This window comes from Streptomyces sp. NPDC020747, assembly GCF_044334695.1.
Taxonomy (GTDB): domain Bacteria; phylum Actinomycetota; class Actinomycetes; order Streptomycetales; family Streptomycetaceae; genus Streptomyces.
This window is the reverse complement of record NZ_JBIRTJ010000011.1, coordinates 56,746-388,288: the sequence shown is the minus strand read 5'-3', so window position 1 is coordinate 388,288 and position 331,543 is coordinate 56,746. Positions and strand designations below refer to the sequence as shown.

The window sequence follows — 331,543 nt, the reverse complement described above, 5'->3', positions numbered from 1 at the left end:
GGACACCCGGGCCGTGGGGGGCACCCCCGACCGCCCCCGCCGGGCGTGGGGGTGTTACCCCCCGGGGTTTTTTACTCCCCGGGGGTTGGGGGGGGCGCGCCCCCCCCCACCCCTCACCACCTCGGCCCTCCTACTCCCGCCAGAACGGCTCGCGCAGCTTGAACTTCTGCAGCTTCCCCGTCGCCGTGCGCGGCAGCGACTCCACGAAGTCGACCCGCTTGGGCGTCTTGAAACCGGCCAGTCGCGTACGGCAGTGCGCGATCAACTCCTCGGCGGTGACGCCCGATCCGTCCGTCACGACGAGCGCGGTCACCAACTCGCCCCACTTGGCGTCCGGAATCCCGATCACCGCGACCTCGCGCACGGCCGGATGCGAGGTGATCACGTCCTCCACCTCGATCGACGAGACGTTCTCGCCGCCCGAGATGATGACGTCCTTCTTGCGGTCGGAGATCACCAAGTAGCCCTCGTCGTCGAGGTATCCGCCGTCCCCGGTGTGGAACCAGCCGCCCGCCTGCGCCTTCGCGGTCTCCTCGGGCTGGTCCCAGTAGCCCTCCAGATTGTGGTTCGACGCGGTCAGCACCTCGCCATCGACGTCCACATCGACGCGTACGCCGAGAGCGGGCGCCCCCGCCCGCCCGAGCCGCCGGGCCCGATCGGTGGGCTCCAGGTCGTCCCACTCCTCCCGGCCGCGGTTGACCGTGACCAGCGGCGAGGTCTCGGTCAGCCCGTAGATCTGGATGAACTCCCAGCCAAGCTCGCCCATCACACGCTCGATCGTGCGGGTCGGCGGCGGCGCTCCCGCGCAGACGATACGTACCCGGTCGCGGCCGGGGATCTCGCCGTCCCAGTCGGCGGCCGCGTCGAGCACGGCGTTCAGGACGGCGGGCGCCGCGCACATCAGGGTGACACCGTGCCGTTCGACACGCCGCAGGATCTCGGCACCGTCGACCTGGCGGAGCACGATGTGCCGGCCGCCGACACCCGTGACGCCGTACGGCATTCCCCAGCCGTTCGCGTGGAACATCGGGAGCGTGTGGAGGTAGACGTCACGGTCGCTGATCGTGGTGTGCAGTCCGAACACGGTGGAGTTCAGCCACAGATTGCGGTGCGTGAGCTGAACTCCCTTGGGGCGGGCGGTCGTTCCGGACGTGTAGTTGACGCTGGCCGTCGCGCTCTCGTCCGGTGAGGCCCACTCCCGCGGTTCCGTGTCGCGCAGGAAGAGATCCTCGTCGTCGCCGAGGACGAACTTGTGCTTGACGTCGAGGGTGTCGAGCACGTCCGCGCAGGACGCGTCCGCGTGGACGACCGAGGCACCGGAGTGCCGGACGATGTAGTCGATCTCCGGCTGGGTCAGCCGGAAGTTCACCGGCACCAGGACGCGTCCCCAGCCGGAGACGCCGAAGAACGAGGTGAGCAGCCGCGCCGAGTTCTGCGAGATCACCGCCACCCTGCCGCCCACGGGTACGTCCAGTTGGTCGAGCTTGGCGGCCTGCGCGCGGGCGAGCGCGGCCAGCTCCCGGTAGGTGAGTTCGCCGAGGCTCGGCCCCGGCTGCTCCGGTTCGTCGACGACGGCGACGCGGTCCGGATAGACGTGGGCCGCACGGTCGAGGAAGTCACGGACGGTCAGCGGGTAGTACACAACAGCACCTCCGGGTCGGTGATGCATACGTACCTACCCCGGCGTTGCGCGATGCCACCAGCGGCCACTACTGTCCGAAGTGCCTAATCAATTAGTTACCTAAGAGGTGGCAGATGAATCCCTTCCGCAAGGCGGTGGAGGACGGCGACCACGCGGCCGTCGTCGACCTGCTCGCCGAGGACGTCGTGTTCACCAGCCCCGTGGTGTTCAAGCCGTACGCCGGAAAGCCGATCACCGCGGCGATCCTGGGCGCGGTCATCGAGGTCTTCGAGGACTTCCGCTACATCCGCGAGATCGAGAACCCGGACGGCCGGGACGTCGTCCTCGTCTTCGAGGCACGGGTGGGCGACCGCGCACTCCAGGGCTGCGACATCCTGCACTTCGACGAGGACGGCCGCGTCGACGAGCTCACGGTCATGGTCCGCCCGCTGTCGGCGGCCCAGGCGCTCCAGGCCGCGATGGCGGCCCGGTTCGAGGCCGTCGAGAAGCAGGCGTCGGGCGCGTCCTGACCGGCCGGGGCTTAGCCTGATCTCCTGCCACGACCAGGAGACGTACGCCCATGACCACCCCCCATTCCGACACGGTGGACGAACCGGCGGAACTCCGCGCGCCCGCCCGGCGGCCCTCGGTCTGGCGAGGACAGGGATCGGCCGTGGCGGCGGTCTCGGTGGGCGGCGCGCTCGGGGCCTCGGCGCGCTACGGGGCCTCGCTCCTGTGGCCCACGCACACGGGCGGCTTCCCGTGGACCACGTTCTGGGTCAACGTCGTCGGATGTTTCGTGATCGGCGCCTTCATGGTCGTGATCACCGAGGTGTGGGCGGCCCACCGGCTGGTACGCCCGTTCTTCGGCACCGGGGTGCTCGGCGGCTTCACCACCTTCTCGACGTACGCCGTCGACATCCAGAGACTTGTCGACACGGGCCGTCCCCGCACCGGCCTCGCCTATCTCGCCGCGACCCTGGTGGCGGCGCTCGCGGCGGTCTGGCTCGCGGTGACGGCCGTGCGCCGGGTCCTGGCGTGGCGGCGGCGCCGATGAACGCCATGGCACGGAGGCGGCGATGACGAGACTGACGGGCAAGGCCCTGCGGGTGACCGTCTTCATCGGCGAGAACGACACCTGGCACCGCAAGCCGCTGTACTCGCAGATCGTGCACCGCGCCCGCGCGGCGGGACTCGCCGGAGCGAGCGTGTTCCGGGGCATCGAGGGCTTCGGCGCCTCCTCGCTGATCCACACCTCGCGGCTGCTGTCGCTGAGCGAGGATCTGCCGGTGGCCGTCGTCATCGTGGACACGGAGGAGCGCGTACGCGCCTTCCTGCCGGAGCTCGACGAGCTGGTGGGGGAGGGGATGGTGATCCTCGACAGCTGCGAGGTAATCCGGTACGTCGGCCGGGAGGAGCCCGCCGGCGGACCCGGCGACACGGGCGGGAAGGGTAAGAAGTCGTTGTGAACTGGGTGCTGGTGATCGTCGGCGGCATGGTCGGCGCTCCGCTGCGCTATCTCACCGACCGCGCGGTGCAGTCCCGGCACGACACGGTCTTCCCCTGGGGCACCTTCACGGTGAACGTCGTCGGCTGTCTGATCCTGGGCACCCTCACCGGCGCGGCCGTGGCCGGAGCGGCCTCCTCGCACCTCCAACTGCTGCTCGGCACCGGCCTGTGCGGGGCGCTCACCACGTACTCGACGTTCTCGTTCGAGACCCTGCGGCTGGCCGAGGACGGGGCCCGCCTCTACGCCGCCGCCAACGTGATCGCGAGCGTGGCCGCGGGACTCGGTGCGGCGTTTGCGGGTGTTTCGGTGGCCGAGGCCCTCTGGGCATAGTCCCGGGGGTCACACCTGGGCGTAGTAGGACTGGCTCCGCCGCGGCCGACGTACGGCTGCCTGCCCGTGCCGCGGCAGCCGTCCGCATGCCCGCCCACCAGAACTGGATCCCATGAGCGCCATCTCCGTCGGTCAGGCCGTCGTCCTCGGAGCCGTCGAGGGGGTGACCGAGTTCCTCCCCGTCTCCTCCACCGGCCATCTCAAGATCACCGAGGGGCTCATGGGCATCCCTGTCGACGACAAGGCCGTCGTCGGTTTCTCCGCCGTCATCCAGGTCGGTGCCATCGCCGCGGTGCTCGTCTACTTCTTCAAGGACATCGTGCGGATCGTCTCGGCCTGGTTCCGGGGCCTGCGGGACCCCGAGGAGCGCTACCACCACGACTACAGGTTCGCCTGGTGGGTGATCTTCGCGACGATCCCGATCGTGGCCGTCGGCCTGGCCGCCAAACCGCTCATCGAAGGACCCCTCGCCTCGCTCTGGGTGGTCGCGGGCTCCCTGATCGTCGGCAGCGGGGTGATGTGGGCGGCGGACCAGATGGGCCGGCACAAGCGCGGCGAGGACGACACCTCGTTCAAGGACGCGATGCTGGTGGGCAGTTCACAGATCCTGGCCCTGCTCTTCCCCGGCTTCTCCCGCTCCGGCGCCACCATGTCCACCGCCCTGATCCTCGACCTCGACCGCGTCGCCGCCACCCGCCTCTCCTTCTTCCTCGGCATCCCGGCCCTCACCGGCGCCGGCCTCTACGAACTCAAGGACGCCCTGGGCGCGGGCACCGGCGCCCTCCCACTGGCTGTGGGGACAGCCGTGTCCTTCCTGGTGGCGTACGCCTCGATCGCGTGGCTGCTGAGGTTCGTGGCGAAGCATTCGTTCAACGCGTTCGTGATCTACCGGATCGTCGTCGGTGTGCTGCTGTTCGGGCTGCTGGGTGCCGGAGTCCTCTGACCGTCCGGGCGAGCGAGGCCCGCGGGCCGGTCTCACGCCCCGGACCCGTCCTTGACAGTCACCTCCCGTTCCCCCCAGGATCACCCCCGTGAACCTGTCAGACAGCCAGACAGCTGGCTCGGTGCCGAGGCGTATCAGCGCCATGGAAGCGGTGCTCGGGCACCTTCGTGGTGCCATCGAGCGAGGTGAGTACGCCGTGGGGGACAAGCTGCCCTCCGAGGCGGAGCTGTGCCGGCGGCTGGAGGTCAGCCGTCCCGTGCTGCGGGAGGCGCTCCGGGCTCTGCAGACCATGGGGCTGACCGTGTCCCGGACCGGCAAGGGCACCTTCGTGCTGTCCAACGGACCCGTCGAGGACCCCACCTTCGGCGACTACGCGGCCAGCGACCTGCTGGAGGTCAGGCGGCACGTCGAGATCCCCGTGGCCGGCTACGCGGCGGCACGGCGCACTCCCGAGGACCTCGACCACCTGGCCCACCTGCTGGAGCGGATGGAGCGCGAGACCGACACCACCGCGTGGGTGGCCATGGACACGCTCTTCCATCTCGCCGTGGCGCAGGCCGCCCAGAACCCGGTCTTCCGCCGCGTGATCGAGGAGATCCGGGACGCGCTGGCCCGCCAGTCGGCGTTCCTGAACGAGCTCGGGGGCCGCCGCGAGCAGTCCAACCGCGAGCACCGCGCCATCGTCGAGGCCCTGGTCGACGGCAGCGCACACGACGCGACCGAGGCGATGGCACACCACCTCGACCGCGTCGAGACGACCCTCACCGCGATCGTGCGCTCCGAGCACACGGACGGCGAGGACACCCCCACGGAAGGCGGACCAAAGGCGTGAGCGAGCAGTCCCTCGAAAAAGAGACAGGGCAGACACGGAAAGCCGCCGTTCATGTCGACGCCGGTGACGCGGGATACAGCAAGTCCCTGAAGTCCCGGCACGTCAACATGATCGCCATCGGCGGGGCCATCGGCACCGGTCTCTTCCTCGGCGCCGGAGGCCGCCTCGCCGACGCCGGCCCCTCGCTCTTCATCGCGTACGCCGTCTGCGGTGTCTTCGCCTTCCTGGTCGTCCGCGCCCTCGGCGAGCTCGTCCTGTACCGGCCCTCCTCCGGCGCCTTCGTGTCGTACGCCCGGGAGTTCCTGGGCGAGAAGGGCGCGTACACCGCGGGCTGGATGTACTTCCTGAACTGGGCGACCACCGGCATCGCCGACATCACCGCGGTCGCCACCTACACCCACTACTGGGGCATGTTCTCCGACGTCCCGCAGTGGGTGATCGCCCTCATCGCGCTCGCGGTCGTACTGACCGTGAACCTCATCTCCGTGAAGATCTTCGGCGAGCTGGAGTTCTGGTTCGCGATCATCAAGGTCGGCGCGCTCGTCGCCTTCATGCTGATCGGCATCTTCCTGCTGGTCACCCAGAACCCCGTGGACGGGACCACCCCCGGCCCCTCCCTGATCACCGACAACGGCGGCCTCTTCCCCAACGGCCTCCTGCCGATGCTGCTGATCGTCCAGGGCGTCGTCTTCGCCTACGCCTCCGTCGAGCTGGTGGGCGTCGCGGCGGGCGAGACCGAGAACCCCGAGAAGATCATGCCGAAGGCCATCAACTCGATCATGTGGCGCGTCGGCCTCTTCTACGTCGGCTCGGTCCTGCTGCTGTCGATGCTGCTGCCCTGGAACAAGTACACCGCCGGAGAGAGCCCGTTCGTCACCGTGCTCTCCAACATCGGCATCCCGGCCGCGGGCGGCGTGATGAACCTCGTCGTGATGACCGCCGCCATGTCCAGCCTCAACTCCGGGCTCTACTCGACCGGTCGCATCCTGCGCTCCATGTCGATGTCCGGCTCGGCGCCGAAGTTCACGTCCGTGATGAGCCGCAGCCAGGTCCCGTACGGCGGAATCCTGCTGACCAGCGGTATCTGTGTACTCGGCGTCGGACTCAACTTCGTCGTCCCCGCCGACGCGTTCGAGATCGTGCTGAACTTCGCGGCGCTCGGTATCCTGGCCACCTGGGGCATGATCATGATCTGTCACCTCCAGTTCTGGCGGAAGACGGAGGACGGCGAGCTGGACCGCCCGAGCTACCGCCTCCCGGGCTCGCCCTGGACCGAACTCGTGACCCTCTTCTTCCTCGCCTCCGTACTGGTCCTCATGTACGCGGACGGAGGAGCGGGCCGCACCACAGTCCTCTGCCTGCCGCTGATCGCGGCGGCCCTGGTCGCCGGCTGGTACGGCGTACGCCGCCGGGTCGAGTCGATACGAAAGCCCGAGGTGGACGCATGAGTCCCAACGCCCTTGCCGATCACGGCTGCTCGCTCGCCGCGGCACCCTCGATCCGAGAACCACTGCACGCGCCCGTCGCACACCTCGTACGCGGCGGAGTCATCGAAGGCATCCACTACGGGTCGGTGGTCGTGCTGGCCGCCGACGGGAGCGTGGAACTGCAGATCGGTGACATCGAGGCGGCCTTCTACCCCCGCTCCGCCCTCAAACCGGTACAGGCCGTGGCGATGCTCCGAGCCGGGCTGCCCCTCGACGGTGACCTGCTCTCGCTGGCCGCCGCCAGCCACTCCGGCGAGGAACGTCATCTCGCCGGCACCCGGCGCATCCTGGAGCTCGCCGGACTCGCCGAGGACGACCTGCGCAACGTCACGGACCTGCCCTACGACCCGGTCGTTCGCGAGGACTGGATCCGCGCGGGCCGACTGCCCTCCCGCCTCGCGCAGAACTGCTCGGGCAAACACGCGGCGATGCTCTACACCGCGCGCCTGAACGGCTGGTCGCTCGACGACTACCTCGACCCCGCGCATCCGCTCCAGCAGGCGATCGCGGAGATCGTCGAGGACCTGACGGGTCAGGCCATCGCCCGCGTCACGGTCGACGGCTGCGGCGCCCCGCTGTTCTCCGTCTCGCTGCACGGGCTCGCCCGCGCCGCAGCCCGGATCACGACGGCCCCGCCCGGCACCCCTGAGGCACGGGTCGCCGACGCGATGCGCGAGCACGCCGAGATGGCGTCCGGCACCGGCCGCGACGTAGCCGCGCTGATGCGAGCCGTACCGGGCCTGCTCACCAAGGACGGCTTCGAGGGCGTACAGGTCGCCGCGCTCCCCGACGGCCGGGCCGTCGCCGTGAAGATCGCGGACGGCGCCGACCGGGCCCGTACACCGGTCACCGCGGCGGCGCTCGCCCGCTGCGGCGTCGACCCGGCCGCACTCACCGAGTTCGCCGGGGCGCCGCTCCTCGGCGGCGGCACGGTGGTCGGAGGCATCCGGCCGACGAGGGCACTCGACCCGCTCGCGGAGTCTCCGGCGCCCTGAGGGACGTCCACCTGACGTGTCACGCGTAAAGCCCGATGTATGGCCCTCCCATCCCCTCTCCGGAAGGAAGCCCGCACCCACATGACCGTCCGCAGTGAGCACGACCTGCTCGGCGACCGTGACGTCCCCGCCGAGGCGTACTGGGGTGTCCACTCCCTGCGTGCCAAGGAGAACTTCCCGATCACGGGGATGCCGATCTCCGCGTACCCGCACCTCATCGAGGCACTCGCCGCCGTCAAGGAGGCCGCCGCCCGCGCCAACGAGGACCTCGGGCTGCTGGAACCCCGGAAGGCGGCCGCGATCGTGGCGGCCTGCCGGGAGATCCGGGACGGGAAACTGCACGACCAGTTCGTCGTGGACGTCATCCAGGGCGGGGCCGGCACCTCGACCAACATGAACGCCAACGAGGTGGTAGCCAACCGGGCGTTGGAACTCCTCGGCCACGCCAAGGGCGAGTACGCGTACTTGCACCCGAACGAGGACGTCAACCTCGGGCAGTCGACCAACGACGTCTACCCCACGGCCGTCAAGGTCGCCACGGTGTTCGCGGTGCGCGAGCTGCTGAAGGCGATGTCCGTGCTGCAGGACGCCTTCGCGGCCAAGGCGTTGGAGTTCCGCGACGTCCTGAAGATGGGGCGTACGCAGTTGCAGGACGCCGTGCCGATGACGCTCGGGCAGGAGTTCTCGGCGTACGCGGTGATGCTGGACGAGGACCGCAGCCGGCTCGCCGAGGCCGTCGAGCTGATCCACGAGATCAACCTGGGTGCGACGGCGATCGGTACCGGTCTGAACGCGCCCGCCGGTTACTCCGAGGCGGCCCGTCAACACCTCGCGGACATCACCGGGTTGCCGCTGGTGACGGCGGCGAACCTGGTCGAGGCGACCCAGGACTGCGGGGCGTTCGTCCAGATGTCCGGCGTGCTGAAGCGGATCGCGGTGAAACTCTCCAAGAGCTGCAACGACCTGCGGCTGCTGTCGTCGGGGCCGAGGGCCGGGCTGAACGAGATCAACCTGCCGCCCGTGCAGGCCGGTTCGAGCATCATGCCCGGCAAGGTGAATCCGGTGATTCCCGAGGTCGTCAACCAGGTCGCCTTCGAGGTGATAGGCAACGACGTCACGATCACGATGGCGGCGGAGGCCGGGCAACTGCAGCTGAACGCGTTCGAGCCCATCATTCTGCACTCGCTGTCCGAGAGCCTCACGCATCTGCGGGCGGCCTGCATGACGCTGGCCGAGCGGTGCGTCAGCGGGATCACGGCGAACACGGAGGCGCTACAGGCGACCGTGGAGAACTCGATCGGCCTGGTCACCGCGCTGAACCCCCACATCGGCTACTCGGCCGCGACGGACATCGCGAAGGAGGCCCTCGCGACGGGCCGCGGCGTCGCCGAACTGGTCCTGGAAAAGGGCCTGCTCCCGGCGGACCGCCTGACGACGCTGCTCCGCCCAGAGATTCTGGCGGGCTCCCAGCGGGGCTGAGGGGGCCGCGCAGTTCCCCGCGCCCCTGAAGGGCCTCTAGTGCCCCCCACTCTCCGGCAGCCGCCCTCCGGACGAAGGGGTCGTGTCGGGGTTTCCGATCGCAGCACGACCTCCCGAGGTCAACTTGATGGCCCGGGATGACACAGCTGCGATCGGATGCCCCGTCGCGGCCCCGACCCAACCACCCAAAGGCGGGCGCATCTTTTAGGGGCGCGGGAGGAACCGCGCACCCCAGCCCCACCCACCCCCGCGGAGCGAACCGTCACAATGGTGATCATGAGCTCGCCCCTGACCTTCCACCCGGTCCTGCAGCGAATCGCCCAAGAGATCGCGGACGCCCCCGACCGAGGCCGCCCGGCCGACTACATCCCCGCGCTCGCGGCATGCGACCCGCACAGGTTCGGCATGGCGGTCGCGGAGCTGGACGGCACGGTGTACGGCGTCGGCGACTGGCGGCACCCGTTCTCGGCGCAGTCCATCACCAAGGTCTTCACCCTCGCCCTGGACCTGGCCAGGGAGGGCGACGAACTCTGGGAACACGTCGGCCGCGAGCCCTCGGGGAACCCCTTCAACTCCCTCGTACAGCTGGAGTACGAGAACGGCATCCCCCGCAACCCGTTCATCAACGCGGGCGCCCTGGTCGTCACCGACCGCCTCCACACCCAAACCGGCAACGCGGCGGACACCCTCCTCGACTTCCTGCGCGCGGAGAGCGGCAACGAACAGCTCGCCATCAACAAGGACGTCGCCGCCTCCGAGGCCACCCGCGGCGACCGCAACGCCGCACTGGGCCACTTCATGGCGTCGTACGGGAACATCGAGAACCCGGTCCCGGTCCTCCTGGACCAGTACTTCCACCAGTGTTCCATCGAGGCATCCTGCGCCGACCTCGCCCTCGCCACCGGCTTCCTCGCCCGCCACGGTATCCGCGCGGACGGCACGCGCCTGCTGACCCAGAGCCAGGCCAAGCAGGTCAACGCGATCATGCTCACCTGCGGCACGTACGACGCGGCGGGCGACTTCGCCTACCGCGTGGGCCTGCCGGGCAAGAGCGGCGTCGGCGGCGGCATCATCGCCGTCGTCCCGGGCCGCTGCACGCTCTGCGTCTGGAGCCCGGGCCTGGACGAGCGGGGCAACTCGGTGGCGGGAGTCACGGCCCTGGCCCGCTTCACGACCCTCACGGGCTTGTCGGTGTTCTGAGGACGGCGCCCCGGAGACGGCCGGACGGCTCCGAGGAGACGGCCGCCGTCCGGTAAGACGGCGGCCATACTGCGGCTGCCGCCCAGAGGGAGACGTGTCGCTTTCCGGCCACCCCGCGTTGACACGCTGACCGAGTGTTGGCCAAGGGTTTCTCCGTCGATCTGCGTCGCTGTCAACTGCTCGGGCTCACGGGCTCGGTCGTCCTCGCGCTGGGAGGCGAGACGGCCGGGGCGCTGCCCGTAAGGGAGTTGCCGGCCCTCGCGTCCGGCCGGGCGGCTCTCGGGCTGGTCGGCGTGTATTTCGGAGTGGTGCTGCTCATAGCGGCCTGGGCCCTGCTGGGGCGGGTGATCCGGGGGCCCGAGCCGCCGAGCCCGCGAGCGCTCCTGGTCGTACTCGCCGTATGGGCCACGCCGTTGCTCCTCGCGCCACCTCTCTTCAGCCGTGACGTCTACAGCTATCTCGCCCAGGGCGCGATGGTCGACGCGCACATCGACGTCTACACGCACGGCCCCGTCATGCTCGGCGGACCGCTCGCGGACGAGGTCGCGCCCGTGTGGCAGCGGACCGCGACACCGTACGGACCGGTCTTCCTCGCGGTCTCCTCCGCGCTGTCCGCGCTGACCCGGGGCGAGGTGCCCGCCGGGCTGTTCGGCATGCGGGTCGTCGCCCTGCTCGGCGTGGCGCTGATGGCCGCCGCGCTGCCGAGGCTGGCCAGGCACAGCGGCGCCGATCCGGCCGCCGCGCTGTGGCTCGGCGCGCTCAACCCGCTCGTACTGCTGCACCTCGTCGCCGGAGCGCACAACGACGCCATCATGCTCGGTCTGCTGGGCGCGGGACTGGTGGCGGCACTCGGCCGGTGGCCCGTCCTGGGCGCCGTGCTCGTCACGCTCGCCGCCCTGGTCAAGGTCCCCGCCCTGCTCGGCCTCGCGGCCGTCGTGGCTCTCCAGGTGCGGGCCGGCCGGAGCATGGCGAGAGCCGTCGCCACGACCACGGCCGCCGCGGTGGCCACCACCGTCGCCGCAACGGCCGCCGCCGGTACGGGATACGGCTGGATCGGAGCCCTCAAGACGCCCGTGTCGCCGGAGAACCTGTCGCCCACCAGTGTCCTCGGCCGTGCCACCGGCGCCCTCCTCCAAGGCCTGGGCAGCGATCTCGCTCCCTTCGCGCTGCCCGCCTGGCACGCCCTCGGCCTCGTGGCCACCGCCGTCGCCGTACTCGGCATTTGGCTGCGCAGCCCCCGCCTCAGCCCCGTCTACGCGCTGGGCCTCAGCCTGGCGACGGTGGCCGTGCTCGGCCCGGCCGTCCGCCCCTGGTACGCGCTGTGGGGGCTGTTCCTCATCGCGGCTGCCGCGCCCAGCACATCCGTACGCCACCGGGTCGCCGCCGTGACCGGCGCCCTCGCGCTCGCGGTTCTGCCCAGCGGAAGTCCGCCCGACGCCGAGCAGCTGGCCCTGGCGGTGTCCGGCGGGATGCTCGCGCTGGTGGTGCTCTGGCAGGCCCGCCAGACGACGACCGCACCCGTCCTGGGGCGGACCGCATGAGGCTGACCGGCACAGATCGCGGGCGGCTGCTCTTCGTGCTCGCCCTCGCCACCGCCGTTGCCGTCTTCACCGCGACCGTGCCGCTCCTGCGGGACTGGTTCGACCTGCGGGTCTACCACGGGGCAGTCGACGCCTGGATCCACCACGGCGGCAGCGTCTACGACTACCGGGTGCCGGGGACGGAGTACGGCTTCACGTATCCGCCGTTCGCCGCGGTCAGCATGCTGCCGATGGCGCTGCTCCCACTGCACGCCGCGATCGCCGCGGGCCTGCTGCTCAACCTCGCCGCGACGGCCTTCGTCCTGCGCGTCCTGTACGTCCTGGCGGGGGAGCGGCTGCGCAGGCACGGCTGGTTCGGGCTGGCCGTCACGGTCTGTCTGCTCGCCCTTCTCGAACCGGTCCGCGACACCTTCAGCTTCGGCCAGGTCAACCTCGTGCTGCTGGCCCTCGTCCTCGGCGACGCCTGGCTGCTGTCGACGGGCCGTGCGCGCTGGGCGGGCGTCGGGATCGGGCTCGCCGCCGCGATCAAGCTGACGCCCGCGATCTTCATCGTCCTGCTGCTGCTCGCCAGACGTCCCCGAACCGCCGGAACCGCGGTGGGCGTCGCCGCGGCGGCCACCGCGCTCGCGGCCTGGGTCATGCCCGGCGCCTCCCGCTTCTACTGGACCGAGGCGGTCTGGGACACCACCCGCATCGGCCGCCTCGACTACGTCTCCAACCAGTCGCTGCAAGGCGTACTGGCCCGGCTCGCCGACCCCGGCGAACCGAGCCGCGCCGCCTGGGCGTTGGCGGCGCTGGCCGTGCTCGGCGTGTGGGTGTGGCGCGCGCGCCGGGCGCTGGCCGCGGGCGACGTCCTCGGCGCCTTCGCCCTCACCGGACTCGCCGCCTGTCTCCTCAGCCCGATCACCTGGGTGCATCACCTCGTCTGGCTGCTGCCGTCACTCGCGATCCTGTTCGGGGAGGGGCTCAGGCGCAGGCGTCTGCTGTGGATTGCGGGGGGCCTGTACGTACTGCTGTGCAGCAGTGTGGTGTGGCTGTGGTTCGACGACGCGTCCGGCATCGACGGCTTCGTCGGCAGCAACACCTACGTGTGGATCACCCTGGGCCTGCTCCTCGGGCTGCCCGTCGGTCAGGCACGGGTGAACCGCCCGCCGTGGCGGCGCAGGGCCAGCGACACGGCACCCGCGCCCAGTCCGGCGGCGCCCGCGAGGGTCCCCGCCTCCGCCAGCCAGCCGGCGGAGCCGTCCTCGACCGCCATGGCCGCGGGCACTACCGTCGGGCCCGCGGTGGACACGCGGCGCGGCGGCAGGAGCGAGCCCACCGGCTCGACACGCCCGGCGGCCCCGAAGCCCCAGTCGAGCAGTGAACGCGCCTCCTCGTACACGGTGAATCCGCCGCCCGCCTGAGGGTTCATCACCGTGACGACGAGCGTGCGCCCACCCCGGCGCGCGGCGGCGACGAGCGTGTTGCCCGCCTGGGAGGTGTAGCCGTTCTTGACGCCGACGAGCCCCCGATAGGGCGCGACCCCGTCGGCGCCGGTGAGCAGCCGGTTGGTGTTCTGGATCTCGAACGACCAGCCTCCGGCCGGGAACTTGGCGCGGACGGTGGCGGCGTACCGCGCGAAGTCGGCGTTGCGCAGCCCGGCCCGCCCGAAGACGGCCAGGTCGTACGCGGACGACACCTGGCCCGGCGTGTCGTACCCGTCGGGCGAGACGACCCGCGTGTCGCGCGCGCCCAGGGACCGGGCCTTGGCCTGCATCTGGGCGGCCGTGCTGCGCCAGCCGCCGTTCATCTCGGCCAGTACGTGCACGGCGTCGTTGCCGGAGTTCAGGAAGACGCCCCGCCACAGGTCGGCGGCGTTGTAGGTGCGACCCGCGGCGATGCCGACCCGACTGCTGCCGGGGCCCACGCCCGCCAGTTCCTCCTCCGTGACGGTGTGCCGGACCGCCGCGGGCAGCATCGGCAGCACGGTCAGCGCGAAGAGGGTCTTCAACGTGCTGGCGGGCGGCAGCTTGAGATGGGCGTTGTGTGCCGCGAGCACCTCACCGGTCTCGGCGTCGGCCACCACCCACGACCTGGCGGAGACGTCCTGCGGCACCCTGGGCGCCCCGGCCCGGGGCCGTACCTGGGTCCCCGGCCGGTCCAGCGTCGAGGGCCGCGCGGTGGCGGGTTTCGACGCGGAGACGTGGGGAGTGGCCTGGGCGGCTCCGTCGTGGGCGGCGGCGGCCGTTCTCGGCGCGAAGGCCAGCGCGCCCACCACACAGGCGGCGGAGCAGCAGACGGCCGCACGGAAGGGAAATCCGATTGTCATACCGCCAACCTAGGAACGCGCAGGTCACATCCCCGGCTGCCCGGGCCGGGCGGCGGCATCGAGCACCCGGATGCCGCAGCGGCCCTGGACCTGCCCGGTCCTGGGCGGGCCGGCGAGGTCCACGTCTACTGGCCCGTGGGCACGGTCGGCTGGACCTGCCGCAGGAAGGTCGCGTTGTCCGGCGTCCGGCGCAGCTTGTCCAGGAGCGTCTCCAGTCCGGCCTGCGGGTCCCCGCGGGAGAGCAGAGCGCGCCGCAGGCCGCGTACGGCCCCCAACTCGGCGGCCGGGACGAGGAGTTCCTCGCGACGGGTGCCGGACGGGGTGATGTCGACGGCGGGGAAGACCCGTCGGGACGCGAGGCCGCGGTCCAGGCGGAGCTCCATGTTGCCGGTGCTCTTGAGCTCCTCGAAGTAGTAGTCGTCGGCGCGGGAGCCGGTCTCCACGAGGGCGGTGGCGATGATCGTGAGCGAGCCGGCCTCCTCGGTGAGGCGCGCGGCTCCGAAGAACCGCTTGGGCCCGTGCAGCGCTGCCGCGTCGACACCGCCGCTGAGGGTGCGGCCACTGGTGGCGGCCGCGTTGTTGTGCGCCCGGCACAGCCGGGTCAGCGAGTCGAGGAGGATCACGACGTCCTGGCCGGCCTCGACCAGCCGCTTGGCGCGCTCGACGGCCAGCTCGGCGAGCGCGATGTGCTGCTTCGGAGCCTGGTCGAAGGTGGAGGCGAGCACCTCGCCCCGTACGGAACGGCGCATGTCGGTGACCTCCTCGGGCCGCTCGTCGAGGAGTACCACCATCAGATGGGCCTCGGGGTGGTTGCCGGCGACGGCGGCGGCCATCTGCTGGAGCAGCACGGTCTTGCCGGTCTTGGGCGGGGCGACGATCAGGCCGCGCTGGCCCTTGCCGATCGGCGCGACCAGGTCGATGAGGCGGGTGGTCGCACCGCCCGCCGGGTGTTCGAGCCGCAGCCGCTCACGCGGGTGCAGCGGGGTCAGGTCATGGAAGTGCGGGCGGCCACGCAGCTCAGCCGCAGGCAGGCCGTTGACCCGCTGGACCTCGGTGAGGGCCCGCTGCTTGCCGCGTACGCCTTCGACGAGGTCGCCCTTGCGCAGTCCGTGTCGGCGGATCAGCGCGGCGGAGACCTGGAGGTCGGCGGGCCCGGGGAGCAGGCTCTCGGCGCGCAGGTGGCCCTGCCCGTTCGAGGTGATGTCGAGTACGCCGGTGGCCTGCTCCTGTGTGACGGGAGTGGGCGGGCGTTCGAGTGTGGTGGTCATGGTGGGTGTCCTTTCGCGGACGGTTCAGGTGGTCATGAGGGATGGGGGAGAGGCCGGCTCGGGGGCGGTATGGACACACCCCGGCGGCGGAGACATCACCTCTCGTGCCGTGCCATGCCGCGTACGGCGGACGGGGAGACCCGTGGCCGGACACGCCGTGGAAGTCGCACGACTCGCACACGTCGTGCCTGTACGAGGTGAGGTGGTGCGGAGAAGCTGCTTCGCCGGTCGGAAGGGACGGACGGTTCAGCTGGATGAGAGGTACTTCAACACCGGCGCCCGGGAAAGGGGCGTACACAAGTGCTGATGGCACTGTAGCACTACTCCCTCTGGCGAGGGCCGGATGGCCGGATCCCATGGCGTTGACAGGGGAGATGCCTCGCGTCACGGTGGTCGGCATGGTCGATGCCGGGATCGTCGAACGCGTAAGGGAACTGCGGCCGTTGATCCGGCGGAACGCGCTGCGGGCCGAGCGGGAACGGCGTGTTCCCGACGAGGTCGTCGCCGCGCTGACGGGCACCGGCATCCACCGGATGAACGTCCCGCGGCGCTACGGCGGTTACCAGACCCCGCTGCGCACACAGGTCGACGCCTTCGCGGAGATCGCCGTCGAGTGCGGCTCCACGGCGTGGATGACACTGAGTCAGGCCGGGGTCTCGTACATCGCGGCGCTCTTTCCCGACGAGGCGCAGGACGACTTCTTCACCGGGCCGAACGGGCCCGACGCGAGGATCGGCGGCACGCTCATACCCGGCGCCACGGCGGTGCCGTACGACGGGGGCTATCGGGTGGACGGCGCCTCGGCCTTCGCGACCGGCTGCCATCACGCGGACTGGCATCTGCTGACGGCCGCCGTCACGCCCGCCGACGGTTCGCCGCCGGAAGGGCCGCCCGAGATGATCTGGGCCGCGGTGCCGATGTCCGAGCTGGAGATCCTGGACGACTGGCATGTCACAGGTCTCGCCGGTACTGGCAGCAACACCGTCGTGGCCCGGAACATTCCCGTCCCCGCACATCGCGTGCTTCCGGTCGGACCGATGCTCGCCGGGCAGTTCCCGTCCAAGGCAAACGCGGACGACCCCTTCTACCGCATGCCCGTGCTGCTGCTGTTCTGCGCCTGGGCCGCGCCGGTGGCACTGGGGCTGGCCCGGGCGGCGATGACGGAGTTCGGCGAGCGCATCCACCGGCGCGGCATCACGTACACCTTCCACGAGCGGCAGAACGAGGCCACCGTCACCCATCTCCAGGCGGCCGAGGCGCAGATGAAGATCTCCGGCGCCGAGCTGGTGGCCGCCCGGCTGACCGCCGAGATCGAGACCAAGGCCCGCGACGGCTCCCCGTACGCCCTGGCGGAACGTGCCAGGATCCGTGCGGAGTGCGGCTATCTGACCCGCCTCTGCAAGGAGGCCGTCGAGCTGCTCGCCTCCGCGGCGGGTGCCTCCTCGCTCCAGCGGGAGGTGCCCATGCAGCGCATCGCCCGCGACATCAACGCCCTGTCCCTGCACTCCTTCATGAACCCGGCCACCAACCTGGAGATCTACGGCCGCGTCCTGTCGGGAGTGGATCCGGGAACACCCTTCCTGTGACGGCGGCGGGTGCGGACGGCGGCGAGGACGATTCCGGCGACGACAGCCAGGAGATTCGGTTGGACAGCAGCCAGGCCATGCACACCCCTGCCGTCCCACCGCACCGGATGGATCCGGCCGGCGGCTGCCCGCACGCCGACAACGCGCGCCTCCTCGCGCGCGGCGCCGTGGCGTCGGTCGTCCTGCCCGGCGGCGTGGCGGGCATGGCGGTCCTCGGGCACGAGGCGCTCAAGGAGTTCCTCGCCCACCCCGAAGTCGCCAAGGACGCCAGGCACTTCACCGCGTTGCGCGAGGGGCGGATAGCCAAGGGATGGCCCTTGACGACCTTCGCGACCGTACGAGGAATGACGACCGCGGACGGCGACGACCACCGGCGGCTGCGCTCCCTGGTGAGCAAGGCGTTCACGGCCCGGCGGGTCGAGCAACTGCGGCCCCGGATCGAGGAGTTGACGGACGCACTGCTCGACGACCTGCACCGCGCGGCCGAACAGGGCGGGGGAGTGGCCGATCTGCGCGAGCACTTCGCGCTGCCGCTGCCGATGGGTGTCATCGGGGAACTGCTCGGGGTCGACGCCGAGTACCGCGACCGGCTGCACCACCTCTCGAACCAGGTCGTCGCCACCGACATCGGGCCCGAGAAGGCCATCGCCGCGAACAAGGAGCTGGTGGCCGTGCTGGGCGCGGTGGTCGCGGACCGGACCGAGCGGCCGGGCGACGACCTCACCAGCGCCCTGATCACCGCCCGCGACGAGGGCGGCGACCGGCTCACCCACGAGGAGCTCATCGGCACCCTGGTACTGATGATCATCGCCGGGCACGAGACCACGCTGAACCTCATCACCAACGCCGTACGCGCCCTGTGCGGCCACCGGGACCAGCTGAAGCGGGTCACGAGCGGCGAGGCGAGCTGGTCGGACGTGGTCGAGGAGACGCTGCGCTGGGACGCGCCCGTCAGCTACTTCCCCTTCCGCTATCCCGTGCGGGACCTGACGGTCGACGGGACCGTGATTCCCCAGGGCACGCCCGTCCTCGCCGGGTACTCGGCGGCAGGGCGCGACCGGGCCGTGCACGGGCCCGACGCGGACCGCTTCGACGTCACCCGGCCCGCCCGGCCCGGCACCACCCGGCATCTGTCCCTCGGCCACGGCGCCCACTACTGCCTCGGCGCCCCGCTGGCCCGTATGGAGTCCACCATCGCCCTGCAGCGGCTGTTCGCGCGCTTCCCCGGCCTCGACCTGGACCCGCCCCAGGCGGACCTCGCCCGCCACGCCGGCTTTGTGGGCAACAGCGTCCGGGCGCTTCCCGTGCGGGTGTCGCCGCGGGTGTGAAGTCCGCTCGCCCGAATGATCGTCCCGAACAATCATGGGGATGTGTCGATCCGGCGCGGGTCCGTTCGTCGGTGGGGTGCAGGGACCAGAAACTGAGGGAATTCAGGAGGACCGGTCATGAAGTACGTGATGTTCATCTGCACCCCCGTCGGCGGCCAGGAGCTCAGCCCCGAGGAGATCGCCGACGACCCCCGCTTCACCTCGTACATCGACGAGGTGCGCACCAGCGGCGTGGTGACGGGCGGCGCACGGCTGCGGCCGGCCACCGACGCCACCACCGTGCGTGTCCAGGGCGACGAAGTCCTGCTCAGCGACGGGCCGTTCGTGGAGTCCAAGGAGTACGTCGCCGGCTTCGACATCATCGAGGTCGCCGACCTCGACGAGGCCATCGCGCTGGCGTCCAGGCATCCCGCCGCGCTCGGCGGCGGTTCGGTCGAGGTGCGGCCGGTCTGGGAGTGAACGAGAACCGAGGGCCGGACGGTGTCGAGGAGGCCGTCGCCGCCGCCTTCCGTGAGGAGTGGGGCCAGGTCGTCGCCACCCTGATCAGGGTGACCGGCGACTGGGACCTCGCCGAGGAGTGCGCGCAGGACGCCTTCGCCCAGGCCCTCGACCGGTGGCGGCGGGACGGAGTGCCGCGCCGCCCCGGCGCCTGGCTGACCACGACAGCGCGCAACCGCGCCATGGACGTGCTGCGCCGGGAGGCGGTGGGAGCGGCGAAACTGCGGGAGGCGGCGGTGCTGGCACGGGACGGGGGACCCTTCGACCCGCACGACCCGGACTTCGACAACGACAGCGGGGTGACGGACGACCGGCTGCGGCTCCTCTTCACCTGCTGCCATCCCGCGCTGCCCATCGAGGCCCGGGTCGCCCTGACCCTGCGCACCCTCGCGGGGCTCACCACGCCTGAGATCGCCCGCGCCTTCCTCGTCCCCGAGGCGACGATGGCGCAACGCCTCGTGCGCGCCAAGCGGAAGATCCGCAACGCCGGGATCCCGTACCGCGTACCGCCCGCGCATCTGCTGCCCGAGCGGACGACCGGCGTGCTGGGCGTGGTGTACCTGCTGTTCAACGAGGGGTACGCGGCCACGTCCGGCGCCGATCTCCTGCGGACGAACCTCTGCGCGGAGGCCGTCCGGCTCGCCCGGGTGCTGGCCCGGCTCATGCCCGACGAGCCCGAGGTCCTCGGCCTGCTCGCGCTGCTCCTGCTGCACGACGCCCGGCGGAACACCCGGGTGGACGCGGCCGGTGACCTGGTCACTCTGGAGGACCAGGACCGTACTGCCTGGGACCGGGCGGAGGTCGAGGAGGGCGCCACCCTGCTGGAGACGGCGCTGCGCCGCGGGCGGCCGGGGCCGTACCAGATCCAGGCCGCCATCGCGGCCTGCCATGTCACCGCGGCCACCGCCGAGGAGACGGACTGGGCCGACATCGCCGCGCTGTACGGGGAGTTGGCACGCCACGTGCCGTCCGACGTCGTCAAGCTGAACCGTGCGGTGGCCGTCGGCATGTCCGAGAGCCCCGAGGCCGGTCTGACCCTGGTGGCGGAGCTGGAGAAGGCGGGCGACCTGGCCGGATACCACCTGCTGCCCGCCACCCGGGCGGACCTCCTGCGACGCACGGGACGCATGAGCGAAGCGGCCGAGGCGTACGAGAAGGCGCTGGAACTGGTGGAGAACGACGCCGAGAGGCGGTTTCTGGAAAAGCGGCTCGCGGAGTGTCGATCGGCGTAGGAGCGGTTCGTCGGTGGGGTGAAAACACCCGACGACACCGGAGGCCCTGATGACCGCCACCGTTCCCACTACCCCCGCCGGTTCCGCCACCCCCACCCGGCGGACCGACAAGCTCCTCGCGCTGCTGTCGCCGCGCCGTCGGCGGCCCGTGTCCCACGCGGCGCAACTCTCGACCAGCCACAGCCCGGGAGGCGGCGGCCCTGACACCGGCCCGGACGTCTGGCTCGCGGCCCTCCGACTGGGGAGCTGAGCCATGGCCGCCACGACACCTCCGTGAGACGAAGCACGGGTTCAGCCAGACCGTGTTCACCCCCGGCCGGCCAGCCAGGCGGGTGCGGGACGGAAGGAGGTCATGGGGCGAGTATTCGGCAGCGCTCCGAAGGGGCGCGAGGCCGCGCCGTCATGCGGCTCCGCCGCGCAGGGGCGCGTCCAGCCACAGCGAACACGCGGACGGATCCCCGCGCCCCGGTGGAACGCCTACGCTGAGCAGCCATGTTCACCCCGCAAGGCCCCACGTTCCGCGAACTGGCCGTACAGGCACTGTCGTCCGTCGAGCACGGCTACGACCTGCTCGCACCGAAGTTCGACCACACCCCCTTCCGTACGCCGGACTCGGTACTGCGGTCCGTCGCGCAGGCACTCAGGAGGATCGGCCCGTTCGAGAGCGGACTCGACCTGTGCTGCGGTACCGGCGCGGGCATGGACGTGCTGCGAGCGGTGTGCCGGGAGCAGGTCACCGGCGTCGACATCAGCGCAGGCATGCTCGCCGTGGCCCGGGAACGGTCGGAGGCTCGTCCCGGCGGGCCGCCGACCGCCTGGGTACGCGGTGACGCCCGGGCTCTGCCGTTCGGGCCGGCCTTCGACCTGGTGGTGAGCTTCGGGGCGTTCGGGCACTTCCTGCCCGGGGAGCTGCCGGGGCTGTTCGCGCAGGTCCACTCGGTGCTCCGGCCGGGCGGACGGTTCGCGTTCCCGATCGGGTCGCCCGCCCGTCCCGGCTCGCGCGGCTACTGGGCCCTGCTCGGCTTCGACGCGGCGATGCGCGTACGGAACGCCGTGTGGCGTCCCCCGTTCGTCATGTACTACCGGGAGTTCCGCCTCGACGACGTACGACGGGAACTCGCCCGGGCCGGTTTCTCGGTGGAGCTGTACGCCCTCCCCGAGTTCGGCCGCAGGAGTGACGGCAGCCCCCGCTGCCGGATGGTGGTGGCGACGAAGCCGGGGAGCGCGGAGTAGCTACGGCCGGGGCACCGGGACCGGCTATTCCAGCCCGGAGATCCGGAACACCGTCCGGGCCGTCTCCCGGTCGAGCCGATCCGACAGGCGCCGCAGTTCCGTCGTACCGCAGACGAGCGAGCCGCCCGCCGCCGAGGCCCGCGCGCCCTCGTCCAGGAGCCGCCACAGCGCGGGGTTGGCGGCCAGGACACGGGGGTCGAACTCGACGCGCCCGCCGAACTCGTCGCGCAGCACGAGGCGTTGGGCCACTCCACCCGATCGGCACACCGCGACGAGCCGGTCCGTGCACACGGACCGGTGCCCGAACAGGCCCTGGCACACGAGCTCGCCTTCGCACGCGGACACGCGGGCGGGCAGCAGCACGGCGAACAGGACGAAGGACAGCGTCGCCCACAGCAGGAACCGCAGCGCCGTGAGGCGTCCCGAGCCCGCGTCGAACACCAGCGACAGCCCCAGCATCAGCACGGCACAGCCCACGGCCGAGCGCGCCTCACCCGCCCACGCGCGGTCGTGCACCCACGTGCCGTCGTCGTACGCCGGCACATCGGGGAAACGACCGGACGCGGGCCCCTCGATACGTCGAGACATGGCGGCGACGGTAGGCACGCGCGTCACGCCGTGGGAGCGACTTGATACTTCGCTGACTCTTCGGCCGCCGAAATTGACGCGTGTCGTACGGCGCCCGTCCGGAATGCAACCACCCGTCACCGTACGTAGTTCTCATTTCGCCGGTGCGGGGGATGCAGGTCAGCGTCGGCTCAGGTCGGTGTCCTCGCGCGGCTTCGTGTAGGCGGGCTCGCCGCGGCGGACCGAGCCCGGTGCCCGGGCGGTGGGGCGGTCGGCGCGTGCCGAGGAGCTCAGCTGCCAGGGAACGCTGATGACCATCACACCCGGCGTGAACAGCAGACGGCTCTTCAGCCAGAGGGCGGACTGGTTGTGCAGCAGGTTCTCCCACCAGTGGCCGACGACGTACTCGGGGATGAACACCGCCACGACGTCCCGCGGGCTCTCCCGCCGCAGCGAGCGCACATACTCGACCACCGGCCGCGTCACCTCGCGATAGGGCGAGTCGACGACCTTGAGGGGCACGTCGATGCCGTACTCCTCCCAGCGTTCCCGCAGCGCGAGGGCCTCGTCGTGGTCCACCGACACCGTCAGCGCCTCCAGCCGGTCGGGCCGCAGAGCACGCGCGTACGACAGTGCCCGCAGGGTCGGCTTGTGCAGCGTCGAGACCAGCACGATGCCCAACACCCTTGAGGGCGGGACGAGTTCCTCGCGCGGGTCCGTCACGGCGAGTTCCGCGGAGGTGGCGTCGTAGTGGCGGCGGATGCCCCGCATCATTACCCACAGCACGATCGCGGCGAGCACCGCCAGCCATGCGCCTTCCAGGAACTTCGTGGCGAGCACGATCACCAGGACGAGGCCGGTGACCACCGCGCCCAGCGCGTTGACCAGGCGTGCGGAATGATGGCGGCGCCGCAGCGCAGGATCGGTCGTGCCGCGCAGCTCACGGTTCCAGTGCCGGACCATGCCCGTCTGCGACAGCGTGAACGAGGTGAACACGCCCAGGATGTAGAGGTGGATGAGGTTCGTGACGTTCGCCCGGAAGCCCCACAGCAGCAGACCGGCGACGACCGCGAGGGCCACGATGCCGTTGGAGAAGGCGAGCCGGTCGCCCCGGTTGTGCAGCTGACGCGGCAGATAGCGGTGCTGGGCGAGGATCGAGGAGAGCAGCGGGAAGCCGTTGAACGCGGTGTTCGCGGCGAGGACCAGCACCAGTGCGGTGGCCGCCTGGATGAAGTAGAACCCGACACTGTTCTCACCGCCGAACACGGCGGCCGCGATCTGTGCGATGACCGTGCGCTGCGTATGGCTCTCGCAGCTGCCGTCCAGGCCGGTGAGCCGGCAGGAGTCATCGGTGATGCGCACCTTGGAGACGATCGCGAGCGTCGTGACACCGACGAACATGACGATCGCGACGGCCCCCATCGCCACCATCGTGGCCGCCGCGTTCTGCGACTTGGGCTTGCGGAACGCCGGTACGCCGTTGGAGATCGCCTCCACACCAGTCAGCGCCGTACAGCCCGACGAGAAGGCCCGCAGCACCAGCATCAGCAGCGCCAGCCCGGCGAGATCCGCGTCCCCGGGCTCCGGTGTCACGCCGTACCTCGCGCTCTCCGCGACCGGTGCGTCGCCGAGCAGATAGCGGACCAGACCGGTCCCGACCATGATCAGTACGCCGCCGATGAACAGGTACGTCGGCGCCGCGAAGGCGTTCCCGGACTCGCGGGTGCCGCGCAGGTTCATGGCGGTCAGGATCGCCACGAAGGCCAGCGCCAACGGGACGCGATACTCCGCCAGTTGGGGGATGGCCGAGATGATGTTGTCGACCCCCGAGGCGACGGAGACGGCCACCGTCATCACGTAGTCGACGAGCAGTGAGGCCGCCACCACCAGACCGGCCGACGGGCCGAGATTCGTGGAGACCACCTCGTACGAGCCACCGCCGCTCGGGTAGGCGTACACCACCTGCCGGTACGAGAGCACCACCACGGTCATCAGCGACACGACCGCCACCGCGATCCACGGCGTGAAGTGCAGATACGCCAGCCCGCCGAGGGTGAGCACGAGCAGGATCTCCTGCGTCGCGTACGCCACCGACGACAGCGGGTCGGAGGCGAAGATCGGCAGGGCGAGCCGTTTGGGCAGCAGCGTCTCCTGGAGCTCTTCACTGCGCCTGGCCCGGCCGATCACCAGGCGTTTCAGCAGACCGCTCACGTTGAACACGGCGCGAGCGTAAGCGCGGGAGCGGCCCGAATCCGGGGCGCCCTGCCCGGCAGGGCGTCAGGACGGCGTCAGGTTCGGCGAGATCCGTACGGATGGCGTAAGAACGGATGGCAACGGATGACACAGGAACGGATGGCCCAGAAACCGATGGCCCAGGAACCGATGGCTTGGGAGTCGGGGCGGGGACCGTTCCTGCGGATCGCCTCGGCGGCCTCCTGGCCGACGGCGCCCCGCGCGGCGAGACCCCCGGTTCACCCGGCCTTCGTACGCCCTCATCAGCCACGACGGGCCGTTGTCAGTGGCCCGCGCTAGTCTGCGCAGATCCGAACGTTTGGCTCAATACGGGAGGTTTTCATGGCATCGCGCCTCAATCCGTACATCAGCTTCGACGGTGACGCCCGGCAGGCGTTGGAGTTCTACAAGGAGGTTCTCGGCGGCACCCTGGCGCTCAACACCTTCGGGGAGTCCGGTATGGCGGACAGCCCCGAAGCGGACAAGATCATGCACGGCATGCTGGAGACCCCGAGCGGTTTCACGCTGATGGGCGCCGACACCCCGCCGGGCATGAAGTACACCCCGGGCGGCAACTTCTCGGTGAGCCTCAGCGGTGACGACGAAGCCGAACTGCGCGGCTACTGGGAGAAGCTGTCCGACGGCGGCACGGTCGCCGTCCCACTTGAGAAGCAGATGTGGGGCGACGTGTTCGGCATGTGTACGGACCGGTTCGGTATCCCCTGGATGGTCAACATCAGCGAGACACAGGCCTGAGCCGGCCGCCCGGAGGAAACCGGGCCCGGAGGCCCATCCCAGGTCCCGCCGACCCGACGGTCGGCGGGACCTCGCCGTTTCCGCCGTCGTGGCGGTCGTGGCGGTCGTGGCGGTGGTGGCCGTCACGGCCGTCACCGGAGCCGGGCGGCTCGTGGAGCAGGGACGGGGGCTTCTCGCTCTCCAGACGCCCCCTCGCGTCAGCGTCCCGTCAGTCCACGGCGGTTCCCCGTCAGCATCCCGTCATGAACCACGTCAGCGGCCGGGGGAGCCGTCGGGAGCGGGCATACCTTCGTGGCACGCCCCGGGTTCGCCTCCCCGCGCCGGGGCGGCTTCACGTCCCACCACCCGGATCCTCCAGGAGGCATCCCATGACAGACCTCGCGTGCGCCGAAGACCCGGAGCCCTCAGAACGGTTCCCGGCCGGGCCCCTGTACGTACCCGTCCGGCCGGGGCCGACAGGATGCTCGACCCGGCTGTTCCGCACGCCCCTCGGAGCCCGGACCGCCGTCGGGTTCACCAGCAGGGAGCGGCTGACCGCCACCCTCGGCGACGGGCAGGCCTGGATCCGGCTCGCCGAGCCCGTGCTCCGCGCCCTCACCGGACCGCTCGGCGTCAGCACGGTCACCGTGGACCCCCAGTTCTCCGCACCCCTGGCCGGTCCCGCGCCCCGCGCATGGGATCCGCGGGCCGCCGAGGTGTCGTGCGAGAGCAGGGCGAACACCCGCGCCGCCCGGGCCGTACGGACCTTCTGAGGCCGGAAAGGGAACCGCGATGACCACAGTGCACGAGCCCGCCGTCACCCACCGCGCCGCCGACGACCTGTCGGTGTGACCCGCCTCCTCCGCCCTGCACGACCGGGGAGACCTCGCCGTCGGCGGCGTATCCCTCACGGGGATCGCAGACCGCTTCGGCACCCCCGTCTACGTACGTACTCGACGAGGGCGAGGTCCGCGCACGCTGCCGCACCTACCCGTGGTGGCCGTCGACCGCGGTCACGCCCGGCTCCTCGTCCGCCGGGAGTCGTTGGAGGACATCCGCAGCCGGGACGTCGGCCGGTAGGCGAGGACCCGCCTCCGGGCGGGTGACGGTCCGTCCCCGCCCGGAGGTGTTCGCCCCGGTCAGCGGCCCGGTGACCCATACGCGGAGCGAACGGAATTCGGTGGCACACTGACCCGGTCACCGAAGGAGACCGACCCGTGCCCATGATCAGCAACCTGAGCAGAGCGGTGCGCCGCGCCTACCGCCGCACCGTGGACCTCAGCCATCCCGCCCGTTCGCCGCTCGGCAGCGCGGTGGTGAACTGCGTGGTCTACCGCGAGGGCGGACGGCAGCCCGGCGACTGGGCACCCGCCGAGGCGATCCGGCGGGCTCGCAAGGGCAGGGGCGGCTTCGTCTGGATCGGACTGCACGAACCGACGAACGACGAGTTCGCGGGCCTCGCCAAGCTCTTCGGCCTCCACCCGCTGGCCGTCGAGGACGCCGTGCACGCCCATCAGCGGCCGAAGGTGGAGCGGTACGACGACACGCTGTTCGCCGTCTTCAAGACCGTGCGCTACGTCGAGCACGAGCAGCTCACCGCGACGAGCGAGGTGGTGGACACCGGGGAGCTGATGGTCTTCATCGGCCGAGACTTCGTGATCACCATCCGGCACGGCAACCACGGCTCCCTGGGCCCGCTCCGCGAAGCCCTGGAGAGCTTGCCGGACCAGCTCGCGAAGGGGCCTTCCGCCGTCCTGCACGCCATCGCGGACCATGTGGTCGACGACTATCTGGAGGTCACGGACGCCGTACAGAACGACATAGAGGCCGTCGAGACCGCCGTCTTCGCCGAGCACACCGCGCGCGGCGACGCCGGCCAGATCTACCAGCTCAAGCGGGAACTCCTTGAGCTCAAACGGGCCGTCGTCCCGTTGGCCCGCCCCCTGCAGATCCTCGCCCACGAGCCTCCGGCGGCCCTCTCCCCGGACATCCAGCCGTACTTCCGCGACGTCGCCGACCATCTCGCCCGCGCCACCGAGCAGATCAACGCCTTCGACGGGCTGCTCGACTCGATCCTCCAGGCCCACCTCGCGCAGGTCACGGTCGCCCAGAACGAGGACATGCGCAAGATCACGGCCTGGGCCGCCATCGTCGCCGTCCCCACCATGATCTGCGGCCTCTACGGCATGAACTTCGACCACATGCCCGAACTGCGCTGGACGTACGGCTACCCCCTGGTCCTCGGCGTCATCGCCACCCTCTGCTTCGTCATCCACCGGGGCTTCAGGCGCAACGGCTGGCTCTGAGCCGGAAGCGGCCGGGCGCGCGACCCAAGGGGTACCGCCGGGTCGCTGCGTCATTCCTCGGCCGGGGCGGGGGCTCGGGGAAGGCGTAGCTGGAAGCATGCTCCGAGGGTCCGGGGGGTGAGGGTGAGGGTGCCCCGGTGGCGGTGGGCCAGGTCGCGGGCGATGGCGAGGCCCAGGCCGGTGCCGCCCTGGTCGCGGGAGCGGGCGTCGTCGAGCCGGACGAAGCGTTCGAAGACGCGCTCGGCGTCCTCGGCGGGCACGCCAGGTCCGTCGTCGTGCACGGTGATGACGATCCAGTCGTCCTGGTTCCGGACGGTGATCTGGATGCGGTGTGCGGCGTGGCGGGCGGCGTTGTCGATGAGGTTGCGCAGCAGTCGTTCGTATTCGTCGGGGTTTCCGTGTGCGTGTGCGGGGGCGGTGCTGTCGCAGGTGAGGGTCAACGGCCGTTCGGTGAGGGGGTATTGCTCGGTCAGCCGGGAGACGAGGGCTGTCAGGTCGACGGGCTCGGGACCGGCTGCGGGGGCGCGGGTGTCGAGGCGGGCGAGGAGCAGCAGGTCTTCGGCGAGGGCCTGGAGGCGGCGGGTCTGTCGTGCGGCCGTCGTGGCCGCGGCTGGCCAGTCGGTGCGTTCCGGGTAGGCGAGCGCGACTTCCAGGCTGGCCAGCAGTGTGGTGAGGGGACTGCGCAGTTCGTGGGCGGCGTCCGCGACGAAGCGGCGCTGCTGGGCGGCGGCGTCGTCGAGGCGTTGGAGGGTGCTGTTGATGGTGGTGGCCAGGGCGGTTATCTCGTGTCCCGAGGCGGGGACGGTGACGCGTTCGCGGGGGTCGCTCGCGGTGACCGAGGCGGTGAGGACGCGGATGGCTTCGACCGGCCGCAGCGCGATGCGGACGGCGAAGTAGGCGACGGCGGCGATCAGTACGAGGCTGACGAGCCCGGCCCGCAGCAGCCGGCGGTCGGTGGCCTCGGTGATTGCCTCGGCGATGTCCTCGCCTGCGTGCGGGAGCACCACCGCATAGACCCGCAGCTGGGCATCGGCGGCGACACCCAGAGCGGCGACTGTGTCGCTGCTCAGTTCATCGGCCCTGACGTCGTCGTACATGACCTGGTAGGTTCCGCCGTCCTTGCCGAACCGGTCCCCGGGTGCGGAGTCGGGGCGCGCCGGCAGGCGCACGGGACGGGTCGTATAGCCCCAGTTCGGCCCCTCGTCCGGTGGGGCGGGCAACTCGGCCTTCGGTGGGGCGGGCAGCACATGGCGGGTGCCGGGATCGAACTCCTCCATGCCTCCGCCGTAGGCGACGGCGGCGCGTCGGCCGGTCGCGACGATCTCGTACGGCACGGTGCTTCGGCGAGCGGGAACCGCACCCTCCTCCAGCTGATCGACGAGAGCCAAGAACTGTTTCTCTGCCTGCCCTTCGGCGATCTGCGTGCTCTCGCGGTAGACGTCGCGGTGTACCCACCAGCCGATGCTCACCAGGATGACGGCGGCGGCTGATGCGGCGGCCAGGGCCGTGCGGGCTCGTACCGAACGCGGCCCCCAACCGCGTCGCGGCCCGGTCGCGTTCACGGTCGGCCACCAGCGGCGTCGCGGATCAGTCGCGTTCACGGTCGTCCACCAGTCGGTAGCCGGTACCTCTTACGGTCTGCAGGGACTGCCGGTCGAACGCGGCGTCCACCTTCTTGCGCAGGGCGCTGACGCGCGCCTCCACCAGGTTGGGATCCAGGGCTTCGTCGGGCCACGCGTGATAGAGCAGATCCGATTTGGAGACCGCCTGGCCCGCCCGGCGGGCCAGCAGCTCCAGCACGGCGAACTCCCGGGGTGTGAGATCCACCCGGGCCCCGGCCCGGCGGCAGACCCGGCCGGCGACATCCAGCGAGAGGTCGCCCACGGCAAGGACGGGCGGGGCGACCGTGGCGGCTCGTCTGACCAGGGCCCGCAGCCGTGCGACGAGCACCATGTAGGAGAAGGGTTTGGCCAGGTAGTCGTCGGCGCCCGTGTCCAGGGCCTCTGCCTGGTCCCAGTCCCCGTCCTTGGCGGTGAGTACCAGGACGGGGGTCGCGTTGCCCTCCCGGCGCAGTTGGGCGCAGACCTTGTAGCCGTTGAGTCCGGGCAGCATCAAGTCCAGTACGACAAGGGCGTATTCGCCGGTCCGGGCCATCCACAGTCCCTGCCGGCCGTCATGGGCGAGGTCGACGCTGTAGCCCTCGGCGGTCAGACCGGTGTGCAGGGTGTGGGCAAGGTCCACCTCGTCTTCGACCACCAGGATGCGCATGCGGTGCAGCCTCGCACAGCGCCGGCCCCCTTTCCTGATCGGCCGGTCAGGTTGGATCAGCATCCGGTCAACGAGGTCCCGGCACGCTGGCGCAGTCTCTTCGCCACTGCTGAAAGGCCCTGCCGCCGATGTCGCTTGACGAACGTGCCCCCACAGCGGCCAGGACGATTTCGCCTCCCGTGCCTGTCCGTCGACAAGCACCGAGCCCGGCCAAAGCCGTTGTCGTCATCGCGCCCTTGGCGCTGACCATCGCTCTGGGGCTCTGGGGTATCCGCAGGGAGAACACCATCTGGGGGGACGAGTCCGTCACCTATCAGCTCGCGCACCGCGATCTTTCGCAGATATGGCTCACCGCCCAGCACATCGATCTGGTCCATGCCCTCTACTACGCCGTGATGCATGAGATCTTCGGTCTCTTCGGCGGAGGGCTGCTGACGCTGCGGCTGCCGTCCGTGCTGGCGATGTCCTTGGCTGCGAGCGGAGTCGGGCTTCTGGCGCTACGCCTGGCGGGACCCCGCGCAGGGCTGCTGGCCGGGCTGGTGTTTCCGCTCCTTCCCCAGGTACAGAAGTTCGCGCAGGAAGGCCGCTCGTACGCCATGGTCTGTGCCCTGGTCACCTGGGCCACCTATGCGCTCGTGGTCAGCGTCACGCGTCGCGCCCGGTGGCGTTGGGCGGTCTATGGCTCCACCATGCTGCTGGCCTGTCTGCTCCATGAGTTCGCGGTCCTCGCCCTGGTCGCACACGGCGTCACGCTGCTCGTCTCCCGTGTTCCGCGACCGGTGTTGAGGGCGTGGAGCGTGGCTGCCGCGGGCGTTGTGGCAGGGCTGTTGCCGCTGGCGATCTACAGCGCGGGGCAGTCGGAGCAGGTGTCCTGGATCGGCGGACCGGTGCGGCCTGACTATTTCCTGGTGGTGGCGGTCGTGGGCGTGGTGTGTGCCCGAGCGCCTCTGGGAGTGAGAGGGCCCGTGCGGCTTTCCGTGCTGGCTGTGCCGATTCTTGTGCTTCCGGGCCTTCTGCTGCTGATCGCGTCGCTGGTCAAACCCCTTTTCGTCGACCGGTATGTGGTCTTCAGCAATATCGGAATCGCCTTGCTGTTGGGCGCCTGGATGGATCACTTCCTCCGGCGGCAGCGGTCTTCCCGCTACGCGTGGATCGCGGCAATTGCCGTACTGGCCGCGCTCGTCCAGCCGAGCCTTTCACTGAGGACGCCCCAGAGCCGTAGCAATGACGTCACCGCCATCGGCGCCGCCGTACGCGAGGAAGGCCGTCCCGGCGACGGGCTGCTCTATCTCGCCGGCCAGCACCGGATCCTGACCGCGGCCAACCTCGAGGACACCCGTCTTCTGACGGATCTCGCCCTGGCGCAGGATGCCGTCTCGTCGAACACGCTCGCGGGTGTCGAGCTTCCCGCTGAGCAAATAGCGGCACGCATGCTGGAGTTCGACCGGATCGTCGCGGTCCGCGCGGTGGGTGTGCACTCGTCGGCCAACCCGCAGGAGGAAGCGAAAACAAGCACCCTGCGGCGCCACTTCCGCGAGTACGGAACAACCCGTGTCAACGGGGCGCGAGTCATCGTCTATGTCCGAGCCCAGGACCCGTCTCCGAAGGCCGGTCCTGGATCCAGCAGCCCGGGAGCGAGCGGTGGGGTGATGAGTGACCGCGACCGGTGCCGGCCCGGCCAGCACCACCGCCGTCACGCTGCCTCGCCCCGGAAGCTACGGACCTCGGCTTGCCGGTAGCTGCCGGCCATGGACGGAAGGGATCACCGACACGATCAGTGGCGCCGACCAGCACCAGCATGGCCTCACCCACCCATGCCCGTGACCTGCACGTTCAGGATGAACACAGCCCATTGGGGTGGGACCGGTGGCGTTGCGTCTGTCACGTGACCCCATTCGCGGACCGGTGTCGCTCAGAGACCCGATGTCGCTCAGAGGTCCGGTTCGTGGGGTATGCCGTCCAATGCGAGCCGGATCGCCGCCTCAGGGCTCAACTCCCGTCCTTCGCGCACCGTTTCGGCGAAGACGGTGTCGCCGAGGGCCTTGCGGAGGTGGCGTGCGTACTCCCGGCGGAAGACGGTCGACCCGGTGTCGCCGAGCTGGGGGAGTCCGGCCGCGTGCCAGAGGCGTGTGCCCACGCCCAGGAGGCGGGCGGCACGTTCGGGCTCGCCGCGGGAGGCCTCCGCGGCGACCAGGAGGTCGGCGACGGCCGCGGCGCCGAGCCGGTCGTGGACGCGCCACTTGGCGGCCAGGGCCTCGCGGGCGGAGACCAGCGCGTCGTCCGGCCGTCCGAGCCCGATCCCGGCGAGGGCGACGAAGAAGTCGCCCCAGGCCCGCATCCACAGTTCACCGCGCTTCGCGCAGTCGGCGCGCAGCCGCTCGGCCACCGCCGCACAGCGCTCGAACGCGCCCTGCCCCGCCAGGAGATACGCCTGCAGCGCCAGCGTGAGGAGCTGGAAGAACTCCGCTCCGCCCCCGACGCCCGGCCCCTGCCTACTGCTGCCGTACAGCAGCGCGGACCGTGCCGACTCGCCGCGCACCGCGAGGCTCGCCCCGGTCAACGGCAGTGCGGGCACCGGAAGTTGACGTTCCTCGGCGAGCCACACGTAGGCCGCGCTCACCGACTCGGCGGCGTCCAGGTCGTCCGGCACCACGGTGACCAGGCGGTGTGCCCAGGTCGCCAGAGTGTGCTCGGGGCCATTGTCGTGCGCCCGCCTCAGGGCGCGCTCCAGGTGGGCGCGTCCCTCCTCGGCGAAGCCGCAGGCGAACCAGAAGTACCAGAGTGTGCCCGCGAGTTCGAGTGCCGTCTCGGGATCCGGCGCCGCCAGGCACTCCTCCAGCGCGACCCGCAGGTTGGCGTGCTCCACGCTCAGCCGCTCGGCCCACATCCGCTGGCCGGGGCCCAGCCACTCGGCCTGGCCCTGGCGCGCGATCCAGCGGAAGTAGTCACGGTGGCGCCCGCGTACCGTGCCCTGCTCGCCGAGGCCGCCGAGCCACTCGGCGCCGAAGGTGCGGACCGTGTCGAGCATCCGGTAGCGCCCGGCCACACCGTCGCCCTCGCGCGTCACGATCGACTTCTCGGTGAGCGACGCGAGCAGCGCCAGAATCTCCTCGGCGTCCAACGGGCCGCCGTGGCACACGAATTCGGCCGCCTCCACGTCCCAGCCGCCCGCGAACACGGAGAGGCGGGCCCACAGCAGCCGCTCCAGCGGAGTACACAGCTCATGGCTCCAGCCGATCGCCGTACGCAGCGTCTGGTGCCGGGCGAGCCGCGGCCGGGCGGGGGAGACGAGCAGGTCGAACCGGGAGTCGAGGCCCGCCAGGAGCCGGTCGAGGGCGAAGCCGCGCAGCCGCACCGCGGCCAGCTCCAGGGCCAGCGGGATCCCGTCGAGGCGGGCGCAGACCGCCGCCACGTTCGCCCGGTTGGCGTCGGTCAGCGCGAACGACGGCACGGCGGCCGCGGCGCGGGCCGCGAACAGCGCCACCGCGTCGTCGCGTTCGCCGAGCGGCAGCGGCGTCACGGACAGCAGATGCTCGCCGACCGCCCCGAGCGGCTGACGGCTGGTGGCCAGAACCCGTAACTCCGGTACGTGCGCGAGGAGTTCCTGGACGACACGCGCACACTCGTCCAGTACGTGATCGCAGGTGTCCAGGACGAGCAGCAGCGGCCCGTCGTCGAGATGCTCGTAGACGGCCTCCAGGAGCGGGCGCAGAGTCTGCTCGGTCAGCCGGGTCGCCTCGGCCAGGGCGTTCGTGAGGAGGTCGGGGTTCTTGAGGTCGGACAGCTCCACCAGCCACACCCCGCCGGGGAAGGCGGCCCGCACGGTGTGCGCGGCCCGCAGCGCCAGCCGTGACTTGCCGACGCCACCGGGGCCGGTGAGGGTGACGAGCCGCGCGGTCCCCAACAGGGCTGATATTTCGGCCAGTTCGGAATTGCGGCCGATGAAGGCGTTGGACTCGGCGGGGAGATTGCCGGTCCTGCCGTTGCGCACCGAGGCCGCCATCGCTCCCCCTCACCCGACCGATGGCGGTCACCCTAACGCCCGGGAACGCCCGTGTCCGACCCCTGCCCGAGTGACCGGTATTCGGGCCCGCGCCCTCACGCCGAGGCCGTATTGGGCGTAGCGTGGATGCGTCCCGGCACGCCGAGTGGCGACCTTGGGAGGTGCGGGGGATGGACACCGTGCCCGCACCGAGAGCGGTCGGAGAGATGCGCGCCGGGGACCATCTGCTCCTGGGTTACGAAGCGGACGAGGAGCGCGAGACCGTGGTCGCCGCGTTCCTCCTGGACGGGCTGGCCAGCGGCCACCGCGGGCTGCTGCTGGGCCCCGCCGATCTGCCGGCCGACCTCGCCCTGACCTTCCTGGAGTCCCGCGGGTGCGCCGTCGACGACGAACTCGCCGCCGGACGGCTGACCGTGGACCCGCACCTCGCGACCCCCGACGGCCTGTGGGACCTCGACGAGGTGATCCGCCGCGAGACGCGCCGCGCGGTCGGTGACGGCTACCTCGGCCTGCGCGTCAGCTTGGAGGTCATGCGCGGCCAGGCGGGCAAGGGCCTCAAGACACTGCACGACAGCGAACTCCTCCTCGAACCCGTCTTCGCGTCCCTGCCCGTCCTCGGCATCTGCCAGTACGACCGCCGTGTCTTCGCCGAGGGCGAGCTGGCCCCCCTCGACGGACTGCACCACGGCCGGGTCGCCGCCGACCTCGTCTGGCACGACGAACTGCTCTCCATCACCCGCACCTTCGCCCCGCCCGGCCTCGCGCTCGCCGGAGAGGTCGACGACACGAACGTGACCGCCCTGGCCCGTGCCCTGCACGCCGAGACGGCTCGTGCCCGCGCCCGCCCGGTGAACGGCGTGCGCACCCGGATCGACCTGCGCGACCTGCGCTTCATCGACGTCGGCGCGCTGCGCCTGCTGGTCTTCGCGGGCGGCGCCCTGTCCGCGTCGGGCGGCACCCTCGTCCTGCACGGCGTCGCCCCGCACATTCAGCGGCTGATGAGGGTCACCGGCTGGGACCGTGTACCAGGACTGCTCGTCGAACATGGGGACCTGTAAGCCGAGCTGATTCGAACAACGTGACCTGCAAGGACTCCCAAGAGGACTCGACGGAAGGAGCGGCGTCGTGAGCCGTACGCGGTTCGTCCACCAGGCGCTCGGCCGGCGCTCGGACGAGGTCGAGTTCGTCGACGCGGACGACTGGTACGACAGCCCGTCCCGCACCCTGGGCCGCTACAACGCCTACTGCGCCGCGCACGACACGCACGAGACGCACGAGACGGACGAGACGGACGAGACGCACGAGACTGTCCGGCCGCGCAGGGTCCGGGTCATCGGCGAGCCCGTCTGGTCGGACCGAACGGCCTTCGAGGTCTGAGAGTGGACGCGGTACGAATCCCTGCTCAACATCGCCTTCGCGGGCACCGGACACTGGATCCTCTGCCCGTACGACACCCGCGCCCTCCCGGTCGGCGTCATCCGCTCGGCGGTCCGCACCCATCCCCAACTCGCCCTGGGACCAAGGCGGTCGGCACACTGCGGTCGATACGTGGACCCGGCCGACTTCTCTGCCGAGTGCGACACGACTCGGCCTCCGGCGCTCCCCGCGGGACACGACGACGTTCCCTTCGCGCGCGGCCGGTCGGCGCACGTACGGTGAGCACTCTCCGCGTACGCCCGTGGCCTCGGGGTGCCCGAGCAACTGACGTACGACATGGTGACCGCTGCGCACGAGGCGGTGGTCAACTCCGTGCACCACGGCGGCGGTCGGGGCGTCCTGCGGCTGCGCAGCGACTCCGACCACGTGATCTGCGAGATCTCCGACACCGGCACGCCGACCGCGCCCCCGCCTCCGCCTTTCCCGGGCCATCTGCCACCCGACCCGCGCGCCGCGAGCGGCCACGGGATGTGGGTGGTACGGCAGTTGAGCGACCTGGCCACTCAGACGCTGGATCCGGCCGACTCCGTCGTACGCCTCTACTTCAGGAGGAGCGCCGCCCGGTGACGGGCCCGGGACCGCCGTCCTGGGGCATGCCCATCGGGGGCATCAGGGGCGCGGAGCGGCGGGCAGCGTCGCGATGCCGGCACGCAGGAAGGCCATCGCCGCCCATATGCCGGACTCCTGGAGGCCCTGCTCGGCCGCCGCGCCTGGGGCCTGCCCACCTGGCTCGACCGCATCCCCCCCGACGTCGACATCGAGAGCGCGAAACTCCCACAGCACGCCACGCCGACGCGGGACCGCGAAGACCACGAGGACCGCGAGGGCGGCGCCGACGGCGAACACCGTGCGGAGCGCGAGGTCGCCATGCGCTGAACTCATAGGTGACGGGACAACCGGCCCTGCCCGCCCAGGTGCCGAGGCGTGATGCACGCCCGGCTCCGTGGCGGGCGCGTCGCCGCCACGTTCAGGCCCGCCCTGCCTTCAGCGCGGTGTAGAGGGCGTCGATGAGTGCCATCTTCCGTGGGTCGTCGGCGATGTGCGGGCCCATGCGGTTCATGACATAGCCCAGTGAGACGCCCGTCTCGGGGTCGGCGAGACCGCAGGAACCGCCGAAGCCGTCATGCCCGAAGGCCCTCGGATTCGGGCCGTAGGAGCGGTTGGGCCCGCTGAGCCAGAGGCCCAGGCCGATCTCCGTCTCGCTTTCGAAACCGGCCCCGAGGACCAGATCACGGCATGCGCCCTGTCCCTCGCGGACCCGCTCGGCGGCCTCGGCGGAGAGGACGCGCTGCGAGCCGTACGAGCCCCGCCCGGCGAAGATCCCGTACAGCGCGGCGATCGCGCGGGCCGTGCCGTGTCCGTTGGCGGCAGGGATCTCCGCGGCCCGCCACGCCGTCGTGTTGGCACCGGCCGCGTCCGTCAGGGGATTGGCCAGGGCGGCCAGCGCCACCGGCGTCAACTGGCTGAAGATCGCGGCCTGTTCACTGGCCGCGGCGGCCGGCGGATGCACCAGCTCGGCCGCCCGCCCGGCCTCCTTCTCCGGCAGCCCGATGGTGAAGTCGATGCCGAGCGGCCCGGTCACCTCCCGCTCCAGGAAGGCGCTCGGCAGCAACCCCGAGACGCGCCGCACCACTTCACCGACCAGGAAGCCGTACGTCATCGCGTGGTAGCCCGACGCCGTCCCCGGCTCCCACCAGGGCTCCGTCGCCGCGAGCCGCTTCGTGGTCAAGTCCCAGTCGAAGAGCTGCTCCAGCGAGTGCGGCTCCGGCAACCCGGCCAGCCCCGCCCGGTGCGACAGCAGATGCCGTACGAGCACCGCCTCCTTGCCCGCCGCGGCGAACTCCGGCCAGTACGTGGCCACCGGCGCGTCCAGGTCGAGCAGCCCGCGGTCGGCCAGGATGTGCGCGCACAGCGCGGTCGGACCCTTCGTGGTCGACCACACGTTGACCAGCGTGTCCCGCTCCCACGCGCGTGTCCGGGCCGAGTCCGCCCAGCCGCCCCACAGGTCGACCACGGTCTCGCCGTCCACGGTGACGGCCACGGCCGCGCCCAGCTCGTCGCGCTCCTGGAAGTTCTCCTCGAACGCGGCCCGTACCGCCTCGAAGCGCGCCTCGCACCGACCCTGAACCTGGGACATGGCTCCTCCGTCGTCCGCCGGGAACGCCGGGCGCGAAAGGGCCGCCCGGCCCCCTTGAACGTACCGACTGGTCGGACTGGAAGGAAGCGGTCGGGCCGAACAGCGCCCCGTCAGGGGCGCGGGGCCGCATCGGCGTGCGGCTCCGCCGCGTGGGCGCGGCCGGCCACAGCCGGTCCGCAGGTTCCCGACAGCCCGTCGCCCCTACCCCCAGGCGTTCAGCCGAGAGACAGCGGCCCCGCCGGCTCCTGATGCCCCGGCGCGGAGTGCCAGTAGTCCCGTGCCTCCACGGCGAAGCCCTCCGCGTCGAAGCGCACGATGACACACCCGGCCAATGTCGAGGCTGCGCCCTCACCCTCCTCGGCGAGAACCCTGAACTCGGCGACGGCCACACCGTGTTCGCCGATCACCGGCGCCCCGAACCGCACATCGACAACCCGCTCGTCGGCGAACGACCGGCGAAGGTACGCGGCGAGTTCGTCCCGCCCGCGATGCGGCTCGCGGAACGGCATCGAGCGGTGGACGCACCCCTCGGCGTACAGCGCGAGCAGCGCGTCCACGTCGTGCTCCGCCCAGGCGCGCTCCCACACCCGGACGAACCGCTCGGCCGCCTCCCGAGTCTCCATTCCGGCCGCCTCAGAAGCGCTGGGGCAGCCAGGCCAGCTTCACGGCCTCCTGGAACGGGCCGCCGCCCTCGTGGTCGTTGAAGTCGTACACCTCGATCTGCTTGTCGTCGTGACCCCACGCGTTGAAGACCCCGAAGACCGTCGACGGCGGGCAGGTCTGGTCCTCCAGCGCCGCCGAGAACAGGGCGGGCGCGCTGCCGCGCGCGGCGAAGTGCACGGCGTCGAAATAGGAGAGCGTGCGCAGGACCTGCTCGGTGCGGCCGCGGTGCGTCTTGAGGTAGTTGCCGACCTCCCGGTACGGATCGCGGTCCGTGAGCGTCGTCGCGCGCGGGTAGTCGCACAGGAACGGCACGTCCGGCGCGACCGCCGAGAGGTCCGGCACCAGTCCGCCCACCGCGATCGAGATGCCGCCGCCCTGGCTCGAACCGACCACCGCGACGCGCTCGGCATCGACGAACTCGTGCGAGCGGGCCGCCTCGACGGCCCGCACCCCGTCGGTGAACACCCGCCGGTAGTAGTAGTTCTCGGGAGCGTCGATACCCCGCGTCATGAACCCGGGATACGCGGGCGCGCTGCCCACCGGGTCCGGCGTGTCACCGCCGCCGCCCCACGCGCCGCCCTGCCCCCGCGTGTCCATCACAAAGTGCGCGAAGCCCGCCGACGCCCACAGCAGATGCGTATGGGGAAGGCCGCGTCCGCCGCCGTAACCGATGTACTCGACGACCGTCGGCAACGGTGTGTTCGCCCAGGCCGGAAGTGTCAGCCAGCCCTTCACCGGGTGGCCGCCGAACCCGGCGAACGTGACGTCGAAGACCTTCACGTTCTTCAGGTGCGTCTCGACGGGTTCGAAGCGGGCGTCCAGACCGTGTTCGCGCGCCTCCTGAAGCGTCTTGCCCCAGAAGGCGTCGAAGTCCTCGGGCTCGACGGACGCGCTGCGATAGTTCCGGAGCTGATCGAGAGGAAGGTCGAACAAGGCCATGGAAGACTGCCTTTGCTATGAATAAGGGTGCGGATGATCACACCGTACGGGGGTGGCCGGAGGGCCGCCAGACCTCCTCCGCGGGCCCGTCGGTCCTGGCTACGATGACGCCATGCCGCCTGCCGTGGACCTGCTGGTCAAGGACGCCGAACTGCTGGTAGTGGACGGGGAACGGGAGATCGCGGGCGGCTGGGTGGCCGTCGTGGACGGCCGGGTCGCCGCAGTGGGCGGGCCCGGGGCCGAACCGGAGGCCCGCTCGACGGTGTCCGCGGCCGGCCGGATCGTCACCCCCGGACTGATCAACACGCACCATCACATCTACCAGAACCTCACCCGCTCCTATGCGCCCGCGGTGAACGGCTCTCTCTTCGACTGGCTCACCACGCTGTACCCGCTGTGGGCCGCGCTCGACGAGGAGGCGGTGTACGTATCTGCCTACGTCGGCATGACCGAGCTGCTGATGGGCGGCTGTACGACCTCCTCCGACCACCTCTACGTACATCCGCGCCCACGCCTCGTGGACGCCGAGATCCGCGCCGCGCGGGACATCGGGTTCCGCTTCCATGCCACCCGCGGCTCGATGACCCGGTCCGTGGAGGACGGGGGCCTGCCGCCGAGAAGCGTCACCCAGACCGAGGACGAGGTCCTCGCCGACAGCGAGCGGCTGATCAAGGCCCACCACGACCCGGAGCCGGGCGCACTCGTCCGGGTCGCGCTCGCCCCCTGCTCGCCGTTCTCGGTCACCAAGGAACTGATGACGGCGACCGCGGAACTCGCCGAACGGTACGACGTACGGCTGCACACGCATCTCGCGGAGGACCGCGACGAGGACACGTACTGCCTGGAGACGTACGGCTGCCGGCCCGTCGAGTACTTCGAGGACACGGGCTGGCTGAGCGACCGCAGCTGGGTCGCGCACTGCATCTACCCGAACGACGCCGAGCTGCGGCGCCTCGCCGGGGCCGGGGTCGGCGTGGCGCACTGCCCCAGTTCCAACATGCTCATCGGCGGCGGCACCGCCCGCGTGCGGGAGATGCGCGAACTGGGCCTGCCGGTAGGTATCGGCTGCGACGGCTCCGCCTCCACCGACCACGCCTCGCTGTGGATGGAGACCCGCGGCGCCCTCCTGCTCGGCCGCTATCGGGGCGGACCCGGCGCGATGACCGCCCGTGACGCCCTCGACATCGCGACCCGCGGATCCGCCCAATGCCTGGGCCGCGCCGACGAGTTGGGGCAGCTACGGCCGGGCGCCTGCGCCGACCTCGTCGTCTGGGACCTGCACGAGGTCGCGCTCGCGGGCGCGCTGAGCGACCCCGTCGAGGCCTGGCTGCGGTGCGGGCCAGGCCGGGCCTGGACCACGGTGGTCGGCGGCCGCGTCCTCGTCGACCGGGGCGAGCCGGTGCTGCCCGGGCTGCGTGACGCGCTGCGGGAGCACGGGCGCATCGCGCGGAGCATGCAGGGACTCGGCTGACGCCCGCCGGGGGCTGATCACGGGCCTGCGCGATTCCGTTCCGGGGCCGACAGCCCGGCGTCACCTCCGCCCGCGCGAGGGGCCTCAGGTGCAGTGGCGGCGCCACTCGGGCCCCGTGTACGCCCACTCCTGTTCCCACTCGGCCAGGCGATGGCGCGCGGCGACCCGTCGTACGACGGCATACGCTCCCAGGACGCCGCCCGCGAACACGCCCGTGGCGCAGGCGCCCACCGACAGCGTGTGCTGCCACACGGCGGTGCCGTCCGCGGGGGCGGGGACGACCCGGCCCCGGTCGTCCAGCCAGATGTACGCGCGGTCGCCGCTGCGGGTACCGGCGGGTACTCGGGCCTTGTCCGTACGCGGCTGCTCGCCCGGCTCGGTCCAGCGGACGGTCACCCGGTAGGTCGGCTGGGCTTCGCCCTCGGAGGTCGGCACCGCGGCGGGCGCGTGCTCGGTGACCTCTGCGGGCACCCGGTGCCGTTGGGCGCGCTGCTCCCCGGCCGTGGCCCGCGCTCCGTCGTACGCCCACCAGCCCGCGGCGATCCCGGCCAGCGGGCCGCCGACACACAGCAGGACCGCGACGAACAGCGCGGTCCACGCCTCCACCACGTCCGAGCGGCGCCGCAGCGGATTGCGCCGCCACCGCCAGCCCCGTACCCGTGCCCGCATCGCCCGGCCTCCTCACCGCTCGACCGCTCTCGCCTCTCGGCACCGCTCGTGACCGTTACCGCCTCTCGTCACACCCTCACCGGCGTACGCCGCCCACCTTCCACCGTCCTCTTCGTCGGGCGTCTTCGCCAGCCGCCCACGACTGATCCGCGCCCGGTGTGGAACCCGCGTCGTGTGTGTGACCGGGAAGTCGCGTGTGCGACCGGTGCGGCGATCACCGTGAGGGCATCCGCGAGACGCGCGAGAGGGGTACCCCGGGACACGCGGACGAAAGGCAGGAGGCATGAGCTTCGAAAGGTACGAGCCATGAGCAAGGACACCCGGACCGACACCCGGACCGTCACCGTCGGCATCGACGGCTCCCGCGCGAGTCTCGACGCCGCCGACTGGGCGGCCCGCGAGGCCGAGCGACGCGGGGTCACCCTGCGGCTGCTGCACGCCGGGGACGACCCCGACGCACCCGCAGGGCCCTCGGGCGGCGTGCCCGTCCGCACCACACTCGACCGGGCCGCCGTCCAACTCTCCTACGGCCACCCGGCGTTGGACATCATCGCCCGCCGCGCGGACACTCCTGCCGTCCCGGCGCTGGTCGCCGCCGCCGCGGAGTCGGAGACCCTGGTCCTGGGCTCGCGGGGCTTCAGCGGCTTCGCCGGATTCCTGGTCGGCTCGGTCGCGCTCGCCGTGGCCGCTCGGGCCGAACGCCCGGTGGTGCTGGTGCGCGCGGGCGAACTCCCCGAGGACGAACGGATGCCCGTCGACGGGACCACCGCGCCCACCCGGGCCCCGTACCTGCCCGTGGTCCTCGGTCTCGACCTCGCCCACCCCGCGGACGACCTCATCGGCCACGCCTTCGACACTGCCACCGTCCGCTCGGCGCCGCTGCACGTCGTGCACGCCTGGACGCCGTCCCCACGGCGGGGCTACCTCGACGGCGGGCGGACGCCCGGTGACACGGCCGATCAGGAGGACGCCAAGTGCCGTTCCCTGGCGGTGACTCTGCTGCCCTGGCGACACAAGTATCCGGAGACCGAGGTCACCGAACGCGTGGCCCACGGGCACGCCGGGCACCATCTGCTGCAGGCGTCCACCCGGGCGGGACTGCTGGTCATCGGCCGTCGCGCCTCGGCCGGACCGGGCCTGGGCCGCGCGGCCCGTTCCCTGGTCCACCACTCCACGTGCCCGGTCGCCGTGGTGCCCCATCCCTGAGAGACGTCGACCGTGCGCCTCGGGCCGATCAGCCGAAGCGTTCGATCCGAATGCGGTCCACCGGCTGTCCGGCGTCCACCAACAGCCGCGAGGCATGCTCGGCGAACCCGTTCGAACCGCACACATAGGCCTCCCACCCACCTTCGGGCCGGTCGGCCAGGAGTGTCGCCACATGTGCGGCCGACACACGTCCCACGGGCACACCCTCCGGCGCGGCGCGCGTGAACACGGGTGTGGTCTCGGCCCCGTACTCCGACGCGTAGATCAGCTCCTCGGGGCGGCGAGCCGACACGAGGAGCCGCAGCGGCACCGACAGCCCCCGCGCGCGATGGTGGCGGACCATCGACATCAGCGGTACGACGCCGGAGCCCGCGCCGACGAGCACGGCGGGCCGGTCGCCCGGCCAGGCGAAGAAGCCGCTGAGCGGGCCGCGCACCTCCACCTCGTCGCCGGGCTTGGCGACGGTGTGGAACCAGCCGGACACCTCACCGCCGTCGACGTGGTCGAGGGTGAGCTCGATGTGCCCGGTGTCGTCGGGCGGCGAGGCGATCGAATAGTGCCGCTGGGCGACATAGCCGTCCTCCGCCCGAAGCCGCAGCATCAGATGCTGCCCGGGCAGATGGCCCTCCCAGTCCGGCACCGCGAACCGGAAGGTCGCCGCGTGCGGGGTCTCCCGGCGGACCTCGGTGAGCGTGGCGCGCTGCCAGGTGGCCGCCGCGCGGTCGCTCACGGAGATCCGCCCGGGCACGGCGAAACGGGTCGGCGGCGTGAAGCCCGCCGACGGCGTGGAGTCTGTGGAGTCGCTGGCGGACATGGCGGACATGGCGGATATCGGGGTCTCAGTCACCGGAGTAGCGCTGCTCTTCCCAGGGGTTTCCGCGGTGGTGGTAGCCGTTCTGCTCCCAGAAGCCCGGCTCGTCGTGGTCGAGGAGCCGGAGGCCCGCGATCCACTTGGCGCTCTTCCAGAAGTACAGCTGCGGCACGATCAGCCGTGCCGGACCACCGTGCTCGGCGGGCAGCGGCCCGTCCTCGTACTCCCAGACGATCCAGGCACGCCCGCCGGTGAGATCGGTGAGCGGGAGGTTCGTGGTGTACCCGGTGTGCGAGTAGGCGACGACGTGCGTGGCCTCCGGCGTCGGACGCACCGCGTCGAGGAACGCGTCGAGCGACACACCCCCGAAGCGCACTCCGAACTTCGACCAGCTCGTCACGCAGTGGATGTCGCCCTCGTAGGCGGAGGGCGGCAGCGCGTGCGCCTCGTCCCAGGTCCAGGTGCGCGGTTCGGCGACCAGGCCGTCGACGGTGAACGTCCAGTCCGCGGGCGCCAGGTCCGGCGTGACCTCCGCGGACAGGACGGGCCAGTCGTCGCCCGCGTCGTACTGGCCGGGCGGCAGCCCGTCGTTCCGGACGCGCGGGCGCCCTGTGAAGCCTCGGGTGACGTTCATGCGGGAGGTGCCTCCAGGCCTGCCGGACGGCGGCCCTTGATCGTTGCGTACGTCCTCCACGGTACCGGGCCCGCCGGGAAGCCCCGCCCCTGGATCGCCCCGGGACCATTGCGGCCGCATGAACAGTCCGGCGGCAGGGGAATAGCAACCCCGCGATCTTCCTTGCCGCTAATGCCCACCCCGGCTGGTACCCACCCCGGTGCGAAGGAGAGTGACGAGCAATGCCCAAGGCGTACGTCTTCACCCAGTACGGCGGCCCCGAGACCGAAGCCCTCGTCGACCAGGACCGCCCGAGCCCCGGACCCGGCGAACTGCTGGTCGCCGTACGGGCGGCGGGCGTGAACCCCGTCGACTCCAAGCAGCGCACCGGCTACCAGCGCCCCGGCCAGCAGCCGCGCGCGGTGCCCGCCGTGTTCGGCAACGAGGCCTCCGGCGTCGTCGAGGAGGTCGGCGAGGGCGTCACGGGCTTCGTGGTCGGGGACGAGGTCTTCGGCAACCCGGTCGCCGGGGCGTTCGCCCAGTACGTACTGCTCCCCGTGGCGGTCACCGCCCACAAGCCCGCCGGTGTCTCCTTCACGGACGCCGCGGCCCTGCCCGTCGCGGCGGCGACCGCGTACGACGGAGTCCGCCAGCTGGACCTTCCGGCCGGTTCGACGCTGCTGGTCACAGGTGCGGGCGGCGGGGTGGGCGTCTCGGTGATCCAGATCGCCCGCGCCGAGGGACTGAACGTCATCGGTGTCGCGAGCGCGGGCAAGAAGGACCTGGTCGAGTCGCTCGGCGCCGTGCATGTGCCGTCGGGGCCCGACTTCGTCAGCGGCGTACGAGCCGTGGCGCCCGACGGCGTGGACGCCGTCTACGACGTGGTCGGCGGTGAGGTCCTGGCAGCAGCGGCCGAGCTGGTTACTGACCGGGCGAAGCTGATCACCGCGGGCGGCAAGGACATCGTGGCGAGCCTCGGCGGCGCGCCCGTCGCGCGGGCCCGCACCGCCGCGGTGCTGGACCAGGTGGCCCGGCTCGTGGCCGACGGCAAGCTCGACCCCTTGGTGACGCGGACCTTCCCCCTCGAACAGGCGGGGGAGGCGCTGCGGACCGTCGAGGAGGGCCACACGCGCGGCAAGGTCGTGATCGAGGTCGCCGTATGAGCGGGGCACGTCACCCGCTGGACAACCCCGCGCTCGGCTCGCTGACCGGCCCGCACGCCCACTTCGCCGAGCACCGCGGCCGTGTGCTGCGCTATCCCGTCGACGTGTCGCCCTGGCTGGCGCTGCCCGACGAGCCGGACGCCGAAGACTGGGCCGACCTCGCGGCGCTCGTCGGCCCCGGCGAGGAGATGGGGCTGCCCGCATTCGACGGCGGCATCCCGGACGGCTGGGAAGTGACGTTCAGCCTGGGCGGCGTACAACTCGTGGACGACGGCCTGGCCACCGCACCGGAGCCGGAGGCCGTACGGCTCGGCCCCGACGACGTACCGGAGATCCTGGACCTGGTCGAGCGCACCAGGCCGGGCCCGTTCCTGCCGCGGACCGTCGAACTCGGCACGTATCTCGGGATCCGTCGGAACGGGACCCTGATCGCCATGGCGGGGGAACGGCTGCATCCACCGGGCTGGACCGAGATCAGCGCGGTCTGCACCGACCCGGACTTCCGCGGCGAGGGCCTCGCGACCCGGCTCACCCTGGCGGTCGCCCACGGCATCCGCGCCCGGGGCGAGACCCCGTTCCTGCACGCCGCCGCCGAGAACACCACAGCCATCCGGCTCTACGAGGCGCTGGGTTTCCGGCTGCGGCGCAGGACGAGGTTCGTGGGGGCGCGGGTGCCCGAACCGCTCGGCGACCGGCAGACGTCGGGGGTCGCGTAGCGGAGGGCCTGAAGATGTGGGGGGTGCCTCCATGTTCTTCGTCGAGCGTGTGGGCGACTTCGGCCCGGGGTCCGATCATCTTCGTGGGGCATGAGACTGTCTGGTCGTGCCAGAGATGATGAGTGGGTTGGAGGCGGCCTTGGCTGAGGCCTCGTCTCTGTCGTGGACGCAACGTGCTCGTGCCGGGCGCGACCTCGCTTCCTTCCCTGATGTTCCTGAGGCTGCGGAAGCGCTGGTGGGGCTGCTGCTGGACGTCGAGGACACGGCGGTGATTCGACAGACGGCAGAGGCCCTGGCCCGGGTGGGGACGGTGGCCGCCGTAAGGCTCATCGCTCTCGCGGTTGCCGAGGCTGATGACAACCAGGCCGACTGGCTGCAGACCGGGGTGCATGACGCGCTCGTGGGACCGGACGGTGTGCCGGACGTCGCAGCGGCCTGCGCGAACCTCGCCCGGGACCAGAAGGACGCCGTCCGACGGGCTGCCGCAGATATCTCGGCGTGGACGCACGGCACAAGGGCGTTGACCTGAATCGACCTGCCTGTGGGCTGGTTCATGCAGCCGTCGCTTGGGGGAAGCGGGGTTCGTAGAAGGTGCCGTCGCGGAGCATGGCGAACGCCCGACGCGACTCAGTCGCTCGTGGGCGCGGTCTTCGACGTCACTCCGCCCGCCGCCGCGTTGTACCGCAGCAGATACCCCGCGAACCGCTCCAGGTCCTCCTCGGGCCAGTCCGCGAGCCGCTCGCGAAACGCGACCCGGCGGCTCACGGTCACCTGGGCGAGGATCTCCGTGCCGGTGGCGGTGAGGTGGAGCACCTGGACGCGCTGGTCCTGTGGATCGGCGCGGCGCTCGACCATGCCGGCCCGTTCGAGGGCCGAGACCTGGCGGCTGACCGTGGACTTGTCCAGGGCGTAGTGCGCGGCCAGGTCGGTGGCCCGGCAGCCGCCGACGTCCTCCAGATGGCCGAGCAGCGTGTACGAGACCAGGGACAGCTCGGGGTGCAGCCGTCCCGCCGAGGCCCGGGCGCGGCGGGCGAAGGCCGTCAGCTCGTGGTGGATCGTCTCGATGGACACGTCGGCTGCGTTCACGGTTTCTTCCTTCCTCTTCTGGTTGCACGGTACAACTAACTGGTTGCCTAATGCAACTAGAGATGCTCCGAGTGGGAAGCGAGGAGGGTCCCGAACCGGGTCCCGGCCGGAGTCGGCGCCGTGTAATGTTGCCGTCCGGCTGCGGACCGCCCCAGCCGCGAACGGACCGAGGAGGTGAGCCCCATTACCGCTGTGTCAGCTCGGGTGCTCTCACCTCGGGGCCTCACCGGCATCAGGTGACCTGGAGGGCGCCCTTCGGCTTCCCGAAAGGCTCTCGGCTTCCATGCCACCTTCTTACGCACATGTCGTGACCGCGCTCCGCTCCGCCGGCTGTGTCTTCGCCGAGGACGAGGCGCGACTGATCCTCTCCACCGCTCGTACGCCCGCCGAACTCACCGCGATGACGGATCGCCGTGTCGCGGGCCTGCCCCTCGAACACGTCCTGGGCTGGGCCGAGTTCAGGGGTCTGCGCATAGCCGTGGAACCCGGTGTCTTCGTGCCTCGCCGTCGCACCGAGTTCCTGGTCGAGCAGGCCGTCGCGCTCGCCGCCGAGGCCCCCGTCGTCGTGGACCTGTGCTGCGGCTCGGGCGCGGTGGGTGCGGCGCTCGCCGCCGCGCTTCCCGGTGTCGAGTTGCACGCCGCCGATATCGACCCCGCCGCGGTGCGGTGCGCTCGGCGGAACGTGGGTGCGGGTGCTCGTGTCTACGAGGGGGATCTCTTCGAGGCGTTGCCGCGCTCCCTTCGCGGGCGCGTCGGCATTCTGGCCGCCAACGTGCCGTACGTTCCCAGCGGCGAGGTCGGGCTGCTGCCGCCTGAGGCCCGTGACCATGAACCTCTCGTGGCCCTCGACGGGGGCGGGGACGGGCTTGACGTCCTGCGTCGTGTCGCCGTGGAGGCGCCGCGGTGGCTGGCGCCCGGCGGGAGTCTCCTCGTCGAGACGAGTGAGCGCCAGGCGGGCCTTGCTGTCGAGATCCTCACCGGTGCCGGACTGACACCGAGGCTGGAGGTCTCGGAGGAGTTGTACGCGAACGTCGTCATCGGCGCGAAGTAGCGCCGCAGGGGCCTGCCATTGTGCAACTAGTTGCAAAAACCTCTCTCCGTCGTCTACAAAGACATGACGACACCGCGTACGGAGGGGCCCATGAGCCGTTACCCGCATCTGCTGAACCCGCTCGACCTGGGCTTCACCACGTTGGCGAACCGCGTGCTCATGGGCTCCATGCATGTCGGCCTCGAAGAGGCCGAGCGCGGCTTCGAGCGCATGGCGGAGTTCTATGCCGCCCGGGCGCGCGGCGGTGTCGGCCTCATCGTCACCGGCGGCATCGCCCCCAACGAGGCGGGCCGCCCGTACGAGGGCGGGGCCAAGCTCACCACCGAGGCGGAGGCCGGGCAGCACAGCGGGATCACCGCCGCGGTGCACCGCGAGGGCGGGAAGATCGCGATGCAGATCCTCCACTTCGGGCGGTACGCCTACCACCAGGACCTGGTCGCCCCGAGCGCGCTCCAGGCGCCGATCAGCCCGTACCCGCCGCACGCGCTCACCGGCGAAGAGGTCGAGGGGACCATCGACGAGTACGTCCGGGCCGCGCGCCTCGCGCGGCGGGCCGGCTACGACGGCGTCGAGATCATGGGCTCCGAGGGCTACCTCATCAACGAGTTCATCGCCGCGCAGACCAATAAACGCGAAGACCGCTGGGGTGGTTCGTACGAGAACCGGATGCGGTTCCCCGTCGAGATCGTCCGCCGGGTGCGGGAGGCGGTCGGCGAGGACTTCATCATCATCTACCGTCTTTCGATGCTGGATCTGGTCCCGGGCGGATCGTCCTTCGACGAGGTGATCACCCTCGCGAAGGCCGTCGAGGCGGCCGGGGCGACCATCATCAACACCGGTATCGGCTGGCACGAGGCCCGGATCCCGACCATCGCGACCTCGGTGCCGCGGGGCGCGTACGCCTGGGTGACCAAGAAGGTCATGGGCGCCGTATCCATCCCACTGGTGACGACCAACCGCATCAACACCCCTGACATCGCAGAGCAGTTGCTCGCCGAGGGGTACGCCGACATGGTGTCGCTGGCCCGCCCGATGCTCGCCGACCCGGACTTCGTCGCCAAGGCGGAAGCCGGGCGCCCCGAGGCCATCAACACCTGTATCGGCTGCAACCAGGCCTGCCTCGACCACACGTTCAGCGGCAGGATCACGTCGTGTCTGGTGAACCCCCGGGCCTGCCACGAGACGGAGCTCGTCCTCTCACCGACCCGAAGGCGCAAGCGAGTTGCAGTGGTCGGCGCGGGCCCGGCCGGACTCGCCTGCGCGGTCAGCGCCGCCGAGCGAGGCCACGACGTCACCCTCTACGACGCCGCTCCCGAGATCGGCGGCCAGCTCAACGTGGCCCGCCGGGTCCCCGGCAAGCAGGAGTTCGACGAGACCATCCGCTACTTCCGTACGCAGCTCGAACTGCACGATGTGGACGTGCGGTTGAACACCCCGGTCACCGCCGAGGACGTCTCCGCGTACGACGAAGTCGTCGTCGCGACGGGAGTCAGCCCGCGCACCCCCGAGATCCCGGGCGTCGACCACCCCAGCGTCGTCGGCTACCTCGACGTGCTGCGCGACGGTGCGCCCGTCGGCGACCGTGTAGCGATCCTCGGCGCCGGGGGCATCGGCTTCGACGTCGCCGAGTACCTGACGGACGGCGGCGACAAGGCGAGCGAGGACCCGGCGACGTACTTCCGGCACTGGGGCGTCGACATGGACTACCGGGCGCCCGGCGGCCTCGGCACCCCCGAGCGGCCCGCCCCGCTGCGTACCGTCCACCTCCTGCAGCGCAAGGCGTCCAAGGTGGGCGGGGGACTTGGCAAGACCACCGGCTGGATCCACCGCACCGAACTCAAGCACCGCGGCGTCACGATGGTCCCGGGCGTCCAGTACGACCGCATCGACGACGCCGGCCTGCACGTCACCGTGGACGGCCGGGCCTCGGTCCTCCCCGTCGACACGATCGTGCTCTGTACGGGACAGGAACCGCGCCGCGACCTGTACGAGGCGCTGCGCGCCGACGGCCGCAGCGTGCACCTCATCGGCGGCGCCGACGTGGCGGCCGAACTGGACGCCAAGCGGGCCATCAAGCAGGGCACGGAGCTGGCGGCGGCGCTGTAGGCCGACAGGATCCGGGAGCGTACGGGCCCGTCCCTAGGATGACTCCATGTCACTCCCGCACGCGATCCTCACCGCCCTGCTAGAGAAGCCGTCGTCGGGGCTTGAGCTGACCCGTCGCTTCGACAGGTCGATCGGCTACTTCTGGTCGGCGACGCATCAGCAGATCTATCGCGAGCTGGGAAAACTGGAGGCAGACGGGCACATCAGGGCCCTCCCGACGCAGCAGCCGGCCCGGGGGCAGAAGAAGCGGTACGAGGTCCTGCCCGCGGGCCGCGCCGAGCTGGCCCGGTGGACCGCGGCGTCCCAGGACCCGAAGCCGCTGCGCGACACGATGCTGCTGCGGCTGCGGGCCGCGGCGGTCGTCGGCACGGCGGGCATCGAGGCGGACCTGCGGCGCCATCTCGACCTGCACCAGCGGCAGTTGGCGGAGTACGCGGAGATCCAGGAACGCGACTTCCCGCCCGGCAAGGACGCGCCCCAGGACCGTCTTCAGCACCTCGTCCTGCGGGCCGGGATCGACCTGGAGACCTTCTGGACGCGCTGGCTGACACACGCGCTGGAGGAGTTCGAACGGCTGCCCGCGCAGGACCCGGCGTCCTGACGGCCGCAGTCGCCGGTGGTGGGCGGCGGCGGCCCGGCCCACCCGTCGGGACCGGGGTGTCGGCCTTCGAGACCGGGGTTCCGGACCGCCGCCGTGCTCACAGCCGGTGCGGCTTGGCGCGCCGGCGCAGGACCCAGACCGTGGCCCCCACTCCCGCCGCCACCAGCACGCCGCCCGCCGCGTAGGTGGCGGCGCCGTAGTCCTTCGTGCCGCCGCCCATCCCGCCCATGACCCCGCGCGACGGTGAGGCCGACGATGTGGCTGTCGCCGTCGCTGTCGCGGAGATCGTGGGGCTGGAGACGGGGGAGACCGTGACGGACTGGGTGCCCGCCGTCGTGCCGTCGGCGCAGACCACGATGACGGTGTAGGTGCCGGTGGTGACGCTGGACCAGGCCGCGGCCTGGCTGGTGCTGGTCCCGGACAAGGTCGCCTGGCGGCCCTGCGCGAAGTTGGCCTGACCGCTGGAGAGCAGTGAGGCATTCCCCATGGAGCCGTTGGACCTGGTGGCACAGTCGGTGGTGGTCACCTGCACCGTCGTGCCACTGGTGGTCACATTGATGGCCGTGTTCACCGCGACGGCCTCCGTGGCGGTGAGGGTCAGCGGCAGCGCGGCGGCGGCCGCCACGGTCAGGCCGGAGCGGACGAGCATCTGGGTAATACGCATAGAACTGCCCTCCGACAGCACGGTTGGCGGTACATCCCATGCGCCGCCGAGGATTGGGAACGCCCGTGCGCCTTCGGACCGAGCCAATGCGAAGATCACCGGTTCCGCACGCGGGCCGGGACCGGGCAGGTGACGGATTCCTTCGTCCGGCCGACCGCCGATGGCGTACCACCGGGGCGCTCCGCTACCTGCCGCGGGCCGTCACCAGGTCTGCCGGCAGCCAGGATCCGTCCCCCTGCGATCGCGACACGCGGCACCGCCGCCCCCGTCGTGCCGCCCCGTCGCCCCGCGCCTATGACCGCTCCGCTCCCGTCGTCACCGTCCGCTCCGCCGAGAAGCCGCTCCACGTCCCGTCGGGCAGCTTCGCCCTGATCCGCACCCGCTGGGTGACCCCGGCCTCCCGCCCCACGTAGAAGCTGTACGTCGCCTTGTCGCGCGGGGTGGTGTCGCCCCAGACGAGCGAGGTGGCGGGCTGCCGGTCGAGCTGGATCTGGTACTCGGTGATCACCCCGTCGATCGTCTCGGCGTCCGGCGGAATCCAGGAGAGATCGAGGTAGTACGCCCCGTCGGTGCGATGCGTCGCGGCCCGGAAGCCGGTCGGCGCCAGGCCGGTGCCCGTGCCCTTGCCGTCGTCGGAGCCGGCGGTCGTGATCCGTACGGCCGGGCTCGCGGGCGAGACGTTGTCCGCCGCGTCCCGCGCCCGGACCGTGAAGGAGTACCGCGTGCCCGGCCGCAGCCCCGTGACCACGGTCGCCGACTGTGCGCCGCCCACACTGTGGATCTTCGATTCGCCCTGATAGATGTCATACGAGGCCACGCCCCGGTCGTCCGTGGACCTGTCCCAGGACAACTGGGCGGCCCGGCTCCCGGCCGCCTTGCCGCGGGGGCGCTCCGGGGCGCTCGGGGCCCGTTTGTCGGAGGCGGTCGCGGCCGGAGTGGTGGCCCGCACCCGCTCGCTGAGCGGACCGAGCCGTCCGTCGGCGTCCCGCGCCCGTACGGAGAAGGCGTACATGGTCGACGGCTTGAGCCTGGTGATGTCGACCATGTGGTCCGAACCCGGCACTTCCTTCACCATCGTGGTGCCGCGATACACCTCGTAGTGCGCGACCTCGGGCTTCCCGGAGGCCCGGTTCCACATGACGTGCACGCTGGTGGAACTGCCCGCCGCCGCGGTGACGCCCGCCGGGGCACCGGGCGGCCGGTCGCCCGCCGCCGTGCCGTCGCCACCCCAGCCGCAGGACACCACCATGAGCAACGTGCCGGGGAGCACCGCGGCTCGCAGGAGTACGCGTCTCACAGTCCTGCCCCCTCGACGGGAATGGTCCGGACCAATATGACTCGGTCGGCGTGACCACATCAAGAGGGCCTTGTTCGCGATATCGACCGGACGTTACGTATGCTGATGCTCTTCGCGGCTGAACTCGCCCTTGTCGTAGGGCAGTTCATGCCCACGGTGCGGAACGCTGTCGTCGCTGATCCCGCGCCGGCGAGGGCGGCCGGGCGGCCGGAGCCGACATCGGCTCCGGCCGCCCGGCCCCCGACGAGACGTCACCGGGCGTGCTCCGTACGGCCCCCCAACGGTGGCCACATGATCGAACCCCCACCAGATTGGGCCGAGTGTTCGTCAGTGCCCGCCCAGGAGAGGGTCTCTTATCGTGCGTGCCCAGTCGCTGAGGCTGGCCGCGGCCGGCGCTGCCCTGCTCGCCCCCACCACGATCTCCGACGTCGCCCCGTTGCCCGATGCAGTGCACGAGCGCGCGGGGAACGCGGGACCCCCGGGGAACGCCGCATCCGCAGGGGCTGTCCGGGCCGCCGACCTGCTGGCCGCGGTGCGCGACTGCGTGCCCGTCTCCCGCGGCCTCTACCGCACCGACGACGGGGCGCCCGCGGACATCCCCGTCTGCGGAAAGCGCGGCGCGGTCTTCTGGAAGGCCGACCTGGACATCGACTGCGACGGCCGGCCCGGCCCGTACTGCAACGAGAGCACCGACCCGCTCTTCGCCGACACCACCGCCTTCCAGCAGTCCGACGGGCACCACCTCAGCGCCGAGACCCTTCCGTACGTCGTGGTGCCCGCCGCGAGCCACATCTGGGACCACGAGGAACACGGCGTCCGCAGCGGCACGGTCGCCGCCGTGATCCACGGCGACCGTGTGCAGTACGCGGTCGTCGGCGACCTCGGCCCCGAGGGCCTCATCGGCGAGGCGTCGTACGCCACGGCCCGCGGCCTCGGTATCCGCCCCGACCCGCGGGGCGGCGGGGCCGCCTCCGGGGTCACGTACATCTTCTTCGAGGGCTCCGGCGTGTCTCCCATCGAGAACGCCCGGGCGGCCGTCGCCGAGGGCGAGCGACTGGCCCGGGAGTTCATCCGCCGGAACGAGGCCCGCTGAGGGCGCCCGTCTCACACCTTCCGATAGCTGTACGCGTCCGCGGCGGCCGCCTCCACCGCCGCCAGGTCGGCTCCCGTGGACGCCGTGACGACCGCCGCCACCGCGCCCTCGACGAAGGGGGCGTCCACCAGACGGGTGCCCGCCGGGAGTTCGTCGCCCTCGGCGAGCAGGGCCTTCACGGTGAGGACCGCGCTGCCGAGGTCGGTGAGGACGGCGACACCGGCGCCCCGGTCCACGGCTGCGGCTGCCGCCGAGATCAGCTCGGAGCTGGTGCCGAAGCCGCCTCCCTCGACGCCGCCCGCGGGTGCCACGGGAGCGGTCGTACCGCCGCCGGCGAGCCCCGTCGCCAGTTCGGCGACCGAGGCGGCCACCGCCGCGCTGTGCGACACGAGCACGATGCCCACCAGTTTCTCGTCGCCTCCCGTCGCGCTCGGCATGTCACTCACCGGCCGTCTCCGCGAGCGCCGCGATCAGGAGGGCCGAGGAGGTGGCACCGGGATCCTGGTGTCCGATGCTGCGCTCACCCAGGTAACTCGCCCGGCCCTTGCGGGCCTGCAACGGCGTGGTCGCCAGGGCGCCCTGCTCTGCGGCCACCCGTGCCGCTGCGAAGGACTCACCGAGCGCGTCGACCGCGGGCACCAGCGTGTCGATCATGGTCTTGTCGCCGGGCGCGGCCCCGCCGAGCTGCATCACCGCGTCCACGCCGGTGCGCAGCGCGTCGGCGAGTCCCTGCTGGTCGACCTCGGCCGCGTCACCGAGCGCCTTGCCCGTGCGGCGCAGCAGCGTCCCGTACAAGGGGCCCGACGCGCCGCCCACCGTCGAGATCAGCTGCCGTCCGGCGAGCATCAGGACGGCGCCGGGTGTCTCCGGTGCCTCCTTCTCCAACGTGGCGGCCACGGCCCTGAAGCCGCGCTGCAGGTTGCTGCCGTGGTCGGCGTCGCCGATCGGCGAGTCGAGGGCGGTCAGCCGCTCCGCCTCACGGTCCACGGACGCGGCGGTCGCCGTCATCCAACGGCGGAAGAAGTCGGCGTCGAGCACTGGATCTCCTTGCGTGGTAAAGGTGTTGACCGGTCTCACCGGCACTGGCCGGGATCGCACCGGCACGGGCGGGGGAACGTCACATGCCCCAGCGCAGGCCCGCCGTACGCACCGGTGCGTCCCACAGCCGCAGCAGGTCCTCGTCGACCTGGCACAGGGTCACCGAGGCGCCGGCCATGTCGAGCGACGTGACGTAGTTGCCGACGAGCGTGCGCGCCACCGGGACCCCGCGCTCGGTCAGCACCCGCTGGACCTCCGCGTTGAAGCCGTACAGCTCCAGGAGCGGTGTGGCGCCCATGCCGTTCACCAGGACCAGGACGGGGTTGCGGGGGCTCATGTCCTCCAGGATCGCGTTCACCGAGAAGTCGGCGATCTCCCGCGAGGTCATCATGGCCCGTCGCTCCCGGCCGGGCTCGCCGTGGATGCCGACGCCCAACTCCAGCTCCCCGGGCGGCAGATCGAAGGTGGGGCTGCCCTTGGCCGGAGTCGTGCAGGCGCTGAGCGCCACGCCGAAGCTGCGCGAGTTCTCGTTGACCTGGCGGGCGAGCGCCTCCACCCGCTCCAGCGGCCGGCCCTCCTCGGCCGCGGCGCCCGCGATCTTCTCCACGAACAGCGTCGCTCCGGTGCCGCGGCGGCCGGCCGTGTAGAGACTGTCGGTCACGGCCACATCGTCGTTGACGAGGACCTTGGCGATCTGGATGCCCTCGTCCTCTGCCAGCTCCGCCGCCATGTCGAAGTTGAGCACGTCACCCGTGTAGTTCTTGACGATGAACAGCACACCGGCGCCGCTGTCCACGGCGGCCGCCGCCCGCACCATCTGGTCCGGCACCGGGCTCGTGAACACCTCACCGGGACAGGCCGCCGACAGCATCCCGGGGCCCACGAACCCGCCGTGCAGCGGCTCGTGCCCCGAACCGCCACCCGAAACAAGCCCCACCTTTCCGGGCACCGGAGCGTCCCGCCGTACGATCACCCGGTTCTCGACATCCACGGTCAGCTCGGGATGGGCGGCCGCCATGCCCCGCAGCGCGTCCGCGACAACGGTCTCCGCGACGTTGATGAGCATCTTCATGGGTACCTCCTGGTGAGCTTCGCAGGCGGGGTCTCGTCCTGCGTTGTTGCTGGTCAGAGTAGGGGAAGCCGGTTATCGATCTTGGTGATCCGTGATGACCCGCGGCGGGTCGTGGTGGTACTGATGCCGAGTCGATGTTGACTTTGGTGACGGAGTGTCAGATTGTCGTTGTAGGTCGGATATGCGGCGGCTGGAGTACTGCTCTGGGCAGTATCAACCTTGCGGCAGCGAAGGTCACCTGTGCCTGCGCCGTCGCTTCCCGTCCCGCGATGCACGGCGCGGTTCGGATGACGCCGTGCCGCCCGTTGAACCGCGCCTTCGAACTGCCGCCTCGTCGAACGGCGGCCAGGAGTGGAAGGTCTTGGCACCGCGGTGCCGCGGTGCCGCGGTGCCGCGCGTGCTCCGGCTTCGGGGTGGTGCCGGTCGGGCAGGTTGTTGCTCTGCTGGTGGTACACGAGCGCGATGCCTGCCGGCCTGCGAGGGGCGGTGTCCTCCAGGGATTCTGTTCAGCGCCTTGGCCCGTGACTGGCTGGCTCGGATCTTGGATCGGGAGAGGCGCGCAGGCTGGCGCTTACGGTTGTCGTGACCGCGTGGAGCGTCGCCGAGCCGCTACAGCACGAACTGATCGAGGCCGAGGGTCGCCACGCACGTCGGCGCCCGCAGGGAGAGCACACTGATGTGCCGCCCCTGTGCAGCGGACCACGTTCTGGGCATCGAAGAAGACAGAGGAGTTCCCTTGGACACCCCCGTACGCATTGGACTGATCGGCTACGGTTTCGGCGGCCGCGTATTCCACGCTCCGCTGCTCGCAGCCGCCCCGGAATACGACTTCCTGGGCGTGGTCACAAATTCACCCGAGCGCCGAGCCCAGGTCACTCAGGACTTGAGCAGACCGACCTTCGACTCGCTGGAGGATCTGGCCCGCGCCGGTGCGGAAGCGGTCGCCGTCTCCACCCCCGCGGCCACGCACATCCCTTTGGTGCGGCAGGCACTGGAACTGGGCCTGGCCGTCGTGTGCGACAAGCCATTCGCACTCGATGCGTCCTCGGCCCGTGCGGCTGTCGAGTTCGCGGAGAAGCAGGGGCGTCCACTGACGGTCTACCAGAACCGCCGGTGGGACTCCGACTTCCTCACTCTGCGGGCGCTGCTGGACCGCGGCGAAATCGGCACGGTGCTCCGCTACGAGTCCCGGTTTGAGGTCTTCAGCCCCGAAACAGGTGCTCCTGCCGCGGGTGGTGGCACGCTCATCGACTTCGGCAGCCACCTGGTCGACCAGGCTCTGGTGGTGTCGGGTCCGGTGGAGCGGGTCTACGCGGAGATGCATCATCGCGAGGATGAGGGTGGACTCGACGACGACATCTTCGTGGCCCTGACCCACCGCAACGGGGTGCAGTCCCACCTGTGGGGCAGTTGGCGGCAAGGGGCCCCGGGACCCAGCCTGCGCGTCACCGGGAGTACGGGCACCTTCGTCGTCGACCACAGGGATGGCCAGGACCGCGCGCTGATGACCGGTGCGACACCGCAATCCGAGGGCGACAGCTGGGGTACCGAGCCCGAACACCTCTGGGGTCGGGTGCGGCGCGGAGATACGGTCGAGCCCATCGCCTCGGATCGCGGCAGATGCGACCTGTTCTATCCCGCTTTCGCGCTCGCAGTCCGCGGTGAGGGACCTGTTCCCGTCGATCCCTGGGACGCGGTGGCCACCGCCACCGTCCTGGATGCCGCACGGGCCAGTGCCCGCGATGGTCGGGTGACGCCCCTGCCTTGAATGCGCTTGCCCACAGAGTGCGACCGGCACGGGCCCCCACACGGTCCAACTCCGAGTGGGCTGCCACCGGCCACGCACCAGCGACCGGATCGTGGGCCTTGTCCTTGATCAGATCGCGGTCGACGACTCCATCATCAAGGCACCCGGCGGCGGTGAGGCCGCCGGACGCTCACCGGTGGGCCGCAGAAAACAAGGTCTGAAACGCTCCCGCTTGGCGGATGGCTACGGCATCCCGCTGGGCCGCGTCCGGGTCGGAGCAAACGGGCACGACTCACCCCTGCTCGCTCCGACCCTGGACGACCTGGGGGTCTGCCGCACGATCGGGTGACATCTGAACTGGCTTGCCCTGTGGGGCGGGTGGGAAGGATGTCGCTGTGCCGAAGCCTTATCCGGAGGAGTTCCGCGAGGACGTCGTGCGGGTCGCGAGGAACAGCGGCCCGGGTGTGACGGTCGAGCAGGTGGCCACCGATTTCGGGGTCCACCCGATGACGTTGTGGAAGTGGATGCGCCGGGCGGACATCGATGACGGGTCCAAGCCCGGGGTGACCAGCCAGGAGAGCGCGGAACTGTGGGAAGCGCGTCGGCGGATCAAGCTGCTGGAGCAGGAGAAAGAGGTCCTGCGCCGGGCCGCGGCTTACCTGTCACAGGCGCATCTGCCGGGAAAAGGATCTACCCGCTCGTGAAAGAGCTGGCCACGGGCGGAGTTCCCGTCACTCTCACGTGCAGGGTCCTGAGACTTGCCCGCCAGCCCTACTATCGCTGGCTGGAGCGGCCGGTGACCGATGCCGAGTTCGAGCAGGCCGCACGCGCGAACGTGTTGTTCGACGCGCACCGCGAGGATCCGGAGTTCGGCTACCGGTTCCTGGCCGACGAGGCCCGCGGCGCGGGATCCGGCATGGCCGACCGGACCGCGTGGCGGATCTGCCGGGACAACAACTGGTGGAGCGTGTTCGGCAAGAAGTGCGGCAGCACCGAGAAGGCCGGCCCGCCGGTGCACGACGACCTAGTCCGCCGTGACTTCACCACGACCGGACCGAACCGGTTGTGGCTCTCCGATTTCACCGAACACGCCACCGGCGAAGGCAAGTTGTATCTCTGTGCGATCAAGGAGGTCTTCAGCAAGAGGATCGTGGGCTACTCGATCGACACCCGGATGAAGTCCCGCCTGGCCGTCACAGCCCTCAACAACGCTGTCGCCCGGCGTGGACACGTCGACGGGTGCATTCTGCACAGCGATCGCGGATCGCACTTCCGGTCACGGAAGTTCGTCCGGGCCCTCGACCACCACCGGATGGCCGGCTCGATAGGGAGGGTCGGGGCGGCAGGCGACAACGCGGCCATGGAGTCCTTCTTCAGCCTGCTGCAGAAGGACGTCCTCGACCGCCGATCGTGGGCCACCCGCGAGGAACTGCGGATCGCGATCGTGACCTGGATCGAGAGGACCTACCACCGACGCCGCAGACAAGCCGCACTCGGCCGGCTGACCCCCGTCGAATTCGAGACCGTCATGACCACACCGGCCCTCCAGGCCGCGTGACCGAACCTGTCACCCAAAGCTGCACCAGACCCCCCGGCCCGCAGCCCGCAGCCGGTCTGCGAAGCCGGGGCGGTCGTACGCCTCCAGCTCCACCCGGGGCACGGCCGCGAGGATCTGGAGGTCCGCCTGGGATGCGACTTCCGGGCGAGAGGCGCGGAGGCGTACACGGCGAGTGCGTCGGCCGGGGCGGACGAAGCCCGCCCGACGTGTGAGGACGAGTTGCCGAGTGCCGACAGGAGGCCCGGGGACGGAACGTCAGAGGGCCGGCCGGTGCCCTCGATCACCGGTGAAGGAAGGCATCGGCGTCCGCTGCCGGCGCTGCCCACCAGTCACCCCTTGCTCGTGCACCGTTGGGGATGCGCTCCGGGTGCGGCGCCACTGGTTCGGACGCAGACTGGCGGGGTGAGCCGTACGCACGCGCGACGCAACGAAAGCGCATCCGGTGCCGGACGCGCGGCCTCCCAGCCGCTGGCGCTCGCGGCGATGATGTTCGCGGTGGCGATGACGTTCATCGACCAGACGATCGTGTCGATCGCGGCGCCCGACATCGTCTCCGAACTCGGCCTGTCCGCCTCGGGCATGCAGTGGGTGGTCAACGCCTATTTGCTGTCCCTGGCCGCGTTCTTCGCCGTCGGCGGACGCCTCGCCGACCTGTGGGGACCACGTCGAGTCGTCGTGGCAGGCACCCTGATCTTCGTCGTGTCCTCCGCGATGTGCGGCTGCGTACCCGACGGGGACTACGCACTGACGTGGCTCGTCGCCTTCCGCGCGACCCAGGGCCTTGGGGCGGCGCTGCTCTTCCCCGCCGCTCTCGCGGTCGTCGTGGCGGTGTTCCCCATCGAGCGGCGGGGACGCGCCCTGGCCCTGTTCTTCGGCCTCACCGGTGCCCTCACCGCCGTGGGACCGCTACTCGGCGGCTGGCTGACCACCTGGACCTGGCGGGCGATCTTCTGGGTCAACGTCCCCGTCGCCGTCGTGGCGCTGATCCTCACCGCACTCGCCCACATCTCAGACCGGCGACGCGACGAACCGCTGGACGTCAAGGGCGCTGTGCTGATCGCCGTCGGCATGGGCACAAGTGTGCTCGGGTTCCAGCAGGCGGCGGCCTGGGGCTGGGACAGCGCGGCGACGTGGGCCTGCATCGTCGGTGGCCTCGCGGTGCTGTACGTCTTCTGCCGCTACGAACTGCGCACCCGCCACCCCTTGATCAACCTGTCGGTCTTCCGCGACCGCGCCTTCACGGTGGACTCGCTGGTGCTCTTCTTCGCCATGCTGGCGTTCGTCCCCGTGTTCTTCTTCGCCTCGGTCTACGCCCAGGTCTCCCTCAGCGCCTCGGCCAACCAGGCCGCCCTGTACCTGCTGTACTTCTTCGTGGGGTTCGCCATCGCCTCCCAGTGGGGCGGCCGCATCCTCGACAAGCGGGGCGCACGCCCCGCGTTGAAGATCGGCTGTGTGGTGGGCGCCGTCGGGTTCGCGCTCTGGGCCGGCAAACTGACCGACCTGTCCATGCACGACCAGTGGCCGTACGTCGCACTCGCCGGCGCGGGCATCGGGTTCATCCTCGCCCCCGCCTCGACGGATGCCGTCAACCGGTCGATCGACGCCTCCTACGGCGAAGTCACCGGCATCACCCAGACCGTCCGCAACTACGCGGCCAGCATCGGACTTGCCGTCTTCGGCACCATGCTGACGCACACCATGACGGACAACGTGGAGAGCACCCTCCGGGCCCGCGGCGTACCGGCGGACCAGGTCGACTCCGTGGCCGGGGACGTGACGCAGTCGATCACGGGCCAGGCGGACGCCCGCACCCCCACCGGCGACGGCCCGGCCGCGACCGCCATGCGCGACGCGATGTCCTCGATCCGTATGGACTTCGCCGAGGCCAACCAGTGGGTGTTCTACGGCATGGCCGTCGCACTCGCCATCGGCTACCTCTGCGCCCTGCGCCACCCGGGCGGCAAGGCGCCGGGCACGACGGAGGAGTCGCCCGCGCGGACCCCCGTACGCCACTGAGCACAACTTCCGCCCGGCCCGGCCACTTTGACGCCCACCTCGGTCACCGGCCCACTGCCAACCGCACACTTGGGTCGGGACAGAGCTCAACGGGTCGGTTCCGTCGCGAAGTTCGTGGAGAGCCGGCGTCAGCGGTCGGTCAAGTGGTCGGCCGGTGTTGGCGAGAGCTGCTGCATGAGGCTGATCATGTCGGGGGCGACCCACTCCTCGGCGATCTTGTCGCCTTCGACGCGGTAGAGCTCGATGCTCCGGAAGCTGATCTGCCGGTCCGTCGCCGGGATTCCTTGGAAGGTGCCTCGGTGCGTTCCGCGGAAGCGGACCCGTACGGCCACCTTGTCGTCAGCGCCGAACATGTCCTCGACGTCGATCCGCAGGTCAGGGAAGCCGTTCCACATCGCCTGAGCACCCAGTCGCCAGAGCTGCGGGCCGTGCAGCGGGTCGGGCAGCCCGGGGACGTTGGCGATGAAGTCCTCGGTCAGCATCTCGACACACGCGTCCAGGTCGCCGCGCTCCAGCGTCTTGTAGGCCGTGCGCAACAGGGACAGGTTCTTCTCGGTGGTCGTGTTCATCTCGTCCCTCTCGGTGTCCTCTCCAGGGGGATCGCCCCGACGAGCGCGGTGACCGCTCCGATCCGCATGGCTCTCAGTAGAGACCCTGCCGCTGCGTCAAGGTCAAGAACGGCCCGAGGCTCCCCTGCGGTGCCCCCGATCCCGGCAGACGATCACCTCCGGCAGCCTCGCCGTCGGAGTTCTCCGAGGGGTGGCTCGGCAAGAACGCCTTCGCGGAAGGCTGATCGACGTCCGTAGCATCCGGGCGTGCAACGCATCCTCGTAGTCGGCATCACCGGAGCCGGAAAGACCACCATGGCCCAAGCCCTCGCTGCGCGGCTCCAGTTGCCGTTCCACGAGATGGACTCGCTCATGTTCACCGGCCCCGGCTGGACGGTCGACCCCGACTTTCGCCAACAGGTCGCGAGGATCGCCGCCACCCCCGCCTGGGTCTTCGACTCCTTCGGCCACCCCGAGGTCCGCGACCTGCTGTGGACCGGCGCCGACACCGTGGTCTGGCTCGACTACCCCAGAGCCGTCGTCATGCCGCGCGTACTGCGCAGATCCCTGCGACGGACCCTGCTGCGCGAGCGGGTCTTCGGCGGCAATGTGGAGACCCTGTCCTCCTGGTTCGGCGGCGACCACCCCGCGTGGTCGTCCTGGGCCCAACACGCGGCCCGCCGCGCCGAGATCAACCGCCGCACGACCGACCCACGCTTCGCGCCGCTGAACGTCATCCACCTCCACTCTCCGCGGCAGGCCACCGCGTGGCCGGCCGGCCCCACCTCACCTCCGACTGACCTCGCGATCCATGAACGCGGCGATTTCCGTCACCTGTGACTGATGTGGCTGAGGAGTCACCTGTGGGGCAATTGTTTGCGTCTTGTAAAGGTGCATGTCGTCCTCGCCCCAAGCTCGTTCTGGCGTGAACGGCAAGACCTTATTCAGGACAACTGTCTGTTCAGGCCATGACACTGACGGCCTTTCAGTGTGAAGATCTTCACGCCGCGCGGCACTCATCGCATGTTCTCTCCGGATGGCCGACACCACCATCCGGTCTTCCCACACGGCCGCCGCCGAGCGGCCGGAAGGAGCAGGAGTGCCGAGATCCTTACGTCCCCGCAGGCCCGGACCGTCTCGTAGTCCCCGGCGCGTCACGGGAGGCGCGCTGGTCGTCGTGACCGCCCTCATCGCCGGCGCGGCCGCGCCGGCGACCGGAGCGCCCGCCCGGCCGAATCAAGTCCCGGGTGCCCAGGCCCGGATCGCCGCGGACCCCAGAGCGGGCGCGGCTCCCGTCCCGCTCACCCCCGCACAGCGCACCGGACTGCTGAAGTCCGCGGCGAACTCCGCCAAAGCCACCGCCGGCTCCCTGAAACTGGGCGCCAAGGAGAAGCTGCTGCCGAAGGACGTCATCAAGGACGCCGACGGCACCGTCCACACCCGTTACGAGCGCACCTTCGCCGGACTCCCCGTCCTCGGCGGTGACTTGGTGGTCCATCAGCGCGCCACCGGCCGGACCGTCACCCGGGCGACCGACGCCCCGGTGTCCGTACCGACGACCGACGCCACGGTCGCCGCCTCGACGGCGAGGAAGTCGGCGCTCGCCGCCGCCAAGGCCGACGGCACCGGGCAGGTGCAGGCGGACGGAACACCGCGACTGGTCGTCTGGGCGGCCGACGGCGCACCCGCCCTCGCCTGGGAGTCCGTGGTCACCGGCGTCGAGGACGACGGCTCTCCGCGCAAGGTGCACGTCGTCACCGACGCGAAGAGCGGCAAGAAGCTGAGGGAGTTCGAGACCGTCCACCCCGGCGTGGGCAAAGGCCAGTTCAACGGCGAGGTCGACCTCGGCAGCACACGTGACGGAGACGTCTTCGAACTGACCGACACACAGCGAGGCGGCCACAAGACGTACGACATGGGCGGCGCCACGAGTGGCACCGGCACGCTCTTCACGGGCGCCGACGACATCTGGGGCGACGGAGACCCGGCCAACCGCGAGACCGCCGCCGCGGACGCCGCGTACGGCGCTCAGAAGACCTGGGACTTCTATCACGACCAGTTCGGCCGCAACGGCATAGCCAACGACGGTGTCGGCGCGTCCTCCCGGGTCCACTACGGGAACAACGTTGTCAACGCCTACTGGGACGACGACTGCTTCTGCATGCTCTACGGAGACGGCAAGGACAACGAGAACCCGCTGACCGCGCTCGACGTCGCAGCCCATGAGATGACCCACGGTGTCACCAGCGCCACGGCGAACCTCTACTACAACAACGGCGAGTCCGGCGGCCTGAACGAGGGCAGCAGCGACATCATGGCCGCCGCCGTGGAGTTCTTCACGAACAACCCGAACGACGTGCCCGACTACGAGGTCGGCGAGCGGATCGACATCAACGGCGACGGCACCCCGCTGCGTTACATGGACAAGCCCTCCAAGGACGGCCTGTCCCAGGACTACTGGTCCACCGAGACCGAAGGGCTCGACCCGCACTTCTCCTCCGGCGTGGCGAACCACTTCTTCTACCTGCTCGCCGAGGGGAGCGGAGCGAAGACCGTCAACGGCGTCGGCTACAACAGCCCGACCCACGACGGCGAGCCGGTCCCCGGCCTCGGCCTGCACAACGCCACGAACGTCTGGTACCGGGCGCTGACCATGTACATGACGTCCACCACCGACTTCGCCGGCGCCCGCGTCGCGACCCTCCAGGCCGCCGCCGACCTGTTCGGCCGGTCCAGCGAGGCGTACGAGGCCGTCGGCAACACCTGGGCAGCGGTGAACGTCGGCCCGCGCTTCGTCAACCACGTCGCGCTGACGGCGCCCTCCGGCCAGGAATCCGCGATCGGCCAGCCCGCCACGCTGAAGGTCACGGCGGACACCAGCCGTTCGGGCAGCCTCACCTACGGGGCCACCGGCCTGCCCGACGGCCTGGCCATCGACGGCGAGACCGGTGTGATCTCCGGGATCCCGGCCGAGACGGGGGAGTTCACCCCGACCGTGACGGTGAGCGCCGCGGACGGATCCGGAGCCGAGGCGGGCTTCGCCTGGAGTGTCATCGCCTCGGGTGGCGACTTCTTCGTCAACCCGGGCAATGTGCGGATCCCCGACGCGGGTGACCCGGTCGATTCCCCGCTCATCGTGACCGGCCGCACCGGCAACGCCCCGAGCACCCTCCAGGTCTCGGTGGACATCGTCCACACCTACCGCGGCGACCTGGTGATCGACCTGGTCGGCCCCGGCGGCACCACCTACCGGCTGAAGGACGCCTCCGACGACGACAGCGACGACGTACACACGACGTACACCGTCGACGCCTCCGCCGAACCGGCCGACGGCACATGGAAGCTCCGCGTCCAGGACGACTACTCGTTCGACACGGGCTACATCGACAGCTGGAAGCTGACCTTCTGATCCACGCCTCCGGGTCTGTGGTGCCGACGGGTGCCACAGACCCGGGAACGGGCGTGGGAGATCGAGGCTCTTGGGGCGAAACCGCCCACCAGGCCGGTCGGTTGCGGGCTCCAACGGCCGGAGACGGCCTACCCTCGCCGGGTGCGGCCGGGGACAATGAGGCGTTGTCCGGCCTCCATCGAGTCTCGTCGGTGGCGCGCTTGAACCTGACCGACCGTCTTCGGGGGAGATTCGGGTGATGAGAGCACGCGGTACCACCATCGGACGTTCCCGGCTCGCCGCCTCGGTGCTGAGCCTGCTCGTCGTGGCCGCCCTGGCTGTGTCCGGCACCAATGCGACCGCGGCACCCACGGCCGCCGCCGCACCAACCGCGGCCTCGGTGTCCGGCGCGGCCTCGGCGGTCGATTCGCTGGGGATCGCCGGGACGAGCTGGGCCCTGGACGAGCGGACCGGGAGGCTGCGGGTTCTCGCAGACTCCACGGTCGGGACCGCGGACCTGGCCGATGTCCGTCGGGCCGCCGGCCGTTTCGCCGGTGCCGCGACCGTCGAACGGCTCGACGGCCGGCTGCGTCCTCTCCTGTCGGGCGGTGACGCCGTCTACGCCTCCAGCCGGCGCTGTTCGGCGGGGGTCAACGTGCAGAGCGGTTCCAGCTACTACTTCGTCACGGCGGGCCACTGCACCGACGGCCTGCCCACCTGGTACACGAGTTCCGGCCTGACCACGATGGTCGGCCCCACCACGGGCACGAGCTTCCCCGGCAACGACTTCGGCGTCGTCCGGTACTCCAACCCGTCCGTGCCGCACCCCGGCACCATCGGAACGGTCGATGTCACCGGGACCGCGACCGCCTACGTCGGCCAGAGCGTCTGCCGTCGGGGATCGACCACCGGTGTCCGCTGCGGCAGGGTCACCGCGCTCAACGCGACCGTCAACTACGGGAGCGGAGACGTCGTCCACGGCTTGATCCAGACCAACATCTGCGCCGAACCGGGGGACAGCGGCGGCCCGCTCTACGCAGGCGACAAGGTCGTCGGCATCCTCTCCGGCGGCTCGGGCAACTGCACCTCGGGAGGGACCACCTTCTACCAGCCGATCCAGGAAGTGCTGAGCGCCTACGGCCTGTCCGTCTACTGACGGGTTGCCGGCCCTGGGCAGGCGAATGGCCAGCCCAGGGCGGTTTCGCCCCATCCTGCGTTGTCAACTGCCGCACACCTCTAGACATCCGATCTATTCCCCGGCGACGATGATCGCGCCCTCGACAGGTGTCGATGTGGCTGCGACCTCCTCTGCGATAGAGCCGATGAATGGGCCGGAGACACCGTGATCAATGAATCCCAACCGCAGCGACGAAGCATCCTCAAGTTCGGCGGTGCCTTCGCCCTTGCACCCCTGATCACTCAGCTGGCCGGTGGAATCCCCGCGGGACAGGCCGTCGCCGCGGGGACGGGCGCGCAGGCGGGCGTCCAGTGGCCGACCCTGTCGCGCAAGGCGCTGAAGTACTCCGTACCCGCTCTGGACTGGCAGTCGCAGGCCCTGCCGATCGGCAACGGCCGACTCGGCGCCATGCTCTTCGCCGACCCCTACGAGGAGCGCATCCAGTTCAACGAACAGAGCCTGTGGGGCGGGGTCAACAACTACGACAACGCTCTCGCCGGCAAGCCGGACAGCGACTTCGACACCGGGATGACCGGCTTCGGCTCGTACCGGAACTTCGGTGACGTCGTCGTCACCTTCGCGCCCCGTGCGAGCCCGAAGGTCACGGCACCGGGGGGACCGTACAGCAGCTCCTCGTCGGAGGGTGTCGACAAGACGTACGACGGTGAATCGAGCACCAAGTGGTGCATCGAGGGGCCCGGTTCGAAGGTGCAGTGGCTGGTCGAGCTTCCCGAACCCGTCGAGGTCGCGTCCTACCGTCTGACGAGTGCCAACGACGTGCCGCAGCGCGACCCGCAGGAGTGGAAGTTCTCCGGTTCCGCCGACGGCACCACCTGGCGCACGCTGGACAGCCGCACGCTGGAGGCGCCCTTCGAGAGCCGTTTCCAGACGAAGGAATTCACCTGTGCCGACGCCGACAACGACCCTGCGGCCTACCGCTTCTACCGGTTCGACTTCGTCCCCAAGGCAGGCGTCAGCCACTTTCAGCTGAGCGAGATCGGCCTGTCCGGCGTCGACCTCGGCGGGGGCGGTTCGATCTACCTGTCGTCACCGAGCGGGCACTCCAAGGGATCCGGTGGCGGGGCCAAGTCCCGTGGCACGGACATCTCCAGATCGGTGGACGGTGATCCGGCCACGGTCTGGCGGGTCGACGCCGACGCCGACGCGCAGACAGTCGTATGGCAGGCCGACCTGCCCCGTGCGGTCGCCGTCACCTCGTACGCGCTCACCGCGGCCCCGGACCGTCCGCGGGACGACCCCCGGAGATGGGTACTGGAGGCGTCGCGGGACGGGCGTGACTGGACGACCCTCGACACGCAGAGCCCCGGAGCGCCGTTCGCCGACCGCGGCAAGACCCGTACCTTCCGGATCAGCAACACGACGGCCTACCGCGCCTACCGGCTCACCCTGACCCCCGGCGCGTCCTCCAACGGCCTCCAGATCGCGGAGATCGCGCTGGAAGGCGCGGGCTTCGACACGCGTACACAACGGTCGGTCGTCGACTACCAGCGCAGCCTCGACTTCGTGAAGGGCGTCCACACCACCCGTTTCGGTGCCCCGGGGCGCCGCGTCCTGCGCGAGGCCTTCGCCAGCCGGTCCGCGGACGTCATGGTCTTCCGGTACACGTCGGACGGCGCCCGGGCGCTCTCCGGAGCGATCTCGCTGAAGTCCGGACAGGACGAGGCCCCGACCACCGTCGACGCCGGCGCCGGGCGGATCGCCTTCAGCGGTGTCATGGGCAACGGACTCAAGCACACGTGCACCGTCCGGGCCGTGCACACCGACGGCGACCTCCGCGCCGACGGGTCGGTGCTCCGGTTCAGCGGCTGTACGACCCTGACCCTGTTCCTCGACGCCCGTACCGACTACAAGCTCGACGCCGCCGCCGGGTGGCGCGGGGCCGATCCGGCACCGCTCGTCGCCAGGACGCTCGACAAGGCCGTCGCCAAGTCCTACAAGAAACTCCGCGACGAGCACACCGCCGGGATACGAGCCCTCATGAACCGCGTCTCGGTCGCCTGGGGCACCACCGACAACGCCGTCGCCGCTCTGCCGACCGACGCCCGGCTCGCGCGTTACGCGGCGGGCGGTGAGGACCCGACACTCGAACAGGCCATGTTCGACTACGGCCGCTACCTGCTGATCAGTTCCTCCCGCCCGAACGGCCTGCCCGCCAACCTCCAGGGCCTCTGGAACGACAGCAACCAGCCGGCGTGGGCCTCCGACTACCACACCAACATCAACATCCAGATGAACTACTGGGGGGCCGAGACGACGAACCTGCCGGAGAGCCATGAGGCGCTCGTCCGGTTCATCGAGCAGGTGGCGGTGCCCAGTCGCGTGGCGACCCGCAATGCCTTCGGCAAGGACACCCGCGGCTGGACCGCCCGCACCAGCCAGAGCATCTTCGGCGGCAACTCGTGGGAGTGGAACACCGTCGCGAGTGCCTGGTACGCCCAACACCTGTACGAGCACTGGGCGTTCACCCAGGACCTGGGCTATCTCCGGACCACCGCCTACCCGATGATCAAGGAGATCTGCGAGTTCTGGGAGGACCAGCTCAAGGAGCGCGCGGACGGACTCCTGGTCTCCCCGAACGGCTGGTCGCCCGAGCACGGGCCGCGCGAGGACGGCGTCATGTACGACCAGCAGATCATCTGGGACCTGTTCCAGAACTACCTCGACTGCGAGGCGGTCCTCAAGGCGGACCCCGCCTACCGGGCCAAGGTCGCGGACATGCAGGCACGCCTCGCCCCGAACAAGATCGGCAAGTGGGGTCAACTGCAGGAGTGGCAGGAGGATCTGGACAGCCCCACCGACTACCACCGCCACACCTCGCACCTCTTCGCGGTCTACCCTGGCCGCCAGATCACCCCGGAGACAACCGAGTTCGCAGCCGCCGCCCTCGTCTCGCTCAAGGCGCGGTGCGGCGAGAAGGAAGGCGTCCCGTTCACCGCCGCGACGGTGCCGGACGACAGCCGCCGCTCGTGGACCTGGCCCTGGCGGTCGGCCCTCTTCGCCCGCCTCGGTGACGGGCAGCGCGCCCAGATCATGCTGCGCGGGCTGCTGGCCTACAACACGCTGCCCAACCTGTTCGGCAACCACCCGCCCTTCCAGATGGACGGCAACTTCGGTATGACGGGCGCCGTGGCGGAGATGCTTCTGCAGAGCCACGACGGCGTCATCCACCTGCTGCCCGCTCTGCCGGACGGCTGGAAGGCCAAGGGGTCCTTCACCGGGCTCCGCGCCCGCGGCGGCTACGAGATCGACTGCGAGTGGCGGAACGGGAAGGTCACGTCCTACAGAATCGTGGCCGACCGGGCGCGCGGCCGGGGGAACGTCACCGTGCGGGTGAACGGCGTCGACAAGAAGGTGAAGCCGACCAAGCCCTGACGGCGGTACCGGCTCGCCGCCGCAACTGCCGGGTCGACGGCCGCCCGAACCGCAACTGCCAGGCCGACGACCGCCCGCCGCCCGAAACGGAGCGGCACGGGTCGTCGGCCTGGCCGCGCTCCGAAGGTGCGATGCGGTCGCTGCCCGGTTGCCGCAGGCTCAGCCCCCTGCCGGCGAGCCCCTGACCCCCTGGCGGCATGGCAGCAGCCAGGGGGTCAGGAGCGCACGGCACCTGCCTCCGGTCAGTTCGCCGCGCGGAACGAGCGCAGGCGCAGGGAGTTGCCGACGACGAACACCGAGGAGAAGGCCATGGCCGCTCCGGCGATCATCGGGTTGAGCAGGCCGGCTGCGGCGAGCGGCAGGGCGGCCACGTTGTAGGCGAAGGCCCAGAAGAGGTTGGACCGGATGGTGCCGAGGGTGCGACGGGCGAGGCGGATGGCGTCGGCCGCGGCGCGCAGATCGCCTCGTACGAGTGTCAGGTCGCCGGCCTCGATCGCGGCGTCCGTGCCGGTGCCCATGGCCAGGCCCAGGTCGGCCTGGGCGAGGGCGGCCGCGTCATTGACGCCGTCGCCGACCATCGCGACCGAACGGCCCTCGTCCTGAAGCCGCTTGACGACGTCGACCTTGTCCTGCGGCAGCACCTCGGCGATGACGTCCTCGGGCGCGATGCCGACCTCACGGGCGACCGACTCGGCAACGGCCCGGTTGTCGCCGGTCAGCAGGATCGGTGTCAGGCCGAGTGCGCGCAGCCGCGTGATCGCCTCCGCGCTGGTCTCCTTCACCGCGTCGGCGATTTCGAGGACGGCCCGTGCCTCGCCGTCCCAGGCGACCGCGATGGCGGTGCGGCCGGCCGCCTCGGCCTCGGCCTTGGCGCGCGTCAGGCCCTCGGGCAGTTCCATGGCCCAGTCCGCGAGCAGCCGCTCACGGCCCACGAGGACCGCGTGACCGTCGACGATGCCCTGGACACCGAGACCGGGTACGTTCGCGAAGTCCTCGGGGGTGGGCAGCGAACCCAACTGCTCAAGTGCCCCCTCGGCGACGGCGCGGGCGATCGGGTGCTCGGAGGAATGCTCCAACGCGCCTGCCAGGCGCAGGACTTCGGCCTCGTCGGTGGTGTCGGCGGTGTGCACGGCCAGCAGGGTCATACGGCCGGTGGTGACGGTGCCGGTCTTGTCGAGCACGATGGTGTCGACCTGACGGGTGGACTCCAGGACCTCCGGGCCATTGATCAGGATGCCGAGTTGGGCGCCGCGGCCGGTGCCGACCATGAGCGCGGTCGGGGTGGCCAGACCGAGGGCGCACGGGCAGGCGATGATCAGTACGGCGACGGCCGCGGTGAAGGCCGCCGTCAGCCCGGACCCGTTGCCCAGCCAGAAACCGAGGGTGCCCAGCGCGAGCGCGATCACGACCGGCACGAACACGGCGGAGATGCGGTCCGCGAGGCGCTGCGCGGCGGCCTTGCCGTTCTGCGCGTCCTCCACCAGCCGGGCCATCCGGGCGAGTTGGGTGTCGGCGCCGACCCGTGTGGCCTCGACGACCAGTCGGCCCCCGGAGTTGATTGTGGCGCCGGTGACCGGGTCGCCCGTGGAGACCTCCACCGGCACGGACTCACCGGTGAGCATCGAGGCGTCCACCGCGGAGGAGCCCTCGACGACCGTCCCGTCCGTGGCGATCTTCTCGCCCGGGCGCACGAGGAAGCGGTCACCGACCTTCAACTCGGCGGTCGGGACGGTCTGTTCGCGGCCGTCGGGGCGCAGCAGGGCGACGTCCTTCGCGCCCAGCTCAAGGAGGGCCTTGAGCGCCGCGCCCGCCTTCCGCTTGGAGCGGGCCTCGAAGTACCGGCCGGCCAGGATGAAGGCGGTCACGCCTGCGGCAGCCTCCAGGTAGATGTTCCCGGCGCCGTCGCCCCGGGCGATCGTCAGCTCGAAGGGATGCGTCATGCCGGGCGTGCCCGCGGTGCCGAGGAACAGGGCCCACAGCGACCACAGGAACGCGGCCGAGGTGCCCACCGAGATCAGCGTGTCCATGGTGGCCGCGCCGTGCCGCGCGTTGGTGAACGCGGCCTTGTGGAACGGCCAGGCGGCGTACGTCACGACCGGCGCCGCCAGCGTCAGGGACAGCCACTGCCAGTACTCGAACTGCAGGGCCGGGACCATGGCCATCGCGACGACGGGAGCGGCCAGCACCACCGCGGTGATCAACCGCTCGCGCAGCGGCCGCAGTTCGGCGTCCGCACCCGCCGCTGCGTCGTCGTCCTCGGGCTGGGTGCGTAGGGGCGCCGGTTCGTGCGCGGTGTACCCGGTCTTCTCGACGGTGGCTATCAGGTCCTGGACGGATACGTCACCGTCGTAGGCGACCTTGGCCTTCTCGGTGGCGTAGTTGACGGTGGCGGTGACCCCGTCCATGCGGTTGAGCTTCTTCTCGATACGCGCCGCGCACGAGGCACAGGTCATGCCGCCGATGGCGAGCTCTACCTCGGTGCCGGTCGTCGTGGTGGTCATGGCTGCTCCTCGTACGGGGTGGGTGGCCGGGGCCCGGCAATGCGCGGGCCCCGGCCGGTGCGGGGGAGTGCCCGGGGTCAGACCCGCCCGGTCAGCTCGTAGCCGGCGTCGTCGACGACCTCGGCGATCAGCGTGTCGTCCGGCTCAGAGGCGCCGACGACGGTGACCCGGCCGGTGTCGAGGTCGACGTCGACCCCGGTCACGCCGTCCAGCTCACCGATGACCTGGGTGAGCGTGGCCTTGCAGTGGCCGCACGTCATGCCGGAGACGGCGTAGGTCGTGGTGACGGTGACGCCCTCGGTGGCCATGGCGCGGTCGGTGGTGGCGGTCGAGCAGGAGCCGTCGGTGGAGCAGCAGGACGAGGACATGGGTTCCTCCTGGTGAGTACAGTCGATGGGTCGCAGATACGGGGTGGGGGTATCCGTGTCGAAATCCTGTATACCCCTGTAGGGTATCTGACGCAAGCCGTGCGGCCGCCTTGACTTTATACCCCCTAGGGGTATGTTGAAGTGCATGGAGGGCCTCGTCTCCCAGTCATCGGCCCCCATCCCTCAGGAGATGGCCATGCATACCGGAGTGAAGATCACCGCGTTCGCCGCCGCACTCGCCGCGACCTTCGGCACCGCCTACGGCGTGGGTCAGGGCATCGACCCCGTCGTCGCGGAGCGCGAGCCCGCGAGCCACGACACCCACGCCGAACCGTCACCGGAGCCGGGAGGAGGCGGGGGTCACGCGGAGGGCGAGTCGGCAACGGAGGGCCAGTCACTCCCGGCCGGCGGGCTGCAGATCTCCGAGAACGGCTACACCCTCGACCTGAAGACCTCCCGGATCGAAGCCCGGCAGCGCGCCGACCTGCGCTTCTCCATCCGGGACGAGAAGGGTCGCGCGGTGACCACGTACAAGCGCGAGCACGAGAAGGAACTCCACCTCATCGTGGCCTCGCGCGATCTGGTCACCTATCGCCACCTGCACCCCACCCGCGCCGCCGACGGCACCTGGAGCATCCCCGTCGAGGTGCCCCGGGCGGGCGGCTACCGGGTCTTCGCCGATTTCACCCCGGCGAGGAAGGGGGCCGAGAACCTCACCCTCGGCGCCGACCTCGCGGCCTCGGGCCCGTACGAGCCGAAGGGGCTGCCGGCGGCGAGCGCGACGGCGAAGGTGGACGGATACGAGGTCAAGCTGGCGGGCGGCCTGCGACCGGGCGCGGCCGGCGAGCTGGAGCTGAACGTGTCCCGCGGCGGAAAGCCCGTCACCGACCTCCAGCCCTATCTCGGCGCCTACGGCCACCTGGTCGCCCTGCGCTCCGGTGACCTCGCGTACCTCCATGTCCACCCCAACGGCGAACCCGGCGACGGAAAGACCAGGTCCGGCCCCGGCATCTCGTTCACGGCCACCGCGCCGAGCCCGGGCGCGTACCGCCTCTTCCTCGACTTCAAGCACCAAGGCGTGGTCAGGACCGCCGCGTTCACGGTTCACGCGGGCCGGGCGACGGGCGGCAACGGCGAGCACAGCGAGGCCGCCGAAGAGACCGCCGAAGGGACCACCGAAGGGACTTCGGACGGGCACGGGCACTGAAGGGGACCGTCCGTTCTGAGTTGGACCGTCGAACGCCACGTACGTAAGGGAGCAAGTAAGGGTCGGCGATCGGTGAGCCGGAGAACGGGCCCGGCTCCCCTGAAGGGTGGCGTCATGACGGGACCGCTTCTGGGCTGGACGTTGGTGGTGTTGGGCGTCGGCGTGGCCGGCGGCAACCTGCTTCGTATGGCTCTCGTCAGAGGCTGGGCCCGGTTCGAAGCGGCGGCCGAGGCTGTGATGGGCGGGGGCATGGCCGTGATGGCCGCGCCGCCGACAGCGGGTGCCTACGGCGCGCACAGCACCTGGTGGGCCGCGGTGTTCGGCGCCTTCTGTCTCGGAGGCGTGGCACTGTCCGTACGGCATGCGGCCCGGGGCGGTCTGCGGTATCTGCGTCATGGCGGCCACGTCGTGATCGGCAGTGCCGCCATGGTGCTCATGACGCTGGCCATGTCCGGCACGACGTCCTCACCCGCTCTCGCGCTGGCCGGTTCCTCCGGGCACGGGGGGATGGCGGGCATGGCCGGTATGGAGAGCGTGGGCGCCCATGGTCACGGCGGTCTGGCCGAGGTGGCCGGCTCCGCGGGAGGCGCGCTCGCCTGGCGTGTGGCCTTCTGGGCGTTGGCCGCGTACTTCGTGATCTTCATGGCTCTGGCCGTGCGTGCCCGTCTGCGCGGCGGGGACGGGTCGCTGCCGGCGGTGGCCGACGGCACGCGGACCCGCCACCGTCACGCCCGACGCCATGCCTCGCTGCTCACCGTGCCGAACGCGCGGCTGGCCGGTCGTGTCGGGATGGGCGGGCCGATGGCGACGATGCTTCTGATGATGGCCGCCTGAAGACGGCCGCGGATGGCGACCTGCCGGTGGCTCGGAGCGATCGCGGCCCCTGGCGTCATGGCGTGTCCTGGACCGGGAGGCGCAACCGGAGTTCGTAGCCGCCGTCCGCGGTGGGACCCGACGTGACGGTGCCACCGAGGAGTTCCGCCCGCTGGCGCAGACCGACGAGGCCGTGGTGCGCGCCGGGCAGGGGAAGCGCGGGACGGGTGGCGGAGGCGTTGGTGACGATGGCGTGGACCGTGTCGTCCGCGTGATGGACGTCGATGGCGGCGGTGGCCCCGGGAGCGTGCTTGCGTACGTTGGTCAGCGCTTCCTGGACCGTGCGGTAGACGGCGCGCTGGACGGTCGCGGGCAGGTCGTCCGGCAGGTCCGTGCGCAGCGCGGCCTCGATGCCGCTGGTGTCCACCAGCCGCTGGAGGTCCGCCAGGGACGGCTGCGGAGTCAGTTCCGTGGGACGGCTTCCGGAGGCGCGCAATACGCCGACCATGTGCCGCAGCTCGTCCAGTGTCTGCACGCTGAGCCGGCGGATCGTGGCCGCCGCCTCCTTCGCTTCCGGGTCCCGGGTGCCCACCTGGAGCGCTCCGGCCCGTACCGCGATCAGGCTGACCTGATGGGAGACCACGTCGTGCATCTCCCGGGCGAGCTGCGCGCGTTCCTTCGCCAACACACTCTGGGCCAGCAGCCGGCGTTCGTGCTCCCGTGCCTCGGATATCTCGGACAGCCGCAGGGACAGTTCACGGCCGGTCTGGACGAGCTGGCCGAGGAAGACGGGAGCGGCCGCCGTCGCCAGGCTGTACGTGACGATGACCAGGTCGGAGGAGTCCGACAGGTCGGAGAACTCGGGTGACGGCCACGACCACCAGGTGAGATCGCAGGCCGCGCACACCAGCGCGCAGAGGGCCAGCAGCACGCGACGACGGCTGAGGGAGGCGAGGGTGTACAGCGCGATCAGCGTGGCGAGTACCGCGTCGCTGACCAGGGTGGCCGGCAGGGCGAGCAGGAAGGTCGGCAGCGGCAGACGGCGACGGAGCACGAGGGAGAAGGCGGCGAGCAGCGCGCAGGCCATGCGCAGCGGTTCTTCGCTGTCGTAGTGGATCCAGACGTCCAGCAGGCAGACCGCGACGAGCATGGCGTCCATGACCGGGGCGGGCACGCGGCGGTGCCTCATCCGCGCTTCCGTTCCTGAGAGTTCGGCGAGTCCCGAGAGCCTTGCGGGTTGCGCGAGGAGCTTCATCCGTCCTCCGGGTCCCGCGGTGGCCTGAGCAGACCCGCGCGTTCGGCGAGCAGGGCCGCCTGGACACGGCTGCCCACCTCCAACTTGGCCAGGACGGCGCTCACATGGTCCTTGACCGTGCCGATGCTCAGATGCATCCGCGCCCCGATACCGGTGTTGGACAGTCCCTCGGCGATGAGGACGAGAACGGCGCGCTCGCGTTCGGTCAGCCGGGCCACGCAGCGGGCGGCCGACTCGTGGGGCCCGTTGTCCAGGTACCCGTCGACCACGGTCCGGGTGACCCGGGACGACAGAACGACGCCGCCGTCGGCCAAACTGCGTACCAGCAGCGGCAGTTGCACGGGGTCGGTGTCTTTGAGCAGGAACCCGGCCGCCCCCGAGCGCAGTGCCGTCGCCACGTACTCGTCCATGTCGAACGTGGTGAGCATGGCCACCGTGGGCGGCTGCGGCAGCCGGCGCAGCTCGGCCAGGACAGTGAGCCCGTCCACGTCCGGCATCCGGATGTCGAGCAGCACGACGTCGGGACGCAACTCCCGCGCCGAATGGACGGCTTGGCCGCCGGGGACCGCCGCCACGACCTCGATCCCGTCCGCGGAGTCGAGGATGTGCCGGAAACCCGTACGGATCAGAGCCTCGTCGTCGACCACAAGTACCCGGATCACCTGCGCTCCCTCGCCCCGGGGCCGCCGCTGGACTCCTACGACGCCCGGCAGCCTCCTCCGGTTCCTTCGCCTCGGCGCTCGCCGGGCGACGGGGGCGGCTCCGGCCGGTCGGCGGGGCAACTCCGGCCACCTGCCGGATGGGTTGGAACCCGCACCCGCCCGATCCTGAAGCACATGACACACGACGCGCCATCGGTCTCAACGGCTCTGTCCCCGGCGCCCGCCTCGGAACAAGGCAGCACTCCCACCACCGCTCCCGCGCCGTCGGCAGGGCGGCTGATAGGCATCGACCTGGCCCGCGGACTCGCGGTCTTCGGCATGTACGCGGCCCATGTCGGCCCGGACCCGTCGGAGGGCGGGCCGCTGGGCTTCGTGCTGGAGCTGGCGCGCGGGCGTTCCTCCGCGCTCTTCGCCCTGCTCGCCGGTTTCTCGCTCGTCCTCATCACCGGCCGCCCGCACCCCCGGACCGGTCGGGCCGGACGGCAGGCCGTGGGCAGGATCCTCATCCGCTCCGTGGTCCTGGTCGTGCTGGGCTTCGCCCTGACCGCACTGGACACCGACGTCGACGTGATCCTGGCCTTCTACGGGCTGATCTTCCTCGCCGTGCTCCCGCTGTACCGGCTGCGGGTCCGGACGCTCGCGGCAATCGGCGTCGCGAGCGCGCTGGTCATGCCCCAAGTCCTGTACGTCATCCGCCAGTCGATCGACAACGGCAGCTGGGCCGACACCGTCATCGGCCGGGACCCGCTGGCGCGGATCAGCGACACGGACGGTCTGATCGAGCTGCTGTTCACCGGCGAGTACCCGGTGCTCACCTGGATGCCGTTCATGATCGTCGGCATGGTGGTGGCCCGGCTCGACCTCGGCCCGGCCAAGGTCCGTACCCGTCTCGCCCTGACCGGCGGCGGGTTGGCCGTCCTCGGCTACGGCGGCTCCTGGCTCGCCCTGCGCCTCGTCCCGGACGCACAGGCCACCATCGCCGCGGCCACGGACGGAGACTCGGCTGCCTCGGCCTGGTGGTCCGACACCGTCGGCTACCTCACGGACGGCACCCCGGCCACCTGGCTGTTGGTGGCCGCGCCGCACAGCCAGACGACCTTCTCCATCCTCGGCAACACGGGCGCCGCGCTCCTCGTGGTGACCGCCTGCGTCGCCGTCACGGCCCGGATGCCCCGAGTCACGCGCCTGGCCACGCCCGTCGCCGCGGTCGGCATGATCTCGCTGACCGCCTATGTGCTGCACATCCTCGCCATTCACGTGGTCGGCATGGAGGAGGAGACCGGCCCTGCCCTGATCGCGCTCCTCGCCTTCATCGCGACCGCCATGCTGCTGGCCACCGCCTGGACACGACGGTTCCGCCGCGGCCCTCTGGAGTACTTGCTCCACGCCACCACACGCGTCGCCCGCCACATCAAGTGACGCCTGGATCGGACCGAACGCCTCAGCTGCCTCAGCTGCCTCTGCCGCCCGGGCCGACCGGGCGGCAGAGGCCCGGGTGTTCAGGAGTGGCCGGCCGCGATGCCGACAACTGCCGTGCGGGCGACCAGGACGGGAGTAGCGTTCACGGTCCGCCCTGTCGCCCTGTCGCCCTGTCGCCCTGTCGGCCGCAGCGCCTTGCGCAGGGCGGAGACCTCCTCGTCCGGGACGACGGGAGTGGCAGGTTTCCGGAGCGGGGGGAGGGTGCCCGCCCGGCGAGTCGGTCGGACATCGGGGACCCCCCGGTAGGACGTGATACCCCGGGTAGGTATCATCCCCTCGTATCCACTCCGGTGGCACCTGAGACGCAAGGGACCCATGGCCAGTGCCTGCGACGAGGCGGTGAACCGCCTCGGACGGCTTGCTCGACCGCGATCGACGTCGCGGTTCGTGGGGCTGCTCGTGAGCGCGCTGCTCCTCGGCCTGGTCGGCATGCACGGCCTCGGGCCGGTTCCCGCGGGCGGTGTCGGCTCCGGTCATGATCCGATGCCGGTGGCCGCGCCCATGAGCGTGGTGGCGTCGATGCCGGACGAGTGCGATCACGGCGAGGGCGGCTGCACGGGCCACGCCCAGCACGCGGATCCGACGTGCGCGTCCGCGTCGGTCGCCGGTTCGCCCGCCATGGTGCCGGTGCTGCTGCCCGACGTGGCGGCCTGCGCCGGAGTGCCACGGGCCGGCACCGCTTCGACCGGCAGCGGCCCCGACGGCGGCCGGGCGCCACCATCGCTCTCCGAACTCCAACTCCTGCGGATCTAGAGCGGCCCGCGAGGCGTCGCACGCCGAACGGCACGGCGCCGCGCTCCGGCACGCCCTTCATCCGTACCGTCCCAGGAGTTCCACCATGACCGCGCAACGCGCACTCGTACGCCGTACCGCCCTCTCCGTCACCGCGGGAGCCGCCGCACTCGTCCTCGCCGCCTGTGGCAGTGACAGCGGCAGCGAAGGACACGACATGGGGTCCATGGAGTCCGGCTCCACCCCCACCGCGACCGCCTCGGCCAAGGCCGGCGACCACAACGACGCGGACGTCGACTTCTCCAAGGAGATGATCCAGCACCACCGCCAGGCCGTCGACATGGCCGAACTGGCCACCGACCGCGCCTCCTCGCAGGAGGTCAAGGACCTGGCCACGAAGGTCAAGGGTGCACAGGACCCGGAGATCAAGACCATGTCCGGCTGGCTCACCTCGTGGGGCGAGGACGTTCCCGGGAAGATGTCCGGAGCCATGGACCACGACATGTCGTCCGCCATGCCCGGCATGATGAGCGGCAAGGACATGGACAAGCTGGAGAAGGGGTCCGGCGCCGAGTTCGACACCATGTTCCTCACGATGATGGTCGAACACCACGAGGGTGCCGTCGAGATGGCCGAGACCGAGAAGGCCGACGGCAAGTACGGTCCCGCCACGAAGCTCGCGGACGCCGTAGTGACGGCCCAGACCGCCGAGATCAAGCAGATGAACAAGATGCTCGGCAAGAACTGACGCCTCGTCAGGTAGCGGTGGGCCGACGGGGCGAGAGTCTCGTCGGCCCACTCGGGCGGCAGGCGTTCCCGCGCTCCGCCCGCTCCTTCGGTGATCTCGCCGCTCGGAACGCAACCTTCGATCGTGTACGGGTGAACGGCCGCCCGCGTTCACCCGTACCCCTTGTCGTACGCCTGGCCGCTCGTGCGGACGGGAACAGCCCGGATTCGGAGAGGTACGTGTCACAGCAGCCACAGCGAGGACGGACCGGCCGCACTTTCACCGCCTGCGGGGTGCGCCGCGCCGCCCTGATCGGCAGCCTCGCCCTGCTTCCTCTGGTCACGGCCTGCAGTGGCGGGAGCGACGACAAGGCAGCGGGGAACAGCAAGCCGTCGACCGCCGCCATGGCCGCGGTCGTGGCGCCGGCGAAGGTCGAGGTGATCGCCAACCTCACCGGTTGCAAGGTCAAGATCCGAACCGACGCGGACGAACTCCGCGAAGGGGTCTGCCACACCCCCGAGGGCGACTACCTCATCACGACCTTTCCCGAGGAGAAGTACAAGCTGACCTGGCTGGACAGCGCCGCCATCTACGGGGGCAAGTACCTAGTCGGCCCGCGCTGGGCCATCAGCGCGAAGCCGAAGATGCTCGGACCGCTGCGCAAGAAGGTCGGCGGCACCATCCAGGACCTGGAGGCCATGCACGCGACGCAGCCCTCCCCGACCTCGTCGAAGTACGGACCGGCGCCGAGCTCGTCCTAGCGGGCGACCTCGTTCCTGTTTCCGCCCGTGCCGCCGTGGTCATGGGCGGCCTGTTCTGCGTGGCCGCCACCCTCGTGGTCGCCGTGGCCTTCCCGGCCCTGCGCCATGCCCGCCTCACCGTGTCGCCGGAGTCGTCCATGTCATCCGTGGCACCCGAGTCGTCCGACGAGGCTGCGCCGAACGCGACCGACGGCGCCGGTCACGCCGACACGGAGCCACCGACGAAGGGATCGGCGCGCTGACCGGCGTTTCAGGCCGAGTTCGTCCATGACCCCCATGACCCCGCGGATGTGGTCCGCGAGGTAGCCGAGCGGATCGGCGCCGTAGAGCCGCTGCCGAAAGAACCGCTGACACAGAGGCCCTCACCCCTGCCAGATACAGGAGTTGGCCGGATGCGTTCTGCGCGAAGCGTTGACTAGAAAGCGCTTGCCCCTTACGTTTCCCGTTCAGCAGCGTGACCCGCCGCTGGCATCTCGTATATGAGATGCCAGATGCCGGAGGCGTTATGGCCTGGGGACGTGCACTCTCCAGGATGTCGCCGCGAGCCCCGTGCGGGGGCGCTGCGTCCGCAAGGCGATCCAAATGGTGAACGTCGTTCACGTACATGAAAACTGGACGCTCTCGAAGGGACGCACCCCGCATGCGTACTCTCCCCCCACGCTCCCGTCCGAGGAGACTCGTCGTCTCCACGGTCGCGGCAGCCGCTCTCGCCGTCACCACCGCCGTCGCTCTGCCGCAGCCCGCGGGTGCCGCCGAAACCTCCCCCATCGGCTTCGGCGCCGGCACCACGGGCGGCGGCGGTGCGAGTGCCGTCACCGTCTCCTCGCTCGCCGCGTTCAAGACGGCCGTCACCGGCAACACCGCCAAGGTCGTCCGGGTCAGCGGGCTGATCCCGCTCACCGGTCAGGTCGACATCGGGTCCAACACCACGGTTCTGGGCGTCGGTTCGTCGTCCGGCTTCACCGGCGGCGGGCTGCGGCTGAAGGAAGTGACGAACGTCGTCATCCGCAACCTCAACATCAGCAAGCCGCTCGCGCCCTCGGACGGCGTCACCGTGCAGAAGTCCACGAAGGTCTGGATCGACCACAACTCCTTCTCGGCGGACCGCGACCACGACAAGGACTACTACGACGGTCTGCTCGACATCAATCACGGCTCCGACAACGTCACCGTGTCCTGGAACACCTTCAAGGACCACTTCAAGGGTTCGCTCGCCGGTCACAGTGACAACAACGCGAGCGAGGACACCGGTCACCTGAAGATCACGTACCACCACAACCACTTCAGCAACGTCTACTCGCGCATCCCCAGCCTGCGCTTCGGCACCGGTCACTTCTACGACAACTACGTCGAGGGTGCCGACACCGCCGTGCACTCGCGGATGGGTGCCCAGATGCTCGTCGAGAACAACGTCTTCCGTACGACGAAGATCGCGGTCACGACGAACCGCAGCAGCGACGTGGACGGCTACGCCAACCTGCGCGGCAACGACCTCGGGGGAGCCGCCACCGAGATCTCGCGCACCGGCACCTTCACGAGTCCGCCGTACGGCTACTCCGCCGAGCCCGCCTCCTCCGTCGTCGCCTCGGTGACGAGCGGCGCGGGCGCCGGAAGGCTCTGACCGCCCCGACCGATCCCCCCAAACCAACCCCCACAACCGGAAGAAGGCACAGGGACATGACTTCTCCAGCGACCCCGCGCGCCCGCCGACGCGCACTGACCGGCACCCTGACCGCACTCGGTCTCTCGTCTGTCATGATCACGACAGTCGGAGCGCCGCAGGCGAGTGCCGCGACCTGGCCGACGCCGGCCGGCAGCCAGCCCGTGAGTTCGACCATCTCCGTCTCGGGTGTCAGGGACGGCGGCATGGTGCGGTACTACGGCAGCGGCGCCCTGGCCGGTGACGGCCAGGAGGAGGGCCAGGACCCGATCTTCAAGCTCGCGGCCGGCGCGACCCTCAAGAACGTCATCATCGGCGCGCCCGGCGCCGACGGCATCCACTGCGAGGGCAACTGCACCCTGCAGAACGTGTGGTGGGAGGACGTCGGCGAGGATGCCGCCACCTTCCGCGGCGGCTCGACGTACACCGTGACCGGCGGCGGCGCCAAGAAGGCGGCCGACAAGGTCTTCCAGCACAACGGACCCGGCACCCTGAACATCTCCAACTTCGCCGTCAGCGAGTTCAAGACGCTGTACCGGTCCTGCGGCGACTGCTCCACGCAGTACACACGCAAGGTGAACCTCAGCAACATCGAGGTGACCGGCACGGGATCCACCGCGCGGCTCGTCGGCATCAACGTCAACCGCAACGACGTGGCGACACTGCGGGGGATCACGATCCTGAACGACTCCAGCCGAAAGGTCGTCCCCTGCCAGAAGTACAACAACAACACCGCGGTCGGCACGGGCCCCGACAGCACCAACTGCCTGTACGCCGCTTCGGACATCACCTACAGGTAGGCGTGACGGACGACTGGCCCGGGTGAGCCGACACTGGTGACCTGACCCGGGTGAGCCAGGGCCCGGCGGTCGGGCGAACTTCCCCTTCCCCCACGGAGGTTCGCTCGGCCGCCGGGCGTAGTGCCGTCAACCGACGTCGAAGAGATTCGGCAGTCGCAGGAAGTGGCGGGTGCGGTCGTGGCGTTTGAGCGCCTCTAGTTCCGGGGCCCGGTACAGCGGGGTGACGGTGCATCGTTCGGCGGCCGAACCGACCCTGTCCAGCAGGGCGTTGACGGCCTGCCGGGCCGAGGTGTTGGCGCCTTCCATGGTGGCCAGATCGATGGGCACGGCCACGTAGTCGCCGGACAGGAAGAGGTTGGGGATCCTCGTGGCCGACTGCGGACGGTGGTGGAAGGTCCCCGTCGGATGGATGAGCAACTGTTCCTCGTTGACCGGGTTCGGGGTGCCGAGCCCGTCCACGGCCGGGTCGAGGAACCAGGAGTGCAGCACGGAGTCCCTGAGGACCGTACGGCCGGTGTCGTTGAGCGCCGCCTTCAACTGTGCCCACACCTCGCGGGCGACCTCGGTGCGGGTGCACTGCTTGGCCGTCTTGCCGTACAGGATGCCCGGCCGGTCCCACTCGGAGACGTCCACGGACAGACAGTCCGCGACCGTGCCGTCACCGAAGTCCCTGGGAAAGTCGTGGCCCGGCCAGTGCTGGGCCTGGGCGATCGCGGTCAGTGACCAGGGGGAGTCGATGAGGTCGAGATGGCCGTGCAGGATCGGCGTACGTTCGGTCAGGTAGAACTGGATGCCGGTCATCCAGTCCGTCTCCAGCCGGTCGCACTCGGCGAGTTGGGGGTCCGCGGCGCGTACGGCGGAGTTCCAGGTGCGGCGGGCGTGCTCGACGGGCATGGCCGAGATGTAGTGGTCGGCGGTGACGGTCCGGCGGGCGCCGCCCGGGTCCTCCATGACGGCCCCGGCGATCCGGCCCGCGTCCAGGGTCAGGTCCCGTACGGCCCAGCCGATGTTGAACTCGACCCCGAGCGACTTCAGATACGTCACCCAGGGGTCGATCCAGGCCTCGTTGGTGGGCGCGTTGAGGATCCGGTCCAGTGGTCCGTCCGCGCCCCGGCCGAGGATGTTGAAGGCGAAGGCCTCCAGCAGGGTGGCGACCGTACGGGTACTGGCCTCCTCCGCCTTGGTGGCCACGATGTTGCGGGTGATGCCGATGGCGAGGATCCGCTGGTAGTCGTACGACATCCGGCCGGCCCGTACGAACTCCCACCACGGCATCTGCTCCCAGACGTCGACGCGGCGTTCGTCGCAGCTGGTGAGGAAGACGAGGAAGCGGTTGGCGAAGTAGAGGGCCTCGTGGAGGGGGAGGTTGAAGGCGGTGTCCAGGAGCGAGGTGAGAGCGCGGCGGATCTCGTCGGGGGTGAGTTCGGCCGGGGTGTTCCCGGGCCAGGGAAGCGGGATCCGGATGTCCTCGCGACCGCCCGAGCGTGCGAACAGCATCTCCTTGGGGGTGACGAGGTTGTCGTGGACGCCGCCCGGGTTGCCGGGGAAGGGGATGCGCCGCATGGTGTCGGGCAGGTTGTGGTAGATGCCCGGGATGAAGCGGAAGCCGTGCTCCCCGGGCAGGGGCCCGCGACCGCCCGTGGCGCTGTCCGGTACGTCCATGCTGCGGGCCTTGCCGCCCAGCGCCTTGCGCTCGTAGACCGTCACCCGGAAGCCACGCTCGGCGAGTTCGTGCGCGGCCGTGAGCCCGGCGACGCCCCCGCCCATTACGGCCACGGTCTGCGGGGCGGCACTGCTCTGGGCCGCGGCCCGTTGAGGGGCGGCCAGAGCGACCCCGCCGGCGGCCGCGGCTGTGCCCAGGAACCCTCTGCGCGTGGTGCCGCCCATCGCTCCCCCTTACCGTCGGTAACCATTGGCGCACGAGGATACGAGTGCCGCATCGATCTCGGAAGGCGACCGACGAGGCCCGAGTCACTTTGGCTTGATGCCGCATCACGTCGGTGGTACCGAGTGCGAGCCCTCGGCTGTCACTCTCGGCAGGATCGCGGTGTTGATCGGGCGGTTCCGATGCCTCCGCTCCCGAAGCGGGTGGGCGGCGCCCGCCGGTCCGGTGTGACACGCTCACCGTGCTGCCCACCGACGCGGTCGGCGATTCGGCTTCGCCGCCACGCGTGTTGTGTGAGCGCCGCCTCCGACAAGGGGTCGGCGCCTGGCTGAGGGCGGCATCGGACGAGTGCCGTGCGCGGGTGGCTGACGGCCGCCGGCTGCGTTCGCCGCTCGCAGATGAAACACCGTCAGAGGGGCAGTCGTCCCGTTGTACGTCGGCCCCATCGAAGGAGCCTCACATGTCTCTGCGCTTCCGCAAGGCCAAGGCCGTTCGGATCGTTCCGGGGTGCGCCTGAGTATCAGCAAGGACCGGCTGTCCATCACCAGCAGCGGGAAGCACGCGCATCACTCCGCGCTCCTCCATCAGACCTCGCGTCAACCCCCGCCGTGAGCGGGACAAGTCCGGCCGTCACGCAGTGACCGCCGGACTCCGGAACTACCAAGGGACATTGATGGAGAATCTCAGAAATCTCAGAAATCTCAGGGACGAAGAGGAACGGGCGCCCAAGCGCAAGGTGCTCGACCTGACTGTTGTGCAGGTCGTGGCGAGCGCGCTCGCGACCGTGGTGGGCGCGGTACTGGCATCCCTGCTGGGCGTGACCGGGACGATCATCGGCGCCGCCGTGGTCAGTGCCAGCGCGACCACCGGCGCGGCGGTCTTCTCGCATGCGTTCCGACGGACGGGCGAGGGGATCCGTGGCCGGGTGCCGCCCGTAGGAGTGCCGAGGACGCCGGGCGAGGATCGGGCGGAACACCGCGCGGACGCCCGGGCGGCGTTCGCTCTACCGGCGGACGCTTCGGTCGCCGACGAGACACCGCCCGGCACGCCCTCCGATACGCCCTCCGAAGACGAGTCGGTCACCACTTATCGGGGCGGCTCGGTCCGGAAGTCCATCGGCTGGAAGAAGTACGCCCTGGCGACGGGCCTGGTGTTCGCCCTGGCGATGGTCACCGTGACCGCGGTCGAGCTGATCATGGGCAAGCCGGTCGCTGCCGTGGTCAAGAACGAGCCGGGCAGGGGTACCTCGGTGGGCGGTGGCACGGCCGGTACTCCCGCTCCCGTCGGCAGCGGCACACCCACCCCGGACGCGTCCAGTGGCACGGCGCCGCAGCGAAGCATTTCTGCCTCGCCGGAAGAGAGTTCGGCGCCGGAGACCAGTTCTGGTTCCAGGGCCAGCTCCAGCCCCAGCGTGAGCTCCAGCTCCAGTGCTCCGGTGTCGTCCGTGCCGTCCAGCGGCGGCGCCGTGAACAGTTCCGACGCCACCGCTGACGAGCGGTGACGCGCCCGGAGGAGCTGCCCCGCAACCTGGTTGAGTTCAGGCCGAGTTGGCGGGCGACTGAGTGCGGGCAGAGGCGAAGCGTCTGGGCGGACGCAGGATCGCCTGAACTCCAACGCGGCAGATGACGAACCGTGGCCGGTAGAAGCAGGCGGACGAAGGTGGATCTCATGGGAACGGCGCGGGACCGGTCGGTGGGGTACGACGGCATCCAGGTCCCCCCGGGCCGGACCAGGTGGTGGGTGGTCGCCCTCATTCTGGGTCTACCGGCACTCCTCCTGGTCGGCTTCCTCGCCATGGTCGTGATCCGACTGTTGGCCGACGACTCCTCCAGGGCTGAGCGGCGACTTTCCCAGGGGCTTCAGGTGAGCGTGGGAGGCGAATGGGCCGGAAGCAGATGGGTGGCCTGAGCGGGACGACGACGGTTCGTGTCGTCCCTGTGAATGCTGAAGCGTCTCCTGTTTCGTGTCGGCATTCGACGCGGCGACTCCGGCGAAACACGCTGGAGCCGCTTTTCCGGGCGACTGCGCGTGTGGGTGAACAAACGCACATTCAGTATTAATACGGTCAGTGCGGCTTTGAGTATGCTCACGCGTCGCATTGGCCCGCTTTTCTTCATGGGTATCCACGTTCCGAATGCCTTGGTGTGGCGGCGCGACCCGGCAGGCGTATATTCCGCTGCGACTCGACCGCGCTTGCGCTGCCCGCGTGATCGTCAAACGGGTCCGCTCCTGGTGAAGTGCCTGAGGCGATTGACCTCAGCGGTCTCACGCAGGGTCTGCGCGATCTTCTTGTGGCACCTTCCTGTTCCGTCGGCGGCGCTTGGCTGCCGCCCTTGGGGGAGATCGCCCAGGGGTGGGTTTCCCCCTCGTCGGCCGGGGTGGGGAAACTACGTCATCCGGCCTATTAAGTATTTCTATGCATTTCGCAATTCGCTCACCGATTCATTCGGTGGGAACTCCGGCGAAGCGAAATCGAATTTCTCTCATGCGTAATACGCCAGCGACAGATGAAGGCGATTCTGTGCGACCGAGAACCGCCGAGCAGGCACCATCCCCTCACAGGAGTTGGCCCCTCGATGACGCTGAATATCCCTGACGCGCCGCTACGGCGCACCATGTCGGTCTGGAGCGCGGTGGTGGCGGCCGTGGTGATCGCCGCTGCCGTACTCGCGTTGACGCCGACACGCGCAAACGCGGTAGCCACCCCTGTGCCTCTGGGCACGGCAGCCAGTTACGGAGTACTGGGTGGTGCGACGGTGACCAACACCGGCCCCACCGTGGTCAACGGTCTCAACGTCGGCGTGAGCCCCGGGCCGGCCATCACCGGGTTCTTCACGTCCGACGGAGGGCCCGGCACCGTGACCCCGCCCGGGGTTCTGCACACGACCGATGCTCACGCGGCGCAAGCCAAGGCCGACCTGACGACGGCGTACAACCAGGCTGCCGGACAGACTCTGACAGACGCGGTGTACAACGACGCTCCCCACGAGTTCGGCGGCCAGACGCTGACGCCGGGCCTCTACAGGGCGAACAGCTCCGCAGCGATCACCGGCACGCTCACCCTGGACGCCGGGGGCAATCCCAATGCCGTCTGGGTGTTCCAGATCGGCTCGTCCCTGACGACGGCAGCCGAGAACAGCAGCGTGAGCTTCGTCAACGGTGCATCGCCGTGCAACGTGTACTGGCAGGTCGGCAGCTCGGCCACGCTCGGTACCAACACCTCGTTCGTGGGCACCATCATGGCCGACACCTCGATCACCGCCACCACGGGTGCGTCCATCAACGGCCGGCTGCTGGCCGATGCCGGCGCCCGCGGTGACGGCGCCGTGACGCTGGACAACAACAGGATCTTCCTGGGGCCCTGCGGCACTGGTGGCACCACCGGGGGTCTGATCTCGGGCGGCGTGATCGCCGGTGCCACGTCAGGTGGTGCCACGACCGGCACGACAACAGGCACCACGGGTAGCACCACGGTCGGCGTCATCGGCGGCGTGCCGACGGGCGGCGGAACCGGCGGCGCCCTGGGCGGCCTCCTCGGCGGCGTCCTGACGTCCGGCGGTACCACTGGTGGTGCTCTGGGTGGCCTCGTCGCGGGTGCCACTTCCGGCGGTGCCACAGGCGGCGCCCCGGGCGGCTCCACGGGTGGTGGCAACGGCGGCACGACCGGCGGGAACGGCCACGACCATCACGGGGAGAAGCCCGGCAAGCCCGGTCACCATGACCACGGCGGGAAGCCGGATGATCACGGCAAGCCCGACGACCACGATGGTCACGGCAAGCCCGACGAGCACGGGAAGCCCAACGACCACGAGGGTCACGGCGGCAAGCCCGATGATCACGGCAAGTCCGAGAACCACGAGGGACATGGCGGCGATCACGGCGATCACGGCGATCACGGCGATCACGAGGATCACGAGGATCACGAGGATCACGACAAGAAGTCTGCCTGACTCCATGTGAGCGAGCAGGACGGGCGGCGCGCGGCGGATCGTCATCGATTCCGTCGCGCGCCGTCGGTCGAATCTGTCGGTCGAATCTCAGGCGAAGCGGAGAAAGCCGGAATGGAAAGGCCGGGTGGGGCCGTGCGAGGCGGCGTTGAAACGGTGGATGTCGACGAAGAGGATCGGCCCGGCGCCGGGCCGGCCCCACACGGGGGCGCAAGACCCATTGCGTCCCAAGGGGTTTCGGGCCGTCCGTCCCGCCCCGCGAAGGTCCTGAAGGCGGGAACGGGAGCCGCCGTGGTCCTGTGCCTGGCGACGGCCCTGGTCCATGTGCTCCTGGTGTTTCTGCACGTGGCACCGCCGAACCCCCTCTCTCAGCAGTACAGCCGCCAGGTCAATGCGTGGGTCCTCCCACTGTTCGAGCAGAACTGGCGGCTCTTCGCGCCGGATCCGGAATCGGTGAACAGGGAGATCTCGGCGAGGACCATGCACACCGCCCCGGACGGCAGTGTGCAGGTGAGCGACTGGTTCGATCTGACGGGCGTGGACAACTCCGCGGTGAGGCACCAGGTCTTCCCCAGCCATACGGCGCAGAACATGCTGCGGCGGGCCTGGAGTTCGTATCTCGAAACCCACGGTGGTGACGATCAGCCTCGCTCGCAGCGGGCGCTGATGATCCAGCGGTACCTGACCAACATCGCGGCGGATCGCATCGCCGGCCACCGTGGCGGCACCTTCGAATCCGTCCAGCTACGGGTGATCGTCGTGCCCATCGCCGCCCCCGCCGGTCCTGCCGCAGCCGGTGGGCCCGGCTTGGCCCCCGCCGCGCCGACGCCTGCCGATACGCGGTATCTGCCCTGGTGGAAGGTGGACTCCCATGGAAACTGAGCAGCCACGCTCGCCGCACGGGAGTATCCCCGAAGGGGTGGACGGAGGCACGCCCCGCCGCGCACCGGATCGGATCGGAGACTTGCTCACCGTCCTGACCGAGCGGCCGGTCTCCCTCTACGCCGCGGCGGTTCTGCGCATCGGCTACGGGTTTCTCTATCTCGCCTTCCTGCTGCGGGAGTTTCCGCACCGCGACGAGATCTGGGGCCCCGGATCACCGTGGACCCCCGAGCTGGCCGGGCAGCTTTTCGACCAGACGGGATGGGCCGGCATCCTCACCCTGTCCGACAGCCGGCCGTACTTCGAGGCCTGTTACGCGGCAGCCCTCATCACGTCCGCCCTGTTCCTGCTGGGCTGGCGGACGAGAGTGATGTCCGTACTCTTCGCCGTCATGGTCGCGTCCTTTCACGCCAGGGCGATCTTCATGACCGACGGAGGGGACAACCTCATCCTCCTCATGGCCATGTACCTCGTCCTCACCGCGTGCGGCCGACGCTGGTCCCTGGACGCGCGCAGGGCGAGGCTACGAGCCTCCGCGGGGAAGGCGAAGAGCGGCTCGGCGGGCCTGGACGCAGGCGAGCTCCGGCATCAACTGGGCGCATCTCGCCGGACGTTGACGGCGGTGCTCCACAACTGCGGAATGTTCGTCATCGCGGCCCAGGTCTGCTTTCTCTACGGGTCCGCGGGTCTCTACAAGGTGCAGGGCGGCTCCTGGGGCAACGGGACCGCCCTGCACTACGTCCTGAACCTCGACCTGTTCCGGCCCTGGCCCGAGCTCTCGCTCCTGGCCGACGAGCACGACGTACTGATCACCGTTGCCTGCTACCTGACGGTGCTGTTGCAGGTCGCGTTCCCGTTCGTCCTGTTCGGACGGCTCAAGTACCCGGTCCTGACCATGCTGTTGGGCATGCACCTGGGTATCGCGGTGCTCATGGGACTTCCGCTCTTCTCCGGCGCGATGATCGTGGCGGACGCCGTGTTCCTGCCCGACGGTTTCTATCGGAGCCTTGGGCAGTTGCTTCGGCGGATTGGCCGGTCGGCCCATGTGGGGGAGGCGGGGGTCACGCCTCGCGTAGAGCCGGTACTCGTCCCGCCACAGCCCGCACCATCGAGCCACTGAAGGCCCTGCGGCCCGCACGGCGACAGCATGAGACGTGCTGTCGCCGACGGCGGAAAGAGGACCCGGGCTTCGACCATGGCCTCCCGCATCTCCTCCGTGCCGCTCTGATCGCGTGCCGCCCTGTGCATGCTGCGGTAGCCCTGCACGAAGCGGCCGTGGTGGACGGAGAGGGTGGACACCTGCTCCTCGAACCGCTCGCTGTCAGGGAAACCGCGGTCCTTTGCCAGGTGAGCCGGCGGCGCATCCGCCTCGGTGACGGCCTGCCGCGGTGATTCCACGAACTGCTCTTGAAGCGCGGCCCATTCAGTCAGGTAGTGCTCACGGGCCTCGGGCGACAGCTCGCTTGCCTCGGGCCCCCTTCCGGAGACCTGGTCGGCCCTGGCCGTCGCGCTGTGGATCACCGGCGGCCGTATCGGCGCCTGCCGCCGCCGCGCCCGCGCCTCGTGAAGCCGACGATCCAGACGACCAGCAGTACGGCAGCGACCCACCAGAGGGTCTGCATGGTGAAGCCGATTCCGAACACCACGAGGATCAGCAGTAGGAGAAGGATCCAGAGAAGCACGGCCGAGCCTCCACGCGGTCACAGGGACAGTTCCTGCGTTCCGCGGGGTCAGGGCGAAGCGGAAGGTGGAAGGCCTCGTCCGGAGAGTTCCGGAGCGTCGCAGCCCCACGCCTGCCGTCAGTCAACGCCCGGCAACCCCCCTTGTCAACGCGGCCTCGACACCGGGGAGTTCTGGGAGCTGGGCAGGGGCCACCGGGGTGAACGGAGCCCCGACGGGGGCTTCGGCCGGCTCGACGGGCGGAGGCGGCAGGACGTGGTCCTCCCACCAGGACAGGCCCAGCACGGTGGCGAGCAGCACGAAGGGGGTCAGAACCGGGACGATCAGCGCGTACATGTGTACCGCCTGTTGTGGATGCGTGCGACGCGTCGGGCAGCGGATCGTTGCCCGCTCGGAGCGCATCGGGGTCGCGCCGTGGATCACAGGAGGACGGGCGCGTGCGGGAACGGCGTCGCTCGTGACGCGGCAGGTTCCGGAACAGATGCGCAGGGTGCGCCCTCTGCGGAGCGCGATGGCGGTGCGACGCAGCCGGGGGCCGGGGCGGCACGACGCACGCTAGCCCTCCCCGCATTTCCCGGATAGACGTCAAGCGGCCATCCATACCGGACCGTACGCAGTCGCGTCGCACGGTATCCGCCGTCGTCGGGCAGGACTACGCTGCGCGATGAGGCCCCAGTCCCCGGTATCGACGCTGTGTCCCGCGCCCGGGGAGGCCATCCGTGTTCGCCCTGCTACTCGTCCTCATCCTGGTCCTGTTCGGCCTCGGCTTCCTCGATCCCGTCTCCTGGGCCGCGGCAACAGGTCCGACCTCGGGGACCACCGGGTCCATGAGCGGCGCCGGGATCGTCAGGACCGCTGGGACCGCAGCCACACCCGCCGGCACCGAGCGCGCTGGAGGCGCGAGAAACGGCGCGACCGCGAACGCCGCAGGTGACCCGCGATGAGGTTCATGCCGACCAGGAAAGTCCTTCCGAGGGAGAGACCATGATTCACGCGGCCGATGTCCGGGAATGGCGCGCCCTCGATGTCGTCGACACGGATTCCCACAAGATCGGCGTCCTGGAAGCGGTGTACGTGGACACCACCACCGACGAGCCGGCCATGGCCACGGTACGGACCGGCCTGCCCACCCGGCACCGTCTGGTGTTCGTCCCTCTCGATGACGCGATCGTCGGGCCGGGCTACCTCAGGGTCCGCTACGTCAGGACGCTGGTGAAGCAGGCTCCTTCGATCGGCACCGACGACGTACTGCCCGCCGAACAGGAGGAAGCGATCTTCAAGCACTACGGACTGGCCTACAAGCCCGGTGCGGCCGGTGAGCGGCAACTGGCACGCCGCTGAACCCTTTTGGCCAGGATGGCCGCGTTGTGAGGTACGCAGCATGCACCAAGTGACCACGCACCGCGAGGTACCGCCGCTGTTGACGGCTGGGACGTCGGCGGGGGACGGCGCCCTGGCTGCCGAGGTTCTCGAACTGCGGGCCAGCAATGAGCAGTTGAGCCAGGCGCTGGTGAGTCGTTCGGTGATCGACCAGGCACGCGGGATGGCCATGGTGCTGGCGCCGTGCTCCAGTGACCGATCCTGGGACCTGCTCGTGGACGTGTCGCAGCACAGCAACGTCAAACTCCGCGACGTGGCCGCGGCCCTGGTCGCCACCACGGAGGGCCGGGAACTCCCGGAGGCGATACGCCGCGAGTGGCGTCGCGCGTTGCGTCGTCTGCACGCGCCGGAGTGGCCGTGACGGCTCAGGAGCAGAGACCGAACTGGGTGACCGAGGCCGCTCGGTCACCTGGCACTGCGAAGGATCCGAGTCGCCCTGACCGGCTGGCCGTAGGCGCCTGTGCCCCGGTTCCTACGCCTTGGCCGGGCGCGGGCCGGTACTCGCGTGGTACGTGTCCCGTGCCTTCTGGACTCGGTCCCGTGCGGGGCCCTGTGCCGCGCCGTCGAGATTCAGAGGTGGACGCAGGCTGGAGATGAGTGCGGTCTCCAAGGGGACGGGTTCGGGGTGTTCGGCCAGGGTGCGGCGCAGGGTCGATCCACCAGGCGTACAAGCCCGAAGTCCTGGGCAGCGCGGTGGTCGCCGCGTCAAGAGCTCGCGGCGTGGTCAGCAGGGCAGCCGTGACCTGACGAAGGGGTGCGTCATCAAGCATGGGCCGCGCCCTGGGCGAAGGACGGCAAGCGCGTTGTTGTTCTTCGGAGTTGAGCAGCCTCGTTGACGTCTGGTGTCCCCGAGGGGGACGGCCTGGGAGGCTTCTGGATTCGGCCCGGGCGCGTCATCCGCCGGCCCCGTCCGCTTCGCCGGGCAACCACTGCAGGGCGAACCAGAGTTCCATGCGTACGCCGGGGTCCTGAAGGTCGACGTCGAGGAGCTCGCCGACCCGAGCCAGGCGGTGGCGCACGGTGTTGCGGTGGACGTGGAGGGTCGCGGCGGTGCGGTCCCAACTGCCGTGCAGGCTCAGCCAGGTTCGGAGTGTGTCGAGGAGGACCGAGGTGCCCGGCGCTCCGGCCCCGTCGAGCGGGGCGAAACGGGTGCGGGCCAGATCCCGGGCGTCGGCGGCGTGGACGAGTCCGTGCACGGTGAGTGGGTCCTCGGTGTGGACGACGGCGGGCGCTTCGGCGGCGATCGCGCGTTGGAGGGCGCGTTCGGCCTGACGCTCGGCATGCGGCAGGTCCGACGCCGGCGCGGGTGTGCTGAAACCGAGCACCCAGCCCAGGTCGGCCGCCTGCGCGGGAGCCTCGGGGCGGGCGTCCGCTGCGCTGGGGACCAGTGCCTTCAGTTCCGCGCTGTCGACGTGCAGGTAGGGAGTTCCCAGGGCGGTGGCCAAGGCGGCCAGTTGCGCAGGGTCGTCGCCCGGGTGCGGTGACCGCGTGGAGCCCGGGGGCGTGTGGCGGCCGTGGACCACGATCCAGGACTGTTCGGCTTCGGTCGTGTCGGCGGGCGCGAGGGCGGGTGCGACCTCCGCCGGGGCGGCCCCGAGCATGAGGCGTACCAGTGCGCCCGCGCCGCGGGTGTCGGTGCCCAGGGCGTGCCGGGGGCTGGTGAGCAGGGCCAGCAGCACGGTCGCCGTGCCGGTGACCTGGCGGTGGACCAGGGTCGGTGCCGTGGTGGCGGCCTGTCCGAGGGCGAGTGTCGTAGTGGTGCCGTCCGCTGCGGGCAGCGTGTGGACGGTCAGGTGGGTCCCGCCCTGATGATCGGCTGCCGCGGCCGGTGCGGAGCGTCCGGCGGGGCCCGTACGGGCGCGGGCGGTGGTGCGTACGGCGAGGTCACGGACGCGTTCCGGCGTGGGAGACGCGGGTCGGGGGCCGGCGCTGAACAGTTCGGAGCCCTGGGCGTCGTAGAGCACGGCCCAGGCGCCGGCGTGCGCGCTGAGCTGGGCAAGCACTGCCTGGAGCGCATCCGGCCGGGCGGCGGCCGTGGCCAGCGCCGACTGCGCTCGCGAGATCGCGCGCAGCTCACGGTTGCGGGCCTCGGCGATGGCCGCGTACGCGGCCTGCCCGACGGCCACGAACGGCGTGGCAGGCGGCAGCCGCAGGAGCGGGAGCCCATGGCGGTCGCAGGCGGCGACGAGCTCCGGCGGAACCTCCTCGTGCACGGGTGCGACGCCGAATCCGAGCGCGCTCACTCCGGCGGCGACCACCCGTCGTACGTACGTGTCGATGCCCTCCGCGTCGAGAGGAAGACGCACGCCCGCGGTGAGCAGCAGTTCGCCGCCCACCAGATACGGCGTCGGGTCCTCGATCTCCGTGGTGCCGACCGTGCTGACCCGGACCCGGTGGTCCCCGGCGGGGCCCGCGATCTGGCGCAGACCCAGCACCGGGTCGGCGAGCAACGTGCTCAGGGGTACGGACGGCTGCTCGGACTCGGTCATGAGGAGACATCCTTCCGGTCCGGCGGCATCACATGGGACTGCCGGAATCATCCAATGGGAGACTCCATATTGGACAGAACCGCCACTTCGGCGCGAGCGCGTACGCCGATACCGTCATGCCACTCCCCGGGTTTCCCCACTCCCAGGGCACCCCCGGCTTCACCCCGGAAGGAGAGCCACTCATGACCGAGTTGTCCCTGCGCCCCGACCCCACCGTTCCGACCGCGGCGGCCGGTGAGGAACCGCGCCTGCGTCGCGAACTCGCCGCGGTCTACCGCCTCGTGGCGCACTTCAGGATGACCGACCTGATCTTCACGCACATCTCCGTCCGGCTGCCCGGTCCGGAGCAGCACTTCCTGATCAACCCCTACGGCCTCCTCTTCGAGGAGATCACCGCGTCGAACCTCGTCAAGATCGACCTGACCGGCCACCCCGTCGAGGAGAGCCCCCACCCGGTCAACCCCGCCGGCTTCGTCATCCACAGCGCCATCCACGCCGCCCGGTCCGACGCCCACTGCGTCCTGCACACCCACACCAAGGCCGGCTGCGCGGTCGCGGCCCAGGAACACGGCCTGCTGCCGCTCAACCAGATCTCCATGGAGTTCTACGGCAGGCTCGGGTACCACGACTACGAAGGTGTCGCCCTCAACCTCGCCGAACAGCAGCGCCTCGTCGCCGACCTCGGTGGTCACCCCGCGATGATCCTGCGCAACCACGGCCTGCTCACCGTCGGCGAGACGCCCGCCCAGGCGTTCCTGCGCATGTACTACCTGGACAAGGCATGCGAGATCCAGACCGCGGCCACCGCCGCGGGCATCGCTCTCGTCATCCCCGGCCCAGACATCTGCGAGCTGACGGCACGTCAACTCGCAGGCGAGGACGACAGTTCGGACCTCCAGGACGACCAGGCGAACGATCTCGCCTGGTCGGCACTGCTGCGACTGGTCGAGCGCGTCGCCCCCGACTACAAGGACTGACCCGAGGGCGAGGACGAGTCGTGCGCCGACGGCTGCCCACCACCGGGGACGCCGACGGGGCACGCCGACGGGGTGCGGTGATCGGTCGGCGCACATCCCGGCGCTCCGACCGCGAACCGTTCCGCTGCTCATTTCGTCTCCATGTTCGATGCGGCACCTCGACGTGAGATGCCTCGGGGTGCCATCGAGGCACATGGATGTCCAGGGAAAGGACTGCCGGAACGGTGTTAGTGAGCCACAGGAAGAGGACTGCCCGCTGGATCGCCGGAGGCGCGCTGGCGGCTTCGGTCGCGGGTGTCACGGGGTGCTCGAGCGATTCGGGCTCCGCCGCGGACAAGGAGCCGACCGCAAGCAGCTCGTCCGCGGCCGACGCGGAGAACGCGAACAAGGAGAAGCAGAAGGACGGTTCGGCGGCGCAGCCTTCGGCGGGAGGCCAGTCCACAGCCGAAGGTGCCGTTGCCGCGTGGGTCACCGCGGTCATCAAGGGGCAGCCGAAGCAGGCGTGCCTGCTGATGGGGGAGGAGGCCACCGATTCGTCGCCCGCCCGAGCCGGCACCGCTGAGAGGTGCGACAGCGACGCGCCCGAGGTGCGGCAGATGCAGGACAACATCGGAGAGTTCCGTACGTCGTTCATGCCCGAGCCGCCCACGGACAACCCGAAGGTGGAAGTCGCGACTGTCAAGGCCACCGGCGACAAGGCAGTGGTCCCCGCCGACAAGGTCACCGTCGAAGGAAAGACCCTCGACAAGATCATCCTGTCCCACTCCACCGGGTTGGAGGCAGGGCAGTTGGACGTCAACTTGGAGTCCACCAAGATCGACGACGCCTGGTACGTGACCAATCTCGATTTCAACGTCGGCTAGTGCCGTGACCGGGTGGCCCTCCCGGGTGGGTGGTCAGGCTGTCGAGCGGCTTGGCCATCCGGTCGCACTCGGGGTCTTCGGGGCTGACCGCCCTACCGGGACCGATGCCCTCGGTTCCTCGGCCAACTGGTACTCCCCGGTGGCGGGTTGCCGTCTGCCGCAGGCAGGCCCGGCGATCAGCCGTGGACGGTGTTGAGGACGGAGGCGAGCTTTTCGGGCGCGCTGATCATTGCCATGTGGCCGGTGTCGAGGTCGATGACGTCGGGCCGAAGCAGCGCGATGGATCGCTGCTGGAGTTCCTCGACGTAGCACCGGTCCCGCGTGAGGTGCACGTACGTCCGCGGGATCTCGCGCCGGTAGCCGCTCAGGTCCACGGGCTCGGTCAGCAGGGCCGCCGAGTCGTCGGCGAGCCGGTCCAGGGTGGATGTGGCGGTCGCCTCGTCCATGTCGTCGCAGAGCATCGCGGCGGCGCCCTCGCGGCTCTGGTGGTAGATGCCGTCGGCGATGGACTGCTTCACCAACTTCCGTACGTCGGGATCGATCTGGTCAAGGACCCGGGAGCCGTCCGTCGGCACCACGGCCGACACGAGGACGACGTGACGGATCCGGTCGGGTACGAGGTCCAGAACGCGCGGGACCGTGACTCCCGCGAAGGAGTGGCCGACCAGTACGACATCCCGCAGGTCCTTTGCCTCGATGTCCTCACGGACCGCGTCGGCGCAGTCCGTGAGGGTGACCGTGCCCAGGTCGGTTTCGGCCCGGCTCCCGCGCCCCGGAAGATCGACCGCCAACGCCTCCGCGCCGAGATGGGGGATCAGCTCGTCCCAGCAGTTCGCGCCGAAGCCCGCACCGTGGATGAGAACGAACGCCATGGTTGACCTCCTCGTCAACGACTTCAACCGAACCTTAAGTGAATTCAGTTCTGTTGTGGAGGCTTGGGGCGGACCGGATGGACTGTGATGCCAGGTCCGGATGGACTGTGATGGCAGGTTCTGTCGGTAGGCGATGCGCCGCAATTTTTGGACAGGTGTAGACAGGTTCGTGTCCAGGGTCTAGCTTTTAGACATGCCTGGACAGGTTCATAAACATCATCGTGTCGCTCATGTGCTGGCCGAGGAGATCCGTGCGGGGGTGCATGCCGACGGCAGCAGGCTGCCCGGCGAGCATGCCTTGCGAGAGCGCTTCGGGGTGAGCCGGACGACGGTGCGGCAGGCCCTCGGTGTCCTCGGTGAGCAGGGGCTCATCGAGACACACGCCGGCATCGGGTCGATTGTCACCTTTGACGGCACACCCCTTGACCATCGCCTCGGCTGGACTCGTGCGCTCGCCGCGCAGGGCACCGAGCTGACGACCGAGACCCTGCGCTTCGAGCGGATACAGGACGAGGTTCTCGCGGGCGAACTGGGCCTGGAGTCAACCGAGTTCATCGCCCTCGACCGTGTCCGTCGACTGGTCGGCGGACACGGTGTCTCGCTGGAGTTCAGCCGCGTGCCCGCTGTCGCGGGCCTCGCCGATCTCCCCGAGCGCGGCCTCGACGACGGCTCCCTGAGCCGCACCCTCGCGGCCGTGGGCCGCGTCGCCGACTCCGGTGAGGCACACATCGCGGTCGCCGGACTCGACGCGGACGAGGCGGGGATTCTGCATCGCTCGCCCGGAGAGTCCTTCCTCCGCGTCGCCCAGGTGTTCCGGGGCGCGGACGGGGATGTTGTCGAGCAGGTCACCAGCCTGCTCGATCCGTCCCGGTTCCAATTGCACGTACGGACCGGCCGAGGAGCCCAGCTGTGACGTCCACCCCTGATCCCGCCCTGCTCGACCGCGCTCTCGGCGCCTTCTACGGGCTCGCGCTGGGCGACGCCCTCGGGATGCCGACACAGGTCATGTCCCGCGCCGATGTCGTGCTGGTCTACGGCACGCTGAGCGGCTTCGAGCCCGCGCGGTCCGACAACCCGGTGAGCGCCGGGATGCCGGCCGGGTCCGTCACGGACGACACGGACCAGGCGGTGATCCTGGCTCGGCTCCTGATCGAGGGTGGCGGGCACGTCGATCCACTGCGGTTCGCCGCGGAACTCCTGTGCTGGGAGAAGGAGATGAAGGCCAAGGGGTCGTTCGACCTGTTGGGGCCGTCGACGAAAGCGGCCCTGGACGCGGTGGCCCGCGGTGCCGATATCAGCGAAGCGGGCAGACACGGCACGACGAACGGCGCCGCGATGCGGGTGACGCCGGTGGGTATCGCGTTCGACACCGCCGACTCGGAGCGGTTTCTGGACCGGGTCGTCGAGTCCTGCCAGGTCACACATGACACGACCATCGGGATCGCGGGGGCGGCGGCCGTCGCGGCGGCCGTCTCCACCGGCATCGCCGGCGGTTCGCTCGACGACGTCTTCGACGCGGCGGTCGCGATGTCGGCGGCCGGTGCCCGGCGTGGGCACTGGATCGCGGGTGCCAGCATCTCGGCGCGTATCGCCTGGGCGCGCGAACTGGTGACCGGCCTGGACACGGCGGTGGCGCTCGACCGGATCGACGCGCTCATCGGCACCAGCGTGGCCAGCCAGGAGTCGGTCCCGGCCGCGTTCGCGGTACTCGCGCTCACCGACGGTGACCCATGGCGGTCCGCGTTGCTGGCCGCGAACCTCGGCGGTGACAGCGACACCATCGGTGCCATCGCGGGTGCCATCGCCGGGGCCGTGGCGGGGCTCAGCGCCCTGCCCGGCGACGCCGTACGCACCCTGCGGGAGGTCAACGATCTCGAACTGGAGCCTCTGACCAGGCAGTTGCTCACCCACCGCACCCGCTGAAGTCTCCCCACTCTTCCCAGTACCCCTCTGCGTACCCCTCTGTACGGAGCAAAGGCAAGGAGTCCCGCGATGGCCGCTTCAACGAAGAACGACCGCGTCGGCACCGTGGAGACACGTGGAATCGAACCGGTCCCCGACAGTGAACGGCACGGTCACGCGAGTCAGATGTTCTGGACCTGGTTCGCCGCCAACATCTCGATCCTCGGGCTGCCGCTCGGCGCGACCCTCGTCGCGTTCCGCGGCCTGAACATCTGGCAGGCCGTACTCGTCGCGGTCTGCGGTTCAGTGGGCTCGTTCGCGTTGGTGGGCGCGTTGAGCATCGCGGGCAAGAAGGGCGGGGCGCCGGCCCTGACGCTCTCGCGTGCGGTGTTCGGGCAGCGCGGCAACCACGGGCCGACGCTGGTGACCTGGCTGAGCCGGGTCGGCTGGGAGACGATCACCACGACCACAGCGGCGTACGCGCTGCTCGCCCTGCTCAACACGGTCTTCGGGGCCGGCCGCGGGACCGTCCTCACGCTGCTCTGCCTGCTGGTCTTCATCGCCTGCACACTGCTGATCAGCGGGCTCGGCCACGCCACCATCATGTGGATCAACAAGTGGGCGACCGTGGCCTTCGGAATCCTGAACCTCGTCGTGATGGGTTTCCTCGTCGCGACCGTCGACTGGTCGAAGGTGCTCGACATTCCGGCCGGCCCGGTCAGCGGCGTCGTCGCGGGCGTCGGCTTCATCGCGGCGGGAACCGGCATCGGCTGGGCCAACGCCGGTGCGGACTTCGCCCGTTACCTGCCGAGGTCGATACCGGGCATGCGGCTGGTACGCGCCTCGGCGTTCGGCGCGGGAATTCCGCTCGTGCTGCTGATCTCTCTGGGATCGCTGCTCACGGCCGGTGACCCGAAGCTCGCCACATCCGCCGATCCGGTCGCGGCGATCAACGCGATGCTGCCGTCCTGGATGGCCGTGCCATATCTGATCGCGGCATTCGGCGGACTGCTGATGTCCAATCATCTCTCCACCTACTCGGCCGGATTGACGATGATCACGCTCGGCCTCCGAGTGCCCCGCGCCTGGGCGGTCCTTCTGGATGTTGTCCTGATGTTCCTCGGCGGCATCTACTTCATGCTGATCGCAGACGACTTCTACGGTCCGTTCAGCACCTTTCTGACTCTGCTCGCCGTGCCGATCTCCGCATGGATCGGTGTCATCGCCGTCGACATGATGCGGGGACGGCACTACGACCCCGAGGGCCTGATGGACACGGGACGCGGCAGCCGTTACTGGTACACGGGTGGGTTCAACCTCCCCGCGGTCGTCGCGTGGCTGGCCGCGATCGCGGCCGGGCTGCTGTTCACCAAGGCCGCGACCAACGCGGACGACGTCTGGTTCGCCGGGCCGTTGGCCGATTCCTGGCTCGGTACGAACGGCCTCGGGTGGCTCATCGCGATCGTCACGGCCGGTGCGGCCTACGCCCTGTTCGGACGGCGCCCACAGGCGACCGCCGACTCCGCCACCCGTTCCACCACCGTCGAGGAGGCCGTTCGATGACCACCGACTCTCGTGTTGTCCTGGTGGGGAATGTCATCGCCGACCTGGTCATCGATGTGCCCGCACTGCCCGAGCGGGGCGGCGATGTCATCGGGACCCGCACCGAGCTCTATGCGGGGGGCGGCTTCAACACACTCACCGCGGCGCGTCGGCTCGGTGCCGAAGCCGTCTACGCCGGCCTCCATGGCACCGGCCCCTACGGCGAGTTGGTGCGTGCCTCGCTCGCGGCGGAAGGCATCGGGCTGGTACTGCCGGCACGCTCGGACGGCGACACCGGGTTCTGCGTGGCACTGGTGGACGGAGGCGGCGAGAGAACCTTCGTGACGAGCTTCGGGGTCGACGCGCGCATGACGTCGGACGAGGCGGAGACGATCGCCGCGTCCGTGCGCGGCGGCGACCTGGTACAGGTGTCCGGCTACAGCCTGGTGATGGCGGTGAACGGCCCTCTGCTGTCCCGCATGATCGCCGGCCTCCCGGACGACGTACGGGTCTGCCTGGACCCCGCGCCGCTCGTGGCGGACATCCCGGCCGAGGTCCTGAACCCGGTGCTGGCCCGGACCGACTGGCTGAGCTGCAACGCGCGGGAAGCCCAGCTGATGACCGGGACGGCGGAGCCGCGGGAGGCCGCGCTCGTGCTGCGCGGACGGCTGCGGAGCGGGGCCGGGACCGTTGTACGGGCCGACAAGGACGGATGCTGGCTGGCGGCACCCCACTTGCATGACGTCGTGCACGTCCCCGGGTTTCCCGTTGACGCGGTCGACAGCAACGGGGCCGGGGACGCACACGTGGGAGCGTTCCTGGCGCTCCTGGGACGGGGAGTATCCGCCCACGACGCGGCACGCGGGGCGAACGCGGCGGCGGCGTTGGCGGTGACGCGACGTGGTCCTGCGACCGGACCGACCTCGGGCGAGCTGGCCGCGCTGTTGGGAGAGGACATCTCGGGCGCCCTGGGACTGAGCTGACGGACCGGCGCGGTCAGAAGGGCGTCACCGACACGAACGAACTGTCCTGGCGGAACAGGTCGGTGCCGTCCGACGGGTCGACGCGGAGCTGGTAGTTGTAGTGGCGCAGGTAGTAGCCGGGGTAGTTGTACGACTCCAGTCGTACGGAGCTGCCGGTGCGGGCGATGAAGGTGGCGTCCCTGGCGAACGTCGACGAGCCGTCGTTCGCGTCGAAACGGGCCCGGAAGTCCCAGTGCCGAAGGTAGTTGCCGGCCGCGTCGCGGAACGAGTAGCCGTTCGTGTCGGCGAGGCCCGCCACGATCGTGAACGTGGACGCCTGCTTCTCCGCCGTCGTGCTGGAACTGGTCAGCACGGGCAGGTTGAGCAGGGCGGACTGCTCCTGCCAGTAGCGGGTGGTGAAGTTGCCCGACCGGAGGTAGCGGGTGACGCCCGTCGGCAGGGTCACACCACCGGACACCGTCTCCTTGACCACCGTGAAGTGGCGTGCCGTCCCCGAGATGCCCGGCAGTGTCTTCGGCGCGCTCCAGGTCGCGAAGGTGTCGTAGCTGTCGCTGTAGTAGTAACTGCCGTCGCCGTAGCCGTCGAAGAAGATCCGCCACGCGCCGTTGTCGAGCTGTATCAGCGCGGCGCCCTCCCGAGTGCCGCCCCAGCCTGCCCAGTTGCCCGTCCTGCTGATCGTGTACGGGCCGGCGAGCGCCGAACTGGTCGCGTACTCGATGTACTTGGACGTCTCGTTCTTCGTGAACGCGTGATACGTCGAGCCGGTCTTCACGATGAACGTGTCGATGTGGTTGGCGCCGATGCCGGACAGCGCCACCGGTGAAGTCCAGGCGGTGAGCGCGGAGTTGGTGGCCCTGAGCAGATACGGGGTGAAGATCCACTCGTTGCTGGTCACCGAGCAGGACACGATGATGTTCACGCTGCCGTCGCTGTCGACGAACCACTCCGGCGCCCAGGCGCGCGACAAATTCGCGATCGGCACGGTGTAGTCGTACAGGAAGGTCCAGTTGCTGCGGTCCGAGCTGCGGGCGAAGCCGATGGTGGTGCTGGTGTCCTGCCAGGTGTGCGTGGTGTAGGTGATGTAGTAGTAGCCGTCCGTGTGCTTGAAGACACTGGCGTCGCGGATACGGCCCGCGGGCGGCGTGTACGCGGACGCCTTGAGGAGCCGGAAGTCCGTCGCGTCGTCGGACTGGTAGACGTTCACCGTGCCGTCGTTGCTGTTGAGGAACGGCACGATGGTGTAGCGGGTGGCCGATCCGCGGGGCGGCGCGGCCGCGGAGGCCGCGCCGAGCAGGCCGGGCAGCCCGCCCACGACGAGCGCCGAGACCGGCAGGGCGGCCATCGCCCGCAACAGGCTCCGGCGGGAGGGGGCGAAGGGGCGGGACGTGCCGGTCGCGTCCGGGGCGGTGGCGGGTCTGCGGGAGTTGTCTGGCGTGATCATGTGCGGCTCTCCTCGTTCGGACTGCGCTGGTGCTGCTGGTCGTGCCAGTCCCGTGGACCCCGGGGTCGTCCGTCCCGGGGCCCACGGGGTGGTTCAGAAGCGGGCTCCGACGGCCGCGCCGTTCTTCGGGACGAGCAGGTCCCGGGCGGGCGGCAGGGAGCCGTCGGACGAACGCGGTCCCGTGATGGCGCCCGTGTTCGTGCTCACGACCGACGAGTCGTCCCAAGTGCCGCCCAGATCCCACGAGTTGCCCGTGGACGTGGTGCCGGAGCCGAGTGCCGCGGGCCGTGCGTCCGCGACGGACAGGTTGGCGGTGAGGACCGCCTTTCCGCCCGAGCCGTCGGCGTCGAAGCCCGTGCCCGTGTTGCGGAACGTGGTGGTGCGGCTCAGGGAGAGCACGCCCGGATTGCCGTTGTCGGTGACTCCGTGCGCCGCGTTCCGGTACGCGAGCGAGTTGCGCAGGGTGTGGGCCACCGCCGGTGCCGGGCTCCCGCCGCCCAGCTTGAAGCCGTTGCCGTCACCCGCGAAGTCCGGGAAGTTCCACCGGTTGAAGCCGTTGCCGTACGCGATCGTGTTCTCGACGACGACCGGCGAGGTGAACTTCCAGGCGTCGTAGCCGTCGTCGACGTTGTTCCACAGCCTCGCGCCCCGCACGACGTTGCCGCTCCCGCCGCCTTCCTTGATGGCCAGCCCGTCCGCGCTCTCGCCGTTCTTGCGCGGGTCGCGGTTGCCGTAACTGTCCAGGTTCAGGATCTGGTTGCCCGCGGAGGCGCCCTGGAGCTGGAAGCCGGACTCGTAGTTGTCGTGGGTGGTCAGGCGGGAGAACACGTTGTTGCTGCAGCCGTCGCAGTAGTAGCCGTACGGACCGTTGACGATCTCCAGACCGGAGACCTTCCAGTACGAGGCCTCCTGGTGGACTGCCCCGCGCTCGGCGCGCGGGATGCTGCCGCCGACCGGTGTGTGGCTGGCCGGCAGCTGCTCGCCGTCGATGACGACGCGCTCGCCCTGGTAGGCGCCGAGGGAGATCGGCTGCGACGCCGTGCCCGAGGTGGTGATCGTGATGTTGTCGGTCAGGGCGTAAGTACCGCCCCGTACGAGGATGGTGTCGCCCGCCTTCGCCCTGTCGACGGCTTTCTGGACGGTCCGCAGCGGTTGGTCGAGGGTGCCGGCGGCGGCGTCGTTCCCGTTGACGGCCACGACGATGGTCGACGCCGCGGCTGCCGGGGTCGGTAGCACCGTCGTCGCCAACACGGCACCCAGTGCTGTCCCGGTGAGCATGTCCGCGATGCGCACGAGGCCTCCTTGTCTGCCGATCCGAAGGTTGTCGCGGGTCAGTGGTCGCCCACACCGGGTTGGTTGCCGGGGTGTGCGCACCCGCCACGAACGGATCGATATACCGAACGTGGTTCGGTAAACCGGTCAGAACGTAGAGTCTGGCCGTGAGCACGTCAATAACTTCGACACGCTCAGCCACTTCTGGCTCCGCGGCCCGGTGTGAAGGCGGGTTTGGCGTGGCGATGTCCGGCTACCCGAACCGCGTGTCATTGACAGAGCAGCAGGAACTCGTTCGTTTCCTCGAGGACCGGTTCGCCTGTGCGCAGGCATGTAGCGAGTGCGCACGGGTCTGCGCCCTGCGCGCGAGCCTCGCCGAACTCGACGGCCCCGACGATCAGCAGGAGTTGAGGCGCAAGGGCATCCTCTGCGCGGAGGTCTGCGACGCGACCTGCCGCGCCCTCGCCGAGCAGACCACGCAGGCCGAGGCCGGGATGCGCGCCCAGGTGGAGTGGTGCCGTGCCGTCTGCCTGGAGACCGCCCATGCCTTCGACCGGAGCCCCGGCGCCGAGAAGGGCGCCGAGACCTGCCGCGACTGCGCGCGTGCCTGCACGGAGTTTCTCGCCGTCCTGAGGTGAGGTTCCGTGCAGCGAGGCCCCGTGCGGTGCGGTGACGTACGGAGGTGACGTGTCCGGCGGAGGTGACGTTTCCGGTCGGGTGTCGGGTGTCGGGTGTCGGGTGCCGGGTGCAGTGTTGCGGGGGAGGGCGCCACGCCCCGAGGTGCCGTGTCGCGAGGGGCCGTTCAGTTGGGCGCCCGCCTGACCTCACTCCCTGGGCTCTCCGAGCGCCCGTCCGACCCGTACGTTCCAACGCCCGGCCCGCCCGCTGAACTCCGTCGCGGCCAACGGCGGCACGTCGACGCGCCAGAACGCCGACTCCGGGGCCCCGAGTGCCCGCACCACCCCGGCCCGTACGATCTCCGGCTCGACGACGGCGATGATCCGGACGGAGCCTGGTCCTGAACCCTCGGCCGAGCCTGAGCCCGAAGCCCCGGAACTCGGATCCGCCACCGTCTCCAGCCACTTCGCCACGCGCTCGCACAGCCCGGCCACCGACTCGCCGCCGTGCGGTGCGGACGACGGGTCCGCCAGCCAGCGCCCCACGGCTTCCGGTTCGTCGGTGCTCACCTCGGCGAGGGTCGCCCCGCGCCAGCGGCCCACGTCCAGACCGGCCAGGTCGGGCTCGGTGACGGCGAGGGCGTCGAGCCCGAGGGCCGCCGCCGTCTCCCGGCAGCGAACGGTGGGTGAGACCAGGACCCGGTCGGCGGCCGGCAGCGAGCCCGCGGCCGCCCCGGCGAGCCGCAGCCCGGCCGGGTCGACGGGGCATCCGTCTTCGAAACGCGCCTCCCGCAACGCCGCGCTCATCACTGGTGAGATCAACATCACTCGGCTGGTCATCGGCCCGCCCTCGCGTTCCACACGTGCTCAACACCCCTGCCCGTACCGGGAATTGGGGTCGTGACCAGGGCACCGGCGCACCCCCGGCATTCCGTGCGCCCTTGGCCGCGACTCCGCTTCGCGGTACCTTCTCGTCGATATTGACGACGGTACGACGGAAGCCGGTGGGAATCCGGCACGGTCGCGCCACTGTAAGCCCCGCGCAACCGCCTCCCAGCAGGGGAGGCGGAGGTCGAGCAAGTCAGACCCGTGGCCGTCGTCCTGTGCACCACCGAGATGGGACGCGAGTTCCCCCAGGAGGTCCTGCCATGGCGCAGTCCGCCGTCGCCCAGCCGACCGTAACCACCCCCGACGTACCCGCAAAGCTGCCGATCGGCGCGATCGCCCCCTGGGCGGTCTTCCTCGGCATCCTGATGCTGGTGCTCCTCTACTTCGTCGGCGCCGAACAGGGCGCCACCTCCCTGGTCTCCGGCGAAGGCGTGCACGAGTGGGTGCACGACGCCCGCCACCTGCTCGGCTTCCCCTGCCACTGACGGCGACAAAGAACCGACAGGACAACTCGATGAACTCCGTCACCGTCAGAAATCTCCTGGTGCGCGGCATGCTCGCGGGTCTTGCCGCGGGCGTGCTCGCCCTGGTCGTCGCCTACTTCCTGGGCGAACCCCGGGTGGACCAGGCCATCGCGTTCGAGGAGGCCCACGCCCACGAACACGGCGGCGAGGAACTCGTCTCCCGTGCCATGCAGTCCACCGGTGGTCTGTCCACCGGCGTCCTCGTCTACGGGGTCGCGTTCGGCGGCATAGCCGCCCTCGCGTACTGCTTCGCCCTCGGCAGGATCGGCCGCTTCGGGCCGCGAGCCAGCGCCCTGCTGCTGGCCGCCGCCGGTCTGGTCGCGGTCTACCTGGTGCCGTTCCTCAAGTACCCGGCGAACCCGCCCGCCGTCGGCGACCCCGACACCCTCAACCAGCGCACCGCGCTGTTCCTCCTGATGATCGTGCTCAGCGTGCTGCTGGCCGTCGCCGCGGTGATCCTCGGCAAACGCCTCGCACCGCGCCTGGGCAACTGGAACGCCACCCTCGCGGCGGGCGCGTCCTTCGTCCTGGCCGTCGGCCTGGCGTACGCGTTCCTGCCGTCCTTCAACGAGGCGCCGGCGGGCTTCCCGGCCACCCTGCTGTGGCAGTACCGACTGGCGACCCTGGCCATCCAGGTGACCCTGTGGACCGCGTACGGCCTGGTCTTCGGGCTGCTCGCGGAGCGCGTGCTGGCTCCCGAACCGGCCGTGGCCGAGGGCGAGAAGGCGGCCGAAGGGCGGGCAACTCCGGTCGCGCACTGACCCGTTCACACACCGAAGGGCCCCTGGAGCACATCCTGGGGCCCTTCGGTGTGTGCGTGCGTGGCAGTCGCGTACGTCGTCGGCATTCCCAATTTCTGGAACACGTTCTACGGTGTGCGCCGTCAGGTCCGGGTGGCCGAACGAGCGGGCCAGTGGGAGCCAGGAGGCGCCGTGCATCTCGAATACACGCCGGAGCAGGAGCGGTTGCGCACCGAACTGCGTTCCTACTTCGCCGAGTTGGTCCCCGACGACGTGTACGCCCGCTACGGCGATCCGGCGGCGCAGAAGCGCTTCTACCGCGAGACCATCCGACGGCTCGGTTCCGACGGCTGGCTCGGCGTGGGCTGGCCGAAGGAGTACGGCGGGCGCGGTCTGACCCCGATGGAACAGTTCATCTTCTTCGACGAGGCCGCGCAGGCCGGCGTACCGCTGCCGCTGATGGCTCTCAACACGGTCGGGCCGACGATCATGCAGTTCGGCACCGACGAGCAGAAGGGGTACTTCCTGCCGAAGATCCTCTCCGGCGAGCTCGACTTCGCGATCGGCTACAGCGAACCCGACGCGGGCACGGACCTGGCCGCCCTGAAGACCAAGGCGGTGCGGGAGGGCGACGAGGACACCGGCCATTACACGGTCGACGGCCAGAAGATCTGGACGACCAACGGCGACACCGCCGACTGGGTCTGGCTCGCCGTCCGCACCGACCCCGACGCCCCGCCGCACAAGGGCATCACCATGCTCCTCGTGCCGACGTCCGACCCCGGCTACTCCTGCACGATCATCAACACCCTCGCCTCGCACGACACCACAGCGAGCTACTACGAGAACATCCGCGTACCCGCGTCCCGCCGCGTCGGCCAGGAGAACAAGGGCTGGCGGCTGATCACCAACCAGCTCAACCACGAGCGGGTCACCCTCGCCGCACACGGCACCATGGCCATCCGCGCCCTGCACGACGTCCAGCGCTGGGCCATGGAGACCAAGCTCGCCGACGGCCGCCGGGTCGTCGACCTCCCCTGGGTGCGCCGCCGCCTCGCCCAGACCCACACGAAGCTCGACGCGATGAAACTCCTCAACTGGCAGATGGTGAACGCCGTCCAGGAGGGCACACTCACCCCGCAGGACGCCTCCGCCGTCAAGGTGTACGGCTCCGAGGCCCGCCGGGACGCCTACGCCTGGCTCATGGAGGTCGTCGCCATCGCCGGTGTCCTCAAGGAGGGCTCCGCGGGCGCCGTACTCCACGGCGAACTGGAACGCGGCTACCGCTCAGCCGTGATCTTCACCTTCGGCGGCGGCAACAACGAGATCCAGCGGGAGATCATCTCGTGGATCGGTCTGGGGATGCCGAGGGTGCGGCGCTAGATCCAGCCGTTCGTCGAACTAGCAGGTGCATGGCCGAGGCGGAACAGCCCGCGTGTGTCGAGACGGGCCCGCCCCACTCCTCGTCCCAGTGTCCGAAGGCCGCGCGGAGCGCAGACGCCGCTGCGGTATTGCTCCAGCCGGCCGCGCCTCAGGGGGTCGAAGCGGTCGCGCGTACTCCGGAGAAGGCCTCCACACGTGTTCCGTCGAGTCGGCAGACGTGGTCGGTGCCGACGAAAGGGTGCCGAGCGGTGTGCATGCGGTGTCCTGGACGCTGACGGCGGAGAAGTGTCGACTTCCTGGCGGGTGGTGAGGTACGGGGCGGCGGGATGGCGGCTGCGGGCGGCCACACCCGGTACGACGGACCAAAGGCCGAGCGGGGTTCTGGAGGTCGGCGACGACCTGGGCGCCTGCGGGAGCGTTGCCGCAAGCAGGGACCGCCGGTCCATGGACAGACTCTCCTCTCCCGCCCCTGCGGAGATGCTTTTACGGTCGGTACTGCCGACGGTTCACCGGCCCGCAGGAGCGAAGCTCTTCAACGATCAAGCGTCGCCCATGTCGTTGCCGGCTGTCCGTGCATCCGGTTGGACCACGAGGACCTACGACGCGACCGACCGCGGCGCCGCGGTGATGGACATCTTCCGGTTCGAGAAGGGCAAGATCGTCGAGCACTGGGACGTCATCCAGGCCATCCCCGAGACGTCCGCCAACGACAACACCATGTTCTGAGCAGCCGCTGTCCTGTTGACCAGTGACCTCGCGACTCGCACCGGATCGCGGGAGTTGGTCACAGGCCGTACATGGTGCGAAAGAACTGGTCGATCTCCCGGCGGCCGGGGGCCGGTTGGGACAGCGTCTCGGCGCCGGGGGCGCGCAGTCCGTCGAGGAGTACGCCGACGCAGCGGTCGGTCAGGTCCGCCGTGGGGCCGTCGTCCTCGGCATCGGGCAGGCGTGGGGGGATCGAGTTGAGCATCAGTACGACGTCGTAGGCGGTCACGTCCTCGCGCATGGCTCCCGCGCGCTGGGTCCGGGCCACCAGGTCTTCCAGGGCGGTCAGGAGCTGGGCGCGAATGCCGGCCAGTTCGGGGCTCGGTTCCTTGGCGCGGCCCCGGGACACGGGGGAAGAGCTGGCTGCTGCGCAGCCGCACCATGTGGCGCACCACCCGGGCGAAGGCGGCCCACGTGGCCGGTTGTTCGGCCAGGGCGTGTTGTACCTCGGCCACACTCTCCTGCATCACCTTGATCGCGACGTGCTCCACCAGGGTGGTCTTGTTCGGGAAGTGCCGGTAGATCGTGCCCATGCCCAGCCCGGAGCGCCGGGCGACCTCCGCGATCGACGCCTGGTAACCGAGGTCGGCGAAGACGTCCTGGGCGACCTGGAGGATCTGCTCGACGTTCTGACGGGCGTCGGCGCGCAGCGGACGCTCATCGGGGGGTGTGGACGGGCTCATGGGACTCCGATGTTGGCCACCCTGCGAATCGACGGCTCCTACTTGAAGGACGTTGACCTCGTCGAGGTCCTGATGGAGGGGCGCCAGGAGTCGTGGCGGGTCTTGTCGTCGAGGTCCTGGTGTAGCAGTGCGAGGGCGGCCTTGGGGCCGGGGTGTCGGGGGTCTTGAGGTGGTCCGCTGGACCATGGCCACCGCTAGTTCCGCGAGACCAGATTGGCCACGGGGTGGCCGAGGGCGGCGAGGGGCTCGATCACCTTGTCCGCCGTTTCCGGGTCCCCGCTGTACACCGGGACGAGGACCAGCACCGGCCGGCCGTGCGCCTCCTTGGGCAGAGCCGGCAGCGGGGGCGCGTCGGTGATGGCGATCAGCAGCCCGAGTTCACGGGGGGGCGTCCGCCATGTGGCCGGGGATCTTCGCAAGGATCGAGGCGGCCTGGTCCCGGGGGAAGATGATCTGCCCGCTGACGACGTCGGGGCCCAGCGGGTGGGCCTGGAACTCGAACGAGGTGACGACTCCGAAGTTGCCGCCACCACCGCGCAGCGCCCAGAACAGTTCGGGGTTCTCCTTCTCGTCCGCGCGGACCCTGCGACCGTCGACGGTGACCATCTCGCAGGCCAGCGGATTGTCGACGGTCGCTCCGAAGCGGCGCATGAGGTGTCCGATGCCACCTCCGAGAGTGAGTCCGGCGACGCCGGTGGTGGTGACCGTCCCGGCCGGCACCACGAGACCGTGCTGCTGTGTGGCGGCGTCCAGTTCCCCGAGCAGTACACCGGGCTGTGCCCGCACGACACGCGTCTTGGGGTCGACACTGATCGCACGCATGCCGGAAAGGTCTACGACCAGGGCTCCGCCGGGCATCGCCAAGCCGTCCGACATGTGGCCGCCACCCCGCACGGCGACCGGGATGTCGCGCGCGGATGCGGAAGACGGCGCCACGGAAGTCGGCCGGGAAGTCGACGTGCGGGTTCGAGGTATGGGCCGTGCTCATACATGCCTCCAGGCTGGATCGCTTCAGCTAACCGGAAATTCAATTTCCGGTTACGGGATGAGGCTGACGCAGCTTTGGATGATCTTCGCCTTCGGTGTCGAGCTTCGCCTGCGCCCCGGGTCGGCGCCGACCGTTCACCCCGGTGGAGGTGTTCCACGCGGTGCTGCCGGAGACGACCGAACGCGGCGACGGCGCCGCCTGATGGGCACCGGCTACTCGGCCATCCAGCCGATGCCCAGCGCCAGCGGCCTCGGCCCGGTGATGGCCGCCGCCCGCAACTGCCTCTACTCCCTCAACGACGAACTGGCCGACACCGGCGTCTATGCCGGCACACTCTCCGTCGCCGCCCTGATCGCCCGCAGCGCGGCCGCCGAGGCCCAGTCCGGCGCCCCGGTCGGGTCCGAGCCCATCGTGATGAACGGTTTCGAGCTCCCCGTCGTCGACCCGGACGACCTCGCCGAGCACCACTGGGACATGTACACCGAGCGTGACCGCGTCGAGCGGATCCACCCAGAGCCTCTGAGTGCGCTGCGTGTCGACATCTGGTCGGATGTCGTCTGCCCGTGGTGGTACATCGGCAAGCGGCGCCTGGAAACGGCGGTCGACCGGTTCGAGCACGCCGACGCGGTCGAGATCCACTGGCACAGCTTCCGACTCGACCCCTCCCATCCCAAGGGCCACCGTCGGCCCGTCTTCGAAACGCTGGTGCAGAAGGCCGGGCCCCGCTCCCGCAGGTGCGGGCGATGACCCGGCAGATCACCGAACTCGCCGCCGCCGAAGGGCTGGCGTTCGACTTGGAGCGGGCCGTCTCGGTCAACACGATCGACGCCCACCGTCTGAGCCACTTGGCTGCAGCGCACGGACTGGGGGGCCAGATGCACGAGAGGCTGCTGCGCGCCCACCTGTGCGAGGGTGAAATCGTCGATGATCCCGACACGCTGGTACGGCTCGGCGCCGAGGTCGGCGTACCCGAGGGCGAGGCCCGGCGGACGCTGAACAGTGACGAGTACCCGGACGCCGCCCAGGCGACCCGCTGAGCCGAACCGGCCGGGAGACGACGGCTGGACCGGAGAACCAGCGCTGGAAGGTCCCGCCCGGACCCTCTGAAGGCTCAGGCCGAACCCCGAACACCCAAGAGTGCGGACGCCGTCCAGGGCCGATCTCCGGACGTGGACGGCGTCCACCAGGAGAGGCGAGAGACCGTACAAGCCCCCTGCAACGGCACAAGGAAGTACTGCCAGGCCGGACGCGCTCATGCCAAAATGGTGCGCCCGGGCATAGTGTGAACACTGGTGCGGGGGATGAGTTCGGACAGGCACCCGGAGGTGGCAGTTTGGCACGTCACCCCAGTCGGGATGATTCGCGTCACTCCAGCCAGGACGAACCGTACGGCGAGCTGCAGCCTCGACAGGCGCCGTCGTACGACTCCCCGGCCGACCCCGCGTTTTTGCCCGGCCTTCGGCGCCCCCCGGCACCGTCGTCCGACCCGCCGCCTCGTACGGCACCGTCATATGCCCCCCGCCCCGCCCCCGACTTCGTCGGGCGGGGGACCGAACTCCTCGCCGTGTACGAGGCGTTGGAGAACGGGCCGGCGCTCGTCGTGGTGGAGGGCGAGGCCGGTATGGGAAAGACGCGGCTCGTGCGGGAGGCGGTCGCCCGCGCGGTCGGACGCGAGGCGGTGATCGCCACCTGCCCGCCGCTGCCCGAGCCGTTCACCCTGGGCGCGGTCGTCGACGGCATCCGTCGCCGCGTGCCCTCCCCGCCCGACGGCCTGGAACTCAGCCCGCTCGCCGGGGCGTTACGGCCGCTGTTCCCCGACTGGGCCGACCGGCTGCCGCCGCCGCTGGACGTGCTCGACGATCCCCACGAGACCAGGCACAGGATCCTCAGCGCACTCACCGAGCTGCTGGGTCGCCTCGACATCGGTGTGCTGGTCGTGGAGGACGCCCACTGGGCGGACACCGCGACCCTGGAGTGGCTTCTCACCCTCACCGCCGCCGGACGGCCCGATCTGTCGATCGTGGTCTCCTTCCGCCCGGACGAGGTGCCGGACGGCTCGCTCCTGACCCGGCTGACCTCCCGGGTGCCCTCGGACGTCACGCTCGTACGGCTGACACTCGGGCCGCTGGACCTGGCGGACACCCACGAGCTGGTCGCGTCCATGTTCGACACCTCGACGGTGTCCACCGAGTTCGTGTCCTTCCTGCACCGGCACACCGACGGCATCCCGCTCGCCGTGGAGGAGTGTGTCCTCCTGCTGCGGGACCGCAAGGACATCGTCCACCGCGACGGCACCTGGATCCGCAGGGTGCTGACCGAGTTACAGGTCCCGGCGACCCTGCGGGACTCGGTGCTGGAGCGGGTGGAACGGCTCGACGCCCCGGCGCGCAGGGTGCTGGAGGCGGCTGCCGTACTGGACGCGCCGTCCGAGGAGGCGCTGCTGAGCACGGTCGCGGACCTGGCCCCCGAGGCCGGCCGCGCCGGGCTGGCGGCGGCGCTCCGGTCGGGGCTGCTGCGGGAACAGACACCCGGTGCGTACGCCTACCGGCACGCCCTGGACTGCCTGGCCGTGCGCGGCGCGATCCCCGCGCCGGACCGGCGCCATCTGCACGGCAGGGCTGTGGCGAGCCTTCTCGGGCTGCGGCCCGAGCCCGTCGCACGGCTGTCCTGGCACTGCCGCGAGGCGGGCGACGTCGCGGGGTGGTGCCGGTACGGGGAGGCCGGCGCCGACGTGGCACTGGAGTCCGGCGACGACCGTGCCGCGGTCGTGACCCTGCTGGGGCTGCTCACCGCAGCGGACCTCACGACGGCGGACCGGTCGCGTCTCGCCCGCAAGATGGGTGGCGCCGCCGTCTTCGGCGCGCGGGACGTCAGCGATCTCTCGCGGGCCGTCCTGGACGCCGTACGGAAAGTCCTGTCGTACGAGGATCTGCCGCGCCAGGAGCGCGGTGAGACCAAGCTGCTGCTCGGCCGGCTGCTGCGGGACGCCGGTCAGGAGTCCGCGGCGTTCGACGAGATCGAGGATGGTGTTGCCCATCTGGGGGACCGGCCCGAACTGGCCGCGACGGCGATGTCCGTCCTGGCGATGCCGCTGGTGCCGGAGTGGCCGGCGGCCCGGCACCGCATGTGGCTCGCCCGGGCGACGGAGCTGCTGCCGAGGATCGAGTCGCCGTCCGACCGGCTCCGGGTGACCACGAACCGTGCCTCGGCCCTGCTCCTGCTCGGCGAGGAGGAGGGCTGGCGGGCGGCCGACGAGATCCAGCGTGCCGCGGCCGACGCGCCCCCGGCGGAGCGCGGACTGCTCGCCCGGTTCCTGTTCAACGCCGGTCAGACTGCGGTCGTCTGGGGCGACTACGCCGGGGCCCGGTCCCGGCTGACCGCGGCGGCGGCACTCGCGGAGTCCATCGGGTACCGGCGGCTGCTGAGCATGGTTCGGGTCCCGTTCGCGTATCTGGACTGGTGCACCGGCGAGTGGGCGGGCCTGGACGGGACCGTCGCCGCGCTGGTTGCCGACCGGGATGTCAACCCCTACGGCTCGCGGCTGGCCCGGCGGATCCAGGCGGTGCTGGCACTCGCCGGGGGCGGCGGCGCGGCGGCCCGGCGCGGGTTGCGGAAGGTCGTCGACGAATTCGCCGAGGGCGGCCTGTGCGAACCCGAGGCCGGGCTCTCGGCGGCGGCACTCGCCCGGTCGCACCTGATCGTCGGCGACTGGGCCGCGGCCCTCGAAGTCACCGGCCGGGTCCTGGAGTTGATCGAACGCAAGGACGTCTGGCTGTGGGCCACCGACATTCTCCCGGCGCACGTCGACGCCCTGACCCGAACCGGCCGGACCGACCGGGCCGAGGAGTTGCTGCGGCAGTACGCCGACGGGACCGAGGGCCGCAACGCGCCCGCGGCCGTCGCGGCCCTGTCCTCCGGCCGCGCGATCCTGGCCGAGGCCCACGGCGAACCGGCCCTGGCCGCCGAGGCGTTCGCGACGGCGGCCTCGGCGTGGGCCGCCCTGCCGCGCCCGTACGACGAGTTGCTGGCCCTCGAACGGCGGGGCCGCTGCCTGCTCCGGCACGGTGACACCGGGCAGGCGCTCGCGCAGCTCGCCACCGCGCAGGAGCGGCTGTGGACGCTGGGCGCGCGCACGGACGCGGACCGCGTGGCCCAACTGCTGCGCGAGCACGGGGTGGAGGTGGCCCGTGCCTGGCGCAGGGGGCCGCGCGGCTACGGCCCACGGCTCTCCCCGCGGGAACAGCAGGTCGTGGCGCTGGTCGCACAGGGGATGACCAACCGGCAGGCGGGCCAGGCGCTGTTCGTCTCGCCCAGGACCGTGTCCACCCAACTCAGCGCAGCCATGCGCAAGTTGGGGGTGTCGTCGAGGGCCGCCGTGGTCCGGGCGGCGGTCGAGGCCGGCGTACTGCCGCTGGAGTCCGAGGACTCGGCACCCCACGGCTAATTATTCGGTCACCTGCCTGATCGCCGTGCGGCCGGTCGCGTACGAGGCTGGTGTGTCATGCGAGTCGACCCGCAGGAGCCACCGCGCGCCGAGGAACAGAGCGAGCAGCATGCAGGGAACGCACCGGGTGACCCCGGGCCGCCTTGCGCCCAGGAGCCCTCCGGCGAGGAGGAACCCCTCCCTGAGAGCTGCGACGACGGCCGGTTCGAACCCCTCTGAGCCACCGTCCCCCACCTTCGGCACTCGGAAAGGAACACCTTGATACCCCCCACCCCCCATCACCTCCACGGCAGGCGTCCCAGACCTCCCCGCCTGACCACTGCCCTCACCGCCTCCGTCATGGCCGTCTCCCTGACCGCTGCCGCACTCGCCGCCTCACCCCCCGCCGGTGCCTCGGGCACCGCGACGGAGGGGAACGACGGCCAGACATCCATCACCCTGATCACCGGCGATGTCGTCGACGTCACCGAAGCCGGCAGCGGTAGGCGCGCGGTACAGGTCAAGGCAGGCGAGGGCCGCTCGGACATCGTCTTCTACCAGCGGGAGGACGCGGGCGAGTTCAGCGTCATCCCGTCGGACGCGATGGGCCTGGTGGCCGAAGGCACCCTGGACGCCCGGCTGTTCAACATCACCGCCCTCGCCCGGACCGGATACGACGACGCCGAACTCGACGCGCTGCCGCTGATCGTCGAGCACACCGGGGACCGTACGCCCGCCAAGCTCGCCCAGGCCGACGGTGCGACGGTCGGCCACACGCTGCGGAGCATCGACGCGACCGCCGTCGAGGAACGGCACGACAAGGCAGGCGAGTTCTGGTCGGACATCGTCCGCGAGTCGGCGTCCGCGTCCGCAACGAAGTTGGAGTCCGGCCTGTCCAAGGTCTGGCTCGACGCTCCCGTCGAGACCCGCGACGACGTCGGGAACGCCCAGATCGGCGTCCCGGCGGCCCGGGCGGCCGGTTACACCGGCGAGGGCGTGAAGGTCGCCATCCTGGACACCGGTTGGGCCCACGCCCACCCCGACCTCCAGGGCAGGGTGACGACGGAACGGAACCTGATCAACGGCTCCGACAACGCCGAGGACGACAACGGCCACGGCACCCATGTCGCCGGCATCGTCGCGGGCAGCGGCGCCGCCTCGAACGGCCGCTACGAGGGTGTGGCGCCCGGCGCCTCGCTGCTCGTCGGCAAGGTCATGGACGCCGGCGGCTCGGGCTTCAGCTCCGACATCATCGAGGGCATGGAGTGGGCGGTGGCGCAGGGCGCCGACGTCGTCAACATGAGCCTCGGCTCGCGGCTGCCGAGCGATGGCGCGGACCCGTTGTCCCAGGCGGTGAACACCCTGTCGGCGCAGGGGGATTCGCTGTTCGTGGTCGCCGCCGGGAACTCCGGTCCCGGTACCACCACCATTGGGGCACCGGCCGCCGCCGACGCCGCTCTCACCGTCGGCGCGGTGGACTCCACGGGTGCGCTCGCGTCCTTCTCCAGCCGGGGCCCGCGTCTCGGGGACGGTGCCATCAAGCCGGACGTCACCGCCCCCGGTGTGGCCGTGATCTCGGCGCGGGCCAAGGGCACCTCGATCGGCGACATCGACCCCGCGGGACCGCAGGGCCCCATCGACGACAACTACACGGCGCTGTCGGGCACTTCGATGGCGACACCGGCGGCGGCGGGCGCCGTGGCCCTGCTCGCCCAGGCGCACCCGGACTGGGGCGGCCGGCAGCTCAAGGACGGGATCAGGTCCGCGGCGAGTCCGCAGCCGGACCAGAGCGTCCACGTCCAGGGCAGCGGCCTCGTCGACGTGGCCAGGGCGACGAGCAGGACGGTGACCGCGTCCCCGTCCGGCCTGAACGCGGGAACGTTCACCTGGCCGCACACCGCGGCCCCGGCCGCGACGAAGACGGTCACCTACCGCAACGACGCCGACACCCCGGTGACCCTGACCGTCACCCCGTCGGCGGCGGACGGAACGGCACCCCCCGCCGGCACCCTGCGCCTCTCCGCCACCGAGGTCACCGTCCCGGCAGGCGGCGAGTCCACCGTGGACGTGACGATCGACCCGGCCACCGGCATCCCGTCGACCGGAGCGTCGTACGCCTGGCGGCTGGTGGCGGCGAGCGCCGACGGTTCCACCCGCGTCCAGACCACGGTCACGGCGAAGTTCGAGGAGGAGAGCTACGACCTCGACCTCACCGCCCTCGACCGCAACGGAAGCACCCCGCTGGCGCCGTACACGTCCGTGATCGCCGTCGATCCTCTCGACCGGACCGGCGCCTCGTCCTTCGGGCTGATCAACACGACCCGGCCCGGGGCTCACCTCAGGCTGCCCAAGGGCAGGTACGGTCTCACCGCCCTCATCAACACCGTGGACCCGGAGACGAAGACGTCCGTCGACCTCACCCTGGAGAGCAGGCCGGAGGTCGCGCTCGACCGGAACACCGCGATCGAGTTCGACGCCCGCAAGAGCAAGCCGGTGTACGTCGGTGTCCCGGACGACACGGTCGCACCCTGGTTCCGTGAGTTCGGCGCCCAGCACACCTCCGTCGACTCCACGGGCAACCAGGAGCTGTCGAGCCTCGGCGTCATGACCCCGTACTACTCGACGACGGCCCTGTCCGCCGTACCGACCCCGGCCGCAGAACGGGACAGCTCCTACCGCTACTTCTACCGCTCCACCCTGGCGGCCCCGGCGGAGCCCGACGCGTTGAACGAGGGTCCGGTCTACTCACTGGTGGAAGAGAAGAAGGGAGGCGTGCCGAGCCGGCTCTCCTACACCGTCCCGCTCCACCGACTGGCCAAGGTGAACGCCTCGTACGGCAAGCGTGACGGTCAGCTCGCCGGAGCGGCCCGGGTCATCCTCGGTTACGTGGGCGGCCAGACCAGCCTCTTCTCGGTGACGCGCAACGTGCCGATCCCGACCGAGCGGGTGGAGTACTACAGCGCGGACCCGGATGTCACCTGGACAGGGTTCCTCGGGGAGTTCATGACCCCGGACGGCAGCAGCTACTACGCGCTCGGACGGCAGCAGTCCAACCCACGGACCTACAAGCCGGGCAGCACCACGAAGGAGACCTGGAACCATCCGGTGGTCGGTCCGGCGCTGGCCGCGAACGGGCAGTTCCTGAGCCGCACCGGGAACCGGATCGCCCCGGCGTTCGCTCTGTGGGGGGACTCCGACCCGAGCCACTACAACTACAACAACCGCGCGTTCAGCCGGGGCGATGCAACCCTCTACCGGGACGGGACCGAGGTCGGCAAGCTGGACAGCCCCTGGGAGGACGAGGCGAACTTCGACAACTTCGACAACTTCTGGACCGTACCCGCCGAAGCGGCCGACTACCGGCTCGACGTCACCGGGACCCGCAGCACCAGTTGGCACGGCCAGCGCTCACAGCGCGTCGAGGCCAGCTGGACGTTCCGGTCGGCGGGCACCGACGCGACCGCCCCGCCGGCGCTGACCGTGCTGCGCTTCCAGCCGCCGACCGACCCGAACGGCATCGCCCCGGCGGACACGAAGTTCACGATCCCGTTCGTCGTGCAGCAGCAGGGGCCTCGTCGGCACCGAGGCCTCGACACGGTGAAGGTCGAGGTGTCGTACGACGACGGCGCGACCTGGACGACCGTCCCCACGCGAGTCAGGGGCACCACCGGGCGGGCCGTCCTGACCCACCCGGCGGCCTCCGCCACCAGCGGCTGGGCGACCCTGCGCGCCAGCGGTGAGGACCACTCGGGCAACACCTTCAGCGAGACGATCACCCGGGCGTACCCCATCGGCTGACGGACCGACGGAACACAGGCCGGCCCGGGGCCGGGTGGGAGCACGCCGCGCTCCCACCCGGCCCCGGGTGGAGCCGCGGCGCCACTCGGGCCCCATGTCGGTGGTGAGGTTGACGTAGCAGTTGTCCAGCGTGTGCGGCTTGAGATCCGCGTGCAGGGAAGCCAGTTTCAGATGTTCGGTGACGGTCGGGACGGTCGTGTGGACGGCGGCGACGGACACACCTTGCGCGGCGAACGCGAGGGTCGCGACCCTTCGGGCGCCGGCCTTGGACGCAGGACGCCGGGGCCGTGCAGGGGACTTCGGGGGCCACTCCGCGCGACCGCTGATGCCCTGGGCGCGGTCCAGTAGGTCGTCACGTACGGGACGAACGGGGCCGCTGCGAGAGCCGGAGCGCGCGTGCGGAAGATTCACACAATGCTCACGGCGACGGGCCCCGAGTCGGCCGCGGGGCCGGAGGCGCGGGACGTCGACGACTTCCGGCGGCGGCGGATGGCGCAGCTGGCGTACGCCTCACTGCCGCCGTACGCCCATGAGTTGTACGGAAGATCCGTACGGTCGCCCGGCGCGGTGACGCGGCAACTGCGACTCACAGGCACCGTGTTGCGCTGTGTTCCCGCACGTCTACGCTGGCAACTGCCGCCCAAACACATTATCCGCGCGATGTCACGGCTCGGCCCCGGCTCGCGCCCGGCCCCGTACAAAGTCGGACGCTAGCTCGCCATACTGGACGGGCCAGGGGAGGGCGGGGTCAAGCGACGGGGGCGATCGCAGCAGATGGGGGACACCAGGCTGATCCAGGGCCGGTACCGGTTGCTCGACCTGATCGGTCGAGGGGGGATGGGTGAGGTGTGGCGTGCCCGGGACGAGTCGCTGGGCAGACAGGTCGCCGTGAAGTGCCTCAAACCGCTGGGCCAGCACCACGACAACTCGTTCACCCGTGTCCTGCGGGAGCGGTTTCGCCGAGAGGCGCGGGTGGCGGCGGCCCTCCAGCACCGCGGGGTGACCGTCGTGCACGACTTCGGTGAGTCGGACGGCGTGCTCTATCTGGTGATGGAGCTGCTGGACGGACGCAACCTCAGCCAGCTCCTGGAGGACAACAAACACCATCCGCTGCCCGTCGCCGACATCGTGGAGATCGGTGAACAGGCGGCCTCCGCCCTGGCTTACACCCACCAACAGGGCATCGTGCACCGGGATCTGAAGCCCGCGAACATCATGCGGCTCGGCGACGGCACGGTGAAGATCTGCGACTTCGGCATAGCGCGCCTCGGCCACGACATCGGCTTCACCTCCAGACTCACCGGTACCGGCATCGCCATGGGCACCCCCCACTACATGTCGCCGGAGCAGATCGGCGGCGACCACGTCGACCACCGCAGCGACCTCTACTCCTTCGGCTGCGTGCTGTACGAGATCGCCACCGGGGCGCCGCCGTTCGACCTCGACGACGCGTGGGCGGTCCTCGTCGGCCACCGGGACACGACCCCCGAGCCGCCGCGCAGCCATCGGACCGAGCTCCCCGAGTACCTGGACCGGGTCATCCTGGACCTGCTGGCCAAGGAGCCCGAGCAGCGACCGCACGACGCCCGTGAGCTGGGCCGCCGCATCGGCGCGGGCCGCACCGCACCGGCGTACGTGCCGACCGTCGTGTCGCCCCCGGTGCGGCCCGCGGCGGCCGAGCGGCCCGCCGCCCGCGAGGAGCGGCTGCCCTCCTGGACCCGCGGCATGACCACCGGCCACAAGGCGACCGGCGCGGGCCTGCGCACCACACCGCCCGACGCCGCGGCGGGCCTCACCGGCGACTGGATCGCCCGCACCGACACGCGCGGCACCCAGGACCCGGGTCCCGCCGAACGGCCCACACCGTCACCGGAGTTGGTTACCACCCTCACCGGCCGGCACAACGCGGGACTGAGCCTGGGGCGGCTCGGCCGCTGGGCGGAGGCGGGCGAGGTGCACCGCGCGGTCGCCGCCGAACGCGAGCACGCGCTCGGCCCCGACCACCCCGACACGCTGGCCAGCCGCTACGAGGTGGGCTTCACCCTCAGCCGCACCGGCCGCCCCGCCGACGCGCTGCGCGAATACGGGCACGTGGCCCAGACCAGGGAGCACGTGTTCGGCCCCGACCACCCGGACACCCTGGCCGCCCGCCAGGAAATGGCCTATGTGCTCGGGCAGTTGGGCCGCCACTTCGAAGCACACCAGGTCTACACGGCCGTACTGGCGGCCCGGGAACGCGGCATGGGCCCCGAGCACCCCGACACCCTGCGCTGCCGCCACAACCTCGCCTTCAACCTCAGCAGACTCGGGCGCCTGGAGGACTCGTACCGGATGGCGAGCGAGGTGGCCGTGTCCCGCGCCCGCGTGCTCGGCGCGAACCATCCCGACACGCTCGTCACACGGTACGAAGTGGCGTACGCGCTCGGGCAGTTGGGACGTTGGCCGGAGGCGCTGCAGACGTACCAGGAGGTCGCCGAGGCACGGGTGCAGGCGCTCGGCCCCGACCATCCCGACACGCTCGCCGCGCGCTACGAGGTCGGCATCAGCCTCGGCCGGCTCGGGCGCAGCGCCCAGGCACTGGAGCTGTACCGCGGCCTGATCGACGACCGCACCCGCGTCCACGGTCCCGCCCACCCAGAGACCCTGCGCGCCCGGCACGGGCTCGGTGTCAACCTCGGCCGGCTCGGCCGGTGGGAGGAGGCCCTCGCCGAGTCCCGTGACGTGTGCGCGATCCGTGAGCGGGTGCTCGGACCCGACCACCCGGACACCCTGGTCAGCCGGCGCGAGGTCGCCGTCGGGCTCGGCTGGCTCGGCCGGTGGGCCGACGCGCTCACGGAGTACCGCCAGGTGGCCGCCGCGCGCGAGCGTGTGCTGGGCGGCGACCATCCCGACGCGCTGGCCAGCCGGAACGACGAGGCGCACTGTCTGGAGCAGCTGGGGCGTGGGGCGGAGGCGGTGGAGTTGTACCGGAGGGTGGCGGCTCTGCGTCAGCAGCGGTGACGCTCCGCCGGGGTGCGCGGGTTCGAGACCGGGGCTGCGCCCCCCCCCCGAGCCCCCGCCAGGGTTGTTCGTCGGCCGCGGGTGGGCCGTGGCCGGGTGCGCAGTTCCCCGCGCCCCTTGCAGGGCGCCTGCGACTCGGCCAGCTGCCACGCGCCCCTGGCCGTCCTAGATCATCGCGTGTTACGAAGGGGCATGGCTGCATTCGAGGGGTACCGGGAGCAGGACGTCGTCATCGTCGGCGGGGGCCACAACGGTCTGGTTGCCGCCGCCTATCTGGCCCGGGCCGGGAAGTCCGTACTGGTCCTGGAGCGGCTGGGGGTCACCGGCGGGGCCGCTGTGTCCACCCGGCCGTTCGCCGGTGTCGACGCCCGGCTCTCGCGGTACTCGTACCTGGTCAGCCTGCTGCCCCGGAAGATCGTGCGGGATCTCGGCCTGAACTTCCGGGTCCGCGGTCGCACCGTGTCCTCGTACACCCCCACCGAACGTGACGGACGCCCGACCGGACTCCTCGTCGGGGGCGGCGAACGGCGCACCCGGGAGGCCTTCGCCAAGCTGACCGGATCAGCCCGCGAGTACCAGGCATGGCAGCGCTTCTACGGGATGACCGGCCGCGTCGCCAAGAAGGTGTTCCCCACCCTCACCGAACCGCTGCCCACACGCGACGAACTACGCGGACGCGTCGACGACGACGAGGCCTGGCGGATCCTCTTCGAGGAGCCGCTCGGGGTGACCGTCGAGGACAGCTTCGGCGACGATCTCGTACGCGGCGTCGTCCTCACCGACGCGCTCATCGGCACCTTCGCCGACGCCCACGACCCGTCCCTGCGGCAGAACCGCTGCTTCCTCTACCACGTGATCGGCGGCGGCACGGGCGCCTGGGACGTCCCGGTCGGCGGCATGGGCGCGCTCACCGACGCGATCGCCGGAGCCGCGCGCGCCGCGGGCGCGGTCGTCGCCACCGGCCACGAGGCGGTCCGTGTGGAGACCGACGGACGGGCCGCCGAGGTCACGTACCGGACCGCGGACGGCGAGCGGACGGTCGCGGCCCGGCACGTCCTCGTCAACGCCTCCCCGCAGGAGCTCGCCCGGCTCACCGGCGACGAGCCGCCCGCCCCGGCCGAGGGCGCCCAGCTCAAGGTGAACATGCTGCTGAAGCGGCTGCCCCGGCTGCGCGACACGTCCGTCGATCCGCGGGAGGCCTTCTCCGGGACCTTCCACATCGCCGAGGGATACGAGCAGTTGGCGACCGCTCATGCCCAGGCCGCGTCCGGTGCGCTGCCCGAGTCGCCGCCCTCCGAGATCTACTGTCACTCGCTCACCGATCCGACGATCCTCGGCCCGGACCTGGTGCAGCAGGGCTATCACACGCTTACACTCTTCGGCCTGCACACGCCCGCCCGGCTCTTCGCCCACGACAACGACGGCGTACGCGAGGAACTGCTCAAGTCGACGCTCGCACAACTGGACGCGCACCTCGCCGAACCACTCGCCGACTGCCTGGCGACCGACGTGGAAGGCCGCCCCTGCATCGAGGCGAGGACACCGCTCGACCTGGAGCGCGACCTGCGGCTGCCCGGCGGCAACATCTTCCACCGCGACCTCGCCTTCCCCTACGCGCAGGAGGGCACGGGCCGCTGGGGCGTGGAGACCGCACACGCGAACGTCCTGCTGTGCGGGGCGGGTGCGGTGCGCGGCGGCGGGGTGAGCGGAGTGCCGGGGCACAACGCGGCCATGGCGGTGCTGGAGGAGTCTCCGTGACCGTCTCCGTGGCCGCCAAGTAGCGCCCGACGACGGCTCGTTCACGCCGTCGCCGTCGGTCAGTCCTTGGCCGCCGTCCAGCCCACCGCCTCGATCCGTGCCGCGTCCGCGGGCCTGGCCTCGTCGAACACGACCCGGTCGCCGTCCGCGACGCGCTGTGCGTCCACGTACGCGCCCCGGCCGACGTAGAGCCGGTCCGTCGCGTACCGCCAGCGCAGGACGAGTCGCCGTGACTCAGGGAGATCGGCGGAGAGCCGGTGCCAGGCCCGGCCCGACCAGCCGGTGACGGAACCGGTGGGGTGGTCCTGGGCGGCCTGACCGTGCCGGACGGTGGTGAACGGCACCTGCCGCCAGGTCGTCCCGCCGTCCGTCGAGGACTCCAGGAAGAGGGCGTCCGCCCCCGGTTCGGTGTCCCACCACAGGGCGCACCGGAGGCGGCCTCCCGCGGCGAGATCCAGCGCGGGCAGCGTCAGCGTGGCGGACGCAGCGATCGACATGCCGGAGAACCAGGCCGTACGTCCTCGCGCGGGCCGGACCGGAACGGCGCGGGCCAGGTTGTTGGCGGCGGCCACCCGGGGAGCGGACCCCGACCGCCAACTGCGCACGGGATGAACGGAGTTGCCGAGCAGGATGAGGAACGAGTCCGTCGTCGGGTCGAGGACCAGCGAGGTGCCGGTGAAGCCGGTGTGGCCCGCGGTGCGCGGTGTGGCCATCGCGCCCATGTACCAGTGCTGGTAGAGCTCGAAGCCGAGACCGTGCTCGTCACCCGGGAAGGCCGTGTTGAAGTCGGTGAACATCAACTCCACGGACTCGGGTTCCAGGATGCGTGCCCTGCCGTACACACCGCCGTTGAGCAGCGTCCGGCCGAGGACCGCCAGGTCCCACGCGGTGGAGAAGACACCCGCGTGGCCCGCCACACCGCTGAAACTGTACGCGTTCTCGTCGTGCACCTCGCCCCAGACGAGGCCGCGGTCGAGCCCAGACCACGGTTTGCGGGCGTCCTCGGTGGCGGCGATCCTCGGCTTCCAGGAGGCGGGCGGATTGAAGCGGGTGCGGCGCATCCCGAGCGGAGCGGTGATCTCGCTGCGCAGCAGGGTGTCGAGGGCGCGACCGGTGATCTTCTCCAGGACGAGCTGGAGCGAGATCAGATTGAGGTCCGAGTAGAGGTACGTGGTGCCCGGCGGGTTGAGCGGCGCCTCCTTCCAGATGAGCCGGAGCTTCTCCTCGTACGTCGGCGCGCTGTAGAGCGGGATCCAGGCGCGGAACCCCGAGGTGTGGGTGAGTAGTTGACGGATCGTGATGTCCTGCTTGCCGGCACCGCCGAAGTCCGGGAGGTACGAGGCGACCTTCCCCTCCAGCTCCAATGTGCCGTGCTCGATCTGCTGCACCGCGAGGATCGACGTGAACAGCTTCGACACCGACGCGAGGTCGAAGACCGTGTCCCGCGCCATCGCGATCTGCTGGTCGGCGGGGAACTCCACGGCGGTGTCGGTCTTCTCGTCGTACGCCGAATAGCGCACCGCCTTGCCGATCGGATGGTGCAGCGCGACCGTGCCGCCGCGTCCGGCGAGGAGGACGGCGCCCGCGTACCAGGGGTACTTGGGGGAGGGGCCGAGGAACACCTCGGCGTCGGTGACGAGTTGGCGCAGCCGGGCGGGGAGCAGTCCGGCGCGTTCGGCGGAGCCGTGCCGCAGGGTCGGGCGGCTGCGAGCGGGGCCGTTGCTCGCTGCGGCGCCGGGGGCCGCCGACGCCGTGGAGAGGGGCGCGAGGATCAGGGCGCCGCCCAACGCCGTGAAACCGCGGCCCAGTTGACGACGGGTCGGCCCGCCACCCGCTCTGTCCGTCATCGAGGAGCCTTCCGTTGAGACGCTGTGCCGCCCGTGGCCGACTGAAAGTATCTTTCCGAGATCGCCGTGCCCGGTGAAACTTTTGTGTCGGACGGGGGACGTGTCAACGGTGCAGTCCGGACCGGTCCCGGTTCGAGAAAATCAGCGGAAACTGACGGTCCATCAGAAAAGGTCTTCCTTCGTCCGGAGGACTGCGGCATCCTGCGCCCATGCAGACGGAGCTGAGCAACAAACTGGGAATCGAGCACGCCCTCTTCGGCTTCACGCCGTTCCCCGCCGTCGCCGCTGCCATCAGCAGGGCCGGCGGGTTCGGTGTGCTCGGTGCGGTCCGCTATACCGCCCCCGACGACCTCAAACGCGACCTCGACTGGATCGAGGCGCACGTCGACGGCATGCCGTACGGACTGGACGTCGTCATGCCCGCCAAGAAGGTCGAGGGCGTGACCGAGGCGGACGTGGAGGCGATGATCCCCGAGGGGCACCGCCAGTACGTCACGGACACCCTGGCCAAGTACGGAGTGCCCGAACTGGCCGAGGGCGAGGCCTCCGGCTGGCGCATCACCGGCTGGATGGAACAGGTCGCCCGCAACCAACTCGACGTCGCCTTCGACTATCCGATCAAACTGCTGGCCAACGCGCTCGGTTCACCGCCCGCCGACGTCATCCAGCGCGCCCACGACCAGAACGTACTCGTCGCCGCGCTCGCGGGCAGCGCCCGGCACGCGCGCAAGCACGCCGAGGCGGGCATCGACATCGTCGTCGCCCAGGGCTACGAGGCCGGCGGCCACACCGGTGACATCGCCTCGATGGTGCTGACGCCCGAAGTCGTCGAGGCCGTCGACCCGTTGCCCGTGCTGGCGGCGGGCGGCATCGGCAGCGGACAGCAGATGGCCGCCGCGCTCGCACTCGGCGCCCAGGGTGTGTGGCTCGGCTCCATATGGCTGACCGTCACCGAGGCCGACATGCACTCACGCGCACTGACCCGGAAGCTGCTCGCCGCCGGGTCGGGCGACACGGTCCGCTCGCGCGCGCTGACCGGGAAACCCGCACGTCAGCTGCGTACCGAATGGACCGATGCCTGGGACGACCCCAACGGACCCGGCACACTCCCCATGCCCCTGCAGGGGCTGCTGGTCGCCGACGCGGTCTCGCGGATCCAGCGGCACGAGGTCGAACCGCTGCTCGGGACACCCGTGGGACAGATCGTCGGGCGGATGAACAGCGAACGCAGCGTCCAGGAGGTCTTCGACGACCTCACCCGCGGCTTCGAGAAGGCCGTCGACCGAATCGACCGCATCGCCGGAAGGAGCCACGAGTGAGCCAGCCCCCCAACGGCTTCTGGGCCCAGGCCACCGCCGACCCCGAGCGCACCGTCCTCATCGCGACCGACGGCGAGGAGTGGACCGCCGGACGCCTGCACGCCGAAACCAACCGGCTGGTGCACGGTCTGCGCGCCGCCGGGCTCGAACGCGGCGACGCCTTCGCCGTCGTGCTGCCCAACGGCGTCGAGTTCTTCACCGCGTACCTCGCCGCCTCGCAGGCCGGTTTCTATCTCGTGCCCGTCAACCACCACCTCGTCGGCCCCGAGATCGCCTGGATCGTCTCCGACTCCGGCGCCAAGGTGCTGATCGCGCACGAGCGGTTCGCCGACGCCGCACGCCACGCGGCCGACGAGGCGAAGCTCCCGGAGGAGCGGCGGTACGCGGTCGGCGAGGTCGAGGGCTTCCGGCCGTACGCCGAACTCCTCGACGGGCAGCCCGGGTCGGTGCCCGAGGACCGCACGCTCGGCTGGGTCATGAACTACACCTCGGGGACCACCGGCCGCCCTCGCGGCATCCGGCGCCCCCTGCCCGGCAAGCTCCCCGAGGAGACCTACCTCGGCGGCTTCCTCGCCATCTTCGGCATCAAGCCGTTCGACGACAACGTGCACCTGGTGTGCTCGCCGCTCTACCACACGGCGGTCCTCCAGTTCGCGGGCGCGTCCCTGCACATCGGGCACCGGCTGGTGCTGATGGACAAGTGGACGCCGGAGGAGATGCTGCGGCTCATCGACGCCCACCGGTGCACGCACACCCATATGGTCCCGACCCAGTTCCACCGCCTGCTCGCGTTGCCGGACGATACAAGGGCGGCGTACGACGTGTCGTCCATGCGGCACGCCATCCACGGCGCCGCCCCGTGCCCGGACCACGTGAAACGGGCCATGATCGAGTGGTGGGGCCAGAGCGTCGAGGAGTACTACGCGGCCAGTGAGGGAGGCGGTGCCTTCGCGACCGCCGAGGACTGGCTGAAGAAACCCGGCACGGTCGGCAAGGCCTGGCCCATCAGCGAGTTGGCCGTCTTCGACGACGACGGGAACAAGCTGCCGCCCGGTGAACTGGGCACCGTCTACATGAAGATGAGCACGGGCGGATTCTCGTACCACAAGGACGAGAGCAAGACGAAGAAGAACCGTATCGGGGACTTCTTCACCGTCGGTGACCTGGGGTATCTCGACGAGGACGGCTATCTCTTCCTCCGTGACCGCAAGATCGACATGATCATCTCGGGTGGGGTCAACATCTACCCCGCCGAGATCGAGGCCGCCCTGCTCACCCACTCGGCCGTCGCGGACGCCGCCGCCTTCGGGATTCCGCACGACGACTGGGGCGAAGCGGTCAAGGCCGTCATCGAGCCTGCTCCCGGCTTCGAGGCGGGTGAGGCCCTGGCCGCCGCGATTCTGGAACACTGCGAGCGGCAGCTGGCCGGGTACAAGCGGCCCAGGAGCGTCGACTTCATCGAGACGATGCCGCGCGACCCCAACGGGAAGCTGTACAAACGGCGACTGCGGGACCCGTACTGGGAGGGGCGGACCCGTCCCGTGTGACCTCAGGATCTGACGGACACATCGCCTTGGGCTGCTGCTCGGTCCGGGGCGATGGAACGTCCGGCGGGATGTGTGGTGCGACGCGCCTCAGGTGGACTCTCGGGGCGCACCTGCGGCTTCCTCGAGTGCACCGGCGGCACAGGTGCCCGGCGCGACGGCCCCACGCGGCGTGCCAGCTTCCGGCCCCATGCCTGGCCCGGAGCTTCGACGAACCGATAGGTCAGCGCGCACAGCGGCAGCAGCACGGTGAGGAACGCCACCACGAGTACGGGATTGTCCCGCGGCCACCGGCCGATCGTGCCGTCACTCACGGCCAGCAGTACCGGATGCAGCAGGTAGACCGAGTAACTGATCATTCCCAGCCGGACCAGCGAGTGCGGGATCCGCCGGTGGCGCAACGCCAGCGCGACACCGAAGGTGAGCACGGCCAGCAGGAACGCCACGATCCAGCCCTGCCGGGTGAAAGGGGCCTCGTCGCTGTTCCAGTACGCGCAGGCCACGGCGCAGGCGACCACCACCGCGGCCGTGCGGGCCGGCCGCCACCAGGTGCTCTGGCCGTGTTCGGCCCGGTGGACGGCGGTGCCCAGGAACATCACGGCGAGGATGATCAGGCCCTCCCACAGCGGGACCGTGCCGTTGAACGGGACCAGGACGAGCGCCAGCACTCCGCCCAGCACCCCGCCGAACACGCGAAGCGCGGGCGCCCCGGCGCTCGCACAGCAGATCGCGACGACCAGGGCGCCCGAGGCGAGCCCGATCAGCGGGCCGGTGCCGACCAGGCCGGACAGGGCGGAGGCCGGGAGCGTGACCCCTGCCGCCACGCTCACGGCGGCGAGCACGGCCAGGGTGCCGGCGACCGCCGCCGACCGCTGGTGCAGGCGGACCGTGAAGAGTGCGACGACCAGCAGATAGAAGGCCATCTCGTACGAGAGCGTCCACAGGACGAGCAGAACGCTGGGCGTCCCCAACAGCTCTTGAAGCAGGCCGACATGGGCGACGGCCGTCGTGGCCGTGCTCTGGTGACCGGAGCCGCGCATGTCCGCGAGGCCCAGGAGGCTGACGGCGAGGACGGCCGCGACGGCAGTCGCCCACAGCGGGTACATGCGGAACACCCGGCCGATCCAGAACGTCCGGACACAGCCCCGGCGCTCCAGCGACGCGGGGATGATGTAGCCGCTGACCAGGAAGAACACCAGGATGCCGTACCGGCCGGTGTTGAACTGCGGCATCAGTTCCTGCCGGAACTCCGGCATGTAGGAGTACGACGCGTGCTCGAACACCACGACGAGTGCCGCGATGCCACGCAACGCGTCCAGCCAGGCCAACCGCCGTGGACCGGCCGACGTCCGATGTGCGGGTAGTTGTTCGGATGCGGGGAGTGACCGCTCCAGGGCGCGAGGCCGGATTGGTGGCCTGATGTCCATAACTACCATTACGCACCCTTTGTCGCCGATGGTCAACGACAGGGCGGGCCGGTGCGCACGCGTGTGGTCCCGCCCCGGCCGGGGCGGGACCACACGTTTCCCCGCCTACTCGTGCACACGCACCACCTTCAGCGCGGGCGACGAGAGGATGTCCTTCTCGCAGAAGCGGGACGTCACCCACTTCTCGCGCGAGAACAACCGCGTCTGATCGGCGAAGTGGGCCGAGTTCGGATCGGACGACTGGGAGTACGTGAGGAGCGTGCGGGCCACCGGGCATCGGCTCCCGTCCCAGCCGACCGCCTGGACATGGCTCGAACCCGTTCTGACCTCGCTGTAGCCGCCGGCCGTCGCGTTCCACACCGGCTCGATCTTGTTCCACACGCCGAGCAACTCGGTGCCGCCCGGAACCGGGATGCGCTGACCACCGCGTACGACGACCTGGTTCGCCCCGAGTTCCGCGTCCAGGGCGATCCCCGCCGCACGCAGTTCGGCCACGCTGTCGGCGAGGGCCCCGGCGAAGCCCGGTGCGTCCGTGTTCAGCGTGTTCGGAGTGCGGACCGGGTCCGCCGCCGAGAACGGCACCTTCCACAGCTGCGCACCCGGCACCGCCCTGATCAGCTTCCGCCAGAACCGGTCGAAGAGCAGCGCACCCCTGCTGTCGGTGTCCATGGAGTGGTCCCACGCCTTGAGCGCACCGCAGGCCTCCGTGACGTCGACCGCCTTGCCGTCGCTCCCCGTTGCCGTGCCTCCCGGGAGCGCGGCACACGCGCGGGCGGCGGCGTCCGCCGCGAGAACACCCGCGGGCACCCGGTTCGCGAACTGCTGGTGCTGGAGGTCCTTGACGGTCAGTCCACCACGTTCGGCCATGGCGGCCACGTCCTCGATCGCTCCACGCGTGCGCAACGAGTGCTGGGTGCCGACCGTGCCGAAGATCCGCTCGTAACCCGTCAACGGCCGGTCCGCGTTGGCCAGCCAGGCACTGTCGTTGGAGTTCTCCGCGTATGGCGCGTCCTTCAGCGTCGGCATCCGCGCGGGCCCGAAGATCCCCGGCTGTACGGCGTCGGCGTCGCTGCCGAGTGCGCAGTCGCCACGCGCCCCGTCGAGGACCGCGACCCCCGCGGCCGGATACGTGGCCTTGCCGAGCGTGGTCGAGCAGCGGGTCGCCAGGTCGTCCGTGACGCGGGGCAGTACCTGCGACTGGGTGAACAGGGAGTGGCCCGAGGAGTCGGCCGCGACGGTGTTCACCCAGGGCAGGCCCTGGTTCCGGGTGAGTGATCCGAGGACGTCGGCGGTGCCGCGCGCCTTGCCGAAGCCGAGGGAGGTGTCGGCGAAGCGCAGGTTCGCCGCGTTCGGGTCGTTCAGCGCGTACGCCGTCGTCGTGGTCCAGGGCAGCGGGAGGTCGCCCTCGGGGGAGGAGACGACCGGGCCGTAGCGGGTCCACCACTGCGATCGGGTCACCGGTGTGCCGTCCTTGACCGCGACGGTCACGGTTCGCTCGGTCATCCGCTCGGGTGTGCCGTCGACCAGGTAGGCCGTCGGGTCGCCCGGAACCAGCGTGAGCTGATGGATGGTGAACGGGACACCGGTCGAGACGGTGTGGCTCCACGCCACATGCGCGTTGTACCCGATGGAGATCGTCGGCGTGCCGAGCAGCGAGCCGCCGGCGACGTTCAGCTCGCCCGGGATCGTCTGCTGCGCCTGCCAGAACCGGCGCCCGCCCTGCCACGGGTAGTGCGGGTTGCCCAGCAGCAGACCACGGCCGTTCGCCGTCGTGCTGCCGTCGAAGGCGACCGCGTTGGAGCCCATGGAACTGTCGGGCAGCAGATCACGCACGGCTCGGACCAGGCCCTCGGCGTCCGGGGTACGGGCGTTCGTGGTGGCGGAGCCGGTGGGCGGCCGCGCGGCGGTGATGTCGTCGACGGTGCCTCCCTGACCGCCGAGCACGGACAGGGCGTACAACCGGGTGGCCACGTCGAGCGCGGTCACCGGCCGCACCCAGGCGGCGCCCCTGCACGCCGGGTCGCTGATCCGTCTCTGCTTCAGCCAGGCGTTGTAGCCGGCCGCCCAGCCGCGCATCAGGTCCTTCACCTGGTGGCTCGGCCCTCGGGGTGCCGGCTGGTCCAGCAGCTTGCGTACGGTGCCGGTGTCCCGCACCCCGCGGAAGTACAGGTCGCTGGAGAGGTTCTCGCCGGCCGACGAGAGCGAGCCGTCCGGCGCCGCGTCGGCGCCGAAGACGCGGGAGCGCTCTCCGCGGACGGTCACGAAGCCGTCGGCGAGCACACATACCTGGTCGGCGGCCTGCGCCCAGCCGGTGCCGAATCCGAGATTCGCGTAGTCCTTCGCGACGACGTGCGGAATGCCGTACTCGGTGTAGCGGACGACGGCGGACAGACCACCGTGCGCGGGACGTTCCTGACGGTCCTGGCTCTGAGCGGTAGCGGCGGGCAGCGTGGCCGAGGCGGTGGCCAGGGCGACGGCCGTGACGACGAGCTGTCGCAGACGGGTACGCATCGTGCCTCCCAACATCATTGAGGGAAGGGGCGGTTGAGCGTGACAACGTGTACTCGGTGCAGGCGCTTGGGTCCTGACCTCCTGGTGCGGGACTTGACCCCGCTCGCGGACCGGAACGAGGATCATGTGTCATGACGCCTGGACACGGCAGTACGGTTGACGGGGTGCTGCTACGCAGCGCCCGACGTACCCCCGAGCGCACCGCGGTCACCTACCGCGACCGCTCCTGGACATACGCCGAACTCGACGAGGCCGTATCGCGCGCGGCCCAGGTGCTGAGCGGCTCGGGCCTGGCCCCCGGCGACCGCGTCGGCGCCTACGGCCACAACTCGGACGCGTACCTCATCGGCTTCCTGGGCTGCGCCCGGGCCGGGCTCGTACACGTACCGATCAACCAGAACCTGACGGGTGACGACCTCTCGTACATCGTCGACCAGTCCGGCAGCACGCTCGTGCTGGCCGACCCCGACATCGCGGACCGGCTCCCCGACGGCGTACAGGTGGTGCCGCTGCAGGACGCCGACGACTCGCTGCTCGCGCGGCTGGAACGGACACCCCCGTACGACGGCCCCGAGCCGCGTTCCGAGGATCTGGTCCAGCTGCTCTACACCTCCGGTACGACGGCCCTGCCCAAGGGTGCGATGATGACGCACCGCGCGCTCGTGCACGAGTACCTGAGCGCGATCACCGCCCTCGACCTGAGCGCGGGCGACCTGCCCGTGCACTCGCTGCCGCTGTACCACTCGGCGCAGATGCACGTGTTCCTGCTGCCCTATCTCGCGGTCGGCGCGCAGAACACCATCCTCGACGCACCCGACGCCGATCAGCTCTTCGACCTGATCGAGGCCGGCCGCGCGGACAGCCTCTTCGCGCCGCCCACCGTGTGGATCGGCCTGTCGAACCGTCCCGACTTCGCGACCCGCGACCTGAGCGGGCTGCGCAAGGCGTACTACGGGGCGTCGATCATGCCGGTGCCCGTCCTCGAACGGCTGCGGGAACGGCTTCCCAAGCTGGCCTTCTACAACTGTTTCGGCCAGAGCGAGATCGGCCCGCTGTCCATGGTCCTCGCGCCGAACGAGCACCGGAAGTCACGCCTGGACTCCTGCGGGCGCCCGGTGCTGTTCGTGGACGCGAGAGTGGTCGACGAGGACGGCAAGGACGTGCCCGACGGCACGTCCGGTGAAGTCGTCTACCGGTCACCGCAGTTGTGCGAGGGCTACTGGGGCAAGCCCGAGGAGACGGCCGAGGCGTTCAGGGACGGCTGGTTCCACTCCGGCGATCTCGCGGTGCGGGACGCCCAGGGATACTTCACCGTCGTCGACCGGGTCAAGGACGTCATCAACTCCGGGGGCGTCCTGGTCGCTTCACGGCAGGTCGAGGACGCGCTCTACACGCATCCCGAGGTGGCCGAGGTCGCGGTGATCGGGCTGCCGGACGACCGCTGGATCGAGGCGGTGACCGCGGTGGTCGTCCCCCGCGGCACGGTCACGGAGGACGAACTGGTCGCCCACGCACGCGAGAACCTCGCCCACTTCAAGGCGCCGAAGCGGGTGGTGTTCGTGGACGAACTGCCCCGCAACGCCAGCGGGAAGATCCTCAAGCGGGAGTTGCGGGACCGGTTGGGAGAGGTTTGACCTTAAGCGGGCGCGACGGTCACATTCCCGGTGGTTGAATCCCTGGTGGTCGGCTCCTCGGTCGTTGAACTGAACCCGCCGGTGAGCCGTACCAGTAACGGCGGCCCGACTACCCGAGCCTGGCCCGCCGCATCACCACCGGGTTTCGCACGGAAGGACCTTCGGGTTGTCGCGCACCACGAACTCTCGCCAGCTGCCGGACATGGACCGGACAACCCCGGAGCCCGACGTGACGCCGGAGGCCCCTCCGGCGGACACGCCCGACGACACCCAGCACAGCACCCCTCTCGAAGAAGCCGCCCCCGGCAAGGGCATCGCGGCCGAGCACGGCGTTTCCACTGCGGCGGGGGACACGGCCGAGGAGGCGACTTCCGAAGACGCTCCCGCGGCGGAGAAGAACACGCCATCCGGCGAGGCTCCTGCGACGGAGGAGAGCGCGGCTTCTGAAAAGGCTCCCGCGGTCGTGGAGATCACGGCCGTCGCGGCGGACCCCGTCGTCGAGGGGAGCACCGCCTCCGACGAGGGCGACTCCGCGAGTGATCGCCCCGCCGGTGAGACCCCGGACGAGCCCGTCGCCCCCCGCAAGTGGCGGGACCGGCACGCGGTCGCCGCGCGCAACGTGGGATGGACCGTCACGGGTCTGTCCCTCCTGCTCGTGTGTTTCGCGCTCCTCATGCCGACCTCCGCCCCCAAGTTCACGCCCGGTGTGTTCCTGCGTATCCCGGTGGAGGCGGTCCTCGGCGCCGCCGTCCTCATCGGCCTGCCGCGCAGGCCACGGATCGTGGTGGCGATCCTCTCCGGCGCGATACTCGGCCTGCTGACCGTCCTGAACCTCCTCGACGTCGGCTTCAACATGTTCCTCGGCCGTGGATTCAACGTGGTCCTCGACTGGGTCCTGTTCGACGACGCGGAGTCGTACCTCAAGGACACGATGGGCAACGGCGGCGCGATCGGCGCCGTGATCGCGGTCGTGGCACTCATTCTCATCGTGCTCGTCGTGATGACCCTGGCGGTGCTCCGGGTGAGCAACGTGATGGCCCGCAACCGTGACGCGGCCAGCCGCGCCACCCTGGTGTTCGGGATCGCCTGGGTCACCTGCGCGGCGCTCGGCCTGCAGCTGTCCGGTCCGGGGATCGCGGCCAGGACCACGGTCGCCCGCGTCGAGGACCGCGTGAACCGGGTGCAGGCGACCCTGAAGGACGAGGCGGCGTTCGCCAAGGAGGCGAAGAAGGACGCCTTCGGCGGCACCCCGGGCGACCAGCTGCTCACCGATCTGCGCGGCAAGGACGTCATGATCGCCTTCATCGAGAGCTACGGCCGCAGCGCGATCGAGGACGAGGCCACCGCCGCGGGCGTCGACGCGACGCTCGATGCCAAGAACGAGGCACTGACCAAGGCCGGCTACTCCGCCAAGAGCGGCTGGCTCACTTCGGCGACGTACGGCGGAAGCAGCTGGCTCGGCCACTCGACCTTCCTGTCGGGCCTGTGGATCAACAACCAGAACCGCTATCGCACCGTCACCGCGGGCGAGCACCTGACCCTCACCGGCGCCTTCCAGCGCACCGGCGCCTGGCGGACCGTGGGCGTCATGCCCGGCGTCCAGAAGAACTGGCCGGAGGGCAAGTTCTACGGCCTCGACAACGTCTACGACTCCCGGGAACTCGGCTACGAGGGACCGAAGTTCAGCTGGTCGACCATGCCCGACCAGTACGCCCTGAGCGCCTTCGAGCGTCTGGAGCACGGCAAGAAGCGCGACAAGCCGCTGATGTCGGAGATCATCCTGACCTCCAGCCACCAGCCCTGGGCGCCGATCCCCAAGATGATCCCCTGGGACCAGGTCGGCGACGGCTCGGTGTACGAGGGCATCGAGAAGGCGGGCAAGGACCCCGCGGACGTGTTCTACGACTCCAAGAAGGTCAAGGAGGAGTACGGCAAGTCCATCCAGTACTCGGTGAACTCCCTCATCGACTACGTGGTGAAGTACGGCAGCAAGAACACCGTGCTCGTGTTCCTGGGCGACCACCAGCCGCTGGCCAGCGTCAGCGGCAGCAACGCCAGCAGGGACGTGCCCGTCTCGATCGTCGCCCACGACAAGTCCGTACTCGACAAGATCGACGACTGGGGCTGGACGGACGGCATCAAGCCCGACAAGTCCGCGCCGGTGTGGCGGATGGACGCCTTCCGCGACCGCTTCCTGACCGCCTACGGCTCGACGCCCGCCAAGCGGTAGAGGCGGTTGCCCTCCGCACCGGCTCCGCCCTCCTGGGCCGGGGCCGGTGCGGGTGCAGACGGCAGGTCTAGCGCGGGCGCAGGTCCACGATCCGCCTGATCTTGCCCACGGACCGTTCCAGCGACTCCGGTTCGACGATCTCGACGGCGACCGAGACGCCGATGCCGTCCTTCACGGCCGCCGTGATGGCGCGCGCGGCCTCGTCGCGGATCTCGGGCGTGGCACCGGCCCGGGCCTCGGCGCGCACGGTCAGCGCGTCGAGGCGGCCGTCGCGGGTCAGCCGCAGCTGGAAGTGCGGGGCGACACCCGGTGTGCGCAGGACGATCTCCTCGATCTGGGTGGGGAAGAGGTTCACGCCGCGCAGGATGACCATGTCGTCACTGCGCCCGGTGATCTTCCGCATCCGGCGGAAGACCCGGGCGGTACCGGGCAGCAGCCGTGTGAGGTCCCGGGTCCGGTAGCGGATCACGGGCATGGCCTCCTTGGTGAGCGAGGTGAAGACCAGCTCGCCCTCCTCGCCGTCCGGCAGCACTTCACCGGTGAACGGATCGATGACTTCCGGATAGAAGTGGTCCTCCCAGACGTGGAGTCCGTCCTTCGTCTCGACGCACTCCTGGGCGACTCCTGGGCCGATCACCTCCGACAGCCCGTATATGTCGACCGCGTCGATCGCGAACCGTTCCTCGATCTCCCGGCGCATCTCCTCGGTCCAGGGCTCGGCGCCGAAGACACCCACTCGGAGCGAGGTGCCCCGCGGGTCCACGCCCTGCCGCTCGAACTCGTCGAGGAGCGTCAGCATGTAGGAGGGCGTCACCATGATGATCCCGGGCTTCAGATCCTGGATCAGCTGCACCTGGCGGGCCGTCATGCCGCCGGACGCGGGGATCACCGTACAGCCGAGCCGTTCGGCGCCGTAGTGGGCGCCGAGCCCACCGGTGAACAGCCCGTAGCCGTACGCCACATGTACCGTGTCGCCGGGCCGGGCACCGGCCGCGCGGAGCGAGCGGGCCACCATGTCGGACCATATGGACAGGTCGTTCTCGGTGTAACCCACGACCGTGGGCCGCCCGGTGGTACCGCTCGACGCGTGGATACGGCGGACACGGTCCCGCGGCACGGCGAACATCCCGTACGGATAGTTCTCGCGCAGGTCCGCCTTCGTGGTGAACGGGAAGCGCGCCAGATCGGCGAGCGAGTGGCAGTCCTCGGGCCGGAGCCCCGCCTTGTCGAAGGAGCCCCGGTAGAAGGGCACGTTCTCGTACGCGTGCCGCAGCGATGCCCTCAGCCGCTCCAGCTGGAGTGCGCGCAGCCCCTCCGCGTCGAGCCGCTCGCCCTCGTCCAGGAGGTCCGTCGCATCCGCCATGGGGCCGCTCCCTCGCCAAACGCGCCATTACGGGCGACCGATCATTCGGTCGCTCTGTTCTGGATCAGTAATCCAGGGCTACGGGCCGTCGTCAAGACATGGGGCGGCCGCAGGGGGAGGGGGCGGGTCCCGTGCGCGATGGTGCGGCGGAGGAAGCGGCCGCCGCACCATCCTGCTGCCCTGCTGCCCTGCTGCCCTGCTGCTCTCGGCAGGCCTAGTGGGCGGCCTCCGCCGCCACCGAGCGTGCCCACCGGTAGTCGGCCTTGCCGCTCGGCGAGCGCTGGATGGAGTCCGTGACGACCAGCTGGCGCGGGATCTTGTAGCCCGCGAGATGGGTGCGGCAGTGGGTCTGGATGTCGTCCAGGGACGGCCGCCCGGCGCCTGTGCGCAGCTGGACCACGGCCGCCACGTGGTTGCCCCACTTCTCGTCGGGCACTCCGGCGACCAGGGCGTCGTACACGTCGGGATGCGACTTGAGCGCCTGCTCGACCTCTTCCGGATACACCTTCTCGCCGCCGGTGTTGATGCACTGCGAACCGCGCCCGAGGACGGTGACGACCCCCTCCTCGTCGACGGTCGCCATGTCACCGAGCAGCACCCACCGCGCGCCGTCCTTCTCGAAGAAGGTCTCGGCGGTTTTCTTCGGGTCGTTGTAGTAGCCGAGGGGCACATGGCCGCGCTGGGCGACGCGACCCACCTCGCCGACGGGAATCGGCTCGTAGGTGGCCGGATCCACCACCTGCGTACGGGAGTTGACGCGGATCCGGAACCCGCGGCCGGGGCCCGAGTCCTCCGTCGCCGTGCCGTTGAAGCCGGACTCGGAGGAACCGAAGTTGTTGAGCAGCATCACGTTCGGGATGAGCGCCTGGAACTGCGCGCGCACCGTCTCCGACATGATCGCGCCGGAGGAGGAGACGCTGAACATGGACGAGGTGTCGGTGCCCTTCATGGGCCCGTTCAGCGCGTCGATGAGCGGCCGCAGCATCGCGTCGCCGACCAGCGACATGCTCGTGACCTTCTCCTTCGCGATGGTCCGCAGCACCTCCTCGGGCGCGAACTTGCGGTGGATCACCACGCGTTGGCCGAAGTTGAAGCCGATGAAGGCGGTGAGGGTCGAGGTGCCGTGCATCAGCGGGGGCGTGGGGAAGAACGTGATCCCCTCGCCGCCGGCCGCGACCCGCTCGGCGAGCTCCTCCGGCGTCTTCACCGGCTCGCCGGTCGGGGCGCCCCCGCCCAACCCCGAGAAGAACAGGTCTTCCTGACGCCACATCACACCCTTCGGCATCCCGGTCGTGCCGCCGGTGTAGATGATGAACTGGTCGTCGGGGGAGCGGGGCGGGAAGCCCCGCTCGGACGATCCGGACGTGTCGATGTCGGCGAAGTCCACCGTCGGCAGCGCGGGTGCGTCCGGGGCCGGGGTGCCGACCCGGACGAGATGCCGCAGCTTCGAGGCGCGTGGCAGGGCCGCCGCGACCCGCTCGGTGAACTCCGTGTCGAAGACCAGCGCCGCCAGATCCGCGTCCCGGTAGAGGTAGACCAACTCCTCTTCCACATAGCGGTAGTTGACGTTGACCGGCACGATCCGGGCCTTGAGGCAGCCGAGGACGGTCTGCAGATACTCGATGCCGTTGTAGAGATGCAGCCCGAGATGCTCACCAGGGCGTATGCCGCTGTCGATCAGGTGGTGGGCGACGCGGTTGGCCGCCGCGTCCAGCTCCGCGTACGTGAGCCGGCGTTCCGCACCCGTACCCGGGTGGTCGATGTAGACGAGCGCCTCCCGGTCGGGGACCACGTCGACGACCGACTCGAACAGGTCGGCAAGGTTGTACTCCACCGCTCCTCCTGACCCCTGGCAAGCTTCGACGATCGGACGTGCGTCATCGCTTCGCCGGTCATCAGAGCAAAGCCCGCCACAACTGTGAAGGGTCCGCGCAGAAGAAATCTGACTGACTGTCAGAAAACCCTTGAACTGGCCCCTCCGCTCCTGCAACCTGTTCTCGTTCCTGAGACGGGAGGACGGCAATGGGTGGGACGGAACACCTCACCGTGCAGCGCGAAGGCGCCACACTGGTGCTCACGCTCAACAGGCCCGAGGCCAAGAACGCGCTCTCGCTGCCGATGCTGGTCGGCCTGTACGACGGCTGGGTCGAGGCCGACGCGGACGACGCCATCCGCTCGATCATCCTCACCGGCGCGGGCGGCGCGTTCTGTGCCGGCATGGACCTCAAGGCCCTCGCGGGCAAGGGGATGGAGGGCCAGCAGTACCGGGACCGGCTCAAGGCCGACCCCGATCTGCACTGGAAGGCGATGCTGCGGCATCACCGGCCCCGCAAACCCGTGATCGCCGCGGTGGAGGGCTACTGCGTGGCCGGCGGTACCGAGATCCTCCAGGGCACCGACATCCGGGTCGCGGGGGAGTCCGCCACGTTCGGGCTCTTCGAGGTGAAGCGCGGTCTGTTCCCGATCGGTGGCTCGACGGTCCGCCTCCAGCGGCAGATTCCGCGGACGCACGCGCTGGAGATGCTGCTTACCGGCCGTGCGTACTCGGCGCGGGAGGCCGCCGACATCGGTCTGATCGGGCATGTCGTCCCCGGTGGGACGGCTCTGGAGAAGGCCCTCGAGATCGCCGGGCAGATCAACGACTGCGGTCCGCTCGCCGTCGAGGCCGTGAAGGCGTCCGTGTACGAGACCGCCGAGATGAGCGAGGGGGACGGGCTCGCGGCCGAGTTGAAGAAGGGCTGGCCGATCTTCGACACGGCCGACGCGAAGGAGGGGGCGCGGGCCTTCGCGGAGAAGAGGGCAGCGGTGTACCGGCGGGAGTGATATCCGCGTGCGGCCGGTCTGCAGCCGCGGGCTCGTTGTGGCCGGTCGCGCCCCGCGGCGGAGCCGCAGATCAAGTACAGCCCCGCGCCCCTTTCGGGGCGCCGATCGCGCCCGTGCGACCGCGCCGCAGGTGCCACAGCTCCGCGCCCCCAGACGGGACGCGGCCATCCGTTCCGTGAGGAGATCCCGTGCCCGAAGTCCTCAAAGCACCCCTGGTCGTCGAGTTTCCCTTCACTCGTTCCCTCAGTCCCGTCCAGAGCGCGTTTCTCACCGGACTGCGGGAGCGGGTCGTGCTCGGGGTGAAGACCCGTGACGGGCGGACGCTGGTGCCGCCCGTCGAGTACGACCCCGTCACCTCCGAGGATCTCGGTGAGCTGGTCGAGGTCGGGTCCACCGGGACCGTGAGTACGTGGGCCTGGAACCACGAACCCCGCCGGGGCCAGCCGTTGGACACGCCGTTCGCGTGGGTCCTGGTGAAACTGGACGGCGCCGACACCGGCATGCTGCACGCACTCGACGCCCCGGGCCCCGACGCAGTACACACCGGAATGCGAGTCAGGGTCCGGTGGGCCGAGGAGCGCTCGGGGGCCATCACCGACATCGCCTGCTTCGAACCGTACGACGGTGCCGGCGCCGAACTCACCGGCAGCGACGGCCGGTTCGAGGACATGGTGACCGGCATCGTCGCGCCCGCCCGCCTCGACTACACCTACTCGCCCGGCCGCGCACAGTCCGGCTACATCAACGCGCTCTCCGACCGGCGGGCCGTCGGCGAGCGCTGCCCGTCCTGCCGCAAGGTGTACGTCCCGCCGAGGGGCGCGTGCCCCACATGTGGTGTGGCCACATCGGAACAGGTGGAAGTAGGGCCGCGCGGCACACTCACCACGTACTGCATCGTCAACATCAAGGCGAAGAACCTCGACATCGAAGTGCCCTACGTCTATGGGCACATCGCCCTGGACGGCGCCGACCTCGCCCTGCACGGCCGCATCGGTGGCATCCCCTACGACCAGGTGCGGATGGGTCTGCGCGTCGAGCCGGTGTGGACGGACGGGGGCCGTTACCCCGACCACTACCGGCCCACCGGCGAACCCGACGCGGACTACGACACGTACAAGGAGCTGGTGTAGATGCCCGCGCCGAGGCCGCTGAGGGACATCGCCGTCGTCGCCTTCGCCCAGACCGACCATCTGCGCACCACCGACGAGCTCTCCGAGGTGGAGATGCTCATGCCCGTCCTGCACGAGGTGCTGGCGCAGACCGGGCTCAAGACCAGCGACATCGGGTTCACCTGCTCCGGCTCCACCGACTACCTCGCGGGCCGCGCCTTCTCCTTCACGATGGCACTCGACGGCGTCGGAGCCTGGCCGCCGATCTCCGAGTCGCACGTGGAGATGGACGGGGCGTGGGCGCTGTACGAGGCCTGGACGAAGCTCCTCACCGGCGAGGCCGACACCGCGCTCGTGTACGCGTACGGCAAGTCGTCCCCCGGGTCGGTGAGGGACGTACTGACGCGGCAACTCGACCCCTACTACGTGGCGCCCCTGTGGCCCGACTCCATAGCCCTGGCCGCCCTCCAGGCCCAGGCCCTCATCGACGCGGGCGACACCGACGAGCCCGCGCTGGCCGCCGTCGCCACCCGCAGCCGCGCCTCGGCCGCCGACAACTCCCATGCCCAGCTGAGGGGTTCGGTGCCGCTGGGCGACTACGCCGTACGTCCTCTGCGTACCGGCGACTGCCCGCCCATCGGCGACGGTGCGGCCGCGGTGATCCTCGCCGCGGGGGAGCGCGCCCGGGACCTGTGCGAGCGGCCCGCCTGGATCCGGGGCATCGACCACCGCATCGAGGCACACGGTCTCGGCGTACGGGACCTGACCGACTCGCCGTCCTCGCGACTGGCGGCGGAACGGGCCGGAGCCTTCGAACGGCCCGTCGACACAGCAGAGTTGCACGCCCCGTTCACCTCGCAGGAGGTGGTGCTGCGCAAGGCCCTGCGGCTGGACGACAGCGTCGACGTCAACCCGTCCGGGGGACCGCTCGCCGCCAACCCCATCATGGCCGCGGGCCTCATCCGCATCGGCGAGGCGGCCGCCCGGATCCGGCGCGGCGACTCCGACCGGGCGCTGGCGCACGCCACTTCGGGTCCGTGTCTGCAACAGAACCTGGTCGCCGTACTGGAGGGAGACCCGCGATGAGCAAGGAGCCCGTGGCCGTCGTCGGGATCGGCCAGACCAAGCACGTCGCGGCCCGAAGGGACGTGTCCATCGCGGGACTTGTCCGCGAGGCAGCCCAACGCGCCCTCGCGGACGCCGAGTTGACGTGGGCGGACATCGACGCCGTCGTCATCGGCAAGGCGCCCGACTTCTTCGAGGGCGTCATGATGCCCGAGCTCTACCTCGCCGACGCCCTCGGCGCGGTGGGCAAACCCATGCTGCGCGTCCACACCGCCGGCTCCGTCGGCGGGTCCACCGCGCTCGTCGCGTCGAACCTCGTCGCGGGCCGCGTCCACGGCACCGTACTGACCCTCGCCTACGAGAAGCAGTCCGAGTCGAACGCCATGTGGGGCCTGTCCCTGCCGATCCCCTTCCAGCAGCCCCTGCTCGCCGGCGCGGGCGGCTTCTTCGCGCCGCACGTACGCGCCTACATGCGACGCACCGGGGCCCCCGACGGGGTCGGCTCCCTCGTCGCGTACAAGGACCGCCGCAACGCGCTCAAGAACCCCTACGCGCATCTCCACGAGCATGACATCACGCTGGAGAAGGTCCAGGCCTCGCCCATGCTCTGGGACCCGATTCGCTACTCGGAGACCTGCCCGTCCTCCGACGGCGCGTGCGCGATGGTCCTCACCGACCGCGCGGGAGCGGCCCGTTCGCCGCGCCCGCCCGCCTGGATGCACGGCGGCGCGATGCGCAGCGAGCCGACGCTCTTCGCGGGCAAGGACTTCGTCTCGCCGCAGGCCGGCAAGGACTGCGCGGCCGACGTGTACCGGCAGGCCGGCATCGTCGACCCCCGCCGCGAGATCGACGCGGTGGAGATGTACGTCCCGTTCTCCTGGTACGAGCCCATGTGGCTGGAGAACCTCGGCTTCGCCGCGGAGGGCGAGGGCTGGAAACTCACCGAGTCCGGGGTCACGGAACTCGACGGGGACCTGCCGGTGAACATGTCGGGCGGGGTGCTGTCCACCAACCCGATCGGGGCCTCCGGGATGATCCGGTTCGCGGAAGCCGCACTTCAGGTGCGTGGACAGGCCGGAGAGCACCAGGTCGACGGCGCGCGCCGGGTCCTTGGGCACGCCTACGGCGGCGGGTCCCAGTTCTTCTCGATGTGGCTGGTCGGAGCCACGCCGCCGACCAGCTGAAGGTGTCCCCCTCACGTGGCCTGTGCGCGGCAGTGACCGAAAGCTAGGCTGGCCGCGGACGACGAACCGGGAGGAGCACGGACGTGGCCGAGAGCACCATCCAACAGCACCCGCTCGCGGGCTGGGACAAGCCGGAGCTTGACCTCAGCAGCGCCGACTGGCATTCCAGCAGCCGCGGACTGGGGGATGTCCAGATCGCCTTTGTCGAAGGCTTCATCGCGATGCGCAACAGTGGCCGCGCGGAAAGCCCCTCCTTGATCTTCACGCCCGCGGAATGGGGAGCGTTCGTGTCAGGGGCGCGGGAAGGGGAGTTCGACCTCACGTGAGAGGACGTGGGGGAGCCTGACCCGACAGGAGGGGTGCTTTCTTCTCCTGTTCGGGCCACGCGATCCTCGGCCGTTTCCCGGGGCCATGCCTGAGCGAGGCGGACCCCGGGAAACCGGGGCCGCCGACGGGCCTTTCGCGGGAAGCCGGCCCGGTCAGGGCGTACGCCGGCTGCCCCCTTCAAGGCCACAGCGACTGCTTGTCCCAGCCTTCCCCGGAGCGTACGTACGCCAGCCGCGTGTGCCGTCGCTCCTTGTCGCCCCTGGCACGGAGTACCGGTGCCCGGTCCACGTACCCGGATCTGTCGTGCGAGCGGCGACCAGTGGAAGGTGAGCGCCGCGTAGGGCCGCTCCGCCAGGTTTCGGGCCTTGACGCTGCCGCCGTCCGACGCGAACTGCCGGCCGTCCGGACCGAGCCCCTTGAGGATCAGGGTCCGTGCCGTGGGATTCCCGTCGGCACCGGCCGTCGAGAGCGTCATCGCGTGCGGCTCGCGCACCCCGGCCGCCACGGCCGCGAGCAGCCACTCGGCGAACAGCTCCGCCGGAGTGTCCGGAGCCCCGGACGGGTCGAACACGGGCAGCTCGCCCGCGAACACCTCCAGGCCACGCGGCAGTTGACGCAGATCCTCCGCACGGCGACGACGAGTTCACCGCGGCCATCGCCTTCCTCGCGAGCCCCGACCGGCAGCGGCTGCGCGCCTGCCACGCGCCGCGCTGTGTGCGCTACTTCCTCAAGGACCACCCCCGTCAGGAATGGTGCAAGCCGTCGTGCGGCAACCGTGCCCGTGTCGCCCGCCACCACGAACGACACAAGAAAACGGCATAGCCTCCGGGTATGAGCGGTCCTGGCGGTAAGAGCGCGGAACGTGATCTCGGTCGACTGCTGAGCGGTATGGCACCCGCCCTGCATCCCGGCCGCTTCGTCTTCACCACCGTCCCAGGTGCCACAGCACCCCCAGGGCTCTCGCCGGTCGTCACCGTCGTCGAGGACGAGGGCCTCACCCTCGTCGTCCAGCAGGAGGACGCCGACGCCGCGCGTCTGACGTACGACTTCGTGGCCGGCTGGATCACCCTGCGCATCCACTCCGCGCTCGACGCCGTCGGCCTCACCGCCGCCGTCGCCCAGGCACTGGCCGAAGCGGGCCTGAGCTGCAACGTCGTCGCGGGCTTCCACCACGATCACCTCTTCGTGCCGCACGAGCGCGCCGCCGAGGCCGTGGCCCTTCTGGAACACCTGGCCGACCGCTCCGGTCAGTAACGGTCGAACGGGCCCGCGCCACTGGCTCCGGGCGTACGCTGAGCTGCCTGTAGGTCACGGAGCGCACCGTCTCCCCGCGCCGGTCGCACCACCGTGGCAGGGGGTGCGGCATGGGTCAGCGCGGCATGCGGAGCAGAAGGACGCTCTTCGAGCGCGAGAGTGAACTCGCGGCTGTGGATGAGGCGTTGGCCGAGGTCACCGGACTGGGAACGGACGGCGGACACACGCCCTCGCCGGAGCCAGTGGCGTGGACCCGCTCGACCGTAGACGGCACCGGTCCTCGTCGGGACCGTACTGGCCCTCGTCGGGACGATGTCGGCCCAGGTCAGAACGGCACCGGCCCAGGCCGGGACGGCGCCGAACCGTACGACCGGCCCCGCGGCGGGCTGCTCGCCTTCGCCGGACGTGCCGGAATCGGCAAGACCACCCTTCTCGCCGAAGTACGCCGTCGCGCCACCGCCAAGGGCTGCACGGTGCTGTCCGCGCGCGGCGGCGACCAGGAGCAGCGCGTCGCCTTCCACGTCGCACGCCAGCTTCTGCAGCCCCAGCTCGCGGGCGTCCCGGAGGCCGAACTCCGTGCCTCGCTGGGCAGTTGGTACGCCATTGTCGGACCCGCACTCGGCCTGTGCGCACCCGCCGAAGGCGCACCGCCCGACCAACAGGGCCTGCGCGACGGCCTCGACTGGGTGCTCACGCACCTCGCGGTGCGACGCGCGCCGATGGTGCTCGTCCTCGACGACGCGCACTGGGCCGACGCCGAGTCACTGCAGTGGCTCGCCGCGTTCGCACCCCGCGCCGAGGAACTGCCGCTGCTGCTCGTCGTCGCCTACCGTCCCGACGAACTCCCGGACCACGCCGAGCCGTTCAAGGCCCTGCCCGGCCGGGCAGGCGGACGTCCTCTCGACCTGGAACCACTCAGCGCGGTCGCCGTCGCTGATCTGGTGCGCGAATCCCTCGGCACCCAGGCGGACGACGCGTTCTGCCGCGAGTGCTGGGCCGTGACCGCGGGCAACCCGTTCGAGGCCGTCGAACTCACCGCGAAGGTACGCGACCGCGGTCTGACCCCCACCGAGACCGGGGCACATCTGCTGCGCGACCTGGCCGCCGCGGTCAAGGGCAGCGGACTCGTCGCCCGCCTCGAACGCCTGGGCACCTCCACCGTCCGCTTCGCCTGGGCCTGCGCCGTCCTCGGCACCGAGATCCCTCCCACGCTGGCCGCGGCCGTGGCGGGCCTCGGCTCGGAGGAGGCCGCCGACGCGGCGGACGCCCTGCGCGGAGCCCGTATCCTCACCGGCGCCGTGACAGCCGAGGGCACTCTCGAATTCGTCCACCCGCTGATCGCCACCGCCGTCTACCGGGCCATTCCCCGGGGCGTACGGGTGGCCCTGCACGGCCAGGCCGCCTGGTGTGTCGTCGACGCGGGTCTCGGCTCCGCCGCCGCTGCCCGGCATCTCATGGAGACCCACCCCGACGGCGACGTCTGGGTCGTCCAGCAGCTGCGTGCCGCCGCCCGCGAGACCCTGCGCGCCGGAGCTCCCGACGCGGCCCGCCGCCACCTCGCCCGCGCGCTGCGCGAACCCCCGCCCGGCGCGGAACGGGCCGCGGTGCTCTACGAACTCGGCAGCGCCTCCCTGCTCACCGAACCCGCGACCACCGTGAACCACCTGCGGGCCGCTCTCGAAGAGCCCATCGCCGACGCCGAGTTGCGGCACAACATCGTCTACCGGCTCTCCCAGGTCCTCGCCCACAGCGACCGCCTGGGCGAGGCCTCCGACGCCCTCTCCCGCGAGGTCAAGGTGACCGGCGACGCCCGCGTACGGCTGCGCATGCAGTCCGAGCAGTTCATGTGGGACGCCTTCCGGGCCGACGAACCCGACTCACCTGCCCGCTCCCGCCGCCTCGCCCGGCTCGCCGACCGGCTGACCGGCCGCGACCTCACCGAGCGCTATGTGATCGGCCTGCGCGCCTGGGACGCCACCCTGCGCGGCGAACCCGCCCACATCGCGATCCACCACGCCGAACGAGCCCTCGCGGGCGGCTTCGGCTGGGCCGAGGCGGACCGCGGCTTCGAGGTCCCCGTCCTGGTCGCCCTCACCTTCATGTACGCGGACCGGCCCGGGCGCACCGAGGAACTCTTCGCCGCCGGGATCGCCGACTTCGAACGGCAGGGCTGGCACGGGGCCCACCTGTCCTTCGGCTACACCCTCCTCGGGTACCTGCGCTTCCGCCGCGGCCGTCTCGCCGAGGCCGAGGACTTCGTACGCGCGGGGCTCAGGCTCGCCGAACGCGTCGGGCCCGGCACGCCCGCCCACTGGTACGCCGTCGGCACACTCATCGAGATCCTGCTCGCCCGCGGCCGGATCACCGAGGCCACGCAGACCGCCGAGGAGTACGCCTTCGGGGAACCGTTCCCGGCCGCCGTCGTCTTCCCCGACGCCCAGACCGTGCACGGCGAGCTGCTGCTGGCCAGGGGGCTGACGAAGGACGCCGCCGTCGAACTCGCCGCGGCCGGGCGCCGCCTCGACCCGCGCGGCATGCGGAATCCGTCGTGGTGCCCCTGGCAGCTGCACCTCGCCCGTGCGGAGAGCCACGATGCCCCGGAGCGGGCGGTGACCACGGCGTTCGAGGCCGTGGGCCGGGCTCGGCTGTTCGGTGCGCCGTCGGCGATCGGCCAGGCGCTGCGCGCCGCGGCCGACGTCTCCTCGGGCTCGACCCGCGTGAAACTCCTCGAAGAGTCGGTCGGCCACCTGGAACGCTCGCCGGCCGCGTACGAACTGGCCTGCGCCCTTGTCGCCCTCGGCACGGAGCTGCGGCGCACGGGCCGCGCGAGGGAAGCCGCCGAGCACCTCTACCGGGGGCTGGAGGCGGCCGTGCAGTGCGGCGCCGACGGGCTTGTCGAGGCCGCGCGCGACGAACTGGCCGCGGCCGGGCTGCGGCCGCGCCGTCTCCACAGCACCGAGACGGACACGCTCACCGCCCGCGAGTGCGCGGCCGCGACACTCACCGTGCGCGGTCGCACGCCGGCGGGCATCGCCGAGGAGCTGCACACCGAGGAGCCGGCGGTGGTGCGACTGCTGTCGGCGGTGTACCGGAAGGTGGGCACGGACCGGGCGGGGCTGGGGGCGGCGTTGGGGGAGACGGAGCCAGCGGCGGCAGGGGAGGCAGTGGAGGCAGGGGGAGAGGGGCCCGGAGCGGGAGAGGGAGCGGGAACGAACGGCTAGTCAACGGGTGTGGGCCCACCGGTGTTGGCCCGTATTGGTGGGCCCACGGGCGTCGGCCAACGGCTGTAGGCAAACAGGTGTAGGCCTACCGGTGTAGGCCTACCGGCGTCGGCCTACGAGCGTGGGCAACGGGCGGAGGCAAAGCCAACGCTTGTTGGCAAACGCTCGCTCGTGCTCGCCGAGGCCGGGGCAACGAGCGTTGGCAAACAGCCGGTGACGGAAACGGCTCGAAGTCGCCACGCGACGGTCAACGCCCGTTGATGGACCCGTCCCAGTCAACACGTGATGGCCAACGTTCGCTGGCCAACGGCCGTCGACCCCACGCCCGTCCACCCCTCGGGGCACGTACCATTGCGGCATGTCCTTCCTCCGCCGCCGCAGTGCCACTCCCGCCGGGCCTGAATTCGACGTTCTGGCCATGGACCCGGGCGACTGGCCCGGCAATCTCGGCGCGGGCCTGCTGCCCGCGCCCGACGGAAGCTGCCAGGGTGTCTTCCTGCGCTACGACCTGTTCGGCGGCCGCGGCCCCGCGATGATCATCGGCAATCTGCCGGAGGGCTCACCGGCCCGGGACGTCGCCGAGGGGGAGGTCCCCTTCGAGGTGGCGCAGCTGCTGCTGGCGCTGGAGAACGAGGAAGAGGTCACGGTCGTCGGTGTCGAGGACATGCCGGTGATGCAGGGCGACAACCTGCTCATCGTGCGCCGCCTCAAGCTTTCCGAGACGCGGATCTCCTGCGTCCAGTTCGACCGCAGCGACAACGTCCTGGTGACGATCGCCGCCTGGGACCGCCCCATCACCGACGACCTGTACGCGCTCCTCAAGCCCCTGCCCGCGGAGCTCTTCCAGCAGGGCTGAACCCCGCCGCCCGAACCCTGCCGCCCGAACCCTGCCGCCCGAACCCTGCCGTCCGCGGCGAACCGCCGGCGGACGGCGAGACCACGTTCAGGCGACCGCCGGACGGAGCCAGGTAGGTCTGGGGCGAGAAGCCCTAGCCCGGCGCCCCCTCACCCCCGGCCGATTCGGTGTCCACACCGTCCAGGAAGTGGAACCCGGGCCGCGGGTGCATGAGGAAGTCGTGGTGCGAGATGTTCCACGCGTAGGCGCCCGCCAGTGCGAACGCCACGCGGTCGCCCGCCCTCAGCCCCGGTGCCTGGACGTCCCTGGCCAGGACATCCTTCGGAGTGCACAACTGGCCTGTGAGCGTGACGAGTTCGCGTTTCGCGACCGGCCGTGGCCAGGAATGAGGCCAGTCCTCCGCCGCGAGCACGGTGCAGGGCTGGTCGTGCCCCTTGGTCGCGGGAGTGCGCATGTGGTGCGTGCCACCGCGCACCACGGCGAACTCCTCGCCGTGGCTCTGCTTCACGTCCAGCACCTCGGTCACGTACCAGCCGCAGTACGCCGTAAGCGCCCGCCCCGGTTCGATACGCAACGTCAGATCCGGGTACCGACGGGTGAGTTCGGCGAGTCCTTCGCCGTACGCGACCCAGTCGAAACGGTCCTCGGGAGCGGCGTAGTCGACCGTCATGCCCCCGCCGACATTGACCTCGGCGATCCGCACCCCGTCGTGCCGCTCGGCCAGTCCCACGGCCCAGCTCACGATGGACTCGGCCACCGCGAGCTGTTCAGGAGCCCGGAGTCCACTGACCAAGTGGGCGTGAATCCCCCGGAGTTCGAGACGCGGATAGATGCCGTCGGTCAGCAGACGCACGACCGTGTCCGCCTCGGACGGGTCGAGGCCGAAGGGCGTGGGACGGCCGCCCATCGTCAGCGAGCTCGCGGCCAACGAGCCGGACGCCACAGGGAGGTTGAAGCGCGGCAGGACAGCGACCGAGGTGTCGGGCGCGACCTGCCGCGCCAGTTCGGCCAGCATGTGCAGCTCGTACTCGCTCTCCACATGGAAACGCTCCACGCCCCGCTCCAGCGCGGCCGTGATCTCGGCGGGAGTCTTGCCCGGGCCGCCGAAGGCCAGAGGGCGGCCCGGGACCGCCTTGGCGACGTGGGCGAGTTCGCCGCCCGAAGCGACCTCGTAGCCGTCCACGTACGGGCCCAGCGCGGCCAGGATCTCCGGCTCCGGGTTGGCCTTGGCCGCGTAGTACAGCTCGACGCGCTCGGGCAGAGCGGCCCGCACGTTCGCGGCGTGTGCGCGCAGTGCCGCCAAGTCGTAGACGTAGGCGGGGAGTTCGCCGGAGAGCAGGGAGAGTACGCGGTCCCGTACGGCCGTGGTGGGGATGGTCATCGGGTGCTCCCGGTCGTGTGGCGCAGGATGTCCTCGCCGAGCGGAGAGGGCAGTCGGACGTAGCCGGCCTCGCGGTCGGCCTTGCGCTCCCAGCGGGTGAGGAGGTTCGCCTTGGCGGGCAGGGGCACTCCGGCGAGCAGCGCGGCCAGCGGCGGTGGGCAGCCGTGCCGGTCGGCGTACGCCTGGAGGGTGACGCGGACCTCCGCCCACAGCGCGGCCTCGGCATGGGGGTGCAGGTCGGCGAGCGCGGCCAGCAACTCGGCGACGTGGTTCACCAGCAGGCAGTAGACGACCCGGTCCCAGCCGCGCTGCGCGTCGTACGTCATCGGGCCCGCGACCTCGGGCGGCAGCGCGGCGAGGGTCTCGGCGTGGTGCTCGGGGACGAGCTTGGTGCCCTCCAGGTCGCGGAAGAGGACCTGGGCGGGCATGCCGTCGCCGTCGACGCAGATCAGCACGTTCTGCAGATGGGGTTCCAGCACCAGACCGTGGTCGAAGTAGGCGGCAAGGACCGGCGGCACGAGCAGCCTGAGGTAGGCCGACCACCAGTCGAGCACGGCCTGCGGACCGGCCCCGTCGAGGAGACGGGAGACGTGCGCGGAACTCGTCGGGTACTCGTCCGCGACGGCCGCAGCGAGCAGCGGGGTGGTGCCGGGCAGGAGGTGCCTGGTCAGGCCCTCGCGGACGATGACGCCGAAGCCTTCGAGCAGGTCGCGGTCCGGGGTGCCGTCCGGTCCTGGCAGGGCGAGGCTGCGGTACGCGGGCTCGCGGAGCACCGCGCTGCCGGGGAAGCGCTCGGCCAGGTCGGCCAGGGCCGGGCCCAGTAGGCGAGTGAGTGCGACGGCGCCGGTCAGCTCGTAACTCGCGTTCTTGCGCAGGCAGTTGGTGATCCGGACGTTCAGGCTGAACTTGAGGAACGACTCGCCGTCGTACAGCGTCCGTACGGATGCGGTGGCGGCGAAGGGCCTGCCGCCCGGGCCGAGGTCGAGGATGTCCCCGCGGCCAAGGGCCGCGCGCAGCACCGGGTGCTCGCGGAGCATCGCGTACTGCCAGGGGTGGGCGGGCAGCAGCCGGTAGCCGTCGGGCACGTCGGCGCCGCCCTGTCGGTCCCGCCTGTCCCGCCCGTCGAGCGCGTCCAGGGCGCCGGGCTCCGCCGCCTCCTCGGCGATCAGGTGTTCCCGTACGGCGAGGTGGCGCAGGGGGAAGGCCGCGCCGGCCTCCGGCGAGTAGGCGAGCCAGGAGTCCGCGTCCCCGGTGCGCGCCTTGGGCGTGGGGTGGAAGCGGTGCCCGAACAGCAGCGACTGCTCGGACGCGAGATAGGCGGCGACGGGCGTGCCCGCCTGCACGGGGAGAGCGCCCGGGCCGCTCCCGGTCCGTACGGCGAGAGATGCGGCGATGGTCCGGTGGCTTGAGTCGATCTGTTCCAGGAACTCCTCGTTGCGCACACCGGTACGCAGGGACAGCTCGTCCTGCGTGTACTCGGCCAGCCGCCGCCAGCCGACCACGTGCCAGCCGCCGTCGGCCGTCTGCTCGCTCACCGGACCGGCGAAGCGGTGCGCGCCCAGCAGCGACGTACGGCGCAGGGCGACGCGCAGCAGCACACCGCGGCGGGGGAGGCGCAGCAGCAGCCGGCCGTCGGTGAAGGCGGTCTGGCGCTCGGGCGCCGACACCTCGCGCAGCAGACAGTTGAGGAGGGTGCGCGCCACGGCCTCGTCGGGGGACGGGAGTTCGGCCGGCGCGGTGGGGACGGCGGTGGAGGTGGGGGTGCTACCGAGCGACTCGGTCAGCGAGGGCATGTGTGGCTCCAGCGGGTGCAAAGAGAGCGGAGGATGGTCGCGCATACGGTGATCAGTGCGACGGCCGCGCCGGTCAGTAGGGGTGCGGTCGGTCCGTAGCGGGCGCTGCCCGCCGCCGCGGCCACGCCGGCGGCGACCGCGCCGGCCTTGGAGAAGAACTCCAGCGACCCGAACAGCCCCCCGGGGGAACGGCCCTTGACGCAGTCGGCGGCCAGCACCGACAGACACACCAGGCCGAGCGTCAGCCCCAGGCCGAGGACCAGCCGTACGCCGATCAGGGTGGCGAGGGAGTCGGCCACGCTGTGCCCGGCCAGTCCGATCGCGACGCAGACGAAGCCGATCACGATCCCGGCCCGGGGACGGTCCCGGAAGGCGGTGTGTACGGGCATGGCGGCGATCAGGTAGCAGAGATGGGGGAGGGCGAACAGCGCGCCCGACAGCGTCGGTGACGCGCCCGGTATTCGTTCCTCGACAAGGGAGATGAGGTAGGGGAAGGAGATGACCGTGGAGAAGACGAAGGCGAACTCGAGCGCGTACAGGTTGCGCAGGGCCGCCGCCGGGGCGGGCTCGACAGTCGCCGCCGCCTCCGTCAAGTCGGCCTCGTCCGCCTGTGGTTCGGGCAGCACGGCGAGCAACAGGGCGGCGGCCAGCGGGAGAAGGGCGAGCAGCGCGTACTGGCGATGGGGTGAGAGCCAGGACGACAGGGAGCCGACGACGATCGGGGCGACGACCAGGGCCGCCCGCGCGCTGCCGTGCATCAGCGTGAGTGCCCTGGACAGGTGGGGCCCTTCCAGCGCGGCACCGAGGTAGCCGTTGGACGCTGCGAACGTGCCGCCGAGGATGCCCTGCAACACCAGCGCCGCGGTGAACGTGCCGAGCGAATCGGCCCACCCCGCGAGCAGGAAGGCGACGGCAAGTCCCAACTGGGCCCGCAGCAACAGCCGTTTTCGCCCGAAGCGGTCCGCGAGCCGGCCCCACAGGGGGGCGCCGAGCGCGCCGAACACGGTGGGCACGACATACAGCAGACCCGCCCAGCGCGCGGTCCGATCGCCGAGCTCCGGCAGGATCTCGGTCAGGAACGGCGGCAGCCCCAGTGCCGCGAACGACGCCACGAAGTAGCAGCCCGCGACAGCGTGCACGTGCCGGGGGCCGAATCCGGGGCGGGGCATCCGGAGGACTTCGGCGGTCATACCGAATCCCCCGTGTTCAGGAGGTAGTTGGGGCCGGTCGTGTAGTGCTTGTTGATGTCCGTGGCGCCCGAACGCTCCTTGGTGAGCAGGGTTCCAGCGGTGACCATCGCCTTCACGGGCAGGCGGGGCGAGTCCAGTACCTGGGCCCGCAGTACGGCACCGGGTTCGCCCGCTCCTGTTCCGAGCCGCTCGACCGCCTCGGCGAGCCGGTCGCGTACTAGCCGCAGCAGTACCGGAAGCGGAGCGCGACCGTGCCGGGCGAGCCCGAACGCGTAGGCGCCCGCGCACAGATGGACCGTGATGGTGGTGAACAGGTCGACGACCGGCTGGTCGCTCTCGCCGAAGGTCCGGGCGTCGTCGAAGTCACGCGCCCCGGGGCCGTCGTCACCCCACTGCTCACCCAACCGCTCACTCAATCCCTCACCCAACCGCTCCCGCAGCCGTGCGGTGTTGACGCGCGGCCCGTCGTTGTCCTTCAGCAGCAGCCGCAGCCGAGTGCGGCCGTCGGCTCGCCGGTCCAGGACGAGCGAGGTGTTCTGCTGGTGCGACTCCAGCGCGATCCCATAGCAGAACAGCGTGGTCTGCCAGTCGAAGAGCAGGGCGAGCCAGGCGTCCAGCAGGGCGAGCGGGTCACCACCGTAGAAGCGGTCGGCCAGATGATCGACGACCAGCCGGCCGCCGGGTGCTTCGGCGAGCAGCGCGGCCATCGGCACGACGACGGAGTCCTGGAGACCGGCGGGGTAGCGTCGGAACAGCGCGGCGAGCAGTTCGTGCCCGGCATGGGTGTACACGGTCTCGTCGGCGTGCAGGATCGTGTCCCGGAAGCGGGGCTCGCGAGCGACGACCCGCTCGATCAGACGCTGTCCCGCAGCCCCGTCGACCAGCGTCCCGGGCTTGATGGTCCGCTGGTTGCGCAGGCCCAACGTCGCGGTGACCAGGGGGAGTTTGACGTGCAGCAGCGGGTCGGCGGACAGCGCGACCGTGCGCATCGACAGGGTCGGCACGACTTCGCGGTGGGCGCGGTCGGCGAGCACCGCGCGGTCCGCCAGACCGGTGGCGCGCAGAGCCCCCTCCAGTGGGGCGCCGAGGGTCAACGGGTGTACGGGCAGAGCCACATGCGTGAGGTCGACCTCCCCCAGCCCGAGCAGCGCGGGCGTGGGCCAGCCGTCCGGAAGTGTGCCGGTGACCGCTTCTCGTGGCACGGCGAGCCAGCGCAGCTCGAAGCGGGGGTGGAACTCCGGTGCGTACGCGCGCAGTTGATCGTCGGTCAGCCCCGAGCGGCCACGTGCCGTGGGATAGACGGGATGGTCGAGATGGGCGGCGAGGGTGTCGAACGCCAGCCCGGCTGTCATCCCGGTCCAGTCGGCCGGGTCCGCGCCGAGACGGTCCGTCAGCCGCTTGGCGACGTCCGACCGGACCGAGGCTTGCAGCCGCATGGTGGCCAGCGTCTGACGGCACTCCTCCGCAAGGCCGTCGAACCCGTCCTGGTCGACAGGGTCGGCCAGGACGCGCAGCGCGCCCAGGATCTCGTCGCACGTCTCGTGCAGGACGGGCGCGGTCTTCTCGGACTCCCCGACGAGCAGCGGCAGTCGGGCCGCGAACTCGCACTGGAACCCGTCCTCGACGACGGGCAGCAGGAGGAACCCGCCTTGCTCGTCCGGCCGTTGCAGCCAGGCACCGTCCGCGCGATGTACGAGCGTGCTGCGGGTGCGCAGGCCGACCACGTCCTCACGCAAGAGAGCGCTGAGTACCCGGATCACCAACTCGCCCTCGGTGGAGTCGGTTCCCGGCCGGGCACCGTACGCGTCGCCGGTGCTCAAGGAGACTTCGGTGCTCAAGGAGTCTCCGGTGGTCGCAGTCGGGGCCGTCACCGCTGGATCTCCCACCGCTGTCCGGCCAGGAACTCGGCCACCGCCTTGTCCACGGCCTCCTGGTCGGTACCCATGGCTCGCAGGACGCCGAGGTAGTCGCGATTGGTGCGATACACCTCGTGCCGCTCGCCGATCTCCCGGAGCGGGCGGTACGTCAACCGCACCCCGTCGACGGTCAGTTCGGCGGCAGCGGGGGCGACGGTCAGCATCCCGGCGCTCTCGGCGCAGGGATACTCCAGTCGAGCCGCGCCGTCACGTCGTGCTCCCAGGTCCGCGGGCAGGCGCTCACCCAGGTGCGTACGCAGGATGTGTTCGAAGAGCGGGATCTCCAGCAGGCGTGCCAGCAGTAGATCGCACTGGTCGCCGATGGCGCGGTAGTTGACTTCGATGATCCGCGCCCGGCCCTCGTGGACCACGAATTCGGTGTGGCAGGCGCCGAACCCCACTCCGAGCGTGTCGAGTTGGGCCAGCACCTGGGCGACGACCGGCTCGGGATGGGCCGCGACGAAGGTGAGCCGCTCCTCGACGAAGTGCGGCGGTGGTGACACCTTGGTGTGGAAGCCGCCGAGGACATGGCGGACGTGACCGTCGCCGAGCGTCTCCAGGGTGTACAGCTCACCCGGCAGATACTCCTCGACGACCAGGGCGGCCCCCGGGCGACGGCCGCGGATCTCCGTGCAGCGTGCCACCAGTTCCCCGGGACCGTCGACGAGTACGACGTCCTCGCTGGCCACGCCCTCGCGCGGCTTGACGACACAGGGGTACGGGAGGTCGAGGGCGGCCAGGCCCGCGGGATCGGTGACTTCGGTCGACCACACGGTGTCCGCGCCGAGGGAGGTGAGATGGCGACGCATCTCGGCCTTGTCCTTGGTGCGCAAGGTGGCCCGCCAGTCCTTGCCGGAGAGGCCGAAGTAGTCGGCGGCCAGGGCGGCCTGGGTCTGCAGATGGTCGCTGTTGGTGAAGACCGCGTCGGGGCGGTGATGAGTCGAGATCCGGGTGACGACGGCGCGGAAGTCGCGTACGTCGCACTCAAGGATCTCGATCTCCGGATACGCGCTCCGGTGGGCGTCCGGCTGGTCGGTGAGGAGCGTGATGTCCAGGCCGAGCCGCGCGGCGGCGGGCAGGAACCCTTCGGTGACGGAGTCGGTCGGGTTGAGGGCCAGGAGGTACATACGCATGCGAGGGGACAAGAGGTGACAACTTCCGCTCGTGGGTGGGGGGTGAGGGGCGGGCCCTGGATGCCGGGCCCGCCCCTAGGGCCCTTCTGATGGATCTCCGCGGCGTCGCGACGCCCGGCACGCACGCTCGCCGCACGGCGCGAAGGGCCAGGTGGCTCCGCCACATGACCCTCCACACCGCACGCCGATCGCACGCACCGACCGCCGCTTCTTCTCCCACGGAGATCCATCAGAAGGGCCCTAGCGGCGGGAGTTACTTCTTCGGGAGTGTCACGCCGGCTGCCCTCGCCACGTCGGCGAGCATCTGTTCGGCGGCCTGGACTCCGATGCCGGACATCCAGGTCTCGTCCGGCACCTCGAAGACCTTGTCGTTCTTGACGGCGGCCAGGTCCTTCCAGACCGGGTTGGAGACGACGTCCTTCTTCTGGGTCTTGTCCTCGGCGTCGGCGGCGGTGACGAAGATCAGGTCGGCGTCCGCCTGGTCGATCTGCTCGGGGCTGACGTCCTTCATCGTGACCTCCGGGTCGTCGGAGATCTGCGTCTTCGGACGCTGGAGGCCGATGTCGTCGAGGACGACGCCGCTGTAGGAGTTGGACTGGTAGAGGCGGGTCGGCCCGGCGATGAAGCGCACGACGGAGGCGGTCGGCATGGTGCCGCCGTCCTTCTTCTTGATGGCCTCGCCGAGCGCCTTGGCCCGAGTCTCGTACTCCTTGAGCTTCGCGGCCGCGTCGGTCTCCAGGCCGAGCGCCTCGGCGTGGACCTTCAGGTTCTCCTTCCAGACACCGCCGGTGGTCTCGGTGAAGACGGTCGGGGCGATGGCGCTCAGCTTGTCGTAGACCTTCTCGTGCCGGACCTTGGAGGACAGGATCAGGTCGGGCTTCAGCGAGGCGATGAGTTCGAGGTTCGGCTCAAGAAGCGGACCGACGTCCTTCGTACCGTCCAACTCGCCCTTGAGGTACGCCGGGAAGCCGCCCTCGGTCTTGAAGTGCGGGGCGACGGCGCCGACCGGGTCGATGCCCAGCAGGGTGACGTCGTCGAGCTCACCGGTGTCGAGCACGACCACACGCTTCGGCTGGGCGGGGATCTTGACGTCGCCCATCACGGTCTTGAGGGTGCGTGGGAACGCGGCGCCGTCCGCGACGGGCTTCGCCGCGCTGCTCGTGCCGGACGAGTCGTCGCTGCCGCAGGCGGCCAGCACCGCGGTGCCGAGCACGACGGCGAGCAGCAGCGAGAGGAGTCTGCCGATTCCGCGCAGGGGAGATCGCTTGAGCATGGGGTGTTCGTCTTTCTCGTAGGTGTGCGTCATGGGTGTGACTCATGGGTGCGCGGACGACAAGGTGTGGTCGGTACACATGCCATGAGCGGTGGCGCGCGGGTGCGCGCGGTGGGTCAGGCGGTCGTGGTGGTGCGCCGTGTCGCGCTGCTCCTGGGGACGACCAGCGGTGTGCCGGTCTCCGGGTCGGGGATGACCCGGCAGTCCACGTCGAACACGGATCTGACCAGCTCCGCGTCGAGCACGTCGGCCGGTGGGCCGGCGGCGGCGAGGCGGCCGTCCTTGAGGACCACCATGTGGTCCGCGTAGCGGGCGGCCTGTCCGAGGTCGTGCAGCACCATCACCACGGTGCGGCCGGCCTCGGCGTGCAGGGCGGCGACCAGGTCGAGGACGTCGAGCTGGTGCCGAAGATCGAGGAAAGTGGTCGGCTCGTCGAGGAGCAGCAGCTCGGTGTCCTGCGCCAGCGCCAGCGCGATCCAGGCGCGCTGCCGTTGCCCGCCGGAGAGCTGGTCGACGCTCTGGTCGCGCAGTGCGGTGGTGCCGGTGCGTTCCAACGCCTCCTCCACCGCCTTCTGGTCGGCCGTCGACCAGGGGCTGAGCAGCCGTTGATGGGGATAGCGGCCCAGTCGTACGAGCGCTTCGACTGTGATCGCCTCCGGGGTGACCGGCTGCTGCGGAAGCAGTCCCATCCGGCGGGCGAGCGTCCGCGCGGAGAGGCGGTGGATGTCGGCGCCGTCCAGGGCCACGGTCCCGGCGGCCGGTGCGAGCAGCCGGCTCAGACCGCGCAACAGGGTGGACTTGCCACAGGCGTTGGGCCCGACGATCGCGGTGACCGCACCGCCGGGCAGCGTCAGGTCGAGTCCGCCGACCACGAGCCGGTCGCCGTAGCGCAGGTCCAGCCCCCGCGTGGACAGTTGGTTGGTCGTGCTCATGCGTGGCTCCTGTGGACGGGCTTGCTCTGACGGAACATCAGCACCAGCAGGAAGGGGGCGCCGAGGGTGGCGGTGACCGCTCCGACCGGCAGTCCGTTCACCGGCACGAGGTGCTGCACCACGAGGTCGGAGGCGAGCAGCAGTACGGCTCCGGTGAGGGAGCCCAGCGCCAGGGTGGCGGCGGTCGGCGGGCCGGTGACGAACCGCACGATGTGCGGCACGGCCAGCGCCACGAAGGTGACGGGACCGGCGAGCGCGGCGGCCAGCGAGGCCAACGTGACTGCCAGGAAGAGGAGTTGGAGGCGCGCGGTGGAGGTGTTGAGACCCAGTGCGCCCGCCGAGTCGTCGCCCAGGTCGAGCACGGCGAGTCTGCGGTGCATGACGAGGGCGACGGCGAGCACGAGGACCATGGCACCGCCCGCGCCCCACACCTCGGCCCACGTGCGCCCGTACACCGAGCCGGTGGTCCACTGCAGTGCCGAGCCGGCCAGTTCGGCCGGGAACCGCACGATCATCAGGTTCACCGCGGCGGCGAGACCCGCCTGGACCGCGAGTCCGGTGAGCACGAGCCGGGTGACGGCGAGACCGGAGCGCCACGCGAAGACCCCGAGCAGCAGCGCCGCCACCAGGCCGCCGGTCAGCGCGCCGACCGGGATCAGCGTCTGTGAGGCGCCGGCCGCGAGCAGCGCGACCGCGCCGAGCGACGCGCCGCCTGTCACCCCCATGACATCGGGGGAGGCCAGGGGGTTGCGGAACAGCCGTTGCAGAACGCAGCCCGCCGCTCCGAGTCCGGCACCGGCGACGATGGCCGCGACCGCCCGCGGCGCGCGGAACTCGCGCACCACGAGGACGTCATCGGGGTCGCCGGCGCCGACAAGGGCTCGCAGGGCAGTGGCCGGGGGAATCCGCATCTCGCCGGTCGCCAGAGAGACGGTCAGCAGCACGAAGAGGGCGGCGAGACCGCAGACGCCGAACACCAGGACACGCCTGCGCGTCCGGGCCGCGGCACGTCCGCCGACGGCCGTGTACGTGAGGGTCATCGGGCCACCTTCCGGGCCAGGAGCGCCAGCAGCGGCGCGCCCAGGAAGGCGGTCACGATGCCGACTTCGAGCTCGGAGGGCCGTACGACCAGCCGTCCGAGGACATCGGCCGCGAGCAGCAGCAGCGGACCCGCGACCAGGCAGGCGGGCACCAGCATCCGGTGGTCACTGCCGACGAGCGGGCGTACGAGATGGGGTGCGGCGAGGCCGATGAAGGCGACGGGCCCGGCCACGGCGACCGCGGACCCGGCGAGCAGGACCACGGCGATGCCCCCGGCCAGCCGGATCCGCGCCACCGGCACACCCAGCGCCTGGGCCGAATCGTCGCCCAGCGCAAGGGCGTTGAGAGCGGGGGAGACGGCCAGCGCGAGGAGCAGACCGAGCACGAGGGTCGGCAGGACGGGCCAGAGCACGTCGAGCGTGCGACCGGCGAGCGATCCGGCCAGCCAGAAGCGGGCCTCGTCCAGGGTGCGCTGACTGGCCAGCATCACCGCGGACGTCCAGGACAGCAGCACGAGTTGGAGCACGGTCCCGCCGAGCGCGAGCCGTACGGGATCGATGTCACCGGCCCGCCGCGCCAGCGCCTGGGCGAACACCGCGGCGCCTGCCGCTCCCGCGAACGCGAACCACATGTACTCGGCGGGGCTGTTCAGGTGCAGGACGTAGATGGCGACCACGACCGCGAAGCCCGCACCGGCGTTGATGCCGAGGGTCGTCGGCGAGGCCAGTGGATTGCGCGTGATGCCCTGCGCGACCGCCCCGGCGACCCCGAGCGCGGCACCCACCGCGAGCCCGATGACGGTACGCGGCAGCCGCAGCCCCGTCACCACGAGCGCGTCGCGCCCGTGGGCGTCGCCGAACAGCGCGCCGGCCACGGTCGACAGGGGCACGGAGCGGGCTCCGAGGGCAAGGCTCAGGGCGGCGCAGAGCACCAGGGCTCCGACACCGAGGAGGAACACGGGTATGTGCCGGAGGGCACGTGGGGGCACACCCGTAGGTGCGGCCCGTTCGGTCGCAGTCACAGTTAGTGAGCTTAGGTTAGGCATGCTTTACTTTTCAACCAGCTATGGATGGGCTGTGACGTGCGCCTCCCTTGATCGTTGCTTCAGGGGTGCGATCACACGCTGCTGTCGGTGATCTCTATACTAAGGTAAGCCTTACCTGCTTTGCTCGCTTCGCCCCCCATGCACAGGAGTACCGATGACCGTGGCCGTGGAGACTCTGTCGGCCGGTGCGGCCGCGTCCGTGTCCGGCCTGCTCGCGGGCACGTACCGGCAACTGGGGGAAGTGTGCGAGGCGTTGACCGTTCGAGTCGCCGACCCGGATTCGGCCGTCACTCAAACGGGCGTCAGTGGAGCGGAGTTGACGAAGGATCAGGAGGCCCTGGACGCTTTCCTCCTGGCCGAGACCGCCCGCACCCAGGACCGCTACGACCACACCCCGCGCCGGGACGTCGCCGCCTCGCGAGCCCTCCACGACTACGCGTGGTCCGTCGGGCTGCTGATGAGCGGCGTCTGGTACCTCACGGGACGGGTGCCGCGTGTCCGCCCCGAAGACGTACGGCTGGACCTGACGACCGGCGTGTTCGAGATCAGTCCCCGCTCGGACCTGACCTGCCTCCCGGGCGACCCGGTAGCCGCACTCCCCGGCGCGCTGACGGCCCCTCACGAGGAGGCTCTGCGTGCCGAGTTGAGGGTGGCCGTCGCCGATCACATGGAACCGCTGCTCTCCGCGATCGCCCCGCACATCCGGCGCGGCCCGCGCGCCCTGTGGGGCATGGTCACCGACGACCTCGTCTCCGGCATCTGGTACCTCGGCCGCATGCTCGGCCAGGAACCCGACGCCGTCCGGGCGGCCACCGCGCTCCTGCCCTCGGCCGTCGCGCCCTTTCCTGGCGGAGCGGACTTCCGCCGGCTCACCGGCAGCGACGGCCGGCAGCACACCACCCGCACCCGCATGGGCTGCTGCATGTACTACACGATCCGCCCCGACGAGGCCTGCGCCACCTGCCCCCGCACCTGCGACGCCGAACGGCTGCGCCGGATCGAGGGCTGAGCCCCGTCACACGCCCGGCTCCATCACACGCCCGGATCCGTCACGAGGGTGGCTGTCCGCCGCACGAGCGGCACCGGCGCGGAGGGCGCCCGCGTTCCGTCCCGCGTACGGTGGTCTGAGGCGGCCGGCCCATGTCTCACGACAGGAGACGCGCGATGAGCGGCGAACCGACCTTCTTCGAAATCGGCGTGGCCGACCCCGAGCGGGGCCGCGCCTTCTACGGATCCCTCCTCGGCTGGACCTTCGAACCCGGCACGTCCGAGGGCGGAGGCTTCGCCGTCACCACCGGCGGAGTACCGGGCGGAATGCACGGCGGCGACGCCGGAGCCTCCCCCTACCTCTTCTTCAGGGTGGACGACCTCGACGCCGCCGTCGCCCGGGTCCGTGAGCTGGGCGGCACCGTGGAAGACCCGGGCGACGGCGGCGACAGCGAGGAGTCGGCCGCACGCTTCGGCCGCTTCAAACTGTGCCGCGACGACCAGGGCTCCGCCTTCGGACTCCACGAGCCGCCGAAGTGACCCTTCAGGAGACCGACGGCACCACCCGTACGTCGGCGGCGCGCACAAACGCCACCCGGTGCCCGAACTGGATCTCGTAGTACATGTCCTTGCCGCGCACCACCCGGTGCGGTGCCGTGTCGAAGGTCGGCGCGTAGAAGTACTCGCCCGGCACCTTGTCGCCCGCCGAGTACTTCTGCCCCTTGAGCAGCTTGTACGGCAGGGGCGAGACCTCCTGGACGGGCACGCCCGCCGGATAGGCCGCCTTCTCCGGGTACGCGCGTCCGTACACGGGGATCTCGGTCAGCCCGGCCTTCGGTGTCACGACGGGACCGCTCGCGTTCACCGCCGTCGGCTGCTTCGCCGGATTCTTGAACCACGCCTTCTGGCCGAGATACCAGATCGCGGTCCAGTCGCCGTCGCGCCCGGCGACCGCGTACCGCTGGCCCGTGGAGACACGTGAACCCACGTCGTTCACGTCGATCGTGGAGTCCTCGCCCTTGGGCCGCAGACCGATGTCCTTGACGAGCGGCGCGTCCGAGCGCGGCTGCGTGTGCAGCCGCACGGCGCTGGAACCGTGCGCCGCGCACGGTTCACCCTTGGTGACGCAGCCCGTGAACTTCGGCTTGTGCTTGCTGAATTGGGGCAGCACGGTCACGAGCCCGCCCTTCGCTCCCGCGGTGGCGTGCAGCGGCTTGCCCAGCAGGGTGAAGTAGTGCCGCCAGTCCCAGTACGGGCCCGGGTCCGTGTGCATCCCGGGGATGTTCGCCGTCGTCGTTCCCGGCACGGTGTCGTGCCCGAGGATGTGCTGCCGGTCCAGCGGGATGCCGTACTTCTTCGCCAGGTACGTCACCAGCCGCGCCGACGACCGGTACATCGCCTCCGTGTACCAGGCGTCCGGCGCCGCGAGGAACCCCTCGTGCTCCAGGCCGATCGACTTGGCGTTCACATACCAGTTGCCCGCGTGCCAGGCCACGTCCTTGGCCTTCACATGCTGGGCGATGTGCCCGTCGGTGGAGCGCAGGGTGTACTGCCACGACACATAGGTGGGGTCCTTCACCATGTTGAGGACGCCTTCCCAGGCGCCCTCCGTGTCGTGCACGACGATGTACTTGATGCTCTGGGACTTGGGCCGGTTGCCGAGGTCGTGGTTGCCGTAGTCGCCGTCGCCGAACTCCTGGTACGGCGCCGGGATCCACTCGCAGGACACGGTCGCCGGGCACTCGGTGCCGGCCGCGCGCGCCGCCCGCAGTCCCGTCCCGCCCAACTGTTGTGTGACAGGCCGCAGTTGAGGCTGGGCCGCGAGCGCGACCTGCTGGCCCGCATCCGTCGTGCGGTGCTCACCGCGGCGGATCACGTCGAAGACGTCCTCGGCGTACGTCGCCGCCGTCGCCGTGTCGTCGGCACCCGAGTAGCGTGCCACCGCCCCGTACCAGTCGGCCGCATTGCCGCTGAGCGGCTCACCGAGCTGCTTCTGGGCGGCGGCCAGCAGCGCGGCACCGCCGGCGACGTTGGCGGCCGCGTCCGTACGCAGCCGCTCTGCGGGGATGCCGGTGAGTTCGGCCGCCTTCGTCAACGTCTTGAGACGGGCGGGGAGTTGGGTGTTCTCCGGGACCTTGGTGTCGGGTAGCAGCGGCGCGCGTGAGTCGTCGCCTCGCGCGTCCTCCGTACCCTCGCCGTGGTGCGGTGCCACCGTCCGGGCGATCGCGGTGCGGGCGTCCGTCAGATGCATGGGGCCGTAGCCGCCGGTGACACTCGGCGCCCCGCCGTGCGCGTCCCAGCGGGACTGCAGGTAGGAGACGGCGAGGAGGACACTCCGCGGTACGCGGTACTGGGCGGCCGCGTCGGTGAACGAGCTCTGCAGACGCGCGGAGGACGTCCGGGCGCCGCTGTCGGACGGGGCCGCGCCGAGCAGTGGCAGGAGCAGGGCCGCCGAGGCGACGGCGCCGGCCGTTCTGCGTGCGCGTCTGTGCCCGGTGGAGGGGCTGGGGTCGGTGGGGGATCCTCGCAAAGCAGGCCTCCTGGGACGATCGGTCGCGATGGTGCGTGCGGGGCCGGGCGTGCGTCAGTGGTACCGGCTCCCCGACGATCCGTCAATCATGCCCAGAGACAGTTGATTTCCCATGTCAGCGGCGGGTGTCGCGGGTTTCGCGGCGACGGCGACCCGGCCTGCGAGGCGTCAGTGGAGTGGACCTGTGGCCTGTTCGGGTGAACGTCCCTCAACGGAGGAGTACCGGGCGCGAGTGGCTGCCCGGACATGACGAAGGTCCGCGGTGCGCCCTGTACTGCCGGGCGCACCGCGGACCACCATCCCCGTCAGCGAGTGCCGACCGCCGCTCGGACGGCCTTGCGGGCCATCTGACAGTCGTCGTGCAGCCGCCTCAGCAGCAGCCGCTGTTCCTCGCCGGACGGCGCAGCACCCGGGTGGGCCGGTCCCGGTGCCGCCGGGGTCGTCTCGTGCATCGACCGCTGCACGGCCGTCTCGTACGTACGGATCTCCCTGGTGACGACGAGCATGAGATTCACCAGGAACGCGTCACGCGCCGCGGGTCCCGCCGACTGCGCGAGCTGGCTGATCTGCCGCCGGGCGACAGGCGCGTCCCCGAGAACCGTCCACAGCGTCGCCAGGTCGTACCCCGGCAGATACCAGCCCGCATGCTCCCAGTCCACCAGCACTGGACCGGCCGGTGACAGGAGAATGTTGGACAGGAGAGCGTCGCCGTGGCAGAACTGGCCCATGCCCTGGCGGCCCGCCGAGTACGCGATGCCGTGCACCAGCTTCTGCAGATCGCCCATGTCCCGGTCGGTGAGCAACCCCAGCTCGTGATACCGGGAGATCCGGGCCGCGTAGTCCAGCGGGGCGTGGAACGTCCCCGCCGGGGGCCGCCACGCGTTGAGCCGGCAGACCGCGCCGAGTGCCGCCCTGATGTCCGCGCGGGGCGGGGACTCCACCGGGTGCCGCTGCAGTGCCGCCACCCGTCCCGGCATCCGCTCGATCACCAGTGTGCAGTTGTCCGGGTCCGCCGCGATCAGGCGCGGCACCCGCACCGGGGGCCGGTGCCGCACGAACGAGCGGTACGCCGCTATTTCATGACGGATCCGCTCGGTCCACACCGGGGAGTGGTCCAGTAAACACTTGGCGACGGCGGTGCTGCGCCCGGTCGTGCCGACCAGGAGTACGGAGCGGCCGCTGCGGCGCAGCACCTGCACCGGAGAGAACTCCGGACAGATCCGGTGCACCGACGCGATCGCCGTGCGCAACTGCGCCCCCTGGGGGCCGGACAGGTCGAGTCTCCCGCTGAGCGGTTGCGTGCCGAGCCCCGGTACGCGCCGGGACCGACCGGCACCGAGCACGGGAGCCGCCCCCGGACGTGCGGGGTCGAGGTATGGGCCGCTGCCGACCGGGCGGGCGTGCAGTGACCGGGGCGGAGCGGACACGGAGGACGATGCTGCGTACATGGGCGAAACAGATCCCTTCGTGTGCCTGCAAGTTGCTGCGCTACCCGCCCCGGCCGCCCTGGTGCACCCTGGGGAGTGTCCCTTCGGCGACCGGGTCGGGGTGGCGCTTTCCTACCTGACACCCGATGCCCAGTGGCACACCATCTGGCGTGCCCTGGCGAACCCTGGCGAATAGTCGCTCAGCAACTGACAGACGGTTAGTGTCAACTCAGCCGAGAACCTGGGGGCTTGACGTGAGCGGACAACCCAACACCCGCCTTTCGGACCTGTTCGGCCTGGCCGGCTGGTCCAAGGGGGAACTCGCGAGGATGGTCAACCGGCAGGCGGCGGCCATGGGCCACCCCCAGCTGGCGACGGACACCTCAAGGGTGCGGCGGTGGATCGACATGGGAGAGATCCCGCGCGATCCGGTGCCGCGAGTGCTGGCAGCACTGTTCACCGAGCGTCTCGGCCGTGTCGTGACCATCGAGGATCTCGGTCTGGTCCGGCACGGGCGCACGGGGAAACGGCAGGGCGGCGGGAGTGTGGAACATCCCGACGGTATGCCGTGGGCGCCCGAGCGGACTGCCGCGGTCCTCACCGAATTCACGGGAATGGACCTCATGCTCAACCGACGCGGCTTGGTGGGCGCGGGCGCCGCGCTCGCCGCCGGATCCGCTATCAGCAGCGCCATGCAGGACTGGCTGCACTCCGATCCGGCCCTCGCGGCCGACGCCCCTGACATCGACGATCCCCTGCACGCCGACCCCGCTGGGTTCGACCGCTACGAGGCCGCCCCCATCGGGTCGCAGGAGATCGAGGAACTGGAGCGCTCGGTCGAGGTGTTCCGGGCCTGGGACGCGGCCCGCGGGGGCGGACTGCAACGCAAGGCTGTCGTGGGACAGCTCAACGAGGTGGGAGGCATGCTCTCCTACCGACACCCCGACCATCTGCAGCGGCGCCTGTGGGGCGTCGCCGCCAACCTCGCCGTCCTCGCGGGCTGGATGTCGCACGACGTCGGCCTGGAGCCCACGGCCCAGAAGTACTTCATCATCGCCGCGCACGCGGCCCGAGAAGGCGGTGACCGGCCCCGCGCGGGCGAGGCGCTCTCCCGAGCGGCCCGCCAGATGGTGCACCTGGGCCGGCCCGACGACGCACTCGACCTCATGAAGCTCGCCAATTCGGGATCGGGCGACGAGGTCCTGCCGCGCACCCAGGCCATGCTCCACACCATCGAGGCCTGGGCACAGGCGTCGCTGGGCAAGGGCCAGGCCATGCGGCGCACCCTGGGGGAGGCGGAGGACCTCTTCGTCTCGGACAAGGGTGACGTGCCGCCGCCGAGTTGGATGCAGCTGTTCGACGAGGCGGACATGCACGGGATGCAGGCCCTGGCCTACCGGACGCTCGCGGAGCACGACCCGTCCGCGGCCGCCGTCGCGCAGAGCCACGCCAAGGAAGCCCTGGAGCTGCGGCAGAAGGGCCGGGACCGGTCGAAGATCTTCGACCACATCTCGCTCGCGTCCGCCTGCTTCATCGCCGACGACCCCGAACAGGCCGACCGGTACGCACGCCTGGCCCTGACGTCGATGGGCTCGAACTCCTCCCACCGCACCTGGGACCGGCTGCGTGAGATGTACCGGCTGACGGGGCAGTACTCCAGCTATCCGAAGATCAACGAACTGCGTGAGGAGATCAAACTGGCGCTGCCCAAGGGCTCGTTGAAGGCCAGGGGCGGCAACAGCACACGGGCATAGGGGGCCTGTGCGGCTGTTCACCGCCGTCGGCCTGTGCTGCTCGCGTGCTGTCGGGTGTCGCGCTCGCGTCGCGTGGCAACCCCGACGATGTCAGGTTGCGACCCTGGCGATCAGTACGCAGGCGTCGTCCTCGCGCTCCGTCTCGCCGAACTCCTCCACGACCATCCGTACGCAGTCCTGTGCGGCGCGTGCCTCGCCGAAGCGGGGGGCCAGGTCGAGGAGACGGCTGACGGCCGTGGTGTCGCCTCCACTCTCGGCTTCGCTCGAGTCGGGGGACTCCCATGACTGGGACCGGGGGGACACCCATCGCCGGGGCACCAGCCCGTCGGTGTGAAGGAGGAGCAGGTCGCCCGGTTCGAGCGTCTCCTCGGCCTGTCCGTAGACAGCGCCGGAGGTGGCGCCGAGCAGGACGCCGTCCGGCGGCGCGAGCATGCGCCCCGTCCCGTTGCGGAACAGCAGTGGGGCGGGGTGTCCTGCCTGCGCCCAGGTCAGCGTGCGGCTCTCGGGCCGGTAGCGGCAGCACACCGCGCTGCCCAGGGCCGGCTGGACCGAGGCGTCGAGTAACTGGTTGAGCCACGCCATGAGCTGTCCGGGTTCGGTACCCGCCACGGCCATACCACGCAGGGCGCCGATCATCATCGCCATGCCCGAGGTGACGGTCACACCGCGGCCGGTGAGGTCACCGACGCTCAACAGCGTGTCCCCACCAGGCAGTTCGAGTGCGTCGTACCAGTCGCCGCCGATGAGCGCGCTCGTCGAGGACGGCAGATAGCGGGCGGCCAGGTCCAGTGTCTCCGGTCCCTGGCGCGGCAGCCGCAGGGAGCCGCGCCACGGCGGCAGCACGGCCTCCTGCAACTCGACCGCGAGCCGGCGCTCGGTCTGCGCGAAGTGCCGTTGGTGCTGCAGGGAGTCACGGGTCTCACTGACCGTCCGCTGGCTGCGGCGCAGCTCGCTGACGTCTCTCAGGACCGCCCACATCGAGGCGGTGCTGCCGTCCGTGTCGAGCACGGGCTCACCCATCACGTGCACGGTCCGTACGTCGCCGTCGGGCCGGACGATGCGGAACTCGCCGTCGATCGGCTTGGCGTCGATGAGGCAGTCCGTGACCATCGCCGTCAGCCTCGGCCGGTCCTGTTCCAGCACCACGGAGGGCAGTTCGTCGAGGGTGAGCGGGGGAGCGGCGGGGTCACGGCCGAGGATCTGGTAGAGCTCGCCGGACCAATTCGCCTCGTCCGTCAGCAGGTTCCACTCGGCGCTGCCTACCCGGCTGAGCAGAGAGCCGTTCCGGGGTGCGCCCGGCACGGCCCGTACGGCGGGAGCCGCCGCCTCGTGCTCGACGGGAACGGCCGGCGGTCCGTCCCTCAACTGTGCCAAGTGCTCGTCGAGATCGCTGAGTTGATGCATCGCCAGATCGCACAGAGCGCGCTGCCAGCGCCCCTCCGGGTCCGTGCCGTCGGCCGGCGCGTCGCGCCGTACGGCGTCCACCTCGCCCCGCAGCCGACGCGTCTGCGAAATGAGCGCGTCGACCGAGCCGCGCGGGGGCGGCTGGGCGGCAGGGTGGTCCGCCGAGAGATGGGACGGCATGACGTACTCCGATACAGGCACGGTACGACCAAGGCTGAAGGAAGGACCGGTTACGACTGTCGCACAGCCCGCGACGCGCTGTAAGGGATTTGGCAACACGCGACGCGGTGGTGCCACTGACATATGTCGGAGTCCTTGCGGCGGACGCGAGCGGGGCGTATTCGGAACGCGGACCGACCGGTCAAGTCATAGACAGGATAGGTGAGTTGATGGAGTGACGGGAGCGGTTACGGCTCACTCAATCGTATGTTCGGCGAGCGTATGTGCGGTGCTCGGTCGAGGTTTCGCCGCGTCGGCGCCGCCGGGCTCTGTGTCAGTACCGCTGGGCCTTGACCAGTTTCGGTGTCAGCACCGGCTCGGCGGGCTTGCGGCTGATGGCGAGCGGCTGTGCGCGCTCGCCCGGGGCGAGGTCCTCTGCGCCGACGAACCTCGTCTCCACCGTCTTGCCGGCGGAATCGAGGAAGTCGACCCGCACGGCGTACGAGGCCCGCGCGTCGGTCTTGTTGGTGATGCTCACGACGACGGCGAGCAGGCCGCCGGTCTCGGACCTGGGCTTGCCGGTCATGGAGACGTCGGACATCGCGTTGCCCTGGCCGTCGACGTCCCTGAGCTCGTTCTCCGCCGCCTCGTTGGCCCGGGCGACCTCCGCCGACACGGACGCCTCGAAGGAGGACGCCGCGGCCGAGGCGGAGGAAGCCGCCGCTGAGGCCCGGGCGCGTGCGGACTCGACGGCCGACTCGTTGACGGAGGGAGCCGTACCCGAGAAGGACGCGGTGTCGGGAGGGGACGGCCGTTCGCTGAAGGACGGGTCCGAACCGCCGGAGTCGCTGTCGGTGCCGCACGCCGCGAGCGTGCTCATGGCCGCGGCGATCGCCGCCAGTGCGACGGCAGCCGAACGAGTCCTGCCCGGCCGGCGGGGGCCACGGGGCGGCGGTGTGTTCATCGCGCGCTGTCCTTGCTGTCGGTGCCTGGTCGATCACTGCCGGGTCGGTCGACGAAATGAACCTTATGCCGGATGTTCCGGCGAGGCATTTCGGATCCGCCGGGCGCCAGTCACTCGCCCCGCACCGGGTCTGCCGCTTTCGCGGTCAGTAGCGCAGCACTCCGGCGATGCCCTCCGCGTTGCCGAGCGTGCCGTCCAGGACGAAGCGGACCTGTGCGCCGGTGTCCAGGCACTGTTCGACGATCTCGTCGCGGGCGTCCAGGTCGTCGGAGTCGGCCGGGACGAGATGGTCGCCGCCGTCGTCGCGTACGGTCACGCGGTAGTTCTCCTCGACGGCCAGCAGCCGGACCCGGCCAGCGGTCGCGTTCTGCCAGACCTCGTCGACGCCGGCCGCGAACGCCCTCCGGCCCTTGGCAGTTTCGAGTTCCCGCGCCACGGTGTCGGCGCTCTTGCGGTCCTCGGCGGTGACCAAGGGGCCGACCACCTGCCGCACGGCGTCGGCGCCGGCGTGCGCGAGACCGCCGTGCGCGATGTGGACGGCGTCCTTGGTGGCGGTGCCGACCTCGTCGAGAAGGGAGAGTGCGGCCTGCTCGCCGGTGACGTACACCGGTCGCGGGTCGCCGCGCAGCACACTGGCGAGGAGGGTGTCGCCGTCCCGCAGGAAGTGGCGGGTCCGCTCGTCGCGGAAGGTGCTCGGCAGGTCGCCGACGCGTTCCTTGCGCTCGGCGTCCGGGTCGTCCAGGCTCCGCGTCAGCGGGAAGCCGGCCGCCTCGGACTCGACGACGTGCTCTCCGCCGCCGCTCCACAGGGAGATGCGGTCCGCCGAGACGGTCAGTACCCAGAACGGACGCTCGGCGGCCTGTGCGGCGACGAGGTTGCGGGTCAGGAAGGTGTCCGAGAGTACGACGCGCTCCGGCACGGTCCGGGCCAGCGACCACACCTGGTGTTCCCCGGGAGCGGCGAAGATCGCGAGACCGTCCTCGGCGTGCGCCAGATCGACCTCCGCGAGCGCCTGCTCCAGCTGCCCGACGACATCCAGCCGCAGTTCACGGGTGACCGCGGGGTCGGATTCCAACTGCTTCTTCGCCGCGGCCACGACGTTGCGCAGCCGGACGGGATCCTGCGCCTTGTCGGGCTCGCGGCGATGGGTCGGAGTGAGCACCGACACGGCCGGGTAGGGCCGCGGGCGGCGCAGCTCGGTAAGCGTGGTGGGGCTCAGAACATGCTCCATATATGCACCATATGACCGAATGGGTGAACGGGCATGCGGAGGAACCGGATCGGGCGAGCGGGGCGAATGTCCGTTGATGTCACCGGGCAGTCGCATCGCGCTCCGAGACGCCCTCGGCCTGTCGCTCTCACTCCTCCGCGCCGCACGAGCTTCCGTCGGCCGGCAGTGAGCCGTACAGCAGGAAGTCGTCGACCTTCCGGTGCACACACCTGGAGGACCCGTATCCGGTGTGGCCCTCGCCCTTGTTGTCGAGGACGACCGCCGACGAGCCGAGCCGGGCCGCGGTCTCCGTGGTCCAGCGGTACGGGGTCGCGGGGTCGCCGCGGGTGCCGACGAGGAGCAGCTTCGGGGTGTCCACGTCGCGGACCTTCTCGCGGATGTAGGTGGTGCCCTTCGGGCGGCCGTAACACATCAGGACCTGGGTGAGGCGGTACTCGCCGAAGACCGGTGACGCCGCCTCGTACTCGGCGCGCAGCCGGTCGATGTTCTCGGTGACCTGGCCGGCGGTGGGCCGGTCGGGGTCGTCGGCGCAGTTGACGGCCATCAGCGCGGCCGGGAGGTTGTCGAAGGGAATGTCGCCCTCGTCGACCAGGCCCCCCTCCCCGTCCTCGGCGAGCCCGCCGTTGCCGGGGACCGTGATGCCGCCGGGCAGGGAGACGCCGCCGCCGGCGAACCGCATGATGCCCCGGGTGTCGCCGTCCTGGACCAGCGAGGTCAGCGCCTGCGAGAGGGCCGGCCACAGCTCCTTGCTGTAGAGCGCCTGAACGATGGCGCCCACCAGGTCCTGGCCGGAGAACGGTTCGCCGAAGTCACCCGGCACCGGGTCCTCGTCCAGCGAATCGACCAGCCGGACCACGTCCTCCCGGGCGGTGCGTGTGTCCTGTCCGAAGGCACAGTTGATGTCCTCGGTGCACCAGTCGAGGAAGCCATCGAGGGCTGTCTGCTGGCCCCGCGCGCCGACGATGCCCTGTTCGCTCAGTGGTTCGGTGAGGGTGTCCACGCCGTCGAGCACCAACCGGCCCGTCCTCTTGGGGAACTGGGCCGCGTACACAGCGCCCAGCCGCGTTCCGTACGAGAAACCGAGGTAGTTGAGCTTCTTGTCGCCGAGGGCCTCGCGCAGCACGTCGAGGTCGCGTGAGGCGTTGACCGTGCCTATGTGGGACAGCACGGGCCCGGAGTGCTCGGCGCATTCGGCGGCGACCCTGCGCAGCACGTCGAGGGCGGCCCGCGGATCGTCGCTCTCGTCCGCGTCGGGATCCGCCTCGTCCACGGCCTCGCCCGTCCCCTCGCCACAGCTGACCGGGGAGCTTCTGCCGACGCCGCGCGGGTCGAAGGTCACCACGTCGTAGCCGTCGGTCAGGCCCATGAAGTCCTCGCCGCCCGCGGCGAGTTCGCTGACTCCAGGCCCGCCGGGACCGCCGAAGTTCAGCACCACCGAACCCCTGGGCTTCCCAGTCGCGCGGATACGGGCCAGGGCGAGGTCGAGTGTCCCGGCGGCGGGTTTCGCGTAGTTGACCGGGACGGTGACCTTTCCGCACTGCAGATCCTTGGGCAGGCTGTCGCCCTCGCAGGCGGACCACTTGATCCGCTGGTCGTAGAAGCGGGACAGATCGGGGCGGTCGGTGTCCGCCGCGGCGACCGACGGCAGCCCCGCTCCCAGCAGGGCCAGCGTCACGGCGCCGGTGAACGAGCGGCGTTGATGCGTGGACAGCATGAAGCCTCCCGGGACGCCCCGGCGCGCAGCCGGGAATTCCCCCTCGATCACGATAAGGCGGCACCCCCGGCCACGCCTCCCGGCGGGCGGACCTGCGCCGGAGGCCTTACTCTGCGCGCCGCGCGCCCCACGGCGCGGCGTCACGACATCACGCCGGACAGTTCGACTGGAGCACCGCCCGTTGGGGTGAAAAATCGGCAACCCACTAACCCGCATCGCCCACCGGCGTTTTATCCGGTGCGGGTGAGTGCCCGCGACCATGTCTGGAAGGCAGGGAACCTATGAAACGGGTTGCCCGAAATGGTTTGATCATCGCGGCCGCCGCCTCCGGCGCCGTGGCCGTGACGATGCCGGTGTACGCGGACTCCGCGGCGGACGGCGGCACGGCACACTCGCCGGGGGTGATCTCCGGCAACACCATTCAGCTCCCGGTGCACGTTCCCGTGAACGTGTGCGGGAACACGGTGAACGTGGTCGGACTCCTCAACCCCGCAGTGGGCAACCGCTGCGCCAACGAGGGCGGCCACAGCAAGGGCGGCGACGGCAAGGGTGGTGCCCACGAGGGTTCCGCCGGTGCGGTCGCCGAGGGAGGGGCGAAGGATTCACCGGGTGTGATCTCCGGCAACGGCGTGCAACTCCCGATCCAGCTCCCCGTGAACGTCACCGGCAACTCGGTGAGCGTCGTCGGCATCGGCAACCCCGCCGTCGGCAACGAGTCCACGAACACCTCCGGAGAGCGGCCGCACCACCCGGGCAACCCGGTGTCGCCCCCCGCCCCGAAGCCGGTGGAGCCGCCGAAGAAGCCGGAGCGACCGGCGAAGCCGGAGAAGCCGGTGGTGGAGCCCGAGGCGCCGCGGGCCGTGCCGCAGGCGCCCGGAGCGTCCCTCGCCCAGACCGGCACGGACCTGATGGGTCCGACGGCCGCGGCCAGCGCCGCGCTGATGCTGGGCGGTGCCGCGCTGTACCGGCGCTTCCGTACGGCTGTCGCGCCCCGGCCCGGGCACGCCGGTGCGGGTGGGCCGGAGTCCGCGGACGGCTCCTGACCGGAGCCCGCGGCCGGTCGTGGGCCCGAGCAGGTGACCGTACGTCGACCTGGCCCGCGGTAGCCCACTCGGACCGCGGCCCGCGGACGGGGTCCCGGTCGCGGACGGATCCGTACCCACAGTCGTCCGCGTACCGCCGCCCCTCGGCAGTGCGCTGAATCGCGCCACGGCAGCACACCGCGTCGATTCTCGGCCGAGTGACACCTCCGAGGACGGAAGACCCCACCGGGCACACCGACCGGTGGGGTCTCCCTCTGACCGGCAGCGCTCACACGCCCGTCATGCCCGGCACGCGCTCAGGCCGCGGCACACCTGGTACGGCCCGGAACGCTGCTCAGGTCCCGGCACTCCCCATACGGCCAGGCGCTCATGAACCGGCCGGGGTCACGTCCTCGCGCAGCACGCTGTACAGCACGCCGTCCCGCCACCGCCCATCGCGGAACCCCGCACTGCGCAGCACGCCCTCGCGGGTGAACCCCGCCTTCTCCAGGGCCCGTTGCTCGGCGATGTTCTCCACGTCGGTGTCCGCCTCGATCCGGACCACCTGCGTGTGCGCGAACAGGTACTCGACCAGCAGCCGCTGCGCCCGCGTACCCACCCCCTTGCCACGGGCCTCGCGCAGCAGGGCGATCCCCATGTTCCAGTAGTACGAAGTGCGTGTGGCGACGATCTTGCGCCAGGCCACGAACCCCACCGCTTCTCCGTCGAGCTCCACGATCAGATGTCCCGCCTCGTCCGTGATCAGGCCCGTCTCGGCCCACTGCCGTCGCCAGCGTCCGGTGTCCCACCAGCCGTACCACTGGAAGGGCGAGGCCTCCTCCGGGTCGGTCAGGAACCGCTCCATCACGGTCAGGTCGTCCTCGCCCACCGGGCGCAGTGTCACGTGATCCATGAACGGCCAGCCTAGGCGGGGCCACCGGCCGTGTACTCCCTCCTGCGAATGACACTGGCTCATCGCGGCGCCACGGACCTCGGCCATCGGGAAGGATGCTGCGCGGATGCGGCCGGTCACCGCACTCCGCCTGCCGTGATCCGCCCGACCTCGACCTCTTCCCCCGCCTGCGACATCTTCCGAATCTTCCGACGAATGGAGCGCACAGATGACCCCTCCGAACCCCGAAGGCCTCGTCGTCACACAGGCCTCGCTCGACGACTGGCCGGTGATCAAGGAGTGGGCGGCCAACGAGGGGTGGGATCCGGGGGAGTCGGACGGCGCGTGCTTCTTCGCCCAGGATCCCGAGGGGTTCTTCCTCGGCAGGATCGACGGGGAGCCCGTCTCCGCGATCTCCGTCGTCAACTACGGTGCCGACTACGCCTTCCTGGGCTGCTATCTCGTACGCCCCGATGCGCGCGGTCGTGGTTACGGTCTCACCACCTGGAAGACGGCCCTCGCCCACGCGGGCGGCCGGACCGTCGGGCTCGACGGGGTGGTGGCGCAGCAGGGCAACTACCGCCAGTCGGGGTTCGAACTCGCCTACAAGACCTTCCGGTTCGGAGGCGTCCCGGCCACGAGGGAGTCCGCCGGAACCGGCGTCCGGGCCGCCGGGGCGGCGGACCTCGACGCGATCACCGCCTATGACAGCGCCTGTTACCCCGCCGACCGGGCGCGCTTCGTCGAGCACTGGATCAACGGGCCCGGGCATCGCGCCCTGGTCCGGATCGTCGACGGGCGGCTCACCGGCTACGGCGTGATCCGGCCCGCACTCACCTCGCTGCGCATCGGACCCCTGTTCGCCGACACCGCCGAGGACGCCCGCGCTCTGTTCGCCGCACTGGTCGGCGAGGCCGACGGCCGCCCGGTGTCCGTCGACATCCCCGAGACGAGTGCGGCGGGCGTCGCCCTGGCCGAGGAGTACGGTCTGACCCCGTCGTTCGAGACGGCCCGGATGTACACCGGCCCCGTCCGCCCGTACGCCACGGACCGGGTCTTCGGGGTCACGACACTCGAACTGGGTTAGCCGGAGGGGCGTCTGTCGGCCGTCGTGGTCTCGTCGCGGCGGCTGAACATCCACGCCATGCGGGGCTCCACGACGAACCGGAACACGGAGCGTACCGGGCCCGAGCACAGCACCGTGATGAGCGCCACGGCGGCCGCAGTGACGGCCAGTTCGCCGAGCGGGGTGCGCACCCAGGCATGGTCGTACCAGTCCCAGAAGCGGGATGCCTTGATGACGAAGCCGTGCAGCAGATAGCCGTACATCGTCCCGGCACCCAGCGCGGTGCACCACAGGTGCCGGCCCGGGATCCAGGCCAGGAAGCAGCCGGTCAGGACCAGCGCGAGCAGGAACAGAGCCGGGGTGGTGAACAGCCCAGCCCAGGCCGGCGCGCCCTGGCCCGTGACGCTGCCCCGGTGGTAGAACCATCCGGCGCTGAACCACGGCGCCACCGCGTACGCGGCACCGAGCGCCACCACGACCACCGGCAGGGCGAACAGCCGTACGCGCCAGGTGCGCAGCCGCTCGAAGTGCTCGGCGCGCAGCGTCAGTCCGAGCACGAAGAACGGCAGGAATCCCAGGATCCGTTGGATCGAGATGTCCCCGCCCAGGTCGGGTGAGACGGCGGCCAGTACGGCGAAACCCAGCGCGACCGGGACCGGGTGGCGCAGCGCCAGCCAGATCGGGGTCGTCAGCCGCCAGACGAACAGCGCGACCAGGAACCACATCACGTACCAGGGATCGAGCAGGCTGAACGGATAGCCCGGATCGTTCTGCGCCCAGCGGTAGAAGAGCGTGTAGGCGATCTCGAAGACGAGGTACGGAACGACGACGGTCGTCAGCAGCCGGCGCACCCGGCCCGGCGCCATGTCGAAACTCCGGGAGAAATAGCCGGAGATGAGCGCGAACGCCGGCATGTGGAAGGCGTACACGGTCAGATACGCGGCCGTCGCGGCTCTGCTGCCGTGGGTCAGCGGCTCCCACGCGTGACCGCAGACCACGAGCACGATGGTGAGGTACTTCGCGTTGTCGAAATACGGGTCTCTGCGGGCGGACGCCGGCTTGGCCCGCTTTTCGGGCAGGCGTTCCCGCAGAGCTACGGGCGCGGGGGCTGATAACTCTTGTGACACCACATCTCCTGGCCTCGGGGCGGGGGGAACCGATCCGTCCCGCCTGCCCCCTCTCGTACGGCTCAGTCGTCGCGTACGTTCGCTCCCCGCGCGGACAGCCGTTCGAAAGCGGCCTCCACGGCGCCCGGCAGCCGCTCCGGCTCGGCACCCGTCAGGGCGACGGCGGCCTCGTAACAGGCCTGGCGGACGGCGGCGGCGAGCACGGCTGTCTCCCGGTCGGCCCCGTGGCGCTCCAGCACGTCGATCGCCGCGGCCCCGTACGCGCGCCGCTTCAGCAGGCTGCGGGCGAGCAGTGCGGGATCCCCGCTGATCAGGCGTTCGTGCTCGGCAAGCCACCTGGTGTGCTCGGCGATGCTGCCCACCAGAGCCCTCAGGCCCGCGTGACCCGCGTCCAGCGCGCGGTCGAGTGAGGCGCCGATGGGGGCGAGGGTGGCGGCAGCGTGGTCGACGGCCGAGACGAGCGCCTCGTGGTGCTGCTCCTCGTCCGCGAAGAGGACTTCCTGCTTGTCGACGAAGTAGCGGAAGAAGGTCGTCCGGCCGACTTCGGCACGCCGGGCGATGTCGGCGACGGTGACCACTTCGAAGCCGTGCTCGACGAAGAGCTTCATGGCCGCGTCGATCAGGGCCCCACGGGTCCGTAGCCGCTTCCGCTCCCGGCGTCTGCACCTTCGACCCCGGTCTGATGCCGGGCACCGGACTCGCCCGCGAGGCGGGGCAGCTGGACCGCCTCGCCTGGAAGAGCCTGCTGCACCTCACCCGCGTCCATCCCGGCTCGACCAACCCGCGCGCGTCCGGCCGCAAACTCGCCGAGGCGGCCGTCGGCGTGCCGGTCGCCCCGTCCGGGAGCAATCTCGACCGCGGCCGTCCCGTCCGGTCCTCGCCAACGTCGTACGACCCCGCCCGCGAGACCGAGCTCTGGCAGGAACTGGAACGGCTGATCGCCGCCAAGGGTGCCTATCCCTCCGCGTGATGGAACCGCCGGTGCAGGGCTCGCACCTCGTCGGCCAGCTCCGGGACCGGGCCCTCGACGCGTACGCCGGGTGCCACCTCCTGGATCGGCAGCGGGCGGACCGGGGCAGCAGGGACGCCCAACTCCCCGAGCCATGACGACAGTTGCTCGGACGACGCCACATACACGATGCGGCCGAGGCCCACCCAGCCGTGCGCCGCCGCGCACATCGGGCAGTGCTCGCCGGACGTGTAGACCGTCGCGGCGGCCCTCTCCTCCGGCGTCAGATGCGCCGCCGACCAGCGGGCCAGCTCGAACTCCGGGTGGCGGGTGCGGTCTCCGGAGGCCACCCGGTTGTGGTCCTCGGCATGGACCGTGCCGTCCGCGCCCACGAGCACCGACCCGAACGGCTCGTCACCGGAGTCCAGCGCCTCGGCCGCGAGCTCCACACAGCGGCGCAGATGCTTCAGCTCGGCTTCACTCACCATGCCGTACCAGCCCTCCTGTTGACCTTGGGCCGACCGTACTCAACTCCGTGCGGCGCCGCGAGGGAAAGCGTGCCGACGTCCAGCGGCCACGATCGTCAGCGTCAGCGTGACCAGCAGGAACGTAGTCCAGGGGAGCGCGTCGGCGCCAGGGCCCGCCAGGATCAGACCGCCGATGAGGGAACCGGCCGCGATGCCCGCGTTGTAGACCGTGGTCTGCAGCGAGGCGGCCACATCGGCGTTCGCGGGACCGGAGGCGTCGACCAGCGCGGTCTGGATGAGCGTCGGCGTGCCGCCGAACGCCGCGCCCCACAGCGCGACCGAGACCAGGAGCGCGGCTCCATGACCGGCGTACCTGCCCAGCGCGAGCATCGCTGACGCGAGCAGAGCGAGCGCACCCAGCAGGGTCCGGCGCGGACAACGGTCGATCAACAGCCCGGTGAGCCAGATCCCGACGACGGTCGCGGCACCGAACACCAGCAGCACCGGCCCGGTACGGCCGAAGCCCGTGTGCTCCGAGAACGGCGCCACGTACGGGTACATCACCTGATGGCCGACGAGCCGCGTAAGCGTGACGGACAGGACCGTGCCGATGCCGGGCAGCGCGGCGACACGAGGCAACGGCACCCGTTCGTCACGCGCCTCACCGGGAAAGCCCGGCACCCGGCGGCGTATCCACACCACGAGCAGCACGGCCGGCAGCGCGAGCGCGGCGAAGGCCGCACGCCAGCCGAGTGCGTCGGCCGGCTCCGTACCCGCGGGAAGACCCAGGGAGAGCGCGAGCGTGATGCCCGCCAGCACGATCACGATGGCCCGGCCGCGCCGCTCGGCCGGCACCATCCGGGGCAGCAGGCCCGCCGGAAGGGAAACGTTCACATCAGTGTGAGGGCAAGTCGGGCCGCCGGACGCCGAGGCGGGTCCGCAGGGTGCCGGAGCCGTCAGCGGATCTCGTCGGCTCCGGCGTACGGGTGCGGGCCGGTGAGTGGCCTGCCCTCGGTGAACCGGTCGAGGGCGAGTCGGCGGTGGGGGCCGCCGGGTCGCGGGAGCCGCGGGTGCCGCGGGAGTCGCCGAACTGGACCAGATCCGTGACCAGCGGCGACCACCTGCACACCAGCGACGCGGGCCGGGATGCGGGGTGGCCAACTCCGCCTCCGCCGGCAGCACAGCGTGGCGTCCGAATCCCGCCAGCACCGGTGATCGGGACACCCCAGGATGAGGAGTGGAACGAAAGCGTATGAAAGGGAGGCCGAGATGACCGTCTTTACGACGACCGACAGCCCACTGGGCGAGCTGCTGCTGGTCGGTGAAGAGGCCCTGGACGGAGTGACGTTGACGTCGCTGTTCATGCCGGGGCAGCGGAACGCCCCCGCCGTGAAGCCCGGTTGGCGGCGCGACCCTGACCGCTTCGCGGACGTCGTACGGCAGCTGACCGCCTACTTCGCCGGTGAACTCGCCGAGTTCGACATCGAGTTCACCCCGGGCGGTACGGACTTCCAGCAGCGCGTGTGGCATGCGCTGGAGGAGATCCCGTACGGCACGTCGACCACGTACGGCGCGCTCGCCGAGCGGCTCGGCGTGCCCCGCGAACGGATCCAGGCGCTGGGCGCGGCGATCGGAGCGAACCCCCTGCTGCTGGTGCGCCCGTGTCACCGTGTGATCGGCGCGGACGGCACCATGCGCGGTTACGCCGGAGGTGTGGAGCGCAAGGTCCGGCTCCTCACCCACGAGGGCGTCCTGCAGCCCACCCTCCTCTGACCCCTGAGGCACCTCTCACCATGAACAACACCACAGGCCCGGCGGCCCGGGTCGCGGCGCAGGACTGGGCCGCCCTGACCGACGAACTCGACGAGCACGGCAACGCTCTCACCGGACAACTCCTCACCCCCGGGCAGTGCCACGAGATCGCCGCCCTGTATGACGAGGACGACCGATTCCGCGCGACGATCGACATGGCCCGCCATCGCTTCGGCTCCGGCCAGTACCGCTACTTCACGCATGAACTGCCTGATGTCGTAAGGAAGTTGCGCGAGGCGTTCTACCCGCGGCTCCTGCGCGTCGCCCGCGACTGGGCCGAGAGGCTGGGACAACCCGCGCCCTGGCCCGACACGTTGGGGGAGTGGGTGGAGCGGTGCCACTCGGCCGGACAGTCCAAGTCCGCCCAGATCCTGCTGCGTTACGGGCCCGGCGACTGGAACGCCCTGCACCGGGACGTGTTCGGCGACCTGCTCTTCCCGCTCCAGGTCGTGATCGGCCTCGACGCCCCGGGCACCGACTTCACGGGCGGCGAGTTCGTCATGACCGAGCAGCGCCCGCGCGCCCAGTCCAGGGGATCGTCCACGACCCTGCCCCAGGGCCACGGCCTGATCTTCACCACCCGCGACCGGCCCGTGGCCTCCAGGCGGGGCTGGTCCATCGGGCCCATGCGGCACGGGGTGAGCACGGTCCGCTCCGGGCGGCGACGCACCCTCGGACTGGTCTTCCACGACGCCAAATGATCACCCGGTCGGCGCCCCGGGACACCCACTCGCCCGAAACTCCGTTGCCCGCCCGTCCCACGGATGCTGGAGTGGCGTAATGGATCACGCAGCGGTACTGGCACTGTTCGACCGGGACATGCGCGAGGGCGCGCGCCCCTTCGGCCTCGACTCCGTGGTGGAGCGTGTCGGAGCGGTGGTGCGGCACGTCGGACCCGAGAAGGGCTGGAACGGGGTGCTCTGGTCCGACCTCTCGGAGACCGACGCGGACGCGGCGATCGCCGAGCAGGTGCGCCATTTCACGGGCCTGGGCCGGGAGTTCGAGTGGAAGCTGTACGGGCACGACCGGCCCGTCGATCTGGGCCGACGGCTGCGCGCGGCCGGCTTCACGGCCGAACCCGAGGAGACGCTGGTGATCGCCGAGGTCGGCGAGCTGGACCTCGACGTCCGGCTGCCGGAGGGCATCGAACTGCGGCCCGTCACCGACGCCGCGGGCGTCGACCTCGTGGCCGACGTCCATGAGCAGGCCTTCCACGGCACGGACAGCTCCCGGCTCCGGCACCTGCTGCTCACCCAGCTGGCCGAAGAGCCGGACACGGTGGTCGCCGTCGTGGCCCTCGCCGACGGCGTGCCGGTGAGCTCGGCCCGCATGGAACTCACTCCCGGCACATGGTTCGCGGGACTGTGGGGCGGCGGCACCGTCGAGGCCTGGCGCGGCCGCGGCATCTACCGCGCCCTGGTCGCCCACCGCGCCCGTATCGCCGCCGACCGCGGCTACCGCTACCTCCAGGTCGACGCCTCCGACGACAGTCGCCCCATCCTCGAACGACTCGGCTTCGCCCCGCTGACGACGACCACGCCGTACGTGTACGCGGCCTCGTAGCCGGGAGCGGACACGTCACTCGGGCAGGACAGCGCCGTCTCACAGATCGAGCTGGTACTCCACCGCCTTGTGCGTCGGCAGATAGCCGAGCCTGTCGTTGATGCCGCGCATGTGCGCGTTGCTGTCGGCCGTGTCCGTGAGCAGGCCGCCGAGTTCCGGATGGTGTTCGCGGGCCTGCCGGATGGACTGAGCCTTCATCCACAGGCCGAGACCGTGGCCGCGGTGTTCGGGCAGTACACCGGTTCCGTAATGCTGTGCGTCGCCTCGGCCGTCGCCGGGAACGACGAGTTCGGAGAAGCCGACGACCGACCCGCCCGAGGCATCCAACACGGCCACGGTGCGCAGCAGTTCACCCCGCTTGGCGATCGCCTCTGCGGCCGAGTGGACCCGGTCCACGTCCCAGACCACCGTGCCGTAGTCGGTGCCGTCCATCGGCATGTCGTCCATGGCCCGGCGCGAGTGGGCGAAGGTGAGGGCCAGTTCGGGCGGCACCGTGCCCTCCCACTGGATCAACCGGTAGCCCTCATGGGGCTGTTCGGCGATCTCGTCGATGCGGTGGAGGTCGGCGTCGGCCAGCGGGAGCCGGGCGTACGTCAGCGCCAGCACCCTGCGGAAGCCGCGCGCCGCCAGGAAGAGGTCGCCGGGGGAACCGGCCTCGGCCTGGGCGAGAACGGTGCGGCGCCGCTCGTCCCGCGCCGCCGCGACGGCCGCGTCCAGGAGGCCGCCGCCGACACCGCGCCGGCGCTCCGTCCGGTGCACGGCGATCTCCAGTTCGGCGAGATGCTTCTGCCCTTCCTTGGCGAACAGTCGCAGAAAGGCGGACCCGACCGGTGCCCCCTCGTCGTCGGACGCGAGCCATGCCAGACGGCGGCTCGACGCGCTGGGCTGCGGATCGGTGAGTGCGGTGATGCGGTGGAGCAAGGCGTCTCCGTCACGGTTGAGGTGCGGTGCGGGCTGCGGGGGGAAACCCGCAGACGCTAGCCGTGACGGAGAACGACCTGCAACAGCTTTTCCTACGGTGACGCGCCATGCGGCTGACGGCGGACACCTCGTGGAGCTTCGGCGTCCGGGGCGCCGCGAGCTGTCGTGGTCAGCGGCGCCCTGCCTTCGACCGGTCCAGGGCCGCGACACCGAACGCCGCGAGTCCGATCTGGATCAGCCACTCGATCCAGTCCACTCCGTTGGTGTCGGACACGTCGAACGCGTTGGCCAGTGCCGAACCGATGAGCGCGGCCACGATGCCGACCGCGATCGTCCACAGGATGCCGATGCGCTGACGGCCCGGAACAACGAGCCGGCCCAGCACACCGATGATGATGCCGATCACGATGGCACTGATAATGCCCGAGATCTCCATCTCAGCCCCTCTTCGCCCCTCTTCGTCATACTCCTTACCTCTACAAGTGCCCCGTCGGCGTGAGTGCAGTCCGGGCGGTTCTCCTCAGCCGGCGCCGTTTCCGGTCCAGCCGGTGACTGCCAGGACCTCCCGCGCGATGTCGATCACCTCGCGGTCGTCCGTGACCACCCGTACGGTGTCCGCGGGCGCCCGTTCCTCCAGCAGGCGGGCCTTGTTGGTGCTGCCCCGCAGCTCCTGTTCCAGCTCGGAACCCAGCTCGCGCCCCTTCAGCCGCTTGGCGGCGGTGGCGTCGGAGGCGGTGAGGAGCACCCGTACGAGCCGTACGTCCTCGCCCATCGCCCGCTCGAACATGCCCGCGGCCTCGGTCAGCACGCTCACGGTGTTCGTGTAGATGAGGCGCCGGTGGCCGAGTTCGGCGAAGTTCCCCCACACCGCCGCCAGATTGCGTTCGGTGATCCCTGCCCGGTGCGGGTCGTCCTCCGGCGCCGGATGCACCTGCCCCATGAAGTCGCCCTCCAGCACGGCGTGGGCGACCTGCGCCCGTCGCAGCCGGGCCGAGACCTCCCAGCCCACCGTCGACTTCCCGACACCCGCGCGCCCACCGATGAGCAGAACCTCCACATGATCCATGGGAGCAGCCTGCCAGCCGGGGGCGGGCTCACGCGATCGAGAACCGCCCGAAGGGTTACGCGGCGCCGCCGGTCAGGCTCCACGTCCGCAGGGTTGTCGGCCGCCCCCGTGACGTCCGCAGGACGGGCTCGTCGTCGGTGAGCGTGAAACCGGTGGACCGGGCGACGGCGATGCTGGCCGCGTTGCCCTCCTCGATGCACAGCACCACGCGCCGCGCTCCCGTATGGCGCACGGCGTACGCGGAGAGGAGGTGGACGGCCCGGGAGGCCAGCCCACGGCCCCGGTGGGCGGCTCCCACGCCGTACGCGATCTCGACGTCCCGCTCGTCGGCCTTGCTGCGGAACAGCAGCACCTCGCCCCGGGGCAGGACCCCGTCCGTGGTGATCGCGAGCTGCACCTTGCGTCCCTGCGCCCGCGCCTCCAGGGCCTCCGTGAGATACATCTGCGCCGCGACGGTGTCGAACGGCGAGGCCACCGGCGTCCAGCGGGCGATCTCCGGGTCGTCGTACACCTCGACCAGGGCGGGGATGTCCTCCTCGGACCATTCGCGCAGGTGAATACCCTCTCCTTCGAGCCGCAGGTACGGAGGCGGGGCGAGTGTCAGCGGGCTGTCCATGAGGTGATCCTGCCTCGCGCGTGGACGGGCGGCCAAGGGTGCGTGAGTGTCGCTCACCGCACGACGGAGCGCCCCAGATCGGCGAGCCCCCGGTCGGGAGCGGTCGCGCGGCGCACGGCCTCGCGGATCACCGACACGGGATCGTCCAGGTGGTAGATCCGCTCCGACGGCTCGATGCCGTCCAGGAACTCCTGGTAGCGGACCGCGTACGCGAGATGCGCGAGCGGCTCGGCGACGGCGAGGGCGCGGGCCGGGTCGCTGCCCGGCACCTGCTCCAGCCACGCGTCCACCCAGACACGGGCGGCGCCCGCTCGCACGGCCTCGGGAAGGAATGCGTGCACTCGCAGCGCGTCCAGGACCGGATTGCCCCAGTGCGCGTCGGCGAAGTCGACGACCACCGGCGGTCCGCCGTCGCTGCGCCAGTTGCCGGGGTGGAAGTCGCCGTGCACGACCGTGTCCGGCAGACCGCACTCGTCGAGCAGTCGCCAACGGTCCGTCAACTCCCTTGCCACGTCCAGCTCATGGACGGTCAGCCCGCCGGAGACAGGGCCGTCGAGCAACTCCAGGACCCGCTCGGCGAAGACGGACGTACGCCGGTCCGGCAGGCTCGCGGGCCGTTCCTCCGGCCGTGCGGCGAGGGTCGCCTGCGCCACGACGAATCGCCGCAGCCCGGAGGCGGCGGTGTCCGCCGACGCCTGCCAGCAGTCCTCGCCGGGGATGTGCTCCATCAGCACGCGCCCGTCGGCGGAGCCGAGGACGGTCGGGACCAGGCCCGGATCGACGCGGGCGAACGCGGCGATGACCGCCGCCTCGTCCGAGGCGAAGTGCGGAGTGGCCTTGAGCCAGACCGGGCCCCGGTCGGTGGGAAGCCGGAAGAGCCCGGCCAGGTTCCAAGTACGGCGCTGCTCCACCGGCCCGGTCACCGGGCGGCCCGCCCCGGCCAGCGTGCGCGTCGACCAGTCGAACAGCTCTCGGAGCCCGTCGATCCGCGCCCAGGGCGCCCGCAGCGGGTCCAGCCCGTGCAACGGCCTTGGATCCGCCGGGAGTTGGAGCAGTAGGCCAGGGCGGTCCAACGCCTCGACGTGGTACGTCACATGGCCGTCGCGCCCGCCCTCACCGCCGTCCACGGACAGTAGCCGGACCACCAACACCCGCACCCCGAGCGCCTGTTGCAGACGCCGGACGACCGGCTCGACCTCGGACCACCACGGCACGTCCACGGAGAAGGGGCCGACGGCGCCGAGGAAGTCCTCACCCGACGTCACCCACGCACTGAAAGTTCGGCTCACCGCGACAGTCTGAGCGAGCCGCCCGTACGCGGCCAGCGAATATCGCCGGGGTACCCCGGATGGCAGACGGCGCCGGACGGGATGGCGGAGGGCGCCGTACGATTGACATGCAGGTAATTGCCTGCATAACGTTGAGTGTGCGATCGGATGGCGGATGAGGAGCCGGAACGGGAGGGCGGACCAGTGCCGGGCAAGGACGCGCAGACGGACCAGGTCTTCAAGGCGCTGGCCGACGGGACGCGCAGACGGCTGCTCGACAGGCTGCACGAGCACAGCGGGCAGACGCTGGGGGAGCTGTGCGAGCACATCGACATGACCCGCCAGTCGGTCACCCAGCACCTGGCCGTCCTGGAGGCGGCCAACCTGGTCAGCGCGGTGCGGCGCGGCCGGGAAAAGCTGCACTACCTCAACCCCGTACCGCTCCACGAGATCCAGGAGCGGTGGATCGACAAGTTCGAGCGCCCGCGTCTGCGCGTGCTCAGCGCGGTCAAACGACGAGCCGAGGAAGACATGAGCGACAAGCCGACATTCGTGTACGTCACCTACATCGCCAGCACGCCCGAGAAGGTCTGGGACGCGCTCACCGACGCCGACCTGACCGCCTCGTACTGGGGTCACAGCAACGTCTCCGAGGACTGGCGCCCCGGATCCCGGTGGGAGCACCGGCGCATCGACGGATCGGGGATCGCCGACGTGGTCGGCACCGTCGTGGAGAGCGAGCGGCCCACCCGGCTGGTGGCCACCTGGGCCTCGCCCGAGGACGAGGGCCAGGAGGACAAGTACTCCAGGGTCACCTACGACATCCGGCCGCACGGCGGGATCGTCCGGCTCACCGTCACGCACGAGGACCTGGCCGACGAGACCGCGGTCAAGGAGGTGTCCGCCGGCTGGCCCGCCGTCCTGGCCAACCTGAAGTCGCTCCTGGAGACCGGCAGTCCGCTGCCGCAGGAACCGTGGCTGGTGCCGTAGCGCCGACCGGCGCGGCGTGCGTCGGCCGGCCCGCGGTGTGAACGCGCGGACCGGCCGACGGTCCTCATCGGCGCAGACGTCCTGCTACGTCTGTGATGTGTTCTTCGCGGACGTGGCCGCGCAGATGAACCCCAGCACCACGGCGAGAACGCCGATGATGATGTTGTTGAGCACGACGCCCGCGTCGGGGCTCTCGCCGACGATCCACGGCGAGATGATCATCCACGTACCCATGGCGCACATGGCCCAGCTCAGGCCGTACACCCGGGTCGGGGTGGTGGTGAATCCGAGGGCCAGAACGCCTATCGCGATGCCCATGATGAGGTTGTGCGTCACGAGTGCGGGCTGGCTTGTCGTGTAGTGGAGTATCCACGGGGAGGCGGCGCAGTACAGACCGAGCAGGAACACCGGTCCGTCCACTAGCGCCACATCGCGACCACCGAGCATGCGGGCGTAGCGATCCCGCATTTCGGATACATCAGGGTGGCTGGCTATGTCACCTCTGGTGTTCGAGACGTTGGCCATGACTCGACTCCTTTGTCTCTGCAGGCCTGACCGCGACTGTGCGGTATGCGGTAGACGCCGCGTATATACATTCTGCTCTTATTTCTTCTTTATGTGTAGAGGTGGGCGGGTCGGAGGAGGCAGGAGTCGCGTAGTCCGCACGCAGACAGCGACGCAGCCGGTACAGCCCGCGTCGGGCATGGCTCTTGACCGTCCCCAGCGGCCAGCCGGTGCGCTGGGCGATCTGGGCCTGGGTGAGGTCCTCGTAGAACGTCAGACGCAGGACCCGTTGCTGGGCCGAGGGCAGCCTGGCCATCTCCCGCCGGATCAGGATCCGGTCGAGGACGGCTTCGGGCCGTTCCTCCAGGGGATCGGTGAGCGCCAGGACGGATCCCGCCCGGGCGATGAGCTCAGTGCGGCGCGTCCGGGCCGCCAGCGCGTCGGCGATCCGGCGTCTGGTGATGCCCACGATCCAGGCCGCGACCGCGCCGCGTTCGGGCCGGTAGCCGTGACGACCGCGCCACACCCCCAGGAAGACCTGCTGGGTGACGTCCTCGGCCTCCCTCGCGTCACCCAGCGCACGCCAGGCGAGCGTGTGGACCAGCGCGGACCACCTGCGGTGGACGGCGGCAAGACAGGCCTCGTCGCCGTCGGCCAGGCCGCGGGCCAACTCCTCGTCGCTGAGCGGCTCCTGGTTGCTGGACGACTCCTTCGAACGAACCCTTGAGGGGGTGTCACCCTCCGCCGTGACCACCGGCTGTTCGGACATCGCACGTCCGGTCATGATCATGGCTCCTCGCGTCGTGCCCCGGTGCGGCCATCGTCGGAGCCGGGCCGTGAGGTGATCAATACGCATCGATTCTGCGTCGTATAGTCGGCCCATGCACGAGCCGACGGACGGGCGGAACCGCCCGGACGACACCTCTCCGAAAGCGGCCGAGTCGGTCGAGGCGGCCGATACGGGAATGACGACCGGGGCGGTGGCCCGCCGGCTCGGGGTGTCGCCGACCACGGTGCGCTCGTGGGACCGCCGCTACGGCCTGGGCCCCGCCGTCCGCGCCGACGGACGCCACCGCCGCTGGACGCCCCGGGACGTCGCGATGCTGGAGGCGATGTGCCGGCTCACCTCCGCCGGGGTCCCGCCCGCCGAGGCGGCACGCGCCGCCAGACAGGAGGCCGGTGAGGCGAGGGCCGTCAAGGAGAGGGCCGTCAACGCGGAGGCTGCGAAAACCCCGAAAGAGTGGGTCGCCGAAGAGAAGGCCGCCAAGGAGACGATCGGCTCGCCCTCGCCCTCGCCCTCGCCCTCGCCCTCGCCCGACCGGACCGCCCACGTGTGCTCACCCGCCGCCGGGGACCGGCCGCCCACGGCGGGCCCGCCGCTTCCCGGTGACATCCGCCAGGAGTGCCGTGGTCTGGCCCGGGCCGCTGTCCGGCTCGACGCCCCGGCCGTGGACGGCCGGTTGACCTCGGCCGTCGAGCGATACGGCCTCACGGTCGCCTGGCAGGACGTGATGGTTCCGACGCTGCACGCCGTCGGCCGCAGATGGGAGTCGTCCGGCGACCGGTATGTCGAGGTCGAGCATCTGCTGTCCTGGCACATCTCCACCACGCTCCGCCGCGTCACACCGCCCCCGCGACCGGGCACGCCGGAGACCGCCGCGGGGCCCGTGGTCCTGGCCTGCGTGCCCGGCGAGCAGCACACCCTGCCGCTGGAGGCGCTGAACGCCGGACTCGCCGAACACGGCCTGCCCACCCGGATGTTCGGCGCGGCCGTGCCCGCGGAGGCGCTGACCGCGGCGGTACGGCGCCTGGGGCCCTCGGCCGTCGTCCTGTGGGCCCAGGCACGCTCCACGGCGAGCATCCCGCTGGCCCGCCACGTGGCATCCACGCACTGGGGCGTGAAGGGCGCTCGCAGACATCCGACGCTCGTGCTGGGTGGCCCGGGATGGGCCGGGCGATCGGCGCAGGGCATGTTCCGGCCGCCGAGCCTGCACGACGCACTGGCCGTCCTCGCGGCCCGCTACGAGAACAGCGTGCCGGGACCGGCGGACTGACGGGCCGGTGGGCCGGCAGGCCGGCGGATCCTCAGGCCCGCCCGCGAGCATGTCTGAAACGGGCCAGCCCGTCGGCGAGTTCGACGATCGGGCCGGGATAGTCGTAGGCGGCGCGTTCGAGCCCCTTGAGTTTCCACGGCTCGTGCACGGCTGCCCCGCCGAGCCCTTCGAGTTCGGGCACCCAGCGCCTGACGTACGTGCCGTCCGGGTCGTACCGCTTGCCCTGGAGGACCGGATTGAGGACCCGGTTGGGCCGGGTGTCGGTGCCGGTTCCCGCCACCCACTGCCAGTTGAGCTGGTTGTTCGCGATGTCGCCGTCCACCAGCAGTTCGAGGAAGTGACGGGCGCCGACCCGCCAGTCGACGTACAGCGTCTTCGTGAGGAAGCTCGCGGTCAGCAGGCGTCCCCGGTTGTGCATCCAGCCCTCGTACCGCAGTTGGCGCATGGCGGCGTCGACAACGGGATAGCCGGTCCGGCCCTCCTTCCAGGCGTCGATGTCCTGCGCGGCCGACGTCTGTGACCGCCACAGATCGCGCCGGGTGCGGTAGTCCGCCGTCGCGGCGTCGGGCCGTGCGGCCAGCACCTGGTGGTGGAAGTCCCGCCACGCGAGCTGCCGTACGAACGCCTCGGCGCCCGGTCCGCCCGCCCTCCGCGCCCGGTGGACGAGCTCGACGGGGGACAGTGTGCCGAAGTGCAGGTGCGGTGAGAGGCGCGAGGTGGCGTCCCCGGGCAGGTCGTCGTGGCGATCCTCGTACGAGCCGATCCCGCCCCGCAGCCAGGCCGTCAGCCGTTTCCTGCCCTCCGTCTCGCCGCCCGCGGCCAGCCCCTCCGACAGGCCGGACAGCTCGCCGCGCCGGGGGAGTGCCTCCGAACCGATGCCCTCCTGTACGGGCACGGTGCGGGGTGCGCCGAGCACGTCGCGCGGGTGCTGCCGGGCCCAGTGCCGGAAGTACGGCGTGAAGACGGCGAAGTGGTCCGAGGCGGCCGGGGTCACGGTCCCTGGTGCCAGCGCGGTGATCACCGTGTCGTGGACGTGCAGTCGGCGCCCCTCCGACTCCAGGGCGGTGCGCAGTCGTTCCTCGCGCCGGTGGGCGTAGGCGCTCGCACCGGCCGCCATGTGCACCTCGTCGGCGTCCGTCTCCGTGACCACCCTGCACACCTGGTCGACGACATCGCCGGACCGGAGCACGAGACGGCCGCCGCGCTCGCGCAGCCCCGCATCGAGATCCCGCAGACAGTCGGTGAGGAACGCCAGCCGGTTCGGAGCGGCGAATCCGGCCTCGTCGACGGCCCGGTCACGGACGAACAGGGGCACCACCGCGCTGGAGCCGTCGAGCGCCGCGCGGAGCGGCGGATGATCGTGAAGGCGCAGGTCGGAGGTGAACAGGACGACCGAGACGTTCATGGCATGACTCCGGAATTCCGGGACGGGATGGGACGGCGACGGCGATGGGGTGGGGGCGGGGGCCGGAAGGGACAACGGGCCAGGGCGAGAGGGCGGGACGACGGGCCGGGCGGCGCCGTGTGGCGAGGAGGGGGTTCCGGTCGGAGAGCCAGGCGAGGCGCTCGTCAGCCGTGCGAGCGTCCCCGTCGGCTGTCGGCTGTCGGGCATCGGGCGGCAGGCGTTGGGCGTCGGGCATCAGCCACCGGGCGTGCCGAGCCGTGCCGGCGCGGGCTCCGTCCTGGCCGCGGTCCGGGCGATGTTGCGGGCCATGCCGCCGAACACGACCGCGTGGAACGGCGACACGCTCCACCAGTAGGCGTGGCCGAGCAGCCCGTGGGGATGGAAGAGGGCGCGTTGGCGGTAACGGACGCCGCCGTCGTCGTCCGTGTCGACGTACATCTCCAGCCACGCGAGGCCCGGCAGCCGCATCTCGGCGCGCAGCCGCAGCAGGCGCCCTCGTTCGATCTCCTCGACGCGCCAGAAGTCGAGCGAGTCGCCGACCCGCAGGCGTGCCGCGTCGCGGCGCCCCCGGCGCAGGCCCACCCCGCCGGCCAGCCGGTCCAGCCAGCCGCGCACAGCCCAGGCGAGGGGGAAGGAGTACCAGCCGTTGTCACCGCCGATGCCCTCGATCACCCGCCACAGGGCCTCGGGCCGGGCGTCGACCGCCAGCTCGCGCCGGTCCGTGTAGAGGCTGCCGCCCGCCCAGTCGGGGTCGGTGGGCAGCGGGTCACTCGGGGCACCCGGCACCGAGGCGGACGACCAGCGCGTGGTGACCCGCGCCTCCCTGACGCGTCGCAGGGCCAGCCGCACCGACTCCTCGAAGCCGATCGGCCCGCCCGGCGGGTCGGGCACAAGGCGGGCGATGTCGTGCTCGTGGCAGACGACCTCGTGGCGCAGCGACTCCGTGAGCGGGCGCGCGATGGAGTTCGGTACGGGCGTGACCAGTCCGACCCAGTGGCTGGAGAGGCGGGGCGTCAGGACCGGCACCGGCACGATGAGCCGACGGGGCAGGCCCGCGACCGCCGCGTATCTGACCATCATCTCCCGGTACGTCAGGATCTCCGGGCCGCCGATGTCGAAGGCCCGGCTGACGTCCTCCGGCATCCGCGCGGCGCCCACCAGCGTGCGCAGCACGTCCCGTACCGCGATGGGCTGGATCCGCGTACGGACCCAGCTCGGAGTGACCATCACCGGCAGCCGCTCGGTGAGATAGCGCAGCATCTCGAAGGAGGCCGAACCCGAACCGATGATGACCGCAGCGCGCAGTACGGTCGTCGGCACACCGGAGTCCAGCAGGACGCGGCCGACCTCGGCACGGGACCGCAGGTGAGGCGACAGTTCCTCCTCCGGCACCCCGGCGGGGGTGAGCCCGCCCAGATAGACGATCCGGCGTACGCCCGCCGCGCGGGCCCGCTCCCCGAAGGTGCGCGCAGCCCTGCGGTCGGTCTCCTCGAAGCCCTTGCCCGTGCCGAGCGCGTGCACCAGGTAGTACGCGACGTCGATGTCCCGCATCGCCCCGGCGACGGACTCGGGGTCCGTGACGTCCCCGCGCACCACCTCGACGTCGCCCGCCCACTCGTGGTCCCGGAGGGCGCCGGGGGAGCGGGCCATGCAGCGCACCCGGTGGCCCGCGGCGAGGAGCTCCGGGACGAGCCGGCCGCCGATGTATCCCGTCGCGCCCGTCACCAGGCACCGCAGCCCGCCTTCGGAGACGTCACCGCTCATGAGCTCTCAGCCTTCCGTGTGGTGTCCCCCTCCTGATCACTTCCCTCGTGAAGGCCCCGACGGATGCGCCGACCGGGACACTGCGGCCATCCGGGTCACGGGCGCCGGCACATGTCTTCGCAGATCGGGGGCAGACGAGGTCCAGAAGAGAGTCGTCGGTCGATGCCGGAGGTGGCTGCCGTCATGAGCGCCAAGGTGCTGGAGCGGTTTCCCGCGGGAGCCCCGCGCGGATCGTGGCCCGCGGAGGAGTACGCGGCCCGGCGTCGTGCCGAGGGTGAGCCCGCGGCGGTCGTGATGGACCTGGAGTCGGACGCCTTCCTCGTGGTGGTCCCGGCGCTCGACGAGGACTGATTCCGCGACTGGTTCCGCACGGGCGGGCGCCGTCTCGGGGCGAGTGCGGCCGGCGCCGTGTCACGGCCGGCCGGTCACCGTTCCCCCGAGTGCCGCCGCCCGGGCCACGAAGGCCTCGTGCAGATCGTGGGCGGCCCGCGGCACCGACTCCGCCTTGCGGCGCTGCAGCATCAACAGCACCCGCGTCGAGTCGTCGGCCAGCGGACGGCAGACGATCGAGCCCTGCCGTTCCAGCGGATCGCCGATCACGCTGAAGTCGGGCAGTACCGTGGCCCCCAGCCCTTCCGCGACCATCAGCTTGCCCATCTCCGCGCCGTCGGTCGAGTAGGAGAAGGACGGCTCACGGTCGCCCAGCAGCCGGTGGACGTAGCGGTGCATCACATAGCCGGAGCGCATCGCGATGAGCGGTTCGGCGAGCAGCTCGGACACCGGCACCACCGGGAGCGACGCGAGCGGACTGTCCGGCCGCACACACACCACCGGCCGCCCGCGCAGCAGCTCGGTCGAGTCGAAGTCGGCGGCCACGTCGTCACCCTCCAGGTGATTCACCAGACCCAGGTCGAAGCCGCCCTCCAACAGGGTCCGGTGGATCTCCGACTGCTGGGCGCCGACGACCTCCACCTGCGTCGCCGGATGCGTCGCGCGGAACTCCCGTACGGCCGGAATGAGCAGTGGCACCGTCGCCGCGTTCACCGTTCCGACGCGCACCATGCGACTGATGCGGTGCTGTTCGCCCGCGGCGCCCCGCAGCCGGTCCACCGCGTCGAGGACGTTGATGATGTGCGGCAGCAGCTCCCGACCCTCATCGCTCATCTTCGCGCCGGACCGCTTGCGCTCCAGGAGATCGACCCCGAGTTCACGCTCCAGATTCCGCACGGTCTCGCTCAACGCGGGCTGGGAGAGATGGAGTTCCTCGGCGGCCCGGCGCAGCGAGCCGAGCCGCGTGACCGCCGTGATGTATTCCAGCTGCTCTATTCGCACCCCAGCAGAATGCTGTGCACGCACCGCCCTGTTCAAGGGCTGCCCTGTCACGCCTTCGTGAAATTCGCCGGTCCGCGATGCGAGACCGATCGGGTATTCCTTGACGGTCAGGACCGACGGCTGCCACGATCGGGAACATGATGATGCGACTGGACCTCACGCGGCGACGCCATGTCGACCTCGCGCGTGTCTCCAGCGCCACCTGTTGCTCCGCGGCCTGATCCACCGGATCCGCTGCGCCTCTCATCCCCCTCTTCTGCCGACGCCCACGGCTGCCGTAAAGCCGTGAGTCGATTTCCGCCGCCCGAATTCGGCAACGCATCGCCATTCGCCGAATTCGGCCTGCCTGGATTCCCCGCAACAGGAGTTCCACATGCCTGCCGAAAACCCTTCCGCAGACCCCGTCCGCTTCGCCTACTGGGTGCCCAATGTCAGCGGCGGCCTGGTCACCAGCAAGATCGAGCAGCGCACCGACTGGGGCTACGAGTACAACCGCGAACTCGCCGTCCTCGCCGAGAACAACGGCTTCGACTACGCCCTCAGCCAGGTCCGCTACATGGCCAGCTACGGCGCCGAGTTCCAGCACGAGTCGACCAGCTTCAGCCTTGCCCTGCTGCTCGCCACCCAGCGCCTGAAGGTCATCGCCGCCGTCCACCCGGGCCTCTGGCACCCGGGAGTCCTCGCCAAACTCGGCGCCACCGCCGACCACTTGTCGAACGGCCGCTTCGCCGTCAACGTCGTATCCGGCTGGTTCAAGGGCGAGTTCACCACCCTCGGCGAGCCCTGGCTGGAGCACGACGAGCTCCCCCAGTTCTCGGCTTCGCTCGAACCGGGAGGGACCCCCATCCGCCGCTCCGAGGAGTTCATCCAGGCCCTGCGCCAGATCTGGACCGAGGACCACACCGAACTCGCCGGTGACTTCTACCGGTTGCGCGACTTCTCCCTCAAGCCCAAGCCCCTCAACACCGTCGAGCGCCCGCACCCCGAGATCTTCCAGGGCGGCAACTCCACCGCCGCCCGCGCCATGGCCGGACGGGTCTCCGACTGGTACTTCTCCAACGGCAAGGACTTCGACGGCGTCACCGAGCAGATCAGCGACGTCCGAAAGTCCGCCGCCGAAGTCGGGCGTACGGCACCGAAGTTCGGCCTCAACGGCTTCCTCATCGCCCGCGACACCGAGGCCGAGGCCCGCGAGACCCTCCGCGAGATCGTCGCCCACGCCGACCACGAGGCTGTCGAGGGATTCGGTGCCGCGGTGAAGCAGGCCGGACAGTCCGCCGCGGACGGCAAGGGAATGTGGCAGGACTCCTCCTTCGAGGACCTCGTCCAGTACAACGACGGCTTCCGTACGGGGCTGATCGGCACCCCGGAGCAGATCGCCGAGCGGATCGTCGCGTACAAGCGCCTCGGCGTCGACCTCCTGCTTCTCGGCTTCCTCCACTACCACGAGGAGGTCGAGTACTTCGGCCGCCGCGTGCTGCCCCTCGTACGCGAACTGGAAGCCCAACTCCCGGACACCGAGCCGGAGTCCGCCCCCGTCCACGCGTGAAAGCCCGCTCATCCACACCGCACCGCACCGCGAGAGAGGTCCCCGGCATGAGCACCGCCACGCCCACTGACTGGCAGACCCGCCCCACCCCCGAAACCGCCCAGGACTGGATCACCCGCGCCGCCGAGGTCGCGGCCGTCCTCGCCACCGACGCCGCCGAACGCGACCGCGTGGGCGCCACCCCGTACGCCGAGGTCCGTCTGCTGAAGGACGCCGGCCTCGTCACCCTGCTCGGACCCACGGAACACGGCGGCGGAGGCCAGGACTGGCCGACCCTCTACCGGGTCGTCCGCGAGATCGCCAAGGCCGACGGCTCCATCGGTCAGCTCCTCGGCTACCACTACCTGTGGAACTGGGCCGCCCGACTGGTCGGCACCCGCGAGCAGTGGGAGCACGTCGAGGCCGCCCGCAACCAGTGGTTCTTCGGCGGGGCCGTCAACCCGCGCGACAAGGACGTCGTCGTGACCGAGGACGGCGACGACCTCGTCTTCACCGGCCGCAAGTCGTTCTCCACCGGCAGCAAGGTCTCCGACGTCACCGTCCTGGAAGGCGTCCTCGAAGGTACCGACCAGCATGTCTTCGCCATCGTGCCGTCCGACAGCGCCGGTCTGACCTTCCACGACGACTGGGACAACATCGGCCAGCGGCTCACCGAGAGCGGCGGCGTCACCCTCGACGGTGTCCGCACCCCATGGGCCTCCGCCGCCGGTTACGTCGACAAGGAGTTCCGGCCGAGGATCTACAACACCCTGAACGTCCCCACCATCCAGCTGGTCTTCGTCAGCTTCTACCTCGGCATCGCGGGCGGTGCCCTGGAGACGGCGGCCGCCTACACCCGGACGAAGACCCGCTCGTGGCTGCACGGAGGCCACGAGCGCGCGGTCGACGAGCCGTACGTCATCGACGTCTACGGTGATCTGACCGCGAAGCTCTGGGCCGTCGAGGCACTCGCCGACACGGTTGCCGCCGAGGGCCGGAAGCTGCACGACGACCCGGACGGCGTGCCCGAGCAGGCCCGCGGCGACTTCGAGGTCCGGGTGGCCGCCGTCAAGGCGCGTGCCACCGATGTCGCCCTGGAGATCAGCAACCGCATCTTCGAGGTGACCGGAGCCCGCTCCACGGCCACCGCCGAGGGCCTCGACCGCTTCTGGCGCAACGTCCGTACCCACACCCTCCACGACCCCGTCGCCTACAAGCGGCGCGAGGTCGGCCGCTGGTTCCTCGAGGGCGAACTGCCCGAACCCACCTGGTACTCCTGACCGCTCGCTCTGGGGCGCCTCCCGCACGGAGGCGCCCCTCGTCCCGAAAGAGGACCCATGGCCACCATCCTGTCCGTCTCCGGCAGCCCCTCCGCCTCCTCCCGCACCAACCGGCTCCTGCGCCACCTGGACAACCGGCTGACCGCACAGGGCCACGAGGTGATCCCGCTCGACGTCCGTACGATCCCCGCCGAGGCCCTGCTCGGCGCCGACTTCAGGCATCCGGCGATCGTCGAGGCCACCGCGCTCTTCGCCCGCGTCGACGGAATCGTCATCGGCACCCCCGTCTACAAGGCCGCCTACTCCGGCGTCCTCAAGGCGTTGCTCGACCTGCTCCCGCAGTACGCCCTCGCCGGCAAGACCGTGCTGCCCCTGGCCACCGGCGGCACCACCGCACATGTGCTGGCCATCGACTACGCCCTGCGCCCGGTGCTCAGTTCCATGGGCGCCCGGCACATCGTCCAGGGCTGGTTCACCCTCGACAAGGACATCGCGGTGGGCGAGGACGGCGGACTCACCGTGGCACCCGCGGCCGCCGAGGCGCTGACCCAGGTGCTCGACCAGTTCTCCGAGGCCCTGGGCCGTACGCCGATCCTGGCCGCGGCGGGCTGACCATGTCGGCCAAGACCATCACCGGTGATGCCGAGGCCCTGACCGTCGCCGCCGCGCTGGCCGACGAGTTCCGGGCCGAGGCCTCCCGGCGGGACGCCGAACGTCGGCTCCCCCGAGAGGAGTTGGACCGGCTCTCCGACTCCGGCCTGCTCGCCGTCACCGTGCCCGCCGAGCACGGCGGTGCCGACGTACGCCAGGAGACCCTTGTCGAGATCTTCCGGCTCCTCGCCTCGGCCGACGCCAGTCTCGCGCAGATCCCGCAGAGTCATTTCGTCTACGTCAATGTGATCCGCCGTCAGGGGACCCCGGAACAACGGGAGTTCTTCTTCGGTGAGGTGCTGGCGGGGCGCCGCTTCGGCAACGCCCAGTCGGAGGCCGGCACGAAGCACGTCCAGGACATCCGCACCCGACTGGAGCCGGCCCCGGACGGTTCGTACGTCCTCACCGGGGTCAAGCACTACTCCACGGGTGCCCTCTTCGCCGACTGGATTCCGGTGCTCGCCCGCGCCGGGGACGACAACCTGCACGTCGCGTACGTGCCCCGGGACGCCGAAGGCCTCACGGTCGTCGACGACTGGGACGGCATGGGCCGGCGCACCACCGCCAGCGGCACCGTCAGGCTCGACGCCGTGCCCGTGCCCGCCGACCGGGTCCTCCCGCACCACCTCACCTTCCAGGGCCCCCAACTCCACGGCGCGGTGGCCCAGTTGCTGCACGCCGCCATCGACGCCGGGATCGCGGCGGGCGCACTCGCCGAGGCCGCGGAGTTCGTCCGCACGAAGAGCCGCCCGTGGTTCGAGAGCGGTGCCGAGACCGCCGCCGAGGATCCGCTGCTCGTCCAGCGCTTCGGAGAGCTGGCCATTCAGGTGCGGGCCAGCGAGGCGCTGCTCGGCGCGGCGGCCCGGGCGGTCGACACGGCCCGCGCCGACCTGACGGAGGCGTCGGCGGCCGAGGCGTCCATCGCCGTGGCCGCCGCGAAGGCGCACGCGGCGAGCACCGCCGTCGAGGTGTCGGGCGCGCTCTTCGAGGTGTCCGGCACCAGGTCCGCCATCAACTCCCTCAATCTGAACCGGCATTGGCGCGACGCCCGCACCCACACACTGCACGACCCGGCCCGCTGGAAGATCCAGCACATCGGCCGGTACGTACTGAACGGCACGCTGCCTCCACGGCACGGACTCCTCTGAGACCGCCCCCCATCAGCTCCCCCCCCGATCGGAGAACGGACCCGTGTCCCTCACCTTCCACTGGTTCCTGCCCACCAACGGCGACAGCCGCCATGTCGTCGGCGGCGGCCACGGCACCCCGGCCACGGTGTCCGGCCGGGACCGGCCGCCGACGGTCGCCTATCTCAGCCAGATCGCCCGCGCCGCCGAGGACCTGGGCTTCGTCGGCGCGCTCACGCCCACCGGCGCCTGGTGCGAGGACGCCTGGCTGACCACCGCGATGGTCAGCCAGAACACCGAGCGGCTGAAGTTCCTGGTCGCCTTCCGGCCCGGCTTCGTCTCCCCGACGCTCGCCGCGCAGATGGCGTCCACCTTCCAGCGCCAGTCCGGCGGACGGCTCCTCCTCAACGTCGTCACCGGCGGCGAGAGCCACGAGCAGCGCGCCTACGGCGACTTCCTCGACAAGGACGCCCGCTACCGCCGTACCGGCGAGTTCCTGCAGATCGTCCGGGACCTGTGGGAGGGCAAGACCGTCGACCTGTCCGGCGAGTTCCTCCAGGTCGAGGACGCCAGGCTCGCCCGCGTCCCCGACCCGGTCCCCGAGGTCTACTTCGGCGGATCCTCCCCCCTCGCGGGCGAGATCGCGGCCAAGCACGTGGACGTGTACCTCACGTGGGGCGAACCGCCCGCACAGGTCGCCGAGAAGATCGCGTGGGTCCGCGCGCTGGCGGAGAAGGAGGGCCGTAGCGTCCGCTTCGGCATCCGGCTGCACGTCATCACCCGGGACACCTCCGAGCAGGCCTGGGCGGAGGCGGACCGGCTGCTGGCCGGCTTCGACCCGGAGACCGTGAAGTCCGTACAGGCCGGTCTCGCCCGCAGCGAGTCCGAGGGCCAGCAGCGGATGCTCGCCCTGCACGGCGGCGGCAACCGCGACGGCCTGGAGATCCACCCCAACCTCTGGGCCGGCATCGGTCTGGTGCGCGGCGGCGCGGGCACCGCCCTGGTCGGCAGCCACGACGAGGTCGCCGAACGGATCAAGGAGTACCAGGCCATCGGCATCGAGGAGTTCGTCCTCTCCGGCTACCCGCACCTGGAGGAGGCGTACTGGTTCGGCGAGGGCGTCCTGCCCCGACTGGCCGCGCAGGGCCTGTGGCGGCACCCGTTCGCGCGGCCTGTGGCGCCCACGGCGCAGGTGCCGTTCGCGAGCTGAGGATCCGGGGGTGCGGTCGTCACCCGGCGCCCCCGGAACACCGCCGCCCCCGTACGCGCCGAAAATCGCTGTACGCGGCTGCCTCCCGGGTGATGACCTTGTGCGAGCCGCCCAGCTCGCACAAGGCAGCGAGGCGGCAGGGGAGAGGGGCGACGGCCGTGACCGCAAAGAACAACATCCTGCTGTCCGGCATCGTCGGCTCCACCGCCTACGGCCTGGCCCACGAGGGCTCGGACGTGGACCGCCTCGGCATGTTCGCCGCCCCCACCGAGGACCTCCACGGCCTTCACCCGCCGAAGGAGTCCCACGTCACGACCAAGCCCGACAGCACCCTCCACGAAGCGGCCAAGTGGTGCCGACTCGCCCTGGCCGGCAACCCGACCGTCACCGAACTGGTCTGGCTGCCCGACGAGTTGTACGAGGTCCGCACCCCGCTGGGCGACGAACTCATCGGCATCCGCACGACACTGCTGTCGGCGAAGCGCGTCCGTGACGCCTATCTCGGGTACGCCACCCAGCAGTTCAAGCGTCTTTACGACCGTGGCGACAGCTCCCTCTCCGCGGACACCCGCAAGCGCACGGCCAAGCACGCCCGACATCTGCGTCGCCTGTGCCACCAGGGTTTCGAGCTGTACGCCACCGGCCGCGTGAGCATCCGTGTCGAGAACCCGGAGGAGTACCACCGCTTCGGCGAACAGGTGGCAGCCGACGCCATGGCCGCGCTGCCCCTGCTCAAGCACTACGAGGCGGCCTTCGACGAGACCCGCAGCGCCTTGCCGGACCAGCCCGACGAGGCGCCCGTCGAGGCGTGGCTGCGCCGGGTCCGGGCCCACTACTTCACGCCGGACTCCACACCGGCGCGTGCGCCCGTGCGGTGACCGAAAAAATCTCCTGAGGATGTCGTGGCGTGTGTCGATCCGGCGGTTCCCCCTTCGTGTAGTCAGTGAGAGACCACCGAGGACGACACGTCGTGGAGTGAACCCTGGAGCGAACCGCTACACGCTCAGCGCCTCCCGTACCGACCGCTCCGCCTCCTGTCCGCCCTCGCCGAACGAGGTGACCCGGCCGGCCTCCAGGACGTAGTACCGCTGCGCCGCCCGCATCGCGAAGCCGACGTGCTGTTCGACGAGGAGCACCGAGAGCCCGCCGCGGGCGGCCAGCGCGAGGATCGTCTCCTCGATCTCGGCCACGACCGAGGGCTGGATGCCCTCGGTCGGCTCGTCGAGGAGGAGGATCCGAGGGTCCGTCACCAGGGCCCGGGCGATGGCCAGTTGCTGCCGCTGGCCGCCGGAGAGCAGTCCCGCCCGCCGCCCCGACAGAGCCCTCAACGCGGGGAACAGGTCCAGCGCCTCGTCGATCGCCGCCCTGCCCCGCTTGCGGCCGTCCGCGACGAGCTGGAGGTTCTCCGCCGTCGTGAGATGGGGGAAGGCCTGCTGGCCCTGCGGCACGTACGCCATGCCGCGCGCCACGCGTTCGTGGGGCTTGCGCCGGCTGATGTCCTCGCCGTCGAGACGGATCGCCCCGCTCGACGGGGTGAGCAGTCCCACGGCCGCCCGCAGCAGCGTGCTCTTGCCCGCGCCGTTGTGCCCGAGGACAGCGGCGACCCCGTCGTCGGGCACCTCCACGGAGACTCCGTGCAGGACGAGACTGCGGTGGTAGCCGACCCGGATGTCGTCGATCTCCAGCTTCATGTCGGTCTCACGCCTCCTGTTCCTGTACGACCGCACTCGGTGCGGTGGCGCCCGCGGGCTCGGGCTCCTCCGGCAGGATCAACTCGGCGTCCTGGACCGCCGCGTGTCCGAGATACACCTCCTGCACCTTGGGATCGGCCTGCACCTCGGCGACCGTCCCCTCGCTCAGCACCTTGCCCGCGTGCAGCACACTGACGCTGCGCGCGAACGACCGCATGAAGTCCATGTCGTGCTCGATGACGACCACGGTCCGCTCCTCGCTGATGCGCTCCAACAGCTCACCCGTGGCCTGCCGTTCGTCGTGACTCATCCCGGCGACCGGCTCGTCGAGCAGCAGCAGCCGTACGTCCTGCACGAGCAGCATGCCGATCTCCAGCCACTGCTTCTGCCCGTGGGCGAGCGTCCCGGCGGGGGAGTCGGCCAGCTCCGCGAGCCCGACCGTCTCCAGCGCACGTGCGACGGGCTCCGGCACGCCCTTGCGGCGCCGCAGCATCGTCAGCATGCCCCGACCGGCACCGGCCGCGATGTCCAGGTTCTGAAGGACCGTCAACTCCTCGAAGACGGTTGCCGTTTGGAACGTACGGCCGATCCCCGACCGGGCGATGGTGTGCACACTCCTCCCCAGCAGCTCCGTGCCGCCGAAGAGCACGGAGCCCTCGGCCTTCACGAGACCCGTGACGGCGTCGACGAGCGTGGTCTTGCCCGCGCCGTTGGGTCCGATCAGGAAGCGCAGATCGCCCGGCCGCACGTCGAGGTCCACACCGTCGACCGCGGTGAACCCGTCGAAGGACACCCGCAGTCGGCGTATCTCAAGGCCCGAGAGTTCACTCATGCTGCGTCTCCAAGAGCACTCATGCTGCTTCTCCAAGAGGAAGGGCAGACGTCTTTTCCCCGGTCGCGTCCCCAGTCGTGTCGCCGGTCGCGCGCGAGGACCTGCGCCGCCGTACGATCCCCACCAGCGAGGCGAGACCACCCGGCAGGAATGCCAGGGCCACGATGAACAGCAGCCCCTGGAAGTAGGTCCAGGCCGCCGGGAACTCCTCCGACAGCGCCGTCTTCGCCCAGGCCACTCCGACCGCGCCGAGCACCGCGCCGACCAGGCTCGCCCGGCCGCCGACCGCGGCACCGATGACGAACTCGATCGACGGCACGATGCCGATCATCGCCGGGGAGATGATGCCGACCGCGGGCACGAACAGCGCGCCCGCGAGCCCCGCCATACCGGCCGCCACGACGTACGCGACGAGCTTCACGTTCGCCGGGTTGTACCCGAGGAAGCGCACCCGCTCCTCCGAGTCCCGTACGGCGACGAGGAGTTCGCCGTAGCGGCTGTGGATCAGCTGCCGGGCGAGGGCGATCAGCAGCAACAGCGCGGCGGCGATGATGAAGTACACCATCCGCTGGTTGACGGGGTCGTTGAGGTCGTAGCCGAAGAAGCCCTGGATGTCAGTGAGTCCGTTGGTGCCGCCGGTTGTGGCCTGCTGGCCGATCAGCCAGATGGCGAAGGCCGCGGCGAGCGCCTGGCTGAGGATCGCGAAGTACGCGCCCTTGACCCGGCGGCGGAAGATGAACGAACCGAGGATCGCGGCGACGGCCATCGGCAGCAGCACGGTCGCGGCGAGTGCGAAGAGCGGGTTCTCGAACGGCCGCCACCACCAGGGGAGTTCGGTGGCCGTGCCGTACAGCTGCATGAAGTCGGGAAGGTTGCCGGGACCGGCGTCGGCGATCTTCAGATGCATCGCCATGGCGTAGCCGCCGAGCCCGAAGAACACTCCCTGCCCGAGCGTGAGCAGTCCGCCGCGGCCCCAGGCCAGACAGATGCCGACGGCGACCATCGCGGTGCACAGGTACTTGGCGAGCAGTCCGAGCCGGAAGTCCGAGAGGGCCAGCGGGGCCACGGCGAACAGGGCGAGGCCGGCCGCGGCGAATCCGCCCCAGGCGCGCGCCGACCGGCCTTTGAGCAGGGGCAGCAGGGTCATACGAGACTCCTCGTACGCAGCGTGTACAGCCCCTGGGGCCGCCACTGGAGGAACGCGACGATGGCCACGAGGACGAGCACCTTCGCGACGCTGACGGTGGTGGAGTATTCGAGGACGGACTGCAGGACACCGAGGACGAAGGCGACGATGACCGTTCCCTTGAGCTGTCCGATGCCGCCGACCACGATCACCAGGAACGCGTCGATGATGATGTTGGTGCCCATCGTCGGACCGATCGGACCGACCAGCGTCAGCGCGACGCCTGCGACGCCCGCGAGCCCGGACCCGAGGAAGAACGCGGTCCGGTCCACGCGCGAGGTGGAGATGCCGGACACCTCGGCCAGGTCCCGGTTCTGCACGACCCCGCGGATCCGGCGGCCGAGCGGAGTCAGCCGCAGCGTCAGCGACAGCGCGACCACGGCCGCGATCGCCAACCCCAGAATGAACAGGCGGCTGTTGGCGAACGTCAGCGGATCGTCGCCCCCGATGACGGTGATGTTCCCGGTGAGCAGATCGGGCGCGCGGGTCTGCACGTTCGGCGCGCCGAAGATGTCCCGGGCGGCCTGCTGGAGCATCAGCGAGACCCCCCAGGTGACGAGCAGCGTGTCGAGCGGCCGCAGATACAGGCGGCGGATGAGCACCCATTCGAGAAGCGCGCCGAGTGCGCCGGCGACCAGGAAGGCGACCGGCAGCGCGACGAGCAGCGAGAGGCCCGCGCTGGAGATGGACTTCTGGAGGACGTACGTGGTGTAGGCGCCGGCCATGATGAACTCGCCGTGGGCCATGTTGATGACGTTCATCTGGCCGAAGGTGAGCGAGAGACCGAGCGCGATGAGCAGCAGGACGGCACCGATGCTGATGCCGGTGAAGGTCTGACCGAGGATCACGGTCATACGGCGGCTCCGGGGAGGCGGGACGCGGGGCCGGCCCTCGTTGCCGAAGGCCGGCCCGCACGTGACGGTCGGTCAGGAGAGGCCGGAGGCCCAGGAGTAGCCCTTCAGATACGGGTCCGGCTTGATCGCCTTGCCGGAGTCCCACACCTGCTCGATCAGCCCGTCGGTGCCGATCTTGCCGATCCGGGCGGTCTTGTAGATGTGCTGGCTCGCGCCGTCCACGGTGACCTCGCCCTCGGGTGCCTCGAAGGTGATGCCGTCGGAGGCCGCCTTGACCTTCTCCGGGTCGAAGGACTTGGCCTTCTCGACCATCGCCTTCCACAGGTAGACCGAGGTGTACGCGGCCTCCATCGGGTCACTGGTCGGCTTGTCCTGGCCGTACTTGGCCTTGTACGCCTTCACGAACTTGGTGTTCGCCTCGCCCGCGGTCGTCTGGTAGTAGTTCCAGGCCGTCAACTGGCCCGCCAGGTACTGCGATCCGATCGACTTGACCTCTTCCTCGGCGATCGACACCGAGACCACCGGCATGCTCTTGGCGGTCAGACCGGCCGACTTGTACTCCTTGAAGAAGGCCACGTTCGAGTCGCCGTTGAGGGTGTTGAACACCGCGTCGGCCTTCGCTGCCTTCACCTTGTTGGCGATGGTGCTGAACTCGGTGGACCCCAGCGGCGCGTAGTCCTCGCCGAGCACCTTCATGCCGTTGGCCTTCGCGTACGCCTTGATGATCTTGTTGGCGGTACGCGGGAAGACATAGTCGCTGCCGACGAGGTAAATGCTCTTCTTGCCCTGGCTCTTGAGGTAGTCGAGCGCCGGGACGATCTGCTGGTTGGTGGTGGCACCCGTGTAGAAGATGTACGGGGACTCCTCAAGTCCCTCGTACTGCACGGGATAGAACAGCAGGGACTTGTTCTTCTCGAAGACGGGCTTCACGGCCTTGCGGCTCGCGGAGGTCCAGCAGCCGAAGGTGGCCGCGACCCGGTCCTCCTTGATGAGCTTGTTCGCCTTCTCGGCGAACGTCGGCCAGTCGGAGGCGCCGTCCTCGCTGATCGGCTTGACCTTCTTGCCGAGCACTCCGCCCGAGGCGTTGATCTCGTCGATCGCCAGCTTCAGCGAGTCGCGTACGGTCACCTCGCTGATCGCCATGGTGCCGGAGAGCGAGTTGAGCAGACCGACCTTGACCGTGTCGCCGCTCGTGTCCGCCTTGGCGGCCGCGTCGGACGAGCCGCCCGCCGCGTCGGTCTTGGCGCCGCACGCCGAGAGCACGACGACGGCGGTGAGCGCGGCGGCGCCCGCCATCACCCGGCGTCGGGAAGGACCGGACCCCTTGAAACCCCTGAAACGGCTGAAGTCACTGGAACCGCTGGAACCGCTGGACAAAAGAACCCCCTCGGGCTGGGAGGACAACCTCCTCCTGAAGTGCGGTCCACAGCCTCAAGTCACCCTGTTTCCACGGTGTTTCGCGGTACTTTCCCGGCGGTATCTTCCGGCTCTCACCGGGAAACAAAAAATGCCCGGGGCGGAATTCTTCGCATGAATTCACAGTTCGCCCGAGGCATTCTAATTACTTCCTGCGGGAAGTATCTTCGCGGATGCGCGGACATGTCAAGGCCGCGTTTCGTGAAGATCCAGCTGGGCCACGACGTCGAAGTCCACGCCGTCCGCCCGCGCCAGGTAGATGCGCTGGCGCACATGGCCGCCGCGCAGGTGGAGCAGCCCGCGCGGCCCTTCGTACGAGACGGTGTCCGCCGCCGCGCCGATCGCGGAGACGTCGAGGGTCCTGGCCCGGTCGATGAGCGCGGCCAGCAACAGGACGCCCTCGTAACACGATTCGCCGAGGCTGCCGAGGACCGGTGCCTCGACTCCGTACCGTCCGGCGTACTGGCCGTGGAAGTCGAGGGTGTCCTGGTTGGCGAGGGAGGCGAAGAAACCGGCCGTGCTGTAGAGGCCGGCGGTGGCCGTGGGGCCGCTCGCCATCAGCATGTTCTCGTCCATGAGGGTACTGAGCCGAAGACACCGCTCGTCGAGGCCGGACGCGGCGAACGCCCGGTTGAACCGGACCGCGTCGCTGCCCACGAGCAGCATCAGCACCGCGTCCGCCTCCGACCGCTCGATCCGTCGCAGCACCCCGTCGAAGTCGTGGGTGCCGAGCGGCAGATACGCCTCCGCGCAGATACCGCCGCCGGTCGACTCGCGCGCGTAGCGGTGCGCCGCCCGGGCCGTACGGCGGGGCCACACATAGTCGTTGCCCACGACGAACCACCGGCGCACCCGGTGCTCACGGGCCAACAGTCGCATGGCGGGCCGCAGTTGGTCGTTGGGGGTCTCGCTCGTCAGGAACACGCCGGCCGTGTCCTCGCCTCCCTCGTACAGCGCCGTATACACGTACGGCACGCGGTGGGCGATCCGCGGTGCCAGCTTCTGGCGTACGGAGGAGATGTGCCAGCCGGTGACGCCCTGCACGATGCCGAGGTCGACCAGCGCCTCGACGTTCTCGGCGATGCGGTGCGGTTCGGCGCCGCCGTCGACCGGCAGCAGCCGCAGCTCCTTGCCGAGCACCCCGCCCGAGCGGTTGACCTCCTCCACGGCGAGCCGCGCGCACAACTCGCACGTGGGCCCGAAGATCCCCGCGGCGCCCTGCATGGGAAAGACCAGTGCCACGCTGACGACCGAGTCGTCGGCCGTGAACCAGTCGAGCGGAGGCGGGTCGAGCCGGACCATGAGGGCATGATTCCGGGAACGCCCGGTGAACTCCAATCCGTCTCGGGGTACGGTCCGCGCCTGCGGCGCCAGGGACCTGGGCTCGACGGGTGTGCGGCGGCCGGACCCTGACATACGGTGCGCGTGTGCGGCGCCAGATGTGGGAGATCCTTGTGGGAAGCGGGACTTGTACGATGTGCTGACCCCCGGGAGCGAGGAGAAGGATGCCGACCCCACCTCCGCGTCGGTCTCAGGACCTCATGCACCTCTTGACGCGGGCCGAGCGACTGGCGGCACGCCGGCTCCAGGCCGCCCTGGACGAGCACGGCTGCTCGCTCGACGCCTGGCGTGTGCTCACCCTTCTCGCCGACGGTGAGGGGCACCCCATGGCGGCGGTCGCCGAAGCGGCCTTCCTGCCGCCGCCCACCCTCACCAAACTCGTCGACCAGCTCGTCGACCAGAACCTCGTCTACCGACGCGTCGACCCCCTCGACCGGCGCCGGATCCTCGCCCACCTCACCCCGCGCGGCGAGGACCACTGGCGGCGCGTCGACCGCGAGGTCCACGCCCAGTGGCCCGTCCTGAGCGACGGCGACGACGAACTGCTGCGGGGGCTGCTGAACCGGCTCGCGGACACGCTCGACGGGGCGGCGGCCGAGTCCTCCGTGTAGGTGTCGGCCGCCGGAGGGCCTCGCCGCGAGCCGCCGTTGCGCCCTCGGTGTGATCTCTGACGCTCATGACCAGTTGCTGTGCGTGGTACGGAATCATCATGCCGTATAAATGGTTGGCATATACATCGAGCTTGCCGCTCGACCTGACCGCTCGACCCACCGCACGCGGGCCACCGGCCCACTCCGACCAGCGAGGCACCGTGAACCAGCCCACCCCCGAGCAGCCCGCCGACGTCGTGGCCCGGCTGCGCGCCACCTTCCGCTCCGGCCGCACCAAGCCCGTCGTATGGCGCACCACCCAGCTGCGCCGCCTGCGCGTGCTGCTCACCGCGCACGGCGAGGACCTGGCCGCCGCCCTCCATGCCGACCTGGGCAAGAGCTCCACCGAGGCGTTCCGTACGGAGGTCAACTTCGTCGTGCGGGAGATCGACCACACCCTGGAGCACCTCGACGAGTGGCTGCGCCCCGAGTCCGCCCCCGTCCCCGCGCACCTCGGCGAGGACGCCACGGCCTGGACGCAGTACGACCCCCTCGGCGTCGTCCTGGTCATCGCGCCCTGGAACTACCCGGCGCAGCTCCTGCTCGCGCCGATGCTCGGTGCGCTCGCCGCCGGCAACGCGGTCGTCGTCAAGCCCAGCGAGCTGGCTCCGGCCACCTCCACCTTCCTTGCCCGGTTCCTGCCGGAGTACCTGGACACCGAGGCGGTCGCCGTCGTCGAGGGCGGCATCCCCGAGACCACGGCCCTGCTCGCCGAGCGTTTCGACCACATCTTCTACACCGGCAACGGCACCGTCGGCCGCATCGTCATGACCGCCGCCGCCCGGCACCTCACCCCGGTCACCCTCGAACTCGGCGGCAAGTCACCGGCGTTCGTCGACCGGGACGCCGACCTGTCCGTCGTCGCCGACCGCCTCGCCCGCGGCAAGTTCCTCAACGCCGGGCAGACGTGCGTCGCCCCCGACTACGTACTCACCGACCCGGAGACGGCCCGCGCCCTGGAACCGGCCCTGGCCAAGGCCGTCGAGGGCCTGTACGGAACCGATGCCGCCACCTCCACCGAGTACGGCCGTATCGTCAACGAGCGGCACTTCGACCGCCTCAGCGGACTGCTCGACTCCGGCCGTGTCGTGGTCGGCGGTGACAGTGACCGCGCCACCAAGTACATCGCGCCGACGGTTCTGGCCGACGTGGACCCCGATTCGCCGGTCATGGGCGAGGAGATCTTCGGCCCGGTCCTGCCGATCGTGACCGTGCCGGGGCTCGACGAGGCCGTCGAGTTCATCAACGACCGCGACAAGCCCCTGGCTCTGTATGTCTTCACCGAGTCCGACGTCACCCGCGAACGGCTGGCCGCCGAAACGTCCTCCGGCGGCCTTGGCTTCGGTCTGCCGCTCGCCCATCTCACCGTCTCCGACCTGCCGTTCGGTGGCGTCGGTGAGAGCGGCATGGGCAACTACCACGGCCGCTACTCCATCGAGACCTTCAGTCACCGCAAGGCTGTGCTGGAGAAGCCGCTGAGCTGAACCGGAGCGGCCGTGGGGCGAGTTGACTGGTCTACACCCTTGACTGGTCCAGACCAAGGGAGTTGAGTGTGCCTCCTCACCCCCCACCACGGCCGCCCCGTACGCCGTGGCCGGTCGCACCGGCCTGCGCGCACAAGGTTCCGCTTCGCTCTGCCCTCGTACGGGCGCGGCCGTGCTCCGCGAAGGAGTTGGTCCTGTGTCGAGGCGTCGTATCTCCGCGTTCGTGGCCGCGCTCGTGCTCGCAGGCGCCGCGCCGGTGCTCCTGCCGGCGTCGAGTGCGTCCGCGGCGGCCTGTTCGAGCTACCCGAGCTGGGTGGCCGGCAAGTCCTACGTCACCGGCAACATCGTCCGCTACACCGACGGCAAGGCCTACATAGCCGAGCACGACAACCCGGGCTACGACCCCACCATCAGCACCTGGTACTGGGAGCCGTACGCCTGTGACGGAGGCACCAACCCCTCCGGCTTCGTCGTGAGCGAGGCGCAGTTCAACCAGATGTTCCCGAGCCGGAACTCCTTCTACACGTACAGCGGGCTGAAGGCCGCGATGAGCGCCTATCCGGCCTTCGCGAACACCGGCAGCGACACCGTGAAGAAGCAGGAGGCCGCCGCCTTCCTCGCCAACGTCAGCCATGAGACCGGCGGACTGGTCCACATCGTCGAGCAGAACACCGCCAACTACCCCCACTACTGCGACTGGGGCCAGCCGTACGGCTGCCCGGCCGGCCAGGCCGCGTACTACGGTCGCGGACCGATCCAGCTCAGCTGGAACTTCAACTACAAGGCCGCGGGCGACGCGCTCGGCATCGACCTCCTGGGCAACCCCTGGCTCGTGCAGAACGACGCCGCCGTGGCCTGGAAGACGGGCCTCTGGTACTGGAACACGCAGAACGGCCCCGGCACGATGACCGGCCACAACGCCATGGTCAACGGCGCCGGCTTCGGCCAGACGATCCGCTCCATCAACGGCTTGCTGGAGTGCGACGGCAAGAACCCCGCCCAGGTGCAGAGCCGGGTGAACAACTACCAGCGGTTCACCCAGATCCTGGGTACGACGACGGGCAACAACCTGTACTGCTGAGGTACCGCTCGCGTACCCCTGACGGCCGTGGGGCGGCGGCGACCGGTGCCGCCGCCCGTGCACCGCGTCGGGCGACGTGCCGAGGCGTACTCGGCGCCGCCGGGGCGGACATCGGTCACGCACCCCGCGAGCGGAGCCTCCAGGAATACGATCGGGGCGCACCCCGAGGTGCCACGAGGCTCCGCTCGACAGGGGCGCCCTCATGCGGCCGGTCCGAGGTCCGCCAGTTCCGCCGCCGCATGGGCGACCGAGGAGAGCGTGGCGTGGCGGTGCCACCCGGCGAACGAGCGGCCGACGAAGTCCCGGATGCCGACGCGTTCGGCGCGCGGCACGCCTCGGCACTCGACTCGCCGGCTGAGACCCACCAGGCGCAGCAGGGCCGCGTGGTCGGCCCCCGCCATATCGGTCAGCCACAGCTCCTCGGGCCACTGAGCCCCGCCGCGGCCGACGCCGAACAGAACGAAGTCCCCACGCCCATGCGTGCGTTCCGGTGTGTCGAGCGCGGCGGGGAGACGGACGCGTACGGCGGTGACGAGTTCGGCGGCCTTCGGGGTGTCGGACGGAATCAGGGTCAGGCGTTTTCGGCCGTTCCTGGCCAGCTGTGCTATCTGGTGCGCCTGCAGTGGGCTGTTGCCCCAGCCGGTCAGTGCAGGGTCGTGGGGCAGCAGCCAGGTGTCCTTGGCGATCCTGGAGATGTGCCTCAGACCCGCCGCGCCGAGCTTGGTCATCAGCCGGATGGCGTCGAGCCGTTCGGCGTTGAGCACCACCGGACGGTGCGGCAGACACAGACGTGACGCCGTTTCGAGATAGGCGTTCACCATCGAGTCCTCCGGCGTCGTCGGGCCCGCGTCGTGGAGGATCGACGACCGGTCCGTCCTCGGCGTGGTCCCGTGGGCGGGCAGATGCAGCCACCAGTTCAGCGGACTCGCCGAACGGGCGGACACCCCCCACACGCCTATCACCTGCTGCGCCGTGACGGCCTGGCCGTGTTCCCACGAGAATGTCCGGGCCACGCCCACGGAATGGGCGCCCGACTTCGGGATGACCATGGGATGCAGCACGTATTCCTGTGGTGCCACGCGGCGGACGAGATGGCGAGCCAGGGCCTCACGCATGGGATCCCATTCCCACGTGGAGTCATTGATGAAGTGGTGCAGGCCCTGATCGTTGACCTGATCCCCGAGAAAGGCCGCGATATTACGCACCGACTTCCTGCCGGTCGCTCCCAGCAGGCCCCGCAGATACATCAAGCCTTTTCGACGCTGATCGGCACGCGGCAGTGAGGCGAACACCACCGGGGACAGATCGGCCAGCGATCGGTCGATGGCAACCTTTTTCGCTACGTCCGGACCGGAGCCGTTCGCTGGGTCTCCGGGAAGTTCGACGTAATTTGTTTCACTGCTCAAGAGCGTCATGCCACTACTCCTTGTGTCATGTGCCGTGCGATTCGTGCCAATGGATTTCTGGGCACGGGTGAGCACGAGACGCCGTGAAAGCAGGCGTCATCGATATGGGGTGAGGGCGCGGCGGCGTTCGCCGGGCGCGCGGCATCGTCGACGCACGCCGGTGAGCTCGAAGGCGGCCGGGTAGGAAGAGATCAGGTCTGCACTACGCATCGCGACGCGTCACATCAGGAGTGCGCGGGAACGGCCGGAACGCCGGCCGTCGAGCTCTCCTGTGCTGTGCCGCACGAACAAGGTGCCCGCTCGGGTGCGTGGCCGTCCGGGCCGTACGGGCGGGCACGCCGGGTGTCCATGGCGGGCGGAGCCGTACGCCGGGGGCGAGCCGCGGTGCGGGTGAATTCCCGATCCGGTCAGACGAATGATCGCCTGAGGTCAGGGAACGCACCTCGAGGGGGAAACGGGTAATGCTCGGCGGAGAGGGCCGGCCAAGGGATGCGTCACGGCCAGTGGGGTGAGAAATCTCGACGACTCGGTCGGACCCCGCGGATTTCCGTGCTCGTGCATTTATCCCCCTACGTTCTGGCCGTGTGCCATTCCGTGGCTGAACTCAGGAGCGGTGAGGCTGCAATCGCTTTCGATTGAGCGATTCGAGCAGCTTTTGCTTCCCCCGGTCCATTAAGCTTCAAAAATCCAAACCCACGGCCTGTGGCTGGCGCAAGGCCATCGGCCGGTCAGCTCGTCATGAGCAAGGTCAGACTGTCAGCATTGCGGTCGTCCGAGGAAGTCGCAAGGAAAACAGGAAGGCTGGCCGGTATTTTAATCAGCAACAGATTTCGATTTCGCAGGTGGGACGGGTGGCCGACTCGGGCGCGGATTCATCGAGGTCGGACCGGTGGCGACAGGGTCATGCCATGCAATTCGCGGGATCTCGAAAGTCTTCGCGTGCCGCGCCTGCCGTCTCCGGGGGACCGTCGCGCGACGCTTCGGGGGTGACTGCCGGCCCGGCCGCCCAGGGGATGCGGTGACGCTCCGTGTCAGGCGTCGGGCGGGGCCGGTCGACGGGAGCGATCGCGGCGGTCGGTCATTCGATGTCAGAAACATGGTCATAAATGGTCCTGACGTTTGTCATATAAGTCAGAAACCCGGTGGCGTCCATGTTTGGATCGTGCTGAACCCATCGTTTCCGGAGGCCGCGCGAGGGGAAGCGGCCGGGTTCCGCGGCGAGGGGGCGGCCGCCGCGCACCTTCGCAGGCCCGGTCCTGTACGTGGGCGCAGGCCCTGTCAGACCTCTGAATCCGGGCGCAGGGACCGTTCCGTGAGGTCGGCCGCGGCGCCCAGATAGCCGGTGGGGTCGCACAGGCGCGTGAGCTCGGCCGGCGCGATGCCGTCGGCGAGCTCAGGCTCCGTGGCGAGCTGCTCGGACAGCGGCCGGCCGTGCCGCTGTGCGGTCTCGACGGCCCGGGTGAGCAGGTCTCGCGCGGCGGCCTTGCCCAGGAGCGGCGCGAGCGCTGCCACGAGGCGTTCGGCGACGATCTGGCCGCCGGTGAGCCCGAGGTTGGCCCGCATCCGCTCCTGGTGCACCACCAGACCTTCGGCCAACTCCACCGCCGTGTGCGCGGCGCCGCCCGTGAGCCGCAGGCACTCGCGCAGCGGTTGCCACTCCGCGTGCCATGCGCCGGCGGAGCGCTCGTCCTCGGTGAGCATGCACTGGGTCAGCACGGCGGCCAGCGCCGGAACCTGCAGCGCGGCGCTGCGGATCAGCGTGGCCAGTACGGGATTGCGCTTCTGTGGCATCGCCGATGAGCTGCCGCGTCCGGGCACATGCGGTTCGCTGAGCTCGCCGACCTCTGTGCGGGCGAGCGACTGCACATCGACCGCGATCTTGCCGAGCGCACCGGCGCCGTGTGCCAGGACGGCGGCGAGGTCGGCGACCGGCGTCCGCAGCGTGTGCCAGGGCAGCACCGTGGTGGTGAGACCCGTCTCGGAGGCGAAGGCCGCCACCAGACGTTCGGCGTCGGCGCCGTACTCGACGTAGCCGGCCTGCGTGCCCGCGGCGCCGCCGAGCGAGACGGGCAGGGCCGACAGCACGGCGTCGACGCGTACCCCGGAGTCGAGCACCAGCCGCCGCCACCCGGCCGCCTTGAGCCCGAAGGTCGTGGGCACGGCATGGAGGGACAGGGTGCGACCCGGGAGCACGGTGTCGCGGTGCCTCCGGGCGAGGCCCGCGAACGCGTCAGCGACCCGGGCCAGATCGGCGCGCAGCAGCCGCAGCGCGTCGCGGGCGACGAGCATGGCGGCCGTGTCGAAGATGTCCTGGCTGGTCGAGCCGAGATGAACGTACGCGGCGGCGGCCGGGTCCACGGCGGACACGAGACGGGTCAGCTCCTGGACCAGGCCGACCACCGGGTTGGCGCTCTCGCGCGCGTGCACCGCGAGGGCCCGCAGGTCCAGCCGGTCGGCCCGGGCCACGGCGGTGATGGTCCGCGCGGCCGACCGGGGCACCACGCCGATCGCCGACTGGGCGCGGGCCAGCGCGGCCTCGGCGTCGAGCATGGCCTGGAGCCACGCCCCGTCGGACACGGCCTCCTCCACGGGTGTTCCCGCGCGTACCGGAGACAGGAGTCCGCCGTCCAGGGCGCAGGACCCGGTCTCCCTGTTGGCGTCGACCGCCGACGGCTCGCTCATACCAGGACCTCGATGGGGCCGCTCTCGGCCAAGGGGCCGGTTCCGGCCGCGCTCCGGTCCAGGGCCAGCACGGCGCGTGCGATCGCGTCGGCGTCGGCGATGGTCACCGAGTCCACGCCGGGCCGGATTCCGGCCGCCGTCACCCAGTGCACCGACTCGGTCGGCACGCCGTACGCGAAGCGCCGGGGATGCGCCCGGCCCTGGGCGTCGACCAGGTGGTACGGCCGCTCGGTCACCGCCAGGCCCCCGGTCTCGTACACGCCGCCGTCCGCGGTGCCTATGCGATAGGGGGCGCACGCCTCGGTGTTGAGGAGATGCCGCAGCAACGGGTCGTCGGTGCGCCGCAGATCGGGCTCCGGCAGCCGGGCCTCGATGAGGACCCGGGTACGGACGGTGGGCCCGGGCACCGTGCCGGAGTCGGCGACGAACGAGCCGTCGCGGGTGTCGATCCTGATCCGGGTGTCCGGGCCGGTCAGCTCCAGGACACCGGACCTGATCAGCGCGATCGTCTCCTCCACCCGCCGCGGCGGCGGACCGATGGAGAGGAACGCGTTGAGCGGGGTGTACCAGCGCTCCAGTTCGTCGCGGTGCGACACCCCGTCCAGACCGCCGTGATCGACCGCGAGTCGCACTTCGTTGCGCAGGTCGCGCAGGACGTCGAGGGCCGCCTTCAGCGGACCGCTGACGTTGCCCTCCCGTGCCTGCCGGACGTCCTCGTGCAGCCGGTCCAGCAGCCAGCCACGGAAGTCGTCACGGTCGGTGAAGTCCCGCTCCCGGGCGGAGGCGGTGAGGGCGTTCCAGTTCCACCGGTGCGCGACAGGGATGCCGTAGGCGTCCAGTACGCCGTCGCACTCGGCCCGATCCGCGGAGGCCAGGTAGCGTGCGGCGAACGCCTCCCGCTCGTCGGTGCGTCGGGTGCTCGCCAGCAGCGTCTCGTAGTAGACCGTCTCCACCTCACGGGCGATCAGCGGCCACAGGTCTTTCTTGAAGGACAGCGCCGCGCCCCCGTCCTCGGCACGGGACCGCAGACCGGCGACACGGTCGGCCGTGAGGAGACGGGGCAGGTAACGGCCGTGTGCGCCCTTCTCGTTCTCACCTCGTGAGTGGTACGGAACGGCCCGCCGCGAACTGGCGTACAGCACAGGCTCCCTGCCGCTGGGCCGGTAGACCAACTCGTCACCGACCCGCTCGAAACGGCCGCCGCGGCCGAGTGTGAAGAGCGCCAGGTAGTCGAAGAAGCACAGGCCGAGACCGCGCAGCAGCACGGGTTCACCGGCCGGGACGCCGTCGAGGTCGGCGTCCGCGGGGTTGGCCGGCGGCAGATACGTCAGGTGGTTGATCCGGGACAGACTCGCGATGCGCTCCTCCTGAGGGGTCGGCCGGGTCGGCAGATGACCCTGCGCGAGGACGACCGCGTCCAGCTGGTTCAGGCGTGTTCCGTTCGCCAGACGGACCCCCTGCGGCCCGCCCGGATATCCGTGGGTGTCGGCCATGGCCACGGCACGCGAGTGGTGCACCCGGATCTCGACGTGGGCGGGTGCGCCGTCCCGGACACGGCGGAAACAGTCGGCGAAGTACCGCCCGCACAGGGCACGCGTCGGATAGGAATTCGGCTCCAGACGCCGTGCCTCCGTCAACGTGCCGGCGTCGTACGCTCGGTCGGCGCCGTCGCCGTCCGGCCGGGGCGCGGCCAGGGAGACGGCCCATTCGTACAGGCTCGGCCCTGGTTCGATCGGCCCGTCTATCCGGGACGCCGCGTCGGAATAGACGGTGATCTGCGAGGCGACGGTATTGGCCAGCAGGTGCCTCGACTGGTCGGTTCGCCATACGGCACCCGCGCCGACCGGAGTCGAATCGACGACGTGGACGAGTACACGTGAGTGTGACGGTCGCACCCGTTCGTTCGCGCAGAGCCTTTCCAGTACGGCAAGTCCGCGAGGACCCGCGCCGATGACGGAGATCTCGTGCGCAGTCGCAGTCAATCTGAGCACCTCTTCTTCATTCCGGACCGCCGTGGGCGCGCGGGAGCACTGTGGCCGGGACGGCAATCGGCCGGGTCTGTCCGACGGAGCACGATTCGATCCTGGAATCGCCGCGGCTCGTCGGCAACGACGGCCGGGGCAATCAGTCAGGTGCGCTCGGGCATCCGGCGCGTGAACAAGCGAGTTGACACATTCTGTGGCCGATCGGGCCGGTCCGACGGGCGGAGCGAGGTCTCCCCGGAGAATGCACGGTATGCGTGCTGCGTATATCAACGAATTCGGTCCCGCGCATTCCATCCGCTTCGGTGAACTGCCCGAGCCCCGGCCGGGTAGGCACGACGTGCTGGTGGATGTCGAGGTGACGACGGCCAATCACGTCGACACCTTCATACGGTCCGGTCTGGTGGACGAGCGGGTGAGTTTCCCGTTCGTGGTCGGCCGGGACCTGGTCGGCCGGGTCGTCTCGGCGGGGGAGGCGGTGACGGGGTTCGCACCGGGAGAGCGGGTGTGGTGCAACAGCCTCGGTCACGGTGGCAGACAGGGCGCGGCGGCGGAGCGGGCGGTCGTGCCGGCCGAGCGGCTCCACCGGCTGCCCAACGACGTGGCTCCGGAGACGGCTGTGACCCTGCTGCACCCCGCCGCCACCGCGTACCTGGGCCTGGTCACCCACGGCGGGCTGCGCGCCGGCCAGACCGTCGTGGTGGTCGGGGCAGCCGGCAACGTCGGCTCCGCCATGGTGGTCATCGCTGCCCGGGCGGGCGCCCGGGTGGTGGCCGTGGCCCACGCCCGTGACGCCGCGTACTGCCGCGCGCTGGGCGCCGACGCGGTCGTCGACCGACGCGGTGACGATCTCGGCGCACGGCTGTCCCGGGCGTGCCCCGAGGGGGTCGACCTCTACGTGGACGCGGCGGGAGTCAACGACCTGAGCACCGCGGTCGGCCTGCTGGCCTGGCGCGGCCGGATCGTCCTGCTCGCCGGGCTGCGCACCATGCCCGTGCTGCCCGCCGGGCCGCTGTACGTGCGGGACGCGTCCATCGCGGGTTTCGCCATCACTCGGGCGACCGCCGCGGAACTCGCCGAGGCGGCCCGCTGTGTCAACGACCTGCTGACCGAAGGCCGCCTCCGGCCCCGGGAGGTACGCGTGCTGCCGCTGCACGCCACGGCCGAGGCGCACCGCATGCTCGAAGCGGGCGAACTGCACGGCGGGCGGGTGGTGTTGACCACGGCGTAAGCCACGACGGTGTCCCGGCGTACGCCGTCGGCCACGTTGTGGAGAGCCGCGGAGAGCCGCGCGACCGGTGCGCGCCGGGAACTCCTGCCGGGCTCACGCCGGTTCAGGACCGGACCGGGTGCCGTGCTCCTTCGAGTACGTCCGTCAGCAGTGTGCCGAGAATCCGCACCCCGTCCCGGGTGAGCACGGACTCGCTGTGGAACTGCACTCCGGCGAAGTGCGGGCCGCGCAGCGCGTGCACCTCTCCGGTGGCGGGGTCCCGGCAGACGTCCACCGGACCGATGCCCGCCGGGCTCAGCCGATCGGTGGCGCTGTGCGCCACGAAGCTGTTGTAGAAGCCGACGCGTTCGCGGCGGCCGAAGAGGTCGATGTCCTTCTGCACCCCTTGATGCGGTGCGTCACGCCGGCGCACGTCCAGGCCGAGCCGGTGGCTGAGGACCTGGTGGCTCAGACAGACGGCCAGGAACGGACGGCGCTCGGCGAGCAACTGGGCGGTCGCGTCGTGCAGCTGGGCGATCCTGGCCTCCCCCACATCGAGCGGGCCGCCGGGTCCTGGCCCCATCACGACGAGGTCGTGGTCGGCGAAGGAGTACGGCTCGTCGAAGCGGCGCACACTCACCCGCATCTCGACCGACCGCAGCTGGTGGGCGATCATCGAGGTGAACATGTCCTCGGCGTCGACGATCAGGATCCGCTGTCCGGCCAGATCCGGATGGCCGTACTCCGCGGCGGGCTCGGGCCCGTGCAGCCAGAAGTGCGCGATGTCCTCGTTGCGGGCCCGCAACGCCGACCGGACCGAAGGATGCCGGCCCAGCGGACCCTCCGGCTCGGCCCGAAGAGCGGTGAGCAGTCCGGTTGCCTTCGCCCGTGTCTCCGCCACCTCGGCCGTCGGCTCGGAGTCACGCACCAGAGTGGCTCCCACCCCGAGCTCCATTCGGCCCGAGGACTCGATGTCGGCGGTGCGGATGAGGATCGACGAGTCCAGCGTGCGGCGGCCACGGCCGTCCCGGCCGATGAGCGCCACCACCCCGCTGTAGTAACCGCGCCCCTCGGGTTCGTAGCGGTTGATCACCCGGCTCGCGCTCTCCAGCGGACTGCCGGTGACGGTCGGCGCGAACAAGGTGGTGTGCAGGATCTCCCGGACGTCGCGTTCGGTGCGCCCCTCGACGAAGTACTCCGTGTGCGCGAGGCGGGCCATCTCCTTGAGGAACGGCCCCACCACGCGCACACCCGCGTCGCAGACCCGGGACATCATCTTGAGCTCCTCGTCCAGGACCATGAAGAGCTCGTACGTCTCCTTGCGGTCACCGAGGAAGTCCATGACACCGCCCAGGGTCGGCCCGGCCGCCGGGTAGCGGTAGGTACCGCTGATCGGGTTCATCACGGCGGTACCGTCCCGCAGGCTGACGTGCCGCTCCGGGGTCGCGCCGACCAGGGTGCGGTCACCGGTGTGGATCAGGAACGTCCAGTAGACCCCGGATTCCCGGATCAGCAGGCGCCGGAAGAACGCGGCCGCCGTGGCGGGGGAGTAGTCGCTGATGTCGGCCAGGAAACGGCGCTTGATGACGAAGTTCGCGCCCGCGCCCGCGCTGATCTCCTCGGCGAGGACACGGCGCACCAGGTCCGCGTACGCGTCGTCGTCGATGTCGAAACGCTCGCGGGTGAGCCGGATCGGTATGTCCGGGACGCGGCCCAGCAGTTCCGCCAGGCCCAGCGTGGCCTGCTCCCGGACCGTCATCGCGAGGAGCGGCCGTCCGTCGTCCGGGGCCGGGAAACCACGCTCGGCCAACTGCCGGTAGGGCAGCAGCGCCAGTACGTCGGAGCCGGCCGGACCGTGCGGTGAATCGGGGACCGGCAGGTCCGCGACGCGGTCCACCGCCCGGATCGGGCCGGTGAGGATGTCCACCTGGTCGTCGGCGGTGGCGGTCGGACGGTAGAGCAGGGCGAACGGCGGCGGGTCGGGGGCGAGCACCCGGTCCAGGAGTGCCTCGGCCGCGCCGGCCCCCGGCTCCGCGACACTCATGCCGTCCCCGTCATGGGCGTCGCGGCGTGCTGCCCGACGAGCGCGCCGCCGACGGGCAGGCCGCGCGCGGTCGTCACCACGGAGCACCGGCGTGCGGCGTAGGTGAGCGCGAGCCGGTGCTCCTCCGCGGAGAAGTCGGCGACGGCGTCGGCCACGAGGAACGTCTGGATGTCGTGGGTGAACGCGTCGACGGCGGTCGCGAGGACCCCGATGTGGGCGTAGATCCCGCAGACGATCAACTGGTCGCGGCCGTGCGCCAGCATCCGCGCCCGCAGGCCGGACCTGAAGAAGGCGCTGTAGCGCCATTTGGTGATCAGCCAGTCGTCGCCGCGCGGGGTCAGTTCGTCGGTGACCGCCCGGTCCGCGGGGTCCAGGCGCATGCCAGGGCCCCAGAAGTCCATGAGGAGTCCGCGCTGCTCCTCGCTCATGTCGCCGGGCTGTGCGGTGAACGCGACCGGTATGCCCAGACGCGCGCACCTCTCGCGCAGGAGCACGACGTTGCCGGTCAGCTCCCGGCGCTGCGCGTCGGCGAACGGCCGCAGGAAGTAGCGTTGCATGTCGTGCACCAGCAGGACGGCGCGGTTCGGACTCACCGTCCACCGCGCGGTGTTGGCCGGCAGATCACGCTCACCGGGCATGGGGTAAGCGGCTATGTCGGGGATCCCCGGCATGATCGGCTTCCTTTCTGGTTCCGCTCAGGCGCCGAGTGCGGCGCCACCGTCGACCGTGAGGTCGTGCAACGTGATGTGTCCGGCCTGCTCGGACAGCAGGAACAGGACCGCGGCGGCGATGTCCTCAGGTTTGGCGGTTCGGCCCAGCGGGATTCCCACCCGGAATTCGGCGGCGTTGCCGTCGAGCGTGTGGGCGCGTCCGCTGTCGTCCTGCCACAACGACCACAGCATCGGGGTCTCGGTCGAGCCGGGAGCCACGACGTTGCAGCGGATGCCGTACCGGGCGACCTCCAGGCCGAGCGATTTGGTGAACATCGTGGCCGCCGCCTTGGACGCGGCGTATCCGCCCATCCGCACGCGTGGTGTCGCGGCAGCGTTCGAGGCCACCGTGACAATGGCGCCGCGGCCACGCGGCACCATCCGGTTCACCACCGCACGTGACACGTGGAAGACCCCGCTCGCGTTGACCGCGAACATGTCCGCCCAGTCGCGGCCGCTCAACTCGCGTATCTCGCCCACGCGCAGCAGGCCCGCCGCGTTGACCAGGTACTCCACCGGTCCCAGCCGCTCCTCGACCTGCTCGACGACCGCCTCGACCCGGGCGGAGTCGGTGACGTCGGCCGGATACGCCGTCACCGACAGCCCGGAGCCGGTCAGTTCGGCGACGCACTTGCGCAGGACGTCCCCGTCGAGATCGGCGGCGGCCACCACCGCGCCCGCCTCGGCCAGCCCGCGCACCACGGCCCGGCCGATCCCGCCCGCGGCCCCGGTCACGAGCGCGACCCTGCCCGCCATGTCCGTCGCGCCGGCTCCGGTTGTCTTCGCCATGTCCGTCACCCTCCTGTCGCCTGCCGCGGCGCGGCCGTCCCGGTCGCGGTCGTCAGAACCCCGCCCTCACCCCAGGCACCCAGGACGTCGAGGGCCTGGTCCACGGTGAGCCGCGGATCGCAGAAGCTCGTGTAGACCGTGCCGACCCGGTCGGCCTCCCACTCGTCGAGCACGCACTCGGTCACCTGGTCGGGAGTCGTCTCCAGGTGGATGCCGCCCGGGAAGGCGCCGGCCTCGGCCAGTACGGCACGGAACTCGCGGACCTCGCGCTGCAGCGTCCGTACGTAACGGGTCTTGTAACCGCCCTGCGTGACCACGGTGTTGCCGTGCATGGGGTCGGTCAGCCACACCACCGGATGCCCTGCCCCGTGCACCGCCCGGACCAGGGCGGGCAGCCGCTCGGCCACGGTGCCGGCACCCATCCGGACGATCAGGGTGAGCCGGCCCGGTTGCCGGTCGGGATCCAACATCTCGCACAGCGCCCGCAGTTCGTCCGTGTCGATGCCGGGTCCCACCTTGACCGCGACCGGGTTGACCACCTGGGCGAGCAGTGCCACGTGCGGGCCGTCGACCTGGCGTGTGCGCTCTCCGATCCAGGGCCAGTGGGTCGACGAGAGCAGCAGACCTCCGTCGGCGGTACGCCGCAGCAGTGGCAGTTCGTAGTCCAGGATCAGCGCTTCGTGGCTGGTCCACACCGGCTGCTCGATGCCGCCCGCGCGGCCCCGGTCGAGGTGGGCCATGATGTCGGCGGCGGCCATGTAGCCGGTGACCAGCCGCAGTGGATCCGGGCGCCGGTCGTCGGCGTCCGGCGCGGGACCGTTGACCAGGTGGCCGCGGAACACGGACAGTTCCCGCTCTCCGAGGCGTTCGGTCGGTCGGGACCGGGGCTTGGCGAACTGGCCCGCGATGCGGCCCACGCGCAGCACCGGTCGGTGGCCGGCCAGTTTCATCGCACCGGCGAGCAGATCGAGGACGGCGACCTTGCGGGCGACGTCGTCCGCCGTGCACTCGGCCGGGTCCTCGGCGCAGTCGCCGGCCTGGACGACCTCCGCCGCACCGGTGCTGACCCGCGCCAGGTGCGTACGCAGCACGCCCACGTCGGCCGTGTCGACAAGGCCCGGGCGGTCGGCCAGGGTCTCCCGGGCACGCTGTGCCTGCGAGGGATCATCCCAGTCCGGCTGCTGCCGTGCCTTTCCCAGCGGAATTCGCAGCATGTCCCTTGTCAATTCCGGCTCCAGCTGTCGAATGGCGTTCCGGGGCGGCCGCGGTCTTCGAAACCAGCGCCCGGTTTCGGTGATCACCTGGGTATTGATTTGAAACGAGTAAAGGCGCCACGTCCTCACCCTCGCCCGCCCGCCACTGGTCGGCCAAGAACCGATGACCCGGTTCGTCAGGTCGGCGGAAGTCTGTCAATCATGTGCACCTGACAGATGCCGCCGGACCGGCTTGGTCCACTATTTCTGATCTGCGACCGTGGTGCGGATTCCGGAAAGAACCGCTGCCGCAAAGGGAGTTCTGATGAGGCACCCCAGGAAAGCGAGGTCGCCGGAACCGGTGGTACGCGTCGGCGCGGGCGCGCTGCGTGGGACAGCGGCCGGGCCGGACGGAGGGACCGGGTCCGTCTCGGCATTCCTCGGGGTGCCCTTCATGGCCCCGCCGGTGGGGCGGCTCCGGTTCGCCTCACCGCGTCCGCACCCGCCCTGGACCGGGATTCGCCCCTGCGGCGAACATCGCTCCGCCTTCCTCCAGCCCCGCCGGGGACTGCCCCCGGTCACCGCCCCGGCGCCCGCCGGGAGCACCTCCGAGGACGCCGTTCACGCGAACGTCTGGACACCCGACGTCGCCGGTCGCCGGCCCGTGCTGATCTACGTCCACGGAGGCGGCTGGGAAGTGGGCACCGCCGCGAGTCCGACCTTCGACGGTGCCCGGCTGGCCGCACACGGGGACCTGGTCGTCGTGACCTTCAACTACCGCCTGGGGCCCTTCGGATTCGGACGGCACGAGCAGCTGACCGACCCGGTGACGGGCCTGTGCGCCAACTGGGGACTGCAGGACCAGATCGCCCTGGTCGAATGGGTGCGGACCACCATCACGGCCTTCGGCGGCGACCCGGAGAACATCACCCTGTGCGGCACGTCCGCGGGTGGCGCCGCCGTCTGGCAGCTCGCCCTGCTTCCGAGGCTGCACGGTGCGATCCGCCGGATCGTCCCGATCAGCGCCGCCCATGTCTGGACGCCGGCGTACGCACTGGAACCGGAGGAGGCGCGCACGGCGTACGAGGAGGTGGCGGGCCGACTCGGTGTCGACGTGCCCGGACTGCGCACGGTGGACGCCGAGCGGCTGCTGACGGTCTGGCAGGAGTACTTCGCGCAGGTGCCGGCCGACGGTCCGGCGAGGTCAGGACGCTGGTACCGGGGGCCCGTGGTGGACGGCGAGCTGATACCCGACCACGACGCCCACCGGCCGGTGCCCGACCTGTCGGCCCTGTTCGTCACGACCGCGACCGAGGGCGCGTTCTACACCGCCGCCACCCGTCCGCGCCCCGCCGACGACACCGGACTGCGCGCCATGGTCCGCGACCTGCTGATGAAGGGTCTCGCCGGCGTCCCGGAGCGACTCGTCGACGCAGCCGTCGGCCACTACAGCGCATGTGCCCGTGAAGCCGGACTCGCGAGCGATCCGTTCTCCCTGTACACGGAGATCCTCGGGGACGCAATGTTCCGCCACCAGATCGTCCGTACGGCCGAGCGCAGCGCTCGCGAGAGCGGCGCGCAGAGTTTCCTCATGCACTTCGAGTACGCGGTGCACCCGCCCGGGTTCGGCTCACCGCACGAGGCGACCTCGCCGTTCCTGTTCGGCACCCACGGAATTCCGCAGCACCGCGAGGCCTTCGGCGACGGGCCCCTGGAGCGGCGGGTCTCGGCGACCTTGACGGACCTGGTGGCATCCTTCGCGCACGACGGCGTGCCGCGCAGCGAACACGCTCCGCGATGGCCCGGGTTCACACCGGACCGGCCGAGCACGATGCTCCTCGGCAGCCCGGACGGCCCACGGATCGGCGCTGTCCCGAAGGCGGCCCAGCTCCTGTTCTGGGACACGGCCGCGTGGCATCCGCAGCGGCGGGGCCGGGACGGCTTGGGTCGCCGACCCGGCCCGCGGTGGTGATCGCCGGTTCAGGGGCGGCAGATCAGTCCGTGCCGCCGACGGCGCGTACGCGGAACGGTGTGCCCTCCTGGTCGGAGACCAGGGCACACCTGCCGCGCCGCGTGTCGAAGGGACCGTCGAGCAGCGAGCCGCCCAGCTCCACGGCCTTCGCCACCGCGGCATCGGCGTCGACGACACCGAACGTGACCTCCCACGACGACGGCACCCCGGCACGCTGCCTGCCGACACCGGCCACCGGGCGTCCGTCGAGTTCGAGCGTGGCGTGTCCGTCGTCCGCGCCCGCACCGGGCGCCGGTGTCACGGACAGGCCGAACACATCGGCGTAGAAGGCCGTCGACGCCTCGGCATCGCTGCTCAGACAGTGGTGCCACACGACGGAATCCGGCACATCGGCGATCTCCGAGCCCAGGTACTCGTCCGCCTGCCAGAGCGCGAACCGCGCACCGGCCGGGTCGGACGCGACCGCGAACCTGCCGTGCGTGCCGACGTCCGCCGGCGGCAGCAGCAGCGTGCCCCCGGCCTTGACGACCTTCTCCGCCGTCGTGTCCGTGCTCTCCACCGCGAAGCAGACGAGCCACCGCGGAGGGCCGGGGTGCGCCTCCCCGGACGGCCATGGCCCGATGTCGGCCACGCCCCGCCCGTTCAGCCGCGCCGTCAGATAGTGGTGGTAGTCCGGTCCGTGGTCGAAGAACGTCCAGCCGAACAGCTGCCCGTAGAAGGCGCTCGCCCGTACGGGATCGTCGACCTGCACCTCCACCCAGCACGGAGTGCCCTCCGGCCAGGGAGTGTCACGGAGTGTCATATCGCCCCGTCAGATGTCCAGGCCGAAGGTGCGCAGCCGTTCGTCGCTCACCATGGTGATCTTCGGTTCGGGGCGCAGACCCCGGGTCAGCGCCCCGGCGACCTGGAGGGTACGGAGCGTCTGGTACTCGATCGCGCCGAGGTTGTCCTCGGTCACGCTGTTCGCCTCGTGCCGCGAAATGGTGCCGGTGCCGTACGGAGCTCCGTTGCCCGGCTGATGCAGTACGGCGGCGGCCGAGCCGTTCGGCACGATCACCGCGCCCCAGTGGCAGAACGCGTTGTGCAGCGCGAGGATCGCGGCCTGCTGGCCGGCGTGGGGCATCGACCCGGAAGCGAACGCGGACACCGCCTTGTCCATCAGCTTGCCGGGTATGGCGACCGGTCCCGTGTGGTCGATGAAGTTCAGGATCTGCGGGGCCGGCAGGCCGTAGTGGACCGGCGTGCCGACCATGATCGCGTCGGCCCAGACGAGGTCGTCGAGCGCCGCGTCGGGGACGTCCGCGGTGGCCTTCGCGAGACTGGCGTGGGCGGCCTTGTCGAGGATCATCGGATCGGGGAGCTCGGGCGCCCTGCGCACGCGCACCTCGGCACCCGTGTCGAGTGCCGTCTTCGCGGCCTTCTCCACGAGCTGGTAGGTGTTCCCGCTGCGGGAATGGAAGACAATGGTGATGTTGGTCAAGGTGTCCGCTCCTTGTCGACCGAATCAGGTATCGCGGCGCGCGGATATCACCTGCATCATGCCGGTCTTGCAAAAGGCGGGGCCAAACCCGTTTCCGTAATCTGTCAGGTCCGGCCCACGGCCGGATCGTGCGGAAATCCGGAGCTGACAGACAATCGTCCCGCGCACTGTTCGCCGGGCATTCCGCACTGCTGTACTCGCCCCATGTCCGACATACCAAGCAGCGACGGTCTTCCCGTCGAACCCGCCGACCTGCCCCATGTCTTCGCCGACGCCTTCAACGCGCGGAATCTCGCATTGCTCGACGCCCTCTTCGAACCGGAGGCCATGCATGTCCTGCGGCCCGGTCGTACGTCCTCGGGCGCGCGGCGCCGGGCCGCCCTGCCGACGGTCGTGCGCGAGCGGATCCCGATCACCGTCTCACTGCGCCAGGTCTATGTGGTGGGCGACACGGCTCTGCTGATCAACGACTACGTCCACGACGGTGTGGGGCAGGACGGCGCCCATGTGCACACCGAGGGCACGGCGACCGACATCGCCCGCAGGGGTGCGGACGGCTACTGGCGCTACCTGATCTCCAACCCCGCCGGCACGGCCTGACGTTCCGGCGCCCGCCCCCTGCGCCACGCCACGACACGGCAAGGGGGCGGGGGCAGGGGCGGCCTCAGCGTTTGGTCTGCGCCTCGATCCCGTCCAGCAGGAACTCCAATCCGGCCACGAAGCTCGCGTCCCAGTCGTCATCGGCGATGTAGTTGTACGTGGCCACGGTCGGGTACTGGTCGCGCCGGCTCTCCAGGTACTCCTGCCCCAACCGGGTCTCCTCGGCGGAGAGTTGGAGGCTGGACTGAGTGGCCGTGGCACCCATCACGTGGTTGTAGAGCACCCAGGTCGCGGCGTTGAGCCGTTTGTCGGTCAGGCCCGCCCGCAGGAGCGCGGACTGCAGGAATTCCATCCAGGCCAGGAAGTTGGGCCCCATGAGCGGTCGTTGACGTGAGGGCACGGTGGCCGCCCAGGGATGCCGGAGCATGGCCTGGCGCCAGTCGTTGACCAGGGTCGCGATGTCGTTCCGCGGATTCTCGGAGTGCTGGTCCGGAACCGAGGTCTCGCCGAAGATCGCGTCGACCGCGAGGTCGACGACGTCGCTCTTGGTCGCCACGTGCCAGTACAGGGTGGTCGCGCCGACCTGCAGCCGTTCGGCCAGATGACGCATCGTCAGCCGGTCCATGCCCTCCTCGTCGAGCAGGGCGACGGCCGCCTGGACGATACGTGCGCGAGTGAGCGGTGGCTCTCCCTTGCCGCGTGGGGCCCGAAGCCAGACGTTACCCACTCCTCCGCCGGACTGGCTGCTCGAGCGCTCTTTGTCTGCGATGACGTTCACCTCCAGATTCACGCGGCTCACCCCCGGGGGTGTACTACGCGTCACCGTGTTTTCGGTTGAGTCTTGCATGCCCTGACGCCCGGTCCGCGCCCCGCCGGCACTCGTGACCGGCTGCCCGGCACTCGTGGCGACCCGTTGCGGAACCGGCGACGCCCGGTCGGTGCGTCGAATTCTGAAACTCCCAACTCCCATTGTTTCAGGGCTTGTTGAGGCCGCGCGGAGCGCCCCGGAGGGCGGTCCTCGGCCCCACCCGGTGCCCCGGTGTGTAGTAGAGTCACTCGCCACTAGACCAACGTTCGAGTTACCCGACCATAGTGCGAGTTGATGTGACAGACATGAAGCAAGAGGCCCCGACCCCCCCGGCTCAGCCCGCGAGGCGTTGGTGGACCCTTCCCGTAGTGAGCGTTGCTCAGCTGATGGTCGTGCTGGACGCGACCATCGTGAACATCGCGCTCCCGTCGGCCCAGCAGGAGCTGGGGATGACGGACACCGACCGGCACTGGGTGATCACGGCCTACGCCCTCGCCTTCGGCGGCTTACTCCTCCTGGGCGGCCGCGTCTGCGGCGCACTCGGCCATCGGAGGTCCTTCACCATCGGCCTGGTCGGCTTCGCGCTGGCCTCGGGGCTCGGCGGCGCGGCGGAGAACGCGGGCACGCTGTTCGCCGCCCGTGCGGGACAGGGCGTCTTCGCCGCGCTCCTGGCTCCGGCGGCCCTGTCCCTGCTGATCCTCACCTTCACCGACGGACGTGAGCGAGGAAAGGCCTTCGGTGTCTTCGCCGGCGTCGGCGCGGGGGGCGCGGCCCTCGGTGTGGTGGCCGGTGGACTGCTCACCGAGTACGCCGACTGGCGGTGGTGCCTCTACATCAACATCCCGATGGCCGTGATCGCCCTGGCCGGTGTCCCGTTGATCATGCGGGACCGCCCGAGCGGCGACCTGCGCAACGTCGACGTTCCCGGGGTGCTGCTCAGCGCGGCGGGCCTCGTCGCGCTGGTCTACGGCTTCACCCAGGCGGAACCGAACGGCTGGGACGACCCGAAGGTGCTCGGCCTGCTGGTCGGCGGCGTCCTCATGCTGAGCCTGTTCGTCCTGGTGGAGGCCAAGTCGCGGTTCCCGCTGCTGCCGTTGCACATTCTCGCCCACCGGGCCCGCGGTACCGCGTTCGTGTCCGTGTGCGTGATGTTCATCGCGATGTTCGGCTTCTACCTCTTCGTGAGCTACTACACGCAGACGATCCTCGGCTACTCGCCCGTCAAGGCCGGCATGACGCTGCTGGTCAACGCCGTCAGCACCACGATCGGAGCGATGCTGATCGCCGGAAAGCTGCACCGGCGGGTGGCTCCGAACGTCCTGATCGCCGGCAGCCTGCTCTCCTCCGCCGCCGGGATGCTGATCCTCACGCAGCTGGAGGTGGACAGCTCACAGGTGTTCCTGGTGTACCTGACCCCCTCCATGATCCTGACCGGCCTCGGTCTCGGTTGTCTGCTGGCCGCGGCCACCAACATGGCGACGGCCGCACTGGACCCGATGGAGGCGGGCGTCGCCTCGGCGGCGTACAACACGGTGCAGCAGGTGGGCGCCGCGTTCGGTACCGCACTGCTCAACTCCATCGCGACCAGCGCGACCGCGTCGTACCTGGACGACCACGGGGCTGGTCCGTCCGCCGTCAACGCCGGGACCGTGCACGGCTACACGGTGGCGCTCTGGGTGGCCTTCGGGGTTCTCGTGCTCGGCGCGGCCCTGGTCGGGCTGTTGTCGAGAGGGGGCCGGCGAACGGCGCAGCCGGAAGCGGTGCCCGAGACGGCGAACTAGATCGAGAAACAGTCGCAGAGGAGAAATTGGTCATGCACGACAACCAGGTGACCGCCACCGCTGCCCATGGGTTCGTACCCGTCATCGACTTGACTTCGAGGGACTCGGCGCAAGGCCGTGTCGAGATCGCGCAGGCGATCGACCGGGCGTGCACGGGTTCCGGGTTCTTCGTCGTCGTCGGCCATGGGGTCTCGCAGGACCTCATCGACCGCATGTTCACGGTGACGAGTGCGTTCTTCGCGCTGCCGGACGAGGAGAAGAACCGCGTCGCACACGGACCCGGAGTCTCCGGTTTTCGACGGATGGGCGGTACGACCGCCCTCAGCCTCGACCAGGAGTCACCGCCGGATCTGTGCCAGGCATTCGCCGCGCACGTGACCGGCGAGCTGTGCGACGAGGAGCGCAGGGCACTCGGCAACCAGTGGGCGACCTGGACTCTGGCGAACATCTGGCCGGAGAACCCCGCCGACTTCCGCGAGGTGTGGGCCGAATACATGGCCGCCGTAAGCGACTTGGCCGCTGATCTGATGCGGTTGTTCGCTCTCGCGTTGGGTCTGGAGGAGGGGTTCTTCGAGGACAAGTTCGACCGTCATGGTTCGTCGGTGGCGGTGAACTACTACCCGCCGCAGGTGGTGGCGCCGTTGCCGGGGCAGTTGCGGCGGGGTCCGCACACCGACTTCGGGAGTCTGACGATCCTGTATCAGGAGGACGACCGGGGTGGTCTTCAGGTGTTGCAGGGGGCGGACGAGTGGCGTGACGTCTCGGCGATCCCTGGGAGTTTCGTCGTCAACATCGGTGACCTGATGGCGTTGTGGACGGGTGGGCGGTGGGTGTCGACCATGCATCGCGTGGTGAACCCGGAGCGTGGTGACACGTCGTCCCGGCTGACCATCCCGTTCTTCTATCTCCCCAACCACGACGCCTCCATCGAACCCATGCGGCCGTTCACGGTGCCGTGCGACGACCGGCCGCATTTCGGTACCGGAGTGATTGCCGGTCAGTGGATGTCCGAGAAGCTCCGGAAGATGTTCGCCGGAACCGCGTAGCGCAAAGGAGGTGTTCACACCGGCATCGGCCGAGTCGTCGGCGGATTTGCCCTCCCCCGAGAGGCACATCCGTCGACGGCTCGGCCGTTCGTCGTGCGCGGTCGGAAGCCCGAGGCAGAAAAGACCGGTCGATATGTTTTTCGGGGCGTGATGAGTTGACAGATTCAACCGCGGGGCGTGGCGACCCGCTGTCGGCCGGACCTACGCTCGACGAGCAGAACATCACGGAAAGAGGGAATGTCTTGAATCGTGATCAACTGACCGTCACCGTGACCGATGGTTTTGTCCCGGTCATCGACCTCTCTTCCAGGGGAAGTGCTCGCGGGCGGGCCGCGATTGCCGAGGCGATCGGCAATGCGTTGCGCAGCTCCGGGTTTTTCATCGTCGTGGGTCACGGAGTTTCCGCGGAGCTGGTCGACCGTATGTTCACGGCGACCAATTCGTTCTTCAAACTCCCTGACGGGGAAAAGGACCTGGTTGCCTCCCGCCCCGGAGTGTCCGGATACCGCAGGGCCGGCGGGACACTCGCGCGCAGCCTCGACCAGAAGACACCCCCGGACCTGTGTGAGACCTTCGCCGCGCACGTGACCGGAGAGTTGAGCGACGAGGAGCGCAGCACACTCGGCAACGAGTGGGCGAGCTGGACACACAAGAACATCTGGCCGAAGGACCCCGCGGACTTCCAGAAGGCCTGGCAGGAGTACATGGGGGCCATGGGGGAGCTGGCCGCTGATCTGATGCGGTTGTTCGCTCTCGCGTTGGGTCTGGAGGAGGGGTTCTTCGAGGACAAGTTCGACCGTCATGGTTCGTCGGTGGCGGTGAACTACTACCCGCCGCAGGTGGTGGCGCCGTTGCCGGGGCAGTTGCGGCGGGGTCCGCACACCGACTTCGGGAGTCTGACGATCCTGTATCAGGAGGACGACCGGGGTGGTCTTCAGGTGTTGCAGGGGGCGGACGAGTGGCGTGACGTCTCGGCGATCCCTGGGAGTTTCGTCGTCAACATCGGTGACCTGATGGCGTTGTGGACGGGTGGGCGGTGGGTGTCGACCATGCATCGCGTGGTGAACCCGGAGCGTGGTGACACGTCGTCCCGGCTGACCATCCCGTTCTTCTATCTCCCCAACCACGACGCCTCCATCGAACCCATGCGGCCGTTCACGGATTCGTCCGCGGTGGAGCGATTCGACACGGTGACCGTCAGCGAATGGGTATCGCGCAAGGTGCAGAAGATATTCAGCTGAGCTTCGGGTGAGTCGACAGAGAGGCAGTGGATGATGCAGAAGAGCACACATCACGACCGGATCAGCGAGCAGTATCAGGCTTCGAGCACTCAGTACGACAACGTCAAGAATCTCCCCTACGCCTTCGTCGAACGCGAGACCCTGCTCTCCGGGATACCGGATCTGGCCGGGAAGCGAGTCCTGGACGTGGCCTGCGGCACGGGATTCTATTCCCGTATGTTCAAGCGCCTCGGTGCCGAGAGCGTCGTCGGCATCGACATCGAGAAGAGCATGGTCGACGTGGCTCGCCAGATCGAGTCCGAACAGCAGCTGGGTATCACGTACGAAGCAGTGGACGCCGCCGAACTTCCCGTGCTCGGCGAATTCGACGTCGTCGCGCCCATCTGGGCCTTCGTCCACGCCAAGGACACCGTCGAGTACCACGAGATGGTGCAGCGGTGCGCGAACAACCTGGTGCCGGGCGGCCGGATGGTCGCGCTGTGCTCGAACCCGGACATCGACCTTCAGAAGATGTCCGTCTATCCGCGCTACGGCCTCTCCATCACGCCGAAGGAGAAGCACGGCGACCTCCAGGTGATCCACATCGAGATGGACGTCGATCCGCACGTCGGGTTCGACGGGTTCTTCTGGCCGGCCGGCACCACGGAGCAGGCGATGGAGAAGGCAGGTCTGGTAGATGTCCAGCGGTTGCCGAACCGTGCTCCCGGGCATCACGCCGGACTGTCCCAGAAGGGGTACTGGGCCGACTTCGTAGCGAATCCGCCGTTCGCGCTCTACACCGCCGTCAAGCCGTAGTCCGGAACGGTGGAACAGGAGCCGTGGAACTCTTTCGAGACGGAGAAATCCATTGAAGCTCGCTCTGTTCGGAGCAAATAGTTCGACGGGTCGGCATCTCACCGAGCAGGCGCTCGCCGCGGGTCACACGGTGACTGCTGTCGTCCGGCGGCCCGACGGTTTTCCGCTGTCCGACCCGAAATTGCAGACTCTCGGCGCGGACGTGTTCGACAAAGCGGCTGTCGAGCGGGCGATCGCCGGGCAGGACGCGGTCATATCGATTCTGGGAGTGCCCTACGCGCGTCAGCCGGTGACTGTGCTCTCCCGGGGAATCACACACATCACGGACGCGATGGCCACGCACGGTGTGAAGCGCCTGATCACCGTGACGTCCCGGCTGCTTGCCGCGCACGCGAATCGCCAAGCCGGTGAGCAGCCGCTCTGCGAGCGGTTCATGTACCGCAGAGTGCTCTACCCCCTTCTCACCACCATGGGGCGGACGCTGTACGACGACATGGTGCGGATGGAGCAGATCGTGCGTGCGACGGACCTCGACTGGACCATTGTCCGGCCGTCGGCCCTCTACAACACCGACATCGTCAGCAATTACCACTTCGGTCCGCCGGAGTCGCCGGGTCTCTATACCTCGCGTATCGATCTGGCGCATTCCTTGTTGCGTGAGGTGACCGACAACTCTCATGTGCACTCGGTGGTCTCTGTGTTCACCACCGAGGGGGTTCCGACCTTCGGCGACGTGCTGAAGAAGGAAGTCATGCGCATCGGGTCCTGGGACCACAAGTAGCTTCAGGTCATGTCCGGATGGCGACACTGCCTGTAATAGGTGCTGTCGCCATCCGTGCGTTTGTGCCCTCATTCTCCAAACCCACAAGTTTATGAACGACTCAATTTCTACCCACGGCTAAAAGGCTGTGGCAATCCCTGAACGGGTGTGGCAGCCTCGACAGGGCGATCGCGTCCGTCCGCACACACGCGAAGGGGCACTTCAAGGGGGAGATGCGCCAGTGCGCAAAGGATCACATCTCGCAGCATTCCTGGAGAGGCTGAACTGGTCGCCGGAACGGCTTTCCCGCGAAATAAATCGACGGTACGGCGAGGGTACGGTGAGCCTCAAGGCCCCGTACGGCTGGACAAAAGGGGCGTATCCGCGGGGTCAACTACCTGAATTCGTCGCCGGCGTGCTCTCCGACCAGCTGGGCAGAGCGATCGATGTCAGCCAGATCTGGCCACAGCGTTTCCCGGACGCCGAGCCCGGTGGCGTCGGTGACCCGGGGCTCGGCCCGCCGTGGTCCGAGGAGCACGTCGACCGCATCCTGTTCCCGCTCCTGGAACAGGAGAACGACGTCAACGGACGGGCGCCCTGGCCCGGCGAACCGGTCTCCGGTGCCGTGCTGGTGTCCCTCGCCGTCGACTGGCTCACGGCGGACAGCACGCCGGCCGCGGGGCGTTCGGAAGGCTCCGAGCTCTCCGCGGAGACGGTCGACGTCCTGGTCGGCTGGATCGCCCGGCTGCGCAGGCTGAGCGCCTCGCAGAGCGGTGTCGCCCTCGTCATGGACTGGGCGGTGCACGAACTGCGCTGGGCCCGGCACCTGGCCCAGGAGGCCGCCTACGACGCACCGACCGGCAGGCGACTGTACGCGGCGATAGCCGAACTGGCGCAACTCGCGGGCTGGCTGGCCGAGGACCAGGGTCAGTACGTACAGGGCCAGCAGTTCCTGCTGGCGGCGCTGCGTGCGTCGGCCCTCGCGGGTGACCGGAACCTGGGCGCGGGCATCCTCGCGTGCCTCAGCTGCCATCTCACCAAGTGCGGCAACGGACGAGACGCGCAGCGGCTCAGGAAGCTCGCGGACGCCGGCATGGGCGACGCGGTGCCGGGCGCGCTGCGCTCACTCCTGGCCTCGCGTGAGACGGGTGTGGACGCGCGGTTCGGTGACGAGCTGGCGCTCGTGGAACGGGACGGGGCCACGGTCGGGCGCGCTGCCGCCGAGCAGTGTGCCGCTGCCGTCGGGTCCCTGTGTGAGGAGGAAGAGGAGTGGCTGCTCGGTCAGCCGCCCTCGCGTGCCGAGGTGTCGGTGGCGGACGCACATGGAGACCTGAGCAGACGTGGTGGCGCGCTGACGGTCAACGGCCGGCGCGGCGAGGCGTGAACGCTTCTCAAGGACGTGGCCGATTCCGGTCGGTGACCGCCCGCTCGCGTAGGTCGGTCGGTCCTTCGTAGCGGTGGAGCGTGGTGCCGCGGCCGGAACAACGGCGGCGCGGGGCGTGTCCGGTGTCGTTGGCCCTTCGCCGACTGGGCAGGGCGAGCCCGGACACGGCCCGCCCCGGCAGTTGGTCCGGCCGGCGGTGTCGGATCGGCGGCGTCCGACGCCGAGGTCAGTCGAACGACATCGGCACCGTGACGCCGCTGCCCGCCTTGACCGGAAGCTGCCCCAGTTTGATCCCGAACCACTTGTCGTACGCCTCGAGGATCTCGTGCTCGTCGGCCAGCCGCCGGCTCTCGCGGTTCCCGCCGACGACGACCGTGAGCTGGTCCTCCTTCAGCGTGACCCGGCCGTTCTCGGTCGGCAGCGAGCAGAACAGGTTCTGCAGGAACGGCGAATCCGGCGCGGTCCGGTACCACCAGAGCGTGGGCCCGAAGTCGGAGACGCTGCAGGGAACGTCGTACACCCGGTACTGGAGTGTGCCGTTCACCCGTACGTCGACACCGCCGTCGTCCGCGGCACTGATCTGGAAGCGGCCGTGCGGGTCCTCCTGCACCTCTTCCGTCTCCAAGGACAGCGGATACCTGCTGTTGCGGCCGAAACCGACGTCGACCAGCCAACTGTTCCCCTCTGCGCGGACCTTGAGGGCCAGATGGCACAGTGGGGCGGTCAGTTCGTCCTTGATCCACACCCGGCCGGGCATCACGGACACGTCGTAGCCAAGGCTCTCCAGCAGAAGGGCGAGGGCCGGATTGACTTCGTAACACCCGCCGCCCCGACGCTCCCTGACGATCTTGTCGACGACCCTTTCGTCCATGAGGATCTCTTCGCCGAGGTGGTAGCCCAGGTTCTCGAAGGGAACGGACAGCAGATGCCGCATCTGCAGGGTGCGGAGGGGTTCCAGCTCGGGCTTCTCGGGACGCTGCGCGGAAATTCGGTCAAGATACGCGGTTACCGTGGTCTCGTCGAGCATGCTGACGGCTCTCCTACTGGTCGTTGAATCGTGGGAAGAGATCGGTCGCGTTGCCGACTTGGATGCGCGCCAGTTCGTCCGGCGTGAATCCGCCGTGCTCGGTGATGTAACGAGCACCCTGCGCGCCGAACGACTCCGGCATGAACGGAAAGTCCGAGCCGACGAGAATGCGGCCCGCCCCCGCGAACGAGCGCACCGACGTGAAGGCATGCGGGTCGCCGATCATGGCGGTGTCGCCGTAGAGGCGGCGCAGATAGCCGATCGGGTCGCTCGGCAGCCGCTCCGCGAGATCGGCGCGGATCAATGGACCGCAGGCGAGCCGGGCGGCGTAGTACGCGACACCGCCACCGCCGTGGGAGAGGATCACCCGCAGCCCGGGATGGCGCTCCAAGGTGCGGTTGTAGAGCAGTTGGGCCGTCAGCCGCACGGTCTCGAACGGGAACTCGCAGAGCGAGACCGGCAGTCCGAAGGTCGGCTGGTCGACAGGGGGAGCCGTCGGATGGACGAACAGCGGCGTCCCCCGCCGGGCCGCCTCGGCGTGGAACGCGTCGAGCGACGGATCCCCGACGTACACACCGCCGTAGTTGGTGACCAGACCGACACCGTCGAGGCCCAGCACGTCCATGCTGTACGCCAACTCCTCCAGCGCGGCGTCCACATGGGGCAGCGGCAGTACGGCGAACGCGCCGAGGCGGCCGGGGTGCGCGGCGACCAGCTCGGCGAGGAACTCGTTGACCCGGCGGGCCAGTCGGGCACCCGTCGAGGCGTCCACGGGGGGCACTCCCGGCCATATGTTGACCACGGCCGCCCGAATGCCCTGCCGGTCCATCATCGCCAGGCTTGTCTCGATCTTCCACTCGGGTCTGTCCACGCCGGGCAGCGTGGAGGCGAACCCGAGAGCGCGAAGTTCCTCGACGTAGAATTCCGGAATGACATGGTGATGGACGTCTATCGCATCGGTCCAAATGGGTCCTGGTGGCGCGGAATTACTCGTCCCCATGAATATCCTTCGTTCGGGCGGCCGAGCACATCGACCGTCAACGCTACGTATTCGCCCTCCGGGCGTCGACGTGTCGGCCTGAAATCTGTCAACTTCTGCTTGCCGAACGGGCATCCGGCTATTGCCGGGCGTCGAGCTGACACTTATTGCCGCATTGTCTGGGGAGTCGGGTGCGCCGCTGACTATGTTCCGACGCAGAGCTGTCGTACCCGATGTCGCACGGATATCCGATCAGAGACGCCCGTGCGGCGACGACCTGAAATGAGTCAGCATGGCCAGTCGTGCAGCAGCCGTCCACCACGCGGAGGCGGTCGGCATACTCGGCACCGGGTCCTGCCTCCCCGGCAACGTCGTGACCAACGACGACGTCGGTGCACCCGCCGGCGTGACGGACGAGTGGATCACCCGGAAGACCGCGATCCGTGAACGCCGCTGGGCGAAGTCGGACGAGGCGACCTCGGATCTGGCGGCGATGGCCGCGCGCATGGCGCTGGACGACGCCGGGGTGCGCGCCGAGGACATCACGCTGGTCCTCGTGGCGACGTCTACACCGGACTCACCGCAGCCGCCCACCGCAACTGTGGTCGCCGCCCATCTCGGTGTCCCCGCAGGCACCCCCGCCTTCGACATCAACGCCGTGTGCAGCGGCTTCGTCTTCGCGCTCACGACGGCGGAACGGATGATCCGCGGCAGTGGCGGACACGCTGTCGTCATCGGCGCCGACATCTACTCCCGCACACTCGACCCCACCGACCGCAGGACCGTCGTGCTCTTCGGCGACGGCGCGGGAGCCGTGGTCCTCGGGCCCACCACGGGCGGCGGTGTGCTGGCCACCAGGCTCGCCACCTTCCCGGAGGAGCGGGAGCTGATCCGGGTCCCCGCAGGGGGCTCGCTGCTTCCCGCCTCACCGGCGACCGTCGAACAGGGCCTGCACTACTTCACGATGGACGGTCCGGCGGTACGCCGCTTCGTGGAGAGCCGGGTCGGACCGCTGATCCGCTCCTTCCTGGAGACCCACCTCCCGGACCGTGAGAGGCCGCCGCACTTCGTGCCGCACCAGGCCAACGGCCGGATGATCGAGGCGCTCGCCGCGGACCTCGGATTTCCGCCCGAACACACCCACACCACGGTGTCGCGTTTCGGGAACACCGGGGCGGCGTCCGTGCCGATCACCCTCGACCACGCCGCCGGCCTTCTGGCACCCGGAGATCCGGTGGTGCTCGCCGGATTCGGCGGAGGCATGGCCGCGGGTCTCGCCCTGATCGAGTGGGAACTGCCGCGACGGCGGGGCACCGCCGCGAGGACAGCGGACGCCGCGTGACGGCGGGACCTGACGAACCCGCCGACCGTTTCACCGTCCTGCCCGCACGCGCGGAGAGGATTTCCCCATGAACACAGAAAACGATGACGCGCTCTTCGAGGTCAGTGTCGAATCACATGTCGCCGAAGCTCCCGACTTCGTCTACTCGGTGGTCAGCGATCTGCCGCGCTGCCACGAGTGGAGTGAGGAATGCACCGGCGGCGAATGGATTCACGGTGCCCCCGGCACCGTCGGCTCGGTGTTCCGCGGCCACAACTTCCGCCGTGCCGAGGTGGTGGCGTGGGCGCCGGTGGTCCGCGGCGTGTGGACCACTACGGCCGAGGTGACGACTGCCGAGCCCGACCACCGTTTCTCCTGGGCGATGCGGACCAGTACCGGCCGGGCCCAGGACAGCGTCTGGGGGTTCACCCTGCGATCCGACGACGGCGGCACGCGGCTCACCCACCATTTCCGGATGGGCACCGCGACCGAAGGAATCCGCGGCATCACCGCGGAGATGAGCACCGACGAGAAGAAGAGGTTCTTCGAGGAATGGGGGGCCAAGGTGGAAGCGGATATGGCCGCCACCGTCGCACGCCTCAAGAAGGTGATCGAGTCCAGCCGCACCAACACCCCGTAAACACGACGTGATCGAGGTTGACGCATGCTTCTCCAGCGCATAGGAAATCGCGGCATCAGGCTGGGCACGCTGTTCGACCGGGCAGCGGCCCGGTACCCGACGAACGTCCTGCTCCTCGACCACGATCTGGACATCGCGCCGGAACGCGGGCGGGTCATGACGATGACCGACGTCGCCGATCTCGCCGGCGATTTCGCCTCGCGGCTCTGGCGAGCGGGCCTGCGGCCCGGCGACCACGCGGTGATCCACAAGAGCAACGCGTTCGACATCACACTGCTCGCCGTCGCGGCCGCGCGGATCGGAGTCGTCCCGATCCTTCTGTCGCCCCACCTGGACGGCGGGACGGTCACCGCACTGCTGCGGAGGGTCGATCGCCCCCACCTGATCACCGACGCCACGAAGCTGACCGGCTCCCTGCCCGACACGGTCTTCGCGCTCACCCGTCAAGTCCTGCTGGCTTCGGGCACCGACGAACGCGCCACGTCCCTGGCGGAGCTGGCGGGTGCGCCGCGGGTCCCGGCGCTGGAACTGCCCTACGACCACCCGACGTTGGTGACGCACACCTCCGGCACCACGGGCCTCCCGAAGCTGGCCGTCCACACGGCCTACAGCCTGGAGGCCCGCTACCGGCCGCAGGCCCTGGCCACGGCGCTCATGCGGCGGCGCGAGCCGGTGGCCATCCATGTCTCGTTCGTGCACTCTCGCCTGTTCACCGCACTCGCCATCTCCCTGCTGCGCGGCTTCCCCGTGGCGGTCCTCGCGGACGCCGATCCCCAGCGGGTGTCCCAGCTGTTCGCCCGTCTGCGCCCGGGCGTCCTGGAAGCCCACCCGAACACCTACCTGAGCTGGGAGGAGTTGGCCTCCGACCCGCTCGAACCGCTGTCCAACGTGAAGTTCTTCAGCAGTACGTTCGACGCACTGCACCCGCGCACCGTACGCACCCTGATCGGCGCGTCCCGGCGCAGGACTCCGCGCTTCGGCCAGATCTACGGGCAGAGCGAGATCGGCCCGAGCGTCGCCCGTTCGTACGGCAGGCACCGCTCGCCGGACGCGGACGGACGCTGCGTGGGCATTCCCTTCCCGGGCATGACCGGGGTGCGCGTGGTGAGCCGCGACGGCAGGCGGCCCACCCCGTCCTCACCGGGGTGGATCGAGGTCAGGAGCGACGGCCGGATCCGGACCTATCTGGGCGAGGACGAGCGGTTCCAGGGGCAGGCCGACGAGCAGTGGTGGCGCATGGGCGACTTGGGCTACCGCACGCGCTGGGGCTGTCTGCACCTCATGGACCGGGAGGTCGACGAGATCCCCGGCTTCGGCAGCACGCTCTCGGTGGAGGACCAACTGTTCTCGCGCATCCCCGAACTGACCGAGGTCGTGATCATTCCCACCGAGGAGGGACCGCCCCGGCCGGTGCTGTGCACCAGGGACGACCGGCCGCTGGACCGTGAGGTCTGGCGGACCGCGGTGGCCGACCTGCCGGAGATGGCCGAGCCGGAGCAGTGGCGGCAGGCGGATCTGCCGCAGACGGCCACCGCCAAGATCAAGCGTCTCGAACTGGCCCGTCTCGTCGGTGTGGACGGGGCTCTGGGCAGGGTCCTGGAGGGTCCCCCGGACGAGGTCGCGGGCGATGAGCCGGCCGGGGATTCGGCAGACGAGCCGGACGCGGAGCGGGCATGACAGCGATCGTGATCGCGGGGGGCGGCATCGGCGGCCTCGCCGCGGCACTGAGCCTCCGGTCCCGTGGCCACCGGGTGGTGGTGTGCGAGCGCAACGACGAGTTCGCCGAACTGGGCGCGGGCATTCAGCTGGCGCCGAACGGGGTGCACGCACTCGACCGGCTCGGCCTGGCCGCGGCCGTCCACCGCATCGCCGTACCCGTCGAGGAACTGCGGTTCATGGACGGCGTCTCCGGCGACCACGTGGTCAGCATGCCGCTCGGCGAGCGCTATCGGAGCCGCTTCGGCAACGCCTATGTCGTGGTGCACCGCGGCGAGCTCTACCGGTTGCTGCTGCAGGCCTGCCGGGACGGCGACGGTATCGAGCTGCGGTCTTCCAGCCAGGTCGTCGGCTACGAACACGCCGACCGTGGAGTGCGGGTGGGGCTGGAGGACGGCCGCACCCTGACTGCCGACGCCCTCGTCGGCGCCGATGGCCTGCACTCGGCCGTGCGGGCGCAGCTGGTCGGAGACGGCCCGCCGCGCAACGCGGGCATCACCGTGTTCAGGTCGATCGTGCCGATGGAACGAGTGCCCGAGGACCTGCGTCACCGATCGGTGACCTGGTGGGCGGGACCGGGCCGCCACTTCGTGCACTACCCGATCGTCGGCGGCCGCTACCTCAACCTGGCGCCAAGCGTGGAGAACCGGCCGACCGAGACGTTCGCCGGAGTGGCGGTGTCCGCGACGGAGGTGCGGGAGGAGTTCGCCGTGCTCTGCGACGCCGCGCAGCGACTCCTGGCGCTGGGCACGGAGTGGAAGGCGTGGGTCCTGGTGGACCGGGAGCCGGTGGACGTCTGGGTCGACGGCCGCGTCGCCCTGCTCGGCGACGCGGCCCACCCGATGCTCCACTACGCGGCGCAGGGCGCCTGCATGGCGCTGGAGGACGCGGTGGCCCTCGGAGACCTGCTGAACTGCTCGGCGGAGCACTTCGACGTCCGGCTTCGCCGCTTCAACGCGGCACGTCGGGAGCGCACCACGCGAGTGCACCGGCTTGCCCGCGACAGCATCGGACTCTGGCACGCGCGGGACGAGTCGGCCACCGCCCGCAACAAGGCGCTGGCAGCCATGTCGGCGACGGACCTCCACGACTACGTGGCATGGCTGCACGAAGCACGGAACTTCGTCGCGCCGGACACCGCACCGCAGCCGGTCTCTTCCGCGACGGCCACGGACCGGCCGTCGACCGTGAGCGGCACCGGCCGGTCGTGGACCGCGCCGGGTGCCGCCTCTCCGTCGACTCCGGCCGACGAGGTCACGTACACGCTCGCGGGCCCCCTCGGTCCCGCGGACGGCGACCACGTGGACCGCACGGCGAACTCCGCGCCCGTCGAGATCCACACACTGGGCGGGCGGCTGGATCCGACGGACCTGTGAGAAGCCGATGTACCGCTCGCGTACCGCCGAGGGCCGTGGGGCGGCGGCTCGATGTCGCCGCCCTGTCCGGCCGGTCCGGGCTATTGACCGGTACATACCAAGCCGATTGAGTGTCCCGCGCAGACCCCCCATTTCCCGGCTGCCGTTTTCGGCGCCGTCGCGCTGCTGAAAGGGACCCCGACCGACATGCGGATGCATCGCCCCCTGCTCGCCCTCACCGCCGCCGCAGCGGCACTCACCTCCGTCCTGGCCGCTCCCGCCCACTCGGCGGCGGTCCCGACGGGAGGTGTGTTCTACGTGCAGAGCGCGGTCACCGGCCTCAATGCCGCCGACAGCGGGGGAGCGGTCGTCCAGCGCAACCCCAAGGGCAACGAGGACCGCCAGCAGTGGACGCTCCGGTCGAGCGGCGCGTCGTACGTGCTGGAGAGCACCGACACGGCGGGCAGCTGCCTCGGCCGCTCCGGCGGTCAGGCGAGAACCGTGGCCTGTACGAGCGGCGACGCCCCGTGGGAGATCACGGCGACGGGGACCGATCAGTACCGGCTCAAAGTCCCGGGCGCAGACCAGTACTTGACCGTGGCCGCGAAGCCGTCCGGCTCCAACTACCCAGCCCAACTGGCCCTGGGCGCGGCGGGGAACCTGGCCTCCTGGTACCTGACTCCCACGGCGTCCCCGACCTCCCCGATGCCGTCCCAGGACCAACGCACCCTGGACCAGGTCACGTTCCTCACGTCCCACAACGCGTACGCGAACGGCGTCGACGGCGGATTCGCACCACCCTTCGTCAACCTCGTCCCCAACCAGAGCCGCGGAATCAACCAGCAACTCGCCGACGGCGTACGCGGGTTCATGCTGGACATCCACCAGACCTCCGACGGCGCGATCCTCTGCCACAACAGCTGCACCCTTGTCAGCCGGCCGGTCGCGCTGTGGGTGGACATCCAGCGCATGGTCGACTACCTGAGGGCGAACCCGAACGACGTCGTCACCGTCTTCCTGGAGGACTACGTCGACCCGGGCGTCCTGCGCAGCGAACTGGCCCGCGTGAACGGCCTGGCCGACGTGCTGTACCGCCCCGACCAGACCGGCGTCCGCACCAAGGGCTGGCCGAAGATGTCGGAACTCGTCGCAGCCAACGACCGTCTCCTCATCTTCACCGACCACAGCCGCTCCGCCGACCAGTCCGCCGGCCTCACCCGCGACACCTTCGGCGTCATGTACCAGCGCGAGTGGACCGTCGAGAACTACTGGTCCATGGGCTCGGGACTGGGCAGCTCCGACTGGTCCTGCTACAGCCGCTGGTACGACGCCAACTCCAACGTCCCCCTCACCGCCACGGCGCCGCCGTTCCGGCCGCTCTTCGTCATGAACCACTTCCGTGACGCCGCGATCGCCTCCACGGCCACCACCGACAACACCAAACTCACCGACCGGGCCCAGCGCTTCTGCCAGCCCGCCGCCCGCAAGAAGCCCAACTTCCTCGCCGTGGACCGGTACGACCTCGGGAACCCGGCGGCCGCGGTGTCGACGCTGAACGGCTACACGTACTGACGCTGCTCGCCAGGTGTGCCCGCCGCCGCGTTCACGTAGCGGCGGGCCAACTGCGCGAAGGCGTCCCTGAGTTCGGCAGGGCCGACGACCTCGATGTCGGCGTCGAACCTGCCGATGTCCGCGGCCAGGCCGGGCCACGACCACGAACCCAGGACCAGCCGGCAGCGGTCCGGGCCCAGCTCCTCGACGAGTCCGTCGCGGGAGTAGCGGGACACCTCGGCGGCGGGGAGCCCGAGGATCACCTCGCCGAGGCAGGGCCAGTCGCCGGAGCCGCCGGAGTCGTCCGAACCCCGGAACCGGCCCGCCACGAAGGCGGCCACATCACCCCCGGGCACCTCACGCGGGATGAACCGGGGCCCCGTAGGGACACGCGGAGCGATCCGGTCGGCGCGGAACGTGCGCCAGTCCTCGCGGTCCAGGTCCCAGGCGACGAGATACCAGCGCCCGCCCCGGGTGACGAGGTGATGGGGCTGCACCCGGCGCGGCGCGGTCACGGCGGGATCGCCGTCGCCTCGTTTCGGGGAGGCGTAGTCGAAGCGCAGCACCTCGCGCGCGTGGACGGCGGCGCCGAGTGCCATGAGTACGCCACTGTCGACCCGCGACTCCGGCCGGGTCGCGGATCGCCCGACGGCGGTGACCTTGAGCATGTCGATCCGGTGGCGCAGGCGCCCGGGCATGACCTGCCGGACGGTGGTCAGCGCACGCGCCGCGGCCTCCTCGATGCCGGCGCCGGAGGTCGTGGCGATCTGGAGTGCCACGGCGAGGGCGACGGCCTGCTCGTCGTCGAACAGCAGCGGCGGCAGGTCGGTTCCGGCGTCGAGCCGGTAGCCACCGTCAGGGCCTTTGAACGCCACGATGGGATAGCCGAGCTCGCGCAGACGGTCGACATCGCGGCGCACGGTACGCGGACTGATGTCCAGCCGCTCCGCCAGCAGCGCCCCCGGCCAGTCCCGGCGTGCCTGGAGCAGTGAGAGCAGCGACAGCAGTCGGGCTGATGTCTTCGGCATGGCACCCATGGTGCCCCGAGTAGAGGACACTCCCTGACCGCTTCTCCTGCGACTGTCGGTCTCGTACCGAACAACGGGAACGACCCGAAGGACCGATCACCGTGACCGCCATGACCACGCCCCCTGCCACTCCCGACGCCGAGCGGGCCGACCTGATCGCCGCGCTCGCGACCGCGCGGGCAGCCCTGACCAACACCGTGCGCGGGCTCAGCGACGAACAGGCCGGTGAACGCCCGACCGTCGGCGCGCTCTGCCTGGGCGGACTGATCAAGCACGTCGCCTCCATCGAGGAAGGATGGCTGCGCTTCGTGGTCGACGGCCCGTCGGCGATGCGCCACGACCTGCCCGACGGCGTCACCTGGGCCGATCTCGCGGCCGGTACCGCACGCGAGTTCCCGCAGTGGATGATCGACCACCAGAACGACTTCCAGATGCTGCCCGGTGAGACGCTGGCCGGGGTCGTCGAGCGCTACGAGCAGGTCGCCGCCCACAGCGAGAAGATCATCGCCTCCGTGCCCGACCTCTCGGCGACACATCCGCTGCCGGAGGCGCCCTGGCACGAGCCGGGAGCGGTGCGAAGCGTGCGCCGGGTCCTGACCCAGGTCATCGCCGAGACCGCCCAGCACGCCGGGCACGCGGACATCCTGCGCGAGACGCTCGACGGACAGAAGTCGACCTGACGACGACGGATCCCGACCGGGTCGGGCCACCGCCCCGACCCGGTCCCGACCTCGGAATCCTGCACGTATTCGAAGTACGCATGCGAAGTACCCATTCGAAGGGAAGAGCGCACCATGAGGTTCGGACATGCCGATGGGGCGACCCGATGACCGTTCTCGACACCCGGGCGCTCAACCGGGCAACCCTGGCACGGCAGTTGCTGCTCGACCGCGCAGACTTGCCGGTGCTCGACGCCGTCGCGCACCTCGGCGGGCTGCAGGCGCAGGAACCGCAGGAGCCGTTCGTCGGGCTCTGGTCACGGCTGCGCGCGTTCGACCCGGCGGTGCTCTCGAACCTCCTGACCGGACGGAGTGTGGTGCGTACCCATCTCATGCGCCGCACCGTCCACCTCGTGACCGCCGCCGACGCCCTGGCCTGGCGGGCCCGCCACGACGCCATGCTGCGCCAACGGGTAATCGGGGTCTATCGCGGCGAACTCGCCGGAGTGGATCTCGACGAGCTCGCGGCGGCGGGCCGGGCCGTGATGGCCGACGGCGAGCCCCGCTCGATGGCCGAACTCGCGCGGGCGCTCGCCGACCGCTGGCCGAAGCCGGGGCCGCGGCCACTGGGCGAAATGCTGGTCGCCGCCCTCATCCCGATGGTGCAACTGCCACCGCGCGGACTGTGGCGTACCCGGGCGGGAGTACGCAACGTCCCGCTCTCTTCCTGGCTCGGGCGCGAGATCGACCCGCCGGCCCCGAACGGCTCCGACCCTGTGGGCCAGGACCTGGTGCGGCGCTATCTGGCCGCGTTCGGCCCCGCGGCCTCGGCCGACCTGCGCGCCTGGTGCGGCCTCGCCGGACTTCCGGCCGCGATCACCGCCGTACGCGAGGAGTTGGTGACCTTCCGCGACGGACGGGGCCGGGAACTGCTGGATCTTCCCGACGCTCCGCGTCCCGACCCCGACACACCCGCGCCTGCGCGGTTCCTGCCCGCGTTCGACAACGCGATCCTCGGCTACCACGACCGCGGGCGGATCATCGACGATGCCCACCGCGGCCTGTCGGTCGCCGGCGCTCGCGTCGTCCTGGTCGACGGCAGGGTCGCCGCGACCTGGCACGTGGAGGCGGACACCGTGCTGGTCACGCCGCTGCGCCGCCTCTCCCGGGCCGACCGCACCGATGTGGCCGAGCAGGGGCGGGAGTTGGCCGCGTTCCTCTCCGACGACGACAGCCACCGCGTACGGATCGCCGCGTCTCCCTGAGCAGCGACAGGAGCGCCCCACCGGTGAGTGACGCGGGTCCACCCGCGACCCGCGTCACGACACCGTCGTACCGCTGCTCAGGTCAGCCCAGCTGTGCGTGCAGGAAGTCCACCGTGCTCCGCCAGGCCAGGGCCGACGACTCGGGCTCGTGGACGTCGGGGCGGCCGTCGTTGAAGAAGGCGTGGTCGGCGGGGTAGACGCGGAAGTCCGGGGTGATGCCGGACTGCTCGCGGATCGTGTCGCGGAGCGGGGCGAGGGAGTCGACGGGAATGGCCGAGTCGCGTTCGCCGTAGTGGCCGAGGATCTGCGCCTTGAGGCCGGAGAAGTCGGGGGTCTCACCCTGGATGACGCCGTAGAAGGGGACGGCGGCGTGGACGCGCGGGTCGGTGGCGGCCTGGTGGAGGACGAAACCGCCGCCCATGCAGAAGCCGACCGAGCCGACGGTCCCGGAGGTGACCTCGGGCATCGCGAGCAGGTGGTCGACGGCGCCTGAGAGCAGCTCGACGCCGCGCGCCACGGGCAGGTCCTGCATCATGCGGAACGCCTCGGCGCTGTCGTGGGCGACATTGCCGCCGTACAGGTCGGGAGCCAGCGCCACGAAGCCCTCCTTCGCCAGGCGCTCGGTGACGTCCGCGATGTGGTCGGTGAGGCCCCACCACTCCTGGATCACGATGACGCCGGGCCCCTGTCCGGCGGGCGGCAGCGCCAGGTAGCCGTGCGCGGTGTTGCCGCCGCTCGGGAACGTGACGTTCTGGTGGGCGGGGGCTCCGGTCGACCTGGGCGTCTCGGACATGGTGGGTCACTCCTGTCGCTTGATCTTGGCTCCAGCATGCAGGAGGCGGGTACGGCGGTGGCACGCGGCCCCCACCTCCCCAGGGAGGGAGTCCGCATACCTCGCCATGCCGTATCCTCGCGTGTTACGTATAACCCATCTCGTGTCCTGTCCATGTCCTGTTCTTCGCTCCCCGAGAGGCTCCGATGAAACGCGTCGCCCTGGTCACCCTCGTCGTCGACGACTACGACGAGGCGATCCGCTTCTACACCGAGGCCCTCGGATTCCGGCTCGCCGAGGACACCCCGCGACCCGACGGATCCCGCTGGGTCGTCGTGGAGCCGTCCACCGGAGGGCACGGCACCGGGCTCCTGCTGGCCCGGGCCAAGGACGAGGCGCAGCGCGGCCGGGTCGGCGACCAGACCGGCGGACGCGTCGGCTTCTTCCTGCACACCGACGACTTCGCCCGCGACCACGCACGGATGACCGCGGCGGGCGTGACCTTCCTGGAGGAGCCCCGGCACGAGACGTACGGCTCGGTCGTCGTCTTCCAGGACCTGTACGGAAACCGGTGGGACCTGCTGCAGCCCGCCGCGCCCGACATGTAACCCGCCGTGCCCGACCCGCAATCCGCCGCACCCGACGAAACCGCCCAGTGATCAGCACTCCCACTCACCGAACTCCCCACCCACCGACAACCTGCCGAGGAAACACCGCATGACCGCGTCCCGCATCGACATCGACACCATCCGCAGGCTCCCCAAGGCCGTCCTGCACGACCACCTCGACGGCGGCCTGCGCCCCACCACGCTCGTCGAACTCGCCGACGCGGTCGGCCACACGCTCCCCACCACCGACCCGGACGAGCTGGCCGCCTGGTACTACGAGGCGGCCAACTCCGGTGACCTGGTCCGCTACATAGCCACCTTCGAGCACACCCTCGCCGTGATGCAGACCCGCGAGGGCCTGCTGCGTACCGCCGAGGAGTACGTGCTCGACCTCGCCGAGGACGGCGTCGTCTACGGCGAGGTGCGCTACGCCCCCGAGCTGCTGGTCAACGGCGGGCTGGCCCTCTCCGAGGTCGTCGAGACCGTGCAGGAGGGCTTGGCCGCCGGTATGGCCAAGGCGGCGGCCCAGGGCACGCCGGTCCGCGTCGGCACCCTGCTGTGCGGGATGCGCATGTTCGACCGGGTCCGCGAGGCCGCCGACCTGGCCGTGGCCTTCCGGGACGCGGGCGTCGTCGGCTTCGACATCGCGGGCGCCGAGGACGGCTTCCCGCCCGCCGACCACCTCGCCGCCTTCGAGCATCTGCGTGTCGAGAACGTCCCGTTCACCATCCACGCCGGTGAGGCCCACGGCCTGCCCAGCATCCACCAGGCCCTCCAGGTCTGCGGCGCCCAGCGCATCGGCCACGGCGTCCGTATCACCGAGGACATCGTGGACGGCAAGCTCGGCCGCGTCGCGGGCTGGGTGCGCGACCGCCGGATCGCCCTGGAGATGTGCCCGACCTCCAACCTTCAGACGGGCGCGGCCACTTCGATCGCCGACCACCCGATCACGCACCTGCGCGACCTGGGCTTCCGCGTCACGCTCAACACCGACAACCGGCTGGTCTCCGGCACGACCATGACCCGCGAGATGTCCCTGCTCGTCGACGAGGCGGGCTGGACCCTCGACGACCTGCGCACGGTCACGGTCAACTCCGTCAAGAGCGCGTTCATCCCGTTCGACGAGCGGGCCGCCCTCATCCGGGACGTCGTCCTGCCGGGCTACGAGCTCTGAGCACCCCCGAGGCCGGCCGGACCGCTCAGCGGCTGCGGCCGGCCTCTCACGCGTCGGGCACCCAGCTCCCGTGGAAGCCCAGCGGCACCCGCCCCGGCAGATGGATCCGGGCCACCGGCTCACCCGTGAAGTCCTGGGCGGACAGGATCAGCAGATCGGCCGCGCCCCGGTCGGGATTGTGCACGTACGCCAGTGTGTAACCGTCGTCCTCGGCCGCCCTCGCGTCCGTCGGGTCCGAGGCCACGAACACCGCCTCGCCCACCGCCGCGTTCCGGGGCAGCCGGTGCACCTGCGAGGTGCCGCGCAGCAGGTCCTGCTTGATCAGCTCGCTGCTGAAGGCACGGTCGGGCGGGTTCCCGTCGGCCGTCACATACGCCAGCGACATCTCGGCGGCGGCCGTCGTGTAGCCGTACCGGTGCCTGCGCGCGACCAATGCCTCGTTGACGCGCGGGAACTCCTGCGGCCGGCCGTCCAGGACCTTCGTGCGCACGCGGCCTCGGTCGCGGTCGATGGTCCAGCGGTGCAGCCGGACGGTCCCGGCCCCGTAGGGCCCGCCGGAGCCACGCCCCGCGACGAGGAAGGGCGCCGGAAAGGCCGTGAAGTCGACGACCACCGACGACCCCTCGTCGTACGCGTTGAGGGTGTGCGAGTAGTACGTCGGCTCCACCTCGAACCAGCGGACCCGCCCGCCGGAGCGCGGCATGACGCCGACCCGGCAGGGGTGGCGGTTGTTCCACACGTACGGCACCAGGTCGCCCCGCTCGGCGCCCGCCGGGTCGAAGGTGACCGGCATGTCGAAGATGACGACGTACTTCTCGGTGAGCGCGAAGTCGTGGATCATCGGGCTGTCCGAGACCGGGATCCTGGTGGTCCGGACGACCCGCCCCGCGGCGTCCACCACCAGGTGCCGGATGTGGTTCCAGGTCGGGTAGTACGAGATCGCGTGCAGTTCGCCCGACTCCGCGTCGAGCTTGGTGTGGGCCGTGAACGCGCCTTCCAGGGTGCCGCGGAAGTCGTACGTGCCCACCGTGTTGAGCTCGTAGTCGAGTTCGTACGGCAGCGGGCCGCTCTCCTGGAGGGCCAGGACCCGCCCGCGGTGCCCGATGACGTGGGTGTTGCAGGGGAAGTCGTCCGGCGGCACCGGTCCCGGGTAGGGCTCGCCGAGCTTCTCGGCGACGCGGGAGGAGCGGACCCACCGGTTGCGGTACCACTCGGCGCGGCCGTCCCGCAGCCGCACGCCGTGCACCATGCCGTCGCCCAGCATCCAGTGGTGCGCCCGGGGGTCCTCAAGGCCGAGGACGTTCGGACCGTTCCTGAGATAGCGGCCGTTCAACTCACGCGGGATCCGTCCCGTGACGGGGAGGCCGAAGGCGGTCAGCTCCTCGGTGACCGGGGCGAACGCCCCCTCCAGGAACGGGAAGTGGCGCCCCTTCGCGGTGGCGGGAGCACCTGCCGCGAGTCCTCCCGTCGCTCCCACGAGTCCGCCCGCCGCCGCGACGGCGGCCGCCCCGCGCAGTACGTTCCGTCGGCTGTGCTCAGTCATCTCCGCACTCCCGTGCCGCAGTTGTCGTGATCGATGTGCACGAGTCTGCGGCGGGGGACCGGGCCAGGTCAGGAGTCCTGGAGCCCCTCCTGGGGTGGTGCCAGACCCCCTGTTTCGAGCAGCGACATGAGGGCCCGGGCCGCGGGACTGGTCGCCTCCGGGGGCGGCAGCATCGCCACGGTCTCGTACGGCGTCTCGGTGTCGGCCTTGAGGGGGCGCGCGGGCAGGGCCCGCCGCTTGTGGGCGAAGTGGCGCGGTACGACGGCGATCCCGAGGCCCTCCTCGACGAGGTCGAGGAGGCTGTGCACGTCGTTGACCTCCAGGGCGACCGTGCGGTGCACACCCGCCGCCGCGAAGGCCGCGTCGGTCGTGCGGCGCGGCCCCCAGTCGGGGTGGAAGTCGACGAAGGACTCGCCTCCGAGTTCGTCCGGGGTGACGGGCCCGCCGCTCGCCAGCCGGTGCGAGGGATGGCAGAGCACGGTCATCGGCTCGCTGGTCAGGGGCAGACAGCGCAACTGCTCGGTGTCGGCGCGGGTCGTCACCGCGAAGGCCAGGTCCAGGCGGCCCGCGGCGACGTCCTCGGCGAGCGCGCCCGAGCCCGCCTGCCGCAGCCGGATCTCCACGTCCGGATGCTGCCTGCGGAACGCGGCCAGCAGCTGCGCGACCGGCACCCCCGCGATGCACTGCTCGGTGCCCAGCGAGAGCGTGCCGCGCAGCACGCCCTGTACGGCGGCCACGGCGTCCTGGGCCGCACGGACCTGGGCTAGGATCCGCTCCGCCTCGGTCAGCAGGGCCCGGCCGGCCTCGGTGAGAGTGACCCGGCGGGTCGTACGGACGAACAGCGGGGCCCGCAGCTCTCGCTCCAGTGCGCGGATCGAGGCGGACAGGCCCGACTGCGACACCATCAGGCGTTCCGCTGCCCGGGTGAAGTGCTGGTCCTCGGCGACCGCGACGAAGTGCTGCAGGTGGCGCAATTCCATGATTGAGAAGCGTATCCGCTGAATCCCATCCGATTCTCCTGTTGGACCGCTCTCCAGCGGGCAGGCGAGAGTGGACACCGGTCCACTCCGTACCGATCCCTCTGGAGAACGCGTTGTACACCGCACACACCGACCGTTACGCGGACATGCCCTACCGGCGCACGGGACGCAGCGGCCTGAAACTTCCCGCGCTCTCCCTCGGCCTGTGGCACAACTTCGGCCCCGACCGGCCCGTCGACACCCAGCGCGCGATCCTGCGCCGGGCGTTCGACCTGGGCGTCAGCCACTTCGACCTCGCCAACAACTACGGGCCCCCGCCCGGCGCCGCCGAGTCGGCCCTCGGTGAGGCGCTCAAGGCGGACTTCGGCCCGTACCGCGACGAGCTGGTCATCTCCACCAAGGCCGGATACCTGATGTGGCCGGGCCCGTACGGCGAATGGGGCTCCCGCAAGTACCTGCTGTCCTCGCTCGACCAGAGCCTGGGCCGGATGGGCCTCGACTACGTCGACATCTTCTACTCCCACCGCCCCGACCCGGAGACTCCCCTTGAGGAGACGATGGGCGCGCTGCACTCGGCGGTGCAGCAGGGCAAGGCGCTGTACGTCGGTGTCTCCAACTACTCGCCGGAGCAGACCCGCGAGGCCGCCCGCATCCTGGCCGAGCTGGGCACCCCGCTCCTCATCCACCAGCCGCGCTACTCGATCCTCGACCGGCGTCCCGAGGAGCAGGGGCTCCTGGACACCCTCGACGAGCTGAAGGTGGGCTCCATCGCCTACTCGCCGCTGGAGCAGGGCCTGCTCACCGGCCGCTACCTCGACGGCATCCCGGAGGGCTCGCGGGCCGCGAGCGACAGCCCCTTCCTGAGCGCCGAGACGGTGACCGACGACCTCGTCGGCAACCTGCGCGCCCTGGCCGACATCGCCAAGACCCGCGGCCAGTCCCTGGCGCAGATGGCGCTCGCCTGGGTACTGCGCGGCGGCCGGGTCACCTCCGCCCTGATCGGCGCCAGCAGCCCGCAGCAGCTGGAGGACAGCGTGGCGGCCACGGGCAACCTGGACTTCTCGGAGGACGAGCTCACCCGCATCGACGAGATCGTGCGTCAGGCGTCCAAGGCCTGAGCACCAGATAGGTACTGACCCCTGACGCCTTCGGCGCGGGGGTCAGTCGATGACGCGTTCCTCCAGCCGGACGGTCACGGTGTCCCCGGCCTCCTTGCCGATCGCCTTGCGGATGTCGGCCTTCACGGGAAGCTTGTGGGTGCCGTCGCCGAGGGCCATGAACGAACTCCGGAAGGGATGGCCGTCGATCGTCCCGCGGACCTTGACCAAACCGCGCGTGCCGAAGAATTCGACGGACTCCGGCCAGACGAGATAGGTCCAGCCGCCGTTCGCGGGACTCTTCCGAAGTACCGCGGTGAATTGCTGATCCAATTCGGTGCTCGTGCTCATGACGTCCTCCGATGTCCCGATGGTCTCTGCCAACCCGGTGGTCTCTCCTAATACGAGACCATCGGGCGCGGCAAAACTCATCGCGGCAGCCGTGTCACGCCCCGGCGGGCACCCGGTCCAGGAATCCGTGCACGCTCCGTATCCGCCCGTCGTCGCCCAGCGTGACCACGTCGAAGCCGACGACCGGCGCCGAGCCGTCCGCGACGGCGACCAGTTCCCAGCCGAAACGGGCGAGGTCGTGGTGCCCGTCCACGGCACCGGTGAGCCGGAACTCGAATCCGGGGAACTGCTCGTGGGCCGCGGCGATCACGGCCGCGATCCCGTCGTGGCCGCGGACGTCGGCCAGCGGATCGGTGTATGTGCCGTCCCCGGTCCAGGCGGCGGTCACGGCCTTCGTCAGGGCCTCCTCCCCGTCCGCGTTCCAGGCCTCGAAGTAGCGGGTGACGGCGGTTTCGTAGCGGTTCTGGTTCGCGGACATGGGCGATCAGCCTCCATCGAGGTCGTACGTGCTCGTACGTACTGGTCAGGGACCGGATCGGACGTTGTCGGGATCCGGTACCGCAACCATGCCGGGCGTCGTCGAACCCGTCGATTACCCCTCGGGTAATGCCCCCGGACACCTCTCGGGTGATGCCCCGGAGGACCCTGATCTCCACGGCCGAGGCATTTCGGCCAGTCACCGCCGTGAATATGCCAGGAGACTGGCTGGAATGGCATGGTGACAGTGTGTCAGGAGTGGTGATACTTGAATGCCAGGGCCATTCACAGCCCTGAGAACGGCTCGGAATCGCCAGGGGATCACCCGGCGGACCGACCGAAGAACAGCGCCATCGTGCACCACCAGCGAGCCGCAGGAAAGAGAGGCCGGACCGGCAGCAAGCGGATGCAATGGGGGAGCGATCGTGCACGACGAATTCCTTTGCCATGTCACCGCGTACGGAGTGTGCGGAGGTATGTGGGTCGGTGTACCGCTCGGCAGCTACCGGGCACCCACCCTGGCGCTGGCCATGTGGTGGTTACGGGACCGGGCGTCATGGATGGCCGAGCGCCTCGATCCGAACCCCGACGCCCCGTACTTCCCGCCGAACTCGATGATGCCCGTCTCGGCCACGGCCCCCGACGTGCCCGGCGTGCTGCGCGCGTGGTGCGGCGACATCTTTCAACAGGAGCTGGCCGCTGAGGAGTTGGCCGCCGGGCGTCTGGTCCGCATCGCCACGAGTGACGACACCACCGAGTACGAGCTGCTCGCGGAGTCGGTCGATGCCCTGCGCATGCAGCGCACCCTCCCCTTCCTGTCCATGCCGGCCGCCTGATCCCCGATCCCGGCGGAGCCGCATGGGTGCGGCCCCCGGCCGACCGGCCGCAGCAGGCGCATATGTGGGCGAATAGCTAGAATTCAGGCATGGGAGAGCGTTCAGCGGCGCCCGAACTCGTCCTCGAAACCGAGACGGGGTCCATGGTGATGACCCCGAACCACGACTATCACGTAGGCCGAGACCCGCTGAGCGACATCGTCATCGACGACGCCCGGGTCTCCTGGCACCACGCCGTCCTGCGGCCCAACGCCGATCACTGGACGCTCTGGGACGAGAACAGCACGAACGGTACGTACGCCGACGGCCGCCGCGTCCACGAGTGGGACGTCGGCCCCGGCAGCGTCATCCGCTTCGGCAACCCCGCCGACGGCCCGAGCGCCGTGCTCGCCGACCGGCCCCCGCCCGCTCCCGAGCGCCCCTCCGCGGTCTCCCTGCCCGCCGCGACCGGCACCTTCCGGCAGCCCACGTCGGTGCGCCCGCTGCCCGCCCGCATGGTCGGGATCGGCCGCGGCGGCGACAACGACCTGGTCGTCGACGACCTGATCGTGTCCAGACGGCATGCGGAGCTGCGCGCACTGCCGGACGGGACGTACGAGATCGTCGACCTGGGCAGCCACAACGGCACGTTCCTCAACGGGCAGCCCGTCACGCGCGCCCGCATCGACGAGGGCGACATCGTCGGCATCGGCCACTCGGCGTTCTGCCTGGTCGGCGACCAGCTGCAGGAGTACGTCGACACCGGCGAGGTGTCCCTCGACGTACAGGATCTGTCGGTCGCCGTCGACAAGGGCCGCAAGACGCTCCTGGACCGGGTCTCCTTCCCGGTCGGCGAGAAATGCCTGCTCGCCGTGGTCGGGCCCAGCGGCGCCGGAAAGTCCACGCTGCTCAACGCCCTGACCGGCCAGCGGCCCGCCGACCGGGGCACGGTCCTGTACGACGGCCGTGACCTCTACCGCGACTACGCCGAGCTGCGCCAGCGCATCGGCCTCGTACCGCAGGACGACATCCTGCACGCCCAGCTGACAGTGCGGCGGGCCCTTACCTACGCCGCTCAGCTGCGCTTCCCGCAGGACACCGCGAAGGCCGAGCGCCGGGCCCGGGTCGACGAGGTCGTGCGCGAGCTGGGCCTGGAACAGCGCGTCGGGCAGCCCATCCACAGCCTCTCCGGCGGCCAGCGCAAGCGCGTCAGCGTGGCCCTTGAGCTGCTCACCAAGCCCTCGCTGCTCTTCCTCGACGAGCCGACCTCCGGCCTCGACCCCGGTATGGACCGCTCCGTGATGCACATGCTGCGCGGCCTCGCCGACGACGGGCGGACCGTCATCGTGGTCACCCACAGTGTCCTCAGCCTCGACGTCTGCGACCGGCTGCTCGTACTCGCGCCGGGGGGCAAGGTCGCCTACTACGGGCCGCCCGACGAGACCCTCGCCTTCTTCGGCTACGAAGAGTGGCCCGAGGCGTTCGAGGCCTTCGAGCGGGACCGCGAACGGGACTGGGCCGGCGACTACCTGGCGTCACTCCAGCACCGCCAGTACATCGTCAACTCCACCGCCCAGCCGCACATGGGCCAGGCCGCTCCGGCCCCGAGCACGGTTGTCCGCCCGCCGAAGGCGCAGAGCTGGGGTTCCCAGCTGGGCACGCTCGTGCGCCGGTACGCGGCAGCGCTCAGCGCCGACCGGACGTTCCTCGCCATCATGATCGCCCTGCCGTTCGTCATGGGCGCCATGGCCCGGGCCCTGGCCGGCAGCAAGCTGACGCAGGAGACGGCGATGAACGCGCTGCTCATCCTCTGCGTCGGCGGAGTCCTCACCGGCGCGGCCAACGCCGTGCGCGAACTGGTCAAGGAACGGGTGATCTACCAGCGAGAACGAGCTGTCGGCCTCTCCAGATCGGCGTACCTGATGTCCAAGGTCGTCGTCCTCGGCACGATCACCGTCCTCCAGGCCGTCGTACTGACCCTGGTGGCGCTGCTCGGCGTCGACCTCAACGCGCCCGGCGGCGAGGGCGTGCTCATGTCGCCCCTCGTCGAGATCACGGTCGCCGTCGCCCTGCTCTCCTTCACCGCCATGATGCTCGGCCTCCTCGTCTCCGCCCTGGTGCGCAAGGAGGAGGTCACGATGCCCCTGCTCGTGCTCCTCGCCATCGTCCAGGTCGTGTTCTGCGGCGCCCTGCTGAAGCTCGACGGCGTCCCGGGCATCGAGCAGCTGTCCTGGCTGGTGCCGTCCCGCTGGGCGCTCGGCGCCATGGCGGGCACCATCGGCCTTGCCCGGCTCGTCCCGGGCGACCTGACCGCCGACCCGCTGTTCAAGCACTCGGTGGGCGTGTGGCTGCTCAACATGGGCATGCTCGTCGTCCTCTCGGCCCTCTTCGGCTATCTGGTCGCCCGGCTGCTGAGGCGGCACGAACCCGAAGTCATGCGGAAGTAGCCCGCAGGAAGCAGGCGCGATGACGACGACCGAGGACTTCCGCCCCACCCACGTGGTCCCGCAGGACGGCCTGCCGGCCTGGGAGGCCCCGGACCCGACCCGGCCCACCGTGGCGCTCGACGCGCTCCTGCCGGTCCGGCTCGTCGAGCGGCGCGGTGACTGGGGGCACGTCCTGTGCGCCAACGGCTGGTCGGCGTGGGTGGACGGCCGTCTGCTGCTCGCCGTACCGCAGGAGCCGCCGGCCGCCGGACAGCCCCTCGCTCGTACCGCCGACCCGCGTCCCCTGCTGGCCCGCGTCGAGGAGACGGTCGGCCGCTACCGGCAGACGGTCGAGGAACTGGCGGCCGGACGCCTCGACGGGGAGGAGTTCCACGGCCGTACGCAGGGCATGCGGGTCGGGATCGTCGTCGAGGGGGAGGCCGTGTGGCTCTACGAGGCCGAGCACGAGCGCTGGGTGTACTGCGACGGCAACCGGCTGAGCACGTACGCGACACCGAAGCCGGTCAAGGACGGACCGGGGCCCCATGACGAGGCCGGACCCGAGCCACCTGCCGCGGCCCGGCCCCAGCCGCCCGCGTCGGGCGGCCCCGAGCCCACTCAGGTCGTGCCGGGCATCGGGCCGGAACCGACGAAGGCCGTGGGGAACACGGATCCGGAACCGACGCGGATCGTGGGCGACACGGGTCCCGAACCGACGCAGGTCGTGGGCGACACGGGTCCGGAACCGCCCGAGACCGAGGGCGATCGCGGCCACGCCCCCACCCGGTTCGTCACGGGCGACGGTGACGGCTGATGCCGCACGACACGAGCCTGTACTCGGGGCGGCCCTCCGACCTGATCGGCAAGCAGATCGCCGACTACCGGATCGAGCGCGAGGTCGGCCGCGGCGGCATGGCCGTCGTGTACCGGGCCAAGGACCTGCGCCTGGACCGCACGGTCGCCCTGAAACTGCTCGCCCCGGAACTGGCCCGCAACGACACCTTCCGCAAACGCTTCACGCACGAGTCACGGGTGGCCGCCGCGATCGACCACCCGCACATCGTGCCGGTCTTCGAGGCGGGCGAGACGGACGGCGTCCTCTACATCGCCATGCGGTACGTCGCCGGTCGCGACCTGCGCCATCTCCTGGACCGCGAGGGCCCGTTGGCGATCGCGGACGCCACCCGTATCGCCATCCAGGTGGCGTCCGCGCTCGACGCCGCCCACGACCACGGCCTGGTCCACCGGGACGTCAAACCGGGCAACATCCTGGTCGCGGCGGGCACGGACAGCGACCATCCCGAGCACGTCTACCTCACCGACTTCGGCCTGACGAAGAAGTCGCTGTCCCTGACCGGGTTCACGACCGTCGGCCAGTTCGTCGGCACGCTCGACTACGTTGCGCCCGAGCAGATCTCCGGGCGTCCGGTCGACGGCCGCTGTGACGTCTACAGCCTCGCGTGCGTGGTCCACGAGACGCTGACGGGCCATCCGCCCTTCCAACGGGACGACGACATGGCCCTGTTGTGGGCCCACCAGTACGATCAGCCGCCCACGCTGACCTCACAGCGGCCCGAACTCGCCGAGCCGGTCGACGGGGTCCTGGCGAAGGCCCTCGCCAAGAGTCCCGACGACCGGTACGAGTCGTGCCTCGCCTTCGTCACCGCGCTGCGCGCGGCGGCGACAGGCGCGGTGGCCGCCGGTCATGCGCCCACGCAGGTGGATATGCGTGTCGCGGACACGCCTCGGCGTCCGGGGCCGCCGCCAGAGCCACCGGGGTGGGCGCGGCCCGTGTTTCCAGGCTCGGCGGGGTGAGTGCCTGCTTGGACCGGTGGGTTCGTGCGGGTTGTGGTGGGCTGGTCGCGCAGTTCCCCGCGCCCCTGACGGGGCGCTGATGTCAGACCTTGCTGAGCAGCAAGTGAGCCTGCGGGAACTGCCGTTCGGCATCCGGCGGGGCCACTTGTCGTAGGCGGGCCGTCTCGGTGAAACCCATATCGCTCAGCAGCGCGGCCACGCGGTCCGGGGACCAGTGGTAGGCGAGTGCCACCTTGTGGTCGAAGGACTCGGCGAGCTCCGAGGGGTCGTCGTGGGCCTGGAAGGCGAGCAGCAGGTGGCCGCCGGGGGTGAGGACCCGGTGGAACTCGGCGAATACCCGCGGCAGTTGTTCCGGTGGGGTATGGATGATCGAGTAGCGGGCCAGGACACCGCCGAGGCTGTCGTCCGCCAGGTCCAGGGCCATCATCGAACCCACCTCGAACCGCAGCTCCGGATGGGCGTCCCGGGCGATCGCGATCATCTCCGGCGACAGGTCGACGCCCGAGGCGTCCAGCCCGAACGAATGGAGTAACCCGGTCACATGGCCCGGTCCGCAGCCGAGGTCGGCGACCGGACCGCCGCCGTTGGCCCGCACGAGGTCGGCGAAGGCGATGAGCATGGCCCGGTCCAGTGGATGGTCCTCCAGACCGTTGGCGAAGAGCTCGGCATACAGGGCGGACACGGCGTCGTAGGCCGTTCGGGTGGTGCGCAGGAAGTCTGGTTCGATCATGGGTGCGTACCGTAGTACGCCCCACTGACATCAGGCCTTCGGGTTCTCCACCTCGCCGCGGTGGCGTACCCGAGAGGCGAGCAGTGCGCCCAGGAAGCCCGTGACCAGGCCCCAGAGCAGGGCGAAGCCGATCGCACCCCACAGCTGTGGTCGTAGGAAGAGTTCACCGGACAGGCCGCCGCCGACGTCGCCGATGCCGAGCAGCGACAGGCCGTAGTGCGCGTCGATCCGGCCGATGAGGCAGACCGTGAGCACCGTGAGGGCGAGCGCCACCGCCATGTGCACGGCGTGCTGCCAGGCCCGGATCCGGGCCGGTGAGCGTTTGGCCATCAGGAACGCGACGGCCAGCAGCAGCACGGCGTCGACGACCACGAGCCACCACACCCTCCCGTCCTGTTCGGAGAGCGTGCGCAGGTTGAGGGTCGAGAGGTCGGGCGTCCGCAGCACGCTGTCCAGCACCTTCGGCATCGGCAGTCCGAACGGACCCTCGACATGCCCCTCCCAGGAGACGCCGAGACCGATCGTGAAGACCAGCCAGACGAGGTTCGGCAGCCCCAGGAGAACCACGGCGAGCGTTTCCGGCGCACGACCGCGCGTCACCGCCACCACCAGTGCGATGACCACTCCCAGGGCGACGAAGGCGAGCAGCAGCACGACCATGGCGTACGCAGCCGGTCGTACCGACTCCTGGAAGCGCAGCAGGCGGGGCGGGAGTGGGGCCCTGGGCGAGACGAGCAGCGCGATGACGAGGACGCCCGCCAGCCACAGCAGGCCGAAGGCCAGCGTCACCGGCACGTCGGCCTTGAAGCCGACCCGTGGCGACGAGGCCCCGAAGATGTCGCCGACGTCGGAGAGCGTGCCCTCGCCGAGCGAGATCGCGAAGGTCTGGCGGGCCGACAGCGCCAGACCGGTCAGCGCGAGGAGCCACAGGACGGCGATCCTGGCGGCCCAGCCGGCCAGTTCGCGGGCACCCGCGACGGCCCGATGGCGCAGCGGCCGGAGGAATCCGGCGGCGACGACCAGGACTCCGGTCAGGGTGACGGACAGGGGAGTGACCGCCAGCCCCGCCTTGGTCTCGGCGATCGCCCCGGCGTCTCCGGTGAGCTCGATCGAGCCGCCGACCGCCACCACCACGGTGGCCGCGACGACCCGGGTGAACGCGCCGTCCGGCAGGTCGGCGGCCCCGGCGGCCCACAGGCCGAGCGCGGCGACCACGATCATGGCGATCAGCGCGGCCAGCACCGTCACCAGGGCGTGGACCCAGCCGTGCCGTGCCACTGCCTGGTCAGGGACTGTCTGGAGGCTCACCCTGCCCACGCTAAGCAGGCCTTCGGCAGCGCGCCCGCCGAGAGGGCCGACCGCGTCGGCTTGCGGGCGGCACGGGACCGGAGCACACAATGGGCTCGTTGTGGCAGAAAGCGGCATGAAACGTAAGAAGTGCCGCATGATCCCTACGCCGGGAAGAAGAGCTCGTGAGCGTCGAACCGCCGTCGTCCGGTCGCCCCACAGGTCCGCCCTCCGGCCCCTTGTCGGGGCCGACCCAGCCGAGCCCCACGCCGCCGCCTCCGGGCGACCACGGTCCCTCGGGTCCGTCGGGCCCTTCGGGCGGCGGATCGGGCGGCGGTCCTTCCGGGCCGTCGGGTCCCTTAGGTCCGTCGGGTCCGTCCGGCGATGGTCCAGGCGGTCCCGGAGGGCCGTCCGGTCCGGGCGAGCCGGGGCAGGGCCCCGGAAAGGGACCCGACCGGGCCTGGTGGCAGTCGGCCCCACGCGTCGCCGTCATCGCGGCCACGATCGTCGTCGCCGTCACCCTGGTCGTCGTCTTCACCCGTTCGGACGGTGGCACCTCGGGCGCGGGCGGCGGCGAGGTCTTCCTCCAGGCCGCGGGCAAGTCGGGCCCCGACCCGTTCACCGAGTCGACCGCGGCGGACAGTTCCGCTCCGCCCGTGACGCCCTCGCCGACGGAGACCGCCGAGTCCGGCAACGTCACGCGGGGCGTGGAGGGTTCGGCGCCCGGCCTCTACGGCGGTACGCGCAAGGTGGCCAGCTGCGACGTCGAGAAGCAGATCTCCGCGCTCCAGAAGGCCCCGGCCAAGAACCAGGCGTTCGCCTCGGTCCTGGGCCTGCAGCCGTCCGGCGTGCCCGCGTATCTGCGCTCGCTCACCCCCGTACAGCTGCGGATGGACACCCGCGTCACCAACCACGGCTACCGCGACGGCAAGGCCACCAGCTACCAGGCGGTCCTGCAGGCCGGTACCGCCGTCCTCGTCGACGACCGTGGTGTGCCGAGGGTGCGGTGCGCATGCGGCAATCCGCTGACGCCGCCGGTCGCGCTGAAGTCCACGCCCAAGCAGACAGGCGACTCCTGGCCGTCGTACCGGCCGTCGAACGTCGTGGTGGTCGCGCCGGCGACCCAGGTCATCAACGTCTTCGTGATCTTCGACCCGGACAGCGGCGACTGGTTCAAGCGGCACAAGGGCGACACCGGGGACAAGGACCAGAAGACGGACCCGCCGACGGACCGGCCCTCGCCGTCCGAGAGTTCGCTGTCGCCGAGCTCCGCCTCACCGTGCGTGTCCGTGCCTCCCGGTGGGACCGCGCCGCCCGACGGTTCGGCGAGCCCCTGCCCGGAGACGTCCTCGGCGACACCCCCGTCACCGTCCCCGGAGACCGAGTCGCCCTCGTCCGAGCCCCCGTCGGCGGAGACCTCCGACCCGGCGTCGGCCGACGTCACGACGGAGTCCGCCGCCAGCAACAGTGCCCCGGAGTCGGCCGCGACCTCCCCGGGGCTCTGAGCGCCGGTCCGCTCCGGCGGACTACTCGTCGATCGCCGCGCCGAAGGCCGCGCCCAGGTGGGGCGTGCCGAGAGTTTCGGCGCCGTACGTCCAGGAGCCCGAAGCCGTGATGCCGCCCGCGCCGGCCGACATCACCCAGACGAACCCGTCACCGGCGTTCTCGCCGGGCGCCGAGGCCAGCAGTCCGAAGCGGCCGTCCCTGTCGGGGTCGGTGAGACGGACCTGGCCGCCCCACTTGTCGCCCTTCTCGGGGACGCCGGACACGTCGGCGGAGTCCTGGTCCCAGGACTTCGCGCCCGTCGCGGTCAGCCCGGCGGACGCGCCGCGCAGCACCCACACCGCGCCCGCGTCGGCGACCGTGCCGATGTCCTCGCCGGCGGCGCCGATCGCCACGTCCGCGTACCCGTCGCCGTCCGTGTCCGCGACCGAGAGGTCCGTGCCCCAGCCGTCGCCGCGCTCGGCGGTGCCGGGGACGCCGGGGGAGTCCTGCGTCCACCACTGGACCTCGTCCGCGGGGCCGTTCTCGCCGCCGTAGCGCACCCCGACCAGCCCGCCGGTGAGGGTCTCGCCGCCGTCGTCGGGGGAGTTCGGCTCGCCGGTCACCAGGTCGTCGTAGCCGTCGTTGTTGATGTCCCCGGACGCGGCCTCCGTGCCACCGCGCACATCCCGCTCGTACTTGAGCCCGTCGGCGTTGCCGGACAGGTACGTGGACCACCCGTGGCCGGACTCGTCGCCGACGGTCACGCCCGAGACGACCAGGTCGGCGTAGCCGTTGTCGTCGTAGTCGCCCGTGGTCAGCGACTTGGGCAGGATGTGGCGCTGCTGGGCCCGTGCGGAGAGCGGGGTCGACGACCGCTCCTGGAGTTCCTTCCGTGAGCTGGGTGCGGCGGTGCCGTAGCTGAACAGCTCCAGGTCGTAGTGGTCGAGCACGACGAGCAGGTCGCCCGGCGTCTCGTCCGTGAAGTGCGCCGCGGCGAGCCCGACGCCGAACCGCTCGCCCGCGGCGGGTTCCTGAGTCTCCAGCCAGTCGCTCGCGGCCCCGGTGAGCCCCGCCTTCGAGCCCCACAGAATCGCCGCGCCACCCGCGTCGGCGAGCGTCCCGAGGTCCTCGCCGGGGATACCGACGATCGCGTCGTCGTACCCGTCGCCGTCCAGGTCACCGGTCGCGACCGCCTTGCCGAAGGCGTCCCCCGCCTCGGCGGCACCCGCGACACCGGCCGTGGACTGGCTGAACCGCGCCACCTTGCTCGTCCCGATGCCCCTCGACGAGCCGTACTGCACGGTCACGAGACCGGCGCCCTTCTTGCCACTGACGGTCGCCCCGGGCGCACCCACCAGCACATCTTCGTACCCGTCGCCGTTGAAGTCGCTGTTCCGGTCGTCGGCGTGCGTACCGCCCGGCGTTCCGGCGTACGCGGACGGGGCGGCGGCGATCCCCAGACCGGCCACGAGAAGAAATGACGCCGCGGCCAGAGCGGTGGAACGGTTCTTGCGCATGATTCGGCTCCTGACGAAAAGGACGGCCGGGCAGCGCGGGGGTGTCCGGAAAGGGCCCGTTCCTTGTCCGGCGCCGTGTTTGACACCGGATGGGGCCCAAGGGTTGTACGGGAGTTTCCACGGGCGACGGCGAGGCGGCCCCTGGTGGTCAACACCTGTGGGGCGAGTGGAAAAGCGGTGGCGGATCTTCCGCGCGTACCCGATGCTCGCGCGTATGGCGGACACACTTGACCCGGAAGACTCGGGGTCGGCGGAGCATGCGCGGCCCGAGCGGAGCTTCGGATGGTGGGACATGTTCGTCCACCCCGATGAGGACCCGCGGACCGATGAGGCGTTCGTGGGGGAGCGGGCCGCGCTTGTCGGGTATCTGCGGGACATGCGGCTGACGTTGGAGATGAAGTGCGCCGGGCTCGACGCCGAGGAGATGGCACGGCGTTCGGTGGAGCCGTCCAACCTGTCGCTGCTGGGGCTGGTGCGGCACCTCGCCGAGATGGAGCACACCTGGTTCCGCCGGGTCATGGCCGGTGAGGACGTGCCGCGGCTCTACCGCACCGAGGACGACCCGAACGCGGACTTCAACGGCGCCGTGCCCGACCCCGAGGCCGTCGCGGAGGCGTGGGACAACTGGCGGACCCAGGTCGCGTTCGCGGAACGCTTCGTGGAGAAGGCGCCCGGTTTCGACGTCACCGGCACCAACGGCGACGAACTGATCGAGCTTCGTGTGGTGCTGGTGCATGTGATGGCGGAGTACGCGCGGCACAACGGCCACGCGGACTTCCTCCGGGAGCGCATCGACGGACGCGTCGGCCAGTAGGCCCCGACGCGTCGGTCAGTGGCTCCCGCCCCGTCGCACCAGGATCAGCTCGTGCAGGTACCGCTTCGTGACGCTGCCTCCGTGGCGGGTGTCGATCAGCTCACGGATGCCGTCCAACAGGCCCCTGCGGGCGGCCGGTTCCAGCGCGCGGTGGTTCGAGTACGTCAGCAGCAGGTCGATGTAGGCCTGGGTGGTGTACGTGATCTCCTGTGGGAACCGGAGCGACTCGACCCGGCCGAGCGCCTCGAACTCCCTTGTGTCCGTGGTGGTTTCGGCGTCGGTCGACTGCCGCAGGCCGGGGGGTGTGGCCGGATCCCAGCGCTCGTAGCAGTCCTGTACCTCGACGAAGAAGTTGCGGCTGCCGCCCGCCGTGTGGTGCGTGGTGACGAGGGCGAGCGTTCCGTCCGGGCGAAGCGCTTCCGCCACCTTGGTCAGTCGCGTCGCGGGGTCGAGCCAGTGGAACGACGTCGCGGCCACCATCAGGTCGAACGGCTCCCGGGGCAGCGGCCATCGCTCGAACTCGGCCACCTCGACGCGTGCACGCGGGAAGGCCCGCAGGTTGTGCCGCGCCACCGCCGCCATCGACGGACCCAGCTCCACGGCGGTGACGTGACAGCCCAACTCGGCGAGGGGCACGGTCATTTGGCCGGTCCCGGGGCCGAATTCGAGGACCCGGCTGGTCGCGTCCAGCCCCACGTGGGTGGCCAACTCCTCGACCAGGGCGGGCGGATAGGAGGGCCGCGCCCGGTCGTACAGCTCGGCGTCCTCGTCGAAGATGCCATGCCGTGAACGCGTCATGCCGTGCCGCCGACCCGAACGCTCCGGTCGCCGCCGCCACTTCGGTCCTGCCGCAGCTCACGGAAGAACGCCCGGACATCCCCGATGAGCAGATCCGGCTCCTCCATCGCCGCGAAGTGCCCGCCCCGGTCGAACTCCGTCCACCGCACGATGTTCTCCGTGCGGTCCGCGACATGCCGCAGCGGGATGAAGTTGTCCCAGGGGAAGACGGCGAGCGCGGTGGGCGCCGTCGACGGCCGCACTGGTTCGCCCCAACCGTCCGCGTGCGCCCGCTCGTAGTAGATCCGTGCGGACGAACCCGCCGTCCCCGTCAGCCAGTACAGCATCACGTTCGTGAGCAGCTGGTCCCGGTCCACGGCGTCCTCGGGACGGTCCTTCGAGTCCGTCCACTCCTTGAACTTCTCGACGATCCAGGCGAGTTGGCCGAGGGGTGAGTCGGTGAGCCCGTACGACAGGGTCTGCGGCCGGGTCATCTGGACGGCGGCGTACCCCAGTCGCTCGCGGGTCCACTCCTCGTTGCGCCGCCACGAGGCGAGCGTGTTCTCACGTTCCCGCGGGCTCAGCGCGGCCAGCTCCTCGGCGGTCGGCTCGGTGCTCGCGTGGGCGCCCGGCAGGAGGTTCAGATGGACGCCGATCAGCCGGTCGGGGAAGGCACGGCCGAGTTCACGGGAGATCCCCGCTCCCCAGTCACCGCCCTGCGCGCCGAAGCGCCGGTAGCCGAGCCGGTCCATCAGCTCGGCGAACGCGGCGCCGACCCGCCTGAGCTCCCAGCCCGCGTCCCGCGTGGGCCCCGACAGACCGAACCCCGGAATGCTCGGCAGCACCACGTGGAACGCGTCGGCCGGATCACCGCCGTGCGCGCGCGGATCGGTCAGCGGTCCGACCACGTCGAGGAACTCGACGATCGAGCCCGGCCAGCCGTGGGTGATGATCAGCGGCGTCGCGTCCGGTTCGGGTGAGCGGATGTGCGCGAAGTGGACGTTCGTCCCGTCGATGGTCGTCGTGAACTGGGGCCACTCGTTGAGCCGGGCCTCGGCCGCCCGCCAGTCGTACGTGTGCCGCCAGTACCGCACCAACTCCGTCAGATAGTCGCGCGGGACCCCGTACTCCCAGCCCACGCCCGGCAGTTCGTCCGGCCAGCGGGTGAGGTCGAGGCGTGCGTGCAGATCGTCGAGGTCGGACTGGGGGATGTCGAGGACGAAAGGCTCGATGGTGTCGTCGTGCGGGGAGGTCATGGCGGGCCATGCTAGTTCGGCACCGGCATCCGGTCGTGTGAATAAAAGCCGTGGTCACCGGCCGGTCGGGCGGTCATGAGGGCGGGCCGCCGGGCTCGACGAGCGGGCCGACCGCCCGTCCTCCCCGTACCACCGCCACCTCGGGATTCACACGCCCGGGACGCCTGCGCCTTCGGGCGGCCCGGCCGCGGCCCCGAACACTCCGTGGCTCCCCAGGAACCCGTTGATCATGCCCTCCGGGACGGTCGCCTCGGCCGGCGTGACGGCCGGGCTTCAGACCCCTGGCGTCACCCACCCGGACCGGCTTTCCGGGCCACCGATGAGTTTTCGCCCGAGGATCCGTCTACACAGGTGACAGCGTTCCCGCTTCAGGAGGTACCCATGACCACCGACGGATTCACCACGTGCCTTTGGTTCGACGGCCAGGCGGAGGAGGCCGCGAACTTCTACGTGTCGGTCTTCAAGAACTCCCGCATCGGCGCGATCCTCCGCTACAGCGAGGTGGGGCACGGCGAGCCCGGTTCCGTACTCACCGTCGAGTTCGAGGCCAACGGCCAGAAGTTCTACGCCCTCAACGGCGGCCCGCAGTTCAAGTTCAACGAGGCCATCTCCTTCGAGATCCGCTGTGACGACCAGGCCGAGGTGGACTTCTACTGGAACGCGCTCACCGAGGGCGGCGGCGAGGAAGGCCCCTGCGGCTGGCTGAAGGACAGGTACGGCGTCTCCTGGCAGGTCACCCCCGCCAGGCTGGTCGAGATGATCAGCGACCCGGACCAGCAGAAGGCGGATCGGGCCATGCAGGCCATGCTCAAGATGCACAAGATCGACGTCGCCGCCTTGGAGAAGGCATACGCGGGCGAGTGACGCGACCGGCACGGTGGCCGGTGGGGCGGCCGGCCACCTCCCGCCCCACCGGCCAGGGTGAGGCCTTGCGTTCCACCGGCCCCGGCGGTGTCATGCCCCACCGGGGCCGGTGAGTTTTCGTGCCCCACCGTGCCTCACCGGGCCCCACCGGCTCAGGTGAGCCGGCCGCCGTGCAGTGCGGTGTACGCACCCCGCGCCGCAGCAATCCTCGTGCGACCCGGTCTCCCGCACGGCACCGTCCCCCATCACCACGATCCGGTCCGCACCCCGGATCGTGGACAGCCGGTGCGCCACCACGGAGGTGGTGCGCCCCCGCGTGAGCCGCGCCGGCGCCTGCCGCGCGAGCGCCTCCGACCGCGTGTCCGGCGCGGACGTCGCCTCGTCCAGGACGAGCAGCCGCGGATTGCGGATGAGAGCCCGCGCGACGGCCGGCCGCTGCCGCCCGAGACCAGCGCCGCCGCGGTCAGGAACAGCACCCCGATCACGTTCGGGAACACCCAGGCCGGCGAGGCGAAACGTCCGTTGAGCAGGTCCGGGCACAGCCCGGAGTCGGGCACCTTCCTCAGCCTCAGGGTGCTGTCCGCGCGCCGCGGGGCCTCGCACTCCGGGCCATGGGCGTGGGTGACGGGGACGAGCCGGAAGCGCTTTCCTCCCTTGCTCCGATCGCCGACGCCTGACGGGTCCGGGCTTCCCCGGGCCGGGTAACGGCTCGGTTTCCACGGTTAATTTCCGCGTTCCGAGGGTTGGCGCGGAGCCGTCGGCTGGTTATCGTTCACGCACTTCACTCAATCGTTCCGCTGAACGAATAGCGAGAGGGACGGTCGGTCCATGCCCGACATCCACCACCCAGGACGGCGCTCCGTCCTCGCCGCGGCCACGGCGGGCGCCGCGTCACTCGGTGCGTCCTGGCTGCTCACCGGCTGCACGGGGGCCTCGGCCGCCCCCGCGCTGCCCACGGGCGCGAAGGGGGGCACCCCCGACCGCGGCGGCACCCTCCGCATCGCCCGGCCGCCCGCCTCCGACGCCGAGACCCTCGACCCGGCGAGCGCCCTGTCCGCGTACGAGTACCTGGGCGCCCTCTACAACCGCCTGGTCCGCGTCGGCGCCAACGGCGACCTGGTGCCCGACCTAGCCGAGTCCTGGGAACCGGACGCCAAGGCGCGCACCTGGACCTTCCGCATCCGCGCGGGCGTCACCTTCCACGACGGGCGGAAACTCACCTCCGCCGACGCCGCGTACACCCTGCGCCACATCCTCGCCAAGGAGACCGCGTCCCCGCAGGCGGCCGTCCTCGCCCCGCTCATCGACCCCGAGAAGCTGCGCACTCCCGACGCCCGCACGCTCGTGGTGCAGCTCAAGACCCCCAACGCGGAGTTCCCGAGCCTCCTCACGCACTACAACTGCTATGTCATCCCCGACGGCAGCGCCCGCGGCATCGGCCGCACGGGCATCGGCACCGGCCCCTTCAAGCTGGAGTCGTTCACCCCCGCGGGCCCGGGCCGCATCGCCGCGTACGAGGACCACTGGGCGGGCCGCCCGGTCCTGGACGCCATCGACTTCTACTCCGTCGCCGACATGTCGGCCCGCTCCAACGCCCTGCTCGCCGGGCAGGTCGACCTCCTCTCGCAGACCAACCTGGACTTCGCGACCGCCCGTGTCGTCGCCGCCTCCGACCGCGCCACGATCGCCCGCGTCGAGAACGCCCAGTGGTACGTGCTGCCGATGCTGACGACGGAGAAGCCCTTCACCGACGTGCGCGTCCGGCAGGCGATGAAGCTCGCCTACGACCCCGACCACGTGGTGAAGGTCGCGCTGCAGGGCGCGGGCACGGCCGGCTGGGACAACCCGGTGCCGCCGAGCGACCCCGCGCACATCACCGCGCACCCGAAGCACGACCCGGAACAGGCCCGGTACCTGCTGAAGAAGGCGGGCCACGAGGGCCTGACCGTCGACCTCTACACCTCGTCGTACGACCCGGTCTTCACGCCCATGGCCCTCGCCTACCAGGACTCGGCCAAGCGGGCCGGGATCCGGATCCGGGTGAAGACGGCCTCGGCGGACTCGTACTACACGCAGATCTGGATGAAGAAGCCGCTCATGGCGACCTACTGGTACACCGGCAGACCGGTCGACCAGCTCTTCACCCAGGTCTTCCGCAGCGGCTCCTCGTACAACGAGACCGCCTGGTCGGACAAGGCGTTCGACGCGCTGCTCGACCGGGCCCGGCAGGAGACCGACGACGAGCGGCGGCGCGAACTGTACGGCGAGGCGCAGACCTTCGTCATGGAGAAGGGCGGGGCGATGACCCCGATGTTCGCCGACCGGCTCGTCGGAATCTCGCGCAAGGTACGCGGATACGCCGAGCACGGCTTCGAGTTCGACTACCTCGGCATCGGTCTGAAGGGGGCCTGAGCATGTTCTCCTTCATAGCCCGCAGAGCGGGCGCCGCCATCGGCACGCTCTTCCTCTCCTCCGTCCTCGTCTTCCTCGCCGTACAGGCCCTGCCCGGCGACGTCGCCACCCAGGTCCTCGGCAAGGACGCGACCCCGGACGCCGTCTCCGCCCTCCGCGAGAAACTGAAGCTCGACCAGCCCGCCTGGGAGCGGTACATCGACTGGATCGGTGGCGCCCTGCACGGCGACTTCGGCCTCTCGCTCGTGTCCGGCAAGGCGGTCGGCGGCGAAGTCGGCCTGTACCTCGGCAACTCCGCGCTCATCGCCCTGGTGACCGTCCTCTTCGCCGTCACAGGCTCGATCGTCCTCGGCATCCTCGCCGGCCTGTACCGCGACCGCTGGCCCGACCATCTGATCTCCACGGTCAGCCTGATCGGGATGAGCGTCCCCGAGTTCGTCGTCGCCACCGTCCTGGTGCTCTGCTTCTCGGTCGCCCTGCCGTGGTTCCCCGCGGTCGTCCTGTACGGCCCCGAGGCGAGCGTCGGTCAACTCATGCCCGCCGTATGGCTTCCCGCTCTCGCGCTCGCCGTCGTCATGGCCGCGTACATCGTCCGGATGGCCCGCACCTCCGTCATCGACGTCATGGCCGGCGAGTTCGTCACCACGGCCCGCCTCAAGGGTCTGTCGACCTGGCGGGTCGTCACCCGGCACGCGCTGCCCAGCGCCCTGCTTCCGACGCTGCACGTCATCGCGCTGAACGTCGCCTGGCTGGCCGGCGGGGTCGCGGTCGTCGAGAACGTCTTCAACTATCCGGGCATCGGCAAGCTGATGCTCGCCTCCGTGCAGAACCGGGACCTGCCCGTCATCCAGGCCATCGCACTGATCAGCGCGGTCGTGTACGTCGTCTGCAACCTCGCCGCCGACCTCGGCGCAATGGCCCTCAACCCCAAGCTCCGTACGCGCGGGAGGACCCGATGACCACCCTCGACACCCCGGCGCCGGCACCCGCCGTTCCCGTGGCACCACCCTCCGCCGTGGCCCGGGCCTGGCGAACGCTTCGCTCCTCGCGGGCGGCCACCATCGGCCTCGCGATCGTGGCCGTCCACGTCCTGGTCGCACTGCTCGCACCGGTCCTCACCTCGTACGACCCCATCGCCAACAACGCCGACCAGGCGCTGCTCGGACCGAGCGGGGAACACTGGGCGGGCACCGACCAGTACGGCCGTGACGTACTGGCACGCGTCCTGTACGGCGGCCGGTACGCCATCGGCGTCTCCGTCGCCGCGACCCTCGTGACGCTGCTGATCGGCACGGTCGTGGGATGCGCCGCGGCCCTGCGCGGCGGCTGGTTCGACGACGTGCTGGGCCGGGTCCTCGACGCCGTCCTCTCCGTGCCGCCGGTCCTGGCGCTGCTGGTCATCGTCACCGCGCTGGGCACGGGCCCCGCGGTCATCGTCCTCGCGATCGCCGTCGTGTACGTCCCACAGGTCGTACGCGTCGTGCGCGGCGCCGCGCTGGCGGTCGTGCCCAACGACTACGTCACCGCGGCGCGGGCCAGGGGCGAGTCCACGTGGGCGATCCTCCGACGCGAGGTCCTGCCGAACATCACCGACGTCGTCTGCGTCGAGTTCGCCATGCGGGCCTCCTGGGTCGTACTGCTGATCTCCTCGCTGTCCTTCCTCGGCTTCGGCGCCGATCCGCCCACCCCGGACTGGGGCCTGATGGTCGCCGAGAACCGCACCGCCATCACCGTCGTGCCGATGGCGAGCCTCGCACCGATCATCGCCCTCGCCACATTCGTGGTGGGGCTCAACCTCGCGGCCGACGGCCTGTCCAAGGCGTGGGGCGTCGACCGGACAAGGGAGGGGTCCTGATGACCGCGATCGTGTCGGTGGACGCACTGTCCGTGGCCTATCGTTCGGGCGGCCAGGATGTGACCGTGGTGCGTGAGGTGTCCCTCGACGTGTTCCCCGGGCAGACCCACGCGCTGGTCGGCGAGTCGGGCAGCGGCAAGTCGACCGTCGCGGCGACGCTGCTGGGGCACCTGAGGCACGGGTCGCGGGTCACGGGCGGTTCGGTGTGGGTCGACGAGGCCGACGTGTTCGCCCTGCCCGCAAGGGAGTTGAGGCGCCTGCGGGGCGGGACCGTGGCCATCGTCGCGCAGAACGCGGGCCAAGCGCTCACCCCCTCCATGCGGATCGGACGGCAGATCGCGGAGGCGGGGGGCGACGTTCCCGTCGTGGACCTCCTCGAACAGGTCCGGCTGCCCCGCCCCGCCGAACTCGCCCGCCGCTACCCGCACGAGCTCTCCGGCGGCCAGCAGCAGCGCGTCGCCATCGCCATGGCCATCGCCGCCCGCCCGAAGGTCCTCGTCCTCGACGAGCCGACGACCGGGCTCGACGTCATCACCCAGCGTGGTGTCCTCGACCTGATCGGAGCCCTCCGCGACGAACTCGGCCTCGCCGCCGTACTGGTGAGCCACGACCTCGGTGTCGTCGCGCACATGGCCGACGAGGTGACCGTCCTGCGCTCCGGACGGGTGGTGGAGGCCGCGCCCACCGCCGTGCTGTTCACCGCGCCCAAGGACCCTTACACCAGACGGCTGTTGGCGAGTGTGCCGCGGCTCGACGACGAGGGGCTCGCTCTCGTCGGCGCGGCGGGAGAGCGGGAGGTGCGGCCGAGGGCCGCCGTCTCCGGCGATGCTCCCGTCGCCGTCTCCGCGCGGGACGTCACCATCGACTACGGGTCCGCGCGTGCCGTGGACGGTGTCTCCTTCGACGTCCGGCGCGGCGAAGTCCTCGCCCTCGTGGGGGAGTCGGGCAGCGGCAAGTCCACGCTGGCCTGGGCTCTCGCGGGGCTGCGGACTCCGTCCGGCGGCACGATGACCCACGGGGCGGGCGACCGGTCGGGCAACGGTGAGTCGGGCGACCTCGCCCGGCCCGCCGGGAAACGGCCGTTGTCGCTCCGGCGGCGGGTTCAGCTCGTGTTCCAGAACGCCGACACGTCGTTGAATCCGCGTCGTTCGGTCGGTGACGCGGTGCGGCGGCCGTTGCGGTTCTTCGGCACGGTGGGTACGCGGGCGGAGGCCGCCGATCGGGCTCGGCAGCTCATCTCCGACGTACGTCTTGAGCCCGCCCTCGCCGAGCGGTTGCCCGCGCAGCTCTCCGGTGGGCAGCGGCAGCGGATCGGGATCGCGCGGGCGCTCGCGGGTGAGCCGGATGTGCTGATCGCGGACGAGATCACTACGGCGTTGGACGTTTCCGTCCAGGCCGATGTTCTGCGGCTGCTCGATGATCTGCGGCGGGAGCGGGATCTGGCCTGCCTGTTCATCAGCCATGACCTGGCGGTCGTGCGGGGGCTCGCCGACCGGGTTGTCGTGCTGCGGAACGGGGTTGTGGTGGAGGAGGGGCCCACGGACGCGGTGTTCTCCGCGCCCGGGCATCCCTATACGCGGCAGTTGATGGCTGCCGTGCTTCAGCCGTCGCCGGGGGTGAGGTCTGTCGTCGACGGTGTCGAGGACTGGGCCGACGCCGCGGAGCCGGACGATCTGTGGATCGACCGGGGGGATGGGCATCGGGTTCGGCGGTGGGAGGGGGTGGGGTAGGGGTTTTCGCCCCCGCCGCCCCTACCCGTCCCGTCCCTGGGGGCTGCGCCCCCAGACCCCCGCTGTCGCGCTGGCGCGCTCGTCCTCAAACGCCGGACGGGCTGGTAGTCAGCCCCTCCGGCGTACCCACCGCTCGCCGCAAGCCACACGCACAAGGAGCCCCGTGAAATACCGCGAGCACTACGACCGGCAGGTCTCGCGTGAGGACGTCTGGATCCCCACCCGGGACGGGCGGACACACCTGCACGCCCGAATCTGGCGCCCGACCGACGCCGAGGCAGAACCCGTGCCCGCCCTCCTCGAATACCTCCCGTACCGCAAGACCGACTGGACGGCCCCCCGCGACGCCCAACGCCACCCCTGGTACGCCGGCCACGGCTACGCGTCCGTACGCGTGGACATCCGAGGCCACGGCGACAGTGAGGGAACGCCCGGCGACGAGTACGACGCACAGGAACTCGCGGACGGCGTGGACGTCGTCAACTGGCTTGCGGAACAGCCCTGGTGCACCGGCAAGGTCGGTATGTTCGGCATCTCGTGGGGCGGTTTCAACTCCCTCCAGGTCGCCGCCCTCGCCCCCGAGCCGCTGAAGGCGATCGTCACGGTCTGCTCGACGGACGACCGTTACGACAACGACGTGCACTACACGGGCGGCGCCGTTCTCGGCATCGACATGCTCGCCTGGGCGGGCACGATGCTGGCGTTCGCGGCCCGCCCGCCGGACCCGACGAGCGTCGGGAAGGACCGCTGGCTGCCGATGTGGCGTGAGCGCCTCGAAGCGCTCGACCCCTTCCTGCACACCTGGCTGGCGCACCAGCAGCGCGACGACTACTGGCGGCACGGCAGCGTCTGCGAGGACTACACGGCGATCGACGCGGCGGTCCTGGCCGTCGGCGGCTGGAACGACCCCTACCGCGACACCGTGCTGCGGCTCGTGGAACACCTGCCGGACGACCGTGTACGGGGGATTGTCGGGCCCTGGTCGCATCAGTATCCGGACCGCGGGCTGCCGCCCGGCCCGGCGATCGGGTTCCTCCAGGAGACCCTGCGCTGGTGGGACCAGCACCTGAAGGGCGAGGACACCGGCGTCATGCGCGAGCCGAAGCTCCGCGCCTGGCTGAACGACCCGGTCCCGCCCGCCACTTCGTACGACGTGATGCCCGGGCGCTGGGTGGGAGACCACAACTGGCCCTCTCCATCCGTCAGTTGGGACGAACGGCCCCTCGGGGGCGCCGCCGGCCCCGTCCTCGTACGGTCTCCGCAGCACACCGGCCTCGACGCCGGGCGCTTCTTCCCCTTCGGCAACGCCAGCGATCTGCCGCCCGATCAGCGGGAGGAGGACGGCCGTTCGGTCTGCTTCGACTCCGAGCCGCTGGACGGGAGGGTGGAGATCCTGGGGCGCCCGCGCGTCCGGCTCCGGCTCGACAGTGCGACACCGCGCGCCCACGTCGTCGCCCGGGTCTGCGACGTCGCGCCCGACGGCTCGTCCACCCTCGTCACCCGTGGCGTCCTCAACCTGCTGAGCAGGCACGGGCGCGACCGGGTCGTGGAGTGGACCCCGGGCACGTACGAGACCGTGGAGTTCGAGCTCAACGGCACCGGGTACGCCTTCCCGCCGGGCCACCGCATCAGGGTCGCCGTGTCCGACACGTACTGGCCCTGGGTGTGGCCGCACGGCGAGCTCGGTCGGTTGACCGTGCTGCCGGCCGACAGCGCCCTGCTCCTTCCCGTACGGGATCCCGCGTCGGACGAGGAGGAGGGCCGGGAGCCCATCCGTTTCGAGGAGCCCGAGCAGGCGCCGCCGCTGCCCGTCACCTACGAGCGGCCCGCCGAGGCGACCCCGGAGCGGCTGGTCACGTACGACGTCGCGAAGGGCGAGTGGACGCTGGAGGTCGACCCCAACTACGGCGGGTCGCGGGTCTATCCGGACGGGCTGCGCTACGAGGAGAGCGCCCGAGAGACGTACCGGATACGGGCCGACGATCCGCTGTCGGCGCGGGCCGTCTCCGAGTGGAGGATCCGGCTGCGGCGCGGCGACGACTGGGACGCTGAGATCATGACGCGTACGGAGCTGCGGGCCACGGCCACGGAGTTCATCATGGACAGTCGCATGGAGACACGGGCGGACGGAGAGACAGTGGTCGAGCGCGTATGGCACCGCACCACCCCGAGGACGTCGGCGTGAAGGCCGCGAAGACGCCCCGCCGTGCCGTCGCCGCCGCCGACCGCACCCGTCAGCCCACCGAGGTGCGCCGACGGCTCATCGTGGAGGCGGCCGTCCCGCTCATCGCCGAGCGCGGGTACGCGTCGGTGGGGGTGCGGGACGTCGCCGCCGCGGCCGGGGTGTCGGTGGGTACGGTCACGTACCACTTCGGCAGCGTGCAGGAGATCCTTTCCGAGGCGATGGTGCTGCACATCGAGCGCTACTACGCGGTGCTGAACGAGGCCGCCGAGGAGGCGGACGGCAGCGGTGAGGCGCTGCGGCTGCTGATCGACGCGCTGTTCACCGAGGACACCGACCGGCACTGGCGCATGTGGTTCGAGTACTGGAGCGCGGGCGACCGCGACCAGGACCCCGAGCGGGCCTTCGCGAGCGGCCAGGCCAAGCGGTACGAGGACTGGCACAGCCAGATCCGGGCCCTCGTCGAACGGGGCGTCGCCGACGGGGAGTTCGTCTGTGCGGACCCGGCAGGCTTCACCGTCCGCTTCGCCGCCCTCTCCGACGGACTGGCCCTCCAGCGGCTGCGCCAGTCGCCCGAACTGAGCACACAGGACGCCCGTCGGCACCTGTACCGGCTGGTCGAGTCCGAGCTGCGGACGGGCGGCCAGTAGCCCTTCGCCTGTCTCTGGTTCGTGCAGGAGCGGCAGCCGTGGCCGAAGTCCCCGGTCGCGGCGCCCGCCTCGTCACAGCGGGGCGCGGTACGCCTCGAAGACGGTGAGCCGGGAGGTGATCGTGTGTGATGCCGTGGTCAGCGCCACCAGCATCCGGGCGATGTTGCTGCCCGCCGTGGGAGCGACCACCGACAGGGCACCCGCGTACGGGCGGTCGGTGCCCCGTACGGGCACCGCGACGGCGAGATAGCCCGGGCGGTGCTCCTCGATCTCCGTCGCGTAGCCCTGCTCCCTGATGCGGGCCAGCTCGTCGGGGAGTTGCGCCGCGGTCAGGGTGCGGGGTGTGCGGCGGAGCATCAGCGGCACGACCGCGGGCAGCGGGTACTGGTCCGGAAGCATGGCGAGGGTCAGCTTTCCCGCGGCGGTGCTGTGCAGCTGGAGGTGCCGACCGCCCGGGCTTGACCTGGCCCGGTTGCGGTGCCCGCCGACGTTCTCGATGCACAGCAGTTCCGACGCGTTCGGCACGCACAGCGTGACGGCGTTGTCGAGGCTCTGCGCGAGGTTCTCGATCACCGGCCGTGCCGCCTCGCGCAGGGTCCGCTGGCGGGGTGCGCGCAGGCCGATCTCGTACAGCTGCAGCCCGAGCCGGTAGTGGGAGCCCTCGCGCTCCAGGAGTTCGCCGGCGACCAGTTCCTGGCAGAGGCGGTGGACGGTGGCCTTCGCGACCCCGGTGCGGGCCGTCAGCTCGGTGAGGCTGAGCGAGAAGTCGTTGTCCCGGAAAGCGCCCAGGATGAGCCCGACCTTGCCGAGGACCGTCTTGGGAGGCTCCCCGTCCCCTGCGGCGACGTCCTCGCGTTCGCGGTGGGAGCTTGCGGTTGTCACGATTTTTCCTCCTCACCTCGGTGGCGCGTTCCCCGGAGAGGGTGTCCACCAGAACGAGGAGATGAAATATAGGCGCTCCTCAATTTCCTGGCGATGTACTCGTTGTGACGTTTTCGACGGTGGGGTGGGGCGCCTGGGGGTGCCGGAGCGGAACGACGCCCACGCAGCGGCCGTCCCGGTCCAGGAGCCGCCCCATGTGTTTGACCGTGCGCAGGACCACCGAGCGGTCGCTGATGGTGAGGCGGGGCAGCCGCCGCGAGAGGTGGGCCTCGAAGGCGTGCACGTCGTGGAGATCGCGCAGCCAGACGTCGATCACCAGGTTGTGCGGGCCGGTGGTGATCGCGCACGAGCGGATCTCGCGCACCCCGGACAGCACCTGGCTGGTCTCCTCCACGTACTGGCCCGGGACCGAGGCGAAGTACACGGCGGACAGCGGCCATCCCGACAGCGGACGGGCCAGATCGCAGCGCAGGATCAGCCGGGCGGCGAGCAGCGACTGCAGCCTGCGGCGCACCGTGGTGAGGCTCGTGTCCGTCGCCGTCGACAGGTCGGCCAGCGACATGCGCCCGTCCGTGCCCAGCAGCTCCAGCAGACGCGTGTCCAGGTCGTCCCAGCGCCCCTCGGCCGCCTGCGCGGGCAGCACGGACGGTGGCACCGCCGCCTCGACCCGCGCGCTCTGGGCCTCGTCCAGGCTGCGCAGCCGCCAGCGGCTCCCCTCGGTGGGGACGCCCGTCGACACGTGCGTACGTGTCGCCCGTACCCCCGGTGTCCGCTGGAACAGCAGTGTCGAGACGCGCGCCAGCTCGTCCAGGCTGCGCGCCTGCACGGCCGCCACCAGATCCCGGCCGCCCGCCGTGAGCTTGATGTTCGCCACCGACGGGTCCCGGGCGATGGCCATCGCCACCTCCTCCGCGACGCCCGGCTCGGTGTCGATCTCCACCACGCCGGTCACCACGATCCGCGAGTTGGACAGCCGCGGATAGGCGGTCACCCAGGCCAGGCCCGCCTCCTCCAGCCGGTGCCACCGCCGCGCGGCCGTGACCGGGTTGACCCCCAGCACCTCGCCGACGAGCGTCCACGGGGCCCGCGGATGGATCTGCAGGACGTGCACGACGCCCCGGTCGAGTTCGTCGAGCTCCATGGAGGCCCCCGCAGCGGTCCCCGGCGGAAACCCCGCCGGGGCTTCCGCCGGGGTTTCCGACGCGGCAGAATCCTGCACGCCCAGGGGCGGCGCTTCTCTGCGCACGCCGAGGGAATCCGGTGAGAAATCTGCACCGTCACACCAGGTTTTTCTTTGCATTCCACACTCCCTTCGCCTGCATCCACTACGGAGGAGTGACCCCGCTCTATGACCCCCGCCACGACCCCGGAGACCACGCGGACCGCCCTGCGGATCCACAACGCCCGGCTCATCGACGGCACCGGCTCGTCCCCCGTGGAGGACGCCGTCGTCACCATCGATGCCCAGGGCACCATCACCTACGCCGGACCGGCCGCGACCGAGCCCCCGGCCGGCACCGACTCCTCGGTGCGTGTCGTCGACGCCGGTGGCCGAACCGTACTGCCCGGCTTCTTCGACTGCCACGTCCACCTCGCCTACGCGCAGGGCTCGCCGCCGAGCCGCCGCGCGGAACTCGACCCGGTCCTGGTCACCCTGGACACCGCCGCGCGGCTGCGCCAGACCCTCGACGCCGGAATCACCACCGCCCGCGATCTGGGCGGTCTGTCGGCCGGCTACCGCACGGCCGTCGAGACCGGACGGACGGTGGGCCCGCGCCTGCACACGGCGGTCCGCATCATCAGCCACACCGGTGGCCACGCGGATGTGCGCCTGCGCGACGGTACCGATCTGAGCGCCGGGATGTCCGAGATCGCGGACAGCACCGACGCGGCCAGGCTCGCGGTGCGCCGGGTCCTGCGCGACGGCGCCGACCTGGTGAAGGTCTGCGCCACCGGCGGCATGGGCAGCCCCTACGACGACCCCGACGACGAGGGCCTGCTGGAGGAGGAGATCCGGGCGGTCGTGGACGAGGCCGGGAGGCACGGCGGCAAGCCGGTCGCGGCCCACGCCCAGGGCAACGCGGGCATCCTCACCGCGATCCGCGGCGGAGTCACCAGCATCGAGCACGGCTACGGTCTGGACGACCGGGCGCTGGACATGGCGGGCGAACGCGGCGTCTTCGTCGTGCCGACGCTGTCCACCGTGTACGCGGGCATCAACAAGGACACGATGCCGGACTACCACTACCAGAAGAAGGTCCGCTGGTCCGGCACCACGAAGGAGAACATCGCCCGGGCCATCGAGTACGGTGCCCGGATCGCGCTGGGCACCGACGCGGCGGTCGGCCCGCACGGCGTGAACCTGATGGAACTCAGCTATCTGGTGGATCTCGGCATGGACCCCATGGCCGCCATCGTCGCCGGCACCCGCACCTCCGCCGAGCTCCTCGGCATCGCCGACCGACTGGGCACCCTCACCGCCGGGCGCACCGCGGACCTGGTCGTCTGCGACGGCGATCCGCTCCAGGACATCGGCGTCCTCGGCGACCCGGCCAACGTCGTGTGCGTCGTCCAGGACGGCGTCGTCCTCAAGGACCTCCTGAACCTCACGGCCTCGGCCGCAGACACTCTCTCCACCGGAAGGCGGCCCTGATGTCCTCACAGACCGACCTCCCCGCACCACCCGCCAAGTCCCCGGACACCGGCAGAGCCACCCCGCTCGACCGGGTGCTCTCGCTCATCGAGCGGGCCGGAAACGCCCTGCCCAACCCCGTAGTCCTGTTCTCCGTCCTCTTCCTGCTCCTGGCCGGTGCCTCCACCGCGCTCGACCTGGGTGGCGTGTCCGTCAAGGTCCCCGGCAGCGACGAGACCAAGCACATCACCGGCCTCCTCACCGGCGACGGCGTGAAATGGCTGGTCGAGAACCTCGTCGTCAACTTCGCCACCTTCCCCCCGATCGGCGCCGTACTGGTGCTGATCATGGTGGTGGGGCTCTGCGAGAAGACCGGCCTGCTGGAGACCCTGATGCGGGCGACCCTGGCCAGGGTGCCCCGCGCGGTGCTGCCGTACGCGGTGGCGCTCATCGCGAGCCAGGCGCACATGATGAGCGACGTCGCCTGCATCGTGCTGCCCCCGCTGGCCGCTCTCGTCTTCAAGAGCGCCGGACGCCACCCCGTCGCGGGCCTCATCGGCGGCTTCGCCTGCGTGACCGCCGGCTACGCGGCCGGATTCACCGTCGGTTCCCTCGACGCCCTGTACGTCGGCATCACCCAGCAGGCCGCCGCGGTGCTCCCGGCCGCCGACGGACTCCACATCCATCTCCTCATCAACTACTTCTTCACGGCCGCGAGCAGCCTCGTACTGGCCGCGGTGGGCGGATTCCTCATCAGCCGCGTCCTCGAACCCCGGCTCGGAACCTACGAGTCCGCCGACGACGAGCCCGAGGACCGCGACCTCACTCTCACGCCGGTCCAGCGGCGGGCGCTGCTGCGCACCTCGCTGGTCGTCATCGTCTACCTGGCCGGCGTGCTCGCCCTGTGGCTTCCGGAGGGTGCGCCGCTGCGCGGCGAGGGCGGGGCCTTCGTGCCCTCGCCGCTGCTCTCCGGCATCGTCCCCGTCCTGTTCGGCGCGTTCCTGCTGGCCGGACTGACGTACGGCTTCAGCGTGAAGCAGCTGACCAGTGCCGAGGACGTGACCAAGGCCGTCACCGAGTCGGTGAAGACCATGTCCGGCTACCTCGTGATGATGTTCGTCGCCGCCCAGGTCATCGCCCTGTTCACCTGGTCGAACGTCGGAGTGCTGCTGGCGGTGAAGGGCGCCGCGCTGTTCGACTCGATGGGCGTGACCGGCTTCTGGGCGATCCTGGTGTTCGTCCTGCTGGTCTCCTGCCTCAACCTGTTCATCCTCTCCGGCTCGGCCCTGTGGTCCCTGGTCGGCCCGGTCTTCGTCCCCGCGTTCATGCTGATGGGGATGAGCCCGGCGCTCACCCAGGCCGCCTTCCGGATCGGCGACTCGGCGACCGGGGTGATCACCCCGATGAACCCCTATGTCTTCCTGATCCTGGCGATGCTCCGCCAGTACGAGCCCGACGCCAAGCTCGGCACGCTCATCTCCCGGCTCGCCATCTTCGTGGTGCCGTTCATGCTGGTGTGGCTGGCGATCCTGGGCGTCTTCTACGGCTTCGACCTGCCGCTCGGACCCGGCGCCCACATCGGTCTGAAGTGACCCCCGCACACGACAGGCCGACTCCACCGGTGAGATCCGGTGGAGCCGGCCATGTGCCGTGGGCTGTCTCAGCCGCGAGCCGTCCATTCCAGCACGACCTTCGCGAACTCCTCGGGCAACTGCTCGGGTACGGGGACATGGCCGCCGGAGAGGACCCGGGTCTCGCAGCCGAGGGCCGCGGCGAACTTCTCCAGCCCGGGCAGCGAGTAGTGGTCCCCCGGGGCACAGACGGCGAGCGTACGGGCGGTGATGTGCGGCAGCCGCTGGTCCATGCCGTACCGCCGGACCGCCACGTGCCCCTCCTCCACCCGGTCGAGCACGGTCAGCGCGTCGACCATGAACCGGTTCAGAGCGGCCTCCTGGCCTTCCTCGTAGAAGCCGCGGCGCCGGTTCCACAGCTCCAGCAGGTGTGAGCCGTCCGGCTTGGCGACGACATGGTCGACGGGTTTGCGCTCGGCCGCCGTACGGCGTTTCTCGTCGTCGATGAAGGGCGTGGCCGAGAGCAGCAGGCTGGCGACACGGTCCTGGTAACGGGCGGCGAGCTCCACCGCGACGACTCCGCCGGTGTGGTGCCCGACCAGATGGAAGCGTTCCAGCCCCAGGGCTTCGACGAGGGCGCCGGCGGCGTCGGCGAAGAGCTCGATGGAGTGCGGTCCCGCCGGTTTCGCGGAGGCGCCGAAGCCCAGGGTGTCCATGGCGACGGCCCGGTGCGTGGCGCCGACCAGGGGGAGCACGTCGAGGTACTCGGTCCAGGAGCGCGGCGTCTGGTGGAGCAGCAGGACGGGCTCGCCGGTGCCGCACTCCACATAGTGCAGCTGCCCGAAGGGGCTGGGTGCGTAGCCTCGTCGCAGGGTGTCCGTCATCTGGGGTCCGCCTTTCCAGGAGTGGAGGGGGAGAGGGCCGGCAGCACCGACTCGCCGATGGCCTCGATGAGTTCGGTGGGCGGATCGTACGAGCCGACGTGCTGGAGCAGGACGCCGGTGACCCCGTCGGCGTGCAGGGCGCGAAGGCGTTCCGCGATCCGGGCCGGGGTGCCGAAGAGGCAGAACTCCTCGGCGAAGCGGAGCGCGTTCTCGTCGCTGATCCAGGCCGAGCAGATCTCGACGGCCCTGGGCCAGTCCTCGGCGTGCACCAGGTCCGGGTAGACCCCCTCGACGTGTGCCGGTACGTCGACGTCGATCCCCGCGAGGGCGAGGAAGGGCGCTCCGCCGTTCTGGGCGATCGCCGCGCAGATCGGCTTGAGGAGTTGCGCCTCGGCCGCGATGTCGTCGGTGACCGCGCAGAACGCGGACACGGTCAGCGGTATCGCGTCGGCCGCGCGGCCCGCAGCCTTGGCGCCTTCCCGGACCCGGGCGGTGGCACTCGTGAGGGTGGCGGGCGAGATGCCGCTGAGGAGGATCACACCGTCGGCGATCTCTCCGGCGAGCCGCAGGTTCCTGGGCCCGCTCGCGGCAAGGTGGAGCGGCACGCCGGGTCCGGGGTCGCGCAGCCGCGAGCGGACCTTGCCCTCGAACTCCCACTCCTCGCCGTCCAGCAGGGCGCGCAGCATGCCCAGGCCCTCGCGCATCTGCGCCGAGGTCGTCTGCCGGAGGCCGACGGGACCGACCGAGCTGTTGCCCACGCCGAGACCGAGCCTGAACCTGCCGGGCGCGAGTTCGGCCACGCTGCGGGCGGCCGAGGCGACGACGGCGGGGTGCCTCGTCGCCAGGTTGGTGACCGCCGTACCGAGGCCGATTCGTTCGGTGCCCAGGGCCGCGGCGGTGAGTGTGGTGAACACGTCGCGCCACAGTAGTTGTGAGTCGGGGAACCAGGCGTCGTCGAAGCCGAAGGTTTCCGCGCGGCGGACTGTTTTGACCACGTGGTCGGCTCGGTCGCATGGGGGGATGCGGATGCCTACGCGCAGCGGGGGTCGGTTGGCGCTCGTCGCGTCCTGCGGAGCCCTCGGCTGCGCCGAGGGCTCCGCCGGAAGGGTTGTTCGATGACTGCGGGTCGGCTGTTGCTGGGTGCGCAGTTCCCCGCGCCCCTTGCGGGGCGACTCCTCAGCGGTCATTTCTGCCGCCCTTCGCCGCCAGGTCCAGGGCCACGTCCGTGATCATGTCCTCCTGGCCGCCGACCATCCGGCGGCGGCCGACCTCGACGAGGATGGCTCGCGTGTCCAGTCCGTGGCGGGTGGCCGCGGTCTCGGCGTGGCGGAGGAAACTGGAGTACACGCCCGCGTAGCCGAGGCTGAGGGTCTCGCGGTCGACGCGTACGGGCCTGTCCTGGAGCGGGCGTACGAGATCGTCGGCCGCGTCCATGAGCGGGAAGAGGTCGCAGCCGTGCTCCCAGCCCATCAGGTCGGCCACCGCGACGAACGCCTCCAGGGGGCAGTTGCCGGCCCCGGCACCCTGTCCGGCGAGCGAGGCGTCGACGCGGGTGACGCCGTTCTCCACGGCGACCACGCTGTTGGCGACGCCCAGGCCCAGGTTGTGGTGGGCGTGGATGCCCAGTTCGGTGTCGGGGGACAGGACGTCACGGTAGGCGCGGAAGCGGTCGCGTACGCCGTCCATGGTGAGACGGCCGCCGGAGTCGGTGACGTACACGCAGTGCGCGCCGTAGGACTCCATCAGCTTGGCCTGGCGGGCCAGTTCGGCCGGTTCGGCCATGTGGGACATCATCAGGAACCCGGCGACGTCCATGCCCAGCTCGCGCGCGGCGGCGATGTGCTGGGCGGAGATGTCGGCCTCGGTGCAGTGGGTGGCGACCCGAACCGAGCGGATGCCCAGCGAGTGGGCCTGTTTGAGGTCGTGGACGGTGCCGATGCCGGGCAGCAGGAGGGTGGTCGGGATCGCCCGGTGCACGGCGCCGACGACCGCCTCGATCCACTCCCAGTCGGTGTGCGCGCCCACTCCGTAGGTGATGCTGGAGCCCGCGAGTCCGTCGCCGTGGGAGACCTCGATGGCCGTGACTCCGGCCGCGTCGAGAGCGGTGGCGATGCTGCTGGCCTGGTCGACGGTGTAGCGGTGGCGGATGGCGTGCATGCCGTCCCGCAGGGTCACGTCCTGCACATACAGAGCGGTCACTTGGTTGCCTCCGCACTCTGGTGGGCGGCCAGGCGTTCCGCGGTGCGCAGCGCGGCCGAGGTCATGATGTCGAGGTTGCCGGCGTAGGCGGGCAGGTAGTGGGCGGCGCCCTCGACCTCCAGGAACACCGACACCTTCAGTGGTGTGGCGCCGACGGGCACGAGCGCCCGCAGCGGGTCGTCGGTGCCGACCTGCTCGAACTGCACCTTCTGCTTCAGGCGGTAGCCCGGCACATAGGCCTGAACGCGTCCGACCATCTCCTCGACGGATGCGGTCACCGCCTCCTCGTCGCAGGCGGAGACCAGGCAGTGCACGGTGTCCCGCATGATCAGCGGCGGTTCGGCCGGGTTGAGCACGATGATCGCCTTGCCGCGGGTCGCGCCGCCGACCCTCTCGATCGCGGAGGCGGTGGTCTCCGTGAACTCGTCGATGTTGGCCCGGGTGCCGGGACCGGCGGAGCGGGAGGCGATCGAGGCGACGATCTCCCCGTAGTGCACAGGAGTCACGGCCGAGACGGCGGCGACGACCGGGATCGTGGCCTGTCCGCCACACGTCACCATGTTGACGTTCGTGCTGTCGAGATGGGCGTCGGCGTTGACCGGCGGCACCACGTACGGGCCGAGCGCGGCCGGTGTGAGGTCGACGACCGTGCGGCCGAGACCTCGCAGCACATGGTCGTGGCGGCGGTGGGCGCCCGCCGACGTGGCGTCGAAGACGATCCGGACGTCGGCGAACTCGTCGAGAGTGATCAGACCGTCGACGCCCTCGTGCGTGGTGGCGACCTTCAGCCGGCGGGCGCGGGCCAGGCCGTCCGACTCCGGGTCGATGCCGGCCATCGCGGCGATCTCCAGCTCCTCGGACAACCGCAGCACCTTGATCATGAGATCGGTGCCGATGTTCCCGGAGCCGATGACGGCCACCTTCGTACGGGTGCTCATGACCTGTCTCCCTCCGTCGTGGTCTCCGCCGCGAACTCCACTGACACCCGGCCGAGTTGGCTGATGCGTGCCTCGAACCGGTCACCCGGGGCGACGACCGCCATCGGCCCGAGGGCTCCGGTGAGCACGACGTCCCCGGCCCGCAGTGGATCGCCCACGCCGGCCAGGGTGGAGGCGAGCCAGGCCGCCGCGTTGAGCGGGCTGCCCAGGCAGTCGGCGCCGGTGCCCTCGGAGACCACCTCGCCGCCCCGGGTCATCGTCATCCGCACGCCCCGCAGGTCAAGTCCGGTGAGTGGTACGGGAGTTCCCCCGAGGACGAACAGGCCGCTGGAGGCGTTGTCCGCGACCGTGTCCACGAGGCTGATGTCCCAGCCGGCGATCCGGCTGTCCACGATCTCCAGCGCGGGCAGCGCGAAGTCCGTCGCCCGCAGCACGTCGACCACCGTGCAGTCCCGGTGGGGGAGGTCGGCCTTGAGGACGAGGGCGACCTCCGCCTCCACCTTCGGCTGGATCAGCCGCCCGGCCGGGACCGATCCGGCCTCCGCCACCGCCATGTCGGCGAACAGCGTCCCGAAGTCCGGTTGGTCCACGCCGAGCTGGGCCTGTACGGCGGGTGAAGTCAGGCCGATCTTGCGGCCCACGATCCGGCGTCCGGCCGCCAGGCCGCGCTCGACGTCCACACGCTGTACGGCATAGGCGGCCTCCACGCCGGTGACGTACGTGCGTATCGGAGCGCACGGCGTGTTCGTCCGCGCGGCCTCCCGCAGTTCGTCGGCCGCCTTGGTCACCTCCGCGGCGGTCATCGTGCGCCGCCCGCGGTGGAGGTGACGAGCAGGGTGTCGACGCCCACGGGGCCGAGGGCGGTCGCCCCACCCGGTGTGCCCAGCGGTCCCTCACGCCCCGGCAGCGGCTCCTCGAAGAAACGGCGGTTGTCCGCGCGGAACTCCGGCTCGGCGAGGCGGTCGACCGCGATGGCCTGTTCCGGACAGGCCGTCTCGCAGGCGCCGCAGTCGATGCACTCCACCGGGTTGATGTAGAGCTTGCGCTCGCCCTCGTAGATGCAGTCGACCGGACACTCCTCCATACAGGACCGGTCCATGATGTCGACACAGGCCGACCCGATGACGTACGCCATGTCAGTTCTCCTTGTCCGTGGAGTGCCCGGGGAAGAGGGCCGCCTCCGGATCGATGACGGTGGCCGCGTTGTTGACCGCGGTGGCGACCTCACCGAAGCCCACGGCGATCACGCGCACCTTGCCCGGGTAGTCGGTGATGTCGCCCGCGGCGAACACGCGGGGCAGGTTGGTGGCCATCCGGGTGTCCACGGCGATCCGCCGCGCCCGGAGTTCCAGCTCCCAGTCCTTGAGCGGGCCGAGGTCGGCGATGAAGCCGAGAGCGGCGACGACGGTGTGGGCCGGCAGGAGCCGGGTGGCCTTCGTGGTGCGGTGCCGGACCTCGATCCGCTCGACCCGTGACGTCCCGTGCAGGGCGCTCACCTCTGAGTCGGTGATGATCTCGATGCCCAGTGCCCGTACCTTGTCCACGGTCGCCCGATGGGCCCGGAAGCGTTCCGTGCGGTGCACGAGCCGGACCGAGCGGGCGATCGGGGCCAGCGTCGCCGCCCAGTCGAAGGCGCTGTCACCACCGCCGACGACCACGACGTCCTGGTCGGTGTGATCGGCCGGGTCAGGCACGAAGTAGACCTGACCGCGGCCGAGATAGCCCTCGCCCGCGGGGAGCTGCCTGGGGGTGAAGGTCCCGACCCCGCCGGTGATCACAACTGCCCCGGCCCGCACGGCAGTTCCCTGGTCGCTGTGTACGACCGGCCGGCCGTCGGCCGCGCGGGTGAGGCGGAGTGCCCGATGGCCCAGGAGGTAGCGGGGACCGTACGGCTGCGCCTGGGCGACCAGGGCCTCGACCAGGTCGCGGCCGCGCACCGCAGGGAAGCCCGCGATGTCGAAGATGGGCTTCTCGGGGTACATTGCGCTGATCTGGCCGCCGCACTGCGGGAGGATGTCCATGACCGTGACGCTGAGTCCGCGGAAGCCCGCGCAGTAGGCGCCGTACAGGCCCGACGGGCCGGCGCCGATGATCAGGATGTCGGTCTCGATCACCGACGACTCGTCCGGGGCGACCGGCTCATCAGTAGGAACGCTCATGGTCCAGGAGCGTATGGACGGGCCGACCACCGCCCAATGGAACCGGTCCGCCTGACGGGACGCGCCGCTTAGGCCGGGGCTCCAGCGGTGGGAGCGTGGCGCGAACACGACGCTTCCACCAGTCCGGGAGGACGAATCTCATGGATGCACTCAACGTCAGAAGGGGACGGCTGCCGGCCGTCCTCATGACCCTCGTCCTGTCCTCCGCGTGCACGGCGGGCGCGACGGACTCGGCGGGCGGGGCGGCGGGCAAGCCCACGGTACGTGTCGCCCTGGGCGTCGACGCCTCGTACGCCCCCTTCTACCTGGCCGAGGAACGCGGCCTGTTCGAGAAGGAGGGCGTGAACGTCGAGCTGGTGAAGACCGAGGGAGGCCCGGCGGCGACCGAGGCCGTGACGGCAGGCACCGCGCAGATCGCGGCCAACGCCGACTCCACCGCCCTCTCGCTCATGGTCGGCAGCCCCGGCCTGCGGGCGCTGGGCGTCTTCCAGTCCTCCGACCGCTATCTCAAGGTCGTCCTGCGGGACGGCATCAAATCGCCGAAACAGATCAAGACCATGGCGTCGATCGCGGGGCTCGGCCTCTACGCGACCCACTCGTATCTGCGCCACAACGGCATCGACCCGAAGTCCGTGAAGATCCTGCAGAGTTCACCGCCGGAGATCCCGGGGCTGCTGGAGCAGGGCTCGATCGACGCGTACGTCCTGTTCGAGCCGTGGGCGGCGCGCGGCGACGCGGCGGGCGGACACATCGCGGGGCGCATCGGCGACTTCGGGGTGAAGTACGTGCAGTGGCTGATCGCCGACCAGAAGTGGCTCAAGGGCAACGAAGAGGTCGCAGGCAAGGTCTTCAAGGCCGTGGCGGCCGCGGACAAACTCGTCACCGACGACCCCGACGCCGCGGCCAAGGCGTCCAACCAGCAGGTCAAACTGCCCGTGGCGGACACGAAGAAGGTGCTGCCGGAGATCACCTTCGCCGCTCGCGGCATCGACGACGCCGATGTGACCGAGTCCCGCAAGATCGTCGACTTCCTGCTGGCACAGAAGCTGATCAAGAAGTCGCCGGACCTCGAGACGGCTCTGCTGAAGGGCTGGTACGAGCAGCACGGCAAGTGAGGTCGACGTGCCCTGTGACGCAGGGAGCGCCGTCGTCCCGGAGCACGGAGACGTCGAGCGTCACCCGCACCCCTGAGTCGCAGGGCGCGACCGTACGTACGGTCGCGCTCCAGGTGAGCGGTTCACCGGCCACGGCGGTCGTGACGTTGCGCCAGCTCACCGACTCCAGGCACGCGTTCGACCCGGCCCACTCCAGCGCGTACCGGGTGAGCGTCTGGCCGTGCAGCGTCGACTGCACGACCACGTCGGAGAAGCCCTCCGACGCGGCGAACTCCGCGTCGTAGTGGATGCGGTGGGAGTTCCACGACACGGCGCTGAACCGGAACAGCTGCAACCTGCTGTGGGTGTAGCGGCGCGGTGGGCAGACATCGCCGACGGCGGCAGGGGTGTTCACGCGGCGGTTCCCTTCGGGAGGGCGTCCAGGACGACGATCGTCTCGTCCACGGCGGTCAGTTCGGCCCCGTCCGTCGAGGTGAAGCGGGTGGTGAGGCCGAGGAGCACGAAGTCGCCGGACCGGCCGTGCTTGCGCTCGGCCGAGGTGACCGCACGCGACGCGGTGACCCGGGTGCCCGCGAGCGGGGCCCGGGTCAGGCGTACCGACTGTCCGCCGTGCACCTGGCGGACCGGGAGGCCCTGGGTGCACGGCGACTCCCTGACGGCCAGGCCGTCAGGCCGCAGCTCGTCCTCGGCGGGCCCGTCCTCCCAGCTCATGGTCGCCGCGAGGAAGAGCGGTGGAGCCTCGACCGGTTCCCCGGCCGCCTCAAGGGCCCGCGCCCGCCGCAGATAGCCGACGTCGTCGACCGCCGCCGCGTACCGGCAGAACTCCTTGACGGTCACCGTGCCGCAGTCCTCGTCCTCCCACCGGCCGATGAGGCCACGGGCCCGGGACAGTACGTCGTCCAACACGTTCACAGGGCGGCCCGCAACGACCGGCCGATGCCCAGGCCCGCGGCACGCAGCGCGCTCGCGTGCGCGGCGGCGTCCATCCGGTAGGTGGGAGCGGTGATGGACAGTGCGCCCGCCGGTGTCTCCTGCCGGCCGAAGACCGGCACGGCCATGCTCATGTAGCCGAGGCGGATCTCCTCCGCCTCGGTGGCGATGCCCTGCTCCCGGATCCGTTCCAGTTGACCGCGCAACAGACCGGGTGAGGTGATGGTGCGGCGCGTGAACGGTTTCAGCCCGTGCCTGACCACCTCACCGAACAGCGTGGCGGGGGAGAAGGCGAGGATCGCCTTGCCGGTGGCGGTGCAGTACAGCGGAAGCCGGCCCGCCACCCGCGACTCCTCGCTCAGCCCCCGGTGGGGCAGGATCTTCTCCAGATAGACGACGTCGAGCCCGTCGTGGATCGCGAAGTGGATGGTCTCCCGCGTGGCCAGCAGGAGATCCTCCATGTACGGCTGCGCCACCTCGCGCAGGATCCGCTGCCGGTGCACCCGCTGGCCGATCTCGAACAGCCTCAGACCGAGCCGGTAGTTGCAGCCCGCTCTCTCCAACAGCCCCCAGACGACCAGCTCCTGACAGAGCCGGTGCACGGTGGCCTTCGCCACGCCCGTACGGCGTACCAGGTCGGCGAGGGAGAGGGCGCTGTCGTCGACGGTGAACGCCTCAAGGATGGGCCGGACCTTGCCGAGGACGGAGTTCATCGGGTCGGGAAAGGGAGAGGCGGGCGCATCCGTGGACGCGGCGGGCGATACGGCGTGATCGATGGGGACGACGGTCATGGCAGGCACCTCACGACGACTCGAAGCTCACGATGACTCGGAGAGAAACGTCAGGCTCAGCGGGTTGTAGAGTTCGGCCTTCTCGTGCTGCGGCCAGTGCCCGCACTCGTTGAAGACCTCAAGGCGGGCCCCGGGAATCGCGGCGGTGATCGCCTCGGCCTCCGGGACGTCGCCGAGCGGGTTCTTGTTGCCCCACACCACCAGGGTCGGGGCCTTGATCCGCGCCATGCGGTCGGGGCGCAGCAGATTCCGCTCGCGGGCCTCGGGCTCCTGCAACGCCAGCAGGTTGTGCAGGTTCTCCTGGAAGTCGGGGTGGTGGTAGATCTCGTACCGCACCTGGGTCAGTTCCTCGCCCAACTCATCGTCCCAGTCGGCCCACAGCAGCCGCAGCCGCTCCCGGGTGTAGGAGATCTCCTCGTTGACGGCAGCGGCACGGGTGGAGGTCTTGAGCCGCTCCATCACCGCCGGGTTGACCTTCGTGCCGCCCATGCACAGCAGTTGGAGGGAAGCGACCCGGTCCGGGTACTCGCTCGCCGCCCAGGACCCGACCCAGCCGCCCAGCGACTCGCCGACCAGGTGCGCCCGTTCGGCGCCCACCGCGTCCAGGTAGGCCATCAAGTGGTCGACGTACGCGGGGATCTCACCCGGGCGGTCCGGCTTGCCGGTGTAGCCGTGGCCGAGCATGTCGATCGCGTGGCAGCGGTAGCCGGCCGAGGCGTGGGCCGGGATGTTGCGGACGAACGCCTCCAGATGGCCGGTCGTGCCGTGCAGGAAGACCACGTGCTCGCCGTCCTCGGGGCCGGCCTGGAGGGCGCGGGTGGTGACATCGCCGGTCTCGACGTACGCGTGGCGGTAGTCGATGCCCGACAGTTCGGTCCAGATGCTCATGACTGCCTTTCCTGGGGGTGTGCGGGGTCGAGGACGGCGACGGCCATCCCGGTGAGCCACTCGGGCATCGGTTCGTAGGCCAGCCGGCGGCCGGGGATGTGGTCGAGGACGGCCGACATCAGCAGCCAAGTACGCAGCTCCTGCGCCCCGTTGCCCGCGACCTTCTCCAGCTCCTCGGTGGAGTACGCGGCGATGTTCCGTATCTCGCCGCGCGTGACGCGGGACAGGAACTCCTCGTCGAACTCCGGGTTGAGCGAGGCCTCGGCGGCCCGGATGATCTCGCGGCGCCTGACGTCGTAGTCCTGCCAGTTCTCGCGACCGTTCAGCCAGGCGCCGACCATGAACTCCTCGTCGTCGCCCTGCGGCTCACGCCAGTCCGGCCAGGGCAGCCGGTGCGAGAGCCCGCCCGAGCCGACCACCGCGACCCGGCGGTCCTCGGGGAAGGCCAGTACGGCGTCCCGGATCGCCCGGCCCAGCTGCTCGCAGCGTCCGAGGGTGGGCAGGGGAGGGGCGAAGACGTTCACGACGATCGGTACGAGCTCCACGTCCAGGCCCTCCAGGAGGTACTGGATGGCATGCGACTGACCGTGGTCGATCTGCAGCCGCGCCGAGAAGGCCGGGTCGAAACCGCCGTCCTCCACAAGGGAGTTGGCGATGTGCCGGGCGAGGGGGATGTCGACCGGCTGTGGGCCCTTGGGGGTGCCGGACTCGCCGCTGGCGACGCACTCGCCGACGCCGATGGTGAAGCTGGGGATCAGGTCGAGCCAGAAGCCCCGGAAGTGGTTGGAGCCGACGAGGATCACCGTGTCGGGGCGGGCCGCGACGAGCGCCTCGCGCGCCTCGGCGAGCGCGTCCCGGAACCGCTCGGCACGGTCCTTGTGGAAGGTCTCCTCCCAGTGGGTGTTCATCAGCGTGCTGTGCGACGCGCCCACACCCAGGACGATGTCCGTCATGCCGGCTCTCCTTCCTGCTCCCACTCCGGTTCCAGCTCCGCGCGGGACCGGGTGACGGTGTCGACGGCCGTGCGGATCAGATGGCGTGTCAGCCTCTCCATGGCCCGTACGGAGACGGAGTTCATACCGCGCGCGAAGTCGATGTCGAACGGGGCGTCCGTGACCTTCGGCATCCCGACCCGCACGGTGGGGATGCCGCGTCCGCGCAGGATGTTGGCGTCCGTGGCACCACTGTTGCCCCGGACGACCTCGTGCTGGCGCCCTTCGAACGCCTCCCACGCGGCCGTCGCGCTGCGGCGGATCCAGTTGTCCGGATCGGTTCGTGTACCGGGGACGGCCAGGACCATCTCGGCGGTGACGTCGAGCCCGGGCGTCCTGGCGCGGATGGCGTCCAGGGCGGCGGCGAACTCCCGCTTGGCCCGCATCGGCGTCATGCCGGGGCCGATGCGCAGGTCCACCATGAGGGTGCAGGAGGCGGGCGTCACCGCCGCCATGCGCGGCCAGCCCCCGCGTACGGAGGCGACGATGCCCTGCGGCGCGACCGTTCCACCGGTGTGGCGCTCGGCGTACTGGACGAACCACTCCTCCAGCTGCCGGGTGACCTCACCGGCGCGGGTGATCGCGTTGTCGTACGGGAGCCGGTGGCGCGAGCCGACATAGGTGTGCGTGCCGCGGACGGTGACCTCGAACCAGACGAGGCCGACCTCCTCCCAGGACACCGTCCAGCCCGGCTTGGCGATGACCGCGTAGTCGGTCCACACGCCCTGTTCCAGGAGGAACGAACAGCCCACGCCCTGACCAGTGTTGAGCCTCGGCGTGCCCGGCCGCGCGTTGGTGGGCATGCCGCCCGCGCCGAACGCGGCCACCAGGTCGCCGGTGAGCGGGATCCCGGCCAGCGTGATCGCCTCGGCGGCCATCATCACGCAGGCGGCGTGCCCCTTCGGGTTGGAGGCGCCCAGGCCGACGACGAGGTCGTCGTACACGGTGGCCTGCGGGCGCATGTCGTCCCGCAGCTCCGGGCCGATCCAGGGGAGATCCTCGCTCTCCTCGCCCACGGTGAGGGTGTCGATGGGCGCGTACAGCATGAGGTCGGGGCCGGTGCCGTCGCCTTCGAGCCGGGCCCAGGCGTTGGCCTGCCGGTCGTCGAGGGGCTGGACCGAGGCCCGGCAGCCGGCGGCCGTGAGGGTGGCGGCGATGTGTTCGGCGAGTGGGGCCTCGTCCCCCGTGGGGCTGGGGATGTCGACGAGTCCCATGATGAGGTCGCGCAGCCGGTCGCCGGTGACGTGCCGCCAGGCGTCTTCGACCCAGCCGCGGCGGCGGTCGTCCAGGCCTGCCAGCCCGTCGGTGGTCAACGGCCGTTCCGCGTCCGCGAGTTCGGCGGCGCTCACTGGTTGATCCTGTGGACCTGGGTCATGGTCGTGCGCGCGAAGCGTTTCCTCGCGAGGGGAAGCCCGATCGCGATCCCGGCCCCGATCAGCAGCGTCAGCAGCGTGCGGCCCATGGTCAGTCCTCCTTCTCGTGGGTTCCGGCGCCGGCCAGCTTCTTGCCGTACTCCTCCTCGCTGAGGTTCCGCCAGGCGGTCAGCGAGATGTCGGGCCGGTAGAGCTTCTCCGGGGGCGCGTCGGTGATGTCGACCATCCACGCGTCCTGGCCGGAGAACTGGCCGTGGAACAGCCAGCGGATCGCGCCCAGGTACTTGGCGTAGAAGCGCAGGGTCTCCCAGCCCTCGGTGAAGTTGACCATCACGCCGACGTAGCGGTGGTTGTCCTCGTCGACCGGGACGTAGAACTCGTAGTGGATGAAGTTCGGGTAGGCGATGCGCAGCACGCCCGGCATGGACAGGGACGCGAAGCCGGGGAACTCCTGGGCCTCGATCGTCGGGTTGACCTTGTCGGCCTTGCCGGTGTTGCCGATGTTGAAGGTTTCCTTCGGCGGCTGGAACTTCCACCAGCGCTTGTTGGTCCAGTGACCCACTCCGGGGAAGTCGGCCTCCCAGTGGACGTCGTCCTGCACCCGGAAGATCCAGCGGCCCTTGGGTACGATCCGGGTGATGTTCCAGGTGGGCATGGGTTTGAACAGGCGCCAGAGTGCCGTGCGATGCAGGTACTTGGCGTGGCCCTCGTCGAAGCCGTTCTCGCAGGCGAAGCGCCAGTTGCCGCTGCGCGGGTCGATCCGGCCGCCCATCACGAAGGCGTTGGAGACGAGTTCCTCCGGCAGCTGCGAGTCGATCGGGTGCGGTTCCTCGTCGGCGAGGGGGATGTAGACCCACACCATGCCGAGCCGCTCCTCGACCGCGTACGTACGGACGGAGACCTTGCCGGTCAGCCGGCAGCCGGGCCCGTCGGTGATGACCGCGGCCAGCTTTCCGGTGGGCAGGTCGAAGGTCCAGCCGTGGTACGGGCAGCTCACCGTGCCGGGGAACTGCTGGTCGCCCTCGGAGAGTGGAACCCCGCGGTGCGGGCAGCGGTTGTGCAGCGCGTACGCCGTGCCGCCGTCCCGGATCAGGGTGATCTTCTCGCCGCAGATCGTGAACGGGAGCGGTTTGTCCGTGATCTGGCTGGACCAGGTGACCGGGTACCAGTAGCCGCGGAAACCCGCTCCGGCCGCGTCGTAGTGGGGCCACGACTTCCAGTCCTGCCGACCGGGCTCTGCCGGTCTGCGGCGGCTCCGGACAGGGGGCGGTGGTGCGTCGGGCGAGTCCTCGACCGTCATCGTGCGTGTCCTCCTGCTGCCGGGTGAACGGTGACTGCGAGCATGCTCGGACCGGTCGATCCGCCCAAGGGACCTGTCCCACTGAGCAGACCGAACGGTGCGGATGCCGGGAAAACACCAGGTGGCGGGTGTGGAGGCGGCCGCCGGCCGGACGGTTTCCCTCGCGTGTCCCGCTCAGCGGACCCCCGTCGATGCGTACGCGGTGCGGCGCGTTCTACGGTGCGCCCATCCCCGGGCCGCACCCCGACGAGCTGCCGGAACCGGCGGTCTCTCCCCCAACCACCGAGCCGATCACCGAGGTGCTCATGGAGAAACGCTCCAGCGCAGGCCGTCCGTTCGCCGGCCCCGCCGCACCCACCACCGCCGAGACCGTTCGGCGCGGGTGGTCCACCCAGCACACGAAGGGGTCGTGATGACCAAGGCCATCGAGACCGACCGCCTGGAGGCCGGCTCCGCGCCGGGGCGCGGCGCGGCGGTGTCCGTCGACGGCGTGGGTATCCGCTTCGGCTCCTTCCAGGCCGTATCGAACATCTCCCTGGACATCGCAGCCGGGGAGTTCCTCTGTCTGCTCGGTCCGAGCGGCTGCGGCAAGTCGACCCTGCTGTCCGCGATGGCGGGCTTCGAGGCCGTGTCCGAGGGCGACCTCCGCGTCGGCGGCACCCCGATCACCGGACCCCATCCCGGCCTTGGCATGGTGTTCCAGAGCAGCGAGGCGCTGTTCGACTGGATGACGGTGCGGCAGAACGTGGCGTTCGGCCCGCGGATGCGCGGTGCGACCCGCGCGGCCCAGACGAAGCTGGCCGACGAATACCTCGGCCTGGTCGGGCTGCGTCACTGCGCGGACCGGTTTCCCGGCCAGCTGAGCGGAGGCATGCGCCAGCGCGTGCAGATCGCCCGGGTACTGGCCAACGAACCGGGCGTCGTGCTGATGGACGAGCCGTTCGGGGCGCTCGACGCGCAGACCCGGCAGGTGATGCAGGAGGAGACGGACCGCATCTGGCGTGCCTCGGGCTGCACCGTCGTCTTCGTCACCCACGACATCGACGAGGCGATCCTGCTGGCCGACCGGATCGCCGTCATGACGGCGGGCCCGGCGGCCTCGGTCAAGTCCGTGTACCCAGTGGACCTGCCCCGGCCACGGGAGGAGGCCGACCCGGCCGCCGCCGAACTCCGCCGCGCACTGCGGGCGGACATCGGCGAGGAGGTCCGCAAGGCCCTCCGCGACCAGGGCCTCGACCAGGGGCTGGACCAAGACGTCGACCTGAAGGGCAGCGTCCGATGACCGTCGCCGCGGCAGGCGCCGCCACCCCCCAGACCCGGCGACGCCCGGTCGGGACGACAGCGAGGAACCTGCGGGCGTTCGGCGTGTACACGCTGTCCGTCCTCATCGGAGTCGGCGTCTGGCAACTGCTGGCGATGTCGTACGGCTCCACCCTGGTCGCCTCTCCCCGGGAGACGCTCACCGCCGCCGAGGAGCTGGCGCGCGACGGCACACTCGCCAACTCGGTCGTCGCCTCGGGTCGCCGGATCCTGATCGGCTGGGGACTCGGCGTACTCGTGGGCGTACCGGTCGGCCTGCTCGTCGGACAGATAAGGATCGTGCGGCAGCTCCTGGAGCCGTACATCGAGTTCTTCCGGTTCATCCCGCCGGTCGCCTTCGTGACCCTGGCCGTGGTGTGGCTGGGCATCGGCGAGTCGTCGAAGGTCGTCCTGATCTTCTACACGGCCGTCTTCATCGTCACCCTGAACACGAGTGCCGGTGTGATGGCGGTCAGCGAGTCGAAGCTGCGCGCCGCGGCGAGCCTGGGCGCGAGCCGACGGCAGATCCTGCAAGGGATCGTGCTGCCGTCGACCGTGCCGCACATCGTCACCGGGGCCCGGCTCGCGATGGGCAACAGCTTCCTGACCATCGTCTCCGCCGAGATCGTCGCCGCCCAGGTCGGGCTCGGATCGCTGATCTGGACCTCCCGCAACTACGGGCGGATCGACTGGGTCTTCGTCGGAATCATCACCCTGGGAATCCTCGGGTTCGTCTTCGACCGGGTACTGCGGATCGTCGCCTCCCGGGTCCTGCGCAGGTACGGAGTGAAACTGTGAACGAAGTCGTCGGCGGCCGGACGTCACGTGCCCTGGTCCTGGAGCGGTTCGGCTCGCTGCCGCGGCTGCTGGAACGGACGGTGCCGGAGCCACGGCCCGGCCACACCCTCGTACGGATGCGGGCGGCCCAGGTCGGCCATCTCGACCTCAACATCGTCGACGGGAGGTTCGGTGTCCTGCCGGAACTTCCGGCCGTGCCCGGCACCACCGGGTGCGGGATCGTGCTCGCCTCGGACACACACCCCGTGGGCAGCCTGGTCAGGCTCGGCGGCAAGGGGCTCGGCATGCGGCGGGACGGCTGCTGGGCGGAGCACGCACTCGTACCGGACGCCGCCGCGGAGGTGGTCCCGCAGGACCTGGACCCCGCCCTGGCGTGCAGCTACTTCTCACCGGCCGGCACGGCCTGGGCCTCCGTGCACACGGTGGCGGCGGTACAGCCGGGGGAGCGGGTCATGGTCACCGGCGCGGCGGGTGCCGTCGGCGCGCTGACGGCACAGGTCGCGGCACGGGCCGGGGCCGAGGTGGTCGGAGTGGTCGGTCGACCGGCCAAGCTCGGCCATGTCCCCGCTCCCGCGAAGGCGGTTCTGGCGGCCGACCTGTCCGCGGAGTCGATCGGCGGCCCGGTCGACGTGCTCATCGACACCGTGGGCGGCCCGGTACTGCGCGACGCCCTCCCGCTGGTACGGCCACGCGGACGCGCCGCGCTCGTCGGCTACACCGCGGGCCGGGAGTTCGGCGTGGATCTCGCGGACTTCCTGCTGGCCGACGTGGCGCTGCTGCCCGTCAACCTGATGACGCGGGGCAAGGAGGTCGCCGCGGACGCCGAGCGGCTGCTGGCCGAACTCCGGGCGGGCACGCTGACCTTGGCGATCGAGCGTCACGGCCTCGACGAACTGGCGGAGGCCGCCGAGCGGCTGCGTACCGGAGAGGCCATCGGCAAGGTGGTCCTCGATCTCGACTGAACCGCCGGCCCGCTCAGCAGACCGGTCCACTTGGGCGGAACCAGCCGCCATCACACCATCGGAGCATGGAACACATGGATCTTATGGACATCCAGGCGCCCCCGGAGGGCAGCTACGCGGAAGCGGACGGCGTCAAGTACCACTACGTCGAGCTGGGGGAGGGCAGCCCGACCGTCTTTCTGCACGGCGGCGGCCCCGGGTGCACCGGCTGGTCCGACTTCGGGCAGGTGGCGCCCCTGTTCGCCGCGGACCGTCGGTGCCTCCTGGTCGACATCCTGCAGTACGGGAAGTCCGCGAAGCCCGTCATCGAGGGCCCCATGTGGGACTACCACGCGGCCAAGATCGTGGCACTCCTCGACACCCTCGGCATTGAGCGCGCCGACTTCGTGTGCAACTCGTGGGGCGGCACGATCGCGCTCAACCTGGCTGCCAAGTACCCTGAGCGCGTACGGTCGTTGGTGATCACCGGCAGCATGCCCGTCTTCCACGGCCCGCTCGCCCCGCTCCCGGAGGACGGCCGCCGCGGACGCAACGCCCGGGACGTGTACTACGGCGGCACCGGCCCCTCGTGGGAGAAGATGCGCGAACTGATCGCACGCCTGGAGTGGTACGACGCCGACGCCATCCCCGACGGCACGGTGACGCTCCGCTTCGAGCAGAGCCTGGATCCCGAGGAGACCGCGCTGGCCGGCGCCTCGGACAACCCGCGCGGCGACTGGCAGGACCTCACCGTCGAACTCGGCCTCATCGCCGCGCCGACGCTCTTCCTGTGGGGCATGTACGACGCGTTCCTGACCCCGGACTACCCGCTGATGCTGGCCCGCATGGTCCCCAGGGGCAACCTGCACATCATGAGCGAGGCCTCCCACCATCCGCAGGAGGAACGGCCGTACGACTACCACAGCGTGGTCACGGGCTTCCTGAACCAGCAGCACAACTGAAGCTCAAACCGACTCTCCGTGGAGGAAACGTGAGCGAGCCGGCTCCGCGTGTCGTCGAACTGTCCAGCCCGTTCGCCCGGTTCGCCGGCAGGCTGCTCGTCGGGCTCGGGCACGAGGTGGTGCTGGTCGAGCCCCCGGAAGGCGACGGGACCCGCCGCGAACAGGGCGGTGACGCGTTCGTCCACTGGCACGCCGGAAAGCGCTCGGTGACCATCGACCTGGCCGCGCCCGACGGAACCGCGCAGCTGCGCCGACTGCTGCGGGGCGCCGACATCCTGCTCGACGGCACCGCGGACGGCGCGGAGGAGGCCGCCGAGGGACTCGAACAGCTCGTGCACGTCCGCGTCACCCCGTTCGGGCTGGTGGGTCCGCGAAGCGACTGGCAGGGCACCGACCTCGTGGTGGCCGCGCTCGGCGGGATGCTCGCGCAGGTCGGTGACCCCGACGGTCCGCCGCTGCGGCTCCCGGAGAACCAGGCCGAGCAACTCGCGGGCGTCAACGCAGCGATCGCCGCCCTGCTCGGCCTGCGCGCCCGGCGCCGCGGACCGGGACAGCTCATCGACGTCTCAGCGCAGGCGTGCGTGGCGGCGGCCCTGGAGGCCGGAGCCCTCGCCTACCTGCACGAGGACCGGGTCCCGCCGCGCCCCGGCAGAGTGCATCCGCTGGTCCCGCACGGGCTGTTCCGCGCGGCCGACGGCCACCTCGGCGGAGGGCTCGGCGGCAGCCCCCGCATGTGGGACGCGCTGCTCGGCTGGCTGCGCGAGGAGAAGGCGGACGCCGACCTCGCCGAGCCGCGCTGGCAGGACCCGGTCGAACGCAAGAAGCACCAGGACCATGTCTTCAAGGTCGTCCAGGACTTCGTGGGCGCCCGGCCGAAGGCCGAGTTCGCCCGGCAGGCCCAGGCCAGAAAGCTGCCCTGGGCCGCCGTGGACCTGCCCCACGAACTCCCCGACAACCCGCAGCTCGCCGCCCGCGACTTCTTCACCCGGGTCACGACACCCGACGGGGAACGGACCGACCTCGGCTTCCCCTTCGCGTTCCCCGAAGGCCGCCGCAGGACGGAACTCGTCGCGCCAGGCCTGGGGGACGGCCAGGACCTGCTCGACGATCCGCCCCACGCGGCGCGTACGGAACCGGCATCAGTATCAGCACCGGAACCGGCGACCGACGAACCCGTACGGCCCGCCCTGGACGGCGTCCGCGTCCTGGACCTGACCTGGGTGCTCGCCGGCCCGTACTGCACCAAGATCCTCGCCGACCACGGCGCCGAAGTGATCAAAGTCGAGTCCGCGGGCCGCCCGGACCCCACGCGGTTCGCACCCTTCATGCACCTCTCCCGGGGCCCCCACACGGACCCGAACACCAACGGCTACTTCAACGAGGTCAACCGGAACAAGCAGAGCATCGCCCTGGACACCCGCACCGAGGAGGGCGTCGCCGTACTGCGCGACCTCATCGCCCACTGCGACGTCGTCGTGGAGAACTTCAGCTCCACGGTCATGACCAAGCTCGGCCTGGGACACGAGGCACTGCGCGCGATCAACCCGGACATCGTGTACGTCAGCATGTCGGGCATGGGACACACCGGCCCGCGCAACGGCTGGGTGTCGTACGCGGACACCGTGTCGGCGAGTTCGGGGCTGACCGGGCTGACCGGCTGGGGGCCGGACGACGTGGTCGGGGTGATCTACGGCCACGGAGACATCGTGGCGGGCCTCCAGGCGGCGCTCGCCACGATCGCCGCGCTGGAACACCGTGCCGAGACCGGGCGCGGCCAGCACGTCGACCTGTCCCAACTGGAGGCGATCGCGGCCCACATGGGCACGAGCCTCCTCAGTGGGAAGGCAGTGGGGCCGGCCGGAAACACCCACCCGGCATGGAGCCCGCAGGGCGTGTACCGATCCCTGGGCGCCGACCGCTGGCTGGCCGTCAGCGTGCGCGACGACACCGAGTGGACGGCCCTCTGCGAGGTCATCGGCCGCCCCGAACTCGCCACCGACGAGCGGACCCGTACCGCCGAGGCCCGCAGGCGTGAGTCCGCACTGGTCGACGGCGCGCTCGGCACCTGGGCCCGCACGATGTCCGCCGACGCCGCGGCCGAACTGCTCCAGGCACGCGGCGTCCCCGCCGGAGCCGTGCAGGACGGCCGCGAACTCGTCGAACACGACCCGCAGTTGCGGGCCCGCGGCTTCTACGTGAGCAAGGACCATCCGGTGGCGGGAGCCTTCCTCCACGAGGGCGTGCCGATCACCCTCACCCGTACACCCGGTGGCGTCCGCGAGCCCGCGCCCGTACTCGGCGCCGACACCGACGCGGTACTGCGCGAGGTGGCGGGACTGACCCCGGAACGGATCCAACACCTGCGCGCCGACGGTGTGTTGAGGTGATCGGCCGGCCTGGTGTCCCGGTGAGAGCCATGACAGTGCCGGGACTCCTGGCCGCGGCCGCCGAGGAGTTCGGCGACCGGGTCTTCCTGCGTGTGGGGGACGTGACACGGACGTACCGGCAGTCGCTCGGGGCGGCGGCCGAGACGGCGGGAGCCCTCGTGGCGCGCGGGTGCCGTCCGGGCGACCGCGTCGCCGTCATGACCGGCAACCGGATCGAGTTCGTCGACCTGATACTGGGTTGCGCCTGGCTCGGCGCGGTCCTGATACCGCTGAACACCGGCCTGCGCGGCCAGGGACTCCGGCACATCCTGAGCGAGGCGGAGCCGTCCTTCCTGCTCGCGGAGGCCGAGTCGGCGGAGCGGGCCGTCGAGGCCGGCTTCCGCGGCACGCTGTGGGTCGTGGGCGAGGACGACGTCCCGGCACCGGGTGAGGCCCCGGCCGTCCCGTCGGCACAGGCCCGCCCGGAGGACACCGTCTTCGTCCTGTTCACCTCGGGAACCACCGGGATCCCGCGCGGCGTGCGCTGCCCGCACGCCCAGACCGTGTGGTGGGGCCGCAACGTCGCGGACTCGCTGCGCCTCACCGCCGACGACGTGCTCCACACGTGCCTCCCGCTGTTCCACACCAACGCCCTCAACACGCTCGCGCACGCCATGACCGTGGGCGCGACCTGCGTCATCGGGGAGCGGTTCTCCGCCACGCGGTACTGGGACCAGGTGGCCGAGGCCGGTGCCACAGCCGTGTACCTGCTCGGCGCGATGGCGCCCATGCTGCTGGCGCAGCCGCCCGGCCCGCACGACCGGGCACACCGCGCCTGGCGCGGTCTCTCACCGGCCACGCCCGCCTCCGCGTGGCAGCCGTTCCGCGAGCGCTTCGGCGTCACCCTCGTCGACGGTTTCGGCTCCACGGAGACGAACCTCGTCATCGGCTCGACCCCGGAGGCCCAACGCCCCGGCCGCATCGGCACGTTGCGCGCCGGCTTCTCCGCCCGCGTGGTCGACGAACACCTTGCTCCCGTCCCGGACGGCACAGCCGGAGAGCTGGTCGTCCGCAGCCATCGGCAATTCGTCTTCTCCACCGGCTACTTGGGAGACCCCGAACGGCATCCCGCCTCCTGGCGACGTACCGGCGATCGCGTGATCCGCGAACCCGACGGCTCGTACCGTTTCGTCGACCGGGTCAAGGACGTCATCCGCCGCCGCGGCGAGAACATCTCCTCCTACGAGGTGGAGTCGGCGGTCCGCTCGCATCCCGCGGTCGCCGATGCCGCCGCCTTCCCGGTGGCCTCCGAACTGGCGGAGGACGAGGTCATGGTGGCGGTGCTGCCGCGACCGGGCAGCGTCCTGGACCCCCACGACCTGGTACGCCACTGCGAGCGCGAGCTGCCCGCCTTCGCCGTGCCCCGGTTCATCGAGACCGTCCCGGAGTTGCCGCTCACCGAGACCGGCAAGGTGCGCAAGGCCGTACTGCGTGAACGGGGCGTCACGGCCGGCACCTGGGACCGGTCCGCAGGGGTCAGTCCAGCTGTGAGGCCACTGCCCGGGTGATCGCCCGCGTGATGCGCAGGACGCCCGGGGAGCGGACCGGGCAGGGTTTGGGTGTCGAGGTGGTCGGAGCCATGCAGAAGTGCAGGTAGTCGTCGTCACGGTGCAGGGCCGTACGGCCGCTGCCCGGCTGGGTGCAGTACGGCGTGTGCTCGCGTTCGTACGCGGTGCACGGCAGGTACTGGGTCCAGGTGTAGCGGGCCGAGGCCGCGCTGACCGCCCTGCCGGCATCCGCGAGCAGGTCCCCGGAGGCGGCGGCCTGCCGCTCGTAGATCGTGTTGACGCGGCGGACCCGGTCCGGAGTGATGGGGTCCGGACCCTGGAGCACCCAGACGACCTTCGGGCGGCTCCCGCCCGCCGCGCCCGCGATCTGGTCGGTCAGCCGCCGCGCGTCGGCGGTGTAGCGCGCGAGGTACCTGTCCCGCGCCTTGTCGTAGGTGATGCCGTCCATGCACGGCGTGTAGCCCCACGCGTTGCCCCAGAACTGCAGCACCACGAAGTCCGGCCGCAGCGTACGCACCAGCGCGGCGGCCTTGTCCTTCGGCGGTACGAGGGAGTCCTCGGCCGTGCCCTCCAGGTAGTCGCAGAGGGTGGTGCCCGAGTAGGGGGCGCTGGTGTAGCGGGCCCTCAACTCGTCGCGCATCAGGCCGCCGAGGACCTTCTGGTTCTCCATGGCGAGGGAGTCACCGAGGTAGAGGACGGTGGGGCGGGCGCGCTGTGAAGGTGCCGCGGTGCCCGTCCCGGCCCCGGCACCTGTCTCGCTCTCGCTCTCGGCTTCGGGGGTGGCGGCCGGTCGCTGATGCGTGGTCGAGGAGGCCTTCGGCGCCGAGGGAACGGGAGCCGCGGACTCGGGTCCGGACGAGGGGTCCCCGCACGCGCCGAGCAGCAGCACCCCGGCCAGCACCCCGACCATCCACGGCTTGCGCATACGGCAACTCCCGCCCCGGCCACCGGAAAACGGCCCCCAGACAAGCACAGCGGGACCCAGGGGGGAAGGGCCGTTCAGGCCTCGGCCCGTCCGGAGACGGGCCGGACCAGACCGCGACAATGTAGCTTCGCTTAAGGCAATGTGGAGAACTCTTCACTTGTGCTGCGCTGTCGAGGTCGGGCACGGTTGTGGATCATGCAGCCCAACTCCCCATGGCAGACGGCCGACTTCAGGACGCTCTTCAGTGCGACCGCGCTCAGCCAGCTCGGCACGAACGTCAGCTATGTCGCCGTCCCGCTGATCGCCGTGACCGAACTCGACGCGAGCCCCGGCCAGATCGGCGCCCTGGCCACATTGAGCACGCTTGCCTTCCTGCTCATCGGCCTGCCCGCCGGAGCCTGGGTGGACCGGATGCGTCACCGCAGGGTGCTGATCGCGGCCGACCTGGCGCGGGCCGCGCTGTTCGCCTCCGTCCCGCTGGCCTGGTGGCTGGACGCGCTCACGCTGGGCCAGTTGTACGCCGTCGTGCTGCTGAACGGCTGCGCCACCGTGTTCTTCGACGTCGGCTCCCAGAGCACCCTGCCCGGACTCGTCGGCCGCGACGTCCTCGTGCAGGCCAACGCCGCCATGATGAGCCTCATGGCCGTGAGCAACGTGGCCGGCCGGAGCGCGGGCGGCACGCTGGTCCAGTTCCTCACGGCACCGGTCGCCGTTCTCTGCACGGCGGGGAGCCATCTGGCCTCCGCCCTCCAGCTCACCCGGGTCCGCCCTGATCAGGCGCCACTCGCGCAGGGCCGGACGTCCGGACTGCGCAAGCAGATCGGCGAGGGGGTCCGCCACGTCTCGGGCAACGCGGAGTTGCGTGCCCTGGCGCTCACCGCCGCCCTCACCAACCTCGGCTCGCAGATCATCAACACCATGCTCCCCGTACTGTTCGTCCGCGAACTCGGCCTGCCCGCAAGCGCGTTGGGCCTGTACTGGGCGGCGGGCGGCGTCGGCCTCCTGCTCGGCGCCCGCTGCGCCCGCCCCCTCGCCGGGCGCCTCGGCTACGGCCGCACCCTCGGCGTCATGGGCCTGTGCCTCGCGCCCGCCGGACTGCTCGTCCCACTCATCGACCGCGGACCGTGGCTGTGGCTCGCGGGCGCCGGGGGAGTGCTCGTCCTGTTCAAGACGGGCGTGGACAACGTGCTCGGAGTGAGTCTGCGTCAGCGGATGACGGCGGACGCGCTTCTCGGCCGAATGAACGCGACGTTCAGGTTCGTCCTCACCGGTGCCCTCGCCGTCGGCGCGGCGGTGGCGGGGCTGATCGGTGAACTGGCCGGGGTGCGCGCCACGTTGTGGGTCGGCGCCGCACTGCTCGCCACGGCCTTCCTGCCGGTGTTCCTCTCGCCGGTCCGCGGACGCCGTGAACTGCCCGACGAACAGCCCCTGATGGCAGCGGCACCCGTCACAAAGAGCTGACCGCGCGCTCCAGGGCAGCCGCCACCCGGTCCGTGTCGGCCTCTGTCGTACGCCAGTTGCTGAACGCGGCCCGCAGCGCGTGCGTCCCCTCGTAGAAGGTCGGCGTCATGAACGCCTCGCCGGACTCGGCGACGGCCCGGCCCAGCGCGTGCACCCGCTCCCGGGTGGCGTCCCCGTCGAGCGTGAAGCAGACGACGTTCAGCCGGACCGGCGCCAGCAGCCGCAGGCCCGAGGCGTCCGCGATCCGGCCACCGAGGCGCCTGGCGAGCGCGACGTTCCGCTCGACGATCTCCCGGTGTCCTGCGCGACCGTACGCGGCGAGCGAGAACCAGGCCGGGAGCGCGCGCAGCCGACGCGAGTTCTCGGGCGTGAGGTGCACGAAGTCGGGCTCGCCGGTGGGCAGTCCGAGATACGGCGACGCGTTGTGGAAGACCCGCACCTGGAGGTCCCGGTGGCGGGTGAACTGCACGGCCGCGTCGTAGGGGACGTTGAGCCACTTGTGCAGATCGACGCAGACCGAGTCGGCGGCGTCGAGGCCGTCGGTCAGCTGCGCGTGCTCGGGGGACAGCGCGGCGAAACCGCCGAAGGCGGCGTCCACGTGCAGCCAGAAGTCGTACCGTTCCTTGAGCTCCGCGATCGCCCGCAGGTCGTCGAAGTCGACCGTGTTCACGGTCCCGGCGTTGGCCACGACGACGGCCGGGCGCCCGTCCAGCTCGTCGAGCGCCTCGGCCAGCCGCGCCACGTCGACGGCTTCCCGGCCACCGGGCAGCACCGGCACCGTACGCAGCCGGTCGCGGCCGATGCCCAGGACGGACAGGGCCTTGGGGATGCTGGAGTGGGGGCTGCCGGACAGTACGTCGACCGGCCCGAGGGCGGCGACTCCCGCCTCGGACACGCAAACGCCCAGGCGATCGCCCAGCCACTCCCGGGCGAGGGCCAGCCCGACGGTGTTCGAGACGGTCGCACCGGTCACGAGCGCGCCGCTGTGCGCCTCGCCCAGTCCGAACAACTCCCGCAGCCAGCCCAGCGTCTCGTGCTCCAGCGCCGTCGCCGACGAGTCGCCGGTGCCCGTGGCGTTCTGGTCGTACGCACTGGTCAGCCAGTCCCCGGTGAGCGCGGCCGGGGTCGCGCCCCCGGTGACGAAGCCGAGATAGCGCGGGCCCGCGGAGGCGGAGAACCCCGGCGCCCACCGCTCGGCGAACCGCGCGAGCGCACCCTCGGCGCCGACGCCCCCGGCCGGCAGCGGCTCGGCGTCCGGAGCCTTGCCCAGGTGGGCCACGGGCCGTGCTTCGAGCCCCGACACCTCACGGGCGGCGAAGTCACGGGCGGACTGGAGGAGTTCGGGGAGCCGGGAGAGGTCGTCGGCGAGTACGCGGTCCATGAGCGGCAGCGTAGGCGGGCGCCCGCACGGAAATCCCGGTCCAGTCGGGGGAAACTGGCTCCTTGTGGGAGCGCGCGCCGCCACCGAGCTCGATGACCATCGCCAGATCCTGCGGACCTGACCGTCGCCGGATCCGGCCGATGCGGCGGAATGCCCCTCGTCTGGCCGTCGTCCGCCCTCGTCTGCCTCTCGTCACCGTGAACGCCGCAGCACGCCCCGCTGCCGGGCGCCCCGGTCGGGCGGCGCCAGGATCTTCTCCGCCGCGGCGATGAACTGTCTTCGGGCGTCGATGAGGTCGCTGTCCGCCTGGCCGCTCTGCACGAGGCGGTCGTCGAGATCCAGCCGCATGCGCCAGACGTCCGCCTGCCGGACGGCCGCCGCGTGGACGGTGTCGGCCAGCTCTCCCATCGGCGCGGGGCCGGTGATGGCGACGTTCGTGGCCGCCCGGCCCAGCGCGCCCAGAGCGGCCATGGTCGGCTCCCACAGCCCCCGATGCTCGTCCTCGCTCCGCCATTCGAGAGCCACGCGGGCCTCGATGACGGCGTTGATGCTCTGCCGGAACGCCTCACACTCGTCGAGTACGGTCGCGAAGGCGGCACGCCGCTCGTCGCGCAGACGGTTCCGGACCTTGAAGGTCTCCTGCTGCTGTGCCTGTCGACGTGAGGACCTGGCATGGAGAAGCGGTCCGGTCAGCCCGGCGGTCAAGGTCCCTCCGATACCGAGGGCGGTCGCCCAGATGACCGTGTTGGCTTGGTCCATGCCGCACATCATGCATGCCACTACACCCGTCAATGGTTGAACTTGACCGATTGATACGGGAGTTGGGCCGCAGTAGTGCCTGTTCCGCTCATGTCGCCGTGGGAGTCGGCGGAGGGAAAGGGCTGGCGACGACCCCTGTGGGCGTCAGCCCGACGGGGTGCCACGGACCGGGTGTGGCGCCCGCCACAGAGGGCCGGGTGCGGCGCCCGTACGAGAAGCGCGCCCGTCACGAATCGGCCCGGCGCGACCCTCGGCGCGGAGGCCGCACGAGCCCGGACCGGTAGGCGAAGACGACCAGTTGGGCGCGGTCGCGGGCGCCCAGTTTCGTCTTGGCCCGCTGGATGTGGGTGCGTACGGTCAGCGGGCTGAGGAACAGTTCCGCCGCGATCTCGGTGTTGGACCTGCCGTCCGCGGCGAGGGCGTCATGGGCGCGGCGTTCCGTGGTGGCGGTGGACTTGGCCTCGTCGCCGGGCATGCCCATCCGCAGATCCATCGCCGGTACGGCGAGTGCGCCCAACCCGACGACCGAGACGATCAGCATGGGCACAGGCCGGCGCAGGACGAACCGGGCCCAGCGGGCGCCCAGGTTCTCCGCCTCGCCGATGGCCGAGCGGTTCGCCGCCGAGGTGCCCTTCTGGCCGTCCGGTGCGACGAAGACGAACCGGGCGTCCGCCCCGTCCGCCTCGGTCCCGGGGAACCGCTCGTTGATGAGGGTGAACGCCTTCTGGGCCTCGATCCCCGGCATCGACGACGAGTCGTCGGGAGGGTCGGCGACGCTGAGGGCTCCGAAGGTGACAACGCCCAGGACCGCCACCCACAGCAGCCCGAAGTACTCCACGGCGCGGAATGTCATCGTTTCGTCTCAGCCCGGCCGGCCCTACAACCGATGTCCCCCGGCGAAGGTCTAGCTGGCACAGATTGACCGGAACGGAAGAGAAGGGCCTGATCATGGGGGACATACGCAGACGGGCAGCCGTCGTACTGGGGGTCACCGGACTGGTGGCGCCGCTGGCCGTCGCGCTGGGCGCGGCTCCCGCCCAGGCGGCGAGCTGCACCACGCAGACCGGCCCGTACCAGAAGAAGGTCGAGAAGTTCCTCGGCCGGCCGGTGGACGGCAGGCAGTCGGCCGCCGACTGCAAGGCGATCAAGGCCTTCCAGACCAAGCACGGAATCACCCCGAACATCGGCTACGCCGGGTCCGTCACGTGGGGCGTCATGGACCTGATGACCAAGCAGAAGGCCGTCGGGAAGAACCCCAACAAGGACGGCAAGTGCCCGGTCAACAAAGGCCGCGTCGCCTGTGTGAACCTCACGCTCCAGCTCAGCTGGATCCAGGACGGCAAGACCCTCGTGTACGGTCCGGTGCCGGTCCGCACGGGCCGCAACGGGTACGAGACCCGCACCGGTCTGACGAAGATCTACTGGCGGAACATCGACCACGTCTCGACCATCTACGACGTGCCCATGCCCTACAGCCAGTTCTTCGACGGCGGCCAGGCCTTCCACTCGGTCGGCGTGAGCATGTGGAACCCGCCCGGCTCGCACGGCTGCGTCAACATGACGAAGACGGACGCCAAGAAGTACTGGTCGCTCCTGAAGAAGAACGACGACGTCTACGTGTACGGCCGCAAGCCGGGCACCTGACCGGGCCGGTCAGGAGGACCCGGGGGCCGGTCCGGCCGCTCCTGAGAACGGCCGGACCGAGCAGAAACGTCACGCCTCGGGCGCGTCCCCGAAGTCCGGGATCTCCAGCCTCGCTCCGCCCTGCCGCGCCGAGTCGTGCGCCACGATGCCCGGCAGGGTGTAGCGGGCGGCGACCCACGCGTTCACCGACGGCAGTGTGCGCGTGTTCACCGCGGTGACGAAGTCGTCCACCAGGAAGTGGTGGCTCCCCTCGTGCCCGTTGTGCAGGTTGTCGAACTCCCGGGGCAGCCGCGCCCGGTCGTGCACCGGCGCCGAGCCGGAGGTGAAGGCGGCCCGCAGATCCGGCGCGATGTGCTGGAGCGACGGGTCGTCCGGAGACATGGTGGGCTTGGGCTCAAGGAGCTCGCTGATGTCCTTCACCCCCTTCTTGTCCTGCCAGAAGGCCACCGTCGCGAGCTGCTCCATGCTGGCGTCCGTCCCGAAGAACCGGAATCGCGACTCCCGGATCTGCGAGGGATAGCCCACCCGCCGGAACTCGTTCGTACGGAACGAGCCGCCGCCCGCGACCTCGAACAGCGCCGTCGCGTTCGAGAAGTCGTTGCCGAACTGGCTGACGTCCTCGTCGAAGACCCCGTCCCCGCGATCGTCCTTGACCCCGATCGCGGACACGCTCACGGCGTGCGTCCGCCAGGCGCCGAGGACACCGCCCACCGAGTGCGTGGGGTAGAGCAGCGGGGGATAGCTGGCCGTCGCCTTCCAGTTCTCGCCGCCGCTGTACTGATAGGCCTCGTAGAACCCGAGGTCCATGTCGTGCAGATAGTCGCCCTCGGCGTAGAAGAGCCGCCCGAACGCCCCGTCGGCGATCTGGTTGCGGGCGTGCACGGTCGCCGGGTTGTACTCGCTGGTCTCACCCATCATGTACGTCAGGCCGGTGGCCCGTACCGCGTCGATGATCGCCGCGATCTCCTCGCGGGTGATCGCCATGGGCACCGCCGAGTAGACGTGCTTGCCGGCGTTCAGGCCCTGGAGCACCAGCGGGCCGTGGGTCCAGCGCTGGGTGAAGATCGCGACGGCGTCGATCGCCTCCGACTCCAGCATCGCCTCGTACGAGGGGAAGGTTCCCGACAGCCCTTCGGCGGCGGCCAGTTGCTCCGCTCGCTCGGGCAGGAGATCCGTCACGTGGACCTCGCCGACGCCCGGGTGGGCAAGAAACAGCTTCGCGAACTGGCCGGAGAACTGGCCGGCGCCGACGATGCCGAGGGAGAACGTCATGGAGTGTGTGCCTTTCACTGTCCGGGTCACTGTCCGGGGGTTCACTGTCCGAGGATGAAGTTGATCTGGTCGTTGACCTTGTCGAGGCTGCTCACCGGCTTGCCGTTGCCGTAGACGTCCTCCATGGCGGGATGCATGAGGGCGTACACGTCGGCCGCGTAGTTGGTGATCGGGTACGAGAAGGTCCGGAAGTCCTTCTTGTCGGCCACGGGCCCGGTGAATGCCGAGACGTCGAGGCTCTTCTTCTTGTACGCGGCGACGGCGGCCCGGGTGCCGGCGGGCGTGGCCGGGAAGACGATGCCGAACTTGCCGACGACGGTCTGGCACGCGTCGGAGGCGAGGTACGCCACCCACTTCTTGGCGCCCGCCTTGTTGTGGGCGTTCTTCGTGACGGAGTCGGCGAGGCCGTTCATCATCGTGGCGCGCTTGCCCGTCGGCCCCGACGGCGTAACGGCCGTGGCCGTGTCCATGCCCTTGAAGCCGGCGTAGGTGGAGATCATCCAGGCGCCGTCGAAGGAGGTGGCGGCCTTGCCCGAGGCGACCTGGGCGTTGGACTGGTTGGACTGGATGTTGTAGTCGGTGAAGGGGGCCATGTAGCCCTTCTTCGCCAGGCCGAAGTACCACTTGATCGTGGACTGGAAGGTCTTGCTGTCGTACCGGTAGTCCTTGCCCCACCGTGCCTTGTCGGTGTAGCTCCAGTCGGTCGAGCCGGTGAAGGGGCTCCACTGGGTCTGCCCGTCGCCGTCTCCGCCGCCGTTGCTGGCCAGCCCGTACACCTTGACGTTGTTCTTGTCGAAGCCCGGCTCGTCACCGCGCTTGCCGTTCTTGTCGACGGTCAGGTGGGCGATGGCCTTCTCGAAGGTGCCGCCGTTCTTCGGGTTCCAGGAGAGGGCGTTGAGCTGCTCGGCGGTGAGCCCCGCGTCCTTCGCCATCTTCTGGTTGTAGAAGAGCGCGACGGTGTCCCAGTCCTTGGGGGCGCCGTAGCGGTGGCCGTCCTGGCCGACCCAGTTGGCGGCGAGCCCCGGCTGGTAGTCGGCGTCCTTGATGTCCAGGTCGTCCAGCGGTTCCAGCACCTTCAGATCGACGAACTGGCCGAACTTCTGTATGTGGTCGGTGAACACGTCCGGCTGGGTGCCCGCGATGAAGCCGGCGGTGAGCTTGGTCCAGTAGTCGTTCCACCCCAACTGGGTGATCCTGACCTTCAGTCCGGGGTTCTCCTTCTCGAACCCCTTGGCACAGGCCTGGTAGGCGGGCAGTTGGTTGGAGTCCCACAGCCAGTACGTCACCGTGTTCGAGGACGACCCGGTGGAGTCGCCGTTCGCGCAGCCGGACGCCAGGGACAGCGTCAGCGCCCCGGTCAGCGCGGTCAGCGTACGAAGTCGCATCAGAGTTCCCTCACTTGATCCCGGTGAAGCCGATGGAGCTGACGATGCGACGGGCGAAGACGCCGAAGAGCACCAGCATGGGGAGCGCGGCGATCAGGGTCGCCGCCATCAGCCCCGACCAGTCGGTACCGGTCGCCGGGGTCTGCGCCCGGAACACCGCCAGCGCCACGGTAAGAACGCGCGAGCTGTCGCTGTACGACACCATCAGCGGCCAGAAGTAGTCGTTCCACGAGGTGATGTACGTCAGCACGGAGAGCGTGATGATCGGCGTGGACGCCATCGGCAGGATCAGCCGGAAGAAGACCCTGATCTTTCCGGCGCCGTCGAGCAGTGCCGCCTCCTCGATCTCGCGGGGCACGTTCATGAAGAACTGCCGCAGGAAGAAGACCGCGAACGGCGTCATGAAGAGCGTGGGCAGCGCGATGCCGAACAGCGTGTCCACCAGGTGGAGTTGCTTGATCAGCACGAAGTTCGGCAGCAGCGTGAAGATGGTCGGCACCATCAGCCCTGCCAGGAACAGGCCGAACACCCTGTCCCGGCCGCGCCAGCGCAGCCGTGCGAAGGCGTACGCGGCCATCGCGGAGAAGAAGATCTGGCAGCCGGTGATCAGGGTGGAGACGATCGTCGAGTTGAGCAGATAGCGCCAGAAGTCGAGCCCGCCGCCCGCTCCGCCCTGCGCGATCGCCTCCTCGGCGGACTGCAGACCGAGGGCCCGCTCGAAGCCGCTGGTGGTGAGGTCGACCGGCAGCGGGTTGGTGGGGTCGGTGTTGAGCCCGGCGTTGGTGGACAGCGCGGTGCGCAGGATCCAGTAGAACGGCAGCAGGGTGACGAGGACGATCAGGCCCATCGCGGTCCAGGCCACGGCCCGCCCGAGGGTGAGCCTGCGCCGGGCCGGTCGTACGCCGGTCGTTGTTGCCGGCGGTGTCGGCGTTGGTGTCGGCGGTGGTGTCGGCGGTGTTGTCACGGCAGCCACGGTGACTCCTTTCCTCAGCCGAGGTCGGTGTGACCGGCTCGGGTGAGCCGGTACTGGAGGATGGTGATCGCGCTCAGTACGACCAGCAGGGCGACGGACATGGCCGAGGCATAGCCGAACTGGAAGCGGCCGAAGGCGGAGCCGTAGATGTAGAACTGCAGGACGTTGGTGGCGTTCGCCGGACCGCCCGCGGTGGTCACCGCGACGGTGTCGAAGACCTGGAACGAACCGATCACGGTCATGATCAGCACCACCGCCAGGACCGGCCGCAGCAGCGGCATGGTGATCCGCCAGAACATCCGCCACTCGCTCGCGCCGTCGACCTTGGCCGCCTCGTACATGTCGCCCGGGATCGCCTGGAGCCCGGCGAAGAGGAGGAGTGCGGTGTAGCCGACGTGCCGCCAGACGTTGATCAGCGCGATGGTGGGTATCGCCCAGGTCTCGTCGGCCAGGAAGGGTATGCGGTCGATGCCGAGGCCGCTGATGATCTCGTTGCCGATGCCGAGCTGGGTGTCGAGGATCCACAGCCAGACGAGACCGGCGACGACGTTCGACATCAGATACGGCGTGAGCACGATGCCCCGCAGCATGGCCGACTGGGTGAGCCGCTGGAGCAGCACCGCGATGGCGAGGGCCGCGACCGTCTGGATCCCGATGTTGAGGACGACGTACTCGACGGTGACCTTGAGCGACTCCCAGAAGATGGGGTCGTGGATCATCCGGTCGTAGTTGTCGAGGCCCACCCACTCCGCCGGGGTCAGCAGATTGAAGCGGGTGAAGCTCAGATAGATTCCCCGCAGCGTCGGCCACAGCAGGAAGACCAGGAAGCCCAGCATGGCCGGAGCGATGAACAGGGCCGCGAGGGCGCCGTCACCACGTCCGCCACCGTCACGTTCTCGTTTCTCGCGGGTTCTCGGCTTCGGCTGTGTCCCCTCGATGTCGCGCGATGGCAGACGCGACGGAGGGCTGGAGGCGACGGTCATCAGGAGACTCCCTCGTCTGCGGCTCGTCCTCGGGCCCCACTTACTTTTGGGCCGAAAGAATCCAGCCGTCAAGGGGTGTGCGCAGATCTTTTGCTGAGAGGGTTAGACGGCATAGGGTGGTGTCATTACTTCTGTGTCGAAAGAAATCATGTGGGGGTTCAGTCATGACCGCACGTGCCGACAGCTGGCTGCCGCTCAGTCCCGGTGAGCGTGCCGTCGCCATCGAGGTGCTCACGCACGGCCCCCTGTCGCGCAGCGACATCGCCCGCCGCCTCGACCTCTCCGCGGGCAGCCTCACCCGGCTGACGAAGCCGCTCATCGAGTCCGGTCTGCTGATCGAGGTCCCCGACGGCGCCGCGCTCGTCGAGGTGCGCCAGGGCCGCCCGTCCCAGCCCCTCGACATCGTCGCCGAGTCCCGCACCTTCGCCGGGTTCAAGATCACCCAGGACATGGTGTACGGCGTCGTCACCACCCTCAAGAGCGATATCGTCGCCCGCCGCGACCTGCCCCTCACCAGCAATGACCCGGCCCATGTCGTGGACGTACTGGGGGAGCTGACCGGCGCGTTCGCACGTGACTTCCCCGGCCTCGCCGGCATCGGCATCGGCCTGGGCGGCCGCGCCTCGGACCGGTCCGTCGTAGACGAGTCGGCCTTCCTCGGCTGGCGCGACGTCCCGCTGGCCCGGCTCGTCGAGGAGCGCACCGGGCTGCCCGCCGTCGTGGACAACGACGTGGCCGCGCTCGTCGAGGCCGAGCGGTGGTTCGGCGCGGGCCGCGGCCTGGAGCGGTTCGCGGTGCTCACCATCGGCGCGGGAATCGGCTACGGGCTGGTGAGCGGCGGCAAGCGGATCGTGACCGCCGAGGACGGACTGGGTGTCGGCCGCTTCTGGATCGTGAACCCCAACGGCCCGCTCACCCCCGACGGGGAGCGCGGCAGCGCCATCTCCCTGCTGACCATCCCCAGCATCCGCTACCAGATCCAGGCCGCCACCGGCCGCGACATCACGTACGACGAGATCCTCGCCCTGGCCGCCGAGGGTGAGCCCATGGCGGCCCGCGTCGTGGAGGAGGCGGCCCGCGCCCTGGGCACCCTCGTCGCGCAGATCGCCAACTTCGCCATTCCCGAGAAGATCGTTCTGGCCGGCGAGGGTGTGGGCCTGGTCGACGTGGCGGGACCCGCCGTCGAGGAGGCCGTCCTCGCCAACCGCCACCCGAACGCGGAGCCGGTCAATCTGGAGACCAAGGTGTCCGACTTCCACGACTGGGCGCGGGGCGGCGCTGTACTGGCGATCCAGGTGCTCGTCCTCGGCGCGGGGGCGGCCTGACCTGGCTGTGGAACGGCCACCGACAGGTCCATTGGAGGGTTGCCGGACATGGCCATGGAACGGCTACCGGTAAGTAGTCCTACTGACAGTGACTCCTCACATGGTCTTCACGTCGGGCCCCGTATGATTCACGCCATGTCCACCACTCACCGTCGTGCGTCGGTCGCGCCGAAGCGATCCGCCGCCGAGGTCAACGAGGAGATCCGAGCCCTGTGGCTGCGGAGCGGTGGGACGCTGAGCGGCGAACAGCGGCGGGTGTACCAGCGGCTCGTCCTGGAGTGGGCGGCGGCCTCTCCGCGCGCCCACTCGCACACGGAGCGCACCCCTTCGCACACGGACTCGTCGAAGGCCGCCTGACCCGGCGAGCCGCCTCCCGAGCGCCGCGCGTCAGCCCTTCATCGCCCCCTGGAGCAGCCCCGCGATGAAGCTGCGCTGGAAGATCACGAAGAGGATCAGGATCGGCAGCATCACGATGATCGTCCCCGCCGCCAGGGTGGGGATGTCCGTGCTGTTCTGACCGACGAAGAAGCCCAGGCCCGCGGGCGCCGTGTGCTTGGTCGTGTCCTGGATGAGCACCAGCACCAGCAGGAACTGGTTCCACGACCACATGAAGACCAGCAGCCCGAGCGTCATCAGGGACGGCCGGGCCAGCGGAAGCAGAATCCTCAGCAGGATCGTCGCCGACGAGGCACCGTCGATCCGGGCCGCCTCCACCAGCGACGGCGGGGTCGACTGGAAGTGGGTCCGCATCCAGAACACGCTGAACGGCATGAACAGAGCGATCTCCACCAGGATCACGCCCAGGTACGAATTGGTCAGACCGAGGCTCCGCAGGTCGAAGTAGAGCGGGACCACGATCAGTTCGACCGGGATGGTGAGCCCGGCGATGAAGAACGCCGCGACCGCGTTGCCGCCCGGGAGCTTCATCGTGCCGAGTGCGTAACCCGCCAGCGCCGCCAGGACCAGGGAGGCGGGGACCACACCGACCGCGATGGTGAGGCTGTGCTGGATCAGGTCGGAGAACCCGGCCACCGACCAGGCCTGCTCGTAGTTGTCCCAGCTCCACCGCTCCGGCCAGGTCAGGCCCACCACCGGCGTGCCCGCGGGCTGCAGGGAGGCGAGGAAGACACTGAGGAACGGGATCACGACGGCGATCGCCATGACCGTCAGCAGCGCGTAACCCGACCAGCGTTCCGAGCGCGTGGCGGTGTTCATGACTCCGACCTCGACAGACGGTTGATGAGGTAGACGATCCCGAGTATCAGACAGCCGAGGACGACGGCCAGGGCCGCGGCGAGCCCCACCTTGCCCTCGGAGAACGCCAGCCGGTACACGAGCAGGCCCGGGACCGTCGTCTGCTCACCGGGCCCGCCGTTCGTCGTCACGTACACGATGTCGAAACTGGCGAGCGCGGCCACCGTGGTCACGGTCATCGCGACGGCGAGCTCGCCGCGCAGGTGGGGCAGGGTGACGGAGACGAACTCCCGGACGGGACCCGCCCCGTCGAGCCGGGCCGCCTCGTACAGGCTGGGATCCACCTTCTGGACGCCGCTGAGGAAGAGCATCATGCACAGCCCGCTCAGCACCCAGGTGCCGACCAGGCCCACGGCGATCAGCGCGGCGCCGAAGTCGCCCAGCCATGCCCGGGTCACCCCGTCCAGACCGACCGCCCGGAACGTCTGGTTCACCAGCCCGTCGTCCCCGTACAGCCAGCGCCAGGTCACGCCGACGGCGACGAGCGGGACGACCTGCGGCAGCATGAACAGGAAGCGGTACGCCCCCATCCCGGGCCGCCGGAAACGGGCCAGCAGGCCCGTCATCGCAAGGCCGACCACGATGGGAATGAAGGAGAAGAACACCACCAGCACCAGGGCGTTGAGCACGGACCGGCGCAGGATGGGGTCCTGGAGGATCTCCTGGTAGTTGCCGAGGCCGACCCAGTCGCCCAGCGTGACCCCGTCCCATTCGAACAGCGAGAGATACGCCGTGTGCAGGGCGGGCAGCACCGCGAAGCAGAAGTAGACGGCGAACGCGGGCAGTACGTACACGTAGCCGCGATACGAGCTGCGCCTGCGGGGGCCGGGCGATTGGACCGGGGCGGTCGGCGATGGAACCCGGACGTCCGGCGGCTGTTGTACCGGCGGCCTACTCGGCATGGTGTTCCTCCCACTCGTCCTGAAGTGAGTCGAGGTAGTCCGAGGGATCTATGCGGTTCGCGATGAGTTTCTGGACGCCGGAGCGCAGCCGGTCGAGCATGGCGGGGGCGGCGAAGTCGGGGAACGTCGTGATGCCGTCGTCGGCGACCGCCCTGCGGTGACCCTCCGCGATGTCGGCGAGTACGCCTTCCGGCTTCTTCACGGCGTCGGGGTTGGGCGGCATGAAGCCGTTGTCGCTGATGATCTGGCCGGCCTCGGGAGTGGTCAGGAAGTCGAGGAACGCGCCTGCCGCCTCGGGGTGTTCGGTCCTGGACGCGACGGCGTAGGAGACGCTGAAGCCCGAGGCCACGGTGGGGGCGGAGGTCTGTTCGCCCGGCATCGGGAAGAAGCCCACGTTGTCTCCCATGACGGTCGCCAACTGCCCTGCCGCCCAGTTGCCGTTGATGAGGAAGACACTGTCGCCCTTGGCGAACTGGGCGGTGGAGTCGACCTGCGCGGTGCCGTTCGCGGAGTCGTTGTAGTAGCCCTTGCGGCCCCAGTCGATGACGAGCTTGCTCGCCGTGACGGCGGCCGGCGTCTCGATGGTGGCGCCCTTGGTGCCGTTGACCCAGTCCCAGTAGTCGTCCGTCGGCATCAGCTGGTTGAGGAGCGCGGCCCACAGGTGCAGGCCGCCGGAGTCGAGCGCGCCGACACCGAGCGGCGTCAGGTCGGCGTCCTTGGCCGCGGCGAGCTGGTCCTCGAACTCCGCCACCGTCTTGGGCGGCCCGTCGATCCCGGCCTTCTTCGCGAGCTCCTTGTTGTAGTAGATGCCGGTCATCGACAGACCGGCCGGAACCCCGAACAGGGCACGCCCGCCGGTGGCCTCACTGGTCTGACCCGCCGTCAACTGGTCGAGACTGACCGGGGGAATGGCCTTGTCCCAGCCGTACGCCTCCCGATAGGGCGCCAGGTCGAGGATGTGGCCGTCCGCCGCGAGATCGGTCATGCCGACCGCGTACTGCGCGATGTCGGGGGCGGTGTCGGACGTCATGGTGAGCTTCAGGTTCTGGACGTAGTCCGAGAACGTCTTGTACTGCGGCTCGACACTGATGTTGGGGTGTTCCTTCTCGAACGCGGCGATCAGCGCGTCGACCATCAAGGGGGCGTCGGCGAACTGCAGACGCAGGGTGATGTCCCCGTCCGGCACGGCGGTCGACGACGGCACACTGCGCGGACCCGGCACCGCGGCCGCGCTCCCGGGGGTCAGCGCGTCGCAGGCGGTGAGCGGCAGCACGAGGGCGGCGGCACAGACCGTCGCCGCGACGCGGCGGCGCACCCGGTGTGTCCTCTCCATCATCGGCCTCCTTGCGTAATCTCGGCGTCTCGGCGTCTCGGCGTCTCGGCGTCTGGGTGTGAGGGTCGGTGCGTCAGCCCCGTGGGCAGCGGTCCCTGATCTTCTCCAGCAGGGCGTTGTTGTGGCGCTCGGCGTCTCCGCCGGTGTTCTGGCTGACGATCAACGGCGGTTCCTGGCCGTGGAGTTCGACGAGCAGTTCGGCGGCCCGGCAGGTGAGGGCGTTGACGATCGCCGCCCCGACGACGGTCGACAGGGCCCCCACGGTGAGGTCGCCCAGCGGCACCACCGCGTCACCCGGGCGGCCGTGCGTGTCGATGACGATGTCGGCCACGTCGAGCAGACGCCGCCCGTCGACATGCCGGGACTCGGCGCCCAGCGAATGGGCCCGGCTGGTGACGGCGACGACGGTCGCCCCCAATGCGCGGGCACCCAGGGCGAATTCGACCGGCACGGCGTTGATGCCGGAGTTGGAGACGACGACCACCACCTCGCCGTCCCGGATGTCCGCCGTGCTCAGGATCGCCGCCGCGTAGCCGCCGACCCGCTCGGCCGCGCCCGCGTGGCGAGGGGCGGCGGGGGACAGCGCCGGGTCGGCGATCACATTGACCGGCGCGAGGCCACCCGCGCGCAACAGCGGTTCGATCGCGACGAGTTGAGAGTGGCCGCTGCCGAAGTAGTGGACGACACCTCCGGCGGCGATGCTGTCCGCGATGGCACCGGCGGCGCGCTCGATGGCGGGCCGCTCGGCGGTGGCCAGCGCGGTGAGGTTCTCCTGGAGAGCGGCGAAGTAGGCGAGATCGGCGTTCATCGTGTCGAGACCACCTGGGGTGTCGAGCGGGAGCCGGTTGCTTGGCTGCTGGGGCCGTCCGCGTGACCGCGGGCGCCCGTCTGCGTGGCTGTGGACCGTACCAGAGGGCCGTGCGGCTGCCCAGTCCTCCGGACAAGTGTGCTGTCACAACAGCTTTGTTCCTTGACCGCCCCGCACACCCGCCCTAACCTGAGCCGCATGTGGTACGGACCACAGGCGTCGGAGAATCAGCCTGCCCGACAACTTCTCCAGCGGCTCCTCGGGGACAGAGCCGCGGAGTTCACCGCCGACGTCGTGCCCGCAGGGGGCGGGCACGACGTCGGCAGCCCCGACTGGTTCGAGGTCGACGCCGGACCGGGCGGGGTCGCACTGCGCGGGTCCAGCGGCGTCGCGGTCGCCTCGGCGCTGCGCTGGTATCTGCGAACCGCCTGCCGGACACAGATCACCTGGGACGCCCCGGTGCCCCGGCTGCCGGACCGCCTGCCCCGCACCGGCACGGCCGCCCGGACGACCTCCCCCTACCTCCACCGCTACCACTTCAACGTCTGCACCTTCGGCTACACCACGGCGTTCTGGGACTGGGCGCGCTGGGAGCGCCACATCGACTGGATGGCGCTGCACGGCGTGACCACACCGCTGGCGATGACCGGCGCGGAGGCCGCCTGGCAACAGGCCCTCCTGCGCACCGGCCTTGACGACGAGACCGCCCGGCGCTTCCTCGGCGGCCCTGCGTACCTCCCGTGGAACTGGCTCGCCTCGCTCGACAGTTGGTGCGGACCACTGCCGCAGAGCTGGATCGACGGCCACGCGGACCTGGGCCGCCGCATCCTGGACCGGGAGCGGGCGCTCGGCATGCGCCCGGTCCTCCAGGGCTTCTCCGGCCATGTGCCCCGCGAACTGATCGCGGACCGGGGTGCCCGCTCGACGACCCTGCCCTGGTGGGACTTCGAGGTCGGAGTCCTGGACCCGCGCGACCCGCTGTTCGAGGAGTTCGGCACCGCGCTGCTGACCGAGCAGACCCGCCTGTTCGGCACCGACCACCTCTACGCGGCCGATCCCTTCATCGAGACGGTTCCGCCGGTGACCGACCCCGCCGACATCGCCCGGGTCGCGCGAGCCGTGCACGGCGCCATGACCGCGGTCGACGACGAGGCCACCTGGGTGCTCCAGGCATGGCCCTTCTCCTACCGCGCCGACTACTGGACGCCGGACCGGACCCGGGCCTTCCTCGACGCCATCCCGGACGACCGCATGCTGATCCTGGACCTGTGGGCCGAGCACAAGCCGGTCTGGCGGCAGACCGACGGCTACCGGGGAAAACCCTGGGTGTGGTGCATGCTCCACAGCCTGGGCGGACGGCCCGGGCTCTACGGCAGACTGGACGAGATCGCCGTCGGCCCCGCCGAGGCGAGCGCCGACGCACGAGGCGGTTCGCTCTCCGGCGTCGGTGCGAGCATGGAGGCCTTCGGCGGCGACCCGGTCCTGTACGAGCTACTGGCCGACGTCGCCTGGAACGGCTCGGTCAAGGACGTACGAGCGTGGCTGGAGAACTGGGCGGAGGCCCGGTACGGACGCCGCACTCCCGGCCTGCTGCGCGCCTGGGAACTGCTCCACGCCACCGTCTACGACGCGGACGGCCCCGGACCACCGGGGTCGGTCGTCGTCTGCCGTCCCACGCTGGAGGGCGACCTGCGCCCGAAACTCCCGGTGCACCTCGCGGCGCCACCCTCACCCACCGTGCCACCCGGTCTGGCCGAGGCGTGGAGGCTCCTGGCCGCCGAGGCGACGGAGGAGGACAGCGCGGGCCCGCTCGGCCGGGACCTCTGCGACGTCACCGCGCAGGTGCTCACCCACGTGGCGTGCGACCAGCAGCGACGGGCGGCGGACGCGGCCCTGGCACGGGACACCGACCGCTTCCGCGTCGCCGCCACCGAACTGCTCACCACCGTCGAGGACCTGGACGCACTGCTGGCCACCCGCCCCGAGTACCGGCTGAACACCTGGCTCGCCGAAGCCGTCGGCTGGGCATCCACCCCTGCCGAGGCCGAGCTGTACGAGGCCAACGCGCGACGCGTCCTCACGGTCTGGGGACACTCCCGCAGCGAGCTGCACGACTACTCGGGCCGGCACTGGGCCGGCCTGGTCGGTTCGTTCTACCTCCCGCGCTGGCGACGCTGGTGCGAGCACATCGCCCGGGCACTGGAGACCGGATCCCCTTACCGGACCCAGGAGTTCGAGGCGTCCCTGATCGAATGGGAGGAATGCTGGACCGCCGAACGGAGTGACTCGACCACTGAACGGAGTGAGAACGCGACACCCGGCGCGGACACCGCCGGGGCGACCCTGGACGTGGTGCGTACGCTGATGCCCCGTTACCGCGCCTCTCGGGGTTAGCGGACACGTGCGAACCGCGGAGTGACTGTGACGCTCAAGGACAGGCGCAGGGACGACGGCCCGGAGACGGAGTCCGACAAAACGGAGTCCTACAAACACGAGGCTCTACGACGGCTGCTCCAGGCCGACATCGCCCGGATGCGGCCCGACGAGGCACTGCCCACCGAACGGCAGCTCGCCGAGCGCTACGACGTCAGCAGAGCGACCGCCCGGCGCGCGCTCCAGGCGCTGCGCGAGGACGGCCTCATCCGCAGCGTGCGCGGCGTGGGAACCTTCGTCTCGCACCCCCAGATCACCAAGACGTCGACGCTCACCTCGTTCTCCGAGGACCTGCGCTCGCGCGGCTACCACCCGAGCGCCGAACTTCTCGCCGCTGAGGTGGTGGAAGCCGACCTGCACCACGCCACGGCCCTCGGCGTCGATCCCGGCACCGCCCTGCACCGCATCGAACGGCTGCGCCTCGGCGACGACTTCCCCATCTGCCTGGAGACCGTCCACCTCTCCGCCGAACGCTTCCCGAGCCTGGACGAGTCGCTCCTCAAGGGCTCGCTGTCGGAAGCGCTGCAGAACACCCACGGCGTCCGGGTGGTGCGGGCGACCCAGCAGATCAGGGCGGTGAACGTGACCGGCCGCCAGGCCCGCCTCCTCGGCGTCAAGGAGGGCTCCGCCGCCCTCCTCGTACGACGCACGGCGTTCGACGACACGGGACATGTCGTGGAGTACGGGGAGTCGCTGTGCCGTGGTGATCTGTACGAGTTCTCACTGGTGGTGACGAAGTAGCTCCCTCGCGCGGCGCACGTTTTTTCCGGTGCTCCGTCGTGCTCTGCTGTTGGCGAATCTGCTGCGGGCCGAGATTCCTTCCGCGTGGCCGTGGTCGGGCCGAGGGTGAAGACATCGCGGCGATCGGTGGCCGCGTCACCACAAGGAGGAGCGATGGCACGATTCAGCAGCACTCTGGAACCCAGGGCCGAGGAGGGGGACACCTCGCCGTCCCGGTTCGACGACCACCTCGCCGCCCAACTCCTCAACCAGCGCATCGTGTTCCTCGGCACGCAGGTCGACGAGGTCTCCGCGAACCGCGTCTGCGCACAGCTGCTCCTGCTCTCGGCGGAGGACTCGCGCACCGACATCGGCCTCTACATCAACAGCCCTGGCGGTTCGGTGCACGCGGGCCTGGCGATCTACGACACGATGCGGCTCATCCCGAACGACGTGTCGACCCTCGCCATGGGCTTCGCCGCCAGCATGGGGCAGTTCCTGCTCACCGTCGGCACCCCGGGCAAGCGCTACTCGCTCCCGAACGCGCGGATCATGATGCACCAGCCCTCGGCGGGCATCGGCGGCACCACCGCCGACATCGCCATCCAGGCCGAGAACCTCCACTTCACCAAGGAGACCATCGAGCGGATCACCGCCGAACACACCGGCCAGAGCGAGGAGACCATCGCCCGCGACGGCGACCGCGACCGCTGGTTCACGGCCGAACAGGCCAGGGAGTACGGCATGGTCGACCGGGTCGTCGAGACCCTCGACGACGTCCGCCCGGCCTCCTCGAAGCGACGGATGGGACTCTGACATGAGCCAGTACACGATCCCGAACGTCGTCGAGCGCACCCCGCAGGGCGAGCGCTCGTACGACATCTACAGCCGGCTGCTGTCCGAGCGGATCATCTTCCTCGGCACCGAGATCGACGACGGCGTCGCCAACGTCGTCATCGCGCAACTGCTCCACCTGGAGTCGTCCGCACCCGAGCGGGAGATCGCGATCTACCTCAACTCGCCCGGCGGATCGTTCACTTCACTCATGGCGATCTACGACACGATGGGCTACGTCGGCACGCCCATCTCGACGTTCTGCGTCGGCCAGGCGGCCTCTACCGCCGCGGTGCTCCTGGCCGGGGGAGACCCCGGACGGCGCTTCATCCTGGAACACGCGCGGGTGCTGCTCGGCCAGCCCGCGAGCGGTGGTGCGCGGGGCACGGTGTCCGACCTGAGCCTCCAGGCCAAGGAGATGATCCGCATCCGCTCCCAGGTCGAGGAGGTCCTGTCCCTGCACACCCACCATCCCGTCGAGACCCTGCGCGCCGACATGGACCGCGACAAGATCTTCACCGCGCGGGAAGCGGTGGAGTACGGGCTGGCCGACGAGGTGCTCAGCCGGAGGCTGGTGCCCGCGGCGGCCTGACGACATCCCCGCCCGCCGCCCGCCGCAGAGCCTCGGCGGGCTCAGGCCCCCCAGCAGCTCAGGCCTCCGGCAGCCCAGAGCTTCAGCAGCTTCGGGCCCGCGCGCCTCAGGCGGCGAGACGGATGTCGCCCAGCCGGGACCGCGCCTCGGTGCGCCGGGGCGCGGTGCGGGACCCGGACCGGAGGGGCTGAGACGTGAGGGGACGGGACCTGAGGGGCTGGGCCGGTCGCGCGAGTCGGCCGTGCGCAAGGGCGAGCAGATCGGCGAGGCCGAGCCCCAGCGCGTGCGCGGCGGCAGCGAGGACCTCGGACGAGGCCTCCTTGCGGCCCCGCTCCAGCTCGGAGAGGTACGGCATCGAGATCCGGGCCGCGTCCGCCACGTCCTTGAGCGTCCGCTCCTGGGCCAGCCGCTCACGCCGCAGGACGTCACCCACGACGTCACGCCACAACGGCTCCTTGGGCGCGGGCTCCTCCGGCTTCGCCGGCGCGGCCGGTACGGGTCGCAGGGGAATGACACGGGCTTCGTCGGACGCGTGGCTGCTCACGCCTCCACCCTAGAAAGCGCGGCGCGATTCGGGGAGGTCATCGCGTTCTGCCCTCGGCGAAGCCCGGCTTCTCACCGCTCCAGGAGCCGCTGCCGCAGCAGGCCCCGGGGGCCCAGGTCTCCGGGATTCAGTGGGCGTGCGGCGCGTCGCGGTGGACCGGGCCGTGCGGGGCCTCGCAGTGCGAGGCGTCGTCGCGGGCGGCCCCGGTGCGGACCTCCAGGACCTCGGCCGGGGCGTGGTCGACCTGGAGGGTGGTGTGGCTGATCTCGTGGTCGCTCTGCAGGATCTTCTCCAGGTCCCGGCGCACCGTGTGGCAGTCCGAGACAGGCTCGACCAGGACGTGCGCGGACAGCGCGGGCTGGCCCGACGTGATGGTCCACACGTGCAGGTCGTGCACCTCGGTGACCGAGGGGTGCGCGACCAACTGGTCGCCGATGCCGTCCGGATCGAGGTGCGCGGGCGCCGCCTCCAGGAAGATCCGCCCCGACTCGCGTACGAGTCCGTAGCCCGCCTTGAACATGAGGACCACCACGACCAGCGTGGCGATGGCGTCGGCCCGAGCGAAGCCAGTCAGGAGCACGATGAGACCGGCGATCGCGGTACCGACGAACGCGAACAGGTCGTTGAGTATGTGCTGGTAGGCGCCCTCGACGTTGAGCGAGGAGCGGTTGGCCTTCGAGATGCACCAGGCCGCCGCGATGTTCACCACGATCCCGGCCAGGGCCGTGCCGAACACCAGCCCGCCCTCCACCTCGGGCGGGTCGATCAGCCGCCGCACCGCCTCGTACGCCAGCCAGGCGCCGAGCAGCAGCAGCGTGAGTCCGTTGGCCTGGGCGGAGAGGATCTCGGCGCGCTTGAGGCCGTACGTGAAGCCGCCGCGGGCGGGCCGCGCGGCCAGTCGCATCGCGATGAGCGCCAGCACGATGGACACGGCGTCGGTCAGCATGTGCGCCGCGTCGGAGATCAGGGCGAGCGACTGGGCCAGGATGCCGATGACGACCTCGGCCGCCATGAACGTGGTGATCAGCGTCAGCGCGATCGCGAGCCAGCGGCGGTCCGCGTCCGCCGACACACCGTGTGAGTGTCCCGCGTGCCCGTCCGACCCGTGGTGGTCGTGGTGCGCGCTGGTCATGTGTGTCCCCCTCGAAACGGTGTCCGACCCTCGCAGTGAAGCGCACCTCGCGGAGATCGGCAAAGGCTGCATCGGTGACCGTTGTCATCATCGTTAACAGGCCGCTGACCTGCGGCGAAGAATTCCCGGCGGGGTCGGGTCAGGCGCCGAAGAGCTGGGTCCAGTACGTGCCCGCCGAGCCGCCGCCCGCGAAGCCGACGCCGATGTGGGTGAAGTCCGGCTTGAGGATGTTGGCGCGGTGGCCGGGGCTGTCCATCCAGCCCTGGACGACCTCGGCGGCGGAGCGCTGGCCGCACGCGATGTTCTCGCCGATGGTGCGGCGGGTGCTGCCCGCGGCCGCGGCCCGGTGCCAGGGTTCGCTGCCGTCGGGGGAGGTGTGGGAGTAGAACGCGCGGGCCACCATGTCCGCGCTGTGCGCCTGCGCCGCGTTGGTGAGCAGGGGGTCCACGGCCAGCGGTCGCAGACCGGCCCGGGTCCGCTCGGCGTTGGTGAGCGCCACCACCTCGGCGGCCGTCTGCGCCAGCCCGCCGGGGGTGAGGGGCCGGGCCCACAACGCCGTCCAGTAGAGGGTGCCGGAGCGGTCGTCGGGCACGTACGCCACACCGGCCTCGGTGAACGCCGGGTCGTGGACAGTGCGCCTGGACTGCTCTCCGGACAGGCAGTACTCCACGAACTCCGCGGCGTCGCGCGGGCCCGAGACCAGGTGCTCGCCGACCGTGAGATACGCGTAACCGCTCGCGGTGAGGCGCTGGTAGACCGAGAGCCCGTCCGCGCCCTCGGAGCCCAGGCTGCCCCGCGCGGCCATGCCCGCGGCGTGTGTGTGCGCAGCGGCGGTGAGGCGGGCGTCGAGGGACACGGGCGGGCCGCCGACGGCGGCGCGCGCGGAGTTCACGAGACGGAGGAAGCCGTCGGAGGCGGGCCCTGCGACGGCGGGAGCGGCGGCAGAGGACCCTCCGGCCGAAGCGCTGCCACTGTTCCAGGAGGTGCTCCCGGCAGGCGGCGGCGCAAAACGTCCGGTGCTCCCTGCCGGGGGACGCCCCGTGGTCCCGGCCGGAGTGCGACCCGAGCCTCGGAGCCGTCCGAGTCCGGCACGCGCGGCGTTCAAGGCGGTCGCGACACCGGGGCTCCTGGCACCCGGGGCGCCGGAGTTCCCCGGAACGGAACCACCGCCCGCGCCCGGCCCTGGCCCCGCGTCGGCCTCCTCGCTCACCTCGACCCCGAAGTCCCGGGCTATCCCGGCGAGTCCGTCCGCGTACCCCTGGCCCAGGGCACGCAACTTCCACGTCGTTCCGCGGCGGTAGATCTCGGCGAGCAGCAGCACCGTCTCCTGCTGGGGGCGCGGCGGGGTGAAGCGGGCGAGGACACCGCCGCCCGGGCCGGTCACGCGCAGGGTCGGAGCGGGGAGCCGGCCCAGTGCGGTGCCGGGCTCGGCGGGGCTGACGACGACGGTGACGCGGCTCGCCCCGGACCGCAGCGCGGGCGGGTCCACGGTGAGCGTCGCGCCCTGCAGCCGCGCCCCGGGTGCGGTCGGCTGGTTGTAGAACACGAAGTCGCCGTCGCCGCGCACCTTGCCGCTGTCGTCGGTGATGAGCGCGGACACGTCGAACGGGCCGGGCACATGAAGGGTCAGGGTGCCGCCGGGCAGGGGCAGATTGCCGCCGGGAACCAACTCGCTCATCGTGCCGCCTGTCGGGGTGCTGGTCTCTGTGCCCGCCCCGTGGGGCGCCGCACGGACAACGTCCCACGGGTGCGCGCGGGTTCCTGAGCCCGGATCCCCGGTTCCGTCAGCCCGCCGCCCGTGCCAGCAGGCCGGACAGCAGGACTTCGAGCGACTCGCGCAGGGCCGTGGTGAAGTCGACGCGCAGGACCGCCAGTTCGGGGTCGGACTCGTAGACCGCGAGCACGGCGGGCGACGGGTGCGCGTGCGGCCAGGCGGCCGTGACCACCATGAGCGCACCCGCGATGAACCGTACGGCGTCCCGCTCGTCGAGTTCGGGCACGTGGGTGCGGACCCGCTCCGCCAGGGCGAAGACGGTCCCGATGGAGGAGCGCTTGTACTGGGCGGCGACCTCCGTCGACACGTTCCGCTCCAGGACCGCGGCCTGTGCGCTGATCAGGTCGCACAGCACCGGACGCTCGGCGAGGGCGTCCGTCAGCGCCGCGGCGATCCGGTCGGCCCGCTCGGTCACCGGCGCGTCGGCGTCGACGGCCTCGGGCAGCGCGGTGTCGAGGTGCTCCAACAGCTCCTGCGACGCGGTACCGAGCAGCTCCAGGAGGACGGCCTCGCGGGACTCGAAGTAGCGCAGCACGTTCGACTTCGCGAGCCCCACTCGGCGGCTCAGTTCGTTGAGGCTCACCTGCGCCACGGGCATCTCGCCGAGCATCGCGGCCGTGGTGTCCAGGATCGCCTTGCGGCGCACGGCGCGCTGCTCCTCGCTGCGGGCGCGCTGGAAGGTGTTTGCCATGCACGCAGTCTACAGACCTCCGGTCTGTTGTTATTGAACCGGTGGTCTGTTAGCTTGAAATGCAACAGACCGTCGGTCTCCTATCCGTGGGAGTGCCGTGCGAACACCGAAGGAGTCATCGTGGACACCTCATATGTCGTCCCCGACCAGACCGGGAAATTCGCCGTCGTCACCGGCGCCAACAGCGGCACGGGCAAGGAGGCCGCACGCCGCCTCGCGGCGGCCGGCGCCCGCGTCGTCCTGGCCGTGCGGACCGTCGCCAAGGGCGAGCAGGCCCGCGCCGAGATCCTGGCCCGGCACCCGCACGCACAGCTGGAGGTCCGGCGCGTCGACCTGGCGGACCTGGCCTCCGTCGGGGCGTTCGCCGACGGGATCCTGGCCGACGGCACCCCGCTCGACCTGCTCGTGAACAACGCCGGTGTGATGGCACCGCCCACCCGGATGACCACCGCCGACGGCTTCGAACTCCAGATGGGCAGCAACTACCTCGGCCCGTTCGCCCTCACCGTCCGACTGCTGCCCGCCCTGCTCGCCGCACCGGCACCCCGCGTGACGACCATGAGCAGCGGCGTCGCGAACTTCGGCCGTATCGCCTTCGACGACCTCCAGTGGGAGCGCCGCCGCTACAGCCCCATGCTGTCGTACTCCCAGTCCAAGCTCGCCGACCTGATGATGGCCCGGCACTTGGCGGACCTCGCCGCCGAGCGCGGCTGGAACCTGCTGAGCACGGCCGCGCACCCCGGCTACACGGTGACCAACCTCCAGACCGCCGGGGCGAGCCTCGGCAGCGACAAGCCGAAGCGCGCGCGGTTCACCTCGATCGACGTTCTGCCCAAGCAGCAGGTCGAGGAGGGCACCGAACCGCTGCTCCACGCCGCCACGAGCCCCGAGGCCGCGGCGGGCGCGTACTACGGTCCGGGCGGCAGGTTCGGACTGGTCGGCCCGACGGCCACCGCCCGCATTACGCGCCGCGCCCTCGACACCGAGACGAACCGCTGGCTGTGGACCGAGTCCGAACGCCTCACCGGGGTCGCCCTCACCGCGGCCGTCGCCTGAACGGGCCCACCGCACGGGGGCGGAGTCCGGAGAAGCCGGGACCGGGTGCCAGACTGCCCCCATGGATGAGCGCGAATTCGGCAGGTCAGGACAGCACGCATCGGTCGTGGGACTCGGCACATGGCAACTCGGTGCCGACTGGGGCGACGTGGACGACAAGGAAGCCCTCGCGGTACTGGAGGCCGCCGCCGAGTCGGGCGTGACGTTCTTCGACACGGCCGACGTCTACGGGGACGGGCGCAGCGAGGAGACCATCGCCACCTTCGTGCAGAGCAGGCCCGACCTGCATGTGCTGGTCGCGACCAAGATGGGCCGCCGGGTCGACCAGGTCCCCGAGAACTACGTACTCGACAACTTCCGCGCCTGGAACGACCGTTCGCGCCGCAACCTCGGCGTCGACCGCATCGACCTGGTGCAGCTGCACTGCCCGCCGACCCCCGTCTACTCGTCGGACGAGGTGTTCGACGCCCTCGACACCATGGTCGAGGAGGAGCGGATCGCCGCGTACGGAGTGAGCGTCGAGACCTGCGAGGAAGCGCTGACCGCGATCGCCCGGCCGGGTGTGGCCAGCGTCCAGATCATCCTCAACCCGTTCCGTATGAAGCCCCTCCAGCGGGTTCTGCCCGCTGCGCGGGAGGCCGGCGTCGGCATCATCGCGCGCGTGCCCCTCGCCTCCGGGCTGCTCTCCGGCAAGTACACGATGGACACGGTCTTCGCGGCGAACGACCACCGCACGTTCAACCGCCACGGTGAGGCCTTCGACCAGGGCGAGACCTTCTCCGGCGTCGACTACGCCACGGGGGTCGAGGCTGCCGCCGAGTTCTCCGCGCTCGCCCCGGAGGGCGTCACCCCGGCGCAGTTGACGCTGGCCTGGATCGTCCAGCAGCCGGGCGTCACCACGGTCATCCCCGGCGCCCGTTCGCCCGAGCAGGCCCGTGCGAACGCGGCGGCGGGCAAGCTGCCGCCGCTGTCGACGGAGACGCTGGCCGCGATCTCCGACCTCTACGAGCGGCGCATCAAGGAGCAGGTCGAAGCCCGCTGGTGACTGCCGTCGGCTGACGGTCCCGGGCTGAGCGCGGACTGCTGTCCGCGGGTGGTTCTTGGCTGAGCGCGCAGTTCCCCGCGCCCCTTACGGGGCACTGCCGGTCGCGCCCCTCAGGGGTGCGGGGAACTGCGCGACAAGCCACGGACGGCCCGCAGCCTCAGAACTACCGATCGCCCCCGGCAGGGACCCCATGGGCCCGGGCGGCCACCACGACCACCACCGGAATCAGCTACTACGAGGAGCAGGGGCTGATCACCCCCGAGCGCTGCGAGAACGGATACCGCTCCTGCGGCGAGCGCCTCGTGGACCGTGTCCAGCAGATCCGCGGACTCCTGGACGCCGGACTGCCTCGACCGCATGACCCGGCGCATCGACTGCCTGGCCCGAGGCCTGACGGGGTCAGGCGGCCCTTTCCCGGGCCCGCTGGGCCGCCTCGCGCACGGAACCGCGGTGCACGGGACCGTGACCGGGCAGCAGGATGTCGCCCGAGAGCGCCTCGAAGGCGTCCAGCGAGGACAGCGCACCGGGGAGGTCCCGGTGGAACATGGTCGGCAGCAACTGCGGGCCGCTCACGCGTGAGGTGGGGTGTGCGCTGACCAGCCCGTCGCCCGAAATGACGACTCCCGCGTCCGGCAGGTGGAAGGCGCAGTGACCCGCCGTGTGGCCGGGGGTGTGCACGGGAACGGGGCGGGCGGGCAGGTCGAGGGCGCCCTCACCGGGGAACGGCCGCGGCTCGGCGACCGGGACGTGCGCGGTGCCGCCGGAGCGGAGCGCGTGCACGGCCCACGGCACCACGCCGGGCCGCCAGGCGTTCTGCAGCACCTTCCCGATGGTCACCTGATGGAGGAAGTCCCGGCGCGCGTGCGGGACTTCGGCCTCGTGGGCGTAGACCGGCGTGCCGTACGTGTGGCTGAGGTACTCGGCCGAGCCGATGTGGTCGTTGTGGGCGTGCGTGACGAGTACCGCCGCGACCGCTTCGGGCGAACTGCCCACGGCCGACAGGGAGGCGAGGACGCTCTCGCGGTCTCCGGGGTAGCCGGTGTCCACGAGGGTGACGGCGTCCCCCTCCGTGAGAATCACCCAGTTGGTGTTGCTGCCGTGTACCAGATGGATGCCGTCGGCGACTTGATGGATGTCTGCCTGCATGATCGTCCCGACCTAGAGGTCCCTGCCTGACGGGACACAGCCAAGCAGATCCGCGGCCACCTCAGCGCAGGGGGTCGGCCGAAGCGCGCATGGACCGCAGCGCCAGGAGCAGTACGCCGATGTCGTCGAAATAGGCGGGGTCGGGCATGAGATCGGTCGGCAGCACGACATAGGCGACCGCTCCCCAGAAGACCCAGCGGGGACCGGTCGGAAGACCGGCCCGACGGAGGTCCCGCCGGGTACGGACCAGCCGGACCAGCAGCACGACCGCCGCACCGAGGGCCACCGCCAGCACGGCCGCGACGGCGAGAACCAGAATCCATGTGTTGGTGTCCATCAGGCCTTCCCCGACTCGTCCGGTGCTCCTCTTCGAATGCCCAGGTTCGCCCGCTTCACCACCGGCGAGCCGGTCCGACACGCGGCGCGGGACGACGGCATGCCTCCCGGTCGACCCCTACTCTGTGCTGTCGATTGATCACCTTGAGCGAACAGGGTGAACGGAGCGAACAGAGTGAACAGTGGGGTGTGCGTGTGAAGATCGCCTGCGTCGGCGGTGGGCCCGCCGGGCTGTACTTCTCGATCCTGATGAAGCTTCAGGACCCGGACCACGACATCACGGTCCATGAGCGGAACCCGGCCGGTTCGACCTACGGATGGGGGGTGACGTACTGGGGGAGCCTGCTCGACAAACTGCATGAGGGCGACCCGGAGTCGGCGCGCGCCGTCAGGGAGAACTCGGTCCGCTGGAGCGACGGGGTCGCGCACGTCGGCGACCGCACGACGACGCACCACGGCGACGAGGGCTTCGGCATCGGCCGCCGGCAGCTGCTGGACCTCCTCGCCGCGCGCGCCCGGTCCCTGGGAGTGCGCGTCGAGTACGAGCACGAGATCCCTGATGGGGACCGACTGCCCGACGCCGACCTGGTCGTCGCCTGCGACGGCGTCCACAGCGGGGTGCGCGAGCGGCACCCCGGCCACTTCGGCACGGACGTC

General features: G+C 70.6%; 295 protein-coding genes, 12 pseudogenes and 1 riboswitch (1 of these 308 cut by a window edge). Of the genes and pseudogenes, 169 read left to right on the top strand and 138 right to left on the bottom strand.

Going from position 1 to position 331,543, the window contains the following annotated elements; all coding sequences use genetic code 11:
* Nucleotides 1-130 precede the first annotated feature (130 nt).
* Nucleotides 131-1,642: an AMP-binding protein gene (locus tag ACH4YP_RS28860; protein WP_398493386.1), complete on the bottom strand. Its 1,512-nt coding sequence runs from the start codon at nucleotides 1,640-1,642 to the stop codon at nucleotides 131-133.
* A gap of 113 nt (nucleotides 1,643-1,755) precedes the next feature.
* On the opposite strand from ACH4YP_RS28860, the gene ACH4YP_RS28855 reads away from it, so the two are divergent.
* From ACH4YP_RS28855 to ACH4YP_RS28800, 12 genes are all read left to right on the top strand, one after another.
* Complete coding sequence (locus ACH4YP_RS28855) at nucleotides 1,756-2,151, top strand: nuclear transport factor 2 family protein (RefSeq protein ID WP_361061903.1); 396 nt, start codon at nucleotides 1,756-1,758, stop codon at nucleotides 2,149-2,151.
* Nucleotides 2,152-2,201: 50 nt separating this feature from the next.
* On the top strand, nucleotides 2,202-2,678 hold the full coding sequence (gene crcB, locus ACH4YP_RS28850; protein ID WP_361061906.1) for a fluoride efflux transporter CrcB: 477 nt from the start codon (nucleotides 2,202-2,204) through the stop codon (nucleotides 2,676-2,678).
* Between the two features lie 22 nt (nucleotides 2,679-2,700).
* Nucleotides 2,701-3,090: a DUF190 domain-containing protein gene (locus tag ACH4YP_RS28845; RefSeq protein WP_361061909.1), complete on the top strand. Its 390-nt coding sequence runs from the start codon at nucleotides 2,701-2,703 to the stop codon at nucleotides 3,088-3,090.
* Nucleotides 3,087-3,461, top strand: a complete 375-nt coding sequence (gene crcB / locus ACH4YP_RS28840; RefSeq protein ID WP_361061912.1) for a fluoride efflux transporter CrcB — start codon at nucleotides 3,087-3,089, stop codon at nucleotides 3,459-3,461. The genes ACH4YP_RS28845 and crcB (ACH4YP_RS28840) overlap by 4 nt, the downstream gene beginning before the upstream one ends.
* A 112-nt stretch (nucleotides 3,462-3,573) precedes the next feature.
* Nucleotides 3,574-4,404 carry an undecaprenyl-diphosphate phosphatase gene (locus ACH4YP_RS28835; RefSeq protein ID WP_361061915.1) on the top strand — a complete coding sequence of 277 codons (831 nt, stop codon included), beginning with the start codon at nucleotides 3,574-3,576 and terminating at the stop codon, nucleotides 4,402-4,404.
* Between the two features lie 88 nt (nucleotides 4,405-4,492).
* The gene (locus ACH4YP_RS28830; protein WP_361061918.1) at nucleotides 4,493-5,236 is read left to right on the top strand and encodes a FadR/GntR family transcriptional regulator; all 744 of its coding nucleotides are present in this window, start codon (nucleotides 4,493-4,495) and stop codon (nucleotides 5,234-5,236) included.
* Nucleotides 5,233-6,684 (top strand): amino acid permease, encoded by a 1,452-nt coding sequence (locus ACH4YP_RS28825; protein WP_361061921.1) that lies wholly within the window; start codon nucleotides 5,233-5,235, stop codon nucleotides 6,682-6,684. The genes ACH4YP_RS28830 and ACH4YP_RS28825 overlap by 4 nt, the downstream gene beginning before the upstream one ends.
* Nucleotides 6,681-7,718 (top strand): asparaginase, encoded by a 1,038-nt coding sequence (locus ACH4YP_RS28820; RefSeq protein ID WP_361061924.1) that lies wholly within the window; start codon nucleotides 6,681-6,683, stop codon nucleotides 7,716-7,718. Before ACH4YP_RS28825 ends, ACH4YP_RS28820 begins: the two co-directional genes overlap by 4 nt.
* A gap of 81 nt (nucleotides 7,719-7,799) precedes the next feature.
* Complete coding sequence (gene aspA / locus ACH4YP_RS28815; RefSeq protein ID WP_398493381.1) at nucleotides 7,800-9,197, top strand: aspartate ammonia-lyase; 1,398 nt, start codon at nucleotides 7,800-7,802, stop codon at nucleotides 9,195-9,197.
* Nucleotides 9,198-9,464: 267 nt separating this feature from the next.
* The gene (locus ACH4YP_RS28810; RefSeq protein WP_361061930.1) at nucleotides 9,465-10,397 is read left to right on the top strand and encodes a glutaminase; all 933 of its coding nucleotides are present in this window, start codon (nucleotides 9,465-9,467) and stop codon (nucleotides 10,395-10,397) included.
* A 134-nt stretch (nucleotides 10,398-10,531) separates the two neighbouring features.
* The gene (gene mptB, locus ACH4YP_RS28805) at nucleotides 10,532-11,938 is read left to right on the top strand and encodes a polyprenol phosphomannose-dependent alpha 1,6 mannosyltransferase MptB (RefSeq protein ID WP_398493379.1); all 1,407 of its coding nucleotides are present in this window, start codon (nucleotides 10,532-10,534) and stop codon (nucleotides 11,936-11,938) included.
* Nucleotides 11,935-13,344 (top strand): glycosyltransferase 87 family protein, encoded by a 1,410-nt coding sequence (locus ACH4YP_RS28800; RefSeq protein WP_398493377.1) that lies wholly within the window; start codon nucleotides 11,935-11,937, stop codon nucleotides 13,342-13,344. The genes mptB and ACH4YP_RS28800 overlap by 4 nt, the downstream gene beginning before the upstream one ends.
* Nucleotides 13,345-13,403: 59 nt before the next feature.
* Here the strand turns inward: ACH4YP_RS28800 and ACH4YP_RS28795 are convergent.
* Both ACH4YP_RS28795 and rho read right to left on the bottom strand, forming a co-directional pair.
* A pseudogene (locus tag ACH4YP_RS28795) lies at nucleotides 13,404-14,249 on the bottom strand (D-alanyl-D-alanine carboxypeptidase family protein); the annotation flags it as partial.
* Nucleotides 14,250-14,374: 125 nt separating this feature from the next.
* Nucleotides 14,375-15,517, bottom strand: coding sequence for a transcription termination factor Rho (gene rho / locus ACH4YP_RS28790; RefSeq protein WP_361061939.1), 1,143 nt, complete (start codon nucleotides 15,515-15,517; stop codon nucleotides 14,375-14,377).
* A 374-nt stretch (nucleotides 15,518-15,891) separates the two neighbouring features.
* Between rho and ACH4YP_RS28785 the strand changes: the two genes are divergently transcribed.
* The 6 genes from ACH4YP_RS28785 (at nucleotide 15,892) to ACH4YP_RS28760 (ending at nucleotide 21,394) form a co-directional block, all read left to right on the top strand.
* Entirely contained in the window at nucleotides 15,892-17,103 is a 1,212-nt protein-coding gene (locus ACH4YP_RS28785; RefSeq protein WP_398493374.1) for a flavin-dependent monooxygenase, read from the top strand.
* A gap of 77 nt (nucleotides 17,104-17,180) precedes the next feature.
* Complete coding sequence (locus ACH4YP_RS28780; RefSeq protein WP_398493419.1) at nucleotides 17,181-18,431, top strand: cytochrome P450; 1,251 nt, start codon at nucleotides 17,181-17,183, stop codon at nucleotides 18,429-18,431.
* A 117-nt stretch (nucleotides 18,432-18,548) separates the two neighbouring features.
* Nucleotides 18,549-18,890 carry a YciI family protein gene (locus ACH4YP_RS28775; RefSeq protein WP_398493372.1) on the top strand — a complete coding sequence of 114 codons (342 nt, stop codon included), beginning with the start codon at nucleotides 18,549-18,551 and terminating at the stop codon, nucleotides 18,888-18,890.
* Nucleotides 18,887-20,161 carry an RNA polymerase sigma factor gene (locus tag ACH4YP_RS28770; RefSeq protein WP_398493370.1) on the top strand — a complete coding sequence of 425 codons (1,275 nt, stop codon included), beginning with the start codon at nucleotides 18,887-18,889 and terminating at the stop codon, nucleotides 20,159-20,161. Before ACH4YP_RS28775 ends, ACH4YP_RS28770 begins: the two co-directional genes overlap by 4 nt.
* Nucleotides 20,162-20,210: 49 nt before the next feature.
* Entirely contained in the window at nucleotides 20,211-20,411 is a 201-nt protein-coding gene (locus ACH4YP_RS28765; protein ID WP_361061951.1) for a hypothetical protein, read from the top strand.
* A 242-nt stretch (nucleotides 20,412-20,653) separates the two neighbouring features.
* Complete coding sequence (locus ACH4YP_RS28760) at nucleotides 20,654-21,394, top strand: class I SAM-dependent methyltransferase (protein ID WP_398493368.1); 741 nt, start codon at nucleotides 20,654-20,656, stop codon at nucleotides 21,392-21,394.
* Nucleotides 21,395-21,418: 24 nt separating this feature from the next.
* On the opposite strand, the gene ACH4YP_RS28755 is transcribed toward ACH4YP_RS28760, so the two are convergent.
* Together ACH4YP_RS28755 and ACH4YP_RS28750 are read right to left on the bottom strand one after the other, a co-directional pair.
* Nucleotides 21,419-21,982, bottom strand: a complete 564-nt coding sequence (locus ACH4YP_RS28755; protein ID WP_361061957.1) for a hypothetical protein — start codon at nucleotides 21,980-21,982, stop codon at nucleotides 21,419-21,421.
* Nucleotides 21,983-22,141: 159 nt separating this feature from the next.
* The gene (locus ACH4YP_RS28750) at nucleotides 22,142-24,181 is read right to left on the bottom strand and encodes an amino acid permease (protein WP_398493366.1); all 2,040 of its coding nucleotides are present in this window, start codon (nucleotides 24,179-24,181) and stop codon (nucleotides 22,142-22,144) included.
* A 354-nt stretch (nucleotides 24,182-24,535) separates the two neighbouring features.
* Between ACH4YP_RS28750 and ACH4YP_RS28745 the strand changes: the two genes are divergently transcribed.
* The 4 genes and pseudogenes from ACH4YP_RS28745 to ACH4YP_RS28730 all read left to right on the top strand — a co-directional run bounded on the left by ACH4YP_RS28745 (nucleotide 24,536) and on the right by ACH4YP_RS28730 (nucleotide 27,234).
* Nucleotides 24,536-24,949 carry a VOC family protein gene (locus ACH4YP_RS28745; RefSeq protein WP_361061962.1) on the top strand — a complete coding sequence of 138 codons (414 nt, stop codon included), beginning with the start codon at nucleotides 24,536-24,538 and terminating at the stop codon, nucleotides 24,947-24,949.
* Between the two features lie 368 nt (nucleotides 24,950-25,317).
* Nucleotides 25,318-25,701 carry an SAV_915 family protein gene (locus ACH4YP_RS28740; protein ID WP_361061965.1) on the top strand — a complete coding sequence of 128 codons (384 nt, stop codon included), beginning with the start codon at nucleotides 25,318-25,320 and terminating at the stop codon, nucleotides 25,699-25,701.
* 19 nt (nucleotides 25,702-25,720) lie between these two features.
* Nucleotides 25,721-25,919: pseudogene (locus ACH4YP_RS28735) on the top strand (diaminopimelate decarboxylase); the annotation flags it as partial.
* Between the two features lie 232 nt (nucleotides 25,920-26,151).
* Complete coding sequence (locus ACH4YP_RS28730) at nucleotides 26,152-27,234, top strand: magnesium and cobalt transport protein CorA (protein WP_398493363.1); 1,083 nt, start codon at nucleotides 26,152-26,154, stop codon at nucleotides 27,232-27,234.
* A 50-nt stretch (nucleotides 27,235-27,284) separates the two neighbouring features.
* Here the strand turns inward: ACH4YP_RS28730 and ACH4YP_RS28725 are convergent, their stop codons facing one another.
* Nucleotides 27,285-28,796 carry a HAMP domain-containing sensor histidine kinase gene (locus ACH4YP_RS28725; RefSeq protein WP_361062031.1) on the bottom strand — a complete coding sequence of 504 codons (1,512 nt, stop codon included), beginning with the start codon at nucleotides 28,794-28,796 and terminating at the stop codon, nucleotides 27,285-27,287.
* A gap of 25 nt (nucleotides 28,797-28,821) precedes the next feature.
* Nucleotides 28,822-29,502, bottom strand: a complete 681-nt coding sequence (locus ACH4YP_RS28720; protein WP_361061968.1) for a response regulator transcription factor — start codon at nucleotides 29,500-29,502, stop codon at nucleotides 28,822-28,824.
* Nucleotides 29,503-29,630: 128 nt separating this feature from the next.
* Between ACH4YP_RS28720 and ACH4YP_RS28715 the strand changes: the two genes are divergently transcribed.
* Complete coding sequence (locus tag ACH4YP_RS28715; protein ID WP_398493361.1) at nucleotides 29,631-31,241, top strand: hypothetical protein; 1,611 nt, start codon at nucleotides 29,631-29,633, stop codon at nucleotides 31,239-31,241.
* 191 nt (nucleotides 31,242-31,432) lie between these two features.
* On the opposite strand, the gene ACH4YP_RS28710 is transcribed toward ACH4YP_RS28715, so the two are convergent.
* A complete protein-coding gene (locus ACH4YP_RS28710; protein WP_398493359.1) occupies nucleotides 31,433-33,505 on the bottom strand; it encodes an ATP-binding protein in 2,073 nt (690 codons plus the stop codon).
* 170 nt (nucleotides 33,506-33,675) lie between these two features.
* On the opposite strand from ACH4YP_RS28710, the gene ACH4YP_RS28705 reads away from it, so the two are divergent.
* The 4 genes and pseudogenes from ACH4YP_RS28705 to ACH4YP_RS28690 form a co-directional block, all read left to right on the top strand.
* Nucleotides 33,676-34,563: an MEDS domain-containing protein gene (locus ACH4YP_RS28705; RefSeq protein ID WP_361061975.1), complete on the top strand. Its 888-nt coding sequence runs from the start codon at nucleotides 33,676-33,678 to the stop codon at nucleotides 34,561-34,563.
* 67 nt (nucleotides 34,564-34,630) lie between these two features.
* The gene (locus tag ACH4YP_RS28700; protein WP_398493357.1) at nucleotides 34,631-34,882 is read left to right on the top strand and encodes a hypothetical protein; all 252 of its coding nucleotides are present in this window, start codon (nucleotides 34,631-34,633) and stop codon (nucleotides 34,880-34,882) included.
* Nucleotides 34,883-34,894: 12 nt separating this feature from the next.
* Nucleotides 34,895-35,164, top strand: a pseudogene (locus ACH4YP_RS28695) (hypothetical protein); the annotation flags it as partial.
* A 15-nt stretch (nucleotides 35,165-35,179) separates the two neighbouring features.
* Nucleotides 35,180-35,509, top strand: a pseudogene (locus ACH4YP_RS28690) (ATP-binding protein); the annotation flags it as partial.
* Nucleotides 35,510-35,551: 42 nt separating this feature from the next.
* On the opposite strand, the gene ACH4YP_RS28685 reads toward ACH4YP_RS28690, so the two are convergent.
* From ACH4YP_RS28685 to ACH4YP_RS28670, 4 genes are all read right to left on the bottom strand, one after another.
* Entirely contained in the window at nucleotides 35,552-35,824 is a 273-nt protein-coding gene (locus tag ACH4YP_RS28685; RefSeq protein ID WP_398493355.1) for a hypothetical protein, read from the bottom strand.
* Between the two features lie 85 nt (nucleotides 35,825-35,909).
* Entirely contained in the window at nucleotides 35,910-37,079 is a 1,170-nt protein-coding gene (locus ACH4YP_RS28680) for a serine hydrolase domain-containing protein (RefSeq protein WP_398493353.1), read from the bottom strand.
* A 215-nt stretch (nucleotides 37,080-37,294) separates the two neighbouring features.
* The gene (locus ACH4YP_RS28675; RefSeq protein ID WP_361061986.1) at nucleotides 37,295-37,702 is read right to left on the bottom strand and encodes a nuclear transport factor 2 family protein; all 408 of its coding nucleotides are present in this window, start codon (nucleotides 37,700-37,702) and stop codon (nucleotides 37,295-37,297) included.
* A 10-nt stretch (nucleotides 37,703-37,712) separates the two neighbouring features.
* Nucleotides 37,713-38,681 (bottom strand): acetylxylan esterase, encoded by a 969-nt coding sequence (locus ACH4YP_RS28670; RefSeq protein ID WP_398493350.1) that lies wholly within the window; start codon nucleotides 38,679-38,681, stop codon nucleotides 37,713-37,715.
* Between the two features lie 112 nt (nucleotides 38,682-38,793).
* Between ACH4YP_RS28670 and ACH4YP_RS28665 the strand changes: the two genes are divergently transcribed.
* Nucleotides 38,794-40,152, top strand: coding sequence for an 8-oxoguanine deaminase (locus tag ACH4YP_RS28665; protein WP_398493348.1), 1,359 nt, complete (start codon nucleotides 38,794-38,796; stop codon nucleotides 40,150-40,152).
* An 84-nt stretch (nucleotides 40,153-40,236) separates the two neighbouring features.
* Here the strand turns inward: ACH4YP_RS28665 and ACH4YP_RS28660 are convergent, their stop codons facing one another.
* Nucleotides 40,237-40,821, bottom strand: a complete 585-nt coding sequence (locus ACH4YP_RS28660) for a DUF3592 domain-containing protein (protein ID WP_361061996.1) — start codon at nucleotides 40,819-40,821, stop codon at nucleotides 40,237-40,239.
* A 306-nt stretch (nucleotides 40,822-41,127) separates the two neighbouring features.
* Between ACH4YP_RS28660 and ACH4YP_RS28655 the strand changes: the two genes are divergently transcribed.
* Nucleotides 41,128-42,027 (top strand): universal stress protein, encoded by a 900-nt coding sequence (locus tag ACH4YP_RS28655; RefSeq protein ID WP_398493346.1) that lies wholly within the window; start codon nucleotides 41,128-41,130, stop codon nucleotides 42,025-42,027.
* A 28-nt stretch (nucleotides 42,028-42,055) separates the two neighbouring features.
* Here ACH4YP_RS28655 and ACH4YP_RS28650 read toward each other — a convergent pair whose 3' ends face one another.
* Both ACH4YP_RS28650 and ACH4YP_RS28645 read right to left on the bottom strand, forming a co-directional pair.
* Nucleotides 42,056-42,841 carry a ferredoxin reductase gene (locus tag ACH4YP_RS28650; protein ID WP_398493344.1) on the bottom strand — a complete coding sequence of 262 codons (786 nt, stop codon included), beginning with the start codon at nucleotides 42,839-42,841 and terminating at the stop codon, nucleotides 42,056-42,058.
* A 25-nt stretch (nucleotides 42,842-42,866) separates the two neighbouring features.
* A complete protein-coding gene (locus ACH4YP_RS28645; protein ID WP_361062004.1) occupies nucleotides 42,867-43,472 on the bottom strand; it encodes a sulfite oxidase-like oxidoreductase in 606 nt (201 codons plus the stop codon).
* A gap of 221 nt (nucleotides 43,473-43,693) precedes the next feature.
* On the opposite strand from ACH4YP_RS28645, the gene ACH4YP_RS28640 reads away from it, so the two are divergent.
* From ACH4YP_RS28640 to ACH4YP_RS28630, 3 genes are all read left to right on the top strand, one after another.
* Nucleotides 43,694-44,614: a zinc-binding alcohol dehydrogenase family protein gene (locus ACH4YP_RS28640; protein ID WP_398493342.1), complete on the top strand. Its 921-nt coding sequence runs from the start codon at nucleotides 43,694-43,696 to the stop codon at nucleotides 44,612-44,614.
* On the top strand, nucleotides 44,611-45,330 hold the full coding sequence (locus tag ACH4YP_RS28635) for a GNAT family N-acetyltransferase (RefSeq protein ID WP_398493340.1): 720 nt from the start codon (nucleotides 44,611-44,613) through the stop codon (nucleotides 45,328-45,330). Before ACH4YP_RS28640 ends, ACH4YP_RS28635 begins: the two co-directional genes overlap by 4 nt.
* A 115-nt stretch (nucleotides 45,331-45,445) precedes the next feature.
* A complete protein-coding gene (locus ACH4YP_RS28630; RefSeq protein WP_361062033.1) occupies nucleotides 45,446-45,859 on the top strand; it encodes a hypothetical protein in 414 nt (137 codons plus the stop codon).
* Nucleotides 45,860-45,957: 98 nt separating this feature from the next.
* Here ACH4YP_RS28630 and ACH4YP_RS28625 read toward each other — a convergent pair whose 3' ends face one another.
* Nucleotides 45,958-46,416 (bottom strand): MarR family winged helix-turn-helix transcriptional regulator, encoded by a 459-nt coding sequence (locus tag ACH4YP_RS28625; protein ID WP_361062012.1) that lies wholly within the window; start codon nucleotides 46,414-46,416, stop codon nucleotides 45,958-45,960.
* Nucleotides 46,417-46,699: 283 nt separating this feature from the next.
* Between ACH4YP_RS28625 and ACH4YP_RS28620 the strand changes: the two genes are divergently transcribed.
* The 3 genes from ACH4YP_RS28620 (at nucleotide 46,700) to ACH4YP_RS28610 (ending at nucleotide 50,174) form a co-directional block, all read left to right on the top strand.
* The gene (locus tag ACH4YP_RS28620) at nucleotides 46,700-47,467 is read left to right on the top strand and encodes a putative protein N(5)-glutamine methyltransferase (protein WP_361062014.1); all 768 of its coding nucleotides are present in this window, start codon (nucleotides 46,700-46,702) and stop codon (nucleotides 47,465-47,467) included.
* Between the two features lie 90 nt (nucleotides 47,468-47,557).
* On the top strand, nucleotides 47,558-49,573 hold the full coding sequence (locus ACH4YP_RS28615) for an FAD-dependent oxidoreductase (RefSeq protein WP_398493337.1): 2,016 nt from the start codon (nucleotides 47,558-47,560) through the stop codon (nucleotides 49,571-49,573).
* Nucleotides 49,574-49,619: 46 nt separating this feature from the next.
* Nucleotides 49,620-50,174, top strand: coding sequence for a PadR family transcriptional regulator (locus ACH4YP_RS28610; RefSeq protein ID WP_361062020.1), 555 nt, complete (start codon nucleotides 49,620-49,622; stop codon nucleotides 50,172-50,174).
* Between the two features lie 97 nt (nucleotides 50,175-50,271).
* Here the strand turns inward: ACH4YP_RS28610 and ACH4YP_RS28605 are convergent, their stop codons facing one another.
* Entirely contained in the window at nucleotides 50,272-50,838 is a 567-nt protein-coding gene (locus ACH4YP_RS28605) for a hypothetical protein (protein ID WP_361062023.1), read from the bottom strand.
* Nucleotides 50,839-51,130: 292 nt separating this feature from the next.
* Nucleotides 51,131-52,135: a fibronectin type III domain-containing protein gene (locus ACH4YP_RS28600; protein ID WP_398493335.1), complete on the bottom strand. Its 1,005-nt coding sequence runs from the start codon at nucleotides 52,133-52,135 to the stop codon at nucleotides 51,131-51,133.
* A gap of 358 nt (nucleotides 52,136-52,493) precedes the next feature.
* Here ACH4YP_RS28600 and ACH4YP_RS28595 point away from each other — a divergent pair, with 358 nt between their 5' ends.
* Nucleotides 52,494-53,228 carry a glycoside hydrolase family 75 protein gene (locus ACH4YP_RS28595; RefSeq protein ID WP_398493333.1) on the top strand — a complete coding sequence of 245 codons (735 nt, stop codon included), beginning with the start codon at nucleotides 52,494-52,496 and terminating at the stop codon, nucleotides 53,226-53,228.
* An 11-nt stretch (nucleotides 53,229-53,239) separates the two neighbouring features.
* Here the strand turns inward: ACH4YP_RS28595 and ACH4YP_RS28590 are convergent, their stop codons facing one another.
* From ACH4YP_RS28590 to dhaK, 3 genes are all read right to left on the bottom strand, one after another.
* Complete coding sequence (locus tag ACH4YP_RS28590) at nucleotides 53,240-53,665, bottom strand: PTS-dependent dihydroxyacetone kinase phosphotransferase subunit DhaM (RefSeq protein ID WP_398493417.1); 426 nt, start codon at nucleotides 53,663-53,665, stop codon at nucleotides 53,240-53,242.
* 1 nt (nucleotide 53,666) lies between these two features.
* Entirely contained in the window at nucleotides 53,667-54,266 is a 600-nt protein-coding gene (gene dhaL, locus ACH4YP_RS28585) for a dihydroxyacetone kinase subunit DhaL (protein ID WP_398493331.1), read from the bottom strand.
* Between the two features lie 79 nt (nucleotides 54,267-54,345).
* Nucleotides 54,346-55,338: a dihydroxyacetone kinase subunit DhaK gene (gene dhaK / locus ACH4YP_RS28580; protein WP_361063918.1), complete on the bottom strand. Its 993-nt coding sequence runs from the start codon at nucleotides 55,336-55,338 to the stop codon at nucleotides 54,346-54,348.
* A 736-nt stretch (nucleotides 55,339-56,074) separates the two neighbouring features.
* Between dhaK and ACH4YP_RS28575 the strand changes: the two genes are divergently transcribed.
* The 4 genes and pseudogenes from ACH4YP_RS28575 to ACH4YP_RS28560 all read left to right on the top strand — a co-directional run bounded on the left by ACH4YP_RS28575 (nucleotide 56,075) and on the right by ACH4YP_RS28560 (nucleotide 60,659).
* Nucleotides 56,075-57,106 carry a Gfo/Idh/MocA family protein gene (locus tag ACH4YP_RS28575; protein ID WP_398493329.1) on the top strand — a complete coding sequence of 344 codons (1,032 nt, stop codon included), beginning with the start codon at nucleotides 56,075-56,077 and terminating at the stop codon, nucleotides 57,104-57,106.
* Nucleotides 57,107-57,188: 82 nt separating this feature from the next.
* Nucleotides 57,189-57,404 (top strand): annotated as a pseudogene (locus ACH4YP_RS28570) (IS5/IS1182 family transposase); the annotation flags it as partial.
* A 76-nt stretch (nucleotides 57,405-57,480) separates the two neighbouring features.
* Nucleotides 57,481-58,643 (top strand): IS3 family transposase gene (locus ACH4YP_RS28565; RefSeq protein WP_398493327.1). Its coding sequence is split into 2 segments (ribosomal slippage): nucleotides 57,481-57,765 and nucleotides 57,768-58,643, totalling 1,161 coding nucleotides; the frame shifts between segments, so codons are not numbered across the junction.
* Between the two features lie 483 nt (nucleotides 58,644-59,126).
* Nucleotides 59,127-60,659, top strand: coding sequence for an MFS transporter (locus tag ACH4YP_RS28560; RefSeq protein WP_361064017.1), 1,533 nt, complete (start codon nucleotides 59,127-59,129; stop codon nucleotides 60,657-60,659).
* A 128-nt stretch (nucleotides 60,660-60,787) separates the two neighbouring features.
* Here ACH4YP_RS28560 and ACH4YP_RS28555 read toward each other — a convergent pair whose 3' ends face one another.
* The gene (locus ACH4YP_RS28555; RefSeq protein ID WP_398493326.1) at nucleotides 60,788-61,228 is read right to left on the bottom strand and encodes an ester cyclase; all 441 of its coding nucleotides are present in this window, start codon (nucleotides 61,226-61,228) and stop codon (nucleotides 60,788-60,790) included.
* A gap of 246 nt (nucleotides 61,229-61,474) precedes the next feature.
* Between ACH4YP_RS28555 and ACH4YP_RS28550 the strand changes: the two genes are divergently transcribed.
* The 4 genes from ACH4YP_RS28550 (at nucleotide 61,475) to ACH4YP_RS28535 (ending at nucleotide 69,165) form a co-directional block, all read left to right on the top strand.
* Nucleotides 61,475-62,047 carry an AAA family ATPase gene (locus tag ACH4YP_RS28550; protein ID WP_398493325.1) on the top strand — a complete coding sequence of 191 codons (573 nt, stop codon included), beginning with the start codon at nucleotides 61,475-61,477 and terminating at the stop codon, nucleotides 62,045-62,047.
* A gap of 337 nt (nucleotides 62,048-62,384) precedes the next feature.
* Nucleotides 62,385-64,616, top strand: a complete 2,232-nt coding sequence (locus tag ACH4YP_RS28545; protein ID WP_398493323.1) for a M4 family metallopeptidase — start codon at nucleotides 62,385-62,387, stop codon at nucleotides 64,614-64,616.
* A gap of 238 nt (nucleotides 64,617-64,854) precedes the next feature.
* Nucleotides 64,855-65,751: a S1 family peptidase gene (locus ACH4YP_RS28540; RefSeq protein WP_398493321.1), complete on the top strand. Its 897-nt coding sequence runs from the start codon at nucleotides 64,855-64,857 to the stop codon at nucleotides 65,749-65,751.
* Nucleotides 65,752-65,937: 186 nt separating this feature from the next.
* Nucleotides 65,938-69,165 carry a glycosyl hydrolase family 95 catalytic domain-containing protein gene (locus tag ACH4YP_RS28535; RefSeq protein ID WP_398493319.1) on the top strand — a complete coding sequence of 1,076 codons (3,228 nt, stop codon included), beginning with the start codon at nucleotides 65,938-65,940 and terminating at the stop codon, nucleotides 69,163-69,165.
* 242 nt (nucleotides 69,166-69,407) lie between these two features.
* On the opposite strand, the gene ACH4YP_RS28530 is transcribed toward ACH4YP_RS28535, so the two are convergent.
* Both ACH4YP_RS28530 and ACH4YP_RS28525 read right to left on the bottom strand, forming a co-directional pair.
* Complete coding sequence (locus ACH4YP_RS28530; RefSeq protein WP_398493317.1) at nucleotides 69,408-71,666, bottom strand: heavy metal translocating P-type ATPase; 2,259 nt, start codon at nucleotides 71,664-71,666, stop codon at nucleotides 69,408-69,410.
* A 77-nt stretch (nucleotides 71,667-71,743) separates the two neighbouring features.
* Nucleotides 71,744-71,974: a heavy-metal-associated domain-containing protein gene (locus ACH4YP_RS28525; protein WP_398493415.1), complete on the bottom strand. Its 231-nt coding sequence runs from the start codon at nucleotides 71,972-71,974 to the stop codon at nucleotides 71,744-71,746.
* Nucleotides 71,975-72,230: 256 nt separating this feature from the next.
* Here ACH4YP_RS28525 and ACH4YP_RS28520 point away from each other — a divergent pair, with 256 nt between their 5' ends.
* Entirely contained in the window at nucleotides 72,231-73,241 is a 1,011-nt protein-coding gene (locus tag ACH4YP_RS28520; protein ID WP_398493315.1) for a hypothetical protein, read from the top strand.
* 114 nt (nucleotides 73,242-73,355) lie between these two features.
* A complete protein-coding gene (locus ACH4YP_RS28515) occupies nucleotides 73,356-74,075 on the top strand; it encodes a DUF5134 domain-containing protein (RefSeq protein ID WP_361063950.1) in 720 nt (239 codons plus the stop codon).
* A gap of 55 nt (nucleotides 74,076-74,130) precedes the next feature.
* Here ACH4YP_RS28515 and ACH4YP_RS28510 read toward each other — a convergent pair whose 3' ends face one another.
* Complete coding sequence (locus ACH4YP_RS28510; protein ID WP_398493313.1) at nucleotides 74,131-75,243, bottom strand: sensor histidine kinase; 1,113 nt, start codon at nucleotides 75,241-75,243, stop codon at nucleotides 74,131-74,133.
* Between the two features lie 62 nt (nucleotides 75,244-75,305).
* A complete protein-coding gene (locus ACH4YP_RS28505) occupies nucleotides 75,306-75,971 on the bottom strand; it encodes a response regulator (protein ID WP_398493311.1) in 666 nt (221 codons plus the stop codon).
* A gap of 174 nt (nucleotides 75,972-76,145) precedes the next feature.
* Here ACH4YP_RS28505 and ACH4YP_RS28500 point away from each other — a divergent pair, with 174 nt between their 5' ends.
* The 7 genes from ACH4YP_RS28500 to ACH4YP_RS28470 all read left to right on the top strand — a co-directional run bounded on the left by ACH4YP_RS28500 (nucleotide 76,146) and on the right by ACH4YP_RS28470 (nucleotide 82,130).
* On the top strand, nucleotides 76,146-77,390 hold the full coding sequence (locus ACH4YP_RS28500; protein ID WP_398493309.1) for a DUF418 domain-containing protein: 1,245 nt from the start codon (nucleotides 76,146-76,148) through the stop codon (nucleotides 77,388-77,390).
* Nucleotides 77,391-77,765: 375 nt separating this feature from the next.
* On the top strand, nucleotides 77,766-78,203 hold the full coding sequence (locus tag ACH4YP_RS28495; RefSeq protein ID WP_361063959.1) for a DUF6153 family protein: 438 nt from the start codon (nucleotides 77,766-77,768) through the stop codon (nucleotides 78,201-78,203).
* An 85-nt stretch (nucleotides 78,204-78,288) separates the two neighbouring features.
* Entirely contained in the window at nucleotides 78,289-78,930 is a 642-nt protein-coding gene (locus tag ACH4YP_RS28490) for a DUF305 domain-containing protein (protein ID WP_361063962.1), read from the top strand.
* A gap of 218 nt (nucleotides 78,931-79,148) precedes the next feature.
* The gene (locus ACH4YP_RS28485) at nucleotides 79,149-79,670 is read left to right on the top strand and encodes a hypothetical protein (RefSeq protein WP_398493308.1); all 522 of its coding nucleotides are present in this window, start codon (nucleotides 79,149-79,151) and stop codon (nucleotides 79,668-79,670) included.
* Nucleotides 79,671-79,729: 59 nt separating this feature from the next.
* A complete protein-coding gene (locus ACH4YP_RS28480; RefSeq protein ID WP_398493306.1) occupies nucleotides 79,730-79,912 on the top strand; it encodes a hypothetical protein in 183 nt (60 codons plus the stop codon).
* A 398-nt stretch (nucleotides 79,913-80,310) separates the two neighbouring features.
* Nucleotides 80,311-81,291, top strand: coding sequence for a polysaccharide lyase family 1 protein (locus tag ACH4YP_RS28475; RefSeq protein ID WP_398493304.1), 981 nt, complete (start codon nucleotides 80,311-80,313; stop codon nucleotides 81,289-81,291).
* Between the two features lie 56 nt (nucleotides 81,292-81,347).
* Nucleotides 81,348-82,130 (top strand): pectate lyase, encoded by a 783-nt coding sequence (locus ACH4YP_RS28470; protein ID WP_361063970.1) that lies wholly within the window; start codon nucleotides 81,348-81,350, stop codon nucleotides 82,128-82,130.
* A 126-nt stretch (nucleotides 82,131-82,256) separates the two neighbouring features.
* Here the strand turns inward: ACH4YP_RS28470 and ACH4YP_RS28465 are convergent, their stop codons facing one another.
* Nucleotides 82,257-84,017, bottom strand: a complete 1,761-nt coding sequence (locus tag ACH4YP_RS28465; RefSeq protein ID WP_398493303.1) for an FAD-dependent oxidoreductase — start codon at nucleotides 84,015-84,017, stop codon at nucleotides 82,257-82,259.
* 671 nt (nucleotides 84,018-84,688) lie between these two features.
* Here ACH4YP_RS28465 and ACH4YP_RS28460 point away from each other — a divergent pair.
* From ACH4YP_RS28460 to ACH4YP_RS28440, 5 genes are all read left to right on the top strand, one after another.
* On the top strand, nucleotides 84,689-85,516 hold the full coding sequence (locus tag ACH4YP_RS28460; protein WP_398493301.1) for a hypothetical protein: 828 nt from the start codon (nucleotides 84,689-84,691) through the stop codon (nucleotides 85,514-85,516).
* A gap of 167 nt (nucleotides 85,517-85,683) precedes the next feature.
* The gene (locus ACH4YP_RS28455; RefSeq protein ID WP_361063979.1) at nucleotides 85,684-85,923 is read left to right on the top strand and encodes a hypothetical protein; all 240 of its coding nucleotides are present in this window, start codon (nucleotides 85,684-85,686) and stop codon (nucleotides 85,921-85,923) included.
* Nucleotides 85,924-86,591: 668 nt separating this feature from the next.
* Complete coding sequence (locus ACH4YP_RS28450) at nucleotides 86,592-87,965, top strand: ice-binding family protein (protein WP_398493299.1); 1,374 nt, start codon at nucleotides 86,592-86,594, stop codon at nucleotides 87,963-87,965.
* A gap of 6 nt (nucleotides 87,966-87,971) precedes the next feature.
* A complete protein-coding gene (locus ACH4YP_RS28445; RefSeq protein ID WP_398493298.1) occupies nucleotides 87,972-88,844 on the top strand; it encodes a DUF5819 family protein in 873 nt (290 codons plus the stop codon).
* Nucleotides 88,834-89,964 (top strand): HTTM domain-containing protein, encoded by a 1,131-nt coding sequence (locus ACH4YP_RS28440; protein ID WP_398493296.1) that lies wholly within the window; start codon nucleotides 88,834-88,836, stop codon nucleotides 89,962-89,964. Before ACH4YP_RS28445 ends, ACH4YP_RS28440 begins: the two co-directional genes overlap by 11 nt.
* 397 nt (nucleotides 89,965-90,361) lie before the next feature.
* Here the strand turns inward: ACH4YP_RS28440 and ACH4YP_RS28435 are convergent, their stop codons facing one another.
* Both ACH4YP_RS28435 and ACH4YP_RS28430 read right to left on the bottom strand, forming a co-directional pair.
* On the bottom strand, nucleotides 90,362-90,526 hold the full coding sequence (locus tag ACH4YP_RS28435; protein WP_361063990.1) for a hydrophobic protein: 165 nt from the start codon (nucleotides 90,524-90,526) through the stop codon (nucleotides 90,362-90,364).
* A gap of 121 nt (nucleotides 90,527-90,647) precedes the next feature.
* The gene (locus ACH4YP_RS28430; protein WP_361063992.1) at nucleotides 90,648-90,860 is read right to left on the bottom strand and encodes a hypothetical protein; all 213 of its coding nucleotides are present in this window, start codon (nucleotides 90,858-90,860) and stop codon (nucleotides 90,648-90,650) included.
* 383 nt (nucleotides 90,861-91,243) lie between these two features.
* On the opposite strand from ACH4YP_RS28430, the gene ACH4YP_RS28425 reads away from it, so the two are divergent.
* The 3 genes from ACH4YP_RS28425 to ACH4YP_RS28415 are packed head-to-tail and all read left to right on the top strand — an operon-like array spanning nucleotide 91,244 to nucleotide 92,265.
* Nucleotides 91,244-91,468, top strand: coding sequence for a hypothetical protein (locus tag ACH4YP_RS28425; protein ID WP_361063995.1), 225 nt, complete (start codon nucleotides 91,244-91,246; stop codon nucleotides 91,466-91,468).
* Between the two features lie 40 nt (nucleotides 91,469-91,508).
* On the top strand, nucleotides 91,509-91,865 hold the full coding sequence (locus ACH4YP_RS28420; RefSeq protein WP_361063998.1) for a PRC-barrel domain-containing protein: 357 nt from the start codon (nucleotides 91,509-91,511) through the stop codon (nucleotides 91,863-91,865).
* 40 nt (nucleotides 91,866-91,905) lie between these two features.
* Complete coding sequence (locus ACH4YP_RS28415) at nucleotides 91,906-92,265, top strand: ANTAR domain-containing protein (RefSeq protein WP_398493294.1); 360 nt, start codon at nucleotides 91,906-91,908, stop codon at nucleotides 92,263-92,265.
* Between the two features lie 532 nt (nucleotides 92,266-92,797).
* Here the strand turns inward: ACH4YP_RS28415 and ACH4YP_RS28410 are convergent.
* Nucleotides 92,798-94,393 (bottom strand): PucR family transcriptional regulator, encoded by a 1,596-nt coding sequence (locus ACH4YP_RS28410; RefSeq protein WP_398493292.1) that lies wholly within the window; start codon nucleotides 94,391-94,393, stop codon nucleotides 92,798-92,800.
* Between the two features lie 182 nt (nucleotides 94,394-94,575).
* Between ACH4YP_RS28410 and ACH4YP_RS28405 the strand changes: the two genes are divergently transcribed.
* Both ACH4YP_RS28405 and ACH4YP_RS28400 read left to right on the top strand, forming a co-directional pair.
* On the top strand, nucleotides 94,576-95,370 hold the full coding sequence (locus tag ACH4YP_RS28405) for a class II aldolase/adducin family protein (protein WP_361064006.1): 795 nt from the start codon (nucleotides 94,576-94,578) through the stop codon (nucleotides 95,368-95,370).
* Between the two features lie 230 nt (nucleotides 95,371-95,600).
* Nucleotides 95,601-96,233: a hypothetical protein gene (locus ACH4YP_RS28400; protein WP_361064009.1), complete on the top strand. Its 633-nt coding sequence runs from the start codon at nucleotides 95,601-95,603 to the stop codon at nucleotides 96,231-96,233.
* Between the two features lie 176 nt (nucleotides 96,234-96,409).
* On the opposite strand, the gene ACH4YP_RS28395 is transcribed toward ACH4YP_RS28400, so the two are convergent.
* Nucleotides 96,410-97,105 carry an alpha/beta fold hydrolase gene (locus tag ACH4YP_RS28395; protein ID WP_398493290.1) on the bottom strand — a complete coding sequence of 232 codons (696 nt, stop codon included), beginning with the start codon at nucleotides 97,103-97,105 and terminating at the stop codon, nucleotides 96,410-96,412.
* 193 nt (nucleotides 97,106-97,298) lie between these two features.
* Here ACH4YP_RS28395 and ACH4YP_RS28390 point away from each other — a divergent pair, with 193 nt between their 5' ends.
* From ACH4YP_RS28390 to ACH4YP_RS28375, 4 genes are all read left to right on the top strand, one after another.
* A complete protein-coding gene (locus tag ACH4YP_RS28390) occupies nucleotides 97,299-98,018 on the top strand; it encodes a GntR family transcriptional regulator (protein WP_398493289.1) in 720 nt (239 codons plus the stop codon).
* Nucleotides 98,015-99,028, top strand: a complete 1,014-nt coding sequence (locus ACH4YP_RS28385) for an ADP-ribosylglycohydrolase family protein (protein ID WP_361073117.1) — start codon at nucleotides 98,015-98,017, stop codon at nucleotides 99,026-99,028. Before ACH4YP_RS28390 ends, ACH4YP_RS28385 begins: the two co-directional genes overlap by 4 nt.
* A gap of 69 nt (nucleotides 99,029-99,097) precedes the next feature.
* The gene (locus tag ACH4YP_RS28380) at nucleotides 99,098-100,570 is read left to right on the top strand and encodes a cytosine permease (RefSeq protein WP_361073114.1); all 1,473 of its coding nucleotides are present in this window, start codon (nucleotides 99,098-99,100) and stop codon (nucleotides 100,568-100,570) included.
* Nucleotides 100,567-101,532: a PfkB family carbohydrate kinase gene (locus tag ACH4YP_RS28375; RefSeq protein ID WP_398493287.1), complete on the top strand. Its 966-nt coding sequence runs from the start codon at nucleotides 100,567-100,569 to the stop codon at nucleotides 101,530-101,532. The genes ACH4YP_RS28380 and ACH4YP_RS28375 overlap by 4 nt, the downstream gene beginning before the upstream one ends.
* Before the next feature lie 13 nt (nucleotides 101,533-101,545).
* Here ACH4YP_RS28375 and ACH4YP_RS28370 read toward each other — a convergent pair whose 3' ends face one another.
* Nucleotides 101,546-102,874, bottom strand: a complete 1,329-nt coding sequence (locus tag ACH4YP_RS28370; protein WP_398493413.1) for a glycoside hydrolase family 43 protein — start codon at nucleotides 102,872-102,874, stop codon at nucleotides 101,546-101,548.
* 192 nt (nucleotides 102,875-103,066) lie between these two features.
* Nucleotides 103,067-104,251 carry a right-handed parallel beta-helix repeat-containing protein gene (locus tag ACH4YP_RS28365; RefSeq protein ID WP_361067814.1) on the bottom strand — a complete coding sequence of 395 codons (1,185 nt, stop codon included), beginning with the start codon at nucleotides 104,249-104,251 and terminating at the stop codon, nucleotides 103,067-103,069.
* 239 nt (nucleotides 104,252-104,490) lie between these two features.
* Here ACH4YP_RS28365 and ACH4YP_RS28360 point away from each other — a divergent pair, with 239 nt between their 5' ends.
* Nucleotides 104,491-104,883, top strand: coding sequence for a ferredoxin (locus tag ACH4YP_RS28360; protein WP_361067811.1), 393 nt, complete (start codon nucleotides 104,491-104,493; stop codon nucleotides 104,881-104,883).
* Between the two features lie 186 nt (nucleotides 104,884-105,069).
* Here the strand turns inward: ACH4YP_RS28360 and ACH4YP_RS28355 are convergent, their stop codons facing one another.
* On the bottom strand, nucleotides 105,070-105,702 hold the full coding sequence (locus tag ACH4YP_RS28355; RefSeq protein WP_361067805.1) for a histidine phosphatase family protein: 633 nt from the start codon (nucleotides 105,700-105,702) through the stop codon (nucleotides 105,070-105,072).
* A gap of 130 nt (nucleotides 105,703-105,832) precedes the next feature.
* Nucleotides 105,833-105,975: riboswitch (cobalamin riboswitch) on the top strand.
* Nucleotides 105,976-106,010: 35 nt separating this feature from the next.
* Between ACH4YP_RS28355 and ACH4YP_RS28350 the strand changes: the two genes are divergently transcribed.
* From ACH4YP_RS28350 to ACH4YP_RS28335, 4 genes and pseudogenes are all read left to right on the top strand, one after another.
* Nucleotides 106,011-106,235, top strand: coding sequence for a CbtB-domain containing protein (locus tag ACH4YP_RS28350; RefSeq protein ID WP_055611616.1), 225 nt, complete (start codon nucleotides 106,011-106,013; stop codon nucleotides 106,233-106,235).
* Between the two features lie 29 nt (nucleotides 106,236-106,264).
* A complete protein-coding gene (locus ACH4YP_RS28345) occupies nucleotides 106,265-107,035 on the top strand; it encodes a CbtA family protein (RefSeq protein WP_361067801.1) in 771 nt (256 codons plus the stop codon).
* Nucleotides 107,036-107,206: 171 nt separating this feature from the next.
* Nucleotides 107,207-108,397, top strand: coding sequence for an acyl-CoA dehydrogenase family protein (locus tag ACH4YP_RS28340; protein ID WP_398493411.1), 1,191 nt, complete (start codon nucleotides 107,207-107,209; stop codon nucleotides 108,395-108,397).
* Nucleotides 108,398-109,006: 609 nt separating this feature from the next.
* Nucleotides 109,007-109,123, top strand: a pseudogene (locus ACH4YP_RS28335) (SnoaL-like polyketide cyclase); the annotation flags it as partial.
* Nucleotides 109,124-109,181: 58 nt separating this feature from the next.
* Here the strand turns inward: ACH4YP_RS28335 and ACH4YP_RS28330 are convergent.
* From ACH4YP_RS28330 to ACH4YP_RS28315, 4 genes and pseudogenes are all read right to left on the bottom strand, one after another.
* A complete protein-coding gene (locus ACH4YP_RS28330; RefSeq protein WP_398493285.1) occupies nucleotides 109,182-109,511 on the bottom strand; it encodes a hypothetical protein in 330 nt (109 codons plus the stop codon).
* Between the two features lie 190 nt (nucleotides 109,512-109,701).
* A pseudogene (locus ACH4YP_RS28325) lies at nucleotides 109,702-109,845 on the bottom strand (TetR/AcrR family transcriptional regulator); the annotation flags it as partial.
* Nucleotides 109,846-110,039: 194 nt separating this feature from the next.
* A complete protein-coding gene (locus ACH4YP_RS28320; protein ID WP_398493284.1) occupies nucleotides 110,040-110,264 on the bottom strand; it encodes a hypothetical protein in 225 nt (74 codons plus the stop codon).
* The gene (locus ACH4YP_RS28315; protein WP_398493282.1) at nucleotides 110,224-110,721 is read right to left on the bottom strand and encodes an FAD-binding oxidoreductase; all 498 of its coding nucleotides are present in this window, start codon (nucleotides 110,719-110,721) and stop codon (nucleotides 110,224-110,226) included. The genes ACH4YP_RS28320 and ACH4YP_RS28315 overlap by 41 nt, the downstream gene beginning before the upstream one ends.
* 343 nt (nucleotides 110,722-111,064) lie before the next feature.
* Between ACH4YP_RS28315 and ACH4YP_RS28310 the strand changes: the two genes are divergently transcribed.
* From ACH4YP_RS28310 to ACH4YP_RS28280, 7 genes and pseudogenes are all read left to right on the top strand, one after another.
* A complete protein-coding gene (locus ACH4YP_RS28310; RefSeq protein WP_398493280.1) occupies nucleotides 111,065-111,580 on the top strand; it encodes a DsbA family protein in 516 nt (171 codons plus the stop codon).
* Entirely contained in the window at nucleotides 111,577-111,870 is a 294-nt protein-coding gene (locus tag ACH4YP_RS28305) for a DsbA family protein (RefSeq protein ID WP_398493278.1), read from the top strand. The genes ACH4YP_RS28310 and ACH4YP_RS28305 overlap by 4 nt, the downstream gene beginning before the upstream one ends.
* Before the next feature lie 245 nt (nucleotides 111,871-112,115).
* On the top strand, nucleotides 112,116-115,277 hold the full coding sequence (locus ACH4YP_RS28300; RefSeq protein ID WP_398493276.1) for an AAA family ATPase: 3,162 nt from the start codon (nucleotides 112,116-112,118) through the stop codon (nucleotides 115,275-115,277).
* Nucleotides 115,278-115,616: 339 nt separating this feature from the next.
* Nucleotides 115,617-119,054 (top strand): S8 family serine peptidase, encoded by a 3,438-nt coding sequence (locus ACH4YP_RS28295; protein WP_398493274.1) that lies wholly within the window; start codon nucleotides 115,617-115,619, stop codon nucleotides 119,052-119,054.
* Nucleotides 119,055-119,408: 354 nt separating this feature from the next.
* Nucleotides 119,409-119,768 (top strand): annotated as a pseudogene (locus tag ACH4YP_RS28290) (hypothetical protein); the annotation flags it as partial.
* A 60-nt stretch (nucleotides 119,769-119,828) separates the two neighbouring features.
* Nucleotides 119,829-122,054, top strand: coding sequence for a serine/threonine-protein kinase (locus ACH4YP_RS28285; RefSeq protein ID WP_361067777.1), 2,226 nt, complete (start codon nucleotides 119,829-119,831; stop codon nucleotides 122,052-122,054).
* 177 nt (nucleotides 122,055-122,231) lie between these two features.
* The gene (locus ACH4YP_RS28280) at nucleotides 122,232-123,812 is read left to right on the top strand and encodes a phytoene desaturase family protein (protein ID WP_398493272.1); all 1,581 of its coding nucleotides are present in this window, start codon (nucleotides 122,232-122,234) and stop codon (nucleotides 123,810-123,812) included.
* Between the two features lie 59 nt (nucleotides 123,813-123,871).
* On the opposite strand, the gene ACH4YP_RS28275 is transcribed toward ACH4YP_RS28280, so the two are convergent.
* Entirely contained in the window at nucleotides 123,872-125,659 is a 1,788-nt protein-coding gene (locus tag ACH4YP_RS28275) for a serine hydrolase (protein WP_398493270.1), read from the bottom strand.
* Between the two features lie 209 nt (nucleotides 125,660-125,868).
* Between ACH4YP_RS28275 and ACH4YP_RS28270 the strand changes: the two genes are divergently transcribed.
* Both ACH4YP_RS28270 and ACH4YP_RS28265 read left to right on the top strand, forming a co-directional pair.
* Nucleotides 125,869-126,978 carry a nitronate monooxygenase family protein gene (locus ACH4YP_RS28270; RefSeq protein WP_361067769.1) on the top strand — a complete coding sequence of 370 codons (1,110 nt, stop codon included), beginning with the start codon at nucleotides 125,869-125,871 and terminating at the stop codon, nucleotides 126,976-126,978.
* Nucleotides 126,975-128,525 (top strand): acyl-CoA synthetase, encoded by a 1,551-nt coding sequence (locus tag ACH4YP_RS28265; RefSeq protein ID WP_398493268.1) that lies wholly within the window; start codon nucleotides 126,975-126,977, stop codon nucleotides 128,523-128,525. The genes ACH4YP_RS28270 and ACH4YP_RS28265 overlap by 4 nt, the downstream gene beginning before the upstream one ends.
* Before the next feature lie 2 nt (nucleotides 128,526-128,527).
* On the opposite strand, the gene ACH4YP_RS28260 is transcribed toward ACH4YP_RS28265, so the two are convergent.
* Both ACH4YP_RS28260 and ACH4YP_RS28255 read right to left on the bottom strand, forming a co-directional pair.
* Nucleotides 128,528-129,850: an acyltransferase family protein gene (locus ACH4YP_RS28260; protein WP_398493266.1), complete on the bottom strand. Its 1,323-nt coding sequence runs from the start codon at nucleotides 129,848-129,850 to the stop codon at nucleotides 128,528-128,530.
* 204 nt (nucleotides 129,851-130,054) lie between these two features.
* Nucleotides 130,055-132,460, bottom strand: coding sequence for a penicillin acylase family protein (locus ACH4YP_RS28255; RefSeq protein ID WP_398493264.1), 2,406 nt, complete (start codon nucleotides 132,458-132,460; stop codon nucleotides 130,055-130,057).
* 131 nt (nucleotides 132,461-132,591) lie between these two features.
* Between ACH4YP_RS28255 and ACH4YP_RS28250 the strand changes: the two genes are divergently transcribed.
* Both ACH4YP_RS28250 and ACH4YP_RS28245 read left to right on the top strand, forming a co-directional pair.
* Entirely contained in the window at nucleotides 132,592-134,094 is a 1,503-nt protein-coding gene (locus ACH4YP_RS28250) for an acyl-CoA synthetase (protein ID WP_398493262.1), read from the top strand.
* Between the two features lie 202 nt (nucleotides 134,095-134,296).
* Complete coding sequence (locus tag ACH4YP_RS28245) at nucleotides 134,297-136,324, top strand: sulfatase (protein ID WP_398493260.1); 2,028 nt, start codon at nucleotides 134,297-134,299, stop codon at nucleotides 136,322-136,324.
* 67 nt (nucleotides 136,325-136,391) lie between these two features.
* Here ACH4YP_RS28245 and paaK read toward each other — a convergent pair whose 3' ends face one another.
* Together paaK and ACH4YP_RS28235 are read right to left on the bottom strand one after the other, a co-directional pair.
* The gene (gene paaK, locus ACH4YP_RS28240) at nucleotides 136,392-137,687 is read right to left on the bottom strand and encodes a phenylacetate--CoA ligase PaaK (protein ID WP_398493258.1); all 1,296 of its coding nucleotides are present in this window, start codon (nucleotides 137,685-137,687) and stop codon (nucleotides 136,392-136,394) included.
* Between the two features lie 214 nt (nucleotides 137,688-137,901).
* On the bottom strand, nucleotides 137,902-139,521 hold the full coding sequence (locus ACH4YP_RS28235) for an acyl-CoA synthetase (RefSeq protein ID WP_398493256.1): 1,620 nt from the start codon (nucleotides 139,519-139,521) through the stop codon (nucleotides 137,902-137,904).
* A 188-nt stretch (nucleotides 139,522-139,709) separates the two neighbouring features.
* Between ACH4YP_RS28235 and ACH4YP_RS28230 the strand changes: the two genes are divergently transcribed.
* From ACH4YP_RS28230 to ACH4YP_RS28210, 5 genes are all read left to right on the top strand, one after another.
* Nucleotides 139,710-140,510 carry a crotonase/enoyl-CoA hydratase family protein gene (locus ACH4YP_RS28230; protein ID WP_398493254.1) on the top strand — a complete coding sequence of 267 codons (801 nt, stop codon included), beginning with the start codon at nucleotides 139,710-139,712 and terminating at the stop codon, nucleotides 140,508-140,510.
* A 188-nt stretch (nucleotides 140,511-140,698) separates the two neighbouring features.
* Nucleotides 140,699-141,640 carry a Zn-ribbon domain-containing OB-fold protein gene (locus ACH4YP_RS28225; RefSeq protein ID WP_398493253.1) on the top strand — a complete coding sequence of 314 codons (942 nt, stop codon included), beginning with the start codon at nucleotides 140,699-140,701 and terminating at the stop codon, nucleotides 141,638-141,640.
* Nucleotides 141,641-142,705 (top strand): thiolase domain-containing protein, encoded by a 1,065-nt coding sequence (locus tag ACH4YP_RS28220; protein WP_398493252.1) that lies wholly within the window; start codon nucleotides 141,641-141,643, stop codon nucleotides 142,703-142,705.
* Entirely contained in the window at nucleotides 142,702-143,868 is a 1,167-nt protein-coding gene (locus tag ACH4YP_RS28215) for a thiolase domain-containing protein (protein ID WP_361068482.1), read from the top strand. The genes ACH4YP_RS28220 and ACH4YP_RS28215 overlap by 4 nt, the downstream gene beginning before the upstream one ends.
* An 83-nt stretch (nucleotides 143,869-143,951) precedes the next feature.
* Nucleotides 143,952-144,194: a DUF397 domain-containing protein gene (locus tag ACH4YP_RS28210; protein WP_361068485.1), complete on the top strand. Its 243-nt coding sequence runs from the start codon at nucleotides 143,952-143,954 to the stop codon at nucleotides 144,192-144,194.
* A gap of 341 nt (nucleotides 144,195-144,535) precedes the next feature.
* Here the strand turns inward: ACH4YP_RS28210 and ACH4YP_RS28205 are convergent.
* Nucleotides 144,536-144,670, bottom strand: a pseudogene (locus tag ACH4YP_RS28205) (pyridoxamine 5'-phosphate oxidase family protein); the annotation flags it as partial.
* On the opposite strand from ACH4YP_RS28205, the gene ACH4YP_RS28200 reads away from it, so the two are divergent.
* The 5 genes from ACH4YP_RS28200 to ACH4YP_RS28180 all read left to right on the top strand — a co-directional run bounded on the left by ACH4YP_RS28200 (nucleotide 144,633) and on the right by ACH4YP_RS28180 (nucleotide 149,526).
* Complete coding sequence (locus ACH4YP_RS28200; RefSeq protein ID WP_398493420.1) at nucleotides 144,633-144,809, top strand: hypothetical protein; 177 nt, start codon at nucleotides 144,633-144,635, stop codon at nucleotides 144,807-144,809. The pseudogene ACH4YP_RS28205 and the gene ACH4YP_RS28200 overlap by 38 nt on opposite strands.
* Nucleotides 144,810-144,849: 40 nt before the next feature.
* Nucleotides 144,850-145,017 (top strand): CGNR zinc finger domain-containing protein, encoded by a 168-nt coding sequence (locus tag ACH4YP_RS28195; RefSeq protein ID WP_398493409.1) that lies wholly within the window; start codon nucleotides 144,850-144,852, stop codon nucleotides 145,015-145,017.
* A gap of 9 nt (nucleotides 145,018-145,026) precedes the next feature.
* Nucleotides 145,027-145,449 carry an ACT domain-containing protein gene (locus ACH4YP_RS28190; RefSeq protein ID WP_361068490.1) on the top strand — a complete coding sequence of 141 codons (423 nt, stop codon included), beginning with the start codon at nucleotides 145,027-145,029 and terminating at the stop codon, nucleotides 145,447-145,449.
* A 110-nt stretch (nucleotides 145,450-145,559) separates the two neighbouring features.
* Complete coding sequence (locus tag ACH4YP_RS28185; RefSeq protein WP_398493249.1) at nucleotides 145,560-148,670, top strand: ATP-binding protein; 3,111 nt, start codon at nucleotides 145,560-145,562, stop codon at nucleotides 148,668-148,670.
* Nucleotides 148,671-149,028: 358 nt separating this feature from the next.
* Nucleotides 149,029-149,526 carry a hypothetical protein gene (locus tag ACH4YP_RS28180; protein ID WP_361068496.1) on the top strand — a complete coding sequence of 166 codons (498 nt, stop codon included), beginning with the start codon at nucleotides 149,029-149,031 and terminating at the stop codon, nucleotides 149,524-149,526.
* A 133-nt stretch (nucleotides 149,527-149,659) separates the two neighbouring features.
* On the opposite strand, the gene ACH4YP_RS28175 is transcribed toward ACH4YP_RS28180, so the two are convergent.
* From ACH4YP_RS28175 to ACH4YP_RS28135, 9 genes are all read right to left on the bottom strand, one after another.
* Nucleotides 149,660-150,907 carry a type III PLP-dependent enzyme gene (locus tag ACH4YP_RS28175; protein ID WP_398493247.1) on the bottom strand — a complete coding sequence of 416 codons (1,248 nt, stop codon included), beginning with the start codon at nucleotides 150,905-150,907 and terminating at the stop codon, nucleotides 149,660-149,662.
* Complete coding sequence (locus tag ACH4YP_RS28170) at nucleotides 150,904-152,700, bottom strand: IucA/IucC family protein (RefSeq protein ID WP_398493245.1); 1,797 nt, start codon at nucleotides 152,698-152,700, stop codon at nucleotides 150,904-150,906. The genes ACH4YP_RS28175 and ACH4YP_RS28170 overlap by 4 nt, the downstream gene beginning before the upstream one ends.
* Nucleotides 152,688-153,890, bottom strand: coding sequence for an MFS transporter (locus tag ACH4YP_RS28165; protein ID WP_361068505.1), 1,203 nt, complete (start codon nucleotides 153,888-153,890; stop codon nucleotides 152,688-152,690). Before ACH4YP_RS28165 ends, ACH4YP_RS28170 begins: the two co-directional genes overlap by 13 nt.
* Nucleotides 153,887-155,728 (bottom strand): IucA/IucC family protein, encoded by a 1,842-nt coding sequence (locus ACH4YP_RS28160; RefSeq protein ID WP_398493242.1) that lies wholly within the window; start codon nucleotides 155,726-155,728, stop codon nucleotides 153,887-153,889. The genes ACH4YP_RS28165 and ACH4YP_RS28160 overlap by 4 nt, the downstream gene beginning before the upstream one ends.
* 29 nt (nucleotides 155,729-155,757) lie before the next feature.
* Nucleotides 155,758-156,939 carry an acetyl-CoA carboxylase biotin carboxylase subunit family protein gene (locus ACH4YP_RS28155; protein WP_398493241.1) on the bottom strand — a complete coding sequence of 394 codons (1,182 nt, stop codon included), beginning with the start codon at nucleotides 156,937-156,939 and terminating at the stop codon, nucleotides 155,758-155,760.
* 253 nt (nucleotides 156,940-157,192) lie between these two features.
* The gene (locus ACH4YP_RS28150; protein ID WP_398493407.1) at nucleotides 157,193-158,212 is read right to left on the bottom strand and encodes an ABC transporter substrate-binding protein; all 1,020 of its coding nucleotides are present in this window, start codon (nucleotides 158,210-158,212) and stop codon (nucleotides 157,193-157,195) included.
* Nucleotides 158,213-158,328: 116 nt separating this feature from the next.
* Nucleotides 158,329-159,144, bottom strand: a complete 816-nt coding sequence (locus ACH4YP_RS28145; RefSeq protein WP_398493239.1) for an ABC transporter ATP-binding protein — start codon at nucleotides 159,142-159,144, stop codon at nucleotides 158,329-158,331.
* Nucleotides 159,141-160,184, bottom strand: a complete 1,044-nt coding sequence (locus ACH4YP_RS28140; RefSeq protein WP_398493238.1) for a FecCD family ABC transporter permease — start codon at nucleotides 160,182-160,184, stop codon at nucleotides 159,141-159,143. The genes ACH4YP_RS28145 and ACH4YP_RS28140 overlap by 4 nt, the downstream gene beginning before the upstream one ends.
* Nucleotides 160,181-161,230 carry a FecCD family ABC transporter permease gene (locus ACH4YP_RS28135; RefSeq protein WP_398493236.1) on the bottom strand — a complete coding sequence of 350 codons (1,050 nt, stop codon included), beginning with the start codon at nucleotides 161,228-161,230 and terminating at the stop codon, nucleotides 160,181-160,183. Before ACH4YP_RS28135 ends, ACH4YP_RS28140 begins: the two co-directional genes overlap by 4 nt.
* A gap of 154 nt (nucleotides 161,231-161,384) precedes the next feature.
* On the opposite strand from ACH4YP_RS28135, the gene ACH4YP_RS28130 reads away from it, so the two are divergent.
* On the top strand, nucleotides 161,385-162,239 hold the full coding sequence (locus ACH4YP_RS28130; RefSeq protein ID WP_361053596.1) for a (2Fe-2S)-binding protein: 855 nt from the start codon (nucleotides 161,385-161,387) through the stop codon (nucleotides 162,237-162,239).
* 155 nt (nucleotides 162,240-162,394) lie between these two features.
* Complete coding sequence (locus tag ACH4YP_RS28125; protein WP_361053599.1) at nucleotides 162,395-162,757, top strand: VOC family protein; 363 nt, start codon at nucleotides 162,395-162,397, stop codon at nucleotides 162,755-162,757.
* Nucleotides 162,758-162,761: 4 nt separating this feature from the next.
* Here the strand turns inward: ACH4YP_RS28125 and ACH4YP_RS28120 are convergent, their stop codons facing one another.
* Nucleotides 162,762-164,747: an N-acetylmuramoyl-L-alanine amidase gene (locus tag ACH4YP_RS28120; protein WP_398493233.1), complete on the bottom strand. Its 1,986-nt coding sequence runs from the start codon at nucleotides 164,745-164,747 to the stop codon at nucleotides 162,762-162,764.
* A gap of 305 nt (nucleotides 164,748-165,052) precedes the next feature.
* Nucleotides 165,053-166,195 carry an aminoglycoside phosphotransferase family protein gene (locus tag ACH4YP_RS28115; protein ID WP_361053604.1) on the bottom strand — a complete coding sequence of 381 codons (1,143 nt, stop codon included), beginning with the start codon at nucleotides 166,193-166,195 and terminating at the stop codon, nucleotides 165,053-165,055.
* 233 nt (nucleotides 166,196-166,428) lie between these two features.
* Here ACH4YP_RS28115 and ACH4YP_RS28110 point away from each other — a divergent pair, with 233 nt between their 5' ends.
* Nucleotides 166,429-167,928: a hypothetical protein gene (locus ACH4YP_RS28110; protein WP_361053607.1), complete on the top strand. Its 1,500-nt coding sequence runs from the start codon at nucleotides 166,429-166,431 to the stop codon at nucleotides 167,926-167,928.
* Between the two features lie 90 nt (nucleotides 167,929-168,018).
* On the opposite strand, the gene ACH4YP_RS28105 is transcribed toward ACH4YP_RS28110, so the two are convergent.
* The 4 genes from ACH4YP_RS28105 to ACH4YP_RS28090 all read right to left on the bottom strand — a co-directional run bounded on the left by ACH4YP_RS28105 (nucleotide 168,019) and on the right by ACH4YP_RS28090 (nucleotide 173,400).
* Complete coding sequence (locus tag ACH4YP_RS28105; RefSeq protein ID WP_398493231.1) at nucleotides 168,019-169,512, bottom strand: PP2C family protein-serine/threonine phosphatase; 1,494 nt, start codon at nucleotides 169,510-169,512, stop codon at nucleotides 168,019-168,021.
* A 313-nt stretch (nucleotides 169,513-169,825) separates the two neighbouring features.
* Complete coding sequence (locus ACH4YP_RS28100; RefSeq protein ID WP_361053613.1) at nucleotides 169,826-170,455, bottom strand: FxLYD domain-containing protein; 630 nt, start codon at nucleotides 170,453-170,455, stop codon at nucleotides 169,826-169,828.
* Between the two features lie 145 nt (nucleotides 170,456-170,600).
* Entirely contained in the window at nucleotides 170,601-171,686 is a 1,086-nt protein-coding gene (locus tag ACH4YP_RS28095) for a chemotaxis protein (RefSeq protein WP_398493230.1), read from the bottom strand.
* A gap of 127 nt (nucleotides 171,687-171,813) precedes the next feature.
* Complete coding sequence (locus tag ACH4YP_RS28090) at nucleotides 171,814-173,400, bottom strand: alpha/beta hydrolase (RefSeq protein WP_398493229.1); 1,587 nt, start codon at nucleotides 173,398-173,400, stop codon at nucleotides 171,814-171,816.
* A 281-nt stretch (nucleotides 173,401-173,681) separates the two neighbouring features.
* Between ACH4YP_RS28090 and ACH4YP_RS28085 the strand changes: the two genes are divergently transcribed.
* Nucleotides 173,682-174,443: a chaplin gene (locus ACH4YP_RS28085; protein ID WP_398493227.1), complete on the top strand. Its 762-nt coding sequence runs from the start codon at nucleotides 173,682-173,684 to the stop codon at nucleotides 174,441-174,443.
* A gap of 367 nt (nucleotides 174,444-174,810) precedes the next feature.
* Here ACH4YP_RS28085 and ACH4YP_RS28080 read toward each other — a convergent pair whose 3' ends face one another.
* Nucleotides 174,811-175,335, bottom strand: a complete 525-nt coding sequence (locus tag ACH4YP_RS28080; RefSeq protein WP_361053625.1) for a GNAT family protein — start codon at nucleotides 175,333-175,335, stop codon at nucleotides 174,811-174,813.
* A gap of 208 nt (nucleotides 175,336-175,543) precedes the next feature.
* Here ACH4YP_RS28080 and ACH4YP_RS28075 point away from each other — a divergent pair, with 208 nt between their 5' ends.
* Entirely contained in the window at nucleotides 175,544-176,401 is an 858-nt protein-coding gene (locus ACH4YP_RS28075; RefSeq protein WP_398493226.1) for a GNAT family N-acetyltransferase, read from the top strand.
* Here the strand turns inward: ACH4YP_RS28075 and ACH4YP_RS28070 are convergent.
* Together ACH4YP_RS28070 and ACH4YP_RS28065 are read right to left on the bottom strand one after the other, a co-directional pair.
* Nucleotides 176,398-177,471, bottom strand: a complete 1,074-nt coding sequence (locus tag ACH4YP_RS28070; protein WP_361053878.1) for an acyltransferase family protein — start codon at nucleotides 177,469-177,471, stop codon at nucleotides 176,398-176,400. The genes ACH4YP_RS28075 and ACH4YP_RS28070 overlap by 4 nt on opposite strands.
* A gap of 98 nt (nucleotides 177,472-177,569) precedes the next feature.
* Nucleotides 177,570-178,127: a TetR family transcriptional regulator gene (locus ACH4YP_RS28065; RefSeq protein ID WP_398493404.1), complete on the bottom strand. Its 558-nt coding sequence runs from the start codon at nucleotides 178,125-178,127 to the stop codon at nucleotides 177,570-177,572.
* Nucleotides 178,128-178,189: 62 nt separating this feature from the next.
* Between ACH4YP_RS28065 and ACH4YP_RS28060 the strand changes: the two genes are divergently transcribed.
* On the top strand, nucleotides 178,190-178,477 hold the full coding sequence (locus tag ACH4YP_RS28060) for a hypothetical protein (RefSeq protein ID WP_398493224.1): 288 nt from the start codon (nucleotides 178,190-178,192) through the stop codon (nucleotides 178,475-178,477).
* Here ACH4YP_RS28060 and ACH4YP_RS28055 read toward each other — a convergent pair.
* Together ACH4YP_RS28055 and ACH4YP_RS28050 are read right to left on the bottom strand one after the other, a co-directional pair.
* Complete coding sequence (locus tag ACH4YP_RS28055) at nucleotides 178,462-178,944, bottom strand: nucleoside deaminase (protein WP_398493222.1); 483 nt, start codon at nucleotides 178,942-178,944, stop codon at nucleotides 178,462-178,464. The genes ACH4YP_RS28060 and ACH4YP_RS28055 overlap by 16 nt on opposite strands.
* A gap of 39 nt (nucleotides 178,945-178,983) precedes the next feature.
* The gene (locus ACH4YP_RS28050; protein ID WP_398493220.1) at nucleotides 178,984-179,817 is read right to left on the bottom strand and encodes an MFS transporter; all 834 of its coding nucleotides are present in this window, start codon (nucleotides 179,815-179,817) and stop codon (nucleotides 178,984-178,986) included.
* A gap of 375 nt (nucleotides 179,818-180,192) precedes the next feature.
* Between ACH4YP_RS28050 and ACH4YP_RS28045 the strand changes: the two genes are divergently transcribed.
* The 3 genes from ACH4YP_RS28045 (at nucleotide 180,193) to ACH4YP_RS28035 (ending at nucleotide 182,298) form a co-directional block, all read left to right on the top strand.
* The gene (locus ACH4YP_RS28045; protein ID WP_398493218.1) at nucleotides 180,193-180,696 is read left to right on the top strand and encodes a methylated-DNA--[protein]-cysteine S-methyltransferase; all 504 of its coding nucleotides are present in this window, start codon (nucleotides 180,193-180,195) and stop codon (nucleotides 180,694-180,696) included.
* A 20-nt stretch (nucleotides 180,697-180,716) separates the two neighbouring features.
* Nucleotides 180,717-181,436, top strand: a complete 720-nt coding sequence (locus tag ACH4YP_RS28040; protein ID WP_398493216.1) for a 2OG-Fe(II) oxygenase — start codon at nucleotides 180,717-180,719, stop codon at nucleotides 181,434-181,436.
* A 79-nt stretch (nucleotides 181,437-181,515) separates the two neighbouring features.
* Nucleotides 181,516-182,298 (top strand): GNAT family N-acetyltransferase, encoded by a 783-nt coding sequence (locus tag ACH4YP_RS28035; RefSeq protein WP_398493214.1) that lies wholly within the window; start codon nucleotides 181,516-181,518, stop codon nucleotides 182,296-182,298.
* A gap of 39 nt (nucleotides 182,299-182,337) precedes the next feature.
* Here the strand turns inward: ACH4YP_RS28035 and ACH4YP_RS28030 are convergent, their stop codons facing one another.
* From ACH4YP_RS28030 to ACH4YP_RS28010, 5 genes are all read right to left on the bottom strand, one after another.
* Nucleotides 182,338-183,219, bottom strand: coding sequence for a GNAT family N-acetyltransferase (locus tag ACH4YP_RS28030; protein WP_398493212.1), 882 nt, complete (start codon nucleotides 183,217-183,219; stop codon nucleotides 182,338-182,340).
* Between the two features lie 169 nt (nucleotides 183,220-183,388).
* Nucleotides 183,389-183,655 carry a GlsB/YeaQ/YmgE family stress response membrane protein gene (locus ACH4YP_RS28025; protein ID WP_361053652.1) on the bottom strand — a complete coding sequence of 89 codons (267 nt, stop codon included), beginning with the start codon at nucleotides 183,653-183,655 and terminating at the stop codon, nucleotides 183,389-183,391.
* 84 nt (nucleotides 183,656-183,739) lie between these two features.
* Nucleotides 183,740-184,285: a hypothetical protein gene (locus ACH4YP_RS28020; protein WP_398493210.1), complete on the bottom strand. Its 546-nt coding sequence runs from the start codon at nucleotides 184,283-184,285 to the stop codon at nucleotides 183,740-183,742.
* 55 nt (nucleotides 184,286-184,340) lie between these two features.
* Complete coding sequence (locus ACH4YP_RS28015; RefSeq protein WP_398493208.1) at nucleotides 184,341-184,901, bottom strand: GNAT family N-acetyltransferase; 561 nt, start codon at nucleotides 184,899-184,901, stop codon at nucleotides 184,341-184,343.
* A gap of 53 nt (nucleotides 184,902-184,954) precedes the next feature.
* The gene (locus ACH4YP_RS28010) at nucleotides 184,955-186,190 is read right to left on the bottom strand and encodes an aminoglycoside phosphotransferase family protein (protein ID WP_398493206.1); all 1,236 of its coding nucleotides are present in this window, start codon (nucleotides 186,188-186,190) and stop codon (nucleotides 184,955-184,957) included.
* Nucleotides 186,191-186,337: 147 nt separating this feature from the next.
* Between ACH4YP_RS28010 and ACH4YP_RS28005 the strand changes: the two genes are divergently transcribed.
* Entirely contained in the window at nucleotides 186,338-187,159 is an 822-nt protein-coding gene (locus ACH4YP_RS28005; protein ID WP_398493204.1) for an ArsR/SmtB family transcription factor, read from the top strand.
* A gap of 84 nt (nucleotides 187,160-187,243) precedes the next feature.
* On the opposite strand, the gene ACH4YP_RS28000 is transcribed toward ACH4YP_RS28005, so the two are convergent.
* Both ACH4YP_RS28000 and ACH4YP_RS27995 read right to left on the bottom strand, forming a co-directional pair.
* Nucleotides 187,244-187,684: an SPW repeat protein gene (locus ACH4YP_RS28000; RefSeq protein WP_398493202.1), complete on the bottom strand. Its 441-nt coding sequence runs from the start codon at nucleotides 187,682-187,684 to the stop codon at nucleotides 187,244-187,246.
* Between the two features lie 133 nt (nucleotides 187,685-187,817).
* A pseudogene (locus ACH4YP_RS27995) lies at nucleotides 187,818-188,432 on the bottom strand (sigma-70 family RNA polymerase sigma factor); the annotation flags it as partial.
* Nucleotides 188,433-188,544: 112 nt separating this feature from the next.
* Between ACH4YP_RS27995 and ACH4YP_RS27990 the strand changes: the two are divergent.
* On the top strand, nucleotides 188,545-189,717 hold the full coding sequence (locus ACH4YP_RS27990; RefSeq protein WP_398493201.1) for a MerR family transcriptional regulator: 1,173 nt from the start codon (nucleotides 188,545-188,547) through the stop codon (nucleotides 189,715-189,717).
* Nucleotides 189,718-189,748: 31 nt separating this feature from the next.
* On the opposite strand, the gene ACH4YP_RS27985 is transcribed toward ACH4YP_RS27990, so the two are convergent.
* Both ACH4YP_RS27985 and ACH4YP_RS27980 read right to left on the bottom strand, forming a co-directional pair.
* A complete protein-coding gene (locus ACH4YP_RS27985) occupies nucleotides 189,749-191,122 on the bottom strand; it encodes a cryptochrome/photolyase family protein (RefSeq protein ID WP_398493199.1) in 1,374 nt (457 codons plus the stop codon).
* A gap of 234 nt (nucleotides 191,123-191,356) precedes the next feature.
* Nucleotides 191,357-192,886 (bottom strand): SDR family oxidoreductase, encoded by a 1,530-nt coding sequence (locus ACH4YP_RS27980; RefSeq protein WP_398493197.1) that lies wholly within the window; start codon nucleotides 192,884-192,886, stop codon nucleotides 191,357-191,359.
* Nucleotides 192,887-193,048: 162 nt separating this feature from the next.
* Between ACH4YP_RS27980 and ACH4YP_RS27975 the strand changes: the two genes are divergently transcribed.
* Nucleotides 193,049-193,237 carry a hypothetical protein gene (locus ACH4YP_RS27975; RefSeq protein WP_361053679.1) on the top strand — a complete coding sequence of 63 codons (189 nt, stop codon included), beginning with the start codon at nucleotides 193,049-193,051 and terminating at the stop codon, nucleotides 193,235-193,237.
* 60 nt (nucleotides 193,238-193,297) lie between these two features.
* On the opposite strand, the gene ACH4YP_RS27970 is transcribed toward ACH4YP_RS27975, so the two are convergent.
* A complete protein-coding gene (locus ACH4YP_RS27970; protein WP_398493195.1) occupies nucleotides 193,298-194,218 on the bottom strand; it encodes a LysR family transcriptional regulator in 921 nt (306 codons plus the stop codon).
* Between the two features lie 137 nt (nucleotides 194,219-194,355).
* On the opposite strand from ACH4YP_RS27970, the gene ACH4YP_RS27965 reads away from it, so the two are divergent.
* The 7 genes from ACH4YP_RS27965 to ACH4YP_RS27935 all read left to right on the top strand — a co-directional run bounded on the left by ACH4YP_RS27965 (nucleotide 194,356) and on the right by ACH4YP_RS27935 (nucleotide 200,892).
* Nucleotides 194,356-194,439, top strand: a complete 84-nt coding sequence (locus ACH4YP_RS27965; RefSeq protein WP_398493402.1) for a putative leader peptide — start codon at nucleotides 194,356-194,358, stop codon at nucleotides 194,437-194,439.
* A gap of 152 nt (nucleotides 194,440-194,591) precedes the next feature.
* Complete coding sequence (gene sfnG, locus ACH4YP_RS27960) at nucleotides 194,592-195,767, top strand: dimethylsulfone monooxygenase SfnG (RefSeq protein WP_398493193.1); 1,176 nt, start codon at nucleotides 194,592-194,594, stop codon at nucleotides 195,765-195,767.
* Between the two features lie 47 nt (nucleotides 195,768-195,814).
* A complete protein-coding gene (locus tag ACH4YP_RS27955; RefSeq protein ID WP_398493192.1) occupies nucleotides 195,815-197,026 on the top strand; it encodes an acyl-CoA dehydrogenase family protein in 1,212 nt (403 codons plus the stop codon).
* Between the two features lie 57 nt (nucleotides 197,027-197,083).
* Nucleotides 197,084-197,638 (top strand): NADPH-dependent FMN reductase, encoded by a 555-nt coding sequence (gene ssuE / locus ACH4YP_RS27950; RefSeq protein ID WP_398493190.1) that lies wholly within the window; start codon nucleotides 197,084-197,086, stop codon nucleotides 197,636-197,638.
* Nucleotides 197,639-197,640: 2 nt separating this feature from the next.
* On the top strand, nucleotides 197,641-198,825 hold the full coding sequence (locus tag ACH4YP_RS27945) for an SfnB family sulfur acquisition oxidoreductase (RefSeq protein ID WP_398493188.1): 1,185 nt from the start codon (nucleotides 197,641-197,643) through the stop codon (nucleotides 198,823-198,825).
* A 43-nt stretch (nucleotides 198,826-198,868) separates the two neighbouring features.
* A complete protein-coding gene (locus tag ACH4YP_RS27940; protein ID WP_361053697.1) occupies nucleotides 198,869-200,014 on the top strand; it encodes an LLM class flavin-dependent oxidoreductase in 1,146 nt (381 codons plus the stop codon).
* Nucleotides 200,015-200,172: 158 nt separating this feature from the next.
* A complete protein-coding gene (locus tag ACH4YP_RS27935) occupies nucleotides 200,173-200,892 on the top strand; it encodes a DNA polymerase beta superfamily protein (RefSeq protein WP_398493186.1) in 720 nt (239 codons plus the stop codon).
* A gap of 117 nt (nucleotides 200,893-201,009) precedes the next feature.
* On the opposite strand, the gene urtE is transcribed toward ACH4YP_RS27935, so the two are convergent.
* The 6 genes from urtE to ACH4YP_RS27905 form a co-directional block, all read right to left on the bottom strand.
* Nucleotides 201,010-201,705 carry an urea ABC transporter ATP-binding subunit UrtE gene (gene urtE, locus ACH4YP_RS27930; protein ID WP_398493184.1) on the bottom strand — a complete coding sequence of 232 codons (696 nt, stop codon included), beginning with the start codon at nucleotides 201,703-201,705 and terminating at the stop codon, nucleotides 201,010-201,012.
* Nucleotides 201,706-201,712: 7 nt separating this feature from the next.
* Entirely contained in the window at nucleotides 201,713-202,537 is an 825-nt protein-coding gene (gene urtD, locus ACH4YP_RS27925; RefSeq protein WP_398493182.1) for an urea ABC transporter ATP-binding protein UrtD, read from the bottom strand.
* A gap of 19 nt (nucleotides 202,538-202,556) precedes the next feature.
* On the bottom strand, nucleotides 202,557-203,684 hold the full coding sequence (gene urtC, locus ACH4YP_RS27920; protein ID WP_398493180.1) for an urea ABC transporter permease subunit UrtC: 1,128 nt from the start codon (nucleotides 203,682-203,684) through the stop codon (nucleotides 202,557-202,559).
* On the bottom strand, nucleotides 203,681-204,577 hold the full coding sequence (urtB, locus tag ACH4YP_RS27915) for an urea ABC transporter permease subunit UrtB (protein ID WP_361053713.1): 897 nt from the start codon (nucleotides 204,575-204,577) through the stop codon (nucleotides 203,681-203,683). The genes urtC and urtB overlap by 4 nt, the downstream gene beginning before the upstream one ends.
* 72 nt (nucleotides 204,578-204,649) lie before the next feature.
* Nucleotides 204,650-205,873, bottom strand: coding sequence for an urea ABC transporter substrate-binding protein (urtA, locus tag ACH4YP_RS27910; protein ID WP_361053888.1), 1,224 nt, complete (start codon nucleotides 205,871-205,873; stop codon nucleotides 204,650-204,652).
* A 306-nt stretch (nucleotides 205,874-206,179) separates the two neighbouring features.
* Complete coding sequence (locus ACH4YP_RS27905; protein ID WP_361053716.1) at nucleotides 206,180-207,295, bottom strand: substrate-binding domain-containing protein; 1,116 nt, start codon at nucleotides 207,293-207,295, stop codon at nucleotides 206,180-206,182.
* Nucleotides 207,296-207,534: 239 nt separating this feature from the next.
* On the opposite strand from ACH4YP_RS27905, the gene ACH4YP_RS27900 reads away from it, so the two are divergent.
* The 3 genes from ACH4YP_RS27900 to ACH4YP_RS27890 all read left to right on the top strand — a co-directional run bounded on the left by ACH4YP_RS27900 (nucleotide 207,535) and on the right by ACH4YP_RS27890 (nucleotide 210,549).
* Nucleotides 207,535-207,945: a MarR family winged helix-turn-helix transcriptional regulator gene (locus ACH4YP_RS27900; RefSeq protein WP_398493177.1), complete on the top strand. Its 411-nt coding sequence runs from the start codon at nucleotides 207,535-207,537 to the stop codon at nucleotides 207,943-207,945.
* Nucleotides 207,946-208,010: 65 nt separating this feature from the next.
* Nucleotides 208,011-209,468 (top strand): aldehyde dehydrogenase family protein, encoded by a 1,458-nt coding sequence (locus ACH4YP_RS27895; protein ID WP_398493175.1) that lies wholly within the window; start codon nucleotides 208,011-208,013, stop codon nucleotides 209,466-209,468.
* A 196-nt stretch (nucleotides 209,469-209,664) separates the two neighbouring features.
* A complete protein-coding gene (locus tag ACH4YP_RS27890; RefSeq protein WP_398493173.1) occupies nucleotides 209,665-210,549 on the top strand; it encodes a glycoside hydrolase family 19 protein in 885 nt (294 codons plus the stop codon).
* Nucleotides 210,550-210,749: 200 nt separating this feature from the next.
* On the opposite strand, the gene ACH4YP_RS27885 is transcribed toward ACH4YP_RS27890, so the two are convergent.
* The 3 genes from ACH4YP_RS27885 to ACH4YP_RS27875 form a co-directional block, all read right to left on the bottom strand.
* Entirely contained in the window at nucleotides 210,750-212,030 is a 1,281-nt protein-coding gene (locus tag ACH4YP_RS27885) for an IS701 family transposase (protein ID WP_398493171.1), read from the bottom strand.
* A 1,203-nt stretch (nucleotides 212,031-213,233) separates the two neighbouring features.
* Nucleotides 213,234-214,637 carry an adenylosuccinate lyase family protein gene (locus ACH4YP_RS27880; protein WP_361053731.1) on the bottom strand — a complete coding sequence of 468 codons (1,404 nt, stop codon included), beginning with the start codon at nucleotides 214,635-214,637 and terminating at the stop codon, nucleotides 213,234-213,236.
* Nucleotides 214,634-216,619 (bottom strand): FAD/NAD(P)-binding protein, encoded by a 1,986-nt coding sequence (locus ACH4YP_RS27875; RefSeq protein WP_398493169.1) that lies wholly within the window; start codon nucleotides 216,617-216,619, stop codon nucleotides 214,634-214,636. The genes ACH4YP_RS27880 and ACH4YP_RS27875 overlap by 4 nt, the downstream gene beginning before the upstream one ends.
* Nucleotides 216,620-216,872: 253 nt before the next feature.
* On the opposite strand from ACH4YP_RS27875, the gene ACH4YP_RS27870 reads away from it, so the two are divergent.
* Entirely contained in the window at nucleotides 216,873-217,850 is a 978-nt protein-coding gene (locus tag ACH4YP_RS27870; RefSeq protein ID WP_361053737.1) for an NADPH:quinone reductase, read from the top strand.
* Nucleotides 217,851-217,953: 103 nt separating this feature from the next.
* Here the strand turns inward: ACH4YP_RS27870 and ACH4YP_RS27865 are convergent, their stop codons facing one another.
* Genes ACH4YP_RS27865 through ACH4YP_RS27850 form a run of 4 tightly spaced genes read right to left on the bottom strand, consistent with a single transcriptional unit; the run spans nucleotide 217,954 to nucleotide 222,586 of the window.
* Nucleotides 217,954-219,873, bottom strand: coding sequence for an anthranilate synthase family protein (locus ACH4YP_RS27865; protein WP_361053740.1), 1,920 nt, complete (start codon nucleotides 219,871-219,873; stop codon nucleotides 217,954-217,956).
* On the bottom strand, nucleotides 219,870-220,544 hold the full coding sequence (locus ACH4YP_RS27860) for an isochorismatase family protein (protein WP_361053743.1): 675 nt from the start codon (nucleotides 220,542-220,544) through the stop codon (nucleotides 219,870-219,872). The genes ACH4YP_RS27865 and ACH4YP_RS27860 overlap by 4 nt, the downstream gene beginning before the upstream one ends.
* A 24-nt stretch (nucleotides 220,545-220,568) precedes the next feature.
* Entirely contained in the window at nucleotides 220,569-221,339 is a 771-nt protein-coding gene (locus ACH4YP_RS27855; protein ID WP_361053891.1) for a 2,3-dihydro-2,3-dihydroxybenzoate dehydrogenase, read from the bottom strand.
* Nucleotides 221,340-221,377: 38 nt separating this feature from the next.
* Nucleotides 221,378-222,586, bottom strand: a complete 1,209-nt coding sequence (locus ACH4YP_RS27850; protein ID WP_361053746.1) for a 3-deoxy-7-phosphoheptulonate synthase — start codon at nucleotides 222,584-222,586, stop codon at nucleotides 221,378-221,380.
* A 304-nt stretch (nucleotides 222,587-222,890) separates the two neighbouring features.
* Here ACH4YP_RS27850 and ACH4YP_RS27845 point away from each other — a divergent pair, with 304 nt between their 5' ends.
* A complete protein-coding gene (locus ACH4YP_RS27845) occupies nucleotides 222,891-224,537 on the top strand; it encodes a carboxylesterase family protein (RefSeq protein ID WP_361053749.1) in 1,647 nt (548 codons plus the stop codon).
* Between the two features lie 22 nt (nucleotides 224,538-224,559).
* Here the strand turns inward: ACH4YP_RS27845 and ACH4YP_RS27840 are convergent, their stop codons facing one another.
* Nucleotides 224,560-225,339 (bottom strand): VOC family protein, encoded by a 780-nt coding sequence (locus ACH4YP_RS27840; protein WP_361053752.1) that lies wholly within the window; start codon nucleotides 225,337-225,339, stop codon nucleotides 224,560-224,562.
* Nucleotides 225,340-225,348: 9 nt separating this feature from the next.
* Nucleotides 225,349-226,017, bottom strand: coding sequence for a flavodoxin family protein (locus ACH4YP_RS27835; protein ID WP_361053755.1), 669 nt, complete (start codon nucleotides 226,015-226,017; stop codon nucleotides 225,349-225,351).
* 204 nt (nucleotides 226,018-226,221) lie between these two features.
* On the opposite strand from ACH4YP_RS27835, the gene ACH4YP_RS27830 reads away from it, so the two are divergent.
* Complete coding sequence (locus ACH4YP_RS27830; protein ID WP_361053758.1) at nucleotides 226,222-226,617, top strand: nuclear transport factor 2 family protein; 396 nt, start codon at nucleotides 226,222-226,224, stop codon at nucleotides 226,615-226,617.
* A gap of 64 nt (nucleotides 226,618-226,681) precedes the next feature.
* On the opposite strand, the gene ACH4YP_RS27825 is transcribed toward ACH4YP_RS27830, so the two are convergent.
* A complete protein-coding gene (locus ACH4YP_RS27825) occupies nucleotides 226,682-227,407 on the bottom strand; it encodes a TetR/AcrR family transcriptional regulator (RefSeq protein ID WP_398493401.1) in 726 nt (241 codons plus the stop codon).
* A 323-nt stretch (nucleotides 227,408-227,730) separates the two neighbouring features.
* Between ACH4YP_RS27825 and ACH4YP_RS27820 the strand changes: the two genes are divergently transcribed.
* The 6 genes from ACH4YP_RS27820 (at nucleotide 227,731) to ACH4YP_RS27795 (ending at nucleotide 234,432) form a co-directional block, all read left to right on the top strand.
* A complete protein-coding gene (locus ACH4YP_RS27820; protein ID WP_361053763.1) occupies nucleotides 227,731-229,206 on the top strand; it encodes an MFS transporter in 1,476 nt (491 codons plus the stop codon).
* Nucleotides 229,207-229,238: 32 nt separating this feature from the next.
* Nucleotides 229,239-230,252 carry an isopenicillin N synthase family dioxygenase gene (locus tag ACH4YP_RS27815; protein WP_398493164.1) on the top strand — a complete coding sequence of 338 codons (1,014 nt, stop codon included), beginning with the start codon at nucleotides 229,239-229,241 and terminating at the stop codon, nucleotides 230,250-230,252.
* A gap of 242 nt (nucleotides 230,253-230,494) precedes the next feature.
* Complete coding sequence (locus tag ACH4YP_RS27810) at nucleotides 230,495-231,493, top strand: isopenicillin N synthase family dioxygenase (protein WP_398493162.1); 999 nt, start codon at nucleotides 230,495-230,497, stop codon at nucleotides 231,491-231,493.
* Between the two features lie 30 nt (nucleotides 231,494-231,523).
* A complete protein-coding gene (locus ACH4YP_RS27805) occupies nucleotides 231,524-232,288 on the top strand; it encodes a class I SAM-dependent methyltransferase (protein ID WP_361053769.1) in 765 nt (254 codons plus the stop codon).
* Between the two features lie 52 nt (nucleotides 232,289-232,340).
* Nucleotides 232,341-233,069 carry an NAD(P)H-binding protein gene (locus tag ACH4YP_RS27800; RefSeq protein ID WP_361053772.1) on the top strand — a complete coding sequence of 243 codons (729 nt, stop codon included), beginning with the start codon at nucleotides 232,341-232,343 and terminating at the stop codon, nucleotides 233,067-233,069.
* A gap of 319 nt (nucleotides 233,070-233,388) precedes the next feature.
* Nucleotides 233,389-234,432: a hypothetical protein gene (locus ACH4YP_RS27795; protein WP_398493160.1), complete on the top strand. Its 1,044-nt coding sequence runs from the start codon at nucleotides 233,389-233,391 to the stop codon at nucleotides 234,430-234,432.
* Nucleotides 234,433-234,658: 226 nt separating this feature from the next.
* Here the strand turns inward: ACH4YP_RS27795 and ACH4YP_RS27790 are convergent, their stop codons facing one another.
* Both ACH4YP_RS27790 and ACH4YP_RS27785 read right to left on the bottom strand, forming a co-directional pair.
* Nucleotides 234,659-235,459 (bottom strand): arylamine N-acetyltransferase, encoded by an 801-nt coding sequence (locus tag ACH4YP_RS27790; protein ID WP_361053778.1) that lies wholly within the window; start codon nucleotides 235,457-235,459, stop codon nucleotides 234,659-234,661.
* Nucleotides 235,460-235,472: 13 nt separating this feature from the next.
* The gene (locus tag ACH4YP_RS27785) at nucleotides 235,473-236,459 is read right to left on the bottom strand and encodes an amidohydrolase family protein (RefSeq protein ID WP_398493158.1); all 987 of its coding nucleotides are present in this window, start codon (nucleotides 236,457-236,459) and stop codon (nucleotides 235,473-235,475) included.
* 271 nt (nucleotides 236,460-236,730) lie between these two features.
* Here ACH4YP_RS27785 and ACH4YP_RS27780 point away from each other — a divergent pair, with 271 nt between their 5' ends.
* The 5 genes from ACH4YP_RS27780 (at nucleotide 236,731) to ACH4YP_RS27760 (ending at nucleotide 243,042) form a co-directional block, all read left to right on the top strand.
* Entirely contained in the window at nucleotides 236,731-237,780 is a 1,050-nt protein-coding gene (locus tag ACH4YP_RS27780) for a beta-ketoacyl-ACP synthase 3 (protein ID WP_361053783.1), read from the top strand.
* 67 nt (nucleotides 237,781-237,847) lie between these two features.
* Complete coding sequence (locus ACH4YP_RS27775; protein WP_361053786.1) at nucleotides 237,848-238,399, top strand: SRPBCC family protein; 552 nt, start codon at nucleotides 237,848-237,850, stop codon at nucleotides 238,397-238,399.
* A gap of 24 nt (nucleotides 238,400-238,423) precedes the next feature.
* The gene (locus tag ACH4YP_RS27770) at nucleotides 238,424-240,076 is read left to right on the top strand and encodes a class I adenylate-forming enzyme family protein (protein WP_398493155.1); all 1,653 of its coding nucleotides are present in this window, start codon (nucleotides 238,424-238,426) and stop codon (nucleotides 240,074-240,076) included.
* A complete protein-coding gene (locus tag ACH4YP_RS27765) occupies nucleotides 240,073-241,491 on the top strand; it encodes an FAD-dependent monooxygenase (protein ID WP_398493153.1) in 1,419 nt (472 codons plus the stop codon). The genes ACH4YP_RS27770 and ACH4YP_RS27765 overlap by 4 nt, the downstream gene beginning before the upstream one ends.
* A 186-nt stretch (nucleotides 241,492-241,677) precedes the next feature.
* A complete protein-coding gene (locus tag ACH4YP_RS27760) occupies nucleotides 241,678-243,042 on the top strand; it encodes a phospholipase (protein WP_361053794.1) in 1,365 nt (454 codons plus the stop codon).
* Here ACH4YP_RS27760 and ACH4YP_RS27755 read toward each other — a convergent pair.
* Nucleotides 243,030-244,049: a helix-turn-helix transcriptional regulator gene (locus tag ACH4YP_RS27755; RefSeq protein WP_398493151.1), complete on the bottom strand. Its 1,020-nt coding sequence runs from the start codon at nucleotides 244,047-244,049 to the stop codon at nucleotides 243,030-243,032. The two genes, ACH4YP_RS27760 and ACH4YP_RS27755, sit on opposite strands and share 13 nt — an antisense overlap.
* Nucleotides 244,050-244,150: 101 nt before the next feature.
* Here ACH4YP_RS27755 and ACH4YP_RS27750 point away from each other — a divergent pair, with 101 nt between their 5' ends.
* Nucleotides 244,151-244,729, top strand: a complete 579-nt coding sequence (locus ACH4YP_RS27750) for a DinB family protein (RefSeq protein ID WP_398493149.1) — start codon at nucleotides 244,151-244,153, stop codon at nucleotides 244,727-244,729.
* 146 nt (nucleotides 244,730-244,875) lie between these two features.
* Nucleotides 244,876-245,973, top strand: a complete 1,098-nt coding sequence (locus tag ACH4YP_RS27745; RefSeq protein ID WP_361053803.1) for a winged helix DNA-binding domain-containing protein — start codon at nucleotides 244,876-244,878, stop codon at nucleotides 245,971-245,973.
* An 82-nt stretch (nucleotides 245,974-246,055) separates the two neighbouring features.
* Here the strand turns inward: ACH4YP_RS27745 and ACH4YP_RS27740 are convergent, their stop codons facing one another.
* On the bottom strand, nucleotides 246,056-246,766 hold the full coding sequence (locus tag ACH4YP_RS27740) for a dienelactone hydrolase family protein (protein ID WP_398493147.1): 711 nt from the start codon (nucleotides 246,764-246,766) through the stop codon (nucleotides 246,056-246,058).
* A 185-nt stretch (nucleotides 246,767-246,951) separates the two neighbouring features.
* Here ACH4YP_RS27740 and ACH4YP_RS27735 point away from each other — a divergent pair, with 185 nt between their 5' ends.
* Together ACH4YP_RS27735 and ACH4YP_RS27730 are read left to right on the top strand one after the other, a co-directional pair.
* Nucleotides 246,952-247,353, top strand: coding sequence for a VOC family protein (locus ACH4YP_RS27735; protein WP_398493145.1), 402 nt, complete (start codon nucleotides 246,952-246,954; stop codon nucleotides 247,351-247,353).
* A 109-nt stretch (nucleotides 247,354-247,462) separates the two neighbouring features.
* Nucleotides 247,463-248,527 (top strand): adenosine deaminase, encoded by a 1,065-nt coding sequence (locus ACH4YP_RS27730; protein WP_361053811.1) that lies wholly within the window; start codon nucleotides 247,463-247,465, stop codon nucleotides 248,525-248,527.
* Nucleotides 248,528-248,573: 46 nt separating this feature from the next.
* On the opposite strand, the gene ACH4YP_RS27725 is transcribed toward ACH4YP_RS27730, so the two are convergent.
* Both ACH4YP_RS27725 and ACH4YP_RS27720 read right to left on the bottom strand, forming a co-directional pair.
* Nucleotides 248,574-250,070: a carotenoid oxygenase family protein gene (locus tag ACH4YP_RS27725; protein WP_398493143.1), complete on the bottom strand. Its 1,497-nt coding sequence runs from the start codon at nucleotides 250,068-250,070 to the stop codon at nucleotides 248,574-248,576.
* A gap of 68 nt (nucleotides 250,071-250,138) precedes the next feature.
* Nucleotides 250,139-251,050: a LysR family transcriptional regulator gene (locus tag ACH4YP_RS27720; RefSeq protein ID WP_361053818.1), complete on the bottom strand. Its 912-nt coding sequence runs from the start codon at nucleotides 251,048-251,050 to the stop codon at nucleotides 250,139-250,141.
* A gap of 113 nt (nucleotides 251,051-251,163) precedes the next feature.
* Here ACH4YP_RS27720 and mgrA point away from each other — a divergent pair, with 113 nt between their 5' ends.
* On the top strand, nucleotides 251,164-252,168 hold the full coding sequence (gene mgrA, locus ACH4YP_RS27715; protein ID WP_398493141.1) for an L-glyceraldehyde 3-phosphate reductase: 1,005 nt from the start codon (nucleotides 251,164-251,166) through the stop codon (nucleotides 252,166-252,168).
* A 42-nt stretch (nucleotides 252,169-252,210) separates the two neighbouring features.
* On the opposite strand, the gene ACH4YP_RS27710 is transcribed toward mgrA, so the two are convergent.
* Complete coding sequence (locus ACH4YP_RS27710) at nucleotides 252,211-252,498, bottom strand: DUF1905 domain-containing protein (protein ID WP_398493139.1); 288 nt, start codon at nucleotides 252,496-252,498, stop codon at nucleotides 252,211-252,213.
* A gap of 94 nt (nucleotides 252,499-252,592) precedes the next feature.
* Nucleotides 252,593-252,976: a nuclear transport factor 2 family protein gene (locus ACH4YP_RS27705; RefSeq protein WP_398493137.1), complete on the bottom strand. Its 384-nt coding sequence runs from the start codon at nucleotides 252,974-252,976 to the stop codon at nucleotides 252,593-252,595.
* A 424-nt stretch (nucleotides 252,977-253,400) separates the two neighbouring features.
* Here ACH4YP_RS27705 and ACH4YP_RS27700 point away from each other — a divergent pair, with 424 nt between their 5' ends.
* From ACH4YP_RS27700 to ACH4YP_RS27685, 4 genes are all read left to right on the top strand, one after another.
* The gene (locus tag ACH4YP_RS27700; RefSeq protein ID WP_361053830.1) at nucleotides 253,401-253,811 is read left to right on the top strand and encodes a hypothetical protein; all 411 of its coding nucleotides are present in this window, start codon (nucleotides 253,401-253,403) and stop codon (nucleotides 253,809-253,811) included.
* 89 nt (nucleotides 253,812-253,900) lie between these two features.
* Complete coding sequence (locus ACH4YP_RS27695) at nucleotides 253,901-256,237, top strand: FHA domain-containing protein (protein WP_361053833.1); 2,337 nt, start codon at nucleotides 253,901-253,903, stop codon at nucleotides 256,235-256,237.
* Between the two features lie 19 nt (nucleotides 256,238-256,256).
* Nucleotides 256,257-257,030, top strand: coding sequence for a hypothetical protein (locus ACH4YP_RS27690; protein ID WP_361053836.1), 774 nt, complete (start codon nucleotides 256,257-256,259; stop codon nucleotides 257,028-257,030).
* Nucleotides 257,030-258,031, top strand: coding sequence for a serine/threonine-protein kinase (locus ACH4YP_RS27685; RefSeq protein ID WP_361053839.1), 1,002 nt, complete (start codon nucleotides 257,030-257,032; stop codon nucleotides 258,029-258,031). The genes ACH4YP_RS27690 and ACH4YP_RS27685 overlap by 1 nt, the downstream gene beginning before the upstream one ends.
* Before the next feature lie 82 nt (nucleotides 258,032-258,113).
* Here the strand turns inward: ACH4YP_RS27685 and ACH4YP_RS27680 are convergent, their stop codons facing one another.
* Nucleotides 258,114-258,761 (bottom strand): class I SAM-dependent methyltransferase, encoded by a 648-nt coding sequence (locus ACH4YP_RS27680; RefSeq protein ID WP_361053842.1) that lies wholly within the window; start codon nucleotides 258,759-258,761, stop codon nucleotides 258,114-258,116.
* A 30-nt stretch (nucleotides 258,762-258,791) separates the two neighbouring features.
* Nucleotides 258,792-260,069: a streptophobe family protein gene (locus ACH4YP_RS27675; RefSeq protein ID WP_361053845.1), complete on the bottom strand. Its 1,278-nt coding sequence runs from the start codon at nucleotides 260,067-260,069 to the stop codon at nucleotides 258,792-258,794.
* 164 nt (nucleotides 260,070-260,233) lie between these two features.
* On the opposite strand from ACH4YP_RS27675, the gene ACH4YP_RS27670 reads away from it, so the two are divergent.
* Entirely contained in the window at nucleotides 260,234-261,553 is a 1,320-nt protein-coding gene (locus ACH4YP_RS27670) for a DUF6777 domain-containing protein (protein ID WP_361053847.1), read from the top strand.
* Nucleotides 261,554-261,574: 21 nt separating this feature from the next.
* On the opposite strand, the gene ACH4YP_RS27665 is transcribed toward ACH4YP_RS27670, so the two are convergent.
* A complete protein-coding gene (locus ACH4YP_RS27665) occupies nucleotides 261,575-263,050 on the bottom strand; it encodes an esterase (RefSeq protein WP_361053850.1) in 1,476 nt (491 codons plus the stop codon).
* A gap of 292 nt (nucleotides 263,051-263,342) precedes the next feature.
* Here ACH4YP_RS27665 and ACH4YP_RS27660 point away from each other — a divergent pair, with 292 nt between their 5' ends.
* Complete coding sequence (locus tag ACH4YP_RS27660; protein ID WP_361053897.1) at nucleotides 263,343-263,864, top strand: DinB family protein; 522 nt, start codon at nucleotides 263,343-263,345, stop codon at nucleotides 263,862-263,864.
* 15 nt (nucleotides 263,865-263,879) lie between these two features.
* Here the strand turns inward: ACH4YP_RS27660 and ACH4YP_RS27655 are convergent, their stop codons facing one another.
* Nucleotides 263,880-264,662: a class I SAM-dependent methyltransferase gene (locus ACH4YP_RS27655; RefSeq protein ID WP_398493132.1), complete on the bottom strand. Its 783-nt coding sequence runs from the start codon at nucleotides 264,660-264,662 to the stop codon at nucleotides 263,880-263,882.
* Entirely contained in the window at nucleotides 264,659-265,897 is a 1,239-nt protein-coding gene (locus ACH4YP_RS27650) for an epoxide hydrolase family protein (protein ID WP_398493130.1), read from the bottom strand. The genes ACH4YP_RS27655 and ACH4YP_RS27650 overlap by 4 nt, the downstream gene beginning before the upstream one ends.
* Before the next feature lie 381 nt (nucleotides 265,898-266,278).
* Between ACH4YP_RS27650 and ACH4YP_RS27645 the strand changes: the two genes are divergently transcribed.
* Complete coding sequence (locus tag ACH4YP_RS27645) at nucleotides 266,279-266,761, top strand: VOC family protein (RefSeq protein WP_361053859.1); 483 nt, start codon at nucleotides 266,279-266,281, stop codon at nucleotides 266,759-266,761.
* 152 nt (nucleotides 266,762-266,913) lie between these two features.
* On the opposite strand, the pseudogene ACH4YP_RS27640 reads toward ACH4YP_RS27645, so the two are convergent.
* Nucleotides 266,914-267,232 (bottom strand): annotated as a pseudogene (locus ACH4YP_RS27640) (ABC transporter ATP-binding protein); the annotation flags it as partial.
* A gap of 357 nt (nucleotides 267,233-267,589) precedes the next feature.
* On the opposite strand from ACH4YP_RS27640, the gene ACH4YP_RS27635 reads away from it, so the two are divergent.
* The 6 genes from ACH4YP_RS27635 to ACH4YP_RS27610 all read left to right on the top strand — a co-directional run bounded on the left by ACH4YP_RS27635 (nucleotide 267,590) and on the right by ACH4YP_RS27610 (nucleotide 275,590).
* On the top strand, nucleotides 267,590-269,173 hold the full coding sequence (locus ACH4YP_RS27635; protein WP_361053861.1) for an ABC transporter substrate-binding protein: 1,584 nt from the start codon (nucleotides 267,590-267,592) through the stop codon (nucleotides 269,171-269,173).
* Nucleotides 269,174-269,175: 2 nt separating this feature from the next.
* Nucleotides 269,176-270,132 (top strand): ABC transporter permease, encoded by a 957-nt coding sequence (locus ACH4YP_RS27630; RefSeq protein ID WP_361053864.1) that lies wholly within the window; start codon nucleotides 269,176-269,178, stop codon nucleotides 270,130-270,132.
* Nucleotides 270,129-271,028 carry an ABC transporter permease gene (locus tag ACH4YP_RS27625; RefSeq protein ID WP_143633959.1) on the top strand — a complete coding sequence of 300 codons (900 nt, stop codon included), beginning with the start codon at nucleotides 270,129-270,131 and terminating at the stop codon, nucleotides 271,026-271,028. The genes ACH4YP_RS27630 and ACH4YP_RS27625 overlap by 4 nt, the downstream gene beginning before the upstream one ends.
* A complete protein-coding gene (locus ACH4YP_RS27620) occupies nucleotides 271,028-272,758 on the top strand; it encodes an ATP-binding cassette domain-containing protein (protein WP_398493127.1) in 1,731 nt (576 codons plus the stop codon). Before ACH4YP_RS27625 ends, ACH4YP_RS27620 begins: the two co-directional genes overlap by 1 nt.
* 163 nt (nucleotides 272,759-272,921) lie before the next feature.
* Nucleotides 272,922-274,943, top strand: a complete 2,022-nt coding sequence (locus ACH4YP_RS27615) for a CocE/NonD family hydrolase (protein ID WP_398493125.1) — start codon at nucleotides 272,922-272,924, stop codon at nucleotides 274,941-274,943.
* Nucleotides 274,910-275,590 (top strand): TetR family transcriptional regulator C-terminal domain-containing protein, encoded by a 681-nt coding sequence (locus ACH4YP_RS27610; protein WP_361057037.1) that lies wholly within the window; start codon nucleotides 274,910-274,912, stop codon nucleotides 275,588-275,590. The genes ACH4YP_RS27615 and ACH4YP_RS27610 overlap by 34 nt, the downstream gene beginning before the upstream one ends.
* A gap of 72 nt (nucleotides 275,591-275,662) precedes the next feature.
* Here the strand turns inward: ACH4YP_RS27610 and ACH4YP_RS27605 are convergent, their stop codons facing one another.
* Both ACH4YP_RS27605 and ACH4YP_RS27600 read right to left on the bottom strand, forming a co-directional pair.
* Complete coding sequence (locus ACH4YP_RS27605) at nucleotides 275,663-276,472, bottom strand: IclR family transcriptional regulator (protein ID WP_398493123.1); 810 nt, start codon at nucleotides 276,470-276,472, stop codon at nucleotides 275,663-275,665.
* A 79-nt stretch (nucleotides 276,473-276,551) separates the two neighbouring features.
* On the bottom strand, nucleotides 276,552-277,613 hold the full coding sequence (locus tag ACH4YP_RS27600) for an Lrp/AsnC family transcriptional regulator (protein WP_398493121.1): 1,062 nt from the start codon (nucleotides 277,611-277,613) through the stop codon (nucleotides 276,552-276,554).
* 207 nt (nucleotides 277,614-277,820) lie between these two features.
* Between ACH4YP_RS27600 and ACH4YP_RS27595 the strand changes: the two genes are divergently transcribed.
* Entirely contained in the window at nucleotides 277,821-279,125 is a 1,305-nt protein-coding gene (locus ACH4YP_RS27595) for an amidohydrolase family protein (RefSeq protein WP_398493119.1), read from the top strand.
* The gene (locus ACH4YP_RS27590; protein ID WP_398493117.1) at nucleotides 279,125-280,696 is read left to right on the top strand and encodes an AbgT family transporter; all 1,572 of its coding nucleotides are present in this window, start codon (nucleotides 279,125-279,127) and stop codon (nucleotides 280,694-280,696) included. Before ACH4YP_RS27595 ends, ACH4YP_RS27590 begins: the two co-directional genes overlap by 1 nt.
* Nucleotides 280,697-280,764: 68 nt before the next feature.
* On the opposite strand, the gene ACH4YP_RS27585 is transcribed toward ACH4YP_RS27590, so the two are convergent.
* Genes ACH4YP_RS27585 through ACH4YP_RS27555 form a run of 7 tightly spaced genes read right to left on the bottom strand, consistent with a single transcriptional unit; the run spans nucleotide 280,765 to nucleotide 286,855 of the window.
* Entirely contained in the window at nucleotides 280,765-281,559 is a 795-nt protein-coding gene (locus tag ACH4YP_RS27585; protein WP_361057052.1) for an alpha/beta fold hydrolase, read from the bottom strand.
* The gene (locus ACH4YP_RS27580; RefSeq protein WP_398493115.1) at nucleotides 281,556-282,746 is read right to left on the bottom strand and encodes an LLM class flavin-dependent oxidoreductase; all 1,191 of its coding nucleotides are present in this window, start codon (nucleotides 282,744-282,746) and stop codon (nucleotides 281,556-281,558) included. The genes ACH4YP_RS27585 and ACH4YP_RS27580 overlap by 4 nt, the downstream gene beginning before the upstream one ends.
* Nucleotides 282,736-283,758 (bottom strand): 4-hydroxy-2-oxovalerate aldolase, encoded by a 1,023-nt coding sequence (gene dmpG / locus ACH4YP_RS27575; protein WP_361057057.1) that lies wholly within the window; start codon nucleotides 283,756-283,758, stop codon nucleotides 282,736-282,738. The genes ACH4YP_RS27580 and dmpG overlap by 11 nt, the downstream gene beginning before the upstream one ends.
* On the bottom strand, nucleotides 283,755-284,696 hold the full coding sequence (locus tag ACH4YP_RS27570; protein ID WP_398493113.1) for an acetaldehyde dehydrogenase (acetylating): 942 nt from the start codon (nucleotides 284,694-284,696) through the stop codon (nucleotides 283,755-283,757). Before ACH4YP_RS27570 ends, dmpG begins: the two co-directional genes overlap by 4 nt.
* Nucleotides 284,693-285,499, bottom strand: a complete 807-nt coding sequence (gene mhpD / locus ACH4YP_RS27565; RefSeq protein ID WP_398493111.1) for a 2-keto-4-pentenoate hydratase — start codon at nucleotides 285,497-285,499, stop codon at nucleotides 284,693-284,695. Before mhpD ends, ACH4YP_RS27570 begins: the two co-directional genes overlap by 4 nt.
* Entirely contained in the window at nucleotides 285,496-285,831 is a 336-nt protein-coding gene (gene fdxA, locus ACH4YP_RS27560) for a ferredoxin (protein ID WP_361057066.1), read from the bottom strand. Before fdxA ends, mhpD begins: the two co-directional genes overlap by 4 nt.
* A gap of 1 nt (nucleotide 285,832) precedes the next feature.
* On the bottom strand, nucleotides 285,833-286,855 hold the full coding sequence (locus ACH4YP_RS27555) for an NAD(P)/FAD-dependent oxidoreductase (protein WP_398493109.1): 1,023 nt from the start codon (nucleotides 286,853-286,855) through the stop codon (nucleotides 285,833-285,835).
* A gap of 140 nt (nucleotides 286,856-286,995) precedes the next feature.
* On the opposite strand from ACH4YP_RS27555, the gene ACH4YP_RS27550 reads away from it, so the two are divergent.
* A complete protein-coding gene (locus ACH4YP_RS27550; protein ID WP_398493107.1) occupies nucleotides 286,996-287,970 on the top strand; it encodes an ABC transporter substrate-binding protein in 975 nt (324 codons plus the stop codon).
* Here ACH4YP_RS27550 and ACH4YP_RS27545 read toward each other — a convergent pair.
* From ACH4YP_RS27545 to ACH4YP_RS27515, 7 genes are all read right to left on the bottom strand, one after another.
* Nucleotides 287,906-288,364 carry an acyl dehydratase gene (locus tag ACH4YP_RS27545; protein ID WP_398493105.1) on the bottom strand — a complete coding sequence of 153 codons (459 nt, stop codon included), beginning with the start codon at nucleotides 288,362-288,364 and terminating at the stop codon, nucleotides 287,906-287,908. The two genes, ACH4YP_RS27550 and ACH4YP_RS27545, sit on opposite strands and share 65 nt — an antisense overlap.
* Complete coding sequence (locus ACH4YP_RS27540; protein WP_398493104.1) at nucleotides 288,361-288,876, bottom strand: MaoC family dehydratase N-terminal domain-containing protein; 516 nt, start codon at nucleotides 288,874-288,876, stop codon at nucleotides 288,361-288,363. Before ACH4YP_RS27540 ends, ACH4YP_RS27545 begins: the two co-directional genes overlap by 4 nt.
* 2 nt (nucleotides 288,877-288,878) lie before the next feature.
* Nucleotides 288,879-289,691: an IclR family transcriptional regulator gene (locus ACH4YP_RS27535; protein ID WP_398493102.1), complete on the bottom strand. Its 813-nt coding sequence runs from the start codon at nucleotides 289,689-289,691 to the stop codon at nucleotides 288,879-288,881.
* A gap of 27 nt (nucleotides 289,692-289,718) precedes the next feature.
* A complete protein-coding gene (locus ACH4YP_RS27530) occupies nucleotides 289,719-290,579 on the bottom strand; it encodes an alpha/beta fold hydrolase (RefSeq protein ID WP_398493100.1) in 861 nt (286 codons plus the stop codon).
* A complete protein-coding gene (locus ACH4YP_RS27525; protein WP_398493098.1) occupies nucleotides 290,576-291,532 on the bottom strand; it encodes a catechol 1,2-dioxygenase in 957 nt (318 codons plus the stop codon). The genes ACH4YP_RS27530 and ACH4YP_RS27525 overlap by 4 nt, the downstream gene beginning before the upstream one ends.
* Entirely contained in the window at nucleotides 291,529-292,920 is a 1,392-nt protein-coding gene (locus tag ACH4YP_RS27520) for a deacylase (RefSeq protein WP_361057088.1), read from the bottom strand. Before ACH4YP_RS27520 ends, ACH4YP_RS27525 begins: the two co-directional genes overlap by 4 nt.
* Before the next feature lie 115 nt (nucleotides 292,921-293,035).
* Complete coding sequence (locus ACH4YP_RS27515) at nucleotides 293,036-294,244, bottom strand: Rieske 2Fe-2S domain-containing protein (protein WP_398493096.1); 1,209 nt, start codon at nucleotides 294,242-294,244, stop codon at nucleotides 293,036-293,038.
* A gap of 191 nt (nucleotides 294,245-294,435) precedes the next feature.
* Here ACH4YP_RS27515 and ACH4YP_RS27510 point away from each other — a divergent pair, with 191 nt between their 5' ends.
* The 7 genes from ACH4YP_RS27510 (at nucleotide 294,436) to ACH4YP_RS27480 (ending at nucleotide 302,178) form a co-directional block, all read left to right on the top strand.
* Nucleotides 294,436-294,657 (top strand): hypothetical protein, encoded by a 222-nt coding sequence (locus ACH4YP_RS27510; protein WP_361057094.1) that lies wholly within the window; start codon nucleotides 294,436-294,438, stop codon nucleotides 294,655-294,657.
* Nucleotides 294,657-295,526, top strand: coding sequence for an ABC transporter ATP-binding protein (locus ACH4YP_RS27505; RefSeq protein ID WP_361057097.1), 870 nt, complete (start codon nucleotides 294,657-294,659; stop codon nucleotides 295,524-295,526). Before ACH4YP_RS27510 ends, ACH4YP_RS27505 begins: the two co-directional genes overlap by 1 nt.
* On the top strand, nucleotides 295,523-296,341 hold the full coding sequence (locus ACH4YP_RS27500; protein WP_398493093.1) for an ABC transporter permease: 819 nt from the start codon (nucleotides 295,523-295,525) through the stop codon (nucleotides 296,339-296,341). The genes ACH4YP_RS27505 and ACH4YP_RS27500 overlap by 4 nt, the downstream gene beginning before the upstream one ends.
* Nucleotides 296,338-297,303, top strand: a complete 966-nt coding sequence (locus tag ACH4YP_RS27495) for a zinc-binding alcohol dehydrogenase family protein (RefSeq protein ID WP_398493092.1) — start codon at nucleotides 296,338-296,340, stop codon at nucleotides 297,301-297,303. The genes ACH4YP_RS27500 and ACH4YP_RS27495 overlap by 4 nt, the downstream gene beginning before the upstream one ends.
* 74 nt (nucleotides 297,304-297,377) lie before the next feature.
* On the top strand, nucleotides 297,378-298,244 hold the full coding sequence (locus ACH4YP_RS27490) for an alpha/beta fold hydrolase (RefSeq protein WP_398493398.1): 867 nt from the start codon (nucleotides 297,378-297,380) through the stop codon (nucleotides 298,242-298,244).
* A gap of 29 nt (nucleotides 298,245-298,273) precedes the next feature.
* On the top strand, nucleotides 298,274-300,631 hold the full coding sequence (locus tag ACH4YP_RS27485; protein WP_398493090.1) for a CoA transferase: 2,358 nt from the start codon (nucleotides 298,274-298,276) through the stop codon (nucleotides 300,629-300,631).
* Nucleotides 300,632-300,660: 29 nt separating this feature from the next.
* A complete protein-coding gene (locus ACH4YP_RS27480) occupies nucleotides 300,661-302,178 on the top strand; it encodes an AMP-binding protein (protein WP_361057110.1) in 1,518 nt (505 codons plus the stop codon).
* Here ACH4YP_RS27480 and ACH4YP_RS27475 read toward each other — a convergent pair.
* The gene (locus tag ACH4YP_RS27475) at nucleotides 302,147-303,103 is read right to left on the bottom strand and encodes an SGNH/GDSL hydrolase family protein (protein ID WP_398493088.1); all 957 of its coding nucleotides are present in this window, start codon (nucleotides 303,101-303,103) and stop codon (nucleotides 302,147-302,149) included. The genes ACH4YP_RS27480 and ACH4YP_RS27475 overlap by 32 nt on opposite strands.
* A gap of 195 nt (nucleotides 303,104-303,298) precedes the next feature.
* On the opposite strand from ACH4YP_RS27475, the gene ACH4YP_RS27470 reads away from it, so the two are divergent.
* Entirely contained in the window at nucleotides 303,299-304,564 is a 1,266-nt protein-coding gene (locus ACH4YP_RS27470; RefSeq protein WP_398493086.1) for an MFS transporter, read from the top strand.
* Here ACH4YP_RS27470 and ACH4YP_RS27465 read toward each other — a convergent pair.
* The 3 genes from ACH4YP_RS27465 to ACH4YP_RS27455 all read right to left on the bottom strand — a co-directional run bounded on the left by ACH4YP_RS27465 (nucleotide 304,551) and on the right by ACH4YP_RS27455 (nucleotide 307,557).
* Nucleotides 304,551-305,945 (bottom strand): pyridoxal phosphate-dependent decarboxylase family protein, encoded by a 1,395-nt coding sequence (locus ACH4YP_RS27465; protein ID WP_398493084.1) that lies wholly within the window; start codon nucleotides 305,943-305,945, stop codon nucleotides 304,551-304,553. The genes ACH4YP_RS27470 and ACH4YP_RS27465 overlap by 14 nt on opposite strands.
* A gap of 192 nt (nucleotides 305,946-306,137) precedes the next feature.
* Nucleotides 306,138-306,704, bottom strand: a complete 567-nt coding sequence (locus ACH4YP_RS27460) for a hypothetical protein (RefSeq protein WP_398493082.1) — start codon at nucleotides 306,702-306,704, stop codon at nucleotides 306,138-306,140.
* A 226-nt stretch (nucleotides 306,705-306,930) separates the two neighbouring features.
* Entirely contained in the window at nucleotides 306,931-307,557 is a 627-nt protein-coding gene (locus tag ACH4YP_RS27455) for a LuxR C-terminal-related transcriptional regulator (protein WP_398493081.1), read from the bottom strand.
* A gap of 95 nt (nucleotides 307,558-307,652) precedes the next feature.
* Here ACH4YP_RS27455 and ACH4YP_RS27450 point away from each other — a divergent pair, with 95 nt between their 5' ends.
* Nucleotides 307,653-308,348, top strand: a complete 696-nt coding sequence (locus tag ACH4YP_RS27450) for a L,D-transpeptidase family protein (protein ID WP_398493396.1) — start codon at nucleotides 307,653-307,655, stop codon at nucleotides 308,346-308,348.
* A 69-nt stretch (nucleotides 308,349-308,417) separates the two neighbouring features.
* Here ACH4YP_RS27450 and ACH4YP_RS27445 read toward each other — a convergent pair whose 3' ends face one another.
* The 4 genes from ACH4YP_RS27445 to ACH4YP_RS27430 are packed head-to-tail and all read right to left on the bottom strand — an operon-like array spanning nucleotide 308,418 to nucleotide 312,961.
* Nucleotides 308,418-309,620: a Gfo/Idh/MocA family protein gene (locus ACH4YP_RS27445; protein WP_398493079.1), complete on the bottom strand. Its 1,203-nt coding sequence runs from the start codon at nucleotides 309,618-309,620 to the stop codon at nucleotides 308,418-308,420.
* 41 nt (nucleotides 309,621-309,661) lie between these two features.
* Nucleotides 309,662-311,005 (bottom strand): ABC transporter substrate-binding protein, encoded by a 1,344-nt coding sequence (locus ACH4YP_RS27440; protein ID WP_398493078.1) that lies wholly within the window; start codon nucleotides 311,003-311,005, stop codon nucleotides 309,662-309,664.
* Nucleotides 311,006-311,015: 10 nt separating this feature from the next.
* Nucleotides 311,016-311,978, bottom strand: a complete 963-nt coding sequence (locus tag ACH4YP_RS27435; RefSeq protein ID WP_398493076.1) for a carbohydrate ABC transporter permease — start codon at nucleotides 311,976-311,978, stop codon at nucleotides 311,016-311,018.
* A 14-nt stretch (nucleotides 311,979-311,992) separates the two neighbouring features.
* On the bottom strand, nucleotides 311,993-312,961 hold the full coding sequence (locus ACH4YP_RS27430) for a carbohydrate ABC transporter permease (protein ID WP_398493074.1): 969 nt from the start codon (nucleotides 312,959-312,961) through the stop codon (nucleotides 311,993-311,995).
* Between the two features lie 164 nt (nucleotides 312,962-313,125).
* On the opposite strand from ACH4YP_RS27430, the gene ACH4YP_RS27425 reads away from it, so the two are divergent.
* Together ACH4YP_RS27425 and ACH4YP_RS27420 are read left to right on the top strand one after the other, a co-directional pair.
* Complete coding sequence (locus ACH4YP_RS27425) at nucleotides 313,126-314,286, top strand: ROK family transcriptional regulator (RefSeq protein ID WP_361057138.1); 1,161 nt, start codon at nucleotides 313,126-313,128, stop codon at nucleotides 314,284-314,286.
* 123 nt (nucleotides 314,287-314,409) lie between these two features.
* On the top strand, nucleotides 314,410-314,643 hold the full coding sequence (locus ACH4YP_RS27420; protein ID WP_361057140.1) for a hypothetical protein: 234 nt from the start codon (nucleotides 314,410-314,412) through the stop codon (nucleotides 314,641-314,643).
* 30 nt (nucleotides 314,644-314,673) lie between these two features.
* Here ACH4YP_RS27420 and ACH4YP_RS27415 read toward each other — a convergent pair whose 3' ends face one another.
* The 4 genes from ACH4YP_RS27415 to ACH4YP_RS27400 form a co-directional block, all read right to left on the bottom strand.
* Nucleotides 314,674-315,501, bottom strand: coding sequence for a carbohydrate ABC transporter permease (locus ACH4YP_RS27415; protein ID WP_361057143.1), 828 nt, complete (start codon nucleotides 315,499-315,501; stop codon nucleotides 314,674-314,676).
* Nucleotides 315,498-316,334, bottom strand: a complete 837-nt coding sequence (locus ACH4YP_RS27410) for a carbohydrate ABC transporter permease (protein ID WP_398493071.1) — start codon at nucleotides 316,332-316,334, stop codon at nucleotides 315,498-315,500. Before ACH4YP_RS27410 ends, ACH4YP_RS27415 begins: the two co-directional genes overlap by 4 nt.
* Nucleotides 316,335-316,431: 97 nt before the next feature.
* Nucleotides 316,432-317,778 carry an ABC transporter substrate-binding protein gene (locus ACH4YP_RS27405; RefSeq protein ID WP_398493069.1) on the bottom strand — a complete coding sequence of 449 codons (1,347 nt, stop codon included), beginning with the start codon at nucleotides 317,776-317,778 and terminating at the stop codon, nucleotides 316,432-316,434.
* A gap of 70 nt (nucleotides 317,779-317,848) precedes the next feature.
* Complete coding sequence (locus tag ACH4YP_RS27400; protein WP_361057152.1) at nucleotides 317,849-318,583, bottom strand: sugar isomerase domain-containing protein; 735 nt, start codon at nucleotides 318,581-318,583, stop codon at nucleotides 317,849-317,851.
* A gap of 198 nt (nucleotides 318,584-318,781) precedes the next feature.
* Here ACH4YP_RS27400 and ACH4YP_RS27395 point away from each other — a divergent pair, with 198 nt between their 5' ends.
* From ACH4YP_RS27395 to ACH4YP_RS27380, 4 genes are all read left to right on the top strand, one after another.
* On the top strand, nucleotides 318,782-320,977 hold the full coding sequence (locus ACH4YP_RS27395) for an alpha-N-acetylglucosaminidase (protein WP_398493067.1): 2,196 nt from the start codon (nucleotides 318,782-318,784) through the stop codon (nucleotides 320,975-320,977).
* Nucleotides 320,978-321,004: 27 nt separating this feature from the next.
* On the top strand, nucleotides 321,005-321,757 hold the full coding sequence (locus tag ACH4YP_RS27390) for a GntR family transcriptional regulator (RefSeq protein WP_361072181.1): 753 nt from the start codon (nucleotides 321,005-321,007) through the stop codon (nucleotides 321,755-321,757).
* A gap of 153 nt (nucleotides 321,758-321,910) precedes the next feature.
* On the top strand, nucleotides 321,911-322,552 hold the full coding sequence (locus ACH4YP_RS27385) for an ATP-dependent Clp protease proteolytic subunit (protein ID WP_361072178.1): 642 nt from the start codon (nucleotides 321,911-321,913) through the stop codon (nucleotides 322,550-322,552).
* 1 nt (nucleotide 322,553) lies between these two features.
* Nucleotides 322,554-323,162: a ClpP family protease gene (locus ACH4YP_RS27380; protein WP_398493064.1), complete on the top strand. Its 609-nt coding sequence runs from the start codon at nucleotides 322,554-322,556 to the stop codon at nucleotides 323,160-323,162.
* 106 nt (nucleotides 323,163-323,268) lie between these two features.
* On the opposite strand, the gene ACH4YP_RS27375 is transcribed toward ACH4YP_RS27380, so the two are convergent.
* From ACH4YP_RS27375 to ACH4YP_RS27360, 4 genes are all read right to left on the bottom strand, one after another.
* Nucleotides 323,269-323,706, bottom strand: coding sequence for a helix-turn-helix transcriptional regulator (locus tag ACH4YP_RS27375; protein WP_361072172.1), 438 nt, complete (start codon nucleotides 323,704-323,706; stop codon nucleotides 323,269-323,271).
* 127 nt (nucleotides 323,707-323,833) lie between these two features.
* Nucleotides 323,834-324,838 (bottom strand): cation diffusion facilitator family transporter, encoded by a 1,005-nt coding sequence (locus ACH4YP_RS27370; protein WP_398493062.1) that lies wholly within the window; start codon nucleotides 324,836-324,838, stop codon nucleotides 323,834-323,836.
* A 139-nt stretch (nucleotides 324,839-324,977) separates the two neighbouring features.
* Nucleotides 324,978-326,516 (bottom strand): CAP domain-containing protein, encoded by a 1,539-nt coding sequence (locus ACH4YP_RS27365; protein WP_361072166.1) that lies wholly within the window; start codon nucleotides 326,514-326,516, stop codon nucleotides 324,978-324,980.
* Between the two features lie 106 nt (nucleotides 326,517-326,622).
* Nucleotides 326,623-327,303, bottom strand: a complete 681-nt coding sequence (locus ACH4YP_RS27360) for a TetR family transcriptional regulator (RefSeq protein WP_398493060.1) — start codon at nucleotides 327,301-327,303, stop codon at nucleotides 326,623-326,625.
* Nucleotides 327,304-327,423: 120 nt separating this feature from the next.
* Between ACH4YP_RS27360 and ACH4YP_RS27355 the strand changes: the two genes are divergently transcribed.
* The 3 genes and pseudogenes from ACH4YP_RS27355 to ACH4YP_RS27345 form a co-directional block, all read left to right on the top strand.
* The gene (locus tag ACH4YP_RS27355) at nucleotides 327,424-328,359 is read left to right on the top strand and encodes an SDR family oxidoreductase (protein ID WP_398493058.1); all 936 of its coding nucleotides are present in this window, start codon (nucleotides 327,424-327,426) and stop codon (nucleotides 328,357-328,359) included.
* Nucleotides 328,360-328,420: 61 nt separating this feature from the next.
* On the top strand, nucleotides 328,421-329,404 hold the full coding sequence (locus tag ACH4YP_RS27350; protein WP_398493056.1) for an aldo/keto reductase: 984 nt from the start codon (nucleotides 328,421-328,423) through the stop codon (nucleotides 329,402-329,404).
* 116 nt (nucleotides 329,405-329,520) lie between these two features.
* A pseudogene (locus ACH4YP_RS27345) lies at nucleotides 329,521-329,754 on the top strand (MerR family transcriptional regulator); the annotation flags it as partial.
* Between the two features lie 49 nt (nucleotides 329,755-329,803).
* Here ACH4YP_RS27345 and ACH4YP_RS27340 read toward each other — a convergent pair.
* Nucleotides 329,804-330,550 (bottom strand): MBL fold metallo-hydrolase, encoded by a 747-nt coding sequence (locus ACH4YP_RS27340; RefSeq protein ID WP_398493054.1) that lies wholly within the window; start codon nucleotides 330,548-330,550, stop codon nucleotides 329,804-329,806.
* Nucleotides 330,551-330,611: 61 nt separating this feature from the next.
* The gene (locus ACH4YP_RS27335; protein WP_143634018.1) at nucleotides 330,612-330,887 is read right to left on the bottom strand and encodes a YkvA family protein; all 276 of its coding nucleotides are present in this window, start codon (nucleotides 330,885-330,887) and stop codon (nucleotides 330,612-330,614) included.
* A gap of 194 nt (nucleotides 330,888-331,081) precedes the next feature.
* Here ACH4YP_RS27335 and ACH4YP_RS27330 point away from each other — a divergent pair, with 194 nt between their 5' ends.
* Nucleotides 331,082-331,543, top strand: partial view of an FAD-dependent monooxygenase gene (locus ACH4YP_RS27330; protein ID WP_361061484.1) — the 5' end (the start) only. Its footprint extends 741 nt past the window's final position; only the first 462 of its 1,203 coding nucleotides appear in the window; it begins with the start codon at nucleotides 331,082-331,084; its stop codon lies beyond the right edge, outside the window.

Coding starts and splice junctions, on each gene's coding strand:
- ACH4YP_RS27395 (WP_398493067.1), top strand. CDS start 318,782: ATGTGGTACGGACCACAGGCGTCGGAGAATCAGCCTGCCCGACAACTT.
- ACH4YP_RS27730 (WP_361053811.1), top strand. CDS start 247,463: ATGACCGCGTCCCGCATCGACATCGACACCATCCGCAGGCTCCCCAAG.
- urtB (WP_361053713.1), bottom strand. CDS start 204,577: ATGACCGTGATCCTCGGTCAGACCTTCACCGGCATCAGCATCGGTGCC.
- ACH4YP_RS27525 (WP_398493098.1), bottom strand. CDS start 291,532: ATGACGGACATCGTCCTGGGTGTGGGCGCGTCGCACAGCACGCTGATG.
- ACH4YP_RS28490 (WP_361063962.1), top strand. CDS start 78,289: ATGACCGCGCAACGCGCACTCGTACGCCGTACCGCCCTCTCCGTCACC.
- ACH4YP_RS28780 (WP_398493419.1), top strand. CDS start 17,181: ATGCACACCCCTGCCGTCCCACCGCACCGGATGGATCCGGCCGGCGGC.
- ACH4YP_RS28170 (WP_398493245.1), bottom strand. CDS start 152,700: ATGCCCTCGCTGACCGAGTCGCTCGGTAGCACCCCCACCTCCACCGCC.
- ACH4YP_RS27870 (WP_361053737.1), top strand. CDS start 216,873: ATGCGTGCTGCGTATATCAACGAATTCGGTCCCGCGCATTCCATCCGC.
- ACH4YP_RS27385 (WP_361072178.1), top strand. CDS start 321,911: ATGGCACGATTCAGCAGCACTCTGGAACCCAGGGCCGAGGAGGGGGAC.
- ACH4YP_RS28520 (WP_398493315.1), top strand. CDS start 72,231: ATGCATACCGGAGTGAAGATCACCGCGTTCGCCGCCGCACTCGCCGCG.
- ACH4YP_RS28630 (WP_361062033.1), top strand. CDS start 45,446: ATGATGAGTGGGTTGGAGGCGGCCTTGGCTGAGGCCTCGTCTCTGTCG.
- ACH4YP_RS27680 (WP_361053842.1), bottom strand. CDS start 258,761: ATGATCGAACCAGACTTCCTGCGCACCACCCGAACGGCCTACGACGCC.
- ACH4YP_RS28590 (WP_398493417.1), bottom strand. CDS start 53,665: ATGCCGAGCGCGACGGGAGGCGACGAGAAACTGGTGGGCATCGTGCTC.
- ACH4YP_RS28730 (WP_398493363.1), top strand. CDS start 26,152: ATGATCAGCAACCTGAGCAGAGCGGTGCGCCGCGCCTACCGCCGCACC.
- ACH4YP_RS28610 (WP_361062020.1), top strand. CDS start 49,620: ATGTCACTCCCGCACGCGATCCTCACCGCCCTGCTAGAGAAGCCGTCG.
- ACH4YP_RS28845 (WP_361061909.1), top strand. CDS start 2,701: ATGACGAGACTGACGGGCAAGGCCCTGCGGGTGACCGTCTTCATCGGC.
- ACH4YP_RS28295 (WP_398493274.1), top strand. CDS start 115,617: ATGGCCGTCTCCCTGACCGCTGCCGCACTCGCCGCCTCACCCCCCGCC.
- ACH4YP_RS27820 (WP_361053763.1), top strand. CDS start 227,731: ATGAAGCAAGAGGCCCCGACCCCCCCGGCTCAGCCCGCGAGGCGTTGG.
- rho (WP_361061939.1), bottom strand. CDS start 15,517: ATGACCACCACACTCGAACGCCCGCCCACTCCCGTCACACAGGAGCAG.
- ACH4YP_RS27365 (WP_361072166.1), bottom strand. CDS start 326,516: ATGAGCGAGTTGGTTCCCGGCGGCAATCTGCCCCTGCCCGGCGGCACC.
- ACH4YP_RS28740 (WP_361061965.1), top strand. CDS start 25,318: ATGACAGACCTCGCGTGCGCCGAAGACCCGGAGCCCTCAGAACGGTTC.
- ACH4YP_RS27805 (WP_361053769.1), top strand. CDS start 231,524: ATGATGCAGAAGAGCACACATCACGACCGGATCAGCGAGCAGTATCAG.
- ACH4YP_RS28645 (WP_361062004.1), bottom strand. CDS start 43,472: ATGAACGTCACCCGAGGCTTCACAGGGCGCCCGCGCGTCCGGAACGAC.
- ACH4YP_RS28130 (WP_361053596.1), top strand. CDS start 161,385: ATGACCGTGGCCGTGGAGACTCTGTCGGCCGGTGCGGCCGCGTCCGTG.
- ACH4YP_RS27990 (WP_398493201.1), top strand. CDS start 188,545: ATGCACGAGCCGACGGACGGGCGGAACCGCCCGGACGACACCTCTCCG.
- ACH4YP_RS28185 (WP_398493249.1), top strand. CDS start 145,560: ATGGGTCAGCGCGGCATGCGGAGCAGAAGGACGCTCTTCGAGCGCGAG.
- ACH4YP_RS28355 (WP_361067805.1), bottom strand. CDS start 105,702: ATGACCAGCCGAGTGATGTTGATCTCACCAGTGATGAGCGCGGCGTTG.
- ACH4YP_RS28370 (WP_398493413.1), bottom strand. CDS start 102,874: ATGGCCGCCCTGCCGGTCTCGGCGCTCGTCGTGGGCGGGCTGCCCGGC.
- ACH4YP_RS27775 (WP_361053786.1), top strand. CDS start 237,848: ATGAACACAGAAAACGATGACGCGCTCTTCGAGGTCAGTGTCGAATCA.
- ACH4YP_RS28710 (WP_398493359.1), bottom strand. CDS start 33,505: ATGGCGGCCTCGGTGCGCAACGGCAGGACCGGCAATCTCCCCGCCGAG.
- urtD (WP_398493182.1), bottom strand. CDS start 202,537: ATGAGTGAACTCTCGGGCCTTGAGATACGCCGACTGCGGGTGTCCTTC.
- ACH4YP_RS27735 (WP_398493145.1), top strand. CDS start 246,952: ATGAAACGCGTCGCCCTGGTCACCCTCGTCGTCGACGACTACGACGAG.
- ACH4YP_RS27845 (WP_361053749.1), top strand. CDS start 222,891: ATGAGGCACCCCAGGAAAGCGAGGTCGCCGGAACCGGTGGTACGCGTC.
- ACH4YP_RS28470 (WP_361063970.1), top strand. CDS start 81,348: ATGACTTCTCCAGCGACCCCGCGCGCCCGCCGACGCGCACTGACCGGC.
- ACH4YP_RS28310 (WP_398493280.1), top strand. CDS start 111,065: ATGCCCAGCGCCAGCGGCCTCGGCCCGGTGATGGCCGCCGCCCGCAAC.
- ACH4YP_RS28655 (WP_398493346.1), top strand. CDS start 41,128: ATGAGCAAGGACACCCGGACCGACACCCGGACCGTCACCGTCGGCATC.
- ACH4YP_RS27550 (WP_398493107.1), top strand. CDS start 286,996: ATGGATGCACTCAACGTCAGAAGGGGACGGCTGCCGGCCGTCCTCATG.
- ACH4YP_RS28640 (WP_398493342.1), top strand. CDS start 43,694: ATGCCCAAGGCGTACGTCTTCACCCAGTACGGCGGCCCCGAGACCGAA.
- ssuE (WP_398493190.1), top strand. CDS start 197,084: ATGGCCACCATCCTGTCCGTCTCCGGCAGCCCCTCCGCCTCCTCCCGC.
- urtA (WP_361053888.1), bottom strand. CDS start 205,873: ATGGCGGGCGCCGCCGCGCTCACCGCCGTCGTCGTGCTCTCGGCGTGC.
- ACH4YP_RS27645 (WP_361053859.1), top strand. CDS start 266,279: ATGACCACCGACGGATTCACCACGTGCCTTTGGTTCGACGGCCAGGCG.
- ACH4YP_RS28525 (WP_398493415.1), bottom strand. CDS start 71,974: ATGGCCACCGAGGGCGTCACCGTCACCACGACCTACGCCGTCTCCGGC.
- ACH4YP_RS27340 (WP_398493054.1), bottom strand. CDS start 330,550: ATGCAGGCAGACATCCATCAAGTCGCCGACGGCATCCATCTGGTACAC.
- ACH4YP_RS28090 (WP_398493229.1), bottom strand. CDS start 173,400: ATGCTGTCCACGCATCAACGCCGCTCGTTCACCGGCGCCGTGACGCTG.
- ACH4YP_RS28220 (WP_398493252.1), top strand. CDS start 141,641: ATGCCCGCGCCGAGGCCGCTGAGGGACATCGCCGTCGTCGCCTTCGCC.
- ACH4YP_RS27650 (WP_398493130.1), bottom strand. CDS start 265,897: ATGACCTCCCCGCACGACGACACCATCGAGCCTTTCGTCCTCGACATC.
- ACH4YP_RS28270 (WP_361067769.1), top strand. CDS start 125,869: ATGCAGACGGAGCTGAGCAACAAACTGGGAATCGAGCACGCCCTCTTC.
- ACH4YP_RS28715 (WP_398493361.1), top strand. CDS start 29,631: ATGTCGCTTGACGAACGTGCCCCCACAGCGGCCAGGACGATTTCGCCT.
- ACH4YP_RS28125 (WP_361053599.1), top strand. CDS start 162,395: ATGAGCGGCGAACCGACCTTCTTCGAAATCGGCGTGGCCGACCCCGAG.
- ACH4YP_RS28675 (WP_361061986.1), bottom strand. CDS start 37,702: ATGGAGACTCGGGAGGCGGCCGAGCGGTTCGTCCGGGTGTGGGAGCGC.
- ACH4YP_RS27710 (WP_398493139.1), bottom strand. CDS start 252,498: ATGAGCACGAGCACCGAATTGGATCAGCAATTCACCGCGGTACTTCGG.
- ACH4YP_RS28555 (WP_398493326.1), bottom strand. CDS start 61,228: ATGAACACGACCACCGAGAAGAACCTGTCCCTGTTGCGCACGGCCTAC.
- ACH4YP_RS27370 (WP_398493062.1), bottom strand. CDS start 324,838: ATGACCAGCGCGCACCACGACCACCACGGGTCGGACGGGCACGCGGGA.
- ACH4YP_RS27780 (WP_361053783.1), top strand. CDS start 236,731: ATGGCCAGTCGTGCAGCAGCCGTCCACCACGCGGAGGCGGTCGGCATA.
- ACH4YP_RS28075 (WP_398493226.1), top strand. CDS start 175,544: ATGACCCCTCCGAACCCCGAAGGCCTCGTCGTCACACAGGCCTCGCTC.
- ACH4YP_RS28680 (WP_398493353.1), bottom strand. CDS start 37,079: ATGTCCCAGGTTCAGGGTCGGTGCGAGGCGCGCTTCGAGGCGGTACGG.
- ACH4YP_RS27620 (WP_398493127.1), top strand. CDS start 271,028: ATGACCGCGATCGTGTCGGTGGACGCACTGTCCGTGGCCTATCGTTCG.
- ACH4YP_RS27685 (WP_361053839.1), top strand. CDS start 257,030: ATGCCGCACGACACGAGCCTGTACTCGGGGCGGCCCTCCGACCTGATC.
- ACH4YP_RS27965 (WP_398493402.1), top strand. CDS start 194,356: ATGATGATGCGACTGGACCTCACGCGGCGACGCCATGTCGACCTCGCG.
- ACH4YP_RS28775 (WP_398493372.1), top strand. CDS start 18,549: ATGAAGTACGTGATGTTCATCTGCACCCCCGTCGGCGGCCAGGAGCTC.
- ACH4YP_RS27720 (WP_361053818.1), bottom strand. CDS start 251,050: ATGGAATTGCGCCACCTGCAGCACTTCGTCGCGGTCGCCGAGGACCAG.
- ACH4YP_RS28410 (WP_398493292.1), bottom strand. CDS start 94,393: ATGACCGAGTCCGAGCAGCCGTCCGTACCCCTGAGCACGTTGCTCGCC.
- ACH4YP_RS27660 (WP_361053897.1), top strand. CDS start 263,343: ATGTTCGTCCACCCCGATGAGGACCCGCGGACCGATGAGGCGTTCGTG.
- ACH4YP_RS28105 (WP_398493231.1), bottom strand. CDS start 169,512: ATGCCGTCCCATCTCTCGGCGGACCACCCTGCCGCCCAGCCGCCCCCG.
- ACH4YP_RS27945 (WP_398493188.1), top strand. CDS start 197,641: ATGTCGGCCAAGACCATCACCGGTGATGCCGAGGCCCTGACCGTCGCC.
- ACH4YP_RS28155 (WP_398493241.1), bottom strand. CDS start 156,939: ATGCGTATGTACCTCCTGGCCCTCAACCCGACCGACTCCGTCACCGAA.
- dhaK (WP_361063918.1), bottom strand. CDS start 55,338: ATGAAGATGCTCATCAACGTCGCGGAGACCGTTGTCGCGGACGCGCTG.
- ACH4YP_RS27500 (WP_398493093.1), top strand. CDS start 295,523: ATGACCGTCGCCGCGGCAGGCGCCGCCACCCCCCAGACCCGGCGACGC.
- ACH4YP_RS27600 (WP_398493121.1), bottom strand. CDS start 277,613: ATGGAGCTCGACGAACTCGACCGGGGCGTCGTGCACGTCCTGCAGATC.
- ACH4YP_RS27900 (WP_398493177.1), top strand. CDS start 207,535: ATGCACCTCTTGACGCGGGCCGAGCGACTGGCGGCACGCCGGCTCCAG.
- ACH4YP_RS27690 (WP_361053836.1), top strand. CDS start 256,257: ATGACGACGACCGAGGACTTCCGCCCCACCCACGTGGTCCCGCAGGAC.
- ACH4YP_RS28670 (WP_398493350.1), bottom strand. CDS start 38,681: ATGGCCTTGTTCGACCTTCCTCTCGATCAGCTCCGGAACTATCGCAGC.
- ACH4YP_RS28180 (WP_361068496.1), top strand. CDS start 149,029: ATGTCCTTCCTCCGCCGCCGCAGTGCCACTCCCGCCGGGCCTGAATTC.
- ACH4YP_RS28165 (WP_361068505.1), bottom strand. CDS start 153,890: ATGACCGCCGAAGTCCTCCGGATGCCCCGCCCCGGATTCGGCCCCCGG.
- ACH4YP_RS27855 (WP_361053891.1), bottom strand. CDS start 221,339: ATGGCGGGCAGGGTCGCGCTCGTGACCGGGGCCGCGGGCGGGATCGGC.
- ACH4YP_RS27580 (WP_398493115.1), bottom strand. CDS start 282,746: ATGACCGCTGAGGAGTCGCCCCGCAAGGGGCGCGGGGAACTGCGCACC.
- ACH4YP_RS28415 (WP_398493294.1), top strand. CDS start 91,906: ATGCACCAAGTGACCACGCACCGCGAGGTACCGCCGCTGTTGACGGCT.
- ACH4YP_RS28460 (WP_398493301.1), top strand. CDS start 84,689: ATGGAGAATCTCAGAAATCTCAGAAATCTCAGGGACGAAGAGGAACGG.
- ACH4YP_RS28135 (WP_398493236.1), bottom strand. CDS start 161,230: ATGCCTAACCTAAGCTCACTAACTGTGACTGCGACCGAACGGGCCGCA.
- ACH4YP_RS27535 (WP_398493102.1), bottom strand. CDS start 289,691: ATGACCGTCGTCCCCATCGATCACGCCGTATCGCCCGCCGCGTCCACG.
- ACH4YP_RS28025 (WP_361053652.1), bottom strand. CDS start 183,655: ATGGAGATCTCGGGCATTATCAGTGCCATCGTGATCGGCATCATCATC.
- ACH4YP_RS28720 (WP_361061968.1), bottom strand. CDS start 29,502: ATGCGCATCCTGGTGGTCGAAGACGAGGTGGACCTTGCCCACACCCTG.
- urtC (WP_398493180.1), bottom strand. CDS start 203,684: ATGACCCTGCTGCCCCTGCTCAAAGGCCGGTCGGCGCGCGCCTGGGGC.
- ACH4YP_RS27440 (WP_398493078.1), bottom strand. CDS start 311,005: ATGCGACTTCGTACGCTGACCGCGCTGACCGGGGCGCTGACGCTGTCC.
- ACH4YP_RS27790 (WP_361053778.1), bottom strand. CDS start 235,459: ATGCTCGACGAGACCACGGTAACCGCGTATCTTGACCGAATTTCCGCG.
- ACH4YP_RS28145 (WP_398493239.1), bottom strand. CDS start 159,144: ATGAGCACGACCAACCAACTGTCCACGCGGGGGCTGGACCTGCGCTAC.
- mhpD (WP_398493111.1), bottom strand. CDS start 285,499: ATGACCGCCGCGGAGGTGACCAAGGCGGCCGACGAACTGCGGGAGGCC.
- aspA (WP_398493381.1), top strand. CDS start 7,800: ATGACCGTCCGCAGTGAGCACGACCTGCTCGGCGACCGTGACGTCCCC.
- ACH4YP_RS28820 (WP_361061924.1), top strand. CDS start 6,681: ATGAGTCCCAACGCCCTTGCCGATCACGGCTGCTCGCTCGCCGCGGCA.
- ACH4YP_RS27830 (WP_361053758.1), top strand. CDS start 226,222: ATGTCCGACATACCAAGCAGCGACGGTCTTCCCGTCGAACCCGCCGAC.
- ACH4YP_RS28115 (WP_361053604.1), bottom strand. CDS start 166,195: ATGTACGCAGCATCGTCCTCCGTGTCCGCTCCGCCCCGGTCACTGCAC.
- ACH4YP_RS28095 (WP_398493230.1), bottom strand. CDS start 171,686: ATGGAGCATGTTCTGAGCCCCACCACGCTTACCGAGCTGCGCCGCCCG.
- ACH4YP_RS27505 (WP_361057097.1), top strand. CDS start 294,657: ATGACCAAGGCCATCGAGACCGACCGCCTGGAGGCCGGCTCCGCGCCG.
- ACH4YP_RS28465 (WP_398493303.1), bottom strand. CDS start 84,017: ATGGGCGGCACCACGCGCAGAGGGTTCCTGGGCACAGCCGCGGCCGCC.
- ACH4YP_RS27770 (WP_398493155.1), top strand. CDS start 238,424: ATGCTTCTCCAGCGCATAGGAAATCGCGGCATCAGGCTGGGCACGCTG.
- ACH4YP_RS28430 (WP_361063992.1), bottom strand. CDS start 90,860: ATGTACGCGCTGATCGTCCCGGTTCTGACCCCCTTCGTGCTGCTCGCC.
- ACH4YP_RS27865 (WP_361053740.1), bottom strand. CDS start 219,873: ATGAGTGTCGCGGAGCCGGGGGCCGGCGCGGCCGAGGCACTCCTGGAC.
- ACH4YP_RS28245 (WP_398493260.1), top strand. CDS start 134,297: ATGGACCGGACAACCCCGGAGCCCGACGTGACGCCGGAGGCCCCTCCG.
- ACH4YP_RS28390 (WP_398493289.1), top strand. CDS start 97,299: ATGCCTGGACAGGTTCATAAACATCATCGTGTCGCTCATGTGCTGGCC.
- ACH4YP_RS28515 (WP_361063950.1), top strand. CDS start 73,356: ATGACGGGACCGCTTCTGGGCTGGACGTTGGTGGTGTTGGGCGTCGGC.
- ACH4YP_RS28060 (WP_398493224.1), top strand. CDS start 178,190: ATGCCGGGCACCGGACTCGCCCGCGAGGCGGGGCAGCTGGACCGCCTC.
- ACH4YP_RS28765 (WP_361061951.1), top strand. CDS start 20,211: ATGACCGCCACCGTTCCCACTACCCCCGCCGGTTCCGCCACCCCCACC.
- crcB (WP_361061906.1), top strand. CDS start 2,202: ATGACCACCCCCCATTCCGACACGGTGGACGAACCGGCGGAACTCCGC.
- ACH4YP_RS28440 (WP_398493296.1), top strand. CDS start 88,834: ATGGAAACTGAGCAGCCACGCTCGCCGCACGGGAGTATCCCCGAAGGG.
- ACH4YP_RS28615 (WP_398493337.1), top strand. CDS start 47,558: ATGAGCCGTTACCCGCATCTGCTGAACCCGCTCGACCTGGGCTTCACC.
- ACH4YP_RS28015 (WP_398493208.1), bottom strand. CDS start 184,901: ATGGACAGCCCGCTGACACTCGCCCCGCCTCCGTACCTGCGGCTCGAA.
- ACH4YP_RS28705 (WP_361061975.1), top strand. CDS start 33,676: ATGGACACCGTGCCCGCACCGAGAGCGGTCGGAGAGATGCGCGCCGGG.
- ACH4YP_RS27595 (WP_398493119.1), top strand. CDS start 277,821: ATGACCCCCGCCACGACCCCGGAGACCACGCGGACCGCCCTGCGGATC.
- ACH4YP_RS27980 (WP_398493197.1), bottom strand. CDS start 192,886: ATGAGCGGTGACGTCTCCGAAGGCGGGCTGCGGTGCCTGGTGACGGGC.
- ACH4YP_RS27755 (WP_398493151.1), bottom strand. CDS start 244,049: ATGCCGAAGACATCAGCCCGACTGCTGTCGCTGCTCTCACTGCTCCAG.
- ACH4YP_RS27415 (WP_361057143.1), bottom strand. CDS start 315,501: ATGAACACCGCCACGCGCTCGGAACGCTGGTCGGGTTACGCGCTGCTG.
- ACH4YP_RS27480 (WP_361057110.1), top strand. CDS start 300,661: ATGACAGTGCCGGGACTCCTGGCCGCGGCCGCCGAGGAGTTCGGCGAC.
- ACH4YP_RS28650 (WP_398493344.1), bottom strand. CDS start 42,841: ATGTCCGCCAGCGACTCCACAGACTCCACGCCGTCGGCGGGCTTCACG.
- ACH4YP_RS27510 (WP_361057094.1), top strand. CDS start 294,436: ATGCGTACGCGGTGCGGCGCGTTCTACGGTGCGCCCATCCCCGGGCCG.
- ACH4YP_RS28605 (WP_361062023.1), bottom strand. CDS start 50,838: ATGCGTATTACCCAGATGCTCGTCCGCTCCGGCCTGACCGTGGCGGCC.
- ACH4YP_RS27850 (WP_361053746.1), bottom strand. CDS start 222,586: ATGCTGCGAATTCCGCTGGGAAAGGCACGGCAGCAGCCGGACTGGGAT.
- ACH4YP_RS27335 (WP_143634018.1), bottom strand. CDS start 330,887: ATGGACACCAACACATGGATTCTGGTTCTCGCCGTCGCGGCCGTGCTG.
- ACH4YP_RS27380 (WP_398493064.1), top strand. CDS start 322,554: ATGAGCCAGTACACGATCCCGAACGTCGTCGAGCGCACCCCGCAGGGC.
- ACH4YP_RS28360 (WP_361067811.1), top strand. CDS start 104,491: ATGTCCGGCTACCCGAACCGCGTGTCATTGACAGAGCAGCAGGAACTC.
- ACH4YP_RS27760 (WP_361053794.1), top strand. CDS start 241,678: ATGCGGATGCATCGCCCCCTGCTCGCCCTCACCGCCGCCGCAGCGGCA.
- ACH4YP_RS27465 (WP_398493084.1), bottom strand. CDS start 305,945: ATGGACCGCGTACTCGCCGACGACCTCTCCCGGCTCCCCGAACTCCTC.
- ACH4YP_RS27705 (WP_398493137.1), bottom strand. CDS start 252,976: ATGTCCGCGAACCAGAACCGCTACGAAACCGCCGTCACCCGCTACTTC.
- ACH4YP_RS27695 (WP_361053833.1), top strand. CDS start 253,901: ATGGGAGAGCGTTCAGCGGCGCCCGAACTCGTCCTCGAAACCGAGACG.
- ACH4YP_RS27815 (WP_398493164.1), top strand. CDS start 229,239: ATGCACGACAACCAGGTGACCGCCACCGCTGCCCATGGGTTCGTACCC.
- ACH4YP_RS27955 (WP_398493192.1), top strand. CDS start 195,815: ATGAGCACCGCCACGCCCACTGACTGGCAGACCCGCCCCACCCCCGAA.
- ACH4YP_RS27655 (WP_398493132.1), bottom strand. CDS start 264,662: ATGACGCGTTCACGGCATGGCATCTTCGACGAGGACGCCGAGCTGTAC.
- ACH4YP_RS28085 (WP_398493227.1), top strand. CDS start 173,682: ATGAAACGGGTTGCCCGAAATGGTTTGATCATCGCGGCCGCCGCCTCC.
- ACH4YP_RS28685 (WP_398493355.1), bottom strand. CDS start 35,824: ATGAGTTCAGCGCATGGCGACCTCGCGCTCCGCACGGTGTTCGCCGTC.
- ACH4YP_RS28005 (WP_398493204.1), top strand. CDS start 186,338: ATGGCGGATGAGGAGCCGGAACGGGAGGGCGGACCAGTGCCGGGCAAG.
- ACH4YP_RS28380 (WP_361073114.1), top strand. CDS start 99,098: ATGGCCGCTTCAACGAAGAACGACCGCGTCGGCACCGTGGAGACACGT.
- ACH4YP_RS28450 (WP_398493299.1), top strand. CDS start 86,592: ATGACGCTGAATATCCCTGACGCGCCGCTACGGCGCACCATGTCGGTC.
- paaK (WP_398493258.1), bottom strand. CDS start 137,687: ATGGCGGATGCGACGGACCTCCTGGACGAGGGCGAGCGGCTCGACGCG.
- ACH4YP_RS27430 (WP_398493074.1), bottom strand. CDS start 312,961: ATGACCGTCGCCTCCAGCCCTCCGTCGCGTCTGCCATCGCGCGACATC.
- ACH4YP_RS28190 (WP_361068490.1), top strand. CDS start 145,027: ATGAGCGGTCCTGGCGGTAAGAGCGCGGAACGTGATCTCGGTCGACTG.
- ACH4YP_RS27585 (WP_361057052.1), bottom strand. CDS start 281,559: ATGACGGACACCCTGCGACGAGGCTACGCACCCAGCCCCTTCGGGCAG.
- ACH4YP_RS27610 (WP_361057037.1), top strand. CDS start 274,910: ATGGCACCGCACCACCCCGAGGACGTCGGCGTGAAGGCCGCGAAGACG.
- ACH4YP_RS28315 (WP_398493282.1), bottom strand. CDS start 110,721: ATGTCGGACGGCTTGGCGATGCCCGGCGGAGCCCTGGTCGTAGACCTT.
- ACH4YP_RS28055 (WP_398493222.1), bottom strand. CDS start 178,944: ATGGTGAGTGAAGCCGAGCTGAAGCATCTGCGCCGCTGTGTGGAGCTC.
- ACH4YP_RS28800 (WP_398493377.1), top strand. CDS start 11,935: ATGAGGCTGACCGGCACAGATCGCGGGCGGCTGCTCTTCGTGCTCGCC.
- ACH4YP_RS28455 (WP_361063979.1), top strand. CDS start 85,684: ATGGGAACGGCGCGGGACCGGTCGGTGGGGTACGACGGCATCCAGGTC.
- ACH4YP_RS28810 (WP_361061930.1), top strand. CDS start 9,465: ATGGTGATCATGAGCTCGCCCCTGACCTTCCACCCGGTCCTGCAGCGA.
- ACH4YP_RS27895 (WP_398493175.1), top strand. CDS start 208,011: ATGACCAGTTGCTGTGCGTGGTACGGAATCATCATGCCGTATAAATGG.
- ACH4YP_RS28045 (WP_398493218.1), top strand. CDS start 180,193: ATGACCGTCTTTACGACGACCGACAGCCCACTGGGCGAGCTGCTGCTG.
- ACH4YP_RS27840 (WP_361053752.1), bottom strand. CDS start 225,339: ATGACACTCCGTGACACTCCCTGGCCGGAGGGCACTCCGTGCTGGGTG.
- ACH4YP_RS28375 (WP_398493287.1), top strand. CDS start 100,567: ATGACCACCGACTCTCGTGTTGTCCTGGTGGGGAATGTCATCGCCGAC.
- ACH4YP_RS27470 (WP_398493086.1), top strand. CDS start 303,299: ATGCAGCCCAACTCCCCATGGCAGACGGCCGACTTCAGGACGCTCTTC.
- fdxA (WP_361057066.1), bottom strand. CDS start 285,831: ATGGCGTACGTCATCGGGTCGGCCTGTGTCGACATCATGGACCGGTCC.
- ACH4YP_RS27425 (WP_361057138.1), top strand. CDS start 313,126: ATGACCGCACGTGCCGACAGCTGGCTGCCGCTCAGTCCCGGTGAGCGT.
- ACH4YP_RS27590 (WP_398493117.1), top strand. CDS start 279,125: ATGTCCTCACAGACCGACCTCCCCGCACCACCCGCCAAGTCCCCGGAC.
- ACH4YP_RS28000 (WP_398493202.1), bottom strand. CDS start 187,684: ATGGCCAACGTCTCGAACACCAGAGGTGACATAGCCAGCCACCCTGAT.
- ACH4YP_RS28755 (WP_361061957.1), bottom strand. CDS start 21,982: ATGTCTCGACGTATCGAGGGGCCCGCGTCCGGTCGTTTCCCCGATGTG.
- ACH4YP_RS28405 (WP_361064006.1), top strand. CDS start 94,576: ATGACCGAGTTGTCCCTGCGCCCCGACCCCACCGTTCCGACCGCGGCG.
- ACH4YP_RS27445 (WP_398493079.1), bottom strand. CDS start 309,620: ATGACGTTCTCCCTCGGCATCGTCGGCGCCGGCCAGTTCTCCGGCCAG.
- ACH4YP_RS27630 (WP_361053864.1), top strand. CDS start 269,176: ATGTTCTCCTTCATAGCCCGCAGAGCGGGCGCCGCCATCGGCACGCTC.
- ACH4YP_RS28395 (WP_398493290.1), bottom strand. CDS start 97,105: ATGGCGTTCGTTCTCATCCACGGTGCGGGCTTCGGCGCGAACTGCTGG.
- ACH4YP_RS27635 (WP_361053861.1), top strand. CDS start 267,590: ATGCCCGACATCCACCACCCAGGACGGCGCTCCGTCCTCGCCGCGGCC.
- ACH4YP_RS27400 (WP_361057152.1), bottom strand. CDS start 318,583: ATGAACGCCGATCTCGCCTACTTCGCCGCTCTCCAGGAGAACCTCACC.
- ACH4YP_RS28230 (WP_398493254.1), top strand. CDS start 139,710: ATGGGTGGGACGGAACACCTCACCGTGCAGCGCGAAGGCGCCACACTG.
- ACH4YP_RS28150 (WP_398493407.1), bottom strand. CDS start 158,212: ATGCTCAAGCGATCTCCCCTGCGCGGAATCGGCAGACTCCTCTCGCTG.
- ACH4YP_RS27460 (WP_398493082.1), bottom strand. CDS start 306,704: ATGGACCAAGCCAACACGGTCATCTGGGCGACCGCCCTCGGTATCGGA.
- ACH4YP_RS28495 (WP_361063959.1), top strand. CDS start 77,766: ATGGCCAGTGCCTGCGACGAGGCGGTGAACCGCCTCGGACGGCTTGCT.
- ACH4YP_RS28175 (WP_398493247.1), bottom strand. CDS start 150,907: ATGACCATCCCCACCACGGCCGTACGGGACCGCGTACTCTCCCTGCTC.
- ACH4YP_RS28420 (WP_361063998.1), top strand. CDS start 91,509: ATGATTCACGCGGCCGATGTCCGGGAATGGCGCGCCCTCGATGTCGTC.
- ACH4YP_RS28760 (WP_398493368.1), top strand. CDS start 20,654: ATGTTCACCCCGCAAGGCCCCACGTTCCGCGAACTGGCCGTACAGGCA.
- ACH4YP_RS28100 (WP_361053613.1), bottom strand. CDS start 170,455: ATGAACACACCGCCGCCCCGTGGCCCCCGCCGGCCGGGCAGGACTCGT.
- ACH4YP_RS28835 (WP_361061915.1), top strand. CDS start 3,574: ATGAGCGCCATCTCCGTCGGTCAGGCCGTCGTCCTCGGAGCCGTCGAG.
- ACH4YP_RS28855 (WP_361061903.1), top strand. CDS start 1,756: ATGAATCCCTTCCGCAAGGCGGTGGAGGACGGCGACCACGCGGCCGTC.
- ACH4YP_RS27745 (WP_361053803.1), top strand. CDS start 244,876: ATGACCGTTCTCGACACCCGGGCGCTCAACCGGGCAACCCTGGCACGG.
- ACH4YP_RS27570 (WP_398493113.1), bottom strand. CDS start 284,696: ATGAGCACCCGTACGAAGGTGGCCGTCATCGGCTCCGGGAACATCGGC.
- ACH4YP_RS28620 (WP_361062014.1), top strand. CDS start 46,700: ATGCCACCTTCTTACGCACATGTCGTGACCGCGCTCCGCTCCGCCGGC.
- ACH4YP_RS27530 (WP_398493100.1), bottom strand. CDS start 290,579: ATGAGCATCTGGACCGAACTGTCGGGCATCGACTACCGCCACGCGTAC.
- ACH4YP_RS27880 (WP_361053731.1), bottom strand. CDS start 214,637: ATGAGCGAGCCGTCGGCGGTCGACGCCAACAGGGAGACCGGGTCCTGC.
- ACH4YP_RS28080 (WP_361053625.1), bottom strand. CDS start 175,335: ATGGATCACGTGACACTGCGCCCGGTGGGCGAGGACGACCTGACCGTG.
- ACH4YP_RS27455 (WP_398493081.1), bottom strand. CDS start 307,557: ATGACATTCCGCGCCGTGGAGTACTTCGGGCTGCTGTGGGTGGCGGTC.
- ACH4YP_RS28365 (WP_361067814.1), bottom strand. CDS start 104,251: ATGCTCACCGGGACAGCACTGGGTGCCGTGTTGGCGACGACGGTGCTA.
- ACH4YP_RS28035 (WP_398493214.1), top strand. CDS start 181,516: ATGGATCACGCAGCGGTACTGGCACTGTTCGACCGGGACATGCGCGAG.
- ACH4YP_RS28020 (WP_398493210.1), bottom strand. CDS start 184,285: ATGGATCATGTGGAGGTTCTGCTCATCGGTGGGCGCGCGGGTGTCGGG.
- ACH4YP_RS28250 (WP_398493262.1), top strand. CDS start 132,592: ATGACGCCTGGACACGGCAGTACGGTTGACGGGGTGCTGCTACGCAGC.
- ACH4YP_RS27785 (WP_398493158.1), bottom strand. CDS start 236,459: ATGGGGACGAGTAATTCCGCGCCACCAGGACCCATTTGGACCGATGCG.
- ACH4YP_RS28635 (WP_398493340.1), top strand. CDS start 44,611: ATGAGCGGGGCACGTCACCCGCTGGACAACCCCGCGCTCGGCTCGCTG.
- ACH4YP_RS28350 (WP_055611616.1), top strand. CDS start 106,011: ATGGCGCAGTCCGCCGTCGCCCAGCCGACCGTAACCACCCCCGACGTA.
- ACH4YP_RS27860 (WP_361053743.1), bottom strand. CDS start 220,544: ATGCCGGGGATCCCCGACATAGCCGCTTACCCCATGCCCGGTGAGCGT.
- ACH4YP_RS28560 (WP_361064017.1), top strand. CDS start 59,127: ATGATGTTCGCGGTGGCGATGACGTTCATCGACCAGACGATCGTGTCG.
- ACH4YP_RS28530 (WP_398493317.1), bottom strand. CDS start 71,666: ATGACCACCACGACGACCGGCACCGAGGTAGAGCTCGCCATCGGCGGC.
- ACH4YP_RS27450 (WP_398493396.1), top strand. CDS start 307,653: ATGGGGGACATACGCAGACGGGCAGCCGTCGTACTGGGGGTCACCGGA.
- ACH4YP_RS27985 (WP_398493199.1), bottom strand. CDS start 191,122: ATGAACGTCTCGGTCGTCCTGTTCACCTCCGACCTGCGCCTTCACGAT.
- ACH4YP_RS28345 (WP_361067801.1), top strand. CDS start 106,265: ATGAACTCCGTCACCGTCAGAAATCTCCTGGTGCGCGGCATGCTCGCG.
- sfnG (WP_398493193.1), top strand. CDS start 194,592: ATGCCTGCCGAAAACCCTTCCGCAGACCCCGTCCGCTTCGCCTACTGG.
- ACH4YP_RS28275 (WP_398493270.1), bottom strand. CDS start 125,659: ATGACGGACAGAGCGGGTGGCGGGCCGACCCGTCGTCAACTGGGCCGC.
- ACH4YP_RS28140 (WP_398493238.1), bottom strand. CDS start 160,184: ATGACCCTCACGTACACGGCCGTCGGCGGACGTGCCGCGGCCCGGACG.
- ACH4YP_RS28660 (WP_361061996.1), bottom strand. CDS start 40,821: ATGCGGGCACGGGTACGGGGCTGGCGGTGGCGGCGCAATCCGCTGCGG.
- ACH4YP_RS28305 (WP_398493278.1), top strand. CDS start 111,577: ATGACCCGGCAGATCACCGAACTCGCCGCCGCCGAAGGGCTGGCGTTC.
- ACH4YP_RS27765 (WP_398493153.1), top strand. CDS start 240,073: ATGACAGCGATCGTGATCGCGGGGGGCGGCATCGGCGGCCTCGCCGCG.
- ACH4YP_RS27975 (WP_361053679.1), top strand. CDS start 193,049: ATGCCGGAGGTGGCTGCCGTCATGAGCGCCAAGGTGCTGGAGCGGTTT.
- ACH4YP_RS27625 (WP_143633959.1), top strand. CDS start 270,129: ATGACCACCCTCGACACCCCGGCGCCGGCACCCGCCGTTCCCGTGGCA.
- ACH4YP_RS28665 (WP_398493348.1), top strand. CDS start 38,794: ATGCCGCCTGCCGTGGACCTGCTGGTCAAGGACGCCGAACTGCTGGTA.
- ACH4YP_RS27405 (WP_398493069.1), bottom strand. CDS start 317,778: ATGATGGAGAGGACACACCGGGTGCGCCGCCGCGTCGCGGCGACGGTC.
- ACH4YP_RS28745 (WP_361061962.1), top strand. CDS start 24,536: ATGGCATCGCGCCTCAATCCGTACATCAGCTTCGACGGTGACGCCCGG.
- ACH4YP_RS28540 (WP_398493321.1), top strand. CDS start 64,855: ATGAGAGCACGCGGTACCACCATCGGACGTTCCCGGCTCGCCGCCTCG.
- ACH4YP_RS27420 (WP_361057140.1), top strand. CDS start 314,410: ATGATTCACGCCATGTCCACCACTCACCGTCGTGCGTCGGTCGCGCCG.
- ACH4YP_RS27555 (WP_398493109.1), bottom strand. CDS start 286,855: ATGAGCGTTCCTACTGATGAGCCGGTCGCCCCGGACGAGTCGTCGGTG.
- ACH4YP_RS27475 (WP_398493088.1), bottom strand. CDS start 303,103: ATGCGCAAGCCGTGGATGGTCGGGGTGCTGGCCGGGGTGCTGCTGCTC.
- ACH4YP_RS28040 (WP_398493216.1), top strand. CDS start 180,717: ATGAACAACACCACAGGCCCGGCGGCCCGGGTCGCGGCGCAGGACTGG.
- ACH4YP_RS27515 (WP_398493096.1), bottom strand. CDS start 294,244: ATGACGGTCGAGGACTCGCCCGACGCACCACCGCCCCCTGTCCGGAGC.
- ACH4YP_RS28500 (WP_398493309.1), top strand. CDS start 76,146: ATGACACACGACGCGCCATCGGTCTCAACGGCTCTGTCCCCGGCGCCC.
- ACH4YP_RS27490 (WP_398493398.1), top strand. CDS start 297,378: ATGGATCTTATGGACATCCAGGCGCCCCCGGAGGGCAGCTACGCGGAA.
- ACH4YP_RS28510 (WP_398493313.1), bottom strand. CDS start 75,243: ATGAGGCACCGCCGCGTGCCCGCCCCGGTCATGGACGCCATGCTCGTC.
- ACH4YP_RS27905 (WP_361053716.1), bottom strand. CDS start 207,295: ATGGTCCGGCTCGACCCGCCTCCGCTCGACTGGTTCACGGCCGACGAC.
- ACH4YP_RS27350 (WP_398493056.1), top strand. CDS start 328,421: ATGGATGAGCGCGAATTCGGCAGGTCAGGACAGCACGCATCGGTCGTG.
- ACH4YP_RS27725 (WP_398493143.1), bottom strand. CDS start 250,070: ATGACTGAGCACAGCCGACGGAACGTACTGCGCGGGGCGGCCGCCGTC.
- ACH4YP_RS28285 (WP_361067777.1), top strand. CDS start 119,829: ATGGGGGACACCAGGCTGATCCAGGGCCGGTACCGGTTGCTCGACCTG.
- ACH4YP_RS28215 (WP_361068482.1), top strand. CDS start 142,702: ATGAGCAAGGAGCCCGTGGCCGTCGTCGGGATCGGCCAGACCAAGCAC.
- ACH4YP_RS28475 (WP_398493304.1), top strand. CDS start 80,311: ATGCGTACTCTCCCCCCACGCTCCCGTCCGAGGAGACTCGTCGTCTCC.
- ACH4YP_RS28255 (WP_398493264.1), bottom strand. CDS start 132,460: ATGCGTACCCGTCTGCGACAGCTCGTCGTCACGGCCGTCGCCCTGGCC.
- urtE (WP_398493184.1), bottom strand. CDS start 201,705: ATGAAGCTGGAGATCGACGACATCCGGGTCGGCTACCACCGCAGTCTC.
- ACH4YP_RS28785 (WP_398493374.1), top strand. CDS start 15,892: ATGCCTCGCGTCACGGTGGTCGGCATGGTCGATGCCGGGATCGTCGAA.
- ACH4YP_RS27740 (WP_398493147.1), bottom strand. CDS start 246,766: ATGTCCGAGACGCCCAGGTCGACCGGAGCCCCCGCCCACCAGAACGTC.
- ACH4YP_RS27360 (WP_398493060.1), bottom strand. CDS start 327,303: ATGGCAAACACCTTCCAGCGCGCCCGCAGCGAGGAGCAGCGCGCCGTG.
- ACH4YP_RS27665 (WP_361053850.1), bottom strand. CDS start 263,050: ATGCGCAAGAACCGTTCCACCGCTCTGGCCGCGGCGTCATTTCTTCTC.